This window comes from Ignavibacteria bacterium (assembly GCA_016707005.1).
Classification (GTDB): domain Bacteria; phylum Bacteroidota; class Ignavibacteria; order Kapaibacteriales; family Kapaibacteriaceae; genus UBA10438.
Genome location: JADJIQ010000005.1, coordinates 950,001 through 1,411,373 on the forward strand (window position 1 = coordinate 950,001; position 461,373 = coordinate 1,411,373).

The window sequence follows — 461,373 nt, forward strand, 5'->3', positions numbered from 1 at the left end:
GAGGAAGACCTTGAGAATGGCAAGGCCAAGAAGTGCAATACCACCGAGTCGGATCGATCGCACATCGCGCAAGAATCCGATCACAACGACGACGATCCCGTAGAGGATCCACACGCCGGATAACACAAGGTGCAACTTGTTTAAGAGCGTGCTCTCTTCATACATGGTCTGCGCATTGTCGTAAGCGATCCAAAGCGACCAAACAGATTCTGTGCTTGCAAGAATGAAGGTTGTGGCAACGATGCCAAGAGCTGCAATGGTCCGATAGATCTGCGAGATCGTATGATTCGGACGCCAGAAAAAGACAGACAATGCAACTGCAACCATCAGTCCAGTGCCCGTACGCACGTTCATGAATGCTGTGTAGTCGGCATTCAATCGGAACCACGACATTTCAATGATCCATGCGGCTGCAACGATATAGGACATGATCACCGCTGCAAACGTGAGCGGTCCACTGTTCCGATAGCCCGTGATCAGCCATACCCCAGCACTTGTGGCCGCTGTTGCTGCAAGCCCCACGCCACAGGCAGCGTATTGGATATGATCGCTGCCGCCAACCATTGTGTTGAACACTGCATCTCGCACTTCTGCATAAACGAACATCATGGAAGTGATCCACCCCACGATCTCGAACAACATGGCAAATGGTTGAGTTCTCACCGATGTGAGGAGAAGCTGAGACCGAGCAATGAACACGGTGGCGCCGATCACTACGATGTAGGATAACGTGCGCATCGAGAACACGGGCAGGTACGAAGCTTCTTCCATGAGTGCCCCGTCTGAAGCAAGCGCGAAGAACAGTGTGATGCCACCGGAGAGAACAAGTGCGGTTCGTGCGGTGGCCAATAGTTCGAGTCGGCGGAATGCCACGTATCCTACAAGTGCCGCCATGCTGCCAACGATCCGGGAAACGTTCGGGTCATCAACCACCACTCCGTTCAGCGACAGCGTGATGATTCCGGCAGAGGCAACAACTCCGTGAAAGAAAGGGTCGCTAACACGTGGTGCGCGCAGGTACACCAGTACAAACGGAATGATCGCTGCCATGGTGAGAAAGAGATGCTGGATCCATTGCTCAGAATCATCCGTAACAACTGCGAGGAAACAAACGAGGAGTCCATAGTAGAGAGTGGCGTGCACCAATTCGAGACTGGCCAATGTTGATGCGGCAGTAGCTCTTCGATAGTGATACCCAAGGCCCAGTGCCATGGTAAGCAAGAGGAAGACACTGCCTATGATCACATCGTCTCCTGCACCGGTGACGTTGAACCACATCATCCACCACGTTACAACACCAAAAGATGCAATGAACGCTACCGGACGCCATGTGTCCCTCCAAAGCGCCAATGCGTACAGTCCAACAGAAAGCAAACTCAGATACGTGAAGAGCCCTACTGTATTCATCTCACCGGTTGACAGCCATGCCGGTGTTGTAAGTCCACCGATCGCGGCCATGATCACGATGGCAAGTGAGTTATGTGCTAATGCCCTCCAAACCGCTAGGCACGTAACACCGATCATGAGAACAAAGGCAAGGGGCTGAGGGAGGATCTCGTAGAATCCGTACGTGGCGTAGGCAGAAAGGTAGAGGATGGTGATAGAAGCCGAGACGAGACCCTGAGCAAAACCAGCCAGCCCCTTCTTCATCCATCGATGTGCTGCATACATCAGTGCTGAGCCGGCTGCAAAGCCGATCATGACGCGGCCAACAGGCGGAATGAGATCGTTGTCAAAGGCATACTTCAAGAAGAAGATCACTGCCAGAACGATGGCCGCAGCGCCAATGCGGTTGAGGAGCTTGCCGCCGATGAGCATTTCCCACTCGGCGTTGGTTCGTGCTGGAGATGGGACTGAGGATGGGACTGGGGATGGGACTGGGGCTGAAGATGGGACGTAAGATGGGACTGAGGATGGGACTGGGGATGGGACGGGGGATGGGACGGGTTCCGTCTTCTGTGCTGTGATGGTTCTGCCGAGATCGAGTATGTCGATGCGGCGCTGGAGTCTTTTGACTCGATCGTACAAAAGCACGATGAAGATCCATGGACCTAGAACAGCGAATAGGCCGATCAGCGTGAACGGTAGAAACTCCATGACTCGCCCCCATTGAGAGACAATAGACTTCTTACGATGACAACATACGTCGATTGCGTGCAATGAGGATCGCCATCTCGATGGCTTCGGCCGTGCTTGCAGGATCCACGTTTCCGTGTGCCGCAAGATCATAGGCCGTACCGTGATCCGGCGATGTGCGTACGATGCGAAGTCCGGCTGTGCAGTTCACACCAGCCCCCTTCGCGAGGAGCTTTAATGGGATGAGACCTTGGTCGTGGTACATGGCCACGATGCCGTCGTAGCGCATGTATGCGCCAAATGCGAAGAACCCGTCCGCGGCGTGTGGTCCATCTGCATGATAACCGTTAGCAACAGCAAGGTCGATAGCAGGTTTGACGAGTTCTTGGTCGATGGTGCCGATCACGCCGTGTTCACCGGCATGAGGATCAACGGACAACACGGCGATCTGCGGATCGATGAGTCCGAGATCAACAACAAGGTGATGCTTCAAGGCTGCTATACGCTCAACGATGCTCTCAATGGAAAGTGCATGTGCAACTTCCGACAGTGCAACATGCACAGTGGCAAGGGCCACACGCACATCGCGCGTGCACAGCACCATGAGTGGCGTTTCTTCAACAGCCGCAGCTACCATTTCTGTCTGGCCGGGATAGGTCCAACCCACCTTCGTCAGTCCATACTTGTTGATCGGCAGAGTAACGAGAGCATGGGAGGTGCCATTCACTGTGCGGGAGATAGCCGACTCTAGAGATGCTATCGCACATCGAGCTGCGTCGTCTTGAACCGTACCGGGGACGATGCCGGAGGGTGTATCGATCGAAACGATCGAGATCACATTCGATCCGATCGTCCAGGTGCCATTGCGAAACGATCCGGGGAGTCGGTACGCCGACATTGCCGCGACCAAGGTTGACTCATCAATGGCCAGTTCGATCGACGCATTGAACGTGTGCGTTTGACAAGCGCCGGCAAAACAACGCAGGCCCACGCCATTCACATCACCGCACGAGACTGATAGCGCGATGTTCATCGAACACCGGAAGCCCTTCTTCGACGGGTTTTATAGAAGTTCAGCAGCATCCCAACAACTGCAACGTTGGCGATGAGTGCCGTGCCCCCTGAACTCAAGAAGGGTAAGGGAATACCCATCACCGGAAAGAGTCCGATGGCCATACCGATGTTCACCATCGTATGGTAGATGAGCAAGGATGCAAAGCCGATCGCGATGATGCTGGCAAAGGAAGAGCGGGCAAGACTGGCGATGTTGAGTGATCGCAATACAACACTGGCGAGAAGGGCGATGACGATGGTCCCGCCAACAAATCCGAATTCTTCCGTTGGTACACAGAAGATGAAGTCCGTCCACTGTTCAGGGATATACCGAAGCTGCGTCTGTGTGCCTTTAAGGAATCCCTTTCCGGTCACTCCGCCGGAACCCACGGCAAGGATCGACTGGATCACGTGATAGCCCGTTCCGCGCGGATTACGCTCAGGTTCGAACAAGGTGATGAGGCGGTTCTGTTTGTAGGGTTCAAGCTCATTGAACACAGGCTTCACTGCAAGTCCGCCGCCCACGAGAACAACACAGGCCACTATCGTAAGGATCAGATTTCGTCGGAACAGAAATGCTCCTAATGCGACGAGCGCAGCAACGATGGCAAACCAGATCATGTTGTCGAACAACACACCATACAATGCTGACGCGGCAACAAACGGAGCTACTGCAATGAAGTAGAGGATGAAGAGATCGCCCCCTGTCCAGAGATACACACCGAGCATCATGGCAAGGAAGACCGTTGCAGAGCCGGTATCGGGCTGAAGCATGATCAGTCCCACTGGCAACAAGAACATTCCGCCAACCCAGGCGAGGTCTCTCAGAGATCGAATGTTGAAACCCTTCCTGCCCGTGTATCGAGCCACCGCCATGAGCGTTGTGAGTTTGGCGAGCTCTGAGGGTTGGAAGGAGAAGCTTCCGATCTGGATCCAACATCGTTGACCATTTACGACGTGACCCAATGGTGTTAGCACGGCGAGAAGAAGGAGAATGCCGATCCCATACATCGGATAGGCAAGATCCCTCATCCATCGTTCAGGAATAAAGAAGAACGTGCTGGCCGCAGCGATGCCAATGCCGGCAAAGATGAGCTGACGTTTGAAGATGGTGTCGGAGCCCATACCGTACGCAGCACTGTAGATGGAGATCAGCCCCATCGCAACAACACCGGCCACAGCAAGGAGCAGACCCCAGTCGAGCAGGTCATTCACGCGACGTTGCAGAGCAACATCGTCCTCGTCCAGCATAAATGAGTTCAGAGCCATGTCCGCCCCGTGATCCGTTCGAATGCTTCAATGTATTTCGCTCGTGTACCTTCTATCACTGACGAAGGAAGGGTAGGGGGCGGATAGGTTTTGTTCCAATCCGTGGTCTCCAGCCAGTCTCGCAGGATCTGCTTGTCAAAGTTGTATTGCGACGTTCCCGGAGCATACTCGGAAGCAAGCCAATACCGTGATGAATCCGGCGTGAGTGCTTCATCGATCAGGATCACCTCGCCATCGATCACACCAAACTCAAACTTGGTGTCCGCAAGGATCAGCCCCTTGCTCTCAACATCCTTAGAGGCGGCATTGAATAAGGCAAAGCTGTGGTCGCGGACAACGGATGCTACATCGCTGCCAAGAATTTCGGCTGCTTGATCAAACGCGATGTTCTCGTCGTGACCTTCTTCTGCCTTTGTTGCGGGCGTGAAGATGGGCTCGGCAAGTTTCGACGACTCTTCATATCCGTCGGGCAAGGAGATGCCGCAAACCGTACGCGATGTTTTGTATTCCTTCCAACCGGATCCGGCAAGGTATCCTCTCACCACACATTCTACAGGGAGGGGGCTTGTCTTTCGTACGATCATGGAGCGACCCGTGAGCAGCTCTTGTTCTTCCGATGTGAGTCCGTCGATCGTTGAAACATCATACGAGATGATGTGATTGGGAACCACTTGGCCGAGAGTGTCGAACCAATACGCGGAGATGGCCGTAAGGAGAGCCCCTTTATCAGGGATGGTCTCCTGCATCACTACGTCAAAGGCAGAGATACGGTCGGTGGCAACCATGAGGAGTCTATCCCCCAGGTCATAGACATCGCGGACCTTGCCACGTCGGAACAGTGGGTAGGCAGAAAGAGACGTTGTGTGCACCATGGAATACTCAGCCCGCAAGGGCGCGTTGAATGAGCGTAACGCCCAGGATGATAAGAGCCAATGAAGCGATCATGAGGAACGTTGTATTGCGTGCACCAATAGCGTCGCCACGCTTGATGAAGCGAGGGGCCATGTGGACACAACCAACGGCAACGAGCATGATAAAGGCATGTTCAAGTCTGAACCGCAATCCGTCACCCAGCTCACTCCACTTTGCAATAAGCTGCGTTACGCCGAGGATGAGTTGCAGCGTTACAACGATCGTATACACACGCACCGCCCATATGCTGAGGGTATTCAGCGGTTGTTTGCGGATGGTGTTGATGAGCGGAAAGACAACGCCGAGGGCAGCCAAGAGGTAGATGACGTGCAACATCTTGGCGTGAAGAACATAGAGGGTTTCCATGACTGCAAACTACGTGTTCCGACGGGAATGTATCTTGCCAACCATGCGTTTTCTCCTCATAGTTTTCTTGTTGATTGCGGGGATCGGAATCCGGGCTCAGGATCAACCACCGACTCAGGATCCGGAACCACTTTTCTATGAGCCCCTTCCCTATGGCAGTATGTCCATGTTCACACCATGGGGCGTGGTGCTCAATGGGAGTTATGATGTGCTGCAGCTCGACGGAAAGGATCGCAGGATCACCAAGCTGCCTTATGGAACCGGCTTCCTGAACGTCCTCGAGAATACGTTTGTTCACCCTGGCGCCACGATCAGTCAGATCGGCTGGGGAAAGTGGCTCACCACCGAGGTCTTTCCCCTGAATTTCACCAAGGAAGGGGGCCAGTGGCTTCCGAACTACCAGCTCCACCTTATTGGGGGCGGTATGACCTACCGCATGCTTGCCGAGTGGTATCAGTACCAGGGAGTTGCGGCACCTGAAGTATGGTCGGCCTCCACCATCATGTTCTACCACCTTCTGAACGAAGCCGTTGAGAACGAAGCCTACGTGGGCTACAACACCGACCCGATAGCGGACATCGCCCTGTTTGACTGGCTGGGGATCTTGCTTTTTACGAGCGACGATGTGGCCCGGTTCTTTGCGAAGGATCTGAACATGACAGATTGGTCGCAACTCCCCATGATCACCTTCCCGCACGGTCAACTCGGCAACAACGGCCTCTACTATTCCCTCAAATGGAACATCCCGGGTTCGGACCAATGGAGCGCTTGGTACTACATGGGCATGGCCAACATGGCCGGAGCGTCGTACAAATTCAACAGTGAGCACAGCATCACGGTAGGGGCCGGAGCCAGAGGGAAATACCTCTACGAGATCGACCCGCGCGTCCGTCTGCTCACGTTAGAACTCGTCCCCACCGGCGGCATCTTCTGGGACAGAAACAACTCCCTCCTCGCCTCGATCACGGCAAGTGGTCAGGAAGACCAAACCGTTATCCTCAATGTCTACCCCGGCGTTCTGAACATCACCGACGATATCTCTCCCGCCATTTGGGCCGCATGGGGCTCCAACGGAACGTATGGCATTGGTGTGGCGATCAGGGCAGGGATAGGGGTGGGGTATAGGAATCAGTAGATACGGAGATACGGAGATACGGAGGTACGGTGGTACGGAGGTTCACATTGACCCGCTGAAGGTTGATTGCAACATTTAACCAGACTCGGATGGAGTATGCGACAATGACTCGAGGTAGTAGGCGAATTGTCGATAGTTGCGTCGTTTCTGTACTGTAACTTGGCTTAGAGCAGTAGCTGAGTGGAGACTAAGTAAGAGAGGTCTTTCTCAGCCTCTCTGTTTTATCGATGAAACGTGCATGAATGAAGCCTGGAGTAGAGCAATGAAGCTCATGACACTTGTATTGGTTTGCGCTTTATGTACCACACCTTCTCAGGGGCAGAAGAGAGCTTCACAGCCGGTTCCAGGCACCATCTGTAGAATTGAAGTTCCAGACGGATTTGTTGCATCAAGTGAATTCTATGGGTTTATCAATAGCAACAATGGTGCATCGATAATGATAAGTGTGATTCCGGGTTCCTATTCAGCATTGCTTAAAGCCTTTACACCAGAGGCATTAGAGGCTAAAGGAATGAAGGTTCTCAAAACTGAATTGGTTCGAGTTGATAAACAAGACGCTACACTGTTTTCAATTCAGCAATTTGCCTCCGGCGTTAAGTATTACAAACAAACCGTCATGTTTGGTGACGAACATAAGACCACGATCATCAATGGTATCTACCCTGCAAGTTCAGCTATCGCAGGTGAGATCAGACAATCGATTCTTTCCTATCATCGAGACACAGCTCAGAAACGCTCCTTTGAGCGGGAGTCATCGTTCTCTGTTAATGTAGAAGGCACATCCTTAAAGTATGTAAACAACATTTCCGGTATGATGATATACAACGAAGATGGCGCAATGCCCTCTGCGTCGGCCTCGCTAGTTGTTGGAAGTTCGCTGGGAAAAGTCCTGAACATTGGCAACAAAAAGGAATACACCGTTGATAGATTGAAGAAATTGCCAAATGGGGAGCTTGCCCAGATTCAACGAGTTGACTCGATAACAATCGGTGATTTAAAGGGATATGAAGTAGTTGCTAACGGGGTTTCTAGCGGTGGTTACCCCGAACTCGTCTACCTGTTGATGCTTTATAAAGACAGTTTGGGCTATTACATGGTTATAGGTCGCTCCTTGGAGAGCCAAGATAAGATGCTGCATACCTTCATGAAGGTAGCAAGAACGTTTAAGGCTCAATGACGCGACGTCACAGTCGCCCAATGGAATTTCGATGAACTTAGACCATTTATCGTCCAGCTGACGGAACCCGTCGGGGAGTTCCGTGTGGAATGCGCGGTGTGTGATACAGATCGACGGTTGAATGAATAGTAGGTCGTCGAAGAGCTTGATGTGATAGCCGATGCGGTACGAGTTGAACATCTGAAAACCTTTGTCGATCTTCTCGCCGTTGTCATTGACGAATACCTGGTACGTTGGCATCAATGAAGTAGTACTTCCTGATGCACCCTCAAAGAACGAAGTAGCTCTTATCGGATCGTTGTCCCGCTTCGAGCAACACAGTCCCCTTCGCTACTGAACGAAACACGTCCAACGACACAATAGCGTTCTTCTTCTCTTCAGTAAGAGAAACGTATCCCGATAAAAAGTCAGAAAGGATGTCTTGCAATCTTCTCACTACTGTAGGTGATCATCATTAGCTTATTAGCACATTAGCACATTAGCACATTAGCACACCATGCAGCGTTGCATTATTCACGCGTTCGATCTTCACATTGATCGTATCTCCCACCATGTAGTCTGCAAGGCCGTTGTGGGGCCATACTACGGTCTTGTTGGTGTCGGTGCGACCCTTCCAGTCCGACGTGCTGCGTTTGCTCGGACCTTCTACGAGGACGGGGTGGATCTTGCCGATCTCGGTTTCGTTGATCTCATGGGCGATGGTGTTGAGGAGGGTAACGATCTCGCCGAGTCGACGTTTCTTGACGTGGTCGGGAACGTCGTCTCCCATCTTCCAAGCCTTGGTGTTCTCGCGTGGTGAGTAGGCGAACATGAACGCACCTTCATAACGAACCTGACGCATCACGTCCAGTGTGCGTTGATGATCTTCCTCTGTCTCCGTGCAGAATCCGGAGATGATGTCGGTACTCATTGCACACGTAGGCATTGCCTGCTTGATGCGTTCGATGCGCTTGAGGTAATGCTCAACGGTGTACGTGCGGTTCATGAGTTCGAGGATCCTGTCGGATCCTGACTGAATAGGAAGATGGATGTACTTGCAGATGTTGTCGTGCTCGGCCATGGTGTCGATGAGTTTGTCACTCATGTCCTGCGGATGCGATGTAGTGTAGCGTACACGCATGCCTGGTACGGCGCGGGCCGTTGCAGCAAGGAGATCGGCAAAGTCATATCCGGACACGTCGTCTCGGTACGAGTTCACATTCTGACCGAGCAACGTGATCTCCTTGAAGCCGGAATCCCAAAGCCTCTTTGCCTCATCGATGATACTCTGCATACCCCGAGAACGCTCTCTGCCCCGCGTGAAGGGAACCACGCAAAAGGTGCAGAACTTATCGCAGCCGCGGGAGATGGAAAGCCACGCGGAGATTCCCTCTGTACGCAACGGAACGATGTCTTCGTAGGTCTCAACGCGGGAGAGCTTTACGGCAATGCCTCGGTCTCCGTTCATCGCCGTTTCTACGAGCTGGGGCATGCGACGGTATTCGTCGGGGCCGACAACGATGTCGACAAGTTTTGTTTCGAGCAGACTTGACCGCAGTCTCTCAGCCATACAGCCAAGGACACCCACAACGAGATCGTTGTTGTGACGCTTGTGGTACTTGAGCTGACTCAATCGATCGTGCACCTTGTGCTCTGCGTTGTCTCGGATGGCGCAGGTATTGATGAGCACCACGTCGGCTTCGTTGATCTCCGACGTTGCTTCATATCCATCAGCGCGCAAAACGCCCAATACGATCTCTGAATCGCTTGCATTCATCTGGCAACCGTAGGTCTCAACGTAGACCTTGATCCCATTGGAAGGGGCTGGTGGTGCGCCAGGGGCCGGGGAGGTGAGTACGGGAACATGAAGAAATGACGAATGACTAATGACTAATGACGAATGACGAATGTCACGTTTTGGGTGTGTGGAAGCACATAGGGAGACACCCAATTTACGGAGGACGAGATGGGAACGCCACTACAGCAGCGCTCGTAAAAGAAGGAAGAAGGCAGCTATCTAAAGGCTACGATAGATCCGGAAGAAATCAATATGATGCGACTCCGGACAAGTGGTGAGTCCCAAACAATCATGTAGTAGTCAGTAGGGAGTGATCTCAGTGAGTCACGAAATGCAATATGACCGCCATAAGATATAGTTCGCACGAGCTCTCCGTTCATACGATACAATGACGCAGGATATGGGGGCCACGAACCGAACTCTTGTGTGGCAGCCATCTCGTGCGCATCAGACTCAAATGACTCTACAGTTGAAGTGGTTGTGTCAAAGACAAAGGAAAAGTGCATCCTATTGCCACCACCGATGTGTACTCTGTTCTGAATGTTGGCAATAGTTCTCCCCTCTCCTGAGAAACCAGTCTTTGGAAGAGGAACGTGCATCCACGACCGGCCCATATCGCGACTTACTAGTCGCTCGTGACCAGCGCTGTAACCAAGAAGTAGACCGTTTGATTCACGTACGTCAAGCCGATTGGGCAATTGCAATGTCGATTCAACGCCCAGTGGAGATTGTAGCGTCATCGTATCACAGATAAGAATGCCATTGACAACGTGGCAACGGAATTGATATGGTTTGTAGTCATTCGTCTCATCAATAAAACGCACCGCAAGAAACGCTGTCTCACCATCAGAGTACAATGTAGATACATTCGTAAAGTCAACATCGAGTTCGTGTCTGCCAACCCTTAGGGTAGAGTCTGAGTTTGCGACCCAATCGTCAAGAAATCTCGCAACCGGTATATTGTCTCGATACTCTGTTGTTAAAGAGCTAAACTGACGCGAGCCAGTCCGTACAATCCCGGTAGTTAGCGCGACATCTGCCTTTGTGGGCAGGATAGTGAGTTCGCGAAATGAGAGCGACGAAAGGGGTGCGTAGAAGAGGCGATTATCCCGATTGCACACAATTGTGCTGTCTACAATAAAGGCCTCTCCGCTCCAGTTGGTGCGGATCAGGCCAGTGTCAATAGTTGAGATCTGCCACGATGCACCATAATCGCTACTGATTGCGATATGAGCGGAGTCTCCACCGCAGATGATGTGATTGCGGTTTGCAGATTTGAAGAAGTATGTACCCGGAAGGACTGCAAGTGTATCTGACAATTCATTCGGTCTAGCAGCGATAGTCCGATAGATGATAGACCGCCTGTCAGGATGTTCGAGATTCTCATAACGATTCACTCGAGGAGAGAGCACCACCACAAGGTCGCCTTCTGCTTCGCCCCCAGCTAATCCGCTGACGGATTCTGAATACGGTTGTAGTGTGTCTTTATCTGTATCGTTGAAGAACTGAAACAGCCCGCGGATTGGAGTCACTCTCCATGTGGATTGATTGCCCTCCTGAGACAGCAACAGAGGGACGCAAGAGAATGTGCATGCAAGGACAAAAGTGCGACTCTTGACTTGTCCAACTAATGGGCAGAATGTTGCGTTGACCTCATCAGAGTCAATGTTCAGCGAATCAAATGACCTTCTGCGAAATGTACGACCGGTGTCGGAACTCTCATACACTCCAGATACTGAAGGGAAGTAGTTGCCAGTGGCTAGAATTCTCCCATCCGACGTGAACTGCAATGAAAGCGTTCTATCATATCTGCCGTTGATATCATCTGAGTAGGGCGTTGATACCGGTAGCATAAGGCGACTGGTGGTTGACAATCCAGAGTTATGGTTGAAACTGAATACCCGGCCTGAATCCGAACCGACAACTGTATGTGTCTTCGCGATCAGCACTGATCCGTGGTTGCCTTGTTGCCCTTCAATGTAGACTGTAGACCACACTCGGTCTGAATCAGACCACACGGCCATGCTCCCCCCGTCACCAACAGCAACACATCTTCCGAAGGCATAGGAAACAGCCGCAAGTTTATGGTCCTGGGAATACTCTTTAGCCCACTCGCCTTCACCTGAAAACGAACGAGACCAGATCTCGCCACTTCGTGTAACAACAATGAGTTGTTCCTCACGGAAACAAACTGCTCGACAGGATGATGTGTCAGGAAGTCGAATGTCTTGGAAAGCACCGTTGCCTACTCGTGTGAACACAGCTCCGTGATCACCAACTACTGCAATGCTGTCACCTCGTGAAGCTACGTTGCATAGAAAGGGCTGCCCATCTACAGAGTCCCATTGAGTACCCCCGGTGGCAAGGTCAATGAGGCCAACACGACCAAGATCGCCAACAACGACTGCTCTTCCATCATCCAATAAACATGCTCGCGTCATCCACGAAGCACCGATATCTATGGGCGTATGAATGCGAAGATTCCTGACTCGAGCCTGCTGGCCAGATGCCGTTCCGAGTGAAATTGAGAAGAATAGTAGGACGATAAGCATTGCCGTCAGTCACAGGTTGTTAAAGTGCACGGCCCAAATGGTGGACATACTCCGTACTTCCTCCATGCTCCCACAGTGTAGTTGACTGTACCGTCAGCATTCAGGCAAAAGGACATGTCGCGGAAGCAGCAAACGGTACCTACACATGATACATATCTGATCTCCGTAAAAACTCCACCAGACTCCATATAGAGGCTGTTGTAGTACTCCCAAGAATTCAGTGGATCGTAGTCGACTTGAATCGTGGATCCGCTAGGAAACTGATAGACAATCACAGGACGCATGCATGTTGCAAACTTCGAAGTAGTGATAGGTGTGTAATTCGGACAGGGTAGTAGATCGCCAGAAATTGCCTTGTCACGTCCAATTCGTGCCGCAACCGCATTAGAAAGAGCATTCTTAAAAGTAATGGTTGACATGAATGCGTAAATTTGCTGAGTTGAAGCGCATCCTGGAGGTGTCGCAGTTAGTGGGGCCGCGCTCCATTCGGCCACTTCTACTTGGTTGCACCTTGTTTGGAAATACACAGTCACCTCAAAAATGCACGGCGGCGTAGCCGAGTAGGTGATGTTAAACTTCTCAATCTTCGGAATCCACGGATCAGGGCATCCAGGAGTTGACGGCCAAATACATCCCGTTTCTTAGCCAGCCATAAACTGAATCGATAACACAAAGCATGCTGCAATCACAATAAGAACTCTCATATCACAGTCTCCAAATTGATAAGTAGATGAAAAACAGCGGTTCCTTCGGAACCAATATACTGCAATACGAATAAATACCTCATAAATGCCCCCTCGCGTGTTGTCATTCGCATTTGCACACAGGTGCTAAGGTTAAATGTCTTTGTGAATGTCACGTTTTGGGTGTGTGGAAGCACATAGGGAGACAACTAATTTACGGAGGACGAGATGGGAACGCCACTACAGCAGCGCTCGTATGAGCTCACCTTGCGTGTAGCCAATATCTGGATGCAGGGTCAGGGGGCTGGGCACGCCCTTGATGTGCATCGAAGGCTTTTTGAGGCAGCGGCCGACCTCGGGGCATGGACGGAACGAGCTGCGGGTTCTTCCTCGCGCGACGTTTTCCGGTCGTGCTTGTATGAGGTGAACACGAACGTTCGGCTGGTGAAACTTTACATTAGGCTACTCGATGATCTGGGGTTCATTGAACCGGAGGCGGCTAGCCCCCTCCATGATCTTTCGGAGGAAGTACACCGTTTGACAATGGCTGCGCTGCGCACGGCAAGAGATACTTCGCACATAACCGAACGCAATGGTCAGGCGGTACATTCCTAGCTTTGCTGCATGAGCAAACTTGATGAATCAATGGAACCGCGATGGATCAGCGCGGAGGATTCTCCGTGGGGGATTCCGGTGTTCGATTGCAGGGCCATCGCTACAACGATGGTCTCTACGGCAACTCAGTCCGACTCGGCAGAACAATTCATGGCGCTGCGTGAGTCCGACGGATCGCATGTCTTTGGGAAACGTCCGAACAATGCGGTGCAGATAGAGGTGGACGTCTCCTATCCGGCGTCCATGGCTTCGCTTCCGGACAGAGGTGTTATCTGTAGGGCGGAAACTCTGGACGACAAGTGGGATATCGCCATTGATGATGGTGTTGTCTACTTCTCGCGGAGTTGGACGGGAGAACTCGTCTACAACTGTGATCTTGAGAAGCACGGCGATCACTACCATGTTACATCGATCGTTCTCTCAGAGGACATCATCGATGAGAACGATGTCTATTACCACGTCCACGTAGTGAACTATCTGCTGTTCAGTCATGTGTTCGATGTGGTCTATCCACATCCGCTGCCACTTACGGAAGAACTCTCGGAGGACGACATCTTGATGTCGTCGTTTGCATCGTTCGGACGCAAGGGGTGGTTTGCGACGAAGGAAAGGTTTGGGAATAGCGAATAGTGAATAGCGAATAGCGAACAGAGAACAGCGAACAGAGAACAGAGAACAGCGAACAGAGAACAGCGAACAGAGAACAGCGAACAGCAACCGGTTGGGATGATTTGGAAGGGGCGTACGTAATTGCGTACTATTGTGCGAAGAACACAGGAGTGGCAATGAACACGCTTACTGCGAGCGAAGCTCGGGCAAATCTCTATAAGCTGATCGACGAGGCGATGGAATCCCACGAACCGATCACGATAACGGGCAAGAGGGGCAACGCTGTGTTGATCTCTGCCGATGATTGGTCGGCAATTCAGGAGACTCTCTATCTCTTGTCGGTTCCCGGGATGCGTGAGTCCATCCTTTCGGGAAGGGCGGAGCCACTTTCCAAGAGCAAGAAAGAACTAGACTGGTGAAATGGAACGTAGTGTTTGCACGACAAGCCAACAAGGACGCGAAGAAGTTGTTGGCGGCCGGACTCAAACCGCGAACAGTAGAGTTGCTCGCTGTTCTGGCTCGTGACCCGTTTCAAAATCCACCACCGTATGAGAAGCTCGTTGGAGATCTCTCCGGCACGTACTCGCGTCGGATCAATATCAAACACCGGCTAGTGTATGAGGTGTTCGCGAAGAAGAAGACCGTTCGTGTGCTGCGTATGTGGACACACTACGAGTGATCAGAACAGCGAACAGAGAACAGCGAACAGCGAATCCACTCAAAGAAGGCGCTTGTAGAAGGCGCTTGTAGAAGGCGCTTACCAAGCCGATCAGAACTTCGAGCCGATCACATGTGGGAGCATTGCGCGCCACGTAGGCCAGTCGTGGGTGTAGTCGTTGCCCCAGACATCAAGATCGAATGGGATGCCCTTTGCATCGAGGATGCGCCCAAACTCTACGCTGGCATTGGGATCTTCGTAGTTGCCGCTGCCGGTGAGGATGTGAATGTGGTGCTTGGAGCGGAGGAGATTCAGCCAATATTGATCTGTAAGGTTCGGCAGATAGTCCATTGGCGAGTTGAAGTAGCAGTCCTCGTCAAAGTAGCCCTTGGAGTATTCCTTCAGATCGTAGATGCCGCTCATGGCTATCGTGCCATCAAAGACATCGGGTCTGCGGAACAGTGAGTTGGCAGCGTGAAGAGCGCCGAGAGAAACACCGCTGGTGATGATCGGCACTTGTCCGTCACAGTCGCGGAAGATGAACGGGACCACTTCTTCAACAACGTAGTTGTTGTATTGTTGATGTCTGATCGACTTCTCGCGTCCATGCATCCGATCGTTGAGCCAACTTTCACTGTTGATGCTGTTGATCGAATAGACCTTGATCTTCCCAGCTTCGATGAAGGGGGCAATGGAGTCGATCAGATAGAATCGCTCATACTCGAGATAGTCAGCGGCTGCACTTGGGAACATGAGGATGGCCGTGCCATAGTGACCGTAGGCACAGATCTCCATGTTCTTGTTGAGGTTCGGGCTCCACCAGGTTGTGATATCTCTACGCATGACAACTCCAAAAGTCTAGTTTGATCGAATGGCTCAATATAGCCCCTTACACAAGCTCGGGAGCAAGGGGCAGCGCGGCATCACAGAAGAAAAGAACTGAACCGTCGTGGATGATGATCTCTACGCGTTCGGCGTTGGAGCGATTACGTGCCCCCTCGCGCGTGCCATGCTGGAGCACTTCATCGTTGAGCGACCATACAAGGCCGGATGTTGAGATGCGTGCATGGGGCTGCGGTATGATGGAGAGCAGTTCTCCCATCGTTGATGAATACGCAAAACTGTCGTAGAGCGGAATGCCGAAACGTTCGCGGTCCAAGGCAACAAGATCCATCGTTCGACCAAATCGTGTAAGCACCGACCAGTTGTTGAGCGTGTGCTCAAGATCGCCACCGTGGATCCCAACAACTAAGAGTCTGTTCCACATCATTGTCTGGGCAAAACGCAGTGCCTTTTCGAAGTCGTTCGTTTCTTGATCGGGGTCAACGATCAGTTCGGATGAATCTCGCAATGCTGTAAGGACCTCGTCTTCAATGGAATCAAGATCTCCAACAATGAACTCCGGGACGATACCGGCATGATAGAGAGATCTGCGCAGCACCATCAGCAGCGATGAGGGGGCGATCCATCACCAATTCAAAGACATCAACCGTGGGAATACTGCCGTTGAGACAGATCACAGCGTCGAACGGGGTGGATGTGCGTTTCAATTCATTCACGGTCTGCCTGCCCCTTCCCATTCGTTGAAGATGGACATCACGATGTCGATCCCGTCGGTCAATGCCGCCGGCCCCGGCTGCAGGATGATTGGTGATGGAATGTCTCGCAGAAATCCTGTGCGATACGGTCTGAGGTCCGACCATCCGGGTCTGGAGATGACGCGTTCCGGCTTGAGCATCTTTCCGCACCACGACGCGAGCATGATGTCCGGGTCTCTGCGCAATGGTTCTTGGATATCTGCTATGATCCGTTCCTTCGCATTCGGATGGATACGATTCTCAGCAAAGACATCAATGCCGCCACAGATCTCGATGATCTCACTCACCCAGCAGATGCCGGTGATGAGCGGGTCGTACCATTCTTCGAAGTAGACGCGAGGAGAGCGTTGACGGCTTGAGCCACGCTCCGCAGCTTCGTCCACACGATTGCGAAGTTGTGCCGCATACTGTTCGGCCATCGTGGCATAACCGATCATCCCGCCTAAGCGTGTGATCATCGCAAGGATTCCATCTACCGATCGATGGTTGAAGCAGACAACGTCGATGCCCCGGCGAATGAGTTCTGCGGAGATGTCGGCCTGCAGGTCCGACCAGGCGAACACAACGTCCGGACGCAGGGCAATGATCTCGTCGAACTTCGCATCGAGATACGTGGAGACCTTTGGTTTTTCCTTCCGAGCCTGTGGCGGACGTACCGTGAATCCCGAGATACCAACGATGAGATCTTCAGCACCGAGTGCATACATCGTTTCAGTGGTCTCTTCGGTGAGGCATATCACACGTTTCGGATATCCGAATGCTCTCACTGTTTTGCCTTTTTCGGGAACTTCACAACGGTGCCCTTCGGCATGAAGAGGATGGATCGGCGATCTTCCTTGACCATCTTGTTGTATTCGGTCTTGTACGTGAGATACTCCTCCGGCGAGACCCAAGGGCGGTGATTGCCGATGGAGCGGACAACCGTGAGTTTGCCGGGCGACATGTAGGACGAGCGTTCGTAGGTGATCTGCGGGAGGACCGTGCGTGCTACGGACGTACCCTCGGAGAGAACAAAGCCCGGCGGAACATTCAGACGAACGATCTCCGTTGTGGAATCGTGGAAACTCGGTACATGCATTGGCTGTAGGCGTTTTGCATAGGACAGCGCAGCAGATGGAACGATCTGTCTGTCCCACGGAAGGCGTGCGATCAAAAAGCCCCCTGCCTCCATCATGTAGTTCGGGACATAGAACGTAACTGAGAATCGTAGCGTGGGAGTTAGGGTGTCAAGATCATCGATCTCCACCGAGCGAAGTTCAACATCCGGATAGTTCTCACTCAGCATCTCGATGATGCCCTTATCGCGATCCTTCTCCGTGCGGTCTCGCCATGCAGCTCTGTACATCTGTGTGCCTGCGCCTGACTCCGTGTAGGTCTGCGTGATCACTGCCGAGTTATCGTCGGAGATATCCACGTTGGTCTCAATGGTCATCGTATTCGGCATGAAGTACGACTTGTTGAGGTACATCGGTTCGCGCAATCCCGGACGTACTACGAGAGAAAACGCGTTGAGATCTGCATGTGGAATACTGCCAATAGGAACATTGTCTGCGGTGAGATCCAAGAGCAGCGGCATTGAGTCTCCAGGGATCGCTACGATCACATGGTCGAACGGAATGCTTGGAAGGGGCTTGCGTTGAAATGGAGATGTCTGCGTTTGCACCAATACGTGGTGCGACGTGATGTTCCGCTCAGCCAGCATAGCGATGCATAGTGTAGCAACATCCTTGCAATCACCGATGCGTGTATTGATCACACGCTCGGCCTTTTGTGGCACGTAGCCGGATTGACGAAATGGCATGTAGCTGTATCGCACATCCTTGGTGATGTAGCGGTAGACTCCGGCGATGATCTGTTCTTTGGAATATGACGCAGAGCGCGGGAAGAGCGAATCCATGAGCTCACGTACTTCAAGAGAAGATCGAGTTTTCGGACGTGCGATGTCGTGATACCACAGAATGATCTCTTCCCAATTTGGAACGCTTGAGAGCTCAACGCGCTTATCTACGTCGTAGACGCTTGGCATATCCTCTTCGTAGTCGATAGCCGGTTCGTTCCTAGACTCCCATGAGGCGAGTTCACCATAAGCGTTCTTTGTGGTGACCATCTCTGACTCGATGCCATAGGCACGCCACTGAAATGCTTCATCAGGTGGAGTGAGGACTGCGTAGTACGAATAGAGCTTTGGATACGAGCCGTTGAAGGCAAAGTTGTCGGCGAAGAATGCGGAGAGTCGTCCCGACTCTGCCTCTAGGTGACGGTAGCGAACGTAGATGAAGTCACCGGGTTCAATACCCTTGAACACGAGTTGGCCAGAGCCTTTATCTGCTGGTATTTCTCTTCCACGGGGTTTCCGAACGACAGCCTTTTCAACAACCAGACTGCCGTTTGCCGGTAGGTAGACCTCTTTGAAATCGTCGATCCCTTCAATAGTCAGGATCCGTGCTACATACTCGCGTTGGATCTCGCATCGGCTACCGTCGTAGACAACTCTTCTCTTTGCATCGTAGAGATAGACTGCGGCATCATTCGGATAGGCAGAGGCATCCGGAGCAGACCGAATGATACTGTCGATGTCTGCCGTAGGAAAGTACGTGAAAGGGTGCGGATCGCCTTTAAGGTCGCGGATCAGTTCACGTGTCTCAAAGTTCGACGGATCGATTTCGAGAGACCTCTGCAGATCGCTGATGGCGGCTGACTTCTTCCCAAGACTCTTTTGGATCACACCTCGTTTGTACCAAAATCCGCTGATGTTCGGGGCGATGGCTATGGCACGATCAATGGCGGCCAATGCATTGCCCCATTCCTTCTTGTCGATATAGATGTCTGCGATCGAAGAATGAAAGCCACATCCGGGCGGGACGAGTGCGAAGAGCCTGTCGTAGGTTGACAGAGCAGAGGACAGATCACCTGCATCAACATAGAATTTTGCGAGAGATTCAAGACCGCGGAACGATACGTTCACTGCGAGGTTCCGCTTCATGATGTCGATGGACTTCTGTGGTCCCTGTGATGCCTGCTCCGACATGGTAGCCGAAAGCGAAGCGTAAAGATAGTTCCCCGGATACCGTTCAAAGGCCTCGTTGAGCAGTTCAGTGAAGCGCTGAAGATCTGACTTGCGCTGAGCGATCAACATCGCTGACTCGTAGTAGGTAGTGCTTGTTGAGTCTCGGCGTTTTACGAGCGAGAGAATGCTGTCTGCATCATCATTTCGATCCTGAGAAACAGCCTCATTGAATCGATACATGAGGGTAAGGGGCAATCCCGGTGCCACGGTGGAGATGTGCTCGATCATCGCCGTTGCATCGTCCGAGCGGTCGCTGCGATTGTAAGCCTCTAGGAATAGATTGTCAATGAGAATACACTCCGGTGCAACGAGACGTGCCTTGCGAAGAACAAGAATTGCTTCTTGCACATTGTCATTGCGCAAGTATGCTTCAGCGAGCAACAGGTAATTCTCAAGATGATCCGGATGTGATGCGATGCGTTCGGTGAAGAACGTGATGTATGGATTCGTGATGACCCGAGGATCAGGGTCCTGGCTCTTGAACACCTGAGGCTGCGTGTTGATCGTGAGGTTGTCTATCGTACGTCCGCGTTCGTCGGTGATTCGAAGGAGGAAGTTGCACCGGTCGAGATCACTCGCGCCTACCTTCACGAGCACCTTGTTCCAACCTTCGTTCAGCGTGCACTCGGTGATGTAGGTGTCGAGGTCATTATTGAACTCTTCAAAGGTCTCGCGGATCGATCTGTCATTCACGAAGAGTTTGAAGGAGCCCGACGTGCCGAGACGCATTTGCACTCTTTGTTGCGTAGGACTCTTCACATAGGCAACGGAGTAAAACTGACCTCTATGGGTGGACGAGAAATAGGTGAAGTCTATCCATAGATCAAGCCTCTGCACCGGCGGATGCTGCCAGCGGATCATCCCACCGTTTGTGTTCTTGTACACAGCGCCTGTGTCATCTGCTCGCTCGGGAGGAAACACCTTGTCGTGTCCCGATCCGGAGATGTTGTCGAACGGACCAACAATGCGCCAATCGAGAATGGCACCGATCTTCTCGAATTTCGATCGTGCATCTTTAACACGCTCCTTGGACTCATCGATCGAACCAAGGCGCTCGTATGCCATTGCCAGTAGGATGCCCGATGCATCCGGGTTGTCTACCACCTTGTTCAAGACATCCACAGCGCCCCAGGAGGGCTTGTTCAGCGCCGCGCCGAACCGTGCTGTCGACATTGAGGCATAGAGGTAGGGAGCCTGATCAGGAACAGATAGAAGAGCCTTGTGAAGAGCTGCCCAGGATGAGGAGTCATCCCCTCGGATGCTTGCCTCGTACACCAAACCAAACCATGCTCGTGCGTCTTTGGGATCGCTTGTCGTTGCCTGCGTCAACAGCTGTTTAGCTTGCTGAAGGTCATTCTTCAGAAGAGCTTGCCAGCCTTCAACGGTTGGCTGAGCGTGCAGAAGAACCGGAAGCACAAATGCCGTAGCTATGAGAAGAGAAAAGCGGAGCGTGGTGAGGCGCGCTGATGAGGTCATATTGTTGTCGATCAAATTCAGAGTTGTCGGGCGAATCACGTGGTTTGCTAGTTTGCACAAAGCTCAAACAAACTAGCAAAAGCCATGCTCACCGTCTCCTCTCTCCTTGTTCCGACCGACTTTTCGGAGAACGCCGGAAAGGCACTTGCCCTGGCCAAAGAAGTGGCTCGTGGCACAAATGCCTCCCTTCACCTCGTACACATCGTAGAGCCGGTGGTCTACCCTGCGGATTGGAGCTATGCACAAGTTGGCTTTGCCGACATTGAGCAAGAGCTACAGACCAACGCAGAGAAGGAGCTGGCTGCCCTTGCTGAATCTCTCAAAAAGGAAGGCTTCACGGTGATCACCACCGTGCGGAAAGGCCGCGCCTCCGACGAGATCTGCAACTACGCCAAAGAGAACAACATCAGTATCATCGCCATCGGCACTCACGGCCGCAGCGGTCTAGAGCACTTCCTGTTCGGCAGCACCACCGAGCGTGTGCTTCGTAAGGCCACATGTCCGGTCCTGAGTGTTCGGCAGGACCAGCCCTGACCCATGCCGTTCCTCAAGACCTCAAAACTCATAACGATCGAGCGGCATATCACCGAAGAGGGGGCTCTCCATCCGGAAGCTACCGGTGAGTTCTCGCACCTCTTGCGCGACTTCACGCTTGCTCTGCGCATTCTTGCTCGGGATGTACGGCGTGCCGGACTCAATGACATTCTTGGTGCAACAGAGGATACGAACGTGCACGGCGAACGTGTGAAGCGTCTAGACATCCATGCGAATGAAGTGATCTTCAGGGCCATGGATCACGGCGGACACCTCTGTGTGATGGCATCGGAAGAGGCTGATGGCCTGATGGCCATTCCGGACGAATACCGCAAGGGCAAGTACGTGCTGGTCTTCGACCCGCTTGATGGTTCATCGAACATAGATGTGAATGTTTCCATCGGAACCATTTTCTCCATTTATAAGAGACTTGATCCGAGCCTTACAACGCCTGGTATGATGGCTGATTGTTTGCAACCAGGGTGGAAGCAGGTGGCAGCCGGATATGCGATGTATGGCTCAAGCACGCAACTGGTCTACACGAGCGGGAATGGTGTTGATGTCTTCACCTTCGATCCCACGATCGGCGAATTCCTGCTTACGTTCGAAAAGATCCGCATCCCAAAACGCGGGAAGATCTATTCAGTGAACAGCGGTAACGCCTATAAGTGGCCCCAAGGAGTACGGGACTATGTGTCTCACCTCCTCAGGCCTTCCCACGACGGAACACGTCCGTATTCACTCCGCTATGTTGGAACGATGGTTGCCGATGTCCATCGTACGCTTCACTATGGCGGCATCTTCATGTACCCAAGTGATGAGACTTCTCCCACCGGCAAACTCCGACTTGTGTACGAAGTGAATCCGATGGCCTTCATTGTTGAACAAGCAGGTGGCAGAGCAACAGACGGAGTGAACCGCATCATGGATCTCACCCCAGAGTCGTTGCATCAACGCGTACCATGTTTCATGGGCAGCGAAGAAGACGTCTTAGAGGTAGAAAGCTTCCTCCGTGGCGAACCCCAGTAACCCCGTAACCCCTTAACCCTAAGGGCGAGGCGGGGCTCGCCCCTACGCCGTATCTCCGTACCTCCGTATCTCCGTATCTCCGTACCTCCGTAACTCTCAGAACACATATGAACGACCGTAGATCCTTCCTCGCAACTGCGGCTCTTGGCACCATTGCTGTTGCCACCGCTCCTTCACTTCATGCGATCGGATTTGAACCAGTCCCGGGTGGCGGCAAACACGTACTTCCGGCGCTGCCCTATGAGTTTGGAGCCCTAGAGCCCCATATCGATGCACAGACCATGCAGATCCATCACGATAAGCACCATCTTGCCTACGTGAATGGATTGAACAAGGCAGAAGAAGAGCTTGCCAAGTCACGTGAATCCGGCGATCACTCGTTGGTCCAGCATTGGTCTCGTCAAGCAGCGTTCCATGGGGGCGGACATTGGCTGCACTCCATGTTCTGGAAGGTGATGGCGCCGGCCGGAAATGGCGGAGGCGGCGAGCCAACTGGGGCAGTTGCCCAGGCGATCACAGAGAGTTTCGGATCATTTGATGCCTTTAGAAAGCAGTTCAGCGCTGCGGCTACAGCCGTTGAAGGAAGCGGTTGGGCACTGCTTCATTTCAGACCCGATGACCAGCGTTTGATCATCCTTCAGGCAGAGAATCAGCAGAAGCTAAGTGCATGGGGTACAACGCCCATACTAGGAATTGACGTATGGGAACATGCCTACTATCTCAAGTACCAGAATAAGAGGGCTGATTACGTTGCCGCCTGGTGGAATGTGGTCAATTGGGGGCAGGTAGAAAAGAACCTTCAAAGCGTGTCTAGAAAGTAATGTGGAAAACTTCTTGCATTACGCCTTTTTCGAAGTAACTTGCATAACTGTGTCGTAGGCGGAACTACGGCGTAGGGGCATCAGGTCGAGTTAAATTCAATGTGTCAACGTTGATGCCGCAACAAAGTTCCGCAAAGGGTCGATGTATGAACATCTATGTAGGCAATCTGCCGTATTCAATGGACGACAATGAGCTTCGCTCAACGTTCTCCGAATTCGGTGCCGTAACATCCGCTTCCGTTGTGAAGGACAAGTTCACAGGTCGCTCACGCGGCTTCGGTTTTGTTGAAATGGCTGACGCTGCCTCTGGCAACTCTGCTATTGAAGCAATGAACGGTCGCAACCTTGGCGGTCGTCCGCTCGTCGTTAATGAGGCTCGTCCACGTGACGAACGCCCTCGTTTCGATCGCGGTCCTCGCTATTGATCCCGAAAACGAGATCGAGTCTTAGAACGGCCACCCTTTGGGTGGCCGTTCGTATTTTACGGACCTGTTTTCGCAACACACACTGAAGAACATGCAGATCTTTGAAACACTCCAGTCAATGGGCCACGAGCAAGTGGTTCTTTGCTCAGATCAAACCACCGGACTCCGCGCCATCATTGCCGTTCACAACACATCTCTTGGTCCGGCTCTTGGCGGTACGCGGATGTGGAACTATGAAAGTGACGAAGCGGCTATCACGGATGCACTCCGTCTCTCTCGTGGCATGACGTACAAAGCCGCAGTGAGCGGCGTGAATCTTGGTGGCGGCAAGGCCGTGTTGATCGGCGACCCACGAACAGACAAGAGCGAAGCCATGTTCCGCGCCTATGGTCGTATGGTGGAAACTCTGCGCGGCAGATACATCACGGCCGAGGACGTTGGTACCAGCGTACGAGACATGGAGTGGATCCGCATGGAGACCAAATACGTCACCGGTGTTGGCGGACAGGGTGGTTCGGGTGATCCAAGCCCGGTCACTGCTCTTGGCGTATACTCCGGAATGCGTGCCGCTGCACATGCAACGTGGGGCAAGGATTCACTCGCCGGCAAGCGCGTAGTTGTGCAAGGCGCCGGCAACGTTGCATCACACCTCGTTGAACATCTCACGCGAGACGGAGCAACTGTCTACCTCACAGACATCTACGAGGAAAAGGCAAAGGCACTTGCTGCAAAGCATGGCGCAACGTTGATCTCTCCTGATGCTGTCTTCACAACTCCGTGTGATGTGTTCTCTCCAAATGCCCTTGGCGCAATTCTTAACGATGAGACCATTCCGCAACTCACATGTGAAGTGATCTGCGGCGGAGCCAACAATCAGCTTAAGGAAGAGAAGAAGCATGCCCAGATGCTCAAGGAACGGAACATCATGTATGCACCGGATTACGTTGTGAATTCGGGCGGTCTGATGAACGTCGCATCCGAGGTAGAAGGGTATGACCGAGAAAAAGTGATGCGTCAGGCTGAAAGCATTTATGACATCACGATGAACATCCTTGTCACGTCCCGCGAACGGAACATGCTCACGATTGAGGCGTCCAATGCTATCGCAGAAGACAGACTCATGAAGGTTCGTCACGTCCATGGCACATACATCGGATCTCCATCGATCCGCGGCGTCTGATATCAGGAGTGATCTTGTCCAACGAACCAAACGATAACGACTTTCCCGTCAGTCGCAACACCACGATCAAGGGGTCTCGGCATCTCGCACGCGAGAAAGTGCTGCAGGTCCTCGCGGCCACGGTGAGCGATGAGATCAGTTTAGACGTTGCATTCAACCATGTGTTCTTTCGTCAGTTCACATTTGACGCAAAAGAAACACCGGCGGATTCGCGCATCCTTCATCCGGATGTTGTGCACGAGCTTGATTCCGACGTGGCCATTCAATGGTCAGAAGAAGACATCGAGTATGCTCGTGCCGTGATCTGGGCTGCGCGGGATCAGCGAGAGTCAAGTACAGAGCTGATCGATCGTTATTCCAAGAACTGGGATCTTGAGCGCATCGCTCTTCTTGATCGCGTTCTCATGCGCTTGGCGATCGCGGAACTCACAGTATGCACCGACATCCCGGTGAAGGTCACTATCAACGAAGTGATCGAACTGGCAAAGCGGTATTCAACCGATAAAAGCGGAACATTCATCAACGGTATTCTTGATGCAGTGATCGAAGAACTGCAAAAGGAACATCGCATCAACAAAACAGGTCGCGGGCTCGTGGACTGACCACGTTCATCACCACCTGATGTGAAGGGAGATTGTCTATGATGCAGAAGCGCCACACTACACGCGGGTTGGTCTTATTACTTGCCATGGTGTTGTGTTCCTTGGGTGCACAAGCCCAACGCTGGAACTGGGTTGTTCCTGCTACGGGTCCGAGCTTCGATGAAGTATGGTCCATGGGTATCGCACCCGGCGGAGACCTTCATCTTACCGGTTCGTTCTCTGATTCGCTGGATTTCAGCGGTCAGGTCGTAACGTCCTATGGGAACTATGACGTCTTTACTGCCCGCTATAACAACAAGGGTCAGATCCTTGCTGCCAATGGTCACGGCGGATTCGACTTGGATGATGCTCAGTCCATGGTTGTCGACAAAAACGGCAATTATTACTTCGCCGGTTCGTTCGCCGTTGAAGCCCTCATTGCGGGTGAGCTCATTGAAGCGATCGATGTAACGTCCACAGATATGTTCGTGGCGAAATTCGATAAGCTTGGATCGCTCCAGTGGGTTAAGGTGTTTGGTTCACCTACCTATGATGAAGGAGCCCCTTACCTAGCCGTTGACTCCCTTGGTTCTGTCTATGTGACAGGGGGCGTTGGTGGACGTGGTCAATTCGATACGAAGTCGTACCAAAGCGTTGGCAAACTCGATGCCTTTGTTGCTAAGATGTCTGCCAATGGAGAATTCGTTTGGGTTCAAGGTTCGGGATCAACAGAAAATGACATGGGAACGGCCATCTCGGTATCACCGAACGGTGATCGCATCTATGCCTCCGGTACGTTCATCGGTCAGGTGAACTTTGGTGGTAATGTTACGATCGAAAGTTTCGTGAATAAGGCTGACTTCTTCGTTCGTGCCTTTGATGCAAATGGTTCAACACGATGGGTGAAGCGCATTGGGTATAGCGGTACGGATCGCTACATCAGTTCCACCACGCAAGCAGATGGTAAGCTTGTGTTGACAGGCGCTATGAGCCAGACAACAACGTTTGACACCCAGACACTCAAGGCTAACGGCGAGAACGCCTCCGACTTCTTCCTCTGCCGAATGAGCAAGGACGGCGCGATCGAACTTCTGAAGAACTACGGTGGGATCTTTGAAGATGTTGGGATGAGCATTGCCGTTGATGCGAAGAATAACGTCTTCATCGGCGGGTTCTACGATAGCACAACAACCATTGGTGGCAACATCGAAGAGGCCGTTGGTATGCGCGATGGTTTCGCCACACGCATCATGTTCAACGGAGAGGTCGATTGGCTGCGTAGCTGCGGCGGACCGTATGATGATGAGATCCGTGCTATTGTGATCGACTCAAAGAATATCCCGTATGTAACAGGAATATTCGAGACATGGGCAATGTTCGAGGACGTTAAGCTAACAGGAAATCGGTTCTCCGATGTCTTTATAGCCGCCCTAGATTGTGGCCCATCAACCACGCTGAAGCCCCGTAAGACACAACTCGACATCTGTGAAGGTCAAGACAGTCTGATCCAAGCGCGTTTCGGTTATCCGAACTACGAGTGGTATGTAAATGGCACCAAGGACGCAACAGTATCAGGCTATACGTTCGCAACCGGCAAGCTTGGGCAAGGCACCTTCCAGATCTATAGCCGCATCACTGGATTCGATGACTGTGTGAAGAACACGGACACGATCACAGTTGTTGTTCGTAAGGGGCTCCCTGTTCCTACGATCACGCGAGTTGGCGATGAACTACGTTGCAGCGTAGACGATGTGATGTATCAGTGGTATCGCGAAGGCAACAAACTCAATGGACAGACAGGACAAACTCTTACGATTGCCGGAGAGGGTTTGTATCGCGTACAGATCATGGATACCACTGGCTGTGATCGTTGGTCAGAGAACTTCCTCGTGGGAACAACAAGTGTGTTCGAGGATGAGTCGGGTTCCATCGTCACACTCTACCCAAATCCAACACAGGGACAGGTAACGATCGCAGGCGCTGCCGGTGCTGAGATCACCATTACGGATATGCTTGGAAGAGTTGTTGTTCGCCTGCAGAACGCAGCGGACCTGCAGCTTGTGTCGATCGACGGCGCAAACGGCACCTATGCAGTAACGCTACGAAGTGGCAATGCTGTTCATACGGTGCTCGTTACGAAACAGTAGAGGTCCGCGTCGCATATCGATAACGAGTGCAACAACAACCGGAAGAAATTCACATGCAAGGGCGATGGGGTGGTCTAACCACACTCCATCGCCCTTGTAGTTTGTGTAGGCAATTCCATAGACGCAGATGGTTGCGCCCCAGACTAGAGTGGAACGTAGTGGTGCAAAGGGGAGCATCAACAACGGCATGATCAGATACCACGGGTGTACGACCGGTGAGCAGAGCAGTATGACGATGATACTTGACGTCATCGCAAACACTGGTTGCGCGCGATACATCCACCAGATCTTGATAAGTCCGGCAAGCCCCATACCTGCCATCACGATGCGGACGATGCCGTCATCGAAGAACACGCGAAGCAGAGAATACAAGGCCGAATTCGATTGCCACTTTTGTGCAAAGGTGGATAGAGAGCCAAACACACCTGCACCGAAGAATGGTACGTAGACCAAGGCCACTACTGCACACATCACACCAAGCAGTTTCAAACGTTGATCCCATGATCGAGCGCGAAGAAGAATGGGCAGTGCAAGAACAGGAAGAAACTTGACGGTGATCGCGAATCCCAAGATCCCTGATGCAAGGAGGGGGCGACCTTTACTGTTGAGGATGATGGATAACACGGTCAACAATGCCATGATCATATCCAGGTGCATGTCCATAATGCCGTGAAACAAGATCACCGGACATGAGATAGCAACGAGAAACAACGTCCGCTGATGTTCATCCAATGAGCGTATCACAACGAACAGCAGAACCATGATGATGGCCCACCAGATCAGCTTGAAGACCAATTCATTTGTTGAGCTGAAAAGAGTGATCGAACCAAGGATGATCTGTGCTCCGGGCGGATAGATCGTGTGCATGTGTCCATAGGGAACCACATCTGGATACACAATACCATCCTCGGTAGTGAAGGCAAGATGATCGAGGGTGCTGTCTTGTGGAACGTGGGTATATGGGTTAACGCCGTGACTGGTAACCCAACCGTCCCACCGATAGCGGTAGGCATCGTCGGAGAGCACATCTCGGTGAACGGACAGGGCAAGCATGATGATCACAACTACACCGTACGCCCATCGAGGCAGAGCACGACAACACAACGCCCAGACCACCGTAGAAATGGCCCAGAGTATGGCGATCATGCTAACGGATAGCATAGCGGCCAATGGTGTGAAGGATTTTATAGCCGGCTTTTGCTGAACCGATAAGCGTCCCGGAGATCTTTGACTGACCGATACGCCTGCGATAGCGAGCCGGTACCTCTAGGATCACAGAGTTCATGCGAGCAGCCTTGATCTGCATCTCAACCGTCCAGCCCCACGTCCTGTCCTCCATTGCCATTTCTGTGAGTAGCGCCCAGGTGATAGCGCGCAGCGGACCAAGATCCGTGTATAGCGTGCCCCACCTCAATCGAATGAGAGTTGTGGCGAGCCAGTTACCAAAGATCTGTTGCGGTGTAAGGGCGCCACGCTCTCGTTCGCCAAGGACACGAGAGCCGATACACATCTCGGCAGAGCCGTTACAGACCGACAACACTATCACACGTGCATCATCCGGGTGGTCGCTGCGATCCGCGTCGCAGAACAGCACTACATCCGGTGGGTCATCCGAAAGAAGGGCGATACCACGAAGACAGGCGGCACCATAGCCCCGTTGTGGTTCACGGATAACAATAGCCCCTTTTGAAGAAGCGATCGCTGCTGTTGCGTCTGTGGATCCATTATCGACCACGATGATGCGGTCGAACTCTTGCGGCATTTCATCAAGGACGTAGCCTATTGACGATTCCTCATTGAGGGCCGGAATGATCACGGCAACCGAATGGCCGTTGATCATACGTCAAAGAGGGAAGTAGCGTGCGTTGTAATGCTCTAGCTCCGCACGTTTCCAATTGCGCTTTCGAGCACGCTTATCGAGTACGTCGCGTGCGTCGTCCATTGAGATCTTCATCTCGGCGGCAAAGGACGTGGCATCTATATGACCTTCTCTGGCAATGAGGGAGGTGATCACTTCTTCCATGCGTTTGTTCATGCGAGAGCGCATCCAAAGTCCTGTTTTTAGAGCGGCCAACGTAAGGGTTGTCATGATCAGACAGAGGATCATATTCCCAGTGGCGGCTTCGTCGTTCTCGCCTACCTCGGCACCGATCCACATGACCAGTCCGAAAATGGCGAACATCATGAGGAGTCCGGAAAGCATCAAGATCAGGCGGTGCATCATAGGACGCCAAAATACTGCCTATTTTCGAGCCCCTGACCACCCGGAGAATAACGTGGACGCGAAAATCGAACAGTTGAGAGAACTCAAGAAGCAGGCACTCCTTGGCGGAGGGCAGGCACGCATCGACGCACAGCATGCCAAGGGCAAGCTCACAGCACGAGAACGTCTCGACGTGCTTGTGGATGAAGGGTCGTTCAGGGAGTTGGACATGCTTGCCCGACACCGCTCCACAAAGTTTGGGCTGGAGAAACTCCGTCCACTCGGAGACGGTGTTGTTACCGGCGTCTGTACGATCCACGACCGCACCGTCTGCGTCTTCTCGCAGGACTTCACTACCTATGGCGGCTCACTCGGCGAAGTACACGCAGAAAAGATCTGCAAGCTCATGGACTTCGCAATGAAGATCGGTGCACCTGTTATCGGAATCAACGATTCCGGTGGTGCTCGTATTCAAGAGGGCGTTGTTTCTCTGGGTGGATATGCCGATATCTTTCTGCGCAACACCATGGCGAGTGGTGTGATCCCGCAGATCAGCGTCATCCTTGGTCCGTGTGCCGGTGGTGCTGTGTATTCTCCCGCACTCACAGACTTCGTCTTCATGGCCAAGGGATCGTCATACATGTTCGTGACGGGTCCGGACGTCGTCAAGACCGTTACACACGAAGAGGTGACGCACGAAGAACTCGGCGGCGCCGATACCCATGCCTCGCGCAGTGGAGTTGCCCACTTTGCATTCGATAACGAGATCGAGACACTTCTGGCTGTCCGAAAGCTCATGACCTACGTTCCCTTGAGCAATCGTGAGAAGCCCCCTGTGAAACCTACCAACGATCCATCCGATCGTTCGTGTGAGAAACTTCGCAGGATCATTCCGGCAAATCCGAATCAGCCGTATGACATGAAGGATGTGATCCGCGATGTTGTGGATGAAGAGGATTTCTTTGAAGTGCATGCAGACTTTGCAACCAACATCATCGTTGGTTTTGCAACACTGGACGGTATGCCGGTTGGTATCGTTGCCAATCAACCGGCATCGCTTGCCGGAGTACTCGATATCAACAGCAGTGTGAAGGGGGCTCGTTTCGTTCGATTCTGTGATGCATTCAGTATTCCGCTCATTGTCTTCGAAGACGTACCCGGATTCCTTCCCGGAACAGATCAAGAGTGGCGCGGCATCATCCGTCACGGGGCTAAGCTCCTTTATGCCTTCTGTGAGGCAACGGTACCCAAGCTTACCGTGATCACGCGCAAGGCCTATGGCGGAGCCTATGACGTGATGAATTCGAAGCACATACGCGGTGATTACAACGTTGCCTGGCCATCAGCAGAGATCGCGGTGATGGGTGCAAAGGGGGCTGTAGAGATCCTCTACCGAAAGGATATCGATAAGGCCGAGAACAAGGAGCAGCGCATGCAAGAGCTCCAAGATCAATACAACGAAGAGTTCGCCAATCCATACGAAGCAGCAGAACGCGGCTACGTGGATGACGTGATCGAGCCACATCAGACACGTTCGGAACTCATCAAGGCGCTTCGCACGCTCCGCACCAAGGTGGAGACCAATCCGTGGAAGAAACACGGGAATATCCCTTTGTGAACAGCGAACAGCGAACAGCGAACAGCGAATAGTGAATAGCGAATATTGAATAGCGAATAGCGAACAGCGAATGAGTTTGTAGCCCACGACGAAGTCGTGGGATGGAGAATAGCGAATAGCGAATAGTGAATAGCGAATAGCGAATAGCGAATATTCTGTGTGATTATGTACGTAGGTGCGGGAAGTATCTAGGGAGAGGGTGGAACATAGGAAACGGAGTTGGTGTCATAGCGCCCGGTAGTCATAACAGGGGGGCAAGGGTGACATCGGTTCCTTGCCTGTGCAAATTTTGTGAATTCGCGTTTGTCAGCTGGTGAAGCACTGTTGCTCACTGGTTCGACGTGTCACTGTCCGTGGCACTTGTTGTTGCTTTTCGACCACATTGTAAAGTCTCATGCTATGAAACACTCCTACGTGTTACACAGGCGAGCCGCCTATTTGATTGCGTGCTTCGTTCTGTTCTTAACTGCATCAACGAATGCTCAAGTGGCGCCAGAGCTTGGCACTGCCAAGGCGTATGGTGCATTCAGCGGGGCTGGTGCCATTGAAAGCACAGGCCTCACTGTTGTTGTAGGAAACATCGGTACCAACGTCGGTGAATTCATAGGATTCCCACCTGGCATCTATACGGGCGAAAAGCACGTTGCAGACGCCGCAGCACTTGCCGCGAAGAATGACCTAACTACTGGGTACAACCTCCTGAATGACGCAATTCATTCTATCATCTTTGATGAAGCACTGAATGCAACAGTGGGAAATGGGCAAGTACTGTATTCAAAGACATACGGACGTGAGGATCTCACTACCATCAGTGGTAATCTCACCTTCGATGCAGAGGGAGATCCTGACGCGATCTTCGTTGTGAAGATCAGGGCGGCATTGAACGTTTCTGCCTTCACTCATATCCGTCTTGCCAATGGCGCTAAGGCGCTGAACATCTACTGGGCCGTCGATGGCGCAGTGAGTGTGTTGGATAGTTCGGTCTTTCTCGGAACAGTGATCGCCAATGGAGCGATCCACTTCTACGGCGGCTCAACGCTTGAAGGTAGTGCGCTCGCAGTTGTTGGGGCCATCACTCTCGCGGGTAACTCTGTTTCGGGACCGAATGGCTTTGGCCCGCCGGATTCGCTCATAGTGTTGACTCCGGAGTTCGGCGACACACTACAAGGTGGTCAGAATAACTATCAGATCACATGGCGCGGTAACGGTATCGGGGTAAGCAAGACGTTCGCACTTTCACTCGATAGCGGACTCACATGGACCAACATCGACACTGTATCCACTACCGGCTTCACAACAGGCTGGGACATACCAGACACATCGTCCAGCAAGGCCATCATTCGTCTCACAGACACGAACGGACTTGTGGGGTACAGCGGAGTCTTCACTATACTGCCCACTCCCGAGATCATCATTCTCACACCAACACTGAATCAAGTGCTGGTGGGGGGCACACTGAACTATCAGATCACATGGTCTGGTACCGGAATCGCCGAACTCAAGGTCTTCGAATATTCCCTGGATAGCGGAGCTACCTGGATCTTGATCGGTGGAATGGCCACAAACGGCTTTGCTTATGCGTGGAATGTGCCCGATACATCGTCAACAACGGCGATGGTCCGCATCACCGATGCGAACAGTCTTCGTGCTGTGAGCAAGGTCTTCTCCATCACACGCACGCCGATCCCCGGTGTTATCACCGTTGTTCGTCCGGCACGTGGAGAAGTGATCTTGGGTGGTACCATGAACTATCGCATCTCATGGATCGGTACCAACATCGCCTCGCGTAAGAAGATCGAGATATCGCTTGACAGTGGTGCAACGTGGACACTTGTTTCCGAGATAACAGACAACTCACTCTCGATTTCATGGGACGTTCCGGACACAAACACCACGCGGGCGTTTGTCCGTGTGAAAGACGGAAATGGTATCGTTGGCGTGAGCGGCAAGTTCACCATCATCTCCTCCGCACCGGCGCCTGGTAGCATCGTTATCTGGCATCCAATGGCAGGTGAGGAGATCATGGGAGGATATGTGAACTTCCCGATCGCTTTCACGGCCATCAATGCTTCTGCTCGCAAGACGTTCGAGTATTCACTCGACGGCGGAGCAACGTGGGTGGTGATCGGTGAAGCAGACACGTATGGTCAGTTTTATTCATGGCCAATGGTTCCTAATGTAGAGACCAACCTTGCACTCATACGTATCACTGATGCAGCTGGTATCGTAGGCGTGAGCGGGCTCTTTACGATCACGAAGATGCCGGATGATGGAATCATCGATGCCCTTACCCTCACGGGTCTTGACGGAAACGGTAACATCGACAACAGCGGCGTTGTTGGGATCAACTGGACGTTTACAGGAGAAATCGGCACTTCAGTGAATGTTGAAGTATCACTTGACTACACAGCAACATGGATGCACGTTGCAACGGTGCCAACTACGTCGGCTCCATATGCTTCGTGGGTCACGCCTTCAAGTGGATTCTTTAATCCTGTCTTCATTAGAGTAACAAGTACGAAGGGAATGACGCGTGCGTCAGTTCCATTCTCAATCGGTATTGTAACAGCAGTTGAGACTGATCTCTCGGAGCTTGGCTACGCAATCTCGAGCTATCCGAACCCCACCGGAAGTCAGACGACGTTCAGAGTAAACATTCCTCAAGCAGGATTTGCCACTCTCTCGATCTTCGATCAACGTGGTACAAATGTTGGCATAGTAACCTCTCAGTACTTTGCTGAAGGTGCCTATGACATTCCGTATGGCACGAATGAACTCTCTTCGGGCATATATACGTACGTCCTGACCGTGAATGGCGATCGACTGGCCAACAGACTGGTTGTCACGAAATAGACGCACAGAAGAACATCACTTTGGGCGGTTGGTGCAGTTGTGCATCAACCGCCTTTTGTTGTTTCTAGGGAGTTCCGAGGACGATCACGCAGGCGCGTCCATATGTAGGATGTGTGCCGAGGGCTATCCCAACGAGAGTATAGGTTGGGTTGAGTAGGTTCTCGCGGTGACCGCGGCTAGGTGTTCCTTCGTCTACGAGGAACGAGGCAATGATCAGTTCAGGCGTCATATGGCCGTAGGTGATGGCTTCACCAAGAGAGCCCACAGTGCCATACTTTTTCACGCGTACAAGCGGGTCTGACCCATCGTGGGCGATATGTCCGATAGTGCCGTACTGCGTGATGTCCTTGGCCATATCCTGTGCGGCAGAATACAAAGCCCCTTGAACATTCAATGGGGTTAATGGACGTTGCTTCTTCAGGATCGCCTTGATCTCTTTGACCGCAACATCAAGTGCCTTTGGGTCCTTTGTGAATGATCGCACGTGCGTGCGATATCGGTCGATGGCCGGAATAAAGGACGTGGGATCGTTGCGGACAGCGTTGAGCACGATCAGGATCTGGTTCGCAATACTATCCTGTTGTTTCTGCTTTTCTGATACTTGTGCAATGCTGAGATGGCAGCTTGCTGCGAGGATGACGAGGGTCGAAAGGAGTTTCTTCACGTCGTCAAGTTAAGAACGGTCAGCGTAGATATGCGACATGAGCAGTGCACCACCGGCAAGACCAAGATCTTTCAGGATGTTCGTCATGAACATCTGCTTCATCAGATCGTCAGGTGCGTTCAATAGGCCAGGTACATGCATCGTTGTTACGAAGATCACCAGCTGCAGTGCCAGGAGCTGCCCAACCACGCGTGTGTATCTGCCTGTGAGGATGGATGCAACGGCACAAAGTTCCGTGACTCCAGTAAGGTAGACCCACAGGATCCCGCCGGGAAGCCACGATGGAACGATAGTCGCCAACTGATCGGCACTGGTAAAGTGCATCAAACCAAGGGCGAGAAACGGAATTGAAAAGAGTATCCTGCCAAGCAGGAGCGTTGGGATGTTCATGTATGCTTCAAGCAGTGGTGATTACTCGATCGCCGACGTCACCTTGTCACAGAGATCGGCCAACAGGCCGGCTTCTTGTACTGTGAGTCCTTTTGAAAGCTGTTCTTCCAGTGCATCGATCTCTGGCTGGATCGATACGAGAAGATCCAGTCCCTTTTGTGTGATCACGGATAGTGAGAGGCGAAGGTCTTGCTCACTTTTGCTTCGTTCCACCAGATCAAGCTTCTCGAGTCGATCAATGAGGCGGGTTACATCAGGAGCAACGTGGATCATCCGAGTGATGATCTCACAGCGCGGATGTCCATCCGGGTACACACCGCGAAGTATACGCAGGACGTTGTACTGAGCCGACGTAATGCCATGACGTTCGCACGTTTCGTCCATGCCACGGTTGAGCCTGTCGGCACAAACCATCACAGCCAACATGGCCTCTTGGTATGGAGACGAGAACCGTTCCTGCTTCAGCCGTTGTTTTAACGCTTCACCCATGCCGTAAACTTACACAAAAAATTAGTGTGTTGCAACACGTAGCGCAATAACAATAACAATGACCAATGACTAATTACTAATGACTAATGACGTTGTAAACAATGATAAGTCGTTAGTAATTGGTCATTAGTAATTAGTAATTGGTCATTAGTAATTAGTAATTGGTCATTAGTAATTAGTAATTGGTCATTAGTAATTAGTCATATGTCATTATTGCTGAGGAGCTTAGAGTCTGCTACTCTCAGCGCCGTTATGATCTCATCGAGGTCGCCATCGACCACACCCTGAAGGGGGTGATTCTTGTTATCGCCCTCAAGTCGGTGATCGGTAACACGGTTCTGGGGCCAGTTATACGTGCGAATCTTCTCTGAACGGTCTCCTGAGCGCACCATGCCCTTGCGGGCTCCGGCAATGGCGGACTGCTGCTTCTCGAGTTCAAGCTCGTACAGGCGCGCGCGAAGCACCTTCATGGCCTTGTCTTTGTTCTTGAGTTGGGAGCGTTCGTCCTGACACTGCACAACGATGCCGGTGGGGTTGTGGACGATGCGAACGGCTGTTTCTACCTTGTTCACATTCTGACCGCCCTTACCGCCCGACCGAAAGATGTCGATCCGCAGGTCGGTGTCATTGATCTGGACGTCTACCTCTTCTGCTTCCGGCAGGACAGCAACGGTGGCAGCAGAAGTATGGATGCGACCCTGAGACTCTGTGTCCGGTACACGTTGAACCCGGTGGACGCCACTTTCATACTTCAGCACTCCGTAGGCTTCGTCTCCATGGACCTCGAACGTGAGTTCCTTATAGCCCCCTCGCTCACTTTCCGTCATATCGATCGTTTCGATTGTCCAACCGCGTGCTTCGCAATACCGTTGATACATCCGGAAAAGGTCGCCCACGAACATTGCGGCTTCATCCCCCCCGGTACCGGCGCGGAGTTCCATGATGCAGTCTTTGAAGTCATTCGGATCACGTGGGATGAGCATCACATTGAGCTTCGACTCAAGCTCAGCACGGCGTTCTTCCAGTTCTCGTGTGTCCTCATAGGCCATGTCTCGCATGTCCTGGTCGGTGGCCGGATCATCGATCAATGCACGATTCGCACGGATCTGTTCAAGCAGCGTGATGTATTGTCTGCCGGCAACCACAACTGGAACCAAGCCCTTATGCTCGCGTGATGCCTCACGTAAACGATTGGGATTATTGACAACTGCTGGGTCGTTGAGAGACTGTTCGACTTCGGCGAACCGGTCGATGAGGGCTTTGAGGCTTTCTTCCACAAGACAAAAATATCGCAACTTGCCGTTCGTTCAGGGACAAACGTCCCAATGAGACCCTATGCGAGCAATTTCTTTTCTGCTGTTCACCACCCTCTTACTGGCCGGATGTGCCAGTGAAGACCCGAATATCGTTGATCCGCCCCCTGGGAGCCGGCGCATCGTTGTTCGGCTTTTCAACATGATCCCCGACGGAGCAACCCGAAAATTGATCCTCGAGCAGGGGTATCAGAGCACAGAGGTGGGTCAGTTCCGGTTCAGCGACTCTGTTCGGTCGCCCGGTGATTCCAGTTTCGTAGAGATCGTTAAAGCCGGTGCCACTGAGTTCCGAACGCCACAACGCGTGAGGTTCATTCAGAATGCGGTCTACGATGTGTTTACAATCTCCAAGATCGGTCAACCGACAGTATTCGATTCGGTTCTGATCGTGAACGCCAACAATGCACTCACAACGTTACCAGTTGCACAAGTGCGGGTTGTGAATCTTATCGCCGATACCAACCGGACGTTCGACGTTCGAGTTGGGTGCCCGAATGGAACGCCACTCACGGCAACTCCGGTGCCGTTCAAGCTTGCCTCGCTGTATTCTGAAGTCTATCCCGGACTCGCAGTCTTCTCGATCTCAGAAACAAAGAACGGCGTTGTGAATGTCATCGGAACGTATCAATGTATTCTTGGTGAGCGCAAGGCCTACAGCATCATCATTTACCGCGATGCTACATCAACAGATGCCTACTTCCTCTTCATTGAAGAGAACGACCTCACATCAAATGCCGAGCGAGCATTCATTCCGGTAGAGACGCGCACAGCTGATATCCGCGTTCTCAACCTTTCTACATCAAATGTTGATGTGAGTCTTACAAACACTGGACAATCGCTCGTTAAGGGGCTAGGCACATCGTCCATCAGCTCCATCACCACGGCGCCCACATGTGAAGGAGAGCGAGCCGATGTCTTTGCAGCAACCTATTCTGACGGGCGGTCTGCCACAGACAGCACGTCGATGACGGTCCGGGGTAAATACACCGTCATCGCTGTTGATTCAGGCGGCTCCGGACAGATCGTCATTGCACCAACCATTCAGCGTCCGTTCGGCGCTATCGGTAAGTCCGTGATCCGAGTTGTGAACGCCTCTGCACGATCACGATCGATCGTTGTCTCGCTCGGCGCACGTAGTGATGCTCTCGCACCGAATGGTATCGCTGCCGGGTCAACGATCGCCCGGGATATCGTGTTTGACAGTCTTTCTGCTCCAACGGCCGTTGAACCCGGACTTCTTCCGCTCACGGTAACGACATCATCAACACCTACGAACATCATCGACGTAACGCGAGCAACGGTTGCGCCGGACAAGAACTATGATCTGGTGATCTATGATGACGGATCGCGGATCCGCACCATGCTGGTTGAGGAGGAAGAATCGAGTTCTACGATGCAACCCCTGCCTGATGGTGCGTTCGGGCGTTTCATTAATGGCTCCAATCGGCAGGTTTCGATACCGATCCAGATCGGTCTCGTTCTGCCATCGGGTTCGGTCTATTATGGGAACGCACTCGCAACAACATTCCCGGTAGGTATAGTCCCATACAATATCAATGGTGTTCCGGGGAGCTTCACAACTGATGCCAGTATGAGATCGTTATTGATCTATGCCAATGGCAACGGAACACCCAACGTTATTGATGTTACCACTCCGCCCCTTACCCCCGTATATGGTCAAACAAGTAGACGTGTTGTGAATGCAACAGAGGATGTGCGAATGATATCGGTTTGTATCGACTCGATACCGAAGATCAGCGGCGATGGAGATCACCTTGCCAGGGATGTTTCGTATGGCATGGCCTCGGCGGCTTCTGTCACGAATCTAGACCGTCGCGGCACATACTATGTATACGATGCAGAGACACGTACCCAGCTTTACACACTTCCGGTTCAATTAGCACCGCTCGGCAACAACTATACGTTCGTTGTTGTGGGGCGACAGGATGGCGGATACGAAGTGATCGTATCACAAGAGTTCTAGCCCCTCGAGCTGTGGTATATTTGACATTCCATGCAGATTCCAATCGCCCGTACCATAGTCGTCCGCTCTTTCGCTGTCCTAGGGATTCTCCTTTGGTCGGCAGCATCCTTGTTTGCTCAAAATGAGATCACCGTTCCCCAGAACACCGAGATCGCTGTAGGTCAGCGCCTCACTGTTGCCGTTATCGGTACGCTCGATGTAGGGGGCTCGATAGAGGTTACCTTCCGCTACGATCCATCGGTGATGCGCATCGTTGGTGCAAACGGGGGTGATGGGTATGGGCTACGGTGTTTCCCTCTCGATGTTCTTGAGAATTCGGTTGAGTCTGCGAGTTCGGCAGTATTCACCGTTCTCTGTCCATTCAGTGTATCGATTGCCAATGACACTCTCGTGACATTGGAGATCGAAGGGGTGGGCGGAGAGGATACCGTTGGGTTCCTCCGTACAGATCGAGTGGTCGCAAATGGCCTGGAACTCACAAATGTTGCCTTCAATACAGGCACGGTGATCCGAACCGGCGGAGTTACCGCCCGACAAGTCGTCAAAGAGGGGATCACGGGGAACTATCCTAATCCCTTTTCATCACGCACACGAATCGTCTATGTGATGGACGCAGACGGGCCGGTGAAATTCATTGTGAGGAATGCTCAGGGCAGACTTGTGCAAGAGCTTGCAACGATGGACGCACTCGCCGGCGAGAACTACCTTGACTACGAACAGATAGCCTGGCAGGTGGCCGGCGGGGTCTATATCCTCCAAATGACAACCGATGCAGGCACGTACTATCATATGATGACGGTGATGAAATGAGATCCGTCATCCTTGTTCTGATGCTGATGCTGGGATGCCTTGCACTTCCGGCGCGTGAAGCGGACTATATCACCAAGAATTCCGAAGGACGAGAGTTCTGGCTCTGCTTCATGAAAAACTTCCGTGAAGCGGGCCAACGAGATCCGCAAAATCGACAGGAAGCTCTGCGTTTACAGCTCTTCCTTACGAGCAGCTTTGATGCCACGGTCCGTATTGAGATCGAAGAGATTCAATATGACAACACGATTACGATCAAGGCGAATACGGTTGTGAATGTGCAGATCCCGGCGCGTGCGCAAGTAAGGGCTGTAGAAACAGGTGAGCGCCTGGCTGTGCACGTTACCGCAGATACCTCGATCAGTGTCTACGGTTTGAATAGCCGATTCCAAACAACAGACACCTTCCTCGGACTCCCGGTAAGCGTGCTGGGTACGGAATACCGTGCCGTTGGATATACGAAGCTTGCCTCAGACCTTCTCTCTGCGGTCTCCATTGTGGCAACCGAAGACGAAACCGAGGTAACGATCGTACCAACAGTGGCAACGTCAACCGGACGTCCTGCCGGACGCCCCTTCACCGCTCGATTGCGAAAGGGAGACGTTTACACCATTGGTGCTCGATGGGAATCCATCGGTGCGTGCGATCTCACAGGAACATCGATCACCTCAAATAAGAAGATCGCCGTATTCAGCGGTCATAATTGTGCCTACGTTCCGCCCAAAGTCGAAGCATGTAACCACCTTGTTGAACAGCTTCCGCCGGTTTCTGCCTGGGGCAAACACTACTATTTGGGCATGCTGAAGGAACGTTCCAAATACACCTACCGAGTGATCGCATCTCAGGATCAGACAAAGGTCTTTGAGGACTCAAAGCTTGTTGCTGTGATGAAGGCAGGTGAGTTCTATGAGAATCTCAACCTCACAAGACACGTGCAGGTAACGGCAGACAAACCGGTTCTTGTTGCCCAGTTTGCGCAAGGCTTTAAGAATGGAGACAGCGTTGGGGATCCGATGATGATCCTCGTGAGCCCAACGCAACAGTTCCTTCAGAACTATCGGATCGCCACTCCGATCAGTGGAGATTGGCACCACTATATCAATGTGGTTGCACCAACGGGATCGATCGATCAGATCAGGCTCAATGGCCGCCGCATCGACTCGATGTTGTTCGTTGTCCTCGGAGAGAGTCGCTACTCCATCGCACAAGTGCCAATTCCGTTCGGCTCACATGTTATCAAAAGCGATACGCCATTCGGCCTCTACTCCTACGGGTTCGGTTTCCGAGCGGATGCCTACGACGCCTACGGGAATATGGCCGGACAATCATTCTTTGAATTGAACAAACTGGTGGACTCGCTTGCACCACAGGCCGATGGAAAGCGCGTTCGAGATGACTACATCATTACCATTCGTGATGACCGTCCGATGGACAAGGGTATCAAGAGCGTGAAGGTGCTTGTTGCTACCGGACTTGATGCACAGATCCCAAAGATCGAAGAGGGGGCTCCTCAGGTTGCCATCCGTATCAAGCAATCCGTTGGCGGTCAGGCAGGACGTGTAGTGCTCCGCACACAGGATGTTGCCGGAAATACCAGTGACTTTACGATCTGTTATGTCTTTGACAGTAGGAGCGAACGGTATACCTTCATCATCAGTGAAGGCACAGATGCCATTTGCGCGTCAGAAGGTGCATGGATGGTGGGAGCATACATTTCAGCGGGCACTACATTCCACGAAGTGAACGCATCATTTGCATCTGTTCCATCTGCACAAGTTCCGTTCAATACCCAGTCACAAGGAACAAGCTGGGGCGGTGGACTTCTCCTTGCGCGCCGCATGACGCAGGACATCGTTCTGTCCGGTCGCCTGGCTATGACGTCGCTTGGTGGAACGTTGCTCTCACCGGACAGTACGATCACAACGGTTTTTGATTCATCGTCGAGGTCCTTTGTACCGTATCAAGAAGGGACCACCTTGTCAGTGAGTGCCCCCTACCTCCATCTTGGTGCCGGTGTTGAGTGGTTCCCGCACAGATATTTCTACTTGACAACGGGGCTCCAGCTCACGATGCCGATGGGGTCGAGCGTTACAGTACAACGTGCGATCCTTCGACCAAGCAATTGGCAGTTTGCACAAGGCTCAACGCCGCAGACCATAGCACCGGAGTCCCTCGAAGAACTCAATGCCATTCAGCTTGGGATCTTTGGTGGCGTAGGGATCTCCTATCCCGTCACCTTCCGCATCTCCGTCTTTGGCGAGGCCATGTTCACAACGTGGTTGGGAGATGTGGCTACACCTGGTCCATGGACCATTCAGCGGTTCGGCTTGAATTTTGGTGCCAGATATCGCTGGTAGTGCTGCGCACTCCAACAGCGTAATTTGTAGTTGATGCCAAGCCCCTTCCCATGGATCGCCGTTGTTGCGAAAGATCTGCGTAGCGAGATCCGGACCCGTTATGGTCTGACCGCTGTTGCGCTGTTTGTGGTGACCGCGGTGTCTCTTGTTGCGTTTGCAAGCGCAGACGAGCCAATGCCGAGACCTATCGCTGCAGGTGTCCTCTGGGTCGTGATGTTCTTTACATCCATGACCGGGCTCGGAAGAGGTTTTGTGAGCGAGGAAGAACGGGGCACATCGTTGTATCTCCGTCTCAGTGCCCGACCAATGTCTGTGTTCTGGGGTAAACTTCTTGGAAACGTGATCCTAGCTACGGGGTCTAACATCGCAGTGGTGATCCTGTTCCTGTCTCTAATGACGTCTGTGCATGTTGGTTCACCGTGGGCTCTGTTGCTGGTGACACTTGTTGGCAGTATCGGTCTTGCAACAGTGGTAACGATCACATCGGCCATCGTGGCAAAGGCAGGGACTCGAAATGCCCTGCTACCGATCCTCTCCTTCCCTGTGTTGCTTCCATTGGTGATGCCCGGGATCGGTGCAACACTCTCGGCAATGGCCGGACTCTCCGTGGCTGATCTCATGCCGGACCTTCTGCTCATGATGAGCCATACCGGTATCGTTGTGGTTGTTTCCGCATTGGTGTTTGAGGTCATCTGGTGCGACTGATCGGACCGATCTTGGTTGCCTCTGTCTTGCTACTTGCCAATTGTGCATCTCCGCAACCGCCTCTTCGTAGGTTTACCACATCGATACCGCAGCGATCGCCCCTTACCATTGCTGTGATCGGAGATCAGCAGCGTACGAGCGAGATGGAAGTATGGAGGGAGCAGAACACGATCCATGCAGATCTTATCCGCGAAGTCGTGCAGTCGAGACCAGATGCATTGATCCTCTTGGGAGACCAAGTATTCACCGGCTCATCGTCAGAGGATTGGCGGTTCTTTGACCGGATAATGGTGCCCGTGCTGAAGGCAAGGATCCCAACCTTCCCCATCTTCGGCAATCATGAATACATTGGTGTGGATGAGGTTGCATATTCAAACATGGCTTCGCGGTTCCGTATCACACGTTCAACGTGGTATTCGATGATCATGGACTCGATAGGGTTCGTGATGCTTAACACCAACTTCGATGAGTTCAGTAGAGATACGGCTGTCAAACAACTTCGGTGGTTCAAGACACATATGCGGCAGCTCACGGAGAATCCTGCCGTGCGTTGTATCGTTGTGTGCGGACATCATCCACCTTTTACGAATTCCGCCATCGTTCCTGATGAACATATCCTGCAGCAGTACTTCGTGCCGCTCTTTGAGCGCTCCCCCAAGTCGCGATTGTGGTTGAGCGGGCACTCTCATGCATACGAACACTTCCGTCACCGCACTGTTCACTACGTTGTATCGGGAGGGGGCGGCGGACCACGCCACCTTCTTTATCTCGAGAAGAATCTCCGTCGCCATGATGATCTGTATCCTGGTCCAATGATACGTCCGTTCCACTTCCTCACGATCCAACGGGATCAGAGTGAGCTGTGTGTAACGATGACGCCACTCTCTGGACAAGAATCTCCCCAAGAGTCCTTCATGATCGGACCGCTAGTGGATGCGGAACGATGAAGATCCTTCTCACGATCCTCCTTTCTCTCCTCTTCACAGGTATCTGTACAGCCATGCCGGATACGGCTGGGATCCCGGCTTCGAAAGAACTCGAGCCTACAGAGGACGAGCGTCACTATGTTTTCTCATCGAGATCTGTTGAGACAACCAGGTTCAATGGCTCAATTGGTGCATCATTGACCATTCTCCCTCAGCCCCTTACCGAATATCCTGCTCCCGCCCCCATGGTCGACATACGGTGGAGACTTGCATTCCCGATCGGATTGGAAGGGTATGGCAGACTTGGGTCGAATATCGCAACGTCCATCATAAAAGGCGGACTGTTGTATGCCGCAGATGTTGGCCCGGCAACTCTTGGTGTTGGGTACTCCATATCGTACATCTATGGCAACCTCACCTTCATCGATGGATTCAATACGTCACAACATCGATGGTTGAATCAACCAATGGTGTGTACTTCAATGCAGTTCGATAAGGTGACGCTTTCTGCAAGGGTTGAGCTGGAGTTTCTCACCTCTCTCGAACAGCGAATTGAAGACCAGGTTGTTGCTTCCAATGCCAATGAGTTCACCGGTGCTTCATTGACGATCGTTCTTGAGCAACCGTTCTGGCATCGAACACACGTGTTGCTTGGAGTAACGTTCTCGAGTTCCACAAGTCCGTATCAAGCGTGGTTCTTATACAATACGTTTGAAGACCGACTCTTCTCAACGGAGTTCTTTGTGGGGTTCATCCTATGAAACACCTCTTGGTCTTTATTGCAACCATAGTTGTTGCCGGATGTGTTAGTCAACTTGATCCTGTTCAATTCCCGATCATCGACTACTCTGCCGAATTGGCCGGTGCAACTCCACTCGACGGGAATAGACGGTTGATCCTCACCGGCGTCTATGCTGTTGAAGATGGAAAGGGTCGTCTCGGAGACTCTGTTGCCGTGAGATTTGATGGACTTCGGTTTACGATCTATGCTGCACGAAACGTAACATTCGTTGCAGGCGCCGGTGGAGCCCGTGGCGATTCAGCGGTCTTTATATCAACATGGCGAGCTGTTACCGGTCCAGATGCAGGAAGACTGGACCTGGTGGTCCCGGCCGCAGAAGGGGGAAAGGAACTCGTTGATGGAAAGGGTAATGGAAAGGGGCTGATCCTGACCGGTGTATTGCAGCTTGGGGCTGGTAGAGAGACAATCCGACTGCGTAAGCTTGGTCAGATAAAGACCAGACTTCGGAAGTTTCAGATCATTGCCCATCGTGGCGGTGGACGGAACTCTGAACGTCTCGGCAGGTCGGAGAATAGCATTCCGATGATGATGCTCGCCAGTGCTCTCGGAGCAACTGCCATTGAGATCGATGTGCACATGACCAAGGAACGCATCCCGATCGTCTTTCATGATCCAACATTCACGGCCAGAACGGTTCCTAGCCCTTACGTGATCGGAGCTGTTGAGAACTATACGTTATTACAGATGCGTCTCGCGGCAAGACTGGTTAACGGCGAGTCCATTCCCACACTTCGAGAAGCGTTGAAGGCTGTTATCGATAGCACTACGTTATCCCTCGTATGGCTTGATAATAAGGCACCTCAAGTTGTAGACTCGGTGATCATCATTCAGCAAGAAATGCTAGCCTATGCCAAATCCAAGGGGAATGACATCCGGATCCTCTTCGGCATCCCGGATGACGAGATCTTTCAACAGTACAACAGAAGCCCCTTCAAAGGAACAGTGCCGGTACTTTGTGAACTTGATGTACAGAAGGTTCGAGAGGTAGATGCAGAAGTATGGGCGCCTCGGTTTACAGCCGGCACTCAGGATGAATTGGTGAAGGAGATGCAAAATGAAGGCCGTGAAGTCTACGTTTGGACTCTAGATGATGATGACTTCATTATCCGATTCCTCAAGGCCGATGTCTTTGATGGCATTCTCACGAATTATCCAACCCTGCTGGCTGCATTGTTCTATACAAGGCAGGTTCAGCCATGAGGTGTCACCTCCTAGCACTATTCATGCTGCTCTGTTCGGTATCCATGAGTGCACAGTCCGACAGTGTCTTCGCAGTGGAACTTGTTGTCACGGCATCCATTCAAGCCACGCAGTATGAAGAACTTCCCACTATTCAGAGCTTGGATAAGCGATTCACTGGATCGGCGTTTCTAGGTAAGGTTATCTGGCGACCGAATCATCTCTTGGGGGTTGGCCTGCAATCCGGCTACATTACATTCTCCAACGAGCAGCTATCAATACCGGGCAACCCAAGCATTCCAACGGTAGATGTGCTATTGACAGCAGTGCCAGTACACCTGGTCCTCTCGATGAATCCGGGCGATTTCGATTTTGGTGTTGGGATAGGGGGCTATGTGTTACAATCACGCTGGCGCTTGGACGAATCACCACGCGTGAACAGCACTGATGTAGAATATGGGATCAATTCATGGATTGGATACGAGTTTACTGTCGCCGAGAGATTCACGATAGGACCCGAGATCTCACTTCATGTTCTAAGCAATCGAGGTGTGGCTTCGCTCGCTGCCGGCGTTCGCATTCGATATGATGTGATCCGTTACTGAGCTGACGCAACCGCATCGTGGGCGATCATCCGCGAAGCGATGGTCCCGCTGCTCATTACGCCGGGAAGGCCTGCACCAGGGTGAGTTCCGGCTCCGACAAAATAGAGCGATTCGATATCCTCACTCTTGTTGTGCGGACGCCACCAAGCGCTTTGCGTGAGGATCGGCTCAACGGAGAATGCACTTCCAAGATGAGAATTCAGTGTATCGCGGAAGTGTACTGGATCAATGATATGCTCAGTTACGATATGCTTCTGCAGATCCGGCATGTACCGCTTCTCAAGCTCATTCATGATGCGGTCGCGATAGATCTTCTTCATCGTTGTCCAATCCGTGCCCGATTCCAGATGTGGAACGGGTGAGAGTACATACCATGAATCACAACCGGGAGGAGCGAGTGAGGGATCAGTAGCCGTTGGCCGATGCAGGTAGAGAGAGAAATCATCGGAGAGAATTTTCTTTGTAAAGATGTCTTCTACAAGATCCTTATAGCGTGGACCCATTAGGATCTCGTGATGCGCCATGTTCGGATACTGTTTGTTGGTACCGAAGTAGATCACAAAAAGTGACATCGAGTATCGCATCGACGTGATCCGTTTGTCGGTGTTGTGCTTCCGATACTGTTCAGGAATGAGTGTAAGGTAGGATCGTGCAACATCACCGTTGCATACTACCACGTCGGCCGTGAGTGTTTCACCATTTGCCAATTGAACACCTTGGGCTCGAGGTCTCTCGGATCCGTTCTGAGTGAGAAGGATCTGAGCAACCTCTGATCGGTATCGGATGGTCCCACCAATATCCATGAAGAGCTTCACCATTGCTTTCACGAGAGCGCCCGTGCCACCCATTGCAAACCACACGCCCCATTCCTGCTCGAGTTTGTGGATGAGTGCATAGATACTTGTGGTCTGGAATGGATTTCCACCCACAAGGAGGGGGTGGAACGAGAACACCTGACGAAGTCGAGGGTCTCTGATGTATCGGTTGACGAATCCTGCCACGCTGCGGTCCGAGCGGAGTCGGATGAGATCCGGCAGAACCTTGAGCATATCCGTGAAGTGTGTGAACGGTTGATCGATGAGATCGAATCCCGTCTTGAAGATGGCCTCAGTTTTATCGTAGAACCGCTGATACCCGGCCACGTCGCGCGGCTCGAATCTCTTTATCTGCTCAAGCACTTCCTCGCGCTTACCGTTGTAGCGGAAGATCGTGCCGTCTTGGAATCTGACGTTGCAGAACGGGTCGATCGGCACAAGGTTTACGTAGTCCTCTGTGCGCTTGCCACAAAGCGTAAACAGGTCGTGGATCAGCCATGGTGCTGTAATGATCGTTGGGCCTCCATCAAAGACAAAGCCCTCCTGCTCGTACACATAGGCCCGTCCGCCGGGTTTGTCGAGCTTCTCAACGATCTCCACCTCAAACCCTTTGGCTTGCAGACGGATAGCAGCTGTAAGCCCACCAAAACCACTTCCAACAACGATGACCTTCACAATGCTCCTACGGAATGAACAACGGCATGGAACAAACATACGTTTGGCGCACGGCGTTCCTTGTTTCCTGACAAATGCGTGAAAAACGATTCATTGGGTACTGAGAGAAGTGTTCCTGAGTTTTGCAGTGTGTTAGGAATGTCTCTCACATATCGTGGTGCTCTCACTCAGCCGCTTCAGCGTGATGCGGCAACGAGGGATGGGCGTCGGTCGAAGTCGACACATACAGTTGTGCCGGACGGCAGACTCTATGCACTAGACCTGGCGAGATTCCTTGCAATGCTCTTCATGATGCAAGGGCACGTCCTTGACACACTTGTCTCGCCGGCTGTGATCGACATAACACAAGCCCCTTGGAATATTTGGCATTGGATACGTGGACTCACCGCACCAGTGTTTCTTATGGTGTCTGGTGCCGTGCATGTATTTGCAACAAAGCGCGACGCTCATGGTCGTGTTCGCGAGGATGTGATGGGGAAACGCATCCGATGGGCGATCACGATCATGGGTCTCGGCTATCTGATGTTCTTCCCTGCCAATCGCATATGGGATCTGCCGTTTCTTACGGCCTCAAGTTGGAAAGCCTTCCTTGCTGTGAATATCCTTCAGCTCACGGGCGTGACGTTGCTTGTATTTGTTCTAACGATGGGCAGTACACGTTCCATTGCCGAAATGGGAAAGAGGGGGCTCTTCACCGCACTTGGCATTCTAGCGGCAACACCGTTAATGAAACTCCCGCTCATTGAAAGCAATGTGCCGAGCTGGCTGGCTCCATACATCAGTGCTGCACAAGGCTCGTTGTTTCCATTCTTCCCGTTCGGCTCCTACCTTTTCTTCGGTGTTGTTTTGGGGGCCTACTTGCACAGTGTTCCCAAGGAACATCGAGACGATCAGCTAAAGCGTGTTGGTATACGTGTAGGTGCGGTGATCGCTACGTTGGCACTCATTCTCCATCATGTGTTGCTTGCCAATGGTGTGGCAGAGAACATTCTTGAGTCATCGGAAAGTGTACTGCTTGTCGTGCGCAGACTCGGGATCGTCATGATGATCTTCAGCGGAAGTGTTGTTGTGCTGCAACACACGTATAGGCTCCGCAATTGGTACGTGCTCTTTGGAACACGATCACTCTATATCTACGTGATCCATCTTGTTCTGCTTTTCGGCACACCATGGTGGGACGGTATTGGTCGTACGTCCTTCCGCTCATTTGGTCTCGCCGGTGGCCTCGTGATGATGGTCTCTATCATGGTGAGCACGCTCATCCTTGCATGGGCTATCGATGCATACGAGCGCTCTCACATCCGAAGTGAGATCAAGGCAACCCTACGCTACAGCAGCCTCGCCCTCCTCGCCTACCTCCTTCTCGTCTAGCACACTAGGAAAGGTACTCAGTTACATTAGCACATTAGCACACTAGCACATTAGCTAGAGTCCTCGCTTGAGCTTGCTTCCCAGCTTCTCCGTTAGCAAGGCGCGTGCATCCGGTGCAAGAAGACCAAGGCCGATCACGCTCTGGCGGAACGTAAAGGCTTTGTCGAGCGGGAAGGACCGGCCTTCGAGAACCCACGCAAGGAAGATACCGTCGCTTATGCCGGCTTCGAGATCTGCGAATGCACGTGCATCCACGTCTGTGAACCAGCCTGCGTCCACGAGCTCGCGTGTAAGCTTGATGCCAAGGTCGCGCAAAAAGGTCCGTGTGCGTGTTATGCGTTCCAGGAACGCAGGATTGTCAGTGCGGAGTGCATGAGCCCAAAACTCCAGTAAGAGTGGTGCTTGCTCGGCACGTGATGCGTAGAATTCAACCGCACTGTCGCGTATAGCGTCCACCTTGCTCATAGCATCCGGAGATGCTTCAACGCGCTGGAGGATCAGGCTTTCATAATCACTCATCCACAGATCGTACACCGCAAGGAAGAGCTGTTCCTTTGCACGGAAGTATTCGTAGATGGTACCCTTGCCGATATCTGCCTCAGTGGCGATGTCCTGCATCTTTGTTTCGTGATATCCCGTGCGGGCAAAGACATCGGCTGCGTGACGGACGATATCGGAACGTTTGGCGGCTTTATCGACGATAGCGGGCATGGGGGTCTTTGGGTTTTAAGGGCGAGAGAGCGATCGTTCTACGTTTGTAGCAAAAGCGTCGAGATGGTCCTTAGAACCCTTGCCCCACGTGTGAAGACGGACAATTCCCTTGGCGTCGAGATAGAGGACATTGGGGAGTCCGGACTGCATCATGTAATACTCGCAAACATCACCCTCCCAGTCCATGAGAATGCTGTTCGTGAATGCCTCCTTGAACTTGTCTCGCACAAGCCCCTTGATAAAGCCGGGAACAGAGGAGACATCGGCGATGGCAACAAACTGCACGCGATCCTTGAATCGTTCATACAGCGGCTTCGTCCAATTGTTCGTGTAGTCACTCCCACTTCTGTCGCTTAGGACCATCACTGTATGTTTTCCCTTCCAGTGTTTTTCCCAAGCCCATTCTTGTTCAAATTGGTCCGGCAGAACGAACTCCAACGCGGTCTTTCCGATCGCCTTATCATCACCCGCACCAACCACCACCACGGATATCATCAACACCAGTAGGGTCGAGGCCATGCCTCGACCTACTGAGGCCACACCTCGACCTAACGAGGCCATCAAGTCTCCCACCATCACATCGTGACCTTTTTTGCGTCCTTGAGAAACGCCTCGAGACCGGCATCGGTGAGCGGGTGTTTCATCGATTGCATGAGCACCTTGTATGGAACGGTTGCGATGTGAGCACCGGCCTTGGCGCATTCGAGCATATGGATCGGTGTTCTGATCGAAGCTGCGATGATAAGCGATTCAAATCCCTGCGTTTCCCAGATCTCGCAGGTGTCGTGGACAGCCTGCATGGAGTCTGTTCCGATGTCGTCCAACCGACCCAGGAAGAGACTCACATACGTTGCGCCGGCATTGGCTGCGATCAGCGCCTGATTGGCAGTGAAGAGCAAGGTCACATTCGTTGGGATGTCCTGATCGGCAAGCTTGCGAACAGCGGCAAGTCCGGCAGGGATGAACGGGATCTTGATCGTTGCTTCAGGGAACCACGAAAGGATCTCGTCTGCCTCACGGAGCATGCCGTCAGTATCGGTGCTGATGACCTCAACGCTGGTGTGTCCGCCAACACTCTTGTGAATGTCGAGCAGCAGTTCACGCATGTTCGTGTTCGGATCTTCTTTCGCTAGGAGCGACGGATTCGTCGTTACTCCGCTGATGAAGCCGAGGGATGCGGCGTGCTGGATCTCTTTAAGATTTGCGCTGTCTACGTACAGTTGCATTGTTGTGCTCCAAATGGATGAGTACAAAGATACCAGCCAGCAGTTTAGTCCTTGCCGTAGAGCTTGATCGCAGGAATCTCCGGAAGCATCTGATGATAGAACATCGTGTGGAGAGATGCTTCAAGGCCTTCTTCGACCTCGGACGACCAACGGAAGAGAACCTTGCCCTCGCGTGGCATACGATCCGATGTAGATGGCACAACCTCACTTACATGACGTTCCAACAAACGTTGATCGGCAAACTCGGTTACGGTCCGATCTACGTCCAACGCTTCGGCATCGACGCGGACCACCCATACTGCGATGGGTAACGGCGACTCCACGAGGTCGAACCACTCCTCTCCCAGATCCATGGCAGGGGGCTGAGTGTTGCCAACAGCATCGATCACACAGTCGCCGATACTTTTCGAAGGGGCTTCAGAGAGCACCACGTCGAACTTCTCAGCCATCACCATACGTCCGGCGAGCGCTGGGAATGATCCCGGCTCTGACGATGAGTATGTAGCAAGCCCCTTACCCCCATCCGGAAACCAGATCCCATAGGCGTTGGTGTAGTCTTCGAGGGCAACACACGGGCCGGGGATGAGGCGGTAGTCCACCTTGCCTACACCACGTCCATAACCGAGTGGACTGGTCAGTGCCATATCTACACTGTTGGCCAGAAGCATCTTTCCGCATTCATCAAGAGATCCGGTGCGGACCTCCCAGCCGAGCTGGGCGCAGACCTCGCGGACATTGGTGAGGATCGGTTCGGCGAGTGCAAGGGTAGGGATGGCAATATTCATGACTGGGTTTCTCGATAACGGTGAACGGCGGAGGAAAGCAGTACTCCTGCGGCAACTGCAACATTAAGAGAGTGTTTGGTACCGTACATCGGTATCTCGACGGCCCCATGGCAGGCCGCCAACACTTCGTCGGGGACACCGGTAAGCTCATTGCCAAAGACCAGCGCCAGTGGAAAGTGCTCAGGTCCCAGATCTTCCGGCTTGAGCGATCCGTGAGCGATCTCAGCAGCATAAACCCTGTAGCCGGTGCTTTTGAGCTGATCGATCGCCTCATGAACGTTTTTATAGACAATGAACGGAACCACTGAATCTGCGCCAAGAGCGGTTTTTGAGATCTCTGATCGAGGAGGGGCCGGAGTAAAACCACACAGGAGAAGGCGCTCTATGCCAAAGGCATCGGCTGTGCGGAAGATCGATCCAACGTTGTAAAGGCTGCGAACATCGAGCAAGACCGCTACGATCGGGTGTTTTGTGGCCGCGGAGGCCTCCTCGGGGGTTAGCCGGACCTCGGTGAGTTGTTCGTAGGTGAGTTTCTGCACGTCGCGAATATCGTACTTTGGCGAACGATGATCCGCCGACACTTTATCACCACCCTTGCTGCCGGACTAGTGCTTCGCCCCTTGAAAGGGCTTTCAGCACTGGTTCCGGACCCCAATCTCGATTTTCTTGTGATAGGAGATTGGGGGACCGGAGGCAGCCTTCAGAAAAAGGTGGCTCAGGGAATGCATAACGCGTTAGCCAAGCCAACGGTATCGGGCTGGCCTAAGTTTGTCTTGAGCACCGGAGATAACATCTACCCTAGTGGTGTTACTTCCGCCATGGACCCGCAATGGGTAACCAAGTATGAGAAGATCTACAAGGGTCTGGATCTTCCTTGGTGGTCTATCCTTGGAAACCACGACCATAGGGGTGACCCCGATGCCCAAGTGGCCTATGGTAAGCGCAATCCGCAATGGAATATGCCGGGTAGAACCTGGAGCAAAGAATTTGACATCGACGGTGTAACGAAAGTCTCCCTTACCGCTCTTGATACCACGCCGCTCCTTCAAAAGAAGGACGGTTGGAATGTTCAGCTTGAATGGCTTGAACGGACGTTGTCTGAATCGAAGGCCAAACGACATATCGTAGCCGGGCATCATCCAATGCGGAGTTATGGCCACTACGGAGACACGGATTTCCTTGTGAAGAATGTGAAGCCGATCCTCGACAAACACAGCGTTGCGCTATACTGCTGCGGTCACGACCATGACCTACAGGCGATCAAGCACCCGGATGATCACTTCGGCTGTCTTGTCTCGGGCGGTGGTGGCGGCAGTCGACCTACAATTAAGGGTCAACACACCAAGGCTCTTCTCACCGGAGGGGGCTTTGCATCCGTATCGATCAATTCAACTGATGTTCGTGTGACGTTACACGATGTTCATGGCAATAATCTGGGCAAGATGATCCTATGAGATCCTTGCTACCATACGTGATCGTGATGTTCGTGCTTCTGGGCACACTGAACATCTCTGCCCAGCAATGGCCGGATAGTAAGGGTCGGGACTTCTGGTTCAGCTTCCTCCCGAACTTCCATAACTCGGAAGATGAGATCGAGGCCGACCCTGTGCTCCAACGCGAGCATCAACTCTACATCTACATCGGGGCAGAGCGGCCTACATCGGGTACCATCTCGTGGACGCGCTCCGATGGAACCACGCAGACATTACCGTTCCGAATCAACGACGTGAGGCAACTCTTCTCTACGAGCGTGTATTATCGAGATGTTGAGCTACGTGGTGTATCTGACAATGGGGTGGGGTTCGACTTCTTCTCTTCTGACAACGAATCCGTTTCTCCCAAGAGTTTCCATGTAGTGGCGGACGATGACGTAACAGTCTATGCGCTCAACCAAGCAACGTTAACGAGCGATGCCTTCCTCATTCTGCCAACTGATGCCGTTGCTGAAGACTACGTTGTCCTCGCCTATACGTCGGACATACGATACAGCGGAATACAGCAACAATCGCTTGACCCAAATTCAACCCCGTCTCAGTTCGCCGTTGTAGCAACCGCTGATAGCACCATCGTGGACATCACCCCATCGGTGCCTACGGTGAAGAATCCAAACATGATCCGTCAGCGAGTTATTCTCCAGCAGGGAGAATCATACCTCGTTCAAGCAGACATGCGGATAGGGGGCAAGGCAGATCTCACAGGAACATTGGTTCGTGCATCCCTTCCCGTAGCGGTCTTTGCCGGACATCAACGAACGGTTCTTCCACTCTCGTTCATTGGTACCCTTGGCTCTCGAGACTGTCTTGTTGAACAGATGAATCCTATCCGCACATGGGGTAAAAGCGCATTCCTCACGCCCCTGGCACGATCATCTGACGAAGTAGCGGCAGGCTACGATCTGTTCCGCGTTGTTGCCGCGTTCGATTCCACGGCGGTGATCGTTGATGGCCAGGAGCGAACGATCCTTGATGCCGGGATGGTCTTCGAAGACAGTCTCGTCACAGCCCGTGAAGTTCGCACCTCGCGTCCGGCCCTTGCAGCACAGTACAAGAAAACCTCCAGCGTTGGCGGTGGCGGAAGTACTCGAAGCGGAGATCCGTTCATGATGCTGGTGCCCCCTGCTGAACAGTTCATGAAATCGTACAGATTCATCAACATTCAGTCATACACCTATACTGTTGACGGGAATGGGATCATCGTAGTCGATGATTCGATCTACAAGGAACAGTGGATGAACGTTGTGATTCCAACAACGGGCATTCCCTCGCTTTTGATCGATGGTGTCTCCGTTCCACAAGGAAGATTCCAGCAGATCGGCACTACGTCCTTCTCATGGGCGCAGATCCCGTTGACCGATGGAACACACGAGGTGAGATCGGATACCACGTTCGGTATTTATGTCTACGGTTATGGTGTGGCCAATTCGTATGGATACATCGGTGGAATGTCGTTCCGTCCGCTCGATGTGAATCCACCCGCCCTTGTTGGTGAAAACACATGTAATGGATTCGAAGGGGAGTTCACAGATTCCTTGCTTGCTGATACTCGCATCACACGCGTGGGCGTGGTTCCGGGCACCGAGGTTAATGCAACGTTCACAGTGCCGGCCTTTACACCTCCGCAAGCCGTAGTGCCGTTCAGTGCTGCCTTGCGAGACATCTACCTCGACGGATCGCTCAGTGTTGAAGCCACCGATGCCGTTGATCAAACATCCCGCTTCGATATCGTGCTCCCCGGATTCACCGTAGCACCGGTTGGCAGCCGCAATGCTGCGCAACCGTTACAACGTGCCTATGTGATTCCGATCGATCGTGAACGTTGTGACTCGTTTGAGATCGAGAACTACGGACTCTATGCTCATACGGTCAGTGCCCTGCGATTCTCTGGCACAACAACCGTTACGTCTCCACAAGCCCCCTTCACACTTCAGCCGGGTCAGCGCATCACGGTGCGATTCTGCAGAACCGGCACGATGGAGCAGGTTGTGATCGATACGTTGCTCGTTGGAGACACGTGTTTGCTACGTCCGGTCCTTGCCGCACAGATCGAAGAGAAGTTTGACAAGGAAGGTCCGAAAGTGCAAGGGGAAGCGGACGTCTGCTCTACACGTGTTGATGTTCGGATCGATGATGAGGTGGGTGCTGATCTTGGACTTCGAGAAGCTCGTATCCTCGATAGTGTTCTGGTCAACTGTATCGTAGAGCTTCAAGATTCCTCGACCTTAGTTCGGACCTATCGAATCGATGTGCTTGATCCGTACCTGGACGCTATTTATGGATTTGAGGCCATTGACTCGGCTGATAACATAACGCGCTTCATCGATACCATCCCTGGTTTTATGATGTCCATCAACGGAGATCTCTCGCCTGTGACCACGTTCGATATGGGGCTCCAAGCGATCGGTACGCTAACGTGCGACACCATAGACTTGGTCAATCAAGGCGTGCAGAGTATATCCCTCCCGACTGTCTATGTGCAAGAGAACCTGTTCTTTTCAACTCCTCAACAGCAGTTCAGCATCCGGATAGATCCCTTGGGAGGCGGAGCACGCTTGATCGTGTGTTTTGAGCCCCTTGCAGCCGATACCACAGCAGTTCTGTCCGACACCATAGAGATCTATCAGGGCTGTTTGGTGCGGAAGATCGTTGTTGTTGGACGTGGGAAGGGACTTGAATATGCCGGTATCAGCCGGTGTAATGTGCCTGTAGATGCCACCACAACCACCCTAATAGGCGGCGTTACGGTTGTTCCGCAGCCGGCCAATGAGTGGATCACGCTTGTGCTGAGCCAACCGGCAGAGACTGTTGAGGTCAGGCTGGTGGACATATCCGGCATGACCGTCCTGCAGCGGACATGGCACGGGGCAGCCACAGAAGCCGTTCTTCTTGACGTGGCGGGGGTACCTCCCGGAGCCTATGGGTGCCACGTGATCACCCCCAATGGCGTTGCGAATACGGTCTGCGTTATCCGCTGACAACACTTGCCAAGGCATCTAGCCGTCTCCTTCCGAACCCAGCTTTCGTAGTTTTGCGCCACTATGGCTCATATCCCCATGAAGAACAGATCAATTCGTATCGCTCTCCTCACTGTAACGGCTGTTGTTATTGGAATCGGCTTGGGCTTCTACGTCCAACCCGCGTTCTCCGGCGATACCGTAATGGACCAAACACGCAAGTTCTCGGACGTGCTCTCAATGGCCGTGAAGAACTATGTGGAGGACGTGGATACACAAAAACTCACGGAAGCTGCCATCAAGGGCATGCTTGATGAGCTGGATCCACACTCCGTATACATCTCTGCAAAGGAAATGCAGAAGGTAGAGGAAGACTTCCGTGGCTCATTCGACGGGATCGGCGTTGAGTTCGATATCGTCAATGACACCATAACGGTTGTCTCTCCCATCACGGGCGGGCCAAGCGAAGCTCTCGGCATTCAAGCCGGTGACAAGATCGTTCGTATCAATGACACCACGTCCATCAAGCTTACACGTGAGATGGTGCCGAAGAAACTTCGCGGTCCGAAGGGCACTGTAGTAAAACTTCACATCCGTCGTGCCGGAGAGAAAGATCTCCTGGTGTTTGATGTGATCCGCGATAAGATCCCGATCAACTCGGTCGATGCCCACTTCATGATCGAAGGCACGGACATCGGTTACGTAACGATCAACCGTTTCAGTGCTACAACGTATGATGAGTTGATGAGTGCAACTGAGTCACTACGCGGTCAGGGCATGAAGAGACTGTTGCTCGACCTTCGGTACAATCCGGGTGGCTTCCTCGATCAAGCGTTCAAGATCGCTGACGAGATCGTGCCGGCCGGACAGAAACTCGTCTACACCAAGGGCCGTCGTCCGGAATTTGATGAAGACTTCTGGTCAACCGGCGGTGGTTCATTGGAGAACCTTCCGCTTGTTGTGATGATCAATGGTGGTTCAGCATCAGCGAGTGAGATCGTTTCCGGTGCCGTTCAGGATCTCGACCGTGGTCTTGTTGTAGGTGAGACCTCGTTTGGGAAGGGGCTTGTCCAACGTCAGTACCCGTTGGGAGACGGCTCTGCGTTCCGCCTAACGATCTCTCGGTACTACACGCCATCCGGACGTTTGATCCAACGCCCGTATGATGACAAGGCAAAGTACTACAAGGGCGAGGGCAGAGAAGAAGGAGACGAAGGCGACAACATCGAGCACAATGCAGATGATTCTACAAAGAAGCGCCCAAGCTTTAAGACGATCGGTGGACGCACCGTCTATGGTGGCGGTGGTGTAACGCCGGACTACATCGTCAAGCAAGACACGGTTGGATTCCTTGCTCGCAAGCTTCGTGCAAAGAACGTTTTCTGGGAAACAGCAGACCAAGTGATGAAGAACCGTGGCAAAGAGATCCGCGCCACCTATGGAAACGATCTCAAGAAGTATCTGCGCGAGTTCACCGTAACCGATGCAGATATGGATGTAATGAGATCGTTTGCAAAGGCGAAGGAACTTGAATGGAAGGACGATGAGTACAAGCAGGATGAAGAATATCTTCACTTGGTTGTCAAAGCACTTGTTGGCAGAGCCGTGTTCAATAACAACGGCTATACGGCGGTGATGCTTACGATGGACAAGCAGGCAAAGAAGGCCATGGAATTGTTCCCCGAAGCCAAGAAGATCGCCCGTCTGAAATAATCGATTTAAAACAGGAATCCCCATGTTGTCAGCTGTCATTCGCGCGTGTTGTGTCCTTTCACTGATCATTGTTGGATTCACATCCGCTGCAGCTCAGGATGCCAGTTATGTCTATCCAGGTGAAGAGCTCACGTACCGAGTATCGTATCTCAACATCACTCTTGGAACGATCAAGACAATTGTAGAACCGTTCACAACCTACAACGGCAAGAAGGCTGTGAAGGTGAAGGTCTACATCGACTCGCACCCGAACATCCCTTTTGTCTCTCTGCACGCCGTTTATGAATCGTGGATGGACTCCACTTCGTCATATTCCAACAAGTTCACAGCGAACACGATGGTGGAAGAGAATAAATGGGAGTTTGACCAATACATCTTCGACTATGACAAGAAGAAGATCTTCGCCGACAAATTCAGAGATAAGCAGAAGATCGGCTCAAAGACGTTCGATATCAAGAAGAGATATAACGACGGCAGCTCCCTCCTCTTTGCAGCACGTTCACTTCTAAATGTGAAGAAGAGTCTTCGACTACCCACGGTGATCATGGATGACACGGTGAATACTGTCATCAACTTCAACGGTACGAAGGAAGCGATCAATATCGACGCCTCTTCGTATCCGGTCAAGACGGTGTTCTTCAGCGGTGATGCCAATTGGACTGGCATCTATGGGCTTTCCGGACGCTTCGAAGGTTGGTTCAGTGATGATGAAGCGCGCGTCCCGATCAAGGCCAAGATGAAGCTCTACGTTGGATCTGCTACCATCGAATTGCAATCGTGGCGCAGAGGCAAGTGGCAGCCACCGAAGGCGGACTAACGCTCTGCACCGCACGCCTCAACTATGCGTACAGTGATCATCGACGGAGGTGGATCCACAACCGATGTGGGTCTTGCCATTGATGGCGTCTGTGTTGCACGCACTAGTCTTCCAAGCGTTAAGCCCTCGCCAGCAGATCTTCACACTGACGAACTGTGTCGGATGGTAGGCTCATTTCTGGCAAGTACCTCGGTCACACCGGATTCCGATATCACGTCGCGCCTTAACGGTGCCATCGTTGGTATGGCTGGTGTTTGGTCCGCATCGGAGATCCACCGATACCAGCGCGCCTTGCGCGACTCGTGGGAAATGTATGTTGGCCCGGATGTGCCGGATCTTGCTGTGATGAGCGATGCCGAACTCGTAGTGTATGGGGCATATGGTTCACGTCCGGGTATGGTTGTTATAGCTGGAACAGGATCCATAGCACTTCTACGGGACGCTGAAAGTCGCCTCCATCGCTGCGGCGGCTGGGGTCCGCGCATCGATGATGCAGGCGGCGGATTCTGGCTCGGCAGGCAGGCATGTAAGGCAGTTGCACGGATGTTAGATGGCAGAGGCCCCTACACCTTGCTCATTCGTCCCGTAGCAGCATATGTGCGAGCAGATGCCGAAGATCATGAAAGTGTTCGTTCTGCCTTGCGAAGAGCGTCGATCGACGGCGTAGCACGATTAGGTGCTGCTGTCTTGACGTATGCAGAAGAAGGAGACGATGTTGCTCACTCCATTCGTCGTGCCGGCGCAGTAGGTCTTGCTGAACTCATTGCGACGTTGGATCCAACTGCACATCACACCGTGACCGTGTATGGATCACTATGGCAGAACGCAGCGTACCTGGCTGAAGTATCCGGTGAATGTGGGCGTCCGCTTGAACGTCTCAATGATCTCCTAGAGGCTGTGACGATGGCGATCGATCCACCAGCCCCATAACACGATGATCCACGTTGCATTCCCTGCAATCGCGATCATCTGTTCACTTGGTGGCGGCGGACCAAATACATTGGCAGCGTAGATCGTTACCAAGAAGGTGATCAGTGCGAACAGTCCCCATCTTCCGATCTTGTCGTCTGATGCTGTTGCTCTCATGTAGACAACCACACCCGCAACAAAGAGCCCCATCTCGATCATCAAGGTCAATGGATAGCTATTCCAAACTCCGAATCCAACCTTTGTTGATGATGAGCCGAGAAGGGGCAGATCAGGTCGGTGCATGATGAGATCCAAGATCCAATGGCTCATCGTTACACATCCAACAACGATGGCTGCATGCGTGTTTCTTCCGCGCCAGAAAACAAGTCCGGCAAAAAGTACTGACCACACCACGGAGCCGACAAGGGAGTGGGTGATCGGGTAGTCATAGAAGTCGAGAGGTGTCACAGTTGTGATACCCGGTACCACGCGAACATGCTCCACTCCAAGCAAGAGAAGAAGTGGCCAGAGCAGGTCAACGAGTTGAGACGCAGCGAAGAGCGTGCCGAGTGACGTGGTTGGCGACAATCGTTTCGCTGCAAACGCAACTGCAAAGTGGCCGATGAACATGCTGAACTCCGGTTATTGAACTGCGGACTCGAGGAGCGACATACGTTTCGTCCGCGAAGACAGGCGCGTGAGTACGCCAAATGGCAACGTGAGTTTCGTTGGTTCGTGACCATACATGAGATCGGTCAGGATAGGTCCACGCGTAATGTCTATTCGTTCTGCGAGGATCTCCATCACATCTCGATGTGGTGTAGAACCGCGTGGGCGTGATTCTTGAGACCAGAACCCATAGGCCACTCCGGCGGGACGTGCTCGATGTGTAGCATACACAAGTTGTGTAAGCAAACGATCGATGCGATAAGATTCTTCGCCTACGTCTTCAAGTGCAAGGATCGATCCGCCGAGTGACGGCATGTACGGCGTGCCAATGATCGAACACACTACGCTGAGATTGCCGCCGAGGAGTCTGCCTTCAGCATCACCATGTTGAACCGCATTCATAGACCACGGCTGTTTGAGTGTGCCAAGGGGCTTGCGTGATGTAAGCACTCGCCAAAATTGCTCTTCGGATGTTGGATCGAATGTTTCTGCCATGTCAACACTCGGCATTGCACCACTGAACGTGACAAGACCACACTTCTTCCAAAGAGCCAATTGAAGAGATGTGATGTCGCTGAATCCAACAAGGATCTTTGGATTCTTTTTGATGAGTGTGGTATCGAGGCCCGCTAACAATCGTGCGGATCCATACCCGCCCCTTGAACAAAAGATCGCGTCGATCTGTGGATCAGAGAACATCGTTTGAAGGTCCGAAAGCCGTTCTTCATCCGTGCCGGCGAGGTATCCGCCAAATCGAGATGTGGAATACTTCCCGAGCTTGACGTTATAGCCAAGACTTTCAAGATAGCGTATCCCCTTGTCTAGTCTGGACTTATCGCGTTGCGGCGAGGCCGGCGAAACAATGCCGATCGTGCCGCTTTTCTTCAGTGCTGGGGGAAACAGGGGTTTCATTGGGTATAAAGATGGGGAAAACTTGTGAAGATTGGCATGAAAGTTGGAGCCGTAATATGTTCGACCATGGTTCGGGGCTGGTACCATATCGTCGGGATCCTCTTTTGCGCTGCCATTTCGGTTGGCGCACAGGATACTATTCTCTTGCCACCGGCCCGGATCTCGGGTGAGATCAATAGACACGAGGCAGTTGCCGAGATATTCCCGTGTGATAGTACGGTAAGGATGCGCCAGGCAACTCAGTTCAGCGTTGGCGATGAAGTGATCATGATCCAGATGAAGGGGGCCCGTATCATCGAAACAGATGATTCCACCTATGGTACGATCACAGACATGAATGGTGCCGGGTGTGTGGAGTTCCTTGTCGTCGGCGCTATCACAAATGACCGCATTACGTTTACATCTTCATGGGTTCACCCCTACGATCCTACGGGCAGTATACAGCTTGTAAGTGTACCTTCATATGGGGATGCTAGCACTTCCGGACCGATCACTGCGAAAAGTTGGAACGGCACTGTTGGTGGCGTCGTGGTGCTACGCACGTACGGCGAACTCACTCTCTTCCACGACATAGATGTTTCTGGTCTGGGGTTCCGCGGAGGTTTCCCGTCCTTCCCGGTTGATGTGTGCACTCCAAATGAATGGGGCTCCTACTACATCTTTGGTGGTGGTGGAGAGAAGGGTGACGGCATCGCAACGATCGCATCGAGTCAGGCATTGGCTAGCCGCGGACCATACGCCAACGGTGGCGGTGGCGGCAACGGTGGTAATGCCGGCGGTGCCGGCGGAAGTAATGCCGGCAACGGCGGTCACGGCGGAGATGCAAATACGTTCTGCCCACAGTTCAAGGATCAAGGGGGCTATCCAGGACAAGCAGTGGACTCCCTTCTTCTGAAGCAACGTGTCTTCCTTGGTGGCGGTGGCGGTGGCGGACACCAGAACAACATTCAAGGAACTGCCGGTGCATCTGGTGGCGGCATCGTTATCATCAAGGCGTACTCGATCAGATCCTACGGTGGCAGAATTCTGGCGCGTGGAAACACGGTAGTGGATACGGCAGCATGGGAAGATCCAACCTTTATGCAACCGGGAGATGGTGCAGGTGGTGGTGGCGCAGGCGGAACGGTTTTACTCGATGTTGCGGAAGGTTCGAATCAGATCACGGTAGATGTCCAAGGCGGTAACGGCGGATACGTAGGTGCTCGATATCAGCCCAATGGACCCGGAGGAGGAGGTGGTGGTGGTGCAGTGATCGTCACAAAGCCACTTCCATTGTTGAACGCCATCGTCAGTGGTGGCAAACCAGGGATCCATATCTCGCCGGAGACGGCCGACAGCGTTCGCAATAGTCCGTGGGGTGCAACGGCAGGAACGGATGGACGAGTAGTTGAAGGGTTTGCGTGGAAGTTTGCATCGCGGAAGACCTTCACTGCTTCGGGCGGTGGTGATATCTGTCCGGGTGACAGTGTGACGTTGACAGCAATGCCTGGCTTTATGCTGTATCGTTGGAGTAACGGCAGAACAGAACCAACCATCCGAGTTGGAGATCCGGGGATCTACAGTGTAACGGTCACCGACAGTGGCGGATGCAGGCAGACCGTGGGCGGTATGGTTGTGAGGCTCGATCCGACGTTGGTTGACGTGCCACCAATTCTCGATTTCGGTAGTGTCGACTTCAAGCGCTCCTACAGCAGAATGTTAACCATCCGCAGTTTGGATGATGATACGATCGTTGTAACAGGTGTGTCGAATGCCGTTGGATTTACTGTGGCAGATCCGTCGATCTTTCCCGTCTCCATCGCCCCTTTTGGAACACTGGATGTTGAGATCGTCTTCTATGCGGGAGAACCGCGTGAGTATTTCGGATCCATTACGGTTGATGTAGCGAAGCCGTGCGCCTTGACGCGCACTGTGGACCTTCATGCGCAGGTTAATCCTGTGCGGATCAGGATCTTTATGCCTGATACCGTTGCGAAGATCGGTGCAGCGAATATGTCGATCCCTGTCTATGCCACTCTTCAACCAGACACAGTTGAACTCCCGAACACACTCCTTCGTGTGAGCATTACACTCAACTCTCGCATGTTCGCACCAACGGGTGTGAGCAGAGGGCGGATCGTAGGTGACATCATCGATATGCTCAACAACACGCGCACGATCGATGTTGAGATAGACTCTATCACTATCCCTGCGAACACATCGATCCTGACATACGTGGTCGGTACTGTATTACTTACCGGCGAGGAGCGGTCAACTCTTGATGTGGTGGATGTGGAATGGATCCGTTCCGAACAAATGCCGATCGTTACCATCGATGATGGATCTCTTGCTGTTGATCCTGTGTGTTTTGCAGAAGGTCGGATGATCCGACTCTTAACGTTTACACCGCTAACTGTATGGCCAAATCCGGCCAATGACGTCGTCAACGTTTCAACCACTTTACACGCACAGGGAACCTACAGGATCACCATCACGGATATCCTTGGGAGAACACTGGCATCGTATTCCGAAACCGTGACTACGCTTGGTCAGTCTCGCCCCCTATCACTGACCTTCCCCGTTTCATCGTGGGAACAGGGAACGTATTCCGTGCAGCTCGTTTCTCCGTTGGGCACAGAGGTGGTTTCGGTTGTGGTCCGCCATTAAGAAGGCGAGCCGGACGCGATCGTAATATCTGGACGTGCATCCATCACGGCTCTAATAGCGGCCTTCGCAGCATCTGACGTCCAATCTTCGATCACCGATGGAATGTTCATCAAGGATTCCATCAACACATCCTGCTCTGCTCCGATGCGCTTGGCTTCATTGTACGGTATGTCGCTGGAGAAGGTGACCATCGTGTAGAGCGGGATGAACTTGCCTGGGTATTCGGCGAATAGCCACGCTTCGATCTTCTTGCGCCACAGAAAGCGCGGATCGGCAACCTTGTCGCGCATTTCAATGAAGTTGTCGAGCGCCAGATCAAGAATAGCATCACCGGCCGGCTTGCGCAGAGTTTGATACGTCTGGAGAGCACTAGCCCAATCATTGTTCGCATGATCGAGGCATTCCATCAGGATGCGACAATCTTCGAAACCGCAATTCATGCCTTGACCATAGAATGGCACGATGGCATGGGCGGCATCGCCGATCAAGGCGATACGATCATTCATCACCCATGGTTCACAGCGCACCATCATGAGTGAAGACTCAGGATTCGTAAAGAAGTCATCGATCAGTGTTGGCATCAACGGCACGGCGTCTGGGAACTGTTCGTTGAAGAACGCTTCAACGGCCTCCCGCGTACGCAGCTGCTCGAATGACGTAGTTGGACCCTCATGTGCAAAGAACAGCGTGAGTGTGAAACTGCCATCGAGATTCGGCAGTGCGATCATCATGAAGCTGTGTCGCGGCCAGATGTGCAGGGCATGTTTTTCGAGCTTGAAGGCGCCTCCTTCTCCCGGCGGAATGTGCAATTCCTTGTAGCCGTGTTTAAGGTACGTCTGCGAATAGTCGAATCGATCCGTGAACTGCATGCGTCCACGAACAGCACTGTACGCACCATCGGCACCGAACAACACGTCGGCATCCGCCGTAATGGTTTCTCCTGACGGAAGTGCAAAGCTTGCCGAGGCCGTGTTGAGGTCTACGTCTGTGCAACGTGCATCGAAAACGATCTCAACGCCATGACGTTCCGCAACCGTAAGCAAGGTCTTGTTCAGCTCACCGCGAGAGACGCTGTTGATCGCCTGTCCTTCGAGTCCGTATGGCTGATAGGTTTGATTTCCTGCGAGATCATGCATCACGCGCCCGCTCATGGGAATGGCGATGGCCCGGATGTCATCGGCGATGCCTGCAACCTCAAGTGCGCGCAGTCCACGATCGGACATCGCAAGATTGATTGAACGTCCCGCGCCGATATTCGCACTGCGCATATCAGGCCTTCGTTCGAAGATTCGAACCGTTGCTCCGCGCTTTGCAAGCATGACGCCGAGAAGAGTTCCTACGAGGCCGCCGCCAACGATCGTGATGCGATCAGACATGATGTGATGTTCAGTTTGTGGTATACAGTGGTGCAAAGGTAGGGTCGGCGATCAATGCAGAGCCCCCTGTCGGAAGTGAGGCGATGATCCACTCGGTGGATCGTACGGTTGTTTCGAATCTACCCACCTCTACACAGGCAACGGTAACAACGGTCCATCGCCCATCGTTCTTGACCTCTACAACAAACGGAGCCTTCTGTGGAAGGGGCGTTTCTGTGCGTGTTGTGGTCCCATTGTGGATCACCGTGGTCTGTCCGTCGCTGATATCGATGATAAGCCCCTTCTTCTGTGCCGTTGAGTCGTCGTAGGGCGTAGTACGGGTTTGAAGACGAAGCGTGGAGCCGGCATGTAGCTTTACCTCGGTAGAAAAGATGCCGTCCGTGAGACGCGGACAACGCATGGCGATCTTCGCATCACTGCGTATTCCAACAGCATTCTCGGCTGATCGCTCAACGCCGTGTCTGTCAGCAAGTATCCTCGTCTGTACTGGCCATCCGGAATACTCCTTCATTGTGAACTCCCAATACGAGCACGATGAAAGCATGGCTCCAAGAAGTATGATCATGAAGATCCTACTCATGAGGGTATCCCTTGCCGTACCGAAGGTCGCCTCTTCCAAAGAGTCGATCGAAAAGACTTGCACCGATGCCAATGTAGAAGGCGCTGAAATCCGCGGATGTTGAGTAAGCTTTATCATCGATACGTCGACCGATCTCTTCGTCGCCAATTTTGATCCCGGCCCCGGTGTTACCACTAGCCCATCCCGCTACCACCTGAATCGACGTCTGTTCACCAACAGGCACTGCAAATCGTACGCCCATGTGTGCAAAGGTGGAAGGGGCGAAGTTGTATTCGAAGAACGGCTCAGCAACGAATGTGCTGCCGAATGGATTCCAATGGTAGGTCACTCTAATCGGGAACATGCTGAGTCCATATTCATAGGCACCGAGAACCACCGCGTTCGCAAGTGCAGTTCCCAGTGACAAACGGTAGTCTAGGATCGGCAACGCGATGGAAGCAAACGCTATTCTGGCTGTTCCACCCTTGATCACCGGAACCTTGTCGCCCTGCTGGTCAGCGGCAAACGCAGATAGATCGGCACTACTCCCGGCAAGCACAAAATCGATAACACCGATCTCCCATGCAGAGTGCTCGTGATACTTCCATTCCACGTTGAGTTCTTCTTCTCGGTTCAGGAAGTCCACAACAGATGCGCCGATGCCGAAATAGGGGAAGCTGACGTAGTTCACTGGCTGAACGAAGAGGTTCGCACCAAATGCATATCCGGCATAGGCACGCAGATTCAAGCCGCCGATACTGCCTACCTCTGCCGAAACACTCGCATTCACGTATTGCGACGGAACCATCGAAAGAGATATCGAGGGTCGTACCGTTACGTACGGAATGAGGCTGCGGAAGTAGATTCGCTTGTTGATCGTGAGCACGCCGGCTCCCAACAACGCATGGGAGTTGTCGGCATCCGGACGTATGAACTCTGCCATGGTAACGCCCCATGACCATCCGGGGTCATTGTCGAACCAGTTCAGCTTCCATTCACCAATGCCGATACGATAGATGTATCCGCTGAAGAGAGAAGATGTGGATGTATCTGGCTGGTTAAAGAACAATCGGTCGATGTCGTAGTACACACCGAACAGACCAGTATTCGTACTCTTGGCCGTATCGATCTTCGAACCGATGAGACCTATCCCTTCAAACAGACCGAGTCGGATGAATGACGGATAGAGTCGTTCTACAACACTGTCGTGCTGATTCACCGTACGTGCCATGGTGATCGACCGCGTGGAGGGGTAGACGATCCCATTGTCTCTGTCGCCGGGCTGATTCTGTACACGTTCTGTAACGACTGTATCAGCATTGGTGATCGTATAGATGTCTCGTTCCACTCTTGTGTAACTGCCACATCCAACAACGAACATCGCAATGCCAAGTGCAACAACAAGTAGTACGTGTCGGTTCATGCGATGCTCACAGAGAGATTCACAAGAGGGGAGAGAGAGGCGTGAACAACATCACCCGAGCGAATAGGGCCTACACCCTCCGGTGTACCGGTGAAGATGCAGTCCCCACGTTCGAGAGTGAAGACCGACGAGAGGTAGGAGATCATCTGCTCAACACTGCGCTCCATATGGGCCGTGGTGCTGTGCTGACGGACGGTGCCGTTCACTTCGCAGGACAGTTCCCACGGACCGCGTCCTGATGCAACAACGGGCACGATCTTGCTTACAGGAGCCGAGCCCTTCCATGACTTGGCAACGGCCCATGGATGACCGTTCTTCTTTGCGGAGGCTTGTACATCGCGTGCGGTGAGATCCAGACCAACACCAACACCGGCTACAATTGACCACGCATCCGAGACAGCGATGTTTTCCGCTCTCGAGCCGATGACCACAACGAGTTCAACCTCGTGATGAACGTCTGCAGACCACGAAGGGAGTTCGATCACCGATCCGTCTCGACGATATGCAGCAGGGGGCTTGAGAAATACGATCGGGTCCTCAGGAACCGTTGCACCCATCTCTCGTGCATGCGCTGCATAGTTTCGTCCGATGCAGTACATCGTGCCAATGTGGATCTCTGATCCGTCGGCAAAGGTCCACGATGGTTGTTCGTTGCTCATTGTGTTGTGTCTTGTGGATGATCGTCGATCTCATCTGATGGCGGATTGATCATTACCTCTACGCCAACGGTGTCCGTGGAGTCTCGCGCAACGGCGAAAGAAGATCGTCTCCATGGCACTGTTGGGTCGTTGTAGACCTTTTGCATAAGTCTTCCCCAAACTGGTGCGGCGGCACGTCCGCCCTGACCGTAATCACCGGTGAACTGTACGCGTCTGTCATCGAATCCGATCCACACACCGCACGCTAACTGTGGCGTTACTCCTACGAACCATGCATCCGCAAAGTCGTTCGTCGTCCCGGTCTTCCCTGCAGCGTCACCCTTGTAGAACCGGCGGATGCTCGATGCCGTGCCGCCATCCACTACGCCGCGCATCAGCGAGATCATGTTGGACGCAACGTTCGGACTGAGCGCATCATTCACAGAGTTCGGAAGTCTTGCCTCATAGAGAACATTGCCCATACGGTCTTCGATCTTGGTGATGAAGGCAGGGGGCACGTGGACACCGTCGTTAACAAAAGCAGCATAGGCCGATGTGAGTTCCAGTGGGGATACTTCAACCGACCCTAGCGCGATGGATGGTACCGCTTGCAGCGGAGATGAAATGCCGAGTCTTTGGCACAGGCTCACAACGTTGCCCGGTGTGGTGTGCTCCGTGATCAACCGCGCAGCAACACTATTCGTGGAGAACTTCAGTGCAGTGCGCAGCGAGACCGGTCCTCCCTCCTTGCTCGAACCTCGAGGTGCCCATACGGTTCCGTCACTCAGCGTGGTCGTGAACGGTCCGCTCTCAACGGTTGTCTCCGGCGTGAGTCCCTGTTCGAGTGCACTAGCGTAGACAAAGGGTTTGAATGACGATCCGGGCTGACGTCTGATCTGTGTGACGTGGTTGAGTGAATAGCGAGCAGCAGGGTTGAGTTTCATGCTCAGCGGCGATGCTCCAACGAGTGCAAGGATCGCACCCGTTCGAGGATCGATCACTACCAGGCCTGCTTGGATCACCGTCATCTCTCTCTTAACACTGTCGACAAACCCACGCGTCCGTTTGTACCTGTCGGCGATCCGCTTTCGTGCGTTGCCCTTTGCTGCGATGTAGTCGCTGCGTTTCGCGATCGCACGATCGAGAAGGGAGTTCAGGAGAGCCCCTTTCGACTTCCATGACCACGATGCGTCGAATGTCTTTTGATATGTGCCGAGATGTTCTGCCATGGCATCGTTTGCATAACGCTGCACGCGCGAGTCCAACGTGGTGTGGATCACCAATCCATCACGGTAGAGATCATGACCCTTGAGCTTATCGGCCCACGAACCTTCTCTCCCGAGAAGTTGCCTGATCATTTCAGCAAAATGCGGAGCAATACCACGGAAGACAGAGGTAGGAGATGGTTTCACAAGGGGCTCAGAAGACGCTTTTGCCCATTGACCTTCATTGATGAATCCCTCATCGAGCATCATCTGGAGAATGAGGTTCCGTCTGGAGATGCCGAGCGAGTCATCGCTGTTATACTTTTCGGGTGCCTTGAACAATCCAACGAGGTAGGCGCACTCACCAACAGACAAACGCATCGGCTCCTTGTTGAAATAGACCTGCGATGCAACGCGGATCCCATATGCCCCTCTGCCGTAATACACGGTGTTAGCATACATCTCGAGGATCTCGTTCTTTGTGTAGGTACGTTCTACCTGCAATGCCGTCCACGCCTCGCGTACCTTTCGGGCAAGTGTCTGTTCTTGCGTGAAGTAGAGATTGCGGGCCAGCTGTTGTGTGATCGTTGAAGCCCCTTCCTTCGCTCTCAGGGCAAAGACGTTCTTCACTGCGGCCTTGAGGATACGCATTGAATGAACACCCCAATGATCGTAGAAGGCGCGGTCTTCCGTAGCAATAAGGGCGTTGACGAAACCCTTGGGTATGGAGTCGAACGGTATGTAGGTGCGCCGTGTTGTAGCGAAGTGCTCCAACAAGATCCCATCTGAACTATAAACTTGTGTGGCAAGATCTTGACGGGGGTTTTCGAGTTGCTCCAGCGTAGGCAGGCCATCACTGAGCACTACGAGTACAAAGATCAGCGTGATCAGAGCAACTCCGCCAATGCTCCACAGGCCATACCGAAGTACGTTCCCGGGTGTGAAGAACGGTGGACGTTTCATTGCAACACCTTCACGAGTTCTACGCGTCTGCATCGCTTGCGCCAGAGATCGAGCGACTCGCCCGGTCTGCGGTTTGGTTTGAGTCGTTCACCGGCACTGCGACCCTCCATGAGATCTTGAGGATGCCGCGTTCTGTGAGTTTCTTCATGATGAACTCAACACGTTGTTTGCCGAGTTTCATGTTTGATGCATCAGAGTCAACATCATCAGTGTGACCGATAAGAACCAGGCGCTTGAGTCTTCCCATGCTGCCCTTAACGTTCGATGCCAGCTCATCCAATGCTGAAGACCACGACTGTGTTGTTTCCAGTCCGTTGGAGTCCAAGGTGTTTTCGTATGGAGCATCGAACATCGACGTAGGGAAGTTCACTCGCAGCATGTATGTGATCGGCAAGGACAATGGTGCCTCTCGAACGATGGTATCGTTCTGTTGTTCCTTGGGGACCTTCACCTGGAATGCATCATAGAACAGATCCGACGAGCTAGCGCTTACATCCACCGGAACATCCACCGGAACGTCAAGCGTATAGCGTCCGGCAGAATCCGTGCGCGTGCTCGATATCACAGCCCGCGTGCCCGGCTCTCGTGCCGTAACCTCAGCATCCGGCACCGGCTGTTGCGTCTGTTCATTGATCACCACTCCGGTGATCGTGGCGCGTTCTACAGGGACTACCGGCAGAGGAGGTGGGATTACAGGAGGCTCAGGAGTCTCAGCCAATTGCAATGTGGTGGTAGGGGGCTGACCATTGCGTATGCGGTGCAACACATAGACGTCGAAGTCTCGGCGTTGAGGAGCCCCTTCCCTTTTCTGGTTGGAGCCGTAGTACAATGTTGTTGAATCTGCCTGAACGGGAAACACCTCATCGTACGATGTGTTGATGGGCTTGCCGAGGTTCTCAACTGTTGTGAAGACGAGCGAATCTGCAACGACGCGAAAGTTCGCCTTGAAGAGATCGTATCCGCCAACCGTTGAATGTCCGGCAGAGCTGAAGAGAAGTGCCGTTCCGTCCGGCGTGAACTGTGGAGAGAGTTCATCGCATGGTGTGTTGATCACGGAGCCACACCAACGGGGCTGACCGAATGCACCGTTACGCAGACGCACACACCACAGGTCGGTGCCACCGAGAGTTCCGGGTCTATCCGAGGAGAAAACCATCCATTCGCCATTGGGCGATGTTGTTGCGTGACCGTCCCAGTAGACGGGAAGGCTCCACGGGGCATCCAGAGCCATTGATTCATGAACGCCATCTTCATTGGCCATGGACTGCATCAGCGATGCGTCGCCCATGATCGATCCCGGTCGCACCTGCGTGGAGATGAAGGAGACATCTGAGCTGCGAGACGCACCAATGGAACGCGGAGCAACCGTATCTACTGCACGCAGCGTCAATCCGCGATAGCCCGCAGAGCCGGCATCGTATCCCGACACCAACAGTGTGATATGTTTCCGTGGCATCAAGAGTCCGAATTCTTCGAGCTCGGTATCCGCACCCGCAACGTTATCGATGGCCCAATACGAAGCACCGCGAGCCGTGCTCGACGTTGTGTCATACGTTGTGATGTCGAATTGTGTGGGCCTGCATTCCGGCGGAGGTGGCGGTAGGGGGCATGCAGCCGCAGATCGAACGTAGGTTGGCTGACCGCATGACATTGCCAACAGGGCGATGAGGATCAGGAAGAGAAGATCACACAAACGAACACGGAACGGCAAGCGCAGCGGCGAGCAGAGATTGATACACGGCATCCGGAATTTCCAAAGCGCCGAGCGAAGCTGTGAAGTCGTTGATGTACTGCGTATCAAGGAGGCGAAATCCGCGTTCGTTCAAACGTGCTACAAGATGTACAAAGGTAACCTTGGATGCATCGCGTTCCCTGCTGAACATGGATTCGCCGAAAAAAGCACCGCCGAGGGCTACGCCGTATAAGCCCCCTGCAAGTTCTGTTCCCGACCACGCCTCCATGCTGTGAGCAAACCCCATGTGGTGGAGTTCCGTGTAGGCATCGATCACCTCGTCCGTGATCCACGTGTCCTCTCTCTCGGAACAAGCCCCGATCACATCCTCAAAACAAGTGTTGATCGTGATGGAGTAGGGGGCTTTCCGCATCGTTTGTCGGAGCGAACGCGGCAGGTGGACGGCGTCGAGCGGAATCACCGCTCGCGGATCCGGGCGGTGCCAGAGGACGCGACCCGTTTCCGGCTCACCCATGGGGAAGAAGCCGTTGCGGTACCCCACGAGGAGAACCTCCGGGAGCAGGATGTTAGGACCGCCGTTCAGCATAATACCGCACGTAGGGAATGCCCTTGTCGTCACAGAACATCTGCTGGTCCGTTGTGAACGGGAATGGCCACTCATCCTCAGAATGAGCGTGTTCCTGCGGATGCACTACCGTGAACAACTCTGAAGAAGAGAGGATCTCGTTCTGATGGTCCACTACCTCTTGTCGGTCAGAGGCAAGCCAGATGCGGCCTCCCGGAACAAGGACGCGATGGAGGTGCTTCAGAAAATCCTCGTTGAACGCCCGGCGTTTGTGGTGGCGGTTCTTCGGCCATGGGTCGGGAAAGAGATAAACCGCATACTGAACGGAACCCGTGGCTATCCAATCCAAGCCATTTGCCATGGAATACCATTCTGCATGGGCATTTCCGATCTTTTCCCCCTGGATCACCCCCTTGATCCACTCTGTGAGCGTCTGGCGCACCTCCAGGCCCAGGATATTGAGGTCCGGGTAGGCCAAGGCATGGCGGAGAAGGAAGGCCCCCCGACCACAACCGATGTCCAGGACGTCCGCCGGACGCCCATTGGCGAACCAGGAGCCCCATTCCACAGAATCGATCACTGGAGGGTACCAGGCAGGCAATCTGTGGTGTTGGCTGGCCGGTAAATAGGCCTGGGAGTTGACGTGGTGGCGCACCCTTGGCATAGGGTACTTGGTCCAGTCTATTTCCGGAGTATCGGCAATGCGTCTATCCATAGCAATGCAAATGTACCATTCCGTATATTCGCCGTCCTTGTCTCGTCTCCTCGTTGGAGATGGGGCTGGCTATGCCGATTGAGAAAGAATGGAGGACTCTTGAGTTCGAAGAATCTGAGCAAGTGGTTGCTCATTCTGCTGCCTATCGTGGCTGCAGCGTATCTGCTATGGCCAACGTATAGCTATTACCAGCTTAATCAAGAGCGAGAAGCACTCGCTCGGGATTCGGCTGCCCTGGAGCAGTGGGATGTCTCCAACGGTGAATCGTTCATCAAGGCGCGGAATGGTCGCCTGAAGCTCGGTCTCGACCTTCGTGGCGGTATGTACGTCACGTTGGAAGTGGACGTGCTGAAGCTCATCGAAGAGTCTGCCGACCCTTCGAGTGTGGATGACGACTTCGTGAGCATCCTCGACAAGACTCGAAAGGAAACGGACAACACGGACAACGACGTGCTGGAAACGTTCCTGAAGAACTTCCGTGGAAGCGGCAAGTCGCTCCTCCAGTACTTCACAGTGAGCAATCAGTCCGATCCTACCGAAGCCTCGATCGAAGAAAAACTTCGTCGTGACTCCGAGGGTGCCGTTGAGCAAGCTCTTGAGGTTATCAAGCAGCGTATCAACAAATACGAGCTTTCGGAAGTAAACATCCAAAAGCAAGGGGCACGCCGGATCGTGATCGAGTTGCCGGACGTGAAGGACGAAAAAGAAATTCGTTCGCTTCTCCAAACCACAGCCCGTCTTGAATTCAAGCGTGTTGTGATGGATCGCAACCTCATTCGTGCGTTCATGGCCATCGACAACCTGCTCAAGGGTGTGAAGCCAGACACCACGGCTGCTGTTGCGGACACGGCAGCGCTCGCTGCGGCTGACAGCACAAAGGCCGACACAACAAAGACCGACACGGCAGCGACAGCTGCTGCAAAGGACACGGCCGGTAAGAAGGACAATCCATACGCTGGGTTGAGCGATGATGAGGCAGCACGCCGTATCAAGCGCGACTATCCACTCTCGCACATGCTGGGCGGATATTACGCTCAGAGCGAAAAGTCGTCGTATCAGCCGTTCGATCTCATCCTCAAGAAGGCTGAAGATTTCCCTGAAACCGGACTCTACCGTTTCATCATCAGCGGCAAGCAACTCCCGCAGTTGCTCAAGATCCTCGATCGTCCGGATGTGAAGCGCGCTATGCCGGCAGACATCGACATCATCGTTGCTGCAAAACCGGAAGGCACTCCAACAAAGGATGGCACTCCGGAGATCTTTGATGTGTACGGAGTGGCACGCGAAGCTGATCTCACGGGAGATGTGGTAACGGAAGCGTTCCCAAGCTTCGACCAAGCCAGCAACCGTCCGGTGGTTCTGATGGAAATGAATGCAGACGGTGCCGAGCGCTGGGCGCAGATCACCGGAGCGAATATCAACAAGCGTATTGCGATCGTACTCGACGGTCGGGTCTATTCTGCACCTGTTGTGCAGAACAAGATCCCGAACGGATCGTCACAGATCACCGGTTCCGGTAGTCCAGAAGAAGCCAACCTTCTTGCGGTAGTTCTCAAGGCCGGCGCTCTCAAGGCTCCGGTGAAGATCATCGAAGAACGTGTTGTTGGACCATCCCTTGGAGAAGACTCCATTCGTCGTGGTATCAGCAGCTCGTTGATGTCGTTCGCACTGATCATCCTCTTCATGCTTCTCTATTACGCATGGGGCGGTGGTATTGCAGACATCGCACTGCTCATGAACGTATTGCTCGTTGTAGCCGGTCTTGCCGGTTTTGGCGGAACACTCACGTTGCCTGGTATCGCCGGTTTGATCCTCTCTACGGCTATGGCCGTGGATGCCAACATCCTCATCTTTGAACGGATGCGCGAAGAGTTGTATGCCGGAAAGACACTCAAGGCTGCTGTCGATCAAGGATTTGAGAAGGCATGGAGTGCCATTATCGACTCCAACATCACGCACATGCTCGCAACGATCCCACTGCTTATCTGGGGCTCAGGACCTGTTAAGGGCTTTGCCGTAACGCTCCTTGCCGGTGCGATCATTACCCTCTTCACGGCCGTAGTCATCACACGAGCGATGTTCGGCATCATCGTGGACAGCGGTGCAACCACCTTCAACATCGGACAGAAGAGGACGGCCTAACATGGATCTCATTAAGAAAACCAACATCGACTTCGTAACAAAGCGCAACGTCTTCTTCATGACGTCGCTCGTGGCAACGGTAGTCGGTCTCATCATTGCATTCCTTCCAGGTATGATCGATCTAGGGATCGACTTTACAGGTGGTACTCAGATCAGCGTTTCCTTCGCAAACAAGTCTGCCTCGGCAGATCAAGTTCGTAGCGCTGTGAGTGGCATCGGATACGGTGGAGCGGAGATCAAGAGCTTCGGTAAGGATGGAGACTACCTCATCCGTATCAATCAAACAGGTCAGTCTTCAACAGTGTCGGCAAAGATCGTTGCCGGACTTCAGAAGGCCTTCCCAAGCGACAATGTGATACTGCTCGGAGCTGATAATGTTGATCCAAAGGTCTCGTCGGAGCTTGCCTTTGATTCAGCACTCTCGCTCTTCATTGCTACGATCATCATTTTGATCTATGTGGCATTCCGGTTTCAGCTTGCCTACGGGATCTCGGCAGTTGTTGCCCTTGCGCACGACGTGCTCATGGCCTTCGTGATCTCGGTGCTGTTCAACAAGCTCGGACTTCTGAACCTCGAACTCAGTATCAACTCGCTTGCTGCCTACCTCACGATCCTCGGTTACTCCATTAACGACAAGGTTGTGGTGTTCGACCGTATTCGTGAGAATCGCGATAAGCATAAGGGCATGTCTCTGAGTGAACTCGTGAACCTCTCGCTGAATGAAACGCTGAGCCGTACACTCATCACGGGTGTTTCGGTTCTTGCTGCCCTTCTCGTGCTTGTCTTCCTCGGTGGCGACGTGCTTGAAGGATTCGCCTTCACCATGTTCGTTGGTATCGTTGTTGGTACGTACTCGTCGATCTACATCGCGTCGTCGTTCCTCATCTGGTACTCAGATCGCGTGGAGCACAAGAAGATCGGTCATGTATCGCACCAGAAAGCCTGATCTTTCATGAGCACGTTTCAGGTCAATAACCCGTCCGCCGAAACCACAGTGATCGCCTTTGGCGAAGAAGTGCTTGGCGGAGCCGAAGCTCTCGAACTCACATCCCTCGTTCGCGAGGCATGTGCCGGTGAGGGGGCTGTGGTCGTCTTTGATCTTGAGCGTGTCCGTGTGATGAATTCAAGCGGACTCGGAATGCTCGTAGGAGCGTTGGCCACCGTGCGCAAGCACGAGGCCCGTCTTATTCTCGCAGCCATTCCCGAAAAGGTTCAGTCGCTTCTCACCATGACGCAACTGGCTCAAGTGTTCGAATCTCGAACAACTCTTGCAGAGGCTCTGCAACGGCAATGAGCGTACGCATCATCGTTGGCGCCCAATGGGGCGATGAAGGGAAAGGCAAGATCGTTGACATGCTCTCTGAGCAGGCCGACATCGTGGCGCGCTATCAAGGCGGTGCCAATGCCGGACACACCATCGTCTTCGACGGCAAGAAGTATATCCTGCACCTGATCCCTTCCGGGATCCTCCACCCAAACACTCAATGCGTCATCGGTAACGGGGTCGTGATCGACCCCGTTGCTCTGATGGAAGAGATCCATATGCTCGAAGGCATGGGGATCAGCATTGCCGGACGCCTACACATCTCGCACAAGGCCCACCTCATCATGCCGTACCATAAGATGATGGATGCGGCTCGTGAGAAACAAGCTGGCTCGATCGGTACCACCGGTCGGGGTATCGGTCCAGCATACAATGACAAGGCCCTGCGTATCGGTGTTCGGATCGTAGATCTGCTCGACCGCGAAACACTGGGCGAAAAGATCCGCACGAACCTCGCCGAAAAGAATCAGATCCTGCGCGCACTCTATGACGTAGCCCCGCTCGACGTGGAGGCCATGATCGATGAATACGTTGCCTTTGATACGCAGATCGATCCGTACATCACGGACACCACCACGCTGCTGAACAATGCCCTCAAAGATGGCAAGCGAGTTCTCGCAGAAGGTGCTCAAGGGGCTCTCCTCGACCTCGATCATGGCACCTACCCGTTCGTAACCAGCTCCAACCCAACATCGGGCGGAGCCTGCACCGGACTTGGTATACCGCCAACCAGCATCACATCTGTTACTGGTGTTGTGAAGGCCTATAGTACTCGTGTTGGAAACGGTCCGTTCCCAACGGAACTCGAGGACGCCACCGGCGAACTCCTCCGTTCAGAAGGTCATGAGTTTGGGGCTACAACCGGACGCAGCAGGCGCTGTGGCTGGCTGGATATCCCAGCTCTTCGGTATTCCATCATGATCAATGGGATATCCGAGATCGCCCTTACCAAGCTTGATGTCCTTGGTGTATTCAACGAACTCAAGATCTGCACCGGATATTCCCTGGACGGAAAGACCCTGAAGTCCTTCCCTGCAGATGCTCAGACACTGAGTCGCGTCCAATGCGACTACATCACCCTCCCCGGCTGGAATTGCCCCCTCGATGGCATCATGTCCTTCGACGCACTCCCCAAGGCCGCCCAAGACTATGTTCGCATGATCGAACAGCTCTTGGAAACGAAGATCACGTGGGTGTCTACCAGCCCGGCTCGAGAAGATACCTTTGCCTTGTAGGTGACCTGATAGGTGACCTGGATAGGTGACCTGGATAGGTGACCTGGATAGGTGACCTGGATAGGTGACCTGAAGGTGACCTTTGAAGGTGAAACAATGTATCTTTAGGGCGAGTAGATTGTTATTGTAGATGATGAAGACCCTCGCCACCATCTTGGTGTTTGTGGCTACGGCGTTTTGCGCTGTGACGAGTCATGCGCAGCGATGGGAAAAGGTGCCCATACCGGCTCCGTACAATACTGGATACTACCTCGACATCTTCTTTCTTCCCACGGATCCGAACTACGGATGGGCCTGTGATGAAAACGGAGGCTACGTCATTCGCACGGTGGATGGCGGCAAGACGTGGCAGGGGACGCAGGTATTGGCAGCCGGCGGTGCATGCCACCTTGAGTACATCCAGTTCCTGAATCAAAACGTTGGGTATTGCTCCGGACCTTGCGGAATCTTCAAGTCCGTAGATGGTGGTGCAACCTGGCAGGATATCAAACCACCAGGTTCCCCGTTCATATGGGGCGGCTGGTTCCGCAACGCCAACGAGGGCTGGTTCACCGGCGGTGGCTGTGGTTACAATGCATTCTTACGGACAATGGATGGCGGCGCAACCTTCCAAATGTTTCTTGACACGAATGAAAAGCGATCGGCTCTTTCCGATCCGTATTGGGATGCAACGATGCCTGCTAATACGGTCTATGCTATCGGTTCAGGCACGTTGTGGAGATCGCAGTCCGACGGAGTGAATTGGCAGGTCCTTGCCTACACGGGAACAAGTGCTCCATGGCATGAAGAACTGGCGATGTATGGCAATGCGATCTGTGTTCCGGCGGGAGGAACCAAGTGTAATACCACGCCAGGACTCTTGGAAGGTATTCGCTTCAGTCCGGACCTCGGCCAAACCTGGCGTGAGTTTGATACCGGCGAACAGATGTTCGGGTCCTTCTTACATGATGCAGATCATGGCTGGGCCGCAGGCTGGAATCAAAGCGTTTATTATACCTCCAATGCCGGTCAGAACTGGCAGTTGAGAAATTGCGGTTTGGAAGGGGCGAACACAGACGACATTCTCTTCCTCAACAACAACGATGGATGGGTAGTAGGGAACGGCGTGTTTCGTACTGCACCGGCACTGAGAACGCAGAGCGATACAACGTTCCGATTCCGCGGTGTGTGCCCTGATTCTGCGAAACGAGATACGGTGATGGTGCGAAACATCAATTGGTTCGCTTCACCATGGTCGGCGTCGATCACCGGACCGGATGCCATTCATTTCCGAATCGTGAATGCGCCGATATCGGCAACGATCGCATCCTGCACTCCGCAGCCGCTCATCATCGAATACCGACCACGCACCGCCGGAAACCATGTAGCGGTTCTGAACATTCAGATCCAAAACCCGGATACAACGCTGATCGTCCTTCTCGAAGGAGACAGACGTGAACCGGTTGCGTATCCGATCGATACGCTCGTTACCTATACTGAGCGTGTTGGGGTCCCAGTCAACCGAACGTTGATGTGGCGCACTTCCTCCGGACAGAATCTCGAATCGATCGTAAACATCACGCGTGTATCCGGTGATACCAACATTAGCCTTACGGTACCACCTCCGGCGCTTGTACGTCCGGAAGGTACACTGACGTATGTGGCAGCCACGGCGCGAGACACAGGCTGGATACAAGCCAAGTTTAGAGTCCGGTTAGCCCCCTGCACACGAGATACGTTTATCACGGTGAGGATCTACGGGATATCGCCGATCTTCAACAGCATTGTGAATGTCTCGGCGGAAGCAAAGTGTGAAACGCGCGACACTCTCCGGATTCCGATCTCGAATACGGGGAATGCGCCGCTCACGATACGTTCGATGACGGCCTCAAACCTCGGACCGCAAGCGTTCATTGTACTGGGATTTGTCAGCGGTCGTTTTGGTGCGCCCTGGGTTTTGCAGCCACTCGAACGAGATACCGTGCTTGTGGAGTATCGCTCGCAGACAGGGAACGACAATGCAACGATGATCATCGAAAATGATGATCTCACACTCACACGCGGACCAAAATCTTCGTGGCAGGTTGCATTGCGTGGTGTGTCGCTGCGTCCGGTCATAACCATCACACCGCGGATCGTTGACCTCGGTTCGATGTGCACCGGCACACAGCTCGATAGGACGATAACGTTCAAGAATGAGAGCCAGACAACCACCGCGATCAACCTTACCACTTCATCGCCGCAGATCACTGGTCTAACGGTTGGAAACATCACGTTACTTGGCGGACAATCTCGTCAGGTTCGTTTTACCTATACCGCTTCACGCAAAGGCCCGGTTCTCGACACGATCAGGGTTCGCATTCAACCCTGTGACACCGTTGAGACCATCATTGTACGTGGTATGGTCGAAGACTTGGCCATTACGATCACACCTCCAGCCGTGCTCGACTCAGCCGATGTGAACACGGTTATCCAAAAGCGCTTCGTTATTCGACTCGCAACGGGGGACAGCGCAACGATCTACGCCATCCGCATGAGGCCGCTTCCGTTCGCCATGATCACGGGCATCCCGAACGTCCCATTTGTACTTCGGAAGAATGACAGTGCCATTGTGACCATCTCGTGGAGTTCACCCGTTCCCGCAGAATATGTTGGGTTCTTGGATGTAGAGGCCTTTACAACATGCTCAACAACCGTATCTGCCGACGTCAGACTTCGCGCACTTTCAACAGACCTTGATCTTGGTCCACCACAGTTGCAGTGGACACAGCAATGCACCTCACGTGTACAACGAGACAGCGTCTATATCGATGTGAAGGGCGGAAGACCCGTTGTCTTGACAAGTGCGTCCATCAGGCCCGTCGGTACACCGTTCCGTATCGTGGGACTGACCACTCCGCTTACGATGTCTCCCGGAACCCGACACTGGATCGTTGTTGAATACAACCCGCAAGCTGGTATGGGGCTCTCCACTGCCACACTCGATGTGGTTACCGATGCGGCCGGCGGCACGTTCGCCGTCCCGCTTCGTGGATCACTGCTTGTACCGGATGTGATTCCATCGCCAACGCTTGTTGACTTTGGAACCGTTGAGGCCTGTCTACCAAAGGCGACGTCCACAGTGAAACTCAACAACCGCGGCACACTGCAGACCGATGTTGACGTGACCTTGGCGAACGCACCACGCGGCATGCGCACACTCGAATCTCGCGTGACCATTGCCCCTTCTGACAGTGCCTATATCACGATCGAGATCGATCCATCGCAACTCTCTGCCGGAACCACCACGGCTACGATCTTTCTCTATGATCGAATATGCGGAACGTTCGATACGATATCCGTCACCGTGGTCCTTGCTCCGAGTGATAGACTCGTCCTCACACCCGATCCACTCGACTTGGGTACACTCGAGCCGATGCAGAACAACTCGGGAGTTGTGACCATCAGTAATCCGAGTGTGAATGCGCGGACCATCGTTGAGTTGCGTGTGGAGCCCCCTACCGTACCATGGCGTATAACTGCATCGGTGAATGGACAGACCGTTGCTGCCGGCGGCTCACTGACAACCACGCTGGAATATGCTCCAACCTCTCAAGGCGTTCATGATGCGCAGTTGGTTCTGGTAGATGTTGATCAGTGCACAACATCAACAGCTATCTCCCTCAAGGGGCGGGCCCAGGATCCGCGCGTACCTCCAACCTATACGTTGAGACTGCATATCGATGACTATGTGAAGGGTCCGAACGAACGTATCTCGATACCGGTCTATTGGGACACGGATGTGCACGATGCAATGGTCGATAGCTTGCGGACGTATATCGCCTTCAACGAGCTCAACCTATTCGTAGACTCAATTTCTGCAGGAACGATGCAGGACGCCGTTGTTGATTGGACGATGGATAACGATTCCATACGTCTGCTGCTGCGATCAACCGGACCGGATTGCGGTCGCCCAGGCGTTGTTGCCGTCCTTCATGGTGTTGCCTTCTCTGCTATCCCAGACAGTACAGAGTTGGCCTTTACACGCACTACCATTTGGGCTACAGAGGCTGTGAACGTGCTCATTGACGATGGCTCAATCATCGTGGATGCATGCGGTCCTCGCTTCATGATCCAGATCGGCGCTGCTTCAACATTCCGGATCCTACCTCCACTTCCGGCACGGGACGTGATCTCGGTGGAAGCAACGGCAAAACATGGCGATTTTGTGACCATCGAGATCGTGGACGGACTTGGCAATATCGTCCGCTCCTACAACAACATGAAGATCTCGGAAGGGGCTTCTGTCCTGCAATGCTCTACCGATGGCCTGGCCTCAGGCATCTATGGAGTCCGAGTGACCTCCGGCTCCAGTGGCGCACTTACTACTTCCGTTCCGCTGGTTCGGTGATCGAACCAAAGAGCTTGCGCAGGCAGGCGCGTACGCCGTCTTGGAACGCGAGTTTTGAATCAACCGCGATCATGAACTGAGCCTTCTTCACTGGCGTATACGTTGCATCGGGCTTGATCTCGTTATAGACCAACGTTAACTCCGCACCACCCTTCATCCGTTCTAAACGGCCGGATATCAGGTGCGTGATCTCAAAGCCCTTCAGAATGTTGAGTTCGGAGCGCGATGCAGCGTTGTAGTTCTCAACCATGAAGAGTCCGCCCAACGCATACAGACTGTCGCGCGTCTCGATGTCCACCACGGTGATATCCGGATTCTGTCTCATCGCCGCAACGATCGTAGATACAGCATCATACGATGCAGCGATCTTCTCTCTCATCACCGACCACGGTGCAAGATCTGTATTGGTTGCGATGAACTCTATTCCGCCCACGGCTGCAAGCTCAGATGGATGTACAGCAAGGATAGAATCGGCAGCTGCATACAACGATGAATCACGAACCGCTACACAGAGTGCTCGTTGCGTAGCGGTGAGGATCGCTGGATCGATCACGCGCTTCTTGGTGCTGTCAGAGACAAGGAACGATGTGGCGTAGCCCACACCTGATGTAGTGATGATCCAACCATCACCGCCAATGATGACCAGTTCCATCCGAACGAGATTTGCGATACGTCCGATGGAGCAGAACGCGATGAGTTCCGCGCCAAGTTTGTCAGCTGCTGCCTGCACGGAAAGAGAATCATTACGTAATGATGCAACGAGTGAATCACGCGTAACATTCGGGATAAGCGCATAGCGTCCGGAGGCTTCTAGCGCCACGGCAAGAGCTGCCTCAACCTTGTAGGCCGACGTATAGGCGTCCGCCGAATCGAACTGGATGCCCCCTATCAACACCTTCTGCGGGGCTTGTTGAGCTACCAATGGCACATAAAAAACCAGCACCAGAGCGGCTGCAGACCAGTGTTTCCTGTTGGTAATACGCCGGTAACATACACCTAACAGCGCGCCGATAGTTTCGTAGACGTTCGTTCTGTTCATGTCGTAAAGTGATCGGTAAAGTCTATGAAACACATTCTCACATCCCTCCTCTTCTGTGCCAGCGTTATCGCTGCAAGTGCACAGACGGGATCCATCGAAGGCAAAGTTACGGATGCCGAGACGGGCGAAGCTCTCCGTGGCGCCAGTGTTGGCGTAGTAGACACCAAGAAGGGTGCCTACTCCGACACAAAGGGCACATTCCGGATCAAGAAGCTTGCCGCCGGCACCTATAAACTACGGGTAACGTTCATTGGATACGAGACCAAGGTGGTTGAAGGCATCGTTGTGAAGGACGACGCAGCATCACCGGTCACGATTGTTCTTGGTGCCTCGGTAAAGGTCAACAAAGAAGTGGTTGTTCAGGCCTCGCGTGTGAATGACAACGCAGCAGCCCTCCTGGCAGAGCGCAAGAACGCAGCGCAGGTTAGTGACGGGATCGGCAGAGAAGAGATCTCGAAGCTTCCGGACAGTGATGCTGGACAATCTCTGAAGCGCGTCTCCGGTGTTACGCTCGTAGAAGGCAAATATGTGTACGTGCGTGGCGTGAGTGAGCGCTACAGCAACACCACGTTGAATGGGGCTTCCCTTTCGTCAACAGAGCCGGACAAGAAGGCGTTTGCCTTTGACATGTTCCCGGCCGAACTGCTCGAGAATGCGAACGTTACGAAGTCGTTCACTCCCGATCTGCCGGGCAACTTCTCCGGTGGTCTCGTTCAATTGAATACGATCGACTTCCCATCGGCCTATAGCGTAAAGGTCAGCGGATCTCAATCCATCAACGACTACGTTACGTTCCACCAAGGTGAATTCCTTTCCTATACCGGTTCTTCCAAGGACTGGTCGGCAAATGGAGCCGGTGACCGTAGCTACCCAGCTGATATCCCTGCAAACCGCGAAGAGTTCCTCAACCTCAACAGCAAGGCACAGGTAGGCGATGTAGATGCTGCAAACCGTGTAGCAGAGATCGGCTCAGGCTTCCCGAACTCACAGTGGAAGACGAACTACGAAACAGCACCGATGAATGGCGGACTGGGCGTAACGGTAAGTGCCCCGATCGAGATCGGTGAGACCGATGCCTTTGGCATCGTTGCGAACGTGAACTACGGCAACACGTATTCGATGAATCGGATGACGCGTTCGGCACTTCAGGCAGACAGGTCGCTGCAGTTCTCGAAGAGCGGATATACGGCCGCACGCAGCTCTAACATGGGCGGACTCCTCAATCTGGCCTATCGTCTGGGAGAGAGCACAACCTTCTCCTTCAAGAATGTGTACAACCGCTCGATGGATGATGAATCGTTGGAACTCTACGGTGAGAGTTATTCTCAAGCACAGACACGCCGTGAGTTCGGATTCAACTACGTCCAAAAGGAACTCCTCACATCTCAACTTGGCGGTGAGCACACCGTTGGGTCGTTCAACAATGCTGTTGTCAACTGGAAGCTCGGGTATTCAGAGACGCAGCGTGATGAGCCCGACTATCGTCGACTCCAGTATTCACGTCAGTCAACGGACACTCAATCGCCCCTTGCCATCAACTTCTCTCCATCACCTACTGGTGACGGAACAACAGCCGGACGTTTCTACTCGGACATGTCTGAGTACTACCGCATTGCATCGGCGAACGTGACCCTGCCAGTTGAGGCATCGAAGATCAAGTTCGGTGGACTCTATGAGTTCCGTAATCGCGATTTCACTGCACGATCATTCACTGTGATCCAATCGCGCAACTATGCCGGTGATATCGATGGACTCTTCAACACGAGTGAACAAGGTCAAGTAGATCCGTCTGCTGCCTTTGCAGACTCGAACTACTCCGCAGACCGACTCATGATGTCGGAAGAAACGCGCCTCTCTGATGCCTACACAGCCTCTGAAAGACTCGGCGCAGCATATCTGATGGCTGACATTCCATTCGATCTTGCAAGCGTGAAAATGCGCTTCATCGGTGGTGCACGTATCGAGAGCAGCCTTCAGCAGCTCAACTCCTTTGACGCTCAGGATCAGGCCGTGAATCCGGTAGTGGACGTAACAGACGTTCTGCCGTCCCTCAACCTCGTGATCAGTCCAGCCGAAGACATGAACATCCGTCTCGGAGCATCGCAGACGCTGGCTCGTCCTTCCTTGCGTGAGTTTGCCCCCTTCTCCTTCTACAACTTCCAGATCCAAGCTGTAACAACGGGCAATCCGAATCTCACACGCGCTCTCATCCAGAACTACGATGTTCGCTGGGAGGTCTTCCCGAATGCCGGTGAAGTGATCAGTGTGAGTGCCTTCTACAAGACATTCACCAATGCCATCGAAGAGACCATTCTTCCATCAACATCGGAAGTGATCTACAGCTTCCAGAATGCAAATGGTCAGGCACAGAATTACGGTATCGAGTTCGAGGCACGCAAACAACTCGGATTCATCGCATCGTTCCTTACACCGTTCACCTTCTCTATCAACGCTGCGGTAATCAATTCCCACATCGTTGTGAATCAGGGTGGTGTAACAGACGAACGTACGATGTGGGGACAGAGCCCGTACACCGTGAATATCGGCCTCTTCTACACGAACTTCAGCACCGGCTCATCGATCAATCTTGGGTACAACACCTACGGACGTCGCATCATCAAGGTGGGACAGCGTGGTGCCTTCCAGTTCGACGATCCGCACGTGTATGAGATGCCGCGCCAAATGGTCGACCTCAGCCTCAGTCAGAACCTCGGTGGAAACCTCGAACTGAAATTCGCGATCCGTGACATTCTCAATCAGCCACTGTATTGGGAGCAAGGGGGCGTGAACATTCAGTCCAACATTCGCGGTCGTACCTACACCTTCGGTATTGGCTACCGCTTCAACTAAGCTCTATCGATCCCAACGTCAATCACACTATGACTCTTCACCTCACAACATCACATCAGAGGTCCTTTATGAAGACACTATGTCTTCTTGCTGTTATGCTCGTGGTCACCGCCACGCAGATGATGGCACAAAATCCAACGTCGTGTCAGATCAAGTTCCCGAATGGCGGAGAAACCTTCCGTCCGGGCTCAACGCAGGAAATGCGCTGGGACACAGCAGGCACATTCCGTGCACGCTGGCGCTTCAAGTATGGCACGTCGCCAGCTGGTCCGTGGACTACGCTTGCGGGCCAGACAGCGAACGTGCTCGACTCCGGAGCAACACGTGGACAATCCGTGCCAACAAGCGGCGGATGGCGCGTACCGGCTCAAGGAACGTCGTCGGGGTATATCCGCATGGAACTCATTGCGGACTCGAACAACGTCTTCGACATCACAGACAATCCGTTCACGATCGAGTCGCCAGACGTCATCCGTCCGGACTCTGTTCTTCGCGGTGAGATCACTGGTCGCATCCGTCTGAGCAACACCAAGATCTATGGCATCGATGGATATCTGTACATCAACGACGGAGCAGTTCTTGAGGTTGAAGCCGGAACGATCGTAGTTGGTGATACCGTTGGACAAAACTCCGTGATCTGCGTGAATCGTGGTGGCAAGCTCATTGCGAATGGCACTAAGACACAGCCGATCGTCTTCACCAGCTCTGCAGCTCCGGGTCAACGCGCACGCGGTGACTGGGGTGGTATTGTGATCTGCGGAAAGGCACGTACGAACCATCCGGGTGGACAAGCTGCCATCGAAGGTGGTATTGCTGAGTCAACACCTGGTAGAGGATGGTTCGGTGGCACTGATGACGAAGACAACAGTGGTTCGCTTCAATACGTCCGTATCGAATTCGCTGGTATCGCCGTTGCTCCGAACAACGAACTCAACTCGCTTACCATGGGTGGTGTTGGACGCGGTACCGTCCTGAATAACATTCAAGTATCGTACGGTAACGACGATGGCTTTGAATGGTTCGGTGGCACCGTGAATGCGAAGAACCTCATCTCCTACGGTATTCTTGATGATGACTTCGACACCGACAACGGTTTTCGTGGTAAGGTTCAGTTCGTACTTGTAAAGCGTTTCCGGACAACGGCCGATGTCTCCACGTCGCAGGCCTTTGAATCCGACAATGACGCAACAGGTTCTTTCAACGCACCATTGACAAATGCACTCTTCTCAAACGTGACCGTGATCGGTCCGGTTCAGGACACCAGCTGGACCACCGGCAGCGGCGCAAACCAGTTTAGCTCCCGTTACGGCGCAGCAGCTCAGATCCGTCGCAACTCACGTCAGAGCATCTTCAACTCCGTCTTCATCGGATGGCCACGCGGCATTGAGATCGCACAGGTACCAACGATGGCTGCTGCGAATACTGATTCTCTAGCGATCCGCTCGAGCAACTGGTATGGTATCAAGAGCACATGGCTGAATCTTGCGGGTGGTACGCCCCCTGCAGGAATGGATGCGAACTGGATCAGCAAGGCAGCCTTCAACAACAGTGCTGACAAGACCAGTCCAAACAATGCCTTCCTTTCCAACCCATGGCCAAACGATGCCTCGTTCAATCCGGCACCTTTGATCGTAGCTCCTTATCTCAACACGGCGTCGTACAGCAACGGCGGTCCGCTCTATCCGATCGACGATGCGTTCTTCACAAAGGTGAACTACCGCGGTGCTTTCGCTGCGGATGAAGAGCGTTGGGACGAAGGTTGGGCCAACTACGATCCCGTGAACTCTGAGTATCGCGCAGCGATCGTTGTGCGTCTTACAAAGCCGGGTGTAGGTTCCGGTGAATCATATCTTCAAGGAACCAAGATCGCCGTTGAGTGGGATACAACAAGTCCAGCCGGTAACACCTACAAGTTTGAATTCGGTACCTCAGCAGCTGGCCCATGGTCACCGATCACTGGTGCTGAATCCGTCGTCGATGCCGGCGCATCACGCGGAAAGCTTGCAAATGGCTTCACTGCTCCGAACATCGTAACGAGCACAGGCTATGTGAAGATGACACTCGTAAGTGATCCATCGAAGTTCGATATCTCGGATGCTCCTTTCGCTATCACTGCACCAGTAGTTGTTGAGCCAACGGTCCGACTCATTGAGCCGGGCACAAACGTTACCTCCGTGCGTGTTGGTCAGTCCGTTACTGTCTCGTGGGACACAACGGGTACCTATCGCCAACGCTGGCGTTTTGACTTCGGCAAGACACAGACAGGTCCGTGGACAACATTGCCTGGTCTCTCGAACGTGCTCGACTCTGCTGCACGTCGCGGACAAGTTGCCGGTGGCATCGTGTTCCGTCCGGCAGATCAAACCGAGACCGGTTATGTACGCATGGTGCTTCTTAGCGACACAACAAAGACAGACGTAAACAACACGCCGATCAAGATCATCGCACCTGCTCCTGTGACGGTAGACTCCGTCCTGCGTGGCGAGATCACATCACGTGTTCATCTCTCCAACACAAAGATCTACGGTCTTGATGGCTACGTGTATGTAAATGACGGTGCAGTACTCGAGATCGAGCCTGGTACGATCATCCTTGGCGACACCGTAGGACAGAATTCCGTGCTGTGTATTAACAAGGGCGGCAAGATCATTGCCAACGGTACGCGCAAGCTTCCGATCGTCTTCACATCCAGCGCACTGCCTGGTCAGCGCGCTCGTGGCGACTGGGGCGGCATTGTGATCTGCGGTAAGGCACGCACGAATCATCCTGGCGGTCAAGCTGCCATCGAAGGTGGTATCGCAGAAACCACAACAGGCGGTCGCGGTTGGTTCGGCGGCACAGATGACGATGACTCAAGCGGGTCGCTTCAGTTCGTTCGTATCGAGTTCGCCGGTATCGCTGTTGCACCGAACAACGAATTGAACTCCCTCACCATGGGCGGCGTTGGTAGCAAAACCATTCTCGATCACATTCAAGTATCACACGGCAACGATGATGGCTTTGAGTGGTTCGGTGGAACAGTGAATGCCAAGCACCTTATCTCTGTAGGGATCCTCGACGACGACTTTGACACCGACAACGGATACCGTGGCAAGGTTCAATACGGAATCGTTCAGCGCTTCCGCACAGTAGCCGATGTTTCTACATCGCAAGCATTTGAATCTGACAATGATGCTAACGCATCGTTCAATCAGCCTCTGACCACGGCGGTGTTCTCCAACATCACAGCTATTGGTCCGCTCCAAGACACAAGCTGGACAACAGGTAGCGGTGCTAATCAATACAGCTCGCGTTTCGGCGCAGCTGCTCAGATCCGTCGCAACTCACGTCAGAGCATCCACAACTCCCTCTTCCTCGGATGGCCGCGTGGCTTTGAGATCGCACAACTTCCAACCATGGTTGCTGCTAATGGAGACTCGCTTGAGATCCGTAACAACTCTTGGTATGGAGTGAAGGGGGCTACAATGACCCTTGCCGGTCTATCGGGTAGCCAGACACCACCTGCAGGATTTGATAACACATGGCTCCTCAAGCCGGCGTACAACAACATCGTTGACAAGTCCTCGCCAAGTGTTGCCATGGTTGAAGCACCGTTCATCACCAATATAGATTTCAATCCGGCTCTTAAGACCGGCTCACCTGCACTCAGCGGTGCAGCGTTTGCCGGAACAGCATCCGACCCATTCTTTGAGAATGTTGCCTTCCGCGGTGCTGTAGGTATTGAGCGTTGGGATCTTGAGTGGACGGAGTACGATCCCGTGAATCGTGCATACAAGGCACAGGATCCATCAACAAGCGTCAACGAAGAAATGTTCGCTACGCTGGCCATTGCCGGCCGCGTATTCCCTAACCCAACGCAGGACGCATCAACCGTTCGTTATGAGCTCGCTCATGATGACGTTGTTACCGTTCGCGTTACCGACGCCACAGGCGCTCTGTCTACGCAGTTCCTCGTGAACGCGCCACAGACAGCCGGCACGTATGAGTTCCGACTCATCACTGCCGACCTCGCCTCCGGCATTTACTACCTGACGATCACTGGTCAACGCGGTACGATCACCCTCCCGGTAACCGTGGCGCACTAAACCACGATCGTGAACAGAACGCCGCAAAGGCCGTCCTTGTAAAAAGGGGCGGCCTTTGTCGGTTTTTGCAAGAAATGACTAATGACTGATGACTAATGACTTAGTGACGTGTCAAGCAATTCATCCATTGCTCTACCTGCTGTGGTCGTGTAAAACGCAGAACAGTGAGGTGGCAGTACCGATTCTGTGATAACTCATTGGTAAACTCTCTTCTTCGTTTCCAGTGCGTTGCGACAACCCAGTGGATCAAAGATTCCTTCGACCACACCTTGAGATGCATTCCTGCCTTCTCCACGTTTCCAGCGAAAAGAACTTCCTTTCGTATGATCCTTCGCACTGTCCTTCGCAGCATCCTTGTAAACACGACGATGAATGAAAAGTCGAGCCAGATAACGGTGTCTGCTGCAGACCACACGATGTCTCGAACTTGCTTGTAGTTACCGGCAACGATCCATTGCTCGCTTGCAGTGGCCGCAAGTACTCGCGATCGGAATACCTCGTCGGGAGCTTCTACCCAATCAGGTTCCCAATGGAGATCGTCGAGATCTATGCATTGCGTATGTACACGTGTGGCCAGGCGTTGAGCAAGCGTTGACTTGCCGGCACACGATGTACCGATAACAACAACGCGTTGCACTAGTCCAAACCCAACATCCGGCTGAACGAGAAGTCTGCCGGCAGTACAATGAATGAGATCACCATCCATGCGAGTTGGATGATGAGGATGCGCTGGGCGAGGTCCGGACGTTTCGACTTGAGCGTGTGCCAGATCATCATCAAGGCAACGAATGCTGCAGTGACAATGATCCACACAACGGCTACACCGCCGTAGCCAAGAGTTGATGAACCGTAGATGGACGAGATAACGGACTGCATGGAGCCGTAGACAAAGAGGAGGTGGCCCACGTACATGAAGAGCGACTCGTTGCCGATGGTCTGGAGCATGGTGCCGAGTTTACTTGTACGCATTCGCTGTTCCTGCGTAAAGAGCAGCCCAAGCAACATGAGCGTTCCGCTGATACGGAAGAGATGGAGTCCGGGAGAGGTGCGCCACCACGTATCATCCCATGGCATGGCCGGACCAATGTTCTTGGACAGGAAGATCACAAATGGTCCGATGAGGCCAACCCAGAACATCCACCGCGCTATCCGCCCCTTATCGTTGGACTGCATGAAGAGTCCGGTGATGAAGGCCCCGGCAAAGAGGTAGCTCGACCACGGAAGTAGTGGAAAGGGGCTTTCTTTTGGCCATACACCAGTGGCCCACGTGCAACACATGATTGTGAGAGCAAGAACTCCGTATACCCATGTGGTTCTGCGGAGATCGCCGATAACAAGGTAGACTGTTAGTGCTGCCAACGAGCTGAACACAATGGTCTGCAAAACATCTATCTGTAACCACGGAAGAAGCTCGTCTGCCGAGGCGATCAACAATCTGTCCAGAGAGTAGAAGGGGGCGTGCAGGGAGTAGGCCCACACAAGGATGTAGCCGAGCCGACGCAGGTATACAAAGAGGTCGGACCCAAACGTTCGGTAGGCTTCGCCCTTACGCGAAAGGGCTATCCAGAGTCCGGCCCCGGCACAGAAGATGAACGTAGGTGCCACAAAGCCGTTGGAGATGTTCAGCACGTCGAAGAACCAGCCGATTCGTAGCGAAGGATCAAGCACGACATTTGTCACGTGAACCTGGATCATCCAGATCACGGCAAGCCCCCTTACAACGTCGAGAAATGCGAACCGTTCACCCTTGGCTTTGGCCATCACTATCTCCTGCGGGGGCCACGCCCGGAAAGTCTGCGCAGAAATCCAACGGCCAGACCGGAGAAGACTATGAAGCCCACAACCACGAGTCCGATAATGATAAAGTACCGTTGGAACATGGGCGAAGATACACTTGGTATCTTTGAATACGGAGGACGCAAACGTGGACGAACAATCATCGGCACCAAGTCTCATTGCATCGATCGATGTAGGAACAAACTCGTTCCACATGGTCATTGCCAGCGTTAGCACTCGCGGCGTGCTGCGGATCCATGCTCGCAATAAGGAAATGGTCAGGCTTGGGTCTTCTGCGGGCGACATGAAACGCCTCGCTCCCGATGCGATGGACAGGGGCGTAGCCACAATGAAACGTTTCGCCGCCGAAGCACTTCAACATGGCGTGCATATCCGTGCCGTTGCTACCAGTGCCGTTCGCGAAGCTCTTAACAAGGATGAGTTTGTTCGCAGAGTGATCGATGCAACCGGTGTTGAGATCGAAGTGATCCCGGGCATCGAAGAGGGCAGACTTATCTACGTTGGTGCACTCCACGCCCTGCCGATCCTTGCCAAGCGCACGTTTGTGATCGATATCGGAGGGGGCTCCACAGAAACCGTTATCGGATATCAAGGCGAAGCTGCATTCGTAGACAGTGCAAAGCTTGGTCACATCCGCATGACGAAGCGATTCTTCCCGGATCCAACGATCACAGACTCTCAGGTAGAGGCCTGTCGCAAAGCAATTCGCGGAGAATGGGCGGCCGTCTTCCAATCACTGATCGCCTATGGATTTGAACACGCTGTTGGCTGTTCGGGCACGGTGATGGCGATCGCTGCGATGTCTCTTGCACGCTCCAACAAACGTCTGCCGGAATCTTTGAATGCGATGCGGATCGACCGCAAGGACATCCTTGATGTTGTGGACTCCATTGTGCAGGCGCGTACGCAGGAGGCTCGACTCTCTCTTCCGGGGATGGATCCCAAGCGCGCTGATGTGATCACCGGCGGCGCACTGATCTTGGAGCAGGCCATCATCGGATTGAACATTCAAGAACTCACGATCTCCGGCTATGCCTTGCGAGAGGGGATCGTCTTTGATACGGTTCAAAAACAACGCGATATCGATGAGTATCATCACCTCTCGCATCTTCGGTACCAGAGTGTTGATCATCTCTGTGATCTCTATCGTGTTCGACGCAGACATGCAGAACATGTGAAGAATCTGTGTCTTCGACTCTTCGATGACCTTCATGCTCTGCACAGATTTGGTGACAGAGAACGCGAGCTTTTGGAAGCCGCTGCATTGTTGCATGATGTTGGATATCACATCGCTGCCGATCAGCATCACAAGCACAGCGAATACATCATTCGCAACAGCGCCATGCCGGGATTCACCAACGACGAAGCAGAGATCATTGCCAACATCGCACGGTATCATCGAAAGAGTCACCCCAAGAAGAAACATCCATCCTTTATAGCTCTCAGTGCCGACGAGCAGCGTCTCGTACGTGTTCTCTCTGCCATCCTCCGGATTGGGGAAGGACTGGACAGACGGCAGCAGCAGGTAGTTCAGACCATCCGCGTGAACATCTCCTCCGGCATGCTGGACATCTACCTGGTGGCCCCTACAAGCGTCCCCGATATCGAGCTCTGGGGGGCCGAGCGGCGCAAGGAGTTGATGGAGGAAACCTTCGGTCGGAAGGTGCGACTCCTGGTCCACGCCCACTAAACGGAAAATTTGTTCGTCCCACTTCGCCTGAATCATTGCGGAGTATCTATGTCCAAACGTTCTCTTCTGACAGCCGTGGCCCTCATCGGTGTGGGCATTGTCTTCGGCGTAGTCCTCATGACCTCTTTTGGCGGAAACGCCATTGAAAACCTTTTTGCCGGCGGATCGGAGCTGGGAGCTGGTCAGCCCCCTACCCCTGCCTCTGCGGCGGTGAAGGCCCTTAACGATCAGTTCGTTGCTGTCTCGAGTGCCGTAACGCAGTCTGTTGTCTCGATCGCAGTAAAGACCGAGCGCAAGGCTCCGTCGTCCATGCCAAACGACTTCTTCCGATTCTTCGGTCCCGATGGTGGAGGGGGCGACGAGGAGTTTCAACTCCCTGATGGCGGCGAAGCCAACGGTTCGGGTGTTATCATCTCCCGAGACGGCTATGTGGTGACCAACAACCACGTGGTAGAAGAAGCGAAAGAAGGGGGCATTGTGGTCACCACAAACGACCAAAAGGAGCACAAGGCTCGCTTGGTTGGACGCGACCCGCTCACGGACCTTGCAGTGCTGAAGATCGAAGGCACCTTCATGCCGGCTCACTTTGCCCAACGCGCAGATATCCGTATCGGCGAGTGGGTAGTAGCCGTGGGTAACCCACTGGGTCTGAAGTCAACCGTTACAACAGGTATCGTCTCTGCCATGGGCAGGGGTATCGGCATCGTTGGTACCGACGAACGCACCTTTGAACGCAATCGTTATGCCGTTGAGAATTTCATTCAAACGGATGCAGCGATCAATCCGGGGAACTCCGGTGGCGGACTCTTCAATCTCAACGGCAGTCTTGTCGGCATCAACACGGCCATCGCCTCGCGTACCGGTGTAAATGCCGGCTATGGGTTTGCGATCCCGATCGACATGGTGAAGAGTGTTGCACTCGATCTGATCGACGATGGAAAGATCCAGCGCGGGTACATCGGCGTAGAGATCACCAGTGTGGACGAGGCATCGGCAAAGGCCGTTGGACTCTCAAAGGTAAGCGGTGTAAATGTCAACAAGGTCGTGAAAGGCGGAGCCGCTGAATCTTCCGGACTCGAAGTAGGGGACGTGATCCTTGACGTAGACGGACAGCCGGTGAAGACATCGAATGATCTGCAGAACGAGATCGTATTGCGCAGAGCAGGAGATAAGGTTACGCTGAAGATCTGGCGTGATGGACGCGAGATCTCGAAGTCTGTAACGCTACGTTCGCTCGATAGTGACCGTGATGTTGCGACGAGCGACAGTAAAGCCGGAGAAGCCACCACAAAGGCTGCAGATGAGCCCGTGAATTTCAAGGGGCTTGGCTTTACGGCAAACTCTCTCACAGACGAGCAGACCAGTTCCTTCGGGACAAAACAAGGTGTGTTCATTTCCAAGGTGGATCGCGGTGGTGCAGTGGCCCGACGTGGACTTCGTCCCGGCACAGTGATCCTCAAAGCCGATGGAAAAGAAGTGAATTCTCCGTCGCAGCTTCAACGGATCCTCTCAGCGAAGAAAGCCGGAGACGGCGTGCTCCTCGTGGTGAAAGAATCCGACGGAACGAAACAGGCTATCACTGTTGAAGTTCCTGAGTCGTGATCAACGACGTATCTTTCTGACATGAAGAAGTTCCTCAAGTTCCTTAGCGTCGTCGCCACGATCATCGTGGCGACGACGTTCTCTGTTTCGGCACAGTGGTTCGTTGGCCCTGCCTTTACCTACTCGATAAGCACCGGATTGGGAGAAGACGTAACTGCGTATGGTGCACCTACACGGTTCAACCTTGGCGTGCGCGCAAACAAGGCGCTCGCAAGCACAAGCGAGCTCTACCTTGGTCTGAATTACCGTGTGGAGAACGGCGGATTCATGTCCGCCTTTGTTGCAACACCGGCTATGCGTGTTGGCAAGCTCGACGTGGTTGAACCCGATCCCGGCGCACCGAAGGTGACGTCGACCATCAACACAAGTGCCATCGAGTTGGATTTTGGAATTTCCTTCAAGATCACTGATCTCGACACGAGCGGGTCGAGGTTGATGTTGAACGTTGGTGCCCTCGTTGACAACATCTTCTCTGCCGATCAGACTGATGACTACTCCGCCATCCCTGCCAACGAACTTGGAGAACGGCCCAAGACTGTGAGCGCAGAGTACGCATCACAGTTCGGCTTTGGAGCGCAGCTCGGTGTAAGTCTCATCCTGCCTGTTGGAGATGGTCGTGCCATCTTCGACGTTGGCTACATGGTCCGTCAGCCAACAGAGTTTGACATCCCGAACGCCACCTCCACCACAGCATCGACGCAGGATGTTGGTTGGTTGATCGGCCGAGGATTTCGCCTCGGCCTTGCGTACCAATTCGGCTTCTAGATAGCCACGTGTGATCCCACCTCAAGCGTACGCTTGACGGGGATACCAAAGTATCGAGCAGGTGTTCGAGAGTTGCGATGAAGGAAGACGAAGATCTCCTTTCTCCAACGCGCCATGCCTTCACTGTCCTTCACGGTCAGTGTTTCGTGACCAAGCACGAAGATCGCATCCGTGATATCTACCGGAATGTCGTACTCCGGCAGGTACATCAGGTCATGCATCAGATCGAGCTGATCCATGAATCCATAGGACAGCACCACTTGATACACGCCCTTCTCCATCGGCTTCACTTCGATCCGTTGTGAGAATGGTACACGCGATGCCGTCTTGACATTCACCGAGAGAAGAACGATGGTCTCATGTCGGACGCGGTTATACATCAGATTGCTGATCAGAGCAGGGGGCGCAATACCAACGTATCCGCTCATGTAGAGAGCCGTACCCGGAACATCTTCGTAACGATCGATCTCTTCGTGGATGATATCGAAGATCGGTTTGTTGCGTTTTTCGATCACGTGACGAAGGATCTCTCGTCCCTTGTGCCAAGTGATCATCACCAGAAACGTAGCTGCAGCCATTGCCACAGGAACGTACCCTCCGTCGAGGAACTTCAACATGTTGGCAAGGAGGAAAGAAGCGTCGACGATGAGAAACACAGAGGTGACAGCAAAGGCCGGAGCAAATCCCCAGTTGAAGAGCCGTCGCATGGCGAACCATGCAAGGATGGTAGTAATGACCATCGTAGACGTAACGGCGATACCGTAGGCAGCCGCAAGAGCGCCTGAGCTTCGGAAGGCGATCACTAACACTACGCAGCTGATGAACAGCACCCAGTTCACCGTTGGCATATAGATCTGTCCGCGTTCATCGCTCGACGTATGCATCACCTTCAATCGTGGCAGGTAACCGAGCTGCAAGGCTTGCCACGTAAGCGAATACGCGCCCGAGATCACGGCCTGCGAAGCAATGATGGTTGCGATGGTAGAGACAAGCACCAAAGGCAGCACGCCCCACGATGGAACCATGTGGAAGAACGGGTTGCTCACTGTTGAGGCAACATCGCCTTCGCGGAGGAGGAGAGCCCCTTGACCAAAATATTGGAGGATGAGTCCGGGATAGGCAACATAGAACCAGCCACGAGTGATCGGCGTACGTCCGAAGTGCCCCATGTCTGCGTAGAGTGCTTCGCCACCCGTCACTACAAGGAAGACACTACCCAGAACCACAAAGGCACCAAAGCCATGATCCATAAAGAACTGCACACCATAGACGGGGTTGATGGCGTTGAACACGTCCGGTGTTTGCATGGCACTGATCACACCAAGGGCACCAAGGAGTGCGAACCAGCCAACCATGAATGGACCGAAGATTCGACCAACGCCGCCCGTGCCATACTTCTGGATGCCAAAGAGGACAAGGAGCAGAACGATAGTGATCGGAATGATCCACGGGTGGAGTCCGGGTGCAGCTACCTCAAGACCCTCCACCGCAGAGAGAACGGAGATCGCCGGAGTGATGATGCCATCACCATAGAGCAGGGCCGCGCCAAAGATCCCCATGGCGAAGATGGCGCCCATTTTTGCGAACGATCCTTTTCGTTCACTTACTAATTCCATGAGAGCTAAGATGCCCCCTTCGCCCTTGTTATCGAACCGGGTGATGATCAACAGATACTTCACGCAGATGATGAGCGTGAGTGCCCAGAAGATCAGCGAGAGAATGCCAAGAACCTCAGGTCGCCCGGGCGTGAGGTGATAGTGCGGCGAGAAACATTCTTTGAGGGAGTAGAGGGGGCTGGTGCCGATGTCTCCATAGACAACACCGATAGCACCAACTGTGAGGGCAAGCATCCGTGCACGTGTTGGTGTGCCTTGCTCGCCCGACGTATGGTGGTCCATTGTGGACCTTCATGTTCTGGAACAAAAACGCCCTGTCGGAAACAAGGCGCTTCAAACTTACGGAGCTTTCGTGAAGGTCTCGCGCGGTAGGCCACTTTGTCGTATGATCGATCGCAGTGTACCCGTTGCCAGCTCTTTGTGGAGAGGGACGATCACTGTCACGGTGGTGTCATTCTGGAGGCTCTGAAGCACGGCATGGCTACCCTTATGTCTCACATAGACGAATCCGTGTGATTGAAGGATAGCAACGACGTCAGTTCCAGAAAGGGGTGGAATTCTAGCCAACAAAGATCTCGAAGTGTTTCACGACCGGTACGTTCGAAAGTCTGCGTTGTACCTCGTCGTGGGAAGCAACATCAAGAAATAGGGTTACTGCCTCGCGAAGATTGACATCGGCCTCTTCGAGTGATACTCCCTGGCTCGCAATATCGAACTCGAGGCATGTAGCGACCCAAACGTCGCCATCCCGTTCAATGATGCTGGTAAGCGGATATCTTGGCATTTGAAATCCATTCTAAGAATGGTTTGTTACAGTCTTCGTGTATTCTGTGGATCAAAACGTGACGTTTCTAACTGACCCCGTAGCGTTCTCGTAGGATCCTGAGGTGATGTACGGTATGTCCTGCGATCGTCCAGATGATGGCGCGGGGAGTGATGGGTTTCCCGTTGGCGATGCCGATGCGCGAAACGTCTTCCTCGCTCAAGGAGGCAAACAGGCAAATGTTGGCATCCCGGAGATGGAACCACTCATCCATGATGCTCTTGAGGGGGCGTTTATCAAAGAGAGCATTTGCCACATAGGTGTTTTCGTCGAAGCCGGGAATGGGCTGTTCCTCGCCCCGTGCAATACACAATGCACGTGTGCCGAAGATCCGTTCGGCATCCAAAAGATGTCCGATGACCTCCTTGATGCTCCACTTTCCGTCTTCATAACGGTACCGAGCGCGATCGTCATCCAGAACGGCAGCAAAAGCCGCCATTTCCTCACGCTGACCGTCCAGCGTGGACATTACATCGTCTTCTTCTACCTGATCCACGTATTGCTCGTAATACGCAGGGAACTCGTGCGCAGCAGGTCGCATTGTACACTCCTCTACCGTGACTCCACCCCGAGGTCAATATACAGTTAGTCAGTTACAGAGTTACGCAGTTACTCAGTTACGGGGTTACTGGGTTACGGGGTTACTGGGTTACGGGGTTACAGGGTTACGGGGTTACTGGGTTACGGGGTTGCGGGGTTACGGGGTTTGTGATGGTGGGATTCCGTAATCTTGTAACCGAGTAACCGAGTAACCGAGTAACCGAGTAACCGAGTAACTGAGACTCCAATGTTTACACACCCAGACTATTACAACATCGACGAGCTCCTCACTGAGGAGGAGAAACTTGTACGTCAGACCGTTCGGGACTTCGTTGACAACGAGATCCTGCCGATCATTGAGCACAGCGCTCGGGAGGGTGTGTTTCCGCTCCATTTGGTCAAGAAGATGGCGGAGATCGGCCTGTTTGGGATCACCCTGCCCCCTGAATATGGCGGAGCGGGGATGAACTACATGTGTTATGGGTTGGCCATGCAGGAGCTTGAGCGCGGCGATTCCGGGATCCGGTCTTTTGCCTCGGTCCAAAGCTCCCTGGTGATGTACCCCATTTACACGTACGGTTCCGAAGAGCAGAAGCAGAAGTGGCTCCCTCGCCTTGCAGCGGGTGATGCGATCGGGTGTTTCGGACTCACAGAGCCGGATGCCGGATCCAACCCTTCGGCCATGGTCACGAACGCCAAGAAGGTAGATGGCGGATTCATCCTCAACGGCGCCAAAATGTGGATCACCAACGGCACCCTGGCCGATGTGGCCGTTGTCTGGGCAAAGCTGGATGGGGTGGTAAGGGGCTTCTTGGTCGAAAAAGGCATGAAGGGCTTTACGGCGCCGGAAATGAAGGGTAAGCACTCGCTACGGGCTTCGGTAACGTCGGAATTGGTCTTCCAGGACGTTTTTCTACCAGAAGAGAACATTCTACCGGGCGTGGAAGGTCTCCGCGGACCGTTGTCGTGCCTGACCCAGGCGCGGTACGGCATCTCCTGGGGCGTGGTTGGTGCAGCTATGTCGTGTTATGACTCTTCCCTGAACTACGCCAAGAGCCGTATCGCCTTTGACAGGCCGATCGCCGGATTCCAGCTTATCCAGGACAAACTCGTTTGGATGCTCAATGAGATCACGAAGGCCCAGCTGCTGTGCTGGCGTCTCGCTAAGATCAAAGAAAACAACACCTTACGACCACAACACGTATCCCTGGCCAAGCGCAATAACTGCGAAATGGCCCTCACCATCGCCCGTATGAGTCGCGAGATCCACGGTGCCAACGGCATTCTGGATGAATATCCTGTGATGCGTCACGCTGCCAACCTAGAGTCTGTAAAGACCTATGAAGGCACCCATGAAATGCACACCCTGATCATTGGTCAGGACATTACGGGGATTTCAGCCTTCAGTTGAACAGCGAACAGTGAACAGCGAACAGCGAATAGCGACGGTAAAGGCACGGCATGCCGTGCCCCAATGACCACCAACAGCGAATGGGTGGATGTGGATAAATCTTTGGGGGCAGGTCGCTGTTCGCTGATCGCTCCTTATATTTGTGACTGCGATGAAGGGTGGGCTTTTTCAGAGCCCACTTTTTGTTTTTGGCAACGACTCACTAATGACGGAGATCTGTGAAGGAGAACCTGCCGGAATCGATCCGGACCGCGATCAACGATGCCTGCATCGAAGCGGGGGTTATTCTCATAGACGTAGTGGTTCGAGGTCAAGCGGCGCAATTGGTAGTGGACATCTTCATTGATACCCCCGAGGGCATCACCCACGATCATTGCCGGGCCGTTAGCCGCGGCTTGGACGAACGGCTGGAGAACGACGAATTCGCCGGCCGCCTTCGGGCGGTCGATGTGTCTTCGCCCGGAGCTGACGCTCCGGTGAAGCATCTATGGCAATTGACAAAAAGTGTCGGCAGAACGGTGCGCGTGGTTCATAGCACCGACGGCTCGATCATCGAGGGCACGCTTATGCGGGTTGATGATGAGGGTCTGGACGTTCAGCCGGTGCAATCAAAGAAGGATCCCAAGCCCCTTGTTACGCTTCACGCAGCGGACATCAAAGAGGCAAGGGTGGTGATTAAGATCTAGGACGAAATCATGGCACGCCGTAAGGTCAAACAACAGGTCGATAACAAGAAGCTCATCATCGAAGCCTTCAATGAGATGGCGCGTGAAAAGAGTATTGATCGCGACCTCTTGCAAGGCATCGTTGAAGAGACGTTGTCTGCGATGGTGCGTAAGAAGTATGGTTTGGAATCAAACTTCGACATCATCGTGAACATGGAGAAGGGTGACATCGAGATCTACCTCATGCGAGAGATCGTTGAGGAAGTAGAGAACGCCGAACTCCAGATCTCAGCAGAAGAGTACACCGAGAAGACGGGCGAAGCTCCGGTGATCGGCGATGAATACATCGAAGAGATCACGCTCGAGAACATCGCGGACTCCTTTGGTCGGCGCCTTATCGCACAGGCTATTCAGAATCTCAACCAGCGTATTCGCGACGTTGAGAAGGATAACATCTACGAAGAGTATGCCAAGCGTGTTGGTGAGATCATCATCGGCGAGATCTATCAAGTACGCCCGAACAATGTACTTGTGATGCACAACAAGGTTGAGATGCGCCTTCCTCGCGAAGAGCAGATCCCTACGGAGCGTCTCAAGAAGAATCAGCAAGTAAAGGCCATTCTCAAGGAAGTTCGTCGCTCCGGCGGCGCAACGGGTCTTCCGGACCTCATCCTTTCGCGTGCAGACGATTCCTACATGGCGCGTCTGTTCGAGCAAGAGATCCCCGAGATCTATGACGGCATCATTGAGATCCGTGCAATTGCACGTGAACCAGGTGAGCGCGCAAAGGTGGCGGTAACGTCATTCGATGAGCGTGTGGATCCGGTTGGCGCTTGCGTCGGTATGAAGGGTATTCGTATCCATTCTATCGTGCGTGAACTTGGAAACGAGAACATCGACATCATCGAATACACGGAAGATCCGCGTCTGTTCATTGCTCGTGCGCTTTCGCCGGCAAAGGTTCGTGACGTACAGATCTCGCAGGATGGTCACCAAGCAACGGTGATCGTGCCGGACGATCAAGTCTCTCTTGCCATTGGCAAGCAAGGTCAGAACGTCCGCCTCGCATCGAAACTCACAGGCTACTCGCTGTCTCTTGTGAAGGAAGGCGCGGAGGACATCGAACTCATCGAGTTCCGTGATGAGATCGGTCGCGACGTCTTCGATCAACTCATTCAGGCTGGCGTCGATACCGCCCGTGAGTTCCTTGAGGCAGAGCCGGCGATGCTGCTGGCCATCGCACCGAAGGAGAAGATCGTGCGCATCCGCACGGTGATGCTCGAAGAATTTGAAGAACGTGAGAACCAAGACTACCTCGTTGCCCTGGATGAAGCTGCAACAGCAGCTGAGCTGGGAGAAGAGGCGGTTGAGGTAGCAGAAGACATCGCCGAATCGTATGCCGAGGACACACCGGAAGTGTACGAGCCGAGCGAAGAAGAAGCCCCGTCTGATACTGAAGTGGTATCTGAAGACGGAGACGAACAGGCAGCGGAATAACAGAAGGGTGTATGGCTGGGTCCACTGGAAATAAGCTATTTAAGATCGCAAGTCAGATCAACATCGGTCGCGACGCGATCGTGGAATATCTTGCCTCGAAGGGTCATAAGATCGAGAACAAGGCTACCACGGTTCTGTCCGATGAGCAGTCTGATCTCGTCATCGAAAAGTTTGCGAAAGAACTCAAGACCGCGCAGAAACAGCGCGAGAAGGTTCAACGCCAACAACAGGTGCGCAAGACTCAACTTGAGCAGGGCAGCGCCGTTTCGATCGACACCATCGCGGAAGCACACGAGCGTGAGCGTGAGATCGAAGAGCGCCTTGAGCGCCCTGCCGATTCCCACACGGAAGAGACGCCACAGGTAGAAGCAGCCGCACCGGTCGCTCCGCCTCCTGCAGCTCCGGTCGTAGTTGCAGAAGCACCGGCAGCACCCGTTGTTGCAGAAGTGCCCGAACCACCAACAGCTCCAGAAGCTGCTCCCGTTGTTGCTGAAACACCGGCACCGGCAGCAGTTCCTGAACCTGTTCCTACCCCAGCGCCAGAACCGGAATCAACCGGTCCTGCAGTTGGAGCGGTGATCGACCTGAGCGCCATCGGCAAGCCGAAGGAAGAGCCAAAGCCAACACCGCCACCACTGCCGAAACAGACTGCGAAGTCCACCCCTCCGTCAAAGGCAGTTCCTGCACCGGCAGCCCCAGTGGCTCCTCCGGTCGCAGAAGAAGCCGCTCCCGCAGAGGCCGCTGCACCTGTTGAAGGTGAAGCGCCAGCAGCTGCCGGAGAAGAAGGTGACGGAACAAAGGCAAAACGCAAGCGCAAGGGCGTGATCGAAGTCGAATACAAGCCGGGCGGAAACGCTCAGCTTCGCGGACTTACCGTACTTGGGAAGATCGATCTTACGCCGAAGGCGCCACCGCGTCCGAAGCGTAATGAGCGAGGACCTGCCGGACGCGAAGGCGGACCGCGCGGTGCGATCGGCGATCAATTGGCTGCACGCGGCAAGGGCCCGGGTCAAGGTCAAGGCGGATCAGCCACAGGCGGCAGCGCCGGCGGCGGATTCAGCACGAACCGTCCACCACGGCCGGGCGGCGGCGGACCAACAAGTCCGGGACTCGGACAATCTGCAGCAGCAAAGAAAGCAGCAGACAAAAAGCGTAAGGCACCGGTCAAGGGCATGCGCACGCAGGTCTCTGACTCGGATGTGGAACGCGCGATCAGGCAGACGCTCTCCGGAATGGAACTCAATCCAACGGGTGGACGTGCCAAGCTTCGCCAACGCAAGCGCATGGAGCGCGAGGAAAAAGCTGCGATCCGTCAAGAAGAAAGAGCTCGCGAAGACAATACGCTTCGCTTGTCAGAATTCGTGACAACGGCTGACCTTGCGAACATGATGCGCGTTACGGCATCAGACATCATCATGAAATGTATGAGCCTTGGTTTGATGGTATCCATCAACCAACGTCTCGATAAGGACACGATCACCCTCATCGCATCCGACTATGGATACGAAGTGTCGTTCCTTGATGATCAATCCGAACAGGATGTGGAAGACGATGTTGATGCAGAGGAAACACTGCGTCCACGCTCGCCGATCGTAACGATCATGGGCCACGTTGACCACGGTAAAACATCGTTGTTGGACCACATCCGCAATGCGAACGTTGTTGCCGGCGAAGCCGGCGGTATCACGCAGCACATCGGCGCCTATCGTGTAGAGACAGATTCCGGTCGCTCTATCACGTTCCTTGATACACCTGGTCACGAAGCCTTTACAGCCATGCGTGCCCGCGGTGCTCAGGTCACAGACATCGTGGTGCTCGTTGTTGCTGCCGATGATAGTGTGATGCCTCAAACGATCGAGGCTATTTCGCACGCGCAAGCTGCGAACGTGCCGATCGTTGTTGCCATCAACAAGGTGGATCGTCCGGAGTCAAACCCGGATCGTATCCGCCAACAACTCGCAGATCACGGTGTTCTTGTTGAAGACTGGGGCGGTAAGTATCAAGTAGCAGAGATCTCTGCCAAGCTTGGTACGAACATCCCTCAGCTTCTCGAGAAGATCCTCCTCGAAGCCGACATCCTTGAACTCAAGGCCAACCCCGATCGCAACGCTCGTGCAACGGTCATCGAAGCACACGTTGATAAGGGGCGTGGTAATGTTGTGACGGTCATCGTGCAAAAGGGTACACTCAACGTAGGCGACATCTTCGTCTGCGGTCAGTTTGCCGGACGCGTGCGAGCCATGTTCGATGAACGTGGTAATCGTATGGACTCTGCCGGACCATCCATGCCTGCTCAGGTCACCGGTTTCGACGGATTGCCGAACTCCGGAGACATCCTCTACGAAATGGAAACGGATGCCGAAGCCCGCGATGTGGCAACACGTCGCCAGCAGCTTCGCCGCGAACAGCAGTTCCGCGGTATGCGTCACATGACACTCGACGATATCTCAGCGCAGATCCAACAGGGTGGCGTGAAGGAACTCCGACTGATCGTTCGTGCAGACGTGAGCGGTTCGGTGGAAGCTCTCTCCGATTCGTTGCAGAAACTGTCAACACCGGAAGTAAAGGTACACATCATCTTCAAGGCTGTTGGTGCGATCACCGAGAGCGACGTAATGCTTGCATCGGCCTCCGATGCCGTCATCGTCGGCTTCCAAGTGAACACCTCGCCGGCCGCTCGCAAGGTTGCCGAAGCAGAGAATGTGGATGTTCGCCTCTACTCCATCATCTACGACTGTATCAACGAAGTTCAGCTCGCTCTCGAAGGTATGCTCACTCCTGACATCAAGGAAGAGATCACCTCCGGCGTTGAAGTTCGCGCGATCTTCAAGATCAGCAAACTCGGAACCATCGCGGGCTGTTACGTCCTCACAGGCAAGATCACGCGGAACGACAAGGTGCGCGTCCTGCGCGACGGATTTGAGATCTTCAAGGGAACTCTCTCCTCGCTCAAGCGCGTCAAGGATGACGTTCGCGAAGTGGATGCCGGCTACGAGTGCGGTATCGCACTCAACGGCTTCAATGACCTCGAAGTAGGGGACATCATTGAAGGCTACAAGACAATTGAAGTGAAACGGAAGTTGTCCTGACCGTGTCGATTCGAACCGAAAGAGTGGCGGGCGAGATCCAGAAAGCCCTGGCAGCGCCCCTTCGATCGATCTCTGAAGAGATCTCGGCGGGATTTATCACCGTTACGGAGGTCCGGCTCTCACCGGATCTTCAAACAGCGCGTGTCTATCTCAGCGTGTTCGGAGGAAAGCGTTCGCCGGCCGAAGTGCTCGATCATATCGAACAACACGAGTCCGGCAGATTGCGTCACCAACTCTCAAAGGCTGTGCGTCTGCGGTATGCACCACAACTGCGGTTCTATATCGACGATTCACTCGATCGCGCTCAACGCATCGAGGCATTGCTCGATAGTGTGAAACCGAAGGACGAAGAAGCTCCGGCTGACGGTGAACAACATGACGAATGACAGACCGCTCTTGGACCGAACATCGCTCGGTGATCTTGATGTGTGGTTGGAATCAGCTCGAACAGACGGTGCGATAGCGCTCATTGACAAAGAAACAGACTGGACATCATTCGACTGTGTTGCGAAACTTCGCGGCCTCACACGAGTGAAAAGAGTGGGCCACGCCGGTACACTCGATCCTCTCGCTACGGGGCTCCTGGTGATCTGCTTCGGCAAGGCTACCAAGGATATCGCAACGCTTCAGGATGATGACAAGGTGTATGACGTACAGGTCACACTCGGTGCAACGTCAACTACAGACGATAGCGCGGGAGAGATCACAGACGTACAGAATGTACACCAACTCACTGATGCCGAGATCCTCGCAGCTCTGCTGGGATTCAAGGGAACGATAGACCAAACGCCCCCTGCCTACAGCGCAGTGAAACATCAAGGCAGACGTCAGTACGATCTCGCACGCGAGGGCAAGGAGTTCACTCCGAAGTCGCGTCAGGTAACGATCCACTCCATCAGCAACGTTGTCATCAACTGGCCGGTGGTCTCCTGTACGATCCACTGCACAAAGGGAACCTACATCAGGTCCATTGCACGTGACCTCGGTGATAGACTCGGCTGTGGTGGCTACGTAACAGCATTGCGAAGGACTCGTAGTGGCGGCTTTAGTGTGGAGCATGCACTTCGTATCGATGACGTACGCGCAGCCATCCAAGAGAAGGCGGTTGTATGAAGGTGGTGCGATTCGGTGTGGATGGTATCCCGTACAACGCCAAGACGGCGATCACCGTTGGTACGTTCGACGGTGTGCACTGTGGACACCAAGGCATCTTCTCTCGCATGAGAGCCGTTGCCGCGGAGAACAACGAACGCACGGTTGTTGTCACATTCGATCCGCACCCGCAGATCGTCTTGGCAAAGCAAGATCGAGAACCACTTCGTCTGCTCACATCGATCGATGAACGCTGCGAGCTTATGGAGAAGGCAGGGATCGATCTCGTCGTAGTGATCGAGTTCTCAAAAGAATTCGCCGCAATGTCTGCAGAACAGTTCATCCGATCGGTCATCGTTGAAACGATCGGTGTACAACACTTCTTCATTGGTCACGACCATTCCTTTGGCAAGGATCGTGGCGGTAATGAAGAGCTGTTGCAACAGCTTGGACACGAATTGAATTTTATGGTGGAAGGCATCCCGCCGCTGGTGTGCAACGATATCGTTGTCAGCAGCACAAAGGTTCGCGCCGCCGTAAAAACAGGCAACGTAGAAGAAGCACACTCAATGCTTGGCAGACCATATGCCGTGCATGGGGTTGTGGTGAAAGGTGATGGCAGGGGGCGATCCCTTGGTATCCCAACCGCAAATGTGCAACCATTGGACAACGCAAAACTGCTGCCCGCCATTGGTATCTACGTTGTGTCGTCCGTGATCGAAGGTCGCACCTGCATTGGCATGGCCAGTATTGGTGTACGGCCAATGTTCACAACGGACACTGTGCCGACGCTTGAGGTGAACTACCTCGACATCGACATGGACCTGTATGGAAGAACGCTCAATGTGGAGTTTCATACGAGACTGCGCAACGAGGAGAACTATTCAACCGTGGACGAGCTTCTTGCTCAACTTGAAATTGACAGAACACAAACACGCATGTATCAACAACACATCATTGAACGGAGTAACTCATGATCTCCAAAGAACGCAAGGCCGAGATCGTGCAAGCGCACGGCGGCACAGACAGCAATACCGGTAAGCCGGAAGTGCAGATCGCACTTTTGACGGAACACATCAAGGCTCTCTCCGGTCACTGCGAAACTCATCGCAAGGATCACCACTCACGTCGTGGCCTTATCATGCTCGTGGCCAAGCGGAAGAACTTGCTGGGGTATCTTCAAAAGAACAACATTCAGCGCTACCGCGAGATTCTCGCAGCACTCGGACTTCGCAAGTAAAACACATGGACGACGGCGCTTCTGGCGCCGTCGTCTGTTTCTGATCGAGGGTACAGAGATACCCATTCTTCGGCATCGTGACACTCTTTGTCAAGGGGCTTTATGGTAAGCCCCACGACAAGGAGTGATGGATGATCGCGATGCCCACCACCCAATTAATTGTAGGTTTTTCATGCATACGGTCAAAAAGACCATCAATGGCAAAGAACTCTCGTTAGAAACGGGACGCTTTGCCAAGCTCTCCGCGGGGTCCGTCATGGTCCGCTACGGAGACACTATGGTTCTGGTAGCAGCGAACTCCGCTGCTGAACCAAAGCCAGATCTCGACTTCCTCCCACTCACGTGTGAGTACCGCGAGAAACAAGCTTCATCGGGCAAGATCCCGGGCGGATTCTTCCGTCGAGAAGCACGTCCATCGAACAAGGAGATCCTCGCATCTCGTTTGATGGATCGCCCCCTTCGCCCACTCTTCCCAAAAGACTGGCGTAGCGAGATCCAAGTGATCGGTACGGTCTATTCGTACGATCTGGAGAATGAGCCGGACATGCTCGCTGTGATCGGTGCCTCTGCGGCACTTGTAACGAGTGACATCCCGTTCTCGGGTCCGGTCTCTGAAGTACGCGTTTGCCGTGTAGACGGTGAATTCGTTGTCCTCCCTACGTGGTCGCAGATCGAAGCATCTGACCTTGAGATCATCGTTGCGGGTTCCGACACATCCATCGTGATGGTAGAAGGGGCTAGCAAGGAGATCTCCGAGGCCGACTTCGTAGCGGCTATGGAATTCGCACACACGATGATCCGCGAGATCAATGCACTGCAGCGCGAATTGGCAGCACTGGTGAATCCAACCAAGCGCGAAGTAGCTTCAACTGCTCCGCCGGAAGAGATCGTCAGCGCAATCGATGTCGCTATCGCAGATCGCATCCGCAAGCAGATCCGTATCAGCTCTTCGAAGGAAGAACGCAACGCATTCCGCTCTGAAGTGAAGAAGCTCGCAACGGACGCAGCAGCGGCTGTTGTTGCAGCGGACGCAGAGAAATTTGCTGCGATCAAGGTTGATAAGGTTGTGAGCAGCATCGTCAAGAAGATCGAAGCGCGCGAGATGCGCGAAATGATCCTCACAGACGGTGTGCGTCTTGATGGTCGTAAGACCAATGAGATCCGCCCTATCACTGTTGAGACCGGAGTACTGCCACGTCCGCACGGCTCGGCACTCTTCACACGCGGTGAGACGCAGTCTCTCACAACCGTAACTCTCGGAACAAAGAAGAGCGCACAGCTTATTGATGGACTTCGTCCAACGTATGAACTGCGCTACATGCTCCACTATAACTTCCCGCCGTTCTCAACAGGTGAAACGGGTCGTTTTGGATTCACGAGCCGACGCGAAACAGGTCATGGAGACCTTGCAGAGCGCGCACTCGAACCATTCATTCCGAACGAAGCAGAATTCCCGTATACCATTCGTGTTGTGTCGGACGTTCTTGAGTCGAACGGTTCCTCGTCGATGGCAACGGTCTGCGCCGGTTCGCTAGCGCTGTATCATGCCGGTGTGCCAATGACCAATGCGGTCTCCGGTATCGCCATGGGTCTGATCCTTGAAGGTGATCGTTTCGCAGTTCTGAGTGACATCCTCGGAGACGAGGACTTCCTTGGCGATATGGACTTCAAGGTTACGGGCACGATGAACGGCATCACTGCATGCCAAATGGACATCAAGGTCGAAGGTCTGTCGGTAGAGATCATGCGTCAGGCACTTGCCCAAGCGCGTGACGGACGTCTGCACATCCTCGGCATCATGAATGCTCACATGAGCAAGCCAAACGACGATCTGTCGCAGTATGCTCCGAAGCTCACTACGATCATGATCCCAGTAGAGATGATCGGTGCAGTTATCGGACCAGGCGGCGAGATGATCCGCAGCATCTGCAAGGACACGAATACTGAGATCAACATCGAAGACGATGGCTCGATCACGATCGCTGCCATCGATCAGGCAAGTTGTGATGCAGCGATCTCCAAGATCCGCGAGATCACACGTCCGATCGAGATCGACACGGTCTTCACCGGCAAGGTGAAGGAGATCCGCGAAGGTCTTGGTGCATTCATCGAGATCCGTCCGAAGAAGGAAGGCCTCCTGCACATTTCTCAGCTCGACCACCGTCGTGTTGAAAATGTTGGAGACATCCTCAAGGTTGGCGAACTCGTGCAAGTGAAGGTCATCGAAGTGCAGCCCGACGGCAAGGTCCGTCTGTCCCGCAAGGCGCTGATCCCACTGCCGGAAGGCATGGAAGCACAAGAAGAGCGTCCTCGTTCACCACGTCCGCCATACGGCGGTGGTGGCGGTGACCGTGGCGGACGTGGCGGCGGCGACCGTGGTGGCGACCGTGGCGGACGCGGTGGCGGTGACCGTGGCGGCGATCGCTACGGACGCGGTGGTGGTGATCGTGGTGGAGACCGCGGACCACGTGGTCCGCGCGACGAGCGCCCACGTGATGACCGTCCTCGTGAAGACCGTCCGCATGATGATCGTCCACGTGACGAACGTCCTCGTGACGAACGTCCACGTGACGAACGTCCACGTGATGAACGTCCACGCGACGAACAGCCGAGGGAGAAGCCGTCCGGAGATGGTGACTTCTACGTAGGGTAAGTCCCGCTGGCAGCAAAAGGAAATGAAACACGTAGCGCATCAGTCACCTGGTGCGCTACGTTCATTTAACAAAGGGTCTTGAAATGTCAACGAGCCTGATCATCGCAATCCTCATTGGAGCAACGGTCTTGACCAACGCACAGATATCGTATCCACAGACGCGTAGAGTTGGTGTAGCAGATACCATCCACGGAACCATCGTCACAGATCCCTATCGCTGGCTCGAGAACGACCGCGACCCCGAGGTCGAAGCATGGGTAGCCGAACAGGCAAAGACTACCGAGTCGTACCTGTTGAAGATCCCGTATCGCTACCGTGTGCTGGACCGGCTCCATACACTAACGAACTTCGTGCGCTACTCAGCCCCTTGGCATCGTGCAGGGATAACGTTCTACTACAAGAACACCGGTGCGCAGAATCATAACGTTCTGTATATGAAGCGAGATGGGTCTTCCGAGGCAGAGGTGCTCCTCGATCCCAACACCTTCAGCGAAGATGGAACGGTGGGGTTGGCCTTTGCATCGGAGAGTTTGGATGGGAAGTATCTCGCCTTTGGAAAGACCGAAGGTGGTTCCGATTGGAATGATATCTACATCATCGATCTGTCTACCAAACAGATCCTCCCGGAAGTTATCAAGTGGACGAAGAACAGTGGCGTGAGTTGGTATGAAGGGGGCTTCTACTACTCGCGATATCAGGCAAGTGATGGAAAGGAGAAGTCGCTCACAAAGAAGAACTCCTATCAATCGGTGATGTACCACAAGCTTGGAACCGCACAGGATAGTGATCAACTCATCTTCAGTGATCCGGATCATCCTGAGCAGTTCGTAGGCTGCTACGTTCTGGAGCGCTCAGAGTATCTCATCCGCTACGTTCGGCAAGGAGCCTCGGATGGAAATGAGATCTTCGTTCGGCCATTGCGGGAACCATCAGCCCCTTGGAAGAAGATCTTTGCATCTACCACTACATCGTTCTATCCGTCGCATGACGAGAAGGGGACGTTGTATGGCACATCAACAGACGGTGCACCGAACGGAAAGGTTGTTCGCATCGCAGATCCATTGGGTGCTGCTTCGTTTGAGACGGTTATTGCTGAACGCGAGAATGTACTCGATGCTGTGTCCTATGCCTCAGGACGGATGTTCCTCACGTGGATGATCCATGTACATCACGAGGTTGAGATCGCTGACATGAAGGGCAAGGTCATTGGCAAGATCGAACTGCCGGGCCTTGGAACGGTGTCAGGTTTTGGTGGTGAACTTGAGGATACAACCTTGTACTACACGTTCACAGCGCACACCTATCCAACAACGATCTTTGAGTACACCGTAGCCACAGGAGCAAGCCGAGTGTGGCAGAAGGTAGAGGCGAAGTTCGATCCCGAGCAATTTGCTGCGGAGCAAGTGTTCGTTACGAGCAAGGATGGAACGCGCATCCCAATGTTTATTCTGTCATTGAAGGGGCTCCCAAAAACCGGCACCGCTCCAACCATCCTCTACGGATACGGCGGGTTCAACGTGTCGCTCTACCCAAGCTTTAATGCCAATCTCATTCCGTGGCTTGAACAAGGCGGTGTTGTGGCCATCGCGAACCTGCGCGGTGGTGGTGAGTACGGAGAGGCATGGCATAAGGCCGGAATGCGGACGCAAAAGCAGAATGTGTTTGATGATGCCATTGCCTGTGCGGAGTGGTTGATCTCACACACGATCACACAACCCGGACTTCTCGCGATCAATGGCGGCTCGAACGGCGGATTGCTCGTTGGAGCCGTTGTGAACCAACGTCCGGATCTATTCAGGGTTGCTGTTCCCGAAGTTGGAGTGATGGACATGTTGCGATTCCAACTCTTTACAATTGGTTGGAACTGGCAGGCAGACTACGGAGAGATCACCAATAGTGATGAGTTCAAGGCGATGTATGCATATTCGCCCTATCATCAGCTACGCGAAAACGTCAACTATCCGTCAACGATGATCATGACCGCAGATCATGACGACAGAGTTGTCCCTGCACATAGCTTCAAGTATGCCGCCATGCTGCAGCATGTCTACAAGGGCGATCGACCAATGTTGCTGCGCGTGCAGATCAAGTCAGGTCACGGTGCCGTGAATCGAGATAAGCAACTCGAAGGAGTAGCCGATAAGTACTCGTTCATGTGGTATGAAATGGGAGTTACTCCTAGTTACTAGTTACTAGTTACTAACTACTAGTTACTAATTACTAAAGATGCGGACTGACCCGATGTGCCGATGATAGCGGTATATGTGCCTGACGGAAGAGAACGAACGTCCAATGCCACAACACCGTTGTCTGCAGTTGAGATCTGTTCAGCAACAGAAACTCCAAGAGCGTTGACGATCCGGATCGATATTGGTAGCGTTGTGGAGATCCCGGCGATGCGGACAACATCTCTACCAGGCGTAGGATAGACCGATGTTGAAATGACCGTTGTTTGTTCCTGAACACTAACGGGCTGTTCATTCTTCTCAATGATGCTGATGCCACTTCGTAGGAGATTTTCTTCTGCGTCAAGTTCAAGACCAACAGAAAATGACTGCAGTGTCATTGGCTCCGAAGTGATCGTTCCCATTGGCGTCATGTGAATAAGGCCGAGGGGGTAGGATACAAAGAGATGGCCGGTGTTCGTTAACACTGCATCAAGAATCGGTGGTTCAAGACCATTCGGTATGTCGAACGTACGCGATGTCCACGTGCTTCCACCATCTAGTGTGACAGCAAATTCAAGTCGACCTTCATTCTCGCTTCCGCCAACCACTCCAAAGACCTGCGCATTAGAGGCAGCGGCAACAGCGAATCCAACAGGTACATTGAGCTGGTGAACCGATGTTAGAGTAGGACCGTCGACGCGATAGAGGCCCTGTTCAGAAGCAACGTACAACGTGCCATCTGCTGTTTCAGCAATCCCGCTGAGTCGGATTGTATCGTCTACCGTGACGATTGGTGCCCACGTCAAACCAAGATCGGTTGACAGCTTAACCGCATTGCGCGTTGTAACAGCAATATTGCCATTCCGCCTCTTGCACAGATTCAGCTGATACACGTCGTTCTCTGTACCCGCTACGATACCCCATGAATTCCCATCATTCTCAGAACGGAACATGCCACGATTCGAGTTGATCAGGTATGTGGAGGGGGCTACATCAACAATATCACGAAGTGGAAAATCACCCGATGCTAGCGGTCGGTCCGGTATGATATCCCATGATGAACCGCCCACTTGTCCGCGATAAATGCTTCCATCAAACGACACAGCAATGATCGATGTGCCCTGAATGGCAAATCTCCAGATGGGTAATAGAAGAATTCCTTGAGTGCGCATGGTCCACTCAGATCCCCAGGTGTCGGAGAAGAGCGGTCCTGCATCATCGGGGAAGATGATGTTGTTCTCGCCAAAGCTGATCGGCCTGCGAACTCCTGTTGGAAGAGAGTCGTGACGTGTTGACCATACGAGCGAATCGTTCTTCAATCGATACACAGCAGTGAGATTGTTCTCGAATTGCGAAAAGAGAACGGCTCCTCCATCAGGAAACCCAACGATCTGTCGAGGGTAGAACGTTGCAACGGGAGAATCGAAGGTTGTGGAGACCCACGTTGAACCTTCGTTCGTTGTGGAATACACGGAGTCCAACGAGACCAGATAGAGTCTGCTTCCTGCTGTGCAGATGTTCTGGATAGGTGTGCCCCCTTCAGGAAGAGGAATGGTAGACCACGCGCCCTCAGCATCCCTTCGGCGGATCAAGAGACCGTTGTCGACCACATATGTTATTCCCACCGGAGACTCATGGATGCTCGACGGCATTTCGTCGAACCCAGCTTCAAAAGCCCACGATTGCCCACCATCGTTTGTTGAGAGCACAACCGTACTGTTCGTGGATCTGGCAAAGGCAAGCCCCTTCCCATTGCTCAGTCCGGCAACGAACAACTCGGCTCCTTGGAACTGTACCGGAACCTGAGATGTGGACCACGTATTCCCACCATCAAAGGTTGTGTAGATCTCTGTGAAGTCACCAGTTGTTGGATAGAGCGCAGCCACCTTCACATTGAATGGTCCGCGTAGAAAGGCCAAACGTGCATCAACGTTCATGTCTTCTAGGCCAAGGGGCTTCTTGGGCGAGATCGACGTCCAGGTTAGGCCTTTGTCTGTGGATTTCACCACAAAGAGTCCAATGTTGCCGAAGAGTGTGCCTTCGTCATCAACGACGATTTCATCGAGCTGTCCGCCATAGATCGGCGAGCTAACGGGCGTCCATGTTTGGGCGAGTCCACCTACGGTGGCAAGGATGAAACACAATGCGAATGTTGTGGTGAAGAAACGCATGAAGGACTCCGATGTGATGACAGCGAAGATAGCAGGTAGATGTCTAACTGGACTCGATGCTCTATCGATGGATCTCAAAGACCAGATGTTCCACTCGTGAGCCATCTGGCTCTAACAGGTCTTCCCTTCGAACGAACGTTGCCCCTATCCTTTGCACGGCCGTTTGTGACCGGATATTACTAGCGCCGATCTGGAAGAGCACACGATTCACATATTGAAAGGCGTGGTCGATCATGAGTTTCTTCATCTCATGATTGTATGATCCGCCCCAGTAACGTCGCGCAAGAAATGTGTAACCGATAAAGACGTGGTCGGTGACTGTGTCCAGACCATAGAACCGCGTTGATCCAATGACTTCTTGTGTCACTGCGTTGATCACGGCAAATGCTCCACGCGAATCCATCGCCCCCTGAAAGAACTTTTCAAACACATCGCGTTTGTATCTATCGCGATTGGGATGTTGCTCCCAGATCAACGGGTCTGAAGCCACAGCGTATAATGCCTCCAGATCATCATGTCGCAACGGTCTGAGGCGAATTCGTTCAGAAGCAAGATCGGGTTGTAGATCCATGCCTAACCTTTTGTGGCAATGCGGATCGGACCAAGAGGAAGGATCCCTGCGAACAGTCCCCAAAACGTCTGTTTCCACGACCAATCTTCCGCGTTCGACCGACGAATGACCATGAAACAATAGGCAACGAAGAGAACGCCGTGAATAGGTCCGAGGATCTTCACGCCAAGTTGTTGATCGGCGAAGTACTTCAGCGGCACGGCAACAAAGAGCAGGAGAAGGTAGGAGGTTACTTCGGCGTAGGCGATGAGTTTGAACATGGGGGCTACGGTAGTGTATACGATACAACGAGCTGAGCTCCGAGGTAGGCAGCTGATTGATCTGAAATGTTGAAAGAAGCCATCCATTCAAGCCCAAGTCCATCGTGACCCTTGATATCGTCAAAGTCCGATGTCAGTCCCAATTGATACGTTGCAGTGCCACGTATACCAAAAGCGATGCTCCGAGATATAGCACACATCACCTGTAGATTCCAGGTAGCATCGATAGCTATCCCACTTCCAGTTGATGTGACGTTCGTTGAGTCTACGTAGGTGCGTGTTCGATACGAGAGGAAGGAAGGCCCAAGACCTAGTGTAGTTGTCACGCCAAACGTTCGGAATCCTATATCATCCAAGGCGAGGATGTGCCATGTTCCAAGTACCTGCAAAAGGTACTCGTCCATGCCAAGAGAATTCTGAAGAGTGAGGTCGTCTATGGTAGGGGGCTGAGCACTGATTGTTCCACGGAGCCCGACATCGAAGGAAGGTCCCATTGCAATCGATGCATCTAGTCCGAACGAATACATCAACGGCTGGAATGTCAATGGAGTACCATTCGATCCGTTACTTGAACTCTTGACCACTGCTTCCGGGGCTTTCCTTGTAGAAAGGAATCCTCCAAAGGCGGCGAACGACGATCCCGTTCTTCGCGGACAAACAATGGCGTAAGATGCACCGGGTCCAAGTTCTTCTTGAGGTTCAGCAATACACGATACGAACTCTGGAGGAATGCCGAACAGATACGCACGCTCTGGGCACGTAAGCTCAACCGCCGTGCGAAACTGTTGAACATTCCCTTCTACGCGATACCAAATGGGTGAACCTGAACTAGCGTCCTTCGATAGGGTCTCTATCTGAGCGCTTGGAATGCACGTGAACGCCTTCGTTTGAAGATGCAGCTGGGGTGAAAACACCGATGAGTCAGACAGGAGAAGGCAGTCATCCGATGCTATAAGAGGAATGCCTGTCTTGATGACGCCATTCATCGTGCGTACTGAAACTGGCTTCACTCTTGAGTTGAAGTAGCGTACCGGAACCACACGGCCAAGAATACGTCTTAATGCCGAGTCGTTGACGAAAGCATCAGTCTTACTGGCAAGGAGTTTTTCATAGTCGTTAAGGTAGCGTTCAAGGATCGGAATCTCGTCTGATGTGAATGTGATAGTATCAACATCAAGCCCATTTCGCATTCCGATGATGTACACGTTGTTTGTTCGTACAACCCTCAACGAATCCATTGGATCAAATCGACGAGCAATGCCAAAGTATGTCTGTACATTTTTATGAACCGTAGATCCAACCCGTGGGAGTTGCGATATGGCAGTTGAGACGATGAAGAGGAATGATACTGCAACAGTATAAACAGTTCTCATTCCACCACCGGAATGAGTTTGCTGAAATCAGGCATGACCATTCTGAATTTCACGCCATCACTAAAAAGTACCTGTCTGCTCGCTACGACGGATCGACTAATCTGAAGGACCAGCTCCTCGCCGATTGTGCTTTGAGCAGCGAAGTCTGATGCACTGAATGAGATTGAAGATCTACCGTCATCCTCGAAGGTCGCCGTTTTCAGAAGACGCAAAGTTCCATTGGCGGAATCATAAACCCGCGCAATCAACACCTCGTCTGGTCGAATTTCAGGTGCAAAACTGACAACAAGTCCTTCTGTCTTCGATGCAGCAGGATTACCCTCAACACTCGTGAGTTGTCCTAGCGAAAAACTCGTGGAACTTCGAAAGTTTCTTGGACTGCGATATGCTATTGTAAGACTGTCAACCGAGGTTGATAGGTACAGCTTCTCTGGCGTACCTCGAAATGGAAATCCGTACAGGAGATTTCGAGATTCACCATTCACAACCAAAGTAGCTCCGTCGATCTGTTCAACTTCATATCCATGAAGACTCGAAGTAGCCTTCATTGTGACCGCCCAGCGGTTGTCTAACTCTTCGTATTCGGCGAAAACTGATAGTAAGACACGTGGATAGATGTCTATTTGATTATCCACCCCAACAGAGTTCGGATCATCGAGCGTCCCTACGTAATGGCTGCAAGATGACGTCAGAAAGCTCAGTGATAAGGAAAGGAAGACAATGAGGCCCTTCATTTTGATCCCTCCGAAAACAAAAAACGGCCAGAAACATGTGTCTCTGACCGGATCGTGCTCCGCAGCAGGGACTTGAACCCCGGACCCTCTGATTAACAGTCAGATGCTCTAACCAGCTGAGCTACTGCGGAATGAGGACTGCGAATATACGGGTTCCTCCAAAACCCACAAAACCGCTTCGTAACGTCGTAACGTCGTAACGTCGTAACGTCGTAACCCCGTAACCCCGTAACCCCGTAACTTCCTCCCATGATCGTCTCTTCCGAAGCCATTGTCCTGCATTCGCGCCGTTTTGGGGATTCTTCGCGGATCGTGACGTTGTATTCTGCCGAATTGGGGAAGGTAACGGTGGTTGCCAAGGGCGCTCGGACAATGAAATCATCGTTTGGGGCGGCCTTGGAGCCCCTTTCCCATGTTCGATGCACGATCTATCACGGACGGAACAAGGAGCTCCATACGCTTTCGGCAGCAGAGACGGTTAGGGCCAGAAAGCGGGTAGGGGGCTCTCTTGACCTTCTTCGTGCCGGCCTATTGATGTGCGACGCGTTGGTGCGCACCCAGACGCAGGAACAGCCCGATAAACGGGTCTTTGACCTTATTGCGGATGCGTTGGAACGTCTGGAAACGGCCGAAGAAAACGATGCCTACAGCGTGAGTCTCTTCATGCGTCTCGCGCTGGCGGAGATCATGGGCTTTGGACTGCCGGGCTCGCCATCACCCGTAAGTGGGGTGGTGCGTGTTGGGGTCACCGATGGCGTTGCTCGGATCGATGGAGAAGACGGACTCCGCCTGGCCCATTCTGTGTATGCCCACGTTCTTGCGGCTCTCGCTGGTGAACTCCGAGAGATACCGGAACATGATCAGTTGGAACTCGAGGGTTTCCTCTCACTTTATTTTTCGCATCATCTGGATAAGCGCATTCCTTCGAACGCTTTCAATGCCATGCGATGAACCCCGTATATTGAACGATGGCTTGGAATATTGCGCTGACGCTGTTTTTTGTGTTTCTCAACGGATTCTTCGTTGCGGCTGAGTTCGCTATCGTTAAGGTCCGCGCGTCGCAGATCGAACTCAAGGCTCGCGAAGGAAACTTCCTTGCCGGTATCGCCAAACATATCCTTGAGCATCTCGATTCCTACCTGAGTGCCTCACAGCTTGGGATCACGCTCGCCTCGCTTGGACTTGGCTGGATAGGAGAGAGCGTCGTGTCCACCATCGTAAGCGACGCTGCTCACATGATGGGCATCAACATCGATGCAGCCGTCCTTCACACGATCTCTGTTGTGATCGCCTTTGCCATCATCACGGTCTTGCACATCGTTGTTGGCGAACAAGCTCCGAAGACGTACGCTATTCGTCGGTCCGAATCTGTAACGCTTGCCGTTGCAATTCCGATGCGCGTGTTCTTCATCGTGTTCCGTCCGGTGATCTTCGTCCTCAACTGGATGTCGAACGCCATGCTGAGCATGGTCGGCATCGAACCCGCAACGGAGCACGACGTACATTCTCCTGAAGAGCTCCGCTACCTGATCGCAGAAAGTTCTAAGCAGGGGGCTTTGGAGTTCTCTGAACGTGAGTTGATCGAGAACGTCTTTGAATTCACGGAAACCACGGCCGACCAGGTGATGGTGCCACGGTCGAAGATCGTTGCCCTCGATAGTACGCTGCCTGTGGATGCATTGCTCGACCGTGTGATGAATGAAGGCTATTCGAGATTGCCGGTCTACCGTGGTTCCATCGACAACATCGTTGGGATCGTCTATGCAAAGGACCTTCTCACACTGATGCATCACAAGGACCTCATCATCCTGCAGGATATTCTGCATGCCCCCTACGTGGTTCAAGAAGATGTGAAGATAAAACGCCTTCTTCGTGATATGCAGCGCGATAAGGTTCACATGGCCGTGGTGATCGATGAGTTCGGCGGTACGGCAGGTATGCTTACGCTAGAAGACATCATCGAAGAACTCGTTGGAAGTATTCAAGATGAGTATGACGACGAAGCACCACTTGTAGAGCGGCACACGTCCGGCTCCTATGAGCTTGATGCGGCCATTCATATCGACGAAGCAAACGACATGTTGCCCATTGCGCTTCCTGAGAGCGATGACTATGAAACGCTTGGCGGACTGATCAACGTGCAGGCCGGACGTATTCCGAACGTAGGGGATGTGGTGATGTTGGACGACTATGTCTGTACGATCCTCGAGAGCTCGCCCCGTCGAGTTGAGCGCGTGAGACTCGTAGCAAGGTCTGTTGCATCATGATCCGTCGCGCTGCTGTCCTACTCGCCGGCGCCCTTCTGATCTCATCCTGCGCGTCGGTTCCTTCGCGTATCGCATCACTGAAGTCGTGCCCTAACGTAGCACCCGTCACCACGATGAAGGTGCCGTATCCGATCATCCTTTTGCATGGACTCGGACAGAAGGCCGATGTGTGGCATGGAAGTGCAACGCAGTACTTCTCCAAGGATCTTGGCCTTTCCTACGGAGGTGATCTCCGCGTTGATAGCAACGGGCAATTGAACACGGCATCACCACGTGGTGGTGATGCAGACTTTTATACCGTTGCATTCTCTGACCCTCATGACTCTGTAAACGCATGGAGAGATGAACTGGATCTGTGCATTCAACATGTGTTGAAGCAAACTGGAGCTGATCGTGTGATCCTCGTTGGCTATAGCATGGGAGGGCTGGCGGCTCGCGCCTACCTTGTGAAGAGATTCACAGACCATCATGTGAAACGACTCATCACGATAGGAACGCCCCATCTCGGGTCTCCCTACGCCCGCATCTGGTCATGGAAGACCGAGATGGAGCAATGTGTTCGTGAACAGAACATCGTCATCGCTCAGCCGTGCAAGGCAGCTCTTGCAGCTATTCAAGGGGCTGAGGGTGATGTACCCTTCAACGCGCCGGCAGTGAGAGATCTCCGACGTCCCGAAGATGGTGGCGAGTTCTTACGAAGACTATCGAAGTATGCTCACCCGCTCGATGTGGAATATGTGAGCGTGATCGGAGACGTAGATGTTCTTGACGAGGTGAAAAATCTCAGAGAAGGTGCTGTTCAAGAGTTGCTTCGCAAGGTTCTCTCTGTTGGAGGTGGGTCCTTTGCAGAACTGTTTGAAGCCGGAGACGGTGTTGTGAGCACGAAGAGTCAGGACATCATGAACATAGAGTACTTCACCGTGGACAGATCGCGTCGGCGCGCCGCTCGCGTTGTGAACGTTGGAAGCGTTCATGTTGATCATCTTGCAAAAAGCTCTGATGTTCAACGTATGGTTCTGGAAGACAAGGCTGAGTTCAAAGGGGCTTCTGTCTGTCTCGTCAACGGAGAACCTACGCTTCTCGTAGACGTTGCAGACCATATCCCTGCCCTCTGTGAGGTGTCGGTTGATATTGTTGGTGTACAAACACCACGCAAGGTATCAAGGCGTGGAAGCGCAGTACTCTGCAGAACGCAGGACGGCATTGTTGCTAGATTCTTCGTCCCGCTCACAGGCGTTCCGTTGGACGGCGCCGAACCCTATTCATTGAAGATCACCATCACCAATACGTTTGGGTATACAACCACGTCTTCCATTGCCTGGTAAGAAAAATGCCGGACCCATCATCGATGGATCCGGCATTTCATAGAGTCTTTACGGTATGCTTATCTGGCAAGCATGAGTGGCTTGGTGTCCGTGAAACCTGGAGCAGACATCACAACATAGTAGAGCGATGAGCTCATGTTGTGATCCTTGGTATTCATTGCTACAGTGTGTTCGCCCGACGGAAGAACATCGTTCACAAGAGTAGCAACAACGTTGCCCACCAGGTCTACAACGCGAACAGTTACAAGAGCGGTCTCGCGTGTTGTGAACGACAGGGTTGCACGGTCGAAGACCGGATTCGGGGCAACCTCGCCAAGTTCAAATGCAGATGTCGTGGTACCGTTGAGTCCGGCAACGCCTTCGTTACCACCCGTTTGGGTGTTCACTTGGAACGCACGTTGCTCAACCACAACACGTATCGGAGCTGAAACCACAGTGGCACACGGGTTGGACATCTTTACAGTGTAGACGCCATTCATGTCCTCACTGGCTGCGGAATAGCGCAGGTCCTGAGTGGTTTCATTCGGGATGGCAACGCCATCTTTGAACCATTGGATGCGATAATAACTCACATCTTGGCCCTTATTGACGGTCAGGAGGAACTCGCCTCCGGCCGGCATCCGCTTCATTGTTGCACCCTTGGCGCCATCAACATCTGCTTGGCGCGGGGTAGGGAGAATACGGACGGAGATACCAGCCGATGCCATGGTGGCTACGGCTATAAATACGGCGATGGTGGTGATTACGCTACGCATGGGGATCCCTGTATTGGTCAGTGACTCTAATATACCGAGTTTGCAGTCATCATTTCTCGTGCCAAATGCCACCCGACCCAAACAGACCTACCAGAATCTTCATCACCGCCGGCGATCCCTCGGGGGATGCCCATGCTGCGCGGCTGATGGCCGAGATCCGAAAACGCATCCCAGATGTGGTTTTTGAGGGTTTTGGAGGCCCTGCGATGGAGCTGGAGGGTTTGCGTTCGTTAGCACATATCCGAGATCTGGCGGTAACAGGGTTCTGGGAGGTAGCGAAGCGCTATCGGTTCTTCCGCGACCTCATGAAGCGTTGTGAACGAGCAATTGAAAGATCTCGACCTGTTCTTTTTATCCCGGTGGATTATCCTGGCTTCAATCTGCGCCTTGCGGCCAAGGTTCGCAGCCATAGGCTTCGAGTAGCATGGTATATCGCGCCGCAATTGTGGGCCTGGGGCGAAAAACGCGCCAAGGACCTGGCGGCGGCCGTCGATCGTCTGCTTGTTGTGTTCCCGTTTGAAGTTGAGTTCTTCTCCCGACACGGCATACGTGCGGAATACGTTGGACACCCATTGTCAGAGTCGATCGATCCGGTCTATGCTCCCACGAGATCGGCAACAGAGGTCTTGCTGATGCCTGGGTCGAGGAAACAAGAAGTGCTTCATCACAGTCCGCTTCTTGCCGAAACCATCAATAGGCTTCAACGCACGCGGCCCGACCTCACGTTCGTTGTTGCACAAGCTCGCAACGTAGACCTACAAGCCCTTAAGCCCCTTATTGATGTGGGAGCAACGATTTCCACGAATGCGGAGCGATCAATGGCCACGGCAACTGCGGGACTTATCAAGGCAGGCACGTCTACACTGGAAGCAGCGATGAGGGGGCTACCCTTCGCTACCTATTATCGCACGTCCATGCTGACGTATGAAGTAAGTAAGCGCCTCGTGAATGTCACCTCTGTAACGATGATGAATCTGCTCCTGAACAGGCCCGTGATCCATGAGTACATCCAAGGTGATGCCACCGCAAAAAACCTGGAACTGGAAGTGATCGATCTCGTGTCGAATGTTGACCGCCGTATGGAGCTCACTCAGGCGATGAATGAGGTGCGTTCGCTGTTATCTGGGGGCGGAGCCAGTGCGAATGCCGCTACGATCATTGCCGAAATGGTGAACCGATGAAGTCGCGTGTTGCCTCGGTAGCCATCAGAGCGCTTGCTCGAACCTGGTCTATGCATGTCGAAGGCAGGTTCCCAACCGGACCATGCATTGTAGCGTTCTGGCATGGTGAGATGCTGCCGGTGTGGTTCGCATTCCGCGCGTTACGTCCGGTAGCGCTCGTAAGTCCAAGTACCGATGGAGCCATCCTTGCAGACCTGCTCACCGATTGGGGATACACCGTGGTGAAGGGCTCATCTTCTCGAGGCGGGAAGGAGGCCCTGCAGATCATGGTAGAACAGGCTGCCAATAGCGTTGTCCTCATCACACCGGATGGTCCGCGCGGTCCGGCCCATGTTGCAAAGCCCGGTGCCGTTATCGCTGCACATCGTGCCGGCGTGCCTCTCGTCCTCGTGCGGATGCGTGCAACACGAACAAAGGTCTTTGAGCGATCCTGGGACAGATTCCAACTTCCTCTTCCCTTCGCACAGATCACGCTTCATGTGTCGGCACCGATCGAAGTTCCGTCCTTCCTCACACGTGAGGAGATCGACGGGGTGATCGCTGATGTCACCGAACATCTGCATCGCTTGGGAAGTGTAACATGCTGACACTGCTCTCAAAGGTCTATTGCGCCGTTGTTGCTCGACGCAATGCCGGCTATGATGCACAACGCAGACCTATCGCGCACGTAAGTGTCCCGGTGATCAGCGTTGGGAATATCTCCGTTGGCGGAACCGGTAAGACCCCTGTGGTGCAAGCCGTTGTACGCCAGCTTCAAACTCTCGGACTTCATCCGGCGATCGTCATGCGCGGATATCGAAGATCTTCAACGGGGCTCCTTGTTGTTCATGACGGAACCTCTACTCGTGCATCGGTTGCCGAGGCCGGAGACGAAGCCTATCTCCATGCCGTTTCGCTTGGCGTACCGGTTGTTGTCAGCAAGGACAAGGTCGAAGCGGCTACCTACGCCGCCACCACTATGCCATGTGATGTGATCGTTGTTGATGATGGCTTTCAACATCGAGCGTTGCATCGCGATCTCGATGTTGTGCTTGTAGACCGACAGACCTTGACTGGTTCGCTTCTACCGTCAGGACGACTGCGCGAACCGCTTGCGTCTCTCTCAAGAGCAGATGTGGTGTTGTGTATGGGTGATGTTGATCCCGTTGAAGTGTTGCCCTACAAACAGAGCAGTGCACTCGCACTCTCATGTGCGGTTGAGGCACGCTCGGCAAGGTCGATCGCGAACGAATCGGTTGAGCTTGATCCTGGCGCAGAGGTTGTTGCCGTTGTCGGAATAGCCAGACCAGAGCGATTTCTTCGAACTCTCGAACAACTCGGATATCGTGTTGCGGAACAGGTGGTCTTCCCGGATCATCACCGATACACGAACAAGGACGTGGATCGTCTTTGCTCCGTAGCCGAATCACGGAAAGCCGTTCTTGTTACCACTGAAAAAGACCTTGTGAAACTTCGCCCGTACATGTTCGTTAACGGCGCCCAACGAGTGCCGATGTATGTGGTTTCGATACATGCCATTCTTCGGGACGATGCGTTCAGCGCATTGCTCAAACAAAGGACAACACGATGACGATCGCGATCTCCAAGGCATCCGGTGCCGCGAATTATGAAAAGTATGGTCAGTGGATTCGTGCTGTTGATCCCGATATCACGGTCATCGATCTCCATGGAATGTCTGCGGAAGACGCAGTGGCACAACTCCGGACGTGTGACGGGCTCATACTCAGTGGTGGACCAGACGTTGACCCGGTTCGATACAATGAACCGGAGAAGAAGTCGGTCTGCGGTCCGATCGATGATGTCCGAGACGCATTGGAGTTCGCGTTGGTTGAAGAAGCCCGCGAGCAGCGTATGCCGGTGTTGGGTATCTGCAGAGGTGCCCAGCTTCTGAATGTTGCCTACGGTGGCACACTCGTAGCGGACATTCCAAGTGTTCGTCCGAGCGACGTAGAACATCGTCAGCTCGACGGAGTTGACGCGAAACACAGCGTGCATGCAGAACCCGGCTCGATCCTTCGTCGGATCGCCGGCGTCCTCGACTCCGACGTGAACTCTGCACACCACCAGGCCGTTGAAAAGCTCGCTGCGGTCTTCACCCCGTCAGCACTCTCGCCGGATGGAATAGTGGAAGCGTTTGAATGGGGCGATGCAACGATGGGCGGAAAGCCCTTTCTTCTTGCTGTGCAGTGGCATCCGGAGCGTATGAACTATGATGAGCCCCTTTCGCTCAACATTGCGCGACATTTTCTTCACGAGGCCGATGCGTATTCGGTCCTGATCAGACGGTAACAACATCATGCCTACTGGTGGACGACGCAGAGTGGTGATCGTAGGGGGCGGGTTTGGCGGACTCAGTGCTGCAAAAGCCCTCATGAACTCCGATGTGGACGTAACCCTCATCGATAAGACCAATCACCACCTCTTTCAACCGTTGCTGTATCAAGTAGCAACGGCGGCACTCTCTCCCGGAGACGTTGCTCAACCTATTCGAAGCATTCTTCGCTCGTCGCGGAACCTCCATGTTGTGATGACCACGGTCACCAACATTGATACCCAACGCAAGGAGGTGATCACCACCGACGGCGCCTACCAATACGATTCATTGATCCTTGCGCCGGGAGCGCGACACTCCTACTTCGGCCATGAAGAATGGGAACAGAATGCTCCCGGACTCAAGGACCTCTCCGATGCTTTGCTCATCCGTGAGCGTATCCTTCGCACGTTCGAAGAAGCCGAACACCATGCCGCCACGGTTGTAGCCCGAACGATGCTCACCTTCGTTGTTGTAGGGGGCGGACCAACCGGTGTTGAATTGGCCGGGGCCATCGCTGAGATCTCTCTTCGTACGATGCTTCCGGACTTCCCTCGACTCAAACGAAGCGATGTACGTGTGATCTTGGTAGAGGGCGGACCACGCATTCTCTCATCGTTCAGCGAATCTCATTCTATCAAGGCCGTGAAGATGCTTCAACGTCTTGGCGTTGAGGTGATGTGTGATTCTGCTGTATCTGATGTGAGCGATCATGGTGTAATGGTTGGGAATGAGTTCATCGCCAGCAGAAACGTGATCTGGGCGGCCGGGAATAAGGCCTCGCAGTTGCTGGAGACGCTCGATGTTGAGCTCGATCGTGCAGGACGTGTCCTTGTGAATCCCGACTGCAGTGTGCCGCTTCTTTCGGATGTCTTTGTGATCGGTGATGGGGCACATTTCAACACACTGAATGGTCCGCTTCCGGGTGTGGCGCAAGTGGCCATGCAACAAGGTGTCTACGTAGCCAAGTTGATCAAAAAGAACATTCCTCGCGAGGGGAGAGCCCCCTTCCACTATCGCGATTATGGGACAATGGCTACGATCGGCCGAGCCAAGGCTGTTGCCCATGTTTTTGGGATCCGCTCATCGGGACTTATCGCATGGTTGATGTGGGCGGTGATCCATGTGATGCAGCTCATCAGCTTCCGCAATAGACTCAAGGTGATGGTTGAGTGGATGTGGTACTACATCTCATTCCAGCCGGGAGCCAGACTCATCATCGACCGCGATGAAGTCTCGCCTGCCGGAAGCACGCAACCGAAGATCGACCTGAAACAACGCTGATCGATCGGTGCGCGTATCACGATCGACAACGCGTCGATCCTCATGAAACGCACACGAGGCCGCGATCCATGGAGCGATCTGCCAGCGAATGGCAATGCTCCACCGAGCCCCCTTCCCATTGGCAACAACGGTTGTAAGTGCACCAAGAACCGTTGCATCCAACATTCTCGGTGCAATGGTTCCCGACGTAGAAGAGAACTGCGTCCACCGTCCGCGCAACGTCAGATCTGCACGCGCCTGCCAACGAACATCGAGAAAGAGTAGCGCACCATTGTCTACTAGTGATGTCGATCTCCAGGATATACTTCGCAGATCACAACGAATTCTACCCTGCACGTTTGGCGCTATCGGCAGGTCAGTATCGATCCGAGCCATCACGTAGTTCGATACATCCATTCTGCGATCTCCATCGAGCGAAACAGCATCCAACGAACGTTCGTATCGCAACCGCGTGCTGATGTTCACCCCCTTCCATGGACGTAGGAAGAAATCGGCGGTCCCATCAAGGACAGATGTTGGTAGTGGCACCAGATACGATCTGCTGATCCTTCCACCGTAGGACAGTGATGCCAGAAGTGACATATGGTTCGAGAAAGCCGATCTGTAGTACACCAATATTCCTGAATGATTGGAGGGGGCCGATGATGTCCCGGAAGAGAGACCAAACGGCGATCTCATGTCCACATCATAGCGCCAAAGTGAAAACCCAAGCTCAGTGCGTGCCAAGTGGTATTGGCCTTGCAGATGACCCGACCACTTCAAACTCTGATCCACTGCCAGCTCGCTCCGAAGAATGCCGTTGCCGATGTTCTTCGTTGCTGTTAGTGAGTGAAAAGAATGTTGTTGTGTTGATACTGCCGAGAGAGTGAGTGATGCGACCGAAAAGTCGCGCGTGATCGCACAGGCATAGATCATCTCCGACAGATCATTCAGCGTTGAACGACCGATCGAACCAAGAACCTCGATGCCAGTGGAGGGGATCGGCGCACGGATGACCAAGCCCCGTATCGACCCCACTTGAGAGGAAGACGTCCATGGGCGCATGGTTAACGCATTGTCTGCATTCCCGATCACATCAGCTGGTGAGCGAGACAGTCCGCTTGAGGTACCCATGATGAGTCCGGTCCCAAGACTCATCGCCACGTCGCCGGCTGCGATGTGGATGTTTTCAAGATCTACCGTTGCCCACGCTCCGATCACAGACGGCGTGGCATCCAGACGTTGTGCATACACGGCCCCTGCTCTGCCGAATGCATGATCGATATTGATCCGGAGAAGCCCCATACCCTCGGTTGCTGTTGGCACCCGTACACGTGCCGATGCCGATCTGATCGATCCGCCGCAGGAACATTGCAACGTTGTACATGATGTAAGCAGGATGAATTGGTCGGGTGATAAACAGAGTGAATCACACAACACACTGATCGACGTGATCCCTCCCGCATCCACGGCGCGTACGATCCTGCCGGCAGTGCGTTGAGAGATGCCGGGTATCTCCGTCAGTTCATAGGCATCACAACATCGAAGGCAAAGGGGCTCCTCCCTTCGTCGTTCCAGGACGTCGAGAGCTGGAGCTGCCCATGCACTCTCGAGCAGATCGTCGAGTTGTGCAGCTACGATGCCGGGGAGCAGCAAGGCAATGATCAAACTGATCCGCCTCACCATGGCCACCGTAGCGCGATATGCGACGAGAATCCAAGGTCTTCCACATTGTTGAAGCCAACCACGACGTCGATGGGTTCGATCGTTGACAGACGAACATCGAGCCGGAGCGTGAGCGGTGAGGCCAGAACAGAGCCTACCAGAGTGAGCTCCTGTGATGGAATCCATCTGCCGGTGAGCATTGAGGTGAGCTCCTGAGCCCCATTCATGATCAGGTCAAACGACCCTTCCACCTCGGGCATTGAGTACCCTGCTGAACATCGTAAAGAGGGAAGGGGCTCAACACCTACTACCGCGATATCGTCGATGGCAGCGCCAAACGTCCATTCCTCCTTCCTCATCGTGGCATGGACCCCAACACGCAGATCTGCGGTGTTTGAGAAGCCCCGAAAGACCATCACGGTGGATTCAGCGCGAAGTCCGATCGAAAACCCTGTGCCAAGCGACCACCGTCTGCGAGCGCCGAACGAGACCCGTGCATGTTCCGAGAACGCATACCCCGAGATCCACGCTGAGACCTCAGCTGAAGGCAGGCCGACCACGATCATGGCCGTAGAAAGCTCCGAGAGTCCGTAGGGGGCAGGAGTAACGGTGAAGACAACGGCGGAATCCACCCCTTTGGAAGGCACATAGACCGCATCCTGGTCCGTGAGAACCCCGATCCCCGAGGCGCTCTGTTGTGCGCATAATTCGCACATCAATACGCACCCCCCTATAGCCGTCATCACGAGGGTGCGTAGATTCGCCGGTACCCATTTACGTTGAGAGCAGATCATGACCACGTTCGTACGTTCTATAATCCTCCTCGTGGTGTTTGCGGGCGTGAACGTGACGCTTGGAGCCCAAGAACTCGATCCCACGGTGAACGTCAACATGGATCCGCTTACGCAGGATCAACGTCAGGACGTTCTCACCATGGCCACAACGGTGAAGAACTACCTCAGTTCGAACCGGTATACGGATGCAGATTGGGACGGACCGAAGATCCCCGTTGATATCACGATCTATGTGAATTCGAAGAGCGGGAACAACAAGTACACGGGCAGAATCTCCGTTGTGAGCAAGCGCCTCGTGAATAATGAACCCGGCACGGGCGGCGGGTTGCTCCGTGTCTTCGATCAGGAGTGGACCTTTGAATGGGCGTTCAATCCTACGCTCACGTATCAGCCCCTTCGCTTCGATCCGTTCACAAGCGTACTCGACTTCTACATGCTGATCGCCATCGGTCTCGACATGGATACCTACGATGATCTCGGCGGAACAGAAATGTACAAGACCGCGCAGCAGATCGCCCAGACAGGTAATGCGCTCGGTATCAGTCAGTTCAGTACGGTCTACCAGCCCGGTCAGTTCACACGGATGTCATTGATCACCGAACTCAACGACATGCGGTATCAGGGTCTACGTAGACTCTACTTCGACTTCCATGACGCCATTGACCTCTATGCCAAGGATAAGGCTAAGGGGCGTGTAGAGATCGAAGCGGTGATCCATGACATTGCCGAATTCAAGCGGACGAAGGTGACAAACCGAAGCGTGATGCTGCAGGCATTCTTTGATGCAAAGTCGATGGAAATCGCCGACATTTTTCGTGGATATAAGAGCGAACAGCTCTAGACAGATCTGCGATTTTTGGATGCAGGCAACACGCAGGTCTACGAAGCAGCGCGGCAGGACAAATAACGTGTCCGACGTAGCGCGCAAACACGAACATTTCATGCGAGAGGCACTGGTGTTAGCTGCCGCAGCAGCCGATGCCGGAGATGTGCCCGTTGGCTGCGTGATCGTTCGCGGAGACGTGGTGGTTGGCCGAGGGGCGAACGAGATCCAACGGATGAGTGATCCAACACGGCATGCCGAGATGGTGGCCATCGAAGACGCTGTTCGAACCATCGGCGAGAAATTTCTCGACGACTGCACCATGTACGTCACGCTTGAGCCGTGCGCAATGTGTGCCGGTGCCATTGTTCTGTCACGGATCCCATCGTTGGTCTATGGCGCCTCCGACGAAAAGACCGGCGCGTGTCGAAGTGTCTTTGAGATCGTGGATGATCCACGTCTCAATCACAGGGCCATCGTCCGAACGGGAATCCTTGAAGCAGAATGCTCCGAACTGCTCTCTCGGTTCTTTGCTGAACGCAGGCAACAGGTTCCTGAGCAGACGGAAGAAGCCCCGTTACCAAAGGCAGGGATCCTGTGGCTCGTTCCAACTCCGATCGGTAATCTGGATGATATGACGCTGAGGGCCGTGAAGACCCTGCGTGAGGCCGATGTGATCGTCTGTGAGGATACGAGGCACACAAGCCCCATGCTCAAGCGATATGATGTGCCGAAGAAGCCACTCCTGAGCTATCATGAGCACAACGAACGAGACAGGGCGCGTGAGATCGTGGACCGGATATCGAAGGGGCAACGTATTGCCCTCGTGAGCGATGCCGGAATGCCGGGTATAAGTGATCCCGGGTACAGAGCTGTGCGTGCATGCATTGAGGCCGGGTACACCGTGACTGCATTGCCTGGTGCTTCGGCGATGGTAACGGCAGCGGCTGCATCAGGGCTACCTACCGATGTGCTGACGTTCGTTGGGTTCCCGCCGCAGAAAAAGGGACGAACCGCATTCCTGGAGAGATTTCTTCATCAAGCGGCCACGGTGATCATGTATGAATCACCCTATCGAGTGCTCGATCTTATGCGCGATATTGAGCGCGTTACGGGCCCACTACGTCAGGCTGTTGTAGCAAGAGAACTATCCAAGTTGCATGAAGAGTATATCCGTGGCACCGTTGGCAGCATCGTGGCAGATCTCTCGCAACGAGCATCGATCAAGGGCGAATGTGTGGTATTGGTCGGCGGCGAAGAGGAACCCGGAGACGCATGATGTTTATTTCGTTTGAAGGCATTGATGGCAGCGGAAAGAGTACGCAGCTTGTGATGCTCAGGGAGAAACTGGAGGAGCGCGGGCATACGGTTGTGACGATCCGCGAACCGGGAGCTACCTTGCTCTCGGAGTCTATCCGAGAGATCCTTCTCAGTACAAAGCAGACGATCACTCCAACGGCTGAGCTGTTGCTGTTCAGTGCAGCTAGAACGCAGCTCGTGGAAAAAGTCATTGAACCGGCGCTCCAACAAGGGTCGATCATCCTGTGTGACAGGTACGTAGATAGTACCACCGCTTACCAAGGGTATGGGCGCATGCTCGATCTCGAGAATGTCAGGCTGTGTAACAGGATTGCCACTCGGGGGGTCATGCCTACGGTAACGTTCTTTATTGACGTTGCCTTTGAACAGGCGCAGCAGAGGATGCAGTTCAATCCCGGGGCCGGTGAGCCGGACAGGATGGAACGATCCGGACGAGACTTCTTTGAACGAGTGCGAGACGGGTATCTGGCGATCGCCGGCGAGGAACCGACCCGGTTTGTGGTGATCGACGGACTGCGAGAACGGTCGGAGATCCACGAGGAGATCGTCTCCGCACTCAAAAACACATCAGACCTTTTCGACTAGACAGGAACTCCTGCGTCGACTTCATTGCGTATCTTTAAAGTTCGTTCCATTGTGAGTCACCTATGACACGTAACTCCATTCGCACCATAGTGTTCCTGATGGCAGTCGCCATTTCAGGAACCGTGCTTACAGCTCAGACAACGGTCGATACGCGCCAGTTGTTCGTTCCGATCAATCCATCGAAGAATGCGGTTAACGCTCAGCTGAATGGCTTCCAGCGTCCCATGATGCTTCAGCATTCAGTGGCACAATCTGCCTTTGAGCAGCAGGGGAAGAACCTCACGCTCTCGAATTTCCCGTTGCCTGGTAACGAGTCATCGTCGCTCGTCCTTGAGCGTACGCGTGCCGTTGTAGACGCCAACACGGAATTCTATACGCATACCAAGGAAGGCAAGGTCAAGTTCAAGGTTCGTCCCGTGGTGTCCTACCGTGGCACCGTGAACGGTGATCCCGGCACAATGGTCACACTCCATTACAGCCAAGGGAACGTTACCGGCTTTGTTCAGATGTCCAATGGCCAACGTACGGTGATCGGCCGCGACTTCAGCATACAGCGTGCTGCAGAGGCAACTCCGCACCTTATCGCTGATGAAGCCACAATGTTCAATGCCGATCCGCTCTCGCGCTTTATCTGTGGGAACGAAGAGCTTCCTGTTGACGAAGAGGTTGCAGCACGCAAGATGACCATTCCCGGAAAGGCGAAGGGGGCTGAAATGGGCCAGGCAGATTACCTGCGTGAGTTCAAGATGGCCATGGTTTTGCGTGAAGACATCGACAGTGTAATGAAGCGCCGCGGCGAATCCGATGAAGAGATCGCTCAGTACTTCGTGAAGCTTGCCTCGGCAATGGCCCAGGTGTATGAGCAAGAACTTGATGCATACCTCTACATCTCCTACTTCGAAAAGTTCACAAATGATGAACCGTCCGGGTACTATTACGATGGACGTGAACCTGGTGAGCTACTCAATGAATTTTCGCTCGACTGGTCGAGCCGTATGTCGAGTGTCGACCGGACCGTTGCCCACCTGTATGCACTTATCCGTCCGGTTGGTGGTTCGTTCGTGGGCGGGATCGCCTTCCTCGACCAACTGTGCAATAAGAAACACCGCGGTGGCTACGGAGTATCAACGGTCTACCTCAATGCATCAGAGGTCCCAGGGGATCCTAACCGTTCAAATGCCTTCGTATGGGACGTGTTTGTGGCTGCGCACGAAATGGGTCACAACATCGGCGCTTACCACACGCACAACTGCTACTGGAGCCCACCTGTTGATACCTGCCAACTTAAACAGGACAACACTGACGCTTGCTACTCAGATCCAGCACTACGTCGTGTTGTAGACGGAACGATCATGAGCTATTGTCACCTCGTCAATGGCAGTCGAACACCTCTCACCTTCGGCACTCGCGTTGCAGAACGTATGCGTGGCTGGGTGGCAACATCAACATGTACACCTGCGGTAACTAAGCCAATGGTCCAGATCACCGAGCCACGTGGTTCTGATGCCTATAATCTTGGCGAAAAAATGACCATTCGTTGGGCCTCCGCTCGTGTCTCCAACGTCAATATCAGCTGGGGGAATTCGCCGGCCGGACCTTGGACAACCGTTGCGTCAAATATTGATGCTGCAGACAGACAGTATTTGTGGACGATCCCGGCGATTCCTGTTCCGGAGTTCTGGGTACGTGTTAGTGATGCATCAAACGAAGCGGTCAACGACACGTCGCTGGCAAGCTATCGCGTAACCATCCCAGTCGTGATCGACGCGCCAAAGGGTGGCGAGCGTTTCGGTCAAGGCTCTGCATTCACCGTTCGTTGGACAAAGGCTGCAGGCGTAGGCAACGTAAAATTGGAATTCAGTGCTGATGGCTCGACGTATGAAGTTCTTGGTGCTTCTTTAACTGGTTCTTCATTTAACTGGACGGTGCCAACAATTCTCACAGAGTCGGCACGCATGAGAGTTTCAGCCGTAAGCTCACCCGGATCCACGTCTACAAGTGGAGCCTTTGCGATCGGTGTACGCCGCTTCGCTCTTGAGATCCCGGGCGAGGGTACGTTCCTCTGCAAGAATCAGCCGAATCAGTATCGCTGGAGTGCCGACTTCATTCCAACTATCCGTATTCAGTATTCAACGGATGCGGGTGGTAGTTGGCGCACAGCAACACAGCAGTCTACCATCGAAACGTCACAGTGGCAGATCTTCAGCCGCAATGTGAATATGAACAACGTTCCGAAGGGGACTCCGTTGAAGCTGCGAGTGATCGATGCTGTTACGGAAGAGGTTCTCGATACTCGCGAGAACTTGGTCATGGATTCATGCGATGCCCCTGTGTCCGTTAGTGAAACGTCAGAAGACGTTCCATTCTCGATCACATCGATCTCACCGAACCCGGCAACAAGTGTTGTACGCCTCAGCATCGGATCCACTGATGCTCGCCAATGCAGCATTGTTCTTATTTCCGGCGATGGCCGCGAGATAGTTCTCAATTCTGAAGTGTCTCTCGTTCCTGGTTCGTCCTCAGTGGAGCTTCCGTTGGGCAACGTAGCCTCCGGCTCCTATCGGATCGCCGTGCGAAATGGGAACATGCAGGTAGTTGCACCGCTGATGATCGTTCGTTAACAACCGGAGACAGGGAACAACGTGAGCGTCTTCAATAAGCTTGTTGTAGCCAGTCTCCCGATCATTCCGAAGAGCATTATTCGTCTTGTGGCTCAGCGATATATCGCTGGGCCACATCTCGTTGATGCAGTTCGAGTGACGAAGGACCTCATGGCTCGGGGTGCAGCATCAACCATCGACGTCCTCGGTGAGTTCGTTTCGTCTAGAGAGCGCGCGGAACACGAAACAGTAATGCAGGCGTCGGTCATCGATGCGATCCATACAAACAAGCTCTCTTCGTACCTAAGTGTGAAGCCAACGTCGCTTGGGCTCGACATCGATCATGACTTCGCCTACGCGAACATCTCGGGTCTTGTTCAAAAGGCAGCTTCGCTCGGCGTGTTTGTTCGAATGGATATGGAGAACACTCCATACACGGATATCACACTCGACTTCTATCGCAGACTCCGCAAGGAAGGTCACAACAACGTTGGTGTCGTGATCCAGGCATACCTCCGTCGGTCCGAAGCGGACATTCGGTCCCTGCTCGACTTTGAACCGTCTGTACGCCTTTGCAAGGGCATCTACGTTGAAAGTGAAGAGCATGCCTTCAAAGATCCCAATGAGGTCCGCGCTAACTACCGCTCACTTTTGCGGATACTCCTAGATGGTAGGGGGCGTACCCACATCGCCACACATGACGAGTCATTGATCGTTGACGCAGAAAAGACTCTTGCCGATATGCACGTGGCTAGAGAACGATACGAGTTTCAGATGCTGCTCGGTGTCCGCGAGGATCGTCGCGATATCCTCCTCCGTAACGGTCATGCGGTCCGTATCTACGTTCCGTTTGGTGAAGACTGGTACGGCTATTCCACGCGCAGACTCAAAGAGAATCCACAGGTTGCCGGCTATGTGGCCAAGGCCGTCCTCACAGGAAAATGATGAAGACTTTTGCGATCGTCGCCACAGCCTTGTTCATTGCTGTGTTGTTCTCGGGATGTCAATCTCCGCAAGGGGCTCCTGACACCACGGTAACAGTTGGCACATTTAACATCGAATGGCTTGGTGACGGTGCGGATGACCAGAAGCCCCGTACTGACCAAGAATGCCTGTTGATCGCTGACGTGATAGCACGAGCGGGTGTTGATGTGATGGGCGTGCAAGAGATCGAGAACGAGGCCGCACTTCGACGTGTGATCCGGTATCTCGACGGCTACGAGGGCTTCATCGCAGATGCCGGGATCAAGCAGAACGTTGGAGTGATCTACCGCAAGGGTGTAACGGTTCAAAAGTCGGGAGTATATCAGCCCCTTACCCTTGGACGACCGGGAATGAGGCCGGGGCTGGTGTTGAATTGTCAGAAAGGTGCATTTGACTGGACAATGATGGTCGTCCATCTCAAGAGTACCTCTCGCTATGATAGCACGAACCAAATGCGCGATGACTCGCGTGTAATGCGGAGCGAACAAGTAGGTCTCTTGCGAGCATGGTCGGACTCGATCATTGCTGCCGGCAAGGAACGCGATGTGATGATCGTTGGAGACTTCAATGACTTCACAGCACGTCGTCAGCAAGCAACTCTTACGCCGCTGCTTGAGAGCACGAGCATGGAGTTCCTTACCGGTTCGCTGAAGAGCTGCAAGAATGACAAGTGGACCACGATCGATCAGATCGTTGTTTCAAAGAGTGCTCGGGACAGAGTGATCAAGGGAACAGAACGTGTGGAGGACATACGGTCCTTCCTCAAGGGGAACATCGCCGATGCGGTGAGCGACCATTGTCCGGTGCTTGTCCGATTCAGTACAGCCGGTCCCGATAACGATTAAGCGAAGACGGTTACCTTGTTCCCAACGCGCTTGCTTACATCCAGTGCGGCCGTTGCATGTGCGATGAGGTCATCCCATTCATCTCGCGGTTCGGACTGTGCGATCCCAATGGAAACGGTGAAGGACAAACGCTTCCCGTCGATATCAACCGGAGTGCTGGCGATCTCGCGACGCATTGTTTCCGTCCAATTCTGAGCCTCTTGCAGGCGATATCCTACAAGGCCGAGTGCTAATTGATCGCTTTCTACACGAGCTACGATGTCGTAATCGCGGAGTTGGTTCTTCACGATCCGAAGGATGTGCAACAGTGCACGTTCGCGCTGCTCTGCGTTCGTCCGTGATGGGTCGAGATGAACCATACACAACGTCAGCGGCAAGTTGTAATCCACAGAACGCTTGAACTCCTCGCGAATACGCATCTCAAAACCTTGCGTATTCAGGACGCCCGTTGCGTGGTCAAGCAGCGCAGAACCCTGGAGTTCCTCTGCCTTGCGAATGTGCTCGAGAAGTTCGCCGGCAAGCTGGCCGAGAGCTTCGGCAAGTCCGATGTCTTGTTGTGACAGACTCGATTCCACGTTCTCGAGGAACAGTGAGCCGTACGAGTCCGAGGCCGTACACAACGGCACTGCGACGAACTGACCAGTCTCGAGAGGGGGCTCCTGCACGAACACCCGGGTACCCTTGAAGTCTTCTGCGTGCACAACGGTGGTTGCCGAGCTGATCGCATGTCCTACAGCCGACGTTGTGAGATCAACACTGCACCCAACGTTGTCGCGATATCCGTCGTCCATGGCTGAGCGTGCATCGGTAAGGGTCCAAAGCTTCTGTGCTGGATCAAAGCTGACTACACCAATACGACTGATGTCCATGTGCTGAATGAGCGTGGCAAAGAGTCCGCGTACCACCTGCTGCACGGTTGATGGTGCAGTGCCCACGTGTTCTCGGAAGTGCTTTGTGGCTTCCAAGATCGCCGAGGCCTGCATGAGGTCGAACTTTGCGGTGTAGGAAGACACAAGTCCGGAGATCAGCTTGGTGAACTGACCGAAGAAACCAACCGTGATGTCGGAGTAGGCATCCTCGATGAGCGAATCGGCGCAGAGAATACCAACAACATTTCCGCCGTAGTACACGGGTACGCCGATGAAGGACATCGTTTGCGCTGAACGGACGTAGTACGGCAGAAGGTCCATTTCCGCAGCCGGGCTGATCTGCGTGATGATCTCCGGAACTCCTTCGCGGGCGATCTGACTCAGCGCATCGCGTCCCATAGGGATCTTGCGCTCAGTGGTGAACTCTGCCTCGGCTTCCGTGATCTTCGCTTCAACCACAAGTTGTTGACGCTCAGCGTTGACCCAGAGGAAGGCAGCCGTACGTGCGTTGGTTGCGCTTCGGATCACCATCAGAACGCGATTGAGGAGGTAGTCGAATTCTCGACGTGGTTCTTGCGAGGACAGATCCTCATCTGCTTCGTCGTTGACGAACGTGGTAAGTGCTACCGCCGGTGAACGACGTGACGTTTCGCGTTGAACAGGGACCTGCTCAACTTCTTCCGGAACTTCCACGGTAGCTTCGTCAAGCAACACTACGTCCTCTTCGTGCTCTTCGACTTCTTCGACCTCTTCCACCGGAGGTGGGGCCGGAGCAGTCACAGGCGGAGGCGGTGGTGCTTCGGTTACGCGAGGGGTACGAGAGATCGGACGAACCTTTACGTCCTCTGATAGTTGGATCTCATCCGTTACCCGTCCGGTGATGACTGCCACTGGTGACGAGAAAACCTCCTCGGACGTCTCTTCTGGAGTGGCTGCCTCAAGGTTCTTGCGGGTCTCCTGACGGAGTTCGCTTACAAGTTTCGGAGTAGCCTTCTTCGAACCCGGGCGTGTTCCAACGATCCGTATGCCAGACTCAGCATCTTGATGGTCGATGAACGTATCGATCTTTGGTGCAGCAGGTGATGGCTTCTGTGTTGGCGCGGGCTTACGAATGAGTTCGCTCTGCCCTTCAAAGAGATCGATCTGATCTTCATCAACGAATGGGGACTCGCCTGATTCCGTAGAACCGAAAGACTCGCGATAGGCCTCAGGATCAAAGGTCTGTGATCGCTTTGAGCCATCCTGTATTGTTCGCGAGCCAAGATCTGGAGTTTGCGATGGGCGCACGGGGGAGATGATCTGCAGATCCGTCAGACGCGGAGATACGATCATAAACAGTGCAACGCCCCCTAGGATCGTGATGCAGATGCCGATGAGGCGCACCGACATCTCGTCCAGGAAGAGTGCTATGAACAGACCGATCGCGATCACGAGGAAGGCGATAGAGTCGCTGGCTTGGAAGACCTTGCGCAGGTCTACCTTTTGTTTCGGCATATGCTTACGGCAACAGTTCGATCTCGTAGCGAGAAACTTGAGATTGAGATACCGACCTTCGCTCACCCTTTGGCGTTACGATGGAGGCTGACACGTTCATTGTGATCGCATTCTTCTTTGAGATCGTATAGCCCCCTTCAACATCAAGAAGGGAGTGGGATGTGCCGGTGATCGATGAGGAGTTCACCTTTACCGAGAATGGTGCGTCCTTTGGTAGGGGGCGAACAGAGAACGAGCCATCGATCGTTGCATCGATCGATGCGATGCGGCGGCTCTTTACTTCCTTGATGTTGGCGATGTGGTACGAGGCCACTGTCGATACATTAAAGAACTCGGCAAGCGGAGTTGTCATGGCGTTCGACCAGCTTCCGCTGGCATCGATCTTTTCCTTTGGATACGGAATGATCTCCTGACCATGGAAGGATCCGTACACAGCCGCCTTGAGTTGTTCGGAGAGTTGCTCGATCATCTGTGGTGCTACTTCTTGTTTGGCCGATGCCACCATCTTCTTCACGATCGGCGATACATCGCCTACCTGAAGGATGGCTCCGCGTGGAGAGACAAAGACAGAGATCTCTTCACCCAACAATGCATTGAATTGCACAAACTTCTCGCTCGTGCGTTGGGTTGAGTCTGCGGATGTGTAGGATTGCTGGAGCAATACCGCGCCCGTGTTGCGATTTCGAACAACGGCATCGACTCTTACGGAGTCGAATCTCATCGTCAGTTCGAATGAGCCATCAGAACGAACGGCACGAACCTTCTTTGTGTAGACGTGTGTGCTGTTCGTGGTTGCTACCGCTGAGTCCGGTCCGGCTTCGGAGAACTGATGTACACGGTAACGTAACACTTGTCCGGGTGCATAACGCAGGACAAACGAATCAACCTTGGCTTCCGTGAAGGAGATCGTCTTTGCGTCAGCAGTATCTGCTGCAGTGATCTCTGCAGAGCCGGAGGCCTCGGCGTCTTTTGGTGCATCATCTGATGAGCAGGCCCATGTGGAGACTGCGATGGTCAACGTCAGAAGTAGCCGTCTTACCATTGATACTGGCCCGTAAGTTTCCACTGTGTTGTGGATGTGATGCGATGGGTAAAGGTCTCGGCGCGCACGATAGCACTGAACCACGCCTTTGTTACCGAAGTGAGTTCGTTGATCGTGCCGGTTGATGAGAGCAACAACGTGTTATCAACCACAGCACCACCATCGCGAACCGTGCTCAGGTAGGGGATCCCGTAGATGTGGACGTCTTGCCCAGCTTGGACTGGGATCGAATCTTTGGTGATGATCGTGTATAGTCCGCCACTATAGGCTGCTAGGCGGGATGAAACCTTACCCTCGAATACCACACCATCAACGCGTGTGGTGAGGCCATGCTTCCATGTTGAGTCAACACCCTTGCGGAGCCCGGGTATCATGCGCTTTTGAACATCTCCGTACTGCAAAAGATTCTCGCGGTCGAGTGACTGCATCCAGATCGTATAGACTACGGAGTCGAGGTCTGCAGCATTCTGTTCAAGGTATTCGCGCCAGAAGTCAACCTGTTCACCGGACAGCTTCGTCACCTCGCCGTAGGGGCTAACAGTGATCTCGAACGTACGATTGAGGGGGCCGATATAGTTGTTGAGATCGGCAAAGTTCTTTACCGTGATATCCTTCTGGGAGTCGTAGCTGATCTCTAACCCTTGGGCTGTGAACTTGTAGACCAACGAATCGATGTTCACCGCTAGTTTAGAGATCCCATCGATGGACTCAATGCAGCGAACAGTCATGAAGAACGTGACCTTGCGGTCATAGGTTTTCTTTGAAGAATCGCTATGAGTGCGTTCCACCGTGGTCTGCTCCACCACTTCATAGCTCTGGGCTATACCAGCGCGGTAAAGAGCTTGCAAACGATACTCACGTCCGGCTGGAGCTGCACCGGTCTGTTGTGCAACCATAACGCCGGCCGTGCAAAGGAAGCAGAGGGCGAGTACGAGAGGGAGTCGGACGATCATTGATGTGCGTTTGGACATGGAAATCTACCACAAAACGTTCAGAAACGACACGAGGGCGGATGTCCGCCCTCGTACTAGAACACCAGACGCGTTCATCGGTTTCGTGTTGTGGGTCAGGCGTTGTTGATCAGTTCGCTTTCAGCGAAGAAGAAGGCTACTTCGTTGATACCGTTCTCAACGGAATCCGAGCCGTGAACAGCATTTTCGCCCTTACTGGTTGCATAGGCGCGGCGGATGGTTCCTTCAGCTGCTTCTGCAGGGTCTGTTGCACCGATCAGGGCGCGCCAGTCAGCGATGGCATTTTCTTTTTCAAGTGCGATCGGAACGATAGCTCCGCTCGACATGAAGTTCACCAGTTCGCCGTAGAACGGACGTTCCTTGTGTACCGCGTAAAACTCACCGGCAACAGCTGGCGAGATACGCGTGAGTTTCATTCCAAGGATGCGGAATCCGGCAGCCTGGATCATGGCAACGATATTGCCGATGTTGTTATTGCGGACGCCGTCCGGCTTGATGATACAGAGAGTACGTTCCATGGGAGTTGCTTAGTTACGGAGTTACTTAGTTACGGGGTTACGGAGATACGGGGTTACTTTTTCTTTGAAGGGGCTTTTTTAGCGGCGGCCTTTGCGGGGGCTTTTGCCGGAGCCTTTGCAGGCTTTGCGGCTGTTGCCTTGCCGGAGAGTACGTTCTTCATCGTGATGCCGATTGTGGCTGGAGATTCGACCACGGTGATGCCGCATGCGCGCATTGTGGCCATCTTATCAGCTGCTGTGCCTTTGCCGCCGGAGATGATAGCGCCGGCGTGACCCATGCGACGTCCGGGAGGTGCTGTTTGACCGGCGATGAAGCCGACCACTGGTTTCTTGACATGCTTCTTGATGTACTCAGCAGCCTCTTCTTCTGCATTGCCACCGATCTCACCGATCATGACAATGGCTTCGGTCTTTGGGTCTTCGTTGAAGAGCTTGATCGCATCAATGAAACGTGTTCCGATGATCGGGTCGCCCCCGATACCGATACACGTGGTTTGACCGAGACCCACATCCGACAACTGGCGTACAGCTTCGTAGGTCAATGTTCCGGAACGTGATACCAAACCGATCGGTCCGGATGTGAAGATGAAGCCAGGCATGATGCCGATCTTGCACTCACCGGGAGTGATGATGCCCGGACAATTCGGTCCGATGAGTCGGCTCGCAGATTGTTCGAGGGCAGCTTGGACCGGGATCATGTCCTTAACAGGGATACCTTCTGTGATGCAGACGATCACTTCGATACCTGAGCTGATTGCTTCAAGGATGGCATCTGCCGCCATAGGTGCCGGAACGAAGATGATCGACACATCACAACCGGTGGCAGCACGAGCTTCGGCTACAGTGTTGAACACCGGAACCGGACGTGTGAAGGTATCTTCACCCTTGCCTGAGTACATTGTACCGCCCTTGCCAGGTGTTACGCCGCCAACAACGTTGGTGCCGTACTGGAGCATCTGGGAAGCGTGGAAAGTTCCTTCGCTGCCGGTGATGCCTTGAACGATGATCTTGGATTTTTTGTTGACGAGAACGCTCATATTGACATGTCCTTTGTGGGATAGAAGACAAATTTACGGACAATCCGCCAACGGAAGGAGTTTTCAATGGTTGAAATGACGTTGATCTATGAAGGGGAGCTGCGATCGACGGCCACACACGGCCCTTCCGGCACTACCTTGATCACCGATGCCCCCGTGGACAATCACGGCCGTGGCGAGAGTTTTTCGCCTACAGACCTACTAGCTACGGCCCTGGGCTCGTGCATGCTTACCTATATCGGCCTAGCCGGAGATAAGCACGGATGGGACGTCCGAGGCACCAAACTCACCGTTGGCAAGGAAATGGTGGCCGACCCCCTTCGCCGAGTGGGGCGGCTGGTGGTGAATATCCGTATGAATATGGCCTTTGACGACCATGCGATCAAGATCCTGACCAATGCCGTTACCACCTGTCCGGTGAAACTGAGCATTTCGGAGAAGATCCAGGTGCCGATCACGTTTGCGTAATGTCGGTCAGAGGCGCCCGGCAACCTCCATCAGCATCTCATCACTATTCATAGCCCCTTGCAACTGCATGCCGATGGGCAGGCCCTGTGCATCGGTGCCGAATGGAATGTTGAGGGCGGGGATGCCGGCGATGTTGGCGGACACGGTGAAGTAGTCGCTGAGCCACATGCTGACCGGGTCACTCTTTTCGCCAATGGCAAAGGCAGTTGTTGGAGTTGTAGGCATTGCCAGCACGTCAACCTGACGGAAGATCTCTGCATAGGCATCACTGATAAGTCTGCGGGCCTGTTGCGCCTTCCCGTAGTATGCCTCGTAATACCCACTCGATAGCACGTAGGTGCCAAGCATGATCCGGCGTTTCACTTCTGCTCCAAATCCGGCAGAACGAGACGCCGTAGTAACATCCCCATCAAATGTCCCATCCCCAGTCCCATCCTTAGTCCCATCAACTCGAAGTCCAAAACGTACACCATCAAAGCGCGCTAGGTTGCTCGACGCTTCAGCCGTTGCAAGAATGAAGTACGTTGGGATCCATGTTTCGGTGTGTGGGAGAAAGACATCGGTGACCGTAGCACCAGACTCGCGAAGAGCATCAAGGTATCGTTGGTAGGCTTCGATCACCGAGGGTTCGCAACCCTCTAACTGTGATAACGGCATGGCACCAACACGAAGTGCACGATCCGTAGGTATGTGAACGATGGAGGGGGCTGGGTTCGACGTGCTATCCATCGGGTCGTGTCCGGCAAGAACAGAGAACGTAGCCTGCATGTCTCCGATGGACCGCGAGAACAATCCTATCTGATCAAGTGACGAAGCAAAGGCAACCAAACCATACCGCGAGACCCTGCCGTAGGTTGGCTTAAGTCCATACGTGCCGCAGAAGGCTGCGGGCTGGCGGATAGAGCCGCCGGTTTCGGAACCAAGTGAGACGTGACACATTCCTTCAGCAACGGCTACGGCGGATCCACCGGACGAACCACCGGGCACACGTGTGGGATCTTGCGGATGCCGAACAATTCCAAACGCAGAGGTCTCGTTCGACGAGCCCATGGCGAACTCATCCATGTTCGTCTTACCAACGATGATGGCACCTGCGTCGCGGAGTCGTTCGATCACTGTTGCATCGAAGAGCGGTTGAAATCCTTCCAGCATGCGCGAAGCGCACGTTGTAGGGAGCCCCTTCATCGAGATGTTGTCCTTGACGGCAACAACAAGTCCTTCAAGGGGGCGTTGTAGTCCCGACGCAAATCGTTCGTCACCTTCTTTTGCGGACGCAGATGCACGCTCCGCATCCAAACTGAGAAATGCGTTCAGCTCTGAGCGTTCGTTGATGCGATGCAGGAATGATGCAACACGGTCTTCAACGGACAGAGTACCCGTTGCGAACGAATCCCGATCCGACGTATACGATGAGTTCATTGGTTGTCTGGTGTATCCGGTTCATCTTTATCCGCAGTGCGAGAGATGATCTCGTCCGAGGGAGTGATAACGATAGGGGGCTTGGCAGACGCAGTGACGGACGCGTCGCGAACCGCGGCATCTGCGGAGATGTCCCGTATCTGCTGCGTAAGGTCTTCCTGTGCTTTACGGAACTGTCGAATACCCTTGCCCACCTGTTGAGCGAATTCCGGGATCTTCTTCGGGCCGAAGAGCAACAGGATGACGAGCAGGATGAGCATAAGCTCGCCGCCGCCTACGTCAAACATTAGTTCGAAGGATCTTGCTTAGTGTCGCTCTTCGGACGCACTTCTTCAACTTCATCCTTGCCAGAAGCTGCGTTCTTGAATTCGCGGATGCCACTGCCAAGCCCCTTCATGAGTTCAGGGATCTTTTTTGCGCCGAAGAGAAGAACAACGACGAAGAGGATAAGGATCCACTCCATGCCGCCAGGTAAACCGAACATGGATTACTCCGTGTATTGAAGGTGATTGATCTGTGCGAAGTGAAGAGCCAGACTTTCAAAAACGCTCGTGCCGTCTGCTGATCCGAGAAGGGGCTCACAGGCCCGCTCAGGGTGGGGCATCAGCCCCATAACGTTGCCACGTTCGTTGATGATTCCTGCGATGTTGTTCATGCTGCCGTTTGGATTGGCCTCTGCCGTTATCTCGCCGGTCTCGGTAACGTAGCGGAACAGAACCTGTCCATTACCTTCGATACGGTCGATCATCTCTTGTGGTGCTGTGAACCTGCCATCGCCATGAGCAACAGGAATCCGCAGTATGGTTCCGGGTTTCACCGCACGGGTGAATGCCGTTGTGGCATTCTCTACGCGAAGGTGGACGTCCTTGCAGACGAAGGAGAGATTCTCGTTGCGAATGAGTCCGCCCGGGAGGAGTCCGGACTCACAAAGAATCTGGAATCCGTTGCAAATGCCGAACACAATACCGCCATCGTTGGCAAAGCGGATCACTTCATTCATGATCGGTGAGAATCGGGCGATCGCTCCCGTGCGCAGGTAGTCGCCGTACGAGAACCCGCCGGGAAGGATGATAGCGTCGAGACCCACCGGCAGATCCGTGTCCTTGTGCCAAAGTTTCACGGCCTCATTCCCTGTGATCGTTGCACCATACCGTGCATCGGCATCACAGTTGGAGCCCGGAAATGTCACTACGCCGATCTTCATGCCGGTACCTCAGCGGATTTTTCTTCGAGGCGAATGCTGAAGTCTTCCATCACAGGGTTGGAAAGAAGCTTCTTACATGCATCCATCACGAGGTCGTTGGCAGATTCGCGATCGGGGGCCTGCACTTCAAGTTCGATGTGCTTGCCGATGCGGACGTTGCCGAGTGCGGGCATGTGGAGTGAATGAAGTGCGTGTTCTACGGCCTTGCCCTGCACGTCAAGAATGGCGCGTCGGAGGGTGACCGTTATTGAGGCTGTATAGGTTTTCATGCGATCACATAGTAAACGGATCGGGGTCTGCCTCTTCAACGGAATCGTCGCTGTCCGATCGATCGCGCAGAAATACTGCGAGATGACGGATAGCGCCGCCGACAAGATAGACCACCATGAACGGGAAAAGTGCCTTGCCACCGGTTACGATGGTGGCCACGAGACCCACGAAAAATACGGAAAAGACGATGGGTCGTTGACGAATACCGCGGAGTGACGGACGCGGGAGGTTGTCATACTTCACGGTACTGACCATTGCGGCAGCTGTCATCAAGGTCACAAAGACGATCATTCCCGGTTTCCAGCTTGCCGGCAGGATGTCTGCGCTGTGCCAGAGGTACACGTAGGAAACAATCGTAAACGCCCCAGCTGGGATAGGCATCCCACGGAAGTAGAGCTTGTCTTCCATACTTGTGAGCTGAACATTGAAGCGTGCAAGCCTCAGGACGCCAGCCAAAGCAGGGAGGGAGGCGAGCAGCAGGCCCCACTGATGCCACTGGTTGAAGAAGGCTACGTAGAGGATCACCGAGGGGGCTACGCCGAATGAAACAGCGTCGCAGAGGGAATCGAGTTCAACTCCAAACTCCGACGTGCTGTGGGTGATCCGGGCCACTACACCGTCCAGCATGTCGAAAATGCCGGCCATGATCACCAAGAGCGTGGCCTGACTAAGATGGTTCTCAAAGGCAGCCACAATAGCCGCAAACCCGCAGAACAGGTTTGCCAGCGTAAAGAGGTTCGGAATAACGGAACGGGTAACACGCATGGTCAAGCCCCCTTACCCTTCAACCGGGCAAGGATCGTGGCGGCGCTGACCACCTTCTGTCCCGGACGGACCAGGATCTCGGCGGTTGCCGGCACTACAACGTCCATTCGAGAGCCGAATTTCATCATGCCAAAGCGTTTCCCAGCGGTAACGATGTCTCCCACCTTGGTATCGTAGACGATCCTGCGAGCCAAAAAGCCCGTGATCTGCTGGTAGGATATCCGTCCGGCAGGTGTTTCAAGAACAAACAGCGACCGTTCGTTCTCCGTACTCGACTTGGGATTAAAGGCCATCAGATAGGCCCCGGGGATATAACGGACGTCCACGACCTTCCCGGATGCCGGATATCTGTTCACATGGAGGTTCACAGGGGAGAGAAAGATGCTGATCTGGATGGCAGGGCAACCCAGCTCAGGGCTGTGATCCACGTGATCCACATTTACAACCTGACCGTCTGCCGGAGCCATAACCAGGGAAGTATCCGTGGCGGCTTCGGCGAGAAGGGGGCGTTCTGCATCCCGAAAGAACCACATTGTAAACCCGATCACGAGCAATCCAAGAGCTATGAAAACCACCTGTAGCGCCATCCCCACTGGGGTGAGAGCCAATAGCAGTAGGCAGGCACCGATGCCGAGCATGAGGAATGCGTTATCGTGTCCGTAGGGGGTTAGCATTTTAGAATGAAAATGGCTTCGGGAAAGGTTGTAGGGTCATACGGTGGTTCGTAGATTCGCCCTTCAAATTAGTGAATCCGCGCATCCTGACCCCTTATTTGGCTCCCATCGCATGAAGTTTACTGTTGCGCTCCCCGATCTCCAGAAGGCACTGCAAAAAGTTCTCCCCGCCATTCCGGCAAAGAGTACGATCCCTGTCCTGGAACACATCCATGCGTCGCTCTCCGGCAGCGAGTTGGCGTTCACGGCTACGGACCAAGAGATCACAATCTCTCTTCGTATTCCCGTGGCAGGTGATAGGGACGGTGCGTTGCTGATCCCGGCACGCCAGTTCAATGATCTGGTGAAGGAGTTGGGCAACGCAGGAACGATCGAAGTGAATGCTGATGAAGCCACCCAGCTCGTAACGGTGCGTACGCCTACGGGCTCATATGAAATGAAGGCATTGGATGCAAACGAGTTTCCGTCCATTCCACCGTTCCCGGAATCGCAGTCCGCTTCGCTTCGCAAGGAAGACATGACGCGTATGGCGAACAAGACGGTCTTCGCTGTTTCAACGGAAGAGTATCGTCCGAGCATGACCGGTGTGTTCTTCCAGTTCAATGGCGAGAGCGTAACGGCCGTTGCTACGGATGGCTTCCGTCTCAGCCGTGTGATCGTGAAAGCGCCGGAAGGAGCCCCCTTCCCATCCGGACTTGAGGCCATTGTGCCATCGCGTGCTGTTGATCTCTTGCGCAGACTCGACAGTGACGTGGAGATGGAAGTCTCTCGCACGCATGCTCGTTTCACGATCGGTTCGATGACGATCACAACGCGCATTATCGACGAGAAATATCCTCCGTATCAGAATGTTATTCCATCGGATAACGACAAGTCGCTTGTGGTGAATCAACGAGAAGTGCTGAGCGCCATCAAGCGTGTCTCTCTTTTTGCGAACACCAACACCCGTCACGTGCGCTTCTCGATGGAGGCTACATCCCTTGCTGTGCACTCCGAAGACGAAGATTCCGGCGGTAAGGGAACAGAAACGATCCCGTGCGAATTCTCCGGCAAGTCGTTTGAAGTTGGTTTCAATTATCGTTTTCTCGAAGAAGCGATCAAGAACATCACAACAGATGACGATCCCGATCTGCATGTGCGCATGACGTTCTCAACGCCGATCCGTGCCGTACTCATCACACCGGGAGCGGGCGATGATTCGCTCCTCATGCTTGTGATGCCGGTGAAGATCTAACGGAGCGACCGATGGTCATCCGATCCGTGTCACTGACACACGTACGCAACCACGAGCACACGGAGATACCGTGTGCTCGTGATGTGAATGTGCTGACTGGTCAGAACGGGTCGGGGAAGACATCGATCCTAGAAGCGATCAGCCTTTGTGCGATCGCAAAGAGCTTCGTTCCCGTGTCGGATCAGGCACTGATCCAACACGGGCACGATGACTGTACATCAACGGTTGACGCCATGCGCGACCTTGACGTGCCGTATCGTGTTACGGTAAGTGTTCGCAACGGCACGCGCAAGCGGATCACAACGGCGCATGGTTCGAGTCTAACGCCTCGCGATATCATCGGTGAACTGCCGATGGTGGCGCTGTCTCCAGATCATAAGAGTGTTACGTTCGGCGGTCCTTCAGAACGTCGGGCCTTCTTGGACGGAGTGATGGCGCAGTCGAGCAGGCGATTCACAGAGTTGCTCTATGAACATCGCCGGCTGTTAAAACAGCGCAACGCAGCACTCCAACACGGCGCAGCGTCTGGTGGTAGCGATGTGTTGGATGTGTGGACGGAACAATTCGTGAATATCAGTGCCGAGATCGTTGAACGCAGGCATCAGTTCCTCGTGGATGTGACGCCGATCGTGCGTTCTGCGTACGAGGCGGTATCGGGAGCTGCTGAGGAGATCGACGTTGTGTATCAGCCTGACGTGCTCACACACGGAACGATGGAACAAGGAGCCCCCTATTCAACGGAGGCTGTTGCTGCATCGTACCGTGTGGCGTCGAAACAACTGCGTCAGAGGGAGTTGGCTCGCGAGACCACGATGTTTGGACCGCAGAAGGACGAGATCGCCTTTATGATCAATGGCGGACTTGTTCGAGAGACGGCTTCGCAGGGGCAACACAAATCGCTTCTCGTTGCTTTGAAATTGGCTGAGTGTGTCTTGCTCCATGAACGATGTGATGAGCGGCCTGTAGTGCTGCTTGATGACGTGTTCAGTGAGCTCGACAGAGACAGATGTGCCCGCGTCTTGGACCGAGTCCTATTGATGGGGATGCAGTGTTTTGTGACAACCACAGATGGCGATAATGTGATGCGGGTGATGAGAGAGATCGATGCTGTGCGCGGAGGGGGTATTGAAATGTCGCTGATATCCCTCGAAAAAGGTCGGGCATCATCCACTTCACACACCGGTCATACGTCCGTTACTACGGCGGAGGCGGCATAATGCAGGCGCTTTCGGATCTGCTCAGGGGTTGGGTAAAGCAACATCATCTCGAAGGTGAATTGGCTAAGTCGCGCCTACCCAAATATTGGGAGGCTGTGATCGGCGAAAAACTTGCCTCGAGAACAGAGATCAAGAATTTTGAGAACGGCGTGCTGCGCGTTCATGTACCGGAAGCAGCATGGCGCAGTGAACTCACGCTGCGTCGAGAAGAACTACGAACGAAGATCAACGCCCTGGCAGGCGGTGAATTGATCCGAGAGATCATCATCCGCTAAGGGGAATACCATGGAGCCGACAATGTCAGACACACCAGAACAACTTCCCGTTGGATATAACGAAGACAGTATCAAGGTCCTCGAAGGACTTGAAGCTGTCCGCAAACGTCCCGCCATGTATATCGGCGATGTGGGCGAGCGCGGGTTGCACCACCTCATTCAAGAAGTGGTGGACAATTCGATCGACGAAGCACTTGCAGGATACTGCAAGAACATCTTCGTAACACTGCACTCGGATGGATCGTGTTCGGTTCAGGATGATGGCCGTGGTATACCCGTTGGACCTCACCCGGTAAAGAAGATCTCCACCCTTGAAGTGGTTATGTGCACGCTTCATGCGGGCGGAAAGTTCGACAAGAACACGTACAAGGTTTCGGGTGGACTTCACGGTGTGGGCGTAAGCTGCGTGAATGCACTTTCATCGGACCTCACGGTAACGATCGAACGTGAAGGAAAGAAGTATGAGCAGCACTACAAGATCGGTGCGCCACAAGGTGCGGTGAAGGAGATCGGTACATCTGAGCATAGCGGAACAACGGTTCGCTTCTGGCCCGATGCAACGATCTTCCGTACGGTTGAATTCCGTTACGAAAAAGTGGCTGAACGCCTGCGCGAACTTGCCTTCCTCAATCCTGACGTAACGATCACGATGCAGGATGAACGTGATGGTGCCAAGGACGTGTATGCGTATCGTGGTGGCTTGGTTGACTTTGTCCGCTACATGGATGTGAATGCCACGGCAATTACAAAGCCGATCCTCATGGCCGGCACGTATACGAATGAAAGCGGCGTGGACACCGTGGTTGAAGTATGCTTCGAATACAACTCGGGCTACAATGAGAATCTTCTCTCGTATGTGAACAACATCAACACTGTTGAAGGCGGAACACACGTGTCCGGCTTCCGTAGCGCACTCACACGTACTCTCAATGCGTATGCTGCAGCGAACAATCTCACGAAGAAAGACATCAACCTTACCGGTGAAGACTTCCGCGAAGGTCTCACTGCTGTTATCTCTGTGAAGGTTGCAGAGCCGCAATTCGAAGGTCAGACGAAGACCAAGCTTGGCAACGGTGAAACAGAAGGTATCGTTCGTTCAACGATCAACGAAGAACTCACGAAGTATCTCGATGCAACGCCGAGTGCGGCAAAGCATATCATTGAAAAGGCAACACAGGCTGCAGAAGCGCGTGCCGCCGCACGTAAGGCCAAGGATCTGATCCGTCGCAAGGGTGCACTCGACAGTGCAACGTTGCCTGGGAAGCTGGCCGACTGTTCGATGCGCACACCGGAAGACACCGAGATCTATCTCGTAGAAGGTGATTCGGCCGGTGGTTCTGCAAAACAAGGACGCGACCGTCGGTTCCAAGCTATCCTTCCTCTCAAGGGAAAGATCCTCAACGTTCACAAAGCACGTCTGACAAAGGTCCTGGAGAACGAAGAAGTCCGCACGATCCTCACGGCCATCGGCGCAGGTTTCGGTGATGATTTCGATTCATCAAAGGCACGCTACGGTAAGATCATCCTCATGGCTGATGCTGATGTTGACGGGTCGCACATCCGTACACTGCTTCTTACGTTGTTCTGGAAACACATGCCGGAGCTGATCAATGATGGCAAGCTGTACATTGCTCAGCCCCCTCTCTATAAGTTGAAGAAGGGGCGCCAGGAATACTACGCCTACAACGATGCCGAGCGTGATGAGATCATTGGTCGCATCCGTAAGGAGAAGGCCGAGAAGAAGGCAGCAAAGAGCGCAGAAAAGGGTGAGGTTGTGGAAGAAGTTGAAGCAACCGTTGAAGAGGGTGCAACTGCCGACGGAATCGTCATCAACCGATTCAAGGGTCTCGGCGAAATGAATCCGGAGCAGCTCTGGGCAACGACGATGAATCCGGAAACGCGCACCCTGCTTCGTGTGAGTATCGAGAATGCCGCAGAAGCAATGCATGTGTTTGAAACACTCATGGGCGAAGCAGTGGAACCGCGACGTGAGTTCATCGAGCGCAATGCGCAATACGTTCGTAACCTGGATATCTAGTCCAACTTGTTTTTCATCTGGAGCGTTGTATGAGAGCTGTTGGTGTTTTTGTAACGACCGTATTCTGTGCATTCGCGTTGCCGCTTTTTGCTCAGAACGAAGGCAATGAGCCTATCCTTCCGCGTCCTGACTTCAAGTACAAGGGCAACGTTGGACGAACGATCTCTGAATCGGATGCACCTCAATTCCCAGCGCCGGTGAAGGCTCCTGCAGGTGCTCCGAACATCGTTCTCATTCTCATCGATGATGCTGGGTACGGGCAGTTCGGTACGTTCGGCGGTGCCATTGAAACACCTGCTCTTGACCGAGTGGCAAAGAGCGGACTGCGTTTCACACGCTTCCACACAACGGCGTTGTGCAGTCCGACGCGAGCTGCTCTTCTCACGGGGCGGAATCATCACAGCGTAAGCAATGGTGTGATCACTGAAGCGGCTACGGGGTATGATGGCTATACCGGCATCATTCCAAATAGTGCTGGTACCGTTGCACAGGTCCTTCGACAGTATGGCTATGCAACAGCGTGGTTCGGAAAGAACCACAATACTCCCGACTGGGAAACAAGTGCAAACGGTCCGTTCGATCGTTGGCCGAGCGGATATGGTTTTGATTACTTCTATGGCTTCATGGGTGGAGATGCAGACCAATGGCATCCAACTCTATATGAAAATCACAATCTCGTTGCTCAGTCAGCAGATCCAAACTATATCCTTACAACGGACCTCACCGATCATGCCATCTCGTGGTTACGTAGGACACGGAGTATCGATCAAAAGAGGCCGTACTTCATGTACATGGCAACGGGCGCAACACATGCACCTCATCATGTACGACCAGAGTTCATCGCAAAGTTCAAGGGTAAGTTCGACGGAGGATGGGATGTCTACCGTGAAGAGACATTCAAGCGTCAGCAGCAGCTGGGTGTTGTTCCAAAAGATGCAGTCCTCACACCTCGCCCTAAGGAACTTCCTTCGTGGGAATCTCTCTCGGCCTCACAGAAGAAACTCTTCGCACGTATGATGGAAGTGTTTGCCGCGTTCACGTCAGAAACTGATCATGAAATGGGCCGGCTTCTCGACGTAGTGCTTTCCCTCCCAGATGCAGACAATACGATCGTCATCTACCAGGTCGGTGATAACGGATCATCTGCTGAAGGGGGCTTGGTTGGATTGTTAAATGAGAACTCGTTCTTCAACGGTGTTCCTGAATCCCTCGAGGACAATCTCAAACACATCGATGAACTCGGCGGACCAAAACACTTTAATCACTTCCCGGCCGGCTGGGCATGGGCGATGAACACACCATTCCAGTGGGCAAAGCAGGTCGCATCACACCTTGGTGGCGTACGCAACCCAATTGTTATCTCGTGGCCGAAGAAGATTGCAGACCGTGGCGGCGTTCGGAATCAGTTTCACCACGTCATCGATATCGCTCCAACGATCTACGAAGCTGTTGGTATAACGCCCCCTATCACGATGAATGGCGTTACCCAACAACCAATCGAAGGTGTGAGCATGGTGTACACCTTTGATGATGCTGCCGCAAAGGATCGCAGACGTCAGCAGTATTTTGAGATGTTCATCAACCGCGGAATGTATGCTGATGGGTATTGGGCTGCATCTCGCGTGAATATTCCGTGGGAATCCGGCGAAACAAAGGTGAAGCCCGACGATGCGATCTGGGAACTCTACGACCTGAACAAAGACTTCACACAGTCCAACAACATTGCTTCATCGCAACCAGGCAAACTCCGCGAGCTTCAAGATCTTTGGTGGGCAGAAGCGGCGAAGTATAAAGTTTTGCCGATGGATCCGAGGAAGATCGTTCGGTTAAGTGCAGAGTTGCAAGGACGCCCAACCCCAACAAAGGGGCTGACAAATTTTGTCTATTACCCGGGAAGTGAAGCAATACCTTCCGGTTCTGCGCCAAATCTATTGAACAAGTCATGGACGATAACGGCAGAAGTTGGTGCTGTAAACAGCAAGACAGACGGAGCAGTCTTTGTGATGGGTGGATCCGACGGTGGATATGGCATCTATCTTATGAAAGGCAAACCCGTCTTCGTTTCTAACTTCCTTGGCAGGACTGTAACACGTGTTGAGAGTAAGAAGGCCATTTCTGCTAAGTCCTCAACCATTAAGGCCGTTTTTGCCTATGATGGCGGAGGTTTGGGAAAAGGTGGAACAATGTCTCTTTTCGTTGATGGTGAGAAGGTTGGCGAATCACGTGTTGAGCAAACTCATGCAATGACATTGGGCCTCGGCGGCACGCTCGATGTAGGACTTGACACGGGTTCCCCTGTAGATGAAGCCTATGCTCCACCATTCCGCTTCACTGGGACGATCGACAAGGTGTCTGTGGATCTTAAACCCTGAACCCAGCCAGAGAATCTAGAGATGGAAAACAACAAGGCCCCATGCGTCTGCACGCGCATGGGGCCTTTGACGCATCCGTATGGCCGGATGGCCACGGTAGTGGTCACTGGTAGAAATGCTTTCTAGCCGCTGATTAGTTCCAACCACCAGGTCTTCATCTCACCTTTCCCCTTGATATCGATCGATCCTCGTAACCGCAGGAGAAATGGCTCCCGGCGGATGACCACATCGGCACCATCAAGGGTAGGTGGTGCACCCCGGCCTAGCGCAACGGCGAAAGCATCACTTACCTGGATCTTACCTGGCTGGCTTGTGCTCTCCATGCGGGAGGCTACGTTTACGGTATCTCCCCAAACATCGAACTGCGCTCTCTTCTTGCCGATCACACCCGCCACGAGCGGACCGCAATGAAGACCGATCCGTACTGCTAGGTCGCCAACGTGTTCTATCCAGTCCGAATTGCCAAGATGGGACGGGATAGTGACGTTCAGAGAACGAAGGTGATGTTGCAAGCTGAGCGCTGCGTTGGCAATGCGATCCGCGTGGTCCTCCTGAATTTCTGGCATTCCGGCGATCGCCAGATAGGCGTCGCCGATGGTCTTGATCTTTGACAGGCCGTGTCGGTCGCCGATCTCATCACAACGTTCAAAGACGGCATTGAGAACATGGACCAGCTGATTTGCTGGGGCTCGTGATGCAAGTCCTGTGAAGCCAACGATGTCGAGAAACATCACAGAGGTGTCATCATAGGTATCAGCTATAAGCTTTTCGCCATCCAAGATCCGGCTAACTGTTGCAGCAGGCATGATATCGAGTAGTAATCCTCGATGTTGTTCGTGGAGTTTGTGCTCTTCTGAAAGTCGCTGTTCCATATCGAGAACAGCGATCTGATGCTTCTGTCGTTCTCCAAGGATCGAACTTTCGAGAGCTACACTTCTTCGATGATAGTCAAGTGCAGCACGCGGATCGTGATCCTCCATGAGCTCCGACAAGGTGTTGAGAATGTTGGAGGCTTGGCTTCGTTGACCGGAAGACATCGCCTCAACCAATGCCTCTTCGTAAAATCTCCGTGAACTGATCGGATCGCCTCGATACCGCCATACGTCGCCGAGGTTCACGAGCGCCTGCGTTGTATCTGCTAGTGAGCGATGCAGTGATGCTGTCTCATAACAACGTGTAGCCTCGGCTTCGGCCTCGTCAATACGCCCAAGACGAAAGAGGATCGACGAGCGAACAACGCGCTGGCTGTATGCGAGGCTGGTAAGTCCGAGTTGGTCGCTCTCTTCGATAGCTCGATTGATATGCTCGAGCGCTATATCGAACTGCTGAAGGATCATGTAGGTAGATGCAAGGTCACCCACAAGGCGCGGATGAGTTGCTGCATCATTGGTCTGTTCATTGATCGCAAGTGCTCGCAACGTGGTCGCTAACTCGCGCTCGTAATCATGCATGTCGCCGTAGATGCCGGCAAGATTCATGAGGACGCGAGCAAGACCTTTCTTCTCTCCGATCTCCTCGATGATGGCATGAGCCTTTTGCAGGAACTCTAATGACTTTGGATAGTCGGAGACCACTCGGTAGACGTTCCCGAGACTGCTGAGTGTGCGAGCCTCCTCTCGACGTGCATTCCGTGAGCGATGGATATCCAGTGCCTTGGTCAAATGCTGCAACGCCGTTGGATAGTCTGATGTGTTGGCAGCAACAAGCCCCATACCTCCAGTTGTTCGGGCAAGGCTCTCCATGTCACCCGTTAGCTCATGGTAGTGAGTTGCCTCTTGATAACACTTCAGGGCTCTGTCGTAATCCCCGACGAAGTTGTAAACCGTTCCCATGTTGCCGATCACTCGGGCGCGACCGTTCTCGTCGTTGAGCGCTGTGAACAGATGTAAGGCCTCTTCGTAGGATCGTAAGGCCGTAATAAATCGGCCCAAGGCCAGGTGGTAGTTGCCTTCGAGGAGTAGAGCTCTGGCAAGGTCAGATTCGCTGTTCTCGCCACGAAAAATGTTGATCGCCTGAAGGATCACACTCAGAGCCGTCTCTTCATCGCCCGTCAGTGCATGCTCCATAGCTTGCAAACGAAGTCGCAGTCCCTCCAGGGTGCGGACAAGGTCCGGGCTCAAGGGTGTTCGATCCACCTCGTCCAATTCATTCAACCAAGTTCCAACATCAGCGATACTCGGAGTGTTCGATGTGGATCGAATGCGCTCCAGTAACTCGCTAACGTGTTCAGGTGTTGTGGACATCAACATCCTCCTCTAAACAGCGAACCGTGAACAGCGAACAGCGAACAGCAAACAGCGAATAGATATGTGTCTAATCTGCTGTTCACCATTCGCCGTTCACTATTCACTATTCGCTATTCGCTATTCGCTATTCGCTATTCGCTATTCGCTGTTCAATAGCGATAATACTCCGGCTTGTATGGCCCCTTCACATCAACACCGATGTACTTGGCCTGCTTTTCGTTAAGAACTTCGAGTTCAACGCTGATCTTCTTGAGGTGGAGACGCGCTACCTTCTCGTCGAGTTTCTTCGGGAGAACGTAGACCTTGTTCTCGTACTTCTTGTGGTTAAGCCACAGTTCGAGTTGGGCAAGAGTTTGGTTGGTGAAGGAATTGGACATCACGAAGGATGGGTGTCCCATTGCGCAACCGAGGTTCACAAGGCGTCCTTCAGCAAGGACGATGATTTCCTTCTTGCCAACAGTGTAGATGTCTACTTGCGGCTTGATCTCGATCTTGGACTTGCCATGGTTCTTGTTCAGCCATGCCATGTCGATCTCATTGTCGAAGTGACCGATGTTGCACACGATGGCCTTGTCCTTCATGGCCTTGAAGTGCTTCTCGCCAATGATGTCGCAGTTTCCTGTGGCAGTCACAACGATGTCAGCTTCTTTGACGGCATCGATCATCTTCTTCACTTCAAAGCCGTCCATTGCTGCTTGAAGAGCGCAGATCGGGTCGATCTCCGTTACGATCACGCGAACACCGGCGCCTGCAAGGGATGCTGCAGAGCCCTTGCCAACGTCTCCGTATCCGGCAACCACGGCAACCTTGCCGGCAAGCATGATGTCTGTTGCGCGACGGATCGCGTCAACCAGCGATTCCTTGCAGCCGTACTTGTTGTCGAACTTACTTTTCGTTACCGAGTCGTTCACATTGATCGCCGGCATCGGAAGTGTGCCATTCTTCATACGCTCATACAAGCGGTGCACGCCCGTTGTTGTCTCTTCCGAGATGCCGCGGATAGCCTCAACGAATTCCGGATAACGATCGAGAACCATGTTCGTGAGATCGCCGCCGTCATCAAGGATCATGTTAAGGGGCTTGCGGTCCTTACCAAAGAACAACGTCTGCTCAATGCACCAATCGAACTCTTCTTCATTCATGCCCTTCCATGCGAAGACCGGAATGCCTGCCTTCGCGATGGCTGCAGCAGCGTGGTCTTGCGTGGAGAAGATGTTGCAGCTCGACCATGTTACATCTGCACCAAGATCAACGAGTGTCTCGATGAGTACTGCTGTCTGGATCGTCATGTGGAGGCATCCGGCGATGCGCGCACCCTTAAGTGGCTTCTTGCCCTTGAACTCCTGGCGGAGTGCCATCAAGCCGGGCATTTCTGCCTCTGCCAGACGGATCTCCTTGCGACCCCACTCGGCGAGGTCCATGTTCGCTACGGCATAGGAAAGGGGCTTATGGGCGATCTGACCCTTGGCAACACGTGCCGGTGTCTTTGATTGCTTTGTAGCCTTTACTGCCTTTGGTGCAACGCCGTTGGTTGCAGGCTTCGTCTTCTTGGCGGTCTTCGTTGACATAGGTTCTGAAAGAGAGAGAGGTGAGAAAGATTATGCGAAGTTCTTAGCAAACACGTCACGGAGGTCAAGATGTTCCCAAGGGAACTCATGACGTCCAAAATGACCGTATGCGGCGGTTGGACGGTAGATAGCGCGTTGCAGATGAAGGCGCGCGATGATCCCGGCTGGCGTAAGGCTCATGTCGGGATGCGTCATAATGAACTGCTCGAGTTCACGCTCGTTGACCTTGGACGTGCCGTGCAGGTTGATGTTGATCGAGACGGGCTCGGCAACTCCGATGGCATAGGCAAGCTGGATGGTGCATTCGCGGGCCACACCTGCGGCAACGATATTCTTAGCCAGGTGACGTGCGGCGTAGGCTGCCGAACGGTCAACCTTTGTTGGATCCTTGCCGGAGAAGGCGCCGCCGCCGTGTGGAGCACGGCCGCCGTAGGTGTCAACGATGATCTTGCGACCGGTAAGCCCCGTATCGCCGTGTGGCCCGCCGATCTCGAACTTGCCGGTTGGGTTTACGTGGTACTTCGTTTCTGCGGTGATGAGGTGCTCAGGGATCACGGCTTTGACGACGTTTTCGATCACGTCTTCGCGGATGCGAGCTTGCGCATTCTCCATCGGATCGTGTTGTGTGGAGACAACGATGGTGTCCACTCGAACAACTTCGCCATTGTCGCCATACACAACCGATACCTGAGCCTTTGCGTCAGGACGCAGATACGGCATGAGGATCTTGTCCGTCTTGCGAATGTCTGCAAGACGTTTCACAAGCTTGTGTGAATAGTACAGAGCAGCGGGCATGTATTCATCGGTCTCTGCTGTTGCATAGCCGAACATCATGCCTTGATCTCCGGCTCCGCCGGTGTTCACGCCTTGGGCGATATCAGGTGATTGGCGGTTGATCACATTGATCACTGCGCATGAATCAGCTTCGAAGCGATATTCACCCCGATCATAGCCGATATCGCGAATGACGCCGCGGACAACTTCCGGGAGGTCGATGTAGGTTGTTGTGGTGATCTCACCGCCAACAACGATCATGCCTGTTGTTGCAAAACATTCGCATGCAACGCGACCTGTTGGGTCTTTTGACAAGACCTCGTCGAGTACGGCATCGGAAACTTGATCGCAGACCTTGTCGGGATGTCCTTCAGAGACCGACTCTGATGTGAAGATGTACTGCATGTCTGGAGTGAAAGTTGGGAGAATGCTAATGTGCTAGTGTGCTAATGTGCTAATTCATTGAGAGAGGCGGACGATGGATGCGTCGCCGATGTTGATCGAGGAGAAACGTCCGGTTACTTCGGCGTTTTCTCCGATGATCGACTGGTCGAGTGCTATGTCTGCAACCGTTGCTTGGTCACTGATGATGCTGTCGCGAACGATGCTGTTGCGAACAAGAGCCCCTTTCGAGACAGAAGCATACGGTCCAATAACGGAGTGTTCGACGATGGCAGTTGGGTCTACGTGTACAGGGGGGACAAATACACATCCCTGTGGTGCGGTGGGCATCACGTTTCGCTTCGTAAGAAGGAAACGATTGGTTTGTAGCAAGGTCTCTGGCTTGCCGCAGTCGTACCAGCCATCTACGCTGAAGGTTGTGAACTTCTCTCCCGCGTCAACCATCAATTGAAGGGCATCGGTGAGTTGATATTCACCCTTGGTACGCATGTTGTTTTCAATGAGAGAAGCAAGTGCTGTGCGAAGAGCCTGTGGACGACGAATGAAGTAGAGTCCTACGATGGCCAGATTTGAAACCGGAGTCTCGGGCTTCTCTACCAATCGATTCACGAACCCGCCTTCTTCGATGACAACGCCGAATCGACGAGGATCATCAACGTACTTCACGCCAAGCGAAGAAAACTGACTCGTTGCCAACACAGAAAGGTCTACGTCAAAGACTGTATCACCCAGAATGATGAGCACCGGTTCTTCGTTGAGCGATTCACGCGCGACCCAGATAGCATGGCCAAGGCCTAACATTTCTTCCTGCTCAACGAAACGCACGTTCAGGTCATAGGTAGACCTAACGTAATCTTCAACGAGTTCACCCTTATATCCAGTGATGATCGTTGCACTGGTCACACCTTGTGCAACGAGCGTATCGAGGATATGTCCAAGGATCGGTTTGCCGGCAACATTCACAAGCACCTTTGGAAGAGAGTGCGTGAATGGTCGCAAACGAGTGCCTATCCCGGCAACGGGAATGATAGCATGCATAGAAGACAAAGATACGGCAGGATGCTAATGTGCTAATGTGCTAATGTGCTAATGTGCTAGTGTGCTAGAATGCTAGAATGCTAGAATGTTAGAGTGCCAATGGCCTGTACAGGTCACCTAAGCAGGTCACCTAAGCAGGTCACCTAAGCAGGCCTTAACGGAGCTTCAACGTTTGGCCTTTGCGCACGTTCGTAGACTTGCGCAGGGATGGGTTCTTGGCCTGAAGGGATTCAACGGACAGTCCGAAGCGGTCTGCGATCTCGATGAGGGTGTCTCCGGATCGAACGGTATAGCGGGCTGGGACCTTGATCGGAGGCACAGGGGTCGGTTTTGGCTCCTGGATCTGGGCTACCTTACTCTTTGGCAGTGATGTCTCCACATCAATGGTTGAGCCGGCTTTGAGAGCGCCAGATTTCTTCATCCCGTTGAGTTCGCGGAGCCGATCGGGTGTGGTCTCATAGGATTCAGCCAGCTCGGTGAGCGTCTCGCCTTTACGGACGGTGTGGCGTACAGTGCGCGTCACTGCCAAACGCTCAACAGACGGACTTCCTGTCTTTGGGGCATCCGTGATCGATACGATGAGGGTGTCTCCCACTCGAATGTTCTCGTGGTCGTACGGCAGATCGTTCCAGTTCCTGATGTCGGCAATACGGACGCCGAAACGTCGTGCGATCGACGAAAGATTGTCACCGGAACGCACAGCATACGTAACGCGATTCTCCGGCGATGCTTTGCGACTTACAACCTCTGGCTCTGAGACGATCGCTGGTTTGGTTGCAGGTTTAGCACCTTTATCCATCGGCAGGATGTCCGGAGACGTGGTTGCCTGACCCATCTCCTTGCCTTCGGACGGTTCCGTAACACGAGATGTGATCGGAACACGGAGTATGCTTCCCCTGCGAAGTTTGGTCTTGTAGCCGCTGAGGCCGTTGACCTCCGCGATCTGGGAACCGGAAACCCCGTATCTCTTTGCGATGGAAGCAAGGGTTTCACCTCGGGTAACGGTGTGATTGACCCATGGACGTTTTTCTTGTTCACTCAGCAGTGCAAACCGCTTCCTGAACATATCGGCTGTCCCCGGGTACAACTTCAACTCATAGGTTCCAGCGGGTGGCGTTGAGCCGCGCACCAACTCCGGATTGAGCTTGGCCAAGGAGTCCTTTGCTACATCTGCACAGGTTGCCAGCACCGATAACTGAACGGGCTCACTGATCTTCACCGTCTCGTATTCATACGACGGATGGAAGTTCAACGAGTCGTCGGAAAAGCCATACTGATCCCGATTTGAGGAGATCAATGAGGTGGCAATGAACCTTGGAACGTACTGTTGGGTCTCGCGCGGAAGGAAGGCTTGGATCTGCCAGAAATTCGGGTTTTCGAGGCCCGACTTCCTGATGGCACGGCGGACATTTCCGCCTCCACAGTTATATGCTGCAAGAGCTAGGTGCCAGTCTCCAAGGTCATTGTAGAGGTCCCGAAGGAAGCGCATCGCGGCTCGGGTAGACTTCTCCGGATCGCGGCGTTCGTCGATCCAATAGGTCACATCTAGGTCATATTCTTCGCCCGTTGGCTGCATGAACTGCCACATACCCATTGCGCGGGCCCTGGAGAAGGCATTTGGGTTGAGACCGGATTCCACGATGGCCAGATTGGCGATCTCGGGCGGCATTTTTTCTTCGGCAGCAATGCGGTGGATCATAGAATTCCACCTGCCGGTGCGCTCAAGGGAGATGCGCATGAACTTCTTGCCCAATGGCCGAGCCGTGAAGAAGTCGATGTTCTTCTGAACTGCATCGTTGTAGGTCAGCGGTATCGTCGTTTCCGGTATGCTCGAAGGGGGCTCGGGTTTTGGTATTGTTATCGTCTCCACGGTTGGCCGCTGAGCATCGATCTCTTCAAAGAGCCTGTCGCGTAGAATGAACACCGAAGAGTTCTCATCAAGGTTGTCGATGTTCTGGACGTAGGCTTCATAGTCCTCGATCACAGCCTGTACGAGGTCTGTGAAGTCAACATTCTCTTCGATCTTAGGGTATGACGCTAGGTTGTTCAGTTGCGCAATGGCGGCTTCGAACTGCTCCGCTGCCAGCGCGGTGTCCTTCTGCTCTACAAGAGAGAGTGCCTTGAGGTATCTCCGGCGGGCGCGCTCAAGATTAGCGGTGATCTCCGGGTCCCACTCACCGGCGGTTGACGTTTCTTCGTCAAGGTCGCTGAATTCGTCTGGAAAGACCGGACGTTGGCGGGCTGAATCCGGAATGGCAACGGAAGGCGGTGGATTGCCAGAGGGGGAGGATGTGGAGACGATCGGGGCCACCATCACCATGCAGACGAGCAACATGGTCAACAACCATGTCCTGCCAAGGTATGTGCAGGCCGCACAGATCATGCTCTTCCTTCAATAATTCGTCGTGCAGTGGGTGACCACAAACCGCAAATATACGACCATGCCGGTGAGGACGCCAAACCGGGGCGTGCATTGTCGGTGAACGGAAGTTCATGGAATATCAGGCCTTAGCGTGATTCACCCTATCGTAGTCCCTGTGATATCCACGCATGTACAGTCCCGATCGTGCAATCACTGACCCGTGGGCCGGAAGGTGGCATCTTCAGAAAGCCGGCGGAATGGGACATCGTGCCTACAAGCATTCCATTCCTCGCATAGGTCTCTACAGTTGCCCGTTGTGAAAGGTCTATACCGGCTTCAGGGACGTCTCCGCTGTGACAGCCGTTGCAATACCGAGCCATCATGGGCTCTACGTGGGTCGTATAGAGAACGTTCACAGTGTCGCACGTGGTTGGATCTGCAGAACAATCGCGGTTTTTAGCCCCTTCCCGTATCCAACGGGCGATAAGATCGATCTGCGCCTGTGAGAGGGAGCGAGGGGGAGGGGGCATACGTTCGTCGGATTCATCTTCAACAAGCGACTCGTAAAGTTTCGAATCGTTGGGGTTGCCCGGCTTTATGATCGTTTTCTTGCCGCTCATGATCGAGGTATACGATGTGAGATCGATCTCTTCCTCCGGACGGACGGCATCGTGACATTCTGCCATGGTACAGTTTGAGATGAGGATCGGCAACACGTCGCGCGTGAAGCAAACGGTTGAGTCATTGCCACCTGTTGTATCGGTCGTATCTGTACGGTCGTCGTCATCGTCACGCGGATGATATGGTCCATCGGCATAGTCCGCACAGGATACGAGCAACAACGTAAGGACCGCGATGGAGACGATAGTTCTGAACATACGGATGGGCATGAGTGAACGGGAGTGGATTCCGGAATGGCAGATGAACCCGTTGCATACCACTATCGTTACGGATCGGTTCCATTTGGGTGAGGAATGTCGTGGAGATCCACACCCAACAGAACTTCGAATTCATGCCGTATGCAGTGTTCATGAACCAGCCGCATGATCTGTAGCCGAGATCGAAGGATCTGAACGGTTTCCGTATCACCGGCTTCGGTTGCGATCTCGATCGCTCGCTCAACCTCTTGTTCTTCTTCCCTCCACTCTATCTCTGCAAACCGGAGCGAATCGAAACGATCCATATAGTGTTCCATGTCTTGTATCTCCTGTTGTGTCATGAGAAGCCCCCTTCATGCAGTGTTGGTATATGATACAGTGCAGTGTGGGTGACGAAACGTGACACTGGATCACCAAAATGACTCCGCAGAATTCGCGTAAAAGTGTTTCAACCTTGTCGGTACCCAGTCGTTCTGGCGTGATCACTCACAATCACGACCATTGGGAACTACACCTATGAGTAAACTCTTTGCCCTTCTTCTTGTAACGGGGCTTACGGCTACCGTCCTTCTGGGTTGGAATGCCAACGCACGATCCGAACCAAAACGCAGCGATCTGCCTAAAAAGGAGTCATCCAAGATCGAACGAGGCCGTTACCTCATTGAGGTTGCAGGTTGTAATGACTGTCACACCGATGGCTTTGCACCATCCGGAGGACAGGTGCCGGAATCTGAATGGCTACAGGGTAGCGTTGTAGGATTTAAGGGGCCATGGGGAACGACATATCCGATAAATCTTCGACTACTTGTGAACAGCCTCTCCGAAAAAGAGTGGATCACGTATGCGAAGTCTGTAAAGGGGCTCCCTCCAATGCCATGGTGGTCACTCCATAACATGACCAATGACGACCTCGGTGCCGTGTACGCGTTCGTTAAACATCTTGGACCTAAGGGTGAGCCGGCACACGCTCCGATCCCGCCGGGTGAAGCTCCTGCCGGACCCTTTATCGACTTCGATGTGCATATGCCATCAACCAAGTAGCCGTTTTCTCCGTAACCTTTCGTCCGTATCGGACTCGGTTGGGCAGAATGGACGCTCTTGCATCAACGGCTGAAGAACTTTTCGATCGAATGCGACGTGGAGATCACGCCGCATTCGATCGTTTGTATGAGACCTATGCGTCGAAGGTCCTTGCCTATGCTCGAACCGTTCTACGGGACGATGGAAAGGCTGCAGATATCGTTCAGCAGGTCTTTACGTCTATCTACTCCTCGCGCGCATCCTTCCGTGGCGACAATCTCGATGCTTGGATCTTTGCGATCGCACGTAATGCTTGTCTTCGTCAGAAGAGAGTTGATACGAGGAGTACGCCCCTTATCGATCCCGAGGCATTGCGAGCAGATGATGCAGAAATGTCCCCGATCGATGTTGAAGTTGTAAGAACTGCAGTGGATTCTTTACCCGACGATGATAGAGTGATCATTCGACTCAGGTATTTCGATGATCTCTCGTACAACGATATTTCTGCAATGCTTGGGATCTCGCTAACGCTGACGAAGGTGCGACTCTTTCGTGCGCGACGCAGACTGGCGTCGGTCCTGCATCCTCATTTCAAGGATCTGTGATGGAAGCGATGGAATCACTTCTCATGGACATGCTCGACGATGGCCCGGCTACCGACGCAGAGCTGGAGGCTTTTGTGCTGCACCATGACGATCGAACCTTGGTTGCCGATATGCAACGTATGCACGCGATGTCCCCGCTCCTCAAGCAGTGTGTGATCCCAGTGAGTACTGCAGACGCGCAATTGCTCAGCAAGATCCGAACTTCCGTTCATAGCAGCATATCAAGCAAACTCCTCCTCATGCGCACGTTGTGGTCTGGGCTTGGAGCAGCTGTAGGTGGCGGCATTCTGTGGCTTACTGTTGCGCAGTGGAACGGTGATGCATCTGAGGCAACGCAACACATTGAACCATCACCTGCCAGCGAGATCTACGTAGCCACGCCAACGGTTGAACCTCGGAATGTGCCTTCGCAGGAGAGAGCGTTTGCAGATCGCACTCCTGTATCGACCAATGGAGTGTTACGTGCTGAGCAGAATGACCTCGAATTGCGGAACGAGCGTGACCGAAGAGAAGCACTCGCACGGTACGCTGTTGGTGCCGATGCGTATCGTCAGTACAGAGATCTCTTCCATATCAATCTTGCGCTCTCGGACACCACAGGTGCTATCTCAGCATTGCGTTCAGCAAAGCGATGGGCCGAGCAAACGGGCGATATGCAGGCCTCGGAACGCTGCGAGAGGGAGATCATCGACCTGACGAGGACTGCCGCACGATGATCCGTACGCCGCGGTCCTTGCCGCGAACATCGTCATGAACGGTTGCCTCGGGTAATGCAGCAACTTTGACCGTGCACGTATGAGGTGCTAATGCTGCTTCAGCAGAATGAGCACGGTCGCGCGCAATTCTCTCGTTCGCATCACGCTCACCAACACCATCCGCCATTCCTAACACCACGATGCGGGAGGAGCGCGTAGCCCGAACCTCCAGCTCGTTGATCACGCTCTCGGCCCAGATCGGCAACGATGTTTGATTGGGTTCGAAGCCAGTGAGTGAGGCAATGAACTGCGTAGTGTCAACGAGACGGACGATCGGCTCAGACTCCATGCGAACAACGACCGGGGCTGACCGCGTCATTGCACCTCTGCGACCTACTGCGGTTACAACCACCAGTGCACTGTCTCGCAGTAATTGCGAGAGTAGGCCGGATGGAAGTAGAGAACACTCCCATGAGATCGACTCTGGGACGTTGCCATAGCCCCGTGCGATGGTGATGAGAGAGTCTCGCAATTGAATCGTTGCTGTCCATGATGCGATCTCGTCATCGGTTCGGACCACTGGTGTGATGATCATTGCCGGCGGATCTGCGATCGTTACAGTGTCGAGTCTGCGTTGTGCCAAGCCCCCTGCATGCTGTTCCGTTACCAAGGCAAGCTCGTGCGAGAGGGAGACCGATCCAGCACGAACTACGGCTCCATCAACGGATCGGAAGCCAACAGAGCAGGTAGCAAAGACCTCGGGGATGCGAGGCATCGGTAGGATAGCATCGCGTGTGACGGAGGAAAACAACCGTGATCCAACTACCGGTTCTGGAGCCGACATCACATTGTTGAGAGTCTCGGTGGATGCTCGATGGCTGCCGAATGGAAATGCAAGCGTAACGCGTGCTATCACTGCGCTCGGGACGATGTCGGCAGAGTTCACGATGGACGTCAGTGCAGTTCGATAGAGCACTTCGAGCGCTATATCCAGATCGTTGTAGGAGACCGGAAACATCACCCCGATCGAGAGGTAGGGGGCTGACCTTGTTCCGGGTATCGCACTGTCAGCTGTGCGGATCGTTGTAGACCCATCAATGAAGGTAACGTTCGACGGTTCAGCAATGGTCTGATCCTGAGTTCCGTTCATTCCCAGTGGAAAGGAAACGTCGAGCCCCGATACCAGCCACAATCGATCAAAGACCCTGAGTCGAGCATCACCTCCAAGTTCAATGGAACTTCCCGTGATGCCATAGGTATGTTCAATGATGCCGTCCGTTTCCTCTCCATCGACGACAAAGGTTGTTGGTTCATCCGCAATGAATGCCAGGGTCGAATAGGTGAATCCAATTCGGGGGTACAGGTGAAGCCACGATGAAAGCGGATAGATGATGCCCGAATTGATGCCCGTGGTTATGCCTGCAGACGACGAAAGCCCGGCCGCTTGTGCTGGAAGCACAAGTTGGCCGAGCTGACGAAATGATGCTGATGTACTTGTGACGCCTACTGCTGGTGAGACCGCAATAGATAGCTGAGCACGAGTGATATCAACGGAGCACAACGCAAGGAGTAGAACGAGAATGCCTCTTGCGGTCATATCCTCATTCGATGATGATGCGTCGTACCAAGCTGTGTGATCTGTCACTTACTCGTACAGCATAGATGCCGTGTGCGAGAGGCGAGACGTTCAATTGACTGTTCCCCGAACCTCCGGAAGACGTACCGGGAATCGAGAGAAGGCGAACACCAGTGAGGTCATAGAGATCAACGGTAACGTCTCCGTCAACGCCTGTGTATTCCACATTCAGTGTTGTGACTGCAGGCGATGGAGATAGCTTCATTCCAATGGAACCGCCATTCGCATTCACCGTGCGATCATCTTCAACTGTTGTGGTGCCGTCACCGGACTCCGTTGAGATCGGAAGAACTGAGCCAGAAGCATCAAGCCAAAGGACTGATGGTAGTGTGACCTCGGAAACGGTTTGATCGCCGAGTGCGATCGTGAATGGAAGCGCGGCAAGGAGTGTCCCGGCATCATGGCCAGGGACATCAACCGTTGTAACAACTGTGCGCATTCCGTTCGATGTTTCATCGTACGAGACAGGGAATTGCGGAATCAGAACGGAGGCATTGAATGAAAGAGTCAGCTGTGCCTGAGTGGCTTCCATCGGCACGGAGGACGCAACAGTGATCTCCAGACTATCCGTTTCTCCCGGCTTTCCACTGATGTTGCCGACCCAAACGCGGACGCTCGGACGCGGGCGAACGTATCCGACGAGCCTGGCGCCGTCGAACGGCATCCCTAGTTCATTGAGGAAGACCAGGGTATCAATGAATGGATCCGGACCGTGTCCGGTGTAGATGATGTCGATGTCAACATACCCGGCAGGAGGTATGGTGATCGGAGCAACATTCACTGGTACGGAGAATGGCGACGGCATAGCGATCACTGACTTTGCGACGCTGATGATGCGAGGTTCGGTCGTGTTGTTATGAACGCGAGCGGTCCATACGTCCGTTCCGCCGATCGAATCTGCAACGAAATCGCCAGGTTGCGTAGAAACGCTTGTCGAATCAGCAAACGAGTGCGCCCAGATGATCGTAAGGTCTGGTGCAACAGCACCATAGCCATACAAGGCAACGTGCGTCACTCGTCCACCCCAGACCAGAAAGATCGAATCTGAAACGTTGTCAAGTGATGTTGGAGAGAAGATCGCATCGATCAACACCGTGTTACCTGCACCGATGGTGATCGTGCGGGGCATTGATTCGCCCCCTTGATCTTCAAGGCTAAAAACGGAGCTTGTGAAGTCGACCAGCGTCGCGCCTCCGTCAACAGAGGATTTTAGGCCAACGGTGATGTCTGTTGTACTCGAATTGGAAAGGGTGAATGTCCGCCGTTGCGATTCGCCCGGTGCTACGCCGCCAAATGTGACAGCTTGGTAGAACGGTGTAATGCCTGCTGTAGATCCATCACCTGTGGCGCCGAGGTAGATGAAACCCCGAACCTGACGTGTGGTATCTGTGCCCGTGTAGCCACGAATCAAGATTCGTGCTTCATGGGCGCCGGCTCGGAGACAGGTAAACGAGATCAGAATTGTCTGGGACGACCCAGGGATGACCCCAATGATCGGAGCGAACACGGAAAAGCTTGACGCATCTGGGCCGTCGATCTCAAACTGAAGACCTGTAACGGCGAAAAAAGTGTTGTTCGTTAGGACGGCCACGGCACTATCCGTGGAGCCGATGGCTACCTGACCAAGGTCTATCCTTTGTGGAGTAGCGGTGATCGGGTATTGACCATACGCACTCACCGTGAACAACAGTGAAAGTGCAATGAGTAAAAGTCGCATGTGTGGTAACTCCAAGTGATTGGTTGTGGTGAGGTGCAGCACCGACCCAACCGAGTACGTCGTCTGTGAAAGGTTACATGCGGATAAGAAGGAATGTTCCGCGAGGCACAGAACGGACGTAGGTCCCGGGCGCGAGGCTCTCATCAGCCGCCATTCCGAGAAATCGTCCCAACAGATCAAACGCGCCAATGCGGACATATCCATCCACCAGCACTCCTATAAGAGCTTCGCCGGTTGCGAAGTTCAGATCCAGAGAGGTCTGAAGCGCTGATGGTTCGTCAACTCCGAGCGGACCGTCCTCTAGTTTGCCCTGCTTGATAAGGGGCTTCCCTTGTAATGCCGGATGATCCGGACCGTATCGGTAGACCTTGAAGATCATGGTGTTGCGAGGCGTGGTTCCTTGTCGAACTGGGCCACTGTTTCCTACTGGGCTTTGGTATCGCCATACCTCGCGACCCCCATCTGTTACCTCGATCATTGTCCCCTGAGGTCCAAGGCAGGACAAGATGTTGCCATTAGGAAGACGTGTGGCACCGCTGATATTCGTTGCAAAGAACGCAGAAGTTCCCACCTCCGGAAACTGCCATACAGGAGTGGCAGGGCCATAGGAGGAAGTAGGGTCATTCACATATGCTCCGCTTCCGTCGAGTGGTGGTATGATCTCTTCAACGGTTGAATAATCGCGTGGTGCTGTTGTAGACCTTGCCTGACCGTTGTTGAAGATCGAGATGCGTGTACCGTCTTCATTGAGCCACCGTGCATCATGTTGACCATAGAGGCGCTGTTCGGATCTCGTGCCACGCTGATAGGTAAGAGGATTGCCCCATCGATACACGATGTTGCCTGTCTCCCTCGAAATGATCCAGATCTCATGAAGGTTGTGTACGCTCACAAGAACTTCGTTCCTCTTTGCATTGTAACGTACAGAGTTCATGTGCAGCCAATCGGATCTGTTTCCGCCGATGTTGATGTCCACTCGCTCGGGGTGTTCTTTTACGACGCCATGATCTGGCTTCTGTGGATCGCGATCTTGGATCATGTGATCCCATGAGGACCACGACCAAACGATCTCTCCTGACGTGGGTCCGGTCTGTTTTACTTCGATGATTCGTTCCGACCAGAGTGTGTTATCCGCAAGACGAGAAGCATCTCTGCCCTTGGCCAATGCTTCGTCACGGGTGTGGCTTTCCCAAACAAGTAGCAGCACATTCCCGTTCGGCATGATCTCCACATCGTGATGCGAGCGATAGGTTGATCCGTAGTGCTCGTATCTCCACAGGACGCTGCCGTCCCAGGCGATCTTTTCGACTATCCCACCGGCACCCCCGCCTCCCATGGACTGAACCATCGGTGCACCGGTTCGTAGGAGGGTTCCGTCATTGAGCAACATCACAGCTTGGCCGGGGTTGTATTGACTTGGCCACGACTTTACAACGTCACCGTCATTGTCGATGAGGTACGTAAGCTTCGTTGTAACGGGCGCAAACAACGTGTACCCTTTGTACGAGAGAGTACTGTCGTGTGTGAACACACCAACGGTTCTCTGTGCGAACACAGTAACAGATGCAAAGGCAATGAGAATGATGAGCTTCATACGTCGGGAGTCCTAACGAATAAGGTAGGTGCCATACGGAACGTCTCGAACATGGCTGCCTGAAGAAAGATCCTCGTCAACAACAACACCCAACCATCTTCCGGCCAGATCGTAGGCGCTGAGCACTACGTGAGAATTCTCGGGGATCGATATTGTTACTTTTCGGGACAATATGTTGAGGCTTGTGAAAATAGGATTCGACTGTCTAAAGATCTCTTCAATACCAACGAGCGGACCATCCTCCAGCCTGCCTTGAGGGATGAGTGATCTACCCACAAAGGCGGGATAGTCCGGACCGTAGCGAGTGATCTTGAACACGAGGTTGTTCCGCGGAATCACCCCTTGCCGCACAGCACCAGTATCGCCAACGGGGTTGACGTATCTCCATACCTCATGGAGTTCCTGAGTGATCTCAGAGAAAATGCCATCTGGCCCAACACATGCTAATGTATTGCCATTTGGTAGACGATAGGCACCGCTGATGTTGATCGCAAAAAAACTAGTGTCGGGCGTGCGCGGATAGGTCCACGAGATCGTGTCTGGACCATATGACCCATTGGCACGTTTTGCATACGTTCCGTCTAGCGAACGTGGGACTTCGATCTCATCCAGCGTAGAGTAGTCCGTGAAGAGCGAGGCGGTACGTCCTATTCCATTGTTGAAAACAGTGATGCGTGTTCCTGACGAATCGGTCCAGCGTGCGTCATGCTGACCAAAGAATTTCCGGGCAGAAGGGGCTCCAATCTTGTAATTCGAGGGATTGCCCCACCGATACACGATCGAACCCGTGGCTCGTGAAATGACGATCACTTCGTCCAGGTTGTGAACACTCACGAGGATCTCATCGCGTTCGGGGCTATAGCGCACAGAATTGAAATGGAGCCAGTCTGTGCGCAGATCGCCAGTGTTGATGTTCAATTTTTCAGGATGCTCGGAGATCACTCCGTAGAAGAGTTTTGTTTCGTCGAAATCCTGGATAAGGTTGTCCCATGCTGACCACGACCAAACGATCTCCCCTGTTGTTGGTCCAGTTGGGCGCACTTCGATGATCCGTTCGCTGTAGATCATCGAATCGAGAAGACGCTTTGGATCTCTGCCGCGAGCGATAGCCTCTGCTCGTGTGTAGCGCTGCCATTCTAAGAGCAGTACGTTACCGTTGGGCATGATCTCTACGTCGTGATGCGTGCGATACGTTGGCCCAATACGTTCATAACGCCAAAGGAGCTCATTATCCCACGATCTTCGTTCGATGATCCCTCCAGCACCCCCTCCGCCCATTGTTTGCACAAGTGGATTGCCAGTGCGAAGGAGACTGCCATCTGGAAGCAACATCGCCGAGAGGCCGGGAATGTTCTGACTCGTCCAAGAATGAACCACCTGACCGTCATTGTCGATCAAGTAGGTGCTCTTTGAAGCAACCGGCGCGAACAACGTGTAGCCTTGAGATGTCTGCGCAACATCGTGCTTGAATACTCCTACTGTCTGCTGAGCAGTTGCGGAAGTAACGAGGATAGCGGTAAAAATGACAAGAAGATGTTTCATATGGTTCTCATTTACTCAGTTCGCGGAGTTCGGTGCGCCAGGTTGATCTATTCAGCTTTGCCTTGAGCCATGCACGAAACTCGAAGATCGCTGTTAATGCCTCTATTGACGGAGTTTCGTAATACTGTTCGATCTTTTCTAACGCCTCACGGAGAACTTTCGTTCTTGCCTTGCCTGGAGCTGTAGAGAAGTATCGTGATGCTACAGAGAGCAGAATCTCAATATCCAGATCTATTGGTTTACCCTTCAACCGACGTCGTTCTGCCCGCACAAGTGATGTCACCACCGATTCGTTCTCGAGGTCGATGTGCACGAGTATGCGTAGCAATTTACTCGCTACCTGTATGTCATCGCGGATGCTGGACGGGTAATCATCTATGCGAGACAGTCGTCGTAGAGCCTCTTTGAACTTGCCTAGTGCCATCTCAATGAGTGCGATGTTGAACAGGATCGCTATTCCAAGCTCAGTGAGATTCTCGCGTTCATGCTCCGTCAGGATCTTGTCGAGCAGTGGGATTCGTGGTGCGAGCCCTTCAAGATCATCTGAGTGCAATGCCAATTGTATCTCAATGTTGAGGTATTGAGATGCAACAGCCATTCGATTTGCGGGCGAAAGGTGACGGGATCCTTCTTGCCAATGATGATAGAGCTTATCTCGGAGGGGGCGAGCAGACGCAAAGTCCCGCAGTATCACCAATCGCAGCGCAACGCTATGGACGAGGTTCACCCATTCATGGACGTTTGCAACGCGGAACTTCTCGTCGCGCTCCAGAGTGTCCAACCTTGATCGGTCGTATCGCAATGACGTTTCAGGGTCATTGTCGATGAATAGTGCCTTTGCACTCAGGAATCGAAGCCAGGTGTTTTGACCGCTTGGCGTAACGATGGGGAAGCGAGCCTCGCCGTGTTTGACAAGGTCGGCTGCAAGTGCCTTGGCAACCGGACCGCCCCCTTTGCCATAACGCCGGATCACAGACGTAAGCCGATCTGCGATCGCATCATAATAGGCTGTTTCAACGAGGAGCAATGCCTCCTGGACGATCGGATCATCTGCTGGCGATGAGGATGGCTCGGGCATTGATTCCGTTGATCGAGCAAGCTGTGACATGGACTGAAGGACCATCACCCGGAGGGCATGATTATGGATGAGCGTTGCTTCTTCCAGGGCCTCATTGAGCCTGCGTTCTGCCCAACGAAATTGATTGCGGAGGCGCAGGAAGTCGCCGTCCTGAAGCGCACTCACCCCGCGCCGCGTCGGAGAACGCTCTGCATTGAATTGCCGCATTGCCCTCAGGATCACGAGCATCAGCTCACGCTTTGCTTCAGGGAGCCGTTTAGCAAAGCCATACTTGGCGAAACGCTTCTTGATAGCAGCCTCGTCCAGCTGGTCCTGCCCGGCCAACGCATCAAACAGTAACTCTGATTGATTCACGTCGCCGACAACGTGCTTCCGCAGTTCGATCTTTACATAGCGCTTCTCTGCCTGTGTAAGGGCGTGAATAAGCGCATGCAGGTCTTCCGATGGTCCTCTTGACATCGGATAAATATCGGAAAGTTTGACGTATCGACATCACGAGGCACCGTAGGTTCGCATCGAGCAAACAAGGCAACTCGAAAGGAACCTACAATGTGGTATTACACACGCCTTTGGATCGCACTGGTCTTACTGGTGCTGATGCTTTTGGCATCCATCTCATAACCCTTCACACCCTGACCAACGAGGTCTGAAATGAACAAGCCCAGACCGGATCTCACGATCCGAATCATCCATGAACGTTAACCGTTCAATACCGAAGAACAGCCGCAGCACCGCTGGCGGTAGGCATGTGCTCTGTTGGGAGGACGAGGACCTTTCCACCCTTACGCAGTACGATCATGGCTAGATCATCCAGCACGTCATTGATATCCGGCTGATCGAGATCATCGAAGGTGATCTCACCGGTTGCCTGATCGATCTTGCCGGGTACCTGCCGTGTTGCTTCTACAAGCAGAGCGGCAACTCTGCCTTCAACAGCCGCATGCGTCAGTGGGACCACGTGATCCAACCCCAGCTCGCGCGACGCTGCCTCGTAATACATATCAACGAAACGTGTGCTCTCCTTTGTGACATACGGAACCACGACGTCCCAAGCGCGTTTCACAAGCTCTTTATGGCTGATCCCGTCTGGATGAACCGTTACACCCTCGAGTAGGACGTTCGGATTATGCTTCACACGGAAGAATTCGCCGAGTTGCTCTGGGAGTCCAACCACTACAACGGGCAGCCCGCCGGAGCGTGACACATTCTCCGTGATGAACTTGTCAACCGCTCGGAAGAACCGTTCAGTATCGATCTCGATCTCATCCGATGTAGTTGAATGACCCACGCTTCTTGGCGTTCCACCGGAATTCGAACGGGTGAAGTGTCTCTCTGTGAGTTCGTACCCAAGTGCACTCTCAATGGTCATTGGGGCGTCTGGGCCTAGATCTACTTCACTCAGACCATCGCGGTCTCCAACGAAAAGTCGGGCACGTTCGCGCGTCAACGTCAGGACATTATACCGTTCTAATGTTTGCAGGATCCGGAGAAGGGGCTTCATGTGGAATGTATCTGCAACGATCGCGATGTCCGGTACCGGTCTATCGAGATGCTGTGCCGTAAAGAAGCCCGGAGCGCAGAACACAGCTACACCCTCTTTACGGGCATTCCAAAAAGTCTCATCCTGCGCGAGTTCAATGAACGGGGCGATCAGGGCTTGTACTTCCTCAGCGGTATAGGCGGAAGCGAGCGAATCCGAGAGCCTGCGTACAAGGACGCGATAGCGCGTGGGGTCGTCTCGGCGTTCCGGTTGGGTGCGGTGAGTTGAGAGATAGAGGCTAAGGCATGGCTTTGTGGTCACGCTCAAGAGCTGCTCAACGAGAGGATTATGGCTAGCATACATCGTCTGACTCCATGGTAGTACGGATGAAACTCGCCATTGCGCTGGTTGCATACTATGACCAACGTCATGGTCGGCTATCGAATCACCACCCCGTTGACGATCCTGAACACAACAGCATTGTGGTCAGTGACAGAAACGTAAACTCCGTCTGGGAGCCGTACGTCTGAAAGTGGCCCGGCTGTGAAGGCTAGAACCGAACCGCGGAGGTCAAAAATGGTGTGGTAACCCGACTCATCAAGTATGGAAGAGGTTTCATCCACTCCAACGGTTCCTTGTATCTGACCAGCGCAGAACACTGCAGCTAAGCTATCCACGTTCTTTTCGTCGTGAATGGCATGTTCGTTCCCATTGTAGATCCACGTTTGGTAGTATCGGGGATCAACGCCCCGGCGAGTGAACTCATCGGTAAGCGAACAACTGCCATGGATCTTGGGGTAGTTAGCAGAAACATCGAATGGGAGGCCCCAAAGCCCCTTTGCAGATCCACAAGCTACCACTGGGTCGCCTGTTTGATGGTAGCTGTATGTTGGAACGAAGGCTGCACCGTTGAGAGAGCGCATATCGAGTAGACCTCCAAAGATGTTCACGATCGCTCTGATGCGAGGGAGAGGTGGGCCTGTTGACCCCCAGCCTTGCAATGATCCAAGATCAGGACGAGGAAACTGTTCGAGCGCGCGTGTGACAGGCGGAAGTTGACCGAGAGCTATGGGGCGAACATCCGTTGAGTCATTGAATGCACCGTGGAGAGCGATGATTGCGCCCGCACTGGCACCTCCCAGGATGGTCCGAGACGTGTCCAGTTTATACCGCGACGCATTGTCGGCCAAATACGATAATGCCGAGCGAAGATCCTGAAGCCCACGATAACATGCCCGAACCACCTCGGCTGTATCATAGGCAAATGGCGGATCAAAGGGCCAAGGGCCGTAAAATCCGAGTCTGTAGGAAATGGTCGCAGCAACGTATCCCCGAGATGCCCAGCGTTCACACACTGCATTCATCTCGGCTCTGTTGCCGGCTGTGAACCCACCACCATGAACCCACACGATCAATGGTCTTCTTGTGGCATCATCATCTGTTGGATACCAAACATTGAGTTTCAACGTGTCCATCCTGCCGTTAAAAGCCGGAGCCACCGTATACGGAATATCGCGTTCCGAGGCAACTGCATACTGCCTTGATACATAGGCCTGTCCACTGGCAGGCGTCACAGATGCAAGTGCCACAAGGGCAAGAATGAGTATTAGCATATGACAAACGTAGTGATTGTAAGGCATTGATAGCTTTGTCCATCCGTCAATCAACATTGGAAACACCATGATCATCGATACGATCGACAATACATCATCATTCCGACACCTACCGTGGTTCGCGGCGATCGAGAATTACCTCAAAACAACAGATCTGCTCAGTGCTGAGCAAGGGAGATACGATATCGATGGTGACGACCTCTTTGTGATCGTGGCAGACGATGCTGCCAGAGAGGCACATCCGCCACTTGAAGCCCACAGACGGTACATCGATCTTCAGATCGCTCTCACGGGGTCCTTTGACGTATTGTGGCGTCCACTTGCCGAGTGTACCGAAGAACTCCAGCCGTACAATGAAGAAGACGATGTGTTGTTGATGTCGGACCAAGCCTCCACACGACTCACTCTTTCGACCGGTATCGCGGCGGTGTTCTTCCCACTGGATGCTCATGCACCGCAACCACCCAGGATATCTGTCCGCAAGGCCGTATTCAAGATCAAGGTCTGAATCGTGGAATGAGGTCGAGATATACGATCTTCGTATTCAACTCTTCAAACTGAATACGCAACGTATGACCGACCAACCGGAATATGAATACTCGCCCCTTACTAGAACATTGACTGAGGGCGGTCGGTCCATTGAGGTCTACATCTTCCGTGAGAAGGGGGCCAAGACATGGTTCTTGGAAGTTGTTGATGACCACGACCATTCATCGGTATGGGAAGAGTCCTTCACCTCCGATGCACAGGCCTTGGGGATGGTGCAACGCATCATCCGTGAAGAGGGATTTGTAGCCTTTCTCGGACCTGGACCGGATGATGAGGAAGAAGTGACGAAATGACAACTATGACGTTATGACGTTATGACGTTATGACGATCATGACGTTATGACAATATGACGTTATGACTTTTGTGGCGGGGACATGCAATCGAAGGGTCGAAATGGAAATGGGTTTGAATATCGACGTGATCTTGGCAGTGCTTGCCGTTGTCGCACTCACCGCGTTTCTGGTGCAGCGTGTTCGCAATGGCGGCAAACGTTTGGATGCGAAAGACCTTGTTGTGACTCTTGATGACGTTGCGCGGATCCACGATGCAGTGCGAGATTCAACAAAGGAAGATGTCTTCGCTGTTTTTCTCGTTGCCTATGAACAAGCCAGTAAGAATGATGGTGTTCCTAGCGTGGAATTCTCACTGGAGGACGGAACAATAGGACTCGACTTCGTGCTCTTGTCGAAAGAAAATCTCGCTATGCAAGAGGCATTTGTTCGACTTGCCACATCACTCGGATACGAAGTAGTCTCGCGCACGGTGGCCGATGTTCCATACCTGCGCGTTGTTGGTGGTGATCTCGTAAACCTCATGCGTGAGGTGTTGCTTCATGTGTTCGGTGTGGGTCCTGATGAAGAGATGGGGATCGTGCTTGAGGGCGTGGACCATACTCAGATATTTCCGTTGAATCAGAGGTCATGACCATGTCTTCAACCGACCAGCAGATCCAAGTAGCATTCAATCCGCTGATACGACCATATCTCGTCCTTCGTATCGGCTTTATTCTCATTATGTCGATCGTTGGGATCCCGTTGGCGTTGATCTGGTTCCTTGGAGTGGGACAGTGGTGGGCGCGACACTACTTCGCCAAACTCCAGTGTACTCTCGACGACAGAGCGCTTCGCTACAGGAAGGGTATCTTCGTTGAAGTAGAGAAGACCATTCCGTTGGAAAACATTCAAGATGTGACCTTTATTGAAGGTCCTATACTGCGACGGTTTAATCTCAGCATGCTTCGTTTTGAAACAGCCGGCTATTCAGAGCATCAAGCGCATGCAATGAGTCTGATCGGCATCATCGATGCGCACGAATTCCGCACACGCATCATCAGCACGCGTGAACAACTACGCGCGCGTTCGCATCCGGATCCGTCGCAAATGGGATCGATGGCTGGTGTAGAGAAGAGACTTGATGAGATCATCGCCCTTCTTAAGGGGCGCCAGAGTTCGTAGCATCATTACATGATTCTCGTTCACTTCGCGAAGTATGCCGATTCTTTGATGACATCATTCAACGCGTACGTGAATCCCTTCTGAATGCTGAAGGCCCCATGCCTGCCCGCCGTATCGATGGCAAGGATCCCCACCTGGAACTCGTTGTAGTTAGTGTGTTTCGCCACGATTCGTTTGATAGCCGTTTCGCACGCAGCCTGTGGTGAGTCTCCCATTCGCATTCGTTCAACGGCAAGGAATGATGCCAGTGTACGAAGGACCGTTTCCCCAAGGCCAGTGCACGTAGCAGCGCCAACCTCATCGTCAACGTAGAGTCCGGCACCAATGATGGGCGAGTCTCCAACCCGACCGTGTGCCTTATAGGCAAGTCCGCTCGTTGTGCATGCTCCTGCCATTTTACCGTTCGCGTCCATTGCAAGAAGACCGATAGTATCGTGATTCTCGATGTTGATCACTGGAGTGTATTTCTTTTCCTTGCACCACTCTTCCCACGCAGCACGCGCCTGACGTGTAAGCGTATTCGTCAGCTGCGACACACCTTGTTCTCGCGCAAATCTTTCTGCGCCCGATCCAACCAACATCACATGCGGCGTGCGTTCCATCACCAAGCGGGCAACGGTAATGGGATGTGGTATCCCTTGAACGAAGCAGACAGAGCCGGCGCGGCAATCGCCTGTCATGATCGATGCATCAAGAGTGACGATGCCATCACGATCCGGCAAGCCCCCTAGACCAACGCTTAGATTGTTGGGGTCAGACTCAACAACCATCACACCGCGCTCTACCGCATCAAGGACAGAGCCGCCTCTGCCCAAGACCTGGAGGGCTGTCTTGTTGGCCGGAAGACCATGATCCCATGTGGAGATGACGAGTGGATCGCGAGAACTTTCTGCAAGAACTCGCTTGGTGGATGCCAACGTGGCAACACCAACGGAGGCAGCGATGAAGGAGCGACGGTTCATAGGATCTGAGCTACGGAGATACGGAGATACAGAGATACGGAGTGACTTGGGTGGTGAGTGCTATTGTGATCAAGGGCAAACCTGAAATCGTCTGTGTTGATTGGCGCACTATCTTGTGTGCAATCAGATCTAAGTTATTGAATTGGAACGACTATGACATTTGCCAAGTGGATACTCTTCGTGGTACTTCCGTTTTCCATATTCGGTTGCGGGCCATCGTTTCCACGCCCAGTTTCTATCCATCCTTCCTGTAGAGTAGTCAGTGGAGGAATTGTTCAGGATGTTGATGGAAGACAACAAGCAATATGGGTGGACAATGTCCTCGTCTCAGCAACTAAAGCACGACGCGATTCAGTCGAATTGACCTTCTTTTCAGATTCACTTCTTCCCAAGACGAAAGTCAGCATAGTAGATGGTGATATGGATCTATGGATGTTGACGCGTTTTGACACTGGACTGAGTATCGTGGACTTTGAAGACAAGAATGAATCGGCTCAGTTTCAGATACGGAAGATCGACCCAGTTAGGCAAACCGTCGAGTCTTCGACAAAGGCCTTAACAGCTGGTCTACATAGACGACTTGTCTGGAGCAACTTCTCAGAGTTGACAAGTTCAAGTGTAACGATCGTCAACGACTACAAAAAGGGGCTGATCGGTGAACTTGTAACTGACAGCACGGACTATTCAGTACTGATGTTAGGAGACGGTTCGGTTCACGGTCCGTTTACGATGGCGACCAAGATTCCAAAAGTAGTCCCTATGGTCTATCATGGAGAACAGGGAACATTCTCACTTATGTACAATCTTCGAGATAGCCTCTGTGAAAAACCATCGGAAGAGAAGATCCGATATGTAGAAGGAGGTTTATTGACGAATGGAACTTGGAGTGAATATCAATTCGAGTTAGAACGACGCTTAGACAAAAAGAACTTCAGGTCAAATCTCGTTGCTACCACTTCCAACAAGCAGCCTGTGATCTGGTCGATCGACATATGCGACAGCGGTATCGTGGGTGTTTCGCGATTTGATCGATCGGGTTCGTCCTTCGTACGAGGATGGAAGTATGAGATGCGTGAGAGTGAAACTTCTGTACGAGAAGGACTTGACTGGGCAGTCATTGAGCCGGCGAATGTCAGGGTGTATGACGATGGAATCCTCATTGTGCTTGAGTCACGAACAAGGACTTTCGCTAGCCCATCTATGAATTATATGCCCATGCCTATTTACTACCAACCGGGAATGAACGCGGGGTACAGATTTAGCGACAGTCGAATTCAGTCCACATCGCTTGACTCGTGGACGTATCGCATTAACTCCCGTGGATTCGTTTTCGTCTTTGTTGAATTCTCTGGCAAGGTCCGTTGGAAGACAGTCATAGATCGAAACGGGACCAGTGAGCTTGAGTGGCAGAGTGGCGGCGGACATGATTCAGACGGCATGTTGTCAATTGGGCCAACGATTGGAACGCAGCTTCCAATGGCTTGGCGTGATGTTGATAACAAGCGTATTGTAACAGCCTTCATTGATTTGGCAAGCGGCGACATCTCGGATCATAAAGGTGTTGTTTCAATTGACGACATGGCATCGTGGTACGCCAGAAAGTGGACCCCGGATGGAAAGCTGCGTTGCTTAACGTCGATCAAGGGTCGGGAGATCGTACCGCTGATTATCGATGCTACGAAGTAACGACGAACGCTCCGAGGTCGAACGCCCTCCCATTCACCACCACATCCACCCGATGCACACCTGGGTAGTGCGTTCGAGTGGTGTGTTGTTTTAGAGAGATGGTCTTTCGTAGTTCGATGTGCTCGCCTGGAGCAAGCTGTGCGGTGGTGAGCTTGAAGACCTTTGCGTTGGCAGTACCGTTCGACTTTACAAAATGAACGCTGAGATCGATGAGCAGAGCCTCGGTTTGTTTTGATGTGATCTTCACGGTGAATGACACACGAACGTTGCTGCCGATCTTGGCCGCCGGCGGATCAAAGGTTGTGTTCAAGATCTTTACAGATGCCGGACGGTCATATCCCAACACGGCAAACGCGCCTTGCTCGCCACGTTTGATGGATGAACGCAAAGCATGGTTCACAACCCATTCACGGTTGGGATGAGCCCCCTTCAACCACTTCTTTGCCGTTGAGAATAGAACGTTTGGGTTGTCCTTGCCGATGTCGTTGAGGTTGTTTGCAACAGACCTTCGAACGTAGAGTGATGGATCGTCCTTGAGCTTTTCGAGTAGGGCAAGTACTGGTCTGGGATCCTTCTGAAACGCGGGTAGACGGGATGCCCAGGGGAGTCGCGGACGTGTTCCTTCACTCACCAGTCTACGCACATGATGGCTTGTGTCCGATGCCCATTCGTGCAGAGTCTCTAACGTCCGTTCCTGATGATGTATCAAATACGGTCGGATGCTGAACTCCGCTGTGAACCGTTGCGTGAGCTCATAGTTCGCATGCATCGCCTTGTCGAAATGGGGCAGACCATGTTCCGCCACATAGATCGTGAACGGCATGTAAATGAACGACGAGAATTCTTGGTTCTCTTCTACTTCAGGGGGCTTTGGGAGGGCCCGCACAATGATGTCTAATGCTGTGGGGACATCTGACGGAAGATGTCGGTGCAATGCCGCTGCAATGTGTTTAGCGCGGGGGAGAAGTTCGAGATCGGACAACCCGGCGGTGGCAGTACGTCGGAATGACCGTACATCAAACGCCCCATAGGCCTGCTTCACGAGGTCTGAAATAGCGCTTACTGCTGACGGGTTGAAGATCTCTTTGAGGGGTTCGGGCATGATGTTTTGAAATGGGAACACAAAAAGAATTGACATGGTACGTATTTCTACGTACGTTGCGCTCGAGGAAGTAGCATCGCATCACGTTTTCCCACTAACTCCCTTGGAGGCATTCATGGGGTTCGCGAATAGCACTCTCCGCTCCCTGCCTTTTGGACAAGTCATCGGCTCGCCGATGATCGCTGCGATCCGTGCACAGGCGTTGGCCGCTCAGGCCACAGTAGACTTCATCAAGAACGTTGGATTTGTGCCTCCCACTCCGTCCGGTGGTGGCTCAACTCCACCTGATCCGGCCGAGTTCGGAGATACGCGCTACGTTGTGTTCAAATATACACGACTCAAAACAGGAGCTGGTTCGGGTGCGGGTGCAACAGCCCCCTCATCACCCGGCGCTGATACGGAGAAGATCGAGCTTCAAGTGCCGATCCTGACGATCGTTCCGATTCCCTACATCCGGATCGATGAAATGACGATCGACTTCACTGCCAACATCACCGAACAACACGAGAGCACTTCATCAAGCTCTTCTTCGGTGGCAACGGATACCTCGCTTGATATCGGGTACTCGTTCTTCCTCTCGCCAGTCAAGGTGGGCTTCAATGCAAAAGTGGCCACCAGACACAACAGCAATCAGACGCAGTCCTCTCGCAATCGCGTTGAGTACACCATGGACATCCATGTACGAGCAGTCCAAGACGAAATGCCGGCCGGACTTGGACGCGTCCTCGGCATCCTCGAAGAAGCGATCCTTCAACGTAATAGCTAGAAGGGAGGGTAAGGGGCTATGGCAGATCTCCGCGATGTTGTTGGCGCGATCCTCCGTGATGTGACCGAAGCTCGGGGTCAGGCAGACCTGGCCGTGCGCGATCTGGTCTCGTCGTACGCTAAGGATCCGATCCTCCGTGCGTTCACAATACCACGCACGGAGATTCGCGATCTAAAGATCGATCTAAAGGTGGCTGTCAGAAGTGTTGATGACTCGCCCGATGATCGTGCACGAAAGGAACAGCGCGTACGCGATGTTGTTCGATCTTCCATAGCCTCTCTGCCTTTCCCGATCGATCCACGAACGGAACAGGTGATCATCAAAACGGGGCTCCAGTCTGCCTCCGCTGAGTCGGTAGAAAAGGAACTGACATCGTCTGCAAAGTCTGAAGCAACGCGAGCTTCTGAAGAAACAAAGATGGATGTCTATCGAGACCTGATCGTTGTGGAAGAACGTAAGGATCAAGACGTTCGGTTGGTGGCGTTCACAACAGACATTCAGCTGACCCCAAAGAAGTTCACAACTATCCGTGATGCACGTTCGCATGCAGACACAGTGTCAAAGTTGCGGGCCGGGCAGACGCTAACACCACAGCAACAGAAACAGGCTGAAGCACGAATGAAGGAAGAGCGTGCACAGATACAAACTCGTCTCACTTCAGAATTCGTACAGCCAATCAAACAGATCTCAGAGGCACTTGCAGCGAAGCTTGCAGCCATTGCTGCCCAGCCGTCGGAAAAGCGGATGGTGATAGATGTTGTAGCCGAAGACCTCAAGGACATCCCGCAGCACATGATCTCCACCGTGACGATCTCACTCGATGTGAATAACATTCTGCCACAGGAGGAGGCGTAACATGAGCGCACTAACACCGAGAACGCTAGGCGACCTCCTCGGAGCACCCCTGCGCGCATTGATCGAGGCCGAAGCCATTGCTGCGCGTACAACCGCAGACTTCATAAAAGAGGTTGGTTTCTTGCCCCCTACCAACCCTGGAATCAAGGCAGGAACAGACGATATCGGAACACCCCGACTTGTCTCATTCAAGTATAGCCGCCGATCTGCCGATGGTACCACCGTTGAATCTACGATCAGTGTACCGCTGCTGACCATCGTGCCGATACCGTCACTACAGATCAGTGAAGCAACGATCGATATGTCGCTGGTGATCACTGATGCAGCGTCAACACCAAGCCGACCGCAGATGAAGGCGATCATTGCATCGCCACTCGTGAAGACATCCTTACAACGGCCAACCGCAGCAGGCGATTCCGGCCGACTCACGATGGATATCTCCGTTACTCTTCAACAAGCCGATCTCACACACGGTATGGTTAGCCTCATGAATCTGCTTCAAGAGGGGATCTCCGATACACAGAAGGAGAAGCAACCATGACGCAATTCCTGCAAAGGGTCATTGCTGCAGTCTCTTTATGGTGGAATAATCTTCTTGGCAGGAAACCAGAAGAGCCGGTGCCCGTTGTTGAGGTCAGTCGGAACCCGGGCCTTCGATGTCCGGAGTGCGCAACGCACATTCATGTGACGATCGCAGACCTTCTCTACGTTGGTTCCGTAGTGTGTCCCACATGTCACCTTGTTCTTGAGGTAGATCAAGAACGCTCTCACGGGGCTATTGATGCACTTGCAAAGCTCGAGGCAGCACATGAACAGGCACGTGCAGTAAGCAATGGTGTTAGGTCATAAAGTCCGTCAGGACATCAACGAGCCAGATACCCACCATCTACAGGATAGTACGCACCGGTGATGAATGAGGCTTTCTCGCTAGTGAGGAAGCAGATGAGTTCAGCAACTTCTTCCGGACGTCCGAGTCGACCCATCGGATGCAATGACGTTAGATACGTGTGCTGTGCGGGATCCTCAATGATCTCTGCAATGAGCGGTGTCTCGATGAATCCCGGACCAACAGCATTTACGCGAATGCCCTGTATTGCATGATCTAGCGCGGCGGCTTTTGTCAATCCAACAAGCCCGTGTTTTGCCGTCACATATGCTGGTGCAGCCGGAAATCCTACAGCGCCGAGGATCGACGATACGTTGACAATAGACCCGCCGCCGGATTCGATCATGGCCGGGATCTGTGCACGCATGCCATAAAACGCACCGTTGAGGTTCACATTGATCACCGCATGCCAACCATCAAGACTATAACTTCCTGTGGGATTAGCCTCGCCACCAATGCCGGCATTGTTCACTGCATAGTCTAGTCTTCCATACTCTCGCACGGCGATATCAACAACATTCTGTTGGTCTTTCGGAACCGATACATCGCAATGGACAAAGAGTGCTTTGCCCCCACTTGATACGATCGTCGCGGCAAAGTCCTGTCCCGCTTCGTCCTGCACATCTGCAATGACAACGGCCATTCCAAGTCGAGAATACTCTTCAACCACGGCCTTACCAATTCCGGATGCCCCGCCGGTTACTATAGCTACGTGTTGCATGATCTACCTCTGTAACGTGACGAAAGGGGGCTCCTCGCCATCCCACGTCATTGGAGCAACAGTAACCTATCTCTAAACGGGCCCGTATCCTATGACCAATGTCATATACCCTCCAACCAATACGTTTCCATTAGCCCCTTGCCCTTGATTTCGATTTCTCCACGTAGCAACAGTGCCATTTCGCCCGTTCGCCCCTTCGCCTCTGTGTTACGTAGCCTCTTCGCCATTTCGCTCGACACTTGGATCCTGCCGGGCTCCCCGGAGCTCTCCATACGTGAGGCAACATTGACCGTATCGCCCCATACATCGTATTGCAGGCGCTCCGTGCCGATGATGCCGGCAGTGACCGGACCGCAATGCAGACCGATACGCACGCGGATCTGTGGGAATCGTTCTTTCACTACGCGCAACATCTGGTACGCTGCCAGTGCCGAAGTAAGTGCAACGTTGTTGTTGAAGGCAACGCACATGTAGGAGTCGCCGATGGTCTTGATCTTCATTAGCCCATGTTCGGCAACCACTGCGTCACATGCAGTGAAAATGTTGCTGAGGAGTTGGACGAGATCATCTGGCGACATCGCAGAAGACATGGAAGTGAATCCAACCATATCCATGAACATCACCGCTGCCGTCTCGAATGAGTCGTTAACTGTCTCGCCCCGTAACACTCTATCAGCAATGGCAGGGGGCAGGGTGTTATACAGCAGAGAACGATGTTTTTCCTTCTCGGCGCGTTCTGCATCTATGGACTTCTGCGCTTCGAGCATGGCGATCTTTCGAGTTGCTTCCTGACCCATCACCTCATCTCGAATGCGCAGATATTCTGTGTTGTGGAGAACATATCCGTCAAAATCCATACGCTTCTTTGCCAGCTCGCGTGCGGCTGCGTGATGGTCACCGGCATCAGCTGTTCTTCCAACCTTTTCTAACAGGTCAATAGACTCCACCATCAATTCATAGGCTTTATCGAATTCGTTGGCATGCTCATGGAGGCGTGATAGCATGGCTCGATGGACTGCCTTCGTCTCGACCTCGCCCAAACTGACCTGTTCCATTCGAGTGAGCGCATCTCTTGCCTCATCAAGGAGACCGTCATCAATGTAGGAAGCAGCAAGGTTCCCCAACACGTGAAGTCCAAAGGCAACATCTCCAACATCATCATTCAATGTTAACGCCTTGATCATGTACTCACGTGCCAAGACCTGATCCCCGGTCTGTGAATAAATATTGGCGATGTTAGCGGTGGTTCGGGCAACACCGTGGAGATCTCCGATCTCCTGATGGATGGCAAGTGCGGCTTCGAAGTGTATTCGTGCTGTTGAGTAGTCTTGAGTGTCAAAGAAGATGATGCCAACATTTCCGATGCCGATGGCGGTTCCACGGCGATCGCCGGATAACTCGCATAGATCGCGCGACCGTTGGTAACACTCTAGGGCTCGCGGCAAGTCGCCAGTGCTCTTGTAGACAACTCCAATATTGCCTACGGCGGAGGCAATTCCACGTTGATCATCTGATCGTTCAAACAATTCCAGCGCGCGATGGAATAACTCTAGGGCAATGGGATACTCTCCTACAGCACGGTGAAGAGAGCCGAGATTCATCGTTGCGCGAGCAATTCGACGGGGATCTCCAAGGTGACTGAAGATGTCCAGTGCTTCTCGATAACATGCTCCAGACTTCTCGAGGTCGCCTGCTTGTGCATGTAGTACTCCCGTGAGCATTAGCGTATCTGCGCGACCTACCTCATCGTCGATCGACGTAAAGAGATCTAAAGCCTGTTGAGCATGGTGCCCCGACTCCTTGCTTTGACCACCGATCTTGGCAGAGTGTGCAAGAGCGAGTTCCGCAATTGCCTTCCCTCTGTTGTCATCATGGCGGAGAGCTTCTGCCGACAACGCTGCCAACTTCTGGCCGTCGCTGACTGCAACTGCGGCATCAACTTCTTCCGCAAGTACATCCAATGGCCTCACGATCCCTCCAACCAATACGTCTGCATAGCCCCTTTCCCTTTGATCTCTACGTCTCCGCGCAGCAAGAGAGAAATCTCACTCCTTCGCGTTGTTGACTCTTCGTCTTGCAAGGCTCGGGCAAAGTCTGAGCTTACATGGATCCTTCCCGCTTCACCCGTGCTTTCCATCCGTGAGGCAACATTCACTGTGTCGCCCCAAACATCGTATTGAAGTCGCTGAGACCCGATCACACCGGCTGTGACAGGTCCTTGGTGAATGCCAATTCGTAGTAGAAGGGGCTCACCAGTTGGCCAATGAATCGCAAGAGATTGGACCGCGACTGCAACATTGGAGATAGCTTCTGCATTCGTCCATTTCTGTTCATCTGCCTTGAAGCACATATACGAATCACCAATGGTCTTCACCTTCGTAACCTCGAATCGGTCACAGATCTCATCAAATGTGTGAAACAACGTATCGAGGAAGGATACTACTTCCATAGGTGGCATATCTGAGGTGAACGAAGTGAACCCAACAACATCAGCGAATAGCACGGCAGCATTCGAGTAGTGATCGCCGGTAACGCTCTCTCCTCGTATCATTCGATCGGCAAGAGCCTTCGGCAAGGCAGAATAGAGGATGGCGCGCTCCTTCTCACGTTCTCTTCGTTCATCAGATAGATGGCGATCAGCGTCGAGTACTGCGATACGTTGCAGTGTAGATGCACTTGCGATCCTTTGCTTGAGAGAATCATGAGCTTCATTGTGAAACACATAGGCGTCGAGATCGCCCCGTAGCCGAGAGAGCTCGCGAATCTTACGGTGAAGGAGTAGTTCATAGTTCTGCACACCATGGTGCTCTGCAAGAGCAAGTGCATCACGGGCAAGGGTAGTGGCCTGTTCAATTTCCCCATGGTGTTGTTTGATGGCCGCGAGAGAATCCCAGCAGGACATCCGTATCCACGGATCAGAAGAATTGCAGTTGAGAGCCGTTGGAAGAAGTGCTTCGGCTTCAACAACGCGCTCGGCTTTCAGCAGCGTATTAACTGCAGTGCAGGCACTACGTCCAACCCCATCGGGTTCTTCCAATTCAGTGTAGATCTCAAGTGCTTGTAGGGCATGCGCAAGTGAGCTATCAATATCACCTAGTCCGTCGTATGCGCCCGCTAGATGTAGACGAACGCCTGCAATACCGGCGCGGTTATCGAGAGCGATATGAAGATCAAGGGCACGTGAATAATCCTGAATAGCAGACTCATAACTCTCCACCAGAGATTTGATGTTCCCGATGTTTCCGAGGGCAATGGCAATTCCGAACTGATCTCCAATACGTTCTTGACGTTCTAGAACTGTGTAATAGCACTCTAGGGCTTTCACATGTTCTGATCGGACAATATGTATGGCGGCAAGATTCGAGAGCACGCTCGTTTCAGCAACATCGTCCTTGAGATCGAAGAAGATGCGTTGGGCTTCACTCAGATGAATGAAGGCTTCATCATTGTTTCCTAACTGCAGCTCCACTGCTCCAAGAGCGTTGTGGGCACGAGCTTCTCGATGCCTGTTGTTGATCGTGTGTGCTCTGTGGATGGCATCCTTTAAGTGATCTCGAGATGCATCCGGCTCGCTGCGTAGATAGCAAAGGACGCCAAGAGACATTGAAGCGGCCGTAAGTGCGTCATCCGTACCCATCATGGCGAGTTCATCAGCGAGACGCCCGATCAAATCGTGGTCGTGTCGATTGAATGCTTGAGCTAACTCAGCCTCTACTTCTTGTAGGGAAGCACCCATGGAATCATTGTTTCTGATTAGTAGACTAGTCTCTCCGACTCATTGGCGCAATCTACGAACCATGATTCCTCATGGACCGAACTATCATAGAGCGGTTCCAGACCATGTTCGGTATCAACCTCATGGCAGCGTGCGACGTGGTCAACTCCGGGCCAATTCAACTTCGTGCCGAACTCCGTTTCCAACACGACTCAGTTTTGGAACTGCCGTTCTCTTTGGCTCAGCAGGTACAGCTAGCCAGTAATCGTGTTGATTGGAAAGGGAAGGGGCTCAGAGGAACATCGGGTCCTCGTGTTGCAATAGCCACCGTTTGTGGTGGAGACCCCCTGCATACCCTGTAAGCTTCCCATCTCGACCAATCACGCGGTGGCAGGGGATGAAAATGAGGATCGGATTCTGACCGATTGCCGTCCCCACTGCACGTGTCTTTTCCCTTCCTCCTACCTTAACGGCAATGTCCGTATACGTTCGTGTCTCTCCTGCATGAATGTTCACAAGCTCCGTCCAAACCTTTTTCTGGAACTCCGTTCCCTTCGGTTCCAACGGAAGATCGAATGCCCACCGCGTACCATCAATGTACTCCAACAGTTGTTGCTCTGCCCGTAGCAGCAGCGGATGATGAGAAGCCCCCTCATCCGGTGAAACAACATTCCAATCGAGAGATACAATGTGTTGCTCGGTGCAGGCAATACGCAACACTCCTATTGGCGTATGTATCGTCCGTACAAAATGCGTGAGTGAGTTGACTATCATAGGAAGATCATTTTCTATGTTGAAGTGCCTCTCTAACAAAGGTAATTGCACCTCGGAACACCTCATGCCAGTCTTCGGCTAACTCCGCGTCGATAGGGTGCCAGAAGAAGCTGAAGAGATGCCCTCCGTCATCAGATGTATAATGATCCCAAACATCTGGTAGTTCTGAGTCGACGGAACATAGGTGAAACGACCATATCTGATCCTGATACCCCGTCTCCCATGTACCGAGATCCCCAATAATGTTTGCGTTCAACAGGCCGGCTTCTTCTCGAAGCTCACGTATCGCGGCTTGATGTGCTGATTCACCCTGTTCAATGGTGCCCTTGACGAGCTGATTCCCAGCGATTGGATGGCGGAATGCCAAGATCTCAACGATGCTGTTGTTACACCGCAAGACCACCGGGCACGATTTGTTAGGGGACATTTCGAAAGATAGGGAGTTGAGATACTCGTCCACCGAATACCTGTCTATATTCGACTCAGTGCTAGTCAACGTGAGAAGGAAGGGGCGATCTAATCATGTCCATGAATGTTCTTTGGTTGTTGCTTTCTTCACTCTTCGCAGTCGTGTGTGGATGTCAACAAAACCACGACGAGCCCCATTCGATTCAAAAGGGGCTCAATGCAGGTCGCGTCAGTACACAAGTTGACACCTCTAGAACTCACTTGGAAGAAGTCGAGATGTTCCTCGATAGCACGTCATTTGGTCGAAAAGGCCAATGCAAGATTGAGGTGGTGAGAGCATGTATGGAGTATCGGTCTATTACACGAGTACGACTCTATGTCAAAGATGGAGCAAGGTGGCAACAACGCGATTCCTGTTCGTTTGAGAGTGATGACTGTCCGTCGCTTGCTGCGAGTATCACTGACTTTAATGGCGACAAACTGAATGATCTCGTCTTTCAATCAAGACTAGCTGGTCGAGGAGCGAATGAGTTACAGCAATTGGTTGTTTACAACGACACCGCCCAGCGGCTCACAGTGATCGTCAACTCCGATGAATATCCCAACCTGAGATACTTTAGTGAGCTAGACTATCTTGAAGCATATCGATTCTACTCGGGCTATTCTACCGAATATCTTAGAGTCGACGCTGACAGTCTAAAGCTGTACGCCAGAATGGAAACCGACGATGGCGTTGAGACCGTGAGCACATTCGACAAACAAGGGCGATGGAAGGTGATCAGAAAAAAAACAGTGAGTTCCGACAAGATGTATGAGCATGATCCACCCAAAGAGCTCTTCTGGTGGAGAACACCTAAAAGGAGGTGAATGTGAGTAGACGATCTCTATGGTTGATCGGAGTAGCACTCTTTCTTGCGCTGATCGGACTCGCGCTTGTGCTACCTATGCATATGGATCGTCTTCATGATGAAGTGGCCGCGATTGCTCCGGAACAATACGATTCGTCCCTAGAAGCTGGCAATGGGCCAACGAGGATTCCGGTTTGTGAACGGGGCATGTGGGGATATGTGAACGAGCAAGGCGAGATTGTGGTCCCTTTGCGCTTTCGATCTGTAGGTGACTTTACCCACAACCGAGCGCCCGCGCGTGATACTGGCCTGTTTGGCTATATCAACCAGAGCGGAGCCTGGGTCATTGAGCCAACGTGGGACCTGGCTATGCCGTTCTCGGAAGGGTTGGCTGTGGTCTATTTCGACGACCGCGCATCGGTGATTGACACTAACGGCCGTGTGGTCTTCTCGTGTGACCAGGCATATATCGGGCCGTTCGAAGGGGGCTTAGCGCACGTGGAAACTGACTCAGGGTCGGGGCTCGTGACATCGACGGGACGATTCCTCGCAATACCGGGTCACGACTATGCGATAATGGACACCTCTAGAATTCTCGTTTGTGACTCTCCTTCTGCGCCAATAGATCAAAGATCTCCATGCAATTGGAGATTGATTGATCGAGACGGTCGCACGATTCGATCGTATGAGAACGTTACGCATGTTAAGGCAGTCATGGGTATTCCCCTAGCAGTCCTCTTTCAACGAACCACGAGTGGATACGTCTATGCTCTTATCGTGGATCACTCGGGTGTAGCCCGCGACGTACTGTCGTACGAAGAGGCCATGATGTTCAAAGGCGTTATCGTGCGTTCTGGACTCCAAGAAATCGTCGGAAGTGGGCGCAGGTCAACACTGGATCGTCTGAGCAAGTTGTTCTGGTATTGGCCCAAGGCTAGCAGCGTTGCCCGTTTATTGCGCGAAACTCGTGGCATCTTGATAGGAGGAGGCGTTGTTCTTGGCACAGACTCGAGAATCGTTGTCAAAGACCCTTGGTTCTCGAGTGCAACACGGTTGCGGTTTCTAGCCAAGTCAAACTCTTCCGTACGTCAGATCGATACGATGTGGGTAGACAGTGTTGTCTCTTTTCATAAGGATCAAATTGTTGTAACCATACATGACACGATGTGTGTTGTTGCGGCCGATGGTAGCATTGTGTGGAGAGGCCGCAATCGTGCAAGTTCTGAGCATGAAAGAGACATTGCCTATCAGGGCGACATGTATGGATCATTTGTATCCAGAGAAGGCGAAGATCTGCTACCTAAGAATGTAGATCAGTCAACTAGCGCAAGACTCACCTTCGCAACACAAGTGGATGGATTGGACGATGTTCATCTCATCACAGAACACAGAGACGGGAATAGCAAACTGCTTGTCAGTATCGTTAATCGAATGTCTGACACTGCATGGCTTGGGCGCTCATATGAAGGCGTGCAGATGTTTCTCGAGGCTCGTCGTTCGCCCCGTTATACATGGGTCCGAGTTGAGGAGCTCAGTCTTGGATGCGGTTTAGGTCAGTCTCCGTTACCTATCCCGCCAAATCAGTTCATCCGGTTGAACAGAGAAGCGTATCATGGTGCACGGACCTACGAGACGCGCTTGGCGTTTCTCGTGCTGCAGGAAAGTGATAGATGGAGGGGGAAGACGAAGATGTGCTACAGTCCCATCTTCCTCTCAAAACTGAACCCTGCTCAGTTCTATCGACCTTCGTACCGGTAGAAGGAGAAACAAACGCAATAAACGAAACGGCCCACCATCCTTTCGGATAGCAGGCCGTTAAAACTTTTCGCCCCCTCGACTTCGCTCGGGGTGACGAACGCCTCTTCGCCCTTTCGCCCTTTCGCCCCTTCGCCTCTTACCGCCCTGCGATCAAGTTCAACGCACTGCCTGCCTTGAACCAGCCGATCTGTTGAGCATTCATGGTGTGCTTGAGTTCGATCGTCTCGCTCGTTCCATCAGCATGTGTGATGCCAAGTGATACTGGCGCGCCCGGTGCGATGGTGGTGATGTCGATGGAGAGACGATCATCTTCGCGGATCTTGTCGTAGTCCGATGGGTTTACGAACGTGAGCGGCAACATGCCTTGCTTCTTGAGGTTTGTCTCGTGGATACGAGCAAAACTCTTTACGATGATGGCCTTGCCTCCAAGGAAACGGGGCTCCATGGCAGCGTGCTCGCGAGATGATCCTTCGCCATAGTTCTCGTCACCAACAACAACCCAGAAGATGCCGCGGGCTTTGTAGTCGCGCGCAGTTGCGGGTACCTCTGCGTATTCGCCGGTGAAGGTGTTCTTGACGGCGTTGGCAGTGTCGTTGATGTAGTTGATGGCACCGATGAACATGTTGTTGGAGATATTGTCGAGGTGACCGCGGAAACGCAACCACGGTCCGGCCATAGAGATGTGGTCGGTTGTACACTTGCCCTTTGCCTTGAGAAGCAATGGCATGTTCTGATACTCCTCAGGCTTCGGTGCTGCAAATGGTGCAAGTGCTTGCAAGCGGTTGCTCTCCGGTGCGATAACCACGCTCAGCCCCCTACCATCTTCTGCGGGTACGATGAAGCCGTCGGGATCAGGAACGAAGCCGTGTTCCGGGAGCTCGTGACCGGTTGGTGGCTGCAACATCACGCCATCGATCGGCTCCTTCATGAAGTTGGTTGTGAGGTTGCCGGCAAGGACGAATGCGGCAACGGTCTCCGGTGATGCAACAAAGGCGTGGGTTTCCTTGATGCCATCGTTGCGACCGGTGAAGTTGCGGTTGAAGGAGGTGATGATGGAGTTTTTGTCGCCCGCTTGGACGTCATGACGTTTCCATTGTCCAATACATGGACCACAGGCGTTTGCTAGAACCACTCCGCCGATAGCTTCCATCTTTGCCAAGATGCCATCACGTTCGATAGTAGCGCGCACTTGCTCAGAGCCCGGCGTGATAGTAAACTCACTCTTGGCCTTGAGTCCGTTAGCAGCTGCAAAAGCGGCGATGTCGGCCACACGACTCATATCCTCGTATGAGGAGTTTGTGCATGAACCGATAAGACCAACGCGGAGTTCTTCCGGCCAATTGTTTGTCTTGACGGCCTTGACAAATTCCGAGAGTTCCATTGCGCGGTCCGGTGTGAATGGTCCGTTGATATGGGGCTCCAAGGCATCAAGATCGATATGGATCACCTGATCGTAGTAGGCTTCCGGATTGGATGCTACTTCGGCGTCTGCGCGAAGATGTTCTGCAACACCGTTGGCAAGATCCGCTACGTCATGGCGTCCGGTCGATCGGAGATATCTCTCCATCGATGCATCATACGGGAAGACCGATGTTGTTGCGCCGATCTCTGCGCCCATGTTGCAGATCGTGCCCTTACCTGTTGCGGAGAATGATGCTGTTCCGTCGCCGAAGTATTCAACGATGGCACCGGTGCCGCCCTTGACCGTGAGAATGCCCGCAAGCTTCAAGATCACATCCTTCGGACTTGTCCAGCCATTCATCTTGCCGGTGAGCTTCACACCGATGAGCTTTGGCATCTGCAATTCCCACGGCATGCCCGCCATCACATCAACGGCATCTGCACCGCCAACACCGATAGCGAGCATACCCATGCCCCCTGCGTTCGGAGTGTGTGAATCTGTGCCGATCATCATGCCACCAGGGAAGGCATAGTTCTCGATCACCACTTGGTGAATGATGCCCGCACCCGGTTTCCAAAAACCAATGCCGTATTTGGTGGAGACGCTCGCGAGGAAGTCAAAGACCTCTTTGTTCTCGGTGAGCGACTTCTCGAGATCCGATGTGGCGCCGTGTTCAGCGCGAATGAGGTGGTCGCAATGTACCGTTGAAGGAACAGCAACCTTGGGGATCCCGGCCGACATGAACTGCAACAATGCCATCTGTGCCGTGGCGTCCTGCATCGCAACACGGTCCGGGTTGAAGTCCACATACGCACCGCCGCGTGTATACGCCGTTGTTGGCATATCCATCATGTGTGAGTAAAGGATCTTCTCGGCGAGAGTTAGGGGGCGACCCACCACGTTGCGCGCTGCGGCTACCTTGCCCGGCAGATTGCTGTAGACGGTGGAGATCATTGAGAGGTCTTGCGTTGCCATGATGTTAGATTGTTAGAGTGTTAGATTGTTAGATTGTTAGAGTGCTAGTTAACGGCGGTGTTTGAAGTACTTTACGCCGGGGAGTTTGATGAAGTCTGCGTCCTGTGTGTAGAGTGTTGCGCCATAGGACTGAGCCGTTGCATAGATGATGGCGTCGGCCGTTGACAAACTATGGGCTCTGCTGATCGCTGCTGCCTGACGCGCTCTATCCGAAGAGAGTTCGTCGATAACGTAGGCCTGCATACCCATCGTGACCGCCATTGCTTCACGCATTGAGACAATGCGTTCGATCGAGCGGTACACCTCAAAAATGCACACACTGGGGACGATGATCTCTACGTTTTTGCCCTTGAATACACGTGCATATTCGTCCGCATTCGGTCCGTTCTGAACGTATTCGATCCACGCCGAGGAGTCGAGAACAACTGGTTCAGTCTTCATGGCTCAAACTTCTCTTTGTCCCTAATCAGCCGAATATCATGATCCTTGAGGTATCCACGCATCTCATCTATGGTGAGAACCGGTACCAATACAAGCATTCCTTCATGAATGAGCCACCGCACGCGCTGGCCAGGGACGAGTCCGATCTGTGCCCGCACCTCCTGTGGGATCACCACTTGGTACTTGGGAGAGATCGTTAACGCTTGCGATTGCATATCGAACCTTAGTCGTTGTACGGGGTGGGTATCGATACAAAAATCGTACAACGGGGCGAAAAATGCAAACTTTCTGAGGTGCCACGACTTCGTGAATCCATTTCCATATTCCCACGACTTCCTGAATCCATTCCCATATTCCCATGACTTCGCGAATCCATTTCCATATTCCCACGACTTCGTCGTGGGCTACTGAATATCGCCCCTACGGGGCTTTCAATCCCATTTATTCGGTTCGTTCACAGCTATCTCATGCCTTACTGTGAGCTTCCGGTGTTCTGATTCGAAACTCTCCCTTGCGTGATGTGAGGCTTGGTTCTCGATGTATCGCACAAGCCCTTTCTTATCAAATGCAGACACAGAGAAGACGGAGTATCCCACCTGCCACGAGAAACAAGCGTATCTCCCGCCCTTCGATCGTATCCACTTTGATGAGCCGGCCTTGATGTCTTGCACGAGTTTGGCCGGTGTACACGTACGAGGCAACGAAACAAGTAGATGAATGTGGTCGCTCACAGATCCGGCAGCAAGAAGGACGCTCCCAATGTTGGACGCAATGCCCCCGATATATGCGTGGAGTTCACTCCGGATATCGTCTCCTAGGATCTTCTCTCGGAATTTTGTTGCGAATACAATATGCAACAGCACATTATCGAAGGAATGTGGCATAAAGGGGCTCCTTCCACCATTAGCGACAGAGTACAGTGATTTGTCTCTATCGTGCCCCTTTCACCCATAAACGTGACATTCCATGCCGGATTTCAGAAAATGAACGAAGTAGCCCACGACGAAGTCGTGGGAAATAGAAATGGGATAACGAAACGAAGTATGTAGCCCACAACGAAGTCGTGGGAAATAGAAATGGGATAGCGAAATGAAGAATGTAGCCCACGACGAAGTCGTGGAAAACGAATTCGTGGGAAATAGAAATGGGATAACGAAACGAAGTATGTAGCCCACGACGAATTCGTGGGAAATAGAAATGGGATAGCGAAATGAAGAATGTAGCCCACGACGAAGTCGTGGGAAAACGAATTCGTGGGAAATAGAAATGGGATAACGAAATGAAGTATGTAGCCCACGACGAAGTCGTGGGACATTGTGGTTGGCCTCAGCGATGCATCGCAGGCAGCTCCACAACGAACACGGCCCCATTTCCGATAGGGGGCTCTAAGGTGATCGTCCCTTGCAGGGCTGTGACGTAGTTCTTCACGATACTCAGGCCGAGGCCGGTTGTGAGCTCGCCGTCTGTTGATTTTGCGCTGTGGGTGGCGAACTTGGTAAAGAGGTTCGCACGGTCAGCGTCTGTGAATCCGGGGCCTTGGTCGGCAACGCGGATCGTAGCAGCGCCATCCTTGGCTTCAACAGAGATCGACACCGTGGCACCTTTGGGTGAGAATTTGAGTGCGTTCGAGAGCAAGTGATCCACGATGGTCTGAATGCCGGCTGGGTCGGAATGGGCCATTCCGAATCCACCTACGCGCTCGAAATTGATCGTGATGCCTTTTTCCTTGGCTCGATGAGAATGCCCCATCACAACGGTTTGGACGATCATTGCTGGGTCGAGGTGGGTAGGGAAGACGGCCACGCCCGACTTCTCAATGGTATTGAGAAGGAGCAGATTCTCGAGGACGGCTTGAATACGAGTTCCGGCACTTCGCACGGTGATGAAGGATGCAATGGCATCATCGATGCTGAGCTTCTTGTCGCGCTCAATGGCATGAGAAGCGGCATAGAGGATCTCCTTCAACGGACGTTGAAGGTCCTCGCCGGCAAGTGCGAGAAGTTCTGCCTTCTCGGCATTGAGTCTCGTGATCTGATGGTTCTGTTCGATCACCGACCTATTCGAGGATTCCAGATCGTCGCTCTTGCGTTTGAGTTCGCTGGTGCGTTCCGCCACTGTCTGTTCAAGCTCTTCGTTGTATCGAGCAAGGTGCTCAAGAAGCCTTTTATTCTCCGACCTCAGGCGGTACGTCTCAACGGCGGAATCGATCACCATCTTCAGCTCATGTTCGTCCCACGGCTTTGTGATATAGCGGTAGACCTCGCCCTTGTTGATGGCATTGATGATGGCTTCGAGATCTGCGAAACCGGTGAGGACCATTCGAATAGACTCGGGTCTCGAAACACGCGCGCGTTCGAGAAACTCAACACCGGTTACCTCAGGCATGCGCTGGTCGGTGATGATCACTTCGATCGGTTGGGTGCGGAGGATCTCTTCGCCTTCTTTCGCACTCAGAGCAGTGTGGACGTTGAAGCTTCTGCGGAACGTTGCGCGAAATGCGGTGAGGTTGAACTCTTCGTCGTCAACGTAGAGGATATGGGCAAGGTCTGTGTTCATGGCTGACTCTAGATCGTGTCGCTCGCTGGTTGGGCGATCGGCAAAGTGATGGAGAATACGGCTCCGTTGTCATTGTGGACTTCGATTCGTCCGTGATGACGCTCAATGATACCATAGCTAATCGACAACCCAAGCCCCGTTCCTTTTCCAACATCCTTTGTTGTATAGAACGGCTCAAAAAGCCGGGGCACCGATTCTTCCGGGATCCCATTCCCGTTATCGGCGATCGTGATCGAGATCTGGTTCGCACCTGCTCTGCGGACACCGATACGAATTGTTGGGTTTATGGTCTTCTCCAACGCATCGATCGCATTAGAGAGGATGTTCATGATGACCTGATTGATCTGTCCGGCCCTGCACTCAATGTGTGGGACCTCGTCGAACTCCTTCACGATCTCAACCACCCCACGGATCCTGGTGTTGAGCAACGTGAGCGTGCTTTCAATGCCACTGACAATGTCGGTCTTCTTGATGGAACCTTCGTCGAGCCTCGAAAAGGTTCGCAGGCTTTTAACGATCTCTGCCGTCCGTCGGGCACCGGTTTCAATACCATCCAAGAGCTCAAAGATCTCTGCACGAAGCTCATCAGCGAGGGGGCCAGTGCCACCGATCGCTTCATACTCAAGTAGATCTCTGCGCAACGGTGCGACTGAGCTGGCAATGAACGTCACGGGATTGTTGATCTCGTGGGCAATGCCGGCCGTGAGCTGACCCAGCGATGCCATCTTCTCACTCTCGACCAAGAGTGTCTGCGCGGCCTTGAGCTCCACGTTTCTGAGCTGTTCGATCTCCGCGATCTTGTAGGCCTCTTCGATCCGCCTGCGGTCTTCGAGTTGTGAGATCCTGCGTTGGACTGACTCATCACGAACGCGATCTCTGTAGTCGAACAACTCCTTCGTGAATCGCAATGCTCGCTCAAAATCCTTATGATGCTCGTAGTACTGTGCGAGTTGTTCTAGGATAAGGGGGCTTGCCGAACCGCCACGAAGGTGATCGAGTTGGTAGCCGCGCAGGAGATGTTCTTCTGCCTTCTTTGGGTCATAGAGCGGACTGTTGTCTTCATCGAATAACGATCCCAAGAAGGCATTGGCCTGCGATTCGCCAATGGCACTGCCGTTTGCCTTTGAGCGTTCGAGCGCTTCGGTGAGCATGTCCAATGCTTCCTTCGATCTGCCGCGGATGCGTAGTACGTTGGCTGCATTGGCATAGGGCAGGGTTGCCGAAGTGCCTCTGCTTTGTGTGATCCTAAACTTTGCATCGGCATCTTGATACGTCCGCAATGCTTTGTCAAGGTCACCCATACGTTCGAACAATACGCCCATGACGTTCTCAGCTCTCGCGGCTTCTGTAAGGTCTCCGGCAGCTTCAAAGAGCTCCTTGGAACGTGTAGCGTATTCGATAGCCTTGGTATGGTCGTGGCCCTGATCATGAAGGATGGCAAGATTGAGATTGGTCTCTGCCACATACCAGTCATTGATCTCGAGCTTCCGGTAGAGCTCAAGAGCAACAAGCAATTCGGTAAGTCCATCCTTAGGACGTTGGTCCGCAACATATGCGGATCCCATCGCGCTCAGTGTTCGTGCAAGCTGGGAGAGCAGCCCTGCATGCTCAGCCGCGGAACGCGCTTCTTCGAACACTGTGAACGCTTGCGTGAATTGCTCCGCCGAACGAAGAATCATCCCTGCAAGGCGGTACACGAATGATCGCACATACGGGTCTGCTACATCTTTGAGCACGACAAACGCATCGTTGATGATCTTCAGTGCAAGATCTCGCTCGTTGGACCTATCATGCTCACGGGCACGCACAACCATGGCAACCGGGACGAGGTCAGTAAGTCCACTCTCGGCGAGTTCAACGATGAGTTCGTCGAACAAGGTTTGAGTAGTGTGGTCGTTGCTGAAATGAATGGCGCAATCGCGCCAGAGTCTTGCCTGCAAGTGAAGAACACGGAGGCCGTGTTCCTGCGCAAGATCGATCGCACGGCGGATGGGCTCCAACGCCTTGGATGCCTGGCCCATATGGATGCGTGCAAACGCTAGGTCGATCAGTGCACTGCACTCAGACGGCGCGTCGCCCCGCGTACGAGCATCTTCTGCGATATGAACGAATTCCGGCTCGGTGATCCGAAACGGCTCGCTGAAGAGTCGGGTGTAGACGCTCACGTGCATACGTCAAGATAGCCGTTCTGCAAGCTCCATCCACCTGGTGGTTGCCTTTTCGATGGAAGCCATGAGCGCATCGTGTTTGGCGGCCCACTCTTGATGGTCTGTATAGGAACCGCTACCTGATCCCAACAACGCAACGATCTCTTCGTTCTGCTTCTCCAGATCGGCGATCTTCGCCTCAAGAGTAGCGTACTCGCGCTGCTCTTTATAGGTCAACTTCTTTGGGGCTTCCGTTGTTGGTGAACCCGGATCCTTGGCCCCTGCTCCAGACTCCTTGTTCGCCGAGCCCTTCTTCGGCTTTGCTTCGATCTTCTCAAGGTAGGACGAATAATTCCCGGGGTACTCCTTGATCCTACCGCCCTCTTCAAAGGCCCAAATGGTGTCTACGGTCTTATCGAGGAATGCTCGATCGTGCGATACGATCAACAGGACACCCTTAAAGAAGGCCAGGTAGTCTTCCAGTGCCGAAAGCGTTACGAGATCGAAATCGTTCGTGGGCTCATCGAGGAAGAGAACGTTCGGGTTCGACATCAGGATACGGAGCAGGCCAAGGCGACGTCTTTCGCCCCCTGACAGAGTATGAACGTATGCATGCTGCTGTTTGGAGGAAAAGCCAAACCGATCGCATAGTTCCTTTGCGGTGATGTAGCGCTCGCGACCGATCCCAACGTCGATGTATTCAGCGATGTCTCGCACATTCCACACCACAGTTTCGTTCTCCTGCAGATCCTTGATCTCTTGCTGGAAGAATCCGATCGAAACAGTGTCACCAATGGTAACGTGGCCTTGAGTAGGGGGCTTCTTGCCCGCCAAGAGATTGAGAAGTGTTGTTTTCCCGGCGCCATTGGCACCGATGATACCGATGCGGTCCTTGGGAGCCGCACGGTAGGTGAAGTCAGTGATGATCGGTGCAACGGAGATGTCGATGGCATCGATGATCTTCCCACCGAGGAATCTGCCGCCAACTTCAATGTCGATGTCGCGGAATTCTGTAGAAGCAGTGGTCTGCTCCTTCTTCATCTTCTCGATCCAGTCGATGCGGCTTTGCTGTTTTGACCGTCGCGCCTTGGCACCCTTCTGCAGCCAAGCAAGCTCCGTGCGCAGTTTGTTGCGTTGATGGTCGGCTGTGGCATCTGCTACGGCGATCATCGACTCCTTGCGCTCCAGATACCGCTCATACGATCCATCGTAGGAGAAGAGTCTGTTCTGATCGATCTCGATGATGCGCGTGCAGACGGCATCGAGGAAGTACCGATCGTGCGTAACGAGCAACAGACCGCGTGTTGTTGATTGCAGATCGTCCTGCAACCACTGAACACTTGAGGTGTCGAGGTGATTGGTAGGCTCATCCAAGATGAGGAGATCCGGTTCAGCCATGAGTGCTCGAGCGATGGCTACGCGTTTGCGCTGACCGCCCGAGAGGATGTGAACGTTCTTCGACGGATCGTGAATACCAAGTTTGCCAAGGGTCTGCCGAGCTCGGGTTTCTAGTTCCCAGTCTTCGAGGTGACCATGTGATTCGTCGTATGCAGAGACAACGGCGTGGAGTGCCGTGTCGTCCACGTCAAACGCAGGAAGCTGCTCGAGATATTCTACGCGCACTTCTTTATTGAATGCGACCTCACCCGAATCGGGAACGTCTATTCCTGCGATGATGCGAAGGAGTGAAGTCTTGCCGGCACCATTGCGGCCGATCACTCCAATACGCTCGCCGTCCTGCATACCAAACGAGATGTTCTCGAAGAGAACCTTTTCGTAGTACGACTTACTGAGATCCGTAGCACTGAACAACGTCATGAACGAAGGCCTCCGTTAGGCCACCTCTTCCTCGACAGGATCTTCTGTCATGGCGAGGACCTGGACGTTCACTGCGGACTTCTTTCCGTCTTCGCGGCGCTTCTCGAGTAGGCTGTCCGGAATACGGACCACCTTCTTCACAAGGCCGATCGCTTCGAAGAGGCGAATGCTAAGCCCCGTAACGTCTATCTGCCACCACTTCATACCGTGGAAGGCAGAAGCAGGGAAGGCGTGGTGATTATTATGCCAGCCTTCGCCAAGAGCGAGAATGCCAACGATGAAATTATTCCGACTCTTGTCTGTTGTGGTGAACATCCTTCCGCCAACGTAGTGGCAGACAGAGTTCACGCTCCATGTAACGTGCGAAGAGATGAAGATGCGAACCAAGCCGCCCCAGATGAAGCCCATCCAAGCGCCATGACCGCCCCCTACAAAATATCCGATGATGGCCGGGATCACAAGGCTGCCGAGTCCCCAGAAAAGGAAGGTGCGGGAGAACCAATCGATCATCGGATCCTTGGTGTAACGGGCACCCCATTTGGCCTTGATCTCGTTCATGTTGGGGGTGTTCATCGCAAGCAACCATTCGAAGTGGGCGTAAAGAAAGCCACTGATCGTAGGTGAGTGCGGATCGCCTTCTTGGTCGCTAAAGGCATGGTGTTTGGTGTGAACCGAAGCCCAATTCACCACCGGGCCTTGGAATGCCATGGAGCCAAGTGCCAGGACAATTGCTTTTAGTACAGGGTGCGGCTCGTATGCTTTGTGGACAACGAGACGATGATAGCCCATGGTGATGCCGTATTCGGTGAGGATAACGCCGATGACACACATCAGGACATTGAATGTTGAGATGTCGCCCTGAAACGCAGCCCAAATGGCATAGATCGTGCCAAGGAGCGGGAGAGCGAGAAGTGCGATGACGGGGATGAGATACACGAGAAGAACTTTGCGATTGAAGGGAATCAGCAAAGTTACGGAGAATTATACCACGCATGTTCTTGACGGTAGCTCGATCCAGTAACGTGGAGGATCTTGAACATCCCCTTTGTGCGGTCGTCATACCGCATGCGGTTGGCATCCCCGTCCCCAACGAACGCCTCATGCATAAGTTGGTCGTAAGGCTTGTTGCTCGTGACGAACATCCTGCCACCCTTGTCGTGGATGTGCATTACGACTTTTTTGAAGAGTCGGGAGGCAATGCCGTAGCCGGAGTTCATATCGTCGATGATCCAAACCTGACCCGGTTCGAGGTCAAGTCGGGTATCAAAAGAATAGGCATCTGCCGACATAAAGATCGGGTTGAGTCCCCGAGACATAAACACCTTGCTGATGGCAACGGACATATGGCTCTTGCCGATACCGGCATCGCCCCACATGTAGATCCCGGCGCCGGCACTGTTATCGTTGAGTTCAACGAGCAAATGGGCGTACTTCATCAACTCATGCTGGCTCTCGTTGTTTGGAATGTAATGGGCCAGATGTGCGCAGATGTTCTCCAGGGGAACACTAGGGTTGCGATCGAAGAACTCCAGGTCAAGAATTATCTGCTCCAACGTCTCATCAGAAACCGTGGCGATCTCTACGTACGCTTCTTCCGGCCTTTGGCCAGGAACGATCACCAGCCCCGGGTAATGGGTGCGTAGCCTCGCAAGAAGCGCTGGAGTGAACTGAGCATGATGGAGCAGGAAGGGCTTCATGCCCCCAAAATGCAAAGGGTTGTGCAACGATGCACAACCCTTTGGAAAAAGTCCGGATGGTCTCGAGGATCACTTTGTGATATCGAGCAGCTCTACTTCGAAGATGAGTGTTTCGTTCGGGCCGATCGTCTGCCCGGCACCATTAGCACCGTAGGCAAGATTCGATGGGATATAGAACATGTACTTTGAGCCAACGGTCATGAGCTGAACACCTTCCGTCCAGCCGGCAATAACGCCGCTGAGAGGGAACTCGATCGGCTCACCACGTTGGACGGAGCTGTCAAAGACCGTACCATCAATGAGCGTGCCTGTGTAGTGCACCTTCACGGTGTTGTCCTTGGTTGGCTTCTTGCCCTTGCCTTCGGTCACAACCTTGTATTGAAGTCCGCTCGGTGTGACCATCACGCCAGCCTTCTTCTTGTTCTCTACAAGAAATGCCTCGCCCTTTGCCTTGTTCGCATCGCCCTTCTTGGCGGACTCCGCCTGCATCTTCGCCATGGCTTGTGCCTGGAGTGCCGTCATGCAAGCCTGAAGTTCTGAATCGGTGAGAAGGGGCTTGCCAGCCAGCATATCTTTCAGACCTGCTGTGAGTTGATTCACATCGAGATCGAGACCTTGGTCCTTGAGCGACTTGCCGATCTGCATACCTACGGCGTAGCTCGCCGAGTCCTTTTGTGTTGTTGGTTTCACGCTGTTCACTGCTTGTTGGGCGGTTGCCTCTGTGGCGCCGATACCGACGACAAGTGCAATCGCAAGAATGATGATTGTGCGCATATCGCTTTGCTGAAAAGTGATGTGAGAGGATGTTACTTGGAGATCGCCAGGAGTTCCACGTCGAATACGAGTACCGCGCCGGGAGGAATGGTCTGACCCATACCTTGATCGCCATAGGCTAGATTGCTTGGGATCACTACGCGGTACTTCGATCCAACGTTCATGAGCATGAGCGCCTCAGTCCAACCAGGAATAACGCCGGTTATTGGGAATTCCACCGGCTCGCCGCGTTGAACAGAGCTGTCAAAGACCTTACCGTCGATGAACGTACCTGTATAGTGTACCTTGACGGTATTATCCTTTGTTGGCTTCGGCCCTTTTCCTTCGCTAACCACTTGATATTGAAGGCCACTGGCTGTTGTGACAACGCCCGGTTTGGTCTTATTTGCGGCGAGGTATGCATCACCAAGCTTGCGCGAAGAATCGGCCTTCTTGGTCTGCTCTTCCTGCATCTTCTTCATGGCCTTGTCTTGAAGCTTCATCATCACGGTCTGCAGAACTGAATCGGTCAGCAGTGGCTTTTCGGCCATTGCGTCGCGGATACCCGCGGCCAGCATGTTGAGTTCTACATCGAGTGACTGCTGCTTGAACGACTTGCCGATCTGAAGACCGATGGCGTAGCTAGATGAGTCAGCTTCTGTAGCTGGTGTTACTTCGTTTACCTCTGGTGCTTTATCACAAGCAACGAGGATGCAGCATGCAGCTGCAGCGGTCAGAAAGACCTTCATATGATTCCTTTGATTTGACATGAACGGCAAAGATACGGTCAGCCGAGGTTTGGCGGTACCCACAAATGCCTCTTCATGTCAACAGCCTCCCCGGAAAACGTCACCCCCTCGGCCTCCAACCGCTCGCGCATCACAAACGGCGTCTCGAAATGCATCTTCCCGGATAGTTCGCCCAGGCGGTTCACCACGCGGTGACAGGGGATATCCGTACGGTCGGAGAGCGCCACAGCATTGAGGGCCCACCCAACAAGCCGGGCACCGGATCGGCTGCCGATCGCCTGAGCAATAGAACCATACGTCGTTACGTGTCCTACAGGGACCTGGCGGACGATGTCGTAGATGCGTTCGTAGATATCGGAGTCTTGTGCCATTTTGGTGTGAATCTACAAAAGGGGTTACCATGAAACGCATCGTACTAGTGTTGCTACTTGTCGGGGCTCAGTACGTGTCTGCTCAAGACCCGGTTAGACTGGATACAAGAACGGCGGACAGAATCTGGTTCGAGAACGTGAGTTTTGAGAAAGATCCTAACAGCACTTCGCAGTTGTACGGTATTTATGAAATGGAAAGCGTCACCAATCTCTGTGCAACCGGTATGGACCTATTGCAGGTGGTAGGGATTGGTGGGAACGCTTATTGTACGTTGAAAGATTCACATGTCCGGCAACTCGACAGAGACTCGGCAGCCAACCTGATATCTGTGAGTACAATGTTTGACTTCCAAGGAGGCCGACCAACAAAGTCGTTGAGTCGTATCTGGTGCACCTGCTCCTCAGTGGCATGCCGACATAATGGTTGAGGCATTCCAATGCAACGGTGATACGACTTCCTTTGTGACCGAGGAGAATCTGAGGTATTGTCTGCGTGGTCCGTCGTTCAAAGAGGATGCATTTACCACAGATCTTGTCGGTGACGATCAGCCAGATCTTGTTGTACGTTCAATCAACGACTCCGTATGGTACAACATCGTACCGAACGGATCTCTCACTCCATTTGAATGCGATAAGACGATACACGTTCCCGCTGTCCCGGGTAGAACTATCGTCACCGAAACAGTCACGAAGGACGGCTTGGTGGTGATCGCACGAGATACAGCGGGGAGCCCAAATGATAAGCTGTATGCAATGGAGTTAAGCATCCTTGAGGTCAATCCGGATTCTCTTGAGTTCAGCTGGCGAGACTTCTCTTCCCTGTCACTACGCTGTGATGGTTGTGAGCAACCCAAGGAGTGGTTCGTTGGGAAGGATGGCAAAAAGGGTGATGTTTATATCTACCGAAAATTCAAGACATCAACAGGTGCTGACAACACAGTCGTTGATCGTCTCGCAAATCGAGACCTTGAGAGGGTTACGCGTATAACGGATGACCAACTGTGGATCTATGGAACGGTTCCTGATAGCCATGTCTTCGGCGTTCCGCTTGTTGTCTTTCAAGCGGGTACGGGTGAAGAGATGTATTTCGCACGGCTCGACAATATTTCAAAACCATTCGGATACCTTACTGTCAGCTCACATGTGCGATTGAAACAGTTTCGAGTGATTCGAGACGGCAATGGAGACAATAAGCCAGATATACTCCAAGGTCAGGTTGATTTTGTACAGGCCCCGTTCAACCTCTTGAATATCTACGAGAAGTTTGAACTGGCAGGACCTACCTCCGTCTATGAACAAGCAGCATTTGGCACTGCACACCTTGAGATGCGCGGAACCACAGTGCTACTTGACGGGAATGTTTCGCCGTCCGTGATCGAGATCTACGATGGTCTCGGTTCAATAGAATCTCAGACTCCGATCTCAAGCGGGGTGTTTGAGCACGATATCGCACCGAGTCTAATTGGCAAAGCGCCGGGCCTGCGTCTTGTCGTTCGGCGTTTGAAAGACAGAGTGCAGACAGTTTCGTTCGTTTATACTCGGTAGACTCTCGTCATACCGTCATACCGTCATACTGTATTTTGCGGTATGCACAAACGGATCGACCTCCTTCTCTCGCCCTCGCAAGCTGCCGATCCGGCTGCGGTGCGCGTCCATGCCGCCCGCGAAGCGGATGTAGCACTTGATACCGTTACGTCTGTTCAACTTGTCCGACGTTCAGTGGATGCACGCTCACGTATGCCGCGGATACGGATCGTAGCAGATGTGTTCGTTGATGAAGAAGCCCCCTCTGAACCGTCGTTGCTGGATGGGTTGAAACAGGCAGATCCTACAAAGCGGGTCGTGATCGTTGGCGCCGGACCGGCCGGATATTTCGCCGCACTCGAGTTGCTTGAGCATGGGATAACCCCAGTGGTTGTGGACCGAGGGAAGGATGTGCGCGCTCGCCGACGTGACCTCCGCTCCATCCAACAAGATGGTGTTGTGGATCCGCATTCGAACTACTGTTTTGGTGAAGGGGGCGCCGGGACATACTCCGATGGAAAGTTGTATACCCGATCCCACAAACGCGGCAGTATCGAAAAGGTCCTGCAACTGCTCGTTGATCATGGAGCCACGCGCGACATCCTCGTGGATACACATCCGCATATCGGATCGAACAAACTGTGGCTGGTTGTGCAGTCCATCCGTGAGACGATCCTCCGGTATGGCGGCGAAGTACACTTTGAATCGTTTGTGACGGATGTTGTGATGCACACGGATGCGAAGGGTGAACGTAGCGTTCGTGGTGTAACTCTTGAGTCGGGCATTGAACTGCTTGGTGATGCGGTGATCCTTGCAACAGGACATAGTGCCCGCGATGTGTTCTCGATCTGTGTTCGAAACAAGATCGCGATCGAAGCCAAACCATTTGCATTGGGTGTGCGTATCGAACACTCGCAAGAACTGATCGATCAGATCCAGTATCATCATGCACCGCGCGACCCGAATCTGCCGGCATCGTCGTACAAGCTTGTATGTCAGGCAGACGGACGTGGGGTGTTCTCGTTCTGTATGTGTCCGGGTGGACTCATCGTGCCGTCTGCAACAGCCCCGGGCGAGATCGTAGTGAATGGGATGTCGATGTCCAGACGCGACTCGCCATTCGCAAACTCCGGAACCGTAGTAGCGGTCGAACCAGATGATTGGTCGGCGTTCTCCTCGTCAGGCGTTTTAGCCGCTATGGAGTATCAGGCATCGGTTGAGCGCGCGGCATTTGCAAGTAATGGTGATGGATCGCAACGTGCTCCGGCGCAACGGTTGGTTGACTACCTCGACCGCAAGACGTCGGCATCCATTCCAAAGACATCATACATCCCTGGTCACGTCAGCATAGATCTCCAGAGCATTCTTCCACCGAACATCGACGGCAGACTTCGCCAAGCAATACGCGAGTTCGGCCGATCCATGCGCGGCTATCTTACCAACGAAGCAGTGATGGTAGGTGTTGAATCACGCACCTCATCCCCTGTTCGTATTCCGCGCGATGCTGTCACGCGTGAGCACATCCACGTTCGCCGACTCTTCCCAAGTGGCGAAGGTGCAGGGTATGCAGGGGGCATTGTGTCTGCCGCACTCGATGGGCAGAATGTTGCTCAGGCCATCGCGGCGAGGATCTTCTCGGCAGCGTAACGGCCGGTCTCTGCCGCACCGTTCATGTATCCCTTGTGTTGCAAGCTGCAGTGCTCGCCGGCAAAGTGCAGGTTGCCTACTGACTCGCACTCTGTGCCATAGAACAGTGTCCACTGTCCAGGCCCATAGGCAGAATACGATGCCTTCACATATGGGTACGACGGCCAGTGCATGCGCTCAGTTCTGCCTCGCGTTACGTTGGCAAACGACGGCCAGACTGTTGCGAGGTGTTCCATCATCATCGTTCCAACTTGCTCGATGGACATGCTGCCGATCACTCGACTCATGCTTCCGCCATAATACATCGTTAGGCCAGCCCCCTTCACTTGTTGGAGGTAGGTGTTGTCCCAAACCAGTTGCAATGGTAGGTCTGTAAGTATTGAACCGGAGTTGCCATCCGCTTGCCAAAACGGCTCTTCGAATCCCATGAGGATCTTGCCATTGCTTCCATAGCGGAGTTCGTTGATGGCTCGCTTCTTGATCTCCGGGAGATCCACATCCATCTCTACATCGCGCAACATCGTGAACGGTATGGCCAGCACAACATGATCTGCAAGAACATCATAGTTCGTTGTGTCCTTACGGAAGGTCAACACGAAACGTGTGCCGGAGCGCTCAATGCGTGTAAGCTTGTGTCCTGTATGGATAGAAGTGCGTAGCGGGTCTGCCAGTCGGTCGGTGATCTGTTGAACGCCGCCCTTAGCAACGAATCGCTCGTCACTCGCACCAAATGTGTGGAACGATCCGTCCGCCACATCAGGCGAGACCATCATGATGAAGTTCAGCGCGCTCTGCTCGCCAAGTTCCAATCCGTTCTCGGTCACAAAAGCAACCTCGAGGAAGGAGCGGAGCCATCCGCCAACACCGATCGATGCGAGATAGGTGTCGAGCGACATTGCATCCAGGGCAGATGCCGGACTGTTCTTCAGATCTGTCATGGAAGGGGGCATGCGGCCCTGATCTTCACGAATCCTGTCGAGGTAGGGCGAGATCTCGGTTACGATGTCCTGCATCGTAAAGTGCTGCCCAAAGAAATAGAAGGTGTCGTCCTCGCCAAGCCGCGTTGTTTCTGTGTCGATAAGTTCAACGCCGAATTGCGATGCTAGTGTGAGCATGTCTCCGTGACCGCTATCGATGAACTCACCGCCAAGTTCGGTCCAGGTTCCGTTCACGAGAAGATCATGGGAGGTCATCACCCTGCCCCCTACTCTCTTTGAAGCCTCATACACATCAACGTTCACACCCTTGTTGTGGAGGAGCCATGCGGCATGGAGTCCGGCAAGTCCGGCGCCGACCACGGCAACCTTCACTGTGCGATCTACCTTCAGCTCCGATGGTTTGCCACAACCACTAAGAAACGACGGCAGGGCCAAGGCAGCACCGGCCATGGCAGAAGTGCGGATGAAGTCGCGACGTGACGCATCATGCTGAGCGGCATTGATCGCGCGACGCAATAGTCGCATTAGGGGTGTGCGGGACATGCGGCAAAGATAGGGGGCTAACCCAGACGAGCGTCTGGTTACTTGCGAAGAATGCGGAAGACCGTCCGACGGTTCTTCGCGCGGTTCTCATCGGAGTCATTGGGAACCACGGGCATCATAAAGCCAAAGCCACGCGTACGAAGTCGCGTTGCATCAACACCTCTGTTCACAAGGGCAGACTTCACAGCTTCAGCACGGGCCTGAGACAAGGTCATGTTGTACTCTTCTGTACCAACATTATCGGTGTGACCCTGAACCTCCAATACCACGCGATCATAGCGTTCCAATGCATCTGAGAGTTCGTCCAGGATGTAGAACGATGCTGTATCGATCACGCTCTGATTGAAGGCAAAGAGAATCGGCTTTGAGAATTCATCTCGTGGATCCATCGGTGTGAGCGGCGTCTTCTCATACACACCACGAGCGATCATGGTGTCGCGTCCAGGCACCTGAACGGTCAAGTCAACCGTATGGAGACCTTCGTACCGAGGAGGTGTATAGGTCACGAGGTAGTAGTTGCGAAGACTGCGATAGATATCGAGAAAGATCGCGAGCAGATCTCTCTTGGTGTATGCTCGGTAGTATTTACCACCGGTATAGAGGGAGAGGTCTTGAAGGGGCTCATCCTGCGCATATCCGAATCCAACGCAGTAGATGGAGATGTTGTGTTTGGTGGCGTATTCAAAGATGTCGCTCACCTTGGTCGAGGAGAGGTTCTCGTCGCCATCAGCAAAGACCACGCAGACCTTTGGTTGATCGAGAGGGACATCCTTGAGGGTCTGCAACGTCTTGAGGATGCCGTCGTACGTTGCGGTGAACAGACCTTGTGAATACTTCTTGTACTCGCGGAACTCTCGCAACATCGATCCTGTGTCGCTGGAGAGCGTGAAGACAACCTTGATCTCTTTGTGGTAGGCTGTTAGAGAGATGTTGTCGCACGGACGTTTCAATCCAATGAAGAGTTCGGCTCCGTGATCGATGGACTCCTTAGCCCCCTTCATCGAACCTGAGCAATCGATGGCCAGAGCGATGTTGGTTGGGACGGAATCTTGCTCTCCGTATTCGCGAACGCGGAAGGTTGGCACATCAACGGACTTCTTCTTCCGACGAACACCAAGGTGTTCTGTGAGGATCGGGAAATAGTCGGGCGCGCCTTGTTTCTTGTAGGGGGCGGCCATGTGTGTGACCACGTAGCCGTTTGTGTCGAGGACGCGAACGAAGAGTCGAATGGAGTCGGGGTAGGAGTAGTGCTCGAGCTTCCAAACGTCGGTCTTCAACGCTGCGATGTCTACGGAGTCGATATGGCGTGTAGAAACAAATCGTGTTTCTGACATCCGTTCGCCGCCATCACGCAGATCGAACTCGTGCGAGAGTTTGTGGGTGCTCTTGCACGACAACAACGTTAGAACGACGATGGCCAGGACAATTGATCTCATGAGATCTTGATGCCTACGACCATTCCGTCGCCAAGCGGAACGAGGGTGCTAAGAAGCTGCGGATGTGTGCTCATGCGAGTATTGAACGCATCCAGGGCCTGAACATTGTGCGGCTCAAATGTTGTGGTGGCACTCCGTGCAACCTCACCCCAGGCAAGGGCATTGTCGCCGATGACGAGTCCGCCAAGACGCAGGCGAGGGAGAACAAGGTCTAGATATGCGCTGTACTTCGGCTTGTCGGCATCGATGAACACTGCATCGAGAACGATGTCCGACTGGGCAAAGAGTTCAGTAATGGTCTCCAGGGCAGCCCCTTCCAAGACCGTGATCGTGTTGCTGAGCCCGAGTTCAGAAACCTTACGTCGAATGAACTGGGCGTGTGCCGAGAGGAACTCGCACGCATAGAGTCTGCCGTCGGGTGGGAGGGCAGATGACATAGCAATGGAACTATATCCAGCGAGCGAACCGATCTCGAGAACCGTTCGTGCGTTGATGGAACGCAACATGATCTGCAGGAAGTTGATCTGCTCCGGAGAGATCGAGATCGCCGGGATGCCTTCTGCTTCTGCTTCGGTGTTAAGCCGACGAAGCTCATCGGTCTCGGAGGAGAATCGAGCCGTGATGTAGTCGTTGAGTTCGTCGGTCAGGAACGTAGATCGCGTAGCCATGATCAAGGAACGTGACCGAGTTCAACATTGACGTTGATGCCGTTCTTGCCGAAGTCGCGCAACAGAACACGGAGATTCGCAAGGGTGGAATCGAGCCGGGCGGCCATCTTCTCGTCGTACAGAAGCATGTTCACCAGACTCTTATTGGTGCGGATATCATTCACCACACCGTTAATGCGAGCGATGAGAGTGTCAGCGCCGATGATCGCGCCATCTGCTTTTGCCAGAGTTGTCTCGAGATTCAACAGGACCTTGTCGGCACGGTCGATGATCTGAGATACCTTTGGTTCGTTGCGGTCAACACTTTCGCGCAGGGTTGTCGAGATCTCACGCAGGTCGCGAATAGATGCGGTAAGGGGCGCGCGGTTCTGACTGAACCATGTCCGCACATCCGTCACAAGGAGGGCGCCATCGGAGGAGATCGTTTTGACATTCGTCACAAAGGAACCATCGCGTAGCAACTCTGTGAGAGACGCGCTGATCGTGTCGAGTCGGCGCACGAGATCCACGGCACTTCCGCTCACCTCACCGAGTGATGTGACGAGGCCGCCGATATCTGCGGCAACCGTACCTGGCATTTCCGTATTGACGTCAAACGTTCCCGCAGCCTTGCCGGGATTGATCTCGATCTTCTTCCCGCCGGTGATCTCAAGGATCGTGACTGTGGCTGTTGCGTCAGTTTTGAGATCTGAAGCATCATCGATGTCGGCGTGGATAAGAACGGAACCGTTGTTGCCGGACACATCTGCCACAGAGCCTCGCTTCACACCATTGACAACAATGGGGCTCCCTGTTTCCACCCCGCCGGAGGTGGCGAGTCTGATGCTGATCGTTCGTTTGTTCGGGCTGAAACTGATGCCCTTGCCGATCATTATGCCGCCGATGAGGACGGCGATCGAGACAAGGCTTACCAATCCAACGCGGATCTCGGTACTACGCGATACGTTCAAGAGAAATTCTCCGGGATGATCAGAACGGAATGTCGTCCGACCCTTGAGCAGGCGGCGCATCCGAATGTTCCGCCTTCTTAGGATCGAGCAACAAAAGATTATCGGCAACGATCTCCGTCACGTAGCGTTTGTTCCCATCGCGATCTTCAAACGAACGAGATTGGATCTTGCCTTCAACATAGATGCGTGTGCCACGCCGAACCAGCTTCTCAACAACGTCAGCCAAGCCCCGCCATGCGATGATCGTGTGCCAGTCTGTATGTTCCTGGACAGCCCCATCCTTATCCTTCCAAGTCTCGGATGTAGCGAGACGGAATTGTGCGACCTTCACGCCTGTAGGCGTAAAGTTGACCTCGGGATCCTTCCCGACGTTACCGATCAGCATCACCTTGTTGAGAGTGCGGGACATACGTCACCTTCGAAAATTGATCCAACGAATGGTTGAGGACCACTCATCGTTGCGACTTCGAATATACCACGCACCGACAAGGCATCCGTTGTCTATGTGGCTTGAGCCGAGGAAAACGTGACGCATGCTCATCTGCGCCGACCGCCACCGCCACCGCCGCGCGGTGCGGATTGTCGCGTAGAAGGCGAAGAACTTGGTCGTGACGCGCTTGAGTTTGATGAGCGCATTTGACTGCGATCTCTCTGTGTCTGGCTGTTCTGCAGATCCCTTGTTGGAGCATTGTTTGACTGTTGCCATCCCGAACCGTTGTGGCTTTCAAAGCCGGAGCCGGACGAAGAAGGGCGGTACACATTCCCTGACCGATCCGTCATCACATTGTTGGATGGTCGAGTGGACGGCTGCGTGCTTGGTCTGGTTGACGGTTGTGTACTTGGTCTTGTCGAAGCCTGCGGCGGACGTGCAGGCTGCACTCCAGGCCGTGCTCCGACCGAACCGCTGCCACTTCCGCGGTACATATTGCTGTTGCGATTTGGATAGCCACCATAATAGGCGCCGTTTCGGTTCACATGCGTGTTGCCATAATATCCGTACGGCGGGTGGTGGTAATAAGGTGGACGGTACATTGGCGGACCCCAGTAGCCACCATATCCATAGTGGACATGAACGCCGGCAGACCAACCGTGGTACGGAGAATACACCATGTGGAATCCGTACGTGGCATGGTATGGGTAGTAGTAAGGACCATACGGGTGATACCAATATCCGGTTCCATAGACCACCGTTGGTCCCATCACGTAGGATCCTGTGTAGCCTGGTGTATATCCTAGGTAGACAACGGTAGGTGTGCTCTCGTAGACATAGACATACTTCGTGTTGTACACGGGAGAGGTGGGAGGGATCTCGTCCACCTTATCCGGACGTTTCGTTGAAACAGTCCATGGCCCCTTAGCGGAGGTACTCTCGAACCATACACCGTTATCGCAGGCAAAATATTTCCCATCGATGAGCAGCACCGACGAACTCGTGTTCACGGCATACTTCATCGTTGTGCCTTCTATGGCCTTGAATTCTGGTTCACCCTTATACGTCACAGTACATGTTGCCGAGGCTCTGTCAACAGCCGCGGTTTGCGGGATGCTCGCATCAAGGACTGCTTCACGTGAAGCACTTGTCCCTGCAACGTAGGCAAGAGCCTCGTCATACGTTGAACCTTCGGGGATCTTCTTGAAGTCCGCCGGAAGCGCATCAGATGCAACAAACTCCCAAGGACCTGCTTTCACATTCTTGGTGCGGAACCATCTGCCGCTGAGGACCACGTACGTCATCTGCGATGAGATGTCCATGAAGACGCTGGCCTCTGTATTCTTGGCAGCCATCAATTGAGTGCCCGAGATCGGATCGAAACTCGGCTCTCCTGTGAACATCAAGAGCTCCGATGGCTTGGTGCGAACGATGATCGTTGAGGGCTTCTCTGCCTTCTTCGGCATTGTACCCCCGTTTGCTTCCTTGGTTTGATCGTCCACCTGTTTTGCTATCGGAGCAAGGTCCTTCGGGGCCGCTGCTTCAACGGTCCAACGCCCGGCCACATCCGTAGTCGTATACCAATATTGCCCGGTGTACAAGTGTAGCGCCGTTGAGCCCTTGGTTCTGAAGATCGGAAACGGCGTATTCATGATCCGTTCAACGTCACTCTTCTCGATGGCCTCATACCGCGGATCGCCATCGATGAACACAAGCACCGTTGGTGATGTTGCGTAGATGATCTCCGGCGGATCGTTCTTGAACTTTGCTGCGTTGTTATTCTGAGCCTTCACGGCATCCATTGCTGTCACGAGTTCGTCAAGGCTGAGAGGGGGCAGATCCTTCATGAGCGCCTCGGCGATCGTCTTCTTTAGAGTCTCCTGGTCCTTCACCGACTCAGGGAATCGCACATTGGTGATCTGCAGCGTCTTGATATAGACCATTCGCAGGTCACGATCCACGTTCACGGTTGACGAGATCCATACGGCTCCAAACACAGCTGCAGTATCGGATGGACGTTTGATCGAGACAGCAGCGCGAGCTTCGAGCTTGGTCCCGTCAAACAGCTCCAACTCTGGCTGATACATGACGATCGTGCCCTTTTCGTGCTGCATCTCGCGCGGCCATCGATCTGACTTTGTTGTTGCTGCGATGGTAACAACAGCCAAGATCAGCAGCAGCATAATTGAGCGGAACATGACGGACCTCTGACTAGGAAGGGAAAAACAACATGGGTCGCGATGGAGCAGCATCGCCATCAAAAGGAGCTACGTTGAACATGACAAGATAACGCCCGTCCTGAATATCGTTGGACACGTAGATGAGCTCTGTGATCGTGCACTCCGTGCGAGGCGCATGAGGCCACTGCCAGAATTCGTGATGGGCAACAAGGGCACCACTGTCTTCCTCTCGGTCAACAGATGGCAGATCGATCATGAGATGACGAATGTTGTGCTCTACCACAAGACGCATTGCATCGATGTGCATGTACGGAGGATTGTGGCCCGACCAAACACGGTCACACTTCGTTGAGTCGTTGGGCATCGTCCTGATGATGAGCGTGCTGCAGGAGCGATCCGTCCAAGCTGCATCTAGAGCCGCCTTGGTCACGACCATATCGCCCCCTACCAACTCGAGAGGTATCGTCACAACAGTCGCGAGATCGAGCACGTCCGTCATACACTCGGTGATGAGGAACTTCTTGCCAGCGATGTGCCCCACACATTCCGTGTGTGTGCCATTGCCATGCGGAGCAAGAGTCACTACATCGCAGCGAACCGGACCACCCTCTTCGATAGAGCCAACAAAGGACCCCATTCGAAAGGCATTGAACTCCGCCTTCGGCAACCAGAACGCATTGGGAGCTTCTTCGCCACTGATGTGCAACGAAATGTCGAGAGGAGCGCTCAGATCGCAGCGCACCTCTTTTCCATCTATTTGCATCATCACGTATTTGATCATCGTCGTCTCCAAATTCGCTATTCGCTATTCGCTATTCGCTATTCGCTATTCAATTCCCATGACTTCGTCATGGGCTACTCAATTCAATTCTCCGTTCGCTGCTCTCCGTTCGCTATTCGCTATTCACTATTCGCTATTCGCTATTCGCTGTTCGCTATTCACTGAAGTCCATACTCCTCGATCTTCCGATACAGCGTTCGTTCGCTGATGCCGAGAAGCTCTGCCGTTTCTCTTCTGTTGCCGTGAGTTCTGCGGAGTGCTGTTTCAATGGCTTTGCGTTCAAGCGAGGCAAGTTCAAGTTCCTCGGGCACGGGGTCGATCTTGATCGGTTGACCCTGTACACCTGCTGGGGAAGGGGTAACGACGCTGTTGGTGGGCTGTAGATCGACCGACATATTCAAGAGATGCCTGAGCACGGTCTTCACTTCAGCAACGTCCGCGGAAAGCTGTAGCAACGTGCGATACATCATTTGAATATCCGCATCATGCGTTGGCTTGGGAACGTCTGCAACTCTGATCAGTGCTGTTGTTGGTGTGCCAAGAAGTTCATTCTGAGAGGGGGCAGGCAGGTACCGCAGCACTATGTCTTCGGTGATGCGTGACCCTTGTTCGAGTGTGACCATCGTTTCGACAAGGTTGCGGAGTTCACGCACGTTGCCGGGCCATGGCATCGATGCGAGGATCTCCATGGCTCTGTTGTCGATGCCTTCGTATTCCAATTGTTGCTTCTCTGCAACTCGATGAGCGAAATGCTCAATGAGGAGAGGGAGATCTTCAGGATGCTGACGCAGCGGCGGCAGGTGGATGTTCACGCTGTTGAGGCGGAAGAAGAGATCCTGACGGAAGTTGCCTTGACGCACTTCGTAGGCGAGATCGCGGTTGGTTGCGGCAACAAGCCGAATGTCAACCTTGAGTACGTCCGATGAACCAAGTCGTGAATATTCACCGCTCTCAAGAATGCGTAGCAGTTTCACCTGTGTGCCAATTGGCATCTCGCCGATCTCATCCAAGAAGATGGTGCCGCGATGTGCCGTCTCAAAGAATCCTTTGCGCTGCTCAACGGAACCGGTAAAAGCGCCTTTCTCTGCACCGAACAACTCGCTCTCGAGTAGAGTCTCGGGGATTGCTCCGCAATTGACACTCACAAACGGGAACTTCTTGCGCATGCTTAGATCGTGCACAGCATGAGCGAACACTTCCTTGCCAGTGCCTGTCTCGCCCGTGATAAGCACGGAGAGATCTGTCGGTGCCACCTGGAGGAGTCGGGCCAAGGCCTGGACCATCGCCGGGGATTCGCCGATGAGGCCGAATCTCACTGCGAGCTGACGGAGAAGTTGTCGTGAAGGGGGTTGTATCATCCTAGTGCTTTGTTTTCCATTCTGCCCAGCCCCCTGTGAAAATGAAGATGGGGCCGTACCCGAATTGCTTGAGGACATCGGCAACGTGGTGGGAGAGCTCGCACTCACCGCCATCGCAGTAGATGAGGATAACGCGGTCCCGTGGCACATTCGATAACATGTCGGGAATGCGTGCTTGTGCCTCTGCACCGTAGAAATTCACTGCATTGCCGATATGACCTTCTGCGTATTTGTCTGAGCCGCGTGCGTCGATGAGATAGTAGGGGGCTGATGCCATCAAACGTGAGAACTGATCGTAGGTGATCTCCTTCACAACCCCAGGCTCTGCAACAAAGGTCGGTTTCTCGGACGCAGGAGTTGGCTTTGCTGCTGAAGTTGTTGTAGTGTCTGTCTTCGTTGTTTCGGCAACCTCGGACGATGGAGTAGTGTTCTGAGCTGCTTCTTGTGGTTGGGTTGCAGGAGCTGTAGGAGTTGTGAGGTATTTGTCGAGGTCGCTTGTTGATGCCGTTACCTTCTCATACTCCTTCTTGACCCAGCTTAGGCTCTTCGAGTTCATCATGTTGAACCCAATGGCAAGGCCGATAGCGCAGAGGATCAGAATGCCGGCCTCGCGCAGGATTCCACGGTATGGGGAGGCAGTTCCGTGACCCGATGTTTGAGCGCTGTTCATGCGTCCGAGAGGCTGACCGCCAAGAAGATGAAAGTGCAGATGAGGAACCGTTTGTCCGCCATCAGAATTGATGTTGGTCGTTACTCGATAGCCACTCTCGTTGATGCCGAATTTCTTTGCGAGATCGCGGGCTACGAGGAAGACCCTGCCGATGATCTCAACATCCGCTTCGGCAGTAGCATTGATACTAGTGATGGCCCGTTTTGGAATGATGAGCACGTGCACAGGAGCACTTGGAGCAATGTCCCGGATCGCGATGATCTCATTGTCCTCGTACTCAATGGTTGCAGGGATCTCACGATCGATGATGCGTTGAAAGATGTTCTTTTCCATCATTACCTCATGAGAAGCGATAGTGATTCTTCAGCGTGATGATGGCCGCGTTGATCTCGCGAGCCCGTTGCTGCGCCCGTGTATGTTCCTCCGGCGACACATTCACGAACTTGTCGGGATGCCACTGAGCGATGGCCGTACGATAGGCCATCTTCATATCTGCAGGTGTAGCTCCGACCGGCACGTTCAGCGTGGTGTGCGCTCTCATTACATCATCCGGGATAGACGTAGGAGGTGGGGGAGGGGGCTGGTGGTTGGTGTGAGTTTGACGAGATGGCTCACCGGAACTCAGCTCCTCGATGATGCGACGCAATTCGTCGTCATCAGACGAGAGTATGCTCTCGGCCCACGTAGTTGAATGATCTGCATCGTTGCCGTAGCTCTTGGCGATGCGTTTGATGCGGTCGAAGATCTGACCCATAGACAAATTTACAACCGAGCTCCGATGGCGAAGTAGAGGAGAACTGGCCCCCAACCGATAGCCGCCGGATCATCGAGGAAGAAGAAGGAACGGCCAACAGAGAAACGTGCCGGACCAACCGGCGTATCGATCCCTACTGTTAGTCCAAGCCCGTGATTCATGTCACCAATGCGAATGTTCTCGGGATTCTCCCAGATCGCACCGATGTCGTACCGAAGAGAGACATAGGAGTCGAAAAAGATGCGAAGGGGGAGCTTTATCCGAGCGTCAACATTTCCTACGACGATTTGACGTCCGCGTTGTTGGTCTTCGCGCCATCCAAAGAACATATCCTGTCCGCCGAGACTGAACAATTCAGGCGAAGGAAGTGTCCGGTCCGCTGCTCCGATGGACGCACCGGGAGTAAGCACAACGGATCCTAGGTCTACTACGGCACTCGCAGCAGCGGTGAACTTGGTAAAGGAAAGACTGTTGGAGAGACTGAGGATGGACGACTCTGCGGTGAGGTCGATCGTTCTGCCTCTTGATGCAAAATCAGTTTGGTCGCGGTCATCCCATCTCGCTACTGCCCGAAGTGTGGCAAGGGGCTGAAAGGATGGATCGGCATCGGCTGTGAGGTCTCGATAGCGTTGCTGCTCATAGCGAAACTCGCCAAGGAGCACGCCGTTGCGTTCTAACTGACGTCCGGCGCTGAGCCTGAAGCCATATCGGTCCTCAGAGTACTCATCGATGCGCTGGGGCATGGGTTCCGTTGCCGGACGCCCCGCCTCATCTTGGTAGATCCACACATCTCGGAAACTCGAATATCCGCGCAACGATGCTGTCCAAAGTGTTCCACCGATCCTCGGCAGTTCAAGAGAGGCTGATATCTGTCCGATACGCTGACTCAGAATACCTCGCACCGCCACTCGAATACCGGTTGAAAAAAGGTTCTCATGAATGATGTCCACGCTGCCCTGCGTATACCGCTCATTATCGATGCGAGCACCGATACGTATTGTCTGATTGCCCCTGTCCTCTGCACGCATCGTGATACGTACGCCACTGTCAGCGTTTCTCGATACCATCACGTCGGCGTTCTGTAGCACATCGGAGGCGTGCATGTTCTGCCACGTTCGCTCGAGATCGGCCTGCTTGACCTCTTTGCCGTTCTTGAACGAAACTTCGCGCTCAATGTCGCTTCTGCGAAGCTCTTCGAGTCTGTCAAATGTGAGAAGTGTTGGTATGCCAAGATCGACATCTATCGTCAGCGTCTGCGAAGGCCCGTCGTAACCCATTGAACGAACAAATGCCAATGCGTGACCGGAACGATGTAGTGATTCATTGAAGCGGGGCTGATGGTAGCGCTTGAACTGCGGTGACCAATCGCGACCGATCATATCTGTTATGCGCTCCTTCACGAGTGCCATTGTGTCTGCACCAAATGTTGAATGCACAACAACACTTTTGATAAAGTACTGAGCGGCGCCGGCCTCCATAGCACCGGACGTGGGTTTGAGGCGTGCCTTGATCTGGGCTGCCATGCGAGCCCCTTCCATCTCACCTGCACGAATGAGGATGTCGATGTCGTTGAAATCAAATGTGCCGGTAGACCCCAGATCCGGTTCCAGAACAAAGTCTGCAAGTTTGACGTGTTCGCTGTCTCGCTGTTTCATTGCCGCCGTAAGCGCTTGATCGGCCACTGCCCACGGCGTTGTGAGCGACGAGATGGTTGCATAATCACTAGTTGTATTCACAAGGATGATGATGTCGGGCTTGAGTGCGATCGCAGCATCGATAGGGATGTTCGCAACAAGACCGCCATCCACAAGTACAGTGTCCGTGTTCCACCGAACCGGTGCATATCGCAAGGGGAAGGTGGCGCTAGCACGCATGGCTGTGGCGAGGTTACCGCTCTTCAATGAAACGGGCTGGCCAGTTCCGAGATCGGTTGCTACAGCTCTGAACGTACATACAAGACTGTCAAAGTTCGTGACGCTGTTGTATGGACTTTGCCAGAGGACCTCTTGAAGCAATTCACTGAAGCGGGCACTGCCACCGATGGCCGTTGGCGGAACGAAGTCGAGATTCCGAAAACGGAAGGTCACCAAGCTTCTGTCGTTCTCTTGCTTCTGCGAATAGAACAATGATTCGCGTTGGGTGTCGGACGAGAACGAGGTAACGTCATCCCAATCGATCGTATGAAAGATGGAATCGATCTGAGTAGGCGTATAGCCTGCAGCATAGAGTCCGCCAACGATCGCGCCAAAGGACGATCCAACAATGATGTCGGGCACGATGCCGGCCTTCTCCAACTCCTTGAGGACGCCGATCTGCGAGATCCCTCGCGCGCCACCACCGGTAAGCACAAGGGCAACCGTTGGCTGAGCATGTGCAACACATGCCAGAAGGAAACCAACGATGGTAAGCAGCGCACGCATTTCAGTCGGACGATCCTTGCGCATCATATGCCTCGCGCATCGCGAGCCACAACGTTTCAAAGCGATCTTCTTGTGCACAGCGATCTTCTACGGCTTGGACAGCGATCTCCTTTGTACCGAGATGCGTGAACACATCATCTGTTCTGCCGCGTTCAACAGCGTCGAGAATGATGGATGCGCAGTCATCGGCCGACATCATCTTTGAAAGGGGCGCTGTGCCAAGCCCCCTATCACGAGCTATTGTTCGTGAGCGAGGAATGGCCTTAGCATAGAGTGCACCGATGGAGCCGCCTTCGGTGGCATCGGCCCATTCGGTGATAACGCCTGCCGGACAGACCGTGGTTGCATGGACGTTGGTGCCAACGAGTTCTGTGCGCAATGCAGCGATGAAGCCAACAACGGCGTGTTTCGCGGCAACGTAGGCGGCGTTGAAGGGGTGACCGTACCGTCCGGCCACGCTGGAGATAGCCACGATATGACCCTTGTCCGCTCGTTTCATTATCGGCAGTGCGCGTGACGTGAGCCAGAAGACGGAGTCAACATTCAGGGTGAACATCGACCGCCATTGTTCTGTTGGAGTGTCCTCCACACTTGCATGGTTGCCACGTCCGGCATTGTTGATGAGTACGTCGATATGACCGAATGCCGTTGCAACGGAATCGACCACGCGATAACAGTCGTCCTCGCGCGAAACATCGGCCACGATCACCATCGGTGAGCCGCCCGCGGTGCGCACCTGTTCCGCCACGTCGCGCAGCCGGTCTTCACGGCGCGCTACGAGGACAACAGAAGCCCCTTTACGAGCACATTGAACGGCACATGCGGCGCCGATGCCGGACGATGCGCCGGTGATGACCACAACGGTGGACTGGTCGATCTTCATTTCTACGCCTTGGTGAAAGATCCGATGATCAAAGGATGCGGAACGTTCCGTATTTGCGGGATTCGCTGAGGTCGGTGCATACCACGGACGTGACCTCAGCATGTTGTGGGCCCTGACGTAGGAGAGTCTCAAACTCGGTCAAGGCAGTCACATCGCCCTGCGCCAAACACTCCACTGTGCCGTCTTCGAGATTGGTGGTAAAGCCATGCAGATCGAGTCTGTGAGCATGGTGCAGAGCAAAGCGACGAAAGCCTACTCTCTGCACATGACCTCCGATGATGTAGTGAACGGTGGCCATTGTTGCTTAAAGGTCCTTCTGCACAAGGCTAACGGTGGCCTGTGCTGTTGGGGTGATGAGAATGTCTTGAATGGATACGTGGGGTGGACGTGTAGCAGCGAACAATGCGCATTCAGCGATATCTCGTCCGGTAAGGGGCTGATATCCTTTGTACACGGTAGACGCACGATCTGTATCACCACGGAAACGCACTTCGGAGAACTCTGTCTCCACGAGTCCCGGATCGATGTTGCAGACGCGTACTCCGGTACCATTGAGATCGATCTGGAGAGAATCGGAAAGCATCTTCACGGCGGACTTCGTGGCGCTGTAGACGTTGCCGCCGCGGTAGGCCTGACGTCCGGCAATAGATGCAATGTTGACCACAAGCCCCTTACCACTTCGCACCATTTCCGGCAGGAAGGACCTGGTAACGTAGAGCAGACCCTTCACATTGGTATCGATCATTTCTTCCCAGTCTTGGAGGACGCCCTCGTGCAGAGGAGTAAGACCGCGTGAAAGGCCGGCGTTGTTGATCAGGACGTGTGGTGCGCGATGGGTTGCGGGCAATTCGGCAACGGCTTGCTCAACGGCTCGCACATCTTGGACATCCACTGTTTGGCAGATCACAGACACGTGATAGGTCTTTTCCAGTTCTGCGGCCAGTTCAAGAAGCTTCTCTGAGCGTCGTGCCCAGAGGACAAGATCGGCTCCGGCCTCGGCAAAGACCTCGGCGCATGCACGTCCAATGCCGGACGATGCACCAGTAATAACAACGATGGATTGCTTCATTGCCCTAAATTTACCAAATGCACACCACGCCCCCACTGTCAACCGAGCCTTTGCGCTTCGTTGTACCCCCCATCCATCACAGAACACTTCGCAACGGAACGCCGGTCCATGTGATCACGTCGCCGAACGAGGATCTTGTCACGATCACCTTCGCAATGCGAACAGGATCCCGTCACGACGGAGTTCCCGGCGAGACATCGGTTGCAGCGCAGATGCTCAATCGTGGCACGGAACGTCTCGATGCCTTGGCTTTTGCCGAGGAAGTGGAACGTCGGGGATGCAACCTGCGGACCATTGCCGACAGCGATGCGTGCAGTGTTCAAGGGTCGGGCCTGGCAGAGTGGTTCGACGATCTTGTTGCACTCTCTGCAGAATGTCTGCTCACGCCACGGTTCGACAACACGGAATTGGACAAGCTCCGTCAGCGACTCATTGCCGATATGATGGTTGACCTTGTGGATGTGGAGTGGCTCGCCGCACGCGCCTGTGCTTCTCGTGCCTATGACGGACATCCATATGCACGTCCGCGCAATGGTAACCCATCCACCCTTCGCACCCTCACCACGGACATCTTGCGTGCTGCTCACCAGCGTATGCTTGCCGCACCACGTCACATCATCGTGGCAGGTCCGATCGATGCCGATGTAGCCGTTGCAAAACTCGATGCAGCATTCGGCGGACTCCCCACACCGGGTCAACTCATTGACACACCCCGAGCCACGATGCGTGCCCGCGCAGGTGTGATGGCCATCAAGGACGATGCCGTGCAATCGGCCTTCCGCATTGCACTCCCCTGCGTCTCCTTCGATCATCCGGACTATGCATCGCTACAATTGATCACATCGGTGTTAGGGGGCTATACATTGGCCCGACTCTTCATGAAACTCCGAGAGGAGAAGGGATACACCTATGGTGCCTATGCCTTCAGTGATGTCCGTCCGCGCGGAGCCATCACCGGTATTGTAACGAGTGTTGGTAATGACTTCACTGCTGATACGATGTCGGTTATCACAGATGAGGTGCGCCGGATCGGTACGGAGCTCATAAGTGCCGACGAACTCGAAAATTCTCGTCAGCAGATCCTTGGCACGTTCGCTCGAAGCAACGAAACGCCACAGCAGACCGCATCACTTGTGTGGACCATGGTTCAGCATGATCTTCCGATGGACTTCTTTGAGCAGCACATCGCGCGATTGCAGAAGCTCACATCAGAAGAGATGCTCCAGGTGCAGGGCCGATATTTCTCTACGGATGAATGGGTTGTAGGATTGAGTGGCAGGGAAGACGTTATCCGTCCGGTCTTTGATGGACTCGTTGATTCCGTTGAAGAGTGGTCAGCCGAAGGCTATCAATGAACTCGCCCCTTATCGCTGCTATCCTGATCACCACGGCTGCGCTCCTGCTTATCCGTCGTGGAGTGGATGTGCGTTTTGTGCTGATCGTAGCCGGACTCATCATGGCCACGATCATCGGCACTCCATGGGTCATCTGGGATACATTCCAAAAAGTGTTGGGAAGGGGCGATATCATCGGCCCCATCTGCACTGCGATGGGCTATGCATTTGTGCTCAAGGCTACCGGATGTGACAGAGACATGGTCCGCCTGTTAGTGCAACCACTGCGCAAGGTGCGCTGGTTGTTGGTGCCCGGCGGAGTAGCCATCGGATTTGTGACCAACATGGCCATCACGAGTCAGACCGCATCTGCTGCTGCCGTAGGACCGATCCTCATCCCCTTGATGATCGCTTCTGGATATGCACCTCTGGCTGCTGCCGGAACGTTGCTCTTGGGATGTAGCGTGGGAGGAAATCTTTTCAATCCCGGCGAGCCCGACATCGTTGCTATTCGCAGCAGTGTGAATGTCGACATCGGAGACATCGTCAACGCAGCCTTCGTTCCGAACATGATCTCCTTTGTTGTGGCCACTATCGTGCTCACACTCGTGATCCGCAGGATGAAGTTGTGGTCGATGGCAAACTCAACGCAGGAGTCCGATCAGACGCGACTCACACGAGCCACGGTTCTACGTGCATTGCTTCCGCCCCTTCCCATCCTGATACTCCTCTTGCTTCAACCACGGTTCGGACTCTTTCCGTCCATTGCTGAGATGTATCCGCAGGGCGTACAGGTATCAGCCGTGATGCTTCTGTGTTCCGGTCTCGTGATGCTTGTAACACTCAACGATCCGCGCAGAGCCATTGCCCATATCAGCAGGCTCACTATTGAGTTCTTTGAAGGACTCGGCTTTGCGTTTGCGAAAGTGATCTCCCTCATCTTGGCCGCGGCATGTTTCCTTGCCGGACTTGAGGCATTGGGTGCCATTGCGAAACTCACCAAGCTTCTTACCTATGACACAACCGTGGCCGCCATCCTGAGTCCGGTGATCACGTGGGGTCTGGCCGTCATCAGCGGGTCGGGCACGGCACCAAGCGTAGCCTTCTCCCAAGCCGTCCTCCCCGGCGTTGTAGCCACCGGTGCTATCTCCGCAGCCATCCTCATGGGCGTTGCAGGCGCCATCGGTGCCGGACTCGGACGCACGATGTCGCCCGTTTCCGCCATTATGCTCTTTACAAGCACCCTTGCAGAGGTAGAACCCAAGGCCCTTGTAAAGCTCGTTACGTGGCCCATCCTTGCCTCATTGGTGTCTACCATCATCTATGGGTTGGTAGTGTCATAGACGACGGCGGATCCATGACCAAAGCAGGTCCCACGGGACGATCGTATTTGGTGTTCCTGGAGTCCATTCCACGTCGATTACCTTTGTCCTACCCTTCGTGGGCACAAGTCTGTCATAAAGATGAGCGATCAACTGTACAGCACCAGTGGGTCGTTCTGATACTGGGAGTCGTTTGAGCTGGGCCGAAAGTGCCTTTACGTGTGCAATTGTTGGTTCGCTGTCGTTCTCTCCTACCGTGCTGAGTATGTCTATCACATGGTCGTGAAAAGACTGTTGCCCACGCTGAAGCCTGCTTGTGCGTCTTCTGCGGTAGGCGCGGGTGAGATCCGCATTATCTTCCAGCGCGGCTGCATACCCTAGGCTTAGTTCCATTCGATTGCGCACGAACGGCTGTAAACGCCGGTATTGTCTGTGAGAGAATGCTGTTGCGAGCAGTGGCACGGCTGTCTTTGTCTCACCTGCAATCAGGAGGGCGCGCGTAGTCAGATCAATGAGGCTGAACCACGGCGCTGAGCCCTCCTTCGCTTCTGCAAGAAGAAGATTCCCGTACATGAGTGCTCGTCTTCTATCGCCGACCATGCTTGCCATAGTAAGCTCATGCGTGTAGTTCTCTCGGCTCATCGATGAGTTCCATATACCGGAGCGCTTCATGGATCTGCGCTGCTCTCGTAGCCAGTAGGTTCCTAACTGTATATCGACCCTGTATTGTGCCACGATCACAGCGAGTCGTGCTGCTTCTATCGTCACTCTGTCAGTTCGCGTTTCCGTCTTGAGTCGAACTAGCAAAATATGGCATTCGTCTATCACTGGATCAGAGTACGTTTCTCTCTCCCTCCTCCGCAAGACCACAGTGCGAGCGATGCATGTCAGCCTAGAGATCGAGTGCAGTGTTTCCAACTCCATCATCACTCGTTTGAAGTCTGCGGACAATTGAATAACCGATGTCCGTTCAGCACTATACGAGGCTTCTTGCATCAGGGAGTTAAGCGCATAGAGTTCGAGCACCACTTGCTCTGGCAACGTTGCCGAGCGCAATACTGCCAAGAAGTGCTTGCGTGCAGTTCTTCTTGCCCCGGTGCGCGTAAGTATGTCTGCCACGGCAAGCCGACGCCAAAGCTCATGTGCATTTGCAATGCGTGGCGCAGGCAGACCTGTTGCTGAAAAGCTGATGAGTGCTGTATTGAGCTTGCTAAGTAGCCGGTCTATTCCGCGGTGAATAGAAGGTACCTGGATGTCTGATCCGAATGCCTTTGCAAGTACTGACGGACTAACCACGTCAGAACCGCGGATAGCATCGATGATCGATTGTTCGCGTTGCGTCAGAAAGACACTGAACATCTCGTTGAGAGTTGTCTCATCGAAGATCTGGTCGAGCGAGCGAACGGTCTCCAGTAGTGATTCGCCGATTCTCATAGTAGTAACTCATGTGGTAGAAAACGTCGTCTGAATATAGCGCTTAGTGTGGTTGAAGCCACCTCCGAGAAAGTGAAAGTTCGTTGCGAACAACGATTCCACTCACCACGGAGGATAGATGTCGCTACTCTTTTTGTCGATACTGCTCTGGCTTGGGACGATCACGACCGAGCAGACCTACACTCTCTCACAGATGCAAGGGTACGTACAGCAGAACGCCGTACCCATTCAGACCGTCTATGCTGATTCAGCGCTTGCGTCAACGATCTACAGCGGCTATGGATCCCGGGCAGCCGAAGTAGTGATTGTGGATTTGAGGGAGCAGTGAATAAGAACTGAGTCTTTTGTCTTACCTATGTCCAACCACCTCATAATGCGGAGATTAGTCATGAAGAAGCTTCTAGCGATCATAGTGTTGTTTGCCTCGATTGAGATGACAGTTGCTGTAGCGCAACCGAGTTGTGCTGGGGGGCAAATTGTCACGCACACTTTCGGATACGCGTGGAATGGTGAATGTTGTGAAGTCGAGATTCAAGCATGCGTAAAGCCGGCGCCGAATGCCTCAATAAGTATACTGAGCATCAAAATGAATGGAGACTGCTGGGGAACCATTGACCCAAACACGTTCCCATATGCGCTAGTTGCGAAGATGGGCTACGAAAAGATCGTGCTTCGCTATGCATCAACAGCGATTCTGAACATCGGCGTTCTCAGGCAATGTCCAGACGTAACAACCTATACTGTCGAAACTAAAATTGGCGGCTGTGGATTATATCTTCAATATCAGGTCCCTGTTGGGAATCCAGATGGCTCGCAATCGCTAAAAACGGTCCGCGAGTATACGGTATGTACCTATGAAACATGTGCGAGGACTTGTTCGGTGTGCGTTCTTCAATCGACGGACCCCTGCAACGAAAATGAGCCAAGGCTATTTTGGGCTTGTGAAGGTAATGTTAGCGCACCGCAATGCCCAACCACTGTGTGCAAGTACCCAATGTGCCCCGGTCTCCCGTAACTTTCTGTTAGTAGAATTGTAGTCGATGTATTGAACTCAAAGAATCAACTGAGAGTAAGTGTGCTTCACATTTGCGCCATAGTTACAATGATCTTGCTATTCATTGCAAGTAGTCATTCCAAGGCTCAGGTCGAGGTCCGCTCCCTGTTGAAACCCTCGGAGCGGACCTTTAGGGTAGTGCTGACGAATGGCGTTGACACACTCATAGCCGGCGATGATGGACTGGTGGGAATGTATGAGTCCAGTCGTTTGACCTATCTGACTGTGCCCGAACCACAATCGAACATTCACAGTGGTGTATCGGTCGACTCAGCATTCTATCTTGTTGAGACTACGGGTGATGTCCTCGTTGTCAAGAATGGGGTGGTGGCCAGAGTAAGATCGCCAGAACGAATAGTTGGACTTCGCCCCAGCGATAGCGGCTTCCTTGCAATAGGGATGAGTGCTGTGCTAAGGCTTGATCAAGACCTCAGGGTAGTTGAGAAGATCGCTCTTCCACTAAGCGGCTCACTCGTCGTGGCCGATCTTGGCAAAAGCGAAGCATTCGGCGTAGCAGATGATTCTACTCTATATGCCATAGGCTACGATGGAACCATAGACCGTATTGAGAGAGTAACGGAGACTGTAGAGAGAGTGTTCGTTGCTGATGATATGGTGATCTTCACATCGCCATACCAGAGCTACTTCTACTCCCGGGCTCAAAGAAGACTGGTCAATCTACGATTGGAGCAGGCTGATATCGATCCGGTCGTTGCTAATAATGCCAGCCGTATGATAGCAGCTGTTGATGAACACACCAATACTCTTCTTGTTCATCTCAACCCAATTCTGGGCAATACGGACAGAAGCCCGATATTTCTCTGTGATCGCGAGGACACGGTTCTCCGAGTACGTTTCCGTTACCAACCGGCGCAGATCAAAAATGGATACGCGATGTCTGATTTTGTTGCATCGCCAACAGGTGAAGTCCTTGTTGGGGATGATGGCACGATCATTGAACGAGTCGACACCTCTTGCCGGGTCGTCATGAGTTGCCACTTCAATCCACGGGGTACGATGTGTCGAGACGAGAGAGGCATCTCGGTTCTCGGTGCGATGGATTGTGGAGGAGAAACTGGTCACGTTGTACGCTTTCTAGATTCGGCTTGGCGCATCCAGGACGTGTTAATCCGCGAGTCCACGATCGCAGAAACGAATTCGATGGCAAGTCACAGTGCCTACAAAGATCTTGTTGTCCTGTTTGCCATGGACTCCGTTTTCGTGCGATCGGTTACGTCAGATGTCATAACCAAAAGAGGACGCATCCCTAACGGCACATCTGCTCCCGTCGCACTGATGACTGAGAATGTTCTCCTTGCGACATCGCGACTAGAGTTTGTTCGAAACACCCAGATCAGTCACGATACGGGAGTTACATGGAGGTCGATAAAGGGCAATACTGCCACAGTTGGGGGAGATGGCAACGTGTATACGATGTATCGCGGAACGTTGTATCGGTATTCGGTTGGAGATACGGTGATATTTCAAGACAGCCTTACCGTCAGTTTGCGCACCAACGAAGCAATGTTAGACATTGTTCCGACAAAAGGCGGTGTCTGGATATTTGTCACGGACATTGACCAGAAAAGGAGTTCGCGAATCAACCGGTTCATTTGCGTGCGGGATGGAAAGGTTGCAGACACATGTTCGCTGGTGACCGAGATTCCTTACCGCACGCTCCATGCAGGTGTGATTGGGGAGGATGCCTTGTTCGTTGTTGCATCATATGGTGGACAATACTGGTTCCGTCCAAACCGCGAAACTGATTGGACGGCCGGCTCCTTTACTCCGTGGCAGATCTGGCCCCGCTCACAAAATGTTGTCGGCGTATACGGAACAGATAAGAATGGGAGAGTTCTGCTGCGGTTGTTAGGTGGTAGTATGGCCTTGCTGCATATCGATGGCGCCACCTCCGTCCAAGACGACCCCAACCTGCAGTGGGTGGCTATCCGCAATGCCTATCCGAATCCAGCGGAGCGGGTGCTGAACGTCACCATCTCCAGCCTGCCAACGGCCGATTATGCCACCTGGCGCTTTGGACTCTACCGACTTGATGGCTCCCTTGCCGTTGATTGCAAGCCCTACACTGCCCCCTGGACAATGAACTCAACGGTACAAACGGTCTCCGTGCCAATTGCCGGGCTACCCCAAGGAATGTACTATCTGGCCTCGGTCAATAGGGGGTATGCGGAGTCGAGACAGGTTGTGGTGGTGAGATAGATTCAAATAGTCATAAGAGGCTTCATGAGTTACATCGCCTATATGTTTTGCTTGATGCTGTTTGCATCATTGCATGCACACTCACAGATTGATGTGATAGGCGTACTCTCACCTACAGACCACGATATCTCGCTTGCACTCGCGCACCAAGATGATACTCTTGTTACCGGGGCGTTGGGCATGGTATGCTATGTGCGGGGAACACAACTCGCACCTCTCGCCGTGCCCAAGCCTCTAGCAGACATCGTGACAGGAGTTGCTACAAGCAACGGTTTTATGCTTGTGGAGACTTCGGGAGATATTCTCATTGTCCAAGGCGATGCGGTGACTCGCAAGAAGCTGTCAGACCACGCAACGGGAATTGGGTGGGTAGGCGACTCGCTCTTTGTGCTGTGTCGAACAAGTATTTGCGTTGTTGACGTTGTAGGAAACGTCAAGAATGTGATTCCTCTAGCACTCCCTTCTCAGGTGATCGCCGGTGCATGTTCTCGAAGCAACGTTATGCTGGCCACGCAGGATTCATCACTCTATCTGTTTGATGAGGATCGCGGTGTACGGTTCATTGCAAAGCTCGACTCCCCTGTAAACACCGTGATTCCTGATCGAGAGTTGTTTCACATCACGACGGAATACAAGGCGCTGTCATACTCGCTCGACAGAGACAGTGCTATCACTCTGTCCTTGCTAGGATCAAACCTTCCAGCAGAGGTGCAGGCGTTTGCGTCCCGGTATGTCTTTGCCGTGGACTCTACAAAAGGGCGTGTGCTTGTGCATCTCAATCCGCGATTCGGTAACACACTGTATAGCCCAGTCTATGCCTGTGATCGGGTCGACACTGTATTGCGCGTACTATACACCTACACAGTTGCCGAACTCCAATCCGGCTACGCGTATACGGCAACACTCGCATCCGACGATGGTGAGCGCGTATACGGGAGATACGCTCGATGTCTTGAGCGCATTGACACAGCTGTCCGTGTGCGAATCAGTGAATCGTGGTCGTACGTTTCAGCAATTGGGCGCCACAGGAATGTTGTTGCGGGCGTGATTTCTACGATTGAGGGCAACACGCAAAGGATTCAGGTCCGATGCCGCCGCAACGAAACAGACTCTTGGACAACGAAGGTCGTTGGCCGTCGAAATCTACGCGAGAGTGCTATCGAATGCTCGATGTCCGTTTTTAATGATAGCGTCTATGTCAGATATGATGATTCGCTTTTCGTTGTACCATGCGATTCAGATGGTCCTGCGCAATTCATGGGACTTCTACCAAACAACGTCGTCAGCATGCCTCTTCAAGTAGAGCCTGCCTTGTTGGTCATAACCTCAAGCTGGTCGAACGGTTCTTTTGTTTCTACGGATCGTGGAAAAACGTGGGTCCTAATCAAGGGCCGGTATGCCGTTACCGGCGGAGATGGCTACATTTATTCGTCAACCTACTCGCAGGTATTGAGACGACGATTGGTTGATGTTCAGACAGATAGACATGACACCCTTGATATTGACATTCCATCAACACACACGATCGGCGGGTTGTTCCCTACGCGTACAGGCGTGCTCGTGTTCGATCGAGACATTGATCAGAGTGTCCCGGAATTGACGCACCGTGTGCTATATGTTGAGGACGGTACAGTTGTGCGGGAACTCGCGTTCGTTAACTCTTCGCCAGCAATGAGTTTGGGCCTTCCAGTACACATTGGCCATGACTCAGTTGGATTGTTCTTAGGGTTTGGCGGTATACTGCTACTCCTCGACCCAACGACAGGTCTGGTTGAGAAGAAGGAGTTCGATCTGTCGGCGATCAACCGTTATGGGGTAGTGTTCGACGGTCAGACAGATGTTGGGAATCCAACGCACCTTAGCATGATCTCAACCCGTGGTTTCATTGTTGAGTTTGATCTTTCTACACCCACCTCCGTCCATGACGACCCCAACCTGCAGTGGGTGGCTATCCGCAATGCCTATCCGAATCCAGCGGAGCGGGTGCTGAACGTCACGATCTCCAGCCTGCCAACGGCCGATTTTGCCACCTGGCGCTTTGGACTCTACCGACTTGATGGGTCTCTCGCCATTGATTGCAAGCCCTATACAGCCCCCTGGACAATGAATTCAACAGTGCAAACGATATCCGTCCCAATCTCCGGCCTGCCCCAAGGAATGTACTATCTGGCCTCGGTCAATAGGGGGTATGCAGAGTCGAGACAGGTTGTGGTGGTGAGGTAGGGGGCACCTTCGAACGTGGACTCGTATCTTCGTAACCCATGGATATGATCTACGCCGACTATGCCGCAACAACACCTGTTGACAAACGGGTGATCGATGCGATGATGCCGTATCTGACGGATGTGTTCTACAATGCGGCCAGCTCACACGCTGCTGGTATGCAGGCGCAGCACGCCGTGATGAAGAGTCGCATGGAGATCGCCGGTCACATCGGCGCGCGCATGAATGAGATCGTTTTCACGTCGGGCGCTACCGAGGCGATCAATCTGGCCGTATTGGGCGCTGCCCGTGCAGCTCGATCCGAAGGTGGCAGCGGACGCACAACGATCGTCACCGCCCATGCGGAACATGCGGCAGTGCGTGATACGGCTGAATACTGCGCTGAGCACGGGTTCGATGTGATATGGCTTCCTGTTGACGCGGACGGTCGCATCGATCTTGCTGCGGCAGCTCTGCTCATCAATACGTCTACGATCCTTGTGAGCGTGATGGCGGTGAATAATGAGACCGGGGTGATGCAGGACCTGAAGGCCATCTCGGCTCTGGCTCACGCTCGGGGTGCATTGTTTATGACCGATGCCACGCAGGCCTATGGGAAGTTGCCGCTGAATGTGGACGAATTGGGTATCGACCTCATGACGTTCTCCGCCCACAAGATATACGGCCCTAAGGGCGTGGGCGCGCTCTTCACACGTGCCCGCAAGGAGCAAACGTGTGTGCTGGAGCCCCTTATGTACGGAGGCGGACAAGAACGTGGCATGCGCAGCGGCACTCTGAATGTTCCTGGCATTGTTGGCCTCGCAACCGCAGGCACCATCGCCTTGGCAGAACACGCCGAAGAGTCGGCACGGATCCGCGCATACCGAGATCGGTTCGAACAGGCGATGCTAACACTGCCCAACGTATCGATCAACGGTTCCAGCGCTGAGCGCGGATACAACATCAGCAATGTGTGCTTCCATGGAGTTGATGCAGACAGACTCCTGATCGGCATGCCCCACGTTGCGTGCAGCAAGGGCAGCGCCTGCTCAAGTGCCAAACCTAAACCATCACCCGTCCTCACTGCCATGGGTCGGTCAGAAGCCGATGCCCATAGCTCCCTGCGATTCTCATTCGGCCGTTTTACAACAGAAGCCGATGTGGATCGACTTATCAATGACATTATGACTGTTATGACAAATATGACGTTATGACGATCAAGACTCCTATGACGTCATACCGTCATATTTGTCATAACGTCATATTTGTCATAACGTCATGATAGTCATGATGTAACTGCGTAACTGAGTAACTGAGTAACTATGCTAGACACCGCCCTCGTTGAAGATCTTGCCAAACGTATCTCTGCTGTGAAGCGTGAGATAGGGAAGGTGATCGTTGGACAACATGATGTTGTGGACCAACTTCTCATTTCGCTCTTTGCCCGCGGACATTGCCTTCTGGTAGGTGTGCCGGGTCTTGCAAAGACGTTGCTGGTGCGGACACTCGCAGAGTCACTCCACCTAACGTATTCCCGCGTGCAGTTCACACCGGATCTTATGCCGGGAGATATCACCGGTACGGAGGTGATCGAAGACAATCGCAGCACCGGACAGAAATCCTTCCGATTTGTGAAGGGGCCTGTGTTTGCCAATATCGTGCTCGCTGATGAGATCAACCGCACACCGCCGAAGACGCAGGCTGCGCTACTCGAAGCCATGCAGGAGCATAGTGTAACAGCAGCAGGCACTACGTATCATCTGGAAGAGCCGTTCTTTGTGCTTGCCACACAGAACCCGATCGAACAAGAAGGAACGTATCCGCTTCCGGAAGCACAGCTGGACCGGTTCATGTTCAACCTCCGACTCGATTATCCGTCGTATTCGGAAGAAGTGGATGTGGTGCGTAGCACTACTTCCGGAACGAATGCCAAGGTAGAGAAGGTGATGGACGCTGCAGATATCATCGCCTTCCAAGATCTTGTGCGACGGATCCCTGTTGCCGACAACGTGGTGGAACATGCGGTGAAGCTCGTACGCTCAACTCGCCCCGTTGCAGATAGTCCAAAGATCGTGAAGGACTTTGTGGGCTATGGTGCCGGACCCCGTGCGTCGCAGTATCTGGTGCTCGGCGCTAAAAGTAGAGCCGCACTGACCGGACGTTTCACTCCGAGCATCGAAGATGTGAATTCCGTTGCCGCCAGCGTCCTGCGTCATCGCCTGGTAACGAACTTCAGCGCAGAAGCCGAAGGTGTGAGCTCCGATCGCATCGTGGAAGAACTCATCCGATCCATCTAACCAAACTGCGTCGTATGTTCGATGCCAACAGAGGGCACACATACCATGCGCAGTTGGATCTCGATCATCGTCCTGCTCTGCTCATTGCACGGCGCAGGAGCTCAGACAGACCCTACGCCGTTCGATCACTCGCCGGCGATCCCGTTCAATATCAAACTCCTGAGTCCGCGAGCACGTGTTGAAACCTTGCTCAAAGAACACAAGTTTGCCGTGAACAGTGTTCCCCAGGTGGAAGGTGTTGCACCCGGTATCTACGCAACCAATGTTGAGTGGAACAACACGGCCTTTGATACGCTGTTCGTCTATTTCACTCCTACATCCGGCAGGGCAGCAAGTATCTCCCTTGTTCGGGTCTGCGATAGTGATAAAACGGGGCTTATCGCCGCAGAACTGACCGATGTGGTCTCCCACTCCTACGGAGATCCAACGTACGCAGACGAAACAACGGCTCGTTGGGAGCGTGGCAACGAAGCAGCTATCAGTCTGGGTCCGTATGAGAACAACGAGGCTGTGTGGCTAAGATTCGATCTCACACCGCTTTTCCAGCGCAGATCCACAACACGACCCACATGGCCCCTTGCCCTTCCTGTGATCACGGACCGTGACGAAACACGGGAAATGATGACCGATTCCTGTCGAAAGGTGGTAGAAGAGGGAGATCAGCTGATCTCAACCGGCTGTTCATGCTACGGTATCAAGGCCCGCAAAACAACGGTCTACCTCGATCCGGAAGGACGTCCGGTCACGATCGAAATGATCGTCTCCAGAGCAGATCAGGGGGCTCTCCAGAACCGCATCCAAGCCATTTTCGGCCCTCCCAACGGTCTCGATGCAGCAGCCCCTACATGGCTGATGGATGACATGCCGGCGGTGGCATTCTCCGATGCCGAAGAAGGACTTCAGGTGAGCTTCAGCATCCTGGCGATGGAGCTGCTCCAGTACATGGACAAGTAAAGCCGTACCTTTGTAGCTATGGGTTTAGTAGCTATCGTCGGTCGACCTAACGTCGGCAAGTCAACTCTGTTCAATCGCATCATCGAGGAGCGCCACGCAATTGTGGAAGGCGAACCTGGGGTGACGCGCGACCGTCTGTATGCCAAGGCACAGTGGAGCGGGAAAACATTCAGCATCATTGATACCGGCGGCATCGTGCCGGACAGCGTAGACGTGTTCGAGAAGGCCATCCGTGAACAAGCAGTGCTTGCGATCGAAGAAGCCGACGTGATCATCTTCCTCGTTGACGGAAGAGACGGCCTCACACCTATCGACTCTGAGATAGGGGGCATGCTTCGCTCCTCCGGAAAGTCGGTGGTGCTGGTGGTGAACAAATGCGACAATGCGCAGTTCGACCTCAACGCTTCAGAATTCTATGCCCTTGGTCTTGGTGATCCGTATCCGATCTCCGCTCTCAACGGACGCAGCACGGGGGACTTCCTCGATGTTGTTGTTGAGGATCTGAAGGACGACGGCGATGATGAAGACACTCGACTGAAGATCGCCGTTGTTGGTCGTCCGAATGTTGGCAAGAGCTCACTCACGAATGCATTGCTCGGAAAAGAGCGAATGGTTGTGACGCCGATCGCGGGTACAACACGTGATGCCATCGACAGTGTGATGACCTACTACGGTGAGCAGATCGTGCTAATCGATACTGCCGGACTTCGCCGGAAGAGTCACATCAAGGAAAGTATTGAGCTGTACAGCACGATGCGCACAAGCCGTGCCATCGACCGTTGTGATGTAGCGATTGTTGTTGTTGATGCTACGCAGGGTCTGGAAACACAGGACAAGCGGATCATTAACGAAGTAGAAGTCGCTCGCAAGGGCATCATCATCGCTCTCAACAAGTGGGACCTCATCGAAAAGGATACGATGACGGCCGATGCCTTCATCAAGAAGATCTACGATGAGCTGCCTACGCTGGACTATGTGCCGATCGTTACGATCTCTGCGCTTACCCACCAGCGGATCACGAAACTCGTCGAAATGTCCAAGGCCATCCAAGCCCGTCGATGCGTGCGTATCCCAACGCACGAACTCAACGAAGAACTCATGGCCATGCTCGAGCGCACTCCGCCTCCAAGCGTCAAAGCGCGCGACCTGCGCATCAACTACGTTACTCAGGTAAAGACGCAACCGCCTCTTTTTGCCTTCTTCCTCAACTTCCCTGAGCTCCTCCCTGATGCGTACAAGCGCTTCATCGAACGTCAGCTCCGCAAACTCCACGACTTCGAAGGCGTGCCGATCAGCTTTGTGTTCAGGAAGAAAAACGCCAAACAAGAATAGTAACTCTGTAACTGAGTAACTAGAAAACTTGATGTCACGTTTCGGATCCCCCAAGGCACATAGAGATAACAGCCTTGAGGAGTGAAATGATGAAGTTCGAAAATCCCGCGCTTACTGATCACTGCATGGAGCAGTGTGTCTATCACATGATCGTGATGGACTGGCTCTACGAGACATGCGAAGCGCCCGACAACGTCATTGAGCTGAAAGACAAGCGTGTGTTGGTCTCGAAGCGCATTCTTGGCCAGGTTGTGAACGTGGTCCTCGATCTGAAGAGGAAGCGTCCTAAGATGGTCACTGCGTACGTTACCAACGACTTGGTTTACCTGGGAAGGAATTGATGGGCGCAATGCACCCGTTCGCGTTTCAGTAGAGCAGTTCGCGAAGTAGCACGGCCACACCAATGATTGAAACAAACCATCCGAAGCCGGCCTTGAGTTTTGACCCGTCAATACGACGGGAGAGGATGGTGCCAATGATGATGCCCGCAGTTGTTATGGCGGTGAATGTAAACACGAGCATCCAATCGTACTGGAGTCCGTCTACCATGTCTGTTGCAACACCGGCAAAGCTGTTGATGCTGATGAGAACTAGAGAGGTTGCAACCGCACGTTTCATATCCAGACCAGCCCAAAGGACTAGGGCAGGAGTCATCAAGAAGCCCCCTCCAACACCAAGAAGACCCGAGAACACGCCCACGATGATCCCATACAATGCTAGAAGCGAGGGCTTGCTCGATGTGGCGGTATCCGGTGTTTCGGACTTGCGCAGCATGCCGACAGCGGCAATCAAGAGCACAACACCGAAGATGATCATCTGAATGTTCTGCGGCACGAACTTGTCGAGGTAGTACCGTACAACAACAAGTGTAATGATCGTGCTAGAACCAAAGGCAAGTACAGCCTTCCAATCAATGAGGTTGTTCCTGCCCTGCATGATGACGGCAACAGCAGATGCTACGGCCACAATAAAGAGAGCGTAGCCATCGGCAAGGTTGGGGTCTATTCCGCCGATATAGACAAAGGCTGGGACCGCAACGATAGCGCCCCCGGCTCCGATAAGTCCGAGTGAGATGCCGATGAGTGCGGCGATCACATAGAGGACAACGATCATGCGGAGACCGCGAACCGATCGAGCTGTTGCGCTATCGCACTATAGGGTTGCACGCCGGCCTGACGCCACACGGCCTTGCCGTGATCGAAGAGCATCAGCGTTGGAATGCTCTGAATGCTGAACTGTGCTGCGAGCTTTGGACTGTTGTCAACGTTGATCTTTACAACCAGGGCTCGCCCCTTATAATCTTTTGCGATCTGCTCAATGGTGGGTGCCACGGCGTGACACGGTCCGCACCACTCAGCCCAGAAGTCAACAAGCACAGGCTTGTCGGTCTGGTTGATGAGTTCATCGAATGAAGGTTTTACCATGACAGCATTCCTCCGCGCATGTTTACCACGTTTGCAAAACCGCTCATGGTGAGGAACATGCATGCTTGACCGCTTCTGTTGCCGGACCTGCAGATCACAACGATCTCTTTATCGCGGTAGTCTTCAAGTTCGTCAACACGATCAGGAAGTTCACCAAGCGGGATGAGGATGGAGTTTGGAATATGTTGTTCTGCAAACTCCTCGGGCTGACGAACATCGAGCAACATGATGTTCTCTCCTGCATCGAGTCGAGCATGCAGATCTGCCGTACTGATCTCGTTGATCATGCGAGCACCTCTTTTTCGATCGGCGCACCAGCAGCTTGCCAGCCGCCGAATCCGAGTGGGAAGTTCTTGATGTTGGTGAATCCTTCGCGCTGCAACATGCTCGCGGCAACACTTGAACGATCACCGCCCTGACATGCAATCACAACGGTCTTATCGCGCGGTATCTCGCCGATACTATTGCGCAGATATCCGGCGTGGATGTTCCACGCACCGGGAATATGTCCGGCCTCGTGTTCAGACACACCGCGTACGTCGAGCACCACAACATTCGGATCGTTCAAGCTTGAACTGAGTTCATCGAGATGGATCTGTGGCAACTCCATCAGATCATTCCCTGCATCTACCCAGTCCGAAACGTTCGGGTAGTATCCGGCAACGTTGTCGAGTCCGATGCGCATGAGTTTGCGCGTGATGTCATCAAGCTGATCCTCTGCTGCGATAAGCACAAACGGCTCTTCGTAGTTCAGCATCCAGCCGGCCCATGTAGAGAAGGCCTTGTTGTTCTGGATGTTGATCGACCGAGGAATGTGTCCGCCGGCAAACGAAACCTTGGAACGCGTATCAACGATGTGTCGATTCGCCTGTAGTGCTTCGTTCAACTCACCAAGCGTGAACCGACGTAGCTCCGGCACCGATGGAAGAAGCGGTCGAACAACCTTGTTCAACTTCTTCATCATGGCGAAGTAGTAAGGGGGCTCTGGTTGACCCGACAGAAGGTCCTGAACGAACTCTTCCTCGTTGGTATGCCGAAGTGCCCAGTTCACGAGTTTCTCATATCCAACCGTTGAAGATGGGATAGCACCCAATGCCTTGCCACAAGCCGACCCAGCGCCGTGTGCAGGGTGTACCTGAATGTGGTCCGGCAATGCCTTGAACTTCTTGAGGGACTCCCACATTTGTCGTGCGCCGATCTCCATGGTACCGCGATATCCGGCTGCCTTTTCAAGAAGGTCCGGACGTCCGATATCACCTACAAAGACGAAGTCGCCGGTGAACATCATGATCGGTACGTCTGCAATGGCCGGCGTATCCGTAACAAGGAAGGAGATATGCTCCGGCGTATGGCCCGGCGTGTGCATCACTTCCACCTTGATGTTGCCCACCATGAAGGAGTCCTTGTCCTTCATCCCAACGTGGTCAAACTCGTATTGCCACTCATCGCCCCCTTCATCGGAGAGGTACATCATAGCTCCCGTAACGTCTGCCAGTTCTCTGGTACCGCTCAGGAAGTCTGCATGGATGTGCGTTTCCGCCAGGTGGGTGATGGTGAGCCGCTCCTGACGAGCGATCTCAATGTACGTGTCGATGTCGCGCTTAGCGTCGATCACCAAACACTCACCGGTCTTCTGGCAGCCCACCATATAGGAGGCATGTGCCAAGCCGGTTTCGTAGATCTGTTTGAAGAACATGTCCGCCTGCTAATGTGCTAGTGTGCTAATCTGCTAATGTGCTAATCTGCTAATGTGCTAATTCAAAGCTATGGAAAAGCCAACCACCTTTCAGTGACATTAGCACACTAACATATTAGCACACTAGCACACTAGCACATTAGCACATTAGCACATTAGCACACTAGCACACTAGCAACAACCCCTTCCTATCCGTGATCTTCACAGATCCGCGGTGGACTTCAACCAGGCCCCGTGCTGAGAAGTCGCGGAGGATGCGCGTAACAACTTCGCGGGCGGTGCCGGCCTCTTCTGCCAGTTGTTCGTGGGTGGCCACCACGGTGTCCGTGTGGTGTCGGGCAGAGTTCTCGATCAAGATGCCGGCCAGACGTTGGTCCATGCGATGGAAGACGATCTCTTCCACGAGGAGCATCACATCGGTCAGGCGAGTGGCGAAGATGCTGAAGACATAGTCGCGTGCATCGTGCGAGCGTTCGATGAGAGTGCGGAAGTCCTCGGTAGAAACGGTGAGAACCTCGGCATCCTCCTCAACGATGGCGCTTGCTTGATGGATGGGATTGGAGAGAGCGCACGACATCGAAAGGATGCAGGAATCTCCCGGTCCGATGCGATAGAGCGTGATGTTCCTTCCCGAGTCGTGTTCCTTCACCACGCGGATAGATCCCGAGAGGACAAAGCCGATCCGACCGCACCCCTCATGTTCTCGAAAGACATAGGTGCCCTTCTCGAGCTTCATACGGTGTGTTGCCACGCCGTCGAGGAATTGGAAGATCGCGGGGAATTCCGTTGCGAGTACGTCGGTCTTCTGTGTGTCCATCACGAAAAATACGGGGCTTTTTGCCCTCTTCACATACCCAAAAGCCCCTTTCACGAACTCTTCATTGTAGGGGGCTTCCCCGCGGTCTACGTTGGTGCATTCTCCAACAGCAGCAGCGGAGGTTGAGGTGGTGGTTGATCGAAGTGAACTGTACAGGCATTTGACGCGGCGGTATGCGGGGGCATTGCCGGACGACGTTCATGAAGCCGTTCAATACGCCGTGGTGGTGGCGTATGAGACATCCGTGATGCGCGAACCACCGTACAACCTGCAGGCCTACGTTACCACGGTGGCCAACAGAGTGATGTCGAGGCACGCAGCAAATGCCAGGCGCTTCGTCCATCCCGAACGTGATGGCATGGACGGCTGGTCGCCCTTTGAGGACAGGGATTCGCCCCTTGTCACCACAGAAGACCACGAAACCACCGTTGATGCCGGACGAGTCATAGGCGCAATGCCAGAGACCTATGCCGAGGTTCTCCGCAAACACTACATGCTAGGACTCCCCCTGGAAGAGATCGCCCGACAAGAAGGCGTCTCCGGCGAATGCATCCGCAAGCGGCATGAGCGGGCGTTAAGGTATGCGAGGAAGTTATTCCTTTGACAAGCGGCTTTTTAAGCGCCTTCTGTAGGCGCCTTTCTAAGCGCCTTGTTCTTGTTCAAGCGCCTTGTTCAAGCGCCTTTATAAGCGCCTTCTGCAAGCGTCTTCGTTAGGGAGCTAGGATTGAACGGAACGTGGGTACTAACTGGGTGTGCCAATCGGGGCGAGAACGAATACGGTTGTTCGGGCCAATGATCACGTAGGAGGGAAAAGCAGGGACTGACAGCACGTTGACGATGTTCAAAGGGTTTGTTAGTTCGTTCTTGATGAGAAGTTGCTCACCCCGGACGTGGCGAACGTACTCTTGCCAGATGGGGTAGCGGTTATTGTATTCCAGAGCTAGGTGAAGAACCTTGGCTCCAAGAAGCTCAAGGGTGTCAGATGTGAGCATAATGTCATCGTGATTGAACTTGCATGGACTGCACCACGTGCCCCAGAAGTGGAGCACATACATGGAGTCGGGGTGCAGCGTGCGCACAAACTCCACCAAACTCCTGTCCGATGCTGTGAAAGACGCAATACTCTTGAGGTCTAAGGTTGAGCAGACCTTGTTGAGTTCTCTGGTCAATGTTTTGCAAAAGAACGAGCTGTCTGTGCCCGCTAAAGCAAGAAGAGAACGAGGGAGATCCTCATCGCAAGTGAGGAAGTGTTTGCCTACGCTGCTGTTAGCAGATGTGAAGAAACCATATCCGGATTCACAGTCGCACTCAGCGCCGACAATGTTTCGCAGTGCGGTGAGATTGGCGGTGGACTTCACGTCATATCCTCGTGCCAAGAACAAGGACAGTCCGTAGGCGACCTTGCTGATCATCGCACGCACCTCCTCATTAAAGGGCAATTGATGCAAACGTGTTGTTTGAGCGAATTCTTGGCTTTGTTCCGCTCGTACAGTGTGATATCGAGAAGCGCAATCGGCGATGTATGACCGAATGGGTTGAATCACTTCGGACTGGATGGCGTTGCAGTTACCCTCAGGAAAGGTTGTACTGCATAGCGCCGAACCGAGCGCTACTGTTAAACTGTCAAGCCTTTGGATTCGTGAATCGAAATCTACCCTGGATGGGAAGTATGAGGTCTCGAAGACCTTCGCATTGTAAGTCCTAAGTGCTTGACTGTATCTGGCAACGGTCGGCGAAGAGACAAAGACGTCAATATCTGTGCTGATAATTTCCAGCGACCGTAGCGCAACGATACTCGGAGTGACATAGTAGATCTCATGTAGTCCAGTGTCTTGTCTAAAGCACCGAATAGAGTACGATTTGCTCTCTGACAGGCTCAGATGATGCGTTGTGTCCTTCATTGAGGCCGACAACAACACGTTGTCAATCGACCGCACTTCAACGAACCAATCGGCAGATGACGTCGATCGTATGGATACGTGAATGGAGCGTTCGCCATACAACTGAGCCGTTAGTTGTACGCTAACGAAGACCAGGAAGAACGCTATGAATCCCAAACCCTTCATGGCAGTGAACATACGCTTTAATACCCGCTCAACGTAGTCGCTTGTAGAAGGCGCTTGTAGAAAGGGGCTTAGAGAAGGCGCTTTGAGCTTTAGAAGGCGCTTAGAGAAGGCGCTTGTAGAAGGCGCTTAAGAAGCCGACTGCAAAGCCTTGATCTTCGCCAGATCATGCCCCAGATCTACGATGTTCTTGATCACGCCTTGGGTCATGCCGAAGTAGATGTCGTCGAAACGTTTGAGGGTTTCGTCATCGGCGTTGTGCATGAGGGTGGCGAGGTGTTCGCGGAGGGCGTTCATTTGGAGGGCGAATTCTTCTTCGAGCTGACGGAATCCTTGATCGCCTTGTTGGAGTCTGCGGAGTGTGGAGTAAACCTTCCACGTTGCTGTGCCGGACCGAGAGATCTCGTTGAAGAGGTCGGCTTGGTTGTGTGTAGCGCCAAGCTCGAGGATGGTGCCGATGTCGTTACGTTTTCTCAAGCCCCCTTCAATGGAGGAGTCGAGAAATTCGAGAACGGAGAGGGTGTCTTCGGACAGCTGCATCGTCAATATTGAACGGTGGCAAGGATGGAACGGAAGATCTTTTCTTGCTCTGAATTATCGGGTACGTCTTTGCCACTCACATTGAGCGGAACGAGGGAGACTTCGTAGTGATTTCCCAACGATGACGTGCAGACGGCAGAGCGGGTGCGTTGTGCGCCGCCGGTGGTTGAGAAGTCGTATACGCCGAATCTGCGCGGACCGAGTTCTGCGATGCGATAGGTGCCAACGAGTTTGGCAGTGCCTGCACTCTTGCGAACGTGCTTTTGATAGGCAACACGGGCAAGGCCGAGCAAACCTTCTGATTGAACCTGTTCGCGGGAGGACTCGGCGGCTGGGATGGAGCTGACCACCATGGACAATGTGTAGTCGGGATCGACGGCGATGGCCACGATGTCTGCCGACGCATCACCCTTTGTATCGAGAAAGACCCATCCCTTAGGCATAAGGGCGATGAGATCGCCGGCCCGTGTTCGAACAAGCTCATCGCTCATTTCGATCTCGGGCTGTGGGCTGAGGGCAACGTTCTGGACGTCGGTCTTTTGCTCCGGTGCTTTTACGAAGAGGCACGAAGGAACGATCACTGCGATGGCCACAATGACAAGGAATGTTGATAGGGGGCGTGCCCGGAACGTCACTTCTTCTCTCCTGCCTTGATCGCAACGGAGAGATCGTTCTCTTTCGGTACGATAGGGCATGAGTAGTTGTTGTCGTATGCGCAGTACGGATTGTAGGCCATGTTGAAGTCGATCACGTACGCTGAATCGTTATCCAGAACCTTGATGTCCAGATACCGTCCGGCCTTGTACGTTGTTTCCCCATTGGTTCTATCCGTAAACGGCACAAAGTAGCTGTCGCGCTCTCCGTCAACGAACTGATAGGCAACAAGGGAAAGCCCCTTATTCTCTACATCGAAGCGAAATGTTCCAACGCGCATGGCCCGACGGAGCTCGCTGGTAGTTGTCTGCATGGTGAACGTGTCTACCCGTGCTGCGGGGACGAACACTGCATCTACGGCGTAGTCTGCATCCGGCTCGTAGAATGTGACGTTGGGGAACTCCTCGGCTTTTGCCTTGCGTGCGTCGAGGATCTCTTGTTCGTCGAATCCGTCGAGGGACATAGAGTCTTCTTCCTCGCATGAAACGAGAAGGGCAATGGCTACAAGGCCGATGATGAGCGAGCGCAGGATCATTTCTGTTGATCGATCGGGAAGTTCTTCCACATCATCGACTCTACGGGAGCGTTAGTTCGGTCGTTATACTTTGCCGATGACTTTGCGTTATACGGATTGATCACCGTGCCTTCTACAGCGAAGTAGATGAGTTGTCCGATCGGCATGCCTGCATAGACACGCACCGGCTGCTTCACACTGATCTCCAACGTCCAGAAATTGCAGAAGCCAATGTCGCCCTTGCCGGCCGTAGCATGGATGTCAATTCCGAGACGTCCAACGCTCGATTTGCCTTCAAGAAACGGCACATGGGCATGAGTCTCGGTGTATTCCTCCGTCACACCCAAATACAACCTATCCGGCTCCAGCACGATGCCCTCATCAGGGATCGGATAGAGCTCAATGCGATTATGCTTCTTCGCATCAAGTTCACGGTCCACATACTCAGCAAGCATGCGACCAAGGTGCACATCGTACGAATTGGAACCAAGGCACGAGGGATCGAACGGCTCGATCTTGATCGTTCCCTTGTCCATATGGGCGAGGATCTCTGCGTCGGTAAGAATCATATGGGCAAAGTTACGAGGTTACGGGGTTACAGGGTTACGGGGTTACGGGGTTACGGGGTTGCGGGGTTACGGGGTTACAGGGTTACGGAGATACAGAGATACAAACGACGAGTGTATTTTGGTGAATGCAGGTTGTACAATGGTTGTCCGCCGTTCTCTTAGTTCTTGGGGCTGCAGAAATGCGCTCGCAGGAGGCTGAGTCAATGGCAGAGCCCAAGAGATTCGCTCTGTATTCTGAGATTCTCGGAAGTGCATTGTCCCTAATGTCGATTCATGCAGAGGCCGTGCTTAGTCGATTTGAAAGGGGCTCTCTTTTTGAAACATTCCGCGTGTCGGCTGGAATTGGAATTGCACCAATTCAGAACAACTATGTCCCGATCATGGGTCGACTGATCTTCCTCCAGGGTTCCGGACACCTAGAGCTGGGACTGGGCCTGAGTGTGCTCGTTGCGCAGCGACCGCCACAAGAGAACACGAAACAGTATCTACCAACAATGTCTGGGTCCGATGTAAACATCACAGGTGTTATCGGTTATCGCTATGAATCTCCTTCAGGGGGCTTCATGTTTCGTGTGGCTGCCACACCAACGATTGACATGGGAACAAAGGAATTCATACAGTTCGGTGGGTTCACCGTTGGGTGGGCTTGGTAGGGGGGCGGGGTTGCGCAGAGATTTTACTTGGGAATGTAACCCCGGGGGGGTAGGTTAGTTATGTAGTTATCGAGATGCCATACAATCAATTGGAAGGGGTGGTTTATGAGCTGTGGATGTAATTCTCCGAACGCGATACAGAGCTGGAATGACTATCTCTGTAAGGTGCCTTCTGATCCTAGGGACATACTCGCGATGGCGCGTATTGGTGCGAACGTTGGGACGTGGTATCTGAGCCCTAACTATCATCTTCCCTCAGGAGCATCGGTCTGGATTCCGTCTCCAATTGCCTATGCCGCTGATGTAACGGTAACGACGAATGCGTCAGACCAACAGCAGATGGTCTTTGATGCAACGTCGTGGAACATGAACAACTCGTCCGTGAACATTCTTGCCACTACGGCGCCGCCTTTGCAGAAGATGATCTTCCTTAGAGGCGGCATGGCGTGGTCGAATGCGGTCCAGTTGAATCTTGGTTCTTCGCCACTATTCACAGAACTCCAATTGAGCATTATGGACAATGCTGCCACTCGAGGCGACGCGCAGGGAACGATCCCTGTGTTCCGCTGGGCGAGCGGGCCGTATTCAGGGGTGCAGACACTCAACCTTGTGTTCAAACAGCCTGGACGATACACACTTGGTCTGATGGGAATCAACAACAACTCGACACCAGACTATTCGATGTTTGAGATGGACATCATCGCCGATCAAGGCACGCAGATATGTCGCCGATCATACAAGCGCGCCTGTCACAGCTCCTCTTGACCTCGCTCTATGAGGACAGTGGCAAAGGAACGTTGCGTTTGGTTGGTGACATCGATCTGAAGACACCTCCGTGGTTCTGGCCACCTGTTGCTGAGATCAGCTGCAAGCAGAAGAAGATCACCTATGGTGGTCCGCCATGGGGCGGGAACAGTGAATTCAGAGGCGGCGTTCAGCCGAAAACGCCTCCCGGCGGGTGGACGGATATCGTCGATCAAACCGAGGACGGACGCAAGATCCTTGTAGGCCGCATCCCGCATTGGGATGAGTTCTGGTCGGGCTCGCCTCCGACGAATCTAAAGTCAGAGATCCCACATGCAGACGTAGATACCTTCCTCAACGGCTTGATGCGTGGCATGCCGATGAGCGCTGGTGCATTCTTCGAAGACAGACCACTTCGTCTGTATGAAGCACTACCGCCAAAGATGATCCTCGGATCGTTTCCGTCAGGCCCATACAGGGAAGGAGGTCCCAGAGGACCTGATCCGCGCTATCCATTAGACCCTTACAGAAAAGACACCGGCACTGAACCCCGTCTGGGCGATTCGAGTAACTGTTGGGAACGGATCTGCTGCATAGGACTCGACGTAGAGAAGAGGGAAGTAACGGCCATCGTAGAGATCACTCAGAGCTCAGGATATGGCGGAGACTTGTGTTCATCGACGGCCTTCGAATCTGTTGGTTTCTGGCTCATCGAGCCATCACGCGCTGAGGTCACCGCAAATGAGTGGCCCGACAATCCAAACCCGAACCCGAATTCAACAAGGCCGGGTGACTACTGCGGGGGCAATGTCCGATTCGTCGGAGCCAAACGCATCCCTGTTGCAGACATACCGCGTAGTGAAAAGGGAAATGCTGATTGCCTAAACCCGGTTTTTCAATACGACGCCGGTAGTCTGCGCTACTCCGTCTCGTTGCCACTCAGTGACGACGACCTTGACTTGATGAAGAAGTGCAGCGACACCTCTCCGCGCCTGCCAGTTCTGCATGCAGTGGTTACCTGGAATGCAGACATAAAGAATGAGAACTTTGGCGGACGTGGGCTGCGATTCGGCGACTGGGATAGTGAGGTGGTGCAGTATCCAGTCCCAACTGTAAAGAAGTTGACGAGAGAGATTGCTGTAGGTCTACTCAGTGATGAGTGTCCGTATGTGAGATACTCGAATGTAGTTTGGCCTAAGGAAATCAAAGCTGTTGAGTTTCCAAAAGTGGTTGAAGGCCAGGATAATCCTCCTGTACAACTTGAGAAGCTGGCAATCGATGTAACAGCCACAATCAAAGCGAAAATCGATGTGCATGGGGCGATGCGGTTGTTTGTTGTGAGTGCAGACTACGAAAGCAAGCTGCTAAGACGCAGAATCATAGCACGCCAAGACATCAATCGTCAAACTCCAGCCATTCAACTGACTGGAGTTCCGCCTAACTCAGTGCTAACACCATTCGACCTTGATGTGGGTGATTGGATCATTTGTGCAGCCTTCGCACATAACAACGAAATCATTGGATGGGATCCCGAGCGTGATTTGGTGCTATCTGGTTACGGGGAGTCCCTGACTACAACGTGCTTAGGATTGTACAGAGATTTGAGGAAGCGTGAGATAAAAATGGTAGGCCCGTTGGACTCTGGAATATTGGAGTTGAATTATAGGCGGCCTGCTGCATCTGTCAATAGAGTTCTTGACTACCCACCGTGCGTTGTGAAGATTGAACAAGATCCGATAGACGTTATAGAGAGTCATAACTTCATTGCATTCTTCTCTGTCGAAGCAACTTCAGAAGGATCTCTCGACAAGCTGCGGCTTGAGCCGAATGGAGATGCCGGAGTCATAGTAATTTCAATGGCGCGTGGGTCAAGATGGACTGCAGATGATTCTCGATTCTACAACCATTACCTGAAGATAATCGAACAATTGGTGCTACTAGGATACATCGTAGTTGTCCCAAATGTGTCTACTGATAGAAATCCCTATTTCCTTTATGATGTCTTGCCTGAAATTGACGCTAACCTTACGAAGACTTTCCCTAATGTCGGATCGTTCCAATATGTGTTGTTTGGTCACAGTAATGGAGGGGATGCGGTACGGTATGCGTTGGCAACTAAAGACAAACCCGAAAGCGATGCTCGAGCAAAAACAGCCCAAAAGATTGCTGGTGGAATTTTGCTTGCCCCAGCTCTGCCTGGAGATGCGTTGATAATGAATAGATCGCCATCTCTCGTAATTGCAGGTGGTCTAGATGACCAGATTCCATTCAAATTGTTGGAATGCACAGATGATAGAGACATCAAAACGGGCAAGGTAAGTGAATCGCCGTTTTCGCCTATCACTGCATGGGAAATGAGCCAAAGTACAAGGTCATATCTGCTGTTTGTAAAAGGCGCAACACATTATCGTTGGATCAATTCCATGGATGACTTCACACAATGGCAAACATCGAATGAAGATCTTGAAACGAAACTCGTTCTAGATGGTGACAACCTTTCAGGCTCGCAGCCTTTGTATCCGCAAAGGCATGAATCGCTCTTGCTCTCTTACGTTACGTATTTCACCCTCGCCTGCCTATCCAAACAATCGAACTATCTGCAAATGCTAGTGCCAGGTGTTCATATTCCACCAGACGTTAGAAAGTATAACGCTGCCGAGCACTTGGAAGAAGCATACGCTCTGTATTTCAAAGGGCGATCTAGTAGCAGCATGAATTCGCTTACATCAGACGGTAGTGAAACCAGATATCTTGGGCACTTGGTAAAGAGGCGAATCGTTGTTGATGGCCGCACCGTTTCAGGCTATAAGATTGAAAAAGCCAATATGTGGGTCGAAGCGGAAACGGTGATTCCCTTCTATCAGAAACTTCTGTTTGTATCTGGGCGAGATATCGAAATGTCTTACGAGATAGGATCTGGTTTGAAGTTTCAAATCAAAGAGGCAATTGCTTTTAATTACATGGCATTGGGATTACAAGGTGAAGTGACCGAATCCGTTGAAAGGTTTACAATCAGCATTCATCTAAGTGACGGCCGAGTTGCTATGATCCCAATATTGGACAGGAATCTGAACTCTGCAGGATATGAAGTCACTCAGTATACTTTGTCCAGCGATAATATGATTCGTGTACAGGGTAAAACGGCAATGGTGAAACAATTGCTCGTGCCGCTCTCGTGGGCATTAGACTCATGTTTTGTGAGCGAATCCAAGACGCTGTCTATAGATCGAATAGCTTTCAAAGTAAAGAATGCTGATACCCCAATCGTGTTTGGAGTGGGTCTTGTCCAAATAGTATCCGGTTAAGGAGGTATTCATGAAACCGTTTGTGATTGCAGTGCCAGTGTATTTGCTACGAACGTCTGGCTTCGGACTCTTCCTTGCATGCCTCTGCGCGTTTCAACTCAAAGCTCAGAGCGGGAATCTGGCAGAAGTGATGCGATATAAAGGCATATGGGGATACGTTGACGCTTCGACAGTACGTGCAACTCAGCATGGAGTAGCGATTGCACTTACAGTACGCACAGTTGCGCCGGGATCTGGATTGCTCTTTCTTTCAACAGTGATTGCAATTACTGATAGAGGAATTGATACTGTGCCACTTGGGGATCGACTTTGTTCCCAGGCTGTTGTTTGGAGAGACACTGTATTTTCCGCGCTCTATACCGTGCACGATACCGTATTTATTGCTACAGCACTGCAGGGCCATAGTGAGAAAAGCTATGTTGTTGCAGGTAGAAAGCGTTTGGCAACAAATATCAATTGCATCGACGGCTCACTGAGCATTTACGATGTGAATGAAGGCATCACCTTCCTGCTAAATCAAACTGATAGCATTCATAAACCAATCCCTTACGGAGATGCTATCCACCTAGAAATGTTCTCACTCAAGGGGGATATCTATCTATTCCCTGAAGTTGAGGCGCCACGGTATATCCCCTTTGGAACAAATTCCTCAATCGCCGTCGACTCGGCTTATGACCGTGCTTCAACCAAAGTGTACTTTAATAATGTTTCCGTAATCAACGACTCGGTTGTATGGATAGACCAAAAATCTCGCCGGTGGGCTTTATCTATGACAACTAGAGATCACACCGTTACACAGTATGCGGAGTCGAAAGACTCTCCTTTGGGTGGGTGTGCAGGCCGATGGGGGTACTTAAGCGTAAGCCCATATTCAAGCAACCCTGCTGATGATGAAGAGTATACCAGCCAGATCGTTGTTCGCTATACACATGGCAATGGTATTGCCGTGCTTGACACCATACATCGTCCCTATATCCACCGCTCCGGCCTAGGCGTCGGCTGGTGGAACGGGTCCTTCTATTTCACTGCCGAAGTACGAGACAGTGGAGCCCCTTATGAGTCGGCAGAGAGCATCATCTACAAGTACACCGAACCCATCCCCGTGGTGTCAGTTGAGGATCAATTGCCAAACAGTGAAAAGGCCGACTTGGCGGAGCGTCTCGCCTTCACTCAGGAAGCGTATGCAAACTGGCGAGACGGGCTTGGCGCAGAGGTGACGGTGTATGATCTTCTTGGCAACGAGGTGCATGGCTTCGTTGTTCCCCATACGGGCGTTTACTGTGTTCGGGGCCTAGGCAAGGTGTGGCTCGTGTCAGTGACGCCATAGTCTTTTAGAGCCTATCGAAGATCTGATTTGCGTCATACCGTCATACCGTCATACCGTATGTACTACACACTCTTCCACCACCCTCAATAGCTGATTAGCTTGTTCTGGGCCACTGTTGAATTGCAGAACCTCGTGCAAGTATCCTTGTAAATCAAATATCATGTGTTAAATTTGCTAGGATAATTGATCGCATTGTACATCGAACGGTTGAAGAAGCCCTTGCTCGTCAAGCCGCGGTTGCCTTGGTTGGACCGCGCCAGGTGGGCAAAACAACCTTGGCGTTAGCTGTTGGACGGCAACACGAGGCGATCTATCTGGACCTCGAAAACAGCGCAGACCGTGCCAAGCTGAGCGACCCTCGCGACTTCCTGATACCGAATGCAAACAGGCTTGTGATTCTCGATGAGGTTCACAGAGTGCCTGAACTCTTTGCACAGTTGCGTGGCATCATTGACGAGGGACGCAGGGAAGGATTCGGTAAGGGGCGATTTCTTCTGCTTGGGTCGGCTTCGGTGGATCTGCTGCAACAGTGCAGTGAGAGTCTGGCCGGACGTATAGCATACGTCGAGATGACAACGCTGGGACCGCTCGAGGTGATTTCAGAGCCATTGGATAAGCTCTGGCTCCGGGGAGGATTCCCCGATAGTTTTCTTGCTCGTACGAATAAGGAAAGTCTAGCGTGGCGAACAGACCTCATCCGCACGTTCCTCGAACGTGATGTGGCAATGTTCGCTCCTCGAGTACCGGCCGAAACGATGCGACGACTATGGAGTATGCTTGCGCACGGACATTCAACAATGTTGAATGCGTCAATCATCGCACGCAGTCTCGAAGTGAGCTCCCCAACCGTGCAGCGGTACGTTGATCTGCTTGTAGACTTGCTTCTTGTACGTCGACTTCAACCGTACACATTGAGCATTGGCAAAAGACTGGTCCGCACTCCAAAGGTCTACATTCGAGATTCCGGACTCTTGCATGCGCTTTTGAATATCGGCGAACGTGATGATCTGATGGGCCATCCTGTAGTAGGGGCTAGCTGGGAAGGCTTCGTGATCGAGTCGCTTCTATCGGTCGCACCTGAGAGGACAGTGGCTGGATTCTATCGTACATCTGCCGGTGCTGAAGTAGATCTCGTACTTGAGTTGCCCGGAGGTCGTCGATGGGCCCTTGAAATCAAACGCTCAGTAACAGCAAAGCCGTCACGCGGATTCTATCAGTCGTTAGATGATCTCAAGCCAGATCGTTCCATCATCGTCCACTCAGGAACGGACGCGTATGCTATGGGCAATGGCGTTGAGGTGATAGGATTCGTGGAACTCAGTCGCGAGCTGATGCGGATGTAGATCCATACCGCCCATTCTTCACGATCCCCATCTTGTGCAGTCTATGCTGCACGCTGGTCCATAACACGCCGAAACCGTAGATGGTGCTGCGACGGAAGTTGATGGAGGAGGCGTCGTCGAAGTATTTGGTTGGACAGGTTACTTCGCCGATGGGGAAGTCCTGCATGATGATCTGCGACAACATCTGGTTGTCGAAGACGAAGTCGTCGGAGTTTGCTTCGATGTTGATCGACTCTAACACGGTCCTCGAAAAAGCACGATACCCTGTGTGGTACTCACTGAGCTTCTGACCCACCAACATGTTCTGAATGAGTGTGAGTCCGCGGTTGGCGATGTACTTGTACAAGGGCATGCCGCCCTTGCGAGCGCCGTTGCCAAGGATCCTACTACCTAACACAACGGGATATACATCGTTGGCGATCATCCAACTCATCACGGGGATGAGCTTGGGTGTGTATTGATAGTCGGGATGCAACATGATCACGATGTCTGCACCAAGAGCAAGAGCAGTGCTGTAACAGGTCTTCTGATTGCCGCCGTAACCACGGTTGTTGTCGTGACGGATCACGTGGGTGATGCCAAGCCCCCTAGCAACTTCTGATGTGTCGTCACGAGAATGATCGTCCACAAGCACAACATCATCCACGATGTCGAACGGGATCTCGCGATAGGTGATCTCCAGTGTCTTGGCGGCATTATACGCCGGGAGAACAACAACGATCTTCTTATCGTTGATCATTCGATCTCAAAGATTGCGTTTATAGTGATGCGCATGGAGAGTTGACCTGCGCTGACGGGTGTGCCCATATCGGCTTCGGCTGCCATACTCCGCATTGCCTTGTACATGGGGGTAGGGGGCTGATAGCCGCCATGCTCACTGATCGTAAGGACCCTCACCACCCGAGCGCCCATCGCGTTTGCTAGCGCCTCCGCCCGAATCTTAGCACCCTTCGCAGCTTGAACACGGAGCGTGTCGGCGATAGGCTTGCTGTTGGTAACAGAGAAGCTCACGTTGTCGAGAAGGTTGCTACCCTCGGCAACACTGGCATTGATCACGTCTTCGAGCTTTGAAAGATCACGAACGGTGATCATCACAACGTTGCGCATCTGATACTTGATCAACTCGCGACGTCCGTCCTGCTTCCAATTGTACTGAGGCTGGATCTGAAGGTCGCTGGTCATGATGTCCCGTTGATCGATGCCGATCTTCTTGATGGCGTCGAAGATGGCGCGGACGCGACGGTCATTGTCCTTCTTGATGGTGACAACGTCCTTGCCTTCTGTCTCCACGCCAATACTCACGGTTGCACGATCGGGCGTAAGGAAGATCTCTGCTTCACCTTCTACGGAAACGGTCCGTCGGGTGTCCACTTGTGCGTTGGTGATGCTGATGGCCGTGACGAAGGCGAGGAGAACGAGGATGTGCTTCATGACTCAATCTTCTGTTGGTTGCGAGATGGTTTCCATGAGTGTTGCCCACTCCTCCATCAATGACGCGAGGACGCGCTTCGCAGTGTCGTAGGTGGTTGTGGTCTTGTGTTGCTTGACGGGATCCTTGTAGAGGTCCGGATCTGCAAGCTTGGTCTCGGCCTCGGCGATGGTCTTCTCTTGAACGGCGATCTGGTTTTCGATCTCGGTTACGCGACGTTCTGCCTTGCGCTTTTCTTTATCGCGTGCCTTCTGCTCTTCTCGCAACTGTGCCGACGTCTTCTCCGGTGCAACAACGTGATGCAGCGGGATCTCATGCGGTGCAGGTGCATCGGCCACATGCGGATCGCCAAGCAGCTTGAGGTAGGTGTCTACGTCGCCCTCATATTCCTTGAGCGTACCAACACGAAAGGCAATGATCTTTTCCGTGAGTCCGTCAAGGAAGTCGCGGTCGTGCGATACAACGATCATCGCCCCGTCATACGACATGAGTGCTTCCTTCAGCACTTCCTTCGAAAGCATGTCCAAGTGGTTCGTTGGCTCGTCAAGAATGAGGAGGTTGTATGGTTGGAGGAGAAGTCGGGCAAGCGCCAGACGTGATTTCTCGCCACCGCTCAACACGCCAACACGTTTGTTGATGTCATCACCACGGAACAAGAACGCACCCAGGAGCGACCGAATGCGCGGACGCATCGATGGTGGAGCTGCCTCTTGCATCACTTCGTAGATGGTGTTGTGTCCGCCCATCATGTCGGCTTGTTGCTGCGCGTAGTATCCAACAGCCACTGCGTGACCTAACTGCACTTCTCCTGCGGTAGGGGGCTCTACACCGGCAATGATCTTTGCGAGTGTTGTTTTGCCTTCGCCGTTCTTTCCGATGAAGGCGATCTTTTCTCCGCGCTCAAGTGTGAAGTCCACACCACGCAGAACCTTCTTCTCGCCGTAACTCTTTACGATGCCGGTGCACTCAACAACGGCCCGACCAGAACGTGGTGCGGGAGGGAAGGAGAAGTGGATGGACGATGTGTCGTCATCATCAACTTCGATCACTTCCATGCGTTGCAAGGCCTTGATCCGACTCTGCGCGCGTGATGCAAGAGATGCCTTGTACTTGAACCGGTCGATCCACTTCTGCATACGATCGCGTTCCTTGGTCTGCCGGTCTGCTAACGCACGTTGTTGCTCCATGCGCTCAGCACGGATCTCTTCGTAATCCGAATACGATGCCGGGATGTCATAGACCTTGGTCTTGGTGATCTCGATGGTTCTGTTGGTGATGTTGTCTAGGAACGTTCTATCGTGCGAGATCAGAACCACAGCGCCGTCATAGACACTGAGGAAGTCTTCGAGCCAGCGCACGGAGTCGATGTCCAAGTGGTTCGTCGGCTCATCAAGCAGCAAACAGTCAGGGTGCAACAGCAAGAGCCTTCCCAGTTCAGCCCGCATCTGCCAACCACCCGAAAAGGCAGTGAGCCCCTTATCGAGATCGGCAGCTTCAAATCCCAGACCGGTGAGAACGCGCTCGATGTCGGCGTGCATGGTAAGACCGCCGCGACGTGCATACATGTCATTGGCATCGGTCAACCGTTGCACAAGATCCATGTAGGCATCGGTTTCATAGTCCGTGCGTGTCTCCAGTTGATGCTGGATCTCTTCGATCTCGGCATGCAGACGAAGCACCTCTTCGAACGCCGCCATGGCCGTTTCGCGGAGGGTCTTGGAGAGGTCGAGCGTGAGATCCTGCGACAGCAAACCAAGGCGCATGCCGTTCTGTTTGGACACGTCGCCACCGGTCGGTGTTGTTTCGCCGGCGATGATGCCAAGGAGTGTAGACTTCCCGGCACCATTACGACCAACAAGGCCGATGCGGTCGCCATTCTGAATCAGAAAGTTGACGTTCTTAAAGAGGATCCGTGTTCCGAAGTCGACGGTAACATTGGTAAGGGTTATCACAACTTCTCCACGGCATCAAGGATCACTTCGGCGCAGGCTCGTTTCGACATAGGAGGGTATTCTGTAGGGGGCTGAGTAGGAGTGATAATGGTGATCGTATTGCTGCCAACGCCGAAACCGCTATCGGCAACGCCGGCTCTGTTCGCCACGATCACATCGGCATTCTTCGTTGAAAGTTTCTGTGTGGCATAGTCCACCACATTTGTGTGTTCGAGTGCGAATCCAACAACCGTCTGATGCGCCTGTTTCTGCGCACCAACCGTTGCCAGGATGTCAACCGTAGGAACCAACGTTAACGTCAGTCCATTACCTGTTGTCACTTGCTTCTTGATCTTGCCGTCCACCGGATGCGCCGGCGTGAAATCCGCCACAGCCGCAGCCATGATGAAGACATCGGCGTCGATCGCCCGCTCAACAGCAGCGTGCATCTCCGCGGCAGTGGTCACATCAACGCGCTCCACACCACGTGGTGTTGGCAACGCCACCGGCCCCGCAATCAGTGTTACCAGTGCTCCGCGCTCTTGCGCAGCAGCAGCCAGGGCAAACCCCATTGTTCCCGTTGAGTGATTCACGATCGCCCGCACCGCATCGATCCGCTCATGCGTCGGCCCCGCCGTGATCACCACCCGTTTACCGCGTAACCCGTCACCCCGAGCGGAAGGTGCGTCACCCCGAGCGGAAGGTGCGTCACCCCGAGCGGAGTCGAGGGGCACAGCGGTGTTCGACGGTAGGGGTACGGCATGCCGTGCCCCTACCGATGAACCCACAATACCAACAATAACCCCCAATTCCGCCAACCGCCCAGCCCCAACCAATCCCGAGGCCAGCTCGCCGGATTCCGGATCGATGATGGTAACGCCGTCGGTGCGGAGCTGCGCAATGTTGCGTTGCACGGATGGTTGGAGCCACATGTCGGTGTCCATGGCGGGCGCTACGACCAATGGCGTTTCGGCCGGACGTGACGCCACAACGGTCATCAGGGCCGTATCGCAGAGCCCCGTGGCAAGGCGTGCAAGTGTAGTAGCAGAGCAAGGGGCTATCACGATCACATCAGCCCATCGAGCGAGATGGACGTGCCAGGAGCCCCCTTCCTGGATCGAAGGATCATACGGATCCATGATCACAGGATGTTGGGAGACCGCTTCGAGGGCAAGAGGCGCAACGAACTGGGCAGCAGACGGCGTCATCACCACGCGCACAGTGTGTCCTGCGCGGATAAGGTCGCGCACGAGCCACGGCGTCTTATACGCCGATACACTGCCTGTTATGCCGAGAATGATGTTCATTGCGAAGAGTAGAGACGAAAAGAGCCATCACGGCAATGCCGGATGGCTCTCGAGATCTTTCAATGAGGGATTACTCCGGGTTGGACGAATTGTCCGTCCGAAGGTGGATCTGACCGCTGGTCATTTCCTTCATCGCCAGAAATGTCGGCTTCGGAAGAAGGTCGAATTCTTTGCTGATGGCGATTTGATCGGCATTTGGACCTTCCGACTCATCGGTGTCCACGATAACGTCTGCAAGACGCTCAGAGATCTGCGTCTTGATCTGATCGTTGATCTGACGTGAACGCAACCCCATGGCCACAATAGACTTATAGATCGACCCCTTGGCCGATTCGTCCATGCGGACCTTCACTGGATTGACGATGTATGTACTCATTCTGACCTCGGAGAGCGGATGGGTTCAATGGGAGAACCGTAAATCTAAGCAAAAAACAGTTACTAGTTACGAGTTACTAGTTACCAGTAACAAGTAACCACTAACTAGTAGCCAGTAACTAGACAAACAACGAGATTTCTTCTGGGGAGGGGAGACGGCAAGAAGCTTTCTTGCCGAACCAACGATAGCGGTTGTTGGAGATCCACTGATACACAACATCACGAAGGGGGCGAGGGATGATCCTGGCAACGATGCTCATCAGCTTCCAGATGCCGCCGAGTTGATGACCGAGGTAGATGATCGCTGTGCTTTGTGTGAGGACGGTGTTGTCGGGAGTGATAACGTAGACGGTTGTTGGTGTCTCGGTGATGTTATGAGAACGCAACAACGATGCGATGTGGTCGGATTGAAACGAGCCGAAGCGCAGTGTTCGCTGGTGATCGTGACGGATCAAAAAATCAACGGTGGTGTTGCAGAGATTGCAGACACCATCAAAGACAACGATAGAGGTTGGTGTGGACATAGTCTGTAACAAAAATGCGTTGAGATTTGTTATGATAGTAGAGCAGCAACAAGAGTGACAGTATACCCGAGGAGTCAACAATGGGAACGCTCACGCTCGATATGTTCACGCAAGGAGTGGCTGACGTTGAAGCCGCACAATACAGGATCCTTGCAGCGCTCTCTGGCCTTCGGAGAGACTTCAGACAGAATACGTTGTATCCGGCGCTCGGCGATCTCATCGAATTGTCGTCTGTCCTCGAAACCATTCAGCAGAATCGCGAGACGTATCGCACATCTCTTCCGCAAACGCTTACGGGCGTTGACCTCGAGAAGCGACAGTTGATGTTCAATGCAACTCCTGCCGATGAAGAGTCTATTGCTCGTACGTTCGAGCTACTGAATTGGGCTGTGCCGTTCGTAAAAGAGCTTACCGACGAAGGTGTGGCGATGTTCGAGTTTGTTCATCAGAGTCTGTCATTGGATCCGGTGGGGATCATGCCACTCTATCGCGACGAGGGGTATGTGTTCGTTCCGGATCATCGAGAGAATCTCATTCATGTTCTGAAGTATGAACTCTCACTCTTCTCCGCTGAGTCTGAGCAGTACCGTGCAATGAAGACGATCGAGATCGAAGCTCATGTGCCGGCATCGATCTTGGAAACACCGGAAGATCTTAAGCTGGCTCTGGTTGAGCAACATCAAGACATGCCAAATCCGGCAACGTTCTTGATGGATTCAGATCTCGACTTCCCGTTCGATGAGACCATCCTTCCTGTTGCAAAACGCAAGCTTATGCGGCACTTGATCTCGTAAGTCTCGCAACGTAGAATCCGTCGCCACCGTTATCACCGGGCAACGTCTGCCACGTGTAGGCAAGTTTGAACTGTTCTCCGTCCTCAGATGCGAGGAAGTTCTTGATCTGCTCCTTGCCTTCGGAAGGAAGTACGGAACAGGTTGCGTAGACAACTGTCCCACCGGGCTTTGCTAGACGTGCATTCCGACGTAGGATGTCGGCCTGGATCACCAACAGTTCTTGATACGTCTTCTCTGTGAGATTGCGGAGGATGTCGGGATTGCGACGAACCACGCCGGTGCCTGTGCACGGCACATCGATGAACACTCCATCGGCTGTATCATTCAATCGCTTCACAACCTTTGTGGTTGTGATCACGCGCGGGTCTATGATGTCGGCTCCGGCACGTGCCATACGCTGACGTAGCGCCTGGAGTTTGCCCGCATGTGTATCGAGCGCGATGATCCGCCCCTTATTCTGCATCGAAGCAGCAAAGAGCAACGTCTTTCCTCCGGCTCCTGCACAGGCGTCGATGATGCGCTGTCCCGGACGTGCCTTGAGCTCATGGGCAGCCCGCTGCGACGTAACAGCCACCTGTTCAAACCAGCCGTCTTCAAATGCCTCTGAAGAGAACAACGCAAATGGACGATCGATCCGCAGGGCATAACCCTCTACACGAACAGCTTGAAAGGGGCGAAGGGCACGCAGACATTCATCCACCGACACCTTGATGGTGTTCACACGAACAAAGGTTGGTGCATCTGTGAGGAATGACGAGAGTACCTTGTTCTTGTCCTTGCCATAGGTCTTGGCAACGAGCTCACGCAGAAATGGAGGGATGTCTGCAAGATCTGGGTCGAGGATGGTATCGAGCGACCCGGCGAGCGCCGCCTCTACATTGTTGTAGCGGATGGCTTGAAAAAGCGTCGACCGAAGGGTTGTTGCCAGTCCGGGAGCTGGGTGAACGGTGCGAAACAGATTCTCGATAGCAGTTGAGAGATGTCTGCCGGAGATGACAACATCATCAAAACTTTGGCGAACAGCATCGTGCAATGACGAAGGGATGGGCACGATCAGGCCGTGATAGTGAGAATGGAAGTTGCTGGGTCGAAGGTATTGGCAAACCTTGGCAGGTTGGTTGCACTGCCCGTTGTTGGTTGCTTCAACACAGAACCATCACTCGACGAATATTCTGCTTTGTGACAACTGCAGACGATGTTACTCCCTGACGCTGCAGGGGGATCGACTTCGCATGATGCGTGTGTACAGATCGAACTGAACACAACAAAGGTGTTCTGAGCGATTCGCGAGATGAAGACAGGGCTGCCACCGTTGAGGTCGCCCACAAAGGTAAGGGTAATACCACCAACTGCGCTGAGTTCAGGTATCGTGGTGATGTCTACGGTATACGTTGTACCCACAGGAGGAGTAGGTGTTGTTTCGTCAGACTCACATCCGGCCACGAGGGCGGCAATGGCAGGGGCCGTAAGGGCCAGCCCGATAGAAGCAGCTGCCTTATGGAGGAAGAACCGCCGTGATGACTGTTGGTCCATTGATCCGATCCTTTATGATGCCTTGCGGCGAAGTTTCCACCACGAGAATGCGATAAGGACCACGGAGGTTCCCAGCACAAATCCGTAGCTGACCGGTGTGGCAGCTACCGTACTGTCGAGCGGAAGCAAACCGAACTTGAAGGCCGGTACATAGGTCACTTCTCTGCGAGTTGTACCAAAGAGTTCGTCCTTGATGATGGTCACCACTTCTTCCTTGTCCTTGGAATAGATGTGCATCCCATCGTTGATCCAAACAGCTCCGCCGATGAGAATGGCAAGAATACCAGCGATGATGAGTGTGCGCCAGAGCATAGACCCCCCGTTAGAAGAAGATGTGTAGTTGAACAGCCCAGCGCGTGCTTGCGCCTTCTTTGTAGGTGTCCCAGATCCGGTATTCCGGACGTAGCTCAACATAGGGCAGCACAAAGAGCTGCGAGCCAAGTACCACGGCATTTGCGTTCACAGTTCCGGGTGCTTGTGTTTGATCGGTAAAGTACCTCTCGTAGCGCACGTAGACTGATGCTGCAGAAAGAACCTGATACATCAACTCGGCCATGAAATTGCGAGAGGTGATCACGTTTGATTTGTTGGTGATCGTATAGTCCATCATCAACGAAGCATGATCACTCCAACCCACACTTGCAAACGTGCTCACCATGCTGAAGTCATTGTTCACAAGAACGGATGCGCCAACGGAGGTGTTGATGAGGTCATCGGCGAAACGATCCCAATACACGGCACGTGCTGACACCGTGGGAGAATTTCCGGTGATCGCAGAGCCCCCTTGAACACCATTGCTGAGCTGCATTTGCGAAAGACCTTCAGATCCGAAAACGCCGGCTTGGAGTGTGAGCCAGCGCATCCCTTCGTACGTTATTTCAGCCCCATACTCGGACCAGTCCGGCGCGAGATAGGTCTGACGTGTTGTTGCGGTAGAGTAGCTGTATGAAGCCATCGTGTGATCATCGTATCGAGAACCAATGGACGGACGCATCAAACCAACACGAAATGTTGGCCACGTTATGTCGGGCTGGAAGAGAACGGAATATGCTCCAATGCGCTGTCCGGGATAGACGATCCGCGTATCGGTGTTCGGACCCTGTCTGAGTGCTGCAAGGTTGAACGACCCTTCGATCGTAACAGCTTTGACCGGAGTGAGAGCAGCATAGAGGGCTGCTTGCATTGGAAAGTACTTTCGTTCAGCACCTTCCGTGAAAGCCCGCGCCGTCTGAAGACGAAGGTCCATGCCGAGTGTGAGAAGCCCGCCAAAGAACTGATTCGGTGAATCGCCAGACGTCATCCACTTGATAGCGCCAAGATCATTTGGTACGATACACACATCGTACCAGCTATACCAACCGAGCTCATTGCGGAGTCCGCCACCACTGGGTGCTACGTGACAGTTTGAGCACCGATTCCCGGTAAGAGCGGAGAACTGTGGTATGGCACATGCAGACCCTGTTGCGAGAACGAGGAGGAAGACAAAAAGAAGCGATCTCATCATGCAGGTATTCAGGATCGTGCGATAAGGATGAACTCAAGGATCGTTGTCGGGGCCGACGTTGAATCCGTTGCCTTGAACGTTCGCGTTTGCAATTGCTTCACCACTCCAAGGTTCGGCGCTAACCATACTTCGTCAGAGAACGATGTTGTTCCTTCCGGTGCATCGGTTGACGATGCCATACGGACATGAGCACATGACCGCAAGGTGCCGGTAGTTGTTACAACATCGGCCTTCATCGTCTGAATCACGTAGGTGTTGCTCTCCACCGATCCAAGGTTCTCCCGAAGGATAAGTCGAGTTCCGGGTGAAAGGGGCTCTGCAAGACGCCTTCTGCCGATCGTGTCGGCCAAACGTTCGTACATGATCAGGTCCCGAGGACCAACCCATTGATATGTGGTGTCGGTAAGACGCACCTCACCATTGGTGATCGTCTCCCGTTTCACGGCGATACACCGCAGGGAATCACGAAGCAGAAATGCCGTGTCCACCACGGTGTATCGATAGTCCGATCCCACCGTCACAACCGTATCTCCGGAAGATGAGATATCGCGGGTTGTGAAGCGTAGAGTTACAGAACAGCCCAGCCTCTTCTCAAGCGTATAGTCTGCCAGACCATACACGTCATTGCCTGTATCCGTTGGCGGAGCAGGAGCCGGATCTGTACTGCATGCTGCAAGAACGATGCAGAGACAGGTGGTACAGAAGATGAAGGCAGGTCGCAGTGTGGTCTACTTCAGTTTCACGGTTGTTACGCAACGCTCGAAGAGCGGAAGGTAGACGGCTTGCTCTGGCTTGTACCAGTTAAGGGTGATGCGGAACATCTTGTTGCCCTTGACGGTGAAGTAGGCGCGAGCAGCCACATTGGCGGCAGGATTGTAGTTGAAGTAGTAGGCTTTTTGACCATTGATCGTTGCGGCTACCTGGCCAGCCCCTTGATAACGAGCCTTGTTCTGCTCAATGATCTTGTTCAGATCGTTCTGCTTGCTCGCATCGAAGACGTCCACTTGGATCGTACAGTCAAAGCGCGATCCGAGGAAGCTCATAGAGGACAGGCCGGAAGACTGACCCTTCTTGCCTTCAAAGTTCTGTGGAATCTCGATCGAGAAGTCTGGCGCATTGTAGGAGCGAAGAGTATCGGACGGCGGCTCCGGACCTGTAGGCGTTGATGTTTCGGTCTTCGCAACCACCGCAGGGCGTTGCGCCAGCTTCACCGATGCAAGGATCTCTGTGAATTCCTTCTGATAGTCTTCGAAGGTCTTACCGAACGCTGCTACCGTTACGATGGTCACCAACGAGTCGTTCTCAGCGAAAAAGGATTCGAGCTGGAACTCTCCGTCTGCTTGATCGAATTTTACGGAAAGCTTCTTTGCCGGCTTACCGCCAAGTGTTGCTTGAGAGATCGTGTACCGATCGAGATCATCCTCGAATTCGAGCTTGGAGCGCTTGATAATCGTGTCGATCGACGGATTGGTGCTGTCGATCGGGATCACGCGGAGTTCGATCTTGCCGCCACCTTCGCCCTTGCCGAACTTCATGAATCGGTTGCCGATGGTTGGCGTAGTAGTGGAGACGATAAGATCTCCCTTCCGTGTCTGCTTGAACCAGTTCGTTGGAACCTTCATTTCGAAGAGTCGGATCTCATCCTTGACGAGTTCCAGCCCTTCGATAGGTACCGGTTTTGCCTTGTATGAACAGCCGGACAGTGCGATGATGCCAGCGAGTGCCAGTGCGGTCAAGCGTGGAAAGGTCATGTTGTCAGTCTCCAAAAGATGTTTCGTATGCTAGTTATTGAGGGCGCCTTCTTTTACCCACTGACGCATTCCTTGCACCTGAGCAGAAGAAACGCGCTGTGGGAGTTCGCCAACCGGATGGCCAAGCTTGCCTTCGAGAACCTGGATCACTGTGCTTTCCTCAGGACGTCCGGGGACAATGAGATTTGGTCTGTCTGAGATCAATGCTGAATATGACGTGAGACGGATGCCCCCTGCAGCAGAGATGTCGTTATGACACCCACCATTGGCGCATGTTACTGTGAGGAAGGGTAGTACCTGTCCTCTGAAGCGCACGTTGGAATCAGGAAACACCACATCTTGCGGTTGAGTTACAGTAGCTCCATTGCATCCCGAGAATGCAAGAACACAGAGAAAGGCCGATGTAGCCATGTACCCGGCGTGCATCAGTAGCTCTCCTCCGGACCAGGGAAGTCATGACCTCGTACGTCCGTCACGTACCGTTGTACCGCCGATGTCATCACTTCGTGGAGTTCGGCATACCGCCGAACAAATCGAGGTCTGAATTCTGTGGACATTCCCATCATATCTGTCCAGACGAGAATTTGCCCATCACAGTGCGGTCCCGCTCCGATGCCGATCGTTGGCACCGTAGTGATCTTCGTTACCTCAGCGGCAAGTGCCGTAGGCACCTTCTCGAGGACGATGGCAAATGCTCCTGCTTGTTCTAGCGCAACAGCATCGCGAAGGATCTGCTCTGCTTCTTCGGGTGTAGCACCACGCTCCTTATACGAGCCGAACTGATGGATGCTTTGCGGGGTAAGACCAAGGTGACCCATGACAGGGATGCCGTTCTCCGTCATCAAACGGACGGCTTCAAGGACCCGCTGGCCCCCTTCAAGCTTCACTGCACCACTACCGGCCTCCTTCATCAACCGTCCGGCATTTCGGAACGCTTCCTGCGGAGAGACTTGATAGCTCATGAAGGGCATATCGGTAACCACAAGTGCATGTTCTACAACGCGGACCACAGCCTGCGTGTGATAGATCATGTGTTCGAGCGTAACGGGGATCGTTGTGTCGTGACCTTGGATCACGTTCCCAACAGAATCTCCAACGAGAAGAACATCCACTCCAGCACTGTCAAGAATACCTGCGGTGATCGCATCATATGCCGTTAGGCAGGCAATGGCTTTCCCCGCTGCCTTCATGTCAATGAGGCGGCGCGTTGTTACGCGTTTTCGTGTGGTTGGAGTTACGGACATGTAGTGTACCCGACGTGAGGGGCAAAGATAGCCGTCAGGCCGCTTCCCGGCGTTATCTTATCGTCATGTTTGAACCTGTGGTCTCCCTTCGCTCGCTCCGTGTGGACGTCCCCCCGGGTAAGGTGGTGACGTTCATTTCCGATGTCCACCTCGGTTATGGGAGCCGAGACCGGGATAGAACGCGAGAGGACCTGCTCCTGCCCATCCTGAGATCCTGCGCCGAAACTTCGGCCCATCTGTTCATAGTGGGCGATCTTTTCGACCTCTGGTTCGACTACAATACGGTCATTCCCCGCTGGCATGTTCGGACCCTTGCAGCCCTTCAAGAGCTGAGGGCAGGGGGCTTGCCCGTCTCCTACTTGATCGGGAATCACGATTTCGGTCACCACACGTATTTCCGAGAAGAGCTTGGGATTGAAGTGGATCTGGGCGATGTTTCGGCAACGATCAACGGAACGCGGGTCTATATCAGTCATGGAGACGGCAAGGCACACCAGGATACAGGATATCTGGTCCTTCGATCGGTGCTCCGAAACCGCTTCGCACAGTGGCTCTACAGGTGGATCCACCCTGATTGGGGTATTGCTCTGGCCTCTAGGACGTCCCATGGCAGCCGCGATCACACGTCGGAAAAGGACTATGGTCCGCACGATGGTCTACGGGACTTTGCCCTGGCAAAGATCGATGAAGGATACGATCTCGTTGTGATGGGTCACCGTCACCACGCAAACGTCCTCACCCACGGCAACGGAACCTACGTGAATCTTGGCCACTGGCTTGGAAACGGGGCTACGTACGGCGTTTTCTCCCCTGAAGATGGTTTCCGACTCATTGAAGTTCAGCCCAAGGCCACCCCGTGAGCTGCTGAGCAGTATTTTCGCATCACACAATTGCATGACACGAATCAAGGGAGAGGCGGCATGAAAAAAGTAGGTCTATTGTTCGGAATGGAACAGACGTTTCCGCCGGCCTTGGTAGAAGAGATCAACCGGCGCGACCAAGGAGTTGCCGCTGAATTCGTGAAGATCGGTGGGATCACGCTCGAGACATTGTTCGAATACGATGTGATCCTCGATCGTATCTCCCAAGACGTTCCGTTCTACCGTGCAATGCTCAAGGTTGCCGCTCTCAATGGCGTGCGCGTTGTGAACAATCCATTTTGGTGGTCGGCAGACGACAAGTTCTTCAATTATGCCGTTGCCGATAAGGCCGGTATCCCGGTTCCGAAGACCGTCCTTCTCCCAAGTAAGAACCATCCGCCTGATACAACGGCCGACTCCTTCCGCAATCTCATGTTCCCGCTCAACTGGCAGGACATCTTTGACTACGTTGGATTCCCATCGTATCTCAAGCCGTTTGATGGAGGGGGCTGGAAGCACGTTTATAAGGTTGACTCCATTGAAGAGTTCTTTACGGCATACAGTGAAACAGCAGACATCGTGATGACGCTTCAAGAAGGCATCGACTTCACAGAATATTATCGTTGCTACTGTATCGGCAGAAAGCATGTCCATATCATGCCGTATGAGCCGCGCAATGCACATCATCTTCGGTATAAGGCCGACTTCGCGCCGACGCCAGAGATGCTCAAGACACTTGAAGAACTCTGCTTGAAGATCTGCAACATCCTGGGCTATGACTTCAATACGATCGAGTTCGCCGTTCGTGATGGCATTCCGTATGCGATCGACTATATGAACCCGGCTCCGGATGCAGAACGTGCTTCGGTACAAGAAGAGAACTTCCAGTGGGTGCTCAATACCACAGCAACGTTCCTCATCGATCTGGCAAAACAGGGACGTCAGGTCCCAACAGAATTCCATTGGAGCAACTTCATCGGCACCGGCGGAGCAAAGAAGAAGAAATAATGGCTCGCCCAACGTTCGCTGGTCTGGTCCGATCGTTCCGTGCCATTCAGCGGTCGTTCGACCAAGAATCAATAGCCGAGCAGGAGAAGATCCTCCTCGCTCTTTCATCGATGCCTTGTGGTACCGTCACTGCTGTGATATTGTACCACGAGGCATTGTTGTATAGTGTCGCCTATCCGGGTTCAAATGTGGTTCGCACGCTGGCAGAGATCGAACTTCAGCGAGTTGCTCTTCACGTCTCCACACGGAAAGGCGCAGACCGACTTCACTACGAGAACAGCACGATCGCCGGTGCACCGGTAAGAGTGCCGTTCAGTCTCACGCTCAATAAGTGGTTGGTGGAGAGATTCCCGGCAGACACACAACTTTCCACCGAAGGTGTGAATGAGTCGGTTCTTGTTCAAACACTCGTGAACCTCTTTGATCCCGTTGAACAAGAGATGTTGCATGCCGGAAAAACGGCGTGGGCGTATTGGTCGGAACACATGACAGGTGCAGGCGGGAACAAACAGCAAATGAAACGATGGATCGTTGAGATGACGGACCGACTTCCCGGAAGCACGGCCCTCAAGGAGTTCATCTTTGGTCAGTTCGCAACCACAACTCTCTGGTCAACACACCCAAACTCGCCAACTCTAACATCCGGCAGAGCGAACCACGGAGCCCCCTTCATCCATACACACGGGCTTCAACGTTCTGTTGATCTGACTGCACACCTAGCATCGAAACCTCGACGCATTGACCTCACACTTCAACAGCAGACACATCTTGTGGATGTGGCTCGTGGTGTTCTTGCTTCGATGCAGCGAGAGACGGATCCTGTTACTTTTTCGCACGTTGGTGAAACTGAGTACTACGACATGGGTAGGGGGCTGGGCATTGCTCTGTATGCTATGCAACCCGACATGAAGATGGCGCTGCAGAGCTACATCGGATTCATGGCCTTCAAGAACGATGTCCCCTGTGCCTACGGCGGTGGATGGGTGTTGAACAACGAATCGTTCTTTGGCGTGAATGTCTTTCCGCCGTTTCGTGGTGGTGAATCCGCTGTGATCGTTGCGGATCTCCTGCGACTCTACCATCATGCGTTCAATGTTCGTGCCTTTTGCGTTGATCCCTACCAGATCGGCTATGGAAACTCCGACGGGATCAAGTCGCGTTCGTTCTGGTTCTACTACCGACTCGGATTCCGTCCGGTGGAAAAGGACCTCGCTAAACTTGCTCGCGATGAATACAAGAAGATGTCGACAACGCCTGGCTATCACTCTCCAAAGGACGTGCTGCTGACGTTAGCTGGTGCAACAATGCGATGGGTCTACGGATCCGCAGACGTTGCCGTACCGCCTTCAGCGGACCGACTCGGCGATCTTGTTACGAAACACGTGAACTCTTGCTACGATGGCGACCGTCAAGCAGCTCTTCGCGATGGGCTTCGCAAGCTTAACGCACGTACAAAGAAACGATACTCCGCTTCGCACCCCATCGCTCGTATTGTTGTGCTACTACATGCAAGCGGTTATCTTGACCGAGCAACACCTGCGCGTCTTAACGCCCTCGCAGATGATTATCGTTTGAAGTCCACAAGCGAACGAATGTATGTGCTTCGTTCCCAACGTTACCATGCTCTGTTCGACGCACTCGGCGTTGCAGAGCGTACCCTTTGATCACCACTACTCCGTTCGATCCATGACACTCCTTCTCGACGGTTCATCACTTACGATCGACGACCTTGCTCGTGCAGCTCATGATCTCACTTCACAGGTGGCTCTCACGGACGATGCGCGCAGACGCGTGCAGGAGTCTCGCGCGGCGGTTGACCGATGGATCGCGGAATCGCGCATTGTATATGGAATGACAACCGGATTCGGTGAGTTCGCCAATGTCTTCATTCCGTTAGAGGATGTAGAGAAGTTGCAGGAGAATCTCATCATCTCGCACAGTGCTGGGATGGGCGAGTTGTTGCCTGCCGTGGTTGTACGGGCAATGATGATCCTCCGTATCAATGCGCTTGCAAAGGGATTCTCCGGCATCCGCGAGTCTACGCTTGATGCATTGATCGCCATGGTCAACGCCGGTATCGTACCCGCCATTCCAAGTCAGGGCTCTGTGGGTTCGAGTGGTGACCTGGCGCCCCTTTCCCATCTCGCACTCTGTCTGATCGGCAGAGGGGAGTGTGTTGTGGATGGTGTTCGTGAGTCGAGCGCCGATACTCTGCAACGTCACGGCATCACACCTGTGCGCTTAGCGGGAAAAGAAGGACTGGCGCTCATCAACGGAACGCAGATGATGTGTGCGTATGGTGCCCTGACGATCCACCGTGCTCGCAATCTTGCTGCATGTGCTGATATCGCCGGTGCACTGTCTCTCGATGCACTGCGAGGGACGGATAATGCCTTTGATGAGAGACTTCATCGTACGAGACCACATCCCGGACAACTCATCACGGCCAAGAACCTGCGCACACTTCTGAAGGGAAGTGAGATCCGTGATTCCCATAAGGTAGGTGACGGAAAGGTGCAGGACGCCTATAGTCTGCGCTGTATGCCGCAGGTCCATGGGGCCACGCGAGACACCATCACCTATGCAACCACGGTGATCGAACGAGAGATGAATAGCGCCACTGATAATCCGCTCATCATTGCTGATGACGATATCCATATCGAAGGTGGGAATTTTCATGGTCAGCCCCTTGCCCTTGTCCTTGATTTCCTTGCCATCGCTTTGTCGGAACTTGCCAACATCTCGGAACGTCGCACAGAGCGACTCGTGAATCATGCTCTAGGGGGCTTGCCACGCTTCCTTACACCAAACGGCGGACTGAACTCCGGAATGATGATCGCTCAATACACAGCAGCTGCGATGGTGAGCGAGAACAAGGTGCTGGCGCATCCGGCAAGTGTGGACAGCATCCCCACATCGGCAAACCAAGAGGATCATAACTCCATGGGCAGCATTGCTGCGCGGAAGCTTTGGACGATCGTTGAGAACGTGGAGAATGTGATCAGTATTGAAGTGTTGTGTGCGTCGCAGGGTGTTGGACTCTTGCGACCATTGCGATCAAGCGTCCCTCTGGAGAGTGTTGTGCATTGTGTGCGGGAACGTGTTCCGTTCGCTACTGAAGACCGCGTGCTCTATCACGATATGGAAGCAGTACGAGCTCTCGTTGCCAATGGTTCCATCGTGCGAGCCATCGGTATGGAACTCGATTCATGATCAAAGAACACCCGCTATGGCATACGTTACCGAGTGAGGATGTTGCATCAGCGCTTTCAACCTCGATAACCGATGGACTTTCGCATGAGGAAGCACGGCAACGACTCGATCGCGAGGGACCGAATGAACTGCCGAAGACTCGGGCTGAACATCCCTTCAAGCGTTTCATCCGACAACTCCGTGCTCCGCTCGTCTATGTGCTGTTGTTCGCAGGGGGCTTGACTATCTACTTCGGCGGACTTGCCGATGCATCGGTGATCCTCGGTGTTGTTCTCCTCAACGCTGTGATCGGCTTTGTCCAAGAGGGGAAGGCGATCGCTTCACTCGCTTCCCTGGCAAGCAGTGTGCAAGGAGTTGCAACGGTCATTCGTGATGGTACTCGTCATCGTATCGCGATGCGAGAGTTGGTTCCGGGTGATCTTGTCTCGCTCGAAAGCGGCGACAGAGTGCCAGCCGATATCCGACTTGTCTGGGTGAAGGATGCCGCCGTTGCTGAAGCCTCGCTCACGGGTGAATCTGTTCCCGTTGAGAAGTCAGAGTCTTTGCTCGACGAACGTACCGTCCTCGCCGACAGATCCAACATGACCTATGCCTCCACGATCGTCACGCGTGGAAGTGCACGGGGCATCGTTGTTGCAACCGGTACACGTACCGAGCTCGGTACCATCTCCTCTCTGTTGAGTGAGACAACGGAATTGGCAACGCCGCTCACGAAGCAGATCGAGAAGGTCTCGGTGATGCTCCTTTGGGCCATTCTTGCTCTCGCAGTGGTAACGTTCGTCGTAGGGATCCTCCGAGGCGGCGGACCGGTTGAGATGCTCTTGGCTGCGGTTGCATTGAGCGTTGGAGCCATTCCTGAAGGACTTCCCGCTGCCGTTACCATCATTCTTGCCATCGGCGTCAACCGGATGGCCAAGCGCAGGGCCATCATTCGTCGGTTGCCTGCTGTTGAAACTCTTGGGTCAACAACGGTGATCTGTAGTGACAAGACTGGCACGCTCACAGAAAATCAGATGACGGTGGTAAATGTTTCAACACTTGATGCAGAGTACAATGTTACCGGCACTGGCTATCACCATCACGGGGATATCCATCGTCATTTGCCTGGCGGAGAAGAAGTCCAGGTAACACATGTCGGACGAGATGTTGCGCTCCATGAAACCATCCGAGCAGGAGTTCTGTGTTCAACGGCAACGATCAAGGAGGATAAGGGGCAATGGGTGGCTGTAGGAGATCCCACCGAGGCGGCCTTGGTGGTCTTGGCGACTAAGGCATCCATCACACGCGACGTAGAGAATGAACTCATGCCGCTGGTGGACATGCTTCCGTTCTCCAGTGAGAACCAATACATGGCAACGTTGCACCGACACAACGATGGCGTTCGGATCTACATGAAGGGCAGCGTTGAATCCGTGGCGCAGCGGTGCGACCATATGCTTGGTCCGGACGGGGAACGTGTTCCCATCGACAGGACCCGAATTCATCGCGCAGCTGAGTCGATGAGTTCTCACGGGTGGCGCGTGCTTGCCTGCGCTCTGTCTGATAGCGATTCTCATAACCACACCATCTCTCACAATGATGTTGAAAGGGGCTTCTTGTTCTGCGGCCTTGTAGCGATGATCGATCCGCCGCGAGAAGAGGCACGCATGGCTATCTCTGAATGTCAGCGAGCCGGCATCATGGTGAAGATGATCACCGGCGATCATGCATCAACAGCGTCGGCCATCGCACGAGATCTTGGTCTGAAGGGACGAGAAGAGTCGGGTAAACTCCTTTCGCTTACCGGGGCACAACTCGCAGCGATGACCGGTGAAGAATTCGATGATGCTGCAGAACATGTAGCGGTCTTTGCTCGCGTCTCTCCCGAGCAGAAGTTGCGACTCGTTGAGTCGATGCAGCGCAGCGGGCATGTGGTTGCCATGACCGGAGACGGGGTGAATGATGCGCCGGCATTGAAGGCGGCGAACATCGGCGTAGCGATGGGGCAGAGCGGGACGGATGTTGCGAAAGAGGCCTCGTCGATGGTTCTCACCGACGACAATTTTGCAACCATCGTTGCTGCTGTAGAGGAGGGGAGGACGGTCTACGATAATCTGCTCAAGTTCATCGTATGGACCATCCCAACAAACCTCGGCGAGGGACTTGTGATCGTGGCCGCTGTTGCCATGGGAATGGAGCTTCCTATCCTTCCCGTGCAGATCCTGTGGATCAACATGACAACAGCGGTGATCCTCGGATTGCCACTTGCATTTGAGCCGATCGCTCCCGACACGATGTCGAGACCACCGCGCGACCCTAAAGCCCCGTTGTTCTCAACAAACCTTATCATGCGGACGTTCTTCGTTGGATCGATGCTCTTGCTTGCATCATTTGGTGTGTTCCTCTGGGAAGTGAAGACCGGTCACAGCCTTCCTCTGGCCCGTACATCAGCCACCAACGCATTCGTTGTGATGCAGATGTTCTACCTGTTCAACTGCCGAACACTCTCAACATCACAACCCACCTCGCTGTTTGCCAACAAGTACCTTTGGTACGGGACCGGGACCATGCTGATGCTGCAGCTGGCCTTCACCTACGTTCCATTCTTTAACGTGGCCTTCCATTCAGCGCCTGTTGGGATCACATCGTGGACCACCATTGCCAGTGGCGGAGTGATACTCTATCTCCTAGTGGAGTTCGAGAAATACGTGCGAAGGCGCTATCATGCAAGAGGGACATCGATGACGACGAAGTAGGCATCGGACGCCGCGGAGATCTCGATCGTATCACGGTCCACGATCCCTACTGCGTCACGTCTTGTAAGCACTGCGTCATCGATCTTCAACGAACCTTCGATCACAAAGACGAACATCCCTGATCCCGGAGCACGGCGTGTATGAACCACTGATGCGCCTGCATCAACCTTTGCGATGCTAAGCCACGCATCCTGATTGATCCACAGTGGCATTCCACTGTTCTTAGGACCAACAACGGTGTGAAGAACGTTGCGTTCCGCATCACCTATGTTCACCTGATCATAACGGGGCTCCACGTTACGTGCATTTGGAATGATCCAGATCTGCAGGAACTTCAATACGTCCGTTGCCGATCCATTGTATTCGGAATGGGTAAGCCCCGTACCTGCTGACATCACTTGAACATCACCCGGACGGAGACCTTCTTCATGCCCCATACTATCACGGTGCATGATCACGCCCTCGAGTGGGATGGAGATGATCTCCATGTTGTTGTGCGGGTGCGTCCCAAAACCTTCGCCAGGTGCAACAACGTCATCATTGAACACACGCAACATGCCGAAGTTCATTCGCTCCGTGTTCATGTAGTGACCGAAGCTGAACGTGTGATTTGTATCGAGCCATCCAAAATCGAAATGGCCACGGTCGGAAGCTTTGTAGATCATGGGTTACGGGGTTACGAGGTTACGGGGTTACGGGGTTACAAGTATCGGGCTTTAGCCCGATGTTACAGGGTTTTGAGGACGTGAACGTACTTCACGAATTTATCGAGGAGGGTGCGGTAGATCTTCAGTGTTGCTTCATCGATAAGGATCACATTTTCATCAAACTTGGAAGCTGCCTGCGTAACGAGCAATTCCGGTTTTGGCAGCACATGAGCAGCCATTCCGTGGAGAAGTCTACGTAGATCGGTCTGCGCACGAACGGAACCAAAATTTCCGGTACTCGCACCGATCACCGCCACAGGTTTCTCAGTAAAGGGGCGAACGGGCCCCCTCGATGCCCAATCAAGAGCATTCTTCAGGACGCCAGTGTAGGAGAAGTTGTACTCCGGTGTGGCTATCAAGACGCCATCCGCTGCTTCGATCTGTTGCTTAATAACTGCAACGGCCTCGGGAATTGACGAAACTTCGAGATCTGCGTCGAACAGCGGTATCTCTCGAATATTTGCATGTGTGAATGTAACTCCTTCAACACCAAGGAGTTCGGCGGTCCTAACAAGCCCCGTGTTATAGGACTTCTCGCGCAAGGAACCAGAGATCGTAAGAATGTTCATTGTGAACCTGTAGTGACGAATAGAAGGAAAGACGAAACAAAGATAGGGATAGTGTGTTGCAACACATAATGAATGCAGAACACAGAACAGCGAACAGCGAACAGCGAACAGAGAACAGCGAACTCAATGTAAAAATCGAATTCGCTGTTCTGTCTTCGCTGTTCTGTGTTCTGTGTTCGCTGTTCTGTGTTCGCTGTTCGCTATTCCTTGATGATCTGAGCTGTCCTCCTCCCCATCGCCGTATTCACGCTGGCCATGTAGGAGCCGGCGGGGAGGTCGCTGAGATCTACACGTTGTTCGATGGTGCCGTTTGTGGCAGTGACGTTCACTGAGCGGACGAGGGTACCGTTCATGTCGTAGATCTCAAGCTTGGCTGGACCGTTCGGAACGTTGCCTACGGTGATGGTTGCAGCATTACCGGACGGTGCCGGGGCTACCTTCATCTGACCAAGGGTGTTTCGGTTCTGACCGGGCTGACCATTGAGCGGGTCGTTGCCAAGCATTTCGTCTTCGATAGGGGGCATGGTGCCATCCCAAAGCACGAACTTGAGGGCTGCGTGTTTGCCGTCTTGTCCCATGAGCGGCAGACCCATTCCTTGTGGTCCGTGACCTTTCTTGCCACCACGACCCATTCCTTGATGTTCACTGCTCCAGGTCTTCATGATCTCCCGGGCTTTATCGCGCCAAGCTTCGATCTGATCCTCGTTCGTATCAAAGATGGAGCGGAGCTTGACCTTAGAGCGCTTGATGATAGGTTTTACGCCATCAATGATGTTCTCCATAGCATCGTGGTGCTTCTCCCGGAGGGCTTCCATCTTCTCATGCATTTCGTCTCTATCACCTTTCTTCATGGTGCCCTTGAGTGCCATCATGTCCTTGCGCATGGCATCCTTGAGTTGTTTTGCCTCTGCGCGATACTTGGCCAATGTTGCGAGGTCTTCGGAAGAAAGGCTGGCATCGTATTCTTGGTGCCACTTCTTGAGCGATGGGTAAACGTCGGCTTCAAACCATGTGCGCATATCACTGCGCAGGTCTAATGCGGCTGCTCTGCGCTCTGCCTTGGTCGGCTTGTCTTGTGCTTGGATGGGCTGTGCGGCAAGGACGATGAAGAGTCCGATAGCTGCGAGGAGAAGATGTTTCATGACTGATGCCTCAAGTGTTGTTCGTGTATTGCGGGCACTGAGACACAGATGGGGCTTCTGGGTTTAAGGCTATTCTGCCTCTATGGCGCGCTTCCTTGCGAGCACGGCCTGACGTCGGGGTCGGAGAGCCCCCTCTACAACCTTTCTCTGGAGGATGATCATCACTTCTGCGAGGGTATGGAAATGATGATGCGGTATGCCCTTGCGTGTGCATTCCGCTGCCAACGTGCCCTTGGCAAAAACGATGTCGGCATGTTCCACAGCACAGGAGTCTGAACGTCCGTCTCCCACATAGATGGCGATGTCATCGTCAGCAACACTTGCGATCACGACGTTGCGCTTGCATGACGCACAGAAACACGTACACGATTCGGTGGCTCCGGGAAAGGCAACGGTAAATGCTGTTCCATTCCAGACGAGAGTGTTGCACCACACCCGGAGTTCATTTCGCATTCCGCTGCGATCGAGAAGGGGCTCGATGTAGAGGTTGAATCCATCACTCACTACAGACACTGCGATGTTCGAACGGCGTGCCCAAGAAACGAGCGGAGCAAAACCGGCATCGAGTTGTTGTGCGAGCGCAAAGGCCGTTAGGGATTCGGGAGTGCAATCCGGACGAAGCAAAGCAACGGACCGCCGGTAGTATTCTGCCACGGAGATCTCGTTGTTCATCAGCTGCGTGTGGACTGGCTCGAACTCACCGAAGCGCTGAAACAGTTCGTTGCCTACGTCGGTCTGGGAGATCGTGCCGTCGAAGTCGAGGAAGAGATGAATGGCCATCTCGATCAGGCGTAGGTAAAGAAGCCCTTGCCTGCGGCCTTACCGGTCCAGCCGGCGCGCATCATCTGCTTGAGGAGTACACATGGACGGTAACGTTCCTGCTCATACTCTCTGCGGAGTCCGTCAAGGATGAGGGTCACAACGCCAATGCCGATCTCATCTGCCCAAGCTAGGAGCCCCTTTGGATAGTTCACACCCAACTGCATGGCCTTGTCGATATCCTCCGGCGTAGCTAGCCCTTCCATCACTGCGAAGGCTGCTTCGTTGATAAGCATGGCCAATACTCGTATCTGCACAAGCCCAACACGGTCCTCCACTCGTTCAACAGTGTATCCAAGTCGGTGAAGGAGTGCGAGTGCGTGCTGAACATGAACGTCTACGGTGTTGAGTCCGGCCGACATATCGATCGTCGTACTCGTGGTCATCATACTCGGCAGAAGGCTCACACCAACGATACGATTTGCAACGTTGGCGAGCATGCCAAGTTCTGTTGCGGTGTTCGTAAGAGCGCTGGCAATGACCGTTGCGCGCGGGTTCACCGAACTGGCCACTTCTACGGTGATCTTGCGGTCGAAATGAGCCGACACTGAAAGGTCGATGATGTGCGTGTACTTTCCGGCATTACCACGCACGTCTCCCACAACGCGGTCTGCGAACGGACCGTATTCGGCGGCATCTAGTGCCGCATCGGCTAACTGTTGATCAACAAGATCGAGTTCAACATCCAATTCGTCCATTTCATCCATGGACGGAAGAATATTGAACGGCACATCGTGTCGGTCAAGGATCCCGGCGAACTCCACTACGAAGTCCGTATCACCGGTGAGGAGTACGTTGAACGTCTCCCCTTCTGGCAGATTGTACACCGTCATAGGATGCGAAAGTACGTAGCTTCGCGTCATGACGAACCTCACAAAACGAATTCTTGTCGGCTTGGTGGGAATTCCCTCGGCCATTGGGATCGTATATATCGGTGGTTGGCTGTACGCCGGCGCGGTGATCATTCTTACGACGCTTGCCCTGCGTGAGCTCTATGGTCTGGCAGAATCCAAACACGCAGCCCCTAATGTTTCTCTGGGACTGGCCTGGAGCGTTGGTATGCAGATCTTGGTTGCAAAATCTGTGTTCACCTATCCGGGTGGGGAGGGAGCTCTTGGAGCTGCGATCGATGTTGCTGTTCTAATGGTCCTTGGAACCATCGTCACACTCGCAACGGAACTGTTCCGCAACAAACCGAATGCGCTTTTGAATACGGCATTGACGGTGTTCGGAGTATCATTCATAACACTTGCGTTATCGTGTTTACTCCTGTTGCGCCAGACCACCCATGACTCGTTTATCGGTGAGTGGGGCAACCTCGGTACGTCTCTAGTGGCCACGCTCTTCGTCACGATCTGGGCAGCTGATAGCGTTGCGTATTTCGTTGGGATGAGTATCGGCAAACACAAACTCTTCCCACGCGTGAGTCCAAAGAAGTCTTGGGAAGGGGCTATTGGCGGCCTCGTGGGTTCCACTGCCGCATTCTACGGCATGGCGTTGTGGATCATGCCTGAGCTGGATAGCGCGGCTGCCGCGGCTTGCGGTGCCATGGTTGGGGTTGTTGGACCGTTGGGCGATCTCGCAGAGTCATTGTTGAAACGTGATGCAGTGGTGAAGGACTCCGGCGGATTGCTTCCCGGTCACGGCGGAGTATTCGATCGGTTCGATTCCATGCTCTTTGCAGCACCGGTGATGATCATCATCGTGTATTACAAGAATATTGTCACTCTCTTTCTTCCCTGATGTTGGCTCACGTACACACCGGTGGTGGACATGGCGATCATGATCATCATCACGGTCATGGTCATATCCATGAACACCGCGACATTCGCCCCCTACGAATAGCAATGGCGTTGACCGCCACGGTCTTTGTTGCCCAGGTGGTAGGTGGGATCTTCTCCGGTAGTCTTGCTCTTCTCTCCGATGCCGGCCATGTGCTTGTGGATCTTGCATCCTTGCTCATCGCCTTCTTCGGACTGCGGCTTGCAGCAAAGGCTCGGGACCAGCACGATATCAAGTACACGTTCGGACTGCGTCGAATAGAGATCCTTGCCGCTCTTACGAATGGCTTCCTCCTGATCGGCATATGCATCTATATCATCGTTGAGGCTATTCGACGGCTCATTGATGCAGATACGCATGTACATGCAGAATCGATGCTTGCCATCGCCATCATTGGCTTCATCGCCAACGCCATCAGCGCAATGTATCTGCATCGTTCAGAGCACATCACCACTCGCAGCGCCTACCTCCATGTGATCACGGATCTTATGTCGAGCGGCGGTGTGATCATCGCTGCCATCATCCTCTCGATCACGGATTGGGAATGGATAGATCCAGTGATATCGATCCTCATCGCCCTACTCATTTCGAAGGGGGCTATCCGGGTTATTAAGGAGTCGAGTGTGATCCTCATGGAATCCGCTCCCGAAAACATCAATCCTGAGGAAGTACGGACAGCCATCGCATCGATCAACGGCATCACGAATGTCCATGACGTTCATGTGTGGCAGCTTACTCTCAACGACAATACCGCAACCGTACACGTTGTTTCGTCGAGACCAACCGATGATGTGGTTCGAGACGTACGCTCAACGTTGAAGGAGAAGTTCAACATCGAACACGTAACAGTTCAAGTCGAAAGCGATCAGCTCCATGCCGATGGCGAGTGTGGCGCATGTTAAAGCGCATCCTCGATCCCTGGTACCTTGCGATCGTGGTTTCAGCCATCACGGGGCTCCTTCTTTCGCTCCTCGGAGAGGGAAATGGGAACCTGCTTCGTGCGGGTGATGTGATCCTCAAGACGGGTCCGGCTACGTTCTTTGCTTGTTCCCTCGCCGAGCGCTATTTCGACGTGCTTCGGTCACGCCTGCTTCGCTGGGTGATGATCGGCGCGTTCACACTCCTAACCGCTACACTCATTCTCGAGATCATCGATCCCGAGTTGTTTGTGTCGCTCATTGTACTCCAAGTGATGTTGCTCGTTACAGAACAGATCGGACTTGCTGCAGCCTGCATCGGACTCACCCTCCCTATGGCAGCAAATAGCCTGCGCGTCCCATCAGGCCGTATTCGCGGCTACACAGCCATTGCCATGGCGCTGCTTATGGCAGCCACGCCATTCGTTGAATGGCCGGTAGGGATAGCGTGTGTGGGGTTGGTGGTAGTGGGGAGACTAGTTACTAGTTACTAGTTACAACACTTTCATCTCTACACGGCGGTTGAGTCTGCGGCCTTCTTCGGTAGAGTTTGTGCTGATCGGACTGGCCATGCCGAGCCCCTTTGTTGAAAGACGATCGGCGGCGATGCCTTTTTTGATGAGGTAGTCACGAACGGCATTGGCGCGACGAAGTGACAGATCGAGGTTGTCGCTCTTATTGCCAACGTTGTCGGTGTTGCCCGTGAGCATGATGGAAAGCTCGGGTTTTGTGCGAAGTACCTTGACAACGTTATCGAGTTCCGTGAACGACGTTGGTTCAAGATCTGCCTTTCCGCTTTCGAAGAGGATCTTTGTGAGGATGAAGGTCTTGCCACGTTCAACCTTGCCCGTAAATGTGCCTGCATCAGAGACGAAATTCTCTTGAATGAAGTAGCTCTGGTTGAAGGTTGGCAGTCCGAGTTGAGACCTGCCGGACTTCAACACAATGGCGTTGACAGTGAAGGTGCAGGCAGTGCCGGCGCTATCCGGCTGCTCAATGCGGGAGAGATGGTCGAGATCGAATCCGCTAACGTAGATCTTTCTGTCAGGGCCCAACTGCAGGCTACCACACCACGTTTCGGTTGTACCGATCTTGATCCCGGAGCGTTGTATGGACTCTGTTGATCCGGCGAGAAGATCATACTGCATTATGTTCTTTGCAGAGCCTGTGGAGATGTAGAGATACCTGCCGCTCGGACTGAATTCAATGCCATAGGTAAGCCCATCGTCGCCGGGAACAAGTACGATCGGGTTCTTTAGCACACCGGTTGCATTGTCGAAGTCGAAGAGGTCCACGATCTTCTTTGATTTAATCGCAACTGCTATCTGCGAACCATCCGCGCTTGATTTCAATGCACCGATCGTTGCATCCTCGCCACCATCATGTTTGGTCCCAACCATCGATACGGTGGGTTGCGTTGCAATGCCTGCTGCAGTGAGTAGATAGGCATAGAAAGCCTCATCGCCGATGCCGTGCACGATGAGCCAGGTGTCGCGACCGTTTCGATGGCGTACTGCAGTGAGTCGCTCCGTGACAACTGCTCGGATTGGAACGTTCTTTGTTGTGACCTCGCCTATGCCATTGTTCTTGCGGAGATCCACCTTGCTGTAGCAGAATCCACCCTTGCCACCCATCACATCAACGGTGAAGACATAACACAACATGGAGTCTGCGGGATCCGGCACGATCACGCCACTTTGTGTGCTGCTGGCATTTCCCTTCAATCCGGTGCCGTTGGGAAGGGGCTTGTGGTCCCTACCCCAGACCGTGACGCCGTCGGTATACAACATCAACGAACCGTTCTTATCGCTGAGCGTAGCACAGCCCTCAACGGTGTTCATCTGTCCATCCGTTATGGCAACCGGACCATCCTTTTCAAAGCGGAGGCCGGCCATGTTCCCGAAGTACCAGGTATTGCCCCCTCTATCCGTCTGAGCAACGAGAAATACCTGGGAGAAGATCACCAAAGCGAGACAGACAACGGAAGTGTTCATCCACAAATGTAGGGTCGAGGCCCCGTCTCGACCGAATCTTGCTATCTCTGCACGATCAAGGGGCGAACCGTTGCTCCGGAGATGTGTTGGAGTCTGACGTAGTAGTTGCCGGACGGAAGGGCGGATACGTCCAGTCTAATGGAAGAAGCCGTACCGTCATGCATGATCTCACCGGCAGTGGCGATCTGACGTCCGGTTGCATCAAAGAGTCCGATACTCACCCTGCCTTGCGGTGCAGAGAATCCAACCGAAACGAACGACGTTGCAGGATTAGGTGCGATGAACAACGCGCTTCCGGTATCGGCGAGCTGATCCATCACTGAGGTCGTAGAAGCCCCCTCAATGAGATCGAGTTTGCCGAAGTCACGGTTGAGAAGGGTGTTCACAGTGGACGGATCAACACAGAACCAATCACGCAAGAGTGTGGCATAGACACTGCGGAAGTCGAACTGCATCGGAACGTTGTCTTCAGTGGTAACGCTCTGTGGAATAGTTGGATTGTTTCCAAGTACACCGTTCTTGACGTTGGAACCGAAGAGGAAGACAGGTGCTGCAGCGCCGTGGTCAGTTCCACCGGAGCTGTTAGACTTTATACGACGTCCGAATTCGGAGAACGTCATGCCTACTACGCGATCTTCCACACCAAGGAGCTTGAGATCGTCTTGGAAGGCATTGATCGCAATGCTGAGTTGTTCGAGCAAGGTGCCGTGGGGAATCGGGTTGCCCGGACCACCCTGTGTCTGATACGAGTGTGTATCAAAGCCGCTGTGATTGACGATGTAGATGCGTGTCTTGAGTCCACCAGCGATAAGCTGTGCAACGATCTTGAGTTGGTCGGCAACAAGATTTGTCTTTGCCGCAGGGTAGAGTGTCGACTTGTTCTTTGCCCGTGCGGCTGCATTCTTGACAGGGGTTGCGAATCGCTCGATCTGTTGACCTACATCACGGATGTACCTCAACTCGGTACCTGCTCTGCGACCAACTCCCACAGGTGTGTTCTGATTGGTGATGTTGAAGTAGGAGTTCGGATCGGTGAAGGCCATGCCCATATTGGCCGTTGTGCCCTCAAGTCCGGGAGAGATCACGGATCCAACTTGGATGGCAAGCGGATCAGGCATAGATGCATTGGGGTAACCAAGGGGGAAGCCGGGATAGGCGTGTTCGAGATATCTCCCCATCCAGCCCGTGCTGATCACTTCTTCTGAGTCCGAGGCTGAAAGCCAGATGTCCGTTGATCGGAAGTGCGAGTAGTTCGGCGTTGGATATCCAACGGCCTGCACTACACGTACAAGGCCATTGTGATACATCTGCGAGAGCCCCGTCATCTGCGGATGGAGTCCGGCCTCATTGGTCAACTTCAAGACCTTTGCCTCTTCGATCGCAATGTTGGAACGTGCCGCAGTGTATTCTGCGTATTGATCCAACGGGATGAGCGTGTTGAGTCCGTCGTTACCGCCATTGAGCTGCACGAGTACGAGCACGCGATCTTCGCACGGTGCTGCATCGAGTGCGTCAAGGAGCGGTGATCGACCGAATGCTGTTACAGGAAGTCCATTCAAAAGAACGGGTAGTGCTGCTGCTGAGGCGCTGTTTCGTAAGAAGGTTCTGCGTTTCATTGGGTGCTCCTCAACAGACTTGATTTTCGGCCATGGCCAACATGAATTTTAAGAGGTTGCGCAGACGTGACTCCACAACAGCGCGCAGTGCTTCGTCATCCGGAGCCCCTTCCCATTGGGCCCATGCAGTAGACCAAGCGGTGGAGGGTTGACCTTCCAAGACGATGTCGACAAGTGCCTGACGTTGTTCGGGCAGAATTGCAACAGGGAAGAGGATGTCAGAGAGTTCGTCAACCAGCTTTGCAGGGTCTTGTGGGTCGCTCAGCCAGTCCTTGATCACGAAGACATCGGCGTAGGACTTTTCGTATGATTCATCGAGCTGGATGCCGTCCTTCATCAGGTCATTGGTGAACTTCACACGTTTCTGCAACGTGTCCGAGTTCACCCACATCTCATGGAACGTTGGAGCTTGATGGTAAGCAGGCCATCCCGCAACATTGGGTGGTGTAAGGATGTCCATTTGCATTGTACCCATTGTACGGCGCAGTGTCCGATAGGCCCAGTGCATGAGCTTCATATCATCCGGATAGATATCCGGCACATGGAACAACCTGATCGTGCCGATGACAAGATCGGCCGGTGTCTTTATGGCGCATCCGATACGCTCGTTGTCAAAGAAGTGTGCACTCATCAGGAGTTCTGAGAGTACCGGCTTGATCTCGAAGTCATTCGATCGAAGAGTAGTGGCAAGGGGCTCAATGATATCTCGTTCCGTCTCAGCCGTTATGACGTAGTCAACGAACCATCGGTAGAGTTTGCGGACGATCGCGCGTGCGGTCTCCGATTGATCGAAGATCATCGTGATAAGCTCGTCGATCTCCTGACGTGCGCCCGTTTCCGTGTTGCGTCCGGTGATCGTTCGGCCTCCGTAGCGTGCTGAGAAGGTCTTGGTACCTACATCGTGATTGCCTGCTGTGAACTTCGCAGAGATGCCGGACTGAACGTCCGACCATCCCGTGAGGACCCGAGCAGCTGCCTTTACGTCGGCTTCGGTGTAATAGGTGTAGTCGCCAGGAGCAACCTCTACACCCTTCCCGATGGTGAATAGTTCTTGAAGTTCTCTGCCGTAGTTCTCATTCGGCGACTTCTTCGTGTTCGTGTTTCCGCTGAGGTAGCGGAGCATGGCCGGATCGAACGTGATCTCGCGCACAAGGTCCTTCACGCTTCCTAGTGCTAGGTCGCGCAGGACAGTGTTCTGACGGTACATATACCGTGCGTCCTTCACCTGCTGAGAACCGGTTGAGAAGTGGTTGGACCAGAACAACACCATCTTCTCGCGAACCGAAAAGTTCTGATTCAACATCAGGTCTATCCACCACGTCTGCAGAAAGGCAAGTCGCACATTCTCTGCGCCGGATTCATAGGTGGACTCCGTCCAGGGCAGACCTTCAGCTACAGCCCCCGTCTTTAGGTACGCTATCGGCTCTGTAGGGGGCGATGTGGTCCCCAATAAGACGTTAACAGAGGCGGAAAGCCCCATGCCAAGTGCATTGGAAATGTCTGTCGGTGTTGCACCGAACATTGTTCGGCGCACAAGATGTGCAGCCTGAGCCCTGCCCCACGGGCCGGCATAGACAGGTATCGCCATGGTCTCCCTCTCCCCGGAACGAATTTTTCGAGTTATCGGTTCAAGAATACACTCCCGACGAACTGGTTACAACACGTTATATTCAACGAGTTGGGCGAGGCGAGGCCTCGCCCCTACCCCCGTAACCCCGTAACCCCGTAACCCCGTAACCCCGTAACCCCGTAACCATGTCTACCTACTACGACCCCAAAGACCTTGGAAAATTCGGCGAGATCGCCGAATTCCAACCTGCACTGGCTGAAAAGTTCTTCTCATGGTACGGCGATGTCTTTGCAGAGGGGGCTTTGACCCAACGCGAGAAGTCGCTCATCGCTCTGGCCGTTGCCCATGCGGTGCAGTGCCCGTATTGCATTGACGCCTATTCCACGGACAGTCTGCAGAAGGGTGCCACGGAGGAGATGATGATGGAGGCCGTACACGTGGCTGCAGCCATACGCGGCGGTGCGTCCCTCGTCCATGGCGTGATGATGATGAACAAGGTCAAAGAAGTGACGATGTAATCGAATGGCACAAGCAACCACTAGTTTACATCGACGCGGCGCCGACCTCGCCAACGCCGCGTTCCAGCTCAACGTTCTGCATCACGGCGATTCGGTAGAGAACCTCCCATCGTTCGCTGAAAAGCTCAGACCAAGCGGTTTGATGCCACTTCGCCCCCTATCACCGGAGATACTTCAGGTGAACGTGGGGAAGATGTGCAATCAGGCGTGCAAACACTGTCACGTTGATGCCGGGCCTGACCGAACGGAGATCATGTCGCGCGAGACCATGCATCAATGTTTGGACGTCCTTGCGCGCACGGACATCGGCACGGTGGATCTCACCGGTGGTGCTCCGGAGATGAATCCGGACTTCCGGTGGTTTGTGGACGAGATCCATGCGCTGGGTCGTAAAGTGATCGTGCGCTGTAATCTCACCATCATCGTTTCGAATCCGAAGTACCGAGATCTTCCGAAGTTCTATGCTGAGCGCGGAGTACACGTAGTATCATCGCTTCCGTTCTACGACGCAAAACACACGGACCGTCAGCGCGGTGGTGGTGTGTTCGATGACTCCATGGAAGCAATGCGTCTGCTCAATGCCGAAGGCTATGGAGTAAGGGGCTCTGGACTCGTGTTGGATCTCGTGTACAATCCGTTGGGTGCGTTGTTGCCTGGTCCACAAGCATCTCTTGAGAAAGAATTCAAACGTGTGCTTTCAGACAAGCACGGTGTTGCGTTCAATTCGCTGATCTGCATCACCAACATGCCGATCTCGCGTTTCCTTGAATACCTCATCGACAGCGGTAACTATGGTAAGTACATGGAGACGTTGGTGAATGCCTTCAACCCGGCAGCCGCGCTGAATGTGATGTGCAGGAATACGATCTCTGTGGGATGGGACGGACAGCTCTATGATTGTGATTTCAATCAGATGTTAGAGCTTCCTGTAGCATCATCCTCCAAGCATATCTCAACGTTCGATGTTGAAAAGCTCAATTCGCGAGCCATCGTCATTGATCAGCATTGTTATGGATGTACGGCCGGCGCCGGGTCCAGCTGCGGCGGACAACTGACGTAATGTCATCTCGAAACATCTGCATCATCATGTGCAAGGCCCCCGAGCTCGGGAAGGTGAAGACGCGCCTTGCCGCAACGGTCGGCGATGCGTCGGCGTTAGAGATCTACACAGCGATGTTCCAGCATATTCTTGGAAACATCCATGAAGCCCCCTGCGAGATCCTTCTTTGTGTAGAAGGTGATGAAGGGGCTCTTCCTTCAACGCACTATCATCGATATGCACAACGCGGCGATGGATTGGGCGAGCGCATCGTGAATGCGATCGTCGATGCAGGGCCGTTTGATTCTTGCGTTGTGATCGGCACAGACGCACCGTTCCTCGACGCGCACGTGATTGGTAACTCATTTACGCAATTGGAGTCCAGCGATGTTGTCATAGGCCCCTCACTTGACGGTGGCTATTACCTCATCGGCTTCAACGTAATGAACACAACCCTTTTCGATCGCATATCATGGAGCAGCGAACACGTGCTTCTGCAGACCATTGAACGTTGTAATGAGCTCGACCTGAAGCTGGTACTTCTCCCGTCGATGATCGACGTTGATACCGTTGGCGATGTTCTCTTGCTTGAAACAGAAGAAGAGCGTCACACATCGATCGTGCAGCGATTGCGTTCGATCATAACTGTGCTGTTCGTTGTGGTGTTGTGCTCAGCCCCCTTGTTTGCCGATGGCGGATGGATCCGGAAACAGGGAGAGATCTTTGGTAAGGTGTCGTACCAGATGCTTTCAACAACAAGCGCCTACGATCTTGAAGGTGTAAAGACCACCACGCCCAAGTATTCACTGTGGAGTGTTGGACTCTTTGCAGAGTATGGTTTGGTGAAGGATCTCATGATCGGACTCAATGTCCCACTTTATCGTTCTTCCACCGTTGAGAGTTACGGCACCGTAGGCGGCTTGGGAGACATGGGCCTTGATGTGCGCTATGGTATCGTTGGTGGAGACTGGCCGATAAGTGTCGGCGTTGGCATGGAGCTCCCAACAGGAGATGAATCCGGAGTGATCATCTCCGTTGGAGAACCCAACTGGAACATGGAAGACATCCATCTCCCAACCGGAGACGGAGAGCTCAACATGTGGCTCAACACCGGCGTTAGTCACTCGTTCTGGCCTACCGAGGCATTTGTCAGCTTCGATGCAGGATATAACGTACGAGCCTTGTCGGTATCTGATTACACGAAACAATTCGATAACGGTCAGTTTACAGATCAATATCGTGTGTCTCTGAAAGGGGGCTATAAGCCCCTTGACAAACTCTGGGTGACCTTGGCCCTCTACAGATTCGCTACTGCAGGCACAGCAAAGTCCGGACGCTTCACGTTCAACGGTCTTGGAGAGGGAGTTGAGTACAACGCCTGGGATCTTGGCCTGATCTATGAGTTCAATAATGTGTTAAGCTTTAGTGTTGATGTCTCAACGGCGTTCACTACTCCCCGTGCCATCTATGGTGGCGTGAATGTGTTTGCAGGTGTAATGTTCAAGATCTAATTCTCATCTGGTGATTCATGCAAAAACTCCTTTTCATATTCCTTTGCATGACCTTCTTTGCAAGTGCACAAACAAGTACAGTGTTGGTGGACGCATTCACGAACTCACATTGTTCTCCATGTGCGGGAATGCATAACGCAGTGAACACGTCGATTAGTGGTACGTCTCGTGCCGCCAATGTGATTGTTGTCTACTACCACTGGAGTACGTACCTAGACGATCCAATCTATCAGGCAAATACAACCGAGCCCAAGCTGCGCGCAACATGGCTGGGTGGGGTGTCGGGTACGCCTACCACGTATTTTAATGGAGTTCGCCAATCCGGATCGTATAGTCAATGGCCGTCGGTCCTTGATGGTCTTATTGCGTCTGTTCCTGCCTATGCTATCGTGCCAGTTCTGACGTACACGGGAGACTCTTTGGTCCTTACGTACACGGCAACGCGCAACTCTCAGGATGGAATGTCAACCATATATGGCGTACTTGTGGAAGATGTTACTTACAAAGGACGCAATGGCGTGTCTGAGCATGACGGTTCCATGCGTGTTCTGCTAACGCCGGTAGCTGGCAATCCTCTTGATTTCAACACTGATAATGTTGCAACGGGACGTATTGCAATTGCGCGACAAGAACTCTGGGACATCTCGAAAGTGCGCGCAGTGGTTTCCATTCAAGATCCAGCAACAAAGAAGTCTCTTCAGGCCTCCCAAGTGATTGCGCAGATGGCTACTGATGTACAAGAAGAAACGTTCGTGGCTTCCGGTCCGGCAACTGTTTTGGTGGTCAATGTTAGTGGAGCTGTAATGTCGCGCCATGAGGGTTTGCAAATTGACAATGTTGATATCATATCACAGGTAACGAGGACATTGCCCTCGGGTGCGTACTTTGTGAGAATCGTTCGCGGGACTAGAGTGTCTGTTGTGCCGGTGTCTATTGCTAGATAGTTTATTCAAAACACGTGTATGCTCAAGAAGGACATTGAAACACAACAAACGGTCATGGTAAATACACTACCTAATGGAGTGTACTACTGCGTTGTACGATTCGATCATGGACTAAAATCATTTGCATTCGTAAGGCTGCCATGAGATCATATATAGTAGCTATGGCCATTCTCTATTGTTGTTTTCATTTGACGACTACTCGAGTGGTGGCGCAATGGGTAGTGCTTCCAATTAATCAAACCAATAAGCTGTCAGCCTCAAGCTTCCTTAATAAGGATATAGGCTTTGTTGCTGCAGGAAGGGAGATCCTTCGAACAGTTGATGGTGGTTTGCGTTGGACATCAGTGCCTGTATCAAATAGTGTGTGGTCTATAAGCGCGGCTAAACAAAGTCAGGTAGCATTTGCCGTAGGTGAGGCGATATACCGTACAATTGATGCAGGTGAAACGTGGGATAGTATTTACAAACAGGGTGAGACTGGCCTTTTTGGAAGCACGGTGGATGTAAGTTTCTCTTCAACAACCTACGGCTGTATACTAGGTAGCGTTCTTGAGTTTACTACGAATGGTGGCTCCTCGTGGAACGTTGGTGAAGCCGTACCACTGCCGTTTAGCGATCCCTTGAGTGTCTTTGCCCTTAGTGAACGTATTGCCTACGCTGGTGGATTCTTCTCGGAGTACATGGTCGGCGCTCTAATGAAGACGACTGATGGTGGTATAACGTGGAGACATATTATCAACCATCTGCCACCGTTCGGAGGTGCTCCTAATGGTATCCGTGCCATTCATTTCTTCAGCGAGAGTGTAGGGATCATTGCTGGCCCTTTAGATCCGCCACAGAGCCCAAGCCCCCCATGGAGGCCGCACGTACTTCGAACAAATGATGGCGGGCAGACTTGGCAAATGCCCGAGTATATATTCTGGTATGATGTAAACACCATCGCCTTCGCAGATTCCCTCCGCGGTTTTATCGGAGATGCCGCAGGCAACATCTACTCAACAACGGATGGTGGGATCACGTGGAAGAACGACAACGTGCCTTCTAGTGGCAGGTCTATTAATTCCATCTGTGTTGCAGGGGGCTCCAGGGTTTTCGCCGTTGGTGATAGCGGACTGATCCTCCGTTTTGATTTGCCTGTGTCTGTTGACGAACATTCGATCGCGGCATCCCCCTTACCGACACTGCGGCTACTTCCCAACCCGGCAACGGGGAGCGTTCGCGTAGAAACGGGCGGAGCAGAAATCGCTACTGTTAATGTTGTTGACATACTTGGTAAGGTGTTGGATGTGCCACGTTCAGGTGCAACACTTGATACGTCAATGCTGCCAGCGGGAATGTATGTGGTGATGGCTCGAGTTAACAATGCTGTAATGAGCGCTATGTTGATGATCTGCAATCCGTAACTCTCGTACATTGCGCTCATGCGCATCGTCATCATCGGCAATGGGGTAGCCGGCATCACGGCTGCACGTCACCTGAGAAAGCTTTCTGACCATGAGATCATCGTGGTGTCGGATGAAGCCCCATATCATTTCTCTCGTCCGGCCATGATGTATGTGTCGATGGGGCACATGACGCTTGATCAAACGAAGCCGTATGAAGATGGGTTCTGGAAGAAGAATCGCATTGAGCTGTTACATGATGCTGTGACGTCGATCGGACATGCCGAAGGGCCGTTTCATTCTGTTGAGCTTCAGTCCGGTTCTTCCATTGATGCAGACATCATCATCTTCGCCACGGGTTCGCAGCCGGCTTGGTACAACTGGCATGGAGAACATCTTCCGGGTGTGCAGGGCTATGTGAGTAAGCACGACCTCGATCTTCTGGAACGGAATCTTGTTGGAGCCCGAAATGCTGTGGTAGTAGGGGGCGGACTTATCGGGATCGAAGCGGCAGAAGTGCTGCACTCGCGAGGACTTCACGTGTCAATGCTGGTTCGTGAAAGTACGTTCTATCGCAAGGTCTTTCCGGCCGACGAATCGGAGATGGTCACGGAGCATATCGCACGTAGTGGTGTTGATCTCCGCTGTGGAACCAATCTCGAGAGAATCGTTGCGGGCGACAATGCTGCACGAGTTGATCATGTGGTTACATCTTCTGGTGAGAGCATCCGTGCTGATCTTGTGGTCCTCGCTACAGGCGTAAAGCCACGGATCGATCTAGCGCAAATGTCCGGCATCGCGGTATCACGAGGCATCCTCGTTACTGATCGATTTGAAACGTCGGTACCAAACATCTATGCCATTGGCGACTGTGCGGAGTTCGACCATGGAGTTGAACAACTGTGGTATACAGCCCGTGCACATGGTGAACACCTCGCACGTGTGATCACACAAGGTGATGGAGCCTATACGAGAGGCATCTACTTCAACTCAGCAAAGTTCTTCGATCTCGAATGGCAGATCTACGGTACAGTGCCGGCTGCTTCTACGGATGCAACATCCGTCTTCTGGCGAGACGCTGCGAGCGAACGCTGTCTTCGCATCGCCCACAACCACGGAACGGTCATTGGCATCCATGCCATTGGTATCAGACTTCGTCAGGACGTGTGTGAGCGGTGGATACTGGAAGGCCAGTCTGCTGCGGTGGCAACAAAGGAGATACAAAGCGCCATCTTCGATCCGGAATTCTCACGAAAGGTCACGATATGAGTCTCGTGCAATTGACCGTGCCGGATTCCATGCGCAACCATGGAACCATGTGGTCGAAATGGAAACATCGGGGATTGCCAGCCTATTTCCTGGCCTTACTCTTCACCGGATTCTATGTTCTCGTGTATTGGTTCCCGGAGCCGCTGAAGCCCCTTTTCAGTCTTCTCGACCCGCTGTCGAATGTCCTGCGCGGAAGTGCAGCGGACCACTGGTTCCTGTATGGGACGGTCTATACAGTAGCGGTGATCGTGATGGGTATCCGTATGCTGATCCGGTATCGCACACAACGCTATCACATCTATCGCACGTTGACCTTGATGGCAGTGCAGCTCATGCTGTCGTATCTCATACCGGCTTTGCTGATGAGGATCGGCAGCAAGGAATTCTACTTCAGCTACTTCTGGCCACTCAAACCTGAGTACCTCTTCCCGTCGAGCATTACAGCGCTCGTGCAAAGCAATGACGGACTGCTCATGTTCATGGGATTCTGGACGATCGCCATGACGGTGATTGCTACTCCTGTGCTCACCTACTTCTATGGCAAACGTTGGTATTGTTCCTGGGTGTGCGGATGTGGCGCATTGGCCGAGACAGCGGGCGATCCGTTTAGGCAGAACAGCAACAAGACACTCGCAGCCTGGAAGATCGAACGGTGGATGGTGCATTCCGTCCTTGCTTCCGTTATTGCGATCACTGGACTGCTATGGTGGGCTAATGTCGATCCCACATCGCCCCTTGCCTCCTTTGCTCAGGGGGCTAATCGTGTGTATGGGTTTCTGATCGGGTCGGTCTTCTCAGGCGTGATCGGAGTTGGCTTCTATCCGCTGCTTGGATCTCGTGTGTGGTGTCGGTTCGGATGCCCAATGGCCGCCGTTCTCGGGATCCTCCAGAAATACGCCTCGCGCTTTCGCATCACAACCAACGGCTCGCAGTGTATCTCGTGCGGAAACTGCAGCACCTATTGCGAGATGGGCATCGACGTACGCGCCTACGCCCAACGAGGCGAAGACATCAAACGCGCCTCCTGCGTCGGCTGCGGCGTCTGCGCCACCGTCTGCCCCCGCGGCGTCCTCAAACTCGAAAACCGTTAGCACACTAGCACATTAGCACATTAGCAGATTAACACAATGAGAACAAACATCTCCTCCGGCGCCCCATGGGAATCCATTGTTGGCTATAGTAGAGCCGTGCGTGTTGGCAACATGATCGAAGTTGCAGGCACAACTGCTGTCGACGGAGACCAGCTCGTTGGAGAAGGCAACGCGTATGAACAATCACGTTTCATCTTCGCGAAGATCCAAACAGCACTCGAGCAAGCAGGATCATCGATGCGTGATGTTGTACGAACACGGATGTACGTCACAACATCCAATGTGATCGACGACGTTCTCCGAGCCCATGGAGAGGTCTTCATGGATATCCGACCGGTGGCAACCCTTGTCGTTGTAAGTGCACTTATCAACGACAAGCTCCTTGTTGAGATCGAAGCATCTGCCATCATCGATCCAGATCGCAGCGTATAATGATCGATACCTTTTCACTCCCCGTTTGGTGGGATCTCACTGCTACGTTCCTCCATGCGTTGGTAGGCACTCGGTTTGCCATCATGCGTGGCTATGACGTTGTTGGTGTGTTGATGATCTCGTTGATCGTAAGTGTGGGAGGGGGCTTGTTGCGCGACATCCTCCTTCAAGCCGGGCCGCAGGTAGCCCTTCGCGATCCGATGTATACTGCCATGGCCTGGGGAGCGGCCGTTGTAGGTCTTGTTCTATACAAGAAGGTCCCACGTTTGCAGCGCATGATCGATGTAGTAGATGCGCTCTCCATCGGACTCTATGGCGTGTATGGTGCCCAGAAAAGTATGAGCTTCGGCCTCGGACTTCTCGGTGCGATCTTCGTTGGAGTCCTCAATGCGATAGGGGGAGGCATCCTGCGCGATATCATCGTTCGAAACGAGCCCGAAGTCTTTCGTCCCGGAACCTTCTATGCTGTTGCTGCCATTGTAGGCGTGACATGCTTCGTAACTCTCTCAAGAATTCTCTCCGTGGACGCAGACATCGCCGCTGCCACCAGCATCGGAGTCACTGTTACGATCCGAATGCTCGCCCTCCGCTTCGGCTGGAAAACCAAAACGCTCGCTTAGAGAAGGCGCTTAGAGAAGGCGCTTGCAGAAGGCGCTTGCAGAAGGCGCTTAAAAAGGCGCTTAAAAAGGCGCTTAAAAAGGCGCTTAAAAAGGCGCTTGAACAAGCCTAGAGGCGTAGCATCATACCCAGTGTAACACCTACGGACGTAGTTGGTGCAGACATCGTCACACTGGCAACGGACCGGTAGCCAGAGGTGTACAACGTGTATGATGCAATATCTGCTTCTGTAATCAATTGTTGGAGTCGGGCCTCCACGCGAAACTCCCATGATTGAGAGACTGGATATCGAATCCCACCTGAAAAGAGTACCGACAAGAATGGTCCGCCTAGGCCGGTGTCTGAATCCTGAGAAGAGAATGGCGCAGAAGCAGATTGTCCGCCCTCACTATACGTCTGCGTACCGGAAGCCCCGATCGTTGTTGATGTTGTAGATGAGAGCATCGCCCCAAAGCAGAAGAACGGATGAATTGTTGATCCTGAATCTGTCGGGCTGAACATAGCCATGATGGGAAGATCAAGGAACGTAGCATCCGTTGTCATAACCCCAGTTGCACTGATGATGCCATCGCCCGATGCGGCAGACCCGGCAAAGCCAACATCGCCGCCTACGGTCCGGATCTGTGGGTCAACTCGCAGACCCCACGTTCGAGTGAACATTCCTTCAAACGATAGACCGCCAACAAAACCCACTTGGCTGGATGTTGACGTCACGTTGCCGGTTGCCCCAATGCCACTTACCGGAAGATCCGCACCTACGCGTGGACCTACGTGACCAGATGCGCAGCCCACAAGTAGTGCCACGCAGAGAATGCAGATCTTATTGAGCATAGAATCTCTTTGCATCAGTTTTCATTTGGATGAGTGAAGGCTTCAGCAGATACATCATATGTCCGGCAGGGTAATACGTCATGCCAATGTTCTTCTGTAACGAACCAGGGAGCCCCATATGACTAAACGTGTATTCAGTACCATAGAACGGAGTTGCAAGATCATAATATCCATTGAGAACCCACACTCGAAGTGACGGATTCATTTGCATTGCCTCCCTCAGACTAGGGGCAACATTGAGATACTCGTTTTGAACATTTGAGAAATCCCACGGCCACACACGGCCTGTGAGAACTTCATATGGAAGTGTTGTGGAGACGTTGAGTTCACGAGAGAGATAGTCGTTGATGCACGTTGAGAAACAGCCGGCAATGGTAGGGTGGTGACTGGGATCGCGTTCCATGGAGTTGCCGAGCCTGTCGGAAACTGTTCCTTTGTACCGACTGTCGAACCGGCCAATAACAAGTGCTGAGTCGGCCAGTAGTTCTTGGCAATAGCGGAAGATCACTGGACGAAGTTCCGCCTTGTCGATGTATTCGCGTGTGAGTCCGGTGTAACGAGCGATGCGGTCGATCACCGCTGTACGCTCACTTGCACTAAGAGCGTTGCCCTTCATGAGTGCAACAGTATAGTCGCCCATGGCAAACGTGCGGGCCTGCTCAACGACCTGTTCGAGTGGCAAGGCTTGCATGTCTGCACTGAGTTTCTTGTGATACCATGCAGTTGCGGCATATGTTGGGAGAAATGTAGCAAACGGCAGGTCGTTGCCGTCCTTGAAGTCGATCGATTGGAAGTTGAGCACGGCACTCACGAGGATCACACCATTGAGATACATCCCATAGCGGTGTTGGAGATGTTCGGAGAGTCCACTAGCACGTGTCGTTCCGTACGACTCGCCGATCAGGTACTTCGGAGATGCCCAACGTTTGTTGTCGGAGATCCATCTGCGGATGAACTCACCCACCGACTCTATGTCTTGATTGTATCCGTGAAACTGTTTGGCATCCTTCTCCTCGTTGGCCCGTGAATAGCCAGTGCTCACAGGGTCTATGAAGACGAGATCTGTCATGTCCAGCCACGACTGATCGTTATCGACGAGTTTGTAGGGAGGGGGCAGTGTGGTCCCGTCGTCATTCATCGCAACTCTACGTGGCCCTAGGACACCCAGGTGCAGCCACACGCTCGAAGAACCGGGACCACCATTGAACGAGATGGTCACCGGACGTGTAGCCGGATCGGAAACCCCGGTCTTGGTGTAAGCGATGAAGAACACCTTCGCGCGTGGTGAGCCATCCTCCTTAAGCAAGGTGAGATGTCCGGCAGTGGCTTCATACGACACCTGAGCCCCGTTGATCGAAACGCTATGCTTCGTGGTGACCGGTGTTTGGAACAAGGCTGCCTTGGCGGCGGCAGAATCAGCGGCGTATACGGTGGAACAAACTATGCCGAGAGTCAGGAAGACGACGAGGAGTTTCATGGGCCATAGATGAAGTGTGAAGAGCGTAAGTTACAGCATGGACACGACGAATTCTCTCTCGGAAATGCAGAGTAAAATGCACGCGCTTCTCCGTGCTGGACGCCATGATGAGGCCTTTGCCTATGCAGATAAGGCTGAGGCATTGCAGACGCAGGAGTCTCGAGCCTTTGCCGCCTATGCTCGTGGTGTGATACACAGTGAGCGTGGTTCCTACCCGGATGCACTCGCACACCTACGTCAGTCCATAGAGCTGTTTCAGAGTGTTGGTGACGATCTCGGCGTTGCCCGTTCCAGCAGTATGGTGGGAAAGATCCATACAATGGTGGGAGACTATCCGTCAGCACTGATGGTGTTTCGTTCTGCGCTCGACTACTTTGAACGTGTTGGTGAGAAGCACTCCATGGCTCTTACACTAACAGGTATAGGTCATGTCCTCAATGGAACTGGAGAACACCAGAAGGCACTAGAGGTCTTCTACCGCGCATTGGCTCTTAGCACAGAGGCCGGAGACGCAACGAGTATGGCCGGTACGAGGTTAAACATTAGTTCTGCGTTGTTATACCTCGGTGACGTTGAGGGCGCTCACGACGAACTATGCGTGGCGAGGGATCTCTTCGTAGAACAAGGAGACGTTGCGAGAATTGCCATGATCGATGTGAATCTTTCGAATACACTTATCACACTTGGTAGACCTCAAGAGGCAGAGTCTGTTCTCCATCGTGTTGAAGTGAAGACGGTGGGAGATCCTGAGGTGCGATTCACCTATTATCAGTCGGTCGCTGCGCTGCGCGAGCTGTCAGGAGATTTCGAAGAAGCAATGCTGTCGTTCAGAAAGATGCTAGATCTTGCAGAGTCGTTAGGTATGCGCGCGCATGAGGCGCGCGTACACATTCAGCTCCGTGATCTCGCCAAGAAGCGCAACGACTTCGATGCCTATATCGAGCATAACGATGCGTATGTGAAGATCAACGAAGAGATCAAGGGGGCGGAAACAGCGCGGAAGATGTCACTCCAAGACAGGCAGCGTGAGCTCGATGTGATCGCACGAGAGCGAGAACGCGAGCGATCCGTCCTGTACTCAGCTCTTCCGCGTTCGATCGCCGATCGCGTGATCAATGGCGAGATCGTGAACGATCATATTAATGAAGCAGGTGTGATGTTCTTCGATATCGCAGGGTTCACGACCCTCTCTTCCGCTACTCCGGCTTCCGACGTCGTAGCCACACTTGGCGAGATCTTCTCGCGATGTGATGAGATCTGCGCGCAGCATGGCGTAACCAAAATCAAGACCATAGGCGATAGCTATATGGCCTTTGCACCAGTCCAACTGTCGCCGCTCGCCGCCGTTGCCAAGGATATCCGCTCCAGCATCTTCTTGTGGCCGGACGGAACACCTAGCGGAACACCCGTCCAATTGCGCATCGGACTCCACGTAGGACCCGTGGTTGCCGGAGTACTGGGTACAGAGCGACTCCAATACGATGTCTGGGGCGACACCGTCAACGTTGCCAGCAGAATGGAAAGCACTGGCGAGCCCGGCAAGATCCATGTCTCACAAGACGTGGTTGACCGACTCCAACATCTCCCCGATACATCGTTCATCTTCATTGAACGTGGTGAGATCGACGTAAAGGGTAAGGGGCGTATGAGAACGTATTGGATGCAGTGATGTCATCCCGAGCGTAGTCGAGGGACCTCGGAAGAAATGACGAAATGACGAAATGACTTTGTGACCATCGGAAGCAAACGTGCATTGGTATGGTGTGAGCAACAACGATCAGTTCCTCGAAGCCTACCGCGCCGTTCGGCGTGAGGTGGAGCGATTTGCGTTGTTCGTTGAACGGGATCGCGACAATGCTGCTGATCTGTTGCACAATGCACTCGTTTCTGCCTTGCGGGCATGGGGCAGGATAGGGGATGCCCCCTCACTAAAATCCTATCTCATATCCTCAATGCTGCGAATGCATCGTCGAGGAAAACGACATGCAGAGCGGTTCGAGATATCAGAGATGGATAGTCTGGTTGCTCCGGATGCACTGTCGCCGGAGGTTGCAGCAGACATGCGCATTGTTCGTGATGCGATCGCCATGCTACCTGATGCAGAGCGGATCCCATTCGTCCTGGCCGAGGTTGAAGGCTGGCCCTTGGCGGACATCGCAAAGGAGCTCAACATCGGACTATCTGCGGTGAAGATGCGAGTCAAACGCGGTCGAGACAAGCTCATTGCCTTGCTTCAGGAAAAACCAATGGTCACCGAGGAGACCCCCCATGTCTAATGAACGACTTAACTCTGCACTTCAATCCCTAAGCAACTCAGCCGTTAATCCCGAACTCATCTCAGACGAAATGATCACGGGGCTTCCCACACACCGATCAACCGTCACTTGGTGGTTGGCTGCACTCGGAGTAGTCGCAGTGATTGGTGTTGGGGTGTGGATGAACCGGGAAATGCACGATCACAATCAAGATGCAGTGCACACACTGCACTTGATGAGTGGTGCTGTTGGTCTGGGAGCTGACCAGCAACTTCCAGCTGCAGGTGTTACGACGTCCGACTCAGCTCGCTCTTTAAATGACGAAAGTCTTGATGCTCTTGATCCGAATTCTATCCTGGTACTCAATCTGAGTGATCAGGAGTTGGCAAAGTTGGGGATCAGTCGGAACAATGATACCGTCTATGTAACAATGCAATCGCTCGTTGTTGATGATACCTCGATTGCAAAGAAGCTCGGTTTGGAACCCGCCACGTTACGTGATTCGAGTGCGCTGTTTCATTGGCGTTGTTCAGCTACGCCAACGGGAGTAGATCATATTGTCCCAACGAGCTTCGACGGAACAAGGCTCGATCATCTGGTGCCCTTTTGGGTTCAATCGATTGACAGTAATAATCGCCTCGCGTATGTTAGGTACATTCAACAGGCGATTCTTGACAAGAGAACGAGGGATGAAGAGATAATGACAGAGATTCTTGAGCTCATGAACTCTGTATCTGTTGACTCGCTGGAATATGAAGCCCATGTACCCAACAACATTCTACCTCGCGATCGAAAGCCAATAATCGTCCAAGTCCACAATCGACAAGCTCGGCAGCGTGTGGCAATTCTGTATATGCCAACAAACAGGTTCATTGCAAGAATGCCGGCTAGGTTCCTCGATGCGATTCGTTTTTGCTACGATACATTTCAACCAAAAGTGCCCAAGCCCTATGTGCATCCGAAGGCAACGCCACGCCCTGAAGCAAACCTCATAAAGGTGGAGGGTGTGGTAGGTCAACCATTTGTGGAATTGACCGACGACCAACTTGTGAGATTTGGCATAGCGAGAGACTCCGTAACTGTGTTTCATCACTCGGCAGGCGCTACGCTCGACACAATGCTTACAAGCTACAGAAGATTCGAAACCATAAAAGATCATGCAAACTCATCTCCCTTCACGCAGTTTCACTATCGCAATGGAGTGATCTACCTTTCTAAAGACGGTGTAGAGAGAAGTACTGCTATTCAGCGTTGGTACCCAATCGCAACCCTCGCAACAGCAGAAGCTGAAGGCGTCAATGGTGTGTCCGCAGAGAAAACCCGCAGCACCTCAATAGCTTATCGAATTGTCTCTGGCACCAAGACGGGTTGGTATGCGGACTTCCCGCATGCTTCAGAGTTGGCTGAAAAAGTGGCGATTACTCTCGGCAACCGAGGGATTCCGTTGGACTCACTAGCATACTATTGGGTAGTGGAGAACGGAGTCAGTGTTCCGGTCACTCGTCTCCTTATCCCGATTCGGGTTTCGACTCCATGGGTTACGTCTATCCGTTTTGCAACGAGCCCACGAAGACTCACCCACGTATACTGGTACCTTCCAACGAAGGAAGTAACAGATTCGCTACCAGAGGAACTTGCAACATTTCTCAAGCCCGAATATGAGGCTGTCATGCGTTCGATTGAGGATAAGCTCTCCGCCGCCGAACTCTGCTCCCTCCTCGACAGACCATCGGCCTTCGGCCTTTGCTCAATCGGCGACACCACGCTTCGAATTGATGGCGTTGGCCCGATCCCTGCACGCGAATCGTTCACCGTCTTCCTGCAATGTTCCCTTGCTACAACAGCCACTGTCAAACTCATTAGTGATGATGGTCGTACCGTTATAGAGCGTTCGCAAATATCATTGGTGAAGGGGGCAAACCAGATCCCCATCCAACTAGCCGGACAGAACATTCCGCAAGGAGCATACACCGTTGTTGTTTCATGCGCAGAGGGTACGCGAACGTCGAGAGTGCTTCTAGCTACTCAGTAGGAATGTCTGAGAATCACGTCATCCGGTCTAGGTCCCTCGTCGCTACGCTCCTCGGGATGACGCTATCAGTGCAATGAGTTTGCAAAAGAAAGGCGAGCACCATCTAGGATGGTGCTCGCCTTTCTAGCAATAGATAATGAGCGGCGGCAGCGTCATCCCGAGGAGCGGAGTGACGAGGGACCTCGTTAGCGAACAGCGCCTTGTCCCTCGACCCTCCCTTCGGCAGGGCATGCTCCGCTCGGGATGACGTGCCTTTTCGCCCTTTCGCCCCTTCGCCCCTTCGCCTTGTCTCCCTACTCTGGACTATTCTCGCTTCTCAACGAGCTCATCTTCTCATTGATGAGGTCTTGTGAAGGGGCTTTGAATTCATCCATGAAGGGCGTGATGTCTGAGAACAGGCCCGACATCGTTTCGTTGTGGATGTACTTGGCCACTTCTTCCATGCTGCCGGTCTCGTTGAAGACGCGGAGCTGGCGGTCGGCACCGGAACCGTTCTCGAGGATGTGATAGACGTATTCGAGGTCCTTGCGAGATCCGAGGTCGTCAACCACATCGTCTACAAAGGCGAGGAGCTCAAGAATGAGTTCGCGAGCAGGCATCTCGCGCTGACGTCCGAAGTCGATGAGTTTTCCATCTAAGCCATATCGCACTGCTCGCCACTTGTTCTCCATGAGGAGACTTCTGCGATAGGAACGGAAGGAGAGGTTCTTTTCGTAGAGGGAGAAGAGTTTTGCTGCAATGGCCTGACACAACGCAGCTATGGCAATGGTTTCTTCTACGCGCATCGGGAGATCGCAAATACGAACTTCAAGTGTTGGGAAGTGTGGGTGCGGACGGATGTCCCACCAGATCTTCTTTGCGTTGTCGATGGAACCGGTCTGAATCAACAACTGCACATAACTCTCGTATTCTCTCCAGCTGGTAAACGAATCAGGGAGTGCGGTGCGTGGGAATCGTTCGAACACCTTTGAACGATAACTCTTGAGTCCGCTGTTCATCCCCATCCAGAATGGAGAATTGCTGGAGATGGCAAGAACGTGCGGCATGAAGTAGCGCATCTCATTCATGAGCTGGATCTGCGTCTCACGATTGGCGATGCCAATGTGGATGTGCATGCCGAAGATCAGAAGCGACCTGGCTAGCATCTGCATGTCCTCTACCATCACCTTGTACCGCTCGTCAGGGTAGATCTCTTGGTCCTGCCAACGTGCGAACGGGTGCGTACTCGCAGCGCCGATACGGAGACCGTTCTGCTGCGCAAGATGCGCAACAATGGAGCGGATCTTCGTTACCTCAAACTTTGCTTCGGTGGTGTTGTTGCAGATACCCGTGCCGATCTCCAACATCGAGCCATGCATCTCGGGCTTGATGTGTTCATGGAGCAACACCCGCCCCTTACTCAGGAGCTCAAGATTCACATGGGATTTGAGGTCGTACGTTGTGGGGTCGAGTACCATGTACTCTTCTTCGATGCCAAGCGTGAAGCTCGGACGTTCGTAGGGATTGGCAGGATCGAAGTTGACTCCGCCGTCTTCAACAGCCATGCTAGCCTCGTGGTACGTGTGTTGCCAAGATAGGGAGACGGCCTCCGCAGTGCAACCTCTACGCCGCTGTTTCGTTGTAATATTGTCTATGGCAGAATTCAGCATCGAAGGCAATGGTCGCCTCGAAAAGACGGCGATCTACTATAACGGCGAACAGCTCGACGGGGTGAAGGAGATCTTCCTCAACCTCGATGAAAATGGAGCGTTTGACGCCATCATTATGTACATCGGCACGGACGAAAAGCCGTACACAAAGAACGTCTTTGTGGACTACCTTGAGAATGTCCGCACGGAACCGCCGGGATTCACCGATGAAGAGGCGCGAGCGTTGTCTCTGTTTACTGTGATCAGCGAAGGCGACCTAGCGCAGACCACCATTCTTCGGAATAACGAAGAACAATTTGGGGTGGTAAGCGTCTATGTGCACATCAAGGCGCCGAGTATCCCTCAAGGAGGGGGCTTACGGGCGTTTTTTGGCGGTCAAAAAGAGATCCCCGACCATCCTGAATTCAAGGCGGAGATCGTCTACCGCGAAGACAATGGTGATCTCACCACAGAAGGACTTTTCTAATGAAACCACGTCGTACCCTTGCCATCATTGCCCTTGTAGTGGCCATGTTCACGATGGTCTTGCCACTCGACTCCTTGGCCCAACGCCGAGGAGGTGGTTCCTTTGGCGGTAGCCGAGGTGGAGGCCGGAGTTTCTCCAGTCCCCGTGGCGGAGGATCGTTTGGCGGATCTCGCCGTTCAGCACCGTCCCGACCTTCCACTGCTCCACGTTCCGGAAGTGGCTCGTCAGGCCGATACGGCAATGCTCCTACACAGCGGAATTCCTTCGGCGGCTCTCGCATGGGGTCTTCAAGCGATTATACAAGTCGCTATGGTACACCGCGCGCAACCACACGTCAGGCCGTGCCCGGCGCAGCCGGTACTACGAATTACACGGTGAACCGCTACGGCGGAATGGGTGACGGATTCATGATGGGCTACATGATGGGCTCCATCCCATGGTACTGGAGCATGCCGTTCCATCCGGCCTATTATTACTCCCGTCCGTACACCGCAGTGAACCCAGACGGAACAACGGCCATCTATCCCGGTACCTTCCAGTGGGGAACATTGTTCTTCACACTCTTGCTGATAGGGGGCGTGTTGTTCATCCTCTATGTGTGGATGAAGAACCGCCGTCGCAAGCGCCTCGGCTTTGCATCGAGTTCATCGTCGTATGATGACGTTGATGATGCCGGAGCCAAATCGAGCTTCATGTGATCGAATGACAAAATGAAAAAAAAGCCCGAGGTGAGAACCTCGGGCTTTTTTCTTTTTTGCTAGCAGTATACAGTTATCTCGCGATAACGATCGGCAACGTACGAACACCAAGTCCGTGAATGAGAAGCAGGTGATACGTACCCGAGGCAAGCCCCCTAACATCAAGAGATGTGGTGCCCGGTTCCAGCTGTCCGCGATAGAGGATCGTGCCGTTTGAAGAGACCAACGTTGCTTGCATCGGGACGTATCCTCTGATCGATAGGTCATTGCTTGCCGGGTTGGGCCACACATTCACCGGACCGATAGCAGCCATATCCTCTTGTACGGAGGTAGAGGGTGATACCTGCGCAAACAGCGGAAGTTCGATAACGGACGGAGTGCCGTCTGATGTCACGCGAAGTTTCCCTGTGTAAAGTCCTGTATCAGAGGCTGTACAACGCATCGGCACACTAACACTGCCTCCCGCTGGAATCGTGGTCTTGGGTGTAGCAGTGATCGAAAAGGAGGGGGCTGGTGTTGATCCTTCATGGATGATCTCATACTGAGAAACGAGCACGTCACTGGTGCCAACATTGCGAATTGTTGCAGTGCGGTTACGCGATTGGCCTGGCTCCATGGTTCCAAAACCAACCTGCGATGAGGTGAACTCGGGAAGTTTAGAACCGTTCGGGCCTGAGTACCGATATTGGAGCAACGAGATGAACTCGCCGCTCAGGAATACCGACGGTCTATCCAGCATGATGGCCTTTGACATGAGTACCGTGCCAGCAGCCTGGCTCAGTACTGGCTGCCAGTCTGCACCGTTGTTGTCAGAACCAAACACCTCGCCATTCGATCCGATCAACAGATGGTGATCATTGCCGGCATCCACACGAACAGGCGTGATGCCAAGGGCGAGGTTCGCAGCGCCTTGTTTCCAGTTTGCACCACCATTCGATGTAGAAGCAACTCTGAAAGGGGCATCATTTGCAATGCCGGTACGATAAAGGACGATGCCGTTGGAGCTGTCTCTGAAGGCAACAGAAACAATGACGGAACCAGATGCGCCGATCGTTCCTTGTGACCACGTAGTTCCCTTGTTTAACGAAGAGATCACTCTTCCGGTCGATGTGCCAAACCACACAGCATCACCTCTGAAGTAGACGGCACCTCGATTGATGCGTTCACTGCCATTGGACAGTGGAGCCGTGCCAACGGCGGTCCACGTACCACCATTATTCGTCGTTTTCACGACGCCGAATTTCCCGCCGACCGGATTGCCGACTGCGAGGCCATTCTGAGCGTCAAACATGCGAATGCCCTCTACCGAGGCCATTGAAGCACTGACGTTGATGCCACTCCAAGAAGATCCGCTCGTTGTTGAGCGAGATATTGTTGGGACATTGCTTGATGAACCGCCGATAAAGACGGTACTCGTACTAACGGCTTCGAGTGCTGTGGCTACAAACGGAGTAGCTTGGTAGCCACCGCCACCGGACTGCGTGCCAATGAGGATAGCGCGTTGACCGTACAATGAGCCGGTTGCAAACAGCGTTCCATCTGATGTGTAATCAAACTGATCCCAACTTGAAGATGGGATCTGAACGAGAGCGGAGAAGTCGTTTGTTGTTGGAAGATCAACCGGGATCATCACTGGTTCGTAGTTGATGTACGATCCGCTGGTCATCGTCAAGCCAACCTCGATGTTGGACTGATACCAAGGATAAGATGGATCCAACTGTACGTCGAACGAGCCACTGACTTCGCCATTGCGTGCAATTGCACCGAGGGAGATCGACGCCGTGCCGAAGTACTTCACTCTTGGATCATTCAAGCGAGGAACAACAGTGACCGATGCTGCATCGGCCAAGACGTTCTTGATCGTGAAGTTCACCGTGGTGCGTGCATAGGAAGTGATCTTCCCGGATCCAGACCCACCAATGCTAAGACCCTTCATCATTAGACCAGGCATACGCTCACCGCTTGTGAACGATGTGTTGACCTTCACCGCACGTTCAGCATTCACTCTGCCCCAATACATAGGACGAGTGTCGATGGTTACACCAATGAGCGGATCAACTGTGCCACGGATCTGTGCAGCGATCATCTCCGGCGTCCAATCGGAATGCACGGCTTTCACAAGCGCTGCAACGCCAGATGTAAGGGGGCTAGAGAATGATGTGCCGGTGAGTCCGCGATACTGATTGTTCGGATACGTGCTGAGGATGTTCTCTCCCGGAGCATACACATCCACATTCCGTCCATAGTTGGAGAAATTGGACACGCGATCTGATACAGAACAGGAACCAACAGCGAAGACCCCGTCAAGGCTGGCAGGCGATTGCAGATACGTCTCATTGTTGAGACCGTCATTGCCAGATGCTGCAACAACCAAGGATCCCTTTGCGGTTGCATAGTCAATAACGTCCTGTGCGCCGGGGTCGATACCCGAACCACCCCATGAACAATTGATGATATGCGCGCCGAGGTCTGCTGCATACGCAATTGCCGGATATCCCTGAAGGATGCCGCCAAAGTTGGCATTATCCGAACCACATTTGATAGGGATGATCTTACAATTGAAGCCGGGACTTGCAACGCCCTTAGCATTGTTTGTCACAGCACCCGAACAGCCCCCTACAACAGTACCGTGGGCAGTATTGTCCGTGATCGTTCCGTTAACGCGTGGGTCATTGTCTGGACGGACGATGCCATTTTGGGCATCAGCTACGGAGATGTTCCCTACAAAATCCCACCCTCGAACATCGTCGATGAATCCATTGGAGTCATCGTCAATGCCGTTGTTCGCGATCTCCTTAGGATTCATCCAGATGTTTCCGGAGAGATCTTCGTGCTGCCAGTCCGTTCCCGAGTCAATGATCGCGATGATAACCGTGGCAGCACCCTTCGTTACGTCCCAGGCCTTGTCCACCTTCATTGAGCCCATCCACGGCTGCTGGCTGTAGCGCGTGTCATTCGGGGCATAGAAGAGCTTGTGTGTATACATCGGGATGGCGTATTCTACCTCCGGGTCGTCCATAAGCCGTGCGCATGCATCGAACGGGTCTATGGCATCTGTGTAGCGAATGAGATACACGCGGTCGAGACCGATCTCCCGCGCCAGATTTCCATCATTGACACGTGGATATGCCGAATTCACATCTGCCACATTGAGCACCTCAAGCGAACGGTTGACCGTACTGCCGGGGATCGTTGATTGACTTTTTGCAACGCCGTGTGCAGCCCGGGTCTTGACTACAACGATCCCGGGCACGTAGCTGCCGGGAGTTGTGCGTCGGATGACCGTGTTCGAAACGGACCGTTCAACACCGTTGGGCAAGGAGACCGGTGCACGCCGCACCACGTATGCATCCTGTCCCGGCAAAAGCCCGGCTGAAAGGTTCACGGTTGTCGCTACAACAGCGATCAATAAAAGGAGTGCAATTCTCATGGCTCAATTTGATATGTCTGTGATCTCTGCAAGAGCATTTGGGTAACCTGCATGTTACTGAAAACCCCAGTTTTTCCTGAGGATGATTTCGGTCATTGCCAGAAACTCGCTTCGGCCGTAGTCTTGTTTGGATAGTGTGTCGCACCGTTATGATGAGGATCCGATGAAATTCACAAAAACCACCCGCTCGGAACGTAGAGAGCAGGGAAAGCTCCTGCGCGATACCTGCAGTAGGGTCGATCATGGGAAATGGAAGGCTAGAACAGCGAAACATGATGTGATTCACCTTCTTGAGGAGTCCAACCACGACCGAATCAAGGCGCTCATTCCTGTACGGTATGGGCGAATGGCTGAATCGCCACTTCATTTCTTTCGAGGAACTGCGATCATCCAAGCTCGCGACCTCTTTGATGCCCCAACCCCCGGCATCATTACTCAGGCCTGCGGCGACTGTCACCTCAGCAACTTCGGCGGTTTCGCCACTCCGGAACGCTCCCTTGCGTTCGATATCAATGACTTCGACGAAACGTTCCCTGCACCGTGGGAATGGGACGTAAAGAGACTGGTGGCAAGCCTGGTTGTTGCGGCACGCTACCTAGATTTTGGGGATGCAACCGGACAGGAAGCGGTGCGCAAATGCGTGCGTGCGTACAGAGAACGAATTGACGAATACGCGAACAGTAAGGTCCTTGACACTTGGTATGCCCGCATTACGATCGAGGATATCCTCGCCACCGTGAAGGGCGACAAGGACATGACGACGCGTGTTGGCAAGAAAAGGGAGGAGGCGCGTTCCCGTACCTCTGAAAGCGTTTTTCCGAAACTCACGAAGATCATTGATGGAACGCCACAGATCATTGACGATCCGCCCCTTATCTACCACTTCCAAGACCAAATGGAGAACTTGGAGGAGATGAGAGAGAACATCATTAAGACCTATCGGGCCTCATTGGTCTCAGACCGTCGTGCATTGTTCGACAGATATCAACCCGTGGATTCCGTGATCAAAGTCGTTGGGGTCGGGAGTGTTGGTACGCGTTGTTTGGTCACGCTTCTGCTGGCTGATAATGATGATCCACTTTTCCTCCAGATCAAGGAAGCACGCCGCTCTGTCCTAGAAAAGCCACACGGGAAGAGCAAATACGCTCACCAAGGCGAGCGGATCGTGAATGGTCAGCGATTGATGCAGGCTGCCACAGATATCTTCATCGGATGGACCTCGGGTGGGAAGGGCAAGGACTATTATGTTCGCCAACTGCGCGACCAAAAGGTATCGGCAGAGCTGGAGACAATGAAGAAAAGGACCCTTGTAGCATATGCCGGACTCTGCGGCTGGGCCCTTGCTCGGGCGCATGCCAAGGGGGGAGATGCCGCAATGATCGCCGGGTATGTAGGGAAGAGTGAGCGCCTGGATGATGGGATGGTTACGTATTCCTTGGCCTATGCCGACCAGGTCGAGCGTGACTATGCCTCGTTCAAGAAGGCCATCAGAACCGGCCGTCTCCGGACGGATTCAAGCGCGAGCATCGGCCAGCAGTTCAATCTTTGAGAAAAAAGTGAGGATCTTTGTAACCCTACCCCTGCATCAGGGTTTTTCCTCCCAAAGCACGGAAAGGCAGTTGCTAAGGGAATAATGGGCGACGATTAAACGTGCAGAAGGTTCCGGAGGTCGTAGGCCTCCAACAAACAGGCCAAAAAGAATTCTTATCATTTTTCAGTGGAGTGTACTATGAAAAAGCAGAATGTTTGGACGGCACTTGCCGTTACGGCGTTTGCGGCTCTCTCCTTCGGTCTTACGGCCTGTAGTGAGAATGGTGTAACACCAGAAGATCCAATGGGCATGACAGCAACATCAACATCGTTCGACCTCAACGCCTCTCCGGCCGAGATCAATGATGCTACGATGGAAGTGATGATGTCCGAGCGTCCTGACCCGAACAAGGGCAAGCCAGTTCGTAATCCTTTCCTTGACATGCTTCGTCGTCTCAACCTTACGGAAGAGCAACAAGCAGCTGTCAAGGAGCTTCAAGCCGCCCACCATGATTGTGTTTCAGCAGCACTTGCGGAACTCCGCGCAGCTGAAAAAGAGATCATCTCCGCAGCACGTGCAGAAGCCGAAGCGATCAAAGCTCAAGTCAAAGAAGGAACTCTGACGCGCGAGGAAGCACGCACACAACTCCGTGCAATCAACCAACGTGTTCGTGAAGCCCTCAAGGCACTCCCTGGTCGCGAAGAAGCTCGTGCAGCAATGAAGAACTGCGATGAAGCCTTCATCGACGGTGTGAAGAAGATCCTCACAGAAGAGCAGCTTGTGAAGCTTGAGCGTCTACTTGCATCCCGCAAGGGTGGCGGCACTCCTCCTCCTCCTCCCCCTCCTCCGGGCGGCGGACGTGGTGATCGCGGTGACAGCACCGGTACAGGTACCGGCGGTGGTCGCGGCTGATCTCAAAAAGTCATAGGATCGACGATCAATGCCCGTCGTCACGTTTGTGGCGACGGGCATCGTCGTAGATTGCACTATGTTCTCGACGTTCCTGGCCAGTGTTGGCCGCATCACCATGGGTATCCTTGCCGAGATCGGGCAGATCGTTCTGCTTGTCCTCGGCATCATTCGATATATCCCACGCATCTTCAAAGACCGCGGACTCGTTCTTGAGCAGATGAAGATCGTGGGTTCCGATTCTCTGCCGCTGGTGATCCTGGTTGGGTCATTTACCGGAGCGATCGCCGCGCTCCAAGCAACGAACCTCTTTGCCAAGTTCAATCTCATCGGCATTGCGCGCCCGTTCATCGGGGGGTCCATCGCAACCGTGGTGTTCACAGAGCTCACTCCTGTTCTTACAGCACTTGTTATCGCAGGTCGAGTAGGGGGCGCTATCGCCGCACAGATCGGCACAATGAAGGTCTCTGAACAGATCGATGCTCTGGATATGATGGCCATTGATAAAGATCGCTATCTAGGCATGCCACGTGTAATGGCGGCAATTACGATGATGCCGGTCTTGGCCGTGTTCTCTAGTGCGGTTGCACTCTTTGGCGCCTTCGTGTTAACGAGTTTCTTGTTCGACTTCAGTGCCGCCACGTTCTTCGTTTCCGTGAAGAACTTCTTCAACATTGGAGAGGTTGTACGCGGACTCTTCAAGTCTCTCGTGTTCGGTGGGTTCACAGCGCTCATCGGCTGTCACGTTGGCTTCAGTACCGAGGGTGGTGCTGAAGGTGTTGGCAAGGCCACTGTACGTGCATTCACGATCTCCGCAGCCGGTATCCTCGTGATCGATGCACTGTTTGGCGTAGTGTTGTAATCACACAAGCCGTTCCATATGAGTGATGTTCACGGATATCGTGCCGGCCGAAGAACAGACACCGACCTTCTTCAGCGATTGAGTGCGAAGGAAGGGGCGACCCACACCAGTGATTCAGCGATCGTGTGGAGCGGTAGAGCCCCCTACAAACAGACCTTTCACGTATCGCTCACCGATGGTGTGCTGCGAATGTCGGTTGATGACCATGAACAGCGCAGACTATACTGGCGTCTTCTGAGTGACGAAGGGGGCATCGAGTTCGCATCAAGGATCGATCTGCTTGCTCGACGTACAGACACAGTGAACCTTGAGGCGTTGTCGTGTCAATGGTCACTGTTCACGAGTGTTAGCAAGGGAACTCTGTTCAACCAGATCCATCGTGTGCCATCGAATACGGTATTGAGGTTCGATGGGGAGTCCATCTCCTTTGATACGCACACTCCAACAGCACCGCCGGAAGACCCAACTTCGGTATTGTTTGATGTCCTGCGAAGTTCTGATCGTTCCAATGTTGTCCTCGGCCTCAGCGGCGGGTTCGATAGCCGAACACTGATGGCCGCACTTCATGGTGCCGGAGTTGCATTCAGTGTGCATACGTATGGCACTGTTCACATGCCGGATGTGCGGCGTGCTCGTGATATGGGGCGGCTCGACGGAGTTCCGACTCGAGTAAGTGAGCTCGATACCGAACAGTTGGATCTCGATTCTATTCTCACGTCGATCAAAGACACCGCGTGGCAAACAGAAGGTACCTATCCCGGCATCCACGCGCTGGTGTTTGACAATGCAGAAGAACGTCTAGGTCTGGATGCCGTTCTCGTGGATGGTGCATACGGTGCGTTGTTGAGAGGGGGCTTTGGCAACGGACTTCTGGCAGGTAGCTTTTCTGCACTGAGCAACAGGAGAGCGGTTGACGTTGCTGCGGCGATGCGCGTTCGCGATCTCGAGCTTTTGCGCGGAGACATCCGGCGTGATGCTGACACGTTGATCCATGACGCGCTGCATGCAGCGTTGAATGAAATGCCCGATCTGCGGCGAGACAATGCTCGGAATTGGATCGATGAGTTTTTCGTTCGTTGGTATACCCGCGGTTTCGCAGCTTCACCTCAGGCAGTGTATGATGCGCGACTTGATTCTCTGATGCCGTTCCTCGACGCATCCGTTGTGCGTTCGGTGTTTGCCCAACCATCACACTTCCGCAGCAACGGGAGGTGGTTCAGACACATGATCTCATCGAACCGTCCTGCACTTCGTTCACTTCCGATGGTTGGAAAGAAGTGTGACGTACCATGGATATGTGCCGGCAGGCCAATTCTCACAGCACTCTGGTCGAAGTTCGTACCCAACTATCCGGCTTCAACCGCAGGAACGATCGAGAGAGTCTTCTATCCAATGCTCCGTCCGGTGATCCTCGATCTTGTCCGATCTTCGCCGCACACGCTCGCAGACGTATGGGACGCCAACGCCATCGAGCGTTTAGCGATCAAAACAACGGAGGAAGATGGTTCTGATAGTGACAGAACCTCACTTCTGTTATGGCTGGGCTATAGAATGATGGCCGAGGACCTTGCTCGTTCTACGGCGTGACCAAGAGCAGAAGGTGCTGATGCACGGCCCCATTGCGTCGGATCTCAACAGAGTAGGTTCCAACCGTGACCTTTGTTTCGTTACCAAGAAGCCCCGTAACGAAGATCTCGTCTGATGGCTGAACGTCTGTAAGAACAGTCCGAAGTGTTGACGCCAGATCGGTGAACATCGCACGTGACAATGCGATGTTGAAGGTCTGCTCCTCAGGTCCGGTGGATGTGCCCCCTTGGTCGATCCTACGCTTGAAGGTCTCTCCTGCAGGTATCTCATTACGGCCATCGCGCCACACCTCGTCTGAGCAGTTGTTCTCATCGAACATCGGCCCGCACATATCATCGGCGAGCGCATCAACATTCAGTGGTGCACCGAATGCTCCAACGTTCCTCGAACGAACAGCAGCGAACGGTCTGCAGTTGTTGTTTGAAAAGTCGATGGTAAGGGGCTCCGGTTCCATGTAGGCAACGTGCGCCGTGGTGAAGGTGCCGAATCTGTTCAATCCACAACGTACGAGGAAGAGTCCACCGGCCGCATCGGCCGCTAGGTCTGCCATCGTCTCAACATCTGCATTGTAGAGACCAGCATCGACTCTACGCATGAATGGATTGGGATGGGTGTACGGTGCGTTCATGAATGCTTGTGGATCCGGCACATCAAAACGGTTTCGACCATACATCTCCATTTCGTACCGGGATTCGGATTGGCGAAGTGACGTGAGTGCAGCAACTGCTGTGTTGACAACGATGCCCTTCCAATAGTCCGAAAACTCGTTGTTGCGGAATGCCTGCATTTCAGAGTTCTCAATACGGAAGCAGATTCGAGCGTTGGCGAAGGTATTGTCGTTGTGATACGCGCGTTGAACATTGAAGACGGATACAGGATACTCAACAGAGAGGAATGTGTTTCTACAGATCCTCGGTTGATCGTCGCGAGTGATCACTCCATGATCCATCTCAGTAAATGTGGAGCTATTTACCGTTGTGAATGTTCCGCCAGTGGCCGTGACTCCTTCGTGCAGATGTGTGAAGGTACATCCCGTTACATCCGTTCGTATCATGCCTTGCGCCTGAATAGCGGAAGCGCGATACCTCTTCATCGATTCTCCGTAGGGGGCCTGATAGAATTCCACGGGCACCGATCCGGCACTATCAATGAAGCTTGAGTTGAGGATTGCTATGAAATGATAGGACTCCGGAGCATCGGCAGGTACCACTGTAGTTGACGCCTTTACCATGAACGGATCTGCAAGCCATTGCGGAGCGGAGTTGATCGAAGGCAGGTCTCTACGTACAGAGAAGGCGCATGAGCGGATCGGCAACGATGAGACGTTTGACAAACTGACGGATACATTCTTCATGTCTGCGTATTGAAGAGCAAAGCTGCTCAGGCGCCAGTTCGGTGTGTTGCCGACCATACGAATTCGTGTTCGCGAATTCAATGAGGCGTGATCGCGGGCATCAAAGACGCAGTTGTCAGCGATAGTTGTTGTGAGAACGATACGCTCCTTCGCCGTGGTTCCTCCAACAACATCGAAGTGACCGTTGATATCAATGACGGAATCACCAAATGCTACGTGAGCCCCCTCCATCACCTTGAACGTGCCGCCTGCCTCAACGATAAGATCATGAAGGAAGACAACAGCGGAGTCTTCGATAATGAACGACGAGCCAGCTCGTACGCGAACCTTTGCACCAATGTGTGTCTTGGCACCAGCGAGTACGCGCATGGAAGCGTTGTCCTTCACTTCGATCTCCTGTGCTCCAGTTCTCGTGATACGAGACGCGTGGTCGATGATGAGCTCGCTGCCATTTCGTACAGTGATGTTCTTGATGCCGGACATCCGAACATGTGATCCGGGACGAAGCCGACAAGATCCAGCCGAATCGTTCACGTCGATCGAGCCACGTTGCGTCAGTTGAACGTAGCCATAGATATCACCATCGTGTGTGAATCGCAGTGTTGGCTGTGCATCCATACCGTCCACAATGAGGTCGCTGATACGTAGCCGACCAATGAGATCGATATTCCGCAAAAGGCCTTCAGCCATGATAGTTGAATGATCATTTGTTGCTCGTACTTCGTGGATCTTCGTGGATCCCTCGCTCATGAGAAGCCCGTCGATGCATAACGTAGCTGAATCCGGAACCGAGATGATCACGTCCGTGGTTGTTGAGGTGATCCGGGTAACGCCGTGGTTGTTATGAGTCTGTCCCGGTAGACTTCTGCCACCGAATCGAAGGACTTCTACGACGCCGTCATTCCCGGCCGTTCCACCGCGTAGGTCTGTAAGGGGCCAGTCAATACTATCCTTGATCCGAGCACCCCAATGCATGAGTCGTATACCGTCCGCATTACGAACATCCGCTGAGAATTCCGGTGATGCGGAGGTTGTGTATTCATAGTCGCCCTTGCACGGGATGGAGTGCGTCACAGCTCTGTAGGCATTGATCTTCCCGAACCCCATGCGGCGTGACCAGGTGCGACGGAGAGTGTCGTTTGTCTGCGTTGCATATGCATACGTCGGGTCGAGATCAGAGATCTTGTCTGCTGTGAACGTGACGATGTCATACATCTTCCGTTGAACATCCAGTCCATTTGCTCCGGTAGCCGGCAGATCTGTTATCGTGTCCATCGCTACGCCCATATTGGCGTTCACTGAGAACATGAGCCCTACGATGCCGCTCACGATTCCCGTTGAGATCGACGTACCGGTTTGAAACGCATAGCCGCGTGGATCTGCATTTGAGCCTGTTGTTTCAAAGGTGGTCCAAACATTGCCTCCTGGTGCTACCACATCCATGTAGGCGTTTCGCTTTTCACCCTCTCGTATCTGCGTATTGGCAAGTGAGAATTTGAGGGCATCGGGTGAATAGACGAAACCCTTTGTGAACTGTTCAGACCCCTTCCATATCGGAGGCATCATATGAGGAGTACCCCAGGGTTGGCAATCCGAACCGAAGAGTTCACCATCAGAGATAGAACCAACGGCAAGGACCTTGGTGTCCCGCCCTGGCTGCTGATCCATCACGAGTGTTGCCGCCGGATCGAATGGCGCTATACCCCAATCGTTACCGGCTGCAGCCACGATCGCCACGCCGTTACGAAGCAGACGCCGATGCAGAATGCCATTGCCACCAACATAGCTGCAATTGAGGATGTCTAACCGCTTCATCCGACCATTCGTATCATTTGTGAAGTCTAGGTCGAAATCATCGAACATATCGAGGTCGTATGTCAGCGATACATCCTTTGTTCCGTCGATCGCATTTGGAGACGGTGTTGAGCATGGGTCGCCCAGGAAGGCTTCCGATGGTGGGTTCAACGGGAACAGCACTCCGGTACATTCCGGACATGTGCCGGCTGCAGATCCCTCTGGACCTTGACCCGGAGCGTTATGCGGGTCGTTGTTGGTTCTGCTCAGGATCGTACCAAGAACCGAGTATCCATGGCCGGTCTTAATCGGATACGTACTCTTGTCAACGCCATTACCAGTGTTCACGGGCAGATTTGTATAGGCACTCGTGGTTGTCGAGACAATTCGGCGAACGTTTCCCGTCCCATTAACAGTTCGCCGTTCTTCAAGATCTGTTGTAACAGGTGATGGTTTGCATGTATTGAAGTTGTCTGTGATGCCGATCACCACACCCGACGTACCGCGGCTGATATCCCATGCTATCGGAGCCTTGATGCTGAACCATCCCCAAGCTCGTGTTCGCGAGTTGTGTGCATGATGGTAGTACTGATCATCAATTCCTGTCGAGTAGAGATAGGCTGTTGAAAGACGCGGATCAAAGACTCCGTCATTCGGGACACCCGTAACGGCTGTCCAGTCATCATCGAAGTACGCGGAACCCACATTGGCGGCTCTCAGTGCCTCTTCAATGGCTACTACTTGCTCTACATCCGCAAATGTGACCACAAACTGCTGAGTATGCTCACGCGGATGGACTCGATGAAGTGCCTTTGAGATCTTTGCTTTGGAAAAGGGGCGAATGGCCTCTTTGATCCGTCCGAGGACACTCTGGTTGATTCCCTTAGTCTCATGCAGATTCTCACTGCAGATGAAGACACTATAAGCTGTGGAGTCCATCAGCGCCGGTTCCGTTTCCAATATGAATCGCCCCCGTGCATACCAGTTAGAGCGGATCTGACGCTCCGCCGGAGTGTTCTTCGTCCGCTCAATAAAGACCTCTCCTCTGAATACCAGAGGGTGATCTGGCCTCGAAACGATCTGAACTAGGTCAGTTCCTCGCTGAGCGTACACAACTGAGATCAGACTCAGGCTCGCCGTAACTACTAAGAAATACTTTAGCATAGTGCGTTATCCACAGTTCAGGATCAGACTGACATGGGGAATATACTTACGTATTTCTACTAAATGCTATTAAATCATTGACTATGACATATTTTCGCGTCCCTAAGACTGTTAGCACTTATACACGAAGAGTGCCAACGTGTTCGTCATGAGCACCTCAACAGAGTCTCACAATTCTTATCTCGATGGAGGAACTATGAATCTTACGCCATTGCACGACAGAGTGCTTGTAAAGGCTGCGGAAGCCGAAGAGGTGACCAAGGGCGGAATCATCATCCCTGATACGGCCAAAGAAAAGCCGATGCAAGGTGTGATCGTTGCCGTTGGAACAGGCAAGCAAACGGATGATGGTAAGGTTACGCCGCTTCAGGTGAAGGTTGGCGACAAGGTGCTTTACGGCAAATACGCCGGCACAGAGATCAGCGTAGAAGGCGATGACTTCCTCATCATGCGCGAAGCAGACATCTTCGCTGTCATCAAGTAAGACGAGCCCCCTTCCAACTCAATAATCATTTCGAAACCCAATCAGGACAGAACAACTATGGCAAGCAAGATCATAACGTTCGATGTTGATGCCCGTGCAGCGCTTAAGCGCGGCGTGGATCAACTCGCAGACGCAGTGAAGGTCACACTCGGACCAAAGGGTCGCAATGTGGTGATCGACAAGAAGTTCGGCGCCCCAACGATCACCAAGGACGGTGTTACGGTGGCTAAGGAGATCGAACTCGAAGATCCGATCGAGAACCTCGGTGCATCGATGGTTCGCGAAGTAGCTTCGAAGACGAGTGATATCGCGGGTGACGGCACCACAACAGCCACGGTCCTGGCACAAGCGATCGTAGCAGAAGGTCTGAAGAATGTCACTGCCGGTGCCAATCCTATGGATCTCAAGCGCGGAATCGACATGGCTGTGAAGGCCATCCACGAAGGACTTCGCGAACTCTCTCGTCCGGTTCCGGGCAAGAAGGAGATCGCTCAGGTCGGTACGATCTCTGCAAACAACGATTCAACGATCGGTAACCTTATCGCCGATGCAATGGAGAAGGTCGGCAAAGACGGTGTTATCACGGTAGAGGAAGCAAAGGGTACCGAAACATCGATGGATGTTGTTGAAGGTATGCAGTTCGACCGCGGATATCTCTCGCCGTACTTCGTAACGGACGCAGACACGATGGAATGTGTTCTTGAGAATCCATACATCCTCATCCACGACAAGAAGATCGGTGCCATTAAGGACCTTCTTCCGATCCTGGAAAAGACCGCTCAGTCGGGTCGCGCACTCCTCGTGATCTCCGAAGACATCGAAGGTGAAGCACTTGCAACACTCGTCGTAAACCGTCTTCGCGGCACGCTGAAGATCGCTGCCGTCAAGGCTCCGGGCTTCGGGGATCGTCGCAAGGCAATGCTCGAAGACATCGCTGTTCTTACGGGCGGTACGGTTGTCTCCGAAGAAAAGGGCTATAAGCTCGAGAGCACAACTCTTCAACAACTCGGTACAGCCAAGCGTGTTGCGATCGACAAGGACAATACAACACTTGTTGAAGGCGCCGGTAGCTCGGATGATATCAAGAAGCGTATCAACGAGATCAAGTCACAGATCGAAAAGACAACAAGTGATTATGATCGCGAAAAACTTCAAGAGCGTCTCGCAAAGCTCTCCGGTGGTGTTGCCGTTCTCAAGATCGGTGCAGCAACGGAAGTTGAGATGAAGGAGAAGAAGGCCCGTGTTGAAGATGCACTCCATGCAACGCGAGCAGCCGTCGAAGAAGGTATCGTCCCTGGTGGCGGTGTGGCATATCTGCGCTGCCTCGGCAAGCTTGACGGATTGGTGACCGAAAACCGTGATCAACTCACAGGTATCGCCATCATCCGTCGCGCCGTGGAAGAGCCGATCCGTCAGATCCTCAGCAATGCCGGCCTCGAAGGTTCGGTCATCGTTGCCAAGATCAAGGAAGGCACCGGATCGTTCGGTTTCAATGCCTATTCGGAAACGTATGAGGATCTCTTCGAAGCCGGCGTGATCGACCCTACAAAGGTGTCCCGCGTGGCTCTCGAAAATGCCGCTTCGGTAGCATCCCTCCTCATCACCACCGAAGCCACGATCGTTGAGCGTCCGGAAAAGAAGGAACCAGCCGGACACCAGCACGGTGGCGGCGGAATGGACATGTATTAAGAAATGACGTAGTGACGAAATGACATTATGACGTTATGACATTATGACGTCATCCCGAGCGTAGTCGAGGGAAATGTCAATCTCACGTCATCCCGAGCGTAGTCGAGAAGTAAAATGGGCCCGGTGTTCGCCAGAACATCGGGCTTTCTTTTTTTGGAATAGCGTGGTTTCTGCATCTTTGCAGCAACAATGTTGTACGTCGACGCCCACTCGCACAGCCGGTCCGCCAACAAGGACGTGACCACCCTGGTCAATATTCGTATTACGGCCTCTACCGAGGTCTTTGAAACGGATGGTATCTGCACAGTTGGTCTGCATCCATGGGATGCCCGTGACGATTGGCGGGATGCCGTAGACCTCATCGAAGAACTTGCTTCAGAAGAATTAGTCCTCGGTATCGGCGAGTGTGGACTCGATAGAGCGTGTGATTCGCCGTGGATCCATCAAGTGGATTCATTCGAATACATCGGAGACCTGGCTGAGCGGGTATCAAAGCCCCTTATCATCCATTGTGTGAAAGCTCACGACGAGCTTCTTCGCATCAACAAGTTCATCGATCCAACACAACAATGGGTCCTGCATGGATTTGTGAAGGGGGCAGACCTTGCCAGACAATGCCTTGATGCCGGAATGATCCTGTCCTTCGGCGCAGCAGTGTTGAATGAGTCCGCGTCACTTGTTGAAGCGGTGCGTCTATGCCCGGCCGACAAGTTTCTGCTCGAGACAGACGATGATGATGTGAAGATCGAAGATGTCTATTCTGCCGTGGCCGCGATGCGCGGTGTGCCCCTTGAGGACCTATGCGCGACCCTGCATCAGACTTTCGAAGCCGTCTTCAAGCAATGACGGATGCGGGATGGTCATCCCGCACACGACTCCTCCTTGGCGACGAAGCCGTTGACAACCTGGCCAACATGCACGTACTCGTTGTGGGTATGGGCGGCGTTGGGTCATATGCAGCTGAATTCATCGCACGCGCCGGTGTGGGACGCATGACGATCGTAGATGGAGATGTGGTAGACCCCTCCAACCGTAACCGACAACTTCCTGCACTTACATCAACCGAAGGCCAGTATAAGGTTGATGTTATGCGAGACCGACTCCGCTTGATCAATCCTGATCTACGGCTCATACCGCTTAGAGAATTCCTCACACCGGCAAAGATCGATCGCATCCTGTCCACCTCGTATGACTACGTGGTTGATGCCATTGACTCGCTCACGCCAAAGATCACGCTTCTTCATCGTGCACATGCTAAGGGTCTGAAGCTCGTGAGCTCCATGGGGGCAGGGGGCAAGATCGATCCTACCAAGGTCCGCGTTGCCGATATCTCAGAGACGCAGAAGTGTGGTTTAGCGCGCTTTGTTCGGAAGCGTCTTAAGCGGCACGGTATTAGTGACGGGATCACAGCCGTGTATTCACTCGAAGAGACCGACGAAGATTCCCTGATGTTCACCGACGGATTGAACTTCAAGAAGTCGGCATTCGGTACGGTTTCCTACCTTCCCGCCGCATTCGGTGGTGCCTGTGCGAGCGTGGTCATCCGAGATCTCTCCGGCAAGTTCCCATGAACCATGCCCATATCGTTGGTACCGGATTGGCCGGGTCACTCCTAGCCTGGGAGCTAAAGAAACTCGGCGTTGAAGTCACATCGGTCAACACCAATGATCCCGAGTCTTCCTCGCACGTGGCTGCAGGAATGATCACTCCGATAACCGGGCGAAGGCTCAAACCAACCTGGCGCGGGAATGAGCTTACGCAGATCGCCCGAACAACCTATGCAGAAATGGAGAAGACGTTCAGCGTATCCCTGTGGCGGGATTGGACGCTCAAACGAGTGTTTAAGGAAGAGATCATGCGAACATGGTTCCATGAACGTCAAGAACGGAATGAGTACGATCCAATCGTGGTGACCGACATCGAACCCGGTATTCATGACGGCATCAACTATCCCTATGGCGGCTTCCAACACGGCGATGTTGCAACGGTGGACATTCCCACGCTCATTCGTCATGTCGAGGGGAGCTTTTCCAAACACATTAACGATGCAGCAACGACGCATAGTCCTGATATCACGATTACGTGCACTGGCTACCGAACTCTTCATCACCCTTTGTGGTCGTGGCTTCCGATCGAGCCGTCGAAAGGTGAGATCTTGGATGTCTCGATTCCCGGACTCGAACTGGATCATATCCTCACAAACGGTACATGGATCCTTCCGGTAGGGGGCTCTGTGTTTCGTATCGGCGCCACGCACGATTGGGATGATCATGAGCCTCATCCAACCGGCGCCGGAAGGGACAAACTCCTTGCCGATGCTCAGCGGCTCATCCGCAATGAGATCATCGTGTTGGGACAGAGAGCTGCGATCCGTCCGTCCACAAAGTTCAAACGTCCGTTCGCCGGACGTCATCCACTAGATCAAAAACAAGCCGTATTCACAGGTCTCGGAACAAAAGGGGCTTTGCAAGGTCCATGGGCTGCACAACAACTTGCCAGGCATCTCGTTCTAGGGGAGCCCCTTGACCCAGAGATCGATATCAATCGTTGGTGGAAATCATGATGTATGAAAATGCTGTGACGTATGTACACCGGATCCTGCGTGATGTGATCCGTCCGGGCTCCGTTGTGATCGATGCCACCATGGGAAATGGGTGGGACACGGCCCTGATGGCTGTACTTGCCGGTGAAGGGGGGACGGTGTATGGGTTCGACATCCAGCCAATTGCCTTGGACGTCACAAAAACTCGCATCTCTGGCGTAGCCGCAGATGTCCGCCTCATCCTGTCTGGTCACGAGGAAATGTCCACCCACGTCGATCCGGAACACCATGGCAAGGTGCGTGCTGTTACCTTCAATCTTGGATACCTCCCGGGTGGAGACAAGGATATCACCACCCATGCCGACACTACGCGCAAGGCGATCGAGCAAGCTCGCGCCATGCTCGCACCGGATGGCGTGATCACCATCGTGTGTTATCGTCATGCCGAGGGCGAACGAGAACTCGACGTGGTGCGCGGACTCCTCGCAGCCCTCCCTCAGCACGCGAACACGTGCACAGAAACAACGTTTCTCAATCAGGCCGGGAATCCTCCGGTGGTATTCGTTGTTGTGGCACGAACATAAACCGACGAAAGCACCTCATGCTGAACACGCTTCTTTCAACGATCATTCTCCTCCTCACTATGAATACAACCCTGCACGAATTCTCGCTCAAGGATATCGATGGCACTCCAACGGATCTCTCGGCATATAAGGGCAAGGTAGTGCTCATCGTGAACGTTGCGTCGTTCTGTGGATACACAAAGCAATACACCTCGCTTGAGAAGCTCTATCGCACCTATTCGGACAAGGGGCTCGTCATCCTCGGGATCCCGTCCAATGACTTCGGCGAACAGGAGCCCGGCACGGAAGAGGAGATCAAGTCGTTCTGCTCTACCAAGTATGACGTCACGTTCCCGATGTTCTCGAAGATCGTAGTGAAGGGCGATGAAAAGGCGCCCCTTTACCAATGGCTCACGAGTGGCGACGGTGATGCCTCTCTCGTTGGCGAGGTCAGCTGGAACTTTGAGAGATTCCTTGTAGGCAAGGACGGCAAGCTCATTGGCAGGTTCGCTACGAAGATGGAACCGATGGCCCCAGAGCTGATCAGTGCTATCGAATCTGCCCTATCTCACTGAGAATTCAGATGCGTTAACTACGGTAGCTCCGTGTGCCCTATGTTCGCATGAACATTTTCAGGGCCAACAATGCGATTCCTTGCGATCCTTCTCGTTTTCAGCACTTGTTATGCAATTGGCATAGCTCAAGAGCGAACGCTTATCAAACGAACATTCGATGATGCAGGTGGATGGTTCACGGGCGAAACGTCGGATGGGAATTGTACGGTCGAGGCAGAGGATGGCGTTCTGCGCTACGAGGAAACGGACGACAACGGATTCCGATACTTTTCGGAGTCTGTCCCTCTCGACGCGTGGAGGAACTGGTCGATCAAGATGCGTATACGTCAGGTAGGTGGCGAAGAGAAACACGCCTATGGCATCGCTTTCAATGCTGAGGATGTTCAGAATATCTACCACTTCATCATTCGTGACGATGGTCGTGCCCGCATTGGACGCATGAAGGAAGGCACGTACGAAGATGTGGATGAGTGGACCACGGCAAAGAACGTGAATCCGCAGGGTGAGTGGAATGTCCTTGAGGTAAGAAAGGAGAACGATGCGATCTCCGGATATGTGAACGGCAAGGCCATAGTAACGATGACGGCCTCGTACTTCCGAGTGTTCGGCTCAAAGCAAGGTGTCATCTACTATGGTGCACAGACCGTTGAGCTTGATGACATCGAGATCAAACAATGGGAGCCAAAGCCGGTCCGTCCGGTGTCGGGTGTCGACCCGAATGTGAAGCCAGTAAGCCTCGGCACGCAGCTCAATAGTACGGCTGACGAATCCGTTGACTGCATCTCATCCGATGGGTCCGTCCTCTACTTCAGTCGCAAGGATCACGATGGCAACGTTACCAAGGATAAGCGTGATATCTGGGTCACGACAAAGACGTCGGGTGGATCGTGGTCAACACCAAAGAACCTCGGTGCGCCTATCAACAACGAGGGGAATAACTTCGCGATCGCCGTTACACAGGATCTGAACACACTGTTCCTGCAAGGAACATACGAGAGTGACGGATCTATGGGGAAGGGCGTATCGTATTCGACTCGCACCAAGGACGGCTGGTCCGCACCGGTGAATATGCCGATCGATGATTACGAGAACCTTAATGCCTATGTGAACTCGCATATGTCTCCTGACGGTTCGGTACTCGTCACGTCGATTCAGACAGGCGAATCGATTGGCAGTAATGACCTCTACGTGTGTTTCCGTCAGGCAAACAACACGTGGTCGAAACCAAAGAATCTTGGCCCCGTGATCAATACGCAGGGCGTGGAGATGGGGCCTTTTGTTGCCGGTGATGGAAAGACAATGTTCTTCAGCAGTACAGGCCACCCTGGCTATGGCGGGCGTGATCTCTACGTCACACGTCGCCTAGATGATACGTGGCTGAATTGGTCGGAACCCGAGAACCTCGGCAATGGAGTGAACTCCGACGAGCATGAGACCTTTATTCAGGTCCCTTCGCGCGGCGATTCTGCCTACTACAGCTCAACGAAGAACTCTCTTGGCCAGGACGACATCATATCGATCCCGCTTCCTTCCGGTGCGCGCCCTATCGCATTGCTCATGGTCCGCGGACGTGTGCTCGATGCAGAGACCAAGAAGCCCCTTACCGCAAATGTGTTTTACGAGGCGCTTCCGAGCGGAAAACTAGTGGGTACTGCTACGTCGAGCGCGGTTGACGGTACCTATCGTGTTGGACTCGTGAACGGGACCTTGTATGGAGTCCGCGCTGAAGCAGACGGGTATTATGCCCTGAGCGAACAGTTCGACGCACGGTCTCTGGGAACTTACGTGGAGGCCGATCGCGATCTCTACCTTACGCCGATCAAGATGAATGTTGCGATACGCTTGAACAACGTCTTCTTCGATGTTGGCAAATATGACCTGCGTGCGGAGTCGTATCCGGAGTTGGATCGTCTTGTTGAATTCCTCCAGAAGAACGCCACAATACGTATCGCATTGGCTGGACATACTGACAATGTTGGGGCAGATGCAGACAACATGAAGTTGTCGCAGGACAGGATCAACAGTGTGCAGACCTACGTGATCGCAAAGGGGATCGATGCATCACGACTCACTGCGAAAGGATTTGGCGAAACGAAGCCAACGGCCTCGAATGAAACTGATGAAGGTCGTCAACAGAACCGTCGGGTGGAGTTCACCATTGTGAGCAAATGATGATCCATCTCAACGATCTGCTTCATATCCCGTATCCACTGGTCTTGGCGTCGCAATCTCCACGCCGGTCCGCCCTGTTGCGTCACGTTGGCCTGAGCTTCTCGACAGTGGTTCCGGATGTAGATGAAGACAGCGTTGATACAGCACTTCCACCTGACGAGTACGTGCAGAGACTCGCACGAATGAAGGCCGAACGCGGCGCTGAAATGTCAGAGCGCCCGTCGATCGTGATCGGGTCTGACACAACCGTGGTGCTCGATGGCGAAGTGCTCAACAAGCCTCATGATGCAGATGATGCTGTGCGTATGCTTCGCACGCTGAGCGGGAGAACGCATACCGTCCACACAGGCATCGCGTTGGTAGCCAGTGATCCACTCCATCATCACATGGTTGCCTCACGTGCTACGATGGTCACATTCCGGGAGCTAGATGATGCTGAGATCAAGGCCTACGTGGCATCAGGCTCGCCCCTTGACAAAGCAGGCGCGTACGGAATTCAGGACGACTTTGGAGCGGTCTTTGTCTCTCGTGTAGAGGGATGTTACTACACCATCGTGGGCTTGCCGCTAGAATTGCTGTACACCTCGCTTCGTCACCTCGTTCGGGAGATCGCAGATGCGCGGGCGTAACGTTCATACATGGGCATTGCTCGCCCCATGGATCATCACACTGGTGGTGTTCTGGATCTATCCACTGATCTATGCACTTGTCTTGAGTTTTTCAGAGTATCGCACTCTTACGAATCAGATCTTGTTCATTGGATTCGATAACTACCTCAAGGCGTTCAACGACGATGGGTTCTGGCGAGCACTACGCAACACATCGGTATTCACTGTGGGGACAGTGCCATTCACTACAGCCTTCGCATTGTTGCTCGCAACGGCTATTCGTAAACGAACTCCTGCCCTCGCGTCATTCTTCCGGGCCTCATACTTCTTGCCGTCGGTAACCTCGCTTGTGGTGATCGCCCTAGTGTTCACCAATCTATACGCACGTGATGGGTATGTGAACGTCCTCGCTGGTTTGCTTGGTCTGCCTCATCCAACCCAAGGGTGGTTGCTCGATCAGAATTCAGCCTTGGCTTCGATCATGGCGATGGATGTATGGATATCAACTGGCTACTACATGGTGCTGTTCCTAGCCGGTATGGAGGCGATACCAAAGGATCTGTATGAAGCAGCCGACCTCGCAGGAGCCTCACGGTGGCAGCAGTTCTGGCGCATCACCCTGCCCATGCTTCGATCGACCATGTTGTTCGTTGTGGTCATCAACAGCATCAAGTCCTTCCAGATCTTCGTGGAGATCTATATCATGACCAAGGGCGGTCCGCTTGGTGCAACATCAACGCTTGTCTATGAAGTGTATCATCAGGCGTTCGAACAATCGGATATGATGGGCTATGCCAGCGCACTTGCCTACATAGTCTTTGTGATTCTGCTGGCCATCTCCTTCATCCAAATGCGACTCCTTAAGGTGCGTTCATGAATCTCGGGCTACTCGTTGTTGGTCTCATCGGTTATGCCATCGGATGTATCCCCACGGCATGGATCGCAATGAAATTCACCCACGGAAAAGACATCCGCAATGAAGGTACCGGGAACGTTGGAGCACATAATGTCTACGATGTGTCCGGCAGTAAGTGGCTTAGTATCACCGTAGGTGTTGTTGATGCACTGAAAGGTGTAGCGGCCGTGTACGCAGCACAACTCCTTCATGGTGATTGGTTCGCGGCAGTCGCTGTTTCGGGCACAGCTGTAGTCCTCGGTCATAACTGGAATGCCCTGCTCCGTTTTAAGGGCGGTAGGGGGCTGGCCACAGCAACAGGGGTCTTTGCAATGGTTGACCCTCTATTCTTGATCGTATGGTGGATCACGTATCTCACTGGGTTCTTCGCGATCAAGAAGAACGTCCACGTTGGATCGATGACGGCCATCATTGGTACAGCCGTGCTTGCGTGGAGTACGCCGGACAGAGTCATTCGTGACACGACGCTGGTGGTGTGTCACGATCCAATGCAAATGCGGTTGTTTGTTGCAGCAGTGTCGCTCTTGCTGTTCATCCGTCACATCGAGCCCATCCGCGAGGTTCTGCGGACGATGTCATTTACTGATGACGAGGAATGATCCCGTGTATCGCGCGCAATGCATCATTGCTCTGCGACTCATCTACGGCAAGAAAGATCGTGTGTTCGGCGGCACCGGTGGCTATTGCATAGACCTGGAATGCTGACACGGACGAAGCGATAGCAGCGAAAATGCTAGGCATGTTCACACGCGGACCGCTCACGGCTAAGAGAGACGTAGGGCGAATTGCCACTGAAGCATCCGCGATCGCTACTTCAAGTGCAAGGAGCGCTTCCTCGTCCGGACATTTCACTACGAGCATGGCCGATTCAACTGTCTCGGTCTCAAGGATGATCGCACGCCCAAGCTCAGGAACGGACCGAATGTGAGTGGCTGCAACAGCATTGCACATCACAATTGAACATCCGCGTACAATGGATACTGCGTGAATAGCCGCGGTGGATGGGGAATGTGCAACGATGCGAGTTCCGGCATCATCCGGCCGGAAGGTATTCAGAACGCAGACCGGAATGAGTGCTTCCACTGCCGGAGCGATGGTGTCCGGATGAAGGACCTTGGCTCCGTAGAGTGCTAGCTCCCGAACCTCACCAAAAGACAGCTCCGGAATAGGCGTGGCGTCCGATGCGATGCGAGGATCCGTGGAATACACGCCGCTCACGTCGGTCCAGATCTGGATCTCGCGAGCAGCCAAAGATGCGCCAAGAATGGCGGCTGTGTAATCGGAACCGCCTCTGCCCAGCGTAGTTGTTCGATCGTCTGCCGTGGACCCGATAAAGCCTTGGGTGATGACAATAGAGTCTGTTGCGCACAAGGGGGCGAGTTGTTGCTGACAAAGGATCCGCGTATCGTGCATGTTCACCGTTGCAGAACAGAAGATGTCATTCGTACGCATCACATTGCGCACATCGAAGTAGATGGCCGCTGTGTTTTCTGACCGAAGTGCGGAATAGAGAATGGTTGTGCTCAGACGTTCGCCAAACGATGCCATGTGGTCGAGTGATTGAGCAGTGCACTCACCTAGAACCTGAAGTGCTCGAGCATAGGCCTTGCATTCATTCAAGACATGGATCAGATCAACAGGTGAGGCAGAAGGAGCAAGCTCTGCTAAGATCTCTGTATGCCGAGTTGCAAGTCCGGCGAGTTCGGCATCAATATCATCTCCGCGCCCGGCACGTTCGGCAAGGGATAACAACAAGTTCGTTGTTCCGGAAGTAGCAGACATGACCACGAGCACCCCGCCAGGTTCGGCTGGGTGACTGCTTACGATCGATGCTACCTTACGGAGCGCGGAGGCATCCTGGACCGATGTCCCGCCGAACTTCATGACGAGCATGTCAGCCTACGTCGAAATGTGTCGAGAGATGATCGGCCTTCGGCACATGCACGATGATGCGGTCTTCCACCAGCGCCGCAACGGCCTTCTTCGCGCGTTCGAGATCCACACCTCTGCGATAGGCAAAGTGCCAGATGTCCGTAGGACCGGCTGAGATCTCAACAGTGAGTGCTTGCTCGGGTGAGAGCGTGCGCCCGCCAACAAAACGATCGCGAACGGCAGAAACGAAGTCTGTTGACTCTTTGTCGAGCAGCATGTCCGGCGTAAAGAAGTAGTTGTCCGTGTTCTGCAGATCGCAGATGAAGAACGCCCCCTCATTTGGTTTCCCGATCATGTCAGGCAAGAAGGCAAGGGAGATGGTGTACGGAGGGTCCTCTTGGTCATCCCAAAGGTCCTTCCAGACCACGTGATCATTCACCTTGAGCCACTCCTGAAATGCGATCTCGTGCTCAGGCATATGCATGAGCAGACGTGAGCCGAATTTCTTCTGGAGAAGTTCGGCTTGTTCAGGTGTAACTCCAACGAGTTCTTCTGTCGAGATAGTCAAAGATCGATTCTCAGCGATCGAGCTCTCGGCGCGTTCTATCAGCTCTTCGGTTGTCATGCAGTTGGAGACTCCTTGCGCCTGCGGTACCAAAGTCCGAGACCGGCTAGTCCGATAAGGATCGCTGCAGCATTCGAGGCCATACTCAGCGTGCGACCTTGTTCAAAGGCCGGACTGATGAACTTGAACTCTACGTTGTGTTTGCCGGCAGGAACGCTCACACCGCGCAATACGAAGTCGGTTTTGATCATCGGTACTTCAACGCCGTCAACATATGCATGCCATTCGTTGTAATACACTTCGCTCACAACCAACAGTTGTGGTGCAGCAGATGAAGTAGCGATCGAAAGGTGCTGATTGCCCTTGCCTGTGACGCGGGCTGATGAAGCACTGTCTGTGCCGAGTGAAGAACGTCCGGCAAAATCAGACTCTACATATGCTGTTGTTCGTGCGTCAAACGTGCCGTCTCGCAACTTGTCAAGGATCGACCGTTTGTTTGATTCAACAACAACGGTGTCAACGAACCAGGCACGTGGCAACACATCCTGATTGATGTAGACCATCATTCCCGTAGAGGCAGAGCGAAATGCCGGCTCAACACCTTGATAAAGGGGCTGAGAGGAAACGATGTACTTCACGTTGAGGAGATTCCACAGGTACGGGTTCAGGATCATTGAATTGCCCGGCACCGGCTCGCGTGTTGGGCCGGGACCTGCAACATCGAGCAGGTCTTGATAGATGCGAAGTTTTGCCGACGAATAACCGTGCACATTCTCAACGAAGTGATAGGCCCACCAGTTCGGCGTTGCACTGCTAGAGAGATCGCAGATACGGTAGACACCCGGATCGCGTTTGATGAATTCTACAACGTCTGTTGAGGCAAAGACATTCTTCTCCGGCGAACCTTTCTGCGGATCGTACGGACGTTTGTCTACACGCCATAGATCGCCAACGAGCAGGACAAGGAAGAGCGCAATCGCAACATTTGGTTTAACCGTGCCTCGGGCAACAAGAAGGATGATCCCACCGAACGCTATGAGGATCAGCCCCGACGTAGTAGCGTCACTCTTCATCTCGTTATACACGAGCTGCAGGAATTGTGGTGATACACTTTCACCCGCACGACCACCCTGCTTCTCAATGACCGCATCGTTCACGAGCTGCTTGTAATCACCTTCGTCGCTTGCGAACAGGAACATGATGGCGAACACGGCCAGCGATGCACCGCCAATGATAAGCCCCTTACGTTTGGTTTCGGCTGTGACATTCGATGACCAAGCAAAGACAGAGGCAAGCCCGTATCCGGCAAGCACTGGTATTGCGAACTGCAACAAACACAACGCCATGGAAGGGGCTCTGAACTTGTTAAAGGCCGGCACAACATCGTAGAAGATCTTGTACAACAACGGCATGTTCTTGCCGAAGGACAACAGAAGAGAGAAGGCGCCAACGGCTATGAGGAAGATCACGAACGGATCCTTCCTATAGTTCCATGCTCCTACTATGGCTAAGAGTAATACGCCGATCCCCATGTAGTTGGCGGCGTCTGTAAAGGGCATTTGACCCCAGTAGAGATTTGTTCGTTGTTCCTTGGTTTGCCCAGGTGCCTTTACAGAGGTTTGCCCAAACCCATAGTAGTTCGGGATGAGGAAGGTCATCATCTCGTCGGGAGAGAACGACCAGTTCGTGGCGTATTCGTAATCATTGCCACCCGTTTGGTCAACCGTGTTCTTGTCGGATTGCACCAACGGTGCCGAACCCCGCGTGGAGATCGGCGTGTACTCCCTCGTTGCAAGGAACATGTCGGCATGGGTACCCAGCGCGATCACACCGGCAATGGCCAGTCCGCCCCCTGCCTTCAATACGTTGATCCATCCCTGCTTGGTGATGATGCGAGTGACCAGCTCCACGAGCAGGTAGAGTGCCGTACCACAGCCGATGTAGAACATCATCTGCGGGTGCGTTGCTGTAACGAGGACGATGAGGGGGAGGATCAGGAGAAAGAGGTTTGCGAGAGTGAATCGTTCGCGCATGCGCTCAAGAGCGAGGAGGATCCATGGAAGCGTGGCCATGGAGACCGGCTTCGTGCTATGTCCGATCATGATCCAAACGATGACGAACGTGCTGAAGATGGCGCCGAGCGAGGAGAACACGCCGATCGCACGGGTGTGACCCTTTACGCGCATGAGGGTGTAGACGCCCCAGCCGTAGATCGTGTACCACATGGCCAATCGTGCCGTGTCGTTGCCGAAGATGTCGCCAATGGCACGAGGTATGGAGAAGATCAAACCGCCAAGAACGTCCCACGACCGTTCGCCGGCAGCAAGGAACGATGCGAGTGATGGCATACCGCCAAAGATGTAGGGCATCCACAGTGGGAACTCCCCACTCTTCTTTGCGGCATCGAGGTAGGGAACGAACGAGTAAAAGGCCACGTTGTCGCCTCCACTCATAAAGTTCTTACCGCCGAACAACGCGTCGGCAAAGAAGGCGATAACGGCGACGAGGATCGCGCCATAGGCAGCGAGGTCCGCATATCGCTCTTTATTGATACCGGCTGGTCTCTTGGTGGCTTCAGATGCCATGAAGGGGGCTCCGTGGAAGAGAATTCGTAAGAAGGCAAAAGTACGTATGTTCAGGGTTCAAGACAGTCAGGATGAACGACCTCACCATTACGCCATAGGCTGGGTATGATCGATCTCGCACCACGCACAAGTCCACTGAACGTGGAAGATGCAATGCACGTGATACGGAGAACAACACTCCACCCAACGTGGGCGACCGCAGCAGCGATCGTCGGAAAAACACCGGTTGAAGCCGTTAATGCTCTGATCGATGCCGTGGAGCCCCCTCCAACACCTCCATCATGGGCCGGTACGCCTCCGGAATTCAATGACTTTGCCGCTGCTGCTAAATTGTGGCCTGAGCTTCAACAATGGTGGATGAATAGGGCCATCACGCTTCCATCGCTACGGGAGCGGCTCGTGATGCTGTGGCAGAATACGTTCTCCACGGACTATATCACGGTCTATGCCGGACAATGGATGGTGAAACAGAGCCAGACCATCCGAGCACAGGCATTCGATTTCAAGGCGCTCGCCACAAGTATGGTCTCAGACCCAGCGATCCTCCGCTACCTGAGTGGGGATCAAAGCATCAAGGGAAATCCGAACGAGAACTTCGCACGCGAATGGTTCGAACTCTTCACGTTAGGTGTGGGGAATTATTCTGAGCGAGATGTAGTGGAGGCTGCCCGCGCCTTTACCGGATGGCGTATCTCAGGGAATGATGGTGTCTATAATCGTGGGCTTGCAGATCTCGGCGAAAAGACCGTTCTCGGTCAGACAGGATCGTGGGAATGGGGCGATGTGGTTCGTATCACGTTTGAGCAAGATGCCTGTGCACGTTGGGTTGCTCGCAAACTGCTCATGACCTTTGTTGAGTTCGCTCCAAGTGCCGAAGATATTCAAGCTGTAGCAGAACTTGTGAAGCAGCATTCCTATGATCTGAAGCCTGTTTTGAGAACTCTGCTTGTGTCGAATCATTTCTTCGACCCTGCACGTCGCGGTGCACTCATCAAGAGTCCGGCAGATCTCGTGGTTGGCTTGGCCTCGGTACTCAATGCAACCAATGTTGACCGTACGTATGCGATCTCGTCAATGACCAAATTGACGCAAGAGCCCTACTATCCGCCTACCGTGGAAGGCTGGAAGGGCCACCATGCATGGATCACGAGCTCAACCTTCCCTCAACGCCAGCGATATGCCGAGAGCTTCATTGATGGACGTCAAACAGGCAGCTCGTCGAAACTCACGGACAGTGCAGGAGCCCCGTTGACGCCGGATGTAGTGGCACTTATTCGAAGTCTACCAAACAACGACGATGCTGTAAAGGTGGTTGAGAACGTCACCAAACTTCTCCTGCCAATTCCAACTACCCAGGAACAGCGTGACGTCCTACTGGAGATCATGCTCGCCGGTGCCCAGGCCTATGAATGGGACATCAACGCTCAGTCCGCCGTCCAACGTGTGAAGTTCCTGTTGCAAGCCATCGTCCGTATGCCCGAATTCCAGTTGATGTAAGGAGCAATCATGAACCGCAGAAAATTCCTTAGCACGGCTGGACTCACCGGAGTGGCCGTAACCACACTGCCAACGATGATCGATTCGTTCGCCGTACGAGCATTGGCAGGGGGCGACCCACGACTCGAACAGTTGCTCGAAGCACAGGATCGGATCTTGGTCTTGATCCAATTGCCGGGTGGCAATGATGGACTCAATACGGTGATACCGTATACGAATCCGTTGTACTACGAAAACCGCCCAACGATCGGTATCCCAAAGAACAAGGCGCTCAAGCTCAACGACACGTTGGGTTGGCATCCTGCGATGTCGGGCATGCGAGATCTCTTTGAAGGGGGCGAGCTCGCCGTTGTTCAGGGTGTGACCTATCCGAACTCTGATAGATCACACTTCCGAGGTACTGATATCTGGCTCACAGCAACAGATGCCGATGTGTTCGGCTCCACGGGATGGGTTGGACGGTATATGCAGACCCTTGCTCCGAACTATCCAACGGAACTTCCGGAACATCCATTGGCAGTTCAGATCGGTACATCAACATCTCTTGGACTGCTTGGAACCACCGGCCCAATGGGCATCAGCTTCCGAGACCCGGATGAATTCTACCGTCTCGTGAATGGCGGAGGGGGCAACGAGGAAGTCCCAAGTAGCGCGCAAGGTGATACTCCGGCCGGACGTGAAGTGACGTTCATGCGCAACATCGCACGCAGTGCCGATGTGTATGCGTCAGTCGTGAAAAAGGCAAACGATGATGCAGGGACCTCAACGGTTACCTATCCGACGTCGGATATCGGTGCAAAACTTCGCGTAGTATCGCAGTTAGTTGCCGGTGGCTTGAAGTCGCGGATCTTCTTGATCTCCTGGGCCGGCAACAACTTCGATACCCATGCCAACCAAACCTCCACAACGGACCCAACGTTGGGTGCCCATGCCGGACTTCTTGGTGAACTCAGCGGTGCTGTGTCGGCCTTTATGCAGGACATGAAGAACCGCGGGTTTGGTGACAAGATCTCGGGCATGACCTTCTCCGAGTTCGGACGTAGAGTTGCTGAAAACGGCAGCGTAGGTACTGACCACGGTACAGCCGCACCTCTCTTCGTTTTCGGTGCGCAAGTGAACGGCGGTGTCTATGGTAAGGATCCAAACTTGATGGAACTCGATGATCGTGGCGATCTCCTCATGGAGAACGACTATCGTGATGTGTATGCCAGTGTACTTCTGCAGTGGTTCGGTGTCTCAACCACAAAGGCGCAGGATGTATTGTTCCGCGACTTCAGCTCAAAAGCACTGCCGTTATTCAAGAGTCCGGTGAGCGTGCAAGATGAATCGTCATCTCGTGTTGGCTTCATCAGCGTTGGTCCTAATCCAGCAGTGGACCATGTTGTTGTGCGCGTGCGGGTTGATTCCACGGCAAGTGCAGCTATTACAGTCAGCGACATGCGTGGTAAAGAACTTCGGACGTCCTCCATCGATAGTTGGACCGGCGTTGGCACCATCGACCTCAGCGGTCTCACCTCGGGCACGTACGTCCTAACGCTCAAGGCCGACCGTGCCGTTACCCACACCTTTGTGAACATTACTCGGTGATCGAATGATCCGCTTTGTCCTCCTTGTCATGGTCCTGTGTATTGCACTGAGTGCCCATGCTCAGCCCCTTCCCAATCCCTATGCCTTCTCGATCGATGAGAATGTGAACCTCGACACTTCGCTTCTTGGGATCCCCTTTGAGAAGGCTGGTAGTAGGGGGCGAGTGAAACTCACATCCGAAGGGCATCTGGGTTTTGCCGATGGCACACGACTACGCATTGTTGGCACAAACCTTCAGTGGAACGGTCAGTGGCCAGATAGCGCTCAGGCGATCTCAATGGCAAAGCGATTCCGATCACTGGGTATCAATTGCGTTCGATTCTCAACGTTCGACTATAGTGCGTGGGAGGGGATCAGCATTCTCGCCGATGGAGCATCGTCTACAAGCTCAGGATTGAGCGCAACACAGATGAAGAAGTTCGATTGGTTCATGCACCAGCTCCGTGAGAACGGCGTGTATTACGTGTTCACGTTTCATTCTGTGTGGCAACCACGTGCAGGTGATGGGATACGTCAGCCCGACTCTCTAGGATGGGGCGCGAGAATGCCGCTCATCTTCGATGCCGCTGTCCAGAAGGTCCACCGTCAGATCGTCAGACTCCTCCTTGAACATTCCAACATGTATACTGGTATTGCGTACAAAGACGACCCTGCCCTCGCGTACATCATTGCAGCAGAGGATGCTTCGTTGATTGCGTATTGGCTCTATACCGGCGATGTTGTTCGACCGAACGGTTCATACACGAACAACATGGGGTCGGAACATGTTGCATTGATCGACTCGCTGTGGATATCGTGGCTCAAGAAGAAGGGATACACAACCGATGCGGCCTTGAATACTGCGTGGACAACAACGCCCGCGTCTACAGCGAACATGATCCGCAATGGTGATTTTGAGGATCCGTTCAGTGCCGCATGGCAGCTTGGAGTGAATACCGAATCCGGCGCTCAGGCGATCCTGCAATACAGTGATGCAGATAAGAAGGAAGGTTCGTCTTCTGGTCGTGTCCGGATCAATTCACTCGGTGAACCAACCATCATGTATTCGATCTATCTCTATCAACGGCTTCCCGAGATCAAACGATTCGGTAGATATCAGTTGACGTTTTGGGCAAAAACCACTCCTCAGCGTGGTACGAGGTCGATGTTGATGTACCTCTACAACAGCTCGTTCCCATACGACAACTACGGGGTGAATGATGAGGTGGTCCTCACGCCTGCATGGAAACAATACACCATCACGTTTGTTTCTCGTGCAACTGATGAGTCCACTGCGAATCTCGCCTTCTTCCTGGGTGCCGATAGTGGTGACGTCTTCGTTGATGATGTTCAGATGCGTGAGATCCCAACATCGGGCTTACGAGCCGGAGAGAGCGTCGAGCGCAATTCCGTGCCTCGCAGCCTAGCGCTTGCTGGTGATGTTTCGAACACACGGTACAAGGACAATGCGACCTTCAACTATGAGCAACTCCGATCGATGTTCCTCAATGTTCGGAAGCTCGTTCGTGATACGATCAAGAGCGAAGTCTTGATGTGTCCTTCAACGAGAATTACCTCGTTCTTCGAGCTTAATGCAGCTCGTGAGTATGATGTATTCTCGTCCACTGATTGGCGCAATTCCACAAACTCCATGCTTGCAGAACAGTATGGTGGTACGATCTACGCTGCAGCACAGAATCGGATCAAGGGCAAGGCCTTCGTTATGTCCTTTGCAGGCACTGCATATCCGCGTGCGTACCAACCAGAAATGATGACGGTCCTTCCGGCCTATGCCGGCCTTCAAGATTGGGATGGTATTCTCTTCGGGATCTTTACCGAATCGCCGAGAGCAGGAGCTGCAAAGGCGGACTCGAACTCGTACTGGTACATCTTCGACAAGCCGAATGTCCTGAGTCTTCTCCCACTCACATCGTCAATGATGAGAAGGGGCGATGTAGTGACCTCGGCAAAGGAGATCGTGATCGATAATGCGCAAGAAGCTCTCGATCAACCCCGTTTCCATGTTCAGCAAGCGTTCTCATTGAGTATTGCACCAGACGCAAGGATGCCACTATTTAGGCGCGTCGCGATGAACCCGGAAGTAGCTCCAACAGAGTCCTTCCTTCCACATCGAGAGATCTCCGCATTGAGCGATCAGGTTGATGTTGCCGCCCTCGATGCAGAGAACGAACAGATCTTCTGGGATGCAACACGTGGCACGTTGCGTGTTGAAACACCGCGGTACATAAGTCTCACAGGGGGTGGGAGTGGTCAGATCACGACGTTGCAGTCCATGATCGTTGAGCAAACCGCTGGAAGTGCTGCACCAACGATATCGATCTCATCACTGACCAACGATCCGATCATTGAGTCTTCGTCCAGTTTACTTGCGATCAGCACCCGAGCCCTAAATGAAGGAACGCAATACAACCGCGAAACGGAGGAATTCACAACGTGGGGCAAGGGGCCAATGCAGATGGAGGGCGTCACTATGCGGATCACTCTCACTGCTCCGTTGTTCGACACTCTGAAACTCTACCCACTCACAAGCGCAGGTGTTTCTTCCGGCGCCCCGATCATTGTTGACCGTAGGTCAGGCGGGAAAATTCACGGCAACGATCAATACCGAACAGTACGCCACGCCATGGTACCGCCTGGTATTCGTTCGTCAAGCAACGAGTGTTGACGTGGCTGAAGAATCGAATGGTGTGCGCGTCTCACCAAATCCGATCGATGGAGGCAACCTCAACATTGAATTCCCCGTGGGGGCTTCTCGTGTTCGAGTAAGTGATGTGACTGGGGCAGAGGTGCTTGTTCACGCAGTAACTGGAACAAACGTCTCTATGGATGTGTCTAGGCTCCCAGCGGGCGCATATATGGTGACTGTGCTGAACGGGACAACCGTTCTCGGTACAACTCCAATTATCGTCCGCTAACAGCTTGTCGCATCTCCCATAAGGCCATCCCATGCGTTTCCTAACAGCCGTTGCTATCGCAGCATCTCTTTTCGTGTTCGCATGCTCTGGCGATACCACATCCACGGATAGTACCGTCACGGTTGAATCGTCGCTATCCAACCCAACTGTAAGCTCATTCGCCAAATCTTCCGATAGAGTGCAAGGCGGATCGATCATAGATTCGATCACCGTCACAAAGGTTCGCGTACTTGTGTCCCGTATGATCCTTCATCCGGATAACAGTGCAGATACAAACGACTCAACGAACGACAAAAAGATCAAGCTTGAGCCATTCCTTTATGTGGCCGACAGCACGGGCACGCGCCTTGTAGCTTCCTCTTCTGTTCCAAACGGTACCTACGATAAGATCAAATGGGAGATCCATCGGTTCTCGTCCAGCGAAGTGCCATCATATACAAACGACACGATCTTCCGTGACTTTGTGACCGGCGACCGGTACACATCGATCATCGAAGGTTGGTTGGTTCGTAACGGCGTGCGTGAGCGGTTTGTTTATCGTAGCGACGCTACGTCGAACATCACCATCAAGTTTGAGCCGTCAATAACTGCCAGTGACGCTTCGCCGCTGATTCTGTCCCTCATGTTCGATGCGCGATCAACGTTCTATAAGGACGGCGAGATCCTCGATCCTGCAGACTCAAAGAACGAGTCCAAGATCGACAACAACATCAAGGAAGCGTTTCGTTCGAACAAAAAGCGTTAGAATTTTAATGTGCTAATGTGCTAATGTGCTAATTGGAATATTGAATTAGCACATTAGCACATTAGCACATTAACTAGTCCATAAACAAATATGGTCTCCACGTCTCTTCCACCTTGCCGAGGTAGTGTTTGAGAAAGAGAACGGGGTGTGGCTTCTTCGGAACAGACATCAACCGCATGCGGGCTTCGTCCGGCGTGCGGTTTCCTTTTTTTGTTGTTGCATCTCACGCACGCGCACGTAAGATTCTCCCATGTATCATTGCCGCCGCGAGAGCGTGGTATGATGTGATCGACGGTAAGGGGCGGATGGTTGTTTCCGCAGTATTGACATCTGAAGCCGTCTCTTCGCAAGATGTTCTTGCGTGAGAGTTCGATCTTGCGAAACGGAACTCGAAGGTAGGCAGAGAGTCGGATGACTGATGGAAATGGGTAGCGTTCTCGCACGGTCCTCACAACGCTGCTCGAACGTTCTTCTACGATCTCGGCTTTTGTAAGGAACAGGAGAAGCAGTGCTTTTTTTGTCGAACAGACACTAATCGGTTCGTATGATTGATTCAGGATCAGCACCTTAGAATTTAGCGACAGGTATACTGCGGTCTCCTGCCGACCGGTCTGATCGTGGCGAAACTGAGCAAATGTGGTGCTGAAGGCAATTCTCCTGCAGGAAAAATAGGATACAAAAGGTATTTTCGCACGCCTTTTTCGCACTGATAACCTAAGGATCTCCATGTCACGGATGACGGCAGTTCTCGCCCTTGAAAACGGCATGACCATCGAGGGGGAGGCCATTGGTGCCATCGGAGCAGAATGCTCTGGTGAACTGGTGTTCAATACCGCAATGACGGGCTATCAGGAAGTGCTCACAGACCCTTCGTACAAGGGGCAGGTGGTCACGTTCACCTACCCGCATATCGGCAACTACGGTGTGAATGAAGATGATGTAGAGTCTTCCGGCATCCAAGCCTCTGGCCTGGTGGTGCACGAGCTATCTCCAGTTGTCTCCAACTTCCGTGCAAACCGCTCGCTCCAGAGTTATCTCGAATCCAACACCATTGCCGGTATCGAGGGCGTGGACACACGGATGATCGTACGCATCCTTCGAACCGAGGGGGCTATGCGGTGTGTGATCGCTCACGGAGAGAACCTGGATCACAAGGAGCTTGTGGAGCGGGCTCGCAATATCCCGTCCATGAATGGACTTGATCTCACTCCTCTTGTGACCACGCAAGCCCCTTACCACTGGGCCAATGGGGAAGAGACTGAATGGGATTATCGTCCGGAACAGCGAGGAGCAGGCTCACGCAAGCGAGTTGTAGCCATGGACTTTGGAATTAAGCGGAACATCCTGCGTCGCCTGAGCCACCACGGCTGCGATGTGACAGTGGTTCCGGCCACTGCTACGGCTGCGGAGATCTTGTCGTATGAACCAGATGGTGTGTTCCTTAGCAACGGCCCCGGAGACCCTTCGGCCGTGACCGTTGCCATCCAGACCGTGAAGGACCTTCTCGGAAAGAAGCCGATCTTCGGTATCTGCCTTGGACATCAGATCCTCTCTCTTGCTGTGGGCGCTACCACGTATAAACTCAAGTTCGGTCACCGAGGGGCAAACCATCCCGTAAAGAATATGAAGTCCGGCTCGATCGAGATCACATCGCAGAACCACGGCTTCGCCGTGGACCCTGCTACCCTGCCAGCAAATGCCATCATGACCCACGTGAACCTCAACGACAATACTTGCGCCGGGATCGCCCTCACCGATATGCCGGCCTTCGCAGTGCAGTACCACCCTGAAGCAAGCCCCGGACCACACGATTCAGACTACCTGTTCGATGAGTTTGTGAGGATGATGTAAGGCAGGTACTCAATTACGGAGTTACTGAGTTACCAGGCTTGCAGAAGGCGCTTGCAGAAGGCGCTTGCAGAAGGCGCTTGCAGAAGGCGCTTGCAGAAGGCGCTTGCAGAAGGCGCTTGTAGAAGCCTAACGGAAAGCCCGTTTGCGCAGGTACTTCGATGTTGGCCGTTCAAACAGCAGGAAGATGGCGATAGCTACAGCGTTAAGAGCCGAGTAGTTCAAGGCCCATGCTGCCACGGGGTGAAGACCGGCAGCTTCCAGGGTTGTTTGAATACCCAAGCTAAGCTGTGGCATGCCCGGGATAGGCATGAAGTGAATGAGGTAGAGCGAGAACGAAGCGTTGCCGAGGAGGACCATCCACCGACGGGAGAGGATCCACCGGACGGGGTTGTTTCCCTGTACTCCAATGATGATCAAGGCGCTGGCAAGTGCAATGGTGTGTCCGGCAACGATACCCATCTTGTGTTTTGCCATGAGGACGGGGCCGCCCACGGAGTCGATGAACACGATACAGGCGAACATCAGGGCGGTCCCGAGCACGAGGGAAATACCGGTAGCGCGTTGCTGCACCGATGCCGTGTGGCGCATCGCCACAGCGGCGAGCATGCCTGCAACGAAATCTGAGAGTCGACCCAAGAATGTGAATGTGTAGGCGCCGTTGTCCCAGGTGTCTACAAGGAACAGTCTCGTCTCCAAATAGTGCAGGACAAGCCCCCTAGAAAGAGCGAACGAGAAGATCCAGAGCACAAGGAGGAGGGCTGCGAGTTGAAGCCAGATCATTTTGTGGTCCTTGCGGACCGTATACCTGCTCCACATCCGTGAGAGGCCGGCAGCCAGGAAGATCCCAACCGGGGAAACCAGGTAGAACGATTCTTCTACCGTGAGTGTCCACATCGGGGCGTTGATCGTGGATCGGAATTGCGGAAACCAGCCATGGATGAGCGTAAAATGGGCCAAGGCATCCACCCAATACACCGTACCTGAGCCAATGATGGAGGCAATGAGTACTAGGGTGGTGACCGGATAGATGCGGATGACCCGCTTGACCATGTAGGTCCGGTAGGAGAACGTCCCTTGTTCCAGCTCTTCCATGTAGAGTTTGGTGAACAAGAAGCCGGAGAGGGCAAAGAAGATGTTCACCCCAACCCAGCCGAATTGGACAAACAGCGGCGTCCAGGCGGCATGAGGCTCCAGAACATGCCCGGCAAAGACCAGCCCTGCTGCGATCGTCCTAAGACCCGTGAGCTCGGGTATTGGGGTTCGTGCGGTTGGAACTGGGGGGCGGGGCATCGGGCAATTTAGGCAGAACCCATTCCCTAGCCCCTTATCCCTCATCTCTATTTGGAATAACGACTCCTGTCCCCTAACTTTGTCGGCTCTGACAATTCGGGCAGGTACTCAAGTGGCCAACGAGGGCAGACTGTAAATCTGCTAGCATCGCTTTCGGAGGTTCGAATCCTTCCCTGCCCACATCATGCGGATACAGGTCAGAACGCGGGAGTAACTCAGTTGGTAGAGTCACAGCCTTCCAAGCTGTTGGTCGCGGGTTCGAGTCCCGTCTCCCGCTCGATGATGTCAGACCCTGACGTGAGTGGCCATTTGTGGTCGTTTGCCGAAGGGCTTTGGTGTCTCTGGCAAGCTGAATGCTGATGTAGCTCAGTTGGTAGAGCACCACCTTGGTAAGGTGGAGGTCACCGGTTCAATCCCGGTCATCAGCTCGAGTTGACGGAATGACGGAATGACGAAGTGACGAAGTGACGAAGTGACGAAGTGACGGAGTGACGAAGTGACGAAGTGACGGAGTGACGAATACACGGGTGTAGCTCAGCTGGTAGAGCGGCGGTCTCCAAAACCGTAGGCCGCGGGTTCAAATCCTGCCGCCCGTGCACATTTCACGCATCGGAGATGCAAGATGATAGAAGGCATACGTCAGTTTTTCACGGAAGTGAACAAGGAGATGAAGAAAGTCTCCTGGCCAACCCGTGACCAGCTGCAAGAGAGCACAATGGTAGTAGTGGTGACGTGTTTGATCATCGCCGCTATTGTGTTCATCATCGATCAAGGCATGACATTCGTCATGAAGTCGATCTACTGAGGCAGGACCAAGCAATGCTTGACGCAGCGCAGACACAGACGATCGAACCGAAGTGGTACGCCCTTCGCACCTTCACCGGCCACGAGGCTAAGGTGAAGACGGCTATTGAACTTGAGATGCAACGTCTCGGGTTGGAGAACCGTGTTCGCAGCATCGTGATCCCTATGGAAACGGTGTACGAAGTGCGCAACGGCAAGCGTCGCACGAAGGTCAAGAATTTCCTTCCGGGGTACATCCTTGTGGAGCTGTCATTGGACAAGCGCCTCAAGGAAGTGATCCTTTCGCTTCCGTCCATTGTGAGCTTTGTTGGGACCAAGACGGAACCGCAGGCATTGCAGAAGGACGAAGTGGACCGGATCCTTGGCCGCGTAGAGGAACGCAAGGACATCTCCACTGTTGAGACGGCATTCCGCGAAGGCGATCCCGTAAAGGTGATCGACGGACCGTTTGCGAACTTCAACGGAACGGTCAAAGAGATCAACATCGAAAAGCAGAAACTCAAGGTCGAAGTCGGGATCCTGGGTCGCAAGACGCCGATCGAACTCGATTTTGGACAAGTCGAATTGGAAAACCATTAACACATAGAGTGGGAGGCGGGTGAAGATCCGCCGCAGACCACGAAAGGATATACATCATGGCAAAGAAAGTCATGGGCACCTTCAAGCTTCAGCTTAAAGCAGGTGAAGCAACGATGGCGCCTCCCGTAGGTCCGGCATTCGGACAGCGCGGTCTCCCGGGTATGGAATTCGTGAAGCAGTTCAATGCGAAGTCGGCCAAGCAGCCGGGCATGATCCTGCCGGTTCTTGTTACGTTCTTCAGCGACAAGAGCTTCACGTTTGAGATCAAGTCTCCTCCTGCCTCCATCCTCCTCATCAAGGCCACGGGCGTTGCAAAGGGTTCTGCCCAATCGCATCGCGACAAGGTTGGCAAGGTCACGCGCGAGCAGCTCGCCGAGATCGCCAAGATCAAGATGCAGGATCTCAACTGTGCAACTGAAGAGAGTGCCATCAGCATGATCGCAGGAACAGCACGCTCGATGGGCATCGTTGTGGAAGGCTAAGCCCCTTTCACATTCCTTACAAACAACGAAACTCTCAAAACGTTGGAGGCTGTCTTCGGGACGGCCGCTCGCACAACACAAAGGATTCTCCCCATGGCACAAGGGAAGCGATACAAGAAGGCAGCTGCGTCGATCAATCGCGCGCTTGCTCATGATTTCAAGAAGGCTGTTGAACTCGTCAAGACAAATGCCACAGCCAAGTTCGACGAGTCGTTCGAAGTAGCAATGAACCTCGGCGTTGATCCGCGTAAGGCAGATCAGCTCGTTCGCGGTACGGTTGCACTTCCACACGGTACAGGTAAGAGTGTTCGAGTTCTTGTTGTGGCAAAAGGCCCGAAGGACAAGGAAGCTCTCGATGCCGGTGCGGACTATGCAGGTTTCTCCGAGTATATCGAGAAGCTTCAAGGGGGCTGGGCAGATATCGACATCATCATCGCAACTCCGGATGTGATGGGTGAGGTTGGTAAGCTCGGTCGCGTACTCGGACCTCGCGGTTTGATGCCAAATCCGAAGAGCGGCACGGTTACGTTCGATGTAGCCAAGGCAGTTGCCGAAGTGAAGGCCGGTAAGATCGAGTTCCGCGTGGACAAGGCCGGAAACATCCACGCTTCGGTGGGTAAGTGCTCGTTCGACGTTAACAAGCTCGTAGACAATGTTCAGCTGTTCGTTGGTACGGTTATCCGTGCCAAGCCGTCATCAGCCAAGGGCAAGTATGTCAAGAGCATCTCGTTCAGCTCCACAATGGGACCAAGTGTTCGTGTAGACGAACAATCCCTGGGCGCTGACCTTTAATTCAACTATTACGCATTGTTGGCGATTCAAGCTTCTAACGCGTCTTCGGATGTGTTGAATTGCCGACGAAACCATAATCAACAGGTTTATGATCACGAAAGAGCAAAAAAAGGTCGTCGTCGCTGAACTCGCGGACATGCTTCGCGAAGCAACGAGCCTCTACTTCGTGGACTTCACCGGTATGACCGTTGCAACGGACCAAGCGTTCCGCAACGAGCTACGGAAGAAGGGCGTCACGATGCGGGTTGCTAAGAACACCCTCATCATTCGCGCTCTTGCTGACGTCGGTGGCTACGATATCGAGGATTCGAAGTTTGCAGGTCAGACGGCAGTGATCTTCGGAGGTGCAGACCCTATCGCCCCGGCCAAGATCATTCGTCAATACTTTGAGAAGGGCGAAAAGCCAAAGCTCAAGGTGGCGGTGGTCGAAGGTCAGGTATTCGATGGCACGCAACTCAAGCAAGTGTCCGAGCTCCCAACACGTGAGGACCTCATCTCCGCAATGATAGGCAGCATCCACGCCCCGATCTCGGGTATCGTTGGAAGCATCAATGCCGTTATGCGCGATGTGGCATCCCTCGTGGAAGAGGTCGCAAAGAAGAAGGCTGCGTAATCCTTCTGAGCGTGATGTCCATTGCGGCATCACCATCTGTATCACGAACGAATAACAATCATCCCAAAAGTGGAGAACAACATGTCAGCAATCGTTGATGAACTCGTAGAAAAGATCGGTGCCCTTACACTTGTTGAAGCTGCCGACCTCAAGAAGGCACTCGAAGACAAGTTCGGTGTAACAGCTTCTGCTCCTATGATGATGGCCGCAGCCCCTGGCGCAGCCGCAGCAGCAGTAGAAGAGAAGACGGAATTCGACGTAGAACTCACAGACGCTGGTGCACAAAAGCTCAACGTTATCAAGGTTGTACGCGAAGTGACCGGTCTTGGCCTCAAGGAAGCAAAGGACCTCGTAGAAGGCGCTCCAAAGATCGTCAAGGAAGCCGCACCGAAGGCCGATGCCGAAGCTCTCAAGAAGAAGCTCGAAGAAGCAGGCGCCAAGGTTACACTCAAGTAATCAGCAGAACTCAAAAACAGCCCCGGGACGGTCGTTTGTACCGTCTCGGGCGTTGTTGTCTTAGGACAATTCTTGTTCAAGGGGCTTATCGACCGCTGATCGACCATGTTCGGTCACACAACCACACGGTCATCGATCGATAGGTTCTACTTTTCTAAGCATTCGGGAGCCAACTCCATGAATGGATCAACCCTGGACACGTCACTGTACCAGCTTCCGCTACCGCGTCTTCGCGAACGAGTTTCGTTCGGGACGATCGAATCGGAATCAACGTACCCAGACCTCCTTGGCATTCAGATCGATTCTTTCCACGACTTCCATCAGGAAGACGTAAACGCGTCCGAGCGCCGCTTCATCGGTTTGCAGCGTGCGTTCGAAAGCAACTTCCCGATCGAGGACAACTCGGGCGTCTACGAGCTCAGTTTCCTTGAGTACCTCGTCGAAAAGCCGAAGTACTCCGAAGAGGAATGTCGCGAGCGCGAGCTGACGTACGCCAAGACGCTCAAGGCGAAACTTCGCCTTTCGTCGAAAGCGGACCCAAGCTCCGAGGACTACATCGAAGCGATCGACCAAGAGGTATACCTCGGTCAGATTCCGGCGATGACTCCGCGCGGCACGTTCATCATCAATGGCGCGGAACGCGTAGTGGTTGCTCAGTTGCACCGCTCACCGGGCTGCTTCTTTGATGAAGCTGTGCACCCGAACGGTACCAAGATCTATTCGGCACGCATCATCCCGTTCAAGGGGTCGTGGGTCGAATTCACAACGGACATCCATGACGTGATGTATGCGTACATCGACCGCAAGAAGAAGTTCCCGGTCACTACGCTGCTTCGCGCTCTTGGGTATTCAAGTGATGAGGATCTTCTCAACCTCTTCGACCTCACAACGGATGTTCCGGTGAAGAAGATGACGGATGAGTTCCTCGGTCGTCGTATCGCCGCAGATGCAGTCGATATGTCAACAGGCGAGATCGTGGCTCAGCGCGACCTTATCGTAGATGAAGACCTGCTTCAGCGTCTTCTGAACGCCGATGTGGAGTCGATCCGCATCTACAAGTACGAGAACACGAACGACGAGCCGATCATCGCCAAGACCCTTGCGAAGGACACTTCGCGCACGCGCGAAGACGCTCTCGAAACGATCTACCGTCAGCTCCGTTCATCCGATCCACCGGATCTGGATACAGCATGGGGCCTTCTTGAGAAATTGTTCTTCAATCCGAAGCGCTATGACCTCGGCGTTGTAGGTCGCTATCGCATCAATGAGAAGCTCGGCATGGCCGTTCCTCTTGATGTGACAACGCTTACCGTTGATGACATCGTTTCGATCGTGAAGTATCTCATCGACGTACGTGATGCCAAGGTTCCGGTGGACGATATCGACCACCTTTCGAACCGTCGCGTCCGTACCGTTGGCGAGCAACTTGAAGCAACATTCAACCTCGGTCTTACGCGTATGGCGCGTACGATCAAGGAGCGTTTGAGCGTTCGCGATAGCGAGAACATCACGCCAAGCGAACTCGTCAATGCCCGTACGATCACAAGCGTGATCAATCAGTTCTTCGGAACGAACCAGCTATCGCAGTTCATGGATCAGACCAATCCGCTCTCCGAGATCACGCACAAGCGTCGTACCTCGGCTCTCGGACCTGGTGGTCTTACGCGTGAGCGCGCCGGCTTTGAAGTACGTGACGTTCACTACACGCACTATGGTCGCCTTTGCCCGATCGAGACGCCGGAAGGACCAAACATCGGTCTGATCTCGTCGCTCGCTATTCACGCTCGCGTGAACAAGTTCGGCTTCATTGAGACGCCATACCGCAAGGTTGTGAATGGTATCTGCACGGAAGACATCGAATTCTTGCCGGCTGACAAAGAAGAAGGGCTGATCATCATCCCGGCTTCTACAGCCATGGACAAGAAGGGTAAGATCCTGGGCGAGACTGTAAAGGCACGTTTGAGTGGTGACTACAAGGTGGTTCACCCAACAGAAGTGCACTACATCGAGGTCAGCACCGATCAGATCACCTCCGCTGCTGCCGCTCTTATTCCGTTCCTCGAACACGATGATGCTAACCGTGCACTCATGGGTTCGAACATGCAACGCCAAGGCGTGCCGCTCCTTCGTCCGGAAGCCCCGGTTGTTGGTACCGGTATGGAAGCACGTGTCGCTCGCGACTCGCGCGCCATGGTCCTTGCAGAAGATGACGGAGTTGTTGAGTACGTATGTGCAGACTTCGTTCGTGTGAAGTATGATGATAAGCGGACCGGTGACGAGAAGCTTATCTCCTTCGACAACGACCGAACGATCACCTACAACCTCCACAAGTTCTACCGTACCAACCAAGACACCTGCATCAATCAGCACCCGATCGTGCTGGCGGGTCAGCGTGTGAAAAAGGGTCAGCCCCTTATCGACGGTGCTTCAACGGACATGGGCGAACTCGCTCTTGGACGTAACGTGATGGTGGCCTTCATGCCATGGCGCGGGTACAACTTCGAAGATGCTATCGTGATCAGCGAGCGCATGGTGGCAGAGGACGTATTCACGTCCATCCACATCGAAGAGTACACGCTTCAAGTTCGCGACACAAAGCGCGGTGAAGAAGAGTTCACACGTGAAATTCCGAACGTGAGTGAAGAAGCCACAAAGGATCTCGACGATCGCGGTATCGTCCGCATCGGCGCAAAGATCCGCGAAGGTGACATCCTCATCGGAAAGATCACGCCGAAGGGCGAAACGGATCCAACGCCGGAAGAAAAACTTCTGCGCGCCATCTTCGGCGACAAGGCCGGCGATGTGAAGGATGTATCGCTCAAGGCACCTCCCGGACTCAAGGGTACGGCCATTAATACGAAGCTGTTCGCACGTCGCGTTCTTACGAGCGACAGCGAATTCCGTCTCGAAGAGAAAAAGCGCCAGGACCTCATCACAAAGCGCGAGCAACAGGCACTCCGTGCCCTTGATATCGACTGTGTTGAGCGTATCGGTGAACTTCTCGATGGCGAAACCAGCCTCGGTATTCGCTCTTCGAATGATACAACGATCTTCCGCAGCGGCGCGAAACTCGCGGCTAAGGAATTCGCAGCGAAGTTCGAAGCCGGCGCCTTTATCCCATCAGCAGTGAATGTTGAGCAGGATTGGGTTGCCGAGAAGAAGACGATGAAGCTGCTTCGCAAGCTCCTTGAGAACTACGAAACACGCCGTAACGACATCATGATGGATGGCCGTATCGAGCGTAACAAGATCGCTGCCGGTGATGAACTTCAACCGGGTATCCTGCAGATGGCAAAGGTCTATGTAGCCAAGAAGCGCAAGCTTCAAGTTGGTGACAAGATGGCCGGTCGCCACGGTAACAAGGGTATCGTATCGAAGATCGTTCCGCTCGAGGACATGCCGTTCCTTCCGGATGGCGCTCCTGTTGACCTTGTGCTCAACCCGCTCGGCGTGCCTTCGCGTATGAACCTGGGTCAGCTCTACGAGACCGCTCTCGGATGGGCTGCCAAGAAGCTAGGTGTGCACTTCGCTACACCGATCTTCGACGGCGCAACGTGGGATCAGGTAGGTGACTATCTCGAGCAGGCCAATCTTCCTCGCACGGGGAAGACGATCCTGTATGATGGTCGCTCCGGCGAAGCCTTCCAGAACGAGGTAACGGTTGGTATCATCTACATGATGAAACTCTCCCACCTTGTGGAAGACAAGATCCACGCTCGTTCCATCGGGCCATACTCGCTCATCACACAACAACCTCTTGGCGGTAAGGCCCAATTCGGTGGTCAGCGTCTCGGGGAGATGGAAGTGTGGGCGCTTGAGGCCTATGGCGCAGCGCACACGCTTCAGGAAATGTTGACACTGAAGTCGGATGACGTGCAGGGTCGTGCAAAGATGTACGAGTCGCTTGTAAAGGGCGAAAACCTGCCGGCGCCTGGCATTCCGGAGTCATTCAACGTGCTCGTTCGCGAGCTGCAGGGTCTATGTCTGGACGTCAAGCTCGACTGAGCTTGATGCCCACGTCCCACTGAACAGGAATATTCCGTCGGAGTCACGATGCAGTTCCATAACATCCCCAAGCGCGGCTATCAGCAGATCACGATCCGCATTGCCTCGCCGGATGACATTCTCAATCGCTCTCATGGTGAGGTTACCAAGCCTGAGACGATCAACTACCGTTCCTTCCGCCCTGAGAAGGATGGTTTGTTCTGCGAAAAGATCTTTGGTCCTATCCGGGACTGGGAATGCGCATGTGGTAAATACAAGCGCATTCGCTACAAGGGCATCGTTTGCGACCGTTGCGGCGTGGAAGTGACGCAGAAGAGCGTCCGCCGCGAGCGCATGGGTCACATCATGCTCGCTGTACCTGTCGTTCACATCTGGTTCCTTCGCTCGCTTCCGAGCAAGATCTCCGGTGTGATCGGTATGCCAACAAAGGACGTCGAACGGATCGTGTATTACGAATCCTACGTCGTCATTCAACCGGGTTCCACGGGTCTTCAGCCGAAGGACCTTCTCACGGAAGAACAATATCTCGACGTGCTGCAGAACCTCCGTCCGGAGGAGCGCAACATGGATGATGATGATCCTCGCAAGTTCATCGCCCTCATCGGCGGTGAGGCTGTGAAGGAACTCCTTCGTCGTGTTGATGCTGATGAGGCATATTTCGTCCTTCGTGAAACGGCTAAAGACGACATGTCCCAAGCCAAGAAGGCCGATGTGCTCAAGCGTCTGCGCATCCTTGATGCATTCCGCACAAGCGAGACAAAAGAGCCGAATCGCCCTGAGTGGATGGTCCTTGATATCATCCCGGTCATCCCGCCGGATTTGCGTCCGCTCGTACCTCTCGAAGGGGGCCGCTTCGCAACGTCGGACCTCAATGACCTCTATCGTCGCGTTATCATCCGCAACAATCGCCTCAAGCGCCTGATCGATATCAAGGCTCCTGAAGTGATCCTCCGGAATGAAAAGCGGATGCTTCAAGAAGCTGTTGATGCATTGTTCGACAACTCACGCCGCGCTGTGCGCAGTGAGTCGCAACGTGCTCTCAAGTCTCTTGCAGATACGCTCAAGGGTAAAACGGGTCGCTTCCGTCAGAACCTTCTCGGTAAGCGAGTCGACTACTCTGGTCGTTCGGTTATCGTTGTGGGTCCGGAGCTCAAGCTCTACGAATGCGGACTTCCAAAGGACATGGCCGTTGAACTCTTTAAGCCACTTGTGATCCGCAAGCTCATTGAGCGCGGACATTGCAAGACGGTGAAGAGCGCCAAGAAGCAAGTAGAGAAGAAGACAACGGAAGTGTGGGACATCCTCGATACCGTCATCGACGGGCATCCGGTGCTCCTCAACCGTGCTCCAACTCTTCACCGCCTTGGTATCCAAGCCTTCCAGCCGAAGCTTATCGAGGGTAAGGCCATCCAACTGCACCCACTGGTAACAACGGCTTTCAATGCTGACTTCGACGGTGACCAAATGGCCGTTCACGTGCCATTGAGTCACGAAGCACAGCTCGAGTCGTTGCTCCTCATCCTTTCCGCGCACAACATCATGCACACGCAGAACGGCGAGCCTATCGCCGTTCCGTCGCAGGACATGGTTCTTGGGGTGTACTACCTCACAAAGGCGCGCAATGGACTGAAGGGTCACGGCAAGATGTTCGCAAACGTCGAAGAGGTCGTTGTTGCATACAACTCCGGCCGCATCGATATGCACGCCAAGATCAAGGTCCGTATCAACGGCGAAATGATCGACACAACATCAGGTCGCGTCATCTTCAACCTCATCGTTCCTGAAGAACTCGGGTACATGAATGAGATGCTCGGCAAGAAGCGTCTGCGTCAGGTGATCTCTGATTGCTTCCGCAAGGCTGGTCTTGCAAAGACCGTTGAGTTCCTCGACAAGCTCAAGGAAGCCGGCTTCCAGACCGCTACTCGTGGTGGACTCTCGGTGTCTATCGCAGACGTAGTGGTCCCAGCCGAAAAGGTTGCGATCATCGACAAGGCACAAAAGGAAGTTGATAAGATCGAAGACTACTACCACTCCGGTGTTATCACCGAAGGTGAGCGGTACAACAAGATCATCGATACGTGGTCCACGGCTACAAACCGTGTGGCCGACAAGCTCTACAATGAGCTCGCATCGAACCTTGATGGTTTCAACACCTTCTTCATGATGCTCGACTCGCAAGCTCGGGGTTCGAAAGAACAGATCCGCCAGCTTGCAGGTATGCGCGGTCTGATGGCCAAGCCGCAGAAGACAGCGGCTGCATCATCAGCTGAGTTGATCGAAAACCCGATCATCTCGAACTTCAAAGAAGGCCTCACGATCCTTGAGTACTTTATCTCCACGCACGGTGCCCGTAAGGGTCTTGCTGATACAGCTCTGAAGACGGCTGATGCTGGTTACCTCACACGTCGTCTCCACGACGTTGCGCAGGACATGGTGATCTCCGATGATGACTGCGGTACGATCCGTGGTATTGAGATGAAGGCGCTGAAGGATGGCGAAGAAGTGAAGGAGCCATTGAAGGAGCGCATCCTTGGCCGTACGTCGCTTGTTGATGTGGTGGACCCACTCACCGGCGAACTGTATTGCGCTAAGGGCACAGTGATCGACGAAGATGTGACAGATAAGATCGAACGTAGTCCGATCGAAGCCGTGATGATCCGTTCGGTTCTCACATGCGAATCACGTCGCGGTGTTTGTGCTCGTTGCTACGGCCGCAACATGGCCACAGGCCAGATGGTGGACACTGGTGAAGCCGTCGGTACGATCGCTTCGCAGTCCATCGGTGAGCCGGGTACGCAGCTTACACTTCGTACGTTCCACACTGGTGGTACCGCTTCGCTTTCGATGTCGCAGAGTGCTGTTATCGCCAAGTTCGATGGTGCTGTTCAATTCGACGGTATCCGACTTGTAACGTATCCGGGCGATTCTGAGGACATCCACGTTGTTGTCTCGCGCGCCGGTGTGATCAACATCGTCGAGCCAGGATCCAACCGTATCGTTACGAAGTACGATGTGGTCTACGGTTCTGAGCTCAAGGTGCAGGACGGTCAAACGGTCAAGAAGGGCGACATGCTCTATGACTGGGATCCGTACAACTCCGTGATCATCACGGAGAAGGCCGGTCGCGTTCGCTATCGCGATCTCGTTCCGAACCTTACCTTCAAAGAAGCTATCGACGAACAGACGGGTCACACGACCAAGATCGTTATCGATTCCCGTGACCGGACGAAGAGCCCGGCCATCGAGATCGTTGACGAGGACGGCGTGTCTATCCAATCGTACATCATCCCATCGCGTGCACAGATCGTTGTGGACGATGGTGAAGTAGTGACGATCGGTTCAAAGCTTGTGAAGATGCCACGCGACCTCGGTCGTCTCCGCGACATCACGGGCGGTCTGCCACGTGTTACGGAGCTCTTCGAAGCCCGCGCACCACAGGCCCCTGCAGCTGTAACGGAGATCGATGGTATCGTTGCTATCGACAAGCCGAAGCGCGGTTCACGTGTGATCTCGGTAACGTCGCTCGACGGTGAACTTCGTCGCGAATATTCGGTGCCGATCGGACGTCACGTTCTCGTGCAAGAGGGTGACCTCGTGCGCTCGGGCGACCGTCTCACAGAAGGCGCTATCAACCCTCACGATATCCTCCACATCAAGGGTATCAATGAAGTACAGGTCTATCTCGTGAACGAGATCCAAGAAGTGTACCGCATGCAGGGTGTGAAGATCAACGACAAGCACATCGAAGTGATCGTTCGTCAGATGCTCCAAAAGGTACGGGTCACCGATTCCGGTGATGCGCAATTCCTTGAAGGCGATCAGATCGACCGTATCCGCTTCAATGACGAGAACGAACGTCTTCGCAACTGTGTGATCGTGACCGATAAGGGCGACTCAAAGCTCAAGCTTGGACAGATCATCGATAAGAAGGTGCTTCGCGAGATCAATGCAGAACTCAAGAAGAAGGAAAAGGAAGGCGCAAAGAGTCGCACGGCTGAGCCGGCGATCGGCGAGCCCCTTCTCCTCGGTATCACACAGGCGTCTCTTACAACGGAATCGTGGCTGTCCGCAGCTTCGTTCCAAGAGACAACCCGCGTGCTTGCCGATGCTTCTGCCGCTGCAAAGGTCGACCGTCTCCTTGGTCTCAAAGAGAACATCATCCTTGGTCAGCTCATCCCTGCAGGTACGGGTCTCCGCGCCTATCAGGAGCTCCTCGTGGCCTCGGATGTTGGCAACATCTTCGGACCGGATGCCATCATTCCGAAGGTAGAAGAGGAAGAAGAAGCGCCACGTCGCCCGGCTCGCAAGACCGCACGCGCAACGGCGTAACCTTCTCAGCAATTGAATGTTATCAAGGGGCTGTCCAGCAATGGATGGCCCCTTTCTTTTGATACGTAACTTTCGTGATCATGAATCACCCCAGCCCAGTACGCAGACTCACAACGTTTGTGCTTTTTGCAGTCATCTGCAGTGTTGCTGCGTTCTCACAAGCCCCTTCCCGACTCCCTCTCATAACCGGTGTTTCGGGCATGCAGACGTTTGTTCATGCCGATACAACGATCTGGATGGCAGACGGCTCCGTGGTGTATCGCAACGTGCCCTCGTCGAACATGAGCTGGTCGGCGATGCCACAACTGTATCGTACTGCATCGGCCTTCATTGTTCGTGCAACACCAACAGTGATCACAGTAGTCGCAAAGAGATTCACATCAACTGATTCATCATGGTGGTCGTTCACGTCAGATGGCGGCGGGCAGATATGGCTGGATTCGTTGAAACTCGATGCAACAGGTTCGATCCTTGGGTCCACTTCAGACTTTCTCCTCTTTAGTGACTCTCCGAGTGACTCAACGATGTCTATCGCTGTCTGGCGATACGATGGATCGTTTGCCACAACTGTGTTGATGTCCAATGTCCGCAACAGCGTCTGGGCTACGGCACGTCAGTGTGGCGATTCGATCATCGTTTCCGATCCTACACGCGCGCAGTCCGGTTACGAAGTGATCCGCAATGTGGATCAAGAACCATCTGCATGGACAGCCCATACACTAGATGCCGTTCAGTATGGCTTTGTTGGAGATGGCAATTCCTTTGTCTTCCTAAAGAATGGTGTTGCCTCCATCGATCACGGCGGTACTGTGAAGCCCCTTGGCGTCTTTCAAGATCGCATCCAAGACCTCTACGTTGATGGTTTGAAAGCTGCTCGTATTGGAGGGGGCGGACTAGAAACCACATCTGATATCACCGGAGATTCCTCTCAACGATATGCACTTGGACCTTTGCTCACGCCCGGGCTTGACATCGTGTTCACTCTGCGCCGAGGGTATGCCGGCATCGTACGGAGTTCATACGGAATTCTTGCAACGGCTGCTGACGTGGTTGATGGTAGTACAACGCATCGCCGGCTTGTCCCATGTATGATTGGCACGCGAACACGTGGTACCAAGTCCATCCTCTCCGGCGATCGAGTTGTTGTTGGCGAGTACTACCAACAAGTGAATTCGTGGGAGGTTGATCCTTCTATTGGCAGTCTTACTGCAGATCCAAGCGGCAACTCTCTTGAACCACTCACCCAAGTTGAAACTTCAGCTGGACAGATCTCTCTCTGGAATGTCAACGATGAAGTGTGGACCGGCACAAACGACGGCACCTTTACCTTCCCCAACTATACGCGTGTCAGCAACCGCACCGCGTATGATGTTGTTGGAGGGGGCGATAGGGTCTTTATGCTTACCAATCGTGGTATTGCAGTGCGTGAAGGTTCCGACTCTACGTTCCGGGTCTTTGTTGACGAACAGGCGCCGGCGGGATTCGCCGTTGCGGGAGACACGCTAGTTGTGGTCCGCATCGAAGACATCACGATAGATGAGCCCGAGGCAAGGTGGGTGGTTGACGCCTATGACCGACTTGGGAATGTGATGTTCTATGGGGCCCTCCTTGCCGACTCTGTTGTAAAGTCGGGCCTGCGTTGGAGGTCGATCATCACATCCACACATGGGCTGCTGATCAACGGTCAGGAACGCCTCTTCCGCAGCGTCAATGGTGGCGCCTCGTGGACCACCGTGGACCCTGGCCTTACTCTCACAACCTCGCTTTCCGCAGCCGATGAACGCGTCTGTTCATGGGGCATCCGCTCCGACGGCACCGAAGGCCCATGCCTGATGATCTCGCCAGATCGCTGGGTGATGCAGCCTGCCGTCCTTCGCACGCCGCGACCCGTGATCGCCTGTGCGTCCATGCCAGGTTGGTTTGTCTTCAGTACGGCAGACGGACTCTACCAGGTTAAACAGACCATCTCTTCCGTATGGGAAAGCCCCCTTCAAGGGGCTTCCGAGATCCCCGTGGGAGCAGTACCCGATGAGACAACCATCGTTGATCTCATGGGCAGAATTTGTGACAGCCAGGAAAACCTCCCCTCTGGGTTGTATGTTGTGACGCAGCGATTTGGCGAAATCGTCAGATCGCACGTCCGTTTGTTCGTAAAGTGAATCATCATCAGGTAAAACCATGAAGTCTCTTCTCCTTCTTCTCTGTGTTATTTGCACGGTCTCCGTGGCTTCTGCTGATACGCTCTATGTAGCGCCGATCGCAGAACCGGGTGGCGACGGACAGAGTTGGAACACGGCGTTTCGCTCGTTGAATTTTGCCTTCGCTGATTGGGCAGACGGCGATGAGATCTGGCTTGCGAACGGAACATATGCTATGCCCGATTCCGGCATGCGCATCAAGAATGGAATGAAGATCTATGGTGGATTCAAGGGTTCTGAAACACGCAGAGAGCAACGTGATTGGTATCGCAACCTGACAATTCTCCGCTCGGAAGGTGGACGAACTGTTCTGCGTGCGTCAAGTTGCGACTCTACGACGCGTATCGACGGACTTGTGCTAGAAGGCGCTACCGTATCTGCCCTGATCGTGTCAGGGGGCGAGCCAAGATTGTTTAACTGTCACTTCCGTAACAATACATCAGGTGTGATGGGTGCTGCCATCCTTGCAACCGGGATAGGTCGCATGCGCGTGGAGTACTGCGTCTTTGAAGGTAATGTATCGGAAGGTAAGGGCGGTGCCGTATACATTCTGAACTCCACAGCGGATACAAAGGGATTTGGACCGTTCATCGGACAGTGCTTGTTCGTCAACAATCAGGCTGATGAAGGCGGAGGCATCTGGTTCGAACAATGTGCGGGAATGCCACAGATCGCCTCGTCTGTCTTCCACGGAAACAAGACTGCCAGCTTTGGAGGCGCCATCGGTTGCATTAGTTCCTACGTATACATCACCAACACGACCTTCTCGCGTAATGTATCGCTTTCCACAACACTACCGGGCGGACGCACACTCTATACCAATGGCGGACATTTGCAGAACAGTATCATCTGGAATGGTGATGATGATACAACGCAACATATCGGGACGTATGAGGTTGAAGGTGATACGATGAAGTTCACGTCGCTGTCCAATGTGGTGGAGCGTGACTTTGTGAACGGTTTTTGGCAGAACGATCCGGTATTTGAAAACGCAGACAATGTGAATGGTCCGGATGGTTTCTTCGGTACGGATGATGACGGACTTGCACTCTCCTCGTTCTCTGCGGTTCGTAATGCAGGTGTCATCGACAAGTTCGTGAACCACCGTCAGCAAGATGTGATCGGCAATCCGCGCTTAGCCGGACGGAAGATCGACCTCGGAGCATACGAGTCTCAACGGTCAGGTCGTGTTGGATACCGCGAGGTGATGGAAGAAATGCGCACGGGCAAACTCGTCTTCATGTTCCGTCACGGAAAGACTGACTGGGACCAAAAGGATCCGGGTCCGGAACCGAGCTGCTTCCCTGGACGAAATCTTATCGCTGAAGGTCGCGAGCAATGCACAGGAATCGGCGCCCAGCAACGTGCGCTTGGTGTCTCAGTCGGTGATGCATTCTCAAGCCCTGTGTGTCGGTGCTGGGAAACCCTCGACAAAATGGTTGGTCGTCACGAAAAGAAGAGCCATTGGGCTAGTGGTGGCGGAGATGCCGTTACCGCGGCAAGACTTCTTGACCTAGAAACGGTACCAACAAACGGTAATCGTGTTATCTCCACGCATGATGCAGTTGCTAACCTCGTCTTCAATCCTGCTGGCGATGGTGAGATCATGACCACTGCCGAATTGATGGAAGGTGATGCACTCATTGTTCGTCCGTCAGGCGACACCATGGAAGTCATCGCGCAATGGTGCTCTGATACATGGGAACGTTATCATGTGCGCTTCCCAGACGACGCTACATCGGTCGATGATGATCGTCAGATCCGGTATGAGAACATCGTTGTCTCGCCAACGCCAGCCAATGACATTGTGCGGATCAGCGCCGATAGGGCATGCACCGTGCGTGTTGTGGACATGACCGGGCGAGTTGTTGCCTCTGTGGCACTTCTCGGCAATGGTCAGCCCCTTGACCTTAACGTTGCAAGCTGGACATCGGGGTTGTATTCCATCATTGGCGAAAACGTATCCGGCAGGATCGTCATCACTCGCTGATGAGCCCCTTGCCATAGGCCTTTGCCTTGGCATCGTCGAACACCCCTTCCCATCGCGCAACAACAACACTTGCCAGGCAGTTGCCGACGAGGTTCACACTAGTGCGTGCCATGTCCATGAATTCGTCTACACCGAAGATCATGGCCACAGCTATCGGTCCGTAGTGTTGAAGATGGGGCGGAAGGAAGGTTGAGAGTGTTGCAAGCAAGATCACGAGTGATGCGCGCGGCACAGCAGCTACACCCTTTGACGTGATCATGAGGGCGAACATCATCGTGATCTGTTGTCCGATATCGAAGGAGAATCCAGCTGCAGTGGTTGCTACGGCCTGCATCACAAAGACGCTGGCCATTGAGAGGTAGAGTGTTGTTCCGTCGAGATTGAACGTGTAGCCGGCCGGCATCACGAATCCAACAACATGCTTTGGAACGCCAAACGACTCCATGCGTTCCATTGCCATCGGCAGGGCACTCTCACTCGATGTTGTCACGAAAGCTAATGTAAAGGGCTCACGTATTGCCTTGATGAAGGGGCGAAGCGGTACACGGGCAATGAGAATCACGGCACCAAGAACAAAGACCACAAAGAGGACGAGTGCCACATAGAGCGATCCAATGAGCATGCCGAGCGAGGCAAGGATCGACAGGCCCTGATGTCCAATGGTGGCAGCCATTGCAGCACCAATGCCGATCGGTGCATAAAGCATGATGATGTTCGTGAACTTGAACATCGTCTGGGCAAGCGAGTCGCACCATTCAACAACAGGACGTGCCTTTTCTCCAATGGCGTTCAGCGCGAGGGCGAAGATCACCGAGAACGTAACGATCTGCAACACGTCTCCCTTTGCCATTGCATCGATGATGCTGGTAGGGAAGATGTGAATGATGGTTTCGATGATCGTCTTCGGATGGTTCTGTGCGATGGCACCTAATGTTCCGGGATCTCCAACCAACGTGATGCCTACACCCGGCTGTACGATGTTCACCACGAGAAGCCCGATGAACAACGCAAGTGTAGTGACGATCTCGAAGTAGACGATGGACTTCAGGCCCATGCGTCCTACGCCCTTGGCATGCCCACCGCCGGCGATGCCAACCACAACCGTTGCAAAAACGAGGGGCGCGATGATCGACTTGATCAGGTGCAGGAAGATGTCGCGCAACCAACCGATCTGCGTCCCGAACTCCGGAGCAAAGTGTCCAATGGCAACACCAATCACAACGCCGAGCAGGATCTGTTTGGTGAGGGAGAGTCGCATGTAGCGCCTAATGACTGATTACCAATGACAAATGACCGAAGATTGCGTGCCAATGCGCACAACATACAAACCGCGGGGTGTTTGGTTAAGATCAATGTGAATCGTGTGATCGTTGACCATACGCAAAGGTGCTGTCATGGTGCTGCCCAGCAATGAGTGGACGCTGATGTCAGAAGTTGTGAGACTCATGTCGTTCGAGAGTACCATTGCTTCGTTTGTGACTGAGTTGTAGGTGATCGACAGGGGGCTTGGAGAATAGTGATCATCGGCAACGTTGGTTGAGGTGCCGATGATATCGCGTAGAGCTTGCATCTTATGGTTGCGATCCGGTTCACTTGGGTCATCAGTGATGCCCCAACAACCATAGCGGTTGTAGCCGGAGGCGAGCGTGAAATACATCGCAAGGCCGCCGTCGAGATCCCTCCAGCCGGCGAGGTAGTTCGCCTTGAGTACATCGGACATGGCCTCTGTGCGATGCGAGAGGATCTGTGGGCCGAGATTCACGGTGCCTCCGCCGGCAGGCATATGCGGGCCGCCTTCGTAGGATGTGGAGCCCCCTACAAGCTGCCATTGATCTGCCTTGTTGATATGGTTGAGTCGATAGAACGGAGAAGAGGGGTTGACGATCTGGTCATTGATGTCTTCGAGCATGCCATCGTTGATCGATGACGGATCCGGACTGTTGTCCTTCGTTGACCCGAAGTACAACGCCGTGCTCGTGGCATAGATGAAGTTTTTCGGTTCACCAAAGGTGCGCTGAATGTAGCGGAGGTGGTTGTCGCTGCGACCATGGTAGGCGTGTTGTCCGGCCATGATCACACGAATGCGGTTGTTGATCGCCCCCTGACCAAAGACCGTTGCAAACCACTTGGACAGCAACACGGTTCGATGAGCATGATTATCGTCGAACGTGATCCCCCGTGATGCTGCTTCCGCCGCGTTGTATGGACCATGTGTTAACTGCGTTGGACTCCATACTTCATTGCTACTCTCAACGTAGATGTTGATCGATGGATCGAGATCGCGTTGGAGCATCGCAGCAAGGGATGTGACGTAGGTGGAGTCACACGACATATGGATGTTGACCCAAATGTCCTTCTTGAGCGTGTTGCCAAGCTCCACGATGTACTCCCAACACCAGCCATCGCGCTTGCCATTGAGAGAGGCCATCGAGACCTGAGCTGCATCATCCGGCGTCTTACGTCGGTGCCATGTTGTTTGTGCTGGAAACGTTGGTTCTCCATCCCAAATGTTCTGAACGTTGTAGAAACGGTAGCAGGCAAAGTCCGCTGCCGCACACAGTTTCAAGAATGCATCGGTAAAGGTTGATCGATCTCCGCGCAGATAACCGGGACGATTAACACTAAGCCCCGTGATCCCTGAGTTCGGAGTTGAAAGGGGCACACGTCTCGTTTGCGTGAACGACAGAAACACCAGCCCATGATTGGGGCTATTGCGTCCGCCTACCACAACATCAAACGTGGTAATGTTTGTTGATGCTGTGTAGATAAGATTTTCGATCGAAACACTGGTCCCGGAAACGGCAACATTTGCTTGACCTGTGAACTGCGCCTCGTAGCGGCCACTGTTGTCAATTCGATATCTCTCCGGATCATCGATCGCGCCATTCCATTCCGTTGCCGGACGTCCATCTAGGAGAACAAGATCGAAGTCGCTTGTTGGCCATCCAAGCGAGTCGTAACCCGTTGCCTTGGAATACCGTGCCGTATGCTTGACGATGTTCACAAAGGCATTCGCGTTGTCGAGGTTCACACCCATCGCAAAGGTCGGCCGTGATTGGGCATGCGCCTCGTGAATCGTGAGGACAACAGCGAGGAGAAGGATGAAGTGTCTCATCCCGTAATATACCGTACCTCGCTGGACCGATTCCGATGGTCGGCTTCCAGACCCTCGATAGTCGGCAAAGTGTCTAGACTGCAGTCCACGTAATGAGCAGGTTCTGACGTGCCTGGAGCGCAGTTGAATAGCACACATGATTCAGATTGCGGGTATCGTTGTAGGTTTGAACCAAGCTTATGAATTCAGCTTTTCTCCTCGTTGCGTTGTTCCTACTGTGGAACGGAACTGACCTCACTGCACAGAGTGTTGCGGTTGGGCAGGCTCATACGCTCTTCCTTTGTAGAGATGGCACCGTTTGGGCTGTTGGAAAAAATGATCTCGGACAGCTTGGCGACGGAACGTTCAAACCTGCAGTTGTTCCTCATCGCATCGAAGGGCTCGAGGGCGTTAAAGCAGTAGCCGCTGGTGCGTTGAACTCATTGTTCTTGAAGCACGATAGTACCGTGTGGGTAGTTGGTTTGAATGACAGAGGGCAGCTTGGGAGTAATCCGTTTGGACTAGTAGAGCTCCCACGTCCGATTCCTGATCTAAGGGATGTCGTCGCTATCCGTGCAGGCTATGATTATTCGATGTTTCTAAAGAGTGATGGCACGGTGTGGGTCATGGGAGCCAATCATAATGGGCAGCTCGGTGATAGCACAACAACAGATCGTGCCACGCCAACTCGTGTTGCCGCACTGTCCGATGTAATAGCTATTTCCGCAGGAATCAACCACGCGCTGTTTCTGAAACGCGACAGTACCGTGTGGGCTACGGGAATCAATAATTCCGGTCAACTCGGCATAATGAGCCTCTCCTCCTCAAGCTATCCCGTCAAAGTGCAGCGTATCACGAAAATCATAGACATCGCAGCAGGCGGGGAGTTCTCACTCTTTCTTCGATTTGATGGAACAGTTTTTGCAACAGGTGACAATGCTGAATGGCAACTCGGAGCAAGTACACATACTACCCAAATTGGCGCCGAGCAGATTAGTGGGTTGCATGATATCGTTAAAGTTTCTGCAGGATACGACCATGGCTTGTTTGTAAAACCGGATGGCTCAGTATGGGGCTTGGGGCTGAACGCTAGCTTTCAGTTAGGAGACAGCGTCACTACGAATAAATCGACACCAGTAAGAATTGGCGATTTGCGGAATATTGAAGAAGTGGCATGCGGGCACAGAAACTCGTTTTTTATGAATCCTGATGGGTCATTCCTTGGCATCGGAAGTAACATCTACGATCAGTTGGGAAATGACTCGAGGCGCGATCATTTCGTTCCAGTAAGTCCTCTTGGAGTGTGCCTCAACACGAGTGTAGAAAGTCAGATACCCCAACCATTGGCAGATGAAACGTCAACTTGTTCAGACCCAGAAATCTATAGCCTTCAAGGCATACGCATTACTTCGACGTCAATCGATGATCTTCCCTGTGGATTGTACATTATTGTTCGCGTTTGTAACAAGGGGCTCAATGTCCAAAAGCTTGTCAAAAACGAATAATCTTGATCCAGTTGCACAGGTCGCTTGTAAGCCCAATGGAATTCCTCGCCTTTCTCCAGCTCCGCCTCTTTCTCGCCATGGGATGGCACATGCAGGCACTCGTTGTGAGTTGGTACGTGTATGCGCTCACGCACGACCCGCTGATGTTGGCAATGGTAGGATTGGCTGAAGCGATCCCTGCTATTGGTCTAGCGCTCCCATCCGGATATTTCGTTGACCGAATGGACAAGCGGAAGGGGATACGTATTGCGGTCTTCATGATCATTGTCTCTGCCATCGTTTCGGCCGTGCTTGTGCAGCCGTGGGTTGCAGCAGAGTATGGATCAGGTCCGGTCATCATCGGGCTTCTTGCGATGATCATGATCAATGGCAGTGCGCGGGCGATCTATTCACCATCAATGTTCAGTGCATTGGGGCAGATCGTTCCTCGCGACGAGATAGCACGCGCATCAGCTATGAGCAGTTCTGTATGGCAGGGGGCGATGATTGCGGGCCCATTGCTCGGTGGGCTGATCTACGGACTCTATGGAGTGGGCGTTGCTGCCATCGTGTATGTGGGGCTGATGGTCCTTGGGGGAACGGGCTCACTACGATTGACTCCTAAGCCCCCTATCGAACAAACAGAACGACGATCGATGAAGCAGGATCTTACGCTTGGCATACGATTCATCTTCTCACGTCCGGTGATCCTTGGTGCGTTGTCGCTAGATCTTTTTGCCGTTCTTTTCGGCGGAGTGGTTGCACTGCTACCTGTCTTTGCTCACGATATCCTGCACGTAGGAGAATCTGGTCTTGGACTCCTGCGTGCTGCTATGAGCATTGGCAGTGTTTCGATGATGGCCTTCCTTTCGTGGAAGCCAATTGGTAAACATGCCGGACGGTACATGTTGTGGTCGGTGGCAGGCTTCGGTGTTTGCATGCTTGCATTTTCTGCCAGCACCGTCTTTGCCTTGAGTGTTGCCATTCTCATCATCGCCGGTTCCTTCGACGCCGTGAGTGTTGTTGTGCGACATACCATCCTCCAACTCGAAACCCCTGAGGATATGAAGGGGCGAGTGGCCGCCGCCAACACCATGTTCATCTCCAGCTCAAACGAACTCGGTGCCGTAGAGAGTGGCATTGCTGCAAAACTCTTCGGCACCGTCCCGAGTGTAGTACTTGGTGGAATGATGACGTTGCTTGTGGTGGGGATCGTTGCGTGGAAGAACCCGAAGCTGAGACGAATGGATATGAGATGACGGAATGACGGAATGACGGCATTCTGTTGGGTGTTTGTGTTAGCTATTCAATGAGATGGGGCAGATATTGTCTCTACTTTAAGAAAATGAAGGGGTTCGCAACTCGTCGAAGCGTAACGCTTTACTACTGAGAAGATGCGTATGCACACACTTGAACGATCGATTTGAAGGTAGAGCGGTTCGTGTTATAAACGAGGTAGAGTTTTAGCAACGCAAAACGCCACTTAAGGAACATAGGTTCCTTTATTCGGGGATGAACGTCACGAGTCTGTGTCGGGTAGGGGAGATAGCAACATCATACACGCCACGTGTGAGTGTGTCCAGTCCAACAACCAGTGTGGTCCCTGTTGTGTTCTTGACTGGGAAGATTTGCGATATACCGAGGAGATTGGTGATCGTCACTGAAGTGACATTTTCGAGATCGAACCCCATGATATTGAGGATGCCGGTGCAAGGATTTGGATATACATTGAAGCAAGCTGAAGGGCTTGGCAGTCCGTTCACTGATGTTGCAGACCCTACACGTATGAATCTCCATGCCGTGTCGTGTTTTCCTGTTGAGTCAGCTACATCAAGCCCTACCACGGTCAGTCCGTCGCTCTCGATCGCGATCGATGTCTGCTTGGCGGTCACATCGCCTATGGTAGATGATCCGGAAGGGGGCTTTGCGTGTATCCACCATCGATAGTCGAGGGGGCCTCTTTCTGGGTCGTGTGACAACGAGCCATTGAGCTCAATGGTGCCAGGAGCATTGATCAATGTGTCGGCTCCAGCATCTGCTACCGGCGGTAGGTCAGCGGAAGTGCACTCGATACGCAATGAGTCCGCAAGGCCGCAACGTTTTGCTACAATGTAGGTGCTCCCCTCACCTATCATGCGCACCCAGCCATCTTCCGGGATGCAGATAGACGAATCTCGCGAAATGTAAACGGTGTTTTGATCGCGCTCAACATTCCGCTCGTACCCGTCATGGAATCGTGCGACCAAATCGAGTGGCTGCTTTGAATGTATGCCGTCTAACGTTAGAACAGAATCGCCACTGAAGTACAGCGCACTGCACGATGCCGGACCTTGGATGTTGATCATTGTCGAAGTGCTGAGGTCGTTGGATGTTGCGTTATTGACAACACCCAAGGCAACAATGTCCATTGGACCAAGAGCTGATGACATCGGTATTCCGAAGTCAAAAGTGAAGGGGGCGAGTGAGTCTGATGCTACCGTCCCACGATAGACCAAGATCACACGATCAAGAGTAACGCCATCAAGTGGTTCAACGGAAACAGTGATGGTGGATCCCGGCACAATTGTAGCGTCTGGACTAGGCCCGTTGATGAAGATGAGCGGCGTTGGATCGAGAATTGCCTGCATGCCCAGAGAGACGTCGTGATCGCCCGTAGATGAAGTACGGATACCGGGTGGAAGCGTTGTGGCTTTCGACGAAAACTCAGGGCCGTTGGACGGAGCATGAAGGAGTTGGAGCACACGTTGAGAGGCTCCTGAAGCTGAGTTGCAAACTCCGATGGTCTCACTGAACCCATCTGAATGTGCTACACCTCGGAGAAGAGTGGTGCGTTCAGGGTCATGATCAAAGAGCAACCCGGCCTTCTGGCTGTTCTCGGATACCGTGAGGTCATTGGGAGCCCCGTTGAAAACAAATGAGAACGTGTTTGATGATAGATCGAGACCACCGATCACATCAATAAGGTCAATGAGGTAGTCGTTGGCTTCTTCTTGTTCAGTGGTAACGACACTTGCGATTGTGTGTAGCCGAGGTTGTAATGACAGATAGTCGGGAAACGCCGATACCGTGATTACTGAAGAGGTTGGTCTAAGGTCGCCGACAATACCTCCGCTGGCAGGGTCTTGTATCGTGCCTTTCACCACAAAAGCAGCAAGTGCTTTGTCGAGAAGTGCTGCGCGTACCGGATTGTTCACAACGGCATCTGCAAGAATGGAGCAATATGGAGAGCCAAGATGCGGCGAATCCAGGGAGATGAGTTTGTGAACGTGACCTGCACCGCCATTGCGACGTGTGAAAACGGTTGGCAATCGGGATGCCGCCATGTACCGCATGAGCACTGGACCAAGACTATGACCAACCACATCACCACGAACAGCAACGTGGTCAGTATAGGTGTTCACTATCGAGGATTCGAGCCGAACCGGAATGCCGGTGCCCCAACGACCGATAATGTCGTCAACAGGCTTTGAGCTCTGACCGGCAAAGTCCAATCGCGTAATATGAAATCGAGGATCGGATGATGATGCCGTTGTGATCGGTGCAAAGTTGTTGAAGAGCGCGGGAGAACTCCAGATGCCATGGACCAAGATCAATGGTGGTCGAACGATCTCTATGTCGATAAACGACTGGACGTCTCGCGCCGTTACTGCTAAGCGAATTTTTCGCAGTGTTCGCGCTGTATCAGATTGTTCTGCTACAAAGTCCTCGGGTGCATGATACACAACACCGCAGATGCCAACACCATTCTCAACGATGGGTTTGACGGATACCCGCGCTTGTGATACCTCGCTTCCGGCTGCAGATAGCCATCCATCACGGTCTGGGTGGCCATAAGCCCCTTCAGCACAGTTTTCCGGAAGAAGAGAAACGCTTACTGCATCATTCATCCACGATGGAACAACGATGCGCAGGACCAGTCGTGACGCACCATCGGCTGCACATCCTCGAACCTGATGTGTGCGTGGTAGCATCATCCATGCATCCGTTCTGATCTCACCTGCGTTATTGATGAGGTCTGGCCAAGGATCGAGGATCATCACTGATGGAGTGAACGAACGTGCATCAACATCAGCCGATTGTGCGGAAAGGAATGTCTGTTGTTGCGTTGTTCCGTCTACCATAACCATGTCTGAACCACAGTGCGGACGTGTGATAAGTGAGCCGTCATTACGGTTGATGATGAGTCTGCCACCCGAGCGTGTCCATGGTGAACAATGCCAAACGAGATCTGTTGTTTGGCTAGAAATGAACATGCCGTTTCCGAGATCACTCCCGGGACCTCCAACTGCAGCATTAGAAATAAAGACATGAGGTTGGCCGCCATCAGGCCGCACGGTGTATGCCAACATAGAACCGGACGGTGCAAAGAAGAATTGATCCGGGTGCTCTGCTGCTACATTTTTTGTTGTTCTGATCTCACGCACTTCTCGCGAAAAAATATCGACAACAAAGATGCCTTCGCTACCTACACGATAGGTCCGTGTTGTATCCGTGGGGTACGGACGATCATATGTTACGATGCCGTAGAATGCTATCAGGGTAGCATTGTCATTCCACGATAGGTGACGAAGAGGGCGGGGCACCGACGGACCGCAGGCAACAAGGACACGCTTCTCTTCCTTGCCGTTCACTCGAGCTGTTGTGTACGGAGGAATAGGGTAGCGTGCAATTGGTGATCCAACATCTTGATATGCGGGGATAGGAATGTTTGAAGCGCCGTCTTCAGCTGTTGATACTCTGATAAAGGCAAATCGTTTGGATGTAGGAGCTACAACACATGCCCCTTGCGATGGAGATGATTGATTCATGTATTGTCGGGTTACGATGCTGCTGTCTATGAATCTTCCTGTGGTCGGATCCATAGTCACCAGCGCTCCTACTCCATCTACTGGTGGTGTTTCAAAGACAATGTTTCCCAACTGGTTCCAATGCACGTTGCTACTGCCACGTTGTACCGTGTGCGCTCTTAGAGAATCACCGGTCGTCAAATCGCGCACAACAATGAACGCACCACCGGCTGTTTCTTCGATTCGTACAAATGCAGGTATGGAGGGGGCTACAACAGGGTGTGAGGAAGCCACTACCGAAGTGAAATGAAATCTCGAAAAGAGAAACGTCGGTTCCCCGCTACCGTAGATGTTGGTGCGATAGAACCCAGCGGGCGCCGGTGACATGCGCTCAATGAGCACCGCATCAGGTTGTGCTGTTGAAATCGTGGCACCCAAAAGTGCCAACCACGCCATGATGACCAACATCAGTCTTCGTGCCATATGGCCCCCGTGGAATTGCTACTTTTTCAATACCGTACTCCCGCCGAAGCCGTAGGCGTCGTAGATGTTGTGCCCGACCCCAAGGCCATGGACGAACACACCGAAAGGTTCCTCAGACGCGATGATGTGTGTCCCGGGGGTAACCCGAACCGATGCCCAACGATGATCGCTTGCATCGTGCTCATTAATGAGTGAGTCGTCAAGGGGCTTTCCATCTATCAAGACATCCTCATCGTGATCTGGCGGAAGGATCACGGTGATGTAATTCTCCCACCCCTTACCGCTCACCGTTGAGATCATATGCTCGCGCGCATAATCTGCGCTGCCTGGTATGGTGATCAAGCAGGGGTCGCCGATACTATCGCCGGACTTATAGCCTGGTGTAAGTAGCATAACCTGAATCACCTGATCTGCCTCGATCCACACCGGCTCACGTCTTCTGTCGAGGTCTGTGAACCCCTGCCCAGGCAGATTGTCGATCCTTTTGCCATTGACGGAAAGAGCCGCCCCCTCCGATGTCGCGATCACCCGAACAATGGAGAAGTCTCGGCCTTCGAGCGGGGGAACAAAGACACTCTTGCTGAGTGACGATAGGGGCAACAACTGCTCGTAGAGAGGATTGCAGGCTTCTGTTTTAGCAGGGACGTAGGCACAATTGTGACCCGAGACAACGGCAACGGGCGCTGTAGAGGTGATGAGGGTACCCGTCGGATCACATGGTTGATCTTTGTTGAAGGGGGCGCTATAGGTCCATACATCGCCTCTATCAAGCATGATCATGAAGCCTTCAGCGAGAGTTGAGTCAAACGCAATGCTGGGGGCAGGTCCCGAGATCTTCACCTGCGTGCCGTCTGTAGTTCCGATGATCGAGAACTGTCCAATGAGATCGTTAGCCAGTTTCCCATAGCTCGCTACCACGTACGATGTGCCGATCTGTCTCGTAGAGTGAACTGCGAAAGCCTCTGAGGACTGAAACCGTGAGCTTAGCGCTGTGATCGCCAAGGCAGTATCCGCTGTTATGAAAACGGTGTGAGCGGAGGAACCGGCGTTAGCCACGATAGGCTCGCCAGGGAGCGAGACCGTGGTTGAGGTGCCGGGGCTCAACGTCAGTGTTGTATCAAAACCCACCGAAGGGATCCTAACGCGGGCTGAAGTTGCAGCATTGGAGCCCATGGTGACCGAGTGTTGGAGGCCTTTGGGACGTGTAGAGTCCGTGTCTCGGTACTTTGTGTGGTTGGCTCTGAAATTCAGCGGGAAGCAAAAGATGTACTCCTCTGCTGAGACCAATGGAATGGCAAGGGCAAGGAAAAGTGCCAATGGTACGAGGCGGCAGATACCCATAACTAAGACCCTCGGGTTATATGGGGCAAATATGGCTGTAAATGACCACCTATTCATTTGCCACGTCCGGAGTAATTCCCGTATCTTTGTGGTCTTTACCGCTCCGGGACTGCCTAGTCAGCCCCTTTGTCATTTGACGGTGCGGCTTCTCACAAACTTTTCTTAGGTGACCTGCTATGGCAGATCTGTCGAAAATCCGGAACATTGGGATCAGTGCCCACATCGACTCCGGTAAAACGACGCTGTCCGAGCGCATCCTGTATTACACGGGTAAGATCCATGCAATCCATGAGGTGCGCGGTAAGGACGGCGTAGGCGCAAAGATGGACTCAATGGATCTTGAGCGCGAAAAAGGCATCACGATCCAGTCGGCCGCTACGTATTGCACGTGGGGCGACTACGATATCAACCTCATCGATACTCCAGGCCACGTTGACTTCACCGTGGAAGTGGAACGCGCACTCCGCGTTCTCGACGGTGCTGTTCTCGTGTTGTGCTCGGTGGCTGGTGTTCAATCGCAGTCCATCACGGTGGATCGTCAGATGCGTCGGTACAACGTTCCGCGTTTGGCCTTCATCAATAAGTGTGACCGCTCGGGTGCCAACCCTGACCGCGTAGCCGACCAACTTCGTGAGAAGCTCGCACACAACCCAGCATTCGTAACGTATCCTATCGGCCTCGAAGACAGGCTCGAAGGGGTGATCGATATCATCGCTATGAAGGCTATTTACTTCGACGGCGAAGGTGGATCCAACATCCGCAAGGAAGAGATCCCGGCTGACCTCATGGACAAGGCGAAGGATCTTCGTCACCGTCTCATCGAAGTTGCCGCAGATTTCGACGATGCGCTGATGGAGAAGTTCCTTCTTGATGAGCAACCAACTCCGGCAGAACTTACAGAAGCTGTTCGCAAGGGTACACTCTCGATGAAGATGACGCCGGTGTTCTGTGGCTCTGCCTACAAGAACAAGGGTGTTCAAACACTTCTCGATGGTGTAACTGCTCTTCTCCCGGCTCCGGCTGATGTGAAGAACGAGGCACTCGACCAAGACAACAACGAAGCTCGCGTAACACTTCAAACGAATCCGGACAAGGATCTCGTGATGTTGGCGTTCAAGCTCGAAGACGGTCGGTATGGTCAGCTCACGTACATGCGCATCTACCAAGGCACGATCAAGAAGGGTGACTCGATCATCAACATTGCCAATGGCAAGAAGGTGAAGGTCCCACGTCTCGTTCGTATGCACTCGGATGACATGAACGAAATCGATCAAGCCTCGGCAGGTGATATCGTGGCCATGTTCGGCGTTGACTGTGCATCCGGTGATACGTTCACGGACGGCAACGTGCGTTACACAATGACGTCGATGTTCGTCCCTGATCCTGTTATCGAACTCGCTGTTGCTCCAAAGGACAAGGCCGGTTTGGTGAACTTCTCGAAGGCTCTCAACCGCTTCACGAAGGAAGATCCAACCTTCCGTGTGATGCGCGATGAAGAATCCGGTGAGACGATCATCAAGGGCATGGGCGAACTTCACCTTGAGATCTACATCGAGCGTATCAAGCGTGAATACAACACGGAAGTAACTGTTGGTCGTCCAAAGGTTGCCTTCCGCGAAACGCTTACCCAGCTTGCTGAATTCAATTACACGCACAAGAAGCAAACAGGTGGGTCGGGTCAGTTCGCCCGCGTGGGTGGATTCATCGAGCCGTTGCCGGGTGACGCTGTTGAGAACTACGAGTTCGTGGATGACATCGTTGGTGGTGTGATCCCTCGTGAATACATCCCAGCGTGCGATAAGGGCTTCAAGGAGTCGATCCTCGAAGGTTCATTGATCGGTCAGCCGGTTGTACGAGTTCGTGTAACGATCAACGATGGTGCTAGCCACGCAGTTGACTCGTCGGAAATGGCCTTCAAAACGGCTGCCATCATGGCATTCCGCGAAGCCTATTCTGCAGCGAAGCCAACCATCCTCGAGCCGATCATGAAGCTCGAAGTCTCTGTTCCTGATGAATTCCAAGGTTCGGTGATCGGTCAGCTCAACCAACGCCGCGGCGTTATCATGGGTACCGATTCGGACGCGGGATACGTTACGGTTGAGTGCGAAGTTCCACTCTCTGAGATGTTCGGCTATTCAACCGATCTTCGTTCTGCCACACAAGGCAAGGGTGAGTTCTCCATGGAATTCAAGAAGTACCAACCGGTACCTCGCAACATCCAGGAAGAAATGATCAAGGAACACCAGAAGAAGCGCGCCGAAGGGAAGTGATCCCGGCCGTGCATCCACGATGATTTCAAAAGCCTCTGTGCCTTCGGCACAGAGGCTTTTTCTGTATTGGGGAGCCCCTTGCCCTCGGTTTGACATCGGAGAATAGCCGCAAAGTGGTACGAACAGGATCGGCTCGGATTCGTTGATGGACGTACTTCCATTAACGAACAGATGAGGATCGATCATGAAGACCATCTTGGCCTTTGTTGCACTTCAAATACTCAGCATTGCCGCGGTACATGCTGGCGAAGAGTGGTATGCTACGCAGACACCTGCATGGTATGCTCTGCGTGACGTGGGAATGCAGAACAACCTCGTGGGGTATGCCGTGGGTGACACGGCAACGCTGTTGCGCACCACAACGGGTGGACGTACGTGGGATCGAGTAGACGTGCCGCCAGCCCCCTCACTAACGAATGTTGACCTGAATGCCGTTGCTGTGATCCCGAACGGGGAAATGCTTGCTGTTGGCACAGAAGGCAGGATCGTCAGGACCCTGGACGGAACTACCGCAGAGGTGTTTGTTCCCGATGCCGGATGGGAATTGTCAGACGTTGCCTTCGTTAGCGAACGTGATGTAGTGATCATCGGGAAAGATGCAGACGGCCTTCCGCTGATCGCCTACTCCACGGATACGGGCGCCACATATACACGGGTACCTGCTCCGACTGAAGCCTTCACACCACATGCCGTTGCGTTCTTCTCGAACGGACTGGGGTTTGTTGTTGGTTCGCGACAATCAGAAGGCACGGTAGGACAGGGTATCGTGTTCCGTTCAACCGACGGCGGACGAACATGGAGTGGCGTGCTGAGCGCTCCGGACATCGCCTTTACAACGATCGGACTTGTTGGTGGAGACATCCTTGTTGGTGGAGTGACGGAAATGAGCCAGGGTGCGCTGTACCGCTCTACCAATGCCGGAGAGGACTGGACAAAGGAGACCCATGAAGAACTTGCGATGCTCTCGAGCATCATCGGCCTGTCGAATGGAAACGCGATCGCCTCCGGATATCGGTATCAGATTCAAGGTGATGATATGACACTTGTGATGTCGCAGTTCCGAAGCAGTGACGCCGGAGTGAACTGGAGCATCAGTGATATCGCAGACGGGTATCAAGGACTTGGAAGAATGGCAGCGGCAACAGACCGAGCCATCATTGTTGGTGATAGCGGACGTGCATGGGTGCGCTGGTATGACCTGCAACAAGCCCCTTCTGAAATTCATTTCGCTGTAAAGCATGTAGAGTTTGGGACCGTGATCCGCAATGCCGCTCGTGACACAACAGTGGTGGAGATCCTTCAGAATAGGTCGTTCGAATCACGTCGGATCAAGGAAATCGTCCTTGCAGATGCGAAGAGTGAGTTCTTTCTGATGGACAACTACGACGAGGTGGAAGTTGGTCCCCAGTCATCACTGAACATGAACCTTCGATTCATTCCGCAAGGTGTTTGGCAGCACTGGGCGGTACTCTACATCAAGTTCGACAACGGTGAAGATCATGCGATCCACTTGAGCGGAAGCATGACTGTTGAAACACCAAACAGTCCGATAACGGTCTTGCAGCCATACATCGATCTCGGAGAAGTAAACAATCCACTAGGTCAGTCCATGAATGCCGGTGAGGTCTTCCGCAATGACGGTACAGAGGCCGTTACGATCACCGCCCTCACATTTGAGAATGGAGACATCCACGCCTTTGCTGCTGAGAATGTTGACCTGCCGATGACGATCGAACCCGGAGGATCCTTCATTCTTGATCTGCGCTTTGAACCCTCTGCTCGCGGACTCTATCGCTTTGACGTGGTTGTGAATGTAGCCGATACACAAGTCCGTGTCCCCGTTGTTGCGAGAAGCCGGGTTGAAGGCTTCAACGATATCGTGAACTTCGGTGATGTGAAGGTCAACACCACCGTCACAATGCCGGTTGTCTTCGACGCTCAGGCCTGGGGCAATGTGTTTGATGCAGTAGTATTCGATCCTGCGATCGATCCATTCTCCATCGTCGACGTACATGGTGAAAACAACGGATGGGTTACAGCAAGGGTCCGTGCCACACCGCCTATCGAGGGAGTCGTTATCACTCCGCTCTTCGGTAATTGGGGCTTCGGAGGAGAGCAGAACGCATGGACGCAGCGATATGTTGTGGTGATGAATGTAACGGACAGAACGTCGGATGTGGACGACGATGTTCTTGCATCTTCCATGATCATAGCGCCACAACCGGCCTACGATCATGTGCTCTTGCGAAATGCAAAGCTCACAGGCGACGTGACAGTAGAAGTCGTAGATATGCAGGGGGCTCCTGTTCTTACGCACCGTCTCGGCGACACCGGGCGCGGCCTTGATGCAATGCTCAACCTCGGAAGCATCAATGCCGGTGTCTACGTCCTACGACTGAAAACAGCCACCCAGAGCCACGCAATGCCGATCGTCGTTCGTTGAGACAGATCAGTAATTCAGCGAAGACTCAACGGATGCTGCCTGTGTAGGCGTTGTGGATCCAAGCCATGATTCAATGCCGGCGGATCTCACAGCATCGAACGGAGATGGATTGGAATGCGCACCAAGCCTTGCGATGAGTTCGTCGCGAAGCTTGGTGCGCTCGCGTGGTAGCCTTGCGTCAGCAAGTCTGCGGAAGTAACTCAATGTGGCATCGAGCCGCGCGTTGCGAAGCTTCCGTGTTGATGCAAGTCTCGTGAGAGAGCGAACGGAAGATCGGAGCGAGTCGTTGTCGCCATCGTCTGCTGCCATGCGAAGCTGCAGCAATCGAGCGGCGATGTGTAGGTCCGTGCGCACAGCGTCGCTCTCGGCGAACACATTGCGAAGCCACACGCCGGCTTCACGTTCCAAACGTCTGTCCACGCACACTCTTGCAGCAAGGAATGAAGCAGCGATCCGCGATTGGTCCGGGATCTGGTCGTAAAGGGCCTTGTATCGTTCCTTGAGATACGGCAAACGCTCTATCACTCGTGTATGATCACCCGTGATCACGGCAAATCCCAATTCTGTGGTCATCGCTCGGTAGAAGCGTTTCACGTCGATGTTGCGTGTGGGTTTGCCTCCGGCCGGGTCCCACAACCGATCTGCATGAAGGAGATACTGATCAAAGTGGCGGGCATCGATCGCGCGCTGCATGAAGGTATGAAGCATGCCGAGCTCAAGATCCGGTCGGGCCCGCACGAGATCCTCATCTGAATCCACCGATTCAAGCAGCAGCTTCGCATGTTCAAATGAGCGTTGTGGATCGCCCCCTACAAATGCATACCAGTTGGAGAGGATGAGGTGGAAGTTCAGTCGAGCCGGACGGGCAATGGCTGTGGAAGGACTTTGCAGCAATGGGTGGCGGGGAAGTGACCGTAGCCATTCGTCGCCCGAATGATCGCCTTCGGAACGTCGGATGAGATTGAACTGCAAGAGATTGCCAAGCTCTTCATAGTCAACGGTATTGCGAGCGAGTGAGAGAACGTGCGCCTGTTCATCGCTGAGTGTGTCTTGTGTAGCTGTTCCATCGGGACGTTGTTTCACGATGCCGCGATAGTTCTTCTCCCACGAGATCGCCTTCAGCCAGAACGTGTATTCGTCATGTGAGCGAGCGATATCTTTTGCTTTTGCAATCCGTTTCATTGCCTGTTCGTAGAGCGCTTTTTCCCAGAGGAAGTCGGCATCGAGAAACAGTTCCAAGATCTCACGTTCAGTGCTCTTTGATGCATGGTAGGCGCGCATTGCCTCAAGGATCTGCTGATAGAGATGGTTTTTCACAGCAGGGAGTCGACGAACCAGATCCGTACCGGCAAGCCGTTGTTTCAGCTCGTCGTCATCATATACCTCCATCGAATCCAATGCGTCGAACAAACGCAGGTATTCGATCTCCTCGCCGATCATATGGCGCGAGCAATATCGCTTCACGTATCCCTTTTCGTTTCGGTCAAGGGATGCAATCAACTTGAACAGCGTATCTGATCCGCGTTTAGGCATGTGTTTGCGAGGGGGCTGATTCGACGTAGGAGAATGATGCAAAAATGGTCTTAACAGAGCGAACAACATTGCGTCAATGCCTGTAACTCACAACAGATCATTTGATGACGGACCACACTCATGAAACTCTTCCTCATTCTTCTTGCTCTCTTCCTTGCCGTTGTGCAAGCGTTTTCAGTCCCGGCGAAACAACAGGATCAGCACGGGATCCTCATTGCTCAATTGCCATATGTTGATCTTGGGGCTGTGCGTGTTGGGCAGACACGAGACACGCTCATTGAGCGTGCATTCACCAACGAAAGTGAGCGGCCGGTACAGGTCTTCGAAGTGAAGGTCCTCGGCGGACAACAACAGTTCACCGTCACAACGCCCCGCAGCACTGTTACGCTTCGTCCCGGAGAATCGATCAACGTAGGGATCCGTGTGAAGCCGCAGGAGGTTCTGCCGATCTGGGCATCTGTGAAGGTGTTCACCGATTCTGACTTCGACCCGAGTATCAATCTCATGGCGGCTGGAGCGTATGCAGAGCCGGACAATGGGCTTTCGGTGATCGAGCCGATCTTCTTGGGGAACCTCGAACTCGGAACAGGCCTTGAGTACCCACTCTATCATGCGCTGGCAAACGTCGGCTTTGTAGACATGACCATCGATAGCTTGTACATCACCGGTGACTACAGTTTCTACATGTACCTGCAGAGCACACCATCCTTCCCATTCATCCTTCGATCGGGCGAAACGCTCCCTCTCACACTCCATTATCTCCCCGGTGAAAATGGATTCCATGGCGCGCAGATCGTTGTAAAGAGAGGTGGCCGAACCACTACGATCCCCATTCTCGGCGTGGGCGGAACGTGGGCCGATCCATTCGTCGTCAATCTTACAAGTCTGCAAGGGGCTACCCGGGACACCGTGCTTGATTTCCATCACATCTACGAGACGCCCCTTATCGTGAGGTCGATCGACGATGTAGAATCTCCATTTGAGATCGTTGAAACAACACCATCGTTACCAGTCACACTTGATGCCTATCAATCCCTACGTGTTCGTGCTCGACTTCGCAGCAGTGAAAAAGGGAAGTATGTCTCTGCAATGCGAGTGCGATGGCAGAGTGCTGACGGGGAATTCGCCTTCACCAAGCGATTGGTGCTGCGTGCAGTTGTTGAGGGACCCACATCTGTTGAAGATCGTAGCGAAACCGTTGGTGTGATAGCCGTGCCTAGTCCTGCCGATGATCACCTGTCAGTCCGTGCTACGAACAACGGTGCCCTTGAACGCTTGGAGATCCGTGCTTTGTCTGGCGCATTGAAACTCAGTGCAGACGCAGATAGTGAGCCCGTTGTGGGGATCGACACCCGATCGCTTGCGAGCGGTGTATATCTTCTGCTGGCCTATATGCGTGATGGCTCGGTCAACACGAAGGCGGTTGTCATTTTTCGTTAAGGTGAAGAGTCCTGGATCTTCGAACGAATACTGCCTACGCGCTCGGTCAGCTGCTCTTCGAGTTGTGCATGGGTCGTGTCTCCGCTATCGCGAACATTTCCCTTGTGCTCTAGAAGATTGGCCTGGGCGTTAGAGTATTCGATCAACAGTTCCGTGCGCTGACGAAGCTGTTGTGGCACGTGAAGCAGAAGCATGTCGTTAAGGAGCTTCGCCATTTGTCGATAGCTCTGAGCAGCTGGGATGTAGTCGCCTGACGTTTCGTTTGTGATCGCACGATTCTCCTCCAGGCCTACATTGTCCAGCGCCTTCTTCCACGACTCCAGTTCGGCCTTCGACGCGTCCATCGACGTTGAGGCGGAATTGAACAGCACGAAGGCAATGATCATACTGACGACCACGGCCAAAATCGTTGTTGTGTTCCGGCGCTTCTCATTATCCGGATCGCGAACACTGAAATAGTAGATTCCGCCAAGGAAGAGTCCAGACACGAATCCGCCGATATGGCCGGCCATATCGATCTCTCCTTCTGACTTAATACCGGCGAAGATGTTCATTGCAAGAAAGATGCCCATGCTCTGCGCCAGTTGCAGGCGGGCATCTTTTGGGAAGTAGTCGGTAAAGAGCAGGGCAGAGAAGGCTCCATACAGCCCGAAAATGGCGCCTGAGGCTCCAACCGAGACGACGTTGTCGTTCACAGCTATGCTCGCCAGCGCACCAACCGTTCCCGTCAGAAAGTACGAGAGCATGATGCGTTTCCACCCAATAATGGGTTCTAACAGAGCCCCTACCATCAATAGGCCGTACAAGTTCATGAGCAGGTGAATAATGCCCGCATGCACGAAGCACGACGTAATGATGCGCCAGTACTCACCCTCCTGGACCACCTCGGCACGAATTGCGCCACCCCATTCAAAAAGTGTCTGGGCTGACGGGCTGAGCACGGAGACACCTGCCAGTGCCATTACAACAAATACGGCAATATTCGCCCATGCCAGAACAGGTGTTGCTTGATATCCTGTTGAGGGAAGAGCCAGTGCCCGAACGGTGCCCAGCCAGGATTCTTCCTCGGTTTCAGGTGTTTCTTCTTTGTTGTCCATAGCCCCTTACCCTCATAGTCCGTCGAAACTATTCGGCATTATAGTCACGATGAGGAAATCTCACCTCTCATTTGGTTTTAACAGGACTACCACCTACTTTTGCAGGCTCTACTGGCGCAAAGGGTTCCCCGATGCGCCCGTACCTGTCTAGACACGATTCTCACAAAACGGCAGAACGAAATGCCTACGATCAGCCAACTTGTCCGTAAAGGACGCCCAGTTGTTACCGTGAAGAGCAAGTCCCCGGCTCTTCAATCATGCCCGCAGAAGCGTGGCGTGTGTACGCGTGTATACACCACAACGCCTAAGAAGCCGAACTCAGCTCTTCGCAAGGTTGCCCGTGTGCGCCTTTCGAACGGCCTTGAAGTAACGGCCTATATCCCGGGTGAAGGTCACAACCTTCAGGAGCACTCGATCGTGCTCATCCGTGGTGGTCGTATCAAGGACCTTCCGGGTGTGCGATACCACATCGTGCGTGGTTCCGCTGACACGCAGGGTGTAGCCAATCGCAAGCAATCTCGTTCGAAGTACGGAGCCAAGAAGCCAAAGGCTGGTGCAGCACCGGCAGGAAAGAAGTAAGGAGAACCCATGCGTAAAAAACGTTCAGATAAACGCCGTACTGCAGTGGACCCACGTTTCAACGACGTGATGGTAGCCAAGTTCGTAAACAACATCATGATCCAGGGCAAGAAGAATGCAGCTCGGAAGATCGTGTATGAGGCAATGGACATCGTTGCGAAGAAGACAGAGCAAGACCCGCTTGAAGTCTTCCGCAAGGCAATCCAGAACGCTTCGCCAGCCATCGAGATCCGTCCGCGCCGCGTAGGTGGTGCAACGTATCAAGTCCCGATGGAAGTGCGCGAAGAGCGTCGTGCTGCTCTGGCCATTCGTTGGCTGAAGAAGTTCGCCGCGGATCGTCGTGATCGTTCGATGGCTGCAAAGCTTGCAAGTGAGCTATTGGCAGCAGCCAATGGTGAAGGTGGCGCCATCAAGCGTCGCGATGAAATGCACCGTATGGCAGACGCCAACCGAGCATTCGCCCACTTCCGTTGGTAAGGGGCGGGCAACGTTCCTTGAAACACTGAAATTTCGTGAGATTTTGACGACATGACGCGTTCCGTCGCAATCGACCTCGTGCGCAACATCGGCATCATGGCACACATTGATGCTGGGAAGACCACGACAACGGAACGGATCCTGTACTACACAGGAGTGCTCCACAGAATGGGCGAAGTGCATGAAGGCACGGCGTTCACAGACTACATGGAGCAGGAGAAGGAGAGAGGGATCACGATCACATCGGCCGCTGTCACGTGTACGTGGCACGACCATATGATCAACATCATTGACACTCCGGGTCATGTCGATTTCACAGCCGAAGTGCAACGATCGCTGCGCGTCTTAGACGGTGCGATCGCCCTCTTCTGCGCTGTGGCAGGCGTAGAGCCACAATCGGAGACTGTTTGGCATCAAGCCGATCAGTACCATGTGCCTCGTATCGCCTTTGTGAATAAGATGGACAGAGTTGGAGCCAACTTCACTCGGGTTCTCGGTATGATGCGTCAGCGACTCGGTGCCAACCCTGTTGCCGTGCAGCTACCACTGGGAGCCGAAGACACCTTCACTGGTGTTGTTGACCTGATCGACCGTGTTGCGATCGTCTTCGATCGTGAGCGCGGAGAGAAGTTCGAGACCGGTCCGGTACCGGACGAGATGAAGCAAGAAGTTGAAGATGCAAGACAACTGCTTGTAGAAGCAGTGGCAGAACATGACGACGTGTTATTGGAAAGATATCTTGGCGGCGGAGAGATCACGTCGGAAGAGCTTCGAGCCGGACTCCGCAAGGCAACTTTGCACAACAAGGTAACCCCGGTGTTCTGCGGAAGTTCCTTCAAGAACAAAGGTGTTCAGCAGCTTCTCGACGGTGTAATCGCCTACTTGCCGTCTCCGAACGATGTTGGGTATACGCACGGATACAACGTTGCCGACCACGACATTGAAGAGACTCGCAAGCCAGAAGATGAAGAAGCCTTTTCTGCATTGGCCTTTAAGATCATCACCGATCCATTCGTTGGAAGGTTGACGTTCATACGGATCTACTCAGGCAGTATCAAGGCAGGCGAGCAGCTGTACAATGTGACGAATGACAAGAAGGAGCGAGCCGGGAAGATCATGCGCATGAGCGCAAACAAGCGTGAAGAACTCGAAGCGGCGTATGCCGGCGACATCGTGGCGATACCTTCGATGAGATTCACGCGAACGGGTGATACACTGTGTGATCAGAAACGCCCCTTACTCCTTGAAAGCATCAGTTTCTCAGATCCCGTTATCAATCAATCGGTTGAGGCGCGGACTTTGGCGGATCAGGACAAACTGACCGAATCCTTACATCGGCTCTCTGAAGAAGATCCGACGTTTCGATTTCATACTGATGCTGAATCAGGACAGATCATTATTTCCGGCGTAGGTGAGCTCCATTTGGAGATCCTTGTAGACCGGTTGAAAAGAGAATTCAACGTCCCCGTTAAAGTGGGGAAACCGCAGGTGGCCTACCGAGAGACCATCACCAGTGTTGCACGCGCGGAGGGCAAGTTCGTCCGCAGCAACGCCGGGAAGAATCAATTCGGGCAGGCAACCATTGAATTACGACCGAACGACCCAGGAAAAGGCCTCGAGTTCCGCAGTGAACTTGCACCGGGGGCACTTCCAGAGACGTACGTCAAGAGTGCAGAGAAGGGGGCTTTAGAAGCCCTCAAGGTCGGACCGATCTCGGGATACCCCATGATTGACATCATGGCCGTCCTTGTGGATACGGCATACAATGAAGAAGACGCAACGGAGACGGCTTACGCCGTCGCCTCCTCGATCGCTGCGAAGGATGCTTGCAGAATGGCGAACCCCGTCATTATGGAGCCTGTCTTCCAGGTAGAGGTCGTTACGCCCGAGGATTACGTGGGCGAGGTCATTGCTGATCTCAGTTCGCGTAGTGGAATGGTGCAAGGGATTTCCCAGCGCGACATTCTACAAGTTGTGACGGCTTTGGTGCCGCTGTCTCAATTATTCGGCTACGTAACACAGTTGCGATCGCTTACGCAGGGCAGAGGTTCGTATACCATGCATTTCCATGGATACGAGCAGGCTCAACGTCGCTCATAACAGGGCTGACGTGCGATAGCGGCTGCAGCGCGCCCGCCAAACAAAAAAGTTTGGTGCCGGGAGGGCGCTTTATTGCGTTTATTCCAAAAAGGTTTCGTACCTTTGTTTTCTATCCCGCGACGGTCGAAACGCTGGCCCGAGATAGAGAAAAACTAAGCAACACAACATCCTTGTAACACCTCACTCATAGCAACCTGAGGAGTAGGCAAAATGGCAAAAGAGAAATTTGAGCGGAATAAGCCGCACGTAAACGTTGGAACCATCGGTCACGTTGACCATGGTAAGACAACGCTTACCGCCGCCATCACGATGTGTCTGGCCGCTAAGGGTCTTTCACAAAAGCGTTCGTTCGACTCGATCGATAACGCACCTGAAGAAAAGGCACGCGGGATCACGATCGCTACGGCACACGTTGAGTACGAGACGGAGAACCGTCACTACGCACACGTTGACTGCCCGGGCCACGCTGACTATGTGAAGAACATGATCACGGGTGCCGCTCAGATGGACGGCGCGATCCTCGTGGTAGCAGCAACAGACGGTCCGATGCCACAAACGCGTGAGCACATCCTGCTTGCACGTCAGGTTGGCGTACCTCGTATCGTGGTGTTCATGAACAAGGTAGACATCGCAGATCCGGATCTCGTTGAACTCGTTGAGATGGAAATCCGTGAACTTCTGAGCAAGTACGAATTCCCTGGCGACGACATTCCGATCATCAAGGGTTCGGCACTCAAGGCGCTTGACGCAGCCTCTGGCGGCGCTGGTGCTGATGATGCTGACATGGCATGCATCTTTGAACTTATGGCAGCTGTGGATTCATACATCCCAACGCCGGTTCGTGACGTAGACAAGCCATTCCTTATGCCTGTTGAAGACGTGTTCTCGATCACTGGTCGTGGCACAGTAGGTACGGGTCGTATCGAGCGTGGTATCGTCAAGGTCAACGAAGAAGTCGAGATCGTAGGATTCGGCCTTCAGAAGAAGACGATCGTAACTGGTATCGAAATGTTCCGCAAGCTTCTTGATGAAGGTCGTGCCGGCGACAACGTTGGTCTCCTTCTTCGCGGCGTGGACAAGGAAGAGATTGAGCGCGGCATGGTTATCGCCAAGCCAGGTTCGATCACACCGCACCACAAGTTCAAGGCTCAAGCGTACGTACTCAACAAAGACGAAGGTGGCCGTCACACGCCATTCTTCACGAACTACCGTCCTCAGTTCTACTTCCGTACAACGGATGTGACGGGTGTTCTCAACTTGCCGGCTGGCGTTGAAATGATCATGCCTGGCGACAACGTTGACAATCTCGAAGTGGTACTCATCACACCGGTGGCCATGGAAGAAGGACTTCGCTTCGCTATTCGCGAAGGTGGTCGTACAGTTGGTGCTGGTGTTGTAACGGCGATCATCGAATAAGAAAACGGTTTTTCGAGTCGAACGAGGGAGGTTTTCGCCTCCCTCGTTTCGTCTCCGACAGAACCTCCAACCAGGAGAACTAACGAGTGGCAACGCAACGCATTCGCATCAAGCTACGGTCTTACGATCATAATCTTATTGATCGTTCGGCAGAGCGCATCGTCCGCACAGTGAAGCAGACAGGTGCCGTGGTTTCGGGACCGATCCCGCTACCTACGGAACGTACGGTCTATACAGTGCTGCGGTCTCCGCACGTGGACAAGAAGTCACGTGAGCAATTTGAAGCACGCGTGCACAAGCGCGTCATTGACATCTTCAGCAGCACGCAGAAGACGATCGATGCGCTCATGCGCCTGGAGCTCCCGGCGGGTGTTGATGTGGAAGTGAAAGTCTAGGAGTAAGAGGACAAATGAGCGCAATCCTCGGACGAAAGCTGGGAATGACGAGCATCTTTACGGATGATGGCAATTTTGTGCCATGTACTGTGATCGAAGCCGGACCATGCCCAGTAGTCCAAGTAAAAACAAAAGACAATGACGGCTATGATGCCGTTCAGATCGGCTATGAGTCGATCGCCGAACGCAAAGTGAATCGCCCTCGGGCAGGACACTTCGCTAAGAACGACGTCGAACCGACGCGCCACTTGAAAGAGTTCCGCCAGCTTGTTGCCAAGGTCAAAAATGGTGACATCATAACGGTTGAAGCTTTCGCAACTGGTGACAAGGTGAAGGTGTCGGCAACGAGCAAGGGTAAGGGCTTCCAGGGTGTTGTACGCCGTCACCACTTCGGTGGTGTTGGTATGGCAACACACGGACAGTCTGACCGACCTCGGGCCCCGGGTTCTATCGGTTCGTCGTCCTATCCATCGCGTGTTTTCAAAGGCATGCGAATGGCTGGCCGGATGGGTGGGACACGTATCACTATCCGCAATCTCACGGTTCTCCGTGTGATGCCCGAGCAAAATCTCCTTCTTGTGAAGGGGAGCATCCCGGGCGCAATGAATTCAGTAGTTGAAATTGTAAAGCTCTAAGAAGAAGACTGCCATGACTGTGGATATACTCACAAAGGACGGTGCAAAAGCGGGCTCTATCGAGCTGCCGGCATCGGTCTTTGGTATCGAGCCCAGCGAGCACGCGATGTATCAGGCTGTACGAGCATACTTGGCGCATCGTCGTCAGGGCACGCACAAAGTGAAGACGCGCGCTGAGGTGTCCGGTGGCGGCAAAAAGCCGTTCAAGCAAAAAGGCACTGGTGGTGCACGTCGTGGCACGAGCCGCTCGCCCCTTAACCCGGGTGGCGGTAAGATCCACGGTCCGTTCCCTCACCTCTATCACATCGAACTTCCGGTGAAGGTGAAGAGACTTGCTCGCAAGTCTGCGCTCACCCTTCGTGCTCGCGAGAATAATCTCGTAGTGCTTGAGGACTTCACGGTAAGCGCACCGAAGACGCGCGAAGTAGCATCGATGTTGAAGGCCATCAAGGTTGATGGTTCCAAGGTGCTGTTGCTTCTGCCGAAGGCGAACGAGACGTTTGTGAAGTCTGCGCGGAACATCGCAGGTGTAACAACCTTCCCGGCCGACAAGATCTCTGCATATGATGTGCTGAGTCACGGCAAGCTTGTGATCTTCAAGAGCGCTATCGAAACGCTTGCCAATTCGTTTGGCGACGCGAATGAAGGAGACGCATAATGATCACAGTCCTTAAGAAGCCGGTGATCACAGAGAAGGCAACTAAGGTTGGCCACATGCGCCAGTATGTCTTTGAAGTTGATCCAAATGCGAACAAGCTGCAGATCCGTCAAGCCATCAAGCAAATGTTTGATGTAGAAGCGAAGAGCATCCGCACGGTACGTACGAAGGGTAAAGTCAAGACTCGTATGACGCGCCGTGGTCCTCAAGTTGGTCGTACCAACCTGAAGAAGAAGGCCTATGTGACGCTCAAGGAAGGTCAGTCCATCGACATCGTTGCCGGCGAAGGCAACGAGGAGTAAGCGGAGAACACGAATCATGGCAACCAGGAATCTCAAACCGATCACGCCGGGAACGCGCTACTACAGCATCAGCACGTTCGACGAGATCACGACATCCAAGCCGGAGAAAAGCCTTCTTGAGCCGATCAAGAAGTCTGGCGGCCGCAACAACACCGGACGCGTAACATCGCGTCACCGTGGTGGCGGACACAAGCGGATGTATCGTATCATCGATTTCAAGCGCGAAAAGTTCGGTATCGAAGCAACAGTGATGACGATCGAATACGATCCGAATCGCACATGCCGCATTGCACTTCTCGAGTATGCTGACGGAGAGAAGCGTTATATCATCGCCCCGGATAAGGTGAAGGTTGGCCAGAAGCTCATGAGTGGTGAGAAGGCTGAACCAAAGGATGGCAACACGTTGCCGTTCACCAAGATCCCGGTGGGATATGTGGTACACAACATTGAATTGAAGCCCGGTAAGGGTGGTCAGATGGTTCGTTCGGCCGGTACATCCGCGCAGTTCGTTGGTGTTGACAACGGCAAGGCTCAGATCAAGCTCCCTTCGGGTGAGATTCGCATGGTCCCTGCAATTTGTATGGCAACGATCGGTGTAGTGAGTAACGGTTCGCACGAGAACATCAGCTATGGCAAGGCCGGCCGTATGCGTTGGTTGGGCGTTCGTCCACAGACGCGTGGTATGGCAATGAATCCGATCGATCACCCGAATGGTGGTGGTGAAGGACGTTCGAAGTCGGGTGGTGGTCGCAAGCACATGCGTTCACCATGGGGCCAGCTTGCTAAGGGTCTCAAGACACGGAAGAAGAAGAATGCCTCGAATGACATGATCATTCGTCGGCGCAACGCGTAACCTAGGAACACGGAGTAGTCAGAGATGCCTCGTTCACTGAAGAAAGAGCCGTTCGTCAGCTATAAGCTGGTCAAGAAGGTAGCGGCAATGAATGACTCGAGCAAGAAGTCCGTGATCAAGACCTGGTCGCGTGCATCAACGATTTCGCCGGAGTTCGTGGGTCACACACTCGCGGTACACAACGGTAACAAGTTCATTCCGGTATATGTGACGGAGAACATGGTTGGTCATAAGCTTGGTGAGTTTTCGCCAACGCGGACATACCGTGGACACTCTGGCAATCGGAAAGATCTCAAAACGGGCAAGAAGTAAGGACGAACGATGGAAGCACGCGCTATCAAACGCTACAATAGATCGTCGCCTCGCAAGATGCGTCTTGTGATCGATCTCATCCGTGGCAAGTCGGCTCAGGAGGCACTCAACATCCTCCAATTCTCGGACAAGGCAGCTGGTTCGGTGGCTGAGCTCACGCTCAAGTCTGCTATCAGCAACCTCACCCGGAAGGATCAGGGGATCGACCCCGAGTCCATCGTTGTGAAGGAGTGTTTCGTCGATCCAGGACCGACGATCAAGCGGATCTCACCGGCCCCGATGGGTCGTGCATATCGCATTCGCAAGCGCTCGCATCATTTAACCATCGTCGTTTCTACGAAACAGTAAGCGGAGTCAGATCAAGTGGGTCAGAAGACAAATCCGATCGGTCTGCGACTAGGCATCATCCGCCAGTGGGAAGCCAACTGGTTCGATGAAAAGAACGTCGCAGAAAAGTTGCAAGAAGACCTCATGGTACGCAACTACATCAAGAGCCGTCTCAAGAAGGCCGGTGTAGCACGCATCATTGTTGAGCGCACAGCGAAGCAGCTTCGCGTAACGATCAACACATCGCGTCCAGGCGTCATCATTGGTCGTTCCGGCAAGGACATTGCGCAGCTCGAAGAAGAGCTTCGTAAGATCACAAAGAAGGAAGTAAAGATCCTCATCAGCGAGATCAAGCGCCCTGAGCTTGATGCCCAGCTAGTGGCAGACAACATTGCAGCGCAGCTCGAGGGTCGCATCTCGTTCCGTCGCGCGATGAAGAACGCCGTAAGCAGCACCATGCGAGTGGGAGCAGAAGGTGTTCGCGTTATGTGTTCAGGCCGTCTCGGCGGTGCGGACATGACGCGTCAAGAGCAGTACAAGGAAGGTCGCGTTCCGCTGCACACGTTGCGTGCGGATATCGACTACGCACAAGGACGTGCGGAGACAGTGTACGGTTCGATCGGAGTTAAGGTGTGGATCTGCCGTGGCGACGTCATCGGCAAGCAACAGAACAAGGAACAGTAAGTCAGGCGTAAGGCAACGACATGCTCATCCCAAAAAGAGTTAAGCACCGGAAGACACAACGGGGCCGCCGTAGAGGCAAGGCCTACCGTGGATCAACGGTTGCATTCGGATCATACGGTCTCAAGGCGCTGGAAGCAGCGTGGATCACGAACCGCCAGATCGAGTCGGCACGTATCGCTATCAATCGATACCTCCGCCGTGATGGTAAGGTGTGGATCCGGATCTTCCCAGACAAGCCGGTAACGAAAAAGCCGGCCGAGACCCGAATGGGTTCCGGTAAAGGTAATCCAGAGTTCTGGGTAGCCGTTGTGAAGCCGGGTCGTATCCTCTTCGAGATCGATGGGGTTACGAAGGAGCGTGCGCAAGAGGCGGTTCGTCTTGCCATCCATAAGCTCCCGATCAAGTGCAAGTTCGTCCAACGAGTGGACCTGGAGGGTTAAGACATGAAATCACGTAAAGCAGTAGACCTCCGTTCCCTTTCGACACAGGAACTCCAAGGGTTCCTTAAGGAGAGCGAAGACAATGTCACGCGCCTGCGTTTCCAGCTCACATTGGGTCAATTGCAAGACTCTTCGAGCATCAAAACGCTTCGCAAAGACATTGCGCGGATGAAGACACTTCTTCACGAGCGCACCAGCAACGCCAACTGAATCGGATCGTAACCATGGCAGACGAAACAACAACGAATACCACCGCTCCGCGTCGCAAAGTGCGTACCGGAAAAGTGGTCAGCAACAAGGCGGAGAAGACTATCGTGGTGAGCATTGAGCGCCAGGTAGCCCATCCCCTCTATAAAAAGTATTTCAAGCTGACAACGAAGGTGATGGCGCACGACGAAAACAACGAGTGCAACATCGGCGACGTAGTCAAAGTCATCGAGAGCCGTCCGCTAAGTGCCCGCAAACGTTGGGCATTGGTGGAGATCATCGAACGAGCGCAGTAAGGGAGAACGGACATGATTCAAGAAGAATCAAATCTCGTGGTAGCTGACAACTCGGGTGCGCGCAAGCTGCGTTGCATTCGTGTTCTAGGCGGACACGGTAAGCGCTACGCAACGGTAGGTGATATCGTTGTGTGCTCGGTGAAGGCTGCATTGCCTGCCGGCGCTGTGAAGAAGGGCGAAGTGGTGAAAGCTGTTATCGTTCGTACGAAGAAGGAAATACGTCGCCGTGATGGTTCGTATATCCGATTCGACGAGAATGCAGCTGTCGTCATCAACAACAACAACGATCCTCGCGGGACGCGCATCTTCGGGCCAGTGGCTCGTGAACTTCGCGATCGCTCGTTCATGAAGATCATTTCCCTCGCACCCGAGGTGCTCTGAGGTATACGATGAAGCTAAAGATCAAAAAGGGCGACACGGTCATCGTGATCGCAGGAAACAATAAAGGGGCTAAGGGCCGTGTGCTCATGGTGTACCCAACTACAATGCAAGTCCTTGTTGAAGGTGTGAATCTCCGCTCCAAAGCGGTTCGCCCATCACCGAAGCATCCGAACGGTGGCATTGTGAAGATGGAAGCACCTGTACACTTCTCAAATGTCCAGCTTGTTGACAAGAACGGTAAGCCAACGCGTGTAACGCGTGTGCGTACGGTATCGGGTGACAAGACGATCGTCAAGCGTATTGCGAAGACGACACAAGAAGAACTCTAAGAAGACGAACGTCGAAGGAACGCAGAAACCATGGCAAAAACCACACCGCCGAAGAGGGAGCAATTCAAGCCAGACGGCCCACGTCTTGAAGACATTCAAGATGTAAAGGTCCCGGCTCGTCTTCATGCCTTCTACAAGGATCAGGTAGTACCGGCTCTCATGAAGCGCTTCAATTACGGAAGTGTCATGGAAGTACCGCGCATTGAGAAGATCGCGATCAACATCGGTGTTGGCGCTGCTACTCAGGATGCGAAGCAACTTCAAGCCGCCGTGAATGAACTTGAGTTGATCGTTGGTCAGCGTCCAGCGGTATCCCGCGCTCGCAAGTCCATCGCCAACTTCAAGCTTCGCGAAGGCATGCCGATCGGTGCACGCGTAACGCTTCGTCGTGCACACCTTTATGAATTCCTCGATCGTTTCATCAACATCGCTGCTCCGCGTATCCGTGACTTCCGCGGTTTCTCGGACAAGAGCTTCGATGGACGTGGTAACTACACGATCGGCGTGAAGGAACAGATCATCTTCCCGGAAATTGACGTCGATAAGGTGTCAAGGATCAACGGAATGGACATCACCTTCGTCACGTCCGCAAAGACAGACGAAGAGGCGCAAGCCTTGCTTCAAGAGTTTGGTTTCCCGTTCCGCAAACGCGACTAAGTACACAAGAGAATTTCCATGGCCAAGACATCAGTCATCGCGCGCAATAAAAAGCGCATCCGCCTGGCAGCTAAGTACGCCGCAAAGCGTGCAGAGCTCAAGGCAGCCGGCGACATGGTGGGGCTTCAAAAGCTCCCACGCAACAGTTCGCCTACACGTGTCCGCAGTCGTTGCCTTATCACAGGCCGCGGCAAGGGCGTCTACCGCAAATTCGGCCTGTGCCGAAACATGTTCCGTCTTCTTGCCCTCGAAGGCAAGATTCCAGGCATGCGCAAGGCAAGCTGGTAAAACAGTTCCAGCCCTGATTTTCGAACACGACCAAGACGACGACTATGCCAGTCACAGATACCATCGCCGATTTCATCACACGCATCCGCAACGCGTCGGCCGCTAAGCACAAAACAGTTGATGTGCCAGCGTCGAAGCTCAAAGTGGCTATAGCCGAGATCCTCAAGGATCAAGGCTTCATTTTGGACTTCGAAAGCGTTGAGGACAACAAGCAGGGTGTTCTCACCCTCAAGCTGCGCTATCACTACGGCCAACCGGTCATTCGTGAGGTACACCGCGTAAGTAAGCCAGGACGTCGCATTTATGCGCCGGCTGACAAGCTTCCGCGAGTACGCAACGGACTCGGTGTTGCCATTATCTCCACACCTCGTGGAGTGATGACCGACAAGCAGGCACGCCGCGAGAACGTGGGTGGTGAAGTGCTTTGCACAATCTGGTAAGAAGAGAAGCGAGGAGCAAAAGACAATGTCACGAGTAGGTAAGAAACTCATTTCCATACCAAGTAACGTCAACGTAAAGTTCGACGGTACTGTATGCACGGTCAAGGGCCCAAAGGGAGAACTCACGTTCGCCTTTGATGCATCGATCACGCCGGTGATGGATAACAATACGCTCACGTTCACGCGAGCAAACGACGACAAGAAAGTTCGTGCCTTGCACGGCCTTACGCGCGCGCACATCGCTTGGATGGTTGAAGGTGTATCCAATGGATTCACACGGAACCTCCAGGTAGAAGGTGTCGGCTATAAGGTCGAGCTTCGCGGCAAGAATCTTCTTCTGTCGCTTGGATACTCGCACCCTATTCTCTTCATGCCGCCGGATGGTGTGGAGTTCACAGTTGCAACACCTACGGTGTTCGCTGTGAAGGGTATCAACAAGCACCTCGTTGGTGAGGTAGCGGCGAAGGTTCGCAAGCTTCGTCCACCTGAGCCATACAAGGGCAAGGGCATTCGGTACGAAGGTGAATACATCCGTCGCAAGGCCGGTAAGTCGGCAGGCAAGTAAGGAGACATGGAACTATGAATCGCATCAAACTCAAAAATGTTCGGCAAGCGCGCCGAGACCGCCGGGTTCGCAAGAACATCACCGGTTCGCCAGAACGCTATCGCTTGACGGTGTTCCGTTCACTCGGTCATATCTACGCACAGATCATCGACGACGTAGCTGCAACAACACTTGTTTCAGCATCAACGCTCGACAAAGACATCCGTGCCAAGATCACAGACGGTATGTCTAAGGTCGATGAGAGTCGGCTTGTAGGTGCAGCGCTTGCGGAACGCGCCAAGGCAGTGAAGGCAACGAAGGTTGCATTCGATCGCAATGGCTTCCTTTATCATGGCCGTGTGAAAGCGCTAGCAGACTCTGCGCGCGAAGCCGGTCTCGATTTCTAACGCGAACGAAACGGAGCTGATTACGTGGCAAAGCAAAAAGTATCGGACCTCAACCTCAAGGACAAGATCGTCTACGTTGGCCGCACAGCCAAGGTGGTAAAGGGTGGACGTCGGTTCAACTTCTCAGCGATGGTCGTTGTAGGTGACGAGGCAGGTCATGTCGGGTACGGACTCGGCAAGGCCGGCGAAGTCTCCAATGCCGTTACAAAGGCAACGGAAGCAGCCAAGAAGTCTGTCGTGAAGGTTCGTGTACAGAATGGTACAGTTCCTCACGAAGTGGTAGGCCGCTTCGGTGCTGCCAAGGTCCTCATCCGTCCGGCAACGCCGGGTACGGGTGTGATCGCGGCTGGTGGCGTACGTGCTATTCTTGAGCTTGCCGGTGTAACGGACGTTCTCACAAAGTCTCAAGGCTCGTCCAACCCGCACAACACGGTGAAGGCAACCATGAACGCTCTGATGCAACTCGAGGATGCTGGCGCTGTGGCTGCACGCCGTGGCGTATCACTCGAGAAGGTACTCAAGGGCTAAGGCAAAGAAGGAAACGAACATGAAACTGAAGATTACCCAAGTGCGTTCGGTCATCGGCGCCCTTCAAAACCAAAAGGACACGATCAAGGCTCTAGGTCTTGGTCGCCCCAATTACGTCACGGTTAAGCCAAAGAATGTACAGATCCTTGGCATGATCAACGTTGTCCGGCACCTTGTGAACGTCGAAGAGATCGCAGACTGAGGCCTATCATGAAACACATCGGAAATCTTTCGCCCGCCCCGGGCTCTCGTCATAAGAAGAAGCGTATTGGTCGTGGTGCCGGTTCCGGTCACGGCGGTACGTCTACGCGCGGACATAAGGGTCACCAATCTCGCAGCGGCTTCAGCCAAAGTCCGGGATTCGAGGGTGGTCAGATGTCCCTCAAGCGTCGTGTGCCAAAGTTCGGCTTCACGAACATCAATCGCATTGAATATCAAGAAGTGAATGTTGCAACCCTGCAGCGCCTTGTTGATGAGAAGCTCGTTACAAATGGCAGCGTCACGAACGACGTACTTCTTGAGCTTGGCGTGATCCGTAAGAGATCCGCACCAGTGAAGATCCTCGGCAATGGAGATCTTTCGGCAAAGCTCAGTGTAACCTGCGATAAGATCTCAGAAACAGCGAAGCAGAAGATCGAAGCAGCCGGGGGAGCGGTCACTGTCAATGGCTAATATCGTTACCACCTTCCGGAACATGTTCCGGATCGAAGAACTCCGCCAGCGCATCGCGTTTACGCTGATTGCGCTGCTGGCAGTTCGTGTGGGATCGTTCATCACGATCCCGGGCGTTGACGTATCCCTGCTGACCCAGGCTTCTGCCATGGATGACAGCGGCACGATCTTTGGATTGTACGACATGTTCGTGGGTGGTGCGTTCTCGAATGCTGCCATTTTTGCCCTCGGCATCATGCCGTATATCTCTGCAAGCATCATTCTTCAGATCGCCGGTGTGGTTCTTCCGGAACTGCAGAAACTCCAGCGTGAAGGAGAAGATGGTCGCCGTAAGATCAATCAATACACACGTATGCTTACCGTGCCGATCGCAGCAATGCAGGCATGGGGTGTTACGATCAAGATCGCAGGCACAACGGCAGGTGCAGGCGGAGCTTCCGTGGTCCCTGACGCGGGCTTCTTCTGGACCCTTGCCTCTGTTATCATCCTCACAGCCGGCACTGTTGGTCTGATGTGGATCGGTGAGCAGATCACAGATCGCGGTCTTGGCAATGGTATCTCGCTCATCATCTTCATCGGTATCATCGCACGTTTCCCTACGGCGATCACGCAGGAGATCACGCTCATTCAAGCCGGTTCACGGAACCTCGTGATCGACCTTGTCTTGGTGGCTCTTCTTCTCGGTATCATTGCTGCCGTGATCTTGATCACGCAGGGGGCTCGACGAATTCCGGTGCAGTATGCGAAGCGCGTAGTTGGCCGTAAGGTCTATGGCGGAACAACGCAGTACATCCCACTTCGTGTGAATACTGCCGGTGTTATGCCGATCATCTTCGCACAGTCGATCCTGTTCGTTCCTGCAACGATCGCATCGTTCTTCCCGGACAGTACGTTCTGGCAGGACGTTTCGCAGCTCTTCAGTGACCGATCAGTGGTCTATGCCCTGATGTACGGTATCATGATCGTATTCTTCACGTACTTCTATACGGCCATTGCCTTCAACCCGAAGGAAGTTGCCGATAACATGAAGCGCAACGGTGGATTCATTCCTGGCGTTCGTCCGGGAGCTCCAACGTCTGAATACATCGAGAACATCCTCACACGCATCACATTGCCGGGTGCGATCTTCTTGGCGCTCATCGCGATCCTTCCAACGTTTGCGATGAACATCTTGCAGGTACCTCCGGTATTCGCATCGTTCTTTGGTGGTACAAGTCTTTTGATCATTGTTGGTGTGGCACTTGACACGTTGACGCAGATCGAATCCTTCCTCCTCATGCGTCATTATGACGGCTTCATGAAGACAGGAAAGATCCGCGGCCGTGCAGGAGCGACAGCGTAACCATGGCGGTTGCCGACCTCAGCATTGCTCTTCTCACGGGAGATGAGATCAAGAAAATGGAAGCAGCAAGTCGCATCGTTGCCGACGTGCTGAATCACATGAAGGGGTTCGTAAAGCCGGGTGTGACAACGATCGAGCTCGACGCGATCGTGGAGGATTTCATCCGAACACGAGGCGGAGAGCCGGCATTCAAAGGATATGAAGTAGACGGTAAGCTGTTCCCATCTTCAGCTTGCATCAGTGTTGACGAAGAGGTGGTGCACGGGATGCCTGGTCAGCGTATGCTGAAAGAAGGTCAGATCGTGACGATCGATGTTGGCGTCCAATTGGACGGGTTCTTTGGAGACAGCGCATACACCTACGGCGTAGGCGAGATATCCACGGACAAACAACGTTTGTTAGATGCCACAAAGGAGTCGTTGAGACTCGGTATCGAGCAGGCAATTGATGGTAATCGGGTGTATGACATCGCGAGAGCCGTTCAAACGCACGTTGAAAAACAGGGTTTTTCGGTGGTACGGGAACTTGTGGGACACGGCATTGGCCGTCACCTCCACGAGGAACCGCCCGTCCCGAACTTCGTTCCGGGCCTGTTGCATCGCAGCAGGTTTCCCAACGCCAAACTCAAATCGGGAATGGCATTGGCGATCGAACCGATGGTGAATATGGGGCTGTTCCATGTTCATACGGCAAGCGACGGGTGGACAGTGTACACAGCGGATGGGAAACCATCGGCACACTTCGAACACACGATTGTGATCGATGGGGCTACACCGAGGATCCTGACTTTGATGGAGTGACGATAAAACGACAAGGTTTCGATGGGTCGCGAAGATGTCATACGTGTTGATGGTGTGATCGAGGAAGCACTGCCGAATACCCAGTTTATTGTGAAACTGGATAATGGGCACAAGATCCTCGCACACGTCTCCGGCAAGATGAGGATGCACTTCATCAAGATCTTTCGCGGAGATAAGGTCACAGTGGAGATGTCTCCCTATGATCTTTCCAAAGGCCGTATCGTCTATCGCTACAAGTGACATTGAACTCGCAAGAGAAAACTAAAGGGTGAGACCATGAAGGTTCAAGCATCGGTGAAGAAGCGCAGTCCCGACGACAAGATCGTTCGTCGTAAGGGAAGGGTGTATATCATCAACAAGAAGAACCCTCGCTTCAAGCAACGTCAAGGCTAATTCAGGAGACACGAAGTGGCTCGTATCGCAGGTATCGACCTACCAAAAAATAAGCGCGGCGTGATCGCGCTCACATACATCTTCGGCATTGGTTCTACGCTGAGTGCACAGGTGCTGGATAAAGCCGGCATCGATCACAACAAGCGTGTTACGAACTGGTCCGATGATGAGGTGGCACGTATCCGTCAGGTTCTCGGTGATTACAAGGTTGAAGGTCAACTTCGCTCTGAGATCCAACTGAACATCAAGCGTCTCATGGACGTGGGCTGCTATCGTGGACTGCGCCATCGTCGCGGTCTTCCGGTTCGTGGTCAGCGCACCCGTACAAACGCTCGTACCCGTAAGGGCAAGCGGAAGACGGTGGCCGGCAAGAAGAAGGCAGTGAAGAAGTAATAAAGGACTGAACGACAATGGCAGCAGCAAAAAAGCGCGTCAAGCGCAAGATCGTTGCGGATGTACACGGCAAGGTCTTTGTCCGTGCAACATTCAACAACGTTATCGTCACGATCACAGACACGTACGGCAATACGCTTTCTTGGTCCTCCGCTGGGAAGAATGGCTTCCGCGGTTCCAAAAAGAATACTCCGTACGCTTCGCAAGTTTCCGCAGACAAGGCCGCCCGCGAGGCCTTCGAAATGGGATTGCGCAAGGTGGACGTGGTGGTCAAGGGACCTGGTTCGGGTCGCGAAGCGGCTATCCGCGCGCTAACTCAAGCAGGCTTCGAGGTTCTCTCGATCCTCGACCAAACGCCGCTGCCGCATAACGGTTGCCGCCCGCCGAAGAAGCGTCGCGTCTAACGCCGTTACGACAAACTCATTTCAACTGTGACTATTTGACCCAAGGAAGGCCATGAACATGCAGATGCAGATGCCGGAAGGTGTCGTCGTCGAAGAACTCGGCAGTCCGTACCATGCTCGTTTCGTTCTCAATCCGCTCGAAGAAGGCTACGGAACAACGATCGGTAACGCGTTCCGACGCGTACTCCTCTCGTCCATCCAAGGAACAGCCATCGTTGGCGTAAAGATCTCGGATGTACAGCATGAGTTCCAGACTGTAGCCGGCGTCGTAGAGGACATGTGCGAGATCATCCTCAATCTCAAGGAGGTTCGCCTCCGTATCGTTGATCCAAAATCTCCAAACCGCATCACGTTCCGCGTGAAGGGGCAAAAGATCTGGACAGCGGAGATGATCCAAGAAGCAACAGCAGGCGCGATTGAAGTTCTCGATCCGGGAAAGAAGATCGCAACACTTGCAGACGACGCGGATTTCGATGTTGAACTTCGTATCGGTCGTGGCAAGGGCTACGTTCCGTCAGAGGATCAGAACACAACGGACTTCCCGCTTGGTATGCTCCCGATCGATGCTATCTATACACCGATCAAGAATGTAATCTACAATGTGGAACCATTCCGCGTTGGTCAGAAGACAGACTACGAGCGCCTCGTCCTCGACGTAAGCACAGACGGTTCGATCACCGTGAAGGAAGCCGTTGAGCATTCAGCTTCTATCCTTCGCTCACACATCGCACTGTTCCTCGGCGTGAATCCAACGATCGGCTCTAACTCGGAACCATCAGAAGCACCAGCGGCTGACACAGAAGCTGAGCGCGAACGTTCCCGAGTACGCCGTATCCTCCTTCAGCCTGTTGATGAACTCGAACTCAGCGTTCGTGCCCACAACTGCCTGAAGGCCGCAAGTATCAAAACATTGGCAGACCTCGTGAGCCTGCAAGAGTCCGACCTCCTGAAGTTCCGCAACTTCGGTCGGAAGTCTCTGTCCGAGCTCGCAGACGTGGTCGTGCAAAATGGTCTCGTGTTCGGTATGAACGTAGAAGGCTATTTGCGCGATGACGAAAAGAAGAATGACTAAGGAAGGCTAAGGAGACCAGAATGCGACACAGTTATGCAGGCCGAAAACTCAAACGTACAGCAAGCCACAAGCGGGCGATGCTTGCGAACATGGCCACGTCACTCTTTGAACATAAGCGCGTTGTAACAACGGTAGCCAAGGCGAAGGAACTTCGTCCGTTCGCTGAGCATCTCATCACGCGTGCACGTAATGCGCACCGCTCTGAGAAGGCCGGAACGATCACTGGCGTCGATGTACACAACCGCCGCATGGTAGGCCGGTTCATCAAGAACAAGGCTGTTCTCCAGGAGCTGTTCGACACGATCGCACCTCTCGTTGCAGAGCGCGATGGTGGGTACACACGGATCATCAAGCTCGGACTTCGCCGTGGCGACAACGCTGCAACGGCAATGATCGAACTCGTTGATTGGTCGAACCCGGTCGATGGACGTGTATCGTCCACCAAGCGCCGCGTTGCAGCTAAGGGCCCTGCGAAGCCAAAGCCAACAACAAAGCCAAAGGTAAAGCCGGCACCGGTAGCAGCAGCTCCGGTTGAGGTTGCACCAGCAGCAGAAGAAGTAGAAGATGTGGTAGACGTAACCACAGAATCGATCGACACTCCAGAGGTCGAGTCAGCTCAAGCCGAAGCACCAGCAGCAGATGCTCCAGAAGCAGATGCGCCGGCCGACGGCGAAGAGAAGGCATAACATAACGGACCATACGATCAAAAACGCCGAGTGCTTCCGCATTCGGCGTTTTCCTTTTTTATTGGCAGCATGGCACACGACATCCACATCACCGCCGAGTTCGTCAAGGGGGCTACCAAACCGGAGCATTTCCCCGAGTCCACTCTGCCCGAGATCGCCATGATCGGTAGATCGAACGTTGGGAAGTCGTCACTGATCAATGCCCTCGTACGCCACAATCGCATGGCGCGCGTGTCCAACACCCCGGGCAAAACGCAAGAGATCAATTTCTTCGTTACGGACATGAACTTCATGCTCGTAGACCTTCCGGGATATGGCTATGCTCGTGTGAGTAAGGGGCAGCGAGAGCAATTCTCTGTCCTTATCCGAGCATACGTTCTTAAACGTCCGCAACTTGTGCTTACCTGCGTCCTGGTGGATGCTCGGCACGACCCGCAGCCGCTCGACCTCGCGATCCTCGAAGAGCTTGAGTTGGCTGGTCGCCCCTTTGCCATCATCCTCACAAAATGTGACAAGCTCAAGCCAGCTGCACTGATCGAACGAGAGCAGCAAGTGCGAGACGTGATCCAGAATTGTCAATACGTGGTAGACGTGGTCCCAACGTCCAGCGAAACGGGCCTTGGCAGACACCAACTCCTTGGTCTCATCAAGCGAATCGTTAACCTCTCAACACAGGTGCCGTCATGACAGCACAGCCGCTCGTTGGTATCATCATGGGCAGCGACTCAGACCTCCCGGTCATGCGCGAAGCCGCAACGATCTGCGAAGAGTTCGGCGTTCCCTACGAGATCCGCGTGGTGAGTGCACATCGCACTCCACAAGACATGGCCGACTATGGAACACAGGCTCATGCTCGCGGACTCAAGGTCATCATCGCCGGTGCCGGCGGTGCAGCACACCTCCCGGGCATGATCGCGTCCTTTTCGCCCCTTCCTGTGATCGGCGTACCGATCCCGACAAAACAACTACGAGGGCTCGACTCCCTCATGAGTATCGTTCAAATGCCATCCGGCGTACCCGTTGCAACAGTTGCGATAGGGGGCGGGCGGAATGCAGGTATCCTCGCTGTAGAGATCCTGTCTGTAGTAGATCCGACACTTCAAGCCAAGATCATTTCCTTTAAGGAGAAACTTGCCATGGAATCGCGTCAGAAAAATGAAGGCCTCAAAGGTTGAGCGCCGAAGTGCCTCCAACAGGTGATATGGTCATCACTGTTGCCGACATGTCACATGCACGTTACGCCGAGGAGATCGTTGAAACGATCTTTGTGGCGGCGCAACAACGGGGGACGGGTATTGCCCGTCGTACTCCGGAATATGTGATCCAAAAGATGGAAGAGGGGAAGGCTATCATCGCCCTCACGGCGGACGGACGCTTCGCCGGATTCTGCTACATCGAAACGTGGGAGCATGGCGGCTATGTTGCCAACTCTGGTCTGATCGTGAAGCCGGAATTCCGTAAGCATAACCTCGCTCGCAAGATCAAACGTGCAGCATTCGACCTCTCGCGTAAGAAATACCCGGATGCCAAGATCTTTGGTATCACCACCAGCGCGGCGGTGATGAAGATCAACTCAGAACTCGGATATCGTCCGGTACACTTCTCAGAACTCACCACCGATGAGTCGTTCTGGAAGGGCTGCCAGTCGTGCCCGAATTACGACATCCTGCAACGTACCAACCGCGCAATGTGTCTCTGCACCGGAATGTTGTTCGATCCAAAGGACCCAACGGCATGAAGAAGATCCTCCTCGCCTTCAGTGGCGGACTCGACACCTCATACTGCGCACGATACTTTGCCGTTGACCTGGGCATGGAGGTCCACACGGTGATCGTTGATACAGGGGGCTTTTCTGCATCCGAACTCGCGCAGATTGAACAACGTGCACAAGCCTGCGGCGCTGCCTCGCATGCTGCGTTGGATAGAACGAGAGAGCTCTACAACAAGGTGCTACGACACTGCATCGCAGGCAACATCCTCAAGAACGCTACCTATCCGCTGAGCGTGAGCGCAGAACGTGTTGTGCAGGCAATGGCCATCGCAGAACATGCACGCACGATCGGTGCCACACACCTTGCTCATGGAAGCACAGGTGCCGGCAATGATCAAGTTCGCTTTGATGTGATCTTTCGCATCATGTGTCCGGAGATCGAAGTGCTCACTCCCATCCGCGATAAACAACTCTCGCGCGATGAAGAGATAGCGTACCTCGCCCAACATGGCGTTGAAGGTGATTGGACAAAGGCTGCCTACTCGATCAACCAAGGTATCTGGGGCACAACGGTTGGAGGCAAGGAGACGCTTACGTCGGATAAGCCCCTTCCCGAAATGATCTGGCCATCAGCTCAATACCCCGCTCCCGCAGCAGATGCACATGCAACCATGGTGATCGGATTTGAAAAGGGGCAACCGATTTCGATCGATGGTGTTGCAATGGAGCCTGTTGAGCTACTTCGAACGCTCAATGACATCGGAGCTAGGTGGCACATCGGACGCGACATGCACGTTGGTGATACGATCATCGGTATCAAGGGTCGGGTGGCATTTGAAGCCCCTTCCGCACTGATGCTGATCAAGGCCCACCATGCACTCGAGAAGCATACACTCTCGAAATGGCAGCTTACCCTCAAGGACCAACTGTCGATCTGGTACGGACAACTCCTCCACGAAGGTCAGTTCCTCGAACCAGCCATGCGGAGCATAGAGTCGTTCTTTGATGATACGCAACGGGTTGTTACAGGCAGCGTAAGCATCACTCTCAAACACGAACGGTTCAGTGTGAACGGTATCGTAAGCGAGAACGATCTTATGCGCTCGTCATTCGCAACCTACGGCGAGGCCAACCGCGCCTGGTCCGGCGATGATGCCAAGGGCTTTGCGACGATCAGCGCTGTCCCAACGGCCTTGTGGATGTCCGTTCACGGAGAAGATCAATGATACGCGTAGCTGTTGTTGGTGCAGCAGGATATACAGGGGGCGAAGTGCTCCGTTTGCTGCTTCATCATCGTCAGGTAGGTGTACAGAATCTCATTGCCGTGAGTTCGTCGCATGCCGGACAACACGTTGCAGCCGCACATCCAGATCTCTACGGAACTACGGATCTGCACTTCGATGCACTTCCTCCGACCGATGCCGACCTCTATATCCTGTGTCTTGGACACGGCAAGTCCGCTGCCTGGATGGAAGAGAATCCTCTGCACTCCAATGCCAAGGTGATCGATCTCGGGAACGACTTCAGACTTGAAGCAGAGAACCCATCGTTCGTATACGGTCTTCCAGAAGTCCACAGGGACAGACTTCGCACGGCCTTCCGTGTAGCCAATCCCGGTTGCTTTGCAACGGCCATTCAGCTTGCTCTTCTGCCAGTAGCAGAGAAGGGAATGCTCACCGGCGATGTTGTGGTCAACGCATTTACGGGTTCGACCGGTGCCGGACAACAACCATCGGAAACAACGCACTATTCGTGGCGCACAAACAACGTAAGCACCTACAAGGTGTTCGAACATCAACACGAGCCGGAGATCAAGCAGACGATCGGTGATGTTGCGATGCACTTCGTACCGGTACGCGGTCCGTTCGCGCGCGGCATTCACGCCACGATCGTTCTGCCCGGTGATTGGAGCGGCTTCGATGTTGACGAGCTCTATCGATCACGATATGCTGGGCACCCCTTTGTTGTTGTCTGCAATGAACCGCCCGATATGAAGCGAGTGGTGAACACAAACATGTGTCATCTCGGATTCGTTGTGAAGAACGATGCGCTCATGATCGTGAGTGTGATCGACAATCTTTTGAAGGGGGCTGCCGGGCAAGCCATTCAGAACATGAACCTCATGTTCGGACTCGATGAAACATCGGGTCTTGATCTCAAATCGTCTGTGTATTAGGGTATGAACATGCGTCGATTCACCTCCGTTCATGATCTCATCAATGGCCCCGGTCTCGACGTAGCGATCCATGACGCTCTTGAGTTTGCACGTCATCCATGGATCAACACAGAGATCGGCAGACGCCGCACCGTAGGCTTGCTCTTCATGAACCCATCGCTTCGCACGCGCATGAGCACACAGAAGGCAGCAACACTCATGGGTGCAGAGACCATCGTTCTCAATGCCGGTAGTGATTCGTGGACGCTTGAAACCAAGGACGGTGTGGTGATGGATGGCTCTACTACAGAGCACATCAAGGAAGCCGCAGCGGTAATGGGAGCCTATTGCGACGTACTCGGCCTTCGCACGTTTGCGTCACTCACTGATCGTGATGCGGACTACGCAGAGGATGTTCTTGAGAAGTTCATTGCCTATGCCGGTGTCCCGGTAGTGAGCCTCGAAAGTGCAACACGTCACCCACTACAGAGTTTTGCCGATCTCATTACGATCGAGCAGTTCAAGAAGACCCCTCGACCAAAGGTTGTCCTCACGTGGGCGCCCCATCCCAAGGCACTCCCGCAAGCAGTTGCCAATTCGTTCGTTGAATGGATGTCGGCCGGAAATGTCGACCTCGTCGTTGCTCATCCAAAGGGATATGAACTCGCCCCTTCCTTTGCATCCGGCGTAACGGTCACCAACGATCAAGACGAAGCATTGGCTGGTGCTGATTTTGTCTACGCCAAGAACTGGTCTTCGTACGAGCAGTATGGTCAGATCCTGTCGCAGGATAGATCGTGGACCGTTACCGAGGACAAGATGTCGCTGACCAACAACGCCAAGTTCATGCACTGCCTACCCGTGCGACGGAACATGATCGTATCGGACGGTGTGCTCGACGGACCAAACTCCATCGTTATCCCTCAAGCAGCGAATCGCGTCGTATCCGCACAAACAGCACTCTACTATCTGCTCAAGGGGCTTGCGTGACGTATGTGATCAAGATCGGTGGGGCGGTTGTGGATAGCCCCCTACTCCTCAATGACGTGCTGGACCGCTGCGCAGCACTGGGCAGTCCATTTATCTTAGTGCATGGCGGAGGGAAGGTTGCTACAAAGCTTGCAGCTGATCTTGGAATAGAGCAGACGATGATCGATGGCAGGCGTGTGACTGATGCAGACACGTTGCGTGTTGTAACCATGGCCTATGCCGGACTCGTCAACAAGAACGTTGTAGCGCAATTGCAAGCCCGCGGTGTACAATGTATCGGCATGACCGGTGCAGATGCAGACCTTGTGCGAGCTCACAAACGCAATCATCCCACCATCGACTTCGGATTTGTCGGAGATGTGGATGCGGTCAACACCGATGTGCTTGAACTCCTCCTCTCAAAAGGCATCAGCGTAGTTGTTGCACCACTCACGCACGATGGGAACGGATCGCTCCTCAACACCAATGCCGATACCATGGCGGCGCGGATCGCGATCGCGATGGATGCGCGCACCATGATCCGATTACGGTTCATATACGAACACCACGGTGTGTTGCGCAACATTGATGATCCAACATCCGTGATCGATGTGATCGCATCATCGGACGTGGATGGTCTCATCGCAGACGGAGTGATCAGCAAGGGCATGGTGCCGAAGATCACCAATGCAGTTGAGGCGGCGAAGGCCGGCATCAACGTTCGTATTCAACACACGTCTGCACTTGGGACCGAAGAAGGGACGTTGGTTCAATGATCGAACTGCTCACGAAACTCATTGCTACACCATCGTTCAGTCGCGATGAAGGGGCTACTGCCGACATCATTGAACAGGTGTTACGCGATGCCGGTGCCGATGTGGAACGATTCGGGAATAACGTTGTGGCGTGGGGCGTGGGGGCACGGCAAGCCGTGCCCCCACCCGCGATCCTCCTTAATTCCCACCACGACACGGTGCAACCGGGGGCGGGGTGGACGCATGATCCATTCGTGCCGGTCGTTGAAGATGGGAAGATCATTGGTTTGGGCAGTAATGACGCCGGCGGAGCATTGGTAATGATGTTGACGGCGTTCCTGCACTTCCACAAACGCGAGGATCTCCCGGTACAGTTATGTTTTGCCGCTACTGCTGAAGAGGAAGTGAGCGGACAGAATGGAATGGCCATGTTATCGCGAGATGTGTTCAGCAAGCACCCTCTGGCACTTGCCATCGTTGGAGAGCCCACAGGGATGCAGATGGCCGTTGCAGAAAAGGGGCTTATGGTGCTCGATTGCGTTGCGCATGGTCGCACAGGGCATGCAGCGCGCAACGAGGGCATCAACGCCCTGTATGCTGCGCTTACAGATATTGAGTGGTTTCGCACGCATCGCTTTGAGAGAACATCTCCGGTTTTGGGCGATGTGAAGATGACCGTTACGCAGATCGATGCCGGATCGCAGCACAACGTTGTGCCGGACAGATGTCACTTCGTTGTTGATGTGCGCGTTACCGACGCGTATACCAATGCCGAAGTCCTCGAAGAGATCCAACGCCACGTAGCGTGCGAGGTAACACCTCGTTCGATGCGGCTAGCCCCCTCCTCAATCCCTCTCGACCATCCATTGGTGCAGGCGGGGATCAGTATGGGGCTCGCAGCATACGGAAGTCCAACAATGTCCGATCAGTCGCTATTGCCTGAGGGAGTGCCATCGATGAAGATCGGTCCGGGCGACTCTGCGCGCTCACACACCCCTGATGAATGGCTCGGTATTCATGAGCTGGAAGATGGAACGGCAACGTTCATCACCCTCCTCGAAACGATGATGCGGAGAATGACATGAAGCTCTGGGATAAAGGAACGCCCATCGATGAAGTGATGGAGTCGTTCACTGTCGGCAATGACAGAGAGATCGATGTGCGTCTTGCCCGTTGGGATGTTGTCGGCTCGATCGCCCATGTCGAGATGCTTGGTCACGTAGGACTCATCACCAACGAAGAGCGACTCGCACTCACCAATGAACTTGGACTGTTGCTTGAGTCGATCGACGCCAATGGCTTTGTGATCGACGAAGATGTTGAGGATGTACATTCTCAGGTAGAGAAGCTTCTTACGCAGCGTCTCGGTGATACAGGCAAGAAGATCCACACAGGACGGAGTCGCAACGACCAAGTCCTTGTAGACCTCAAGCTCTTCCTCCGTCACGAACTTCGCACGCTACGCAGTGCCACGCGTGACGCTGCGACCCTCCTGCTTGATCTTGCCGAACAACATCAACACGTTCTTCTTCCCGGCTACACTCACTACCAGATCGCCATGCCATCGAGCTTCGGACTCTGGTTCGGAGGTTATGCAGAAGCACTCATCGAAGACATGCGTGTGTTGGACATGGCCATTGATGCTGCCAATGCAAATCCTCTCGGCAGTGCAGCAGGGTATGGAACACGATTGCCCCTTGACAGAGAGCTCACGACACGTGCATTGAACTTCGACCGAGTTCATGTGACGAGCACCTTTGCTCAGATGTCGCGCGGACGCACAGAGAAACTCGCAGCCGTAGCCATCGCGCAGTGCGCATCCACCATTGCCCGGTTCGCCGCCGACGTGGTGCATTATGCAAGTCAGAACTTCGGCTTCATCACCTTGCCCGATGCGCTCACCACCGGCTCGAGCATCATGCCGCATAAGAAGAACCCCGATGTGTTTGAGGTCTTGCGTGCACGTTGCAACCGTTTGCAGTCGCTGCCTGCCGAGATCGGCTCCGTACTCGGCAATCTTCCCTCCGGTTATCATCGCGACCTACAGTTCATCAAGGACCGCATCGTGCCTGCCATTGATGAGTTCGCATTGATCCTGCGCGTGCTTCTCCATGTAGCACCGCAGATCCAACCCGTCGACGGCATTCTCCTCAACCCCATGTATCAGCACCTCTTCAGCGTTGATCGTGTTGATGAACTCGTACGAGGCGGCATGCCCTTCAGAGACGCCTATCGTCAAGTAGCCCAAGAGATCAAGGAAGGGGCTGTTATGCACGCACCACAGGCCAGCACTAATGACGCCCAAGCTGCGCTTGGAAGCGTTGGAAATGTGGGGATAGGGGAGTTGAGGAAGCGGCTGTTGTAAGACATCTCTCCTTTCAACCCATGGCTACGCCATGGGCCACTGACTTTCATGATACAGATCTCAAGCCCCGGAGGGGCGTAATTGCTCTAGCCCACGATGAAGTCGTGGGGGTTGGCGTAGTCGTGGGGGTTAGCGAAATCGTGGGGTGTGGATGTAAGGGATCAGCTAAGCGTTGCGCGGACGCGGGCTATCATCTCCAAACGGGCTGTGGCCTCGGCCGAGATCGCACGGTCTGAGTGTGTTGCACGACCTCGCCACTTCCGGTATTCCAACGCTAAGAGGTCTCGAAGTTCGTCAGGCGAAAGACCATCGGGTAAACCAAGCATTTCTATGTCAGACAATTCTTGCATCGTTGTCAAGCGCAAGTGTCGGTCATTGAGCTCGGAGATGAGCGATACTGGAAGATCTAGGAGGCGCGCAATAAGGTCAAGGGTTGATAGCTTGTCTCGCCGAAGGGATGACGATGAACTTGCGGACTGTAGGCAAGAGAGATAGGCTGACTCAGCCAGTCCTTGGATGTCTAGTGCATGGATTTCAGCAACACAGGACGCAATAGCCGACATAGTTTCTTGACTCCCATCTGAGTTGAAGAGATCCGTCAACGTTGCCGCCAAGCTTTCGCCTTTAACGAACAAGTCCTGCAACTCCAGATAACCAGGTCTATCCTCGATGAAGAAGAACGTGTTTACCGCGTGGCTGTATATATGACCATCGGCACGGTCTGAGAATTCAACGTTGATTTCGAACCTACGGCCTCCGCTATACGGCGCATGCAGGCCAAGAAGAGCTATCGAGCACAAGTTCAAACGATGGAACTGGTAGGTCCCGTTCGGGACGTCAAAAGGAAAGAACCAGAAGAACATGCCGTCGGAGTCTGTGGTTCCTTCCATTAATGATCGTACAGGCAGTCGAACATCTGGTTCGGTAACGTCGAAGATCCGCACTCTTGCGACCGAAAAGAACGAATTTTCAGGTAGCGAAATTGATCCGAAAAGACCAACATGAAGTACAGGTAGCATTTCGCCATCTGGACCCGGCTCTTCGGTTCTTTCTAGCGTGAGTTGGGGTGCTGCTTGGGCAATCGAAACAATCTGTAGCCAGTATATAAAGCGAACGATCCAGATTGCAGTCATTGCAAAAGCCAAGATCCAGATAAACGTCATGGTAGAACTTTCGACGTGTTCAACCAGGTCAATCGATACGATAGTATGGCATGGCGACAAGCATTGATTATTCGTATGCAACGAAAAGCCTCTTTGCGTGCTGCTGTTCGTTGGAGAATGGAGCTTGTGCGGCGTTCATCCTCGAATGGATCATTCGTTGGGCTCCAGTAGGCCAAACGGGATTCAAGAACGCTATATTCTGCCACCCACTCTTTGAGATTGTACGACTCGGTGTGAATTGCAACAAACACTGAGTCGTATGTCGGTTCTAGTTCCAAGAATCGGGTCTCAAAAAACGATAGTTCGCTCTCGGAGTGATTTCTCTTACGAGCTTCATTTTGCATCGATGCAAAAGATTCCGGAAGCATGCCAACGTAGGTATCAACTCGCTCGGTAAAGCCCTCGTACAGTCTGGCAACAGAGTCCTCAAGCGATTCGAATTCTCTTGCCGAATTCAACCATTTAGTAGATCTGTCCAGCACGATGCCGAAAGTCTTCCGATCCAAATCAATGAGTGCGGCTAGTGTCTGCGACGGCTCGGTTGGCTCCAATTCAGATTCTCTTGCTGCAAACAGATTCGCATATTCCTCTCTCATCTCGCCGGAATTCTCGAACATACCATAGGTTCTTCTAGGCTCGTGGTATGACCACTCGTTGCCACCAAAACCCTGAGCAACTCGATCGACTTGTGCTGTGCTCGCCTTTGTAATATCTGTCTGCCACGTCATAGTTATGAATGCAACAATGCCGAATACGATAGACAGAGGGGAAAATCTGATTAGACGAGTTAATGAGAAGGCGTTGTGAGTAAGGCCCTGGTAAACCTCATTTGCGACGAAACTCAATGTTATCGCTGCTAGCAATGCATCCGAGGGTGATACCGGATCGGCGACAATTGCTAAAGCAATGGTAACTGCAGTTGCTGCAATGCCAGACAAGTGTCGACTCTTCATTGCTTTCTACTCTGATCTATAGTGAATCGGAAGGCTTCTTCAGCAACTCGAAAACGCTCTTGGATCGCCGTGCCAACGCTAGCGAGCCGTTGCACAGATTCGGTATACTTGAGATCTACTGCTGTGCGACCATGCGTAGTCGCAAAATCTATTGCTTTGCGTGCTAGATCAGCGCCAACGAGCTGTATGAGAGCTGTTTCGTCCTCTGGCTGAACGAAACTATCCGCCATTACGAGCGAGAGTCCAGCCCATGTAAGAGCCTTCAGATAGACGTCCTCTTCGATCGCCGTTAGTGCTCCGTCTCCAATCTTTTGCATGCGTTCGTCAATCTCGGAGTCAATAACTGCAATCGGCGCACCACTAGCCCCCTGGCCCGAAAGAACTGCGTACCTATCGGCATGGGCAAAACGAAGTAGTGCCCATAAACGTAGCGGAAGAGACGGATGAGTGAGGTCGAGCTCCCACTCGCGACTGATCTCGGCAGGGTCTCTGTCCATCTGAGCAACAAAGGTGCCGATGTCTATCCCAAGATGTTCACTTGGCAGACCGCTAGCAGTCTTAATCATAACGCTTGCAGTGAGATGAATGCTGCGACATGCAAGCAAGCCAATACGATCAGCACTTATTTCTGCTGCACGCTGGAATGAACGAGCTTGCAATCGCTCAAACTCAGATGAGGCAGCATTTGCAAACAGTGCACCGTGGCGCATCCCGAGGTGCCCAAGTTCGTGACCTATGACAAATTCAATCTCGGTTGCTGACAGCAATTGCACTAGACCGGAGTGAAGTACAACAATCGGTCGATCCCCCGATGCCCATGCGGGAGCAAAGGCATTGGGCGTGGGTTCAGCCACAACGTACACTTCGGCTGCCTCTTGTAACAATAACCGCTCGGCCACACGCTCACATGCTCGATGGATAAGGGGAACGGTTCTGCTTGTAACCTGCAGTGCCGTCGATCGAATTTGTGCAACTTGATCGATGACCGAAGTGGAAGCTGACGTAGAACGGGCATGCGCGCGTGGGCGATCTCCGGAGTATCGTACGGCTACACACAATTCAGCAAACGATTGTACGAGTGGCATCATTCAGGATGTTGGGAGCGAATCGAGATTGAAACACTGAATACGGCCAGTTAAAACATCCTTAAACTCACAACTCATTCGTCCATTCGCATCGTAGCTGTACGTAATCAAGATCTCGCATCCGCGAGGTCTGCCGGCTGGCAACTTCATAAAGCCCTCCGTTATTACATTCACAAACTCTGGGTCAAGATCTTCACCTTGCGTGATCGTACAGTGAATGACCTGTTGGTCATCATGGATAGTGAAGAATGTATCCGAATGAGTGCAGGGTATTGGAGTGTTCTTTGGTATGATCAGCGAGTTGCGGAGTGTTTCTCGGCCGTGTGCATGGCCCATCGTAATCGTGCCATAGCTGTGATTGGTCACGTCTGTCAGTGACACCTTCGAGAGTGCCATTTTAGCTTCTTCCGTTACCGGCATCATAACTCCGCGTTCCTGGAGGATGATGCCTGCTTGCACGGCAGCTCCTAGTGCAACAGCTTCATCCGGATTGATGTGTCGCAGGGGCTCTTGACCGAACTTGGTCCTTAAGAGGTCGTGTACTGCCGGAACTCGAGTGGAACCACCGACGAGAACCACGGCGGTGATATCACGAGCCCGAAGAGACGCGTGGTCCAGAGCATCGTCGATCAGCATTTCCGTTCGTATCAATAATGGTCGTATCCTCTCATTAAAGGTTGCGCGATCAACTGAGGTCGTTGAAAAGAGATCGCCACTTCGTAGCGTAATGTTTTGAACGATAGACATCTGGGTGAGCTTGCGTTTCACTCGCTCTGCTTCCAACATCACCGCATTGTCTACAGAGCTGTTCCCAGAATGAATCAGGGGCATGCCGTGCTGTTCGATGAAGCTCTCGTTGAACATCTCTGCTAAAACTTTGTCAAAGTCGACGCCTCCGAGCTGATGGTCGCCTTCGGAAGAGATAACCGTCATTGAATCTGGTGAATCAGCACGAATGACAGACACATCGAACGTGCCCCCTCCCAGATCGTATACGAGAACGTTGCCGTTGATCTTCCCAGAAGTGTTATATGCAAGAGCAGCTGCCGTGGGTTCGTTGATGATGCGCAACACGTCTAGGCTTGCAGCAGAAGCTGCATCCATGGTTGCCTTACGTCGGAACTCATCAAAGTAGGCGGGAACGGTTACCACGGCACTCATGATCGGACCGAGGACTTGCTCCGCATCTCGTCGAACGCGATCGAGAATCATGCCGCTAATGTCTACTGCTGAGTAGGCTCGACCGTCGATCACTACGTTCCAGTCAGCTTGCCCGATATTGCGCTTTACCCATCGCACTGTTCGATCTGGTGCATCGGTTGAGGCGTCAACGGCCTGGTTCCCAACAACCACCGACCCATTCTCGAGAAACGTTACGGCTGAAGCGGTGATTCGATCGCCATCAGCATTCGCAACTATCTCGGGCCTGCCGGCAGGATTAATTGTGGCTACGGCTGAGAACGTGGTGCCTAGATCAATACCAATTGCGAGATGACTCATTGTGCGTTGCTGGTGCGAAATGTTGGCGAATGCAGCCAAGATAACAAGTAGCTTGCCGACAGATCATGCCTTCTCTTCTTTAGACTGCCGCCCAATAAACCATGGCTACGCCATGAGCCTTTCAACCAATGGCTACGCCATGGGCCACTGACTTTCATGATACAGATCCCAAGCCCCGAAGGGGCGTAATTACCCTAGCCCACGACGAAGTCGTGGGGGCTAGCGTTTCGTGGGGGCTTCGGCGTATACCGCAAGATCCCATAGGCCACAACGCCCCCTAACATTCCTCCGGCGATAATGTCGCTGAGGTAGTGAGCGTTGAGCATCACACGGCCGAGAGCGATGGCAATTCCTACGATCCAGAAGAGCCAGCGGAGTCGAGGGTAGACGGTGGAGCCGGAGATGGCAATGGCGAGTCCGGTTGTTGCGTGACCGCTCGGAAAGCTGTTCCAAATGTAGTCCATCTGGAATCCGAAGAGGTTCCAGTCGGTGATGCCGCGTTCGATGAGAAGGGGCGGACGGGGCCTGCACGCAATGACCTTGATGATGTTCGCCGCAATGCCGGAGATGGCAACACTGGCAAACAGTGCGAGGTGTTTGTGCGCAAGGGAACGCATGGACCGCCATGCGATGATGGTCATCACAACACAGTAGCCAAGGATCCAGTGAGATCTGCCGATCTCTTCGAGGATGAGTCCAACGGACTTCATGCTGCTCGTCTGATGGGCGTTGATCCACTGTGCAACGGGAACATCCAGCCACAACATTGAGATCACCATTGCAACAGCGCTGATGCCGAACGCGATGGTCTTCCGTGTCATTTCTTCGTTGTTGGCTTTGGAACGGCAGGAAGATCCAGAGCTTTAACCGCTGCATTCAACTCTACGATCAACGAAGACTCAATGCCGTTGAGTTGATCCAATTGAGATGTAGCATCGGAAGACAAACGATCGAACAAATCGTAGGTCTGCTGTGTTGGACGTCGGTCAGCACTTGCGGCCACGCTGGAGAGCGAGGCGATCTTGTTGTTGAGTTTTACGGGATAGTTCAAGAGATCTTGGAAGGCCTTTGCCTTCGTTTGAACGAGCGCGTTCTCAATGGTCGTGAGCGAGTCGGTGATCTTCTTGGCAAGTGTTGAAGCGTTCTTCGTAATAGTGGTGTCGAGGTCCTTCCAACGAGCCGACGTGGCGTTGACGCTCGAACGAACTTCTCTCAATCGCTTGATCGACTTGTGAACGTCAGTGAGTTTGGCGTTGATCTTCTGATGAAGATCGAACTGTGCCTGCAGGTCTTCAGTTGGTGTTGTGAGGCGCGGATCCATCCTGATCTCGAAGTTCACGCTCTGTGTATCAGCACCAAGACTGAATTGAGCGATGTATTGACCAGGCATTGCGAGTGGACCTTCAGTGCCGCCACCCCAAAGCATAGCGCCTTCAAGGTCTTCTGCAGCGGGCCAGCGCATGTCCCAAACGAATCTGTTGAGCCCCTTCCGGAGTGTAAGAGCATCGCCTGACGGACGATGCAAGGAGTCGAGATAGAAGTTGTTCTCCTGCTTGAAAGGTTCACCCTTCACATCCTTGATGCTCGAGAACGTGATGATGCTGTCGCCCTTCGCCGTGCGAATGGTGAGCCGCATCTCTTTCGACGTCGTGTCACGCAATACATACTGCAACAACACGCCATTCGGGGCGTTCTGTCCAACGCTCATCGTTGGGCTAGACCAAGAGCCCCCTGACACACGATAGGTGTGACGGGGCGTGAGGGCGGTGAGCTGACGTTTCGCATTGGCATCGAACTGATGAAGGGGCGTGAGATCATCCAAGATCCAGAATGATCGTCCATGCGTACAAACAACGAGATCCTTCTCCGTTGGATGGATGACAAGATCGTGCACGGGTGTTGTAGGGAGATTGAGTCGGAAAAGACTCCACGTACTCCCGGCATCGAACGAGATATAGATGCCTCGCTCAGTACCGGCATACAGAAGCCCCTTGCGGAACGGATCTTCTCTCACAACACGAACAAACGCACCCTTGGGAATTCCCTTGGTAATGAGCGACCACGATGAGCCGTTGTTTGTTGTCTTGTAGATGTAGGGGGCATCATCACCGTGTTTGTAGCGGTTGACTGCAGCATAGGCCGTTGCGCCATCGAATGGTGATGGCTCGATGATGCTTACGAGCGATTCCTGCATGCCGCTTGGAGTAACGTTGGTCCATGATGAGCCGTTGTTGGTGCTCACATGAATGAGGCCGCAATCACTGCCGGACCATAGTGTTCCGCTCGCTACGGGAGACTCGGCAAAGGTGAAGATGGTGTTGTAGACTTCAACACCGGTGTTGTCCTTGGTGATCGGTCCGCCGGAAGCTATCTGCTTTGTTGTGTCATTGCGCGTGAGATCGCCGCTGATCTTGGTCCAACTCATGCCTTCGTTGGTGCTGCGCCATACATGCTGTGATGTGGTGTACATCACTGTTGGGTTGTTCGGAGAGAAGACGATGGGGAAGGTCCACTGGAAACGTTCGCCGCGGTCCTTAGCCCCTTCTCCGATCGGGTTGTTGGGATAGACCGAGATGTCCTGCTCCTGATTGAGCTTCATGGACTTGCGTCCGAGATACCCCGAATAGTTTCCACCGAACGTGATGTCGGGATCTGTAGGATGGGGGATCACGTACCCGCTCTCGAAACCGGCGACGGGATACCAATCGCTTCTGTCGATGGACCAGCCACCGATGATCCGGCTTGGGATGGAGCACGTGGTGTTGTCTTGCTGTGCACCGTAGAGTCGGTACGGGAAGTGCCGGTCCACGCTCACATGGTAGAACTGCGCCGTTGCTACGTCGTCCTCCGTCCAATGTCGTCCGCCATCTTCACTCACAACGGCTCCGCCATCATCGCCGATGATCATGCGTTTCGGATCCGTTGGATCGATCCACAGATCGTGATGGTCGCCGTGATTGGAGCCCATTCCGGAGAACGTACGACCGCCGTCGATGCTCTTATGCCAGCCGACATTCAGAACGTAAACAACGTTAGCATCTTTCGGATCGGCATAGACGTGGTTGAAGTACCACGGACGTTGACGAAGATCTGCCGATGTACTCGTGCGACTCCACGAGCTTCCTCCATCAACACTCTTGAAGAGTCCGCCATTCTCACCCTCGATCATCGCCCACACAAGATTGCGTTGTGCGCGAGACACATCAACGTTGATCTTCCCAAGCAATCCCTTTGGCATTCCCGGATTGGCTGTGATCTCCTTCCACGTCTCTCCGCCGTCCGTACTCTTGAAGAGTCCGGACCCTTTGCCTCCGCTGCTCATGCTGTAGGCATTGCGGTAGGCCTGCCAGAGCGATGCATAGACGATGCGCGGATTGTTCGGATCCATCTTCAGCGTCATTCCGCCCGTGCTGTCATTGCGGAACAACACCTTGCGCCAGTTCTTTCCGCCGTCGGTACTCTTGAAGATCCCACGTTCGGCATTGGCCGTGAAGACATTCCCCATGGAGGAGACAAGCACCACATCTGCATCGTCGGGGTGGACGATGATGTCGGCGATCATCTGCGCATCCTTGAGCCCGATGTGTTGCCAGGTGTTGCCACCGTCCGTTGTGCGATACATGCCATCGCCCGGGGAGATGTTGCCGCGGATATCTGTTTCGCCCATGCCAACGTAGACCACATTTGGGTCGGAGGGGGCGATGGTGATAGCACCAACACTCGAAGACGTGAAGGTTGTGTCGCTCACCGCACGCCATGTCTCGCCGCCATCCTCTGTCTTCCAAACGCCGCCGCCCGTTGCCCCGAAGTAATACGTGGAGCGCAGATCCCGATGTCCGGCAACCGCTAACGACCGACCCGCTCTGAACGGTCCGATGTTTCGGAACTGCATCGCACGAAAGGCGATATCGAGTTCTGCTGTTGTTGGCGTTGACTGAGCAACAAGGTTTGTTGCAAGAAGAATGAAGGCGAGACAGACGGCGGCTGGTTTCATCGCATCAGGGTGATGGCGGATGTGCCATCGCTGACCACATACACGCCGGTTGGAAGAGAAGACACGTCGATCGTACACGAACCCGAATCTACGGTCTGCACGGCAGTTCTTCTACCTTCAAGTGTGCTCACGGTGATCGTTGCCGATACATCGAACGGCAGCGTTAGCCGCGCCCCGGGAGCATAGATGGCGCGTGGTGTTGAGACGGCGAAAGGGGCTCCTTCTGCAACCGATACCGCTTGGTCGAGGTCATACACGGCTACGTTGCGTTCTACTGCATAGCCCCCTGCAACAAAAGCGCGGGTGACCCAGAGATCTCGACCGTTGATGACGATACCTTCGGGCTTGGCGTCGAGCAGCACAGCGCCAACACGTTGGCCCGTTGCAATGTCGAAGACCCGTACATCCCCAGCAAAGGTGGAAACGTAGAGGCGACCGTTGTTGATGGTTGCTTCACGCGGACCGTCGAATCCTGAAGTACCGGTGAAAATGGTGTCCACGGCACTGTTCGTGAGGAGATCCACAACCACTACCCAATGCGATCCGTTCACCGTGATATAGGCACTGTCTCCACTCACAGCAAAATGGTTGGGCGTGTCTCCTACAACCAAGGATGTGCGTGCCGAGCCAAGCTGTGTTTGTTTCCAGATATCGAAGAGTCCGGTGGGTTGACCAAAGTTGCCCTCGCTCAACACTAACAGGCACTGCGTGTTTGTTGATGTCACATACCGCATGGACTGCTGCGGATTGGGTCCGGCTTGATACTGTACGCTATCACCTGACTCCAACGTGACCTGCACAACCGTCCCCGGGTCTGTGAACGACGGACGTTGGCTAACGTAGATGGCAGAACCGCCAAGAGTTGTGGAGACGGATGAAACAGGGCCGGAGTACACTGTACCCTTCGACTCCTGAGTGCTCAATGCGAACTTCTCTACGGAGTTCCCAACAGCGATGTAGAGCGCGTCTGCAGACTCCGATATTCCAACGCGTGAAGCCGCAACAAGGGCCCATGGGAACGTGTGCAAGCGAACCGTTTGCAATGTTGATGGGTCGATCTGCACCCATGCAGCAGGGGAATCTCCTTGGTCCGACACATCGTTGAAGTTGACGTCATTCCGCGTGCACAATACGTGCATCAGCCCCTTGGCCTTGAAGACATTGACCGGTCCGGCCGGTGTTTGAGCGATACGTTGCGCCGAGAGAGAGAACGTGGCCGTTAGGCACACAACAACGAACGAGAGAAGACCACGCATAGCGTGCTCCTTTGATGATGGCCGCCATGATGCGTGGCGGAGGGGTTCGCTGACCCCATGTAGATGATCGATGTGGCAGGTCTTCCGGCTTCGGCGTCATCCTTCCCATTCACCTTCCCATTGAACGTCATCAACGTTTCAACAGTGGCTGCCCTCAGGGGGCTAGAACGGGTCGTCAACCGTTACGGCGGCGCAACCGCGCACGATTCACACGTGCTTCCCTCACAGCACCGTCAACAAGACGGTGACCACATCGGGAGGGCAAAGTTAATGTGCTAATGTGCTAATGTGCTAATCTGCTAATGTGCTAATCTGCTAATGTGCTAATCTGCTAATGTGCTAATGGGTGGTTGGACGGCTCGTATCTTGCGGAATGCAAACTCGCGCTATGCTTTATGTCGTTTGTTGGCTCTCCGTAGTGAGTGCCGGCATCGCAGCCACCTTATTCAGTGTCTATCTGCCCCTTATCGCCGCTGAACTGTCAGGGGGCTCTGCAACACCCGCCCAGATCGGTCAGACCGGTTCCTTTGCCGGCAGCGCCTTTCTTGTTGGTTGGGCTATTGGTGCATTTGCCCTTGGTGTTGCAGGCGACCGTATCGGCCGGAAGATGGCTCTCTTTGCAAGTGTTCTCATGTGTTCGCTTGGGATCGTTGGTACAGCATTCGCCCCAACCCTTCCCATCCTCGTTGCCATCAGATTCCTGACCGGCGCAGGAGCGGGCGGCATTCTTCTCATGGCCACGGTGATGATCTCCGAAGCATGGTCCACCGGAAACCGAGCGCGAATGGTGGGCATCATGATGAATGCCTTTCCCGTTGGACTCATTCTCTCCGGCCTGGTCGCACAGAATATTGCCGATTGGAGAACCGCCTATCTCATCGGGGGAGGCACCATTGTCTTAGCTGCAGCCGTGCTCATTGTCACAAAAGAATCAAGCCTTTGGCAACGCAGCGGGAAACACTCCTTACATCAACTCATTGAGCCTGCCCACCGCAACGATCTCATTGTTGGTGTGATGTTGTTCGGCACAATGCTCATTGGACTCTGGGCCGTCTTCGTATGGATGCCAACCTGGGTTCACAAGATGAGCGCACCAGAGATGGCACAGCAGAATCGCGGCATCGTCAACATTATGTTAGGGGGCGGATGTCTCGTAGGCGGACTTGTGGCCGGACCACTCTCCAATGGCTTTGGCAGGCGTACCGCCGCCGCTATCGGATATGCAGGGTGCATCATTCTCACCGCTGCTACCTTCCTTACCGGACTCACGCCCGGCGCGATGTTGTTCTCCATGGCCTTCCTTCTCGCCCTCTGCATCGGCGTCAACCAGGGCGTCCTCGGCACCTACCTCGCCGAGCTCTTCCCAACAGGTATCAGAGCTGCCGCCGTTGGCATCAGCATGAATGCCGGACGTCTCCTCACAGCCATTGCTGTGATCTTCATGGGAGTGCTTGTTGAACACCTCGGTGGATACAACAACGCCATCTTCGTATTCAGCGGCGCCTACGTAGTGGGGCTGATCACGGTGTGGTTTGCGAGAGAAACCAGGGATCATGAAATGTTATGACGTTATGACAATTATGACGCTATGACAATTATGACGCTATGACGAATATGACGTTATGACAGCAGACGGGTCGGTGACATGGATCGTCGTGATCCCTAGAGACTCAGCAGAAGTGCAGTTGGCTATGGAGTCATCGATCAATAATGTATGGGATGCCGGTATCCCCTCTAACTCGCAGATAGCGAGAAACGACTGTGGGTCTGGTTTTCTGAGTCCGAGTGTGTACGAGAGATAGACCTTGTCAACAAGAGAAAAAACCGGTTGGCAGCGATCCCTTGCATCGAGGTAATGCAACTCTGAGATATTTGAAAAGATCACGAGCCGATCTCCAGGACGGGATGCAAAACGCATTCTGATACTGCGCACTACATCAGATGCGAACGGGAAGAGACCTTTATCCAGAATCGCGCACCATGCACGGTCGATCTCTTCGTCTGAACATACATACCCGTACATAGATCGCAACTTCTCTCTGAACTCGCTGGTTGTAAGAGCGCCGCGATCATAGTCTACGAACACGTCAGATTGCGTCTCCACTCCAAACCTCACATCGAGACCGTTGTACCCGGGCAGTTCTAGTAATGCGCGCTTCGTTCGTTCAAAATCAATATTGAACAATACGCCGCCGAGGTCGAGGATGATGAGGTTCGGTGAAGAGGACATGTGACGGATATGACGATTATGACGGTTATGACGGTTATGACGTTATGACAGTTATGACAGTTATGACGTTATGACGGTTATGACGATGAGGAGTTGAGTTTGCGGCGCATCGTTAAGATAGCAGCGCGCAAGAAGTTCCTGACAGCCATTGCATCATTAAACAACTGTCTGCCCAGATCCTCGTTGACCAGCGTCGGTTCCGAATTGAGTAGGCCTAGCCAAAAGAAGAACTCACCAAGCTCTTTCTCGGCGATCTTGAGTTTGTGTAAAAAATCCCTGTTCGACTCAGAGAACTTTGCCTCACGTACGTTCGCTCCAATCGATGTGCCGGCCCGACAGAATTGATCGACAAGCTTCTTATCTACCCATGAGCACTCGCTGATCTTATGAGATATGGCACGGACTGACCTCGCCAGAGATGCAGATCTGTTCTGAAGTTCTCCACTCGTCTTGTCCAAGTAGTATGGGTCGAACTCGCTCATACCACTCAGTGTATTCTCGTCATACAAACGTGACGCCGTCATACCGACATATTTGTCATAACGTCATAAAGTCATAGCGTCATAATCGTCATAACGTCATTAGTATCTAAAATACACCCACCGATTATCCTCGATAATGGCGTTGGTGCGGAGCCCCTTTACAAATGATTGCCAGTGGGCTTCGATCTGTTCTGCTTCAATGGTTTCCTTGCGCATCTCGAGCCACATGGGGTATTCGTCGTCGTTGGCTTTGATGACGCCGGTGATGTTCACGATGTACCAACCGGATTCGGCGAGGAAGGGGCCGAAGAGATCGGGTGTTGGTTTAGCGAGGATCTCCTTGGCGGCTGTTGGATCGTAGAGTACCTCTCCGATCATGCCGTCTGAGTGAACGTTGAGTCCGCGTGCTACTTGTGCTTCTTTTGGTGTTTCACTGATGAACATCAGTCCGTCGTCGAGGCGGGAGGTGAGCCCCTTTACAGTGTTTGCGAGTTGACGACGTTCTTCGCAGCCACGCTCGCGGTTGAGTGCTTCTGCGATGCGAGGGGCGGCGGCTTCGAAGGGCATGGGGCCGGCGGGAATGCTATCTACAACAACGGCGAGGACAGCACCGCGCTCGGGTGTGTCAATGGGGTCGCAAGCAACGGAGACGGGTGTTTTGAAGGCAACATCAACGAGTCTGTGTGAGCCGTAGATCTTTTCTTCTTCTGTGAACCAGGGTGATGATTCGGGGACGCGACCGAATCGACCGGCAATGGCGGAGAGCTCCATACCGCGTTCGTACATCTCTGCGGCTTCGTCTACCTGACGCAGAATGCTGTCTATGGTCTGACGAGATGGTTCGATCTCGGAGATGATCACACGTATGCTGATCTCGCCGGCGATCTTTGCACTCTTTGCGTGAACGGTATCAACAAGCAGGACGTGGATGCCTGTGCTGTGCTTGATCGGGCCAACGGCCGTGCCTGGCTTCTTCCCCTTAACGGCAGCATAGAACATGCGGTGCGATGCGCTGTCGGGAGAGAGTCTTGTTGCTCCGCTCGATGTGGTTGTTGCAACACTTGCCCAGATCGAATCTCGCTGACGTTTTGATGTTGCCTTGTTGAGAAGACCAACAAAGTCATTCACATTGCCGAGGAAGAGTGATGAGTCGATCGGTGCCGCAGCCATCGGCCAGGAGATGAACGCAAGTCTTCGCATGGGAAGGGGCGACGTGAAAGCAGTTGGATGAGCCTTGTGATAGGCCTTGAGATCGGCAAGATTTGGTGACGGAAGATCCTTCACACAGGGGATGAGGATCACGTCCACCGTGGCAGAGGTAGCCACATCGCGATACCGCTGACGAAGTCCCGTGGTATCGAATCGGTGATCCTTCGCTACGATCGCTCGTAGCCGCTTCTCCATCTCCATCAGACCAACACGTTCCCGCAACTGTGCGATCGATGCGTTAAGCTGCGCACGTTCATTCGCACGTTGATCTGTGGACATGCCAGGCGTGTTGATACGGATCAAGGAGTCCGGTGCGTAGAGCATGGCTGTGAGGAGCCCCTTATCGAACCGACCCTTTTCATCAACGATACCTCGGCGGATGAAGTCCGGAGTGGCTTCGAGGAGGATGCTGTCCACCTCGCGAAGCTCCAGTTGCAAACCTCTTCTGGCAGCTTCTTGGAGCAGGATCCGGCGTCGGATCACATCATTCCAAGCCTGTTCCATGATGTCCGACGGGTCAACCTCGCCACGCTGAGTTGCCATCTCTGTCAGACGTCCAACCTCACGCGAATATTCATCGAGCCACACCGTATCGGCATTGATCGTGCCGGCGAAAAGTCGCTGCTGCTGAGAAGGTTGTGAAGGGGCGAGTACTTGTGCCGAGGCCGTTGAGCCAAACAATGCACCGAGAAAGAAGAGGATCAGAACCATAACGCAAAGATACCACCGTAGATTTGCAGCTATGAACTCGTTCCAGATCGTCAAGGCCAAGAAGCTCCTAGGAGAGCTGTTGGCAGAACAACCAGAACATCGGCTGCATACCGATCGGGCACTTTCACTCCTCAATGAGGCCGGATTCCAGGTCTCGCCGGATGTTCTTCGGGTACTTGTCCTCGGGAGCTCGACGCAGAATCTCGCCTTCAACGAAGCGGAACAGAGATCGTAGCGATCTGGGACACCGAATGATCAAACTTTCTATTCTCGATCAATCGCCTGTGATCGCCGGACGCACTGCTGCCGATGCGATCTCGGAAACCATGGATCTCGTGCAGAAGGCCGATGAATGGGGCTATTCGAGATATTGGTTCGCGGAGCATCATGGATCCGCATCATTCGCAAGTGCCTCACCCGAGATCATGATGTCGTACGCAGCGGCCCGAACAACACGCATCAGGCTTGGCAGTGGTGGGATCTTATTGGGTCATGCAGAGCCCCTTAGAATGGCCGAATCACTCCGTACACTGCATGCCCTAGCGCCCGGACGTATCGATGCAGGCTTCGGCAGGGCACCGGGCGGTGACCAGCGTGTGATGAAGGCTCTGGGAGAACGTCCACTCGATGCCTATCAACGTTTAGATGAGACGCTAACTCTCTTACGGGACGTGCGGGTGGCATCCAATCATGGCGATGTGGTTGCCGTTCCGGACGGTGTAGAAGCGCCCGAGATCTGGGTGCTCGGAACAAGTCCGGCCAGTGCAGTAGAGGCAGGGACACGGGGGCTTGCCTATGCGTTTGGTTCGTTCATCGACCCAACACATTGCAACGAAGCGCTTGCAGCATATCATGCCACGTTCATACCGAGTGTGTGGAATGCTGCGCCCCGTACACTTGTGGCAACGGTAGCATTTGTGGGCGATACGGACAATGATGCGGCACGAATGGCGCAATGCAGTGAGCAGTGGTTTGTAGAGTCGTTCCTGCGATCGAAAAACGTCCGGTTTCCCCTCATCGAAGAAGGGGCTTCCTTCCCCCTCGACCCAATGGAACGTATGGTACGAGACATGCGCAGGGCAAGCGTACTTATCGGAAGTACAGAAAACGTAGCAGAACGTTTGCACGAGATGGAACGTCGGTATGCCACATCCGAGTTCGCACTTGTGACCATCACCGACGATCATGGCATGCGGTGCGCATCGTATGAACGTTTAGCATCAATTCTTCAATGACATCGCGAGTTGTTATGTCCCGACGATCAGTTTTTCTTTGTTGTCTTACCCTCGTACTCACCTCTGGTACTCGAGTCTTGGCAGAGGAGATCGATCTTGGTATTGACTTCCAAATGAACGCCATTGCACAGATCGAGCGTGCCTTTGACGGAACGATATGGGGCCTCACATCTACAACGCAAGAGACCATGCCGACCGTTGCCGGGGTGTATGCGTTTGTCAGTAGCAACGGTGTGAAGTGGGACAGTACATGTGTGACGCCTAACTGGTGGCGATGGGGTGTGGACATTGCACCGATCTCTGCGAAGGAGGCATGGGTGATCATGCAGCGAGAGGATACCACAGAGCTGTATCGAACCGTGAATGGCGGTAAGAAATGGTCAATGGTTTTGCCTGAGCAGGTTCGATTGAAGAATCCCCATTTCATCCATTTTTTCACACCGTCGATTGGGATTATTATCGGTCAGGAGGGGCGCACTATTGAGCGCAAGTGGGTAGTAAGTAGGACAACTGACGGTGGTTCCACATGGACTACTTCAACGCCGATGTTAGCCGAGCCCGCAACAGAAGAACCCACGGAGCGCAACGATCGATCTGTGTGCGTAGCGGGTGGTGAGGTCCACATCGGCATGTCGAGTGGCCGCGTCATGAACACACAAGACTCCGGCAAAACATGGAGATTCATGCGCGTACCGCTTGGGGGGTCTATCAGTAGCATCGCTCGTATTACAGGTCGGCGGCTCCTCGTTGTTCATACGGCGAGCACCGGGCAGATGCGTGGAGCTACAACAAACGATCAGGGGGATACCTGGAATACGCTTGTTCTCTTACCGACAGATGTACCGCCACTCCATGGACTACGTTCATGTGCCGACGGATCCATTGTGACCATTCCGAACGAGTATACCAAGACGCCCCTTACCAAGATCACCGGTGACCTTTCATCGGCTAGGATCCTTAGTGCATTGGCCGGGTACAGCGTATTAGAGCAACAGGACAAGACCTTCCTTGTTGGCGCTGAGATCGTACCGGGTCAGGGCGTAAGGGTCGTAAAACGTTATTGAAGAGTTATGACGTTATGACAATCATGACAATTATGACGTCATAACGTCATAACGTCATAGCGTCATATAGTTGCTACCACATCACCGACACATCATACAGTTGGAAATGCGGATCGGCGGTGATGATCGGTATGTTGAGGCTGATCGCTTGAGCGATGAGCATTCTATCGAATGGGTCTTTGTGGAGCCACGGGAGTTTTGTGACTGCCTCAACATCCCGCGTAGTTATTGGTGCGAGAGTCACACCCATCAGTGCATTGATGCGTGCTACATACGCATCGACTCTCTCCTCATTGGCAATGATGAGTTTGCCGGTCGAGACCTTGATCCCGATCTCCCAAATAGATGCGAGACTCAGTTGAAGAGACGTTCTCGAATCATTGATCAACTCTTGCGCTAATGGCGACAATCTTGATGGGCTGTTGCTTGCCCAGAGCCAAACATGTGAGTCGAGGAGGTAGGTACTCATTGGTATTCATCGAAGTCGTCAAGGGGCGCATCAAAATCTTCAGCCATGTAGAGGATGGAACCCATGGCGCAACCGAGGCGTCGGAGTTTTGGTTGTTCCACATAGTGGACCAGCTTCGCTACAGGTTCTCCATTGCGAGCGATCACCACTTCTTCTCCGCGTTCCACAGCGGCTAATAGGGCAGAGAGCTGAGTCTTTGCCTCATGCACATTGACCATGATCATAGCAGCTTCCATAGATTAGCTAAGAGTATGGACTAATGTAAGGAATGGTGACGAATTCCGTAAGTTTGTCGTTCTTGGTCCCGTAGTTCAGCTGGATAGAACGTCAGCCTCCGAAGCTGAAAGTCAGCAGTTCGAATCTGCTCGGGACTACTGGAACACATCACTGAGTTTCGCAAAAATCAGTGTAAAACGATTGGTAATAAAGCCTTACGCCATTTTTGGCGTGGGGCTTTTGCCGTTTGTTGCAACTACCTGCAGCTATGTGCAACACCAATCTGCCCCGAGTTTGCTGCCCCGAGTTTTGATAGTGAACTTTTTGAATGACACATCTAGAAGATGGAAAGAACAAATCTCCTTCTTCAAACTCAAGGTGTCAAGATGAAACGGAACAACAAGAACCACCACCTACGCGAATGGGCATTCAAGGTCTCGATCGCGATGAAAAAGCACAGCGCAACGTCAACCAAAGGCTATCTGAACGCGACCATAACGCATCGAGGGAAGCGCATTCGATTTGGTATCGAAGGGTCCGGCCAGCTCCCGGTGGCAAGTTGGAATTCTGTGAACTCCCGTGTTGTGGGCGCTTCGAAACAGGCGGATGTTGTGAGGACGAGCCTTGAAACCCTTGCATCGCTTTTGCAGCAGGCGAATTCTAACGTAATGAATAGCTATGAGCGAGCCAGTATTTGCGGTCCCGATCAACTCAGCTCATTCATTGAGTCATATGACCCTTTGGCTGCTCTGCAGGGCATTCGCGACGCCTATAAGCAGCAGACCCAGATCGTGAACAAGGAAGAATCACTTACGGCCCTAGTCGATAGGTTTATCGCGGAGTATCCGCTAACCCGTGAATCTCAGGGCGTTAGACTCGAGCCTGGAACGCTGAAGAATTATAAGTCGATGCGAAATCACGTCGAGCAATTTGAAAACCACTGGGGGAAAATAAAGCTGGTTGATCTTCACAGGGATACCAAGAGTGCTCATCAATTCGCATCTCGCTGGCACGACTGGTTGGAGTCAAGCAGGGGACTTAGCCCATCCACAGTTGGGAGGCTCAACAAGGAGTTAAACACCGTGTTCCACTGGGTTGAACGCTACCCGGCATCTAATGCCCAGAAGTTCTTAACTCTTAAAGCATCTGCGGCAGCGCGGCAGAAAGACTCTGACGCGGTCCTGACGAACGACGAAATCGACGCAATTTGGAATCTGGAGTTGAATGGACAATCTAAGCTCGAAGCCGTCCGGTTGGTGATGGTGCTAGCGGCAGAAGTGGGGACACGATATTCGGACCTAGGCTCCATCTCCACAGATCCCTGCGTGGTTGCAATGAACTACCAGCTGATCAGCAAAGAAAAACCGGAAAGGACCAGATTATCGTCCATAGCGAACGAGTCAGGTCAATATTGAAACACTTTAATAGCGGTTGGCCAGTGTTCGTGTCGAACCTCAATTACAATTCAAAATTTAACAAGGACATCAAGGCTGTTGTGCAAGCTTGCCGGCTAGATCGCATGGTTCATCACAAGGGACGTATGCAGCCGCTCTGCGATGTCATGAGCTCGCATTGTTTGAGGAAATCATCGATCACCAACAAATTTCTCGCCGGCTTAGGAGGATGAGGTGATTCGAAGAACATCAGGTCACGCTGACATCCGCAGCCTAAGTGTCTATGATAAGCGTTCTCACTCCCAAATCGCTGATACAGTAATCAATGCACAGTCAAATCGGCTGAATGTTCACCGATAAAAAGTAATTCTGTGAACATCTGATCTCTAAACGCTATAGAAGGTGAATTCATTCATCATCTATTGAGTCGGAACTTTAAGGGTGCATGCATGTGTGCAAATCCAGGTGTTATTGAAGAGATATCTCAGCTATCGCATCAGGGTCGTTGGCAATACCGGCAAATACATAACGTTAGAGAGGGCACGATAATCGCGTAAAAGTCTCAATGCGGGGGGGTGCGTCGCGGCGGGTCCTGACGTCTGTTTTCTGCGGTTGGGTCCGCGGTCGCCTCGCGCGGTAGCCTGGGCGTTCCGCGTCGGGAGTCAATAGCCGAGGCGTCGACCGCTCCCGGCTGCCACAGAGCGAGCCGTAGAGGAATTGCGGGCAACGCCCGGTCGAATTTCTCACGCAACGAAGGCTGACGATCGACCTGAGCAGCCACAAAGTCTGGAGAAGCGTGGTCAGCACGAGACGTCCATAGAGGATCTCTCGGGGGGGGTTGCAGGGGGCCGTTTTAACCGTCCACTCACTGTTGTTGAGGAGTCCAAGTAGAGGATGTTTAGGCCATGAGAAGGTAAAGAAGGTGTAAGGCCGTATGCATGCCGCTATGGCATCTAAATGCGTGCGTGGGCTCTCCACACAACTGCCATCGGGCTTGGTAGTTGCTACAGCACCTGGGAAGGATCTCAGCAAAAGGAAGGAAACCTTGGCAGCATAATGCCAGGCAGCATATGCGGTTATGCTGCCTGGCAATGGGGTGGAATCCTAAGATACAAGGAGGCAGCTTGGGCATCCGCCGACTAAAGCCACTTTACACTATGCCCAAATCAGCGGGAAGAAAGTAAACCAGGCAATTGATAAGATTGATTACCGAGGTATGATTCTATTAGTAGATGATAGCGTTGAATCTTTAGATGTGCGTCAACTATGTTTTTCACATAGCAAATTCCGACAATGTGGGCTTCGGCTGCTAGGTATGCTTCATCATAATAATCATAATCATCATAATCATCCTCAAAATAGGTGATAGTATCATCATGAATGTATATAAGATCGTCATCGGTCTGTATCGTCTCAACTACTTCTATTGTTTCATTGTTTGGGGTTGACAAAGTAATAATCAGGTCCAAACCTTCCGTTCGGAAATCTAGAACTGTGTATCCAGGATCTAATACTCGATATACAATTTCATCATCGATAATTCCAGCCTGTAGCTCGGAAATCATATCGTGCATAAACAAAGATTCCACTATGTCATAATATCCTTGTCGAAATGCAGCAACCATTGGTGAAGTGTCGTAAGTGTCATCCAGGGGTTGGTCGCATCCATTTGCCAATATGAAATCAACAGCATCTGAATGACCGTTATATGCAGCTAGATATAGTGGGGTTGCCATGCTGGTCATCTGCACACTGAGATCTGCGCCTTTTGATACCAAATATTGAAGTACATCAGTATGCCCTCTCCAAGCAGCAGAATGCACCGCATTGCAATTTGATCCCCCTCGTTGGTTCACAGCAGCCCATTAGATACAAGGGACCCACAAGCTCAAGGTTGCCAACTGATGCTGCTGCTATCAAAGGCGTAATTGAGCCCTCATGCAGATGATTTATCTCAGCCCCCATCCATAGAATCGATTCGATGTAAGACGTTCTTGATGCTCCTGATATCTCTTTTACGAGTATATCCCCAAGTTCATAAGGATTCAACATCTCCAATTCATCGATGGTTAGTATAGTCATACATCCTCCAAGATTTATATATAGGCTTATAGGCCTTTACAATGATTAATAAACAAATGTATGGATTAATTTTGAAAGTAGCAAGAAATATTTGGATAATACCTCTTTTATTACTATTGCGCGTTTTGCACCTGTGATTTTCTAGCTGCTGAGTAATATCTAGTGTAGACTGTTTGGATTATTGTTAGCATAGTTAAGCATCTCAGGATGATCAGGTAGATCAGGATTCCAGGGGGGGCTTTGTACATAGGGGACTCCCAAGATGCCTAGGAATTCCAAGCTCCATATGCCTCCTTGTGTTCCCAAGTAGATACCATTGGTTAACGGCTGTCATAAAATCCATCATATCGTTGATCTATAACGATAGTGTTCATTCTTTAGTCCTCGTTCGATGGTATGATTGTGGCGGATTTCTATTGAACGATGAGGTGTCCGCGCAGTGGGCGTGTCTTGTATTCGATCCAATAGTAATAAAACATATTAAAATCGAAAGATTGAACGAACATGTGAACTTCCTATGAGGCCTTGCCTACAGACCTAGTAACCACTGTTTACTAACGTCCTAGGAATGTGCCATGATGAATATTCGCTCAATTGGGTTCGACACTCTAACATTTGTTCTAGCAACAAAACCAGATTTTATGAGGGGTCACGCTGAAGATGATCGATTCATGTCAAAACTCGAGGCAGGATCACTATTTGATCGTGTCTCCTCAAAGGAGGATGGTTCGCGTAGGAGGCCTGCCTACGGCCAAACGGTCATATCTACAAAATATAAGGGCCTCTTCGTGACATCTAATCCTCAGATGACTTCAGTTAACTGCTCAGTGCCCGGACTAATGACCGGTAATAACATCAATGGATTCCCGATCGAACGAATGCATGAGTTCACTGCGGAAGTCTCGAATCGATTGGGTGTTGATGCTTCAAAAGGAAGAGTGACGAGGCTAGATCTCTGTGTAAATGTAGATTCCAGCTTACTACTGACTGACTTCATTGATCGCTACAATTCAAACGACAAGAGATACAATGAGATACTCTTCGATCGGAGTACGAAGTATGTGAAGTGTAAATCCAAAGAAAATGCTTTGTATTCGCAGATCCATCGTTACAAGAATGGTTCTGACGCACACAGTATCGTGCGCGAGTACCTAGATGCAAATCACGGTCTCACTGACATGATTAGATGGGAGCTCAAGCTTCGCAAGCCAGCATTTAGGAGAGACCGTACCACCCTTGCCGACTTAGACAATTGTACTCAAAACGACTGGCTTGTCAACCAATACACCGATTTGGTAAGCGTTGTAGGAATTAATGATCTGCAAAGACCTGCCGCATTATCTGGCTTCAGAATTGACGCTTTTGATGGGCTTAGACAATTCAAATTGTGGTGCGTGCAACTGGGTATAAAGGCGTATGGCCAAGAGCGACTTCTGAATCTATTGTATGCAAACAGGCAAGTGATGGATCGTAAGGTGTTCCACGGCATCAAGGAGCTTCTGGAGCGCACGTCGGTGTCAGATGTCGCCGGGGCCATTGAATCGCCTGCAGCCTTGCTGAAGGAGATAGTGGCCAACGGCATAGATGAATGCTTTAGATAAGACAGGCGCTAACCAGGGCTTCCAGGTAATCCTGGAGGTTCGCTCACGCTGGCCATTTCAATCCGCACGCAATGGACCACTGGAGATTCCGCCTTATGTTACCACCCGAGTCCTCATAGGTGTGACTACATGCTTAAGTACTACATCGCAGTAGCAAATGCAATCTGGCATAATGATTAAAGGATCGCATTTTATATAGTGCGGTGGCTAGTTTCGTGCGGAATGAGGCGGTCAATGTCAGCGGATTCTCCACTAAGAGCATTTTTATAGGCTACCACCTAACCAACCTCCACACTTAATACACACCCAAAAAGCAGTTGATACTATGCATAGAACCCTATTCGCTATGCTTTTTCCCCTCATCACAGTTACCATATGCTATGGGCAAACGGCAGTGGAGTGGGCTGATAGAGGGGACACAAAAAGGGTAAACTCGGATTACAGAGGGGCGATAGCCGATTGCAGCAAGGCTATTGAACTTGACCCGACGCTCGCAGCAGCATACTATACAAGAGGGGATGCCAAAAGGATGCTACAGGATTACAGAGGAGCGATGGGCGATTTAAACAAGGCTATTGAACTTGACCCGACGTTCGCAATGGCATACTTTACTAGAGGGGACGCTAAAAGAGTGCTCGAGGATTACAGAGGAGCGATATCCGATTGCAACAAGGCTATTGAACTTGACCCGACGTTCGCAATGGCATACTTTACAAGAGGGGACGCCAAAAGAATGATTGAGGATGACAGAGGAGCGGTAGCTGATTGCAACAAGGCTATTGAACTTGACCCGACATTCGCATCGGCATATTGTACTAGAGGTTTAAGTAAGATATCTATGGGACAAAAGCATGGCGGGTGTTTAGACCTCTCCAAGGCTGGAGAGTTGGGGTATGAACGGGCTTATGATGCAATTAAGGAGTTCTGTAAATAGACGCGGTACCGAAGAATTTAAAGGCCAACCCCCATTCACATTACACACAACCGAAGGCAGTTGATACTATGCTTAAAACCATACTTGCTTTGCTTATTCCCCTCGTCACCGTTTTCATATGCTATGGGCAAACGGCAGATGAGTGGGTAAATAGAGGATGGGCCAAATACAAACTCAACGATTACAAAGGAGCGATAGCAGATTACAACGAGGCTATTAAACTTGACCCGGCGCACGCAATGGCATACTCTCATAGAGGGAGAGCCAAATATAAGCTCGATGATCACAGAGGCGCGATAGCCGATTGCAGCAAGGCTATTAAACTTGACCCGCTGGACGCATGGGCATACTCTAACAGGGCGAGAGCCAAATATATGCTCAAGGATTACACAGGGGCGATAGCCGATTGCAATAAGGCTATTGAACTTAACCCAGCGCATGCATCGGCTTACTCTACTAGAGGACTAGCTAGAATACAATTGGGGCAAAGGGACAGCGGGTGTCTAGACCTCTCCAAGGCAGGAGAGTTGGGACTAGAAGGGGCATATGATGCCATTCAGCAACACTGTAACTAGATGCAGAACCGAAGAAGAATCAGATGCCTACGAGCAAGCACATCTATTCTGAGATTGTGGGACGAGTTAGGTTAGCGCTCCAGACAACATCGGAGCCTCCGGTGACACAGCGAGAGAAGATGTTGCGCGCTGTCGAAGCATAGAGAGCAAGCGGGATGGGTAAGTAGAGGTATGCCACAAAGGCAGGCAATAGCAAGAGTCCGTTTCAATATTGGACACGTCGTAACGCGGAATCTCCAGCTGAACAGAAAGAAGTCGCAGTGAATGCAGTCATAGAAGTGTTCCTGAGACCAGCCGAAGAATGCACTTATTGGAATCACTCATGCCGAGGCACTTGGGCTAGCTAGGGATCACCATGGTACGGTCTGCTAAGTTGCACACGTCTGCCCGTCTCGAGTGTGCTTCTAGTGCATGATTTAGGCCCCTAAAGGCCGTGAGTGTTTGGCTCCCAAGTTCATACCGAACAAAGAGGACTGGCCAAGAACAGACCCAACACTTAGGGATGGGGTCAACAGCGATATATTGTGTGCTCTAAGGAGAGCTCATAGTGGAGATTCTTGTGTCTAACGACGAACATCTGTGGTCTGCCGAGCCGCACTATTCCGCCGATATCACAGCTGGCGGGTTGAAGCTTAGGGAGAGTCGAATAATCGCTGGGCTTATGCTTCAGTCGCTTGATCGTGAGTTCTGGAGGGAGAACATCGAGAACAACAATGTCCTTCAGGTTCGTTCTATTGGGACGGCAATACGAGTGGCTCGACTTGTCCGAAAACGACTGGAAACTGTTCAACCGGAGTTGTGGTCCATCATTCGTGATGGAGATAACACTGTGGCGAGCCATGCGGTGTTTGCCGCTGCCGTTAAGCAAAGTCGACTTCTTGCCGACTTCTTGTTTCACGTAGTTCGACATGAATATCGCACGTTCGGTAAACTCCTGGACCACCGCCTGTGGGATGCATACCTGGTTGGGTGTAGAGAGCGTGATCCGCACATGCCGAAGTGGAATGATAATACGTGCATCCGACTACGGTCTTCTGTCTATCAGATGCTGGCACAAGCTGGGTACCTAGAGAATACGAAAAGCCTCAAACTCCAAACGGTGCACCTCGCGCAGCCTGTGTTTAGATACTTTGAGGCAAATCATGAAGATGTACTTCTACAATATCTTCAGGTGTCATCATGACCAAGCTGACACTAGATGAGCGCCTAAATGCTATTCTGCCAAGGTTGATCTCAAAGGAATTTCTCGCTGGCCATGGGCTTGGAAACGAGATCGCTTTCTACATCTTCGACTATCCCCCCGAAGATGAATTGCGAATACGTCGTTACCTAGCGATTCTGATGGAAAATCTTCCAAAGCATTCAAATGGCATCAGGGTCAAACACGTGGACCTCTTCGACTTTGTGCTTAGCTACCTAGAACGGCGAGGATTGCTTGATAAGTCAGTTATCCTGCAAAAAGAGAAGGGTAGCGAAGCACTGAAGAAGGCATTAGCTGGTCCTCTGCATGAATCAAAAATCAGTGCAGAGTTAGCCAAGGTGGTGGAACCAGAACAACTGGATCTTGTGATCGTATCCGGAGTAGGCAAGGCGTGGCCTCTTTTGCGCTCACATACATTGTTGAACAACCTACAGTCTCATATGGGCAATACACCTCTCGTGTTGTTCTATCCAGGGGTCTATGACTCACAGTCTCTAAGGTTATTCGGCAAGATCAAAAGCAACAATTACTACCGAGCTTTTAAGCTGGTACCATAAGTACGGAGTTGAAATGCGTATTCAAGAACTGTTTACACGTGACATAGCCCGGCCGATCAATGGTGTTGTCAAGGCTGACCAGCTAGATGAATCGTCCATCTGGCAAGAACTGGATGAATTCGTAGTAACAGAAGAGCTGTTGAAGCACTTCAAGAAATTCACAAAGTGGTATCTCGAGGCTAATGATCCCTCCGCGCGAACAACCAAGAGTGACAAAATTGGGATATGGATCTCCGGCTTCTTTGGTTCCGGTAAGTCACATTTCCTCAAGGTGCTCTCGTACCTTGTGCAAAATGGCGAGCACTCATTTGAAGGGCAGAGTAAAAGAGCCGTTGACTTCTTTGAGAGTAAGATCGGCGAGGCACTGTCGTTTGCTGACCTTCAGCTAGCAGTAAGGGGCCAATCAGACGTCATTCTCTTCAACATTGATAGCAAGGCTGATCATTCCAGCTCATCTGGAAGAGATCTAATTCTCAGGGTATTCCTCAAGGTGTTTAATGAACTCCAAGGTTATTGCAGCGATCACCCTCATATCGCGCACATGGAGCGGCATCTAGAGTCAAAGGGTTTGCTTGACACTTTTGTCCGAACTTACTCTGGCTATTCTACCGCAGGGTGGCGGGAAGATCGAGATGCCTATCAGTTCCATAGAGATGAAGTTGTGAAGGCCCTCAGCGAGACTCTTGGCCAAAGCATTCAATCTGCCGAAGCATGGGTAGACGGCGCCGAGAGCATATTCTCACTTACAGTCGAAAACTTTTGCAAATGGGTCAAGCATTACCTCGATTCAAAGGGGCCGCAGCATCGAATCCTGTTCTTGGCTGATGAGGTGGGGCAGTTTATTGGTAGCGATTCACATCTCATGCTCAATCTTCAAACTATTACAGAAGAACTCGGTACGATCTGCAAAGGTCGCGCATGGATTGTTGTTACTTCCCAAGAGGATATGGATTCAGTGCTTGGTGATTTGAGCAAATCGAAGAAACAGGACTTCTCAAAGATTCAAGGACGGTTCTTTCCTCCGCTTTCGCTTTCTAGCGCAAATGTTGATGAGGTCATACAGGCGCGACTCCTGGACAAACTCCCGGACGCAAGGCTGCGTCTTGTGCAAGAGTATGAGAAGTATGGCGACATACTTAAAAGTCAGCTGACTTTTGAGGAATGCGGCCTAACCTTTCGCAAGTACAAGGACGCTGAAGACTTCGTCAAGAACTATCCCTTCGCGCCATATCAGTTCCAGCTCATACAGAAGGTGTTCGAAGCGATTCGTAAGGCAGGGGCTACAGGTATGCACCTGGCTCGGGGTGAGAGATCGATGCTTGATGCTTTTCAATCGGCAGCCAAGTCAGTATCGGAAGAGCAAATAGGCGTGCTTGTTCCTCTCTATGACTTCTACCCATCGATAGAGAGCTTTCTAGACACGGCGGTAAAGAAGACAATAGATCAGGCGCATTCGAATCCGAGCCTGGAGCCGTTCGATGTTCACTTGCTGGAGGTGCTATTCCTCATTCGATATGTAGATGAAATGAAAGGCAACCTTGAAAATCTGACGACCCTCTGCCTTGCTGAGATTGATGGTGACAAACTGAAGCTGCGTCGAATGATTGAAGAGGGGCTTGGAAGACTGGAACGGGAAACATTGATCAGTAGAAGTGGTGACAACTATTCCTTCTTGACCAATGAAGAACGCGATATCAACAGAGCGATCAAGCAAGTTGATCTAAGTAGTGGTGATGAATCGAAACTACTTGGTGAGTTGATTTATCAGGATGTGCTGAAAGGCCAAAACAAGCATAGGTACTCTGTCAACAAGATGGACTTCCCCTTCAACTGTAAGTGTGACTCCCTACCGATTGGCGGCCAGAGAGATGGCGCACTCCTGCTATCAGTAGTCTCGCCATTGAGTGACGAGTACGAAATGTATGCGGAAAGCAAGGGTATACTTGACAGTACTTCAGATGGTGGAATCGTTTTACTTGTGCTTGACAATGATGAAAGTCTCGGACGCGAAGTAAGAACCTTGCTACAGACCGAACGATACATCTCTCGCAATAGTGATGGAACATTGCCCGAATCGACAAGGCGGATACTCCGAGACTGCGCAGATGACAACCGTGGCCGCCGTTCTCGTCTGGTTGGGACTCTCAATGACATGCTCACAGCCGCACGATACTATGTTGTAGGTACCCCACTCAAGTTGAAGACAACAACTCCAGCAGCGGCTCTATATGAATCAATGGAGTATCTCATCCAGAACTCGTTCAGTAAGATGAGACTGATATCGCGCTTCGCGGACGATCCACTAAAGGAGATTCAGGCCGTCATTCGCAGCAATGACGTAGGAAAGGAGATCTTACTTATTGAGCGAGGCGAAAACAATCCCGAGGCAATGGAGGAGATGCGTGATTACTTACGACTATGCAGCATGAGAAGCCAGCAGGTAGTGTTGCATGATCTTCTAGAAAAGCGATATGCATTACGGCCATTCGGGTGGCCCGAAGAGGAATCTCTATTGCTTATTGCTCGATTGTATGTTCTTGGAGAAGTAACGTTGATTATGGATTCCGCCCCGATACTCATTGATAGAGTGTATGAGGCTATCACGACGCCAGTCAAGCGAAGAAAGATTATCGTTCGACGTCGTGAAGCAGCAGATCCGAAGGTGATTCAGACTGCCAGAAATCTTGGCAATCAGTTGTTCGGTGAGATGGGGCCTGACGGTGAAGATGGCCTCACTTCATTTCTCAGCAAGAAGCTAGGTGAATGGCAGTTTACAATGCGAGGCTATAAGCATTACTCTGAAACCGGCAGATACCCGGGCGCTGATGATCTATCAACAAGTCTGGTTCTCATTGACCAACTCGTCTTGAATAGTGATAGCCGAAAGTTTCTCGAGAAGTTCAATGGCCTTGAGATTGGGCTATTGCACGCGAGTGAGTGTTTTCACAAGCTAGATCATTTCTTTAGGAAGCAGAAGCCGGCATGGGACAGACTTCGGAGCTCGTTTGAGTCCTTCAGAGTTAATCAACTAGAGCTCGAACGAGAAGTTGGATCACGGGAAGCACTAAAGAGAATGACCGATATTCTAGGCGATCCGCAGCCGTATAGCTTCGTTAAAGAAGCAGAGTCGTTGATAAGTGCCGTAAAGAGCGTCAATGATAGACTGCTAGATCAACGACGAGTTGATGTTGCCTCACTTGTCGGTACACAAATTGAGAGATTAGAGAAGGCTCTCAATGGGGCTTCTGTAGATGCAACTTTCAAGGCGGACCTCCTTGCACCGCTAAACATGCTCATTGCCCGTATCAAGAGTGAGGAGAGTCTGGCGCATCTCACACAATGTTCACAAGAGGCGACCAATGAATACGATGTGGCAATCAAGCAACTTGAAAGGCACCTTGAAGAGAAGGGAAGGCCAATCAAGAAACAGCGTGTTTTAGTCCCCGCAATTGTGTGGAAGTCAGGCTACATTGAAACGAATGCCGACATCGAGAAATTTCTTGAGCAACTACGCACCGAAATGGAGAGCGCCATTCTCATGGGCGAGCGCATAGAGATACGATAGATATCTGAACTGCTCTGAGCAGCTGGTCAGATACTTACCTCAACTCAACTCGCACGTAGAAGGAAGCCATGAACCGCCCAAGACTTAAGAGCTACGCCCCACAGGCACGAGTCGACTTCATCCAAGCGATGAAGGACCGTGCTGCGTACTATGGAATTACTGCGGACCACGTATCACCTGTGAAGGAACAGGGAGATGTTGTCGCGATCGCCGGTCAGTCGTATCCCATATCATTGGGACGGAAGCGTCAGAAGCTCGTAAAACGTATTGCCGAGAATGGGTACGAGCAGACGATGGAAGCCCTAGCGTACACGTGGTTCAACAGAATCGTTGCGATCCGTTACATGGAGTTGAAGGGCTATTTCGATCATGGCTATCGTGTTCTGAGCCATCCTGGAAAGAAGGATACTCCTGAGCTGTTGCAAGAAGCCGAAAATGTTAGTCTTCCAGGGTTGAAGGCCGAGACGATCATTGATCTGAAGATCGATGGTAGCAAAGAGGAAGAGCTTTATCGTATGCTTCTCGTTGCTCAATGCAACGCGCTCAATGAAGCAATGCCATTCCTGTTTACGCGTGTAGATGATGAAGCAGAATTGCTCTTGCCGAACAACTTGCTACATACGGATTCACTCATTCGCAAGCTGGTCGCCAATGTTGATGCGGAAGATTGTGAAAGCGTGGAAGTCCTCGGCTGGCTCTACCAGTTCTACATCTCCGAGCGGAAGGACCAGGTCATGGCCCGCAAGAGCGCCGTGCCCACCGAGGACATCCCCGCCGTCACCCAGCTCTTCACCCCGCACTGGATCGTCCGCTACCTCGTCGAAAACTCCCTCGGCCGGCTCTGGCTGCTCAATCGCCCCGGCTCCCGGCTGCGCGAGCACATGCCCTACTACATCGAGGGCGAAGCGGAGACCGACTTCCTCAAGATCACCAAGCCCGAGGAAATCCGCCTGTGCGATCCCGCCGTCGGCAGCGGGCACATGCTCACCTACGCCTTCGACCTGCTCACCCTCATCTACGAGGAGGAAGGCTACGCGCCCACCGAGATCCCCGCCCTCATCCTGCGGCACAATCTGTACGGGCTGGAGATCTGCCCCCGCGCCGCCCAGCTCGCCGAGCTGGCCCTCGTCTTCAAGGCCCGGGAAAAGTCCCGTCGCTTCTTCCAGCCGGAACACCTCGTCCGGCCCCACATCATCGAGCTGCGCGACGTGCGCTTCGCGGAAAACGAGCTGCGCGACTACATCCACGCCCTCGGGCTGGGCGACCTCTTCAATCAGCCCATGCTCCGGCTGCTCCACCAGTTCGAGGAGGCGAAGAACTTCGGCTCGCTCATCCAGCCGTGCCTCGACGAACGGGCCATCGCCGACGTCCGCCGCGCCATCGAGGCGAAGGACCTCGGCGGCCAGCTCTTCCTGCGCGAGACGCACCTCAAAGTCCTGCGCGTGCTCGAACAAGCCGAGGCGCTCACCCAGCGGTATCACGTCGTCGTGGCCAATCCGCCGTATATGGGGGCAAAGCGATGAATCGCACCCTAAAGCGGTTGCTCAGGGAATACTTCCCTGATGCAAGTCCGACCTCTTTGCAATGTTCATCCAGCGAGGCTTTCGCCTTGCGGTTCGGTGGCTATGTCGGAATGATCACAATGCAGAGCTGGATGTTCCTCTCCTCGTTCGGAGGCTCGAGAAAGCATTCCTGCTTAATCAGTTCCGTGTTGATCGTCTGCATTCACACCTTGGACGCGGCGTTTGATACAATCGGCGGTGGGTTGTTGCCTTTGTCATTTCAATAACGACACGGCAACTCACGCCCGTTCTTCCGGACTTATTCGAGCGACAAGTAGAGACGTGCAGACAAATGAGGAACTCAAGCAAAGCCTTCTTCGATACTGGGCATGGCTCCTTCTGAGTTCATCCGAGTTGCTTCGACTTCAGAATTCCCGGCAATCCCGATCGGATGTTGGCTAACAGACCATAGTTTCGGCAGGGTTTGAGAACGGAGTACCGCCTCGCAAACTGTTGCAGACGGCGGTCAGGGTTGCAACCAGGAGACAATGACCGATTTCTTCGACTTGGTTCGAGGTTCAAACGACAAGAAAGTTTGATTCCCGCACAATGCTCCGTGAAGCTCGCCAGTCAAGCCGAAATGGTTTCCTTACAACAAGGGCGGAACCTTTCGGAAGTGGTATGGGAACTGACTACGTCGTGAACTGGGAGGATGATGGCAGAAGAATTCGTAATTTCGGAAACATGGAAGCGCATGGTCCCTCGCAACCGAGGAGTATTATTTTCGACAGGTTTAACGTGGTACGCCTGACAGCATCGAACTCTTTCGGACGCTAGGTGGCGACCAAGGGTTGTATTTTCGATCAGCAATGCTCGATGTCTCTGTCTTCCGATAACGGCGACGACGTGAATTCTTATTCGCCTTACTAATTCAAACGTCGCCACGAGATACTTAGCCGTATCTTTGCCCGACATTCGCCTTTCAATCCCGGGACATGTAACAGTGCCGATGGTTCGCCTGGAAGAGCCCAGGCTGACTGTGGCGAAGTTATCGTTGGCAGTTGGTTACGTTAATCGCCCGTGCCGACTGGGACAACTTCGAGACCTCGTGGGACTTCCGCGACCAGCCGTTGCTGCGGCCGGGGCTGAAGGGCGCGACGCTGGAGGCGAGCTGGCGGAATTGGGAGGCGCAGAGCACCGCCGCCATCCGCCGGATGCAGGAGCTGGAGACGGAGAACAACCGGCTCTTCATCGCCGCCTACGGCCTCGACGGCGAGTTGCAACCCGAAGTGCCCGAAGAGCAAATCACCCTCGCCCGCGCTGACCAGCGCAAGGACGTGGCCGCCTTCCTCTCCTATGCCGTCGGCTGCATGATGGGCCGCTATTCCCTCGACCACCCCGGCCTCATTCTGGCCAACGCCGGGGACTCAGTTCGTGAGTTTCTGGAAAAAGTGGGCAAGCCTTTGGCCGAACTTACCTTCGCCCCCGACGAGGACGGGATCATCCCTGTGCTCGCTGGCGAGTGGTTCGACGATGACATCGTAGCCCGCACCCGCGAATTCCTCCGCGCCACTTTCGGCGAAGCCACGCTGAATGAGAACCTTGCATTCATTGAAGCCTCACTCGGAAAAGATCTGCGGAAGTACTTCCTTACTGACTTCTTCAAAGATCACTTGCAGACGTACAAGAAACGTCCGATCTATTGGATGGTCTCTAGTGGCAAGCAACGGGCATTCCAGCGTCTGATCTACATGCATCGCTACAATAGTGGGACATTGGCTCGAATGCGGACAGAGTATGTAATCCCCATGCAAGGCAGAATCGCTGCACGAATTGATCAACTTGAAGGTGACAAGGTTAAGGCCACAAGCACAAGCCATCGCAGCAAGTTGCAGAAGGAGCAGGATGAGCTCAAGAAGCAGCAACACGAACTACTGGCGTTCGATGAAAAACTCAAGCATGTTGTTGATCAGAAGATCACCATTGATCTCGATGACGGCGTCAAGGTGAACTACGGGAAGTTCGGCGACCTGCTTGCTGAGACCAAGGCCATCACAGGCGGAAAGGAAGACGAATGATCGATGTAACGCATATCAGATCTGCCTTGGATCGAATCTACAACAACGAACAGTGTCGCATTGTTTTCTGGAACGATCCAAAGTGTGAGTTTGAAGATAGCCTATCCGATGTGGTGCTAGACGGAGTTACGACGCTTCGGCTGGATGAGATTGGTTCACTTGAGTTGAAGATCCGCATAGAGAGGTTGGAGCCTGATGGCAAGTTCCTGCTGTATGCTCCTTTTGAAGAACCAGACTATGACGATGATTGGCTGTTAGACACTAGACTGTACAGCCGCAGCTTTAGAGCTGATCGGGCAAGCATTGTGCTGCAAGATCTTGGTCTGCTGAACTTGGATCTGCGAGGTCATCTTGATGAGCGAGGAAAGTTTTTTGATGCCGTTGAACGTGTAGCGAAACTCAAGAGTATCGTCTCTCCTGAAGATTCTGCATCCGACCTTGATCGGAAGATGATCACTGTTCTTGTCAAAGCAGAGCAACCAGATATTCATGACATAGTGAACACTCTGTTTCATTCATGGGTCGAGATAAGTTGTGACGCTGACTTGGATCGTGCACCGGCCTTATGGACCCAAGTTGAGAAGTTTGGACTGGATGGCCCTTTCTGGACCATGGTTCGGAACGCGTATGGCTACGAAGAAGTAAATCCAACCCTGAAGAATCTTCTTATTCGACTACTTACTTCTGATTTTGCATATCAACTCAGATGCGACGTCCCGGCATCTCTCGGTGGACTACTTCTTCCAAGTGCAAGCGTGCCGAACGCCGTAGTCGCATTAGCTTCGTGGCGTGACAGCATCAGTCGGGTGAGTAGCTATGATGTACTGTCTGCTGAAGTAGGTAGGATCATAGATGTTGAAAAGCATTTGAATACTATTGAGATAGAGCACCTCGATTTGGTGAACACCTTTCTGGATGTTGAGAAGTACATCACTACAGGCCTCAAAGATCGAATCATAGATACCGCCGAAGTGATCAACGTTAATGATGTTCTTGCCGTTGCTACTCGCCGACAGAATGGGCATTGGGTGTCATTGTCTAAGCCCGACTCAGTAGCAGTGCCCCGGCAAACTCTATATGCCATCTACGTCCGCATCGGAGATGTATTCCGCATATGAGAGTGAACTCTATCAATTCGATCAACTCTATCGCCAGTTCTGTGAAGGGGCTGATCGTGCTGAATCAAGGTCGTGGGACGTTCTGAAACTCTTGCGCAGTGATATCGAAGACCGCTACTCAAAGTGGTATCTGCTGGAGCTTGCTTTGGCCTGGGGCAAATTCATTGAACAGCCAAATGGCCTTCTGAATAAGTGGGGTGTTGAGAGCGTCTCTAATCAGTATCGCTTCTATGATCACCACATACGCCCGTGGTTGGACGCGGGTGACACTCGCCGTTCGTTTGTCATTATAAGCGACGCATTCCGGTATGAAGCAGCTCAAGAACTTGTTACTGTGCTCAACGGCAAATATCGATTTGCTGCAGAATTGTCTTCTCAACTGGGTGTCTTGCCATCGTACACGGCCTTGGGAATGGCAAGCCTGTTGCCTCACACTCACTTGTCGTTTGCAGGTTCAGACATTATGGTAGATGGGAAGTCTAGCATCGCCAGCGAGAGAAACAACGTCCTCCTCTCTGTGAATGGTATCGCCTGTAAGTATAGTGACCTCATTGCGCTTAAGAAGGATGAAGGACGTGCATTCATTAAGGATCAACGTGTTGTGTATATCTATCACGATACCGTAGATGCAATCGGGGATGACGGGAAAACAGAAGGCCGAACCTTCGAAGCAGTGCGAACCGCAATAGATGAGCTCAGTGCCATGGTAAACTATATCGTGAATAGTCTTAATGGCAGCAATATCGTGATCACGGCTGATCATGGCTTCATGTATACTGAGTCTGGTAGGGTTGCTACTGACAAGAGCAAGTTGAATGAGAAGTACGATAACGCGATCGTCACAAAGAAGCGCTATGTCATTGGACCATCTCTCCCGGTCCATGAAGCTGCTTGGCATGGGACACTGCGTACGACTGCTGGCGTGGATAGCGACCTAGAGTTTCTGATTCCCAAAGGGGCGAATCTGTTCCACTTCGTTGGTGGGGCACGCTTCTACCATGGTGGGGCTATGCTACAAGAGATCGTAGTGCCAATTGTTACCGTCAAACACATACGTGGTAAGGCGGCAGAAGGCACGAGAGTTAAGACAGCGTCTATTCACATCCAAGGTGCAAATCATAGGATTACAGCGAATCGGCATCGGTTCCAGTTTATCCAAACTGAAGCGGTGAGCGAGCGGGTAAAGGCAGCGACGGTAAAGGTGGCAATATACTGTGGCAATGAGATCGTGTCTGATCTGCAAACAGTTAAGTTTGAGAGTGCCTCGGAAGCTATAAGCGACCGGACGACGTGGGTGAGCCTCGTACTCAAGGATAGAAAGTATGATAAGAGGATCCCATGCCGACTCATTGTCCTCGATGCAGAGACTGGTGTTGAACAACTTAGTGTTGAAGTAATTATCGATCGGGCATTCTCAGATGACTTCTGACCAAGGGGCTACAGCATCAGACATTGACGTGCTACTCAATCAGCATTTTGCTGGGAGGGTGGTTCGTAAAGACTTGACGAAACTTGTTAAAGAAGGTGCGAACGTACCAGTCTATGTGCTCGAGTACTTGCTTGGTTCCTACTGTGCATCAAATGATGATGAAGTGATATCCGAAGGTCTTAAGACCGTTAAGAAGATCTTGTCCGAGAACTATGTAAGACCGGATGAAGCTGAGAAGGTAAAGTCAACAATTCGTGAGCGAGGCAGCCTCAAGCTTATCGACAAGGTGACTGTTACGTTGAACGAAAAGCGAGATGTCTACGAAGCACTTCTGAGCAACCTCGGAGTGAAAGGCATTGAGGTTAGTAGCACCATTGTTAAGCAGTACGAGAAGCTGCTGGTTGGTGGGATCTGGTGTATCGTAAATCTAGAGTACTTCTATGAAGAGTCACAGAAAGGTTCGCCGTTCATTCTGAGTGACTTGAAGCCAATTCAAATGCCGAACATGGATCTTGACGAGTTATTCCGTGGCCGACGAGCATTTACAGAGGAGCAGTGGATAGACGTTCTTCTTCGATCCACTGGGATGGAACCGACGAACTTTGATGAGAGAGTAAAGTGGCACTTGTTAACACGGATGATCCCACTTGTAGAAAATAACTACAATCTGGCCGAGCTTGGGCCAAGGGGTACAGGGAAGAGTCACATCTATAAAGAGATCAGTCCAAACAGCATCCTTGTCTCAGGTGGCCAAACAACCGTTGCCAATTTGTTTTACAACATGGCTCGACGTCAGGTCGGATTGGTTGGAGTGTGGGACGTTGTAGCCTTTGATGAGGTGGCGGGCATCTCCTTTAAGGATAAAGACGGCGTTCAGATCATGAAGGACTACATGGCTTCAGGGTCGTTCTCTCGTGGGAGGGACTCCATCAATGCCTATGCCTCCATGGTGTTTGTTGGCAATATCAATCAGCCTGTTGATACTCTGGTAAAGACGAGTCACCTCTTCGCCCCTTTCCCAGAAGCAATGATCGATGCGGCGTTCTTTGATCGCTTCCATGCCTACCTCCCTGGATGGGAGATACCGAAGATGCGCCCAGAGTTTTTCACGAATCAGTATGGCATGATCGTGGATTACCTTGCTGAATGGCTGCGTGAAATGCGCAAGAGGAACTTTGGCGATGCGATCAACAAGTATTTCAAGCTCGGCAGAGACCTAAATCAACGAGATACCATTGCCGTAAAGCACACGGTATCGGGCTTGTTGAAACTGCTCTACCCCAACGAAGAGTATGATAAAGAGGCAGTCCGACGCTGTCTAGAGTATGCACTCGAATCACGCAGGCGTGTCAAGGAACAGCTCAAGAAGATCGGTGGAATGGAGTTCTACGAAGTGCACTTCTCGTATATCGACGTCGACACCATGGAAGAAAGGTTCATTAGTGTTCCGGAACAAGGTGGTGGTTCGCTGATTCCCGACGGGCCGTTGAATCCTGGAACGATGCACACAGTAGCAACAGGTGGCTCCGGATCACACCTCGGGTTATATAGAATTGAAACGCAGGTTACTGCCGGGAACGGCGCATTGAAGTTGTCCGGCCTGGGTTCAAACACAGCAGCTAAGGAAGCAGTCAAGGTTGGCTTTGACTACTTCAGAGCAAATGGGAGTCGCATCAGTGCCTCTATCAAGCCAGGCGATCATGACTACCATCTCCACGTGGTTGAGCTTCACAACACCGGCCCTACCGCCTCCCTCACCCTTGCGTCATTTGTCGTGTTATGCTCAGCTGTCTTTGGAAAGCCAATTCAGCCACAGATGGTTGTCTTAGGAAGCATGAGCCTCGGAGGAAACATCATCCCAGTTGAGAATCTCGCGGAAGCATTGCAGGTAGCATTTGATGCTGGAGCAAAGCGCATTCTCTTGCCAATGGCAAGCGTATAGGACATACCAACAATCCCCGGCGAGTTGTTTGCGAGATTTCAAACTGGATTCTATGCTGACCCCTTTCGACGCTGTTTTCAAGGCGTTGGGTGTGCAGTAATTTATCTAGGCGGCAGATTGGAGAATCCGCGTTGTGTGATCACCCAATTCCGCATAAGAGTTGCCACCTGATATTGTACTCAAGCGCAGAGGCAGTTGAAATCTAGCATTGCACGTTGAAGAATCGTACTCTACTTTGCCCGGTGATCTGCTGCCTGAGGAATGATGTGGTCAACGTGAGCGGAATATCCAGCTAAAGATATCGATTAACAAACACGCAGGGCGCTAAATGGACGCGGATATTGCAAAACACGAGCTGGAACCAAATAGCCTTGACCATATTTTGGCGGTGTTAAACTCGACGGTCGGGGAGATTCCTTTAGCGGGTCCGCTAATGCAGTTAGCACTCGGACAGATACCTGGCCAGCGTATTGATCGAATTGCCAAGTACGTCGTGACACTTGAATCGAGATTGGCGGTTCTCGAAGCCCATTTTCTAAGCGGTAGAATGGTGGATCCATATATGGCGGACGTCTTTGAGGAAGGTTTGCGACAAGCGGTAAACTCTCTTTCGGACGAGAGACGAGAGTACATTGCATCACTAGTTGCCAATTCGCTAAGCGATACAGATATGTCGTCCCAAGAGAGCCGATTCCTTCTCGATCTACTAGGGAAGATCAGCGACATGGAAGTCTTGATACTTCTTAGCTATACGTTTGGCATCGGACAGGGCGATGAATTCTACGATACTCATAAGCCGATGCTGGACCGTGCCTCGACATACGTCTCTTCGCCTAAAGAAGCGCACGACGTTGCTACAATTCATCGAGGAATGAGGCAACATCTCGAGGAGTTGAAGCTTCTAGAGGTCGATGTTCCCGATTTTAAAGGCGGTACGCCATCCTCTTTAAGGAAGGAGATGAAAGGCGTCTTGCATCCTGACAAGTTCAAGATCTCGAGGCTGGGTAAACTCCTCATTGAGAAAATCGGGTTGACATCGCAGTAAGGCTGCTGTGTGGAACGCCTTTATAGAACCAAGGGTAACTCCCTCAACACTGGAAGCTTCGCTTGCGTTGTCCGCATAATACCGCTGGTAACTGACCACCGGATCCATTGGCGTACTGATTTACCAAACCCAACATTGGATTGCAGTTGCTATGGTGTAGGAGTACGATCTCTAGTGGCTACGGCAACAAGGCTTGTGTTGGTCACGACAGGCGGAATCTCCACGCTTGAACTAAAACACCAAACATCAGCCAGAGTGGAGATTCCGCGTAAAGTGACCACCTAAATCCGCAGCAAAGTGACCACCGAATTCCGCGTCAAAGTGACCACCGGAATCCGCGTCAAAGTGACCACTGAAGTCCGCGTCAAAGTGACCAGTGGCGATGGGGTGAAAAAGTGCTGATATCGGTCGTCTTGATCGGTTGATTTTGAGAACAACATTGTTCACAACATCAGAACCGATCATGGCAAATACACCGATCGACATGAACAAACTCCGAAGAGTCCTAAAGCTGCACTTCCTTGGGAAGAATAAGCTTCAGATCACGGCCTCCACGGGCCTGTCTCGCAATACGGTTCGCAAGTACCTGGCCCTGCAGCGAGACCTGGCCATCACCTGGAGCGACGTGTTGCTCAAGAGCGACAAAGAACTTGATGATCTGTTTTGCGTCAAGCCTGCAGAGCCCGAGGGCGAGCGCTTGGCTGTTCTCCGCGAGTACTTTGTCCGGCACGACAGACGCCTTGCACAGCGGGGAATGACGCTGCGGCGTCACTATGATACCTATGCCGCGCTGCACCCCGATGGCTACCGCAAGACGGCATTCTACCGGCACTACTACCAGTGGAAGAGGCGCGTGGCGGTCAGCATGCATATCGTGCACAAGGCCGGTGATAGGATGTACGTGGACTTCACGGGTGAGAAGCTCAGCTACTGCGACGCCGATACGGGCCAGATCCTGACAGCAGAGGTCTTCGTTGCGATTCTGGGTGCGAGCCAGTTGACGTATGTCGAGGCCACGCCATCGCAGCGCGTGGAGGATTTCATCGGCTGCTGCCAGAGATCGCTGCACTTCTTCGGAGGTGCTCCCAATGCCATAGTGCCCGACAATCTCAAATCGGCGGTCATCAAGAGCAATCGTTACGAGCCGCAGCTCAACGAGAACTTTGAGGGCTTTGCCGATCATTACAGCATGGCAGCACTTCCGGCCCGCGCCTACAAGCCAAAGGACAAGGCTCTTGTTGAAGGCGCCGTCAAGATCATCTACACGACGATCTTTGCGTCGATGCCGCGGCATCCGCCGCCGAGCCTTGAGGCTCTCAATGATGCGATCTGGGAGCTCCTGAAGAAGCATAACAGCGACCACTTCAAAGGGCGCACCTACTCACGCATGGATCAGTTCATCGAGATGGAGCAGCAGGCCCTACAGCCACTACCGGAACAACTCTATGAACTCAGGCACTCGGTTCAAGCCACGGCGCTTAAGAACGGGCACGTGTGCCTGAGCCCGGACAAGCACTTCTACAGCGTGCCGTGCGCTCTCGTAGGCAAGAAACTGCGCTTGCTCTACAGCTCCTCAACGGTGGAAGTGTTCTACAAGTACGAGCTCGTTGCCACCCACCGGCGCGTGAGATCACCTCACGGCTACAGTACCCTCAAAGAACACATGCCTGCCGGACATCAGGCCCTAGAGGCTTGGAGTGCTGAGTACTTTCTGGAGAAGGCATCGGCCATTGCTCCTGAAGTAGAAGCCTACATCAGGCAAGTACTGCACCGGCGCAACTACCCGGCGCTGGCCTATAAGTCGTGCCAGGGCATTCTCTTACTCTCCCGTTCGGTGGGACCCCAGAGGCTGGCCAAGGCCTGCCGCCGCGCAGACTCCTTTGAGCTCTACAGCTTCCGCGTTGTAGAAGACATCCTTAAGCGAAGACTCGATGATGACGATGCTCACCAGGAAGATCTTCAAATGCCACGTCATGAAAACATACGAGGCAAGCAGTACTACCAACAGTCCAATGATGAATCACTATTAACTGGAGAAGGTCATGAATGAAGGATCCAACGCCTCTACACTCGAGAAGATCAAGGCCATGAAGCTGCACGGAATGTCGCGTGCCTTTACCGCGAGTCTGCAGGTTGGCCGGCCACAGGAGGAAACATGGGACGAGTTTCTTGCAGCCATCATCAACGCCGAATGGGACGACCGCTGCAACCGCAAGCAGGAGCGCGGTGTTAAGAACGCCCGGTTTCGCTATAAGGCCATGGTTGAGCAGATCAGCTTTGCCGGTCCCAGGCAGCAGTTCAAGAACCAGATCTTGCGCCTTGCCGACTGCGCCTTTATCAGTAAGAACGAAAACGTCCTGATCACCGGCAGCACAGGCATCGGCAAGAGCTTTGTGGCTTCAGCCATCGGTCATCAGGCGTGCGCGCTCGGTTTCAGAGTCCTCTACGAGCACAGCACCAAGCTCTTCTCCCGTCTGAAGATGGCCAAGGTCGACGGCTCATACGCGCGGGAACTCATCAAAATGGAAAAGCAGGATCTGCTGATCATCGATGACTTCGGAATGCAGCCACTTGATCAACAGAGCAGGGCATTCCTCATGGAGATCATCGAAGACCGCCACGGTAAGAGATCGACCATGTTTACCTCACAAGTACCGGTTAACAACTGGTACGAGATCATCGGCGAACAAACCATTGCCGATGCTATCTTAGACCGTATCATTCACGACGCTCATCGCCTGGAACTTACCGGCGATTCCCTCAGAAAACGTAAGCCGAATACAGCCCCCGAAACGATCGAATAATCACACCCTTTTTCATGAACCGCCACGACCAATATCACATCAACTTTTCGACCCAAAACACCATCAACTTTTGGTGGTCACTTTAACGCGGAATTTGGTGGTGGGGGGGGGGGGGGGGGGGGGGGGGGGGGGGGGGGGGGGGGGGGGGGGGGGGGGGGGGGGGGGGGGGGGGGGGGGGGGGGGGGGGGGGGGGGGGGGGGGGGGGGGGGGGGGGGGGGGGGGGGGGGGGGGGGGGGGGGGGGGGGGGGGGGGGGGGGGGGGGGGGGGGGGGGGGGGGGGGGGGGGGGGGGGGGGGGGGGGGGGGGGGGGGGGGGGGGGGGGGGGGGGGGGGGGGGGGGGGGGGGGGGGGGGGGGGGGGGGGGGGGGGGGGGGGGGGGGGGGGGGGGGGGGGGGGGGGGGGGGGGGGGGGGGGGGGGGGGGGGGGGGGGGGGGGGGGGGGGGGGGGGGGGGGGGGGGGGGGGGGGGGGGGGGGGGGGGGGGGGGGGGGGGGGGGGGGGGGGGGGGGGGGGGGGGGGGGGGGGGGGGGGGGGGGGGGGGGGGGGGGGGGGGGGGGGGGGGGGGGGGGGGGGGGGGGGGGGGGGGGGGCACATTTGTGCGGAATTTCCACCCGTGGGCGGGGGTGTGGGCAGGCGTACACATATGGCAGGTATGCAACCGATTTGGTGCATACATAGCGACTCCAGCTGGCCCCGGTGCCGCGACCGGCACTCCTCAATGTCCGGCCCCACCACAACCCAACGGCACGTGCTATTCAGTGTGTTCCGGCTAATTTCAGAAAAACTAATGTGTGGTGCGTCTTTACGGCGCACCACACATGCGTTTGCGAAATGACTACTAGCGAGGCTTCAAATGAAGGCATCTATGCATTGCATGTTCTCTGTTACACTGCTCTGGTTGGTCTGCACCTTGCTAACACCAGTAACTCTCGTTGCTCAGATTAGTATAGGAACATACACAGTCGATTCGACCGTGCGCCATCTTGTTCTACCATGGCAAGCTAAAATTACATCAACCAATTGGCGTTCATCGTCCACACTCAGAACAGTGTATCTTTCCAGTGGCGGGCGCTGGAGGAATGACGGCGCAAATGGCGCTTTTCAATTCACTTCAAATGTAGTGCCCCCTCACAGTGAATCGAGGTTTGATTCATTTTCCGAAACCACCTACATCGTATCGAATGATTCCGTCTATCGTGTCAAGAACGACATAGTTTCGGCTGTTGGAAAGTTGCCTTTCATCCCTCAGAGTCTAGTGCATGCTTGGGACAATCGATTATTGTTCTTACAGAACAACAATCTTATTGAGTGCAATACTGACAACAATCCTACAGAACTTGATACTCTTCTTATTGATGTTCAACAAATGTCGTGCTTCGACAATGTTGCCTATGTGGAAACACAATCAGGTGTGCTGCGTTTAGATATTACAACCCATTCTAAACAACCTTTCGCGTCGATTCCAGGTGCGACATTGTTGACCGCGGATGACAGTAGTGTATTTTTTGTCAGTGATTCCTCTTTGTACATCGCAAGAGGTGAGGTGGTTGTTGACACAATTGCTCTATCATTTCGTCACTCAGCTTACTCAGCTGTAACGGATGGTAAGAGATTACTTGTGTTGGGAAAAGATTCTACTGCAGCTACGGCTTCCTATTCAATTACTTTGAGTAGCGGTACCATCGCTTACTCGGGAACGCTCAGATTGAAGTCACCTCAACTGGAATCCCCAGGGAGCGGTTCGGAAGTTGTTGCGATTGGTTCAACCTCGGGGTTCGTGGTTTACAACATCGCAAACGATCAATATCGTGTGTCCATGGATTATCAGCACTATGAGCACAACGTCACAGCAATAGTGAATGTATCTTCAAATCAGCTGCGGGTAGCGGGAGTTGCAACGGGGCCAACACTAGGTATTTCTTCAGAGAAGGTCGCTGTGTTTATTCACTTTGACCTCGATAGAATGCAAGTATCGGATGTCTTTTACATCACGCTTGCGCCAGATGAGTACTACCAGCCGACAACGCTATCAGATTCCAGTGTGCTTTGCTTCACAACGAGCAAAAGAGTGTTTGCATTCAGTGATATCGTTCAGGAGGTTGTCCAGAGCAATGATGTGATTGTTGCCGCTGCAATTCACGACGATACTGTTTACTATTCAACGCCTAGAGGGCTGTTTCAAACCAACCGAAGTTCAGAACCACCACAACAGATCTACAGCACGGAATCCTCAAGTTTTGCTGTGGTCTCGATTTCAGTTAGCGAACAAGGTGTCATTGTTTCTGAAAGCATGCCTGGCACACCACCCACTCGTAAGCACAGTATTGTCGTCAAAGGGTCTGCTAAGGAAATCCCGGTGCCAACGGCTTCACAATTTGTAGCCTGTATTCCGTTAGATACTACACTCATTTTGACAGGTCGTTATTTCGAAGGGCCATCTCCTCGGCAGCGTTTCAAGATAGGTCAGTTACTTCAAAACGCCTTTCAAGAGAATGAAACATTTGAGGTCAACACCGGCGTTGATATCGAGAGTTATTATCGTGACACAATCACGGGTTGTGCCTTTCCTTGGGGCATATTCATTTACGACAATCAATCAAAACAGTCTGTATTGTACTCACCTACAACCTCACTTGCAGAACCATTTCTTGCGTGTAGTCGACCCCGCGGAGGACGCATATGGGCGGTAGCAAACGACGCAGATTCCCCTAGGCTTTACCAATTAACATTGCCCACGGTTACAAGTGTTGAAACTGACTGGAGTAAAAATGCGCCGTTGAAGATTGTTTTGGATGATAATGACATTCAAGTTCTGAACGGTAGCCAAAACGTCTCGTTCTCAATCGACAATTGGTCGTATGATGGTAGAGTTATTGCTCGTAGTGTAGTTAATGATTGGTATGCGACTGACCAAATTCCAATTGGATCGTTTGTAACCGTCAAGGTACAAGAGCAAATAGTCGCCCTGCTTACAAAGGCCCGTGACGGCCAATTGTATGTGCATGAATACTCCAGTTCTCGATGCAGTCGGATTAGGGCAAGATAGAGAGCTAGGTTCGAATGTTGTGGATGAGTTTTTCTGGTGGAGATTCCGCCCGCGTTGACCACATCATTCCACATGTAGCAGACCACCGCATTTAATGGTATGCTGACTTGCTAAACCCAATTCAAGATTGCAGTTGCCAAGGAGTTGGAGTACGATCTCAAGTAGTCACGGCGAGGCGGATTGTGTTGGTCAAGACTGGCGGAATCTCAAATAATCAGCCATTTGTCCAATGCCGACCAAAGGGGGGTCAGTATCTGCCGGAATGTCATTAGTCATCTCACTCAAGGGGGTCAATATGCTCCGTTACAAGGGGGTCAATATGCTCCGGAATCTACAGAAGTCATCATCAGCAAGTATCGCAGTGTTGGCAGTCCGCTCCCAGCATTAAGCTCGCAATAGCTCAACCAATACATAAAAGAACTCGGCAAGTTTGTAGGCTCAAAGAGTCCATTCCGGCAGATACCCGGAAGTGGAAAGTCCACAAAAGAGAAGCTCGGTCCCATTTGCGTTTTCCTATCCAGTGACGTCACCCGTGAGACCATCGCTTCCATCTCGCTTGAACGGGGAATGTGCCACGAGGTCTCAATGAGCTTCACCGGTCACCTGAGCTTCAAGACCATGAAGAAGTATATTGCGCTAACCGAGAAGGGGCGAAAAGAGGATGTGGAGAGGGTGTGGGGGTGATTGTAAGGTGATGGCAAAGTCGTCCGTTGATGGAATTGCGATTGTCATTTGGATTGATCGGAGCAGGTTGGACTTAGGTATCGAAAAATTCAATTGGAAGATGTTGATTGGCGTCACATGGCTCACCGTTCGATAATGCAACTGTGGAAGGTTGTAGTTAGATTGTTGATACATTATCACCGCCATGCCTCGTGTGTATCTTACTTAGGAGACTTTAATGATTTCCAATCTGCTATGTATCATGCTTGTTGTGGGTCTTCTCAATGAAGTCAATGTGCTTCATTCTCAACCGTTAGTGATCGACGACACAACTAGACTCTGGAACACAAATTCTCCGGCTAAGTCATTTGAGTCCGCACGAACCGCGTATGCCGAGGACGCCGGATTGTTGTTCACTGCTACAAATGACGGAGTGTACGTATTGAGGGCATCTGATGGCGCTATCGTTGATAGTATAATGCTCGGCACGTCGTCACAGACAAACGCGTTGGATGTTGCCTGTTCACGTGATGCAAGAATACTATGCTTAATGTATAGGTACTATCCTCTCGATGACAACCGCGGAGATGCAATGATTATGGACTACCCCTCCAAGACGATCCTTGCCAAGGACCTCTGCCGTCAGCCGGGTAGCCCTGGAGGTAAGGGATGGATCGAATGGCCATTCTCACGAGTGTCGGTTTCTCCTTCTGGTCGATATGTTGTAGTACCGTGGGATTATATGTTTCGCGTAAAGATCATAGACCGTGAGCGTGACACATCATGGATCGTACCTGGTCTTCCATGGCGCAAGACGCCATTTGATGACAATGAGACGGTTTGTGCTACCTGGGATGGCCCGGATTCTGAAAATGACGAGAACTACGGCCAATGTCGGGTATCATGGCTTTCCAATCCAGGAGAGGTGTTCCGCACGTTCGTTGCAAACTATGGTTCAGACGTCGAGGATTCTGAATTGGCGTTGTCGAATAGTGGCCGCATGTTAATGTACTGTGGTAGGGGCTACCGAGACGCTCTAAATAGACCGATAAAGCCAGGGTTTACTGTCTGGGACATTGAATCCGGATCCAAGATCTATGATCCACACTACGAAGGAGGAGCCGGTCCTCTGTGGGGATTCGGACCAGACGACTCATGGTTTGTTGCTTGGCTATCACACCCGGTTTACGGTAACGGCACGTATGTGTTCTTTGTTGGCGACTCAATACCACGGTATAGATTCAAAACCTATACGACGTACTTTAACGACGATTACAGTAAGGCATATGATATCGCAAGAAATAGTACAAAGGTGTCTGCTCGTCAGATCACGACTCGTATTGTTCCCGTGAGCGTTGAAGAGGAGCTAGGCACCCTTCGATATCCAAACGTTCGACGAGGTCCCGAAACAACGATGCTTACTATTAGGCTGGGGACCAACGAATGCGAATTGATTAAGGAAAGCGGAGCAATATGGAATCTCTTCAATTCTTCAATGAACAAGCTGGCAGAGGGGGAATTTGATGCGCTACGTGACAATGCCTCTGCATGCCAGATAGAATCGAGATTGAGTGTTGAACCCGCTCCCGGCATGTACATCTTGACGATCGTTGCGCCATCAAAGGGGGTTAAGACCTCAGTTAAGTTGATGCTGGACTGAAGTACTTAATCAATGGCAGGAGGTTGGTGTTTCCTGATGTCTTCAAACAATTGAGATGCAATATGAATAGTGCTTCGTTTCTCTCGGGTCTCCTCATTTGTATTTGTACGTTTACAATAGGTATGGGAGCGCAGACCGTAGCCCCAACGCGACTACCGGATCTTAACTGGGTGGTAGGAAGCAGTACATATGAGTCTCGCTGGCTTGAGCAGTTTGCGATTTCATCGGACTCTACGGAATCGAAGCGATTTCTAATGGGTTGGAACTGGAATGCGCCTCATCAAAGATTAGGAGAGAAGTATGGAACAACGGTCTGGCATGTCCATGACTATACGGATATGTATACCATCACTAACTCTACAGTCGACGATATGCAGCGAGTTTTTGGACGCACATACGTTCCAGGTATGCTCCTAATACCGGCAGTTCGAGGCATTTCGACGTACGACAGTCTTAGTAACGCTGGCTCGCGATATTGTGAAGCGAATGCAATTCGCTTTGATCCATGGCTGACGTACAATGACTCCATTGGTGATTTTGATATTGAACCTAGCGACACCACTGGTGGTGTGTTTGGGTTTAAATACCATAATGGAGGAACGATTGAAGGAAGCGGCCAGTTGTATTACCGACTTGCGCCATCAAGCACGGATACCATCCCATTTGTGGCACTTGATAGTGTGTACCCAGACGATCAATTGACAATGTGGGTTCCAACAGCTATTGATAAGTACCGACAGGAAAATACCATGATGTTGCTTGTCTCAATGGAGTGTGCAGTTCTGGTCGGAACAAATCCATCAATCCCTCATGACACAAATGTGGTTTGCAGAATCGAGCTCCCATACGTCAAGGGTAATGACTCAACTGGGTTGATAACATTTACGGCAATCCCAGATGAGGACTCGATTGTAAAGATGAAGAAGGATTCCTTCAACAATGACATGGGACTCGCTACCACGCTCCGATATGATATTAATGGGCAGTTTGTCGACAATGCAAGTGGCGCAAAAGAGTTTGTTGTTCGGCGCTGGATGTTGAAGAAACATTTCTACAGTGGATATCCCACGGTGACCATATCAGCTGGTTTTCGCTGCGATTTCACCAAAGACTTGATTAAGGATACACTCACGTGGAAGACTGAAGCTATCAATAATCCTCGCCTTTCATTTACAACGGGTGGGATATCGTCGTCGAGTTCTACAATTCATGACCATGACTCATCGAGAATCAAGAAACTTGGCATACGCCTCATTTACCACCCCAATTCAGACAGTAGTCAAGGGATCCGGATCAACAGCATCAGGATCGAAACGCCGTTCGCACAAAAGTTGTTTTGGGGGAAGCTTGACAAGGAGATTAGAGACACAGTTAATGAGTTTGTTCGCAATATCTATGAGCTTAATACTGGCGACTCTGTTGCGGGGTATACAACACCCGTGACAGACTATTCCCAAAGGGCTCGCATCTGGAAGTTTTATGGTCGAGATGAAGCACTCCCAATGCAGTGGCTTGCCTTTAGATACATGAATAGGAAGCTTGACGGAAGACTAATCACGGAAGTGGCATCCAAGTGGTCGGCAAAACAACGCCACATTATGGAACAAGAGACGCAATGGCAAGGTGAAGGAATGCAGAGTCATAACCAAATAGCTTCCTATGCATACAAGCATGGCTACAATCGAGTAAGTGACACAACAGACGCGACAACACAAGAAAGGTATGCTAATTTGCGTTTCGGATATGGGGATCTGAGAGTTAATCAGAGTCTCGCTCATGACCCGGATTCGTTTTTAAAGAGTCGCGAGCACGCTAGCGGTATTCCTCCGCTACCGTTTCCGGATGTTCCGGATTCAACGGGTAAATATCTTACTGGCCATCCAGGTGGTATACTTGCCTACTACGAGTATGTCGTAAAGAACTTCTATGCCAACGAAGCTGCGTTGTTATTTGCCAATAGGCCATGGATGGCAAACGTATGGTTGAACAGTTTTATGACGGCTACGGGTGGAACCAGCCCAAAAGTTGTATATAGTAATGCAAGAGCGAGATCTGCTACGGAACTTCGTCTTGCAATGTGGATGCCAATAATGCTCGGTTGTCACGGCATCATGATCTACAAAGGGGAATCAGCACTCGGAAATGGCTTCACTCTGCCAAAGAATCCGAGTGAACATTCGGCCGGCATTGGCCTACCTCGTGTATCGGAATTCGAAACTGGCCTTTATCAGGCTCGTGATCGAATGGACACAACCTTTGATTGGACTTCGCTACATATTGACTCAATTCTGTACGGAAGTGTGCTCGGTGATGACTACTTCTATCAAAACGATACTTCCCATATCGACGCCTATTTCAGAGATGGGTTTACGACCTTCCTGGATAGTTTGAATGGCGGGCCAGTCGTAGGAGTCTATCGCCTTTACTCGGGAGTTCAGTCTGCTCGCCTAACTACGAACGAGGTCTGTGAGACGATCAACCAGATGCAATACAAACTTGGTGGTAAAGACGATACTACATCGAGTCACCCGTTGGCAACAATGCAGCTGCGAGGCTGGTGGGGAAAAGGGTTTACAAAGTTTGTTGTCGAGCATCCATCTGCAATCGGGTGTGTCCTTGAGCGGATAGATACAAGTAGGACGCGAATGAAGGCTCGACATCCAAGACGGCTACGCGACTATGCACCTCAGAACGATGCTCCCGGTCATTATGATTATGAGTCTTACGATTCCTTGTTTGTCGATATCACGTTGCACTCGTTCAGGAGTGATACAGCGATGGACTCTTCCTGGGTCATCGGTGTTCTTAATCGACGCACCGATCCGCGAATGCAGGCGCATGATGCGATCTTCAACAACTCCGATTCGGCTGATTGGAATTTTGCTACTTACATGGATTGGCGGGACAGTGTAAATCAAGATCCTGCAACACGCTACACCCAACGTGGCGCACGACGAATTACAGTGCCGTTCTCATACGTAGCGGCTGACGGTAGATATCGACTACTACGGTTACGTGAATTAGGTGGTGGGCTTGATACTGTAGTAGGGCAGGACAGAGAGATTACCCTCGATTTCCTTCCTGGACAGGGCAGGATGCTTCGTGTTGATGTTATTCCAGGGGATGAGAGGGGTACTGCAAGAGGATGGCTCGATCATAATACACAGAGAAAGATTGTTGTATTTCCTGTGAGCGCAGGTGACACTGTCGGGTATCGTTCTGTGCCGAGCCTCGCCACACCGGACACCTCGAATACTGAGTGTGCAGGTACTCCGTTCGTGCGTATGAAGCATGGTTCTGACTTACGGTATCATATGGTGTATCATCGGAGACTAAACCCCAATCAGCCAATGGGTACGGGTAACCCATTGGGAGTGTACTATCGTCGCAGCGAGCCACTTAAGATCACTGGTGGCAGCGATTCGTCATTTGCTGATGGCGGTGGTGTTGAATGGGAGCCCGAAATCCTCGTGAGCACTCATTTCTACGGCACACACAATCTTGTCGATACCCCGTCATGTGCGTTCCCGTCGGTAGTTGTGCGATATGATCCGATATCACACAAATCTCTCGCATATGTAGTCTATGCGTGCTCTCAGGACACAACACCTTCCAACCTAAACGACATCGCAATTTGCGAGGCAGTGCTTCCCGCTGATACGGTTGGGTCATCAGCTCAACAATCAGCATTCGCTACAATGCAGTATGGATCTCGAGTAATTGATGAGGTAATGTCTCGAAGACCGCAGTGTGCATTGAACGACGATAGATTGCGCTATTGGGGGACACCAATGGTATCCGCTGCAATCGATGGCAACTACTATTGCTGGAGCGACAACATCCGTGGAATCGTATATGGCTTCAAGCGACCGATGGATCGCACCTTTGTTTCTCCTGTTTTGCAAAATGTGAGATTCACACAGATGCAGACAGGACAGGCTTTGTACCCCACACTTAATACGTATTCAAGACTCGAGATTGGCGAGACGGACTGTTCGATGGCTTGGCAGGAGGGGTCGCCGACATATGGCTGTGACTTCGGGTCTCAGATCTACTATACCCATCTCAACTACGATGTTGCAACAAATCAGTTGTCGCGAAGGTTGCGATTGTCTGGTGGGTACAGGAACACATCAGGTCTCAACACGCTTGACGTTGTCAATGGAGTACCGCGATGCGCCATCCTATCGCAAGGCGGCGCAAATGATTACAATGGGAAGCCAACATTGTATCGCTCACTAAGCGACTATGACCAGGCCGGATTTGATGGAACAGGGGCGTTCCTCGATAGTGTTGGTATTCTTAACCACAAAGCAGATCGTATTGCTTGGGTGAATGCCGTCCGCATAGCTGAACCCGTCAACCCACCAACATGGGACCGCTCGCGAATAGGAAGGCGTGTTGTAGATGTGATGGAGTATGCGCCATGTACGACTCTCGATACAGCGATGTTGTGGTCTAACGGGATAGGCTACATCGTGGATACGAATGATCTTTCAGCACCTGAACTTTCACTTGGTGAACAGAAGACCGTGGTCTACGGTGTTCCATTGGCGGAATCGTGGGATAATGACGATACCTCTATGGTGCTTACCTTTCAGCAGGACGTAGACGGGTCACCGACCGCTAAGAATGTCTGGCACGTCGCATTTGGCTGGGATCTTGCTGGCATCGCAGGTCCACAATACCTACCACAAGATCCTGATTCACTTGAGCAATTGAATGAGCGATCCTACGTGAAGCTGATAAGCGAAAAAGGTCGTCATCCTCACGCAAGTACGAGGCACTCGGTAACCCACATTCAGGGGCTGACGAAGAACCGCCGTATATATGAACAATTGCCATTCACCGACGCAGGACATGCTTACGCACCAAGCATAGGGTTGTCGGCAGAAGGATTCTTCAAGCGTGACCCTGCTCACGACAAGAGGGTCGATGCCGAGAGTGCTTCGCGAGTGTTTGTTGGATACCGTTCGGATGAGTTGGAAGCACTCGTTTCCGACATTAGTTTCAATGGCGACTTGTTATCACTCCAGCCAGAAGCAAGATCGGGCGGACTCAAAGTTGACGAGGGTTCAATTCGACTTGTTTCAGAATGGCTCTATCTACCCGAGGCTTCGGAACTGAGAATCTCGTCTATCGCTTCTGGCACTTCTGCAACAGATGCCCAGATCGTGATTGAGCGAGAGAGCGATAACAGCAAACTGCCCCTTCCCGTGTTTAATGTTCAAGGGGCAGTGAGAGGGCAGAAGTCAAAGCCGACATCGTCTTTCACGTGGGATACCTATTCAGATCCAGCGATGCGGTATCGTCTTGTTCTAACAACGAACAAGAACGACGCGAGGATCGTCAAGGACCTCGAACTGCACCCTGTGCAACCGGAGCAAACTATGTCGAAACAAGGAGAGACACCTCCCATCCTTGATTTGCGACGAATGAGAGCTCTTGATGGACTGACGGGCAGCTCTATCTCGGATCAATCCATAGTGATCATCCCACAACCGGCACGGGAATACGCGACTGTTGTAATCAGAGGTGGCGTTTCGAACGATGCTACTGGCGACGTTCTTACAATAGTCAACGTCGACGGATCGGTAGTGGCAACGATTGCCATTTCAAATCAAACACACCAAGTAGTACACATTGATGTCTCAAAGTTTGCTCCCGGAGTCTATTCCGTCAATATCGGAAGATCAATGAGTCGCGCCGTAATGTGTGTGGTACATTGAGTGGATTGAGGAAGAGCCTTTGGCTGGGCAAGCCGCAAATTCGATGTCAAGGTGGAGATTCCGCTCACCTTGATCAACTCATTCCGCACGTAACTGACCACCGCATCAATTGCCGTGCGGACTTGCGAAACCCAATCCAAAGATCGTAGTTGCCAAGGCGTTGGAGTACGATCTCAAGTAGTCACGGCAACCCGGATAATAATGGTCAGAATGGGCGGAGTCTCCACAGGGGGGCATTATCTGCCTGAATGTCATGAATCAATTCACCCAAGGGGGGCGACATGCTCCGGAATCAAGGCACATGAGTACGGTCTGAATCGGGCATAGGGCTGGCTATATTTGCAGGCAGATTCAATGTGCAGAATTGTTCACTTCACTTACATAATGAGAGTGTATCATGAGTGCGGCAAAAGTGTTCATCGTTCAGCATGATAGCCAAGCGGACTACAAGGTCTTTTTCGTGGATCATGATTCGCAGCAGAAGAATCATCAGATAATTGAAGGAGGAAAACTGGTCTCCCATGCCAGTCAAGCAGACGTAAAAGTGTCAATCGTCAAGCATGCCTCTCAAGCACAAATACTTATCACCCACAAACGATTTCCCAAATAGGTTCATCCGCGGTGATTGAACACGATTGGAGATCCAGGAGAGTATTGTTCTTCGCTGTTGTGAGGGCATGCCATACTTGGGATTTAACCCTGTTTTCTACCTTACGAATGCTCAACGCGCTGTGACACTGATCCAGCACTTGTTTGAACCAATTCTTGCTGGAGCCGACAGGTTGATGCGATCGACAGGAATGCTCTCGTTTGGCTGCAATGTTACATTAATCGAATGCTCTCTCCGATAGAATGGCACCTTAGTTGTACCGGAATGCCCGTCAGTTGACCCTTCACCTAAGACCTCAACAAGTAGGCTTGATATTGTAGCAGGTGCATTTGTCTTGTTAGTCAGCGTGAACCCAATTCCTTCAATGCAGGTTCCTTGCGGTGAGCCGTTGCAATACCATTCCCAATAGTTGCTTGCTACAACAGAATTGATGAAGAAGTAGTCGTGACTATCAAATTGATAGATGAATTGTACTCCATTATCGCAAAAGGTCCCTTCGACATATCTCCCATTGGGGTCATAGATCTTCTTTGAGCGATCTCTCAGGTGTTCAATGTTGCTTGAGTAGAAGTGCTGTTTGGGGCTGAATACGAGGCCACTAGGGACTTCAACAGCGGCCAGTGCCCGCGTAGGCCCATTTTCTGCGCAAAAGTGTCCATCTGACACTTCAAAGTAGATAGTGGCATCCGCATTAGTGACCGTTGTCTTAAGCTTAGAGCAATACGATGCATTGTCATATGGAAGATCGACCATGACTTCTGGTGCAATGCTGTCACATTCAGCCGAAAGGTCGTAGGAATCGGAAGGCTTCCGTGAGATAAGTAGAACTGTTCCGTTAATCGCCTTGCATAGAACAGCAATTCTAAAGTCAGTGACCCAACTATCCGAGGCCGAACAATGTATGGCTTCGTTAGTGAGATGACTCGGTACTGCCATCTTTGCTCTCAGTTTGAAATTGTCGTCAACAACCAATAACGTATCGTCATAGAAATAGGCCTGATTGACGTTTCGAATGAAACGTCCGACTCCGTTGTCGATGTCAGTTGACACCTTCTGGTTGCAATCAACTTTACGCAGAGTCCATGGGTACGTCGTCGAGCACTCGTCAAAATAGAGGGCAAAAGACCGTTGCCTACCCTTGCTATCAATGTAAGTGAAGAAGTTAGCTGACGATGTATTAAGTGGACCGTTATTGACAAGGCACTCGGGCCAATTAGATGAGTGAATCGTGTCAGACGGGTTTAGGCGGATATTGGAGTCAATGAGCATCCATTTCTTTTGCATGCTCCCGCGGTGCGAATCGAGGTAGATCGAACCTCTATCCGTCACAATCATCAGAGTATGGGGCTCCCTGAATACAAGCTCGATTGGTTCGCCATCAAGATCAAGGTAGTCGCTATCATAGTTATGGAGCCTCCACCGATCGGTATCTGGGTAGTAGGCTAAAAGGACACCAGATGTGATCTCGACGGCCTTACTACACGCGCGTGCTTCTGAGCTGAGGTATTGGTGCCCGCGGAAAGAAAGCGATGAGTCAGTGCGCGCACACAGCATAGGTAATGGTCCCATATAGCTCCCAAACAGCCTGTGAGCCAACAGGGGGCTATCGTAAGGAAAAATCTCGCCTTGGCCATCGTCGTATAGATCGATAAACATCTTCCGCATTGTAACCCCTCCGACGACAGTGTCTCGCGATTCTATCTTGAGCAGTGAGTCAAGAACCGTTTGAGAACGCAGCATTGAAGTGGTAGCGATTATAGTAGCAACAAATACAACGCAACTAATCGTTTGGTTCAGCATTGGCGATACCTCTTCGAGAATGTAAGCGCGGGTTACTCATCAAGTGTCTATTGATAGGTAGATTGAACCTGATGTCGTGAAACTAGCACTTCTATATAGTCCCAGAGCCATTGTGGAGATCCCGCTTGCGTTGACCACATCATGCCGCGGGTAGCTGACCACCGCATCTAATGGCATGCTGACTTGCTAAACCCAATGCTAGATTGCAGTTGTCAAGGCGTTGGACTGCGTTCCCAAGTGGTTACGGCAAGACGGACTGAGATGGTCAAGACAAGCGGATTCTCCACTCTGCCTGCAAGTGACTCGCTCACAAATGGCTGTTCAAAGTCCGATCTGTCAGCTCACTATCTCTTCCCATCTCACTAGTCTTGCAGCCGCAGCTAGCCTTGTCAGGTGGTCAATATCGAGGCGTTCGTGGACGGTGTGCTCATCGTGAAACCAACAGATATGTTTGTGCAGTTGTCGATCTGACCGATACCAACGAACGATCTAGAGTCACATGAGCCTCCAGTTGGGTCTGGAGCGTAATTCATACCATGCGCGTTCAATGCCGAGGCAATTCTCTGAGCCGTGGGCGTGGGGCAGGTCTCTATGCCCCTTTGGTGAGTAATGACGGAAGTTGTACCTCGACGGTCAAACGCGACTACAGCACGCACTGTATCAATGTATCGATTGGCACTCCAATGCTCTGCTGCATAGATGGATCCTAAGCGTCCGAGCTCCTCTCCAACAAAGAATGCGTAAAGTCCGGGTACGTTGTGATTGATCATATCAATCATCAGTGCCATACCTGCTCTATCATCTGCTCCGAGATTGGTTGTCCCGTCCGTGGCGAGCATGCCTCTGGACCAGCGGATATCAACGGGCCCCACATCGTCGATAAGTGGGTAGGTGTCCATGTGTGAAGCGAACATCACGGTGGGTGCTCGCCCAACCGTTACAAAAACGTTGCCAAATGAATCGATGCGATGTGGCTTTGGGATATATCTGTGCAACAGTTGTTCATGACCATAGGGCGTTAGAACCTGCGCGAGATCGAGGAATATGCGCATCACATCACTCACTGCGCATTCCCAGATTCGAATTGCCGCGGGTCATACAAAAGTTGGCGTAGCGTTTCCGGTGCGCCCAAATACCACCAACGACCGCGGTACTCGTCACGCAGCTGAACCGGTAGGTGCATTGCGATTAAGCTCGCACATCTAACATACGTTCTAGTTAGTGAAACACAGAGGTCAAGTGGACTGTCTCCGTTGTGATTGCGGGCCGCTGGATCTGCGCCTACCTCGATCAACTTCTTGACGGCGGTGATGTTGCCACACATTGCAGCGATATGTAGGGGAGTGTTGCCTCGTTCGTCATTCATCTCAATGTCCACGAGGTGGGCAATGGATTGTAGGGCGTGCCCGGCATTCGACGATGCCGCGCGGTGGAGAATCCAAGGGATCCTTGCATCAGCGCCTGTGGAGGATAGTGCCTTGGTCACAGTTGAAGGCTCATTTAGAATCAGGTAATCGAGGAGTATCCAGTCGTTCTTGACTAGTGCAGACTGTATGAGATACGTGTCCTCGCAGCGACCTCTGCGCCTCGCAAGAACACGCTCACAAGCATTAATCTTCATGGTATCTGGAGTAGGTACAAGTGTCTGCACGGTTGCGCTTATAGAATACATCGTGTGCTGGATTCGCGGCAGTATCTCTATTGATCGCCATGCTCCGTCCCACGATTCGGCCAATGATTGTGCTAGTCCATTGAGTGCGTTTGATGCGATGTACGCCGGAATGTTCATGTCACCCAAGCCTGGCAAAAGCAGAACTGATGGCCTTGCTTGCACTAGTCTGTACATGTCGGGCTCATCTGAGTTGATACTAGCCCACAGTAATTCAGACTGTGCGCGGTCGTTGTAGTGCTGAACATTGACTCGGGTGAGAAAATAGCAGGCACAATACCACGACCTCAGGCGCAGTGATGTTGCGAGAAGTTCGAGGTAGTCGGTCTCATATTGATCGAATGGGTGCACCGGACGTATGAACGTCCTGAGGCGCAGTACGTCGTCGTGCGCGATGATCTCGCGCAGAGTGTTCATGCTCTGTGAGTTTTTGTGCATCATGT

Annotated in this window: 398 protein-coding genes, 6 tRNA genes, 2 pseudogenes and 1 riboswitch (1 of these 407 cut by a window edge); of the genes and pseudogenes, 230 read left to right on the top strand and 176 right to left on the bottom strand. The window is 53.0% G+C overall.

The features are described 5' to 3' along the window. The 5 genes in view from IPI29_12355 to IPI29_12375 are tightly spaced (at most 31 nt apart) and all read right to left on the bottom strand, a layout consistent with a single transcriptional unit that may run on beyond the window. Positions 1-2,097, bottom strand: the 5' portion of a protein-coding gene (locus IPI29_12355; GenBank protein MBK7413335.1) for a DUF2339 domain-containing protein. It extends 180 nt beyond the left edge of the window; 2,097 of the gene's 2,277 nt are visible here — the first part of the coding sequence; it begins with the start codon at positions 2,095-2,097; its stop codon lies beyond the left edge, outside the window. A 31-nt stretch (positions 2,098-2,128) separates the two neighbouring features. Further along, a complete protein-coding gene (locus IPI29_12360; GenBank protein MBK7413336.1) occupies positions 2,129-3,109 on the bottom strand; it encodes a 4-hydroxythreonine-4-phosphate dehydrogenase PdxA in 981 nt (326 codons plus the stop codon). Beyond that, entirely contained in the window at positions 3,106-4,398 is a 1,293-nt protein-coding gene (locus IPI29_12365) for a rod shape-determining protein RodA (GenBank protein ID MBK7413337.1), read from the bottom strand. The genes IPI29_12360 and IPI29_12365 overlap by 4 nt, the downstream gene beginning before the upstream one ends. After that, positions 4,389-5,270, bottom strand: a complete 882-nt coding sequence (locus tag IPI29_12370; GenBank protein ID MBK7413338.1) for a phosphoribosylaminoimidazolesuccinocarboxamide synthase — start codon at positions 5,268-5,270, stop codon at positions 4,389-4,391. The genes IPI29_12365 and IPI29_12370 overlap by 10 nt, the downstream gene beginning before the upstream one ends. 7 nt (positions 5,271-5,277) lie before the next feature. Next, on the bottom strand, positions 5,278-5,676 hold the full coding sequence (locus tag IPI29_12375; protein ID MBK7413339.1) for a hypothetical protein: 399 nt from the start codon (positions 5,674-5,676) through the stop codon (positions 5,278-5,280). Here IPI29_12375 and IPI29_12380 point away from each other — a divergent pair. Then, the gene (locus IPI29_12380; GenBank protein MBK7413340.1) at positions 5,675-6,811 is read left to right on the top strand and encodes a hypothetical protein; all 1,137 of its coding nucleotides are present in this window, start codon (positions 5,675-5,677) and stop codon (positions 6,809-6,811) included. The genes IPI29_12375 and IPI29_12380 overlap by 2 nt on opposite strands. Positions 6,812-7,049: 238 nt before the next feature. Then, the gene (locus IPI29_12385; protein MBK7413341.1) at positions 7,050-7,988 is read left to right on the top strand and encodes a hypothetical protein; all 939 of its coding nucleotides are present in this window, start codon (positions 7,050-7,052) and stop codon (positions 7,986-7,988) included. 478 nt (positions 7,989-8,466) lie between these two features. Here IPI29_12385 and miaB read toward each other — a convergent pair whose 3' ends face one another. Together miaB and IPI29_12395 are read right to left on the bottom strand one after the other, a co-directional pair. Beyond that, complete coding sequence (miaB, locus tag IPI29_12390; protein ID MBK7413342.1) at positions 8,467-9,744, bottom strand: tRNA (N6-isopentenyl adenosine(37)-C2)-methylthiotransferase MiaB; 1,278 nt, start codon at positions 9,742-9,744, stop codon at positions 8,467-8,469. A gap of 236 nt (positions 9,745-9,980) precedes the next feature. After that, the gene (locus tag IPI29_12395; GenBank protein MBK7413343.1) at positions 9,981-12,317 is read right to left on the bottom strand and encodes a hypothetical protein; all 2,337 of its coding nucleotides are present in this window, start codon (positions 12,315-12,317) and stop codon (positions 9,981-9,983) included. Positions 12,318-13,228: 911 nt separating this feature from the next. Between IPI29_12395 and IPI29_12400 the strand changes: the two genes are divergently transcribed. The 4 genes from IPI29_12400 to IPI29_12415 all read left to right on the top strand — a co-directional run bounded on the left by IPI29_12400 (position 13,229) and on the right by IPI29_12415 (position 14,903). Next, positions 13,229-13,615: a hypothetical protein gene (locus IPI29_12400; protein ID MBK7413344.1), complete on the top strand. Its 387-nt coding sequence runs from the start codon at positions 13,229-13,231 to the stop codon at positions 13,613-13,615. 9 nt (positions 13,616-13,624) lie between these two features. After that, complete coding sequence (locus tag IPI29_12405; protein ID MBK7413345.1) at positions 13,625-14,245, top strand: hypothetical protein; 621 nt, start codon at positions 13,625-13,627, stop codon at positions 14,243-14,245. A 155-nt stretch (positions 14,246-14,400) separates the two neighbouring features. Continuing rightward, positions 14,401-14,643, top strand: coding sequence for a type II toxin-antitoxin system Phd/YefM family antitoxin (locus IPI29_12410; protein ID MBK7413346.1), 243 nt, complete (start codon positions 14,401-14,403; stop codon positions 14,641-14,643). Continuing rightward, on the top strand, positions 14,640-14,903 hold the full coding sequence (locus IPI29_12415; GenBank protein ID MBK7413347.1) for a Txe/YoeB family addiction module toxin: 264 nt from the start codon (positions 14,640-14,642) through the stop codon (positions 14,901-14,903). Before IPI29_12410 ends, IPI29_12415 begins: the two co-directional genes overlap by 4 nt. Before the next feature lie 90 nt (positions 14,904-14,993). Here the strand turns inward: IPI29_12415 and IPI29_12420 are convergent, their stop codons facing one another. The 5 genes from IPI29_12420 to IPI29_12440 are packed head-to-tail and all read right to left on the bottom strand — an operon-like array spanning position 14,994 to position 21,023. Continuing rightward, positions 14,994-15,725, bottom strand: a complete 732-nt coding sequence (locus tag IPI29_12420) for an esterase family protein (GenBank protein ID MBK7413348.1) — start codon at positions 15,723-15,725, stop codon at positions 14,994-14,996. 46 nt (positions 15,726-15,771) lie between these two features. After that, a complete protein-coding gene (locus IPI29_12425; protein MBK7413349.1) occupies positions 15,772-16,326 on the bottom strand; it encodes a thiamine diphosphokinase in 555 nt (184 codons plus the stop codon). Next, the gene (locus IPI29_12430; protein MBK7413350.1) at positions 16,262-16,441 is read right to left on the bottom strand and encodes a hypothetical protein; all 180 of its coding nucleotides are present in this window, start codon (positions 16,439-16,441) and stop codon (positions 16,262-16,264) included. Before IPI29_12430 ends, IPI29_12425 begins: the two co-directional genes overlap by 65 nt. Beyond that, on the bottom strand, positions 16,438-17,247 hold the full coding sequence (locus IPI29_12435) for a cobalamin-binding protein (protein MBK7413351.1): 810 nt from the start codon (positions 17,245-17,247) through the stop codon (positions 16,438-16,440). The genes IPI29_12430 and IPI29_12435 overlap by 4 nt, the downstream gene beginning before the upstream one ends. Then, positions 17,244-21,023, bottom strand: a complete 3,780-nt coding sequence (locus IPI29_12440; GenBank protein ID MBK7413352.1) for a tetratricopeptide repeat protein — start codon at positions 21,021-21,023, stop codon at positions 17,244-17,246. Before IPI29_12440 ends, IPI29_12435 begins: the two co-directional genes overlap by 4 nt. Before the next feature lie 84 nt (positions 21,024-21,107). Between IPI29_12440 and IPI29_12445 the strand changes: the two genes are divergently transcribed. The 7 genes from IPI29_12445 (at position 21,108) to IPI29_12475 (ending at position 27,740) form a co-directional block, all read left to right on the top strand. Continuing rightward, positions 21,108-21,557: a universal stress protein gene (locus IPI29_12445; protein MBK7413353.1), complete on the top strand. Its 450-nt coding sequence runs from the start codon at positions 21,108-21,110 to the stop codon at positions 21,555-21,557. A gap of 3 nt (positions 21,558-21,560) precedes the next feature. Further along, a complete protein-coding gene (gene fbp / locus IPI29_12450; protein MBK7413354.1) occupies positions 21,561-22,586 on the top strand; it encodes a class 1 fructose-bisphosphatase in 1,026 nt (341 codons plus the stop codon). 107 nt (positions 22,587-22,693) lie between these two features. Then, positions 22,694-23,407 carry a superoxide dismutase gene (locus IPI29_12455; protein ID MBK7413355.1) on the top strand — a complete coding sequence of 238 codons (714 nt, stop codon included), beginning with the start codon at positions 22,694-22,696 and terminating at the stop codon, positions 23,405-23,407. 146 nt (positions 23,408-23,553) lie between these two features. Further along, a complete protein-coding gene (locus IPI29_12460) occupies positions 23,554-23,832 on the top strand; it encodes an RNA-binding protein (protein MBK7413356.1) in 279 nt (92 codons plus the stop codon). A gap of 91 nt (positions 23,833-23,923) precedes the next feature. Continuing rightward, on the top strand, positions 23,924-25,012 hold the full coding sequence (locus IPI29_12465) for a Glu/Leu/Phe/Val dehydrogenase (GenBank protein MBK7413357.1): 1,089 nt from the start codon (positions 23,924-23,926) through the stop codon (positions 25,010-25,012). After that, positions 24,979-25,614, top strand: coding sequence for a transcription antitermination factor NusB (nusB, locus tag IPI29_12470; GenBank protein MBK7413358.1), 636 nt, complete (start codon positions 24,979-24,981; stop codon positions 25,612-25,614). Before IPI29_12465 ends, nusB begins: the two co-directional genes overlap by 34 nt. 38 nt (positions 25,615-25,652) lie before the next feature. After that, positions 25,653-27,740 carry a T9SS type A sorting domain-containing protein gene (locus IPI29_12475; GenBank protein ID MBK7413359.1) on the top strand — a complete coding sequence of 696 codons (2,088 nt, stop codon included), beginning with the start codon at positions 25,653-25,655 and terminating at the stop codon, positions 27,738-27,740. Here IPI29_12475 and IPI29_12480 read toward each other — a convergent pair. From IPI29_12480 to IPI29_12490, 3 genes are read right to left on the bottom strand one after another with little or no spacing between them, the layout of a single operon-like run. Then, positions 27,693-28,886, bottom strand: a complete 1,194-nt coding sequence (locus IPI29_12480) for a DUF2029 domain-containing protein (GenBank protein ID MBK7413360.1) — start codon at positions 28,884-28,886, stop codon at positions 27,693-27,695. The genes IPI29_12475 and IPI29_12480 overlap by 48 nt on opposite strands. Position 28,887: 1 nt before the next feature. Next, entirely contained in the window at positions 28,888-29,580 is a 693-nt protein-coding gene (locus IPI29_12485; protein ID MBK7413361.1) for a glycosyltransferase, read from the bottom strand. A 3-nt stretch (positions 29,581-29,583) separates the two neighbouring features. Then, a complete protein-coding gene (locus tag IPI29_12490) occupies positions 29,584-29,964 on the bottom strand; it encodes a hypothetical protein (GenBank protein ID MBK7413362.1) in 381 nt (126 codons plus the stop codon). Positions 29,965-30,016: 52 nt separating this feature from the next. Here IPI29_12490 and IPI29_12495 point away from each other — a divergent pair, with 52 nt between their 5' ends. Further along, positions 30,017-31,561: an acyl-CoA carboxylase subunit beta gene (locus IPI29_12495; GenBank protein ID MBK7413363.1), complete on the top strand. Its 1,545-nt coding sequence runs from the start codon at positions 30,017-30,019 to the stop codon at positions 31,559-31,561. A gap of 399 nt (positions 31,562-31,960) precedes the next feature. Further along, positions 31,961-34,414, top strand: coding sequence for a DUF3494 domain-containing protein (locus tag IPI29_12500; GenBank protein MBK7413364.1), 2,454 nt, complete (start codon positions 31,961-31,963; stop codon positions 34,412-34,414). 64 nt (positions 34,415-34,478) lie between these two features. Here the strand turns inward: IPI29_12500 and IPI29_12505 are convergent, their stop codons facing one another. The 4 genes from IPI29_12505 to prfA all read right to left on the bottom strand — a co-directional run bounded on the left by IPI29_12505 (position 34,479) and on the right by prfA (position 37,234). Then, positions 34,479-35,078 (bottom strand): CAP domain-containing protein, encoded by a 600-nt coding sequence (locus IPI29_12505; protein MBK7413365.1) that lies wholly within the window; start codon positions 35,076-35,078, stop codon positions 34,479-34,481. Positions 35,079-35,087: 9 nt separating this feature from the next. Further along, a complete protein-coding gene (locus IPI29_12510) occupies positions 35,088-35,468 on the bottom strand; it encodes a DoxX family membrane protein (GenBank protein MBK7413366.1) in 381 nt (126 codons plus the stop codon). 21 nt (positions 35,469-35,489) lie between these two features. Next, positions 35,490-35,957, bottom strand: coding sequence for a MarR family transcriptional regulator (locus IPI29_12515; protein ID MBK7413367.1), 468 nt, complete (start codon positions 35,955-35,957; stop codon positions 35,490-35,492). 200 nt (positions 35,958-36,157) lie between these two features. After that, positions 36,158-37,234, bottom strand: a complete 1,077-nt coding sequence (gene prfA / locus IPI29_12520; GenBank protein ID MBK7413368.1) for a peptide chain release factor 1 — start codon at positions 37,232-37,234, stop codon at positions 36,158-36,160. 58 nt (positions 37,235-37,292) lie between these two features. On the opposite strand from prfA, the gene IPI29_12525 reads away from it, so the two are divergent. The 8 genes from IPI29_12525 to IPI29_12560 are packed head-to-tail and all read left to right on the top strand — an operon-like array spanning position 37,293 to position 46,635. Then, positions 37,293-39,254, top strand: a complete 1,962-nt coding sequence (locus IPI29_12525) for a DUF4397 domain-containing protein (GenBank protein MBK7413369.1) — start codon at positions 37,293-37,295, stop codon at positions 39,252-39,254. Between the two features lie 30 nt (positions 39,255-39,284). Continuing rightward, entirely contained in the window at positions 39,285-40,064 is a 780-nt protein-coding gene (locus tag IPI29_12530; protein ID MBK7413370.1) for a T9SS type A sorting domain-containing protein, read from the top strand. Beyond that, entirely contained in the window at positions 40,061-42,418 is a 2,358-nt protein-coding gene (locus tag IPI29_12535) for an IgGFc-binding protein (GenBank protein ID MBK7413371.1), read from the top strand. Before IPI29_12530 ends, IPI29_12535 begins: the two co-directional genes overlap by 4 nt. Positions 42,419-42,451: 33 nt before the next feature. Then, positions 42,452-43,123 carry a heme exporter protein CcmB gene (locus IPI29_12540; protein ID MBK7413372.1) on the top strand — a complete coding sequence of 224 codons (672 nt, stop codon included), beginning with the start codon at positions 42,452-42,454 and terminating at the stop codon, positions 43,121-43,123. Next, positions 43,114-44,070: a metallophosphoesterase gene (locus tag IPI29_12545; protein ID MBK7413373.1), complete on the top strand. Its 957-nt coding sequence runs from the start codon at positions 43,114-43,116 to the stop codon at positions 44,068-44,070. The genes IPI29_12540 and IPI29_12545 overlap by 10 nt, the downstream gene beginning before the upstream one ends. Then, positions 44,067-44,810 carry a hypothetical protein gene (locus IPI29_12550; GenBank protein MBK7413374.1) on the top strand — a complete coding sequence of 248 codons (744 nt, stop codon included), beginning with the start codon at positions 44,067-44,069 and terminating at the stop codon, positions 44,808-44,810. Before IPI29_12545 ends, IPI29_12550 begins: the two co-directional genes overlap by 4 nt. Beyond that, positions 44,807-46,051 carry a hypothetical protein gene (locus IPI29_12555; GenBank protein MBK7413375.1) on the top strand — a complete coding sequence of 415 codons (1,245 nt, stop codon included), beginning with the start codon at positions 44,807-44,809 and terminating at the stop codon, positions 46,049-46,051. Before IPI29_12550 ends, IPI29_12555 begins: the two co-directional genes overlap by 4 nt. Positions 46,052-46,095: 44 nt before the next feature. Next, positions 46,096-46,635: a hypothetical protein gene (locus IPI29_12560; protein MBK7413376.1), complete on the top strand. Its 540-nt coding sequence runs from the start codon at positions 46,096-46,098 to the stop codon at positions 46,633-46,635. On the opposite strand, the gene IPI29_12565 is transcribed toward IPI29_12560, so the two are convergent. After that, entirely contained in the window at positions 46,629-48,125 is a 1,497-nt protein-coding gene (locus IPI29_12565; GenBank protein ID MBK7413377.1) for a phytoene desaturase, read from the bottom strand. The genes IPI29_12560 and IPI29_12565 overlap by 7 nt on opposite strands. A gap of 78 nt (positions 48,126-48,203) precedes the next feature. Here IPI29_12565 and IPI29_12570 point away from each other — a divergent pair, with 78 nt between their 5' ends. Further along, positions 48,204-49,496 (top strand): acyltransferase, encoded by a 1,293-nt coding sequence (locus IPI29_12570; GenBank protein MBK7413378.1) that lies wholly within the window; start codon positions 48,204-48,206, stop codon positions 49,494-49,496. A 54-nt stretch (positions 49,497-49,550) separates the two neighbouring features. On the opposite strand, the gene IPI29_12575 is transcribed toward IPI29_12570, so the two are convergent. The 5 genes from IPI29_12575 to IPI29_12595 are packed head-to-tail and all read right to left on the bottom strand — an operon-like array spanning position 49,551 to position 52,757. Then, entirely contained in the window at positions 49,551-50,207 is a 657-nt protein-coding gene (locus IPI29_12575; protein MBK7413379.1) for a TetR/AcrR family transcriptional regulator, read from the bottom strand. Between the two features lie 15 nt (positions 50,208-50,222). Continuing rightward, positions 50,223-50,726 (bottom strand): hypothetical protein, encoded by a 504-nt coding sequence (locus IPI29_12580; GenBank protein MBK7413380.1) that lies wholly within the window; start codon positions 50,724-50,726, stop codon positions 50,223-50,225. Positions 50,727-50,782: 56 nt separating this feature from the next. Continuing rightward, positions 50,783-51,433, bottom strand: a complete 651-nt coding sequence (locus tag IPI29_12585) for a fructose-6-phosphate aldolase (GenBank protein MBK7413381.1) — start codon at positions 51,431-51,433, stop codon at positions 50,783-50,785. 44 nt (positions 51,434-51,477) lie between these two features. Further along, entirely contained in the window at positions 51,478-52,218 is a 741-nt protein-coding gene (locus IPI29_12590) for a hypothetical protein (GenBank protein ID MBK7413382.1), read from the bottom strand. Beyond that, complete coding sequence (locus IPI29_12595) at positions 52,215-52,757, bottom strand: TrmH family RNA methyltransferase (GenBank protein ID MBK7413383.1); 543 nt, start codon at positions 52,755-52,757, stop codon at positions 52,215-52,217. The genes IPI29_12590 and IPI29_12595 overlap by 4 nt, the downstream gene beginning before the upstream one ends. A 27-nt stretch (positions 52,758-52,784) precedes the next feature. Here IPI29_12595 and IPI29_12600 point away from each other — a divergent pair, with 27 nt between their 5' ends. From IPI29_12600 to IPI29_12620, 5 genes are all read left to right on the top strand, one after another. Then, positions 52,785-53,672, top strand: coding sequence for a metallophosphoesterase (locus IPI29_12600; GenBank protein MBK7413384.1), 888 nt, complete (start codon positions 52,785-52,787; stop codon positions 53,670-53,672). Continuing rightward, entirely contained in the window at positions 53,669-56,689 is a 3,021-nt protein-coding gene (locus IPI29_12605; GenBank protein ID MBK7413385.1) for an IgGFc-binding protein, read from the top strand. Before IPI29_12600 ends, IPI29_12605 begins: the two co-directional genes overlap by 4 nt. 78 nt (positions 56,690-56,767) lie before the next feature. Continuing rightward, a complete protein-coding gene (locus IPI29_12610; protein MBK7413386.1) occupies positions 56,768-58,381 on the top strand; it encodes a S41 family peptidase in 1,614 nt (537 codons plus the stop codon). 22 nt (positions 58,382-58,403) lie between these two features. After that, positions 58,404-59,198 carry a DUF3108 domain-containing protein gene (locus tag IPI29_12615; GenBank protein MBK7413387.1) on the top strand — a complete coding sequence of 265 codons (795 nt, stop codon included), beginning with the start codon at positions 58,404-58,406 and terminating at the stop codon, positions 59,196-59,198. 24 nt (positions 59,199-59,222) lie between these two features. Beyond that, entirely contained in the window at positions 59,223-60,128 is a 906-nt protein-coding gene (locus tag IPI29_12620) for a hypothetical protein (protein ID MBK7413388.1), read from the top strand. On the opposite strand, the gene IPI29_12625 is transcribed toward IPI29_12620, so the two are convergent. Both IPI29_12625 and IPI29_12630 read right to left on the bottom strand, forming a co-directional pair. Continuing rightward, positions 60,087-60,737 carry a hypothetical protein gene (locus IPI29_12625; GenBank protein MBK7413389.1) on the bottom strand — a complete coding sequence of 217 codons (651 nt, stop codon included), beginning with the start codon at positions 60,735-60,737 and terminating at the stop codon, positions 60,087-60,089. The two genes, IPI29_12620 and IPI29_12625, sit on opposite strands and share 42 nt — an antisense overlap. Positions 60,738-60,749: 12 nt before the next feature. Further along, a complete protein-coding gene (locus IPI29_12630; protein ID MBK7413390.1) occupies positions 60,750-61,688 on the bottom strand; it encodes an LD-carboxypeptidase in 939 nt (312 codons plus the stop codon). Between the two features lie 66 nt (positions 61,689-61,754). Between IPI29_12630 and IPI29_12635 the strand changes: the two genes are divergently transcribed. After that, positions 61,755-64,334: a T9SS type A sorting domain-containing protein gene (locus IPI29_12635; protein ID MBK7413391.1), complete on the top strand. Its 2,580-nt coding sequence runs from the start codon at positions 61,755-61,757 to the stop codon at positions 64,332-64,334. Here IPI29_12635 and IPI29_12640 read toward each other — a convergent pair. Genes IPI29_12640 through IPI29_12675 form a run of 8 tightly spaced genes read right to left on the bottom strand, consistent with a single transcriptional unit; the run spans position 64,331 to position 73,471 of the window. Next, the gene (locus tag IPI29_12640; GenBank protein ID MBK7413392.1) at positions 64,331-65,710 is read right to left on the bottom strand and encodes an FAD-dependent monooxygenase; all 1,380 of its coding nucleotides are present in this window, start codon (positions 65,708-65,710) and stop codon (positions 64,331-64,333) included. The genes IPI29_12635 and IPI29_12640 overlap by 4 nt on opposite strands. Before the next feature lie 10 nt (positions 65,711-65,720). After that, positions 65,721-66,275 carry a hypothetical protein gene (locus IPI29_12645; protein MBK7413393.1) on the bottom strand — a complete coding sequence of 185 codons (555 nt, stop codon included), beginning with the start codon at positions 66,273-66,275 and terminating at the stop codon, positions 65,721-65,723. Positions 66,276-66,282: 7 nt separating this feature from the next. Next, positions 66,283-67,692: a hypothetical protein gene (locus IPI29_12650; protein ID MBK7413394.1), complete on the bottom strand. Its 1,410-nt coding sequence runs from the start codon at positions 67,690-67,692 to the stop codon at positions 66,283-66,285. Next, a complete protein-coding gene (locus IPI29_12655; protein MBK7413395.1) occupies positions 67,689-68,351 on the bottom strand; it encodes a fumarylacetoacetate hydrolase family protein in 663 nt (220 codons plus the stop codon). Before IPI29_12655 ends, IPI29_12650 begins: the two co-directional genes overlap by 4 nt. Then, positions 68,348-70,498 carry a PBP1A family penicillin-binding protein gene (locus IPI29_12660; GenBank protein MBK7413396.1) on the bottom strand — a complete coding sequence of 717 codons (2,151 nt, stop codon included), beginning with the start codon at positions 70,496-70,498 and terminating at the stop codon, positions 68,348-68,350. Before IPI29_12660 ends, IPI29_12655 begins: the two co-directional genes overlap by 4 nt. 19 nt (positions 70,499-70,517) lie before the next feature. After that, entirely contained in the window at positions 70,518-72,242 is a 1,725-nt protein-coding gene (locus tag IPI29_12665; GenBank protein ID MBK7413397.1) for a PD40 domain-containing protein, read from the bottom strand. After that, positions 72,184-72,777: a leucyl/phenylalanyl-tRNA--protein transferase gene (locus tag IPI29_12670; GenBank protein ID MBK7413398.1), complete on the bottom strand. Its 594-nt coding sequence runs from the start codon at positions 72,775-72,777 to the stop codon at positions 72,184-72,186. Before IPI29_12670 ends, IPI29_12665 begins: the two co-directional genes overlap by 59 nt. Continuing rightward, positions 72,758-73,471 carry a hypothetical protein gene (locus tag IPI29_12675; protein ID MBK7413399.1) on the bottom strand — a complete coding sequence of 238 codons (714 nt, stop codon included), beginning with the start codon at positions 73,469-73,471 and terminating at the stop codon, positions 72,758-72,760. The genes IPI29_12670 and IPI29_12675 overlap by 20 nt, the downstream gene beginning before the upstream one ends. A gap of 99 nt (positions 73,472-73,570) precedes the next feature. Between IPI29_12675 and secD the strand changes: the two genes are divergently transcribed. From secD to IPI29_12700, 5 genes are all read left to right on the top strand, one after another. Then, positions 73,571-75,613: a protein translocase subunit SecD gene (gene secD, locus IPI29_12680; protein ID MBK7413400.1), complete on the top strand. Its 2,043-nt coding sequence runs from the start codon at positions 73,571-73,573 to the stop codon at positions 75,611-75,613. A 1-nt stretch (position 75,614) separates the two neighbouring features. Further along, positions 75,615-76,559 (top strand): protein translocase subunit SecF, encoded by a 945-nt coding sequence (secF, locus tag IPI29_12685; protein MBK7413401.1) that lies wholly within the window; start codon positions 75,615-75,617, stop codon positions 76,557-76,559. Between the two features lie 6 nt (positions 76,560-76,565). Then, a complete protein-coding gene (locus tag IPI29_12690) occupies positions 76,566-76,907 on the top strand; it encodes an STAS domain-containing protein (GenBank protein ID MBK7413402.1) in 342 nt (113 codons plus the stop codon). Continuing rightward, the gene (locus IPI29_12695; GenBank protein ID MBK7413403.1) at positions 76,904-78,172 is read left to right on the top strand and encodes an adenylosuccinate synthase; all 1,269 of its coding nucleotides are present in this window, start codon (positions 76,904-76,906) and stop codon (positions 78,170-78,172) included. The genes IPI29_12690 and IPI29_12695 overlap by 4 nt, the downstream gene beginning before the upstream one ends. Before the next feature lie 130 nt (positions 78,173-78,302). Then, on the top strand, positions 78,303-82,541 hold the full coding sequence (locus IPI29_12700; protein ID MBK7413404.1) for a choice-of-anchor D domain-containing protein: 4,239 nt from the start codon (positions 78,303-78,305) through the stop codon (positions 82,539-82,541). Here IPI29_12700 and IPI29_12705 read toward each other — a convergent pair. Further along, positions 82,516-83,580 (bottom strand): hypothetical protein, encoded by a 1,065-nt coding sequence (locus IPI29_12705; GenBank protein ID MBK7413405.1) that lies wholly within the window; start codon positions 83,578-83,580, stop codon positions 82,516-82,518. The genes IPI29_12700 and IPI29_12705 overlap by 26 nt on opposite strands. Positions 83,581-83,604: 24 nt before the next feature. Between IPI29_12705 and IPI29_12710 the strand changes: the two genes are divergently transcribed. Together IPI29_12710 and IPI29_12715 are read left to right on the top strand one after the other, a co-directional pair. After that, a complete protein-coding gene (locus IPI29_12710; protein ID MBK7413406.1) occupies positions 83,605-86,430 on the top strand; it encodes a carboxypeptidase-like regulatory domain-containing protein in 2,826 nt (941 codons plus the stop codon). A gap of 68 nt (positions 86,431-86,498) precedes the next feature. Continuing rightward, complete coding sequence (locus IPI29_12715) at positions 86,499-90,515, top strand: T9SS type A sorting domain-containing protein (GenBank protein ID MBK7413407.1); 4,017 nt, start codon at positions 86,499-86,501, stop codon at positions 90,513-90,515. A 100-nt stretch (positions 90,516-90,615) separates the two neighbouring features. On the opposite strand, the gene IPI29_12720 is transcribed toward IPI29_12715, so the two are convergent. Together IPI29_12720 and IPI29_12725 are read right to left on the bottom strand one after the other, a co-directional pair. Further along, positions 90,616-91,221, bottom strand: a complete 606-nt coding sequence (locus IPI29_12720) for an adenylate kinase (protein MBK7413408.1) — start codon at positions 91,219-91,221, stop codon at positions 90,616-90,618. Next, positions 91,152-92,276 carry a DUF1624 domain-containing protein gene (locus tag IPI29_12725; GenBank protein MBK7413409.1) on the bottom strand — a complete coding sequence of 375 codons (1,125 nt, stop codon included), beginning with the start codon at positions 92,274-92,276 and terminating at the stop codon, positions 91,152-91,154. Before IPI29_12725 ends, IPI29_12720 begins: the two co-directional genes overlap by 70 nt. 163 nt (positions 92,277-92,439) lie before the next feature. On the opposite strand from IPI29_12725, the gene IPI29_12730 reads away from it, so the two are divergent. Genes IPI29_12730 through IPI29_12740 form a run of 3 tightly spaced genes read left to right on the top strand, consistent with a single transcriptional unit; the run spans position 92,440 to position 96,369 of the window. Then, positions 92,440-94,002 (top strand): Ppx/GppA family phosphatase, encoded by a 1,563-nt coding sequence (locus IPI29_12730; protein ID MBK7413410.1) that lies wholly within the window; start codon positions 92,440-92,442, stop codon positions 94,000-94,002. A 48-nt stretch (positions 94,003-94,050) separates the two neighbouring features. Then, a complete protein-coding gene (locus IPI29_12735) occupies positions 94,051-95,604 on the top strand; it encodes a trypsin-like peptidase domain-containing protein (GenBank protein ID MBK7413411.1) in 1,554 nt (517 codons plus the stop codon). A 21-nt stretch (positions 95,605-95,625) separates the two neighbouring features. Further along, positions 95,626-96,369, top strand: coding sequence for a hypothetical protein (locus IPI29_12740; protein MBK7413412.1), 744 nt, complete (start codon positions 95,626-95,628; stop codon positions 96,367-96,369). On the opposite strand, the gene IPI29_12745 is transcribed toward IPI29_12740, so the two are convergent. The 4 genes from IPI29_12745 to IPI29_12760 all read right to left on the bottom strand — a co-directional run bounded on the left by IPI29_12745 (position 96,366) and on the right by IPI29_12760 (position 99,349). Further along, entirely contained in the window at positions 96,366-98,267 is a 1,902-nt protein-coding gene (locus tag IPI29_12745; GenBank protein ID MBK7413413.1) for a potassium transporter Kup, read from the bottom strand. The two genes, IPI29_12740 and IPI29_12745, sit on opposite strands and share 4 nt — an antisense overlap. A 57-nt stretch (positions 98,268-98,324) precedes the next feature. Beyond that, the gene (locus IPI29_12750; GenBank protein MBK7413414.1) at positions 98,325-98,552 is read right to left on the bottom strand and encodes a type II toxin-antitoxin system HicA family toxin; all 228 of its coding nucleotides are present in this window, start codon (positions 98,550-98,552) and stop codon (positions 98,325-98,327) included. Then, positions 98,545-98,769: a type II toxin-antitoxin system HicB family antitoxin gene (locus tag IPI29_12755; protein ID MBK7413415.1), complete on the bottom strand. Its 225-nt coding sequence runs from the start codon at positions 98,767-98,769 to the stop codon at positions 98,545-98,547. Before IPI29_12755 ends, IPI29_12750 begins: the two co-directional genes overlap by 8 nt. Positions 98,770-98,836: 67 nt before the next feature. After that, positions 98,837-99,349, bottom strand: a complete 513-nt coding sequence (locus IPI29_12760) for a DinB family protein (protein MBK7413416.1) — start codon at positions 99,347-99,349, stop codon at positions 98,837-98,839. Positions 99,350-99,595: 246 nt separating this feature from the next. On the opposite strand from IPI29_12760, the gene IPI29_12765 reads away from it, so the two are divergent. From IPI29_12765 to IPI29_12810, 10 genes are all read left to right on the top strand, one after another. Beyond that, positions 99,596-100,759, top strand: coding sequence for an acyl-CoA dehydrogenase family protein (locus IPI29_12765; protein MBK7413417.1), 1,164 nt, complete (start codon positions 99,596-99,598; stop codon positions 100,757-100,759). A 218-nt stretch (positions 100,760-100,977) separates the two neighbouring features. After that, positions 100,978-101,445, top strand: a complete 468-nt coding sequence (locus tag IPI29_12770; protein ID MBK7413418.1) for a hypothetical protein — start codon at positions 100,978-100,980, stop codon at positions 101,443-101,445. 9 nt (positions 101,446-101,454) lie between these two features. Then, positions 101,455-102,921: a transcription termination factor NusA gene (nusA, locus tag IPI29_12775; protein MBK7413419.1), complete on the top strand. Its 1,467-nt coding sequence runs from the start codon at positions 101,455-101,457 to the stop codon at positions 102,919-102,921. Between the two features lie 11 nt (positions 102,922-102,932). Next, positions 102,933-106,010, top strand: a complete 3,078-nt coding sequence (gene infB, locus IPI29_12780) for a translation initiation factor IF-2 (protein MBK7413420.1) — start codon at positions 102,933-102,935, stop codon at positions 106,008-106,010. A gap of 2 nt (positions 106,011-106,012) precedes the next feature. Next, the gene (gene rbfA / locus IPI29_12785; protein ID MBK7413421.1) at positions 106,013-106,396 is read left to right on the top strand and encodes a 30S ribosome-binding factor RbfA; all 384 of its coding nucleotides are present in this window, start codon (positions 106,013-106,015) and stop codon (positions 106,394-106,396) included. After that, complete coding sequence (gene truB / locus IPI29_12790; protein ID MBK7413422.1) at positions 106,377-107,123, top strand: tRNA pseudouridine(55) synthase TruB; 747 nt, start codon at positions 106,377-106,379, stop codon at positions 107,121-107,123. Before rbfA ends, truB begins: the two co-directional genes overlap by 20 nt. Beyond that, positions 107,120-108,079, top strand: coding sequence for a bifunctional riboflavin kinase/FAD synthetase (locus IPI29_12795; protein ID MBK7413423.1), 960 nt, complete (start codon positions 107,120-107,122; stop codon positions 108,077-108,079). The genes truB and IPI29_12795 overlap by 4 nt, the downstream gene beginning before the upstream one ends. Further along, on the top strand, positions 108,076-108,342 hold the full coding sequence (gene rpsO, locus IPI29_12800) for a 30S ribosomal protein S15 (GenBank protein MBK7413424.1): 267 nt from the start codon (positions 108,076-108,078) through the stop codon (positions 108,340-108,342). Before IPI29_12795 ends, rpsO begins: the two co-directional genes overlap by 4 nt. Before the next feature lie 172 nt (positions 108,343-108,514). Next, a complete protein-coding gene (locus IPI29_12805; GenBank protein MBK7413425.1) occupies positions 108,515-110,995 on the top strand; it encodes a polyribonucleotide nucleotidyltransferase in 2,481 nt (826 codons plus the stop codon). Positions 110,996-111,078: 83 nt separating this feature from the next. Then, a complete protein-coding gene (locus tag IPI29_12810) occupies positions 111,079-113,184 on the top strand; it encodes a S9 family peptidase (protein MBK7413426.1) in 2,106 nt (701 codons plus the stop codon). A 17-nt stretch (positions 113,185-113,201) separates the two neighbouring features. Here IPI29_12810 and IPI29_12815 read toward each other — a convergent pair whose 3' ends face one another. From IPI29_12815 to IPI29_12840, 6 genes are all read right to left on the bottom strand, one after another. Then, entirely contained in the window at positions 113,202-115,334 is a 2,133-nt protein-coding gene (locus IPI29_12815; GenBank protein MBK7413427.1) for a T9SS type A sorting domain-containing protein, read from the bottom strand. 61 nt (positions 115,335-115,395) lie between these two features. Continuing rightward, positions 115,396-115,905: a GNAT family N-acetyltransferase gene (locus IPI29_12820; protein ID MBK7413428.1), complete on the bottom strand. Its 510-nt coding sequence runs from the start codon at positions 115,903-115,905 to the stop codon at positions 115,396-115,398. Positions 115,906-115,907: 2 nt separating this feature from the next. Beyond that, the gene (locus tag IPI29_12825; GenBank protein ID MBK7413429.1) at positions 115,908-116,165 is read right to left on the bottom strand and encodes a DUF3817 domain-containing protein; all 258 of its coding nucleotides are present in this window, start codon (positions 116,163-116,165) and stop codon (positions 115,908-115,910) included. Positions 116,166-116,170: 5 nt separating this feature from the next. Continuing rightward, positions 116,171-117,538, bottom strand: a complete 1,368-nt coding sequence (locus tag IPI29_12830) for a hypothetical protein (protein MBK7413430.1) — start codon at positions 117,536-117,538, stop codon at positions 116,171-116,173. Further along, the gene (locus IPI29_12835) at positions 117,535-118,272 is read right to left on the bottom strand and encodes a hypothetical protein (GenBank protein MBK7413431.1); all 738 of its coding nucleotides are present in this window, start codon (positions 118,270-118,272) and stop codon (positions 117,535-117,537) included. Before IPI29_12835 ends, IPI29_12830 begins: the two co-directional genes overlap by 4 nt. A gap of 57 nt (positions 118,273-118,329) precedes the next feature. Next, positions 118,330-118,403, bottom strand: a tRNA-Asn gene (locus IPI29_12840). 118 nt (positions 118,404-118,521) lie between these two features. Here IPI29_12840 and recO point away from each other — a divergent pair. From recO to IPI29_12855, 3 genes are read left to right on the top strand one after another with little or no spacing between them, the layout of a single operon-like run. Continuing rightward, complete coding sequence (recO, locus tag IPI29_12845) at positions 118,522-119,223, top strand: DNA repair protein RecO (protein ID MBK7413432.1); 702 nt, start codon at positions 118,522-118,524, stop codon at positions 119,221-119,223. A gap of 17 nt (positions 119,224-119,240) precedes the next feature. Further along, entirely contained in the window at positions 119,241-120,539 is a 1,299-nt protein-coding gene (locus tag IPI29_12850; GenBank protein MBK7413433.1) for an HlyC/CorC family transporter, read from the top strand. Further along, a complete protein-coding gene (locus IPI29_12855; GenBank protein MBK7413434.1) occupies positions 120,536-121,864 on the top strand; it encodes an alpha/beta fold hydrolase in 1,329 nt (442 codons plus the stop codon). The genes IPI29_12850 and IPI29_12855 overlap by 4 nt, the downstream gene beginning before the upstream one ends. Before the next feature lie 59 nt (positions 121,865-121,923). On the opposite strand, the gene IPI29_12860 is transcribed toward IPI29_12855, so the two are convergent. Next, positions 121,924-122,619, bottom strand: coding sequence for a hypothetical protein (locus IPI29_12860; GenBank protein MBK7413435.1), 696 nt, complete (start codon positions 122,617-122,619; stop codon positions 121,924-121,926). A gap of 65 nt (positions 122,620-122,684) precedes the next feature. Between IPI29_12860 and lpxB the strand changes: the two genes are divergently transcribed. From lpxB to IPI29_12885, 5 genes are read left to right on the top strand one after another with little or no spacing between them, the layout of a single operon-like run. Beyond that, positions 122,685-123,800, top strand: a complete 1,116-nt coding sequence (gene lpxB, locus IPI29_12865; GenBank protein MBK7413436.1) for a lipid-A-disaccharide synthase — start codon at positions 122,685-122,687, stop codon at positions 123,798-123,800. Continuing rightward, positions 123,797-124,387 carry a lysophospholipid acyltransferase family protein gene (locus IPI29_12870; GenBank protein ID MBK7413437.1) on the top strand — a complete coding sequence of 197 codons (591 nt, stop codon included), beginning with the start codon at positions 123,797-123,799 and terminating at the stop codon, positions 124,385-124,387. The genes lpxB and IPI29_12870 overlap by 4 nt, the downstream gene beginning before the upstream one ends. Next, a complete protein-coding gene (lpxK, locus tag IPI29_12875) occupies positions 124,381-125,370 on the top strand; it encodes a tetraacyldisaccharide 4'-kinase (GenBank protein ID MBK7413438.1) in 990 nt (329 codons plus the stop codon). Before IPI29_12870 ends, lpxK begins: the two co-directional genes overlap by 7 nt. Then, on the top strand, positions 125,367-126,089 hold the full coding sequence (locus tag IPI29_12880; protein MBK7413439.1) for a gamma-glutamyl-gamma-aminobutyrate hydrolase family protein: 723 nt from the start codon (positions 125,367-125,369) through the stop codon (positions 126,087-126,089). Before lpxK ends, IPI29_12880 begins: the two co-directional genes overlap by 4 nt. 7 nt (positions 126,090-126,096) lie before the next feature. Next, positions 126,097-127,395, top strand: coding sequence for an NAD(P)/FAD-dependent oxidoreductase (locus tag IPI29_12885; GenBank protein ID MBK7413440.1), 1,299 nt, complete (start codon positions 126,097-126,099; stop codon positions 127,393-127,395). On the opposite strand, the gene IPI29_12890 is transcribed toward IPI29_12885, so the two are convergent. Continuing rightward, positions 127,303-129,066 (bottom strand): hypothetical protein, encoded by a 1,764-nt coding sequence (locus tag IPI29_12890; GenBank protein ID MBK7413441.1) that lies wholly within the window; start codon positions 129,064-129,066, stop codon positions 127,303-127,305. The two genes, IPI29_12885 and IPI29_12890, sit on opposite strands and share 93 nt — an antisense overlap. Then, positions 129,054-129,755, bottom strand: coding sequence for a hypothetical protein (locus tag IPI29_12895; GenBank protein ID MBK7413442.1), 702 nt, complete (start codon positions 129,753-129,755; stop codon positions 129,054-129,056). The genes IPI29_12890 and IPI29_12895 overlap by 13 nt, the downstream gene beginning before the upstream one ends. Before the next feature lie 76 nt (positions 129,756-129,831). Between IPI29_12895 and IPI29_12900 the strand changes: the two genes are divergently transcribed. The 6 genes from IPI29_12900 to IPI29_12925 all read left to right on the top strand — a co-directional run bounded on the left by IPI29_12900 (position 129,832) and on the right by IPI29_12925 (position 136,990). Beyond that, on the top strand, positions 129,832-130,674 hold the full coding sequence (locus IPI29_12900) for a DUF4835 family protein (protein MBK7413443.1): 843 nt from the start codon (positions 129,832-129,834) through the stop codon (positions 130,672-130,674). Between the two features lie 19 nt (positions 130,675-130,693). Then, positions 130,694-131,935: a 16S rRNA (cytidine(1402)-2'-O)-methyltransferase gene (rsmI, locus tag IPI29_12905; protein ID MBK7413444.1), complete on the top strand. Its 1,242-nt coding sequence runs from the start codon at positions 130,694-130,696 to the stop codon at positions 131,933-131,935. Continuing rightward, on the top strand, positions 131,935-132,561 hold the full coding sequence (gene tmk, locus IPI29_12910; GenBank protein ID MBK7413445.1) for a dTMP kinase: 627 nt from the start codon (positions 131,935-131,937) through the stop codon (positions 132,559-132,561). The genes rsmI and tmk overlap by 1 nt, the downstream gene beginning before the upstream one ends. A 62-nt stretch (positions 132,562-132,623) precedes the next feature. Further along, positions 132,624-135,182, top strand: coding sequence for a hypothetical protein (locus tag IPI29_12915; protein ID MBK7413446.1), 2,559 nt, complete (start codon positions 132,624-132,626; stop codon positions 135,180-135,182). 21 nt (positions 135,183-135,203) lie between these two features. Further along, entirely contained in the window at positions 135,204-136,106 is a 903-nt protein-coding gene (locus tag IPI29_12920) for a proline dehydrogenase family protein (GenBank protein ID MBK7413447.1), read from the top strand. Next, complete coding sequence (locus tag IPI29_12925; protein ID MBK7413448.1) at positions 136,106-136,990, top strand: hypothetical protein; 885 nt, start codon at positions 136,106-136,108, stop codon at positions 136,988-136,990. Before IPI29_12920 ends, IPI29_12925 begins: the two co-directional genes overlap by 1 nt. On the opposite strand, the gene IPI29_12930 is transcribed toward IPI29_12925, so the two are convergent. The 5 genes from IPI29_12930 to sucD all read right to left on the bottom strand — a co-directional run bounded on the left by IPI29_12930 (position 136,987) and on the right by sucD (position 142,921). After that, entirely contained in the window at positions 136,987-139,353 is a 2,367-nt protein-coding gene (locus IPI29_12930) for a GAF domain-containing protein (protein MBK7413449.1), read from the bottom strand. The two genes, IPI29_12925 and IPI29_12930, sit on opposite strands and share 4 nt — an antisense overlap. A gap of 4 nt (positions 139,354-139,357) precedes the next feature. Then, on the bottom strand, positions 139,358-140,371 hold the full coding sequence (locus IPI29_12935; protein ID MBK7413450.1) for a hypothetical protein: 1,014 nt from the start codon (positions 140,369-140,371) through the stop codon (positions 139,358-139,360). 17 nt (positions 140,372-140,388) lie between these two features. Further along, complete coding sequence (locus IPI29_12940) at positions 140,389-141,366, bottom strand: hypothetical protein (GenBank protein MBK7413451.1); 978 nt, start codon at positions 141,364-141,366, stop codon at positions 140,389-140,391. 95 nt (positions 141,367-141,461) lie between these two features. After that, positions 141,462-141,884, bottom strand: a complete 423-nt coding sequence (gene ndk, locus IPI29_12945) for a nucleoside-diphosphate kinase (GenBank protein MBK7413452.1) — start codon at positions 141,882-141,884, stop codon at positions 141,462-141,464. A gap of 53 nt (positions 141,885-141,937) precedes the next feature. Next, positions 141,938-142,921 carry a succinate--CoA ligase subunit alpha gene (sucD, locus tag IPI29_12950; GenBank protein ID MBK7413453.1) on the bottom strand — a complete coding sequence of 328 codons (984 nt, stop codon included), beginning with the start codon at positions 142,919-142,921 and terminating at the stop codon, positions 141,938-141,940. 66 nt (positions 142,922-142,987) lie between these two features. Between sucD and IPI29_12955 the strand changes: the two genes are divergently transcribed. Next, on the top strand, positions 142,988-143,389 hold the full coding sequence (locus tag IPI29_12955; GenBank protein ID MBK7413454.1) for an OsmC family protein: 402 nt from the start codon (positions 142,988-142,990) through the stop codon (positions 143,387-143,389). Between the two features lie 6 nt (positions 143,390-143,395). Here IPI29_12955 and gatA read toward each other — a convergent pair whose 3' ends face one another. Genes gatA through IPI29_12990 form a run of 7 tightly spaced genes read right to left on the bottom strand, consistent with a single transcriptional unit; the run spans position 143,396 to position 147,721 of the window. Beyond that, positions 143,396-144,808, bottom strand: coding sequence for an Asp-tRNA(Asn)/Glu-tRNA(Gln) amidotransferase subunit GatA (gene gatA / locus IPI29_12960; protein MBK7413455.1), 1,413 nt, complete (start codon positions 144,806-144,808; stop codon positions 143,396-143,398). Then, positions 144,805-145,095 (bottom strand): twin-arginine translocase TatA/TatE family subunit, encoded by a 291-nt coding sequence (locus IPI29_12965; GenBank protein ID MBK7413456.1) that lies wholly within the window; start codon positions 145,093-145,095, stop codon positions 144,805-144,807. The genes gatA and IPI29_12965 overlap by 4 nt, the downstream gene beginning before the upstream one ends. Continuing rightward, entirely contained in the window at positions 145,095-145,292 is a 198-nt protein-coding gene (locus IPI29_12970; GenBank protein ID MBK7413457.1) for a twin-arginine translocase TatA/TatE family subunit, read from the bottom strand. Before IPI29_12970 ends, IPI29_12965 begins: the two co-directional genes overlap by 1 nt. A 3-nt stretch (positions 145,293-145,295) precedes the next feature. Further along, complete coding sequence (gene purQ / locus IPI29_12975; protein ID MBK7413458.1) at positions 145,296-146,012, bottom strand: phosphoribosylformylglycinamidine synthase subunit PurQ; 717 nt, start codon at positions 146,010-146,012, stop codon at positions 145,296-145,298. Further along, positions 146,009-146,281 carry a phosphoribosylformylglycinamidine synthase subunit PurS gene (gene purS, locus IPI29_12980; protein ID MBK7413459.1) on the bottom strand — a complete coding sequence of 91 codons (273 nt, stop codon included), beginning with the start codon at positions 146,279-146,281 and terminating at the stop codon, positions 146,009-146,011. The genes purQ and purS overlap by 4 nt, the downstream gene beginning before the upstream one ends. Before the next feature lie 4 nt (positions 146,282-146,285). Next, a complete protein-coding gene (gene pssA / locus IPI29_12985) occupies positions 146,286-147,047 on the bottom strand; it encodes a CDP-diacylglycerol--serine O-phosphatidyltransferase (GenBank protein ID MBK7413460.1) in 762 nt (253 codons plus the stop codon). A 2-nt stretch (positions 147,048-147,049) separates the two neighbouring features. Next, positions 147,050-147,721, bottom strand: a complete 672-nt coding sequence (locus IPI29_12990) for a phosphatidylserine decarboxylase family protein (protein ID MBK7413461.1) — start codon at positions 147,719-147,721, stop codon at positions 147,050-147,052. A gap of 112 nt (positions 147,722-147,833) precedes the next feature. Here IPI29_12990 and dnaN point away from each other — a divergent pair, with 112 nt between their 5' ends. From dnaN to IPI29_13015, 5 genes are read left to right on the top strand one after another with little or no spacing between them, the layout of a single operon-like run. Continuing rightward, positions 147,834-148,955 (top strand): DNA polymerase III subunit beta, encoded by a 1,122-nt coding sequence (gene dnaN / locus IPI29_12995; GenBank protein ID MBK7413462.1) that lies wholly within the window; start codon positions 147,834-147,836, stop codon positions 148,953-148,955. An 11-nt stretch (positions 148,956-148,966) separates the two neighbouring features. Beyond that, positions 148,967-150,172, top strand: coding sequence for a DNA replication and repair protein RecF (recF, locus tag IPI29_13000; protein MBK7413463.1), 1,206 nt, complete (start codon positions 148,967-148,969; stop codon positions 150,170-150,172). Continuing rightward, the gene (locus tag IPI29_13005) at positions 150,172-150,447 is read left to right on the top strand and encodes a DUF721 domain-containing protein (GenBank protein MBK7413464.1); all 276 of its coding nucleotides are present in this window, start codon (positions 150,172-150,174) and stop codon (positions 150,445-150,447) included. Before recF ends, IPI29_13005 begins: the two co-directional genes overlap by 1 nt. A gap of 22 nt (positions 150,448-150,469) precedes the next feature. After that, complete coding sequence (gene gyrB, locus IPI29_13010; GenBank protein ID MBK7413465.1) at positions 150,470-152,485, top strand: DNA topoisomerase (ATP-hydrolyzing) subunit B; 2,016 nt, start codon at positions 150,470-150,472, stop codon at positions 152,483-152,485. A 29-nt stretch (positions 152,486-152,514) separates the two neighbouring features. After that, the gene (locus IPI29_13015; GenBank protein ID MBK7413466.1) at positions 152,515-154,857 is read left to right on the top strand and encodes an arylsulfatase; all 2,343 of its coding nucleotides are present in this window, start codon (positions 152,515-152,517) and stop codon (positions 154,855-154,857) included. Positions 154,858-154,979: 122 nt separating this feature from the next. On the opposite strand, the gene IPI29_13020 is transcribed toward IPI29_13015, so the two are convergent. The 7 genes from IPI29_13020 to IPI29_13050 form a co-directional block, all read right to left on the bottom strand. Further along, positions 154,980-157,100: a tetratricopeptide repeat protein gene (locus IPI29_13020; GenBank protein MBK7413467.1), complete on the bottom strand. Its 2,121-nt coding sequence runs from the start codon at positions 157,098-157,100 to the stop codon at positions 154,980-154,982. A 152-nt stretch (positions 157,101-157,252) separates the two neighbouring features. Then, positions 157,253-158,671, bottom strand: a complete 1,419-nt coding sequence (locus tag IPI29_13025; protein MBK7413468.1) for an adenosylhomocysteinase — start codon at positions 158,669-158,671, stop codon at positions 157,253-157,255. Positions 158,672-158,701: 30 nt separating this feature from the next. Next, positions 158,702-159,850, bottom strand: a complete 1,149-nt coding sequence (locus IPI29_13030) for a methionine adenosyltransferase (GenBank protein ID MBK7413469.1) — start codon at positions 159,848-159,850, stop codon at positions 158,702-158,704. A 54-nt stretch (positions 159,851-159,904) separates the two neighbouring features. Next, positions 159,905-160,885, bottom strand: coding sequence for an NTP transferase domain-containing protein (locus IPI29_13035; protein ID MBK7413470.1), 981 nt, complete (start codon positions 160,883-160,885; stop codon positions 159,905-159,907). A gap of 154 nt (positions 160,886-161,039) precedes the next feature. Then, complete coding sequence (locus tag IPI29_13040; protein MBK7413471.1) at positions 161,040-163,268, bottom strand: LysM peptidoglycan-binding domain-containing protein; 2,229 nt, start codon at positions 163,266-163,268, stop codon at positions 161,040-161,042. 140 nt (positions 163,269-163,408) lie between these two features. Next, entirely contained in the window at positions 163,409-164,125 is a 717-nt protein-coding gene (locus IPI29_13045) for a hypothetical protein (protein MBK7413472.1), read from the bottom strand. 68 nt (positions 164,126-164,193) lie between these two features. Next, complete coding sequence (locus tag IPI29_13050) at positions 164,194-164,442, bottom strand: hypothetical protein (protein MBK7413473.1); 249 nt, start codon at positions 164,440-164,442, stop codon at positions 164,194-164,196. A 199-nt stretch (positions 164,443-164,641) separates the two neighbouring features. On the opposite strand from IPI29_13050, the gene IPI29_13055 reads away from it, so the two are divergent. From IPI29_13055 to IPI29_13065, 3 genes are read left to right on the top strand one after another with little or no spacing between them, the layout of a single operon-like run. Next, positions 164,642-165,166 carry a cytochrome C gene (locus tag IPI29_13055; GenBank protein MBK7413474.1) on the top strand — a complete coding sequence of 175 codons (525 nt, stop codon included), beginning with the start codon at positions 164,642-164,644 and terminating at the stop codon, positions 165,164-165,166. Between the two features lie 47 nt (positions 165,167-165,213). Continuing rightward, positions 165,214-165,750, top strand: coding sequence for a sigma-70 family RNA polymerase sigma factor (locus IPI29_13060; GenBank protein MBK7413475.1), 537 nt, complete (start codon positions 165,214-165,216; stop codon positions 165,748-165,750). An 8-nt stretch (positions 165,751-165,758) separates the two neighbouring features. Then, positions 165,759-166,466, top strand: a complete 708-nt coding sequence (locus tag IPI29_13065; GenBank protein MBK7413476.1) for a hypothetical protein — start codon at positions 165,759-165,761, stop codon at positions 166,464-166,466. Here the strand turns inward: IPI29_13065 and IPI29_13070 are convergent. The 7 genes from IPI29_13070 to IPI29_13100 form a co-directional block, all read right to left on the bottom strand. Further along, positions 166,435-168,090 carry a hypothetical protein gene (locus IPI29_13070; GenBank protein MBK7413477.1) on the bottom strand — a complete coding sequence of 552 codons (1,656 nt, stop codon included), beginning with the start codon at positions 168,088-168,090 and terminating at the stop codon, positions 166,435-166,437. The two genes, IPI29_13065 and IPI29_13070, sit on opposite strands and share 32 nt — an antisense overlap. After that, entirely contained in the window at positions 168,047-169,798 is a 1,752-nt protein-coding gene (locus IPI29_13075; GenBank protein MBK7413478.1) for a choice-of-anchor D domain-containing protein, read from the bottom strand. Before IPI29_13075 ends, IPI29_13070 begins: the two co-directional genes overlap by 44 nt. A gap of 73 nt (positions 169,799-169,871) precedes the next feature. Next, positions 169,872-171,392, bottom strand: a complete 1,521-nt coding sequence (locus tag IPI29_13080; GenBank protein ID MBK7413479.1) for an aryl-sulfate sulfotransferase — start codon at positions 171,390-171,392, stop codon at positions 169,872-169,874. 12 nt (positions 171,393-171,404) lie between these two features. Next, positions 171,405-172,934, bottom strand: a complete 1,530-nt coding sequence (locus IPI29_13085; protein ID MBK7413480.1) for an aryl-sulfate sulfotransferase — start codon at positions 172,932-172,934, stop codon at positions 171,405-171,407. Between the two features lie 7 nt (positions 172,935-172,941). Next, on the bottom strand, positions 172,942-174,471 hold the full coding sequence (locus tag IPI29_13090) for a hypothetical protein (protein ID MBK7413481.1): 1,530 nt from the start codon (positions 174,469-174,471) through the stop codon (positions 172,942-172,944). A 247-nt stretch (positions 174,472-174,718) separates the two neighbouring features. Beyond that, on the bottom strand, positions 174,719-175,813 hold the full coding sequence (locus IPI29_13095) for a hypothetical protein (protein MBK7413482.1): 1,095 nt from the start codon (positions 175,811-175,813) through the stop codon (positions 174,719-174,721). A 116-nt stretch (positions 175,814-175,929) separates the two neighbouring features. Further along, positions 175,930-177,105, bottom strand: a complete 1,176-nt coding sequence (locus tag IPI29_13100) for an alpha/beta hydrolase (GenBank protein ID MBK7413483.1) — start codon at positions 177,103-177,105, stop codon at positions 175,930-175,932. Between the two features lie 67 nt (positions 177,106-177,172). Between IPI29_13100 and IPI29_13105 the strand changes: the two genes are divergently transcribed. The 4 genes from IPI29_13105 to IPI29_13120 all read left to right on the top strand — a co-directional run bounded on the left by IPI29_13105 (position 177,173) and on the right by IPI29_13120 (position 179,109). Then, complete coding sequence (locus IPI29_13105) at positions 177,173-177,613, top strand: YhcH/YjgK/YiaL family protein (GenBank protein ID MBK7413484.1); 441 nt, start codon at positions 177,173-177,175, stop codon at positions 177,611-177,613. Between the two features lie 64 nt (positions 177,614-177,677). After that, on the top strand, positions 177,678-177,947 hold the full coding sequence (locus tag IPI29_13110) for a hypothetical protein (GenBank protein MBK7413485.1): 270 nt from the start codon (positions 177,678-177,680) through the stop codon (positions 177,945-177,947). Between the two features lie 101 nt (positions 177,948-178,048). Next, positions 178,049-178,579: a hypothetical protein gene (locus IPI29_13115; GenBank protein MBK7413486.1), complete on the top strand. Its 531-nt coding sequence runs from the start codon at positions 178,049-178,051 to the stop codon at positions 178,577-178,579. 2 nt (positions 178,580-178,581) lie between these two features. Continuing rightward, on the top strand, positions 178,582-179,109 hold the full coding sequence (locus tag IPI29_13120; protein ID MBK7413487.1) for a PH domain-containing protein: 528 nt from the start codon (positions 178,582-178,584) through the stop codon (positions 179,107-179,109). A 20-nt stretch (positions 179,110-179,129) separates the two neighbouring features. Here the strand turns inward: IPI29_13120 and IPI29_13125 are convergent, their stop codons facing one another. Next, positions 179,130-180,071 (bottom strand): N(4)-(beta-N-acetylglucosaminyl)-L-asparaginase, encoded by a 942-nt coding sequence (locus tag IPI29_13125; protein MBK7413488.1) that lies wholly within the window; start codon positions 180,069-180,071, stop codon positions 179,130-179,132. Positions 180,072-180,503: 432 nt separating this feature from the next. Here IPI29_13125 and IPI29_13130 point away from each other — a divergent pair, with 432 nt between their 5' ends. After that, complete coding sequence (locus IPI29_13130; protein MBK7413489.1) at positions 180,504-181,757, top strand: hypothetical protein; 1,254 nt, start codon at positions 180,504-180,506, stop codon at positions 181,755-181,757. On the opposite strand, the gene IPI29_13135 is transcribed toward IPI29_13130, so the two are convergent. Then, positions 181,747-182,859: a DNA alkylation repair protein gene (locus IPI29_13135; GenBank protein MBK7413490.1), complete on the bottom strand. Its 1,113-nt coding sequence runs from the start codon at positions 182,857-182,859 to the stop codon at positions 181,747-181,749. The two genes, IPI29_13130 and IPI29_13135, sit on opposite strands and share 11 nt — an antisense overlap. 34 nt (positions 182,860-182,893) lie before the next feature. On the opposite strand from IPI29_13135, the gene IPI29_13140 reads away from it, so the two are divergent. The 4 genes from IPI29_13140 to IPI29_13155 are packed head-to-tail and all read left to right on the top strand — an operon-like array spanning position 182,894 to position 185,329. Further along, a complete protein-coding gene (locus tag IPI29_13140; GenBank protein ID MBK7413491.1) occupies positions 182,894-183,625 on the top strand; it encodes a DUF2589 domain-containing protein in 732 nt (243 codons plus the stop codon). An 18-nt stretch (positions 183,626-183,643) separates the two neighbouring features. Further along, positions 183,644-184,480 carry a hypothetical protein gene (locus IPI29_13145; protein MBK7413492.1) on the top strand — a complete coding sequence of 279 codons (837 nt, stop codon included), beginning with the start codon at positions 183,644-183,646 and terminating at the stop codon, positions 184,478-184,480. Position 184,481: 1 nt separating this feature from the next. Beyond that, positions 184,482-185,021, top strand: coding sequence for a DUF2589 domain-containing protein (locus IPI29_13150; GenBank protein ID MBK7413493.1), 540 nt, complete (start codon positions 184,482-184,484; stop codon positions 185,019-185,021). Next, entirely contained in the window at positions 185,018-185,329 is a 312-nt protein-coding gene (locus IPI29_13155) for a hypothetical protein (GenBank protein ID MBK7413494.1), read from the top strand. Before IPI29_13150 ends, IPI29_13155 begins: the two co-directional genes overlap by 4 nt. Positions 185,330-185,343: 14 nt before the next feature. Here IPI29_13155 and IPI29_13160 read toward each other — a convergent pair whose 3' ends face one another. From IPI29_13160 to IPI29_13180, 5 genes are all read right to left on the bottom strand, one after another. After that, on the bottom strand, positions 185,344-186,087 hold the full coding sequence (locus IPI29_13160; protein ID MBK7413495.1) for an SDR family oxidoreductase: 744 nt from the start codon (positions 186,085-186,087) through the stop codon (positions 185,344-185,346). A 101-nt stretch (positions 186,088-186,188) separates the two neighbouring features. Then, entirely contained in the window at positions 186,189-188,057 is a 1,869-nt protein-coding gene (locus IPI29_13165; protein MBK7413496.1) for a tetratricopeptide repeat protein, read from the bottom strand. Beyond that, positions 188,054-189,823: a tetratricopeptide repeat protein gene (locus IPI29_13170; GenBank protein MBK7413497.1), complete on the bottom strand. Its 1,770-nt coding sequence runs from the start codon at positions 189,821-189,823 to the stop codon at positions 188,054-188,056. The genes IPI29_13165 and IPI29_13170 overlap by 4 nt, the downstream gene beginning before the upstream one ends. Before the next feature lie 270 nt (positions 189,824-190,093). Next, positions 190,094-190,576: a methylated-DNA--[protein]-cysteine S-methyltransferase gene (locus tag IPI29_13175; protein ID MBK7413498.1), complete on the bottom strand. Its 483-nt coding sequence runs from the start codon at positions 190,574-190,576 to the stop codon at positions 190,094-190,096. Between the two features lie 7 nt (positions 190,577-190,583). Next, positions 190,584-191,003 (bottom strand): NUDIX domain-containing protein, encoded by a 420-nt coding sequence (locus tag IPI29_13180; GenBank protein MBK7413499.1) that lies wholly within the window; start codon positions 191,001-191,003, stop codon positions 190,584-190,586. A gap of 257 nt (positions 191,004-191,260) precedes the next feature. Here IPI29_13180 and IPI29_13185 point away from each other — a divergent pair, with 257 nt between their 5' ends. Continuing rightward, on the top strand, positions 191,261-191,851 hold the full coding sequence (locus IPI29_13185) for a hypothetical protein (protein ID MBK7413500.1): 591 nt from the start codon (positions 191,261-191,263) through the stop codon (positions 191,849-191,851). Between the two features lie 2 nt (positions 191,852-191,853). Then, a complete protein-coding gene (locus IPI29_13190; GenBank protein ID MBK7413501.1) occupies positions 191,854-193,590 on the top strand; it encodes a WG repeat-containing protein in 1,737 nt (578 codons plus the stop codon). A gap of 136 nt (positions 193,591-193,726) precedes the next feature. On the opposite strand, the gene IPI29_13195 is transcribed toward IPI29_13190, so the two are convergent. The 12 genes from IPI29_13195 to IPI29_13250 all read right to left on the bottom strand — a co-directional run bounded on the left by IPI29_13195 (position 193,727) and on the right by IPI29_13250 (position 206,499). Next, a complete protein-coding gene (locus IPI29_13195; protein ID MBK7413502.1) occupies positions 193,727-195,967 on the bottom strand; it encodes an aconitate hydratase in 2,241 nt (746 codons plus the stop codon). A 48-nt stretch (positions 195,968-196,015) separates the two neighbouring features. Then, complete coding sequence (locus IPI29_13200) at positions 196,016-196,408, bottom strand: type II toxin-antitoxin system VapC family toxin (GenBank protein ID MBK7413503.1); 393 nt, start codon at positions 196,406-196,408, stop codon at positions 196,016-196,018. Next, positions 196,405-196,623: an AbrB/MazE/SpoVT family DNA-binding domain-containing protein gene (locus tag IPI29_13205; protein ID MBK7413504.1), complete on the bottom strand. Its 219-nt coding sequence runs from the start codon at positions 196,621-196,623 to the stop codon at positions 196,405-196,407. The genes IPI29_13200 and IPI29_13205 overlap by 4 nt, the downstream gene beginning before the upstream one ends. 216 nt (positions 196,624-196,839) lie before the next feature. Beyond that, on the bottom strand, positions 196,840-197,292 hold the full coding sequence (gene tnpA / locus IPI29_13210; GenBank protein MBK7413505.1) for an IS200/IS605 family transposase: 453 nt from the start codon (positions 197,290-197,292) through the stop codon (positions 196,840-196,842). Between the two features lie 442 nt (positions 197,293-197,734). Continuing rightward, positions 197,735-198,964 carry a hybrid sensor histidine kinase/response regulator gene (locus IPI29_13215; GenBank protein MBK7413506.1) on the bottom strand — a complete coding sequence of 410 codons (1,230 nt, stop codon included), beginning with the start codon at positions 198,962-198,964 and terminating at the stop codon, positions 197,735-197,737. An 8-nt stretch (positions 198,965-198,972) separates the two neighbouring features. After that, positions 198,973-201,135 carry a tetratricopeptide repeat protein gene (locus IPI29_13220; GenBank protein MBK7413507.1) on the bottom strand — a complete coding sequence of 721 codons (2,163 nt, stop codon included), beginning with the start codon at positions 201,133-201,135 and terminating at the stop codon, positions 198,973-198,975. Between the two features lie 3 nt (positions 201,136-201,138). After that, entirely contained in the window at positions 201,139-202,929 is a 1,791-nt protein-coding gene (locus IPI29_13225; protein MBK7413508.1) for an ABC-F family ATP-binding cassette domain-containing protein, read from the bottom strand. Between the two features lie 15 nt (positions 202,930-202,944). Beyond that, positions 202,945-203,865 carry a fatty acid desaturase gene (locus tag IPI29_13230; GenBank protein MBK7413509.1) on the bottom strand — a complete coding sequence of 307 codons (921 nt, stop codon included), beginning with the start codon at positions 203,863-203,865 and terminating at the stop codon, positions 202,945-202,947. Positions 203,866-203,900: 35 nt separating this feature from the next. Further along, positions 203,901-204,626, bottom strand: coding sequence for a hypothetical protein (locus tag IPI29_13235; protein ID MBK7413510.1), 726 nt, complete (start codon positions 204,624-204,626; stop codon positions 203,901-203,903). A gap of 69 nt (positions 204,627-204,695) precedes the next feature. Continuing rightward, positions 204,696-205,400: an FKBP-type peptidyl-prolyl cis-trans isomerase gene (locus IPI29_13240; protein MBK7413511.1), complete on the bottom strand. Its 705-nt coding sequence runs from the start codon at positions 205,398-205,400 to the stop codon at positions 204,696-204,698. Between the two features lie 32 nt (positions 205,401-205,432). After that, a complete protein-coding gene (locus IPI29_13245) occupies positions 205,433-206,128 on the bottom strand; it encodes an FKBP-type peptidyl-prolyl cis-trans isomerase (protein ID MBK7413512.1) in 696 nt (231 codons plus the stop codon). 38 nt (positions 206,129-206,166) lie between these two features. Further along, positions 206,167-206,499, bottom strand: a complete 333-nt coding sequence (locus IPI29_13250; GenBank protein MBK7413513.1) for an MGMT family protein — start codon at positions 206,497-206,499, stop codon at positions 206,167-206,169. A gap of 420 nt (positions 206,500-206,919) precedes the next feature. Between IPI29_13250 and IPI29_13255 the strand changes: the two genes are divergently transcribed. Together IPI29_13255 and IPI29_13260 are read left to right on the top strand one after the other, a co-directional pair. Next, positions 206,920-208,044 carry a hypothetical protein gene (locus IPI29_13255; GenBank protein ID MBK7413514.1) on the top strand — a complete coding sequence of 375 codons (1,125 nt, stop codon included), beginning with the start codon at positions 206,920-206,922 and terminating at the stop codon, positions 208,042-208,044. A gap of 42 nt (positions 208,045-208,086) precedes the next feature. Beyond that, positions 208,087-209,670 (top strand): FAD-dependent oxidoreductase, encoded by a 1,584-nt coding sequence (locus tag IPI29_13260; protein MBK7413515.1) that lies wholly within the window; start codon positions 208,087-208,089, stop codon positions 209,668-209,670. Here IPI29_13260 and IPI29_13265 read toward each other — a convergent pair. The 14 genes from IPI29_13265 to IPI29_13330 form a co-directional block, all read right to left on the bottom strand. Continuing rightward, positions 209,634-211,151: an FAD-dependent oxidoreductase gene (locus tag IPI29_13265; GenBank protein MBK7413516.1), complete on the bottom strand. Its 1,518-nt coding sequence runs from the start codon at positions 211,149-211,151 to the stop codon at positions 209,634-209,636. The genes IPI29_13260 and IPI29_13265 overlap by 37 nt on opposite strands. Before the next feature lie 38 nt (positions 211,152-211,189). Beyond that, positions 211,190-212,587 carry an OmpA family protein gene (locus tag IPI29_13270; GenBank protein ID MBK7413517.1) on the bottom strand — a complete coding sequence of 466 codons (1,398 nt, stop codon included), beginning with the start codon at positions 212,585-212,587 and terminating at the stop codon, positions 211,190-211,192. After that, on the bottom strand, positions 212,584-213,255 hold the full coding sequence (locus IPI29_13275) for an O-methyltransferase (protein ID MBK7413518.1): 672 nt from the start codon (positions 213,253-213,255) through the stop codon (positions 212,584-212,586). Before IPI29_13275 ends, IPI29_13270 begins: the two co-directional genes overlap by 4 nt. Positions 213,256-213,257: 2 nt before the next feature. Continuing rightward, positions 213,258-214,265, bottom strand: a complete 1,008-nt coding sequence (locus tag IPI29_13280) for an MCE family protein (protein ID MBK7413519.1) — start codon at positions 214,263-214,265, stop codon at positions 213,258-213,260. Continuing rightward, positions 214,225-214,614, bottom strand: coding sequence for a single-stranded DNA-binding protein (ssb, locus tag IPI29_13285; protein MBK7413520.1), 390 nt, complete (start codon positions 214,612-214,614; stop codon positions 214,225-214,227). The genes IPI29_13280 and ssb overlap by 41 nt, the downstream gene beginning before the upstream one ends. A gap of 128 nt (positions 214,615-214,742) precedes the next feature. Further along, complete coding sequence (locus IPI29_13290) at positions 214,743-216,833, bottom strand: hypothetical protein (GenBank protein MBK7413521.1); 2,091 nt, start codon at positions 216,831-216,833, stop codon at positions 214,743-214,745. A gap of 13 nt (positions 216,834-216,846) precedes the next feature. After that, positions 216,847-217,596 (bottom strand): cyclase family protein, encoded by a 750-nt coding sequence (locus tag IPI29_13295; GenBank protein ID MBK7413522.1) that lies wholly within the window; start codon positions 217,594-217,596, stop codon positions 216,847-216,849. A 158-nt stretch (positions 217,597-217,754) separates the two neighbouring features. Beyond that, a complete protein-coding gene (locus IPI29_13300) occupies positions 217,755-218,912 on the bottom strand; it encodes a sigma-54-dependent Fis family transcriptional regulator (GenBank protein MBK7413523.1) in 1,158 nt (385 codons plus the stop codon). 43 nt (positions 218,913-218,955) lie between these two features. Further along, positions 218,956-219,957 (bottom strand): HIT domain-containing protein, encoded by a 1,002-nt coding sequence (locus tag IPI29_13305; protein MBK7413524.1) that lies wholly within the window; start codon positions 219,955-219,957, stop codon positions 218,956-218,958. 7 nt (positions 219,958-219,964) lie between these two features. Further along, positions 219,965-220,378, bottom strand: coding sequence for a J domain-containing protein (locus IPI29_13310; protein ID MBK7413525.1), 414 nt, complete (start codon positions 220,376-220,378; stop codon positions 219,965-219,967). Between the two features lie 8 nt (positions 220,379-220,386). Further along, positions 220,387-222,798, bottom strand: a complete 2,412-nt coding sequence (locus tag IPI29_13315; GenBank protein MBK7413526.1) for a patatin-like phospholipase family protein — start codon at positions 222,796-222,798, stop codon at positions 220,387-220,389. Position 222,799: 1 nt separating this feature from the next. Beyond that, positions 222,800-223,681 (bottom strand): SDR family NAD(P)-dependent oxidoreductase, encoded by an 882-nt coding sequence (locus IPI29_13320; protein MBK7413527.1) that lies wholly within the window; start codon positions 223,679-223,681, stop codon positions 222,800-222,802. 28 nt (positions 223,682-223,709) lie between these two features. After that, positions 223,710-223,979 (bottom strand): acylphosphatase, encoded by a 270-nt coding sequence (locus tag IPI29_13325; protein MBK7413528.1) that lies wholly within the window; start codon positions 223,977-223,979, stop codon positions 223,710-223,712. A 6-nt stretch (positions 223,980-223,985) separates the two neighbouring features. After that, on the bottom strand, positions 223,986-224,750 hold the full coding sequence (locus IPI29_13330; GenBank protein ID MBK7413529.1) for an SDR family NAD(P)-dependent oxidoreductase: 765 nt from the start codon (positions 224,748-224,750) through the stop codon (positions 223,986-223,988). Positions 224,751-224,767: 17 nt separating this feature from the next. On the opposite strand from IPI29_13330, the gene IPI29_13335 reads away from it, so the two are divergent. Then, positions 224,768-226,105, top strand: a complete 1,338-nt coding sequence (locus IPI29_13335; GenBank protein ID MBK7413530.1) for an insulinase family protein — start codon at positions 224,768-224,770, stop codon at positions 226,103-226,105. After that, positions 226,102-227,427 (top strand): C4-dicarboxylate transporter DcuC, encoded by a 1,326-nt coding sequence (dcuC, locus tag IPI29_13340; protein MBK7413531.1) that lies wholly within the window; start codon positions 226,102-226,104, stop codon positions 227,425-227,427. Before IPI29_13335 ends, dcuC begins: the two co-directional genes overlap by 4 nt. On the opposite strand, the gene IPI29_13345 is transcribed toward dcuC, so the two are convergent. Further along, positions 227,422-228,840: a hypothetical protein gene (locus IPI29_13345; GenBank protein MBK7413532.1), complete on the bottom strand. Its 1,419-nt coding sequence runs from the start codon at positions 228,838-228,840 to the stop codon at positions 227,422-227,424. The genes dcuC and IPI29_13345 overlap by 6 nt on opposite strands. 118 nt (positions 228,841-228,958) lie before the next feature. Between IPI29_13345 and IPI29_13350 the strand changes: the two genes are divergently transcribed. The 8 genes from IPI29_13350 to IPI29_13385 all read left to right on the top strand — a co-directional run bounded on the left by IPI29_13350 (position 228,959) and on the right by IPI29_13385 (position 239,240). Beyond that, the gene (locus tag IPI29_13350) at positions 228,959-229,168 is read left to right on the top strand and encodes a hypothetical protein (GenBank protein ID MBK7413533.1); all 210 of its coding nucleotides are present in this window, start codon (positions 228,959-228,961) and stop codon (positions 229,166-229,168) included. Between the two features lie 834 nt (positions 229,169-230,002). Next, complete coding sequence (locus IPI29_13355; protein ID MBK7413534.1) at positions 230,003-232,114, top strand: hypothetical protein; 2,112 nt, start codon at positions 230,003-230,005, stop codon at positions 232,112-232,114. Between the two features lie 54 nt (positions 232,115-232,168). Next, a complete protein-coding gene (locus IPI29_13360; protein MBK7413535.1) occupies positions 232,169-234,337 on the top strand; it encodes a hypothetical protein in 2,169 nt (722 codons plus the stop codon). Positions 234,338-234,381: 44 nt separating this feature from the next. Further along, on the top strand, positions 234,382-235,530 hold the full coding sequence (locus IPI29_13365; GenBank protein ID MBK7413536.1) for a cysteine desulfurase: 1,149 nt from the start codon (positions 234,382-234,384) through the stop codon (positions 235,528-235,530). A gap of 108 nt (positions 235,531-235,638) precedes the next feature. Then, complete coding sequence (locus IPI29_13370; GenBank protein MBK7413537.1) at positions 235,639-236,613, top strand: AAA family ATPase; 975 nt, start codon at positions 235,639-235,641, stop codon at positions 236,611-236,613. Between the two features lie 45 nt (positions 236,614-236,658). Then, on the top strand, positions 236,659-237,567 hold the full coding sequence (locus tag IPI29_13375) for a hypothetical protein (GenBank protein ID MBK7413538.1): 909 nt from the start codon (positions 236,659-236,661) through the stop codon (positions 237,565-237,567). 18 nt (positions 237,568-237,585) lie between these two features. Continuing rightward, the gene (gene der / locus IPI29_13380; protein MBK7413539.1) at positions 237,586-238,899 is read left to right on the top strand and encodes a ribosome biogenesis GTPase Der; all 1,314 of its coding nucleotides are present in this window, start codon (positions 237,586-237,588) and stop codon (positions 238,897-238,899) included. An 86-nt stretch (positions 238,900-238,985) separates the two neighbouring features. Next, complete coding sequence (locus IPI29_13385; protein MBK7413540.1) at positions 238,986-239,240, top strand: hypothetical protein; 255 nt, start codon at positions 238,986-238,988, stop codon at positions 239,238-239,240. Positions 239,241-239,265: 25 nt separating this feature from the next. Here IPI29_13385 and IPI29_13390 read toward each other — a convergent pair whose 3' ends face one another. The 5 genes from IPI29_13390 to IPI29_13410 form a co-directional block, all read right to left on the bottom strand. Further along, the gene (locus IPI29_13390; GenBank protein MBK7413541.1) at positions 239,266-240,012 is read right to left on the bottom strand and encodes a sulfite exporter TauE/SafE family protein; all 747 of its coding nucleotides are present in this window, start codon (positions 240,010-240,012) and stop codon (positions 239,266-239,268) included. Continuing rightward, a complete protein-coding gene (trxA, locus tag IPI29_13395) occupies positions 240,009-240,323 on the bottom strand; it encodes a thioredoxin (protein MBK7413542.1) in 315 nt (104 codons plus the stop codon). Before trxA ends, IPI29_13390 begins: the two co-directional genes overlap by 4 nt. Continuing rightward, positions 240,317-240,610, bottom strand: coding sequence for a rhodanese-like domain-containing protein (locus IPI29_13400; GenBank protein ID MBK7413543.1), 294 nt, complete (start codon positions 240,608-240,610; stop codon positions 240,317-240,319). The genes trxA and IPI29_13400 overlap by 7 nt, the downstream gene beginning before the upstream one ends. Continuing rightward, positions 240,607-242,019 carry an MBL fold metallo-hydrolase gene (locus IPI29_13405; protein MBK7413544.1) on the bottom strand — a complete coding sequence of 471 codons (1,413 nt, stop codon included), beginning with the start codon at positions 242,017-242,019 and terminating at the stop codon, positions 240,607-240,609. Before IPI29_13405 ends, IPI29_13400 begins: the two co-directional genes overlap by 4 nt. 163 nt (positions 242,020-242,182) lie before the next feature. Then, on the bottom strand, positions 242,183-242,836 hold the full coding sequence (locus IPI29_13410) for a Crp/Fnr family transcriptional regulator (GenBank protein MBK7413545.1): 654 nt from the start codon (positions 242,834-242,836) through the stop codon (positions 242,183-242,185). Positions 242,837-242,927: 91 nt separating this feature from the next. Here IPI29_13410 and IPI29_13415 point away from each other — a divergent pair, with 91 nt between their 5' ends. Next, positions 242,928-243,440: a sigma-70 family RNA polymerase sigma factor gene (locus tag IPI29_13415; GenBank protein ID MBK7413546.1), complete on the top strand. Its 513-nt coding sequence runs from the start codon at positions 242,928-242,930 to the stop codon at positions 243,438-243,440. Positions 243,441-243,546: 106 nt separating this feature from the next. Here IPI29_13415 and IPI29_13420 read toward each other — a convergent pair whose 3' ends face one another. The 5 genes from IPI29_13420 to IPI29_13440 form a co-directional block, all read right to left on the bottom strand. Further along, on the bottom strand, positions 243,547-244,248 hold the full coding sequence (locus tag IPI29_13420) for a hypothetical protein (GenBank protein MBK7413547.1): 702 nt from the start codon (positions 244,246-244,248) through the stop codon (positions 243,547-243,549). A gap of 780 nt (positions 244,249-245,028) precedes the next feature. Next, the gene (locus IPI29_13425) at positions 245,029-245,439 is read right to left on the bottom strand and encodes a hypothetical protein (GenBank protein ID MBK7413548.1); all 411 of its coding nucleotides are present in this window, start codon (positions 245,437-245,439) and stop codon (positions 245,029-245,031) included. Between the two features lie 2 nt (positions 245,440-245,441). Then, positions 245,442-246,074: a hypothetical protein gene (locus IPI29_13430; protein ID MBK7413549.1), complete on the bottom strand. Its 633-nt coding sequence runs from the start codon at positions 246,072-246,074 to the stop codon at positions 245,442-245,444. Next, positions 246,071-246,628, bottom strand: coding sequence for a DUF1684 domain-containing protein (locus tag IPI29_13435; protein ID MBK7413550.1), 558 nt, complete (start codon positions 246,626-246,628; stop codon positions 246,071-246,073). The genes IPI29_13430 and IPI29_13435 overlap by 4 nt, the downstream gene beginning before the upstream one ends. Next, entirely contained in the window at positions 246,625-247,176 is a 552-nt protein-coding gene (locus IPI29_13440; GenBank protein ID MBK7413551.1) for a dCTP deaminase, read from the bottom strand. The genes IPI29_13435 and IPI29_13440 overlap by 4 nt, the downstream gene beginning before the upstream one ends. A gap of 125 nt (positions 247,177-247,301) precedes the next feature. On the opposite strand from IPI29_13440, the gene IPI29_13445 reads away from it, so the two are divergent. The 5 genes from IPI29_13445 (at position 247,302) to IPI29_13465 (ending at position 254,548) form a co-directional block, all read left to right on the top strand. Next, positions 247,302-247,829, top strand: coding sequence for a hypothetical protein (locus IPI29_13445; protein ID MBK7413552.1), 528 nt, complete (start codon positions 247,302-247,304; stop codon positions 247,827-247,829). A gap of 195 nt (positions 247,830-248,024) precedes the next feature. Next, positions 248,025-248,594, top strand: coding sequence for a hypothetical protein (locus IPI29_13450; protein MBK7413553.1), 570 nt, complete (start codon positions 248,025-248,027; stop codon positions 248,592-248,594). Beyond that, complete coding sequence (locus tag IPI29_13455) at positions 248,552-251,878, top strand: hypothetical protein (protein ID MBK7413554.1); 3,327 nt, start codon at positions 248,552-248,554, stop codon at positions 251,876-251,878. The genes IPI29_13450 and IPI29_13455 overlap by 43 nt, the downstream gene beginning before the upstream one ends. A gap of 10 nt (positions 251,879-251,888) precedes the next feature. Further along, positions 251,889-253,205, top strand: coding sequence for a hypothetical protein (locus IPI29_13460; protein MBK7413555.1), 1,317 nt, complete (start codon positions 251,889-251,891; stop codon positions 253,203-253,205). Between the two features lie 179 nt (positions 253,206-253,384). Beyond that, positions 253,385-254,548 (top strand): ATP-binding protein, encoded by a 1,164-nt coding sequence (locus IPI29_13465; GenBank protein MBK7413556.1) that lies wholly within the window; start codon positions 253,385-253,387, stop codon positions 254,546-254,548. On the opposite strand, the gene IPI29_13470 is transcribed toward IPI29_13465, so the two are convergent. From IPI29_13470 to IPI29_13495, 6 genes are all read right to left on the bottom strand, one after another. Beyond that, positions 254,523-255,287 carry a glycosyltransferase family 2 protein gene (locus IPI29_13470; GenBank protein MBK7413557.1) on the bottom strand — a complete coding sequence of 255 codons (765 nt, stop codon included), beginning with the start codon at positions 255,285-255,287 and terminating at the stop codon, positions 254,523-254,525. The two genes, IPI29_13465 and IPI29_13470, sit on opposite strands and share 26 nt — an antisense overlap. Next, complete coding sequence (locus tag IPI29_13475) at positions 255,284-255,979, bottom strand: SIMPL domain-containing protein (protein MBK7413558.1); 696 nt, start codon at positions 255,977-255,979, stop codon at positions 255,284-255,286. The genes IPI29_13470 and IPI29_13475 overlap by 4 nt, the downstream gene beginning before the upstream one ends. Positions 255,980-255,982: 3 nt before the next feature. Beyond that, entirely contained in the window at positions 255,983-257,929 is a 1,947-nt protein-coding gene (locus IPI29_13480; GenBank protein ID MBK7413559.1) for an ABC-F family ATP-binding cassette domain-containing protein, read from the bottom strand. Continuing rightward, the gene (locus IPI29_13485; protein ID MBK7413560.1) at positions 257,926-259,215 is read right to left on the bottom strand and encodes a bifunctional phosphopantothenoylcysteine decarboxylase/phosphopantothenate synthase; all 1,290 of its coding nucleotides are present in this window, start codon (positions 259,213-259,215) and stop codon (positions 257,926-257,928) included. Before IPI29_13485 ends, IPI29_13480 begins: the two co-directional genes overlap by 4 nt. Positions 259,216-259,285: 70 nt before the next feature. Beyond that, positions 259,286-259,591, bottom strand: coding sequence for a DNA-directed RNA polymerase subunit omega (locus tag IPI29_13490; protein MBK7413561.1), 306 nt, complete (start codon positions 259,589-259,591; stop codon positions 259,286-259,288). 118 nt (positions 259,592-259,709) lie between these two features. Further along, positions 259,710-260,114, bottom strand: coding sequence for a DUF393 domain-containing protein (locus IPI29_13495; protein MBK7413562.1), 405 nt, complete (start codon positions 260,112-260,114; stop codon positions 259,710-259,712). Positions 260,115-260,194: 80 nt separating this feature from the next. Between IPI29_13495 and IPI29_13500 the strand changes: the two genes are divergently transcribed. Further along, positions 260,195-260,908, top strand: a complete 714-nt coding sequence (locus IPI29_13500; GenBank protein ID MBK7413563.1) for a hypothetical protein — start codon at positions 260,195-260,197, stop codon at positions 260,906-260,908. On the opposite strand, the gene IPI29_13505 is transcribed toward IPI29_13500, so the two are convergent. From IPI29_13505 to panB, 8 genes are all read right to left on the bottom strand, one after another. Continuing rightward, positions 260,886-261,959 carry an RsmB/NOP family class I SAM-dependent RNA methyltransferase gene (locus IPI29_13505; GenBank protein ID MBK7413564.1) on the bottom strand — a complete coding sequence of 358 codons (1,074 nt, stop codon included), beginning with the start codon at positions 261,957-261,959 and terminating at the stop codon, positions 260,886-260,888. The genes IPI29_13500 and IPI29_13505 overlap by 23 nt on opposite strands. Positions 261,960-261,961: 2 nt before the next feature. Next, the gene (locus tag IPI29_13510; protein MBK7413565.1) at positions 261,962-262,441 is read right to left on the bottom strand and encodes a Rieske (2Fe-2S) protein; all 480 of its coding nucleotides are present in this window, start codon (positions 262,439-262,441) and stop codon (positions 261,962-261,964) included. Positions 262,442-262,453: 12 nt separating this feature from the next. After that, positions 262,454-262,753, bottom strand: coding sequence for a hypothetical protein (locus IPI29_13515; GenBank protein ID MBK7413566.1), 300 nt, complete (start codon positions 262,751-262,753; stop codon positions 262,454-262,456). Between the two features lie 10 nt (positions 262,754-262,763). Further along, positions 262,764-263,942, bottom strand: coding sequence for a hypothetical protein (locus IPI29_13520; GenBank protein ID MBK7413567.1), 1,179 nt, complete (start codon positions 263,940-263,942; stop codon positions 262,764-262,766). Positions 263,943-263,953: 11 nt separating this feature from the next. Continuing rightward, entirely contained in the window at positions 263,954-264,565 is a 612-nt protein-coding gene (locus IPI29_13525) for a hypothetical protein (GenBank protein ID MBK7413568.1), read from the bottom strand. 108 nt (positions 264,566-264,673) lie between these two features. Further along, entirely contained in the window at positions 264,674-265,696 is a 1,023-nt protein-coding gene (locus IPI29_13530; protein MBK7413569.1) for a hypothetical protein, read from the bottom strand. Positions 265,697-265,726: 30 nt separating this feature from the next. After that, a complete protein-coding gene (locus tag IPI29_13535) occupies positions 265,727-266,122 on the bottom strand; it encodes a hypothetical protein (GenBank protein ID MBK7413570.1) in 396 nt (131 codons plus the stop codon). Next, the gene (gene panB / locus IPI29_13540; protein ID MBK7413571.1) at positions 266,122-266,940 is read right to left on the bottom strand and encodes a 3-methyl-2-oxobutanoate hydroxymethyltransferase; all 819 of its coding nucleotides are present in this window, start codon (positions 266,938-266,940) and stop codon (positions 266,122-266,124) included. Before panB ends, IPI29_13535 begins: the two co-directional genes overlap by 1 nt. 65 nt (positions 266,941-267,005) lie before the next feature. On the opposite strand from panB, the gene IPI29_13545 reads away from it, so the two are divergent. The 5 genes from IPI29_13545 to IPI29_13565 are packed head-to-tail and all read left to right on the top strand — an operon-like array spanning position 267,006 to position 274,756. Then, positions 267,006-267,800 (top strand): UDP-2,3-diacylglucosamine diphosphatase, encoded by a 795-nt coding sequence (locus tag IPI29_13545; protein ID MBK7413572.1) that lies wholly within the window; start codon positions 267,006-267,008, stop codon positions 267,798-267,800. A 60-nt stretch (positions 267,801-267,860) separates the two neighbouring features. Beyond that, on the top strand, positions 267,861-268,808 hold the full coding sequence (locus IPI29_13550) for a hypothetical protein (protein MBK7413573.1): 948 nt from the start codon (positions 267,861-267,863) through the stop codon (positions 268,806-268,808). Next, the gene (locus tag IPI29_13555) at positions 268,808-270,472 is read left to right on the top strand and encodes a hypothetical protein (protein ID MBK7413574.1); all 1,665 of its coding nucleotides are present in this window, start codon (positions 268,808-268,810) and stop codon (positions 270,470-270,472) included. Before IPI29_13550 ends, IPI29_13555 begins: the two co-directional genes overlap by 1 nt. Before the next feature lie 22 nt (positions 270,473-270,494). After that, a complete protein-coding gene (gene hutH / locus IPI29_13560) occupies positions 270,495-272,021 on the top strand; it encodes a histidine ammonia-lyase (protein MBK7413575.1) in 1,527 nt (508 codons plus the stop codon). Continuing rightward, positions 272,018-274,756 carry an HAD-IC family P-type ATPase gene (locus IPI29_13565; protein MBK7413576.1) on the top strand — a complete coding sequence of 913 codons (2,739 nt, stop codon included), beginning with the start codon at positions 272,018-272,020 and terminating at the stop codon, positions 274,754-274,756. Before hutH ends, IPI29_13565 begins: the two co-directional genes overlap by 4 nt. On the opposite strand, the gene IPI29_13570 is transcribed toward IPI29_13565, so the two are convergent. The 5 genes from IPI29_13570 to IPI29_13590 form a co-directional block, all read right to left on the bottom strand. Then, positions 274,723-275,421 carry a pirin family protein gene (locus tag IPI29_13570; protein ID MBK7413577.1) on the bottom strand — a complete coding sequence of 233 codons (699 nt, stop codon included), beginning with the start codon at positions 275,419-275,421 and terminating at the stop codon, positions 274,723-274,725. The genes IPI29_13565 and IPI29_13570 overlap by 34 nt on opposite strands. 62 nt (positions 275,422-275,483) lie before the next feature. Continuing rightward, positions 275,484-276,032, bottom strand: a complete 549-nt coding sequence (locus tag IPI29_13575; GenBank protein ID MBK7413578.1) for an NAD(P)H-dependent oxidoreductase — start codon at positions 276,030-276,032, stop codon at positions 275,484-275,486. Between the two features lie 200 nt (positions 276,033-276,232). After that, complete coding sequence (locus IPI29_13580) at positions 276,233-277,174, bottom strand: T9SS type A sorting domain-containing protein (protein ID MBK7413579.1); 942 nt, start codon at positions 277,172-277,174, stop codon at positions 276,233-276,235. A 69-nt stretch (positions 277,175-277,243) separates the two neighbouring features. Then, positions 277,244-277,954, bottom strand: a complete 711-nt coding sequence (locus IPI29_13585; GenBank protein MBK7413580.1) for an MtnX-like HAD-IB family phosphatase — start codon at positions 277,952-277,954, stop codon at positions 277,244-277,246. A gap of 5 nt (positions 277,955-277,959) precedes the next feature. Beyond that, positions 277,960-278,826, bottom strand: a complete 867-nt coding sequence (locus tag IPI29_13590; protein ID MBK7413581.1) for a hypothetical protein — start codon at positions 278,824-278,826, stop codon at positions 277,960-277,962. Positions 278,827-278,854: 28 nt separating this feature from the next. On the opposite strand from IPI29_13590, the gene IPI29_13595 reads away from it, so the two are divergent. From IPI29_13595 to IPI29_13605, 3 genes are read left to right on the top strand one after another with little or no spacing between them, the layout of a single operon-like run. Continuing rightward, positions 278,855-279,736, top strand: a complete 882-nt coding sequence (locus tag IPI29_13595) for a phosphatidate cytidylyltransferase (GenBank protein ID MBK7413582.1) — start codon at positions 278,855-278,857, stop codon at positions 279,734-279,736. Then, positions 279,736-280,677: a cation transporter gene (locus IPI29_13600; GenBank protein MBK7413583.1), complete on the top strand. Its 942-nt coding sequence runs from the start codon at positions 279,736-279,738 to the stop codon at positions 280,675-280,677. The genes IPI29_13595 and IPI29_13600 overlap by 1 nt, the downstream gene beginning before the upstream one ends. Then, on the top strand, positions 280,671-281,186 hold the full coding sequence (locus IPI29_13605; protein ID MBK7413584.1) for a hypothetical protein: 516 nt from the start codon (positions 280,671-280,673) through the stop codon (positions 281,184-281,186). Before IPI29_13600 ends, IPI29_13605 begins: the two co-directional genes overlap by 7 nt. Here IPI29_13605 and IPI29_13610 read toward each other — a convergent pair whose 3' ends face one another. The 3 genes from IPI29_13610 to IPI29_13620 are packed head-to-tail and all read right to left on the bottom strand — an operon-like array spanning position 281,187 to position 285,890. After that, on the bottom strand, positions 281,187-282,686 hold the full coding sequence (locus tag IPI29_13610; GenBank protein ID MBK7413585.1) for an OmpA family protein: 1,500 nt from the start codon (positions 282,684-282,686) through the stop codon (positions 281,187-281,189). 41 nt (positions 282,687-282,727) lie between these two features. After that, on the bottom strand, positions 282,728-284,302 hold the full coding sequence (locus tag IPI29_13615) for a DUF1501 domain-containing protein (GenBank protein MBK7413586.1): 1,575 nt from the start codon (positions 284,300-284,302) through the stop codon (positions 282,728-282,730). Between the two features lie 10 nt (positions 284,303-284,312). Further along, on the bottom strand, positions 284,313-285,890 hold the full coding sequence (locus tag IPI29_13620; GenBank protein MBK7413587.1) for a DUF1800 domain-containing protein: 1,578 nt from the start codon (positions 285,888-285,890) through the stop codon (positions 284,313-284,315). A 167-nt stretch (positions 285,891-286,057) separates the two neighbouring features. Here IPI29_13620 and IPI29_13625 point away from each other — a divergent pair, with 167 nt between their 5' ends. The 9 genes from IPI29_13625 (at position 286,058) to IPI29_13665 (ending at position 294,678) form a co-directional block, all read left to right on the top strand. Continuing rightward, the gene (locus IPI29_13625) at positions 286,058-286,390 is read left to right on the top strand and encodes a carboxymuconolactone decarboxylase family protein (protein MBK7413588.1); all 333 of its coding nucleotides are present in this window, start codon (positions 286,058-286,060) and stop codon (positions 286,388-286,390) included. Between the two features lie 4 nt (positions 286,391-286,394). Further along, complete coding sequence (arsS, locus tag IPI29_13630) at positions 286,395-287,450, top strand: arsenosugar biosynthesis radical SAM protein ArsS (protein ID MBK7413589.1); 1,056 nt, start codon at positions 286,395-286,397, stop codon at positions 287,448-287,450. Next, positions 287,450-288,940 (top strand): TIGR04282 family arsenosugar biosynthesis glycosyltransferase, encoded by a 1,491-nt coding sequence (locus IPI29_13635; protein ID MBK7413590.1) that lies wholly within the window; start codon positions 287,450-287,452, stop codon positions 288,938-288,940. The genes arsS and IPI29_13635 overlap by 1 nt, the downstream gene beginning before the upstream one ends. Before the next feature lie 47 nt (positions 288,941-288,987). Then, a complete protein-coding gene (locus IPI29_13640) occupies positions 288,988-289,884 on the top strand; it encodes a hypothetical protein (GenBank protein MBK7413591.1) in 897 nt (298 codons plus the stop codon). A 140-nt stretch (positions 289,885-290,024) separates the two neighbouring features. Beyond that, a complete protein-coding gene (locus tag IPI29_13645) occupies positions 290,025-291,287 on the top strand; it encodes a T9SS type A sorting domain-containing protein (GenBank protein MBK7413592.1) in 1,263 nt (420 codons plus the stop codon). A gap of 18 nt (positions 291,288-291,305) precedes the next feature. Further along, the gene (locus IPI29_13650) at positions 291,306-292,535 is read left to right on the top strand and encodes an FAD-dependent oxidoreductase (protein MBK7413593.1); all 1,230 of its coding nucleotides are present in this window, start codon (positions 291,306-291,308) and stop codon (positions 292,533-292,535) included. Between the two features lie 29 nt (positions 292,536-292,564). Next, a complete protein-coding gene (locus IPI29_13655; GenBank protein MBK7413594.1) occupies positions 292,565-293,626 on the top strand; it encodes a 4Fe-4S binding protein in 1,062 nt (353 codons plus the stop codon). A gap of 36 nt (positions 293,627-293,662) precedes the next feature. Continuing rightward, on the top strand, positions 293,663-294,058 hold the full coding sequence (locus tag IPI29_13660; protein MBK7413595.1) for a RidA family protein: 396 nt from the start codon (positions 293,663-293,665) through the stop codon (positions 294,056-294,058). After that, positions 294,058-294,678 (top strand): TRIC cation channel family protein, encoded by a 621-nt coding sequence (locus IPI29_13665; protein MBK7413596.1) that lies wholly within the window; start codon positions 294,058-294,060, stop codon positions 294,676-294,678. The genes IPI29_13660 and IPI29_13665 overlap by 1 nt, the downstream gene beginning before the upstream one ends. Positions 294,679-294,784: 106 nt before the next feature. On the opposite strand, the gene IPI29_13670 is transcribed toward IPI29_13665, so the two are convergent. Together IPI29_13670 and IPI29_13675 are read right to left on the bottom strand one after the other, a co-directional pair. Then, complete coding sequence (locus tag IPI29_13670; GenBank protein MBK7413597.1) at positions 294,785-295,522, bottom strand: hypothetical protein; 738 nt, start codon at positions 295,520-295,522, stop codon at positions 294,785-294,787. Further along, positions 295,497-296,984 (bottom strand): peptidase S10, encoded by a 1,488-nt coding sequence (locus tag IPI29_13675; GenBank protein MBK7413598.1) that lies wholly within the window; start codon positions 296,982-296,984, stop codon positions 295,497-295,499. Before IPI29_13675 ends, IPI29_13670 begins: the two co-directional genes overlap by 26 nt. 37 nt (positions 296,985-297,021) lie before the next feature. Here IPI29_13675 and IPI29_13680 point away from each other — a divergent pair, with 37 nt between their 5' ends. The 3 genes from IPI29_13680 (at position 297,022) to IPI29_13690 (ending at position 301,271) form a co-directional block, all read left to right on the top strand. Next, entirely contained in the window at positions 297,022-298,653 is a 1,632-nt protein-coding gene (locus IPI29_13680; protein MBK7413599.1) for a tetratricopeptide repeat protein, read from the top strand. A gap of 79 nt (positions 298,654-298,732) precedes the next feature. Then, positions 298,733-299,260 (top strand): RNA polymerase sigma factor, encoded by a 528-nt coding sequence (locus IPI29_13685; protein ID MBK7413600.1) that lies wholly within the window; start codon positions 298,733-298,735, stop codon positions 299,258-299,260. Then, positions 299,253-301,271 (top strand): hypothetical protein, encoded by a 2,019-nt coding sequence (locus IPI29_13690; protein ID MBK7413601.1) that lies wholly within the window; start codon positions 299,253-299,255, stop codon positions 301,269-301,271. The genes IPI29_13685 and IPI29_13690 overlap by 8 nt, the downstream gene beginning before the upstream one ends. Positions 301,272-301,564: 293 nt before the next feature. Here the strand turns inward: IPI29_13690 and IPI29_13695 are convergent, their stop codons facing one another. Further along, on the bottom strand, positions 301,565-302,815 hold the full coding sequence (locus IPI29_13695) for a carboxylate-amine ligase (GenBank protein ID MBK7413602.1): 1,251 nt from the start codon (positions 302,813-302,815) through the stop codon (positions 301,565-301,567). Between the two features lie 88 nt (positions 302,816-302,903). Here IPI29_13695 and IPI29_13700 point away from each other — a divergent pair, with 88 nt between their 5' ends. Both IPI29_13700 and IPI29_13705 read left to right on the top strand, forming a co-directional pair. Continuing rightward, a complete protein-coding gene (locus IPI29_13700) occupies positions 302,904-303,386 on the top strand; it encodes a hypothetical protein (protein ID MBK7413603.1) in 483 nt (160 codons plus the stop codon). Next, positions 303,386-304,084 (top strand): hypothetical protein, encoded by a 699-nt coding sequence (locus IPI29_13705; protein ID MBK7413604.1) that lies wholly within the window; start codon positions 303,386-303,388, stop codon positions 304,082-304,084. Before IPI29_13700 ends, IPI29_13705 begins: the two co-directional genes overlap by 1 nt. A gap of 73 nt (positions 304,085-304,157) precedes the next feature. Here the strand turns inward: IPI29_13705 and IPI29_13710 are convergent, their stop codons facing one another. Further along, positions 304,158-307,514, bottom strand: coding sequence for a S8 family serine peptidase (locus IPI29_13710; GenBank protein ID MBK7413605.1), 3,357 nt, complete (start codon positions 307,512-307,514; stop codon positions 304,158-304,160). 163 nt (positions 307,515-307,677) lie between these two features. Here IPI29_13710 and IPI29_13715 point away from each other — a divergent pair, with 163 nt between their 5' ends. From IPI29_13715 to IPI29_13730, 4 genes are all read left to right on the top strand, one after another. Next, entirely contained in the window at positions 307,678-309,063 is a 1,386-nt protein-coding gene (locus IPI29_13715; GenBank protein ID MBK7413606.1) for a DUF2252 domain-containing protein, read from the top strand. Between the two features lie 180 nt (positions 309,064-309,243). Next, on the top strand, positions 309,244-309,957 hold the full coding sequence (locus tag IPI29_13720) for a hypothetical protein (GenBank protein MBK7413607.1): 714 nt from the start codon (positions 309,244-309,246) through the stop codon (positions 309,955-309,957). A 217-nt stretch (positions 309,958-310,174) separates the two neighbouring features. Beyond that, entirely contained in the window at positions 310,175-310,816 is a 642-nt protein-coding gene (locus IPI29_13725; GenBank protein ID MBK7413608.1) for an ABC transporter permease, read from the top strand. An 18-nt stretch (positions 310,817-310,834) separates the two neighbouring features. Further along, the gene (locus tag IPI29_13730; protein MBK7413609.1) at positions 310,835-312,403 is read left to right on the top strand and encodes a hypothetical protein; all 1,569 of its coding nucleotides are present in this window, start codon (positions 310,835-310,837) and stop codon (positions 312,401-312,403) included. Here IPI29_13730 and IPI29_13735 read toward each other — a convergent pair. Further along, entirely contained in the window at positions 312,393-316,715 is a 4,323-nt protein-coding gene (locus tag IPI29_13735) for a S8 family serine peptidase (GenBank protein ID MBK7413610.1), read from the bottom strand. The two genes, IPI29_13730 and IPI29_13735, sit on opposite strands and share 11 nt — an antisense overlap. A 196-nt stretch (positions 316,716-316,911) precedes the next feature. On the opposite strand from IPI29_13735, the gene groES reads away from it, so the two are divergent. The 11 genes from groES (at position 316,912) to IPI29_13790 (ending at position 326,863) form a co-directional block, all read left to right on the top strand. Further along, on the top strand, positions 316,912-317,199 hold the full coding sequence (gene groES / locus IPI29_13740) for a co-chaperone GroES (protein MBK7413611.1): 288 nt from the start codon (positions 316,912-316,914) through the stop codon (positions 317,197-317,199). A 57-nt stretch (positions 317,200-317,256) separates the two neighbouring features. Next, positions 317,257-318,888: a chaperonin GroEL gene (gene groL, locus IPI29_13745; GenBank protein ID MBK7413612.1), complete on the top strand. Its 1,632-nt coding sequence runs from the start codon at positions 317,257-317,259 to the stop codon at positions 318,886-318,888. Between the two features lie 189 nt (positions 318,889-319,077). Further along, positions 319,078-319,734 (top strand): TatD family hydrolase, encoded by a 657-nt coding sequence (locus IPI29_13750; GenBank protein MBK7413613.1) that lies wholly within the window; start codon positions 319,078-319,080, stop codon positions 319,732-319,734. Next, the gene (locus IPI29_13755) at positions 319,731-320,459 is read left to right on the top strand and encodes a tRNA threonylcarbamoyladenosine dehydratase (protein MBK7413614.1); all 729 of its coding nucleotides are present in this window, start codon (positions 319,731-319,733) and stop codon (positions 320,457-320,459) included. Before IPI29_13750 ends, IPI29_13755 begins: the two co-directional genes overlap by 4 nt. Further along, entirely contained in the window at positions 320,456-321,451 is a 996-nt protein-coding gene (locus IPI29_13760) for an FAD-binding oxidoreductase (protein MBK7413615.1), read from the top strand. The genes IPI29_13755 and IPI29_13760 overlap by 4 nt, the downstream gene beginning before the upstream one ends. Next, on the top strand, positions 321,448-322,014 hold the full coding sequence (locus IPI29_13765) for a class I SAM-dependent methyltransferase (protein ID MBK7413616.1): 567 nt from the start codon (positions 321,448-321,450) through the stop codon (positions 322,012-322,014). The genes IPI29_13760 and IPI29_13765 overlap by 4 nt, the downstream gene beginning before the upstream one ends. 59 nt (positions 322,015-322,073) lie before the next feature. Further along, a complete protein-coding gene (locus IPI29_13770; protein ID MBK7413617.1) occupies positions 322,074-322,568 on the top strand; it encodes a glutathione peroxidase in 495 nt (164 codons plus the stop codon). A gap of 69 nt (positions 322,569-322,637) precedes the next feature. Continuing rightward, a complete protein-coding gene (locus IPI29_13775) occupies positions 322,638-324,740 on the top strand; it encodes an OmpA family protein (GenBank protein MBK7413618.1) in 2,103 nt (700 codons plus the stop codon). Next, positions 324,740-325,369, top strand: coding sequence for a septum formation inhibitor Maf (maf, locus tag IPI29_13780; GenBank protein MBK7413619.1), 630 nt, complete (start codon positions 324,740-324,742; stop codon positions 325,367-325,369). Before IPI29_13775 ends, maf begins: the two co-directional genes overlap by 1 nt. Continuing rightward, on the top strand, positions 325,356-326,225 hold the full coding sequence (locus IPI29_13785; protein ID MBK7413620.1) for a sugar ABC transporter permease: 870 nt from the start codon (positions 325,356-325,358) through the stop codon (positions 326,223-326,225). The genes maf and IPI29_13785 overlap by 14 nt, the downstream gene beginning before the upstream one ends. Next, positions 326,222-326,863: a glycerol-3-phosphate acyltransferase gene (locus IPI29_13790; GenBank protein ID MBK7413621.1), complete on the top strand. Its 642-nt coding sequence runs from the start codon at positions 326,222-326,224 to the stop codon at positions 326,861-326,863. The genes IPI29_13785 and IPI29_13790 overlap by 4 nt, the downstream gene beginning before the upstream one ends. On the opposite strand, the gene IPI29_13795 is transcribed toward IPI29_13790, so the two are convergent. The 3 genes from IPI29_13795 to IPI29_13805 are packed head-to-tail and all read right to left on the bottom strand — an operon-like array spanning position 326,844 to position 331,286. Further along, complete coding sequence (locus IPI29_13795; GenBank protein MBK7413622.1) at positions 326,844-328,157, bottom strand: aspartate kinase; 1,314 nt, start codon at positions 328,155-328,157, stop codon at positions 326,844-326,846. The genes IPI29_13790 and IPI29_13795 overlap by 20 nt on opposite strands. 1 nt (position 328,158) lies before the next feature. Next, a complete protein-coding gene (locus tag IPI29_13800; GenBank protein ID MBK7413623.1) occupies positions 328,159-328,761 on the bottom strand; it encodes a hypothetical protein in 603 nt (200 codons plus the stop codon). Next, a complete protein-coding gene (locus IPI29_13805) occupies positions 328,758-331,286 on the bottom strand; it encodes a YfhO family protein (GenBank protein MBK7413624.1) in 2,529 nt (842 codons plus the stop codon). The genes IPI29_13800 and IPI29_13805 overlap by 4 nt, the downstream gene beginning before the upstream one ends. 105 nt (positions 331,287-331,391) lie before the next feature. Between IPI29_13805 and IPI29_13810 the strand changes: the two genes are divergently transcribed. The 4 genes from IPI29_13810 (at position 331,392) to IPI29_13825 (ending at position 338,030) form a co-directional block, all read left to right on the top strand. After that, positions 331,392-332,783: a DUF1800 domain-containing protein gene (locus IPI29_13810; protein MBK7413625.1), complete on the top strand. Its 1,392-nt coding sequence runs from the start codon at positions 331,392-331,394 to the stop codon at positions 332,781-332,783. Positions 332,784-332,792: 9 nt separating this feature from the next. After that, positions 332,793-334,370, top strand: coding sequence for a DUF1501 domain-containing protein (locus IPI29_13815; GenBank protein ID MBK7413626.1), 1,578 nt, complete (start codon positions 332,793-332,795; stop codon positions 334,368-334,370). Positions 334,371-336,904: 2,534 nt separating this feature from the next. Next, a complete protein-coding gene (locus tag IPI29_13820; GenBank protein MBK7413627.1) occupies positions 336,905-337,285 on the top strand; it encodes a T9SS type A sorting domain-containing protein in 381 nt (126 codons plus the stop codon). A 31-nt stretch (positions 337,286-337,316) separates the two neighbouring features. After that, positions 337,317-338,030, top strand: coding sequence for a hypothetical protein (locus tag IPI29_13825; GenBank protein MBK7413628.1), 714 nt, complete (start codon positions 337,317-337,319; stop codon positions 338,028-338,030). A gap of 73 nt (positions 338,031-338,103) precedes the next feature. Here IPI29_13825 and IPI29_13830 read toward each other — a convergent pair. Beyond that, positions 338,104-338,758 (bottom strand): annotated as a pseudogene (locus IPI29_13830) (HNH endonuclease). A gap of 7 nt (positions 338,759-338,765) precedes the next feature. On the opposite strand from IPI29_13830, the gene carA reads away from it, so the two are divergent. Further along, positions 338,766-339,881 (top strand): glutamine-hydrolyzing carbamoyl-phosphate synthase small subunit, encoded by a 1,116-nt coding sequence (gene carA / locus IPI29_13835; GenBank protein MBK7413629.1) that lies wholly within the window; start codon positions 338,766-338,768, stop codon positions 339,879-339,881. Between the two features lie 126 nt (positions 339,882-340,007). On the opposite strand, the gene IPI29_13840 is transcribed toward carA, so the two are convergent. Continuing rightward, positions 340,008-341,171 carry an acyltransferase gene (locus tag IPI29_13840; GenBank protein MBK7413630.1) on the bottom strand — a complete coding sequence of 388 codons (1,164 nt, stop codon included), beginning with the start codon at positions 341,169-341,171 and terminating at the stop codon, positions 340,008-340,010. Between the two features lie 98 nt (positions 341,172-341,269). On the opposite strand from IPI29_13840, the gene IPI29_13845 reads away from it, so the two are divergent. The 14 genes from IPI29_13845 to IPI29_13910 all read left to right on the top strand — a co-directional run bounded on the left by IPI29_13845 (position 341,270) and on the right by IPI29_13910 (position 357,419). Beyond that, positions 341,270-341,351 (top strand) — tRNA-Tyr (locus IPI29_13845). 24 nt (positions 341,352-341,375) lie between these two features. Then, positions 341,376-341,448 (top strand) — tRNA-Gly (locus tag IPI29_13850). 78 nt (positions 341,449-341,526) lie between these two features. Further along, a tRNA-Thr gene (locus IPI29_13855) sits at positions 341,527-341,599 on the top strand. 95 nt (positions 341,600-341,694) lie between these two features. After that, positions 341,695-341,767, top strand: a tRNA-Trp gene (locus IPI29_13860). Positions 341,768-341,793: 26 nt separating this feature from the next. Further along, the gene (gene secE, locus IPI29_13865) at positions 341,794-341,976 is read left to right on the top strand and encodes a preprotein translocase subunit SecE (GenBank protein MBK7413631.1); all 183 of its coding nucleotides are present in this window, start codon (positions 341,794-341,796) and stop codon (positions 341,974-341,976) included. 14 nt (positions 341,977-341,990) lie between these two features. After that, a complete protein-coding gene (gene nusG, locus IPI29_13870) occupies positions 341,991-342,554 on the top strand; it encodes a transcription termination/antitermination factor NusG (GenBank protein ID MBK7413632.1) in 564 nt (187 codons plus the stop codon). A gap of 56 nt (positions 342,555-342,610) precedes the next feature. Then, positions 342,611-343,036, top strand: a complete 426-nt coding sequence (gene rplK, locus IPI29_13875; GenBank protein ID MBK7413633.1) for a 50S ribosomal protein L11 — start codon at positions 342,611-342,613, stop codon at positions 343,034-343,036. Between the two features lie 93 nt (positions 343,037-343,129). After that, complete coding sequence (locus IPI29_13880) at positions 343,130-343,828, top strand: 50S ribosomal protein L1 (protein ID MBK7413634.1); 699 nt, start codon at positions 343,130-343,132, stop codon at positions 343,826-343,828. 88 nt (positions 343,829-343,916) lie between these two features. Further along, positions 343,917-344,441: a 50S ribosomal protein L10 gene (locus IPI29_13885; protein ID MBK7413635.1), complete on the top strand. Its 525-nt coding sequence runs from the start codon at positions 343,917-343,919 to the stop codon at positions 344,439-344,441. Between the two features lie 81 nt (positions 344,442-344,522). Then, a complete protein-coding gene (rplL, locus tag IPI29_13890; GenBank protein MBK7413636.1) occupies positions 344,523-344,897 on the top strand; it encodes a 50S ribosomal protein L7/L12 in 375 nt (124 codons plus the stop codon). Positions 344,898-345,074: 177 nt separating this feature from the next. Then, positions 345,075-348,902: a DNA-directed RNA polymerase subunit beta gene (gene rpoB, locus IPI29_13895; GenBank protein MBK7413637.1), complete on the top strand. Its 3,828-nt coding sequence runs from the start codon at positions 345,075-345,077 to the stop codon at positions 348,900-348,902. A gap of 48 nt (positions 348,903-348,950) precedes the next feature. Beyond that, positions 348,951-353,231: a DNA-directed RNA polymerase subunit beta' gene (gene rpoC, locus IPI29_13900; protein MBK7413638.1), complete on the top strand. Its 4,281-nt coding sequence runs from the start codon at positions 348,951-348,953 to the stop codon at positions 353,229-353,231. Between the two features lie 80 nt (positions 353,232-353,311). After that, positions 353,312-355,390, top strand: coding sequence for a hypothetical protein (locus IPI29_13905; GenBank protein ID MBK7413639.1), 2,079 nt, complete (start codon positions 353,312-353,314; stop codon positions 355,388-355,390). Between the two features lie 19 nt (positions 355,391-355,409). Then, positions 355,410-357,419, top strand: coding sequence for a hypothetical protein (locus tag IPI29_13910; GenBank protein ID MBK7413640.1), 2,010 nt, complete (start codon positions 355,410-355,412; stop codon positions 357,417-357,419). Here the strand turns inward: IPI29_13910 and IPI29_13915 are convergent. Together IPI29_13915 and IPI29_13920 are read right to left on the bottom strand one after the other, a co-directional pair. Continuing rightward, positions 357,409-358,677 carry a cation:dicarboxylase symporter family transporter gene (locus IPI29_13915; GenBank protein ID MBK7413641.1) on the bottom strand — a complete coding sequence of 423 codons (1,269 nt, stop codon included), beginning with the start codon at positions 358,675-358,677 and terminating at the stop codon, positions 357,409-357,411. The two genes, IPI29_13910 and IPI29_13915, sit on opposite strands and share 11 nt — an antisense overlap. An 18-nt stretch (positions 358,678-358,695) precedes the next feature. After that, the gene (locus IPI29_13920) at positions 358,696-360,534 is read right to left on the bottom strand and encodes a hypothetical protein (GenBank protein MBK7413642.1); all 1,839 of its coding nucleotides are present in this window, start codon (positions 360,532-360,534) and stop codon (positions 358,696-358,698) included. Between the two features lie 179 nt (positions 360,535-360,713). Here IPI29_13920 and IPI29_13925 point away from each other — a divergent pair, with 179 nt between their 5' ends. Both IPI29_13925 and IPI29_13930 read left to right on the top strand, forming a co-directional pair. Next, entirely contained in the window at positions 360,714-362,018 is a 1,305-nt protein-coding gene (locus IPI29_13925; protein ID MBK7413643.1) for a hypothetical protein, read from the top strand. A 35-nt stretch (positions 362,019-362,053) separates the two neighbouring features. After that, the gene (locus tag IPI29_13930) at positions 362,054-363,256 is read left to right on the top strand and encodes an MFS transporter (GenBank protein MBK7413644.1); all 1,203 of its coding nucleotides are present in this window, start codon (positions 362,054-362,056) and stop codon (positions 363,254-363,256) included. A 243-nt stretch (positions 363,257-363,499) separates the two neighbouring features. Here the strand turns inward: IPI29_13930 and IPI29_13935 are convergent, their stop codons facing one another. Both IPI29_13935 and IPI29_13940 read right to left on the bottom strand, forming a co-directional pair. Next, positions 363,500-367,267, bottom strand: coding sequence for a hypothetical protein (locus tag IPI29_13935; protein ID MBK7413645.1), 3,768 nt, complete (start codon positions 367,265-367,267; stop codon positions 363,500-363,502). A gap of 18 nt (positions 367,268-367,285) precedes the next feature. Further along, the gene (locus tag IPI29_13940) at positions 367,286-368,608 is read right to left on the bottom strand and encodes an IgGFc-binding protein (GenBank protein MBK7413646.1); all 1,323 of its coding nucleotides are present in this window, start codon (positions 368,606-368,608) and stop codon (positions 367,286-367,288) included. A 176-nt stretch (positions 368,609-368,784) separates the two neighbouring features. On the opposite strand from IPI29_13940, the gene IPI29_13945 reads away from it, so the two are divergent. Both IPI29_13945 and IPI29_13950 read left to right on the top strand, forming a co-directional pair. Next, positions 368,785-370,878: an elongation factor G gene (locus IPI29_13945; GenBank protein MBK7413647.1), complete on the top strand. Its 2,094-nt coding sequence runs from the start codon at positions 368,785-368,787 to the stop codon at positions 370,876-370,878. Between the two features lie 184 nt (positions 370,879-371,062). Next, positions 371,063-373,321, top strand: a complete 2,259-nt coding sequence (locus IPI29_13950; GenBank protein ID MBK7413648.1) for a T9SS type A sorting domain-containing protein — start codon at positions 371,063-371,065, stop codon at positions 373,319-373,321. A 6-nt stretch (positions 373,322-373,327) separates the two neighbouring features. Here IPI29_13950 and IPI29_13955 read toward each other — a convergent pair whose 3' ends face one another. Further along, positions 373,328-374,854 carry a hypothetical protein gene (locus IPI29_13955; protein ID MBK7413649.1) on the bottom strand — a complete coding sequence of 509 codons (1,527 nt, stop codon included), beginning with the start codon at positions 374,852-374,854 and terminating at the stop codon, positions 373,328-373,330. Between the two features lie 120 nt (positions 374,855-374,974). Between IPI29_13955 and IPI29_13960 the strand changes: the two genes are divergently transcribed. Continuing rightward, a complete protein-coding gene (locus IPI29_13960) occupies positions 374,975-376,294 on the top strand; it encodes a hypothetical protein (GenBank protein MBK7413650.1) in 1,320 nt (439 codons plus the stop codon). Here IPI29_13960 and IPI29_13965 read toward each other — a convergent pair. Then, on the bottom strand, positions 376,291-377,391 hold the full coding sequence (locus tag IPI29_13965) for a rhomboid family intramembrane serine protease (protein MBK7413651.1): 1,101 nt from the start codon (positions 377,389-377,391) through the stop codon (positions 376,291-376,293). The two genes, IPI29_13960 and IPI29_13965, sit on opposite strands and share 4 nt — an antisense overlap. Before the next feature lie 180 nt (positions 377,392-377,571). Between IPI29_13965 and IPI29_13970 the strand changes: the two genes are divergently transcribed. The 42 genes from IPI29_13970 (at position 377,572) to argH (ending at position 404,363) form a co-directional block, all read left to right on the top strand. Further along, a complete protein-coding gene (locus IPI29_13970; protein MBK7413652.1) occupies positions 377,572-377,970 on the top strand; it encodes a 30S ribosomal protein S12 in 399 nt (132 codons plus the stop codon). Between the two features lie 9 nt (positions 377,971-377,979). After that, positions 377,980-378,447 (top strand): 30S ribosomal protein S7, encoded by a 468-nt coding sequence (gene rpsG, locus IPI29_13975; GenBank protein ID MBK7413653.1) that lies wholly within the window; start codon positions 377,980-377,982, stop codon positions 378,445-378,447. Positions 378,448-378,498: 51 nt separating this feature from the next. Further along, entirely contained in the window at positions 378,499-380,547 is a 2,049-nt protein-coding gene (fusA, locus tag IPI29_13980) for an elongation factor G (GenBank protein ID MBK7413654.1), read from the top strand. A 210-nt stretch (positions 380,548-380,757) separates the two neighbouring features. Next, positions 380,758-381,963 (top strand): elongation factor Tu, encoded by a 1,206-nt coding sequence (tuf, locus tag IPI29_13985; GenBank protein ID MBK7413655.1) that lies wholly within the window; start codon positions 380,758-380,760, stop codon positions 381,961-381,963. An 86-nt stretch (positions 381,964-382,049) separates the two neighbouring features. After that, positions 382,050-382,358, top strand: coding sequence for a 30S ribosomal protein S10 (rpsJ, locus tag IPI29_13990; protein MBK7413656.1), 309 nt, complete (start codon positions 382,050-382,052; stop codon positions 382,356-382,358). 14 nt (positions 382,359-382,372) lie between these two features. Further along, on the top strand, positions 382,373-382,993 hold the full coding sequence (gene rplC, locus IPI29_13995) for a 50S ribosomal protein L3 (protein ID MBK7413657.1): 621 nt from the start codon (positions 382,373-382,375) through the stop codon (positions 382,991-382,993). Positions 382,994-383,006: 13 nt separating this feature from the next. Continuing rightward, entirely contained in the window at positions 383,007-383,651 is a 645-nt protein-coding gene (rplD, locus tag IPI29_14000) for a 50S ribosomal protein L4 (GenBank protein MBK7413658.1), read from the top strand. Then, positions 383,651-383,953: a 50S ribosomal protein L23 gene (gene rplW / locus IPI29_14005; protein ID MBK7413659.1), complete on the top strand. Its 303-nt coding sequence runs from the start codon at positions 383,651-383,653 to the stop codon at positions 383,951-383,953. Before rplD ends, rplW begins: the two co-directional genes overlap by 1 nt. 16 nt (positions 383,954-383,969) lie before the next feature. Beyond that, complete coding sequence (gene rplB, locus IPI29_14010) at positions 383,970-384,806, top strand: 50S ribosomal protein L2 (protein MBK7413660.1); 837 nt, start codon at positions 383,970-383,972, stop codon at positions 384,804-384,806. Positions 384,807-384,830: 24 nt separating this feature from the next. Then, complete coding sequence (gene rpsS / locus IPI29_14015) at positions 384,831-385,118, top strand: 30S ribosomal protein S19 (GenBank protein MBK7413661.1); 288 nt, start codon at positions 384,831-384,833, stop codon at positions 385,116-385,118. Positions 385,119-385,127: 9 nt separating this feature from the next. Further along, positions 385,128-385,466: a 50S ribosomal protein L22 gene (gene rplV, locus IPI29_14020; GenBank protein MBK7413662.1), complete on the top strand. Its 339-nt coding sequence runs from the start codon at positions 385,128-385,130 to the stop codon at positions 385,464-385,466. A 15-nt stretch (positions 385,467-385,481) separates the two neighbouring features. Further along, a complete protein-coding gene (gene rpsC, locus IPI29_14025; GenBank protein MBK7413663.1) occupies positions 385,482-386,129 on the top strand; it encodes a 30S ribosomal protein S3 in 648 nt (215 codons plus the stop codon). 20 nt (positions 386,130-386,149) lie between these two features. Further along, positions 386,150-386,569 (top strand): 50S ribosomal protein L16, encoded by a 420-nt coding sequence (gene rplP, locus IPI29_14030; GenBank protein ID MBK7413664.1) that lies wholly within the window; start codon positions 386,150-386,152, stop codon positions 386,567-386,569. Positions 386,570-386,572: 3 nt separating this feature from the next. Further along, a complete protein-coding gene (gene rpmC / locus IPI29_14035) occupies positions 386,573-386,779 on the top strand; it encodes a 50S ribosomal protein L29 (GenBank protein ID MBK7413665.1) in 207 nt (68 codons plus the stop codon). A 14-nt stretch (positions 386,780-386,793) separates the two neighbouring features. Next, a complete protein-coding gene (rpsQ, locus tag IPI29_14040; protein MBK7413666.1) occupies positions 386,794-387,072 on the top strand; it encodes a 30S ribosomal protein S17 in 279 nt (92 codons plus the stop codon). Positions 387,073-387,084: 12 nt separating this feature from the next. After that, a complete protein-coding gene (rplN, locus tag IPI29_14045; GenBank protein MBK7413667.1) occupies positions 387,085-387,453 on the top strand; it encodes a 50S ribosomal protein L14 in 369 nt (122 codons plus the stop codon). An 8-nt stretch (positions 387,454-387,461) separates the two neighbouring features. Next, positions 387,462-387,782 (top strand): 50S ribosomal protein L24, encoded by a 321-nt coding sequence (gene rplX, locus IPI29_14050; protein MBK7413668.1) that lies wholly within the window; start codon positions 387,462-387,464, stop codon positions 387,780-387,782. A 30-nt stretch (positions 387,783-387,812) separates the two neighbouring features. Further along, positions 387,813-388,439: a 50S ribosomal protein L5 gene (gene rplE, locus IPI29_14055; protein MBK7413669.1), complete on the top strand. Its 627-nt coding sequence runs from the start codon at positions 387,813-387,815 to the stop codon at positions 388,437-388,439. An 18-nt stretch (positions 388,440-388,457) separates the two neighbouring features. Next, positions 388,458-388,727, top strand: a complete 270-nt coding sequence (rpsN, locus tag IPI29_14060; GenBank protein MBK7413670.1) for a 30S ribosomal protein S14 — start codon at positions 388,458-388,460, stop codon at positions 388,725-388,727. Positions 388,728-388,771: 44 nt separating this feature from the next. Next, positions 388,772-389,167, top strand: coding sequence for a 30S ribosomal protein S8 (rpsH, locus tag IPI29_14065; protein ID MBK7413671.1), 396 nt, complete (start codon positions 388,772-388,774; stop codon positions 389,165-389,167). 25 nt (positions 389,168-389,192) lie between these two features. Next, a complete protein-coding gene (gene rplF / locus IPI29_14070) occupies positions 389,193-389,732 on the top strand; it encodes a 50S ribosomal protein L6 (protein ID MBK7413672.1) in 540 nt (179 codons plus the stop codon). Positions 389,733-389,746: 14 nt separating this feature from the next. Beyond that, positions 389,747-390,118 (top strand): 50S ribosomal protein L18, encoded by a 372-nt coding sequence (locus tag IPI29_14075; protein ID MBK7413673.1) that lies wholly within the window; start codon positions 389,747-389,749, stop codon positions 390,116-390,118. 24 nt (positions 390,119-390,142) lie between these two features. After that, complete coding sequence (gene rpsE, locus IPI29_14080) at positions 390,143-390,646, top strand: 30S ribosomal protein S5 (GenBank protein ID MBK7413674.1); 504 nt, start codon at positions 390,143-390,145, stop codon at positions 390,644-390,646. Then, positions 390,588-390,848 carry a 50S ribosomal protein L30 gene (rpmD, locus tag IPI29_14085; protein ID MBK7413675.1) on the top strand — a complete coding sequence of 87 codons (261 nt, stop codon included), beginning with the start codon at positions 390,588-390,590 and terminating at the stop codon, positions 390,846-390,848. Before rpsE ends, rpmD begins: the two co-directional genes overlap by 59 nt. Before the next feature lie 8 nt (positions 390,849-390,856). After that, on the top strand, positions 390,857-391,318 hold the full coding sequence (gene rplO / locus IPI29_14090; GenBank protein ID MBK7413676.1) for a 50S ribosomal protein L15: 462 nt from the start codon (positions 390,857-390,859) through the stop codon (positions 391,316-391,318). Beyond that, positions 391,311-392,660 carry a preprotein translocase subunit SecY gene (secY, locus tag IPI29_14095; protein MBK7413677.1) on the top strand — a complete coding sequence of 450 codons (1,350 nt, stop codon included), beginning with the start codon at positions 391,311-391,313 and terminating at the stop codon, positions 392,658-392,660. Before rplO ends, secY begins: the two co-directional genes overlap by 8 nt. A gap of 2 nt (positions 392,661-392,662) precedes the next feature. Beyond that, positions 392,663-393,460 carry a type I methionyl aminopeptidase gene (gene map / locus IPI29_14100; protein ID MBK7413678.1) on the top strand — a complete coding sequence of 266 codons (798 nt, stop codon included), beginning with the start codon at positions 392,663-392,665 and terminating at the stop codon, positions 393,458-393,460. Positions 393,461-393,481: 21 nt separating this feature from the next. Further along, a complete protein-coding gene (gene infA / locus IPI29_14105) occupies positions 393,482-393,700 on the top strand; it encodes a translation initiation factor IF-1 (protein MBK7413679.1) in 219 nt (72 codons plus the stop codon). Positions 393,701-393,736: 36 nt separating this feature from the next. After that, the gene (gene rpmJ / locus IPI29_14110) at positions 393,737-393,853 is read left to right on the top strand and encodes a 50S ribosomal protein L36 (protein ID MBK7413680.1); all 117 of its coding nucleotides are present in this window, start codon (positions 393,737-393,739) and stop codon (positions 393,851-393,853) included. A 15-nt stretch (positions 393,854-393,868) separates the two neighbouring features. Next, on the top strand, positions 393,869-394,246 hold the full coding sequence (rpsM, locus tag IPI29_14115; protein ID MBK7413681.1) for a 30S ribosomal protein S13: 378 nt from the start codon (positions 393,869-393,871) through the stop codon (positions 394,244-394,246). Positions 394,247-394,263: 17 nt separating this feature from the next. Beyond that, positions 394,264-394,650 (top strand): 30S ribosomal protein S11, encoded by a 387-nt coding sequence (gene rpsK / locus IPI29_14120; GenBank protein ID MBK7413682.1) that lies wholly within the window; start codon positions 394,264-394,266, stop codon positions 394,648-394,650. A gap of 52 nt (positions 394,651-394,702) precedes the next feature. Further along, a complete protein-coding gene (locus IPI29_14125; protein ID MBK7413683.1) occupies positions 394,703-395,722 on the top strand; it encodes a DNA-directed RNA polymerase subunit alpha in 1,020 nt (339 codons plus the stop codon). Positions 395,723-395,742: 20 nt separating this feature from the next. Then, a complete protein-coding gene (gene rplQ / locus IPI29_14130) occupies positions 395,743-396,408 on the top strand; it encodes a 50S ribosomal protein L17 (GenBank protein MBK7413684.1) in 666 nt (221 codons plus the stop codon). Positions 396,409-396,477: 69 nt separating this feature from the next. Next, the gene (locus IPI29_14135; protein ID MBK7413685.1) at positions 396,478-397,095 is read left to right on the top strand and encodes a YihA family ribosome biogenesis GTP-binding protein; all 618 of its coding nucleotides are present in this window, start codon (positions 396,478-396,480) and stop codon (positions 397,093-397,095) included. Continuing rightward, complete coding sequence (gene purE / locus IPI29_14140; GenBank protein ID MBK7413686.1) at positions 397,092-397,583, top strand: 5-(carboxyamino)imidazole ribonucleotide mutase; 492 nt, start codon at positions 397,092-397,094, stop codon at positions 397,581-397,583. The genes IPI29_14135 and purE overlap by 4 nt, the downstream gene beginning before the upstream one ends. A 26-nt stretch (positions 397,584-397,609) precedes the next feature. Then, positions 397,610-398,146, top strand: coding sequence for a GNAT family N-acetyltransferase (locus IPI29_14145; GenBank protein ID MBK7413687.1), 537 nt, complete (start codon positions 397,610-397,612; stop codon positions 398,144-398,146). Next, positions 398,143-399,345 carry an argininosuccinate synthase gene (argG, locus tag IPI29_14150; GenBank protein MBK7413688.1) on the top strand — a complete coding sequence of 401 codons (1,203 nt, stop codon included), beginning with the start codon at positions 398,143-398,145 and terminating at the stop codon, positions 399,343-399,345. Before IPI29_14145 ends, argG begins: the two co-directional genes overlap by 4 nt. After that, complete coding sequence (locus tag IPI29_14155) at positions 399,342-400,295, top strand: N-acetyl-gamma-glutamyl-phosphate reductase (GenBank protein MBK7413689.1); 954 nt, start codon at positions 399,342-399,344, stop codon at positions 400,293-400,295. The genes argG and IPI29_14155 overlap by 4 nt, the downstream gene beginning before the upstream one ends. Before the next feature lie 9 nt (positions 400,296-400,304). Beyond that, positions 400,305-401,264, top strand: a complete 960-nt coding sequence (locus IPI29_14160; GenBank protein ID MBK7413690.1) for an N-acetylornithine carbamoyltransferase — start codon at positions 400,305-400,307, stop codon at positions 401,262-401,264. Beyond that, positions 401,261-402,019: an acetylglutamate kinase gene (gene argB, locus IPI29_14165; protein ID MBK7413691.1), complete on the top strand. Its 759-nt coding sequence runs from the start codon at positions 401,261-401,263 to the stop codon at positions 402,017-402,019. Before IPI29_14160 ends, argB begins: the two co-directional genes overlap by 4 nt. Further along, positions 402,016-403,083 carry a M20 family metallo-hydrolase gene (locus IPI29_14170; GenBank protein ID MBK7413692.1) on the top strand — a complete coding sequence of 356 codons (1,068 nt, stop codon included), beginning with the start codon at positions 402,016-402,018 and terminating at the stop codon, positions 403,081-403,083. Before argB ends, IPI29_14170 begins: the two co-directional genes overlap by 4 nt. Further along, complete coding sequence (argH, locus tag IPI29_14175; GenBank protein MBK7413693.1) at positions 403,080-404,363, top strand: argininosuccinate lyase; 1,284 nt, start codon at positions 403,080-403,082, stop codon at positions 404,361-404,363. Before IPI29_14170 ends, argH begins: the two co-directional genes overlap by 4 nt. A 161-nt stretch (positions 404,364-404,524) precedes the next feature. Here argH and IPI29_14180 read toward each other — a convergent pair whose 3' ends face one another. The 7 genes from IPI29_14180 to IPI29_14210 form a co-directional block, all read right to left on the bottom strand. Further along, the gene (locus IPI29_14180) at positions 404,525-405,496 is read right to left on the bottom strand and encodes a hypothetical protein (protein MBK7413694.1); all 972 of its coding nucleotides are present in this window, start codon (positions 405,494-405,496) and stop codon (positions 404,525-404,527) included. A 26-nt stretch (positions 405,497-405,522) separates the two neighbouring features. Beyond that, positions 405,523-406,479: a hypothetical protein gene (locus IPI29_14185; GenBank protein ID MBK7413695.1), complete on the bottom strand. Its 957-nt coding sequence runs from the start codon at positions 406,477-406,479 to the stop codon at positions 405,523-405,525. Beyond that, on the bottom strand, positions 406,476-407,567 hold the full coding sequence (locus tag IPI29_14190) for a M48 family metallopeptidase (GenBank protein MBK7413696.1): 1,092 nt from the start codon (positions 407,565-407,567) through the stop codon (positions 406,476-406,478). The genes IPI29_14185 and IPI29_14190 overlap by 4 nt, the downstream gene beginning before the upstream one ends. Continuing rightward, complete coding sequence (locus IPI29_14195) at positions 407,568-409,064, bottom strand: Hsp70 family protein (protein MBK7413697.1); 1,497 nt, start codon at positions 409,062-409,064, stop codon at positions 407,568-407,570. It lies immediately after the preceding gene. 194 nt (positions 409,065-409,258) lie between these two features. Then, a complete protein-coding gene (locus IPI29_14200) occupies positions 409,259-409,885 on the bottom strand; it encodes a phosphatase PAP2 family protein (GenBank protein MBK7413698.1) in 627 nt (208 codons plus the stop codon). Further along, a complete protein-coding gene (locus IPI29_14205) occupies positions 409,882-413,058 on the bottom strand; it encodes a glycosyl hydrolase (protein MBK7413699.1) in 3,177 nt (1,058 codons plus the stop codon). Before IPI29_14205 ends, IPI29_14200 begins: the two co-directional genes overlap by 4 nt. Then, a complete protein-coding gene (locus IPI29_14210; protein ID MBK7413700.1) occupies positions 413,055-414,314 on the bottom strand; it encodes a hypothetical protein in 1,260 nt (419 codons plus the stop codon). The genes IPI29_14205 and IPI29_14210 overlap by 4 nt, the downstream gene beginning before the upstream one ends. Positions 414,315-414,370: 56 nt before the next feature. Beyond that, a riboswitch (cobalamin riboswitch) is annotated at positions 414,371-414,582 on the bottom strand. A 105-nt stretch (positions 414,583-414,687) separates the two neighbouring features. Here IPI29_14210 and IPI29_14215 point away from each other — a divergent pair. Then, positions 414,688-415,881 (top strand): MFS transporter, encoded by a 1,194-nt coding sequence (locus IPI29_14215; protein ID MBK7413701.1) that lies wholly within the window; start codon positions 414,688-414,690, stop codon positions 415,879-415,881. Positions 415,882-415,917: 36 nt separating this feature from the next. On the opposite strand, the gene IPI29_14220 is transcribed toward IPI29_14215, so the two are convergent. The 3 genes from IPI29_14220 to IPI29_14230 form a co-directional block, all read right to left on the bottom strand. After that, the gene (locus IPI29_14220) at positions 415,918-416,544 is read right to left on the bottom strand and encodes an HAD family phosphatase (GenBank protein ID MBK7413702.1); all 627 of its coding nucleotides are present in this window, start codon (positions 416,542-416,544) and stop codon (positions 415,918-415,920) included. A 77-nt stretch (positions 416,545-416,621) separates the two neighbouring features. Continuing rightward, complete coding sequence (locus IPI29_14225) at positions 416,622-417,026, bottom strand: four helix bundle protein (GenBank protein MBK7413703.1); 405 nt, start codon at positions 417,024-417,026, stop codon at positions 416,622-416,624. A 99-nt stretch (positions 417,027-417,125) separates the two neighbouring features. Next, a complete protein-coding gene (locus IPI29_14230; protein ID MBK7413704.1) occupies positions 417,126-418,946 on the bottom strand; it encodes a SurA N-terminal domain-containing protein in 1,821 nt (606 codons plus the stop codon). A gap of 31 nt (positions 418,947-418,977) precedes the next feature. Here IPI29_14230 and IPI29_14235 point away from each other — a divergent pair, with 31 nt between their 5' ends. Genes IPI29_14235 through IPI29_14245 form a run of 3 tightly spaced genes read left to right on the top strand, consistent with a single transcriptional unit; the run spans position 418,978 to position 421,245 of the window. Next, on the top strand, positions 418,978-419,181 hold the full coding sequence (locus IPI29_14235) for a hypothetical protein (protein MBK7413705.1): 204 nt from the start codon (positions 418,978-418,980) through the stop codon (positions 419,179-419,181). Between the two features lie 16 nt (positions 419,182-419,197). Beyond that, positions 419,198-420,181 (top strand): MsnO8 family LLM class oxidoreductase, encoded by a 984-nt coding sequence (locus IPI29_14240; protein MBK7413706.1) that lies wholly within the window; start codon positions 419,198-419,200, stop codon positions 420,179-420,181. 14 nt (positions 420,182-420,195) lie between these two features. Then, on the top strand, positions 420,196-421,245 hold the full coding sequence (locus tag IPI29_14245) for a hypothetical protein (GenBank protein ID MBK7413707.1): 1,050 nt from the start codon (positions 420,196-420,198) through the stop codon (positions 421,243-421,245). Positions 421,246-421,318: 73 nt separating this feature from the next. Here the strand turns inward: IPI29_14245 and IPI29_14250 are convergent, their stop codons facing one another. Further along, complete coding sequence (locus IPI29_14250; protein ID MBK7413708.1) at positions 421,319-421,714, bottom strand: type II toxin-antitoxin system VapC family toxin; 396 nt, start codon at positions 421,712-421,714, stop codon at positions 421,319-421,321. Then, positions 421,711-421,938, bottom strand: a complete 228-nt coding sequence (locus tag IPI29_14255; protein MBK7413709.1) for a type II toxin-antitoxin system Phd/YefM family antitoxin — start codon at positions 421,936-421,938, stop codon at positions 421,711-421,713. Before IPI29_14255 ends, IPI29_14250 begins: the two co-directional genes overlap by 4 nt. A 76-nt stretch (positions 421,939-422,014) precedes the next feature. Between IPI29_14255 and IPI29_14260 the strand changes: the two genes are divergently transcribed. Together IPI29_14260 and IPI29_14265 are read left to right on the top strand one after the other, a co-directional pair. Next, positions 422,015-422,088, top strand: a tRNA-Arg gene (locus IPI29_14260). 228 nt (positions 422,089-422,316) lie between these two features. Then, positions 422,317-423,345: a phage integrase SAM-like domain-containing protein gene (locus IPI29_14265; GenBank protein MBK7413710.1), complete on the top strand. Its 1,029-nt coding sequence runs from the start codon at positions 422,317-422,319 to the stop codon at positions 423,343-423,345. Between the two features lie 1,145 nt (positions 423,346-424,490). Here IPI29_14265 and IPI29_14270 read toward each other — a convergent pair. Both IPI29_14270 and IPI29_14275 read right to left on the bottom strand, forming a co-directional pair. Then, entirely contained in the window at positions 424,491-425,147 is a 657-nt protein-coding gene (locus IPI29_14270) for an ankyrin repeat domain-containing protein (protein ID MBK7413711.1), read from the bottom strand. After that, positions 425,116-425,406 carry a hypothetical protein gene (locus IPI29_14275; GenBank protein ID MBK7413712.1) on the bottom strand — a complete coding sequence of 97 codons (291 nt, stop codon included), beginning with the start codon at positions 425,404-425,406 and terminating at the stop codon, positions 425,116-425,118. The genes IPI29_14270 and IPI29_14275 overlap by 32 nt, the downstream gene beginning before the upstream one ends. 575 nt (positions 425,407-425,981) lie before the next feature. On the opposite strand from IPI29_14275, the gene IPI29_14280 reads away from it, so the two are divergent. The 18 genes and pseudogenes from IPI29_14280 (at position 425,982) to IPI29_14365 (ending at position 457,461) form a co-directional block, all read left to right on the top strand. Then, the gene (locus IPI29_14280; protein MBK7413713.1) at positions 425,982-427,007 is read left to right on the top strand and encodes a hypothetical protein; all 1,026 of its coding nucleotides are present in this window, start codon (positions 425,982-425,984) and stop codon (positions 427,005-427,007) included. 325 nt (positions 427,008-427,332) lie between these two features. Beyond that, positions 427,333-427,941: a tetratricopeptide repeat protein gene (locus IPI29_14285; protein MBK7413714.1), complete on the top strand. Its 609-nt coding sequence runs from the start codon at positions 427,333-427,335 to the stop codon at positions 427,939-427,941. A 68-nt stretch (positions 427,942-428,009) separates the two neighbouring features. Next, complete coding sequence (locus tag IPI29_14290; protein ID MBK7413715.1) at positions 428,010-428,516, top strand: tetratricopeptide repeat protein; 507 nt, start codon at positions 428,010-428,012, stop codon at positions 428,514-428,516. Between the two features lie 577 nt (positions 428,517-429,093). After that, positions 429,094-429,699, top strand: coding sequence for a DUF1819 family protein (locus IPI29_14295; protein MBK7413716.1), 606 nt, complete (start codon positions 429,094-429,096; stop codon positions 429,697-429,699). Continuing rightward, positions 429,696-430,274, top strand: coding sequence for a DUF1788 domain-containing protein (locus IPI29_14300; GenBank protein MBK7413717.1), 579 nt, complete (start codon positions 429,696-429,698; stop codon positions 430,272-430,274). The genes IPI29_14295 and IPI29_14300 overlap by 4 nt, the downstream gene beginning before the upstream one ends. Positions 430,275-430,287: 13 nt before the next feature. Further along, positions 430,288-433,839 carry a BREX system P-loop protein BrxC gene (brxC, locus tag IPI29_14305; protein MBK7413718.1) on the top strand — a complete coding sequence of 1,184 codons (3,552 nt, stop codon included), beginning with the start codon at positions 430,288-430,290 and terminating at the stop codon, positions 433,837-433,839. Between the two features lie 68 nt (positions 433,840-433,907). Then, positions 433,908-435,362, top strand: coding sequence for a BREX-1 system adenine-specific DNA-methyltransferase PglX (gene pglX / locus IPI29_14310; protein MBK7413719.1), 1,455 nt, complete (start codon positions 433,908-433,910; stop codon positions 435,360-435,362). Positions 435,363-436,402: 1,040 nt separating this feature from the next. Then, positions 436,403-437,419, top strand: a complete 1,017-nt coding sequence (locus IPI29_14315; GenBank protein MBK7413720.1) for a hypothetical protein — start codon at positions 436,403-436,405, stop codon at positions 437,417-437,419. Continuing rightward, positions 437,416-438,537 carry a hypothetical protein gene (locus tag IPI29_14320; protein ID MBK7413721.1) on the top strand — a complete coding sequence of 374 codons (1,122 nt, stop codon included), beginning with the start codon at positions 437,416-437,418 and terminating at the stop codon, positions 438,535-438,537. Before IPI29_14315 ends, IPI29_14320 begins: the two co-directional genes overlap by 4 nt. Next, positions 438,497-439,966, top strand: a complete 1,470-nt coding sequence (gene pglZ / locus IPI29_14325) for a BREX-1 system phosphatase PglZ type A (GenBank protein MBK7413722.1) — start codon at positions 438,497-438,499, stop codon at positions 439,964-439,966. The genes IPI29_14320 and pglZ overlap by 41 nt, the downstream gene beginning before the upstream one ends. Next, positions 439,956-442,079, top strand: a pseudogene (gene brxL / locus IPI29_14330) (protease Lon-related BREX system protein BrxL). Before pglZ ends, brxL begins: the two are co-directional and overlap by 11 nt. A 157-nt stretch (positions 442,080-442,236) precedes the next feature. After that, positions 442,237-442,953: a hypothetical protein gene (locus tag IPI29_14335; protein ID MBK7413723.1), complete on the top strand. Its 717-nt coding sequence runs from the start codon at positions 442,237-442,239 to the stop codon at positions 442,951-442,953. Between the two features lie 511 nt (positions 442,954-443,464). Then, the gene (locus tag IPI29_14340; GenBank protein MBK7413724.1) at positions 443,465-445,003 is read left to right on the top strand and encodes an IS21 family transposase; all 1,539 of its coding nucleotides are present in this window, start codon (positions 443,465-443,467) and stop codon (positions 445,001-445,003) included. Further along, entirely contained in the window at positions 444,996-445,757 is a 762-nt protein-coding gene (locus IPI29_14345) for an ATP-binding protein (protein MBK7413725.1), read from the top strand. Before IPI29_14340 ends, IPI29_14345 begins: the two co-directional genes overlap by 8 nt. An 870-nt stretch (positions 445,758-446,627) precedes the next feature. Further along, the gene (locus tag IPI29_14350; GenBank protein MBK7413726.1) at positions 446,628-448,799 is read left to right on the top strand and encodes a hypothetical protein; all 2,172 of its coding nucleotides are present in this window, start codon (positions 446,628-446,630) and stop codon (positions 448,797-448,799) included. A gap of 901 nt (positions 448,800-449,700) precedes the next feature. Continuing rightward, complete coding sequence (locus IPI29_14355; protein ID MBK7413727.1) at positions 449,701-451,122, top strand: hypothetical protein; 1,422 nt, start codon at positions 449,701-449,703, stop codon at positions 451,120-451,122. 122 nt (positions 451,123-451,244) lie between these two features. After that, on the top strand, positions 451,245-456,851 hold the full coding sequence (locus tag IPI29_14360) for a hypothetical protein (GenBank protein MBK7413728.1): 5,607 nt from the start codon (positions 451,245-451,247) through the stop codon (positions 456,849-456,851). A 397-nt stretch (positions 456,852-457,248) separates the two neighbouring features. Continuing rightward, positions 457,249-457,461 (top strand): hypothetical protein, encoded by a 213-nt coding sequence (locus IPI29_14365; GenBank protein MBK7413729.1) that lies wholly within the window; start codon positions 457,249-457,251, stop codon positions 457,459-457,461. A gap of 111 nt (positions 457,462-457,572) precedes the next feature. On the opposite strand, the gene IPI29_14370 is transcribed toward IPI29_14365, so the two are convergent. The 3 genes from IPI29_14370 to IPI29_14380 all read right to left on the bottom strand — a co-directional run bounded on the left by IPI29_14370 (position 457,573) and on the right by IPI29_14380 (position 461,371). Next, positions 457,573-459,126 (bottom strand): hypothetical protein, encoded by a 1,554-nt coding sequence (locus tag IPI29_14370; protein ID MBK7413730.1) that lies wholly within the window; start codon positions 459,124-459,126, stop codon positions 457,573-457,575. 524 nt (positions 459,127-459,650) lie between these two features. Continuing rightward, the gene (locus IPI29_14375) at positions 459,651-460,313 is read right to left on the bottom strand and encodes a M28 family peptidase (protein ID MBK7413731.1); all 663 of its coding nucleotides are present in this window, start codon (positions 460,311-460,313) and stop codon (positions 459,651-459,653) included. Positions 460,314-460,321: 8 nt separating this feature from the next. Next, entirely contained in the window at positions 460,322-461,371 is a 1,050-nt protein-coding gene (locus IPI29_14380; GenBank protein MBK7413732.1) for an ankyrin repeat domain-containing protein, read from the bottom strand. Positions 461,372-461,373: the final 2 nt, after the last annotated feature.

Coding starts and splice junctions, on each gene's coding strand:
- IPI29_13055 (MBK7413474.1), top strand. CDS start 164,642: ATGAGTAAACTCTTTGCCCTTCTTCTTGTAACGGGGCTTACGGCTACC.
- IPI29_14375 (MBK7413731.1), bottom strand. CDS start 460,313: ATGCGCATATTCCTCGATCTCGCGCAGGTTCTAACGCCCTATGGTCAT.
- IPI29_13950 (MBK7413648.1), top strand. CDS start 371,063: ATGAAGACCATCTTGGCCTTTGTTGCACTTCAAATACTCAGCATTGCC.
- IPI29_14225 (MBK7413703.1), bottom strand. CDS start 417,026: ATGAGCGAGTTCGACCCATACTACTTGGACAAGACGAGTGGAGAACTT.
- IPI29_12370 (MBK7413338.1), bottom strand. CDS start 5,270: ATGGTGCACACAACGTCTCTTTCTGCCTACCCACTGTTCCGACGTGGC.
- IPI29_13650 (MBK7413593.1), top strand. CDS start 291,306: ATGCGCATCGTCATCATCGGCAATGGGGTAGCCGGCATCACGGCTGCA.
- argG (MBK7413688.1), top strand. CDS start 398,143: ATGAAGAAGATCCTCCTCGCCTTCAGTGGCGGACTCGACACCTCATAC.
- rplB (MBK7413660.1), top strand. CDS start 383,970: ATGGCAACCAGGAATCTCAAACCGATCACGCCGGGAACGCGCTACTAC.
- IPI29_12525 (MBK7413369.1), top strand. CDS start 37,293: ATGCGAGCAATTTCTTTTCTGCTGTTCACCACCCTCTTACTGGCCGGA.
- IPI29_13625 (MBK7413588.1), top strand. CDS start 286,058: ATGTCTACCTACTACGACCCCAAAGACCTTGGAAAATTCGGCGAGATC.
- IPI29_13145 (MBK7413492.1), top strand. CDS start 183,644: ATGGCAGATCTCCGCGATGTTGTTGGCGCGATCCTCCGTGATGTGACC.
- IPI29_12640 (MBK7413392.1), bottom strand. CDS start 65,710: ATGTCTGATCGCATCACGATCGTTGGCGGCGGCCTCGTAGGAACTCTT.
- rplO (MBK7413676.1), top strand. CDS start 390,857: ATGAAACACATCGGAAATCTTTCGCCCGCCCCGGGCTCTCGTCATAAG.
- rpmD (MBK7413675.1), top strand. CDS start 390,588: ATGCTGGCGCTGTGGCTGCACGCCGTGGCGTATCACTCGAGAAGGTAC.
- IPI29_13910 (MBK7413640.1), top strand. CDS start 355,410: ATGAAGTCTCTTCTCCTTCTTCTCTGTGTTATTTGCACGGTCTCCGTG.
- IPI29_14365 (MBK7413729.1), top strand. CDS start 457,249: ATGAGTGCGGCAAAAGTGTTCATCGTTCAGCATGATAGCCAAGCGGAC.
- IPI29_13920 (MBK7413642.1), bottom strand. CDS start 360,534: ATGAGACACTTCATCCTTCTCCTCGCTGTTGTCCTCACGATTCACGAG.
- IPI29_13295 (MBK7413522.1), bottom strand. CDS start 217,596: ATGATCAAATACGTGATGATGCAAATAGATGGAAAAGAGGTGCGCTGC.
- ssb (MBK7413520.1), bottom strand. CDS start 214,614: ATGTCCCGCACTCTCAACAAGGTGATGCTGATCGGTAACGTCGGGAAG.
- fbp (MBK7413354.1), top strand. CDS start 21,561: ATGCCGTTCCTCAAGACCTCAAAACTCATAACGATCGAGCGGCATATC.
- IPI29_12485 (MBK7413361.1), bottom strand. CDS start 29,580: ATGATCAACGGCCATTCGGTTGCCGTGATCATTCCGGCCCTCAATGAG.
- IPI29_12695 (MBK7413403.1), top strand. CDS start 76,904: ATGAGCGTACGCATCATCGTTGGCGCCCAATGGGGCGATGAAGGGAAA.
- tuf (MBK7413655.1), top strand. CDS start 380,758: ATGGCAAAAGAGAAATTTGAGCGGAATAAGCCGCACGTAAACGTTGGA.
- IPI29_14350 (MBK7413726.1), top strand. CDS start 446,628: ATGTTCTCTGTTACACTGCTCTGGTTGGTCTGCACCTTGCTAACACCA.
- IPI29_13535 (MBK7413570.1), bottom strand. CDS start 266,122: ATGCACGCCGGGTACATGGCTACATCGGCCTTTCTCTGTGTTCTTGCA.
- IPI29_13040 (MBK7413471.1), bottom strand. CDS start 163,268: ATGATCTGTGCGGCCTGCACATACCTTGGCAGGACATGGTTGTTGACC.
- rplQ (MBK7413684.1), top strand. CDS start 395,743: ATGCGACACAGTTATGCAGGCCGAAAACTCAAACGTACAGCAAGCCAC.
- IPI29_13365 (MBK7413536.1), top strand. CDS start 234,382: ATGATCTACGCCGACTATGCCGCAACAACACCTGTTGACAAACGGGTG.
- IPI29_13240 (MBK7413511.1), bottom strand. CDS start 205,400: ATGCGCACAATCATCATTCTTGCGATTGCACTTGTCGTCGGTATCGGC.
- IPI29_14200 (MBK7413698.1), bottom strand. CDS start 409,885: ATGACACGGAAGACCATCGCGTTCGGCATCAGCGCTGTTGCAATGGTG.
- IPI29_13275 (MBK7413518.1), bottom strand. CDS start 213,255: ATGGCTACGCGATCTACGTTCCTGACCGACGAACTCAACGACTACATC.
- IPI29_14300 (MBK7413717.1), top strand. CDS start 429,696: ATGACCAAGCTGACACTAGATGAGCGCCTAAATGCTATTCTGCCAAGG.
- IPI29_13805 (MBK7413624.1), bottom strand. CDS start 331,286: ATGGCATCTGAAGCCACCAAGAGACCAGCCGGTATCAATAAAGAGCGA.
- IPI29_12375 (MBK7413339.1), bottom strand. CDS start 5,676: ATGGAAACCCTCTATGTTCTTCACGCCAAGATGTTGCACGTCATCTAC.
- IPI29_12715 (MBK7413407.1), top strand. CDS start 86,499: ATGAAGACACTATGTCTTCTTGCTGTTATGCTCGTGGTCACCGCCACG.
- IPI29_13930 (MBK7413644.1), top strand. CDS start 362,054: ATGGAATTCCTCGCCTTTCTCCAGCTCCGCCTCTTTCTCGCCATGGGA.
- IPI29_13545 (MBK7413572.1), top strand. CDS start 267,006: ATGTTTGAACCTGTGGTCTCCCTTCGCTCGCTCCGTGTGGACGTCCCC.
- rpmC (MBK7413665.1), top strand. CDS start 386,573: ATGAAATCACGTAAAGCAGTAGACCTCCGTTCCCTTTCGACACAGGAA.
- IPI29_13935 (MBK7413645.1), bottom strand. CDS start 367,267: ATGGCACGAAGACTGATGTTGGTCATCATGGCGTGGTTGGCACTTTTG.
- rplW (MBK7413659.1), top strand. CDS start 383,651: ATGATCACAGTCCTTAAGAAGCCGGTGATCACAGAGAAGGCAACTAAG.
- IPI29_13005 (MBK7413464.1), top strand. CDS start 150,172: ATGCAGGCGCTTTCGGATCTGCTCAGGGGTTGGGTAAAGCAACATCAT.
- IPI29_13840 (MBK7413630.1), bottom strand. CDS start 341,171: ATGCCCCGCCCCCCAGTTCCAACCGCACGAACCCCAATACCCGAGCTC.
- IPI29_13705 (MBK7413604.1), top strand. CDS start 303,386: ATGAAACCACGTCGTACCCTTGCCATCATTGCCCTTGTAGTGGCCATG.
- rplK (MBK7413633.1), top strand. CDS start 342,611: ATGGCAAAGAAAGTCATGGGCACCTTCAAGCTTCAGCTTAAAGCAGGT.
- IPI29_12755 (MBK7413415.1), bottom strand. CDS start 98,769: ATGCCAAGATATCCGCTTACCAGCATCATTGAACGGGATGGCGACGTT.
- IPI29_13570 (MBK7413577.1), bottom strand. CDS start 275,421: ATGATCTACAAAGCTTCCGACCGTGGCCATTTCGATTTTGGATGGCTC.
- IPI29_14185 (MBK7413695.1), bottom strand. CDS start 406,479: ATGAAGAGTCGACACTTGTCTGGCATTGCAGCAACTGCAGTTACCATT.
- IPI29_13965 (MBK7413651.1), bottom strand. CDS start 377,391: ATGGACAACAAAGAAGAAACACCTGAAACCGAGGAAGAATCCTGGCTG.
- tmk (MBK7413445.1), top strand. CDS start 131,935: ATGTTTATTTCGTTTGAAGGCATTGATGGCAGCGGAAAGAGTACGCAG.
- IPI29_13105 (MBK7413484.1), top strand. CDS start 177,173: ATGATCATCGATACGATCGACAATACATCATCATTCCGACACCTACCG.
- IPI29_14135 (MBK7413685.1), top strand. CDS start 396,478: ATGGCACACGACATCCACATCACCGCCGAGTTCGTCAAGGGGGCTACC.
- rplF (MBK7413672.1), top strand. CDS start 389,193: ATGTCACGAGTAGGTAAGAAACTCATTTCCATACCAAGTAACGTCAAC.
- IPI29_13970 (MBK7413652.1), top strand. CDS start 377,572: ATGCCTACGATCAGCCAACTTGTCCGTAAAGGACGCCCAGTTGTTACC.
- IPI29_14245 (MBK7413707.1), top strand. CDS start 420,196: ATGTCCCGACGATCAGTTTTTCTTTGTTGTCTTACCCTCGTACTCACC.
- IPI29_13700 (MBK7413603.1), top strand. CDS start 302,904: ATGGCAGAATTCAGCATCGAAGGCAATGGTCGCCTCGAAAAGACGGCG.
- IPI29_13030 (MBK7413469.1), bottom strand. CDS start 159,850: ATGCAGTACATCTTCACATCAGAGTCGGTCTCTGAAGGACATCCCGAC.
- IPI29_12955 (MBK7413454.1), top strand. CDS start 142,988: ATGGTTGAAATGACGTTGATCTATGAAGGGGAGCTGCGATCGACGGCC.
- IPI29_12605 (MBK7413385.1), top strand. CDS start 53,669: ATGAGATCCTTGCTACCATACGTGATCGTGATGTTCGTGCTTCTGGGC.
- IPI29_14180 (MBK7413694.1), bottom strand. CDS start 405,496: ATGACTGCAATCTGGATCGTTCGCTTTATATACTGGCTACAGATTGTT.
- IPI29_12965 (MBK7413456.1), bottom strand. CDS start 145,095: ATGTTTGACGTAGGCGGCGGCGAGCTTATGCTCATCCTGCTCGTCATC.
- IPI29_12895 (MBK7413442.1), bottom strand. CDS start 129,755: ATGTGCGAATTATGCGCACAACAGAGCGCCTCGGGGATCGGGGTTCTC.
- IPI29_13200 (MBK7413503.1), bottom strand. CDS start 196,408: ATGAAGACTGAACCAGTTGTTCTCGACTCCTCGGCGTGGATCGAATAC.
- IPI29_12560 (MBK7413376.1), top strand. CDS start 46,096: ATGAGTGCACAGTCCGACAGTGTCTTCGCAGTGGAACTTGTTGTCACG.
- IPI29_13025 (MBK7413468.1), bottom strand. CDS start 158,671: ATGTCAACGAAGACCGCCAAGAAGACGAAGCCTGCAACCAACGGCGTT.
- IPI29_14360 (MBK7413728.1), top strand. CDS start 451,245: ATGGGAGCGCAGACCGTAGCCCCAACGCGACTACCGGATCTTAACTGG.
- IPI29_13390 (MBK7413541.1), bottom strand. CDS start 240,012: ATGATCGTTGTCCTCTATGTGATCGCCGCACTCATCGGCATCTCACTC.
- hutH (MBK7413575.1), top strand. CDS start 270,495: ATGACACTCCTTCTCGACGGTTCATCACTTACGATCGACGACCTTGCT.
- IPI29_13260 (MBK7413515.1), top strand. CDS start 208,087: ATGCACAAACGGATCGACCTCCTTCTCTCGCCCTCGCAAGCTGCCGAT.
- IPI29_14220 (MBK7413702.1), bottom strand. CDS start 416,544: ATGTCCTCTTCACCGAACCTCATCATCCTCGACCTCGGCGGCGTATTG.
- IPI29_13555 (MBK7413574.1), top strand. CDS start 268,808: ATGGCTCGCCCAACGTTCGCTGGTCTGGTCCGATCGTTCCGTGCCATT.
- IPI29_12665 (MBK7413397.1), bottom strand. CDS start 72,242: ATGCCGTGTATCAATCTCTGCTCGCCGCTGCGCTTGCCGTTCCGTGTT.
- IPI29_12710 (MBK7413406.1), top strand. CDS start 83,605: ATGAAACACATTCTCACATCCCTCCTCTTCTGTGCCAGCGTTATCGCT.
- lpxB (MBK7413436.1), top strand. CDS start 122,685: ATGCCACCCGACCCAAACAGACCTACCAGAATCTTCATCACCGCCGGC.
- IPI29_13665 (MBK7413596.1), top strand. CDS start 294,058: ATGATCGATACCTTTTCACTCCCCGTTTGGTGGGATCTCACTGCTACG.
- IPI29_14265 (MBK7413710.1), top strand. CDS start 422,317: ATGAAACGGAACAACAAGAACCACCACCTACGCGAATGGGCATTCAAG.
- IPI29_14215 (MBK7413701.1), top strand. CDS start 414,688: ATGCAAACTCGCGCTATGCTTTATGTCGTTTGTTGGCTCTCCGTAGTG.
- IPI29_13445 (MBK7413552.1), top strand. CDS start 247,302: ATGCAGGTTGTACAATGGTTGTCCGCCGTTCTCTTAGTTCTTGGGGCT.
- IPI29_12510 (MBK7413366.1), bottom strand. CDS start 35,468: ATGAACATCCCAACGCTCCTGCTTGGCAGGATACTCTTTTCAATTCCG.
- IPI29_12405 (MBK7413345.1), top strand. CDS start 13,625: ATGAGCAAACTTGATGAATCAATGGAACCGCGATGGATCAGCGCGGAG.
- IPI29_12550 (MBK7413374.1), top strand. CDS start 44,067: ATGAAGATCCTTCTCACGATCCTCCTTTCTCTCCTCTTCACAGGTATC.
- IPI29_12690 (MBK7413402.1), top strand. CDS start 76,566: ATGAGCACGTTTCAGGTCAATAACCCGTCCGCCGAAACCACAGTGATC.
- IPI29_12970 (MBK7413457.1), bottom strand. CDS start 145,292: ATGTTCGGTTTACCTGGCGGCATGGAGTGGATCCTTATCCTCTTCGTC.
- IPI29_13280 (MBK7413519.1), bottom strand. CDS start 214,265: ATGCGCCGCCTGCTCAAGGGTCGGACGACATTCCGTTCTGATCATCCC.
- arsS (MBK7413589.1), top strand. CDS start 286,395: ATGGCACAAGCAACCACTAGTTTACATCGACGCGGCGCCGACCTCGCC.
- IPI29_13130 (MBK7413489.1), top strand. CDS start 180,504: ATGTTGACGCGTTTTGACACTGGACTGAGTATCGTGGACTTTGAAGAC.
- IPI29_12465 (MBK7413357.1), top strand. CDS start 23,924: ATGCAGATCTTTGAAACACTCCAGTCAATGGGCCACGAGCAAGTGGTT.
- IPI29_13035 (MBK7413470.1), bottom strand. CDS start 160,885: ATGCATGCTATCATTCCCGTTGCCGGGATAGGCACTCGTTTGCGACCA.
- IPI29_12900 (MBK7413443.1), top strand. CDS start 129,832: ATGACCACGTTCGTACGTTCTATAATCCTCCTCGTGGTGTTTGCGGGC.
- IPI29_14230 (MBK7413704.1), bottom strand. CDS start 418,946: ATGGTTCTGATCCTCTTCTTTCTCGGTGCATTGTTTGGCTCAACGGCC.
- IPI29_13750 (MBK7413613.1), top strand. CDS start 319,078: ATGTTGTACGTCGACGCCCACTCGCACAGCCGGTCCGCCAACAAGGAC.
- IPI29_13215 (MBK7413506.1), bottom strand. CDS start 198,964: ATGAACACAGACCTTGCCCATATCCTCTACGTTGACGACGAAGAGTTC.
- dcuC (MBK7413531.1), top strand. CDS start 226,102: ATGAACTCGCCCCTTATCGCTGCTATCCTGATCACCACGGCTGCGCTC.
- rpsO (MBK7413424.1), top strand. CDS start 108,076: ATGATCTCCAAAGAACGCAAGGCCGAGATCGTGCAAGCGCACGGCGGC.
- infA (MBK7413679.1), top strand. CDS start 393,482: ATGGGTCGCGAAGATGTCATACGTGTTGATGGTGTGATCGAGGAAGCA.
- IPI29_12490 (MBK7413362.1), bottom strand. CDS start 29,964: ATGATGCACCGCCTGATCTTGATGCTTTCCGGACTCCTCATGATGTTC.
- IPI29_12765 (MBK7413417.1), top strand. CDS start 99,596: ATGTTTACACACCCAGACTATTACAACATCGACGAGCTCCTCACTGAG.
- IPI29_12380 (MBK7413340.1), top strand. CDS start 5,675: ATGACTGCAAACTACGTGTTCCGACGGGAATGTATCTTGCCAACCATG.
- IPI29_12760 (MBK7413416.1), bottom strand. CDS start 99,349: ATGCGACCTGCTGCGCACGAGTTCCCTGCGTATTACGAGCAATACGTG.
- IPI29_13710 (MBK7413605.1), bottom strand. CDS start 307,514: ATGAGAATTGCACTCCTTTTATTGATCGCTGTTGTAGCGACAACCGTG.
- IPI29_14255 (MBK7413709.1), bottom strand. CDS start 421,938: ATGATCATGGTCAATGTGCATGAGGCAAAGACTCAGCTCTCTGCCCTA.
- IPI29_12795 (MBK7413423.1), top strand. CDS start 107,120: ATGAAGGTGGTGCGATTCGGTGTGGATGGTATCCCGTACAACGCCAAG.
- rplD (MBK7413658.1), top strand. CDS start 383,007: ATGACTGTGGATATACTCACAAAGGACGGTGCAAAAGCGGGCTCTATC.
- IPI29_13515 (MBK7413566.1), bottom strand. CDS start 262,753: ATGCTCTGGCGCACACTCATCATCGCTGGTATTCTTGCCATTCTCATC.
- IPI29_13725 (MBK7413608.1), top strand. CDS start 310,175: ATGAAGATCGTGGGTTCCGATTCTCTGCCGCTGGTGATCCTGGTTGGG.
- IPI29_13350 (MBK7413533.1), top strand. CDS start 228,959: ATGTCGCTACTCTTTTTGTCGATACTGCTCTGGCTTGGGACGATCACG.
- sucD (MBK7413453.1), bottom strand. CDS start 142,921: ATGAGCGTTCTCGTCAACAAAAAATCCAAGATCATCGTTCAAGGCATC.
- IPI29_14195 (MBK7413697.1), bottom strand. CDS start 409,064: ATGAGTCATCTCGCAATTGGTATTGATCTAGGCACCACGTTCTCAGCC.
- IPI29_12745 (MBK7413413.1), bottom strand. CDS start 98,267: ATGGACCACCATACGTCGGGCGAGCAAGGCACACCAACACGTGCACGG.
- IPI29_14240 (MBK7413706.1), top strand. CDS start 419,198: ATGATCAAACTTTCTATTCTCGATCAATCGCCTGTGATCGCCGGACGC.
- IPI29_12635 (MBK7413391.1), top strand. CDS start 61,755: ATGGTTCGGGGCTGGTACCATATCGTCGGGATCCTCTTTTGCGCTGCC.
- IPI29_13140 (MBK7413491.1), top strand. CDS start 182,894: ATGGTACGTATTTCTACGTACGTTGCGCTCGAGGAAGTAGCATCGCAT.
- IPI29_13760 (MBK7413615.1), top strand. CDS start 320,456: ATGAACCATGCCCATATCGTTGGTACCGGATTGGCCGGGTCACTCCTA.
- IPI29_13585 (MBK7413580.1), bottom strand. CDS start 277,954: ATGGCCATTCATCTCTTCCTCGACTTCGACGGCACGATCTCCCAGACC.
- IPI29_13435 (MBK7413550.1), bottom strand. CDS start 246,628: ATGATCCTGCGCTCGCTCATCATCGGCCTTGTAGCCATTGCCCTTCTC.
- IPI29_12855 (MBK7413434.1), top strand. CDS start 120,536: ATGATCCGTCGCGCTGCTGTCCTACTCGCCGGCGCCCTTCTGATCTCA.
- IPI29_14190 (MBK7413696.1), bottom strand. CDS start 407,567: ATGATGCCACTCGTACAATCGTTTGCTGAATTGTGTGTAGCCGTACGA.
- IPI29_14335 (MBK7413723.1), top strand. CDS start 442,237: ATGGACGCGGATATTGCAAAACACGAGCTGGAACCAAATAGCCTTGAC.
- rpsS (MBK7413661.1), top strand. CDS start 384,831: ATGCCTCGTTCACTGAAGAAAGAGCCGTTCGTCAGCTATAAGCTGGTC.
- maf (MBK7413619.1), top strand. CDS start 324,740: ATGATCCATCTCAACGATCTGCTTCATATCCCGTATCCACTGGTCTTG.
- rplV (MBK7413662.1), top strand. CDS start 385,128: ATGGAAGCACGCGCTATCAAACGCTACAATAGATCGTCGCCTCGCAAG.
- IPI29_12990 (MBK7413461.1), bottom strand. CDS start 147,721: ATGCTAACCCCCTACGGACACGATAACGCATTCCTCATGCTCGGCATC.
- IPI29_13795 (MBK7413622.1), bottom strand. CDS start 328,157: ATGCTCGTCATGAAGTTCGGCGGGACATCGGTCCAGGATGCCTCCGCG.
- IPI29_13715 (MBK7413606.1), top strand. CDS start 307,678: ATGAAATTCACAAAAACCACCCGCTCGGAACGTAGAGAGCAGGGAAAG.
- recF (MBK7413463.1), top strand. CDS start 148,967: ATGGTCATCCGATCCGTGTCACTGACACACGTACGCAACCACGAGCAC.
- IPI29_12620 (MBK7413388.1), top strand. CDS start 59,223: ATGCGTACAGTGATCATCGACGGAGGTGGATCCACAACCGATGTGGGT.
- IPI29_13660 (MBK7413595.1), top strand. CDS start 293,663: ATGAGAACAAACATCTCCTCCGGCGCCCCATGGGAATCCATTGTTGGC.
- IPI29_13905 (MBK7413639.1), top strand. CDS start 353,312: ATGAATCACCCCAGCCCAGTACGCAGACTCACAACGTTTGTGCTTTTT.
- IPI29_12740 (MBK7413412.1), top strand. CDS start 95,626: ATGAAGAAGTTCCTCAAGTTCCTTAGCGTCGTCGCCACGATCATCGTG.
- IPI29_13170 (MBK7413497.1), bottom strand. CDS start 189,823: ATGGGTGCTTCCCTACAAGAAGTAGAGGCTGAGTTAGCTCAAGCATTC.
- carA (MBK7413629.1), top strand. CDS start 338,766: ATGACGGCAGTTCTCGCCCTTGAAAACGGCATGACCATCGAGGGGGAG.
- IPI29_13020 (MBK7413467.1), bottom strand. CDS start 157,100: ATGTCCACAACACCTGAACACGTTAGCGAGTTACTGGAGCGCATTCGA.
- IPI29_13115 (MBK7413486.1), top strand. CDS start 178,049: ATGGAAATGGGTTTGAATATCGACGTGATCTTGGCAGTGCTTGCCGTT.
- IPI29_13915 (MBK7413641.1), bottom strand. CDS start 358,677: ATGCGACTCTCCCTCACCAAACAGATCCTGCTCGGCGTTGTGATTGGT.
- IPI29_13180 (MBK7413499.1), bottom strand. CDS start 191,003: ATGTCCCCTAACAAATCGTGCCCGGTGGTCTTGCGGTGTAACAACAGC.
- nusA (MBK7413419.1), top strand. CDS start 101,455: ATGGCACGCCGTAAGGTCAAACAACAGGTCGATAACAAGAAGCTCATC.
- IPI29_13255 (MBK7413514.1), top strand. CDS start 206,920: ATGGTTGAGGCATTCCAATGCAACGGTGATACGACTTCCTTTGTGACC.
- IPI29_13730 (MBK7413609.1), top strand. CDS start 310,835: ATGAGTGATGTTCACGGATATCGTGCCGGCCGAAGAACAGACACCGAC.
- IPI29_14170 (MBK7413692.1), top strand. CDS start 402,016: ATGATCGAACTGCTCACGAAACTCATTGCTACACCATCGTTCAGTCGC.
- IPI29_13265 (MBK7413516.1), bottom strand. CDS start 211,151: ATGTCCCGCACACCCCTAATGCGACTATTGCGTCGCGCGATCAATGCC.
- rplC (MBK7413657.1), top strand. CDS start 382,373: ATGAGCGCAATCCTCGGACGAAAGCTGGGAATGACGAGCATCTTTACG.
- IPI29_13500 (MBK7413563.1), top strand. CDS start 260,195: ATGGGAACGCTCACGCTCGATATGTTCACGCAAGGAGTGGCTGACGTT.
- IPI29_14355 (MBK7413727.1), top strand. CDS start 449,701: ATGATTTCCAATCTGCTATGTATCATGCTTGTTGTGGGTCTTCTCAAT.
- IPI29_12925 (MBK7413448.1), top strand. CDS start 136,106: ATGAAGACTTTTGCGATCGTCGCCACAGCCTTGTTCATTGCTGTGTTG.
- IPI29_13590 (MBK7413581.1), bottom strand. CDS start 278,826: ATGACGGTGTACAATCTGCCAGAAGGGGAGACGTTCAACGTACTCCTC.
- IPI29_13595 (MBK7413582.1), top strand. CDS start 278,855: ATGACGAACCTCACAAAACGAATTCTTGTCGGCTTGGTGGGAATTCCC.
- IPI29_13940 (MBK7413646.1), bottom strand. CDS start 368,608: ATGGGTATCTGCCGCCTCGTACCATTGGCACTTTTCCTTGCCCTTGCC.
- IPI29_13925 (MBK7413643.1), top strand. CDS start 360,714: ATGAATTCAGCTTTTCTCCTCGTTGCGTTGTTCCTACTGTGGAACGGA.
- IPI29_13580 (MBK7413579.1), bottom strand. CDS start 277,174: ATGAAACATCTTCTCCTCGCAGCTATCGGACTCTTCATCGTCCTTGCC.
- nusG (MBK7413632.1), top strand. CDS start 341,991: ATGCTTGACGCAGCGCAGACACAGACGATCGAACCGAAGTGGTACGCC.
- IPI29_13610 (MBK7413585.1), bottom strand. CDS start 282,686: ATGAACACTTCCGTTGTCTGTCTCGCTTTGGTGATCTTCTCCCAGGTA.
- dnaN (MBK7413462.1), top strand. CDS start 147,834: ATGAAGTTTACTGTTGCGCTCCCCGATCTCCAGAAGGCACTGCAAAAA.
- IPI29_13450 (MBK7413553.1), top strand. CDS start 248,025: ATGGCGCGTATTGGTGCGAACGTTGGGACGTGGTATCTGAGCCCTAAC.
- IPI29_13125 (MBK7413488.1), bottom strand. CDS start 180,071: ATGAACCGTCGCTCCTTCATCGCTGCCTCCGTTGGTGTTGCCACGTTG.
- IPI29_14275 (MBK7413712.1), bottom strand. CDS start 425,406: ATGACTATACTAACCATCGATGAATTGGAGATGTTGAATCCTTATGAA.
- IPI29_13330 (MBK7413529.1), bottom strand. CDS start 224,750: ATGAAGCAATCCATCGTTGTTATTACTGGTGCATCGTCCGGCATTGGA.
- groL (MBK7413612.1), top strand. CDS start 317,257: ATGGCAAGCAAGATCATAACGTTCGATGTTGATGCCCGTGCAGCGCTT.
- IPI29_13250 (MBK7413513.1), bottom strand. CDS start 206,499: ATGGCACAAGACTCCGATATCTACGAACGCATCTACGACATCGTCCGC.
- IPI29_12630 (MBK7413390.1), bottom strand. CDS start 61,688: ATGAAACCCCTGTTTCCCCCAGCACTGAAGAAAAGCGGCACGATCGGC.
- IPI29_12555 (MBK7413375.1), top strand. CDS start 44,807: ATGAAACACCTCTTGGTCTTTATTGCAACCATAGTTGTTGCCGGATGT.
- IPI29_13400 (MBK7413543.1), bottom strand. CDS start 240,610: ATGATCAACGAGATCAGTACGGCAGATCTGCATGCTCGACTCGATGCA.
- IPI29_13680 (MBK7413599.1), top strand. CDS start 297,022: ATGGACACGACGAATTCTCTCTCGGAAATGCAGAGTAAAATGCACGCG.
- IPI29_13155 (MBK7413494.1), top strand. CDS start 185,018: ATGACGCAATTCCTGCAAAGGGTCATTGCTGCAGTCTCTTTATGGTGG.
- rpoC (MBK7413638.1), top strand. CDS start 348,951: ATGCAGTTCCATAACATCCCCAAGCGCGGCTATCAGCAGATCACGATC.
- IPI29_12475 (MBK7413359.1), top strand. CDS start 25,653: ATGATGCAGAAGCGCCACACTACACGCGGGTTGGTCTTATTACTTGCC.
- IPI29_12530 (MBK7413370.1), top strand. CDS start 39,285: ATGCAGATTCCAATCGCCCGTACCATAGTCGTCCGCTCTTTCGCTGTC.
- IPI29_13720 (MBK7413607.1), top strand. CDS start 309,244: ATGAAAAAGCAGAATGTTTGGACGGCACTTGCCGTTACGGCGTTTGCG.
- IPI29_13550 (MBK7413573.1), top strand. CDS start 267,861: ATGAAAAAAGTAGGTCTATTGTTCGGAATGGAACAGACGTTTCCGCCG.
- IPI29_13205 (MBK7413504.1), bottom strand. CDS start 196,623: ATGCAATCGCAAGCGTTAACGATCTCTCCCAAGTACCAAGTGGTGATC.
- IPI29_14205 (MBK7413699.1), bottom strand. CDS start 413,058: ATGAAACCAGCCGCCGTCTGTCTCGCCTTCATTCTTCTTGCAACAAAC.
- IPI29_13440 (MBK7413551.1), bottom strand. CDS start 247,176: ATGATTCTTACCGACGCAGAGATCCTCGCCCATATGGACAAGGGAACG.
- IPI29_13175 (MBK7413498.1), bottom strand. CDS start 190,576: ATGATAGTCAACTCACTCACGCATTTTGTACGGACGATACATACGCCA.
- IPI29_12610 (MBK7413386.1), top strand. CDS start 56,768: ATGAAGAACAGATCAATTCGTATCGCTCTCCTCACTGTAACGGCTGTT.
- IPI29_12885 (MBK7413440.1), top strand. CDS start 126,097: ATGCCTACTGGTGGACGACGCAGAGTGGTGATCGTAGGGGGCGGGTTT.
- IPI29_12625 (MBK7413389.1), bottom strand. CDS start 60,737: ATGTTCATCGGCCACTTTGCAGTTGCGTTTGCAGCGAAACGATTGTCG.
- pssA (MBK7413460.1), bottom strand. CDS start 147,047: ATGCGTGTTACCCGTTCCGTTATTCCGAACCTCTTTACGCTGGCAAAC.
- IPI29_12585 (MBK7413381.1), bottom strand. CDS start 51,433: ATGCAACTGTACGTAGACAGCGCAAATCTTAAAGAGATCCAGCACGCC.
- IPI29_12655 (MBK7413395.1), bottom strand. CDS start 68,351: ATGAGCAACGAACAACCATCGTGGACCTTTGCCGACGGATCAGAGATC.
- IPI29_13620 (MBK7413587.1), bottom strand. CDS start 285,890: ATGGCGATACCTGTCTATGCCGGCCCGTGGGGCAGGGCTCAGGCTGCA.
- IPI29_12825 (MBK7413429.1), bottom strand. CDS start 116,165: ATGTTCAAACTCATCGCCTACGCCGAAGTAACCTCCTACCTTCTCCTG.
- IPI29_13645 (MBK7413592.1), top strand. CDS start 290,025: ATGAGATCATATATAGTAGCTATGGCCATTCTCTATTGTTGTTTTCAT.
- IPI29_12420 (MBK7413348.1), bottom strand. CDS start 15,725: ATGCGTAGAGATATCACAACCTGGTGGAGCCCGAACCTCAACAAGAAC.
- rsmI (MBK7413444.1), top strand. CDS start 130,694: ATGCAGGCAACACGCAGGTCTACGAAGCAGCGCGGCAGGACAAATAAC.
- IPI29_13345 (MBK7413532.1), bottom strand. CDS start 228,840: ATGAGAATCGGCGAATCACTACTGGAGACCGTTCGCTCGCTCGACCAG.
- der (MBK7413539.1), top strand. CDS start 237,586: ATGGGTTTAGTAGCTATCGTCGGTCGACCTAACGTCGGCAAGTCAACT.
- IPI29_12590 (MBK7413382.1), bottom strand. CDS start 52,218: ATGAATATTGCCATCCCTACCCTTGCACTCGCCGAACCGATCCTCACC.
- map (MBK7413678.1), top strand. CDS start 392,663: ATGGCGGTTGCCGACCTCAGCATTGCTCTTCTCACGGGAGATGAGATC.
- purS (MBK7413459.1), bottom strand. CDS start 146,281: ATGAAAACCTATACAGCCTCAATAACGGTCACCCTCCGACGCGCCATT.
- IPI29_12385 (MBK7413341.1), top strand. CDS start 7,050: ATGAATGAAGCCTGGAGTAGAGCAATGAAGCTCATGACACTTGTATTG.
- IPI29_13150 (MBK7413493.1), top strand. CDS start 184,482: ATGAGCGCACTAACACCGAGAACGCTAGGCGACCTCCTCGGAGCACCC.
- IPI29_13520 (MBK7413567.1), bottom strand. CDS start 263,942: ATGAGATCGCTTCTTTTTGTCTTCCTCCTCGTTCTCGCAACAGGGTCT.
- rpsN (MBK7413670.1), top strand. CDS start 388,458: ATGGCCAAGACATCAGTCATCGCGCGCAATAAAAAGCGCATCCGCCTG.
- IPI29_13600 (MBK7413583.1), top strand. CDS start 279,736: ATGTTGGCTCACGTACACACCGGTGGTGGACATGGCGATCATGATCAT.
- IPI29_13310 (MBK7413525.1), bottom strand. CDS start 220,378: ATGGGTCAGATCTTCGACCGCATCAAACGCATCGCCAAGAGCTACGGC.
- IPI29_14125 (MBK7413683.1), top strand. CDS start 394,703: ATGAACATGCAGATGCAGATGCCGGAAGGTGTCGTCGTCGAAGAACTC.
- IPI29_12395 (MBK7413343.1), bottom strand. CDS start 12,317: ATGCTTATCGTCCTACTATTCTTCTCAATTTCACTCGGAACGGCATCT.
- IPI29_12830 (MBK7413430.1), bottom strand. CDS start 117,538: ATGAGAACTGTTTATACTGTTGCAGTATCATTCCTCTTCATCGTCTCA.
- IPI29_12675 (MBK7413399.1), bottom strand. CDS start 73,471: ATGGATAGACGCATTGCCGATACTCCGGAAATAGACTGGACCAAGTAC.
- IPI29_13655 (MBK7413594.1), top strand. CDS start 292,565: ATGCGCAACCATGGAACCATGTGGTCGAAATGGAAACATCGGGGATTG.
- IPI29_12660 (MBK7413396.1), bottom strand. CDS start 70,498: ATGAAACGTCCACCGTTCTTCACACCCGGGAACGTACTTCGGTATGGC.
- IPI29_13360 (MBK7413535.1), top strand. CDS start 232,169: ATGCTGTTTGCATCATTGCATGCACACTCACAGATTGATGTGATAGGC.
- IPI29_12460 (MBK7413356.1), top strand. CDS start 23,554: ATGAACATCTATGTAGGCAATCTGCCGTATTCAATGGACGACAATGAG.
- recO (MBK7413432.1), top strand. CDS start 118,522: ATGATCGTCTCTTCCGAAGCCATTGTCCTGCATTCGCGCCGTTTTGGG.
- IPI29_13510 (MBK7413565.1), bottom strand. CDS start 262,441: ATGGACCAACAGTCATCACGGCGGTTCTTCCTCCATAAGGCAGCTGCT.
- IPI29_13375 (MBK7413538.1), top strand. CDS start 236,659: ATGCGCAGTTGGATCTCGATCATCGTCCTGCTCTGCTCATTGCACGGC.
- rpsG (MBK7413653.1), top strand. CDS start 377,980: ATGCGTAAAAAACGTTCAGATAAACGCCGTACTGCAGTGGACCCACGT.
- IPI29_12500 (MBK7413364.1), top strand. CDS start 31,961: ATGAAACACTCCTACGTGTTACACAGGCGAGCCGCCTATTTGATTGCG.
- brxC (MBK7413718.1), top strand. CDS start 430,288: ATGCGTATTCAAGAACTGTTTACACGTGACATAGCCCGGCCGATCAAT.
- IPI29_13960 (MBK7413650.1), top strand. CDS start 374,975: ATGAAACTCTTCCTCATTCTTCTTGCTCTCTTCCTTGCCGTTGTGCAA.
- IPI29_13565 (MBK7413576.1), top strand. CDS start 272,018: ATGATCAAAGAACACCCGCTATGGCATACGTTACCGAGTGAGGATGTT.
- IPI29_12930 (MBK7413449.1), bottom strand. CDS start 139,353: ATGCCGAAACAAAAGGTAGACCTGCGCAAGGTCTTCCAAGCCAGCGAC.
- IPI29_13815 (MBK7413626.1), top strand. CDS start 332,793: ATGAACCGCAGAAAATTCCTTAGCACGGCTGGACTCACCGGAGTGGCC.
- IPI29_14075 (MBK7413673.1), top strand. CDS start 389,747: ATGAATCGCATCAAACTCAAAAATGTTCGGCAAGCGCGCCGAGACCGC.
- IPI29_13045 (MBK7413472.1), bottom strand. CDS start 164,125: ATGTTCAGAACTATCGTCTCCATCGCGGTCCTTACGTTGTTGCTCGTA.
- IPI29_12650 (MBK7413394.1), bottom strand. CDS start 67,692: ATGAACCGACACGTACTACTTGTTGTTGCACTTGGCATTGCGATGTTC.
- IPI29_12940 (MBK7413451.1), bottom strand. CDS start 141,366: ATGTCCAAACGCACATCAATGATCGTCCGACTCCCTCTCGTACTCGCC.
- IPI29_14380 (MBK7413732.1), bottom strand. CDS start 461,371: ATGATGCACAAAAACTCACAGAGCATGAACACTCTGCGCGAGATCATC.
- IPI29_13235 (MBK7413510.1), bottom strand. CDS start 204,626: ATGAAGCCCTTCCTGCTCCATCATGCTCAGTTCACTCCAGCGCTTCTT.
- rpsK (MBK7413682.1), top strand. CDS start 394,264: ATGGCAGCAGCAAAAAAGCGCGTCAAGCGCAAGATCGTTGCGGATGTA.
- IPI29_12580 (MBK7413380.1), bottom strand. CDS start 50,726: ATGGCCTCGACCCTACTGGTGTTGATGATATCCGTGGTGGTGGTTGGT.
- IPI29_13825 (MBK7413628.1), top strand. CDS start 337,317: ATGCGTTTCCTAACAGCCGTTGCTATCGCAGCATCTCTTTTCGTGTTC.
- IPI29_14160 (MBK7413690.1), top strand. CDS start 400,305: ATGCGTCGATTCACCTCCGTTCATGATCTCATCAATGGCCCCGGTCTC.
- IPI29_12515 (MBK7413367.1), bottom strand. CDS start 35,957: ATGGGTGAAGCGTTAAAACAACGGCTGAAGCAGGAACGGTTCTCGTCT.
- IPI29_12670 (MBK7413398.1), bottom strand. CDS start 72,777: ATGCTGAACGGCGGTCCTAACATCCTGCTCCCGGAGGTTCTCCTCGTG.
- IPI29_13405 (MBK7413544.1), bottom strand. CDS start 242,019: ATGTTCTTCAAACAGATCTACGAAACCGGCTTGGCACATGCCTCCTAT.
- IPI29_14280 (MBK7413713.1), top strand. CDS start 425,982: ATGATGAATATTCGCTCAATTGGGTTCGACACTCTAACATTTGTTCTA.
- pglZ (MBK7413722.1), top strand. CDS start 438,497: ATGCCATCTACGTCCGCATCGGAGATGTATTCCGCATATGAGAGTGAA.
- IPI29_13060 (MBK7413475.1), top strand. CDS start 165,214: ATGGACGCTCTTGCATCAACGGCTGAAGAACTTTTCGATCGAATGCGA.
- IPI29_13575 (MBK7413578.1), bottom strand. CDS start 276,032: ATGAACATTCTTACGATCTCTGGTTCCTTGCGCGAGAAGTCCTATAAC.
- IPI29_13220 (MBK7413507.1), bottom strand. CDS start 201,135: ATGCACGTGAGCGTCTACACCCGACTCTTCAGCGAGCCGTTTCGGATC.
- IPI29_12810 (MBK7413426.1), top strand. CDS start 111,079: ATGTCAACGAGCCTGATCATCGCAATCCTCATTGGAGCAACGGTCTTG.
- IPI29_13315 (MBK7413526.1), bottom strand. CDS start 222,798: ATGCGTGCGCTGCTTACCATCGTTGGTTTCCTTCTGGCATGTGTTGCA.
- IPI29_14235 (MBK7413705.1), top strand. CDS start 418,978: ATGAACTCGTTCCAGATCGTCAAGGCCAAGAAGCTCCTAGGAGAGCTG.
- argH (MBK7413693.1), top strand. CDS start 403,080: ATGAAGCTCTGGGATAAAGGAACGCCCATCGATGAAGTGATGGAGTCG.
- IPI29_13370 (MBK7413537.1), top strand. CDS start 235,639: ATGCTAGACACCGCCCTCGTTGAAGATCTTGCCAAACGTATCTCTGCT.
- IPI29_13160 (MBK7413495.1), bottom strand. CDS start 186,087: ATGCAACACGTAGCTATAGTAACCGGCGGGGCATCCGGAATTGGTAAG.
- gyrB (MBK7413465.1), top strand. CDS start 150,470: ATGTCAGACACACCAGAACAACTTCCCGTTGGATATAACGAAGACAGT.
- IPI29_13810 (MBK7413625.1), top strand. CDS start 331,392: ATGATCGATCTCGCACCACGCACAAGTCCACTGAACGTGGAAGATGCA.
- IPI29_13065 (MBK7413476.1), top strand. CDS start 165,759: ATGGAATCACTTCTCATGGACATGCTCGACGATGGCCCGGCTACCGAC.
- IPI29_13225 (MBK7413508.1), bottom strand. CDS start 202,929: ATGACGTTGTTCAGTGCTACGGATCTCAGTAAGTCGTACTACGAAAAG.
- IPI29_14210 (MBK7413700.1), bottom strand. CDS start 414,314: ATGCGTGGTCTTCTCTCGTTCGTTGTTGTGTGCCTAACGGCCACGTTC.
- IPI29_14145 (MBK7413687.1), top strand. CDS start 397,610: ATGGTCATCACTGTTGCCGACATGTCACATGCACGTTACGCCGAGGAG.
- IPI29_13325 (MBK7413528.1), bottom strand. CDS start 223,979: ATGGCCACCGTTCACTACATCATCGGAGGTCATGTGCAGAGAGTAGGC.
- rplX (MBK7413668.1), top strand. CDS start 387,462: ATGAAGCTAAAGATCAAAAAGGGCGACACGGTCATCGTGATCGCAGGA.
- IPI29_14345 (MBK7413725.1), top strand. CDS start 444,996: ATGAATGAAGGATCCAACGCCTCTACACTCGAGAAGATCAAGGCCATG.
- IPI29_12720 (MBK7413408.1), bottom strand. CDS start 91,221: ATGGATGGTGATCTCATTCATTGTACTGCCGGCAGACTTCTCGTTCAG.
- IPI29_13185 (MBK7413500.1), top strand. CDS start 191,261: ATGTTCCTCGATAGCACGTCATTTGGTCGAAAAGGCCAATGCAAGATT.
- IPI29_13455 (MBK7413554.1), top strand. CDS start 248,552: ATGTCGCCGATCATACAAGCGCGCCTGTCACAGCTCCTCTTGACCTCG.
- tnpA (MBK7413505.1), bottom strand. CDS start 197,292: ATGCCACATTCCTTCGATAATGTGCTGTTGCATATTGTATTCGCAACA.
- groES (MBK7413611.1), top strand. CDS start 316,912: ATGAATCTTACGCCATTGCACGACAGAGTGCTTGTAAAGGCTGCGGAA.
- IPI29_12735 (MBK7413411.1), top strand. CDS start 94,051: ATGTCCAAACGTTCTCTTCTGACAGCCGTGGCCCTCATCGGTGTGGGC.
- IPI29_13075 (MBK7413478.1), bottom strand. CDS start 169,798: ATGCGACTTTTACTCATTGCACTTTCACTGTTGTTCACGGTGAGTGCG.
- IPI29_13755 (MBK7413614.1), top strand. CDS start 319,731: ATGACGGATGCGGGATGGTCATCCCGCACACGACTCCTCCTTGGCGAC.
- IPI29_13880 (MBK7413634.1), top strand. CDS start 343,130: ATGGCACAAGGGAAGCGATACAAGAAGGCAGCTGCGTCGATCAATCGC.
- IPI29_13420 (MBK7413547.1), bottom strand. CDS start 244,248: ATGATCAGCAAGGTCGCCTACGGACTGTCCTTGTTCTTGGCACGAGGA.
- IPI29_13640 (MBK7413591.1), top strand. CDS start 288,988: ATGACCTTCTTTGCAAGTGCACAAACAAGTACAGTGTTGGTGGACGCA.
- IPI29_12815 (MBK7413427.1), bottom strand. CDS start 115,334: ATGCGTTTCTTCACCACAACATTCGCATTGTGTTTCATCCTTGCCACC.
- IPI29_13945 (MBK7413647.1), top strand. CDS start 368,785: ATGGCAGATCTGTCGAAAATCCGGAACATTGGGATCAGTGCCCACATC.
- secF (MBK7413401.1), top strand. CDS start 75,615: ATGGATCTCATTAAGAAAACCAACATCGACTTCGTAACAAAGCGCAAC.
- rplN (MBK7413667.1), top strand. CDS start 387,085: ATGATTCAAGAAGAATCAAATCTCGTGGTAGCTGACAACTCGGGTGCG.
- IPI29_13485 (MBK7413560.1), bottom strand. CDS start 259,215: ATGAACATCATTCTCGGCATAACAGGCAGTGTATCGGCGTATAAGACG.
- IPI29_13955 (MBK7413649.1), bottom strand. CDS start 374,854: ATGCCTAAACGCGGATCAGATACGCTGTTCAAGTTGATTGCATCCCTT.
- IPI29_14285 (MBK7413714.1), top strand. CDS start 427,333: ATGCATAGAACCCTATTCGCTATGCTTTTTCCCCTCATCACAGTTACC.
- IPI29_13475 (MBK7413558.1), bottom strand. CDS start 255,979: ATGAAGCACATCCTCGTTCTCCTCGCCTTCGTCACGGCCATCAGCATC.
- IPI29_13670 (MBK7413597.1), bottom strand. CDS start 295,522: ATGCAAAGAGATTCTATGCTCAATAAGATCTGCATTCTCTGCGTGGCA.
- purE (MBK7413686.1), top strand. CDS start 397,092: ATGACAGCACAGCCGCTCGTTGGTATCATCATGGGCAGCGACTCAGAC.
- IPI29_14155 (MBK7413689.1), top strand. CDS start 399,342: ATGATACGCGTAGCTGTTGTTGGTGCAGCAGGATATACAGGGGGCGAA.
- IPI29_13770 (MBK7413617.1), top strand. CDS start 322,074: ATGAATACAACCCTGCACGAATTCTCGCTCAAGGATATCGATGGCACT.
- IPI29_13885 (MBK7413635.1), top strand. CDS start 343,917: ATGATCACGAAAGAGCAAAAAAAGGTCGTCGTCGCTGAACTCGCGGAC.
- IPI29_12850 (MBK7413433.1), top strand. CDS start 119,241: ATGGCTTGGAATATTGCGCTGACGCTGTTTTTTGTGTTTCTCAACGGA.
- IPI29_12805 (MBK7413425.1), top strand. CDS start 108,515: ATGCATACGGTCAAAAAGACCATCAATGGCAAAGAACTCTCGTTAGAA.
- infB (MBK7413420.1), top strand. CDS start 102,933: ATGGCTGGGTCCACTGGAAATAAGCTATTTAAGATCGCAAGTCAGATC.
- rplL (MBK7413636.1), top strand. CDS start 344,523: ATGTCAGCAATCGTTGATGAACTCGTAGAAAAGATCGGTGCCCTTACA.
- IPI29_13490 (MBK7413561.1), bottom strand. CDS start 259,591: ATGAGTACATACATCGTCAATCCAGTGAAGGTCCGCATGGACGAATCG.
- IPI29_13695 (MBK7413602.1), bottom strand. CDS start 302,815: ATGGCTGTTGAAGACGGCGGAGTCAACTTCGATCCTGCCAATCCCTAC.
- IPI29_13690 (MBK7413601.1), top strand. CDS start 299,253: ATGTCTAATGAACGACTTAACTCTGCACTTCAATCCCTAAGCAACTCA.
- IPI29_13675 (MBK7413598.1), bottom strand. CDS start 296,984: ATGAAACTCCTCGTCGTCTTCCTGACTCTCGGCATAGTTTGTTCCACC.
- IPI29_13085 (MBK7413480.1), bottom strand. CDS start 172,934: ATGAAACATCTTCTTGTCATTTTTACCGCTATCCTCGTTACTTCCGCA.
- IPI29_13425 (MBK7413548.1), bottom strand. CDS start 245,439: ATGCAGCTGTCCGAAGACACCCTCTCCGTTCTCGAATTTCTCGACTCC.
- rplE (MBK7413669.1), top strand. CDS start 387,813: ATGGCAAAAACCACACCGCCGAAGAGGGAGCAATTCAAGCCAGACGGC.
- IPI29_13135 (MBK7413490.1), bottom strand. CDS start 182,859: ATGCCCGAACCCCTCAAAGAGATCTTCAACCCGTCAGCAGTAAGCGCT.
- IPI29_13305 (MBK7413524.1), bottom strand. CDS start 219,957: ATGGAAAAGAACATCTTTCAACGCATCATCGATCGTGAGATCCCTGCA.
- rpmJ (MBK7413680.1), top strand. CDS start 393,737: ATGAAGGTTCAAGCATCGGTGAAGAAGCGCAGTCCCGACGACAAGATC.
- IPI29_13790 (MBK7413621.1), top strand. CDS start 326,222: ATGAATCTCGGGCTACTCGTTGTTGGTCTCATCGGTTATGCCATCGGA.
- IPI29_14370 (MBK7413730.1), bottom strand. CDS start 459,126: ATGCGGAAGATGTTTATCGATCTATACGACGATGGCCAAGGCGAGATT.
- IPI29_12540 (MBK7413372.1), top strand. CDS start 42,452: ATGCCAAGCCCCTTCCCATGGATCGCCGTTGTTGCGAAAGATCTGCGT.
- IPI29_12535 (MBK7413371.1), top strand. CDS start 40,061: ATGAGATCCGTCATCCTTGTTCTGATGCTGATGCTGGGATGCCTTGCA.
- IPI29_13735 (MBK7413610.1), bottom strand. CDS start 316,715: ATGCTAAAGTATTTCTTAGTAGTTACGGCGAGCCTGAGTCTGATCTCA.
- IPI29_13245 (MBK7413512.1), bottom strand. CDS start 206,128: ATGAAGGTCTTTCTGACCGCTGCAGCTGCATGCTGCATCCTCGTTGCT.
- IPI29_12455 (MBK7413355.1), top strand. CDS start 22,694: ATGAACGACCGTAGATCCTTCCTCGCAACTGCGGCTCTTGGCACCATT.
- IPI29_13080 (MBK7413479.1), bottom strand. CDS start 171,392: ATGAAGCTCATCATTCTCATTGCCTTTGCATCTGTTACTGTGTTCGCA.
- IPI29_12445 (MBK7413353.1), top strand. CDS start 21,108: ATGCTCACCGTCTCCTCTCTCCTTGTTCCGACCGACTTTTCGGAGAAC.
- IPI29_13410 (MBK7413545.1), bottom strand. CDS start 242,836: ATGGACACACAGAAGACCGACGTACTCGCAACGGAATTCCCCGCGATC.
- IPI29_12615 (MBK7413387.1), top strand. CDS start 58,404: ATGTTGTCAGCTGTCATTCGCGCGTGTTGTGTCCTTTCACTGATCATT.
- IPI29_13385 (MBK7413540.1), top strand. CDS start 238,986: ATGATGAAGTTCGAAAATCCCGCGCTTACTGATCACTGCATGGAGCAG.
- IPI29_13800 (MBK7413623.1), bottom strand. CDS start 328,761: ATGACAACCGAAGAGCTGATAGAACGCGCCGAGAGCTCGATCGCTGAG.
- IPI29_13335 (MBK7413530.1), top strand. CDS start 224,768: ATGCACACCACGCCCCCACTGTCAACCGAGCCTTTGCGCTTCGTTGTA.
- IPI29_13615 (MBK7413586.1), bottom strand. CDS start 284,302: ATGAAACGCAGAACCTTCTTACGAAACAGCGCCTCAGCAGCAGCACTA.
- ndk (MBK7413452.1), bottom strand. CDS start 141,884: ATGGAACGTACTCTCTGTATCATCAAGCCGGACGGCGTCCGCAATAAC.
- IPI29_12705 (MBK7413405.1), bottom strand. CDS start 83,580: ATGAACAGAACGAACGTCTACGAAACTATCGGCGCGCTGTTAGGTGTA.
- IPI29_12425 (MBK7413349.1), bottom strand. CDS start 16,326: ATGGTGCTGCGCAGATCTCTCTATCATGCCGGTATCGTCCCGGAGTTC.
- IPI29_12480 (MBK7413360.1), bottom strand. CDS start 28,886: ATGATCGCCATACTCTGGGCCATTTCTACGGTGGTCTGGGCGTTGTGT.
- IPI29_13495 (MBK7413562.1), bottom strand. CDS start 260,114: ATGTCCACACCAACCTCTATCGTTGTCTTTGATGGTGTCTGCAATCTC.
- IPI29_13775 (MBK7413618.1), top strand. CDS start 322,638: ATGCGATTCCTTGCGATCCTTCTCGTTTTCAGCACTTGTTATGCAATT.
- IPI29_13460 (MBK7413555.1), top strand. CDS start 251,889: ATGAAACCGTTTGTGATTGCAGTGCCAGTGTATTTGCTACGAACGTCT.
- IPI29_12645 (MBK7413393.1), bottom strand. CDS start 66,275: ATGATCATACTTCTTGGAGCCATGCTTTCATCGTGCTCGTATTGGGAG.
- IPI29_13090 (MBK7413481.1), bottom strand. CDS start 174,471: ATGTCAAGAGGACCATCGGAAGACCTGCATGCGCTTATTCACGCCCTT.
- IPI29_12820 (MBK7413428.1), bottom strand. CDS start 115,905: ATGGATCTACAACCCGATCTTGCTTCTGAACGAATTCGCCTCAGACCG.
- IPI29_13765 (MBK7413616.1), top strand. CDS start 321,448: ATGATGTATGAAAATGCTGTGACGTATGTACACCGGATCCTGCGTGAT.
- IPI29_12440 (MBK7413352.1), bottom strand. CDS start 21,023: ATGACCTCATCAGCGCGCCTCACCACGCTCCGCTTTTCTCTTCTCATA.
- IPI29_13605 (MBK7413584.1), top strand. CDS start 280,671: ATGTTAAAGCGCATCCTCGATCCCTGGTACCTTGCGATCGTGGTTTCA.
- IPI29_12915 (MBK7413446.1), top strand. CDS start 132,624: ATGACACGTAACTCCATTCGCACCATAGTGTTCCTGATGGCAGTCGCC.
- IPI29_13270 (MBK7413517.1), bottom strand. CDS start 212,587: ATGAGATCAATTGTCCTGGCCATCGTCGTTCTAACGTTGTTGTCGTGC.
- IPI29_13120 (MBK7413487.1), top strand. CDS start 178,582: ATGTCTTCAACCGACCAGCAGATCCAAGTAGCATTCAATCCGCTGATA.
- IPI29_12700 (MBK7413404.1), top strand. CDS start 78,303: ATGATGAAGACCCTCGCCACCATCTTGGTGTTTGTGGCTACGGCGTTT.
- IPI29_12360 (MBK7413336.1), bottom strand. CDS start 3,109: ATGAACATCGCGCTATCAGTCTCGTGCGGTGATGTGAATGGCGTGGGC.
- IPI29_13195 (MBK7413502.1), bottom strand. CDS start 195,967: ATGGCAACGCAAGACCTCTCAATGATCTCCACCGTCTACAGCAATCTG.
- gatA (MBK7413455.1), bottom strand. CDS start 144,808: ATGAACTCATCGTATACGTCGGATCGGGATTCGTTCGCAACGGGTACT.
- rpsH (MBK7413671.1), top strand. CDS start 388,772: ATGCCAGTCACAGATACCATCGCCGATTTCATCACACGCATCCGCAAC.
- IPI29_13320 (MBK7413527.1), bottom strand. CDS start 223,681: ATGAAGATCGACCAGTCCACCGTTGTGGTCATCACCGGCGCATCGTCC.
- secE (MBK7413631.1), top strand. CDS start 341,794: ATGATAGAAGGCATACGTCAGTTTTTCACGGAAGTGAACAAGGAGATG.
- IPI29_12575 (MBK7413379.1), bottom strand. CDS start 50,207: ATGCCCGCTATCGTCGATAAAGCCGCCAAACGTTCCGATATCGTCCGT.
- IPI29_12880 (MBK7413439.1), top strand. CDS start 125,367: ATGACGATCGCGATCTCCAAGGCATCCGGTGCCGCGAATTATGAAAAG.
- IPI29_12725 (MBK7413409.1), bottom strand. CDS start 92,276: ATGGCCAAAGCCAAGGGTGAACGGTTCGCATTTCTCGACGTTGTAAGG.
- IPI29_14320 (MBK7413721.1), top strand. CDS start 437,416: ATGATCGATGTAACGCATATCAGATCTGCCTTGGATCGAATCTACAAC.
- IPI29_13290 (MBK7413521.1), bottom strand. CDS start 216,833: ATGTTCCGCTCAATTATGCTGCTGCTGATCTTGGCTGTTGTTACCATC.
- IPI29_13050 (MBK7413473.1), bottom strand. CDS start 164,442: ATGGAACACTATATGGATCGTTTCGATTCGCTCCGGTTTGCAGAGATA.
- rplP (MBK7413664.1), top strand. CDS start 386,150: ATGCTCATCCCAAAAAGAGTTAAGCACCGGAAGACACAACGGGGCCGC.
- panB (MBK7413571.1), bottom strand. CDS start 266,940: ATGTCCGTAACTCCAACCACACGAAAACGCGTAACAACGCGCCGCCTC.
- IPI29_14250 (MBK7413708.1), bottom strand. CDS start 421,714: ATGAGTACCTACCTCCTCGACTCACATGTTTGGCTCTGGGCAAGCAAC.
- IPI29_12365 (MBK7413337.1), bottom strand. CDS start 4,398: ATGGCTCTGAACTCATTTATGCTGGACGAGGACGATGTTGCTCTGCAA.
- IPI29_13015 (MBK7413466.1), top strand. CDS start 152,515: ATGAGAGCTGTTGGTGTTTTTGTAACGACCGTATTCTGTGCATTCGCG.
- rpoB (MBK7413637.1), top strand. CDS start 345,075: ATGAATGGATCAACCCTGGACACGTCACTGTACCAGCTTCCGCTACCG.
- IPI29_12860 (MBK7413435.1), bottom strand. CDS start 122,619: ATGCGTAGCGTAATCACCACCATCGCCGTATTTATAGCCGTAGCCACC.
- IPI29_13110 (MBK7413485.1), top strand. CDS start 177,678: ATGACCGACCAACCGGAATATGAATACTCGCCCCTTACTAGAACATTG.
- purQ (MBK7413458.1), bottom strand. CDS start 146,012: ATGAAGATCGGCGTAGTGACATTTCCGGGCTCCAACTGTGATGCCGAT.
- lpxK (MBK7413438.1), top strand. CDS start 124,381: ATGCTGACACTGCTCTCAAAGGTCTATTGCGCCGTTGTTGCTCGACGC.
- IPI29_13470 (MBK7413557.1), bottom strand. CDS start 255,287: ATGATCAACGATAAGAAGATCGTTGTTGTTCTCCCGGCGTATAATGCC.
- rpsQ (MBK7413666.1), top strand. CDS start 386,794: ATGGCAGACGAAACAACAACGAATACCACCGCTCCGCGTCGCAAAGTG.
- IPI29_12835 (MBK7413431.1), bottom strand. CDS start 118,272: ATGAAGGGCCTCATTGTCTTCCTTTCCTTATCACTGAGCTTTCTGACG.
- IPI29_13785 (MBK7413620.1), top strand. CDS start 325,356: ATGCGCGGGCGTAACGTTCATACATGGGCATTGCTCGCCCCATGGATC.
- miaB (MBK7413342.1), bottom strand. CDS start 9,744: ATGAATGCAAGCGATTCAGAGATCGTATTGGGCGTTTTGCGCGCTGAT.
- IPI29_13635 (MBK7413590.1), top strand. CDS start 287,450: ATGTCATCTCGAAACATCTGCATCATCATGTGCAAGGCCCCCGAGCTC.
- IPI29_13100 (MBK7413483.1), bottom strand. CDS start 177,105: ATGCTAATACTCATTCTTGCCCTTGTGGCACTTGCATCTGTGACGCCT.
- IPI29_12410 (MBK7413346.1), top strand. CDS start 14,401: ATGAACACGCTTACTGCGAGCGAAGCTCGGGCAAATCTCTATAAGCTG.
- IPI29_12870 (MBK7413437.1), top strand. CDS start 123,797: ATGAAGTCGCGTGTTGCCTCGGTAGCCATCAGAGCGCTTGCTCGAACC.
- IPI29_14290 (MBK7413715.1), top strand. CDS start 428,010: ATGCTTAAAACCATACTTGCTTTGCTTATTCCCCTCGTCACCGTTTTC.
- fusA (MBK7413654.1), top strand. CDS start 378,499: ATGACGCGTTCCGTCGCAATCGACCTCGTGCGCAACATCGGCATCATG.
- trxA (MBK7413542.1), bottom strand. CDS start 240,323: ATGGTAAAACCTTCATTCGATGAACTCATCAACCAGACCGACAAGCCT.
- IPI29_12600 (MBK7413384.1), top strand. CDS start 52,785: ATGATCCGCCGACACTTTATCACCACCCTTGCTGCCGGACTAGTGCTT.
- pglX (MBK7413719.1), top strand. CDS start 433,908: ATGAACCGCCCAAGACTTAAGAGCTACGCCCCACAGGCACGAGTCGAC.
- IPI29_12400 (MBK7413344.1), top strand. CDS start 13,229: ATGGGAACGCCACTACAGCAGCGCTCGTATGAGCTCACCTTGCGTGTA.
- IPI29_13530 (MBK7413569.1), bottom strand. CDS start 265,696: ATGACCTTTCCACGCTTGACCGCACTGGCACTCGCTGGCATCATCGCA.
- secY (MBK7413677.1), top strand. CDS start 391,311: ATGGCTAATATCGTTACCACCTTCCGGAACATGTTCCGGATCGAAGAA.